This is a genomic window from Mycetocola sp. Y171 (assembly GCF_056713165.1).
Genome location: NZ_JBWYGX010000001.1, coordinates 1,414,035 through 1,864,496 on the forward strand (window position 1 = coordinate 1,414,035; position 450,462 = coordinate 1,864,496).

The following is a 450,462-nucleotide window of genomic DNA, read 5'->3' on the forward strand; positions in this document are numbered from 1 at the left end:
GTCGACGACTGGGGATTCAGCTATCTCAAGCTCGACTTCGTGAATGCCGGGGCAGTCGCCGGTGTGAGGAGCCAACACATCGATCGTGAGGCGGCGTATCGAACCGCGATGGAGACGATTCGCTCAGCAGTGGGGCCCGATGTCTACCTTCTTGGGTCAGGCGCGCCGATCTTCCCCTCCCTCGGACTCCTGAACGCGGTGCGCACCGGACCGGATGTCGCTCCGATGTGGGACAACTACGCCAGTGACGACCCGTCGGATGCGATGGCCCGCAACGCCGTCTTCAACGGCGTCAACCGCCTCTGGATGCGTGGGTTGATCGGGCTCGACCCCGACGCGGTCTACTTCCGGCGGCGACAGAATCTTCTGAGCGACGAGCAGATGCAATGGTTGCAGGACTGCGCGACCCTGTCGGACTTCAAGGCGGTGTCTGACCCGCCCGAGTGGCTGGACGAAGCGGACCTTCCGTCACTGCGCCAGTTCCTCGCCCAAAAACCCGCTACCGAATATGTCGACCGGTACCGCTATCGCATCGGATCTCGACTTGTGGACTTCCAGCCGGCGATCGACGGCGGGCCATCGCTCTACGCGATCTGACCCCTCTTCTCGGGCAAGCACCCGGTCGCAAGCGTCGCGGCCGGGTGCTTTACTCGTACCTGATCAGGCTGCTGTTGTCGGGCGGAGAGGAGGCAGAAGTTTGTCTCCGTAGAGACTGCTCTCGACGGCAGCCATGGCGAGACGGATGGCACCCCGCGCTACGTGGTCGCCGCCCATCGTCGATACCCGTATCTCCGGCATCCGCACGACACTCTTGTTCAGCATGGCGCTGAACTCGGCGATCCAGAGGCCAGCCCACTGAGTGCTTCCACCACCGAGGACGACGATTTCAGGGTCGAGGGTGAGCACGACGGCCGCTGCGCCCGTGGCGACATCACGCGCGTATTTCCAGACCAGTTTCTTGGCTTCAGGGTTCGAGCGCTGAGCTTGTTCGAACGTCCATGCGGCGCGTTCGTTCTCCTTGAGGGACTCCGGTGAGCCGGCGAGCGGATGAAGTCGCTCGATCGCAGTGTGCCACCGGACCGCGGGGAGGGCACCGATCTCTCCTGCGGCGCCGCCGTGACCCCTCACGACCTGGCCGTTCACCATGGACGCGGCGCCGGTGCGCTGGCCGGCGAGGATGAAGACGACGTCGCGAGCGCCGCGGGCCACGCCCCACTCGTGTTCAGCGAGGAGGGCGAGCTTGACGTCGTTCTCGACGCGGATCGGGCAGGTGAATCGGCGGCCGAGGTGCGCGACCAGGTCGACCTCCGCCCAGTCCGGCAGTGGGCTCACCATCGATGTGCGGCCCTCGTCATCGACGGGTCCTGTCACAGCCGCGCCGACCGACCAGATGGCATCCGTCGGAACGCCCGCCTCGGCCAGTGTGGTCTCTAGTGCCGCATCGACCGCTGACAGCCGCTCGGTCGGTGCCGCGGTCGGTTCGACGTCGAATTTCCTGCTGAACAGTACTTCGCCGGCAAGATCGGCCAGGATGACGCTGATCCGGTGCACCCCGATATCCAGGCCGACAAGTGTTCCGACTTCTGCCCGGAACCGGAATCGCTGCGGCGGGCGGCCGCCCTGTCCGTCTGACGTCGGGTCGACGACTTCGATCCAGCCCAGGTCGATGAGTTCGGTCACCAGCGACGTGACGCTCGGCCGGGACAGGCCCGTTGCCCGGATCAGCTCAGTGATGGTCTCGTTGCGGCTAACCCTGATTTCTCGGAGGGCGCGTAAAAGATTGAGTTCACGAACTCCCGGTTTCTCGCGCGCGGTCACCCTCCTATCCTCTCGCGTTCCACGCCGAATGACGGCACGACAGAGCGGTCAGCGCGCGACGCAGGCGCCTGACTCCACGGCATCCGTCAGTTCCGGAGCCTGCGCGATGACCGGCAGCACCTCTTCCATGGCGAGGGCGTAGCCCACGTTCTCGGTGCCGTCCGACTTGGCGAAGATGACCCCCGCGACAGCGCCGTCGACCGTGAGCAGCGGTCCGCCCGAGTTGCCCTGCTGCACGTCGGCGGCGAGAGTCGTGATCTCCCGCGGAACGGGGTTCGCACCGTAGATGTCGCCCACAAGCGTCGGGCCGCTCGACAGGACCTGAGCGGCCTGCGCCGAGAACGGACCGCCGAACGGGTAGCCCATGAATGCGGCATCCGTCCCGCTCGAGAGCGTGGGGGAGACACCGAGCGGCGCAGCGTCGAGCCCGTCGACCGCGATCACCGCGAGGTCGTCGACGGGGTCGAAGTACACGATCCGCCCCGACTTCGGCAGGTCACCAGGCACCTCGACGACGAGCTCGGTCACACCGGCAAGTACGTGCGCGTTCGTGAGAATGCGGTCGTCCGCCGCCACGAATCCGCTTCCGACGCTTCCGGTTCCGCACGAGGGCGCGTTGCCGGTGATTCGCACGACGGAGCCGGCCGCAGCCGTCAGCGCGGGGGAGTCCAGCGCGACGTCGGGGATCGACGGCGCGGTCGACGGCACCCCGACTGCGTCGATGAGGCGCGGCAGCCCGTCGGTGAGGATCGTCGACCGCAACTGCGCCAGGAAGGATGCCACGGGGCGCGGCGTGAGGTCATCGAGAGTCCGCAGAACATTCGACGACGCCATCGCCTGGGTGAGCACGGGGGCGCCGAGCGACTGCGCGCTGAAGGCGAGCAGGGAGAGAACGACGAGGGTCACGGCGACGTTGGCAACGGCCCCGAGCACCCGGTCCACCACCCGCAGCGGGGTGCGGTGCAACGGTTTGCTGAAAACGTTGCCGAGCGCGACCCCTGCGGTGTACCCGATCGAGACGAGCAGCACGGCCGCGAGCAGAGCGAGCGGCACCCGCCAGGCCGACAGCGCGGCGAAGGTGGAGATCAGCGGAAGCACGAAGAACGCCGCGATCGCACCGACGATCATGCCGACGACGCCACCGACGACCCGGAACAGCCCGCGCGTGTACCCGTACACGACCGCGAGGACGAGTGCGACGATGAGCACGACGTCGAGAACCAGCGCTGCTGTCACTGCTACCGTCCGCCTCCTCGATCGACGGCAGGGCTCTGCCGGACAGCCAGTCTAGATCGGGATCTGGGGAAATCCCCCGAGCGGCGGATGCCCGCATCACGGCATCCGCTTAGCGTGAGCACATGGGGACGAACGAAGACGATCGCACACCGGGCGGGGACGCCGGCGCGGAGGGCGCTGCTGAGCCGGGCGAGCAGACATACGAGAAGCAGAGTCAGTTCATCGGTGTCGGAATCGCCCTGGGAGTGAGTATCGGCACCGCGCTCAGCGTCGCCCTCGACAGCTGGGCCTTTCTCGGCCTGGGCATGGCGATCGGCGTCGTCTTCGGTGTGGCGATGGGGCAGTGGAAGCCGGAGCCGGGTTCGGACGCGAGCGAGAACTCATCTGAGCAGGAGCCCGACGACCCGCGCCCCTGATCAGCGCGAACCGTTGACGTTCGCGCTGCGCGAAGCGCAACGGCGACTTGCCCCGAAAGGTCGTTCGCGGATGCTGATGGCAACCATTCGGGGCAACTCGACGTCGGTACGCGCGTCGTCAGCGTTCGGAGCCGGTGGCATCCGTTTCGGGAGACGAACTCGACGCGATGGCGTCGCTGTCGAGAGCATCCGTGAGCTGGGAGACCGTTGTGTCCTGGTTGTCCGTTCCAGGCTCGACCTCGCCGTGGGTGTTGCTGAACATGTGCTGGTCGTTCTCGGAGTCGTCCGACGACGTCTCGACATCAGCCTCGTCGACATCGAGGAACGCGGCATCCTGTTCGACCGGTTCGCCGGCGACCGCGTCGTTGGTCACGGTCTCCTGGGCAAGGGCGGCCTCGTCCTTCGGGTCGCCGACACCCCAGACGCCACCCTCGGACGTCAGGCCGTCGGTGGCGGGGCTTTCGTCGTTGACGTTCTTGTCGCTCATTGTTCTCCAATCGTCGGAGCTTCACGGTAGGCAGTACCGGAAACAAGCGGCAAGGGGCTTGCGCGCCCTCAGGGTTTCGGTGTGGGAGTGACGGCGACGAGGTCGACCTCGCGAAGCACTCCGGCGTCTGCGGTCGCCGTCATCATCGTGCAGACGGGCTGGCGGCGGCGATCGGTCGGTGAGCCGGGGTTCAGGAGGCGGAGCCCGCGCGGCGTCGTCGTGTCCCAGGGGATGTGGCTGTGCCCGAAGACCAGCACGTCGGCATCCGGGAACTGTGCCTCACTCCGCGCCTCCCGCCCGCTCGCCGAGCCCGTCTCGTGAATCATCGCGAACCGGATGCCGTCGATCGTCACTTGGGCGATCTCAGGCAGGCGTGCCCGTAGCCCGCCGCCGTCGTTGTTGCCATAGACGCCGATCAGCCGGGCGGCCCGCGACTCGAGCTCGTCGAGGAGGGACTCGGTCACCCAGTCTCCGGCGTGGAAGACCACGTCGGCCTCGTCCACGGCCTGCCAGACCTGGTCGGGCAGCGCCCGCGCCCGTTTCGGGACGTGGGTGTCTGCGAGAAGCAGCAGGCGTGTCGGCATGCTCGCATCCTTTCACGGGTGCTGGGTGCTGGGTGCCGGGTGCAACGGAAAGCCCGGCGCCCCGGGTGTCGGGGTGCCGGGCCTTGAGTCCTGCTGGATCAGTCGCTGGAAGCCGGGGCGACCTGATCGAAGTCGTCACCTCCGGTGTACAGCTCGCCCGTCGTCGCGTGGCGCTCGTCCAGGTGTTGCTCCTCAACTGCTTCGGCTTCAAGCGCGGAGCGGATGTCTCCGTCGGTGTCCGGTTTCTGGACCGGTGCATCGGCGACCGCGTCGTTGCTCGCGGTCAGGTGGGCGGTGGCGTCGACCGTGTCGGGGTCGCCCCCGGTCATCGCAGAATCGCTCAATTTTCTTCCTTCCTTCGGTCAGGGCCGTCCGGTCTGCATCGTGTGCAGGTCGGGAGCCGGCTCATATGTTCCTGGGGGGATCTGTGCGGTCGATCGTCGGCTCGCCCGCTGGGGGCGTTCCTTCGGTCGCCGGGTCGTAGCGGCGAAGGCGGGCGTGCTTGCCCGAGTGTTCGCCTGTGTGTGCTCCGTCGTCTGCAGGGGGCGCGTCGCCGAGCGGTTGCTCGCTCAGTCGGAAGTCGCGGGGCTCGTGGGCGTCGTGACGCGTGGCGTCCGTCTCGCGCGTGCCGTCGGCATCCGTCGCCGTGCCCGCGGTAGGAACCGGAGTCACCGTCTCGCCGTTCGGGCCGACCTGGTACTCGCGTTCCGGGTACTCGTCCGGCCGTGCCGTTCCACCGTCGGTGTCGACGTCTGACAGGCCGTAGTAGCGGTAGAGCGCCTCCTCGTTGTGCGGGGAGAGCGCCTCATCTGCATCGATCCGCGGCGCCTCTTTGAGCGTCTCCCGGTCGATGTCGACGTTGACCTTCTCGCCGTCCCACGTGGCGTTCGCCAGCGGGACGAAGGTCTCCTTGTGGCCGAACAGGCCGGTCTTCACCGTCACCCAGTTCGGCGCACCGGTCGACGAATCGAGGAACACCTGCCCGACGGTGCCGAGTTTCTCGTTGTCCCTGCCGACCACCGGGGCGCCCTGAAGACCGCCGATATCGCGTGAATCAAGCATTCTTTCTCCTCATTCTGAAACGGATGCCGTGGGCTCAGCGGCCGAGACCGGCGCGGTCGACTCGACGGTGGAACCGCATGCCGGCGATGCCGCCGAGGATCGCTCCGCCGAGGCTGACGAGTGCGGCCAGGATCGCGGTGATGATCCCCTCGACGGAGAGGTCGTCGGTGCTTGTCGGGATGCGCGGGAACGTGTTGAGGTCGGCGAGGATGTTGTTGCCGATGATCAGGCCGAGGATCGCGGCGACGACGGCGATGACGACGGCCCAGATCCAGACGGCGAGCCCCTGCTTGGCGCCGCTGAAGCGGGCCATCCTGCCGGCGACGTATCCGCCGGCGTAGTAGGCGACGAAGAGGATCACGAGGACGATTATCGCGTAGACGAGGACTCCGCCGAACGGAGTGCTCACCGTCTGGTCGACCGCTTCCTCGACGCCTCCGGTCACCGCGGTCGCGATGCCCGCGGCGAGGGCGCTCAGCAGGACGACGAGGCCGGTGGCAGCGAGCCAGCCGAAGAAGGCCGAACCGAACTTGATGCCGCCGAACTGCTCCTTCTGCCGCTCGGTGACCTCTTCACGATAGGAGGCCTGTGGTTCTGCGGGGACCGCTCCGTGGGCCTCTGGCCCTGAGGAGTGTGCCTGGGTGCGTGCATCCGGGTCGCTGTGGTCTGAAGTGCTCAAGGTGTTGTCCTTTCACGGGGAGATACCAGTCAAGGCGCGCGGTGTCGCCCGGTGCAAGGGGGTTGCGCTCGGCTGCGGAGACGAGGGACCCTGCGCCGTCAGGCGCGCGGGGGAGCGGTCGAGTCGCCGGGCTCGAACGCGCACATCACCAGGGCCTGGCGGTCGTGGTCGTTCTTTCCCTCGAGCTGGTCGATGAGCAGTTCCACTCCTCGGCGCCCGAGTTCGATGCTCGGCGCACTCATCACCGTGAGCTCCGGGTCGCTCATCGCCGCCATCTCCTTCGACGACGCGATCAGCACGATCGACAGGTCGTCGGGCACCGAGACGCCGAGCCGGTTGAGGCCGTTGACGAGGCCGGGAGCCGCGTGCTCGTTCATCACGACGAGCGCCGTCATGTCTGGTGCCGCCTTCACGAGACCTGCGGCAGCATCCCGCCCCGCCCCTGGATTCTCGTCGCACGAGGTGAGGAACGCGGTCAGCCCGCGCTGCGCCATGATCGTTTCAAACGCCGCACGGGTGCGCACGACGGGACCGTACCCGCGGAGGGCGCCGCTGCCGACGCCGCCGTCGAGCAGCCCGATCGAGGTGTGCCCGAGGTCGACGAAGTGCTGGATGGCTGCGGCGACCGTGTTCTCAAAGTCGATGTCGACGAAGTCCAGTGCTGACGGATCCGCGGTGCGACCGATGAGAGCGAAGGGTGTGCCCGACTTCTGCAACTGTTCGACCCGGGGGTCTTCGACCTGCACCTCCATCAGGAGCACGCCGTCGACGAGCCCGGTCGAGGTGAGTTCGTCGAGTTCGGCGTCGTTGCCCGCCGGCCAGAGCACGAGGTTGTAGCCCAGTTCGCTGGCCGTGCTCGCCGCGCTCGTGAAGAAGTCGACGACGGTTCCGCGGAACCGGTGCTGGAGAGCGGGGTAGAGCAGAGCAAGGATGTGCGTGCGTTTGCTGGCCAGCGCGCGGCCGACCGCATTGCGACGGAAGCCCAGCTCGAGCATGGCCGCTTCGACCTTGGCCCGGGTGCCGGGGGAGACGGGCTTGGTGTTGTTCACGGTGAAGGAGACGGTCGCGAGCGACACGTTCGCCAATCTGGCGACATCCTGCATGGTGGCCACGGCGCCCCTTTCGATCCATTCTGCGCTCGCCGCCGCGCGGTGAGGTGAGTGTGCGTCGAAGTCTCTCACAGAAGACATACACTTCCGCACCATTCCGGGCGAGAACAGTAAAGCGCTTAACTTTTTTCTTGACAAGCCCGCGGATGGGGCACAGACTCGGTGGAACAGCCTGACGGTTAAGCGCTTTACCGGCACACAGACGTACCGACCTGGCAAGGGAGCCACACATGAAGAAACGCACACTGACCACCCTGCTGGCCATCGCGGCCATCACTCCGCTCGCGCTCACGGCGTGCGCCGGAGGTGGCGGAAGCACGTCGAGCGGAGATCCTGACACCCTCACGATCCTCGACTACTACAACAACGAGCCGGACAAGACTCTGGTCCAGGCGGCGCTCGACAAGTGCGCTGAAGAACTCGACGTGAAGATCAAGCGCGAGACCGTCCCGGGCAAGGACCTCATCCAGAAGGTTCTGCAGCGCTCCTCGTCGAAGACGCTGCCCGACGTGCTCATGCTCGACAACCCCGACCTGCAGGAGATCGCCGCGACCGGCGGACTCGCCCCGCTCAGCGACTACGACGTCGACACCTCCGGTTTCGCCGACGGCATCCTCGAAGCGGCCACATACGAGGACGAGGTCTACGGACTCGCCCCGACCGTGAACACGCTCGGCCTCTTCTACAACGAAACCCTCCTCGCCGAAGCGGGCATCGAGCCGCCCACGACCTGGGACGAGCTGAAGACCGCCGCGGCCGCACTCACCACCGGCGACCAGTACGGCCTCGCCTTCTCCGGCATCGCCACCTACGAGGGCAGCTGGCAGTTCCTGCCGTTCATGTGGACCAACGGCGGCGATGAGACCGACCTCACCACCCCGGAGGTCGCAGAAGCACTGCAGCTCTGGGTCGACCTCGTCGACAGCGGCTCCGCGTCGAAGAGCGTCATCAACTGGTCGCAGGCAGACGTCAAAGACCAGTTCGTCGCAGGCAAGGCAGCCATGATGATCAACGGACCGTGGCAGATCCCCGGCCTGGCCGAGACGCCCGACGTGAAATGGGGCACCGTCCAGGTCCCCGTCAACGACGAGAGCCAGACCCCGATCGCCCCGCTGGGTGGCGAAGTCTGGACCGTCCCGGTGACCGGTGACGACGAGAAGCAGGCGAAAGCGGCATCCTTCGTCGAGTGCATCTCGAGCGACGACAACCAGCTCGAACTCGCCACCGAGCGGTTCACGGTCCCGACGAAGACGGAACTGGCCGGCGAGTACGTGGCCGCAGTCCCCACGATGGAAGCCTTCACCGAGCAGGTCGCCAACGCCCGCTCGCGCACAGGAAAGCTCGGCGAGGAATGGCCTGAGGCCGCGACCGTGATCTACACGGCGATCCAGCTCGCGCTGACTGGCCAGGCGTCTGCAGAGGATGCCTTCAAGCAGGCCTCAGCAGGATAATCCACCTCTCCAGAGCAGGGTGTTCCGACGTGAACGCCGAAAGGTTCCACACATGACAACGACACGTCTCACCAGCGAGCCGGCTCCGGCCGCCTCCGAGGGCGCGCCTCGTCGGGGCACCCTGCCACGCCGCTCACTGAAACGGCAGTTCTCGAAAGAAAACATCACGAAGATCCTCTTCGTGGTTCCCGCCGGGCTCTACATCCTGCTGTTCTTCGGCTACCCGGTCGTCAAGAACGTCGTGATGAGCCTGCAGGACTACACGACGAAGACCTTCTTCACCGGGGAGGCGCCCTGGGTCGGACTGCAGAATTACGTGACAGTGGTCACGAGCAACCTGTTCGGCCCCGCGCTCCTCAACACGGCGCTGTTCACGATCGGGTCGATTCTCGGCCAGTTCGTGATCGGCCTGGCGCTCGCGGCCTTCTTCAAGCGCCGCTTCCCGCTGAACAACTTCCTCCGCGCCATGCTGCTGTTGCCCTGGCTTCTCCCGCTCATCGTGGCGAGCGCCACCTGGCGATCCATCCTCGACCAGGACAGCGGCATCCTGAATCGCTTCCTCGGCACCTTCGGGATCGAAGCCATCCCGTGGCTGACCAGCCCGGCCGTCGCCCTGACCGCCGTCATCATCGTCAACATCTGGGTCGGCATCCCGTTCAACGTGACCATCCTCTACGGCGGTCTGCAGGACATCCCCGACGAGCTCTACGAGGCCGGAGCGCTCGACGGTGCGACGGGCTGGAAGGCCTTCTGGCACATCACCTGGCCGAACCTGCGCCCGGTCGTGAGCGTCGTGCTTCTGCTCGGCGTGGTTTACACGCTCAAGGTGCTCGACATCATCCTCGGCCTGACGAACGGCGGGCCGGCGAATGCGACGCAGACCCTCGCCATCCGTTCGTACCAGGAATCATTCGTGAACTTCGAGTTCGGAGTCGGTGCTGCGTTCAGCAACATCCTCATCCTCATCTCACTGCTGTTCGCCATCATCTACCTCCGCGCCAACCGGCGCCAGGTCGACGAGTAAGGGGCCCGACATGACCATCGCACCCGTCGTTCTTCCCGTCCACACCAGTACCCAACGTCGGCGGAAAGAGAACACCCGCTCAGCCGGATACACCGCCCTCGGCATCGTGTTCCTCGCGATCATGCTGTTCCCGGTCTACTGGATGATCAACGCATCCCTCCAACCATCGGGCAACACGCTCACCGCGGACATCTTCCCGTTCAACCCGAGCTTCGCCGGGTACGAGAAGGCCATCGCCGACCAGGGTCAGAACCTGGTCACGAGCCTCGTCATCTCGCTCGGCACCGTCGTGCTCAGCCTGGCGATCGCCGCTCCGGCCGCCTATGCGCTCGCCCAGTTCAAGTTCCGCTGGATCAACATCGCCCTGCTGGCGATCATCATCTCGCAGATGATCCCCGGCATCGTCATCGCCAACGCCCTGTACGCCGCATACAACGACATCGGCCTGCTCAACTCAATCCCCGGCCTGATTCTCGCGGATGCCTCGCACGCGATCCCGTTCGCGATCCTGATCCTGCGGGCATTCATGATCGGCATCCCGCCGTCGATCGTCGAGGCCGCCAGGGTCGACGGCGCCGGCCTCGTGCGGGCGTTCGTGTCGATCGTCGTGCCGATCAGCCGCAACTCGCTCATCACCGCAGGGCTGTTCGCGTTCCTCTTCTCGTGGAGCGACTTCCTCTTCGCGCTCACCCTCACCACCACCGAGGAGGTGCGCCCGGTGACGCTCGGCATCTACCAGTACCTCGGGACCCAGGTCGCGAACTGGAGCGCGGTGATGGCCACGGCCGTGCTGTCGTCGATCCCGGCCATCGTGCTGCTCGTCCTGGCCCAGAAGTACATCGCCGCCGGCGCCACCGGTGGTGCCGTGAAGTAGGCCCGCTTGTTTTCGCCGCCATGCGGCATCCGTCTGTCAGATCTCCATCGTTAGGAACACCATGTCGAACACCACTGCACACTCCAACGGCAGCCGCCCGCTGCGCGTCGTCGTCTGGGGCGAGAACCGCCACGAACAGCAGGAACCCGAAGTCGCGGCAATCTACCCCGACGGGATGCACAACACCATCCGCGAGGGGATCGAGGAGAACCTCGGTTCGCGCGCATCGGTGACCACGGTCACCCTCGACGACCCGGAGCACGGACTCACCGAGGACGTGCTCGTCAACACGGACGTCCTCGTCTGGTGGGGGCACGCAGCGCACTCCGAGGTCTCGGACGAGGTCGTCGAGCGGGTGCACCGCCACGTACTCGCCGGAATGGGCCTGCTCGTGCTGCACTCCGGGCACTGGTCGAAGATCTTCGGCAAGCTCATGGGCACCTCGTGCACCCTGCGCTGGCGCTCGGACCAGGACCGTGAACTCGTCTGGACCGTCGACCCGACGCACCCGATCGCGCAGGGCGTGCCGCATCCGTTCATCATTCCTCAGCAGGAGATGTACGGGGAGTTCTTCGACGTACCCGCCCCAGACGAGCTCGTCTTCCTGTCGACGTTCTCCGGTGGAGAGGTGTTCCGCAGCGGAATGACCTACAAGCGTGGCTTCGGAAAGATCTTCTTCTTCAGCCCCGGCGACCAGGACTACCCGGTCTACCACCAGAAAGAAGTGCGTCGCGTGATCGCGAACGGCGTCGAGTGGGCACTCACCGTGCGCCCCGAGCGCACCGACCCCGTCCTGCTCCGTTACGAGACCGAGGACTTCTACAACGGCATCGACTACCGGACGGCGACAGCGAAGTGAGTCTTTCCTTTCCTGTTCTCGACGGCACCGAGCCGATCCGTGTCGTCCAGGTCGGGGCAGGCGGCATGGGTCGCAACTGGATCCGGCTGCTCGCCTCCTCTCCCTCGGTTGAGCTCGTCGGGCTGGTCGACCTCAACGTCGACGCCGCGCACGGTGCACTCGCCGAGTTCGGGCTCACAGGTGTGGTCGTCGGGACGAGCGTCGCCCAGGTGGCCGCGGCATCCGGTGCCCAGGCCGTCATCAACGTGACGATCCCGGCCGCGCACCACCCGGTCAACGTCGAGGCGTTGTTCGCCGGGCTGCCGGTGCTGTGCGAGAAGCCCGTTGCGCCGACAGTGGCGCAGGGGCTGTCGCTCGCTGCCGCCGCCGAGGTGAGCGGACAGCTGCTGATGATCAGCCAGTCCCGCCGGTACTACCGCACGCTCGCCGCGTTCAAGGCGGAGGTCGCGTCGCTCGGCGATGTCGGTGTCGTCACGACCGAGTTCTTCAAAGCACCGCACTTCGGTGGGTTCCGCGAGGAGATGGACCACGTTCTCCTTGTCGACATGGCCATCCACCAGTTCGACGCTGTTCGTTACCTCCTCGACCGTGACCCGGTGTCCGTGTACTGCGAGGAGTTCAACCCGAGTTGGAGCTGGTACTCCGGGGATGCCGCGGCCACTGCCGTGTTCGAATTCGACGGAGGTGCCCGCTTCGTCTACACCGGCAGCTGGTGCGCCGACGGGCTCGAGACGTCGTGGAACGGGTCCTGGCGGGTCAACGCTGCCGGCGGTTCGTCCCGGTGGGATGGCGAGGGCGATCCCGTGACCGAGCGGGTGGCGTCTGCTGCTCCTTCCGGGACGGATGCTATCCCGCCCGCCGGCTCGGAGGCATCCGCTGAGGAGATCGGCGGCGCGCTCGCCGAATTCGTCTCCGCGCTGCGGACAGGCACCGTACCGTCGGGCGAGGTGCACTCGAACGTCTACAGCCTGGCCATGGTGGAGGCGGCCGTGCAATCGTCGTCCACCGGTGCGAAGGTGCAGATCGCAGACGTGCTCGATGCGGCGTACGCCGAGGCGCTCGCCGCCGAGCGTCGCCCGGATGTCCGCGCTGCGCTCGAGGCGTGGGGCGCCCCGCTGGGGGCCGACCCGCTGCTGGTCGAGTAGCCCGCCGCCCCGCTTGCCGGACCGAGGCGAAGCCGGGGGCAGCGTACGCAACGTCGGAGATTCTCGCTGAGGCATCCGCATTCAGATCGAATCGGTCGCTGTTCCGGAGTATCTCCGACGTTGCGAACGCCCGCGCCGCGTTATCGAAGGTTCACCGACAGACGACGCCCGCACGCCCCGCGGCCATCTAAGTTAGGGATGTGAGGAAACGACCCAGCGTCCTGCTGCCACTGGCGGTGGGTATCGTCGCGCTGCTGGGCTTCGGCTGGCTCTGGATCGTGCTCGAACCGGGCATGGCATCGCCGACCTCGACGATCATCTGGCTGATCTCCGAACTCGTCTTCGCCCTGGCCCTCGCCGTCCCGGCCGTCTGCCTCTTCTTCGTCATCCGGGCGATGCACATCCGCAGGGCCCAGGCACGCGAAGCGGTTGGGCCAGACGGCATCGGTGTCGCCAAGGCCCGCGACCTCCTCTGGTCGCTGTCGCACGGCCTGCTTCCGCAGACGGCCTCGCCAGGGGACATCCCCACGGATGCCACCGAGCTCGTGTTCGTCTCCGACCCGCTGCAGGTCGCTCTCCACTCGATTCCGGCGCCGAGCATGCGACGGCTTGTGCATGCGGCACGCGCCCTGGATGCCGCAGCGCCCACCCGCAGCGGCTGGGCCGCGGCGACATGGGCCGATGTCGCCGCCACCGATCGGCGTATCCTCATCCGTCTGCCTGACGGGCTGCTCGACATCCCGTACTCCGACATCACCGAGGTGCACCTCGCTCGCGGACAGGTCGTGCTCCGCGTCCGCGACCGCGCCCCGGTGTTGTTCGCCGGTGATGCTGCCGAGTCCGTCGCCGTCCTGGCCGTGTGGGGGAGTGTCGGTGAGTCAGCGCTGCGTCGTCACCCCGCGCTCGCCGAGTTGCGCACCTGAGTCTCCCGACAGGAGAAATGCGCCGCGGCGCACAATCGACAGGAGGGATCGCGCTCTCCTGAGGTCGGCCTCCTGTCGACCGTTCACCGAGCCCGCCGGACGGCACGTGCGTGGTTGGATGGAATCATGGATTCCACGCCTGACCCGGTCGCCTACATCGACGACTTCGCCCGCTTCATCTCGGCCAGCCCGTCCTCCTACCACGCCGCAGCTGAGGTCGCCAGGCGCCTCGACGCCACCGGATACAGCCCGCTCACCGAGTCGAAGGACTGGCCATCCGGCCCTGGCAAGCGCTATGTGGTGCGCGACGGCGCGATCATCGCGTGGAACCAGCCCGCGGCATCCGGACCGACGACACCGTTCCGCATCCTCGGTGCCCACACCGACTCGCCCGGTTTCAAGCTCAAGCCGAAGCCGACGATCGGGTCGCACGGCTGGCTGCAGGCCGGCGTCGAGATCTACGGCGGCCCTCTGCTGAACTCGTGGCTCGACCGCGAGCTCGAACTCGCCGGCCGCCTCGTCACGCGCGACGGCCGTGAGTACCTCGTTCGCACGGGGCCGTTCATGCGGATCCCGCAGCTCGCCATCCACCTGGATCGCGACGCGAACAACGGCCTCACCCTCGACCGGCAGCGCCACACCGCCCCGGTCTTCGGCGTCGGCGATGCGAGCCAGGCCGACCTCGTCGGCCATCTCGCCTCTCTGGCCGGTATCGACGCCTGGGACGTCGCCGGGTACGACATCCTCACCGCCGACACCCAACCGCCCACGCGATTCGGCCTCGACAACGACCTGTTCGCCGCCGGTCGCATGGACAACCTCACCTCCGTCTACGCCGGCCTCGCCGCGCTGCTCGACGCCCCCGACTCCCGTCACATCAGCGTTCTGGCCGCGTTCGATCATGAGGAGCTCGGGTCGGAGTCCCGGTCGGGCGCGTCGGGTCCTTTCCTCGACGATGTGCTCACGCGGATCGGTGCCGGCCTCGGAGCATCCGTCATCGAGAGGCTGCGCGCCTACGCCGAATCGTGGTGCCTCTCCGCGGACGCGGGCCATTCGGTGCACCCGAACTACGCCGAGAAGCACGACCCGGCGAACCAGCCGGTCGCGGGATCCGGGCCGCTCGTGAAGATCAACGGCAATCAGCGCTACGCGACGGATGCCGTCGGCGTGGCCCTCTGGGAACGCGCGTGCGCTTCGGCCGACGTCCCGTACCAGGAGTTCGTGTCGAACAACACGGTGCCGTGCGGGTCGACGATCGGACCGCTGACGGCGACCCGCATCGGCATCCGCGTCGTGGACGTGGGCGTGCCCCTGCTGTCGATGCACTCCGCGCGTGAACTCGCGCACGTGGACGACCTCGTCGGACTCTCGGCGGCGGTCGGGGCGTTCTTCGCCGGGGTCTAAGCACCGTTCAACAGGAGACGGCGGGTGAAACCGGCGTTTTCCTCCTGTTCGGCGTGCGCGGAGGCCGTTCGCTCCTGCTGAGCGAACGGGGCGGGCATCGTCAGCCGGCGCGAGCGAGGAGCTTCGCCTCGAGCTCGGCCCGATCGGCCAGGAACCAGACGTGCCCGGCACGGTTCGACTCCCACACGAAGTCGCGGAGCGCACCGCTCGCCTCGACGTATGCGGAGATGTCACCGAGCACGACGAGCCTGAGTCGGTAGTTCACGATCTTCTGGGTGATCTCACCGGCGAGACCTGAGCTGAGGCGGAAGAACTCCGGATCCAGGCGAGAAACCGGCACAGCGATGACGGTCGCTTCGCTGCCCCAGGCGTCGCCGATGAGGTCGTTGGCCTGATCGGGGCGGGCGATGAGCGGCCCGTCCTCATCGAGGTACTGGACTCGGGTATCCGCGATGTCGAGAATCTCCATGGGCACAGGGTATCGAGTGGGAGTCCCCGGGTCGAGGCAGCGCTGACGCCCAGCCGCTGTGCCTAGGCTGGCGTCATGACCACCGAGCAGAGCACAGCAGGCAGCTACGTCGAACCGGGCGAGGAGTACACCCGTGACACGAACTACATCGAGGACCGCATCACCCGCGACGGTCGTGACGGCTGGCCCGTCGAACCCGGCCGGTACCGGCTCGTCGCCGCACGGGCCTGCCCCTGGGCGAACCGAACGGTGATCGTCCGCCGCCTGCTCGGACTCGAAGGGGTGATCTCGCTCGGCATGCCCGGCCCGACGCACGACGCCCGCAGCTGGACCTTCGACCTCGACCCTTACGGACTCGATCCCGTCCTCGGGATCCACTGGCTGCAGGATGCCTACTTCCGCCGGTTCGCTGACTACCCGCGCGGCATCACCGTCCCTGCCGTCGTCGAGGTGGCATCCGGGAAGGTCGTCACCAACAATTACCCGCAGATCACCCTCGATTTCGAGACCGAGTGGACCGAGTTCCACCGCGACGGCGCCCCCGATCTGTACCCGGAGCACCTGCGCGCAGAGATCGACGAGGTGAACGACGTCGTGTTCCGCGACGTGAACAACGGGGTCTACCGTGCCGGGTTCGCCGGGTCGCAGGAGGCATACGAAAAGGCGTACACGCGCCTGTTCGACCGGCTCGACTGGCTCGAGGAGCGGCTCACCACCCAGCGCTACCTCGTCGGCGACACCATCACCGAGGCAGACATCCGCCTCTTCACGACCCTCGCCCGGTTCGACGCCGTTTACCACGGGCATTTCAAGTGCAACCGCAACAAGCTCGCCGAGATGCCCGTGCTCTGGGCGTACGCGCGCGACCTGTTCCAGACGCCCGGTTTCGGAGACACCATCGACTTCGAGCAGATCAAGCAGCACTACTACGTCGTCCACTCCGACATCAACCCGACTGGAATCGTCCCTTCGGGGCCGGATGCCTCCGGCTGGCTCACCGCACACGGTCGCGAGGCGCTCGGTGGGCGCGCCTTCGGCGACGGAACCCCGCCGGGCCCGCCCGTCGACGGGGAGCGGGTACCTGCAGGGCACGGCGCCTAGCGCAGCGCCTAAGCGTCGCCCCGCGCACGCACTCACGAGTTCCGGACGTACTCACCTGGCGCACCGGGTGAGTGCGTCCGGAACAGGTGAGTAGACGAGCGGAACAAGCAGAGGGTTGCTCATATAAGTGCGCGCTGATACATTGTGTGCATGGACACTCCACTCGACACTCTTCATCAGACCACTGATCGCCAGATCCCCGCGGTGGACCGAACCGTCGGATCCCGGGTCGTCGGCGGCGAGGATGCCCGCATCGTCACCCTGACCCAGACCTACCCCAGCCCTCGCGCCGAGGTCTGGAACGCCATCACGACGGGCGACCGCATCGCCCGCTGGCTCATGCCGATCTCGGGTGACCTGAAGGTCGGCGGCCGCTACCAGCTCGAGGGCAACGCCGGAGGTGAGGTGCTCAGCTGCGCCGAACCCGACGCCCTCGAGGTCACCTGGGAGTACGGCGGCGACGTCAGCTGGGTCACCGCGACCCTCATGGGCGACGACGAATCTACGACACTCCTGATCGAGCACGTCGCCCACGTCGGTGACGAGGACTGGAAGGAATACGGCCCAGGCGCTGTCGGCATCGGCTGGGACTCGATGCTCCTCGGCCTCGCCCTCCACCTCGAGTCGGGTGTGAGCCTCGACCCCATGGAGGCGGCAGCCTGGAGCGCGTCGGCAGACGGCATCCGTTTCATGACCAGGAGCGGCCTGGCCTGGCGCGACGCGAACATCGAGGCCGGAGAGAGCGAAGCGGATGCCTCGGCGGCCGCAGAACGGTGCATCGTCGCGTACACGGGGGCGGGCGCCGGCCCCGACGCGTAGTGCACGCCCTCGATATCCTCGGGGATCCGGTGAGGCGCCGGATCCTCGAACTCCTCGCCGCCGGTGAACTGTCGGCCGGAGCGATCGTCGAAGCGATCGCGAAGGAGTTCGGGATCAGCCAGCCCGCGGTCTCGCAGCACCTCAAAGTGCTCAGGGAGAGCGGGTTCGCGAGCGTGCGCGTCGACGGCCGGCGTCGGATCTACGCGGTCGAGCCGGAACCGCTCAGGGCAGCGGACGAATGGTTCGACACGTTCCGCGGGTTCTGGACCCAGCGGCTCGACGCTCTCGGTACCGAACTGGCCAGGGGACGCCATCGGCCCTGACGGATGCCGGGCAGGTCAGCTGAGTGGACGCAACCAGGTCAGGGTCGACCCGCCACCCTCGACGAGTGGGCCGAGCTTGCTGTTGAAGATCGCGGAGTGCTCCGAGGCGAGGTGCGCGTCGAACGCCTCGCGGTCTGTGTACACCTCGTACACGAAGAACACGTCGGGGTCGTCGGTCTTGCGGTGGGCGTCGAAGACGATGTTGCCCGGCTCTGTGCGGACGGCGTCGACCAGGTCGGCAAGCAGCGCAGCAACGGCTTCGGCCTGTGCGGGGAGCGCGGTGAACTCGGCGTACAGGGTCGGACGTTCGATGATGAGGGTCACAGCCCCGAGAATACCGGCACGCTCCGACGATGACGCCGGGACGCGCGCGGGATCAGGCCTGTGCGGGCTGAAGCGCGCCTTCGATGACCGCGACGATCTCGGGGGCATCCGGAACCGTCGTCGGGCGGAAGCGGTGCACCTCGTCGTCCGGCGTGATGACGAACTTCTCGAAGTTCCACTTGACCTTGCCTGCCTTGCCTGCGGCATCCGGAGTCTTCGTCAGCTCGACGTAGAGCGGGTGCGCGTTCCTGCCGTTCACCTTCGTCTTCTCGAACAGCGGGAACGTGACACCGTGGTTGATCCGGCAGGTCTCCTCGATCGCGTCACCCTCGCCCGGCTCCTGGAAGAACTGGTTGCTCGGGAAGCCGAGAACGATGAAACCGCGGTCGCGGTACTTCTGGTACATCGCCTCGAGCGTGTCGTACTGCGGCGCGAGCCCGCATTTGGAGGCAACGTTGACGACGATCACGACCTTGTCCTCGTGCTCGGCCAGCGTCGTGGTCGAACCGGAGATCGTGGTCAGGGGAATGTCGCGAATGCTCATAGCCAGACACTAATGACGGATGCTGCAAGTTGGCTGACTGCATTTATGCAGTCTCTGCATTATTGGACCTGATCGGCTGGGCGGGCGGCATCAGGCAGGAACCGGTAGCCCATCCCGGATTCGGTGAGCAGGTACCGGGGTCGGGTGGGGTCCGGTTCCAGCTTCTTGCGTAGCTGAGCGATGTAGAGGCGGAGGTACCCGGTGTCGCTGACGTGCGTGCTGCCCCAGATCTCGGCGAGGATCGTCTGCCGGGTGACGAGCTTGCCGGCGTTGCGCACGAGCATCTCGAGTACCGCCCACTCGGTGGGTGTCAGACGCACAAGGGTCGACCCGCCGTCGGTGGCCCGCGTCACACTCTTCGCGACGAGATCCACTGTGACGTCGGCGAAGGTGACGAGGGGTTCGTCGTCCGTCGAGGTGACCCGCCGGGTGAGCGCGCGGATCCGGGCGAGGAGCTCGTCGATCGAGAAGGGCTTGGTGACGTAGTCGTCTGCGCCGGCGTCGAGTGCCTCGACCTTGTCTGTGGCGGTGCTGCGACCGGAGACGACGAGGATCGGTGCCGTCGTCCAGCCGCGGAGTCCTTCGATCACCTGGATGCCGTCGAGTTCAGGCATCCCGAGATCGAGGAGATAGAGGTCCGGGTGGTGCGCGATCGCCGCGTTGATCGCTTCGGTGCCCGTCGTCGCCGTGATGATCTCGTAGCCGCGAGCGCCGAGCGTGACCCGGAGGGCGCGCAGGATCTGGGGGTCGTCGTCGGCGACGAGGATCTTCATGAGCTGCCGTTCGTTGTTCGAGTGTCGAAGAGGGGCAGTGAGACCACCATGGTGAGTCCGCCGCCCGGGGTGTCTTCCAGGTCGAGGATGCCGCCCATCCCCTCGGTGAATCCCTTGGAGAGCGCGAGACCCAGGCCGAGTCCTGTGGAGTTGTCGGTGTCGCCGAGACGCTGGAACGGCACGAAGACCTCGTCTCGCCGGTCGGCCGGGATCCCCGGACCGTGGTCGACGACGCGGATCTCGGCCGTGCGGCCGAAACTGCTTGTCGACACCCGCACCCGTGTGCCGTCCCGTGAGTAGCGATGGGCGTTGGCGAGCAAATTCACGATGACCCGCTGCAGCAGCCCGGAGTCGGCGAGGACGGGAGGAAGGTCCTGGCTGAGGTCCAGTTCGACCTCGTGCGGGCCGAAGCCGAGCTCGTCGAGTGCCGGGAGGATCACGTCATCGACGTCGACCTCGATGAGTGAGACGGCGAGGGCGCCGGCCTGCAACCTGCTGACGTCGAGCAGGCTCGTGACGAGGAACGACAGGGTGCCGAGGCTCTCTTCGGCCGTCGCGAGGAGCTCTTCGCGATCCGCCTCGGACCACGACACCTCGGCTGTGCGCAGCCCGCTGACCGCAGCCGTTGCCGCCGCGAGCGGACGGCGGAGGTCATGGCTCACTGCGGACAGCAGCGCACTGCGCACCCTGTCGGATTCGGCCAGAGGGCCGACCTCCCTGGCGGTTTCGCTGAGTGCGCTGTGCTCGAGGGCGGCGTCGATCTGCGTGGTGATCACTGCAAGCAGGCGCCCCTCGTCGGCGTTGATGTCCGGTCCGTAGAGTTCGAGAACGGCTCGATCGCCGACTGTGACGGTGGTGTGGGCGTCGTCAGGGGTCGGTTCGCCGTCGCTGGCGAGTACCCGTCCGTCGGAGACCAGTCGCACACCGGTGAGCCGGAAGGCTTCGCGCGTGCGGCTCACCAGCGCCTGGAGGGCATCCTCACCGCGCAGCACGCTCCCGGCGACGGTGGCCAGGAGCTCGGATTCGGCGGCAGCGCGCTTCGCCGTTCGTGACCGTCGGGCGGCCTGGTCGACCACATAGCTGACGAGCATGGCGTTGAGCACATAGAGGGTGAGCGCGAGCAGGTGGAGCGGTTCATCGACGGTGACGGTGAAGAGCGGGTCGACGAAGAAGAAGTCGAGGGTGAGGCCGGAGAGAACGGCGGCGAAGAGCGCAGGCCAGATCCCGCCGAGCAGCGCGACGACGATGACGAGCAGTTGGTAGCTGAGCACGTCGCTCGTGATGGACTCCTCGTTGCGCGTCGAAACGAGAAGCCAGGTGAGCAGCGGCCCGCCGACGAGGGCGAGGGCGAAACCGGCGATCCGGCGCCGGATCGAGAGCGCACCGGCGAACCGCGGCAGCGCGATCCGGTTGCCTGCTGCGGCGTGGTTGACGACGTGGACGTCGATGTCACCGGACTCGCGGATGATCGTCGCGCCGATGCCTGGGCCGGTCAGCGCGGCCATCGCCCTGCTGCGCCTCGAGACGCCGATCACCAGCTGGGAGGCGTTGTTCGCCCGCGCGAACTCGACGAGGGCATGGGGGATGTCGTCTCCGACGACCTGGTGGAACGTCCCGCCGAGTTGCTCGACGAGGGCGCGCTGGCGCACGAGGGCCTCGGGATGGGACGACCGCAGGCCGTCCTGGCTCGTGATGTGGACGGCGATGAGGTCGCCGCCCGCGCTTCTGGCCGCGATCCGTGCTCCGCGGCGGAGCAGCGTCTCACCCTCAGGGCCGCCCGTGAGTGTGACGACGACCCGTTCGCGGGCCTCCCACTTGCTGTCGATGCCCTTCTCGGCCCGGTAGTTCTTCAGCGCGCTGTCTACTTCGTCGGCGAGCCAGAGCAGGGCGAGCTCGCGGAGCGCGGTGAGGTTGCCGAGCCGGAAGTAGTTCGACAGTGCGGCGTCGATGCGTTCGGCCGGGTAGACATTGCCCTGGGCCAGTCGATCGCGGAGCGCTTGCGGTGCGAGGTCGACGACTTCGATCTGGTCCGCTGACCGCAGGATGCCGTCGGGGATCGTCTCACGCTGGGGGACCCCGGTGATCTGCTGCACGACGTCGTTGAGAGATTCGATGTGCTGGATGTTCACGGTCGACATGACGTCGATCCCCGCGTCGAGGAGTGTGCGGACGTCCTGCCACCGTTTTTCGTGCGACGAACCGGGCGCGTTGGAGTGGGCGAGCTCGTCGACGAGGGCGAGGTCCGGCTTGCGGGCCAGGATGGCATCCAGATCCATCTCGTCGAGGTCGACGCCTCGGTGCGACACGACGCGGCGCGGGACGATCTCGAGCCCGGCGGTCATCGCCTTCGTTGCCGCGCGCCCGTGGGTCTCGACGACCCCGACGACGACATCTTTGCCCTCGCCCGTGAGTCGCCTGCCCTCCTCGAGCATGGTGAAGGTCTTGCCGACGCCGGGCGCGGCCCCGAGAAGCACCCTCAGCGTTCCCCGCTTCATTGGTTAGCCTTTCAGCTGGTCAAGGGCCTCGTTGAGCTGGAGGACGTTCACCGTCGGCTCGCCCAGGTAACCGAGGTCTCGTCCCTGAATTCTAGACTCGACCAGGTCGTGCACCGTGGCCACGGGCAGCCCGCGCTCGGCCGCGATCCGGTCGACCTGCAGCTCGGCATATGCCGGGCTGATGTGCGGGTCGAGACCCGAAGCGGATGCCGTCAGCGCGTCAACGGGGACGTCCGCCGGGTCGACCCCTTCGAATGCCGCGATGGCCGAGCGCCGGTCGGTGACGGCGGAGATCAGGTCGGGGTTCTCCGGGCCCCAGTTCGATCCGCTCGACGCTCCCGCGTCGTATCCGGCGCCGGCTGCTGATGGCCGTGGCTGGAACCATTGAGGAAGGGGAGCGCCGTCGGCGTCGCTGAACGACTGCCCGACCAGGGCCGAGCCCACGACCCTGCCGTCATTGGCCACAGCGGAGCCGTTGGCCTGCCAGGGCAGAGCGAATTGGCCTGCGGCAGTGACACCGATCGGGTAGAGGATGCCGAGGGCTGCAGTGAGGACGAGCATGGCGCGGAGGGCCACCCAGTGATGGCGGAGGCCTGTGCGTGTGGAGGTCATTGCCGGTTCTTCTTTCTTCGTCGCTGTCGGCTCAGAAGCCGGGGATCACGCTGACGAGCAGGTCGATGAGTTTGATGCCGATGAAGGGGGTGAGGACGCCGCCGAGCCCGTAGACGAGGAGGTTCCTCGACAGGATCCGCGAGGCGTTCATCGCCCGGTAGCGCACGCCGCGGAGTGCAAGAGGGATGAGGATGACGATGACGACCGCGTTGAAGATGATCGCCGACAGGATCGCCGACGCCGGCGAGTGCAGCTGCATGACGTTGAGCACGGCGAGTCCTGGGAACGCTCCGGCAAACATCGCGGGGATGATCGCGAAGTACTTCGCGATGTCGTTAGCGATCGAGAACGTCGTCAGGGCGCCGCGGGTGATCAGCAGTTGCTTTCCGATGCGCACGATGTCGATGAGCTTCGTCGGATCGGAGTCGAGGTCGACCATGTTGCCGGCCTCCTTCGCGGCCGACGTTCCTGTGTTCATCGCGACACCGACATCCGCCTGGGCGAGCGCAGGGGCGTCGTTCGTGCCGTCTCCGGTCATCGCGACGAGGTTTCCGCCCGCCTGCTCCCGTCGGATCAGCGCGAGCTTGTCTTCGGGCGTCGCCTCGGCCAGGTAGTCGTCGACGCCGGCCTCTGCCGCGATGGCCTTCGCCGTCAGGGGGTTGTCACCGGTGATCATGATCGTTCGGATGCCCATTGCCCGCAGCTCCGCGAACCGATCGGCCAGCCCGTGTTTGACGACGTCCTTGAGGTGGATGACGCCGAGGATGCGACCGGCGCCCTCCGGCGACTTCATCGCCACGACGAGGGGTGTGCCGCCCGACTGCGAGATCCGGTCGGCCTGATCGGTGAGGTCGGCGAACTGGAGGGAGGGGATCTCACCGTCTTCCCTGATCCAGGCGAGCACGGCGGAGGCTGCGCCCTTGCGGATCTGTGAGCCGTCAGGGGCGTCGAGTCCGCTCATGCGGGTCTGTGCGGTGAACGGGACGACGTCCCCGGGCACGGAATCGGCGACATCCGCCCCGTTCAGTCTCGCGAGGGCGACGATCGACTTCCCCTCCGGGGTGGGGTCGGCGAGCGACGACAGTGCTGCCGTGCGGATGAGTTCCGGTTCGTTCACACCGCCCAGCCGGACGAACTCGGCCGCCTGTCGGTTGCCGTAGGTGATGGTGCCGGTCTTATCGAGCAGCAGGGTGGTCACGTCGCCGGCCGCCTCGACCGCACGACCGGACATGGCCAGAACGTTGCGCTGCACGAGCCTGTCCATGCCGGCGATGCCGATCGCAGACAGAAGCGCGCCGATGGTCGTGGGGATGAGGCAGACCAGAAGGGCGACGAGGACGGGGATGCTGACGGATGCCTGCGAGTACGCCGCGATCGGATTCACCGTGAGGACGACGACCACGAAGATGATCGAGAGGCTCGCGAGGAGGATGTTGAGGGCGATCTCGTTCGGTGTGCGCTGCCGGGATGCTCCCTCCACGAGCGCGATCATGCGGTCGACGAACGTCTCACCCGGCTTCGAGGTGATGCGTACGACGATGCGGTCGGACAGGACGCGGGTGCCGCCGGTGACGGCGCTGCGGTCTCCGCCGGACTCGCGGACGACGGGGGCGGATTCGCCGGTGATCGCGGATTCGTCGACCGAGGCGATGCCGTGGACGATGTCGCCGTCGCCGGGGATGAGTTCACCGGCCGTGACGACGACGACGTCACCGAGCAGCAGTTCGGCCGAGGAGACGGCGTCGACCGTTCCGCGTTCGGCGGCAGGGTCGATGGCGGCGTCGTAGCCGGTGACGCGGTGGGCGATGGTGCTCGTGCGGGTCTTGCGCAGGCTGTCGGCCTGTGCTTTTCCGCGCCCCTCGGCGATGGATTCGGCGAGGTTCGCGAAGAGCACTGTGAGCCAGAGCCAGACGGTGATCCCCCAGGTGAAGCTCGCCGGGATGGCGGTTCCGCCCGAGGTGCCCGGGCCGCCGAGGAACGGTTCAGCGACGGCCAGTACCGTGGTGAGCACCGCGCCGATCTCGACGATGAACATGACCGGGTTGTGCCACATCTCGCGTGGATCGAGTTTGCGGACCGCCCCGGGCAGGGCCGCGGTGAAGAGGCTGAACGCTCCGTCCGGCTGCGTGCGCGGATGCTCGGTGTCGGGGGAATCGATGGATTTCGGGGTCGTGAGTGTCGACATGGTTACTGCAGCCCTTCCGCCAGGGGACCCAGCGCGAGTACGGGGAAAAAGGTGAGGGCGGTCACGAGGACCGTGACGCCGGTGAGGAGCCCGACGAACTGTGGTCTGTGGGTCGGGAGGGTTCCCGCCGTGGCCGGTACGGCATCCTGCGCCGCGAGGGAACCGGCGAGGGCGAGCACAAGAACGATCGGGATGAAGCGCCCGAGCAGCATGGCGACGCCGAGGGCGACGTTGAACCAGGGGGTGTTCGCGGTGAGCCCGGCGAACGCCGACCCGTTGTTGTTCGCCGCCGACGTGAACGCGTACAGGACCTCGGACATGCCGTGCAGGCCGGGGTTCCAGATCGAGGTGGATTCGACATCCGCCCGCACGGCGGGGATCGCGAAGCTCAGCGCCGTCCCCGCCAGGACGAGCGTCGGGGTGATGAGGATGTAGAGGCTGGCGAGTTTGATCTCGCGGGCACCGATCTTCTTGCCGAGGTACTCCGGTGTGCGGCCGACGAGGAGCCCGCCGATGAACACCGCGAGAATCGCGAGCACGAGCATCCCGTACAGCCCCGATCCGACTCCGCCTGGGGCGACTTCTCCGAGCATCATGTTGATCATCGGGATCATGCCGCCGAGAGACGTGAACGAGTCGTGCATCGAGTTGACGGCTCCGGTCGAGGTCAGAGTGCTCGTCGAACCGAAGAGCGCAGAGGCGAGGATTCCGAACCGTTGCTCCTTGCCCTCGAGCGCGCCACCGGCGAGTTCGGGGGCCGTGCCGGCGCCGTTGAGTTCGAGCGTGGTGAGGATGGTGAGCGACGCGAGGTAGATCGTGGCCATGACGGCGAGGATGGCGTAGCCCTGTCTCCGGTCTCCGACCATCCGGCCGAGTGTGCGCGGGAGGCTGAACGGGATTACCAGCATGAGCACGTTCTGCAGCAGGCTCGTCCACGCGGTCGGGTTCTCGAATGGATGCGCCGAGTTCACATTGAAGAACCCGCCGCCGTTCGTCCCGAGGAGTTTGATGGCCTCCTGTGATGCGACCGGCCCGCCGGGGATGTTCTGCGTACCTCCGCTGAGCGTGGTCACCTCGGTGAACCCGTTGACGTTCTGGATGACGCCGCCGGCGATGAGGATGACGGCCGCGACGACCGAGAGGGGAAGCAGGAGACGGAGGATGCCGCGGGTCAGGTCGACCCAGAAGTTGCCGATCGTGCCCGAGCGGCGCAGGGCGAAGCCGCGGATCAGGGCGATGGCGACGGCGATCCCGACGGCGGCCGAGACGAAGTTCTGTACCGCGAGCCCGGCGAGCTGGACCGTGTACCCCATCGTGAGTTCGGGCGAGTAGGACTGCCAGTTCGTGTTGGCCACGAACGAGGCCGCCGTGTTGAACGACAGCCCCTCGGGTACAGCCGGGAGCCCGAGTGACCAGGGGAGCACCGCCTGGGCGCGCTGGAGGAGGTAGACCAGCAGCATCCCCACGACGGAGAAGGCGAGCACGCCGCGGAGGTACGACGGCCAGGCCTGCTCCGACCGGGAGTCGACCCCGATCAGACGGTAGAAGCCGCGCTCGGCAGCGAGGTCGGTGCGTGACGTGTAGATCCGCGCCATGTAGTCGCCCAGCGGGCGGTGCACGACGACGAGGATCAGGACGAGGGTGGCGACCGGAAGGATCGCGAGGAGAACATCCATCAGAATCGCTCCGGCTTCATGAGAGCGAAGACGAGAAAGACGATGGCGCTGACGGCCAGGGCCACAGCGAGGAGGTCGAAGAAGATCACAGCTTCTCGACCCCCCTGGCGACGAGGCCGACCAGCGCGAACACGGCGATCATGCCGAGGACGAAGACGATGTCTAGCAAGAGAGACTCCAGGGGAGACGGATGCCACGTCCCCGGTCAGGGAGGTGACTGCCACGGGGGCACAGCACCCAATCAAACTCTCGCCGCGGAGCCTGTTCGCCGGTCCTAACGACTTCCATACGGCGCATCGGCTGACCCTCACGGTTCCCATACGGACGGGCGATCTGCGCGGTCGTCCTGGGGCTTCCGCCGGCGTCTTGATGGCGTGCGAGAGCGGTCGTCGTACCTAGGATGAAGGCATGCCAGCCACCGTCATCCTCGTGCACGGACTGCGAACATCCGCCACCCTGTGGCGTCACCAGGTGGAGCACCTCGGGCGACTCGGCATCCCCACCGATGCGATCGACCTGCCGGGGCACGGACGCCGGCTCGGCGAACGCTTCACGCTGGATGCCGCCCTGAACGGGATCGGAGACGCGGTGGCGGCGGCCGAGGCATCCGGCACCAAACCGTATCTGGTGGGATTCTCGCTGGGCGGCTACCTGGCGATCGAGTGGGTGGCCCGCAACCCCGGTCGGGTCGCCGGTCTGCTCGCCGCCGCGTGCGCAACCGTGCCCCACCCCGTCGTGATGCACGGCTGGCGCGGCATTTCGAAGGTGATCCACACGTTCCCCGACCGCGGCCGCGCGCTCAACGACTTCACGGTGCGGCTGTTCGTTCCGCAACCTGGCGCGACGGATGTGATCGCCGGGGGCGTCGCCCTCGAGGTCATGGACGACGTGCTCCGGTCACTCCTGAAGCTGCGCCCGCTCGAACGCCTGCCTGAGATCGACGTGCCCGTGCTCTTCGTCAACGGACGGTTCGATCACGTTCGCGCCCACGCGGGCCGCTATCTCGCCGCGACCCGCAACGGCCGGCTGGTCACGGTGCCCGGCGCCAGCCACATGGTCAGTGTCGTGCGACCGCACGAGTTCACGGACGCCCTGCTCGACGGTTACCGAGAGGCGACCTCCCGCTGACGCCGCGCTGGGCCAGGGCATCACTTCCGGACGAGAGCACCCGGCGTGCCTGATGCTTTCGTCCGGAAGTGATTCTCTCGTGCCGGATGCGATGTGGTCGGGGCTGGGACCCTTACGCGAGTCATGGCGCACTCATAGCCTTTTCATGGGGTGGATGCCGATGCTGGATCTGTCCACGAGCCAGCCGAGAAGAGATCCCCATGAGCCGCATCCCCGAACCCGAGTCCACCCCGGAGGGCCCCGCCTACGAAGGTCGGCTCCTCGACCGCGCCGACGAGGAGGTCGTCGACCAGGGAGTCGCGTTCGACATCCGCACCCTGCTGAATCGGCGGGCGATGCTGGGCCTCCTGGGGTTCGGCGTCGGAGCCATCGCCCTGGCGGCGTGCACGACCGACACCGGGGGCAGCACCGGTTCCGGGTCGACAGCGACCACGTCGACGGGGGAGATCCCCGACGAGACAGCAGGGCCGTACCCGGGAGACGGGTCCAACGGGGCCGACATCCTGGAGCAGTCCGGCGTGGTGCGCAGCGACATCCGTTCCAGTCTCGACGGAGGAACGACCGCTGCGGGAGTTCCGATGGCCCTCACCCTCACCATCCTGGACATGGCCAACGACGACGCGCCGTTCGCGGATGCCGCGGTGTACGTCTGGCACTGTGACAGCGCCGGCGGCTACTCGATGTACTCGTACGGCATCGAGAACGAGACCTACCTGCGCGGTGTGCAGGTGGCGGACAGCGACGGGGTCGTGAGCTTCACGTCGATCTTCCCCGCCTGTTACTCAGGCCGCTGGCCGCACATCCACTTCGAGGTGTATCCGTCGGTGGACGACATCACGGATTCGACGACGGCGATCGCGACGTCACAGGTGGCTCTTCCTCAAAAGGAGTGCGACACGGTGTACGCGCTCGCCGGGTACGAGGGGTCGAGTTCGAACCTCGCGCAGGTCAGCCTCGACGCCGACAACGTGTTCGGCGATGACGGAGGAGCGTTGCAACTGGCGACGGTGTCCGGAGGCGCGGGCTCGGGTTACCAGGTCGCGCTCACCGTGCGCGTCGACACCGGAACGACCCCGACGGCTGGTGCGGCGCCCGGCGGCGGTCCGGGCGCTTGATCGCGACTAACGCGCGGACCAGCCGCCGTCCATCGTGTAGCTGGCGCCGGTCACCATGGCGGCGTCCGGGGAGGCCAGCCAGGCGATGAGTGACCCGACCTCGTGCGGTTCGACGAGGCGCTTCACTGCACTCTCGGTGAGCATGATCCTGCTGAGCACTTCGTCCTCGGGGATGCCATGGACGGCGGCCTGGTCGGCGATCTGCTTCTCGACGAGCGGTGTCCGCACGTAACCGGGGCTCACGCAGTTGCTGGTGACGCCGTGCTCTCCGCCCTCGAGGGCGGTGACCTTCGACAGCCCTTCGAGGCCGTGCTTGGCCGCAACGTAGGCGCTCTTGAACGGGGAGGCGCGGATGCCGTGGACGCTCGACACGTTGATGATCCGCCCGAACCCTGTGGCGTACATGCCCGGTAGCGCCGACCTGATCAGCAGGAACGGCACCTCGAGCATCAGGGTGAGGATGCGGCGGAAGTCTGCGGGCTCGAAGTCCTCGATGGGGCTGACCCGCTGGATGCCGGCGTTGTTGACGAGGATGTCGACGCCGTCCATCGCGTCCGCCAGCCTGGCATCCGTCACTGCGTCCGAATCGAGGAGGTTCGCGCCCCAGCTCGAACCGTTCACCTCGTCGGCGAGGGCAGTCGCGCCCTCTTCGTCCATGTCTGCGACGACGACGTGCGCGCCATGTGCAGCGAGTGCGCGTGCGGCGGCGGCGCCGATTCCGCTCGCTCCACCTGTGACCAGTGCTCGCTTGCCGGCGAGCGGCAGACGCACCGGGGCGGTGTCGGTGGCGGGCTGGAAGATGTCGGTCATCAGAGTTCCTTTGGAGCGGGGCGGATGCCGTTGAGTGCGGATTCCGGGCGACGCGAGAGTGCGCGTTGCCCGGCGGAGACCGAAGAGGCCGGCGGAGCTCGCGCCCCGCCGGCCTCAAGCTCAGCGTTCGACCGGGACGTTCACCGGTTCGAGGCCGTGCTTGCGGGCGTCGACAGCGTCGACCTCGAACAGCGAGGCGCCGCGGGTCTCCTTGAGGGTGATCACGGCGACAGCGGTGATCGCGCAGGCGATCAGCAGGTAGATCGCGACGGGCACCCACGACTCGAACCGCTGGAGCAGCGCCGAGGCGATGATCGGTGCGAGTGAACCGGCGATGATCGACGTGACCTGGTAGCCCAGCGAGACGCCCGAGTACCGCATCCGGGTCGGGAACATCTCGGCCATGATGGCCGGCTGTCCTGCATACATCAGCGCGTGGAAGCAGAGGCCGATGGTGATGGCCGCGACGATGAGCACCGGGTTGAGGGTGTCGAACAGCGGGAAGGCGAAGAACGCCCAGGTCGCCCCGAGGACGGCGCCGGCCAAGTAGACCGGCTTGCGGCCGAAGGCATCCGAGAGTCGCCCGACCTGCGGAATGACAAGGAAGTGCACGACGTGCGCGATGAGCAGGGCCAGAAGCAACTGGCTCGTGTCGTACTGGTGCACGGTGACGAGATAGACGATCGAGAAGCTCACGATGATGTAGTACAGGATGTTCTCGGCGAACCGGAGACCCATGGCGCTGAGGATGCCGCGCGGGTACTTGCGGACGACTTCACCGACGCCGTAGCTGATGGCCTTCTCGGCCTCGACCTGGGCGCGAGCCTCGAGGAAGATCGGCGCCTCGTTGACATGGGTACGGATGTAGTAGCCGATGAGGACGATGACGGCAGAGAGCCAGAACGCGATGCGCCAGCCCCAGCTGAGGAACTGCTCGTCGGTGAGGAGCCAGGACGTCGTCAGGAGCACGAGGGTGGCGAGCAGGTTGCCGACGGGCACAGCCGCCTGCGGCCAGCTGGCCCAGAAGCCGCGTGACTTGTTCGGGCTGTGCTCGGCCACGAGGAGGACGGCACCGCCCCATTCGCCACCGACGGCGAAGCCCTGGACGAAGCGCAGGACGACGAGGAGGGCTGGCGCCCAGTAGCCGATGGAGTCGAAGCCGGGGAGGCAGCCCATGAGGAACGTGGCGACACCGACGAGGATGATGGTCAGCTGCAGTGTGTGCTTGCGGCCGAGCTTGTCACCGATCTGGCCGAACACGATCCCGCCGAGGGGGCGGGCGATGAAGCCGACCGCGTAGGTCAGGAATGCGGCGATGATGCCGTCGAGCTGGCTGCCGGCGTTCGGGAAGAAGACCGCCCCGAAGACGAGGCTGGCTGCCGTCGCGTAGAGGAAGAACTCGTACCATTCGACGACGGTGCCGACCATCGACGCGGCGACGATCTTCTTCAGCCCGGACTTTTCGCTCGTCGTGCCTGGATCGGCCCGATCTGCGCGTTTGTTGACACTCATTGTCTGTCTCCTCTGTGTCCTCACTGACACACTGGTGGGTCTGCGCACGCTCCCGGATGGGGAGACGGCCTAACTGAGTATTCGTGCAGACGCAGGGCGCGACAATGCCCAGCTTTCCACATGCCCTGTGCATACTTGCAGAATGAGCTTCCTGACGACGACGTCCCGCCCGCCGAATCCCGACGACCTGCTTGTGTTGCTCGCCGTCGCCCGCAGCGGCAGATACACCACGGCGGCGGACTCGCTCGGCGTGAATCACACCACCATCTCGCGTCGGATCTCCGCCCTTGAGCGGGACCTCGGCGGGCGGGTGCTCTCCCGCACCGTCGGGGGCTGGGAGCTCACCGACCTCGGCCGACGCGCTTTCGAGGCGGCGGAGAGCGTCGAAGCGGCCGTGTCCGTGCTGGCCGGGTCGCCGGACGAAGTGCATCGTCTGTCGGGTGTGGTCCGGTTGTCGGCGACGGATGGCTTCAGCGCCTACGTGGCAGCGCCGGCCGTCGCCGACCTGCAGCGGGAGCATCCGAAGCTCACCGTCGAGATCATCACGGTGACCCGGCCTGCTCTGCAGCAACGGTCGGGGCTCGACATCGAGGTCGTCGTCGGCGAGCCGCACGCGCACCGGGCGGAAGCGATCGAACTCGGTTCGTACATCCTCGGCATGTACGCGTCGAAGGCCTACCTCGATGAGCACGGGACGCCGACCCGCGCGAGCGAGCTGGCGGAGCATCCGCTGGTCTACTTCGTCGATTCGATGCTGCAGGTCGACGCTCTCGACGCGCCGCGCCGGCTGGTGCCGACGATGCGGGATGCCTTCACGTCGACGAACGTGTTCGTCCACGTAGAGGCGACGCGGGCCGGCGCCGGAATCGGGTTTCTGCCGTGTTTCATGGCCGACCGGCATCCGGATCTGGTGCGTCTGCTGCCTGCCGACTTCCAGGAGCGCCTGCCCTACTGGATGGTGCTGCGCCCCGATTCGCTGCGTCAGCCGGCTGTCGCGGCTGTCGCGTCCGCCCTGCGTGCACGGACGAAGCTGTTCGAGCCGCAGCTGATGGGTCGTGCCTGAGCGCGATTGAACGCAGAAACGCCCCCGTCCGTGTGGATCGGGGGCGCTCCTCGTACGGCGTGGTTATGCGGTGGCTGGCCTGAGCGACGATACGGGGGCCGTTCCCGCATCGGTGCGCTGGTTCATGCCCGCCTGGACGAAGGCCCCACCGATGTTCCCCAGGAGGAAGATCAGAGCGAACTTTCCGCCGACTCCGCCTCCCGTGACCTGAGCGATTCCTTCGGAGAGTTTCCACATCCACCAGATCGAGACGAACGGGACGATGACGAGCCAGGTCGTCGGGACGGCTGCGCCCTGAGCCTTCACTTCGCCGCGGGTCTTGGCGAGCCAGACGATCCAGTAGATGCCGAAGGTGATGAGGGGCAGGAAGAACACTGCTGCAGCGCTGCGGCGTTTCAAGAAGACTCCGATCGTAGGTGTTCTCGAACCGTACTGTGCTCTCGCGGAATCCTGGCCGTGGAGAGCGCCCCCAGTCAGGGGCGGGCGTAAGCCCCGGTCAGCCGAACAGGTCGGAGAGTGCTTCGGCGCCCGCGCCGATCACCTCGACCACCGCCCCGCCGGCATCCACCGCGTCGCCCACCGCGCTGGCCAGTTCGACGAGATCGCCGACCGAGGCCGTCAGGAGCAGGATGTCACCGGCGACGTCCATGACGGCGCCGATGCCCTCGATATTCATCGCGGCGAGGTTCTGGTAACTGACGTTGAGCTCAGCGATCCACTCCTTGCTGTGCCCGAAGAGGATGGCGTATGGCAGCAGTCGTTCGTTGAGAATCAGCCGGTCGAGTTCGAATGCCACAGCGGGGTCGGCCTCGGCGGGGAGGCCGAGAGCGAGACCGGCAGCGGTGACACCTGAGGCCGCACGCAACGCGCCGGATGGACTCTGGAGAAACCGGAGCCGGTCAGCCTCCGCGAGCGTGATGTAGCCGTTGAGCCCGGCGAGCTGCTCCCGGATGAGCACGGATTCGGGCGTGTACCGCCGCCATGACGTCGGCGTGACGACGAAGGTGACGATGATCACACCAACGGATGCCACGGTGAGCCAGAACGAGGGCCAGTCCCCGTTCACGCCGGTGCCGATGAGGATGACCGCGGCGACGATCAGGGTGATGGTGTTGAGCACCCGGATGATCACCAACGGCCAGGCGAGGCGCGGGCCGAGAAGGTCGTGCGACCGCAGGTATCGCTCGACGATCGAGATCAGCCGAGCGACCCGGCGGGACTGTTGCCGTCTGTCCTTGCTGAAGCGGCGGACACGGTCGGAGGAGTGCCCAGGGCCGAACAGCGCCTCGAGGACGGCGACGTCTTCCGCCGTGAACTTCGCATCCGGCTGCAGTTCGACGGCAACCGGCGCCTTCGTGTCCGGCTGGGCGAGGATACGGATCTTGCGGTCGACAGCCATCCCGACGAGCGCGGCCGGGACCGCTCGTTTGTCGAGGCCCGCGAGCAGAGCAGCATCGAGGATCGGAACGCCCTTCGGAGGCAGGTATTCCACCACGCGCGGCTTCGGCAGGGCCCGACCGGTCGCCCGCAGGACGATCCCGATCGTCAGCAGCGCCAGCGCGGGGATCGTCACCGCGAGGACCACAAGCAGGATCTCAGCCATCGCCCCAGTCTCCCAGAGAGCGGCTGCCCCGAACTGCGAGTTGCCCGGATCCGCGGGTGCGCGCACCTGCACGACCCTCAAATCCGGGCAACTCGCGAGTGAGTGGCGCTATCTCTTCCCGGAGGCCGCACCGCCGGTCGCAAACCGCTGTTGCAGCAGCACGGCCACGACGATGATGACGCCCTTGGTGATCGCCTGAACCGACGTGTCGATGTTGTTCTGGGTGAATACGTTCGTCAGCGTCTGGAAGATCAGCACACCGAGCACTGTGCCGACGATCGTTCCTCGGCCACCGACGAGAAGGGTACCGCCGACGACCACAGCGGCGATGGCATCCAACTCGTAGAGGGTTCCGTGGGTCGAGGTGCCTGCCGTCGTGCGGCCGAGCATCATGATGGCGGCGATGCCCGCGGTGAAACCCGAGAGCACGTAGACCATCAGGACGTGACGCCTGACCTTGATACCGGCGAGGCGGGATGCTTCGGCGTTGCCGCCGATCGCGACCGTGCGGCGCCCGAAGGTGGTGCGGTTGAGCAGGATCCAGCCCAGGATCGCGACGATCGCGAAGATCCAGACCAGCACGGGGACGCCGAGCAGGTTCGCCCGGGTGAACTCGAGGAACCCGGTGTTGACGACGATGTTGGTGCGTCGGCCGGAGATGAGTTCCGCGAATCCTCGTGCGCCGACGAGCATGGCGAGGGTTGCCATGAAGGCGACCACATTGCCGTATGCGATGACGATGCCGTTCACGAGGCCGGCCGCCAGACCGACAGCGAGCGGCACGATGATCATCAGAAGCCAGGAACTCTGCGTCGCTACGGCCTGCAGCGCCGGGAGACTCGCGACGACGGTGGCAAGGCCCATCACCGAACCCACGGAGAGGTCGATGCCTCCGGCGATGATGACGAACGTCATGCCGATCGAAATCACCCCGATGACCGAGGCCGCCCGGAGGATGGTGAGCATGTTGTTGACGTCGGCGAACCGGTCACCGGCGGTGACGGTTCCGACGATGATGAGAACGACGAGGGCGATGACGAGGCCGAGGTTGCGGCCTACAGAGCCGCCCATGACCCGCCTGAAAGTGCTGGGCCGTTCAGCCTGCTGGGACGCGCCGGGGAGCGGGGTGCCCTCCGAGAGGACGGGGGATTTCTGCTCGCTCACGCGGCACTTCCTTTCATTACGAGGTCGAGTACACCGGATTCGTCGATGTCGGCGGCATTCCGCTCAGCCAGCACGTCGCCGTCGCCGATGACGAGCACGCGGTCGGAGAGGCCGATGACCTCTTCGATCTCGCTCGAGACAACGACGATGGCGGTGCCTTCGGCCGCGAGACGGCGGATGAGGGCGTAGATCTCTGCGCGTGCCCCGACGTCGACGCCACGCGTCGGCTCGTCGAGGAGCAACACCCGGGTACCGTGCACGAGCCAGCGGGCCAGGAGGATCTTCTGCTGGTTTCCGCCGGAGAGGGTGCGGGCCGGTCGTTCGGGGTCGGCCGGCCGCAGTTCGAGGGCCGTGATCTGTTCACGTGCCGCGTTCTTCTCGGCGCCCTCGTTGAGGAGGCCCCCGCGCGCGAACCGGGCGAATGTCGACAGGGTCACGTTCTTGAAAATCGGTTCGTCGAGGATGAGACCCTGGCTCTTGCGCTCCTCAGGTGAGAAGCCCATGCCGGCATCGACGGCCGCGCTGACGGATCCTGCGTGCAGGATCTTGCCCTGCACGGAGACGGTCCCGGATGTCGCCTTCCGTGCCCCGTAGATCGTCTCCAGGATTTCGGAACGGCCTGACCCGACCAGCCCGGCGAGACCGACGATCTCCCCAGCTCGCACCGTGAAATCGACGTCGGCGAAGTGCCCGCGCAGGTTGAGGTGATTCACCTCGAGAAGGACGGGGGCGTTCGTGGGCACCGGAACGGCCTCCGGGAACACGTTGGCGATCTCACGACCGGTCATGAGCTTGATCAGCTCCGGAGTCGGAGTCTCAGACACTGCGAGGCCGCTCGCGGTGCTCTTCCCGTCCTTGATCACCGAGATGCGATCTCCGATCTGCCGGATCTCTTCGAGCCGGTGCGAGATGTAGACGACGGCGATGCCCTGATTGGTCAGCTCGCGGATGACCCTGAACAGGTTGGCCACCTCGCCGGAGTCGAGCACGGCGCTCGGCTCGTCCATGATGATGAGTTTCGTGTCACGGGACAGGGCGCGGGCCATGCTGACGATCTGCTTGTTCGCAGCGGACAGCTGACCGACTTCTGTCGAGGCGGGAATGTCTCCGTGGCCGAGCCGGGTGAGCAGTTCCTTCGTGAGCCGGTTCGCCTGCGCCACCTTCAGCAGCCCGCCGGTGGAGTGTTCGTGGCCGAGGAAGATGTTCTCGGTGATGGTGAGGCCGTCGACGACGTCCAGTTCCTGGTACATCGTCGCGATGCCGAGGTCGAGGGCCGCGACCGGGTGGGGGATCGTCACCACGTCGCCCTGCCAGATGATCTCACCCGAGTCCGGCTGATGGACTCCGGCGAGCGTCTTGATGAGGGTGGACTTGCCTGCACCGTTCTGGCCGAGAACGCAGTGGACTTCGCCCGCTCGAACAGCCAGGTTCACGCCCTTGAGCCCCTGCACACCGGCGAAGGCCTTGGTGATACCGCGAACCTCGAGCAGGGGTGACGCCTGGTCTTCATCGATCATGGTTGCAATCTAACACACATATGACGATGAACAATAATAAGTCGCCGATTTCGACATCACTTCTGCTATGGTGGCAAACGTCAACGTCGACACAAGCAGCCGGTTCGACAGCAACGTGGGCCGCAGCTCTCCTCCTCGTTGGCACCTTGCGAATGACCTAAATGGAGGAAACACATGCTTTCACTACGCAAGCGGCAGAGGATGCTCGTCGCCGCCGGCGCCACGCTCGCCGCCGCTCTTGTGCTCACGGGCTGTACCCCTGGCGACACCAGCAACGAGACCGAGCCCACCGGCGCCTCTGCCGAAGAGAACGAGGCGGAGGGTGACACCGTCGTCATCGGCTTCTCAGGACCGGCAGCCGACCACGGCTGGCTCGGCGCCATCAACTCCGCTGCGATCGCCGAAGCGGAGAAGTACCCGGACATCGACCTCAAGGTGGCAGAGGGCACGAACGACGCCAACCTCCAGATCAGCCAGGTCGAAGGCTTCATCAACGACGGCGTCGACGCCATCGTCCTCCTGCCCACCGATGGTGCTGCCCTCACCGAGGTCGCCATCCAGGCCATGGAAGCCGGCATCCCGGTCATCAACGTCGACCGTGAGTTCTCGAGCACCTTCGCCTCCCGTGTCACCATCCTCGGTGACAACTACGGCATGGGTGTCTCGGCCGGAACCTACATCTGCGAGAAGGTCGGCGACAACCCGGACGCTGTCGTCGCTGAGATCGCCGGAATCGACTCGCTTCCGCTGACCCAGGACCGCAGCCAGGGCTTCGCGGACGCTCTCGAAGACTGTGGCCTCGAGGTCTCCAACCGCGTTGCAGCGGACTTCACCGTGCAGGGCGGCGAAGCTGCGGCCTCGCAGCTGCTGTCGGCAGCTCCGAAGATCGACGCACTGTGGAACCACGATGACGACCAGGGTGTCGGCGTCCTCGCGGCGATCGACGCTGCAGGTCGCGACGAGTTCATCATGGTCGGCGGTGCAGGCTCCAAGAACGCCATGGACCTGATCAAGTCCGGCGACAGCGTGCTCGAGGCGACGGTCATCTACCCGTCGACGCAGGCAGCTGACGGCATCCGTCTCGCCCGCCTCATCGCTCAGGAGAAGGCAATGAGCGACCTGGTCGAGATCGAGGTCCCGAACCGCATCGTTCTGAACGCGCCCGTCGTGACGAGCGAGAACGTCGACAAGTACCTGCCGACGGCCTTCGCGTCCTAGGCGAACCGGGCGGGGGCGCCCTTGGGCGCCCCCGCCCTTTTTTCACTGTCACACACCCGCGGTCGCCGGCTGCCGGCCGCCAGAAAGAGGAATCGTGCCCAACACACCACTTCGCATCGCCATGATCGGCTACGGCTTCATGGGAGCCGCGCACTCGCAGGGCTGGAGGGTCGCACCGCGATTCTTCGACCTTCCCGCGAACCCGGAGATGACGCTGCTCGTCGGCCGGAACGCCGAGGGCGTCGCCGCTGCCGCTGAGAAGCTCGGCTGGGCCGAGACCGCGACGGACTGGCGGGATGCCATCGCCCGCGACGACATCGACGTGATCGACATCGTCACCCCTGGCGACTCACACGTGGAGATCGCCATTGCGGCGCTCGAGGCCGGCAAGCACGTTCTGTGCGAGAAGCCGCTCGCGAACACGGTCGATGAGGCTCGCGCGATGGCGGATGCTGCTGAGAAAGCCGCTGCTCGTGGTGTCTACGCGATGGTCGGGTTCACTTACCGCCGCGTCCCAGCGGCCACCTTCGCCCGCGACCTCGTGGCATCCGGAGCGATCGGCGAGGTCCGCCAGGTTCGTGCCAACTACCTGCAGGACTGGCTCGTCGACCCGGAGGTCCCGCTGGCCTGGCGGCTGCAGAAGCACCTCGCCGGCTCAGGGGCACTCGGCGACATCGGCGCACATGCCATCGACCTCGCCCAGTTCATCACCGGCCAGCGCCTCACGAGCGTGAGCGGCATGATGGAGACCTTCGTCAAGCAGCGCCCGAAGATCGCGGAAGTCTCCGGGCTCTCCGGAACAGCATCCGACGAGATGGGCGACGTCACCGTGGACGACCTTGCGCTCTTCACCGGGCGGTTCGACGGTGGCGCCGTTGGTTCGTTCGAGGCCACGCGCATGTCGACCGGTCGGAAGAACGCCTTCCGGATCGAGGTCTCCGGTTCGAAAGGCGCGATCTCGTTCGACCTCGAGAGCCTCAACGAGCTCGGCTTCTACGATGCGACAGCACCTGCGGACCGGCAGGGCTTCACGAGGATCCTCGTCACCGAACCCGAACACCCGTACATGTCAGCGTGGTGGCCGACCGGACACATGATCGGCTACGAGCACGGGTTCAGCCACCAGGCGAAGGACTTCGTCGAGGCCGTCGTCGGCAAGACTCAGCCCACCCCGTCGTTCGATGATGGCCTGCAGGTCCAGCGGGTCCTCGACGCGGTCGAGCGCAGCGCGGAGAATGGCAGCGCGTGGGTCGCGACCTCCGAGGCTCACTGAGCCCCTGGCATCCGTTTTTCTCGATCGACATCGATCAACTCGACAAAGGAGTACATTCATGAGCCGTCCTGTCACCCTGTTCACCGGCCAGTGGGCCGACCTGCCGTTCGAAGAAGTCGTCCGTCTTGCCTCCGGGTGGGGATATGACGGCCTGGAGATCGCCTGCTGGGGGGACCACCTCGACCCGTGGCGCTGGGACGACGAGGAATACGTCGCCGGCAAGCTCGCCCTGCTGGAGAAGTACAACCTCAAGGTCTGGACGATCTCGAACCACCTCAAGGGGCAGGCCGTCTGCGACGACCCGATCGACCAGCGGCACCGTGACATCCTGCCCGATGTGGTGTGGGGCGACGGCGACCCGGAGGGCGTTCGCCAGCGTGCAGCCGAAGAGCTGAAGAACACCGCGCGTCTCGCGGCGAAACTCGGAGTGAAGACGGTGACCGGGTTCACCGGGTCGTCGATCTGGAAGTACGTGGCGATGTTCCCGCCTGCCTCCGAGGCGATGGTGGATGCCGGCTACCAGGACTTCGCCGACCGCTGGAACCCGATCCTCGATGTGTTCGACGAGGTCGGTGTGCGGTTCGCGCACGAGGTGCACCCGTCCGAGATCGCGTACGACTACTGGACGACGGTGCGCACCCTCGAGGCGATCGGACACCGCGAGGCATTCGGCCTCAACTGGGACCCGTCGCACATGGTGTGGCAGGACATCGACCCCGTCGGCTTCCTCTGGGACTTCAAGGACCGGATCTACCACGTGCACTGCAAGGACACGAAGAAGCGCCTCGGCAACGGCCGCAACGGCCGGCTCTCGTCGCACCTGCCGTGGGCCGACCCGCGTCGTGGCTGGGACTTCATCTCCACGGGTCACGGTGACGTGCCCTGGGAGGATGCGTTCCGCATGATGAACGCGATCGGTTACGCCGGGCCGCTGTCTGTCGAGTGGGAAGACGCCGGCATGGACCGGCTCGTCGGCGCCCCTGAAGCGCTCGAGTTCGTCCGGAAGTTCGCGTTCCCCGCTCCGGCTGCGGCCTTCGACGCCGCGTTCAGCACAAAGAACTAGGCGCCTCACCGACCCCTCCGGAGTCGTGCGGGGTCCCCACCGGTAATCGAGCTTGTCGAGATCCCGGTCCGCCGGGATGAGGGGTCGCGCGGGTCAATCGGCTCTGCGCGGGTGTTTAATCACCCGCGCAGAGCCGAAACGCCCGCGCAAGCGTTCGCGACGGCGCCAGCGGCGTGCGTGAGAGAGGGATGCCCCGCGTCAGCGCGCGGCGGCATCCGCCAGGTCCACGACCATGGCTTCGACGCTCTCGGGGGAGAGCACGTGATGGATGGCGAGGATGCTTGCGCCCAGCACGGCCGCGTTCGCTCCGACGCTGGACTGTGTGATCTGCAGGTGCTGGGTGGCGAGCGGCATCGACCGCGCGTAGACGACCTCACGCACTCCGGCAATGAGGTGCTCGCCCGCCTGCGCCATGGCGCCTCCGACGACGATCACCGACGGGTTGATCAGACTGATCGCCGCGTTGAGGATCTCGCCGAGGTCACGCCCGGCCTGCCGAACGGCCTGGATGGCCTTCTGGTTTCCGCCGCGGACGAGCTCGACGACATCCTGGCTGGTCGCCGCGGGGATGTCCTGTTCGGTGAGCAGCTCGGCGAGGGCAGGGCCGGAGGCGACCGCTTCGAGACAGCCGAGGTTGCCGCAGTGGCAGATCGTGTCGCTGCTCCGCGAGACCCGGACGTGGCCGATGTCGCCGGCGACGCCCTGGGCGCCGCGTTGCAGCATCCCGCGGGAGATGACGCCGGCACCGATACCGGTGGCGACCTTCACGAAGATCAGGTGGTCGACCTGGGGCCACGCGACTTCGCGTTCGCCGAGCGCCATGATGTTGACGTCGTTGTCGACGAGGACGGGAACGCTGAAGTGTTCCTGCAGCCAGGCGGGTACGTCGAAGTTGTCCCAGCCGGGCATGATCGGCGGGTTGATCGGGCGGCCGCTGGAGTGTTCGACCGGGCCGGGCAGGCCGACGCCGATGGCGAGGAGGTCGTCGACCGAGCGACCGGCCTTCTGGACCAGGGTGTCGCCGGCGCTGATCACCCAGTTCAGCACCACTTCGGGGCCTTCAGTGACATCGATGTTGGTGGCATCCTCGCTGAGGGGGCGACCGACGAGGTCGCTGACGGCGATGCGCACGTGGGTCGCGCCGATGTCGACGGCGAGGACCACTTTGTTGCCGCCCGTCAGCGCGAACTGCGAGGAGGGCCGCCCGCCGGTGGATGGCGCGGTCTGGGCAGGGCCGATGAGGCCGAGCTGCATGAGCGAGTCGATGCGCAGGCCGACAGTGGAGCGGGCGAGGCCGGTGAGTGTGGCGAGTTCGGTGCGTGTGCGCGGCCGACCGTCACGCAGGATCTGGAATATGTCGCTCGTCGCTGAAGATCCGAGAGCGGTAGGACTTATGTCGACCATCATGCAATTCAATCACATCTGACGGCTGAAAGTTGTCGTTCTTCGTCATATGTTGGCTGTCCAGCGATATCCCCGACGGCGCATTCGCCGGCCCGCGGGGTCGCCTAGGGACAGCCTGTTCTCAACGTCGGAGATTCTCTGCCGATCGCGGGTTCGGAGGGCATTCTCTACGAATTCGGCGGAAATCTCCGAAGTTGGAGACAGCGCTCTGGCTGACTACCCCTCGGCACTCCCAGCCAGCACGAGCTACCGTGGGAGCATGCCCACCCTGACTGCTCTGACCACGGCGATGCCGCGCGTCGAGTGGGAGGCGCGCGAGGCCGCGCACCAGGGGCGCGCCGACGCCCTCACCGCTGACTGGCGGGTGCGCGTGCAGCGGGGCGAGAAGCATCCGATCGAGGACTTCCTCTTCACCTACTACCCGTTCAAGCCGAGGCACATTCGTCGCTGGCACCCCGGCGCCGGTCTCGAGCTGACGGATGCCGCCGGCCTCGACCGCGCGGACTGGCGCTGGTACCGAGCAGACGGCGACGGCATCACCGTCGACGCCGCCGGGTATCTTCAGGCGAACCGCGCGTCTGTCGACTTCATCGAGAAGCTGCTCAGCCGCACCGCGGCGCGGGTGAGCCAGTTCGGCTGCTTCGGCCTGCACGAGTGGGCGATGGTCTACAAGCAGGGCGAGCACCGGCATCCTGTGCCGCTCCGCCTGGGGCAGGCGGGCACGGACGAGGTCGTCGAGTCGCACCACATCGGCTGTTCGCACTTCGACGCCTTCCGCTTCTTCACACCGGCGGCCGTACCACTCAACCGGCTGCAGCCGACCCGCGAGTCGTCGCCGGAGCTCGAGCAGCCCGGCTGCCTGCACGCCGGAATGGACGTCTACAAGTGGGCGATCAAACTCGGGCCACTCGTGCCAGGGGAGATCCTGCTCGACGCGTTCGTGCTGGCCCGCGACATCCGCTGGCTCGACATGCGGGCGTCGCCGTACGACATGGAACCGTGGGGCGCTGAACCGGTCGCGATCGAGACGCCGGAGGGCAAGGCCGAGTACGTGCGGAAGCAGCGCGCGTTCGCCGAGCGGTCGAATGCGCTGCGTGCCCGGCTGGTCGAGGCGATCCAGGTCGCCCGCACGGTAGCTGCCTGAGTTTCAGGAGGAAAACCGTGGGGTCCGTCCGCGTATGGGCGATACCCCCCCGTGCTCGCTCGAAGGAGCGAAGCGACTGAAGCGTCCTCCCGAAACCACGACTCCGGGTGCGAGCGTGCGAAGATCGTCGGGGTCGCCTGTCGGCGGCGCGAACACGACGAGGTGAGAACGCATGAGAATTTCCGGTGCCGTGCTTGAGGAGATCGGGCGCCCGCGTCCGTACGCCGACTCCCGCCCACTTTCTATCTCCGAACTCGAGCTCGACCCGCCCGGCGCGGGCGAGGTGCTCGTGCGGATCGAACGGGCTGGGCTGTGCCACTCCGACCTCTCGGTGATCGACGGCAACCGACCGAGGCCGGTCCCGATGCTGCTCGGCCACGAGGCATCCGGCATCGTCGAACAACTCGGCGACGGGGTCGACGGCCTCGCGCTCGGCGACCGGGTCGTCATGACCTTCCTTCCCCGCTGCGGCGACTGTGACGGATGCCGCTCCGACGGCCTGCTCCCCTGCGGCCCCGGCTCGGCGGCGAACAACGCAGGCACGCTGCTCTCGGGTGAGGAACGCCTCAGCCGAGACGGCGCGGCCGTGCACCACCACCTCGGCGTCTCCGGATTTGCGACCCATGCGGTCGTCGACGCCCGGTCGATCGTGCGGGTGGACGCGGACATCCCCGCCGACGTGGCCGCACTGCTCGGCTGCGCGGTGCTCACCGGCGGCGGTGCCGTGATCAACCTCGCCAAACCGAACACAGGCGACACACTCATCGTGGTCGGGCTAGGTGGCGTCGGAATGGCCGCGCTCCTCACCGGGCTCGCGCTCGGCGCGACGGTGATCGGCGTCGACGCCAACCCCGACAAGCTCGGGCAGGCACTCGAACTCGGGGCGTCCGCTGCGTACAGCCCGGCGGATGCCACGGAGCAGGGCGTGAAATCAGCCACCGTGATCGAGGCGGCCGGCAATGTACGTGCGTTCGAGACCGCTGTGGCGCTGACCGCGCCAGGGGGGACGACGATCACGGTCGGGCTCCCGGCCCCGACGGCGTTCGCGCAGGTCTCCCCGCTCGGACTCGTCGCCGAGGCGCGGACCATCGTCGGCAGCTACCTCGGCTCAGCGGTGCCCTCACGGGACATCCCGATCTTCGCGGACCTCTGGCGCGCAGGCCGCCTGCCGGTGGAGAAGCTGGTCTCGGCGGAGATCGGCCTCGACGAGGTGAACGCGGCGATGGACGCTCTCGCCGACGGTCGCGCGCTCCGCCAGATCATCGTCTTCTGAGGGCGCGACCGGGCCGGGAACCCTACCGACGACATCCGTATCGGGACTACACTTCAGCCACATCTGTCACACGGAAGGACACAGCATGGTCCCCGAGATCAACTATTGGGCAGTTCTCCTCGCCACCCTTTCGAGCATGGTCGTCGGCTCGATCTGGTACACGCCGAAGGTCTTCGGCAACTACTGGATGAAGGCTGCGAACGTCACACCGTCCGGCAACTCGAAGGATGCCATCCGGCCGATCCTGCTCACCCTGGTCGTCAGCTTCATCACGGCGTGGGTGCTGGCCGGCGCCGCGTTCATCTCGTGGGACTTCTACGGCGGAAGCTTCTTCGTCAACGCCCTGCTGACGAGCATCATCCTCTGGGCCGGCTTCACCGCCGCACGCTTCATCACACACGACGCCTTCGACGGCCGCCCGGCCGGCCTGACCGTGCTCAACGTGGCCCACGAGTTCGTGACCATCGTCATCATGGCCATCATCATCGGAGTCTGGCCCGCCTGATCCGACACGTTGCGCTGTGGCCTACCCGAGCGACGGAGCGCCTCAGCGCGTGGGCAGCGGCCGTGGCGCCCGGATGCGCGCCGCGACGGTCACGAGCAAAATGGCCGCGACCACGATGATCGCGGCAATCGCCGTCGGGACCGACTCGAGGTCGCCGGCCAGACGGCCAACGGCGACCCACGCGATTCCCCAGCAGAGCGAGGCGGACGGCGCGAGGCGCCCCCGGCCGTAGAGAGCGAGCCCGATGCCGATCACTCCGGCGACGACAATGACGAGGACGCCCCACACGTCGGCAGAGATCCCGAATCCGGTGAATCCCGCCGCAGCAAGGACAGCGGCGACGTTCGCGGCCGTGGCGATCGTGACCCAGCCCAGATAGAGCCCGACGGTGCCGTCGGTGACGATCGCTTCGAGGAGGTTCTTCGGGCGCGACGCGAGCGTGAGGCGGAACGCCTGGATCAGCACGAGCAGAAGCAGAACGATGATCGGCACGCTCGCCCAGAGCAGGTCGAACTGCACACTGAGGATCCACGCCGCGTTGAGGATCAGCGACAGCGCGATCGGGTAGCCGAGCCGACGGTGCCGCTCATCCGTCTTCTGCGCGGGCAACAACTGCCAGACCGCATAGGCCAGCAGTCCCGCGTAGATGACCGACCAGATCGCGAAAGCGGGGCCGTCGGGGGCGACAGGCGTGGCATCCGCTGCGAGGGCACCGCCGGATGCCTCGGCGATCGGCGTGCCACCGGCTGCTCCCGAGCCGATGAACGAGCCGACGATGGCGATGAGTGCGCTGATCACGACAATGATCTGGCGCAGACGGTCGTTGTGTTTCACGATGCTCCCCCTCGATGGCCACGGGATCGCACGACCCCGAGCGTTCCTCGACCCTAGCAAGCCCGATCGCGAGGCTGCCGTCAGCTGGCGTTCCCGCGTCAGTCCTGCTCGGTCAGCTGGCGCGCGTAGTTCGTGAGCGAACGCTGGTACCGCGGCAAATGGGGGGCGAGTGCTCCGAGCGCGATCGACAGGGCTTCCCGCTCCCTGCCGACATCGGCGAGGGCCAGCGCCAGGAATCCGACAACGGCATCGTCGAGCTCGTCGGAACCCGCCTCCGCCTCACCGGTCAGCAGCGCGACGCTCTCGTCGGCGTGGCCGAGGTTGCGCAGCGAGCTCGCCAGCTGGATCACCGCCTGCCGACGCCGGTCGTCATCGAGCCCGCCAGCGAGGGCCTCGCGGTAGAGCGGCACGGCCAGGTCGGTCCTGCCGGTCGAGTCGTACGACCCGGCCAGCTCGAACAGGCCAACGGGGTCCCCTGGTGGTCGTTCGGCGACGAGTGCCTCCATCGTCGTGACGAAGTCGCCCTCGTCGTACTCATCGATGTCGGCCCACAGGCCGGCCAGGCGGTCTTCCCAGTCGTTCGCGTCCATGGGGCAACGATAGCGATGACGGATGCCGTTGGGCGGCATCCGTCATCGGGGTCAAGCGTCTGGAACGTTTCCGCGCTACGCGGCCCGCGTCATGTCGCTCTTCAGCGGTACCGTGGTGCGCCTGCGGCCGGGGACGACCGACCCTTCCGGGAGGGTGGTGTCACGGGTGATGTGCGCCCCCGCGCCGATCTTCGTGTTGGCGCCGATGCGGGAGTGGCTGCCGATCTCGGCACCGACCCCGACCGTGCTGCCTTCGCCGATGTGGACGTTGGCGCCCACGAAGACCCCGGCCGCGACGGTGACGTCTCGGTCGATCCAGCTTCCGGCACCGACCCAGCCCCGGCCGGCGACGTGCGCGCCGGGCTCGACATAGGCGGTGGGATCGAGAAAGGTCGTCGGGTCGACCGTGGCGGTCGAGGCGACGAGTCCGCGACCGTTGCTGTGGCGACGGTACTTTGCGATCTCGCCCGCCTGGGACTCGATCTCTTCAAATACTTTGCTCATGATCTCCTTCGGCGCACGACCGCAACAGGGAGCGGATTTGTGCGCTATCACCCTCAACAGCGGCGAGTTATGTGCGATTCCTCCTACTCAGCGTGCTCTCAGGAATCCCGCAGGGCACGCGAAGGATGCCGTTGGGCGCCCTCGACGGCATCCGTTCGTCGGCGGAAATCCGGGTCAGTCGGCATCGATGCGGTCGAGGAGCGTCTTCAGAGCATCCCGGACGTCGTCGTAGTCGTTCTGCCCGGCCCGACTCTCGGCCGAGATTACGCCGCAGCGGTGGACCTTGCGGAAGTCGCCGATCGGGAACTTGTAGTGCCCCTTGGTGTCTTTCGGCGCGTCGTCGTCGACGCCGAGGTACCAGTGCGAGTAGTCGGACCAGGTGTGCGTGTCGAGGAAGTCGTTCTCCTGGTCCGCTGTCGGGGCGTGCTCGCTCCAGTCGTCGCGTTCGTCGCGGACGACCTTGCCCTCAGCGATGAGCTTCTTCGCCTGGCGAAATGCGGGCTGGTTGAGTGAGACGGTCATGGCTGGCTCCCTTCGTCGTGAGCCAGCCAACCCGCCCCGCTTTCGCGATTCAACCCCTTGCTTCAGCGCCTCCTGGAGGTCTCGATCGTGATGCCGCCGTTCGTGGTCTGTGCCGTGAGAGTACGATCGGCGCGGCGGTCGCCGGGCACGTCCTGGGTGTCGATCCGCCCGTTCGTCGTGTCGGCTTCGACGAAGTACTCGGTGCCGTCGTCGGGCACCTGGATGCGGATCTCGCCGTTCGTGCTGTTCGCAGAGACCTCATCGGGGGCGTCCGAGAACGACAGACGGACGGCGCCGTTCGTCGTCTCGGCTTGCACCTCGGCGGAGGTCGAGTTCTCGAGTTCGATCCGCCCGTTCGTCGTGTGCAGGGCGAGCACACCGCTCGACCCGTCCACCTCGATCGCGCCGTTCGTCGTCGACAGGTCGAGAGCGCCGGTGAGGTCTTCGGCCGTGACGCTGCCGTTCCGCCCGGTCGCGGTGACTTCGAGGTCCGGCGGGAGGGACACGTCGATCCTCACCCGGCAGTTGTTGAGCGGCAGGAACAGGACCCAGCCGTCGGGGCATCCGCCGCGGATCTCGGTCTCGTCACCTGAGGCGCTCACGTCGAGCGGTGGCCTTGTGCCCGAGAAGGTGCCACGCATCGTGACGTGGATCTGGTCGTCCTCGCTCGCCGTCAGCCGAATGGCCGCGTTGGGCACGTCGATGAAAACGCTTGTGCCTGCCTCGGCGTCGACGTTCTCGGTGATCGGCGTTCCGCGGAAGGCGTTCACCGCGGCGATCGACCCGGCGACGATGAGAGCGATGAGAAGCAACGGAATGCCGACAAAGAGCAGGATCGCGAGCCCGGGCGAGAGGCCCTTCCGCGGTGCCGGGGCGGGTGGCTGGGCGGGGACCGGCGGGTAGTCCGGCGTCGGTGGTTGAGCGGCCGGTGATTCCCCAGGGGCCGTTGGCGGGATGGTCATGGTGGAGCCCTCTTTCCTGATCGTGCGTGAGTTCGGGTCTCTCTGGCACAAGGGTAGCCACAGCGGCGGGCTGCGGCGAGGGGTCTGGTCGTGCCTACGATGAACGCATGGACCTGCAGAACTCGGCGCTGTTCCGGCAGCGAGCGCAGAGCATCCTGAGTGCCCAGCGGGTGGCCCTGGCGGAGGCCGGGGTCCCCGGGGTCCTCGAGCTGGTCGGAGGGAGCAGCGTCGACGGTGCGCTGACGAAGGGGGATGTCGACCTGCACCTGCGGGTTGAACCGGTCGCGTTCGAGGGGGCAGTGGCCAGGCTGCGCGAGCTGTTCACGGTGGTGCATCCGGAGATCTGGTGCTCGACGCTCGTGACCTTCGACGTGCCTGCTGTGCTCCCGACGGGGCTCGCCGTCACGCCGCTCAACTCCGAGCACGACCTGCGCTTCTCCCGCGTGTGGCGATTGATCGCTGCCGACCCTGGGCTGGTTGCCGAGTACAACTCGGTGAAGCGGGATGCCAGTGCCTCGGACTACGAGCAGCGGAAGTCGGAGTTCTTCGACCGCGTCCTCGGGCGGTGGACGGAGCGTCCGGCAGACGGGTCCCCTCAGTAGTCGGTGCGGTCGGGCTTCGCCTCCCAAGCGGTGAACGGCGCGAGCTTGTCCGTGGCCTCGCCTGCGGTAATCGGGATTGCCGGGGCAATGCCGTCGAAGTGGTCGAAGAACCGGGCGTCGTCGAACCCGGCGCGGTCGGCGTCGTGGCGGTCGGCGGCGTAGACGACGGCATCGATCCGGGCCCAGAGCGCTGCCGCGACGCACATCGGGCACGGCTCGCAGCTCGAGTAGAGCGTGCAGCCGGAGAGCTCGAACGTCCCTAGCGCGACACACGCCCGCCGGATCGCGACCACCTCGGCGTGCGCCGTCGGGTCGTTGTGAGCCGTCACCTGATTGGTGCCGGTGAACGTGCGGCCGCTCGCGGTGACGATCACGGCGCCGAACGGTCCGCCGCCGGTGTGGACGCTCTCCACGGCCAGCGCCACCGCAGCGTCGAGGTGCTCAGCCGAATCCTCTGCACGTGACATGCCTCCTGCCTATCACGCGGTCGCTGCCTTGCCCAGTACCCCAAAAAATATCGTGATGAGGTCTTGACGGGGCGGAGCATCCGTTCTACGTTAACAATCAGATGGTTGATCAAGGAGTTAGTTGATTACAATGACCGACACGGATGCCGACAGCCGGCTCGATCGCGCGTTCCTCGCCCTGGCGGACCCGGTGCGTCGCGCGATCGTCGCGCGGCTGAGTCGCGGCCCCGCGACGGTCAACGAACTCGCTGAACCCTTCGCAATCTCGAAGCAGGCGGTCTCGAAGCACATCCAGGTGCTCGAGCAGGCGGGGCTCATCGGCCGCACGCGCGACGCGCAGCGGCGGCCGGCGTACCTCATCCCCGAGGCGCTCGAGAACCTCACCGCGTGGATCGACACGTACCGGCTCACCACCGAATCAAGCTTCCGCCGGCTGGACTCCGTCCTGGCCGGAATGGACACAGACGTCACCACCCCACCACAAAGAAAGGAAAAGAAATGACGAACCCCACCACCATCACCGTTCCTGAGGGACAACCGTTCATCGAGATCGTGCGCGAGTTCGATGCGCCGATCGAGGCCGTCTACCGCGCCCACACCGATCCGAAGCTCGTGGTCGAATGGCTCGGACCGCGCGGCTACAAGATGGACATCGAGCGCTGGGACCTGGTCACCGGCGGCGGCTACCGCTACGTGCACCGCGACGGCGACGAGGAGTACTGGTTCAACGGGATCGTGCACTCCGCGTCGCTCGAGAAGGGCATCGTGCAGACCTTCGAGTTCGAGGGTTTCCCCGGCGCTGTCAGCCTGGAGTTCCTCACACTCGAGGACCTCGGCAACGGTCGTACCCGTGTCACCGGCCACAGCGTCTACCCCACGGTCGAGAACCGCGACGGTATGGCGGAGTCCGGAATGGAGAAGGGCGTCAACGAGGGCTACGAGCAGCTCGACGAGTTGCTTGCGAAGACGCCGGTGTCCTGACGCCCGCCCGTTGGTCGAGCAGGCCGCCCCCACCCGTTGGTCGAGTAGCTCGCGAAGCGAGCGTATCGAGACCCCTATGCGGATCTCGGTACGCTCGCTTCGCTCTGTCGCTATTCGATCAACGGGGTTCGGGCGCCCGCCGTCGGGAGCGCGGCTCCGGCGGCGGCGGAACTTCCTTGGCCGCGAGGACCCTGGCGAACGCGACGGTCTCGAGCCCGCGTTTCGTCGCGATCGCGCAGTGCGTGCTGTCCGCGCGGAGAAACCAGCCGAGGGCATCCGTCGCCTGGCCGTCGTCCAGCTGGTGTCGCACCACGACGCGCGTGCCCTCGGCGGTTGCGCGGAGGAAGGCGACCGCTTCCTCGCCTAACATTCGGGTGCCGAGGTCTGGGGGAGGAGCATCCCTCCACCCTCTCACGCTCAATGCGTGTACTTCGGGAGGAAAAACCGGGGGGCCATCGCCGATACGTCGATCGAGCCCCTGAATTTCCTCCCGAAACCCACCCTCTGACGCGGAATCAGGTCGGGCAGCGTTCCGAATGTCGGAGATTCTCCGCCGAGAGGGCCGAATCCGCACCGCAAAGCCTCATTCCGGCCGATTTCTCCGAAGTTGGAGACGGACCCCGCCTCGCCGCCGCCCAGCCGGCACCCCTAGCCGGGCCTCCGGAGCGCGAGGTAACCTGTGCCGCAACGACGAAGGGAAACCCATGCCTGACATCACGGTCACCGTGCCCGGCGCACCCTGCTGGCTCGAACTCTCCACCTCAGACCCCGCCCGCTCGCAGCAGTTCTACTCCGATCTCTTCGGCTGGGATGCCGAAACCGGCGACGACGTGCTCTACGGCGGCTACGTCAGCTTCAGTTCCACCGGGCGCCGCATCGCCGGCGCGATGAAGAAGGACGAGAACGCCCCGTACCCGGACAGCTGGTCGGTGTACCTCCTGACAACGGATGCCACGGCCACGGCCGCCGCGATCGCCGAGGCGGGCGGCACGAACATGTTCGAGCCGATGAGCGTGCCCGAGATGGGCGTGATGGGATTCGCGGCCGACACGACGGGGGCATCCGTCGGCTACTGGCAGCCCGGGCATCACACCGGGTTCCAGGTCGAACGAGAACACGGCGCACCCGTCTGGTGCGAGCTGCTCGCGTCGGACTTCGAGAAAGCTGTGACGTTCTACGAGAAGGCCTTCGACTGGACCCTCAAGGACGAGGGCACCTCAGACGACTTCCGGTACAAGACCTTCGAGCGTGACGGGCAGCCGTTCGCCGGGATCTACGACGCCTCGAAGACGCTCGCTGAGGGCGAGTCGGCCTCGTGGGCCGTCTACTTCGGAGCGGACGACGTCGACGCCACCGTCGCCAAGGCGATCGAGCTCGGCGCCACGGTGAAGGACGAAGCCGTAGACACCGAGTACGGCCGCATCGCGACGGTCACTGATCCGACCGGGGCCCACCTCCGCCTGATGTCGTTCTGACCGCCGGCGAGATTGCAGTTGCGCACCCAAAACCCGGGTCTCGGGCGAATTTGGGTGCGTAACTGCGATCTCGCGCGCAGCGGAAGCGCCGTCAGCCTGCCCACTCCAGCAGGCGCTCCACTGGCCAGGTCGTGACGATCCGCTCGGGCGGCACCCCGTTCGCCTCCGCGCGGGCGGCACCGAGGTCGAGCAAGCCGAGCTGACCGGGGGCATGCGCGTCGCTGTCGATGCTGAACAGGCATCCGGCGTCCAGTGCGACCGCGATGAGGTCGTCCGGCGGATCCTGCCGCTCGGGCCGCGAGTTGATCTCGACCGCCACATCGTTCTCAGCACACGCCGCGAACACCGCGGCCGCATCGAAGCTCGACTCCGGACGGGTGCCCCTGCTGCCCTGCACCAGCCGCCCGGTGCAGTGTCCGAGCACGTTGGTCTGCGGATGACGGATACCCACCAGCATCCGCTCGGTCATCTCCCGTGAATCGAGACGCAGCTTCGAGTGCACGCTGGCCACGACGATGTCGAGCCGGCCGAGCATGTCGTCGGACTGGTCGAGCGCGCCGTCGAGGTTGATGTCGACCTCGATGCCGGAGAGCATCCGGAAACCGTCGAACTCCGCATTGAGCTCGTCGAGTTCGGTGAGCTGGGCCTCGAGTCGCTCGGAGCTGAGCCCGTTCGCCACGCGAAGCGACGGAGAGTGATCCGACGCGACGAGGTAGTCGTGCCCGAGCCGCTGTGCGGTGCGCGCCATGGTCGCCAGGTCGGTCGTGCCGTCCGACCACGAGGTGTGGCTGTGCAGGTCGCCCGTGAGCTGTTCGCGGAGTTTCTGCCCGGCATCCGTGATCGGCCCGCCGATGCGCTCGCGGAGGTCGGCGAGGTAGTCGGGGACGTCGCCATCCACCGCCTGCTCGATCACCGTGTACGTGGTCGAGCCGATGCCCTTCGTGCGCTTGAGACGGCCGTCGGCGACCCGCGCCGCGATCTCGTCATCGCTGAGAGAGCCGATCGCCGCGAGGGCTCCGCGGAACGCCTTCGTCTTGTACGGAGAGGCCAGGTCGCGCTCCAGCAGGAAGGCGATCTCGTCCAGTGCGTCCGTCGGTCTCATCGCAACTCCTTCGTCAGCGTCCGATCAGGGGGAAGACGTCGTCCGCAAACCGCTGGTAGCTCGCGATCGGATCGTCGGCGCCGGCGACCAGGACGATCGTGTCTGCTCCGGCGTCCGTCCACGCGGCGATCGCCCGGACGCCGTCCGCCGGTGTTCCACCGACAGCGAGCGATTGCAGGATGTCGTCGGTCAGCTCGCCGCTTCCGTCCGCGCCCAGCCCGGCGATCTCGGTGAGCCGGTCGAACACGCGGAAGTCGATCAGCCGCTGCACGCGGGAGCGGACCTCGGCGAGCGCCTGGTCCCGATCGTCGCCGATGCTCGTCATCGCGAGAAGCACGGTGCTGCCGGCGTCTCCGGCGGCGGCCATCTCCTCGCGGGCCCAGCGCACGGCATCCGGCGACGCGATCTCGGGCAGCAGAACGCCGTCTGAGCTGCGCCCAGTGATGCGGAGCCCGGTCGGCCCGGTGGTGCCGAGGTAGATCGGCGGTGCCTGCTCGGGTGGGAAGCCGATCCGCACGGCATCGAGGTGCACGTGGTGCCCGTCGACCGTGACCTCGTCGCCCGCGAGCAGCCGACGCAGGGCGACGGCGGTCTCCTCGAGCGCGGCGAAACGGCGGGGCACGTCTGCGCCGATCTGTTCCATCCAGCTCGGGATGCCGTGGCCGAGACCGATCGACAACCGGCCGGGGGCGATGCGGGCGAGCGCGGCGATCTCCATCGCGGCCGTGGCGACGTTGCGGGTGACCGCGGGCAGCAGGCCGATCCCGACGTGGATGCGCGTGGTGACGGCGAGCGCGGTCGCGGCCATGGTGATGCCGCCTGCCCAGGGCAGGTCCTCGCTGAACCAGAGCTCGTCGAAGCCCGCCTCCTCGGCCCACCGGGCGAAGTCGGGGAGGCGCTCGGGCGCCCAGTCGGGTTCGAACCGCACTCCGATGCGGGCCTGGCGAGGGGATGTCGGCGTCATGCTACGAGCGTATGGCACGGCAATTCGTGGCCGCCGGGCTTCGGGAGGAAAATCCGGGGGTCTGTCCACGTATGGGCGATTGATCCCACGAATTTCCTCCCGAAACTCCAGCGCTACTGGTAGGTGACCAGGTCAGGTGCCGGCGACACCCCGCCCATCGTCTGCTCGGGCGTCAGCATCGGGACGTCTTCGTCGTAGAAGTTCTTCCAGCCCCAGTGGACGCCGGCCGGGGCATCCCGGTGCAGGTTCGCCCAGGTCGCCTGCTTGGCTCCCTGGCTGCCCTGACCGTCGGCGTGGACGAGCACGGCGATCTCCGGGCGGCTGAGGTCGAGCGCCGCCCGGTCGCTGATCATCGCCGGCCGGAATTGGTGCAGCACGAGCATCTTCTGCGGCAGCGCCTTCGCGTTCGTGAGGTCGGCGAGCCAGGTCGTGACGCTGTTCACCTCGGCGGCGCTGACCGACCCGATCTGCTTCAGCGGCACCTGGTCGGGCCCGAGCCGCCACTCCGGGTCGAGGGCGAGTCCGACGTTCGGCAGTTCGAGCAGCGACTGGTACTGCTTCGCCTGGGTGAGGAAGTCCGTACGCCCCGGCTGCAGGTCGATCACGACGTACAGTCCGGCTGCCGCCGCGGCATCCACCCACGGGCGTAACCCGTCGACGGAGAGCTCGTTGGAGTAGTTGCCGTCAGACCCCGGGCCGCCGGCGGCGACCGTGGCGATGATCTCGAACATGGGCACGACCGTCTTGTCGGTCAGGGCCGAGTACGGCGCAGCGACGTCACGGGCGCGCTGCACAGCACCGGCGGCATCCTGTTCGCCGAGCACACCGAGAACGCTCGTGCTCGGTGTGCCGTAGAGGGCGACGAATTGGTGCTGTGCGAACAGCAGTTGCCCGCCACCCGGCAGCTGGATGCCGCTGCGCGCCGACCTCACCTTCCACTCCAGGGCGGTCTCGGCCGTGAACGCCTGGCCGATCGCCATCGTCTTCGTCGTGGCCGACGCGCGCAGTGCGTCGATGACGGATGCTGTCGCCTGCGGGTTCGCGGACGCCTCCGGCACCAGGTGCACCGGGACACCCGCAGCCCGAGCTGAGGCGATGGCCGCGACCTGGTCCACGCCGTCGACCGCGAGGGCGAGCGTGTCGGTGAGCGGTTTGGCGGGTTTCGGTTGGGAGACGGCGCCAGCCGGAGGGGTGTGCGCACCGTCGGGTTTGCGGGGTTCGAGGGCCGCGATCCCCGCGGCGAATCCGGCGGGGTCGGATGCCGTCGGCTCCCCGATGCGTGCGCCGGTCGCCTCACGGACGGCATCTGCTGTCGCGTCGACCCGTTCGACGGTGACGGACGAGTCGGCGTCTTCCTCAGCGAGCGGCGCAACGTCACCGACGACGAGTGCGGTCGAGACGTCGAGCCGGTGGAGTTCGGCCGTCAGCGCCCGGCCGCCGGTGCTCTCGGCGCGGGCCGATGACGAACTCGATGGCGGGGGCGTTGTCGACTCGGACGGCTCCGCCTCGTCGGCAGCATCGGCGATGAGCAGAGGCACGCCGAGCGCGACGGCAGTCCTGGCGCCGAGTTCCTGGGCGTCCGCGTCCGCGGACGGAGCGATGATGACCAGCGGCGAGGCGTCGAACAGTTCCCGGCTGGTGGCGACGGATGCTTCGCTGTCGGTCGCTTCGGCGATCACAGTGAGGGCGGCATCCGGGTCCGTCGTCTTCACCGTCGTCTGTGCGGGCCGTTCGGCTTCGGCCGCGGTGCAGGCCGTGAGGGCGAGCACCGCTGTCACGGCCAGAGCGGTCGTGCGTGATCGACGGGTGAAGAGGGGCATGCCTCCACGCTATGTCACCCGGACGTGGGGTGCACATCAGCGCTCTCACCCTCGGCGCAACAAGCGGACACGGTGGCGGCGGCTCCCAGCGAGGACCGGCACGATGGATGTATGGCAATACCCGGAGGCACCGTGTCCGTTCTTCTCACCCCCAGCCAGCTTCTCGCCGAACGCGCGGCGGGCGCCACGATCCGCGTGCTCGACGTGCGCTGGCGGCTCGACCGTCCCGACGGACGCCCGGAATATCTCGAGGGGCACATCCCCGGAGCGGTCTACGTCGACCTCGACACGCAGCTCGCGCGGAAAGGGGCCGCGACCGACGGACGGCATCCGCTGCCGACGGTTGAGGTGCTGCAGGCGGCCGTGCGCTCCTGGGGGATTCACGACGGCGACCGCGTCGTCGTCTACGACGACTGGCAGAGCGCGGCGGCATCCCGAGCCTGGTGGCTGCTTCGCTATGCGGGGCTCGACGACGTCCGGGCGCTCGACGGCGGCCTCGGCGAGTGGACGGCCCAGGGCAACAAACTCGAGTCTGGCGACGTCACCGTCGAACCTGGTACGGCCACCCTCTCATACGGTCACCTTCCCGTCCTCGACATCGCCGACGCAGCCGGCTTCCCTGCGACGGGAGTGCTGCTCGACGCGCGCGCCCCGGAGCGCTACCGCGGAGAGACCGAGCCGCTCGATCCGCGCACCGGCCACATCCCCGGGGCTGTCAACGCTCCGTCCTCCGGCAACGTCGACGACCGGGGCCGGTTCCTCTCGGCGGACCGGCTGCGCGAGGGATTCTCCGCACTCGGCGTGACCGACGGCATCCCGGTCGGCGCGTACTGCGGTTCGGGCATCACCGCGGCGCACCATGCGCTCGCCCTCACCCTCGCGGGATTCGAGCCTGCCGTGTATCCGGGTTCGTGGAGCCAGTGGTCGAACCATCCCGACCGTCCGGTCGCCACCGGTGCCGAGGCAGGCGTCCCGGCGGGTGCGCCGCTGGGCCGACCTGCACACCGCCGGTCGAGTGGCGGCGCGAAAAGATACGCGCAATAATCCGTCTTCGCAAGGGCGTTGCCGATCTTTTTTTGCGTGGCAGAGTGAACTGACTGACTCTGAGGGGGGTGAGGTCATGAACGATTCGCGTTCCGTGATCCTCTCTCCTGTGCGGCTGGTCCTCGCTTCGATCGGTCTGGCCCTGGTCTGGCTCTTCCTCAGCTTCATGTTCGGCTCCGACTCCGCTCGCGCTGACGACCGCGAGCGCTCTCTGGTCGATGGCATCGTCTCCGATGTCGTGACCGTTGTCGAAGCACCGCTCGTCGAGCTCGGCTCGGCCACCGGTTCCGTCGTCTCCGCGATCGCCACTCCGGATGCCGATCGGGCGCCCGCGGCTCCGGTCGCCACCGTCGTTCCCGCCGTCCGATCGGCGGTCGCCGTTGTGGTCGACGCGAAGCCGGACTCCCGCGTCGTCACCCCGGTCGCAGCGACAGTCGACGAGGTCGTCGCAGCACTCCCTGTCGTCGGCAGCCTCCCGGTCGTTTCGGATGTTCTCGAGAACCACCCGGTCACGGATGTCACCTCACCGGTCACCGACGTCGTCGACGAGGTCCTGGCCGGCGTGATCGGCACCGGAACCGACGTCACACTTCCCGGTCTGCCGTCCGTTCCGTCGATCCCCGTGCTCCCGGTGCTCCCGGATGCCGACGGCGTGACGGCATCCGTCACCGATCTGAACTCGTCCACCGCAAGCACTCCGGCGACGTCGTCGTGGGCAGCGACTCTGAACTACCGGGCGGGCGCAGGCCCCGCAGCGTCCGCCCGGCAACATCCGGACCCAGTGCCCCAGGGCCCGGCTGACAACGGGACGTCGGCGCCGCCGACCCCGTCCGGCGCGAACTCGGGAGCGGGATCCGGCGGTCCAGCCGGACCCGTCAGTGCTGCCGACAACGCCTCCGGCTCTTTCGCTGCGCTGCTTCACAACGCCGCGCTGTCCCCGGCCGAGAATGACGCAGTGCCTTCATCCCTCGCCCGGGACCTCTCGTCGACTCCTGACTGACGACGGTTCGGCCTGCATTCTGCGCAGGCATCCGAACCACTTCCTCCCGCCTGTGAGGGACATCCGTCATCAGATTTCAAGGAGTACGACCATGAATCGAACAGTTGCGAGGTGCCTGTACGGCATTCTCTTCGCCGGGGGAATCACCCTTCTCGGCGCCACGGCGGCGAACGCCGCTGACACATCCGGTGACGACGGCGTGCTCTCGGGCACTCTCGTCGACAGTGTGGTGTCCATCCCGGTGACTGTCGGCGGCAATGCCGTCAGCGTTCTCGGGGACTCCGGTTCGGATTCCGCGGCTACGAACATTGCCCCAGCCGCGGCCTCCGCACCGTCGGCCGCCGCCTCCTCGACCTCAGGGGACGACGGGATCGCGAGCGGAAGCCAGGTCACTGGCGCTGTTTCTGTGCCGGTGACAATCGGCGGCAACGCGGTCTCCGTGCTCGGCGACTCTTCGTCGACGGATGCGTCGACCCCCGTCGCCTCTGGTCCCGTAGCGTCGCAGGGCAGAACGTCGGGCGACGACAGCATCGCTGGCGGCAGCCAGGTGTCGCCGGTCGTGACCGTGCCGGTGGCCATCGGCGGCAACAGCATCAGTGTGCTGGGCGATTCGTCTTCGGATGGGTCAACCGGCTCGACCTTTCCTGCCGGATCGGCCGCCGGCACAGGATCGACGACGTCCGGTGACGACGGAATCGCGAGTGGCAGCCAGGTGCTGCCAGCCGTCACCGCCCCGGTGACCGCCGGCGGTAACGCGATCTCGGTGATCGGCGACTCGTCGTCTTCTGGATCGACGACCGGTTCGACGACGGATGCCGCGACGCCGGCTGGCTCATCCAGCACGTCGGGTGACGATGGCATCGCCGGTGGCACTCAGGTCGCTCCGGTGGTGACGGCGCCGATTAGCGCTGGTGGCAACGCGGTCAGTGTGATCGGGGACTCATCGTCGGCGGGTTCGACGACTGGTGCTTCGAACGCCCCGTCGGGGTCGACGGGTTCGACCACCTCGGGTGACGACGGCGTCGCCGATGGCATTCAGGTCGCGCCGGCTATCACCGCTCCAGTCGGTGTGGGTGGCAACGCTGTCAGTGTGATCGGTGATTCATCGTCGTCGGGTTACACGACCGGTGGTTCGACTGCCCCGTCGGGTTCGACGGGTTCGACCACCTCGGGTGATGACGGCGTTGCCGGTGGCACTCAGGTCGCCCCGGTGATCAGCGTTCCGCTCGACCTCGGTGGCAACAGCGTCAGCGTGATCGGCGACAGCTCGACGGGCGCCGACGCGGATAGCGCGCCAGTCGCCCCGACCGTCCCTGGAATCCCGACGACGCCGACCGCACCGGTCGACCCGTCGGAGCCCGGCGCTCCGTCGACCCCGGGTGACGCATCCAGTGAGGGTGTCAGCGACTCCGGAATCGAGGCGGGGGTCGAGACGGGAATGACCGCGCAGGTGACGGCATCCGCTGACCCGCAGCTCGCCGAAACGGGCACGGACGGAGCGGCTCTGCTGCTTCGGCTCGCAGCCCTGATGCTGCTCGGCGGTGCGGCGATCGTGCTGTTCGGGCGTAAGCGCCAGGCGCAGCGGATCTAGCGTTGCGCGACGGAGCGGCTCGGGCGGCTTCGGCCGCTCGGGCCATCCGTCGTGCCTGCGACGAGTTGCCCCGAGTGCTGCACATGCAGTCGAGTGCTGCACTTTTGTGTCGAGGGCGCTAGTTGCAACTGCAGCGCTCGACAGAAGGTGCAGCGCTCGCCGGTGCTACGGGCGCGGTTTGTTCGATGGGAGGCCATTGCCAACGAGAATGTCGTACAGCTGACGAGGCGGATACAAATGTCTGGGTTCCCACCGAGAGACGCGCGAAACGACGCGACGCAGTTCGTTCTCCCGATTCTTCTCGTCGATAACCGCTTGTTCCGCCGTACGTCCGCGGAGAAATGTGGGGTTCGGGTACTTCGATCGGCCGTCGCACTCACCCGCGTGACTGTATTCGCGCCAGAAGAAATCCGGGAGTGCCGTACGTCCACTCGGTAGCCGGAGCCGCACCTGCAACTCGGGAGGCGGGAACCCGAGGAGGTGAATCTGGACGCGGCTGTGCGATTCCTCGGTTGAGTCCGACAGTGACGACGCGAATGCCGCAGCGGCGAGCGCCCGACGGTACCCGCGCGCACCCGCACTCCGATCAACCATGCCGTTGAGTTCTTCTCGTGAACAGAGGGCTCCGCCGCTCCGCCGTTCGTGCAAGGCAGAATCCATCACAGCCACGGCATCTGCGAATCGCATCGTCCGGGCCAGGTCGGTGACGGTCTGCGCCGGCGAGGTCAGCACGAACGCACCCATCTCGAGGACCTCGAGGTCCGCCATTGATCGGGAATGTCGCGTGAAGGATCCACTCGACCGTCCGCCAGCCGAGCGGTCGATCGACACATCGACCTGGGACGGCCACCTGCCAAGGATGCGAATTCCCCACAGCGCCGCCGCCGCAAAGTGCGACAGCACAAGAGGAGATCGCGACCGTTCCACAGCTTCCGAGACCCGCAGCGCGTGCAAGGCAATCGGTTCGAGCTCGGTCCAGGCCTGCTTCGGGACATACGAGCCGCGAGCGATGCGCACGATGTCACCTGAGTTTGTGAATCGCCGCAGCATCGCGTCGCTCGTCCCGAGCAGAGCCTGTTCCCGTCGCCGGATCACCTGGACCATTCGATGAGGATGTCGCCGGTGGCCCGAACACGCCACACCCGCGGTGTGGGTGTGGAGAACGCGGTTGTTATCGGTGGTTGGGGAGGCCCGCGCAGCCCGTCCTTGACCTGCTCGCCCAGGTTCTGGTTGTGCGAGCAGGCGCCGAGCGCAACACATTCAGTCGAGCGCTGCAGTTACCGTCGAGTGCGCCAGTTGCAACTGCAGCACCGGGCGGCAACTGCGGCACTCGGCGAGTGGGTGGAACCGGAGTCGCCCATCCTCGTGCCGACGCACGATCTCATCCTCTGGTTGGGCCTCTCTCATCCCTGGAGCCGATTCGCGTCCCGCGCCAAAACGGTGGACTGGGAGCATGGCCCCGCTCCGCAGAATCACGACCGCTCTCATCCTCGCCGGCACGCTCAGTGTCGCGATGAGCGGATGCTCCGTCGAAACGCTCCTCAGCAACTCACACGAGGAGCACTTCGCCGACTACGACGCCGCTGCCGAGGGCTGGGTCGGCGGGAAGATGCCCGGTTGGATCCCGACGGATTCCACCGGCATCCGTCGACTCGCGACCAAGGATGAGCGGATCTCGGTGATCCGCATCGAATCGGGCAGCACGCCGCGTGGGGACTGTGCCGAGCAGTCGCGGCAGGGTGTTCCGGTGCTCACGGCATCGTGGACGGCAGCCGATCGCCCCGACGTCGTGACGGTCTGTGGTGCGTACGAGATCATGCCGACCGAAAACGGCTGGCTCGGCTGGCTGTACAACCCGAAGGAACCCGGGCGACTGTCGTAAATCAGGAGATCGTCGGCTTCACAGGACCGAATCGGCAAATTTCTCCTGAGAATCGTGTGATCTCCTGTCAATCGACCCACCGCGCAGCACTGCACAAGGAAAAAGCCGCGAGATCAGGATGCTGTCGGCGACGCATCCTTGTCTCGGCCGTTTTTCCTTGCCTCGGGTCGAACCCGATCAGCGCGCAGCCCGCTGCGGCTTCGCGCGCACGTGCATCCGCTCGCCTTGCTTGCCGAACAGGCTGAGGAACTCGACCGCACCGTTCCCGACCCGCCCGAACCAGTGCGGAGTCTGCGTGCTGAACTCGGCCGCCTCGCCGGCGGTCAACACGAGGTCATGCTCGCCGAGCACGAGCCGCAGTTCGCCCTTGAGCACGTAGATCCACTCGTAGCCCTCGTGCACCTTGGGGTCAGGCTCGGTCCGCGGCGATGTCGCCGGAATCACGGTCTTGAACGCCTGCATCCCACCGGAGTCACGGCTGAGCGGCAGGATCGTCATGCCGTGGTGGCTGATCGGCCGGATGTGGATGCGTGGATCCCCGGTCGCCGGAGCGCCTACGAGTTCATCCAGCGGAACGCCGTGCTCCCGGGCGAGGGGGAGCAGCAGTTCGAGGTTCGGCCGGCGCTGCCCCGACTCGAGCCGCGACAGCGTGCTCACCGAGATGCCGGTCGCCGCAGACAGGTCCGCCAGGGTCACGTGCCGTCGCAGGCGCAGCGCACGCAACCGGGGGCCGACCGCGTTGAGGATGTCGTCCGTCGAATCTTCCATGCCTCCAGTTTGCCATTGCAGCAACAAAGCTTGTCAATTCGGATGCCGCTGCGTGACCCTTGAATCATGACAAACAACACTTCTCCTTCTCTCTTCGATGCGGTCATCGTCGGCGGTGGCGCCGCCGGTCTGAGTGCCGCCGTCGCCCTCGGCCGGGCCCGCCGCTCCGTCGTCGTGGTCGATGCGGGCGAACCACGTAACGCCCCGGCATCCGGGGTCCACAACTTCCTCACCCGCGACGGCACCCCGCCGGCCGAGCTGATGCAGCTCGGCCGCGCCGAGGTCGAGTCGTACGGCGGATCCGTTGTGCCCGGCACCGCTGTCTCCGTCACGCGCACCGACGCCGGCTTCGCCGTCACGACCGCCGACGGTACCGTGCTCACCGGCCGCCGCCTGGTCGTGGCGACGGGCCTCGTCGACGAGCTGCCGAACATCCCGGGTCTGCGCGAACGCTGGGGCCGCAACGTGCTGCACTGCCCGTACTGCCACGGCTGGGAAGTGCGCGACCGCTCAATCGGGATCCTCGCGACCGGGCCGAGCGCGATGCACCAGGCGATGCTGTTCCGGCAGCTGACCGACCGGGTGACCGTGTTCCAGCACCAGGCGCCCGACCTCACCGAGGAGGAGCTCGAGCAGCTCGCCGCCCGTGACATCCCTATCGTTCGCGGCCGGGTGGCCTCCGTCGAGGCATCCGGCGATCACCTCACCGGCGTCACGCTCGACGACGGCACCGTTCACCCGATCGAGGAGCTCGTCGTCGCACCGATCTTCACCGCACGCGGTGGCCTGCTGGAGTCGCTCGGCGCCGAAATCCTGCCGCACCCGATGGGCGTCGGCACCTTCATCGAGACGGATGCCATGGGCGCCACCTCAATCCCCGGCGTGTGGGCGGCCGGAAACGTCACCGACCTCGTCGGGCAGGTCGTCACGTCGGCGGCGCAGGGGCTCCGTGCCGGCGCCGCGCTCAACGCGGATCTCGTTGCCGAAGAGACGCGGGATGCCGTGGCGGCGTATCGGGCGACGCGCACGCCGTCGCTGGTCGAGTAGGCCGCCCGCACCGGCGGGTCGCCCAGATCGACAGCGTTGGGTCCCGGCCCGTTCAGGGCGGCAAAAGCTCCACTGTCTGGGGGTGTCAGTACCCTTGAATTGGACGTGTTCAACGCGTTCAATTGACTGTGAGGGGATGCCGCAGGGCACGGCGTCGGTGGAGGGGACCATGAACGACGTGATGGTGTCGGGAGACCCGTCGGCTGCGGCTGAATTCGGGGGCCCTGAGCATCCGCATCTGGCGGAATCGTTCGACGCCGAGAGCGTGCTCGCGCTGCTTGCCTATGAGGAATCGCACGGGCGGCGCCCCGCCGTCGTCGAGGCGCTGAAGGAGCGGCTCGCGGCGGTGCGAAGCGGGGTCGAGCCGAGCGGGCCGCTGGGGGAGCACCTGCCGCGACCGACGCCGTTGGTCGAGTAAGCCGCGCATGGACTTCACGTTCACTGCGCCGCTCTGGGCCTGGAGCGGCAACGCTGCCTGGCTCTTCGTCTCGTTGCCCGAGGAGGAGAGCGAAGACATCCGCGATCGGCCACGGATGCCTCGCGGCTTCGGCGCGGTCAAAGTGCGTGTTCGAGTCGGCGGCTCGACCTGGGACACCTCGGTGTTCCCGGACAGCACCGAGGGCGTCTACATCCTCCCGATCAAGAAGGCTGTGCGTGCCGCGGAGGGCATAGAGGAGGGGAAGCCCGTCGAGGTGCACCTGGAGCTGCTCGAGTTGTAGCAGCGCTGCGGTGGTCGAGTAGCGAAGCGTATCGAAACCGCACCCCCACAAAGCACTCGGGGCCTCCGCGCGATGCGCAGAGACCCCGAGGCGTTCAGCAGGGAGCGTTAGCGTCCCTTGTCGTAACCCTTGTATCCGAACTTCTCAGAACCGTGGCCCTTGCCGTAGCCCTTTCCGTCCTTGTAGTGGTTCTTTCCGTTGCCCTTGCCGTGACCCTTGAGGGCCTTGGCGCCGGCGTAGACGACCGTCGAGTGGGCGATGGCGTCAGCCATCTGTCCGAGCACTTTCTGGTCGATGTTGTTGATGTCGTCGCACGCCGCGTGGTAGCAGGGGTCGAACGGGGCACCAGCGGTGCCACCGAAGATGGCCGCCTGGGCCGCGGACTTGATGCCCTCAGCTCCGGTGAACAATCCACCAGCAGGGATGCCGTTCTCAATGAACGCGAAGTAGTCGCTGCGTCCACTGAACTCGGTTGGTGCTGTCTCGAGTCCCTGCGAGGCGAAGTAGTCCTCGAAAGTGGTCTCGATGGCATCCGACCCGGCAGGACCTGCGGTACCGAAGGCATCCCCGTCTCCGTCATAGACGAAGCGCACCGCGTTGGGCGAGCCGACCATGTCGAAGTTGAGGTTGGCAGCGTGCTGCGCGATCTGCGCCGGGGTCAGCTGTGCGACGTAGAAGTTCGAGCCGAGTAGGCCGTCTTCTTCACCGCTCCAGAATGCGAAACGCAGCTTGTTCGTCGGAACGATCTTCTTCTTCGACATCTGCAGGGCCGTCTCGAGCATCGAGGCCGTTCCTGAACCGTTGTCGTTGATGCCGGGGCCCTCAGCGACACCGTCGAGGTGTCCGCCGACGACGATCGTCTTGTTGACGTCACCGAAGCGGCTGTCCGCGAAGAGGTTGAACGTGTCGACGGCTTCGATGTGGGCATCGAACGCGAGGTGCACTTCGGCGCCGGCCGTGTTGGCGAGCGTCTCTCCGAGTGCGAACGGCGTGGTGACGACGGGGAGTGCGAAGACCGTTTCGCCGAGCGTTCCACCGAAGAGGCCCAGGCGGTCCTGGCCCTCGACGACGTTGCCCTGGTTGAAGATGATCACGCCGATGGCGCCGTTGGCGAGAGCGTTGTCAGCCTTCACGCGGAAGTCGCACGTACCGCGCTGCACGAGCGCGATGTTGCCGGCGGTGAAGCTGTCGAAGTCGGCGTCTTCACAACCGCTCGTCGATGCGCGGTCGCCGACGAGGTTGATGTCGACGGCCTGCACGGCGCCGCTGACGTCACCCTCGGATGAGTTGGTCGCTTCGACGAAGTCGACCCCGTATTCGTAGCTGGCCGTCGTGGGAGCTGTCAGATCGAGGACTGCGGTGTCGACGACCGACTTCTCATAGCTGAACGGCTGACGCCACGTGGTGTAGCCCGCCTTCTTCAGCAGCTTTTCGTAGTAGACAGCGGATGCCACGTGGCCCGCCGTTCCCGCTGCCCGGTTGCCGCCGTTGGCATCCGAGATCCCCTGTAGTGCCTTGAGGTGCTGGTTGACGCCTTTGGCCGTAACGGCCTTGCGCAGTTGTTCAGACACCGATTTGTTGCCGTTTCCGTTACCGTGGCCTTTGCCGCCACCGGCGTATGCGGGTCCGGCGAACCCGACTGCGATCAGGGCACCGGTTGCGAGGGTTGCCCCCAACGCGATGCCTAATTTGCGTCGCTGAATCATGTATTGCTCCTTCGTTGGAGTGTGACAATCAGCACCGAAGCGTCCTTGCCCCGGCACAGTGCTCCCGACACTACCCCCGAACGCGGGTCATGTGTGTCCGCTCTTTGGGGGACCCTCCGTCGGGCTTCCAGGTGTCCGGGGGCACACCGTTTGCCGCGTGAATCCGCCGATTCCGGTGGTCGACTAGCTCGCGCGGCGAGCGGATCGAGACCGTCGCCGGCGGTCGCCGAGATGCCATGAAGGGCTCCACGGCATCCGTTTTCGGGTACGCGCTACTCGGCCACCGACGGTACGGGCCCCATCCAGCCGAAGCTTTCGGCCGTCGGGCCCTGCGGCCGGTACTCGCAGCCGATGACGCCGTCGTAACCCCCAGCGTCCACTGCGGAGAAGAAGCCCGCGAAGTCGATGGCTCCGGTGCCGGGCTGCCCGCGACCCGGACTGTCAGCGATCTGGATGTGTCCGATGTGCGGGGCGAGCTCGGTCACGCTTGAGGCGACATCCACTCCGTTGTTTGTCAGGTGGTACGCGTCAAACAGCAGGCGCACGGCCGGTGAACCGGCTCGATCGATCACCCGGAGGGCATCGTCGGGGGTGAGCAGGGGATAGTCGCCATTCTCGCCGGCGGTCAGCGGCTCGAGGAGGACCACGCCGCCGATGTCTGCCAGCAGGTCGGTGGCTCGCGTCAGGTTTCTGATGGCGGTCCGATCCTGTAACTCGGTATCCACACCCGGCAGCCGCTGCCCGTAGAGGGCGTTGAAGTGGCGGCATCCTGTCTGATCGGCGATTCGGCGGATCAGCTCGAGGTTGGCGTCGAAAAGGCCGGTGGCCCCCGGGTGGGAGAGGATGCCGCGCTCGCCGCCGGGCATGTCACCCGCGAAGAAGTTCAGTCCAGTGAGCCGGACTCCGGCCTGGTCGAGGGTGTTGACGAAGCCCGCAACTTCCGCTGTATCCGGGTCCGGTTCGCTGAATGGCCACCAGCATTCGACCGCCCCGAAACCAGCTTCACGTGCCGCAGCGGCGCGCTCCGCGAAGGGCAACTCGGGAAACAGAATGGACAGGTTTGCGGAGAACTCCATGGTGATCGCCTTCCTCGTCGATGAAGAAATTAGTTCTTGACTTCTGAATTGGTATATCGAAATACTAAGGGAAATCGATATACCAACGCGAGACCTTCTCGGAAAGTCGATTCGCCCATCAAAGGAGATTGCACGGATGTCTGTCATCGGATTCATCGGCCTCGGTGTCATGGGACGCCCGATGGCTGCCAACCTGGTGAAAGCCGGTCACGACGTGCGCGGCTTCGTGCGAAATGAATCGGGTCGCGACGCAGCTTCTGCACTGGCAATCACCACCGTGGATTCACTTGCCGCAGCGGTCACCGGTGCAGATCTCGTGATCACGATGCTGCCTGACTCGCCCGACGTCGAAGCCGTCGCACTCGGTGAGGCTGGGATCCTCGAGCACATCGAGCCCGGCGCCGGATACATCGACATGAGCACCATCACACCCGAGACGGCCCGCCTGGTCGCGGAGCGATTCCGCAGCGAGGGACACGGAGTGCTTGACGCACCGGTCTCCGGCGGTGAGGCCGGAGCGAAAGAAGGCGTGCTGTCGATCATGGTCGGTGGCGACGCCGAGGACCTCGACCGCTGGCGCGGCGTGCTCGCGGCGATGGGAAGCACGATCGTGCACGTCGGTGACTCCGGAGCCGGCCAGGTGGTCAAGGCCGCCAATCAGCTCATGGTCGCTGGGCACTTGCAGATGCTGGCGGAAGCGATCGTCTTCCTCGAAGCGCAGGGGGCGGATGTCGGCACGGCGCTGTCCGTGATCGCCAAGGGCCTCGGAGGAAGTACGGTGATCGACCGTAAGGCCACCGGCATTCTCGCCGAGAACTTCCAGCCGGGCTTCCGGATCGAACTCCACCACAAAGACCTCGGCATCGTGCGTGATGCAGCCCGCATGACCGGGACGTCGCTCCCTGTCACTGCGCTGATCTCGCAATTCGTCCAGTCCATCGTGACCCGGGGAGACGGCGGGCTCGATCATTCGGCGCTCGTTCGGTTCGCTCGGGAAGCCAACGTCGGAGCAGGCGCATGACCACGATGATCGCTCCGGAACAGACCGTCACGGGGCCCCAGGCCCGGACCGGCTGGTGGAGCCACCCCTTCCAGATGTTCCAGACCAACCTGCGGGAGGTCGACGCCGGCCTCGACGTCGACGACGCCCTCACCGCGGTCGAAGATCACGGTGCTGGGGTGTGGCTGCTGAACGTCGGCGGGATCCTGTCGCACTACCCGACCAAGCTGGCCTTCCAGACCCGCAACCCCGCGCTGGCCCAGCGGACCAGCGGTGACCTCGTGGGCGACGCCGTCACCGCCGCCCACCGACGCGGAATCAAACTGCTCGCCCGGATGGACTTCTCGAAGATCGCCCCGCGCATCGCCGACGAGCACCCCGAATGGTGCTTCCGGTCAGCCTCCGGCGCCCGACAGGTATACGAGGGGCTCGTCAGCGTCTGCCCGAGCGGCAAGTACTACCAGGACCGCACCCTCGACATCCTCGACGAGATCCTCGATCGCTACCACGTCGACGGCTTCTTCTTCAACTGGTTCGGATTCAACGAGGTCGACTACGGCGGCACCGTCCACGGTGTCTGCCACTGCGAGGCCTGCCGCGCGAGCTTCACCGCCTTCACGGGAATCGCCGAGCTCCCGGCGACGGCGTCTGACGAGAGCTACCTCGAGTGGAAACGCTTCGCAGGCCACACGATCGACGCCCTGACCGATCGTATCCGTCGTCACATCCACGCCCGCAACCCGGAGGCCGGACTCATCCTCGGGCGTTCAGCCGACATTCTCTTCCACGAAGCGAACAATGCGCTGGGGCGCACGCTGTGGCCGCACGCGACCTCCGAATCCGTCAGCGCGTTTCGTGTGGCGCAGCCGGAAAAAGCCGTGCTCGTCAACGCGGTGACGTTCTACGACATGCCCTACCGGATGGCGAGTGAACAGCCCGAGATGTTCGCCGAATACCTGGTGCAGGCCATCGCGCGCGGTGCGAACCCGTCGACCTACATCATGGGCCCGCCCAACGGAATCACGTACGACTGCCTGTCGGCGGCGGCCGCGGTCACCCGGTTCCACCGCGACCACGCGGCGGTCTACGACGGGATGGCGCCGGCCGCCAACGTCGGCCTGCTGCGGCCTGACCCGCTGAGCGCTCAGCCGCCCCGTCACGCCGAATCCGTCATCGAATTCCGCGGATGGTTCGTCGGTCTGATGGAACGGCATATTCCCTTCGACGTGGTTCCGCTCGAGTCGCTCGGGAAGACGTCGCTGTCGCGGTTCCGCGCTCTCATCGCACCGGATCTCAGCTCCCTGACTCCGGCTCAGGATGCCGCCATCGCCGCGTTCATCGAAGACGGCGGAGTGGTTTTCGCCACCGGAGCAACCGGCATCCGCGGCGACGGCAGCTGTGCCGAATGGCTTCCCGCATCACTCCAGACCAGCACGGTCGACGACGCCGATGCGCTCAAGTCTTCGTACCTTCAGCTTCGCCCGGCAGACGCGGTCGAGGGCTCGGCGCTCATCGCCCGCTTCGGACGCCAGCACGCGCTGCAGTGGAAGCCAGATACTCAGCTGAGCCAGCGGATCATTCCCTCGGCCCCGTACGGACCGCCCGAAAAGGCATACGGGCACCAAGCCGGGGACGCATTCGCGTGCGGCATCCGCGAATCCGGAGCAGGCCGCGTGGTCCAGCTCGGCTGGCTGCCTGGCGTCGCCTATGCAGGACTGCTGCTGACCTCGGTGCGGGATGCCGCCATCGATCTCGTGATCGATTCGGTCGTCGACACCGCCCCGGTGATCGTCGAGGCTCCTGAGCAGGTCGAAGTGATCCTCGGTCGCTCGTCCGCTGGACTCGTCGTGCACCTGCTGAACCACTCAGGTCAGCGCCGCAATGGCTTCGGCCCCGTCGTGCCGATCCACGGCATCCGGATCCGGGTTCCACGCGCAGGAGCCGGTCGCGCACGCGCCCTCGGCTCAGCAACCGGAATGCGATCGAGCGCAGCCGGCGACGATCTCGTGCTCGACCTCGATGTTCTGCACACTTTCGCTGTCGTCGTGATCGAGGCTGCCGACCATGTCGCCTGACAGGGACGTCGTGCTCGTGCGCGGCGGCGAGTCGGACCGGCTGATCGCCAGGCTCCACTCCGCGTACCCCGGCCTCGGCGTCGTGGTCAATGGCGACGTCGAAGCCAGACCCGACGAGATCACCATCGTCGCCGGGAAGGTTCATGATGAGGAACTGGACGGGATGCCGGCACTCGACTGGGTGCACTCCTGGGCCGCAGGGGTCGAGGGCGATGTGGGCCCCGCCCTCCGTCGGAGCGGGATCACCGTCACTTCATCCGCAGGCAACGGGGCGATCCCGCTCGCCGAACACGCCATGATGCTCGCACTCATGCTCAACCGCGACGCGCCACGCTGGCTCGCCGCGCAAGCCGATCACCGCTGGGAACGGTTCAGCCATGCGGAACTTCACGGGAAGACGATGGGAATCTACGGATTCGGAAACGTCGGCCGTGAACTCGCAGCCCGGGCGAAGGCGTTCGGGATGCGGGTCGTCGCCCTCAGGAGGGACCCGAGCCGTGACACCGAGCTCGTCGACGAGATGTTCGGGCCAGACGGAATCCTCGACTTTGCCGCCCGCTGCGACGTGCTCGTCGTCACCGCAGCCCGCACGCCGGAGACCGAGGGCGCCATCGACGCTGCGGTGCTCGCAGCGCTCAAGCCGGACGCGCACCTCATCGTGGTTTCGCGGGGCGGAATCGTCGCGGATGCCGACCTGCTGGCAGCATTGAGGTCAGGGTCGCTCGCCGCAGCGGGACTCGACGCGCATGCGGTCGAACCGCTGCCGGCCGATTCCCCGTACTGGACTCTCCCCAACGTCATCGTCACACCGCACAACGGTGCGACGACGTCGTCCACGGCCAGCAGGGGGACCGAGATCTTTCTCGCGAACCTGCACCGACGCCTCTCCTCCCACCCGCTGCTCAACCGTGTCGACGTCTCAGCACTCGCCTGACGTCGCATCCCACACCGCACCACCACATCGTTCATACAAAGCCGTATCGAAAGAAGGACAACATGCAGGACGTCAACCGCAGGAACTTTCTGACATTCGCCGGGCTCGGAGCGCTCTCCATCGGCGCGATGGCCCTCACCGGATGCGCACCGGGCACCTCAGGTGGCGCCGGCGCAGGTGGAGGCGGAACCACCGCAGCGGGCACGATCCGTTTCGCCTGGTGGGGCGGGGTGGACAGGCAGAAGGCCTACATCGCGTCGCTGGAGAGCTTCAGCAAGTCATTCCCGAAGATCACCGTCGAGCCTGAGTTCGGCGACTACGACGCGTACCAGGAGCGGATGACCACCCAGATGGCGGCACGCGATGTGCCCGAGGTGTTCTGGATCCCGTCTCCGCAGGTGCTCACCTATCGCGACGCCGGCATCTACCGCACGCTCGACGATGTCGATGCGCTGGACCTCAGCGCGTTCACCGACGCCGAGCTCAAGCTCTTCAAGCTCGACGGGGAACTCAACACGCTGCCGAAGTCGATGTTCAGCCCGATTCTGCGCTACAACAAGACCTTCCTCGAGGAGGACGGCGTCACCATCCCCGAGAAGCTGACCTGGGAAGGCCTCTCCGAACTGCTCATCGACTACTCCAAGGACAACTCGGGCGGTCGCAAGGGCACCACCTACGGCGCGTACCATGACATGCCGTTCGAGTCTTACCTGCGCCAGCGGGGTGAAGACCTCTGGACCAAGGACGGCAAACTCGGAGCCAGTACCGAGAGCGTCGCCGAGTGGATCAACTGGTGGGAGAACCTCCGCAAGGCGGGCGCCACCACGAGCATCAGCGAGCAAGACGGCATCCAGCCCGCCTGGTCTGACACCGGTAGCAAGATTCTCGTCAGCTTCGCCAACTCGAACCACATCGTCGACGAAGCTCCGGCGTTCCCGGACTACGAGTTCGACCAGCGCGACCTTCCGGCGTTCGCGGATGCCGAGGCCGGATACCACTTCACCTACTACAGCCGGTTCGCCATGTACTCGGGAATCGAAGACGACCACGTGGCGGCAGCGGCCGAGTTGATGAACTTCAACCTCAACTCGCTCGACCTTCTCAAGCTCGTCGGCCTGTCTGCGGGAGCCCCACCCAGCCAGAAGCTCCTGGACTCGTACGAGAAGTCGGCATCCGCAGACGAGCAGAAGGTCATCGCCGTCACCCGCGACATCGCGAAGCGTGAGCAGCGGGCCCGCTCCGAGGCGCCGGCAGGGTCAGGCACCTGGCGCGACATCCTCGTGCGTGAGCTCGAAGGTGTGACGCTGGGCGAACGTTCGGTGAAGGATGCCTCGAAGAACTTCGTGAAGGCCGTCAACTCGGAGATCGAGAAGGCCTGATGACCGCCCTCACCGAACGCAACACCGACGTGGCTCCGGAGGCGGGACCTCCTCCGTCTCCGGAGCCCAGACGCCGCCGCCGCGCGTCGCACGAACGCCAGGGCTGGGTCGCCCACATCTTCCTCCTGCCGTGGATGCTCGGCATGATCCTGGTGACAGCGGGCCCGCTGATCGCATCCGCCGTTCTCGCGTTCACCAACTACGACCTGCTCACCGCGCCGGAGTTCATCGGTTTCGACAACTTCACGCGGATGATGGAGGACGAACGGTTCTGGGCCGCTGTGCGGGTCACGCTGCTGTACGTCGTGGTGTCCGTGCCGCTGCAGCTCGGCTTCGCGCTCTTCCTGGCAATCCTGCTCGACAAGGGACTGCGCGGACTCTCGCTCTACCGGAGCGCTTTCTACCTCCCGTCGCTGCTCGGCGGAAGCGTCGCGATCGCGATCCTCTGGCGCCAGATCTTCGGTGATGCCGGACTGATCAACACCCTGCTCGCGTTTTTCGGGATCGAGGCGGACAGCTGGCTTCAGAACCCGGACACCGCTCCGTGGACGCTGATCATCCTCAATGTGTGGACGTTCGGCTCACCCATGGTCATCTTCCTCGCTGGTCTCCGCCAGATTCCCGAGGAGCTGCTGGAAGCCGCTGAAGTGGACGGCGCAGGCCGGGTTCGCCGATTCACGTCGATCACGATCCCGCTGCTCACTCCGATCATCTTCCTGAACCTGATCCTGCAGATGATCAGCGCCTTTCAGGCGTTCACCCAGGCCCACGTGGTGAGCGGAGGGACCGGTGGTCCGCTGGACTCCACGCTCTTCTACACCCTGTACATCTACCAGGAAGGCTTCCGCAGTTTCGACATGGGGTACGCGGCTGCCATGGCCTGGGTGCTTCTGATCGTCATCGCCCTCGCGACCGGCGCCAATTTCCTCGCCTCGCGGCGCTGGGTCTACTACGGAGACGAATAATGGCCATCACAAACGGGACCCTCGATTCGCTCAACATCGAGCTCGATGACGAGAGCAGAGCACCACGTCGCGCGAGTGGCAGGGGGAAGCGCGCCATCCGGCACGTCTTCCTTCTCGTCTTCGGGTTGCTCATGCTCTATCCGCTGCTCTGGATGGTGATCAGCTCGTTCAAGCCGAGCAACCTCATCCTCTCCCAGACCGGGCTGTTTCCCACTGAGCTGACGACTGACAACTACACCGACGGCTGGGATGCGCTCGGAACGCCGTTCACGATGTTCCTGATCAACTCGGGTGTCGTCGCCGTCGGGTCGATCCTGGGGAACCTCTTCTCCTGCGCCCTGACGGCGTACGCGCTGGCGCGGCTGAACTTCCGCGGAAACAAGCTGTACTTCGGCCTCGCTCTGCTGACGATGATGCTGCCGTTCCACGTGCTGATCATTCCGCAGTACATCCTCTTCGCCGAGATCGGCTGGATCAACACCTACGCGCCGCTGCTCGTACCGAAGTTCCTGGCGACGGATGCTGTCTTCATCTTCCTGATGGTGCAGTTCATCCGGTCGATTCCGCGGGAGCTCGACCACGCAGCGATGCTCGACGGCGCGGGGCCGTTCCGGATCTTCTGGTCGGTCATCCTGCCGCTGATGCAGCCGGCGCTGATCACGACCACGATCTTCACCTTCATCTGGACCTGGAACGACTACTTCGGGCCCCTGCTGTACCTGACGAAGACGAAGCTCTATACGGTCCCTGTGGCGCTCAAATCGCTGGTCGACACCGAAACCCAGAGTGGAATCGGGATCATGTTCGCCATGTCGCTCGTCTCCTTGGTTCCGATCCTGCTGTTCTTCCTCTTCGCGCAGAAACACATCATCAAGGGCATCGCCACGACGGGAATCAAATGACCATCACATCCACGGCGAGAAGCCGAACGACGCCCGCACACTGGTACGACGGTGAGCAGAGATGGACGCAGCTCACCTTCGTCGAAGACGACCCGCTGACCTTTGACCTCGCCGAGTGGGCGGATGTGATGGACAGGACCTCGTCCACGGCGATCTGCATCAGCGCCGGTGGGTACATCGCCTTCTATCCGACGAAGATCCCGTTGCACTACCGGAGCAAGCACCTCGGCGACCGTGACCTCCTCGGTGAGGTCGTCGACCTGGCCCGTTCGCGCGGGATGTCGGTGATGGCGCGGATCGACCCGCACGCCGTGCACCAGGATGTCGTCGACGCGCACCCCGAGTGGATCGCGCGAACCGAAGACGGGGAGCACTTCGAGCACTGGGCCTACCCGGGCACCTACGTCACAGACGCATACGGCGACTACAACTGGGAGTTCACGACGGAGGTCGCCCGTGAGGTGGCAGCCGAGTACGACGTCGACGCGATCTTCGCCAACCGCTGGCAGGGTCACGGTCCGTCATACACAGACACCGCCAGGCGCCTGTTCCGGGAGGCCAGCGGGCTCGAACTGCCCACATCGGCGGATGCCGCCGGCTCGGACGCATGGGCCACCTACCATCGATGGCGTCGCCACCGGCTCAGCGAACTCGTCGCGCACTGGGACGAGCAGGTCCGCGCCGTGAAACCATCCGTTCGCTTCATCCCGAACCTCGGGTCGTTCGCCGCAGGGGAGCTCGACGACTCGGTTGCGCGCGACCACGTTCCGTTCTTCCTCGTCGACCACCAGGCGAGGAACGAAGGCGAGACGCAGTGGGCTGCCGGCCGGGATGCGAAGCGCACCCGTTCGATCTACCCGGACAAGCCCGTCGGACTGATCACATCGGTCGGCCCGGAGTCGCACGGCTACCGCTGGAAGGACTCGGTCAATGCGTCCGCAGAAACCGTCAGCTGGATCGTCGACGGATTCGTCCACGGCGCCTTCCCCTGGTTCACGAAGTTCGCTGCACGAATCCACGACCCCCGCTGGGTTCCGGCTGTCGAGCGGGCTTTCGGGCTGCACCGCGATGTGGCGCGCCTCTGGCAGGATTCCAGGCCGGCCGCCGAGGTGTGCGTCTGGGATGTCGACGGGCCGCTCGTCGCCGAGCGGGTGCGGGCTGCCGGCGCCGGGATCTACCAGGCCCTCGTCGAGCTGCGCGTCCCGTTCGAGTACGTGAACGACCGCAGCCAGCACCGTCTCTCGTCTCCGGAGACCCGACTGGTGATCCTGCCGGAGGTCTACGAGATCTCAGCGGAGTCGGCATCCGCTCTTCGGAGCTTCGTCGAAGACGGAGGGTCGCTGCTGGTGATCGGCTCCGGCCCGCAGACACCGGACGGGACGCTGCTCCTGACCGACCTGCTCGGAGTCGAGCTCGTCGAGCGACGCGACGACATCGTCAAGAACAACTACATCGTCCCCACCCCTGGCGGTGGGCTCGACGGGGGCCTCGAGGGAACGACGAGGATCATCGGCGGCACCCGGCTGGCCACGTTCGAAACCTCGCCAGGAATCACCGTCGACTGGCGCTTCGTGCCGGATCACCCAGACCTGCCGATGGAAGAGGTGTACCCGCGATCGGAAGCGATCACGCCTGCTGTCTTCAGGGGCGCCGTCGGCCGGGGGCAGGTCAGGGTGCTCGGCTTCAACGCGGCGGAGCTGTATGGCGAGGTGCTTCTCGAAGACCATCTCACTCTGCTGGGCAATGCCGTGCGTGAGGGCCTGGGTGATGAACCGGCTGTCGAGGTCACCGGCCCTGGGCTGATCGACTGCGCGACCTGGGTGAGTGACGACGGCTACTCGGTCGTCTTCGCGAACCTCACCGGACCGATGGCGATGCGTGGTCAGCAACGGGAGGTCTGGCCGCTCGACGGGCTCCACGCCGGCATCGACCTGGCGCGTGTCTCGGAAGCGGTCGGGCGAAGCATCCGCCTGGATGACGTGTCGGTCACCGTGCTCGATGACGGCGCGGTGCGTTCAGCCGAGTGGAGTGTGGGCGAAGACGGCCGGATCATGGTCGACCTGCCCACCGTGCTCGAGCTGGGTCTGGTCCGGCTCACGTGGTGAGTCTGTTCATCTACTGAGGCGTGAATCCGTCGGGACAAGGTCCCGGCGGATTCACCGTTTCGGAGCCCGACCGGTGGATGCCCGCACGACGAGAACTGGTTTCTCGAGCGGCACGTCTTCGGTCACGGTTTCGCCGAGCAGTCGGATGAGTTTCGCTGCTGCCGCTCGGCCACGTTGTACGGCGAAGCGCTGCACAGTGGTGAGCTGCGGGTCGACCCATTCGCCGACCTGCATTCCCTCGTAACCGACGACGGAGAGGTCCTCGGGTACCCGGAGCCCGCGGCTTTGGCCGGTGCGCATCCCGGCGATCGCCATGCTGTCGGTGCCGTACATGATCGCGGTCGGAGGGTGGGCCAGATCGAGGAGCTGAGCTGTTTCCTCTGCGGCGGCAGCCGGCGAGTATTCGGTGCTGATGACCGAGTGCGGTGCGAGGCCGAGAGCCGTGAGGGTGTCCTCGAAGGCGCTTCGACGGATGTTCGGCAGTACGAATTCGGACGGTCCGCCAATGTACGCGATGTTACGGTGACCGAGCTCGACCAGATGCTGGACGGACTCGGGGATGCCGGCGTTGGGCGGGTCGGAGTCGATGAACTCGACGACGTCGGGCTTCCACGGTGTGCCGACGAGGACGGCGGGGAGGCCGACCTCACGCATGAGATCGAAGCGCGCGTCGTCGATCCGAGAGTTCGTGAGGATGACGCCGTCCATGCGCTGGCGCTCGGCCAGGTTGCGGTAGAACGTCGTCTCGTCATGGGATCCCACCATGAAGACGTTGAGCAGCAGGCCGTACTCGCGGGGTGCGAGGATCGATTCGATCCCGGAGATGAGGCCGACACTGGCGGCGCCGACATCCGGAAACTCGGATGAGCTGTTGAGGACGAGGCCGATCGCCTGTGCGCGGGAGGTTCGCAGTGCGATCGCTGCGGGATTCGGGGTCCAATTGAGCTCGCGGGCGGCATCCCGAATCCGCTGACTCGTCGCTTCCGAGATCCTGCCGTTGCCGTTGAAGACCTTTGACACGGCTCCAGGAGACACGCCAGCGAGCGCGGCGACATCGGAGATGGTCGCGCGGCCGTTCCTGCGAGGTGGAAGCTGTGTGGTCAATGGATTTCCCTCCTGACCACCATGTTATTGGCTTGATCCTCATCTGCTGGTCGAGCAGCTCGCGTCGCGAGCGTATTGAGACCCCGCTTCCCCTCGCGTCCCGCACCCGGCACGCCGTTCATAGTGCGCAAATCGACCCGAACGGTGCGCTTCGCGTCGTTTTGCGCACCACGAAGCCGAAGTGCGCGCAAAACTCAGTGCTGGTCGAGCAGCTCCCGCAGGGCGCGCACCGACATCACCGGCACATCCGACGGGGCGACGATCCGCAGCCCGACATCGGTGCCGATCGGCTCACGCTGTCCACCTGAGTGCACCACATGGTCGCCGACAACCGTCAGCTGGCTCGCGTGGCAGCGCAACGCCGCCGTCACCACCGCGCGGTGCGTCGTGAGCGACAACCACTCCGCGTCATCCGTCGGCGTTTCGAGCAGCTCCGCATAGGGAATCCCCGCCGCGACGGATGCCGCCACAGCCGCTTCCCGAATCCGCACGTGGTCGGGGTGGCCATACCCGCCGTCGGAGTCGTAGCTGATCACGAGGGACGGTCGTTCGACGGCGAGCAGCGCGGCGACGTCGTCGACGACCTCGTCCAGGGGCGCGACCGAGAGGGCGTCGGCATCCGCATCGCCAGCGGGGCCGGCCAGCCCGGGCCGGATCCATTCCATGCCCGAGTCCCGGTAGCGCCGAGGCAGCCGACCGGCCGCCCGCGCCGGCTCGTCACCGAGCCAGTACTGCGCGGAGATGCCGAGAGCAGCCACAGCACCGGCGAGTTCGTCCTCGCGGGCGCGCGTCAGGGCATCCGCATCGGTGTCAGCGGGCAACGCATCGGCCACGATCTCGCCGCGTTCGCCACGGGAAGCCGTCAGCAGCGTCACCCGCACCCCGCGCGCGACGAGTTCGGCGATGAGCCCACCGGACGCGAGCGTCTCGTCGTCGGGGTGCGCATGGGCGAACAGCACTGAGCTGACGCCGTCGAGAATGCCGGGCGTCGGGAAGAGGTCGGTCACGAAGCGATGTCCGTTCGGTGGGTGAGCAGTCGGGTGTAGACATCGGCGGTGGCCGCGGCGGTGCGGTCCCAAGTGAAGTGTTCGGCGCGAGTGCGCCCGGCGGTGCCGAGACGGGCGGACAGCGTGTCGTCCTCGAGCAGGCGGCGGACGGCATCCGTCCACGCAGCGGGATCACGGGAGTCGACGAGCAGTCCGGTGACACCGTTCTCGACGGCCTCGATCAGGCCACCGGATGCGGTCGCCACGACCGGGATGCCGCTGGCAGCGGCCTCGAGCGCGACAAGCCCGTAGGTTTCGGAGTGCGACGGGACGACGAGCATCCGGGCGCCACGGAGCAACTCGGCGAGGTCCTCACGCGACTGCGGACCGAGAAAACGGATGCCGTCGGCCAGCCCGTGCGCGCGGGCGTGCTCACAGAGGTCGGCGGGGTATTCGTCGTGACCGGTGGTGGGTCCGCCGGCGATGACGAGCTCAGGGCGGAAGCCGTCGGGCAGCGCCGCGATCGCTTCAATGGCGAGGTCGAGGCCCTTGAGCGGTTCGAGGCGGGCGGCCGCGACGATGTAACCGGGGTGGGCGGCCGGCGCGACGGCGGGGGCGAAGAGGTCCGCGTCGACACCCGGGGTGACGACGACAACGTGCGCGGGGGAGGCACCGAGCCGGGTGATCACGGTGTCGCGCTCGGCGGCGCTCACGGCGATGACCGCGTCTGAGGCCTGTGCCAGGTGCGCTTCGCCGAGCATCCGTCCGGGGGATTCGGGGCGTTCGCCGTCGGACAGCGGCGTGGACGGGTCGGCCGCGATGCTGTGGAAGCTCTGGACATGCGGGATGGCGCGGCGGCGCGCGAAGTCCAGCGCGGCTTCTCCGGAGAACCAGTGATGGGAGTGCACGACGTCGTACGGCCCCAAGGCCTGAAGCGACTGGGCGAACTCAGCGATGTACGCTTCGTGGTCGCCCTTGATGCGGCGTTCGGCCGGCCCGGCGTCGAGGTGCCGGAGGGTGACGCCCGGTGCAAGGTCGTGCGCGGCGGGTCCGTCGGGGTCGGTGCGGCGGGTGAGGATCTCGACGATGTGGCCCTGCGCGGCGAGCGCGAGGGCCGTTGAGCGGACCGCGACGTTCATTCCGCCGACGTCGCCGGTGCCTGGATCGTCGTCTGGCGACGTGTGCAGGCTGATCATGGCGATGTGGAGGGTCACTCCCTGAGTTTACGGGGGGTTGGCTGAGTGTTGCTTCGGTGCCCGTCCGCGGCCGCGCGCACCCGCCCCGATCCGCGAGTGGGTTTCGGGAGGAATGTTCGGGGGTCCATCTCCTCTACGTGGATCGACTCCCGGAATTTCCTCCCGAAGTCACGGTGGGCCGACCCGACACCCCGCACCCACCACCCAGACACCCCGCGTTCACCTCCCGGTACTCCCGGGTCCATAGGTTCGAAACGCTTCCCCCATCGAACCGAAGGTACCTCTGTGTCTACGCCACGTCTTCGGCGGTTCAGCGGAGCTCTTGCCACAGCCACTGTGTGGGTGCTCGGCATGGGCCTGCTTGCTGCCACGCCCGCATCCGCCGCCCCAGCTCCCGGCATCCCGCCGCTCGTGATTACCGAGATCGTGGCCAACAATCCGGGCAACGACAACTTCGAGTACTTCGAGGTGCACAACACGACGGCGGATGCCATCGACCTCGCGGCGGCAGGCATCACCTTCGCCTACTCCTACGTCGACTCCGACGACCGGGCTCGAGACGTCCCGCTCGCCGTCGACGGCGAGATGACCATCGCGCCCGACGAGACCGTCGTGTTCTGGCTGAGCTACACGACCGGCGCCGTCGACTCCACGGCGTTCACAATCGAGGGCTTCAAGGAGGCGGTCGGGGCGGATGCCGCCACGCGCGTCGTCCGCGTCACCGGGCAGAACGGCATGGCAAACGGAGGCGACCGCGGTGTGCGCATCCTCGGCGCCGACGGCCTCGTCTCGTGGTCGCACTACCCGACCGGGTCGATGGGTGAGGACCAGGCCGTGCACTTCCGCCTGCCGGAGGACCCCGCCGACCTCGGCCTCGACGTGCTCGCACCCAACGCCGTCAAGAGCCCGGGCGTCGTCGATCCCGCCGCGCTCGTGCGCCCGGTGCCCGAACCCGACCCCGTGCCGGAGCCAGGCCCCGCCGCGAACTGGCCGCTCATCGTCACCGAGATCGCGCCCGACCACGTCTCGTTCGACAACTTCGAGTTCTTCGAAGTGCACAACACCACGAACCTCGACATCGACCTCGCCGCGGCCGGCTACAGCTTCGCGTATGGTCCGGTCAACTCAGATGACATGACCTCCGACGTGCCGCTCACTGCTGAGGAGAACCTCGTGCTCGGCGCCGGCGAAACCGCGATCTACTGGGTCAGCTACACCAGTGGCAACGTCGACTCCTACGCCTTCACTGAGGCGGACTTCCGCGCCGAGTGGAGCGTGCCGGCAGACACGCAGGTCGTTCGCATCACGGGACAGAACGGGATGGCGAACGGCGGAGCCCGCGGCATCCGTGTGGTCCAGACGACGGATGCCGGTGCCGATTCGGTCAGCTGGTCGCACTACCCGGCCGGCTCGGTCTCGACGACGACCACCGCGCACTTCCGCATCCCAGGAGACATCGCCGAGAACGGCCTGACCCTCCTCGAATCGGCGGCGGCCACACCCGGCGTCGTGAAGGACGAGGCGCTCACCGCTCCGGAACCCGAGCCGACTCCCGGTTGGAACCCCAAGCCCGACCCGGCACTCACCACGGCCCGGCTGCAGATCACCGAACTGCTCCCGGACTCGACCAACGTCGGAGCCGCGGACGGTTTCGAATTCATCGAGCTCTACAACGCGACGAGCAAGCCGATCGACTTCGCCGACTACACGGTCAACTACCTCTACCCGATCGACATGACGAGCAACAGCAACGAAGTGCTCTGGCCGTCACAGCCCACAGACGCCGTGGTCGAACCGGGCAAGACCCTCGTGTTCTGGATCAAGAACGGACCGAACGACGCCCTGGGTGCCGACGCATTCAACGCGCAGTTCGGCACGAACCTCGAGCTGGGGAAGAACCTCGTCGAGATCTACTCCGCAGGAATGGCAAACGCCGCACCGCGTGGCATCGAGATCCTCACCAACACCGGCTTCAGCGTCAACCGCGCCTACTTCAACATGGGCGCGACGGATGATTCCGTCGCCGACCAGGGCATCCGGTATGCCGTCACCCCTGAGGACCTCGGACTGCAGCGGATGCTCGGCATCACTTCCTCCACGCCCGGAACGATTCAGGAGGACCAGGTTCCTGCCGGCCTGATGATCGACCCGGTCGACACCACCGGCCCGGTCGTCGAAGACCTCACCGCCGCGACCATCGACCCGGCCGCAGACTTCACCATCGAACTGCGCGCGACCGACGACGTCCAGGTGCGCACGCTGGAACTGGACCTCGCGAACAACGTCGACGACGGCATCCGTTCGGTGAATCTCGTCGCCGGGACCGACGGCCTGTACCGACACGTCGTGAACGCCGCCGACCTCATCGGCAAGAAATGGTACGAGTACACCGTCACCGCACGCGACGGATCGAACACGACCACCACCGAGACCCGGCGCGTGCCGGTGAACGGTGCGAACACGGACCCGATCCGCCTCAACGTGACAGAGGGCCAGTACCTCGGCGGCGAGTCCACTGTCCTCGCGGCCGGTGACGACTACCCGAGCGAGCTCGAGTTGAGCATCGACGGTGACCCGGTCGATTCGGCTCCGAGCCTCGAGAGCGCGCCGACCTTCGTTTTCGAGGCCGGCGGCGTCAACACGTTCTTCCAGAACGGCGTGCGTATCGGAGAAGACGTTTTGCGCATCTTCGACGACGGACTGCCCACCGGCTTCGAGACGATCGTCACTCCCGTGCCGCTCGACTACGTCGTCGAGGGCGACGAACTCGTCGTGAGCATCTGGGCCGGCACGAAGGCCGCACCCGAGATCGACCCCAATGAGAACAACGACGACTTCCAGGTCAAGGGCATGCGACTCGTCCTCCCGGACGGCCGCACTCTCACGCCGGTCGGGTACGACGACCCGGCGCTCACCCTCAACATGGGCGACAGCGCAGGCAAGCTCGACTTCTACGACGCCCGGTTCGCCCTGCCCGCGGATGCCTTCAACGGTGAGGCGACGGTCTGGGACACGACCGCCACCACCGACGGCACCCACGTCGTCTCGGCGACCGACGGCATCGACAGCCTCAGCCGTACGGTGATCGTCGACAACACCGCCCCCGAGGTCACCTCCTCGATCGTGGACGGCACGCCATACCAGGGCGAGATCCGCATCGAGGCCGAGATCACCGACGCCGGTTCAGGGGTTGGCTCGTACACGGCCACCCTCGACGGCATGCCGATCACCCTGCCGTACACGACCTCGTCTCTGACCCTCAACGCCGGCCAACACGCGGTGGTGATCGAATCGACAGACAAGGTCGGGAACATCACCCGGTTCGAGGCGACGTTCACCACGTTCGAGGAGCAGCCCACCGGTGGAGCGATCAGCCCCACCGAAGGCAGCGAGGTCGAAGCCGGCGACGTGAGCCTGTCTGCGCAGGTCGACGACCCGACCGGAGACATCCTCGACGTCTCGTTCCGCGAGGGCTACCGGCTCGACCTCGAAGACGGCGACGTCGAAACGCAGTCCGGAACGACACAGGATGCCGCGGCCACCGACCGCGAGCAGCCGATCGCCCTGAAATCCACCGATGTCGCAGCACTCGAGACCGTCGACGGTGTCGCCACTGAGATCAGCTCGGACGACGAGTTCCCGTACCAGCTGTTCGATGTGGACGTGCCTGCGGATGCCGGTGCTGACGCTCTCGTGCGGGTCTCGTGGGCGGGAACCGCGAACGCGAACGCGCAGGTGATCCTCTACGCGCTCACCGCAGACGGAGCATCCTGGACCGAGGTGACCCGCCACCTGACGACCACCGACGACGAGGCGTTCACGCTCTCCGGTGTCGTGGAGGCCGGAGCCCACGCAGCTGACGGAAAGGTCAGCATCCTGGTGCAGCACTCCGAAGGTTTCGCTGCGGCCGACCAGACCGAGCGCGACTCAGCGGTCACCCCGCACAACGCGGGGGACGTACCGCGGTCGAAGTACGACTTCACGCTCGCGTGGGAGTCGGACACGCAGTACTACAACGCGCAGTATTACGACCACCAGGTCGCGATCCACGACTACCTGCTCGAGCGCCGCGAGGAACTCAACCTGCAGTACGTCTTCCACACCGGGGACGTCGTCGACAACCACCTGCAGCCGTACCAGTGGGAGAACGCCGACCCGCAGTACCAGCGGTTCGACGACGCCGGGCTGCCGTATGGCGTGCTCGCCGGAAACCATGACGTCGGCCACAAGGAGGTCGACTACACCTACTTCGGTCAGTACTTCGGTGAGGAGAGGTTCGCCGCGAACCCCTGGTACGGCGGAAGTTACGAGAACAACCGCGGACACTACGACCTGATGACCGCCGGTGGAATCGACTTCATCATGGTCTACATGGGCTGGGGTCCAGGCGACGCTGAGATCGACTGGATGAACGAGGTGCTCGCGGCTCACCCCGAGCGCATCGCCATTATCAACCAGCACGAGTTCATGCTCACCACCGGTGGGCTCGGCGCCATGCCGCAGCGCATCATGGACGAGGTCGTCGCGACCAACCCGAACGTGAAGATGGTGTTCTCCGGGCACTACCACGACGCGTTCACCCGGGTCGATGAGTTCGACGACGATGGTGACGGCGTCAACGACCGCAAGGTGCAGTCGATGCTGTTCGACTACCAGGGACTACCGGAGGGCGGGCAGGGCTTCCTGCGACTGCTGCACTTCGACAACGAGACCGGGCAGATGCTCGTGCGCACGTACTCGCCGTCACTCGACAAGTACAACTCCGATGAGGCGAGTCTGCTCGGGCCGGTTGAAGACCCGTACCTGTACCAGGAGTTCGAGGTCTCGTATGCGGACCTCGGCATCGCCCCGGCGACGAAGACGCTGGCGACGGATGCCTTCAGCGCCGAGATCCTGACGGCGAACGAGATCGCCGGGTTCGCGGATGTGCCGAGCGGGTCCGTTCTGACCGCGACCTGGCCGCTCGAGGAGCTTGGAGAGCACGGCTGGTATGTGCGGACGGCTGACCCGCACGGTGCGGTCGACTACTCCGACGTGCGCCTGTTCACGGTGATCCCGGCCGCGGTGATCGAGGAGCCGGAGGAGCCCACGACGCCGCCTGGGGGCGGTGGTGGCAACGGCGAGGATCCGGCCGGGACTCCCGGTGGGTCATCGCCGATCGGTTCACCGGCCGGCTCGGGTGCTGATGATCTCGCTGACACGGGCACGTCTGCTGGACCGGTAGGTGCACTGGGGCTCGGAGCGCTGGCAGCACTCCTGGCGGGCTTGAGCCTGATGCTCTGGAGGCGGCGCCGCTCGCGGCAGGATCTGCGCCTCCGCCGCTGATCCATCCCACGCGCTGATCGAGCCTGTCGAGATCAAGGCGACCGCGCTGCCCGGCAGGTCGGTTTCGGGGAGGAAAATCCGGGGGTCCGTCCACGTATGGACGATAGACCCCCGGAATTTCCGCCCGAAGTCCGGCTTCGCTTCGCTTCAGCCAGCGGGACGGGTCTACTTCAGGCCCGCAACAAACTCGCGGATGTCCGCCGCCACAAGGTCCGGCACCTCCAGCGCCGCGAAATGCCCGCCGTGCTCCTGCTGCGTGAACCGCCTCACATCGAAGAATCGCTCCGCATACTCCTGCGGTGGGTTGGTGATGTCCTTCGGGAACACCGCGATCGCGGTCGGTACGTCGATCTTCATCGACCAGCCGCCGGCATCCGCCGTCCACTCGCCGCTGCCCGCGGCACCCTCGCCGGCAGCAGCCCCGGTGTCGCCGAACCAGTCCGCACCCGTGTCGCCCCACGAGGCCGACCCGTCGGCATCCGACCAGTCACCCATACCCTCGTTGTAATACCGCATCGACGAGCGGATGCTGTTGCGCAGCCAGTAGAGCATCACGTTGGTCAGCAGGTCGTCGTTGCCGATGCGCGTCTCGGAGTACAGCTCGAAGTGGTCGATCAGCCAGGCGGCGAGTCCGACGGGGGAGTCGCTCAGACCGTAGGCGAGAGTCAGCGGGCGGGTCGACTGGATGGTGACGTATCCAGCGGACGTCTCGCCCCATTTCTCGACGGATGCCACGAACTCCTTCTCGGCGTCCGTGGTCTCGTTCGCGTCGAGGAGGTACATGTTCGCGAACGGTACGTCGGTGAGGTGCAACCCGATCACGCGGTCGGGATGGGCGCGGGCGACTTCCTGGCCGATGGAGCTGCCCCAGTCGCCGCCGTGTACGACGTAGCGGTCGTAGCCGAGCCCCTCCATCAGTTCGGAGACGACCTCGGCGGCGAAGTCGGCATCCTGCTCGCCGGTGCCGGCCGCGCGCTGATCGGAGAACGCGAACCCGGGCAGCGACGGCACGACCACGTCGAACGCCGGACCCTCGCCGCCGGTCAGCCGCTCGATCAGGTGGATGAACCGGTAGAACGAGTCCGCCCAGCCGTGGATCAGCACGATCGGAACAGCATCCGGACGGCCCGATTTCTGGTGGATGAAGTGGATGCCGAGGCCCTGGATGTCCGCGATGAAATGGTCGAAACGGTTGAGGTTCGCCTGCGCGGCCGGCCAGTCGTATTCGGTGCGCCAGTACTCGGCAAGGCCCTGCAGGTAGCCGAGCTCGACACCGCGCAGCCAGCCGCTCGGGGTGGCGTCGTTCGGCCAGCGGGTGCGGCTGAGCCGGTCGGCGAGGTCGTCGAGATCCTGCTGCGGCACCTCGATCGTGAATGGGCGGATGTTCATCGCGGGCTCCTTCCGAAACGGTCTGTGGTCCCGAGCGTAGGCATGCATCCGGTCAGGTCTTGTCCTCATGAGGCCGCTGATCGAGCTTGTCGAGATCAAGGCGACCATCCTGCGCTATTCCGGCCGTCCCGTGATCTCGACAAGCTCGATCGACGAGGCGGCATCCGCCCATCTCGGCCAACCTCCGGCAGGTCTCCGCCACATCGCGGCCCGACCGGTCGGAGCGTCGGACGCCGCCCCTACTCTGGAGGCGTGTCAACTTCCACCGCAGCGCCCACCCGACCGACGACGTTGAGCCCGCTGGTCCTCGTCGCGATCGCGGTGACGCTGCTGGCCTGGGCGAGTGCGTTCATCGTCATCCGAGGTGTCGGCCCCGACTTCTCGCCGGGTGCCCTGTCGCTCCTCCGGCTTCTGGTCGGCACGGCGCTGCTCGGACTCCTGCTCATCGGACGCCGCTGGGTGAAACCCACCGGCCGCGAATGGCTGCTCATCCTCGGTTTCGGCGTCGCCTGGTTCGGCGCGTACAACATCGCCCTCAACACGGCGGAACAGACGCTGGATGCGGGCACCACCGCCATGATCGTCAACCTCGCGCCGATCCTCGTCGCGCTGGGTGCCGGGCTGTTCCTCGGCGAGGGCCTGCCGAAGTGGCTCGCCATCGGTGCAGGCGTCGCTTTCATCGGCGTGATCCTGATCGGAATCGGGGCGCGGGATGCCACGGGCGCACTCGATCCGATCGCGGTGCTGTGGGCACTGCTGGCGGCCCTCACCTACGCCGCAGGTGTGCTGTTCCAGAAACCCGCGCTCAAGCGGTTGCCCGCCGGGCAGGTGACCTGGCTCGGCTGCGCGATCGGCACGATCACCTGCCTGCCGTTCACCGGACAGCTCATCGCCGACGTGCAGACCGCACCGCTGCCGTCGATCCTCGGCGTCGTCTACCTCGGAGCCGTCCCGACCGCGATCGCGTTCAGCACCTGGGCTTATGCCCTGTCACGCGTGCCGGCGGGGCAGCTGACGATCTCGACCTACATCGTGCCGCCGCTCGCGATCCTCATGGGGATGCTGTTCCTCGGCGAACTCCCGGCGCTCATTGCGATCGTCGGCGGCATCCTCTGTCTCGTCGGGGTGGCGCTGACGAGGCGGCGGCCGCGGGTGCGGGCCACCACGCTCGTCGAGTAGGCCGCTCCCGACCGCACCGGGACCCCACCTCGCGGGGTCCCGATACGTTTTCATCGCTCGCGGCAGCGGCGTGTTCTACTCCACCTCGAAGTAGAACCGCTCCCCACCGCCGAACGAACTCCCGTACTTCAGTGCCCAGTACCCACCGGACGGGTCATCGGTCGGAATCGCGATCACGACGTTGCCCGTCCCGCTCTCGTCCGGATCGAGCTCGAACAGCACGTCGAGGGTCGGTTCCGGCGCCAGCGCGAACGCGTCGAACCGGGTGAAGGAGTCTCCGTCAGGCGTGACGTACTCGACCGTGACGTCGATGGCCGGCGCGACGGTGGTGTCGGCGAGGGAGGTGAGCTCGACGGTGACCATCGCCCACTGCATCCCGGCCGGGGCATCCGGATTCAATTCGATCGCCGAGACCTCGTCGGTGGCGTCCAGAACGGATGTCGAGATCGTCGCCGCGTAGACCGGGTCGCCGGACTCGTCGGTCAGATCGACGACCGTGCCGAGCGGGTGGACGTCGACGACGGTGTCGGTCGGTGACGGCGCCGGCTGCTCGGAGACGTCTGTCGGTTGCGGGGAGTTCCGCGTGGCTTCGTCGACGGCGCCGGAGACGGCGAAGATGAAGCCGAAGGTGTAGACGAAGACCATCACGAACGCGATCACGAGCGAGAGCGCGGAGAGGATGGTGCCCCACGCCGCCATCCGCCGTGGCCGGTCGACGAGCGCCAGGCCGACGATGCCGAGGATCACGCCGGCGACCCCGACGAGGAACGCGCCGAAGTTGACGAACGGGATGAACGCGATGACGATTCCGCAGATCCCGAGGATGAGGGCGGCGAGGCCCGCGCCGTTGGTCCGTTTCGGCGGGGTCTGACCGGCGAGGGTGTAGCCGTACGGCGGCTGCGGTTGCGGCGGGTAGAAGTCCGCCGCGTTGTACGTCGGTGGTTGCTGCGGGGGCGGAGGCTGCGGTGGATACTGCTGCGTCGGGTAGTTCGTCGGATACGACGGGGGAGGCGGCGGATACGGCGGCGGCAACTGCTCGGTCGGGTACTCCGGCGGCAGTTGCTCGGTCGGGTACTGCTCCGTCGGGTTCGGCGGCGGCGTCGCCTCAGGTGGCTGCGGCGTCGACTCCGGCGGCTGCTGGGGTGTGGCGTCCGCCGGTCCGTACGGGCTCTCCGGTGGGTTGGTCATGACTTGAGTGTCCTCCACAGTTCCGCGAACGTCGAGGGGGAGTCCACCGAAGTATCCGCCCTAGGACGGATCGAAGAAGTACTCCGCAGTGCCGGTTTGTTCGCTGCCGTACTGGATCGACCACAGCCCGCCCGTGGCATCCGTTGTCGGGATCGCGACGATCACGAATGCCGTCCCGCTCTCGCCGAGGGCGAGCGTGCGCTGCAATTGGGAGAGGTCGTGTTCCGGCGGCACTGCGTAGGCGTCGAGGTCGCTGTAGTACTCGCCGTCGGCGGCGATGTAGTCGACCGCGATCGGCTCCGACGGCTGGTTGGATGCCGCGAGAACCGTGAGGTCGACCGTGGCCATCGCCCACTTCATCCCGGCAGGAGCCTCGGCGCTGCCGCCGTCTGCAGTGATCACGTCGCTGGCATCGAGAACGGATGCCGACACCGTCGCCTCGAAAACACTCGCACCGTCGGCGTCGGTCAGGTCGACGACGGTGCCGAGCGCCAGCGGGACGATCGGCTCGGAGGTGTATCGGCTGGACTCGCCGCCCTGGGCGTCGAGGGTCGAGTAATCGATGGCGTTGCCGAAGAGGAACATCGCGCCGAAGGTGTAGACGAAGATCAGGATGAATGCGAGCACCATCGACGCGGCGGAGAGGATCAGGCCCCACGCGGCCATCCGGCGTGGGCGGTCGGCGAGGACCAGGCCGATGATTCCGAGGATGACACCGGCCGGGCCGAGCAGGAACGCGAAGAAGTTGACGAACGGGACCAACGCGATGACGACTGCGATGATGCTGATGATCAGGGCGGCGAGTCCTGGACCGTTGCTGCGCTTCGGTGGGGTCGGCCCGACGACCGTGTAGCCGTATGGCACCTGCGGTGGGTGGAACATGGCGTGCGGCTGAGGTGGGTACTGCCGGGTGGGGTCCGCTGGTCCGTATGGGCTCTGCGGTGGGTTCGTCATGCTTCCGAGTCTGCCGTATCGGCAGCGCCCGCCGTCGACCCGCATGACCGCCAGTTCGGGTGACCCGCCGCGCCCTCGCTAACCCCGTCGATCGAGCCCAACCCGGTCGATCGAGCCCAACCCCGTCGATCGAGCCCAACCCCGTCGATCGAGCTTGTCGAGATCACGCCACGCTCGACCTCACATCCGCAGCGCCCCGTCCTGCACCAATGCGAACACGACAACCGCAACCAGCCCGAACATCACCACGAAGATGAACGCGACGGCGATGGTGTACCGCGACACCCGGCGGGTCCGCTTCGGCGCGGGGTTCTCCGAATCGTCCGGATGCTGCGTTGCATTGGTCACACCACAAGAGTGCCGGTGGCGACGTGGCTGGTCGAGAACCGCCACGTGAACTTTTGGTGACTCGACCCGCCCACACCGTCGGATGTCATCGAGCGCGTCGACGGCGTCAGCTGCGGTCAGCGCGAAGTTTCGAGATGACGGGTTCCAGTAGCTCCCGAAGCGAGTCCGCTCCGCCCGGTGGAAGCAGGTCGAAGAGGCTCTCGCGAACAAGGGCCACATGCCCAGGGAATGCCGCACGGACCCGTTTCTTCCCGGCTTCGGTGAGGACGGCGAGCACTCCTCGCTCGTCGTCGGCGGATGCCACGCGCGACACAAGGCCGGCTTTTTCCAGCTGCGTGACCTGGTAGGTCAGGCCGCTACGTGAGTGAACGAGAGCGGAGGCCAGGTCCCGCATCCGGACGCCGTCCGGCGCTTCGAGGAGCTGCGCCAGGATCGAGAACTGCACCGGAGTCAGCTGATGCTCGGCGAGCTGGGAGGTGATGGCGCGTTGGACGAGGTCCCCGGCGACCACGAGCGCGAAGTACGCGTCGAGTTCCCCTTTGGCGAGTTCCTGTGGCATCTGATCAGCATAGATGGTTCCACTTCGAACCAATTTGGCGAAGCCCGGAATAATTCGAATTGGAACGAGTTATACCGATCATGAAGTCGTTCGAATCCGAACGACCCACTCCAAGAAGGGTTTCTCATGCACATCGCCATCCTCGGAACCGGCCACATGGCCACCACACTCGCGGAGGGGTTCCGCTCCGCCGGTCATTCGGTGACCTTCGGGTCACGCAGCCCCGAATCCCACCCGGAGCTCGCACCGTTCGTCAGTGACGTGCGATCGGCCGTCGAGGGCTCCGACCTCGTTGTCAGCGCGCTGCAGGCATCCGTTGCTGCAGAGGTGCTGTCCTCGCACGCCGAGCTGCTCGCCGGGCACGTTCTCCTCGACATCGGCAACGCGGTGACGGAGCGCTTCGAGCTGATGTATCCCAACGGAAGTCTCGGTGCCGTGCTCCAGGAGGCTCTGCCGCGCACGTCAGTCGTCAAGTCGCTCAACACGCTGGCAGGGACGCTTACCATTGCGCCCAACGCCGTGAGCGGGCCGACCTCCGTCTTCCTGTCGGGCGATGACGCGAATGCGAAGGCCCTCGTCTCGGGCCTGCTCGTAGACCTCGGCTGGCCCGCAGAGCAGCAGATCGACCTGGGAGGGATTGAGACCGCTCGGGGACCCGAGCATTACTTCCTCCTGTTCGCCGGCCTGATGCAGGCACTCCGGAGTCCGAACTTCAACATCGCCGTCATCCGCTGAGAACACGAGCGACCCCCGCTGGTCGAGTAGCGACGAAGGAGCGTATCGAGACCCGCCGCACATGGATCTCGATACGCGGCCTCCGCTGCGCTTCGGTCGCTACTCGATCAACGGTTCTGCTGCCGTCAGCCGCTCACGGCGCCCACGCCGGTAGGCGGTCGGGCTCATGCCGTACGCCCGCGAGAATGCCGTGCTGAACGTGAATGCGCTGCTGTAGCCGATCTCGGCGGCGACGGTCGCGGTCGTGGCATCGCTGCCGACCAGCCGATCGGCCGCCAGGGCGAGACGCCAGCTGGTCAGGTAGCCCATCGGCGGCTGCCCGACCAGCGAGCTGAAGCGGGCTGCGAGCTTCGCGCGTGACACGTGCACCCTGTTGGCCAGTTCGGCCACGGTCCACGGTGTCGCGGGCTCGTCATGCAGCAGCGACAGTGCCTGGGCGACGACCGGGTCGCCGAAGCCGGCCACCCAGCTGGCCACCGGCGAATCGGAGCGGCGGCCGAAAGCGCGCACGACCTGCATGAGGAGGAGGTCGAGCAGGCGGTCGAGTGCGCTTCCCTGCCCCAGGTCGGATGCGGAGAGTTCGCGTTCCAGGAGCGCGACGAGCGTGGCATCCGTTTCGTGTTCGTCGAAGATGGCGATCGGTGGCAAAGCGGATGTCACGAGCTGGCCCACGGCTGCTTCACTCGGGTAGGTGCCGATGAGCATAACGGTCTCGCCGGCTGGGTCGTTGCCCCAGGTGCGCACGCCCTGCCGCATCGTCGTCTCGAGGTTGTCGCCGTCCGGTGTGCGGCATACCTGGTTGGCGTCGATGATCACCGTGGGTTCACGGTCGGGCCGGTCGCTCAGGCGATAGGGTTCCGGCCCGCGGACGGTTGCGATCTGCCCCGGGCTGAGGCGCTGAGGTGTGCCGTAACTCGGAACGAGCCAGGAGTCGCCGTGCACGGGCACGACCAGCGTCAGGGCGGCCTCGTCGCGCACGTCGATGGCGAAGGGCGGGGCCATCACCACCCGCAGGGTGAAAGCGTCACGCGCGCGGGGTTCGGTGAAGAACTGAGTGAGCGGGTCCATGGCGCGAGTCTAGACGATGGCGTATGAAAGCGAGACGGAAAGTTATTCAACGTCCATTCCAAGGCGGGCAGGATCGGGCCATGACCACAACGAACCCACTTTCCCCTGTCCTCGTCACCGGCGGCACCGGTCGCACCGGCGCCCGCATCACCCGCCGTCTCGCCGAGCGGTCAGTGCCCTTTCGGGTCGGTTCCCGCCGCGCCGAGATCCCCTTCGACTGGAACGATTCCTCCACCTGGCCCGGCGCACTCGACGGGATGAAAGCGGCGTACCTCTGCTACAGCCCTGACCTGGCCTTCCCCGGCGTGCCCGAACTGATGAGAAGCTTCACCGCCGTTGCTGCTGACGCCGGCGTTGAGCGGCTCGTGTTGCTCTCTGGCCGAGGCGAAGACGGAGCGCGCGCGGCCGAAGACGTCGTGCGATCGGCCGGACTCGAGTGGACGATCCTGCGCTGCTCCTGGTTTGCGCAGAACTTCAGTGAACACTTCCTGCTCGCACCGGTGCGCCGGGGCAGGCTGATGCTGCCGGCCGACCCCGGCATCCCGGAGCCGTTCCTCGACCTCGATGACCTCGCTGTCGTTGCCGCCGACGCGTTCACCGGCGACGATCACGTGAATCGGATGCTTGAACTCACGGGGCCGAGACTGCTCACCCTCCCTGAGGTGGCGGCTGAGCTCGCGGCCACGACGGGCCGCAGGATCGAATTCGAGCAGTGCTCTCCTGAGGAGTTCGTCGCCGACCTGGGCAACGACGGCGTTCCCGCCGAGGATGCGTTTCCGCTCGCTGAACTCATCACCGAGATCTTTGACGGTCGCAACGCCTCGCTCACCCCTGATTTGCGGGCGGCACTGGGCCGGGAACCCACCGACTTCACCGACTATGCCGCTCGCGCCGCCGCGACAGGAATTTGGGATTCGGTCGTCGCTGTGGGCGCGCGATGACCCCGTGGATTCCGCTGGTCGCGGGCGTCGGCTCGGCGGTGACCGGTGGTTTTCTCCTCGCGTTCTCGGCGGTCGTGATGCCGGCGCTCCGGAGCCGACCGCCGGCCGAGGCAAGCGCCGCCATGGTCGTGATCAACGAGAAAGCGGAGCGCGTCCCGTTCACCGGAGTGTTCCTGGTGACTGCGGTCGCATCGGTCGTCACTATCGTCACCACGGTGGCGGACCCTGAGCCGGACTCAGCCCTGCGAATCGTCGGTGCCGCTCTGTATCTCGCCGCCGTGGTGTCGACGATCGTCGTGAACGTGCCGCTCAACCGGCGGCTGGCTGCGGCGGGCGCCGGCCGTGAAGCGTTCTGGCCGCGGTTCGAGCGTGTGTGGATTCCGTGGAACCACGTGCGAACGGTCCTGTCGGTCGTTGGTGCTGTCGCGCTTCTCGTCGCATTGCCGTAGCGCCCCTCCCGCTGATCGAGCTTGTCGAGATCAAGACCCGAGGGTGTGCGCCCATTCCACGGTGGAGGCGATGAACGCGATCAGCGAGCCCACGACCAGGAACCCCCACCCGAACGCCTGGCGGTCGAACGAATCTGAGGTCCACTTTTCGGCAGGCGTGAGCGGGTCGCCCGATTCCCGGATGTGTTGCTTCAGGAGCGTCCGTCGTTTGCGTAGTCGCCAGCGTGCCACTTCCCGATATTTGGGCCCGCGTCCGCGCACGACACGGTTGAGGTCCGATTGGGAATCCTCGAGAGACCGGATGCCGTTTTGGAGCGCGATCACCATCTGGAACACCGTGCCGATGAGCACCAGCAAGGAACCAAGCGCGATGGCGAAGAGAATCATGCATGAACGATTGCACAATGGTCGAGGATCCGCTCCGCCCAACCCCGCTGATCGAGCCTGTCGAGATCAAGGCTCGCCCAACCCCGCTGATCGAGCCTGTCGAGATCAAGGCCTGCCCCGCCCCGCTGATCGAGCCCGCCCCGCTGATCGAGCCCGCCCCGCTGATCGAGCTTGTCGAGATCAAGGCCTGCCCCGCCCCGCTGATCGAGCCCGCCCCGCTGATCGAGCCCGTCGAGATCAAGGCACCCCGAGGCCCTCTACTCCGCCCCCTCCACACGCAACCGCGTCCCCGCCCGCTCCTCCAGCAGCTTCGCCGCAAGCAACTCCCCGTCCACCGGGCCGAACCGCTCCAGCGCCTCCCGATGCATCCGCGCAACTAGATTCGACAACTGGAACGGCGTCTCCGTGCTACCGGCGAGGTCGGTGAGGGTGTCGAGTTCCTCGACCACCCGGTCGATTCCGAACGATTCGAGGTAGTCCCCGGCCAGGAGCGCGTCGAGGTGGTGGTCGATGAACGCGCTGCCGCCCGGACTGTTCCCGAGCACGGCACGCAGCGTGCCGACGTCGAGGTTGAGTGCCTTGCCGAGCAGAAGCGCCTCAGACACGGCGACGGCCTGCCCGAACCACAGCAGGTTGGCCAGCAGCTTCGCGGTGTAGCCGGCGTCGACGGTGGTCCCAACTCGTGAGAGCCGACTGGCATCCCCGAGCGTCGCGAGCAGCGGCTCGACCCGGGCGAATGCCTCGTCCGTCCCACCGAAGTAGAAGCCGAGCGTGCCGGCAGTGGCTTCGGCAATCCCGCCACCCATCGGCGCCCCGGCGCTCAGCACCCCGCGATCGGTGGCCTGCCGCGCCGCTTCGCCCGCCACCCGGGGATCGTTGCTCGTCAGATCCAGCCAGCACGATCCGGGTCGCATCGCCGCGATCGCGGCATCCGGTCCGAGCATCACCGTCTCGAACTCCCGCGGACCGGGCAACACGGTCACGAGAATGTCGACGACGGATGCCAGCTCGCGGGTCCCCGAGGACGCGATCGCCCCAGCCGACACGGCTCGGTTCATCCGTGCATCGACCAGGTCGAACACCCGAACGCTGTACCCGTCGGCCAAGAGTCGCTCGGCGATCGGAAGTCCCATCCGTCCCAGCCCGAGAACACCGATCGTTTCGCTCATTTGGAACCTCCCGCACTCGACGGAAACACCTTATCCAGCAGCGGTGTCGACCGGTATGGTCGGGGGATGCACCCCTTGGGCGAGTACGCCACCTCCGTCGTGCGGTTGGAGGCGGACTACGCCGACACGGTGCTGTGGTTCATCTATCCGGTCCCGTATGAGCGGACGCACCTGAGTGCGGAGCTCATTCGTGACCTCGAGGCGTGGGAGGAGTTCTTCAACGACGCCCTCACCGAGGACTTCGAATGGCGGGCGGATGATGGGCACCGCCACTTCATTGAGGAGGGCCGCCGCCTGGCCCAGCTCCTCGCCGGTGAACTCGGGGACGCTTTCTCGGTCGAATTCAAATCCTATGAAGAGGGATCGAGGAGGAACCGGTTCCACTCGTCGGGTCCCCCGGCCAACCCGGATGCCGCGGCCGCCTTCACCGCCCTGGCGGACGCGGAGCGCGAGCAATATGAGCACGCTCGGCGGATGCTCGGGTCGAAGGCATCTCGCAAACCCGGTCGCAAGGCGTATCGCAAGTCCGGTCGATGAGCGCCCCGCTGGTCGAGTAGCGACGAAGGAGCGTATCGAGACTGGGCTCTGCCAGATCTCAGGCCTTGAGCTTCAGCCGCAGCGGTGTCGGCTTGCTCTTGTCGATCTCTATGATCGACTGCCGCGACTTGAGGAAGTCGGAGAACTGACTGTAGTTGAGTGGCCGTTCCTGAAATGACGGGTCCATGCGCTTCATCTGGTTCTTGACCGTCGACGCATGCTGCCACTCGAGGTCATTCTTCGCCAGCAGCTCCATCGCCCGCTTGAGCAGCCGGGTGGCTTCCTTCTGCAGATTCCGGGCCGGGCCAAAGGATACCTCCGGTGTGACAGCTGGATCTGGCGACGAGTCCTGGGGAATGGGAGCGGGAGAATTCGTTGTCGTCTCGGGAACGGCATCGGTCGGGATGATCTCGATACCGGGCAACGTGTCGTAGTCGGCGTATTCGTCGCAGGAGGCGGCGAGCGAACTGCTGGTCGCACCGGAGACGCCGATGCCGATGACGTAGCGGTCGAGGCGTTTGCAGCGCTGGGCGAGCGGGATGTAGTCGGAGTCGCCGGCGACGATGACGACGTGGGTGAGGCCCTTGAGGCGGAAGCTGTCTTCGATCACGTCGACGGCGAGGCGGATGTCCGCGCCGTTCTTCAGCGAGGAGACGGTGGGGAACAGCTGGGTCAGGTCGACGGCGCGGCTGATCAGTTGGCGCTGGTAGCCGGCGTTGATGTTCGCAGACCAGTCGGCGTACGCGCGGCTGATCACGATCGTGCCGAACGAGGAGGCGTAGTCGAGGATGGCGCCGACGTCGACGGTTGCTTCGCGGATGCGGGCCACGATGGCCGGGTCGGCCTTGCTGTTGTTGGTGAAGAGGTTGCGGACGCGGTCCTTTGCGAATTGTCCGTTGCCGTGCAGCTGGTTGTAACGGGAGATGACGATGTTGTCGAAATCGATGTAGACGGCGACGCGGTCGCGGGATGCCTTGGCCATTCGGCTCAGGCGCCGACGACGGTGGTCGAGCTGGATGACCCAGCCATGGCGATGAACCACAGGGCGGTCGTGCCGACGGAGAGGGCGATTACGAGGTAGCCGAGGATGAGTCCGGTGAGTGCGCCGCCGCGTCCGACACCGTTGCGGCGGTAGTTGTTGAGACCGACGTGTCCGAACACGATGGCGAGCACGGCGGGCAGGAACGCGACGAACATCATGAACAGGCCGAAGATTGGGATCGGGATCCAGATTCCGAAGACGATCGCGACGATGCCGAGCACCAGCGCGGTGACCGCCATGCCGTTCGATGGTGGCCTCACGACCGACTGGTAGATGACTTGCTGCTGGGGGTAGGAGTACTGCCGGGGATCACTCACACGTTCCAGAGTGGCAGCGCTGGTGGGCGGGCGGCAGCACCAGTTTGGGGCGGCGGGTCGGGCCCTCGAGAGGTAAGACGTGCCGCGGTACATCGGCCAACAACGTTCGTAGTTCTTCGTCAGAGTCAGCCGGGTGCATCGTCTTTCCTCCCGCTACTCGATCCACAATCGTCGAATGTGGCCTTGATGTCGCTGAGCGCCCGACAACGTCACTTCGATCTTTGAAAACATGCGGATACCCGTCGAGAATGACGGTGGGGGGCTATATATTGACTTACATAGGTCAACGAGTGAATTCGATCGATAGTCTCTCTCTCTCGATGAGGCATCGTCCGAAATACAGGCTGTGGGGAGAAAAATTGAAGTCCACATACAACGCCGGATTCGATAGCCAGAGGACTCGGCTTGTGACGTTTGCCGATGCCATTGTGAAGATCGTCAACGATGCATCGGAACCGATTTCTATCGTCGACCTTCTCGAGGAGTCTGCGCGGACTTGCCGCGTCACTCCCGCGCAGATGAAGTATGCATTGAGTTTTGCGGACGCCGAAGAGCTAGTGGACATCGACTATCGTGACGCCAAGGTTATGAAGACAAACGCGGCTCTAGCGTCGGCTCGATAGTTGTCGGGGACAGCGCGTCTACTGTCGAATGGTCTTGAAGTCCTGCCGGATGGTTCGCTGGTAGATCCCAGTCGGAAAGTCGCACGCTATCTGCGCGGTTCGAAGCCGAAGGCAAGGACAAAAACGACGACTCTTGGCGACAGTCGAACCGAGACTGAGAAAGACCGTGCGCGCCTTGGCTATTCACCGTTCCTAAGAAGGCTTGCCGGCGTGACTCAAGTAGTGTCTCCGGACCTAACGTCGTCTCGTTTGCACACGAGGGCGTCGCATTCATACAAAGTCGCGATGGTTGCCCGCGAGCTTGCAGAGAACATTGTGCGAAAAGCCGCAACTGATGCCGCCACCGCCGATTTCATCAAAAAGGTGGGCGGGCTAGACGTTACTGCTTGCGAAACGGCGGGGTTGGCCCACGATCTTGGTCATCCACCATTCGGGCACGCTGGTGAACAGGAGCTTGACAGGCTCTTGCTCGACCGTCACGTCGCAGAAGGCTTTGAAGGAAATGCGCAATCGTTTCGCATCGTTACGAAGCTCGAATGGCACAAAGGTACGATCGCCGGCCTCGACCTAACGAACGTGACCTTGGCTGCGATCCTGAAGTATCCGTGGTTGAGGGACACTCGCGGCGAAAATGAACAGCAGAAGTTCAGCGCGTATTCGACCGAGAGAGAAGACATGCGCCGGGCTCTAAGAGCGGCGTCACAGAAGAAAAAGTGGACTGATTCTCGTGGCCGGTCGAGGCCCTTTCAAAGTCTCGAAGCTTCCGTCATGGACCTTGCAGATGACATTGCGTACTCCATCCACGATTTAGAGGACTTTTTTGAGCAGGGGATTATCGATGTCAATAAGGCGATGACTGCCGCAGCCCAAGCGGCCGGAGCCCTATTGGATGATCTCAATCCCGAGCCAAATAACGCCTTTATTCGCGCTGCGTCGAAGATCGGTCGAGATGAACTGTTCGAGGCCTCCGCCTTCGGGGAGGCGTTGGTGCGAATGACAAACATGTTCAGCCTGCTCTCTGACCCTCAAGCGGCCCCGACTGAGAGCATGTATCGACTTCAGCTCAAAGGGGCCTTGAGCAAGAAAGTGGCTGAGTACTTCAGCGCAGTCGAGATCGGAAACTCTGAGTCGGGGCATGTGGTTCGCCTCTCGAGTGACGCATGGCACGACATGCAGGTCTTAAAGACGGTGACGAAGGAGTATTTGGTTTCAACACCGAAGATGGGGAGCATGCAGAGGGCACAGGCTCAAGTCATAGAGAATCTCTTTTGCGGCCTCGAAAAATGGATGTTTTCAGTCGAAAGTTGGGCGCCACTGCCTGGGGCGCTGGTGGAAATCTTGGAAAGCCTCGGCGCCGAATCTCCGTCAAAGGACAAGAAGCTGAAAAAGCTGGACGCCAAGCACTACCGAGCGATCGTCGACTACATCTGCTGCATGTCGGATTCTGAGGCTCTTCAGCGATCACAGTGGCTCACGGGCACAGAGGTGCCTGGGATGTCTACACTGGGCATTCATCACTAGGCTGCTGGCCGTGAGGACTCCCACCCAACGCAGTTGTTTTGTCTGTCCGGTGGCGCCCCCAACGGCTACGCGAGCATCTCCCGCACCATCGGGATCACCTGCGTGCCATAAAGCTCGATGCTCGTCATCAGCTGATCATGCGGCATCGGGCCGTTCGAGTATTTGAGGTCGAACCGGTCCGGCCCCAGCGTCTGCACCGTCGCCGCGATCTTCCGCGCGACCGTCTCCGGCGAACCGGCATAGAGCGAGCCGTGCTCGATCTCGTTCACATACTCCGCCTCGGTCACCGGCGGCCAGCCCCGCTCGGCACCGATCCGGTTGCGGTTCTTCTTGAAGTGCGGCCACAGCTGCTCGCGAGCTTCCGCGTCGGTGGCGGCGATGTGTCCGGGGGAGTGCACGCCGAGCGGCATCCGCGGCAGTCCCAGCTGCTCCGATGCCCGCCCGTACAGTTCGACGTACGGCAGGAACCGTCCCGGATCCCCGCCGATGATCGCGAGCATCATCGGGATGCCCGTGCGCACCGACCGCACGACGGACTCCGGCGATCCGCCGACGCCGATCCACGAGGTGAGCCGGCCGGCCTCGGTCTTCGGGAAGACATCCTGGTTCGTCAGCGGGGCCCGGTAGCTACCGGACCAGGTGATCGGCTTCTCCTTGAGCAACTCCACGAAGAGGTCGAGTTTCTCGTTGAAGAGAGTCTCGTAGTCGGCGAGGTCGAAGCCGAACAGCGGGAACGACTCGGTGAACGAGCCGCGGCCGAGGATGACTTCGGCGCGGCCGTTGCTGGCAGCATCCAGGGTGGAGAAGCGCTGGAAAACGCGGATCGGGTCGTCGCTTGAAAGGACGGTGACGGCGGTGCCGAGGCGGATGCGTTCGGTTTGGCCGGCGATCGCGGCGAGCACCATGTCGGGAGAGGAGATGGCGTAGTCGTCGCGGTGGTGTTCGCCGAGTCCGATGAAGTCGATGCCGACCTGGTCTGCGAGTACACCCTGGGCAATCACGTTGCGGATGACCTGCGCGTCGCTCTGACGCTCGCCGCCGTTGTCGACGGTGACGTCGCCGAAGGTGTCAAGTCCGAGTTCGAGGTGTGACATTCCGGGTTCCGTTCAGATCGGGATCGATGCGAACGCATCATCCATGGCAAACGGGCGAAGATCGAATCCTATTCCGACGGCGCGTCGCTCCTTATATACGATGAACACAGGCCGTTGCGAATCAGCACCATGGATGAAGGATCCGCGGATAGACAGTTTTGTAGATGTTGCGTTCGTTCACTGTACGACAAGAGCGACGCTCAAATCATGGCCAAAGTTAGGGCCATAAATAGAACGAGAGGCAGGGGGAAGAGGGTTTGATTCATGTCAGAAAGCTGTTCAACTGCGCACCGCCGTCTAACGTCTGCTCCTCGGAATTCCAACAGACGAGCCTGCAGCCTGCTCCTGGTAGACCCAAAATTGCAACGCTGGGGCGGCCAGTGTGAGGTGATGGATCGCCGCGGATCGCATCCACCCAGGGGGCTCTTCCGCTACTCGTGAGTGCGTTGGAGCACCTAGACTCGCTGTGGAGTCAAGCTAGTCTTTTGGTCAGTCATGGAATGCGTTGCCTACGTCTCGCTCGGTCGAATCGCGGGCACTCAGATCATTCCGCGAGGGTTTGCCGTTCGGGTGGGCGCCGCCGGAGAGGTCCGCTCTCAGCGCGGTGACCTGAGGGCCGGACGATGACGGTGAGTAGTCGCTGGGACTCGCCTCGAAAACCGTCGGCCACTTGTAGCCGCGGCGGAACGACGGTAGACGTCGAAGTCGCCACCGCCACATCGCGCCGATCATCCAGAGTGCCACAACTGAAGCGAACGCGACCAGCATAGTGATCCAGGGACCCCAGAACCCCTGATTTGCGATCCAGCGGAGAGGGCTCAATAGCCATGGCTCGCCGAGCTGCGGGGTCGGAACCGACTCGAGCAGGGCCTGCAGTGAAGGTACCGCGACGATTAGCGCGATCACGGTGGCGGCCAAAGTAACCCACCACGCCCGTCGCGCCGCGCGCTCCGCGCTCAACGTCGCGTATGCCGACGCGGATAAATTCAGCGCGGTCTCGACTGTCTTCCGTATCGATGGAACTCCGAGCTCCCGGTGCAGATGCCGAACGATATCCCGTGCCTCGCCCGCGCGTAGATCGCGGTGTCCTAGTTCCGAGAACAACCGCACCGCAGCGCGGTAGCGATTGCGCAACCTCCGCTCGCCGAGACTTATCTTCGCTACCTGCTCCTCTAACGAGTGGATTCGCATGTATTGAAGTAGCGCGTACTCGAATACGAGGGCCGTATTCAACTCCGCCATGCCGCGCGGCACAGTGCCGCTCCACTGCAGGTAGACAGCTGAGCCCAGGCTGGCGAAGAGCGAGTGGTCACCGCCCATCGAAAGATCCTGCGGCACGGGGACATGATCGCCAACCTCGCGATTCACCGAACCACGGATAGCAAGGCGGATCAGATCATCTCGGTGATTGCGCCTCCACTCATTCGGCGCACAACAGCCCTGAGCGTCGAGCATAGATACGGGATAGATCAGCCAATGTCGGTAGGAGCGCTTTATGAGATGGAGGATTGCCTCGAGATGTATACGAAGCAGATCGCTCATTGAGACAGGAGTGGAGTGTTCGATTACTCCAAGAGGATGTCCGGCGTCCACGGTCCCGCTTGAATAATCGGCGGGCGCCTCCCACTCGGTTCCTTCGAGCAACGGCGTCGACATCTCCGATCTGACGAACACAGGCTGGGGTCCCCACATCATTCCTAGCGTTTGCCGTACGTCGAGGTCTGTTTCCGCGCTCAGCACTAGGTCGAGCTGCAGCACGCCAGATTCATGTAAGAGCAGTCGCGGTTCAAAGACAACATGGTGCCTTTCGTCGGACCCTGGAAGGACGAAGTCGTGGTAGCTCTCCCTCAACATGAGTCGAACAAATCCGTCGGCGTCCCGATCAAGACCTCCGAACATGGAAGCATCGCTTAGACGAATACCGGCAGAGACTACCTGCCGATCCAGATAATTGCGCTCCGCATCTGCAAGGATCTCAAACACGTCTGATCGCTCGTCGACGCTCGTCGGTGCCTCGAGCACTTGGTCATTGTCACCCTCCTCTACGGCGGGCGGCGCTACGGCGTTCTTTTTTCCGCTTATGCGCACGTGCGGTAGGACGTGCCGGATGGAAAATAGGGGAGCTAGGAAAACAAGAACGATGAGCCGGCGTTCCGACGGTGCCCGTGTGAACTCTCGTAGCCGTGGAGCAACCACCGTCGAGAACCATTTGGCTCGAAGGAGCGGAAGGCCGAATCGTGGGAACCGCAACGCAAAGACGGTGGCACGCTTCCAAGAACCGGTTTCATTCGCCTGCTGGTGCAGAGTCGCCATTGCCCGTAACTTACGCAGCCGTCGGGCTTCTTTGCGTAGCCGGTACGACACTCGAATGGCGGTCTCCGACGGCCAAGCGGCAGAAACGGCGAGGTCCGCATCCAGTAATCTTCGCACCCACCGCGCAAGGTCTGTGTTGCCCGTAAGCGAAACGGAAAGCAAGAAGTGCACGGAGGCAGATTTGAAGGACGGATCGTGCGTGCCCGTGGGCTGAGTACTGCGCTCGCGCGCCCACATCGGGCGCGCCTTTCGCCTCCTCGCTCTCATGGCACCGCTTCTCAATCCAAGTTTTCTCTATATCGAGTTTCGAACCGCACCTGCCGCCTCACCGGCTCGTTCCAACTTAGTCGCATACCACTTCGGCTGGGAATCGATTCACGAACCAGAGAAGGTTGGCGACCCGGGAACCTCAGAGCCATCCAACGTCGTGCCGCGCTGAATGGATCGCCGGCTGTGGCCCGCCTACGGCGACCTCCCGCTGCTTGATTGGATGATTACGGAGTCCGGCGCTGATGGGATAAACGACCTCACATATCGCAGACCATCTCAACGGCCACGTGAACCGTCCAGCATGAAGTTCTGCCTTTGGGCCGTTCGAAGATGTCTCGAGAAGCGAACTGTCTTGGCAGATCGGTGAGCTCTGACTATGTGCACGCAGGTCGGAGTTCACGAAACGATCCGATCGCTGTGCCGAGAATGCTCGATGGGACGGCATACTTGCTTCTTCCGCCACTCGCCGCTGATGGGATCACATGCCGACTACCCCCGAAACCGTTCTTGTCACACAGCAGTCGCGCTGGCAGAAGATCGCCGAGTGGCCGCTAGCTATCACCGCGTTGGCGTTCCTTGTCGCATATGCGTGGCAGGTCATCGGGAATCTTCAAGGTGAGTCCGCTCTGATCACTGAAGTGATCATTGCCGGCACCTGGGTGATCTTCCTCATCGACTACATCGTCAATCTGACTCTTGCTGAGCCGCGTTGGTACTGGTTCCGAACCCACGTGTTCGACCTCCTGGTCGTGGCCCTCCCGATTCTCAGGCCGCTTCGCCTCCTGCGTCTCGTCACTCTTCTCAGCGTGCTCCAGCGCACGGCAGGCGCCGCGTTCCGAGGCCGGGTCGTCATCTATGTCGCAGGAGCGTCGGCACTTCTTGTATTCGTCGCTGCGCTCGCGGTCCTTGACGCCGAGAGGCCCACTCCAGGGGCGAGCATCACGACCTTCCCGGAGGCGCTCTGGTGGGCGTTCGTCACTGTGACGACGGTCGGGTACGGCGATCTCTCACCCATCACGGATCAAGGCCGGATAATCGCGGTCTTCCTCATGCTTGGTGGAATCGCCCTGATCGGAACGATTACTGCGACGCTCGCGTCTTGGATTGTTGAACGGGTCAGCGAAAATGACGCCGAGAAGGAGGCCGCGACCCGCGGGGAAATCAGGCAACTCGGGCAGCAGATCGAGGCGCTCCAGGCGGCGCTCCGCTCGCAGGGGTAGTGGCAGGGCGTCAGTGATCTGTGACCTGTCGCGTGATTCAGCAGCGCGGCGACTATGCCGGTCGTGGATGTGCCTCGCATTGGGTGAGAAAAACTCTGCCGATGGATGGAACCATCGGGGAGGGGGGAAGGCGATGCCACGGAATGCCATTCAAAGGCGAACGTACGCGGTGTCGATACCTCCTAAACATCGAGCGGCAACGGCCGACTCGTGAGCACCAACCTGGAGTGACATGGATTTCGCAGAGCTGCTGACCGCATTGGCGACGAAGGTCCGCAACCAGCGGGACGCAATTCAGACCGAAGAGGCAACGAAGAACGCGTTCGTTATGCCGTTCATCTCGACGATTCTCGGCTATGACGTCTTCAACCCGCTTGAGGTCGTGCCGGAGTTCACGGCAGATGTCGGCATCAAACGTGGCGAGAAGATCGACTACGCGATCATGCGTGATGGCGAAGTCCAGATGCTCATTGAGTGCAAGAAGTCGACTGAGCCCCTGAAGATCGAGCACGCGTCTCAGCTGTTCCGCTACTTCGCGGTGACCAACGCTCGCATCGCGGTACTCACGAACGGCGAGACCTACCAGTTCTACACCGACCTCGACGCTCCGAACCGGATGGACGACAAGCCGTTCCTCGTTCTCGACCTCCTCGACATTGACGAGACCCTGCTCCCCGAGCTGGTCAAGCTCACGAGGGATGTCTTCGATCTCGACTCGATCATTTCCGCGGCTGGGGAGCTGAAGTACATAGGGCAGATCAAACGCACCATTGCCGCTCAGTTCAAAGAACCAGAGGACGATTGGATCCGTTTCTTCACGACCCGCGTGTATGACGGCGCATTTACTCAGCGAGTGCGGGAGCAATTCACTACCTTGGTGACGAAGGCAACCAAGCAGTTCCTCAACGACCAGGTTAATGATCGGCTGAAGACAGCCCTGGGGGCGTCAAGTTTCCCGCTGGCGGAAAGCCCAGCCGCAGCCGAAGCAGTCACTAGCCGACCGGTGGCAGAAGGCGACCTAGATCGCGACACCGAGCTTGAAACCACTCTCGAGGAACTTGAGGGCTACCAGATCGTCAAGGCGATCGCGTGCAGTGAGGTTCGTCCGCACCGGGTGGTTCACCGCGATGCGAAGTCGTACTTTGCGGTTCTTCTAGACGACAACAACCGCAAGCCGATCGCGCGCCTGCACTTCAATGGCAAGAAGCAGAAGTACTTGGGTCTCTTCGACGCCGACAAGAACGAAACCCGCCACCCGATCGAGTCCCTCGATGAGATCTACCACCACGCGGCCGCCATCCGGGAGATGGTAAAGGTCTACGAGAGCTGAACTTCGGAGGCAACGAGAGTCCGTGATTATTGGCCTGCTGGCACGGGTCGGGAACAGTTAAAGAAAGCAGAATCGTGTACCTGAAACGCGTCGAGATTGAGGGCTACCGCGCCTCATCGACCTCGCCCGTCACTTGTGAGCTCGGTGGGCGTTTCTCGCTCATCCTCGGGGCGAACGGATCAGGAAAGACCACTCTCAACGAGGGCATTGCACTTGCGCACCCGCGCCGATTCCCCCGACTGCCGGCGGTGGACGCGAGTGCATTGGGTGAGCCCCCTCGTGCGGTGCGCGTCGAGTACGAGTATGAGTCGGACGAGATGCAGGAGGGTGAGTTCGGCAAGTTTCGGAAGCTCCAAGGCCTCGGAGCACCACGGTGGGGAAGGCCACTGGAGCGCTCGTTCGGGCAAGTGCGTGCCGGGAAACCCACAGAGTCGTCGACTGAATACGACAACATCCGTCTCGTGCATTTACCCGCGCTCCGTAACCCGGTAGATGACCTGTCGCGCAGGGATGCGCGCATTCTGTTGGAGTTGCTTCGCGCGGACGCTCGTCGCCATCCCGAGACCGGCGGTCTCAGTTCCCTCCGTGCCAAGGCGGAAGCAATGCTGAGTGCGCTAACTTCGCATCAGCTTGTGAACAACGTTCAAGATCGTATCGCCGAGAATCTCAAGACGATCAGCGGAGGTGTGCACGAACACCACGCGTTCGTCGGCACTCAGACAGTCGACGACGCGTACCTTGCGCGCGTATTCGAGCTGCTCTTGGCAATCCTGCCTGATCGCGGAGTAGCCAGGCGGCTCGAAACGTCGAGCCTTGGTTATGTCAATTTGCTTCACATCGCCGTGACGCTCGCGGGTATACCGGACGCTGGCACGGCGCTTCCGTCTACTGAGGATGAGTCGCCAGCGGGCGGCGCGGCTGGTGCTCCTAGCGCGAGCGTGCCGGACGAGCCAGGGGATCCAGTAGATAAAGCGCGAGAACGCCTGGCAGCGACTGCCGAGGCGGCCGAAGCCGACGCGGACTCTTTCTATCCAGAGCTTTTTCACGCAACTGTGCTTATTGAGGAGCCTGAAGCGCACCTTCACCCACAGCTACAGTTCGGGCTTGTCAGGTACCTGCGGCGGCTGGTTCGAGAGCGGCCCGATATTCAGGTTATTGTGACGACGCACTCCGCCGACCTCGCCGCCGCATGTGATCCCGACGAGATCGTCGTTGTTCGTCGTGGGAGTGATGGAGCAACGGTCTGCCGACGCGTGGCGGATATCCCGCTTCCGCTCGCAGAGAAGAACCGGCTATTTCAACAGACTCGCCTGCATCTGGACGCAACGCGATCATCGGCTCTGTTCGCCGACCGAGTACTCCTCGTGGAGGGAGTAACGGAGGCTAGCTTGCTTCGCGTTCTCGGTCGCACTTGGGCGTCGGGCGATGAAATGCGGACTGGGTTCATCGATTCCCTTGCTATTCTCCCCCTCGGTCACAAAATCGGAGAGTGGCCGATCCGTCTTCTTGCTACAGCTGGTTTTGAGCTGGTTACGAGGGTCGCAGCCCTCTCCGATACCGATAGACGAGGGGACCCGCTTCCGGAACCAAGCCCGCCGCAGTGGCACGCCGAGCTCGATGTGGCATCGGCGCGATTCTTTTGGTCGAGACCGACACTAGAGCCTTCTCTAGTTGTTGGGAACGAGGCGCTCGTAGAACGAGCGTTCGATGCGCTCTCTCTAATCAAGCCCGAGCAGATCACACCGTCGACGGTGGACGCAGTGTTTGCCGCCAAGCCGGGGAGCAAGGGAGAGTTCGCCCTCGCCCTCACGCTGCTGATGGACGCAGATCCGCTTGCAGTTGCGGTTCCGCGCCACATCGCCGAGTTGTTCGATTGGTTGTTCATCGCGCCCGCAGGGAGTGCCATTCCAGCGGACGGCGAGGACTCCGGGCCCGGCTAATGGTAAAGCTCACAGACGAGCAAGTTCTAGCAGCCGCGGCAGATGAAAGGCTAGTGAATATCGTCTCGGCGCCGGGCAGCGGAAAGACCACCATTGCGGCCGAGCGATTCGGCTATCAGCGGTATATGCCCGGAGATCGCCGCGGGGTGCTCGGGCTCAGCTTCAATCGAGCTGCCGTTTCCGAGCTACGTAAGAGGATCGACTCCCGTTGGGGCGAGAGCTGCGTTAGCTTTCCTCATCGGGTGACGACTCTAGACCACTTACACGTCGAGATGCTCGAGCAGCTGCTCGAGGCAGGCCTCGTCAAGTGGCCGGGTGGTCACCTAACACTTGATGTGCGTGACGATTACCGGGGACTAAGTGGTTTCACGTACCTCGCGCCACCCAACAACTGGCGGCGAGTCGCCAGACTAAACAGTCGCCTCGAGGTGGTGTCTGAGGGCGAGAAAGTCATTGCTCCTACAAACGGTGTTGGAAAAAAGACGGCCCACACGGCGATCTTGAGTAACGGAGTGGCAAGTCATGAGGACGTACGGACGATTCTTGAATCGGCAATGAGAATCAGCGAGCTGGAAGACTACGCATCAACATGGCTCTCCTCCCTATATCGAGCGCTCATTGTCGATGAGGTCTATGACGCCGATCGACTCGATCTCCATATCACGTATATGGCGGCACAGGCGGGCCTCTCCGTTACGTTGATTGGTGATCCGTGGCAAGCCCTGTATAGATGGCGCGGTGCCACACCGGATGAGGTTGAGACACTCCTGGCTGCGACAACGGAGAAATTCATCGCGCATGAGCAGACCCACTCGTTCCGATTCGACGGCGATCAGATGCCTGCACTCGCAGAGGCGCTCCGAGGCGGTCTTCCGGTAACCATTCCGAGGGTAACGAGCGGAATGGTGGATGTGGCGCTCTCTCGAAATTGGCGGCCCCTTTGGTCAGCGGGAGAGAATATATTGCCCTTGTCGTTTCGGACGATTGAGAACGCCACGGACGCCGCACTGAACTTGCTGCTGGATGTCGTCACCCGAGCGCGTTTGGGTGTTTCATCGCACGGTCGGGAGAGCGCCATCGCGAAGCTAGGGCTCGACCGTGAGCCGTTTCTAGCGGCACAGGACAAGTCGCTGCGGCCTCTTGTATCTGAGCTGCTCTCGGGGGCTTCGGGCTCAAATGTACTGGACGCTCTCCGCAATGCGATAAAGGGATTCGGTGTCAGGAGGCCGGGCCGACTTCAACCCGCAAAGGAAGCCGAATGTATCGCCCAACTTGACCGGCTCGCGCTCAGGCTCTCCGCGACGAAGGTGATTCCAGGGCTCACCGTGTTTCAGGCCAAAGGACAAGAGTGGAATCGGGTTGGAGTAGTGCTGACGAGGACACAGAGAACGCTCCTGGAATCGGGAATGCAGGATTTGGAAGACGAGCATTGTGTTGTCTACGTTGCGCTGACACGTGCGAAGTTGCTCTGCGGTGAGCTCGACGGGGACCCCTCGTTGGACTTTGATGCTGCTGAGGCGCTCATCGCCAGCGACTAGGTAGGTCGACCTCGAGCTAAACAGCCGATACACGTTGCAGTGCTTAGCTGGACGACCTCCCAGGTCGCCCCGAGCGTGTGCAAATTGACGAGGTGAATGGGCGGCTGTTCGGACCTCTTCGTTCCGGGTGAAGTATCATGCGCACGGAGTCCTGAACGAGCACTCTTAGGCAAGGAGAGGCGCGAGCTGCCGGGCGGCTTCGTCGAGCTGCGGGAGAAGGTTGCCCGGTGCGTCAATCCGCGGAGCTGGCGCTGAAAGACAAAGGGCGCCCACGAGGCGGCCGTCCGCCGCGCGAATCGGTAGCGCGAGGCATCCCTGCCCGGGCGTCATCTCGCCGGTTTGCGACGCGTAGCCCGAGGGGGACGCGCCACCGGCGCGCTCGGCCAGCAGCAGGCGGCCCATCGCCGACGCGGACAGGTCGCGCGAAATCTTCGACTCGTCGCTCAGCGGGAAGTCGGGATCGGCATCGACGATGAGCACCCGCTCGCCTTCGTAGCGCACGAGGTGGATTCCGCCACGGATGCGCGAGCGCAGCCCGGCGATCACCTCCCGCACCGCCTGCGGCGGCGGGGACGGTGCGACCAGATGTGCGAGTTCGACGACCTTGCGGCCGAGCGCAAAACCGGTGAGGTCCGGCATCCGGACGAGGTATTCGTCCTGGACGAGGAGGTTGATCAGGCGGTAGGTGGTTGCGCGGGGGAGGCCGAGGCTTTGGGAGATTTCTTGGGCGGTGACCCCGGCGCCCAAGCGGGCTACCTCTTCCAGGACCGTTAGGGCGGAGTGGATTGCTTTGGGTTGGCGGGCTCTGAGGTCTGGGGTTTCGGCGGGGGATCTCGATACACGCGGCTCGCTTCGCTCGCTGCGCACTCGATCAACGTGGGGCGGCATCCGTCCCCCCGAGAACATCGGCGGCACTGGGCTCATCCCACGCGCCGATCGTCTCGCGCAGCCACGGCCGCCGGCGCAACCGCAGCCGGTACGCCGCCACCCCGACGAGCAACACGACCACGAACATCCACACCCCGACCGCCCGCGCCGACAGCGCCTCGCTGACGAGGTAGACCACGAGCACACCGGTCAGCAGCACCGCCGCCGCGACGGCTCGCACCCCCGCCCACACCGTGAACTCGCCGATCCGCTTCAGGAACACCGGCGCCGCTGCGCACACCAGGATGTACGCCGTGATGTAGCCGGCCGCCGCCACGACGATGAGCACCTCCATCGCCGGCCACAACCCGTCGCCGATGAATACAGCGACGATCGGCACCACGGCGATCACCGGGACCGACACCATCACCGCATGGAACGGCGTGCGGTAGGTGGCGTGCGCTCGCCCGAACGCCTCAGTCAGCAGACCCTCGCGGCCCATCGTGAACAGCACCCGCGCCAGCGCCGTCGTCGACGCGATCGCACAGGCCAGGAACGACGCGGCGATGCTCACATCGAGCAGCACGCCCATCCATTCCAGCCCGAACGCCGTGGCCAAATCGTTCACCGGTGACCCACTGTCACGGATGTCCCGCCCGAGCGACGCGAACCCGACGAGCTGGCTGAACGACGCCAGCAGGTACAGTCCGCCAGACACGATCACCGTCCAGACGATCGCCCGCGGAATCGCCGCATACGGTCGCCGCGCCTCCACCCCGAGAGTGGCCGAGCTTTCGAAGCCGACGAACGCCGTCAACGCCACTACCGCCCCCACCGACAGGGTGGCCGGCGTCGCGCCCCCCAACGACAACGCCGACCAGTCGATCGTCGGACCCACCTGCACGAGCAGCGTGCCGACGAGCACGAGGATGATCACCACAGACACCAGCTCCACCAGCAGGGTCACCCGGGTCGACAGACGGATGCCCCGCGCCAGCACCAGCATCACCACGGCCGAGAGAAGCCCAACGATGATCGCTGCAACCAGAGAACTCCCCGCGAGGAACGGCGACACCCGGCCGAGCAGGATCACGAGGTAGTAGCCGGCCCCCGCCAGCGCGAACATCGAGATGAAGCCGTAGCCGATGAGCATCCCGACCCCGGTGACGACGGCCGCGCCGGCACCGAAGGTCTTGGCCACAAACGTGTAGAGCGAGCCGGTCGCCGCGATCCGTTTCGCGAACGTGTTCACCGTCGTCGCGATCAGGAGAGCCAGACCCATGGCCAGGGCGAGTGACCAGACGGATGCCCCGCCGGCGACGACCGCGATGAGCAGCGGCATCGTCGTGGCCGCGGCCGAGGGCGCGACCGCTGAGACGGACTGGGCCAGCACATCGGCGAACCCGACACTGCGCCGGTCGAGCCCGTGCATGGGGGACCGGTTCGCCAGCCCGGGGACAGGTTCGGGGGAGGCGATCGCCCGCTCAAGCGCGGTCATGGGTGGAGCTCCGACATGACCTCACGCTAGATCGCCGTCGTTGCAGCGCTGCGACGGCCATGTTTCGGGTTCGTGACCGCCAAATGAGACAGCCCGGCGGCATCCGTCTCATTCAGGGTGTGCGGTGTTTTACGCCAGAGGAATCTGAGCGCAACAGCGGCACTGGATGCTGGCGGGTATCCGTTCCCTCCACCCGGCCCGTCACCCCCATCAGCTTGGAGAACTCTCATGACAGTCACCACCAAACCGGCGTCAGACGCCGGTGCCGCACCGAAGGGTCGGGCGCTCTCCGGCTCGCTCGGTGTCACGGCCATCGTCTTCATGGTTGTCGCCGCGGCGGCACCCCTCACCGTCATCGGCGGTGCGGCACCGCTCGGCATCCTCCTCGGCAACGGGGTCGGCTTCCCCAGCATGTACGCCATCTCCGCGGTCGTGCTCCTGCTCTTCTCCGTCGGCCTCGCCGCGATGACCAAGCACGTGCCCAAGCCGGGCGCGTTCTTCACCTTCGTCGGCTACGGCCTCGGCAAGAAGGCGGGACTGGCCAGCGCTTTCCTCGCCCTGCTCACCTACACGACCATCCAGGTCTCGGTGTACGGCTACATCGGTTACCTCCTCAACGTCACCGTCACCGGACTCGGCGGCCCAGACATCGCCTGGCCGCTCTGGTCGCTCGCGTCGATCGCACTCGTCGGAATCCTCGGCTACCGGCACATCGACCTGTCGTCGAAGGTGCTCGGCGTACTGCTCGTCGCCGAAGTCGGCATCGTGCTCGTCCTCGTCGCCGCGGTCATCTTCGCGGGCGGGGCCGACGGCCTCTCCCTCGCGCCGTTCGAACCGCAACACGTGATGAGCGGATCCCCGGGCATCGGCCTGATGTTCGCCATCGCCGCGTTCATCGGCTTCGAAGCCACCGCGATCTTCCGCGACGAGGCCAAGGACCCGAACCGCACCATCCCGCGCGCCACCTACGTCGCCGTCATCGGCATCGGCCTGTTCTACACGCTCGCCTCCTGGGGGCTCGTCATGGCCTGGGGCCCGGACAACGTCGTGGGCGTCGCCGCTGAAGACCCCGGCGCGATGATCCTCATCACCACCGCCATGTACCTCGGCACCGTCGGGGAGATCATCATCAACGTGCTGCTCGTCACGAGCATGTTCGCCTGCGTGCTCTCCTTCCACAACGTCATCACCCGCTACCAGCACTCGATGTCGAACGCCGGCGTCCTGCCGGGCCGCCTCGGCACGGTGCACGCCAAGCACGTCTCGCCGCACTTGTCGTCGCTCACCCAGTCGATCACCGCCGCCGCGTGCATCGTGATCTTCGCGGTGATGAATCTCGACCCGGTGCTGCAGGTGTTCACCTGGTTCGCCGGCGTCGCCACTCTCGCGATCGCCATTCTCATGGCGGTGACCAGTGCCGCAGTGATCGTCTACTTCGCTCGCACCAAGAAGGACGGCCGTCTCTGGAACACGGTCATCGCCCCTGGACTCGGCTTCCTCGGACTCGTCGGAGCAGCCGTCGTGATCATCGCGAACTTCCCGATGCTCGTCGGCGACGTCGACGCCACCGGAACCCCGGCCTTCGGCACCGTGAGCGCCGTACTCCTCGGCCTGATCGTGCTGTTCCCGCTCATCGGCTGGGTGCAGGCCGTCGTCATTAAGAAGACCCAGCCCGCCGTCTACGAGACGCTCACCGACGCCATCAGCGGCTAACCCCTTTTCAATCCCACCCCGCACCACCAGCAAGGAGAACACCCATGACCCTCGTCGACACCACCCCAGCCACCACGTCGCAGACCGGCGACGCGCAGCATCCGCTCGCCGACCTCACCGCCGCGGAATTCGTCGCCATCCGCGACATCGTCACCAGCCAGCCTGACTTCACCGAAGCCACCCGGTTCGCCTACGTCGGCCTCGACGAACCGCACAAGCGCGCGGTGCTCGCCTGGCAGGCGGGGGAGGGTTCGCTTCCGGAACGCCGCGCCCGGGTGATGCTTCTCGACATGGCGACCGGGCGCTCGACCGACAACATCGTGTCGCTCGACGCCTCGGCTGTTCTGTCGACCGCCGTGCTCGACGGCTCGGCCGGGCAGCTGCCGATCCTGATCGAGGAGTTCGACGCTGTCGCCGACATCGTCAACGCCGACCCGCGCTGGGTCGCCGCGCTCGAGCGTCGCGGCACGACCATCGACGACGTCAAGTGCGTGCCGCTCTCCGGTGGGCACTACAACTTCCCGGAAGAAGAAGGGCGACGGATGCTCCGCGTCCTCGCGTTCCGTCAGGACTACCCCGGCGACCACGTCTGGGCGCACCCGGTCGACGGTCTCAGCGCGTACGTCGACACGGCATCCCGCACCATCACGCGGCTGATCGACTCGGACGACCTGCCGATCCCGGCGGAGAGCGGCAACTTCGATGACCCGGCCGTGCAGGGCGCACCACTCACCACGCTCAAGCCGATCGTCATCACCCAGCCGGAGGGGCCGAGCTTCACGGTCGACGGCGATGTGGTCAGCTGGGCGAACTGGAAGTTCCAGGTTGGCTTCGACGTGCGCGAAGGCCTGGTGCTGCGGCAGCTCTCCTTCACGGATGCCGGCGAAGAACGCCCCGTGATCTACCGCGCCTCGATCGACGAGATGCTCGTGCCGTACGGTGACCCGTCGCCGGTGCGGTTCTGGCAGAACTACTTCGACACTGGCGAGTACCTGTTCGGTCGGTTCACCAACTCGCTCGCGCTCGGCTGCGATTGTGTCGGCGAGATCAAGTACTTCGACGCGACGATGGCCGACGAGACCGGCAACCCGTTCACTGTGGAGAACGGCATCTGCATGCACGAGGAGGACTTCGGCACCCTGTGGAAGCACTCCGACATCTACACCGGCTCGAACGAGGTTCGCCGCTCACGCCGGCTCGTCATCTCGTTCTTCACCACCGTCGGCAACTACGACTACGGCTTCTACTGGTACCTCTACCTCGACGGCACGATCGAGTGCGAGGCGAAGCTGACCGGCATCCTGTTCACGTCGGCGTACCCGGGGCTGTCTGCTGACGGCTCGGACTACCCGTATGCATCCGAGGTGGCGCCCGGGCTCGGCGGCCCGTACCACCAGCACCTGTTCTCGGCACGGCTCGACATGATGGTCGACGGGCTCTCGAATGCGGTGGACGAGGTCGAAGTCGGGCGGGTTCCGGTCGGACCCGGCAACGAGCACGGCAACGCGTTCACCAAGAAGACGACCCGGATCTCTTCCGAGGCCGTCTCGGGGCGGACAGCGGACGCATCCGTGGCCCGTTCCTGGAACGTGGTCAACACGGAGAAGACCAACCGGATGGGCCGGCCGACCGGGTACACGCTGTACCCGCAGGATGCCCCGACCCTGCTGGCGGATGCCTCGTCGTCGATCGCGGCGCGGGCCGAGTTCGCGACCAAGCACCTATTCGTCACGCAGTACGACCCGGCCGAGAAGTACGCGGCGGGCGACTTCGTGCACCAGAACCCGGGTGGCGACGGCATCACGAAGTACATCGCCGACGACGCATCGGTCGATGGTGAGGACATCGTGCTGTGGCACACGTTCGGTCCGACGCACTTCCCGCGTCCCGAGGACTGGCCGGTCATGCCCGTGGACTACGCCAAGTTCACGCTCAAGCCGTACGGATTCTTCGGGGCGAACCCGGCGTTGAACGTGCCGGCCGCGGTGTCGCACTGCTCGTCGGGGGTGGCGTCGCCGGATGCTGCTGCGTCATCTGAGCTCGGGGTTGCGTATCCGGATGGAGTGGCTTCCGCTGACCTCGGGCTGTCGGCCGCTGGTTCTTCTTCGTCCGCCGCGGGCGGTTGCGGCGCCAACTGCACCTGCGGACACTAGCCCCCTCACCATGACCGAGCTGCTCCATCTCTCGGCCCTGCTGCCGGCCGCCTTCGGTGTGTGTTGCACCGTCGGCGGTCGGCGGCGTGGCCGGGTTCTTCTTGGCTTCGAGGGTTTCGCGGCTCTCGTGATGCTCGTCGCGATGACGGATGTCGCGCTCGGCCTCGGCCTGCTCGCCCCGATCCTGTGGGTGGTCGCGTTGGTGGCCCTGGCGCTGGTCTCTACCCCGCTGGCTGGAGCGAAGCGAAGCCAAGGTCCTCGCGAACTCGGGTTGCGCGCTGCCTCCTCCGCTTCAGTCGCTCCGCTCCTTCAAGCGAGCGGAGGGGCGGCAGAGCTCCCTCAAGCGAGCGGAGTGCACCGCACCCTCCACACCTCCCTCGGCCTCATCGTCATGGCCGGACTCGTCGCGCTGATGTCGGCCGGCCACGCTGCATCCGTTTCGGGGCATCACGGTGGGGGCGGGCTGCTCCCACTGCTGGTGCTCGGCGGCTCGGCGATCTACGTCGGCTACTCCACCTGGCGTGCGGTCACCCTGTACCGGATGCCGCGTCGCGACCTGCTCGGATGTCTCGAGGCCGCGAGCATGGCGGCATCCGTCGCGCTGATGGCGGGGGCGCTCGCCGTCTGACCCGAAGCTCGCGTCGAGTGCTGCACTTACTGTCGAGTGCTGTAGTTGCAACTGCAGCACTCGGATGGAAGTGCAGCACTCGATGCCTGTCGGGAGCTACGAGCTCCTTATTGGCACGGACGACCCGCAACACCCGGCAGAATTGACGCATGACCACGCCTCTCTCCGGAACGCAGTTCGAACTCACCAGCGGTCCGTACACCGCCACCATCGCCAGCGTTGGTGCCTCGCTGCGCTCGCTGCAGCACAATGGCCGCGACCTCGTCGTTCCGTATGACGCCGATGAGGTGCGCCCGGCCTTCCGCGGTGCGACCCTCGCTCCGTGGCCGAACCGCGTGGTCGACGGGCTCTACAGCTTCGAGGGCACCGACTACGAGCTCGCGCTCACCGAGCCGAAGCGCGGCCACGCCCTGCACGGACTCGTCGCCTGGCACGATTTCATCGCCCTCGACGAGGCTGAAGACCGCGTGATGCTCGCCACCACGATCGAGGCCGAGACCGGGTACCCGTTCCGGATCCAGGTCCGGGTCGAGTTCGTCCTCGACGCCGACGGCCTCCACACCACCGTCGCCGCCCGCAACACCGGCAACGCCGCCGCGCCGTTCGGCACCGGACCGCACCCGTACCTCGTCGCCGGTGAGGGAACCGTCGACGACTGGACCCTCCTCCTCCCCGCCGAACAGGTGCTCACCGTGACCGAGGACCGGCTGATCCCGATCGGGCTGGCGGATGTCTCCACCGAGGCGGGCGGAACGTTCGACTTCCGCACACCCCGCGTCATCGGCGACACCTTCATCGACCACGCCTTCACCGGCCTCGTCCGCGACGAGAACCGGACGGCTGAGGTGCAGGTCACTGCGCCGTCGGGCACCGGCGTGCGGATGCGCTGGGATTCCTCGTGCAAGTGGGTGCAGGTGCACACCGCCGACCAGGAGGCCCCGAAGCCCAGCCGGATCGGCCTCGCCGTCGAACCGATGACCTGCCCGCCCGATGCGTTCAACTCCGGCGAGGACCTGCTCGTGCTCCAGCCGGGCGGCGTCACCTTCGCGTCGTGGAGTATCGCTGCGATTTAGGTCGGCTCCTCCGCTTCAGTCGCTTCGCTCCTTCTAGCGAGCGGAGGGCGCGTGAGCGGGGCACCAGCATTCGATACGTAAGGAAAGAACTATGGAAACTACTTTGAACCGCCGGCTGGGCGTTGCCGGGATCGTCTTCATGGTGATCGCCGCAGCCGCACCCATCACCGTGGTGGCGGCGAACTTCCCGCTCATCCTCACCGTGTCAGGATCGATCGGTGCACCCCTGATGGTGCTCGTCGCGACAATCATTCTGCTGTTGTTCTCGGTCGGTTACGCCTGGATGACCCCGCGCGTGCCGGACGCCGGCGCGTTCTACTCCTATGTGCACCGCGGCCTCGGCCGCCGGGCCGGACTCGGAACGGCGTCGATCGCCCTGCTCTGCTACGTGCTGCTGACCGTGTCGATGACCTGCTACCTCGGCGTGCAGGCCGGCAACCTCATCGAACTGTGGACCGGCCTCCAGCTGCCCTGGTGGCTGATCTCCGCGGTCATGCTTCTCATCGTCGGGCTCCTCGGCTACCGCAGCATCGACCTGTCGGCGAAGGTCCTGGGCATCGTGCTCGTGCTTGAAGTCGTCGCCGTGATCGCGATTGACCTCGGCGTTCTGTTCTCGGGACGCGAGCTCACGACCACCCCGTTCAGCCCCGCCGAAGCGCTGTCTGGCGCTCCCGGCCTCGGACTGCTCTTCGCGTTCCTCGGATTCTTCGGCTTCGAAGCCACGGCTGTGTTCCGCAACGAAGCCCGCGACCCGGAGAGGACCGTGCCGCGGGCCACCTACATCGCGGTCATCTCCGTCGGTCTGCTCTACTTCGTCTCGTCGTGGCTCGTCATCGCCGGACTCGGCGGAACGGACGCTGTCGCCGCCGCGTCCGCGAACCCGGACAGTGTCGTCGTGGGGCTGGCCGGCGAGGTGATCGCCCCGATCGCCGCCGACATCGTTCAGGTGCTCGTCGTGACGAGCATGTTCGCGTGCATGCTGGCCTTCCACAACATCGTCACCCGCTACCTGTTCACCCTCGGCCAGCGCGGCGTGCTTCCGCAAAAACTTGCGGATGTACACCCCAAACACCGCGCACCGTCGCGGGCGTCGCTGTGGGTCAGCGCGATCACATCCGTAGTGGTCATCGGATCTGCCCTCGCCCAGCTCGACCCGGTACTCCAGATCTACACCTGGTACTCGGGTGCCGGCGCTGTCGGCGTCATCTGGATGATGGCGCTGACCAGCTTCGCCGTCCTCGCCTTTGCCGCGAAGCACCGCGGGAAGGCGGGCGAAGCGCCGTCGCGCGGGGTTACCGTCGCGTCGCTCCTCGGCGGTATCGGTCTGCTCTGTGTGCTCGCCATCTCGGTGTGGAACTTCCCGTTCCTCGTCGGTGGTGGGGCCGCCGCGGTCATCTGGGGACTGATCCTCGTCGGCGTGTTCGTCGGAGGGCTGTTCCTGCCGCAGCGTGACGTCAGCCCGACTCCGGCGGAGCCAGTGCTCGAGGACGCCGCCAGTTGAGCTCGAGCTGAGTCGGCGATGCCAAGCGGAGGCCTCGCGTAGGTCGATCTCGTTGTTCTTCCGCCTGCGCTACGTTTGCGACATGGGGAATCGATCGCGGGCAAACCGCGAACTGCGTTGGGCGTCTGGACTACTGCTGGCGCAGGGTGTTCTCATGGAGGGCCTCGTCGTTGTCGGTGTGGTCATCCTGTTGATGTGCGGCATCCCACAAGGGGTCATCACCGAGCGGGCGGACATCTTCGCGCTCCCCTACCTGCAGGACAACCTGTACCTCATGATGGCAATGAGTGGGGTGTTCGCAGCGCTTCGCGTGATCGGTGCCGTGGCGCTCTGGAGGAACCGGTTATGGGGCCTCGTGCTGTCCCTCATCAACTGCGTCGTCACTCTCGTGCTCATGATCCTCCTGTTGCCAGCGGGCATCGCCGACGGTCTGCTCTCTGGGACTGCTCTCGTGCTCATCCTTCACGGGTGGCTCGGCCGGAACACGGACGGTACGCCTCGACTGCTGACCGCCGTTCAACGCACTGAAGCTGAATCCCCACTTGAGGGCAGTATTGCTCCATGACAACTTCGAATGTTCTGCATATGGTGCTCGTCCGCTGGAACTCGCCTCTGGCAAAGGACGACCTTGATCGGCTGACCAGTGCGGTTAACGCGCTGCCCGAACGGATTCCAGGGATCCTCAGCATCGGTTCCGGACCAAGCTCCAGCCCCGAGGGCATGGAACACGGTTTCGAGTGGTCATTGGCGATCACCTTTGCGAGCGAGACGGCGCGGGATGAGTACCTGCCTCACCCTGAGCACGAACCGGTGAAAGAAATGATCGGCAAGTGGGCGGCCGAGGTTCTGGTCTACGACCTGAATGTGTGACGCTCGGTAAACGCGCATCGCGTAGTCATTTCCCTGAATAGAGGTCAGGAACTACCTCAACGGGTGCCACAGTGGGCGTTATGGAAACGCAGATCCATTCGCCCGCCCGATGCGTTCAACTCGGGTGTGGACCTGCTCCTGCTCCAGCCGGACGGGGTCACCTTTGCTACTTGGAGTATTGCTGCGCTGTAGGTCGGTCTCGTCGCACCGATGGTGGGGCGATCGTCGTCGGAGGGCGAAGACATCAGTTCCGGACGAGAGGATCAGGTGCGCCGGGGACTCTCGTCCGGAAGTGATCCCCTCGAGACCGGCGCCATCGATACGCTGGCGGGATGCGCCTGATTCGAGCTGTCGTGCCCGCCCTCGTCGCCGCCGTGTTGTGGCTGGTCAGCGGAGGCCTCGAACTGCTCGGCCGGCAGACGCTGTCGGGTCCGGTGCGGCACGTCCTCTCGATCGTTGCCCCGGAGACGGTCCCGGTTCAGGAGCTGACCGCACCCCCACTCTGGGCGTTCACCATGATCGCGCTGTCGATGCTCGCGCTCGCCGCCATCTACGCCGCCCTCCTCGCCCTGGTACGCCGGCAGCCGCTGGTCGCGGGGGACGCGCCCGCCGGGGTCGCCCCCTACAGCGGACAGCCACAGGTCGCCGGGAACACCGCGACCGCGTTCGCCGCCTACTGGCTGTGCGCCGTGGCATCCGGATTCCTGGTGGTTGCGATTCCGGTGATCGTCGAACTCGGCGTTGCCGTCGTCACACGGCAAACTCCGTTTGGCCTTGCCTCCGAACGTCTGGCCGGGGCCGCCCAGTGGGGGCTCGTCTTCGGCTGGATCCCCGCGCTGGTCGCGATCGCCCTCGACGGAGTCGGTCGGTCCGATCAGCGCGCTTTCCGGCGCAGCGTGATCGCCGTCCCGGCGGCGCTCGTCTTCCTGCTCGCGGGTGTCGGGCTGAGCGTCGCGGCCCCGAAGGCCCATGCCGCCGTCCAGGCCCAGATCCCGGCGGAACCAGCTCCGGCGCCGATCCCGACCGGCACCCCTGTGCCGCTCGTGGCGCCCGGCGACTGGCAGGTCGACCCGCTGTGGTGCACGAGCGGACAGCTCGCGATGACAGCCGGCACCCCGGATGCTGCCGCCGGCAGTCGCGGAATGGTCATCCGTGCGCAGAACGTCAGCGATGCGGCGTGCGTGTTCGAGAGCTATCCGGATGTCGCGTTCAGCAACGCCGTGTCCAGCGCCATCGATGTGGACGTCGATCACGGCGGCGGGATGCTCGGCGACGACCCGGGGGTGACCCGGATCGAGTTGCAGCCCGGAGCGGAAGTCGTCGCGACCCTCACCTGGAGTGCGATGCCTCGAGGGGATGCCGCTGGGTGGCTCTACGTCGCCGGGTATCACGGGGCCGAGCGGCAGATGGTGCAGGTGGAGACCGACATCACCGGCGGGACGGTGTCGGTTACTGCGTGGGGTCTGCCCGCGGCTTGAGCGGGACCATACCTCGATACGCCCCTTCGTCGTTACTCGATCAGCGGGGCGGGGGAGGGCTGCCGGCGGGGAAGCGATTCACGCGAGCGCTACACATGCTGTCGAGCGCTACAGCTGCAACTGCAGCGCTCGAAAGGAACTGCAGCGCTCGCCGCAAATCGGAGTGATCCGAATTTAGCTATAGACAAAACAAATTCTGCCGCATACGCTGAGCCTGCATTTGTTTTACGAAAAGCTTTCAACGTGGTAAACCGCACCTAACCCGACAGCTTTCCGTAAGCCGAACGCGTTTTTCTCTCGCAGCAACAGTGGCATCCCCGTGCCGCCGACAACGGTGTCTTTGCACCGCGAAAGGACCAGCAATCACATGACCAACAAGAAAGCCCTGCTCGCAGCAGGCATGACCACGGCGCTCGCCGCAGCCCTCGTCGGGTGCACCGCCGGCAATGGTAGCGGAGGTGGTGGCGGCGGAAACGCCGGCGCCAGCAAGACCAACTGCGCCAACGAGGTCAAGGTGAAGGACGTTCCGGTCGTCACGTACTGGGGCTGGCTCCCCGACACGGAGCAGACCGTCGACAACTTCAACGAGACCAACGACGACGTGCAGATCTGCTGGTCGAACGCCGGCCAGGGTGGCGACCAGTACACCAAGCTCTCCACCTCGCTCCAGTCGAAGTCAGGCGCGCCCGACATCGTCCAGATCGAGTACGACTGGCTGAACAGCTTCCTCATCCAGGGCGGGCTCGTCGACATGACCGAGCACGGCATCGAGGAGTACAAGGACAACTTCACCGAAGGCGCCTGGCGCGACGTCTCGAGCGGCGACGGCGTCTACGCCGTACCGGTCGACCTCGGACCCGTCGGCATGTGGTACCGCGCTGACATCTTCGAAGAGAACGGCATCGCGATCCCCACCACCTGGGATGAGTACGCGGCAGCCGCCGAGCAGCTGAACACGGCTACTGGTGGAGACGTTCAGATCGGCAACTTCGCGCCGAACGGACAGGGACAGCACTACGCGTTCCTCGACCAGGCCGGAGCGGTTCCGTTCGAGTTCGACAACGGCAAGCAGTCCGAGATCACGATCAACCACAACGACGACGCGAGCAAGAAGGTCTTCGAGTACTGGATCGACCTGGTCGAGCGAGGCCTCGTCGGAACCGATCAGGCATGGACCCCCGAGTTCAGCACCGGACTCGGTGGCGGCAAGTACGCGACCGCGATCTACCCGGTCTGGTACAACGCTCACATCCCGGACTTCGAGGACCCCGAAGAAGGTGCCGTCTGGCGCGCAGCCCCGATCCCGCAGTGGGATGCGGCCAACCCTGTTCAGGTGAACTGGGGAGGCAGCACGCTCGCTGTGACGACACAGGCAAGCGACGCGGCGCTCGCGACGAAGGTTGCTGCAGAGCTCTACAACACCGAGGAGCGACAGAAGCTCGGAGTTGAAGAGGGTGGACTCTTCCTGGCCATGCCCGAGATGATCGAGTCGGACTACTTCAAGGACCTCGAGTACGAATTCTTCGGCAACCAGAAGTTCAACGGAGAGTTCTTCGTGCAGTCGGCTCTCGACTACGAGGGCGTGATGTTCTCACCGTTCACGCAGTTCTACTACGACGAGATGCAGCGTCTCCTCTCGGAGGCGATCGAAGGCAATTCGACCGCATCCGAGGCGATGGATGCGCTCCAGGAGTCGCTGGAGACCTACGCCACCGAACAGGGATTCACCCTGAACTAAGTTCGGCCTGTGCGGGCGGGGCAGCAGCTCCGCCCGCACAGTAGTTCCATCTGCGTCTCAAGGAAGTGACACATGTCGACCACCCCTCAGCTCACCGAGCCTGTCAGGCCCCCGGCCGCGCGCAAGCGCGGGACCAGTCTCGATCGGAAACACGCGCGATTCGGCTGGGTCTTCCTTGCTCCGTTCGCGGTCATCTTTCTCGTGTTCCTGGTGCTTCCGCTGGCATACGCCTTCTGGATGAGCCTGCACACGAACACCCTCGCCGGCGGCGAACAGTTCTCAGGGCTCGCCAACTATGTCCGGGCGTTCAACGATGAACGATTCCTCTCCGGGATGGTGCGGGTCGCCGGATTCGCGATCGTGTTCGTTCCGCTCCAGATCGGTCTCGCGCTGATCTTCGCGCTGATCCTCGACGACGTGCGCACGCGATTCTCCCGCTTCACGCGGCTGCTCATCTTCGTGCCGTACGCGATTCCCGGTGTCATCGGCGCCCTCATGTGGGGATTCCTCTACAGCCCGTCGTTCGGCCCACTCGTGACGCTGTTCGAGTTCCTCAACACTCAGGCACCGGACCTGCTCAGCCGGGATTCGATCTTCTGGTCGCTGACCAACATCGTCACCTGGCAGTGGACCGGTTACTACATGATCATCATCTACGCGTCACTCCAGTCCATCGACCCATCGATCTATGAAGCGGCCCGGATCGACGGAGCGACCAAACTGCAGACGGCCCTGCACATCAAGGTCCCGATCGTGGCCTCGTCGCTCGTTCTGACGATCGTGTTCTCCCTGATCGGCACGCTGCAGTTCTTCACCGAACCGCAAGTCCTCGCACCGCTTGCCGGCAACGCCATCGACGCCGCGTACACACCCAACCTGTACGCCTACAACCTGGCGTTCTCGTATCAGCAGTTCAACTATGCGTCGGCCATCTCCTTCGCGCTCGGACTGCTGGTCTTCCTCACCTCGATCATTTTCCTGATCGCCACCCGCAAAAAGAGTGGACTCCGCTGATGACTGTTTCGCCCGTCCCTCTCGTCGACAACGCCATCACCTCCTCCGGCCGGCGCAAAAAGCGCGCCACCCCGAAGCCAGGGGAGCGCAAATCGGTCGGGATGCACCTGATCCTCGCGATCGCCGCCGTCTACTTCCTGCTGCCGATCTGGTGGCTGATCGTGGCCGCTACCAAGACCACTCAGGGCCTGTTCACTGGCACAGGCGGACCGTTGTGGTTCGACCAGAACTTCGCCCTGTTCGACAACATCGCGCAGCTGGCCACATACAACAGCGGTATCTATCTGCAGTGGATGGCGAACTCGTTCCTCTATGCCTTCGCCGGAGGAGTCGGTGCAACGATCCTCGCCGTACTCGCCGGGTATGCGTTCGCGAAGTACCGCTTCCGTGGCCGCACAGTCACCTTCATGGTGCTGCTGGCGTCGGTCATGGTTCCCATGACGGCTCTCGTGATCCCGACATACGTGCTGTTCAACAACCTCGGGCTCACCAACACCGTCTGGGCGGTCATCCTGCCGTCGCTGCTCAGCCCGTTCGGGGTGTACCTCATGCGTGTCTATATTCAGGATGCGATCCCCGACGAGCTGCTGGACGCCGCACGCGTCGACGGTTCAGGAGAGTTCCGCACCTTCGCCACCATCGCCCTGCCGCTGATGCGGCCGGCGATCGTGACAGTGCTGCTTCTCTCCGTCGTCGGTGGCTGGAACAACTACTTCCTGCCGCTGGCCATGATCTCGGACCAGACCCTCCTGCCCGTCACCGTCGGTCTCAACAACTGGCAGGTGCAGTCGAACTCCGCCACCGCCGGCGGCCTCGTCTGGAACCTCGTGACAAGCGGCTCGCTCGTCTCGGTGATCCCGCTCATCATCGCGTTCCTTCTGCTGCAGAAGTACTGGCAGGGCGGCCTGTCGATGGGCAGCCTCAAGTAGTCGTCGTCCCGGCGTTTCAGCGCCGGCTCGTGCCGACCCTCGCCATGCATTAAGGAGAAGTATGTCCAACGCCCGCGTGACCGTCGATCCCGGTTTCGTCATCGGTCCGATCAACCGCCGCCTGTTCGGCACCTTCGTCGAACACATGGGCCGCGCTGTCTACACCGGGATCTACGAGCCCGGCCACCCCACGGCGGATGCCGACGGTTTTCGGCAGGACGTCATCGAGCTGGTGCGGGAGATGGGCGTCACGGGCATCCGCTACCCCGGCGGCAACTTCGTCTCAGGGTTCCAGTGGCGCGACAGCATCGGGCCGAAGGAAGATCGACCGCGCCGGCTGAGCCTGGCCTGGCGGTCGAGCGAGACGAACGAGGTGGGCTTGCACGAGTTCGCCTCGTGGGTCGAGAAGGTCGGCGGTGAGCTCATGTACGCGGTGAACCTGGGCACCGCAGACACGAGGGACGCTCTCGATGTGGTCGAGTACGCGAACATCGCGAAGAACACCACGCTGTCCGACGAGCGGATCGCGAACGGTCGGACCGAGCCGTTCGGGATCTCGATGTGGTACCTCGGCAACGAGATGGACGGGCCATGGCAGCTCGGGCACTCCTCAGCCGCGGACTATGGCAAGAAGACCTCACGCACCGCGAAGGCGCTGCGCCAGCTGGATCCGAGAGTGGAGCTCGTGGCATCCGGATCGTCGCATCCGACCATGCCGACGTTCCCCATGTGGGACCGTGAAGTGCTCGAGCACACCTACGACGATGTCGACTACATCTCGTGCCACGGGTACTACCAGGAGAAGAACGGCGACCTCGGTTCGTTCCTCGCTTCGCCGGTCAAGATGGACCGCTACCTCGACGTCGTGATCGCGACCGCCGACCACGTGAAGGCCGTAAAGCGCAGCGACAAGACCCTCAACATCTCGTTCGATGAGTGGAACGTCTGGTACCTCGGCGAGAACCTGCGGAGCTTTCCGCGGCAGGTCGACCGGTTCTACCGCACCGATGAGATCGAGGGCGACGACTGGCCGGAGGCGCCGCGGCTCGCCGAGGACGTGTATTCGGTTGCGGATGCCGTTGTCGTCGGCGGTCTCCTCATCTCGCTTCTCCGGCACGCCGACCGGGTGACTTCGGCGGCGATGGCGATCCTCGTGAATGTCATCGCTCCGATCACCACCGAACCGGGCGGGCCGGCCTGGCGACAGACCACCTACTTCCCGTTCGCCGTCACGTCGCGGCTGGCGGTCGGCGTCGCCCTCGACGTTCGCGTGCACTCCGAGCAGTACGAGTCCGCCGAGCTCGGCACGGTGCCGCTCGTGGACGCCGGCGCAACGCACGACGAAGAGACCGGACGCGCCGCCGTCTTCCTCGTCAACCGGTCACTCACCGACTCGATCACGGTCACGGTCAACCTGGCCGGGCTGGGGGAGAAGTCGATCCTCGAGACGCAGATGATGTCGGACGACGACGTGTACGCGACCAACACGAAGGAGGCGCCAGACCGGGTGCGATTGAAGCCGAATGACACCGCGTCGCTGGAGAACGGCATCCTCACGGTGACGTTGCCAGCCGTCTCGTGGACGGCGGTGGCGCTTGGATGAGACCTAAGAGGGTGCGGGCCCCGAGGACTCTCGTGTCACGATGCGGAATTCCGGTTTGCTGAGCCGGGGCGCGCGCGGGTCGCCCTTCTCGCGAACCCGTTCGACGAGCATCTGCACCGCCATCTCGGCGATGGAATCCCGCCCAGGGTCGACGCTCGACAGCGACGGCACCGAGAAGCGGGCTTCGTCGATGTTGTCGAAGCCGATGGCCGCAACCTGCTCCGGCACCCGGATGCCCGCCTCGCCCAACGCTCGGAGGGCACCGAGGGCGAGGCTGTCGTTGAGAGCGAACACGCCGTCGAACGAGACCCCGTCGTCGACGAGACGGCGGACGGCGACCGCGCCGGCCTCGCGACTCCAGTGACCGGTCACGCAGATGAGCTCGCGCGCTTCTGGGATTCCCGCGGCCTCGAGAGCTTTGCGGTATCCCTGAAGCCTGAGCGACGCTGAGCTCGGATCGGTATCGCCGGGGTCTGGCGCGCCGATGATCGCGATGCGGGTTCGACCGCGCTCGAGGAGGTGCTCGACCGCCGCCTGCGCGGACGTGACGTTGTGCATGGTGACGTGATCGGTCGGGCCACCGAAGATCCGCTCGCCGAGCAACACCAGTGGCAGCGGAACGTTCAGCGCGTCGACGTCTCGCTGCGCCAGGCCTTGCGGGCTGAGCAGCAACCCGTCAGTACCCTGCAGGCGGAGGCCCCTGATCGCGTCGAGTTCGTTGGCGCGATCGCCGTTCGTCTGGCCGATGAGAACGTTGAGCCCCCGCTTCTCAGCGGCGCGGATCACGGAGTCGGCCAGTTCGGCGAAGTAGTTCTCGCGCAGCGAAGGGACGGCGAGGCCGATCACGCCGGTCTTGCCGTAGCGCAGGCCGCGCGCGGACTGATTGGGCCGGTAGTCCAGCTCGACTATCGCTTTGCGGACGCGTTCCCGAATGTGTGACCGGACGTGCGGATGGTCGTTGATGACGTTGGAAACCGTTTTCGCTGAGACCCCGGCTACCTGCGCGACGTCGCGCATGGTCGATCTCATCGTGGCTCCATCCGTTGTCGCGCTCAGGGTCAATATATACGACACGGGGCACGCCGGCGCCAGCGGTGCAGGGCGGTCTGCGGAGTCCGCGTCACAAACCAGGCGCCGCTCAGGTTTTGCTTGACAAGCCTCCCGGATGCCGGAAGCATGAGTCCCGGATGGAATTTACGACGTGGTAAATTACCCGAGTTTTCGATTTCGTAGCCTTTCCAGCCTTCTGCCGCAGGGTCCTGTCCCGGGCGGAGACGACTGTGTGACGCCCCGCCAGAGGGTGGGGCGAAAGGAAAAGGAACAGAATTCATGGAGATCACTGCTCTTGAACATCGACCCCGCCGATCGTCGCGATGGCGTCGTTTCGCCGGCCTTGCCACCGGGATCGCTGTCGCGGCAAGCGTCCTGGTCGTGAGCCAGCCCGCGGTCGCGGCAGATCCGTGGGTCACCCAGCTCGACGACGGATACGTCCGGTTTGCGGTGCCGAACGCCGACGTCGAAGCGGCGGTCGGACCGGTGTCCAACCTGGTGATCGAGGGCAACTTCGGCGCCTCAGCCAACTGGGCCCAGTACGGCCTGTCCCGGAGTGGGTCCAACTGGGCCGGAACCCTCGGGCCACTCGAGCCCGGGCTGTACTACTACCAGGTGACAGGTGACGACTCGAAGACGTTCAAGGACCCGACAAATCCGACGTCGGTCGCGTCCGAACCGGAATGGAGCACGTTCTTCGTTCCCGGTGAGTCCGCGAATCTGCTGGCGGATGCGCCGCAAGCCGCGGGTTCTATCGACACGCTCACCTATGACAGTGCCGTCGCGGGAGAAGAGCGATCCGCGCTCGTCTGGACTCCGCCCGGCTATCGGGAGCGGGGCAAGCCGTACCCGGTGCTGTACCTGCAGCACGGCGGTGGTCAGAGCTACCGCGACTGGATCGAAGTCGGCCGAGCCGAGCAGATCCTCGACAACCTGTCGCTCTCCGGAGAACTCGCAGACATGGTCGTCGTGATGGGCAACGGCAATGTTCCAGACTTCTCGAGCGAGCTCGTCGATAACCTGATGCCGGCCGTCGACGATGCGTACAACGTGTCGAAGGCGAAGAAGGACCGAGCGCTCGCCGGACTGTCCATGGGTGGTGGCCAGACCTTCGAGGTGCTGACGAAGCATCCGGGAATGTTCGCGTACGTCGGCACCTTCGGAGCGGGACGTTTCGGCGACCTCGCCGACATCCCGGTCAAGAAGATCAACAAGCAGACCGAACTGTTCCGCCTGTACGTGGGGAATCAGACGGATATCGCTTACAACGACGTATTCGCATCGATGCAGAAGTTCGACACTCTCGGTCTCGAGTACCAGTTCGATGGCGCCAACCCGGATGCCGGTCACAACTGGAACGCCTGGCAGGAGAACCTGATCGACTTCGCGCCGCGGCTGTTCCATGGGAAGAAGACCGGTGACGCCGGCTTCAGTGAGGGCCACGTCGACATCGAGAAGCCGTTCGTGCTTCCCGCCGCAGGCACAACGCCGACCCCGTGGGTCACAGACGACGGATTCGTCACCTTCGAGACGGGCACCGAGTTCGCCGACGCCAAATACGTGTCGGTGTGGGCGAACTGGGGCCCTGGCGGCAGCTGGCTGCGCGTCGAAGCGAGCAAGGTGGGTGACCGCTGGCGAGCGACCGTCGGGCCGCTGGATCCGTGGTCGTACTACTACAAGTTCATCGTCGACGGCGTCTCGGTGAAGGACACCTCGAACCCGACGAAGGTGACGACCGAGCCGACCTGGAGCACCTTCTTCGTGTCTGGTGAGGAGTCGCGACTCCTCGCCGACGTCGCCGAGGGGCAGGGGGGAGAGCTCGACGTTCTCACCTACCAGAGCACCGTCGCGCAGCAGCAGCGCAGCGCCTATGTGTGGACACCGCCGGGATACGACGCGGACCGCGCGGAAGCGTATCCGCTCTTCGTTCTGAACCACGGAGGCGGACAGACGTGGACCGACTGGGTCGAGGTCGGTCGTGCGAAACAGATCCTCGACAACCTCACCCTCGATGGTTCCATCGATCCGATGGTCGTCGTGATGCCGAACGGCAACGTGAACAATTACCCGTCAGAGCTTCTCGGCAACGTTCTGCCGGCGGTGGAGGGGGCCTATCACGTCAGTGACGACCCCGACCAGCGCGCGATCGCGGGGCTCTCGCTCGGAGGACAGCGGACGATGAGCCTGCTGCTCAGCAACCCTGGCGAGTTCTCACAGGTGGGTGCATTCGCCGGGTTCCTGTTCGGCGTTCCGCCGAACATTGATGTGGCGAAAGTCAATGCGGAGACTGACCTCGTGCGTCTCTACACCGGTGACATCACGGACTTCACCTATCCCAACGTGTTGGCGATGATGAAGACTCTTGATGGGCTGGGTGTCGAGTACGAGTTCAACGGCGTCACCGTCGGCCCGCACGGATGGGATGTCTGGCAGAAGAACCTGATCGACTTCGCTCCGCGCCTGTTCGAGTAAGAACACCGGTCTGTGCCCCGGTGGTCGGTGACCACCGGGGCACAGTGCTGTGCGGACACTCGATCGGCGGAGAGGTGCAAGGGTCCTCTTCGAAGCGGGAGGGCGCTGTAGCGTTAACTGCAGCCGCGCAGACGCGGCCGCCCCACCCACTTCCGGAGGTAATCCTTGACCACCACCGTGCCCGCCCTCGTCACAGCATCCGCCGGAGCAGCCTTCGAGCGCTCCACCATCGAACGTCGCGACGTCGGCTCCAACGACGTGCAGATCGACATCGCCTACGCAGGCATCTGCCACTCCGACATCCACCAGGCGCGTGAAGAGTGGGGTGCAGCCATCTTCCCGATGGTGCCCGGCCACGAGATCGCCGGCATCGTCAGTGCCGTCGGCTCGGATGTCACCAAGCACAAGGTCGGCGACCGCGTCGGCATCGGATGCTTCGTCGACTCCTGTCGCGAGTGCGAGAACTGCCTCGCCGGCGAGGAGCAGTTCTGCCTCAAGGGCAACGTCGCCACTTACAACGGGCGTGAGTACTCCGGTGAGGAGACCTACGGGGGCTACAGCACCTCGATCGTCGCGAACGAGAACTACGTGCTGAGCATCCCCGAGGGCATCGGCCTCGACGTCGCCGCACCGCTGCTCTGCGCAGGTATCACCACCTACTCCCCGCTCAAGCACTGGGGTGCAGGCCCGGGCAAGAAGGTCGCGATCGTCGGCATGGGTGGCCTCGGCCACATGGGCGTCAAGATCGCCGCCGCGCTCGGCGCCGAGGTGACCGTGCTCAGCCAGACCCTGTCGAAGCAGCAAGACGGCATGCGCCTCGGTGCGACCGACTACTTCGCCACGTCGGACCCGGACACCTTCAAGAAGAACCGCAAGCGCTTCGACCTCATCATCAACACGGTCTCCGCCGACCTGCCGATCGACAAGTACCTGTCGATGCTCACCCTCAACGGGTCGATGGTCTTCGTCGGACTGCCCGAGAAGCCGCAGACGTTCGGCGTCTTCTCGCTCACCGGCGGACGCCGCAGCCTCGCCGGATCCAACATCGGCGGCATCCGCGAGACCCAGGAAATGCTCGACTTCTGCGCCGAGCACGGTCTCGGTGCCGACGTCGAGGTGATCAGTGCCGACCAGGTCGACGAGGCGTACGAGCGCGTCGTCAAGAGTGACGTGCGCTACCGCTTCGTCATCGACACGGCGACGATCCCGGCGCCTGCCGCGTAGGTCGCTCGCTGCTGTGCCATAAAGGGTCGCTGTTTCGCGAGAACAGCGACCCTTTTTGGCATCCGGGTGGCGCCGCGCCATCTACTCACCACTTCCGGACCTACTCACCAGGTACGCCGGGTGAGTACGTCCGGAACGGGTGAGTAGGTCCCTCCTCCGTGTCCGTGCTGGCCGGGATTTCGACGAGCTCGATCACCGACGGCGGGCACGGACTCGGCAGGCTATTGCTACCGTGATCCCATGACGGCTCCTGCGAACGACACGTCCTCCGACAACCACGGCCTGATCTCCGGCGAGCTCGAGAAGCTCTGGACCGGCGGCGAATGGCTCGAGGGTCCGGTGTGGCTGCCGGACTCGCGGTCGGTGCGCTTCAGCGACATCCCGAACAACTGCATCCTCGAGTTCGACCGGGCGAGCGGCGAGACGCGGGTGCACCGGGACGACGTCGAGTACACCAACGGACGCATTCTCGACCTCGAAGGACGCGTCGTGCAGTGCAGCCACGGTCGTCGGGCGGTCGAACGCGAAGTGGACGGCGAGGTCGAGGTGCTTGTGGACCGTTGGGAAGGCGGACGGTTCAACTCCCCGAACGACGTCGTCGTGGCATCCGACGGGGTGATCTGGTTCACCGACCCGCCCTATGGGATCCAGGAGAGCGGCCGCGAGGGCCACCCGGGTGTCGAAGAGTACGGCGGATGCTTCGTCTTCCGCCTCGATCCCAGCACAGGTGTCGCGACCCCGGTAGTCACCGACCTCGTGCACCCGAACGGTCTGGCGTTCTCGCCCGATGAGACGTTGCTCTACGTCACCGACACCGGACTTGAGGGTGACGCGGGGCACATCAGCGTGTACGGCGCCGACACGGGGGAGGGGCGCCTCTTCGTCGAGTCCGCCGGAACCGCCGATGGTCTGCGCGTCGACAAGGCCGGCCGGGTGTGGACGTCGTCGGGGGAGGCCGTGCAGGTGTTCGCGCCGGACGGCACGCTGTTGCTCACCCTGCCGGTGCCCGAGGTCGTGTCGAACGTGTGCTTCGGCGGACCGGACGGCACCGAGCTGTACCTCACGGCGTCGTCGAGTCTGTATCGGATCCGGACGACGGTGACGGATGCCGTGGGGCAATCTCGCTGAGGACGTACTCATTACTCGCTGAGGCGGTCGCCAGGTGCGCGGCGTGAGTGCATCCGCAACACGCGAGCAGGAGCCACCTCGACGTGCGCAGGCTCGGCCGCTACTCCGACGGCGCCCGCCCCCGCCGCCCCTTCCGCAGCATCAACCTGGCGCAACGGGACGGTGCACGCAAACGCCAGCACCCCGAGCAGAGACCAGAGGAGCAGCGCCGTCCAGGCGCCCCGCGGGGTCGTGACCGCGGGCGTCTCTCCGATCTGCGTCGAGAACGCCGCCCACAGCGGCAGGATCGACAAGGCGACGGCCCCACACGCGACCCGCGCCCACATCCGGCCCCCGGGTGAGAGTGCGTAGCCGCCGGCCATCCCGATCAACGCCACGGCAGGGCCGGCGGTGCCCTGCCCCGTCGTGACCACCGACGCGAGTTGCCCTGGAAACGCCAACGTGACAACCGACGGGAGGAGTGGCGCCAGAATCACTGCCCGAACCGGCCGACCAGCCCGACGCCGCACCTCGGCCCAACCGATCAGACCACCGGCGACCGTGCTCGGGATCAGAATGCCACCGAATGTTCGTAACCAACTGAACTGCGATTCGGCCCCGGCGACCTCGACCATGAAGCCGCGCAGGCCAGCAGACCACGCCAACCCGCCGACCGCCCCGAGCAGGATCGGATTCAGGGGCCGCGTGTTCATGATTCGACCGCCGTTCGAGACAGCGTGCCGCGCCAGAGGATCCAGCCCTGCAGCGCGAACAGCAGGCACCAGATCCCAATCGCGACGCGACCCAGCCAGTTCGGACCGAACAGCGCAGGGAGCAGCACGACGAACACATAGGCGCCGATGATCAGCGGAAGCACGCGGCCCCGATCACGCCAGACTCCGGCCCGCAGGATGCCGATGCCGCCGACCACGAGGCCGACCGCGGTGAGTATGGTCGGGATGCCATAGAGCGACGACATCGTGTCATAGAGCGGATCGCCTACGACGGCGTCTGCCCCCGCGATCACGATGACCTCGAGGATCGACATGAGGACGAGCCCGATTATGGCGGCGACCAGGCCGCCGACCGCCAGACGGGACCGGCCTGCCGTGGTGCGCAGCAGTCCGACGACCACCAGCACCATCGTCACGTGCTGGAGGGCGAAGAAAAGCTGTGCGATGGTGAACCCCACGCCCCGGAACGGATAGCTGAAGCGCTCCAGTGGCACCTCAGGCGGATAGAAGATCAGGAGGGCCGCCGATAATGCTCCGGCGATCCCGCCCCAGAACCCGATCGCGCCCCAGACCTGAATCTGCCGACTGCGGCGTCGGGTGAGTGTCTCCGATACGGCAACCATGATCTGCCTCCTTCTGTTGTGTGATCGCTTCAGGATGCTCGCGTGCCTGCCCGTCGGCATCCGTGCAAACACTCGACCCGACACCTAGTTCCGCGGTCGGTGCCACCCATACGATGAGGGCGTGACGGCATCGTCCGACAACACACCGGCCCCCTCGGAGGCGACGCTTCGTGCAGCACGCGAAGCGACCGCGCGGCGCGCCCACGCCGACGCCACCGGCCTGTGGGAACGCGCCGTCGCACTGCATAACGCGGCCGGCGGCAGCCCGAGCACGGAGCTGCTGCTCGAACTGGCCCGCAGCCAGGCCCGTGCAGGACGCACTGTCGACGCCTGGCGCAGCTGCACCGTGGTAGCCGATCTCGCCCGAGCGCATGCGGATGCTGCCGCGATGGCGGACGCCGCCGTCGTGCTGCGCGGGGTCGGCGACCTTGCCTTGCTGGCCGAGATCCATGACCTCTGTATCGAAACCCTCGCCCTGCTCGGCGACAGCGATCCGACGCGGACGGCTCGGGTACGTGCCCAGCTCGCCGTGACCGGAAGCCCGTGGGTGAGCACTCGATACTTCGCCATCGAGAACGCGCTGCCGGATGCCGCGACCGGCGACCCAGACGGCGCATTTCTCACCCTGAATGCACTGCAGGTCCAGCAGGTGTGGGTGGGGTACGTCGACGACCGGCTCGCCATCGCCGACCGGGCGATGGAACTCGGCCGGTCGCACGGCGTCGACGACTACCTCGCCTGGGGCCTGCTCTGGCGCATCGACGCCCTGCTCCAGCAGGGGAACCTCGTCGACCTGACCGCCGAACTGGGAGTGCTGACCGCGGTCGTCACGCGGATGCGCGAACCGCTGTGGATCTGGCGGCTGACGCTCGTACAAGCGGTGCTTCTGCACATGGAGGGACGTTTCGTCCAGGCTCGGGAGCGCGCCGACGATGCCCTCCGGATCACTGAGGTCGCGGGCGACGCCAGCGGGTACTGGATGCACCTCATCATGACGAGCGACATCGCCCTGCGCACCGGCAGAGGCCTCGACGAGGCCGAGTCCTCTGTGCGACTGGTGCTTGAAGACGCACCCTACTTCGCCCGCGGCTGGCTGGCGGGGATTCTGGCCGCCCAGGACCGGCACGTCGAGGTCGAGGCGCTGTGGAAGGAGATCCGCCCTCACTTGGCGGAGTTTCCCCGGCATAGCCTCGAATGGCTGATCGGCGCGGTCGGCCACAGCCGCGTCTGCGTCTACCTCGGGGACCGGGAGGCCGCCGCCGAACTGTACGACGACCTGCTCCCGTTCGAACGGATGCAGGCTGCCGCGAACGCGCAGACACCGTCAGCGGGTCCGGTTGCCCTCGCTCTCGGGCAGCTCGCGGTTCTTCGTTCCGAGACGGATGCCGCGCGCGGGCACTTCGCGACGGCCCTCGCGCTCGCTGAGGGGTTGGGTTCCGAGTACTACGCCACGGAGGCGCGCTCCGAGCTGGACCGGCTCGGTCTGGCGCCGTCCGGTCAGGGGGCGGCGCGGCATCCGCTCACCGCACGCGAGACGGAAGTGGCCGGCCTCGTCGCCGAAGGGCTCGGCAACCGGGCGATCGCCGAGCGGCTTTTCCTCTCAGAACGCACAGTCGAGAACCACGTGGCCAATTCGCTGCACAAGTTGGGGGTCGCGTCTCGCTCGGCGCTGACGGTGTGGTTCCTGTCCGGACGGTGATGGAGTGAGCCTAAATCCAGCCCTGCTGCCACGCGATCTCGGCCGCCTCATGCCGTGACCGGGCATCGAGCTTCGTCATCGCCGACGACAGGTAGTTGCGCACCGTTCCGGCCGCGAGGTGCAGCCGGTCGGCGATCTCCTGCACGCTCATCGTCGAGCGGCTGAACCGGAGAGCATCCAGCTCGCGGTCGGTGAGCGGACACCGTTCGGCGGTCAACGCCGTCGCAGCGATCTCCGGATCGATGTAGCGCTTGCCCGCGGCGACGTCCCGGATCACATCGGCCAGGTCCTCGGCGGGCGTCGACTTCGGCACGAACCCGGACACCCGCGCCGCGAGCGCTCGCCGCAACACACCGGGCCGCGCGTGTCGGGTGACGATCACGACCTTCGTCGCCACCGTCGACAGGATCTTCGCCGCAGCCTCGAGGCCGTCGGCCTGCGGCATCTCGAGGTCGAGCAGGCAGACATCCGGTTTCGTCTGCTGGGCGAGTTCGACCGCCGCGACCCCGTTGTCGACGCTCGCGACGACCTCGATGTCGGGCTCCAGATTGAGCAGGGCCCTCAGCGCCCCGCGGATGAGGTGCTCGTCATCCGCGATCAGCAGGCGGATGACCTTCGTCTGTGACTCGGTCATGCCTCAGCCCTGACCTTCGACGGCACGAAGACGCGCAGCGTGAACCGGTCGCCGTCTGCTTCGGTCGTCAGCTGTCCGTTCAACGCCGAAACCCGGTCGCGGAGTCCGGCGAGACCGCTGCTGTCGGCGTGCCCGGGGCCATCCGTCGTCGACACGGCTCCGTTGTTGTCGATCTCGAGGATGCAGCCGTCGGGGTTCGACGCCAGCCGGATCGATGCCCGGGTTGCGGCGCTGTGGCGCAGGATGTTCGTGGTCGCTTCCCGCACGACGAGGGCGAGGGTTCGCGCCACGTCCGCATTCGCCGGCAGCGCGCCGACCGTCAGGTCGCAGTCGGCACCTGCGGCGGCGAGCACTTCGCGTGCGTTCTCGAGTTCGGACGCCAGATCGACCTCGCGGTAGCCGGCCACCAGTGAGCGGGTCTCCTCGAGCGCCTGCTTCGCGATCAGCCGGGTCTCGTGAATGTGTTCGCGGGCAGACTCGGGGTCGATGGCGAGCATGCGTTCGGCCAGTTCCGACTTGAGGGCGATCACCTGCAGGTGGTGGCCCTGGATGTCGTGGAGATCTGAGGCGAATCGCAGCCGCTCCTGTGCGACGGCGAGGTCGGCGGCCATGGACCGATGCCTGTCGAGGGTGACGACGACCTTCCACCACCAGAGGCTGGTGAGCACCATCACGGGCAGCATCGCTCCGTAGGTGACGAGCAGCCAGGCCCGGGAAATCTCGCCGAGGTCGAACGTCTGCCCGAACAGCGTCGAGGCGAGAATCGGATGCGCCGCCGCCACGATCGCCCCGGAGAGGAGGAGAGTCCAGCGCTGCCCGGAGGGCAGAAGCGGTGCGATGACATTGAGCGCGATCCACAGGGGCAGGGCCGCGAACAGCCCGGCATCCGGGGTGAAAAGACCGAGCACCCACGCGGCCACGGCGGGGGTGAGGAGTGCGAGCGTCCAGCCGAGACGCGGCATCCCACCGCCGAGACCGACCCGGAGGAACCAGCAGTACCGGATGTGCAGCGCAGCCGACACCAGATACAGCACGATCAGCACGGCGTCGATCGGGGCCTGCGATGCGGAGTAGTTCGACACCGCGGTCAGGATCAGGATCGCGTCGAGCACGACGAAGATAAACAGGATCGAGCCAAGCGTGTAGGTCCAGGTTGCCTGCACGCCGCGGCCCTGGTCGCCGCGCCGGGGTGCGTCGATCGTGGTGGCCCCGGCCGGGCTCTGCCGGGTCACGATGGTCGCCTGTTCGCGGGGTTTCGGGTGGACATGTCGTCCAGCGTAGAGCAGTGACATTTGTCACCGTCAGAGGTGCGAAAGCACAGCGGATGCTGTGACGCGGCGACACTTCTGCGGCCTTCGTCTCCCGGAAAGGATGGATTCAGCACCCCGGGTCCGGCAACTCCTGACCCGACACGGTGGCATCGCATCGCATCGCTCCCGACCGAAAGGCATCCCATGATCGACCTGCTTCAGAACTTCACCGCCGGACTTCCCGACCTGCTGCAATGGGTCGGCGTCATCCTTGCTGCGGCGATCCCGTTCATCGAGTCACACTTCGGTGCGGTCATCGGGGTTCTGTCCGGCATCAACCCGGTGATCGCGATCGCGGCCGCCATCGTCGGCAACATCCTCTCGATGCTCATCTTCGTGTTCAGTGCGCACGGGGTGCGGTCGAAGGTGAGGAGCGGCAGGGCGCCAAAGCCCGAGACGCCCAGGCGTCAGCGGCTGCGCGAGAGCTTTGACAAGTACGGCGTTGCAGGCGTGAGCATGCTCGGCTGGCTGATCCTGCCGAACCAGTTCACCTCTGCCGCGATGGTGTCGTTCGGGGCCTCGCGGAACGCCGTGATCCTCTGGATGGTCATCTCGATCACTGTCTGGGGTGTCGCGTTCGGCGTGCTGGCGTCGCTCGGGATCTCGTTCCTGATCTGAGGCCGTCGGGCCGATCGGAGTGCCGAGGGCATCACGTCCGGACGAGAGTATCCCGCGCACCGGGATGCCTCGTCCGGAACTGATGCTTTCGCGCTTGTGTCTGCCGCTTCACCCTTCCCGCTGGCCGGGCAGCCATCTACTCACTCCTTCCGGACGAGATCACCCGGCGTACGTGGTGATCTCGTCCGGAACCGGTGAGTAGGTGCCGCATCAGACCAGCGGCAGACCGAACACAACGAAGAGCGCGGCCAGCACACCGAGGCATCCGGTGGCGAGTGCGACGAGCGCGAGCGGCCACGCGCTCACCAGGGCCAGCGTCTGGGTCGACCGCAGTGACTGGGTGACCCGCCGATAGCGGAGCCGGATCAGCACATAGGCAAGCACCACCGCAGCGAGGCCCGCGAGCGACACCACGACCCCGAGCACGCCCAGGTGCGGCGCCGTCAGCCGGGCCGAGACCGCACAGCCCAAACCGAGGGCGAGGAGCGTTCGCTGCCACGCCAGGTGTGTGCGCTCGGGCTGCAGACCCTCGTCGAAGAGTTCGCTCGAACTCACAGGAGCAGCCCGATGCCGATCAGCAGCCCGCCCACGATGACGCCCACCGCGAGGACGCCGGAGAAGCCCGGCCCCGGCAGCGGCTTGCTCTCACGCAGGGCCCGTTCGACGCGGATCCAGCTGAACCAGGCGTGAGCAGGAGCGACGACTCCGAGGACGAGGAAGAGGAACGCCGAGACCAGGCGCAGCGTCGGCTCGATCGGCAGCTGCAAAGCCTCGAGTGCGACGCCGGCGGCCATCAGTGCCAGCGAGGTGCGGATCCAGGCCAGGAAGGTTCGCTCGTTCGCGAGGCTGAAGCGCGCGTCGGGTTCCTGCCCGTGTCCGAACACGGCCGAGGGGAATCGTTTCGTCGCCATGGGGTCCTTCCGAGTCCGTCGCAATCGCGCCCAGACTATGCCCGGAATGGCCCGATCAGCGCCCACTCCGGGCAGTGTCAATCGGCAGAGCCACCCTTCGCATAACCCGCGAATCGCTGCTTGATGAGGCCGACAGCATCCGAGATCCGCGAATTTCCGGGCCAGAACGAATTCTGCAGGGATCCAGACATTTTTTGAACCGAATTATGTCGGACTGTTGACGGAATAATTCGACTTACTTATCGTTGCCATGTGTTCAAGCCCGCTGGAGTGCATACCCTCATCCGCCAAACTCACGAAGACCGCGTTCTGCGGGTGCTTCGGGAGGATGGAGCGCTGACCAGGGGCGAGATCGCCAACCGGGTCGGGCTCTCGCGCACCACCCTCTCCGAGATCACCAATGTCCTGCTCGAACGCGGGGCGATCACGATCGCGAACACGGATGCCGACGCCCGCGCCGGTCGCGGACGGCCCGCGGAGCGTCTCGCACTCGACCCGGGCGCCGGTCAGTTCATGGGCGTCGACTTCGGCCACCGCCGGGTGCGCGTCGCCGTCTCGGATGCTGCACACGAGATCATCGCCTCGGGAGCCGAATTCTACGAAGCCGACTCGGCATGGCCGGAGCGTATCGACAGCTGCTTCAAACTGATCGAACGCATCGGGGCTGAAGCCAGCGTTCACTACGGAGCCCTGCAGGGCGTCGGCGTCGGCTTCCCCGGCCCCTTCTCCCCACGGATGCCCAAGTCCACCCCGGCCCCGGGAAGTACCACCGTGCGCCCCGCCGGTGACCTCGTCTACAGCTCGTTCGTCGAGAAGTTCGGCGTGCCGGTCATCATCGACAACAACACCCGCTTCGCCGGACTCGCCGAGGCGATCTGGGGGAGCGGTGCCGGCGCGCAGAACCTCCTCTACGTCCGTCTCTCCGACGGCATCGGCGGCGGTCTCGTCGTCGGCGGCCACCTCGTCACCGGGGATTCCGGGTTCGCCGGCGAGCTGGGGCACATCTCGGTCAGCCCCAACGGCATCCAGTGCCGGTGTGGCAAGCGCGGTTGCCTCGAGACGATCGCCTCAGTTCCGGCGATCTTCGCGAACTGCACCGCCAAGGGCGTGCCGATCAACTCGTTCGACGACCTCAGGGCGGCCGTCGCCAAGGGCGACCCGATCGTCGCCAGTGTGCTCCGGGACGTCGGGGATGCCCTCGGCCGTGTTCTCGGCTCTGTCGCCGTCGCGCTCAACCCCGGTGAGATCGTCATCGGTGGCGAAGTGGTGCAGATCGCCGACGTGATCTTCGAACAGGCTATGGCGACAATCGCGTATGAGCTGCTCCCGGTCCCTGAAGCCGCACCCCACATCCGCCTCGCCCAGCTGGGCGACGACGACGGCGCCCTCGGCGCGATCGCCGCGATGTTCCACCAGTCGCCCCTTCTCGCCAGCTATCCCGAAACCACGCACCTCGACTCACCGCAGAGCCCCATGCAAAGGAGCATTTCATGACCATTCGCACCTCCCGGCGCGATTCCCACGGGGAGCAGCGCGCATGACCGCCACCCAAGCGATCGCCACAGGGGCCCAGCCCGGCGCACCGGTGAAGAAGAGCCCGAAGGTCGGGGTCAAGAATCGCAAACTTCTCCTCACCCTGAACCTCGTCAGTGTCGTCGGCGGCATCCTTCTCTGGTGGGCTCTGTCGCTCGCCGGATTCCGGTTGCCGACGCCGGTGGAGGTCGTCGAACGCGCCGGAGAACTGATCGCGAGCGGCGTGCTGATCGCCGACATCACCGCGAGCCTCACCCGGGTGCTCATCGGGTTCGCTCTCGGCACTCTCGTCGCCATCCCGGTCGGGTTCCTGATGGGCTGGTACACCGTGGCCCGCGGGCTCATCGAGCCGTGGGTGCAGTTCTTCCGCACCATCCCGCCGCTCGCGATCATCCCGCTCGCCATCGTGCTGATGGGAATCGGTGAAGAGCCGAAGATCTTCGTCATCTTCCTCGCCGCATTCTTCGGTTGTGTGATCTCCACGTTCCAGGGCGTCGTCAACGTCGACCGCACACTCATCAACGCCGCCCGGGTGCTCGGCAGCAAAGACGGCGGCATCTTCATCCGGGTGGTCGTGCCGGCGTCGACGCCGTTCATCCTCGTCGGCATGCGGGTCGGCCTCGGCGCATCCTGGTCCACCCTCGTCGCCGCAGAGCTCATCGCCGCCCAGCAGGGCCTCGGCTTCCGAATGCAACAGGCCCAGATCTACTACGACCTGCCCACCATTTTCGTCGGCCTCATCACGATCGGCATCCTCGGTCTGCTGATGGACCGCATTCTCCTTTTCGCTGAACGCAAACTGACCGGATGGCAGGAACGCCGATGATCGCTTCACCCACGGTGACCCCTCAGGGAACCACCCCCGCACGGATCTCGGTGCAGGGAGTCACGAAGACCTTCGACCTCAGCGGCGAAGAATTCATCGCCCTCGATAACGTGTCGCTCGACGTCGCCGACAACGAGTTCGTCACGGTCGTCGGCCCCTCGGGCTGCGGCAAGAGCACGCTCATGAACGTCCTCGCCGGGCTCGACACACCGACCAGCGGACGCGCCCTCGTCGACGGCAAAGCCGTCTCGGGGCCCGGCCCTGAGCGTGGAGTGATCTTCCAGCAGTACGCGCTCTTCCCCTGGCTGACCGTGCGCAAGAACGTCGAGTTCGGCCTGAAGACAGCTGGGCTCCCAGCGAAGGAACGACGCGAGAAGGCCGAGCACTTCATCGAGATGGTCGGGCTCAGCCAGTTCGCCGATGCCCTCCCGAAGATGCTCTCCGGCGGCATGAAGCAGCGCTGCGCCATCGCCCGCGCCTATGCGGTCGACCCGACGATTCTCCTCATGGACGAACCGTTCGGGGCGCTGGATGCTCTCACCCGCGTGAAACTGCAGGAGCAGCTTCTCGACACGTGGAGCCAGGAGAAGCGCACCGTCGTCTTCATCACCCACGACGTCGACGAAGCCGTCTATCTCGCTAACCGCGTCGTCGTGATGGCAGCCCGCCCCGGGCGCATCTTCGACATCATCGACGTCGACCTGCCCTACCCCCGCACCGAGGAGATGCGCCTGAGCCCCGAGTTCACCGCACTTCGCAACCGGGTGTGGCACTCCGTTTACCACCAGACCACCGGCACAGCAGCCGGCTCAACTCCGTCCACCCTGACGGACTGACACCAAGGAAACTCATGACACACGCACGCACAAAACGGGGCATCGTTGCCGCCGTCGCAGTACTTGCACTCGCCCTCACCGGCTGCGCCTCCACGTCATCAGGCGGAGGCGACAGCGCCGCGCCTGAGGAACTCACCCCGGTCAACTTCGGCTACATCGCCGACTTCAACGGAGCGAGCCTCCTCGCGGTCGCTGAGGACCAGGGCCTCTGGGAAAAGAACGGGATCGACGTCACGACCAGCGTCTTCACGAACGGACCGCTGCAGATCCAGGCGCTCGGAACCGGCGACCTCGACTTCGGCTACATCGGCCCAGGCGCCATGTGGCTCCCGGCATCCGGTCAGGCCAAGATCGTCTCCATCAATACGCTCGGCAGCGCCGACCGCGTGATCGCCCAGGCGGGAATCGACTCGCTCGAAGACCTCAAGGGCAAGAAGGTGGCCGTGCCGGAAGGAACGTCCGGCGACATGATCCTCAACCTCGCCCTCGAATCCGTCGGTCTGACCATCGACGATGTCGAGAAGGTGGCCATGGATCCGTCCACGGTCGTTGCCGCATTCGCGTCGAAGCAGGTGGATGCCGCCGGTATCTGGTACCCGCTGATCAGCACGATCGAGGAGCAGGTTCCTGACCTCAACATCCTCGCTGAGAATGACGACTTCGCCGAGACCGTGTCCTTCCCGACCGCCTTCGTCTCCGGACCGAAGTTCGTCGACGAGAACGAGGAAACCGTCTCCAAGGTCCTGGGCGCCCTGCGGGAAGCCATCGACTACCGCGCTGAGAACATGGATGAGACCATCGCCCTGACCGCGGCCATGCTCCAGCTGGATGAGAAGGACGTCGCGGCGGATGCCAAGAACGTCAAGATCATGACGACAGCCGAGCTCGACGAGCTCACCGAAGACGGTTCGGTCGTCGGCTGGCTCGAAGGAATGAACGACTACTTCGTCTCCGCGGGCAAGCTGCCCGCCCCCGTCGACCCGGCCACGTACTACACCGGCGACCTCTTCACAGGGGCAGGCGAGTAAGTGACGAAGGCCAGAAACATCCTCTTCCTGATGACCGATCAGCATCGGGTGGACACACTCGGTGCGTACGGGAACGCCCTGGCGGAAACTCCGGTTCTCGATGAGCTGGCTCGCACGGGGACGCGCTTTGACCGGTGGTACACACCCACCGCGATCTGCACGCCCGCACGGGCAAGCCTGCTCACCGGGCAGGCCCCGTTCCGTCACAAGCTGCTCGCCAACCACGAGCGCAATGTCGGTTATCTGGAAGACCTCCCCGACGGGCAGTTCACGTTCGCTGAAACGCTCCGCGACAACGGCTACAACACCGGCCTCATCGGCAAGTGGCACGCGGGAAACGACAAGAACGCGGCGTACTACGGGTTCGATGGGCCCGACCTGCCCGGCTGGCACAACCCGGTGGAGAACGAGGATTATCTGGCCTACCTGACCGCGAACGGCCTCCCGCCGTACGAAATCAGTGATCAAATCCGTGGGACGCTGCCGAACGGCGGGCCGGGCAACTTGCTCGCCGCTCGGCTGCACCAGCCCGTCGAGGCGACGTTCGAGTACTACCTGGCCACCCGCACCATCGAAATGCTCGAACGCTACGCCGCAGACCGCGAGAACGACGGCAAGCCGTTCTTCCTCGGCCTGCACTTCTTCGGACCCCACCTTCCTTACGTGGTGCCGAACGAGTACTTCGACAAGTTCGACCCGGCCGACATCGAACTGCCCAAGTCGATCGCCGAGACCTTCGTCGGCAAGCCGCCGGTACAGCAGAACTACAGCGATCACTGGGCCTTCGACACCATGCCGATTGAGACGAGCCGCAAGCTCATCGCGATCTACTGGGGCTACGTCACCCTGATCGACGAGCAGATCGGGCGGGTCATGGATGCCATGGAACGCCTCGGCCTGGTCGATGACACAGCCGTGTTCTTCAGTTGTGACCACGGCGAGTTCACCGGCTCACACCGGCTGCACGACAAGGGCCCGGCCATGTACGAAGACATCTACCGGACTCCGGGGATCGTCCGCATCCCGGGTGCCCCGGCCGGGCAGGTCCGCGACGAGTTCGTCAGCCTGCTCGACTGCACCGCGACCTTCCTCGAGCTCGCCGGACTGGACCCGGCACCCGCGGTCGATTCGCGCAGCCTCGTTCCGCTGGTCTCCGGCGAGAGTCCGCACTGGGCGGAGGACATCGTCTGCGAGTACCACGGACACCACTTCCCGATCGCCCAGCGGATGCTTCGTAACGACAGGTACAAGCTGGTCGTCAACCCGGAATCCGTCAACGAGCTCTACGACCTGCATCGCGACCCTGACGAACTGAACAACGTCTTCACGCTGCCCGACATGGCAGACATCCGCGAGTCGATGATGCAGAGGCTTTACGAAGTTCTGCGTGAGCGCGGCGACAAGTTCTACCACTGGATGACCACGATGTACGACGTCGGCGGGGTCGGGTACGACCCCTCGCTCAGCGGCTTCGACGACGCGTCCTACCAGAAGTAATCCCCGGTGCCCCTGCGGCATCCGGCTTGAACCACGAAGCGAGAACAATGACATCCCCACGCAGACGACCGAACATCGTGCTGATCCTCACCGACGATCATGCGTCGCACGCGATCAGCGCGTACGGCTCGGTCGTCAACACGACACCGCGCATCGACGAGATCGCCGCTGCCGGTGTGCGTGTGGACAACTGCTTCTGCACCAACGCTCTTTGCACCCCGAGCCGGGCGGCGATCCTGACCGGCACGCACAGCCACGTCAACAAGGTGACGACGCTCGACACCCCGATCGATGCGAGCCAGCCCACTTTCGTGTCGCTCCTCAAGCAAGCGGGGTATCGCACGGGCATCGTGGGCAAGTGGCACATGGGTGAGGGCAAAGGTCACGACCCGGAGAGCTTCGACTACTGGGCCGTCTTGCGAGAGCAGGGGGAGTACTTCGATCCGCAGATCCTGACGGAGGACGGCGTGCGGATCGAGCCCGGCTACGCGACCGACATCATCACGGACCTGTCACTCGACTGGGTCGACTCCCTCGAGGGCGACGAACCGTGGTGCCTGCTCATCCACCACAAGGCGCCGCACCGATCCTGGGAGCCGGACGACAAGCACAAGGGCATGTACGCCGACGAGAAGATCGCCGTGCCTTCAACGTTCGACGACGACTACGCCACCAGATCGATGGCTGCCAGACACGCGACCATGCGGGTCGCCGACTACCTCGACGTAAACGACCTGAAGGTGGCACCGCCTGACGGCCTCACCCCGGAGGAGCTCGCCCTCTGGAAGTACCAGCGCTACATGGAGGACTACCTCGCCTGTGTGGCGTCCGTCGACGACAACGTCGGCCGCGTCATCGACTGGCTGCGGGCGCGCGGCGACTTCGACGACACGCTTCTCGCGTACACCTCGGATCAGGGCTTCTTCCTCGGTGACCATGGCTGGTTCGACAAGCGATTCATGTACGAGGAGTCGATTCGGATGCCGCTGGTTCTGAGCTATCCGAACGCGATCGCCCCTGCGGGAACGATTTCGCAACTCGTCACCAACGTCGACTTCGCGCAGACCATTCTCGATGCGACCGGAGTGGAGCCGCACGAACGGATGCAGGGGGTCAGTTTCTGGCCGCAGCTCACCGGATCGGATGAACCCACCCAGGATTCCATCTACTACCGGTACTACGAAAACGACGACCAGCACCACCACGCCCTCGCGCACTACGGCATCCGAACCGACCGGTACAAGCTCATCTACTTCTACAACGACGGGATGGGCCTGCCGGGGTCGTCCGACCACGTGTACCCGCCCGAATGGGAGATGTACGACCTGCTCGAGGACCCGGAGGAACTCCGCAACGTCTATCACGCTGCCGAATACTCCGATATTCGCGAGGACCTCACAGTGCGGCTGTGGAAGCTGCAGGCGGACCTCGGCGACACTCCTCATCCCTCGCAGCCGGTTCCTTCCGGCGCTGTGCTGGCGAACTGACGGGCGCAGCAATGGTGACACCCCTCACCGAGCTCGACATGGTCGTGATTCTCGGAGGCTCATTCCTGATGGGCTCGGACCGGTTCTACCCGGAGGAGGCGCCGGCGCACCGAGCGACCGTCGCAGCCTTCGAGCTGGATCGGCATCCGGTCACCAACAGGCAGTTCGCCGAGTTCGTAAATGCGACGGGCTATCTGACGGTCGCGGAACGACGACTGGACGCGGCCGAGTATCCGCACCTCAGCGATGCCGAGAGGGCACCGGGCAGTCTGGCGTTCCGACCGACGGCCGGTCCGGTCGACCTTCGCGACTGGCGGGCATGGTGGGAGTGGACACCTGGCGCGAGCTGGCGGCATCCGTTCGGACCGAGCTCGGATCTTGCCGGGCGGGACGAGCACCCGGTGGTCCAGGTGTGTTTCACGGATGCGACTGCGTACGCGGTATGGGCCGGCAAGCGGCTCCCGACCGAGGTGGAGTGGGAGCGGGCCGCTCAGGCCAATGCGAAGGACACGGACTACGCGTGGGGTGATGAGCTGAGTCCGGCCGGCGACCTCTTCGCGAATACCTGGCAGGGTTCATTCCCGTACCGGAATACGGGTGCGGGCGGCTGGGTCGGGACATCGCCGGTGGGGTCGTTCCCCGCCAACGACCTCGGTCTGATCGACATGATCGGCAACGTCTGGGAGTGGACGAGCTCCGTCTTCACCCCTGACCACCGGGCACGGCGGGCAGCGGCCACCAACCTGCTCGGGTCGGCGACTCAGCCGGTCGGCGAGACGGGGACCGGCTCTGGGTGCGGCGACGGGTGCATGTGTGGCCCGTCGGATTCCGGCAAGGGATCCGTCGGCCCGAACGCGTCGGTGCAGCGGGTGACGAAGGGTGGGTCGCACCTCTGCGCGCCTGAATACTGCCGGCGCTATCGCCCTGCGGCCCGCTCGCCGCAGACCGAGGACTCGGCGACGACCCACATCGGGTTCCGTTGCGCGCGCAGCCTCTAGCTCAATGAAGTCATCACTTCCGGACGAGATCACCCCGCTTACCTGGTGACCTCGTCCGGACCCGGTGATCTCGCGAGTGCGTCGCGCGAGAGGACGGGGGCCCCGCGTCACCTTGAGGGGTCGAGGGGGTGGTCGTAGGCTGATCGACATGCCCACCCCAACTGAAAAGTCGGCCAGTGCCGTGCCCAAATCTCCCGGGGTCGCCCGCTGGGTGTTCTGGCCCGCAGCGATCGTGGTGCTGTTGTTCGTCGCCTTCGCGATCCTTCTCCCGGATGCCGCCGAGGCGCTGTTCGGAACCATCCAGGCCGGGATCGTCAGTAACTTCAACTGGTACTACGTGCTGATCGCCGCGTTCTTCGTGGTCTTCAGCCTCTGGGTCGGGTTCAGCCGGTTCGGCGACATCAAGCTGGGAAAGGACGACGACGAACCGGAGTTCTCGCTCGGCTCCTGGTTCTCGCTGCTGTTCGCCGCCGGGATGGGCATCGGCCTCGTGTTCTACGGCGTCGGCGAACCGCTCAGCCACTTCGCCGAACCGCGCCCGGGAGTCGAGGGCTCACCCAGCCAGCTCGCACAACTGGCTCTGGCGCAGACCTACCTGCACTGGGGCGTCCACGCGTGGTCGATCTACGTCGTCATCGGGCTCGCGCTCGCCTACGCCATCCACCGCCATCACCGGCCGGTATCGATCCGCTGGGCGCTCGAACCGCTGCTCGGCAAACGGGTGCGCGGTGGCTGGGGCAACCTCATCGACGTGGTCGCCCTGGTCGGCACGCTGTTCGGAGTCGCCACCTCACTGGGGCTCGGCGTCGTCCAGATCAGTGCCGGGCTGGAGAGCGCCGGCATCATCGCAGCATCCGAATTTCTCAACATCATCCTCATCCTGATCATCACCGGCGCCGTGCTGTTCTCGGTGCTCTCCGGGGTGGCCAAGGGCATGAAATGGCTGTCGAACATCAACCTCATGCTCGCAGGAATGATCGTCGTCTTCATCCTCATCGTCGGCCCGACCCAGTTTCTGCTGCGGGATTTCGTTCAGTCGATCGGCGCCTACCTGCAGGGATTCATCGGGCTCTCGTTCAACACCGCCGCGTTCAGCGGAGCTGAGGGCGAAGCGTGGCAGGCGACCTGGACCACGTTCTACTGGGGCTGGTGGATCTCGTGGGCACCCTTCGTCGGCATCTTCATCGCCCGGATCTCGCGCGGCCGCACGGTGCGGCAGTTCGTCACCGGTGTTCTGCTCGTACCGACGTTGATCACCTTCCTCTGGTTCAGCGTGCTCGGCGGGACAGCGCTGTACTCCGAACTGAACGGGCCGGGTGGTCTCGTCGGCGCGGACGGGACCGTCAACGTCGAGGGCGCGCTGTTCGCGATGCTCGATCAGCTGCCGGCCGGGTCGGTGCTCACCATCGGCGCGATCATCCTCATCGCGGTATTCTTCGTGACGTCGGCGGACTCGGGCGCGCTGGTGATGAGCATGATCGCCAGCGGAGGACAGGTGGAACCGAAACGGTGGATCCGCGCGTTCTTCGCGTGCGTCACATCCGCTCTCGCCGTCGCGCTGCTCCTGGCGGGAGGTCTGCAGGCCTTACAGACGGCCGCGATCATCATCGCGCTGCCGTTCAGCGTGATCATGCTCCTGATCTGCTGGGCGACCGCGATTGCGTTCAGCCGGGAGCATCGCGCCTACGAGCGGGCCCGTCGTGCGGCGTTCCTCGATCGGATCGGCGACCACTACGGCCTCGAGTCGGACGAGACGACGAACCCGGCGCTGACGGCAGGGCGACGGTCGATCTTCCGGCGCCGCAACCGGGGTGGCTCGTCCGGGGAGCCGCCGACGCAGGTGTTCTAGGACGCACTCGCTTCCGCCGGCCTACTCACGTGTTCCGGACCAGATCACGCTATACGCCGCGTGAGCCGGTCCGGAACACGTGAGTACGTGTGGTCCTACGTGCGCGAGCGGGGTAGCCCTACGCCGCCTTGCTCACGCCACGGCTCATGATCGCCGACATCAGCGCCTGCACCGGTTCCTTCGCCGCCGACGGATTCGCCATCAGAACGTAATCGACGTCACCAAGCTCCGGCAGCGAGAACCTGTTGCTCACCTTCACCAGATCGGAGGGGATCAGCGAGTGCGGGAACGGCGCCACACCGATGCCGGCCCGCACCGCCGCCAGCACGCCGTTCACGTCTCGGGTGTTGCACGTGATCCGCCAGGTCCGCCCGGCGCTCTCCAGCGCCTCGATCGCGAGCTGCCGGCTGAGGCTCGGTGCCTGGTAGGCGATGAGCGGCACGGGCGCGCCCTCGTCGAGCGCCATGCTGTCCTGCGCCATCCACACCATGGTGTCCTTCGCCACCCGGGTGCTGTCGCTCGACTCCCCGGCGCCCTGCTTCACGAAGATCAGGTCGAGGTGCCCGCCCTCGAGCCGCCGCCGCAACGGGCCGCTCTGGTTGACCGTCAGTTCGAGATTGATCTGCGGGTACAGCTGGCGGAAGTGACGCAGGATCCGCGGTAATTGCGTGATCGCGAGGTCATCCGCCGCGCCGAACCGCAGCCTGCCCTTCATGGCCGACCCACTGAAGTAGCTCTCCGCTGCGGCATGCGCGGCGAGGATCGTCCGGGCGAAGCCCGCCATCGCGTCGCCGTTGTCGGTGAGCCGCACTTCCCTCGTGTCGCGGACGATCAGCATCCGCCCCGCCGCCTTCTCGAGCTTGCTCATCTGCTGGCTCACCGTCGGCTGGCTGATGCCCAACCGCAGCGCCGCGTTCGTGAAACTGTGCGTCTCAGCCACCACGAGGAACGTCTTCAGCAGAACCGGGTCATACACGGGGAACTCCGTTTCGTCGCGAGGCTATTCGATACACCAATGGCACTAATTCTATGCATTGAGGGACCGAATACGGATGCCGTCGCTAGCGTGGAGAGCAGCTTCCGTTGCACCGATTCACCGATTCACCGATTCACCGATTCACGTTCCACGTTTCTAGGAGAACATCCGTGGCCTCCGCGACCCCGACCGCCTTCCCGCCCACCGAACCCCTCTCCGTCCAGTCCGGCACGCTGCCGTGGCGCAAGACCTTCGTCGCACTGAGTGTGCCGAACTTCCGCCTGTGGACGACCGGCAACATGGTGGCCATGACCGCCGGCTGGACCCAGCGCATCGCCCAGGACTGGCTCGTGCTCGAGCTCACCGGCAGTGCGACCGCCGTCGGCATCACCGTCGCCATGCAGTTCGCGCCGATGCTGTTCTTCGGCCTGCTCGGCGGCGTGATCGTCGACAGGCACAGCAAGCGGATGCTCATGATGATCACCCAGTCGATCTTCGCCGTGCTCAGCCTCGGGCTCGCCGTGCTGACGATCGCCGGCGTCGTCGAAGCCTGGCACGTCTTCGCGATCGCCTTCGCCACCGGTCTGGTCACCGTGATCGACAACCCTGCCCGCCAGGTCATCGTGACCGAACTCGTCGGCCAGCGGAACCTCCGCAACGCCATCAGCATCAACTCGTCGGTGTTCCAGCTCGCCGGGATGATCGGCCCCGCGATCGCCGGCTTCCTGCTCCTCACCGTCGGCGCGGGCCCAGCCTTCGTCGTCAACGGGATCGCCTGCCTCCTCGTCATCGTCATGCTCGGGATGCTCCGCACCGGCCAGATGACCCGGGTCGCCCCCTCCCCGCCGGCGAAGGGGCAACTGCGCGAGGGGCTGCAGTACGCGATCGCTAAGCCGACCATCGTCTACCCGGTCATCCTCGTCGCCGTGTTCGCCGTGTTCGGGCTGACCCTTCCGGTGCTCCTCGCGTCCTACGCCGATGACGTCTTCGCTGTCGGGCCTGGCGGCTACGGCCTGTTCAACTCGATGGTCGCGGTCGGCGCGCTCTCCGGGGCACTGCTGTCGACCCGACGGGCATCCGTCCGCCTGCGGACCATCGTCATCGGTGTCGGCGTGACCGGCCTGCTGCAGGCCGCGGCCGGATTGATGCCGTCGATCGCGCTGTTCGCAGCCGCCCTCGTCACGGTCGGCGTGGCATCCCTGCTGTTCCTCACGGCGGCGAACTCGCTCGTACAGCTGTCGAGCAACATCGGCGTCCGCGGCCGGGTGATGTCGCTCTACGTTCTCGTGCTGCTCGGCGGCCAGGCCATCGGCGGACCGCTCATGGGTCTCATCATCGAGAACTTCGGAGCGCACGCCGGGATGGTCGTGTCCGGTGCGGTTCCCGCGCTCGCCGCCGCGATCATCGCACTCGTGCTGGCGCGACGCGGGCAACTGAAGCTGCAGGTGCGGCTGAACCGCTTCGTGCCGTCGGTGCACATCGCGTCTCGGGTGTGAGGTCGCGGTCTACTCACCCGTGCCGGACGCACTCACCTGGTACGCGGGGTGAGTGCGTCCGGAAGTGGTGAGTAGGCGCCCCTCGCCCCTACCCGCGTTTCGCGACGATCGCCGCCGCGACCCGCTCGATCAGGTCGAACGGCACGGGCTCCTTCCAGGGGAACGTGACCGAATCCTTCTCGCTCCGGTGAGGGGAGACCTCCGCCTCGAGTTCACCGTCGAACACCGGCACCGGGTAGAGCCCGATGTGCTTCTTCCAGCCAGCGAAGTGCAGCGCGTACCGTCCGCCGAGCATGACCGCAGGCATCCCGTACCGGATCTTCTCGCTCTCCTCCGGGATGCTCGCAGCCGCGACCCCGCGATGGATCGCCTCGCGGATCAACTGCAGCGTCCGCGCCTGTTCGGGCTCGAACCCGGCGATGTACTCGTCGACGGTGGAGGGTGTGGGGGTCATGCGTCGATCCTTCCGTCAGGCGGCCTCGCGCACAAGATACGCCTCGATGCGGGCGAACGCACCGACCCAGACCTCGCTGGCGAAGAAGTCGCGGACCTCGACCACGGGGAAACCGCTCTGCACGACGGTGACGAGGCATCCGTCGTCCTGGGCCTCGAAGGTCACCTCGACCCGGGTCGTCATGGTCATGCCGTCGGGGCTGCTTCCACTCGACTCGGTGACGAGACGGTGCGGACGATCGATCTCGAGGAACGTCTGCGTCTCACGAAACAGGGTGTCGGCATCCGGACCCCAGACCGCTGTCTGCTGCCCGCCGACCCGCAGGTCGACCTCGATCTCGACGATGCCGGGCTTCTCATCGAGGATGCTGAACCAGATCTTCTGCTTCTCGGCGTCGGTGTATGCGTCGAATACCTGGTCGGGCGTCGCCGGGAGGAGCCGGGTCATCCGCAGCTCGATGGTGTCGGTGTTGCTGGTCTGCTCAGTCATTGCTCTGTTCCCTTCAGGAGTGTGAAGTAGGCGTCCAGGCCGTCGAGTCGACGCTCCCAGAGCCGCTGGTAGAAACTGATCCACGCCATGGCGTCGTCCAATCGCTCGGTTCCGATGCGGCACTGCCGCGCTCGACCGACCTTCTCGGTGACGACCAGGCCGGCATCCTCGAGCACGGCGATGTGCTTCTTCATGCCCGTCAGGGTCATCCCGGCGGGTTCGGCGAGTTCGCCGATCGTGGCCGGACCCTCCCCGAGCCGGGTCAGGATGCCGCGTCGCGTGGCATCCGACAGGGCGGAGAACGTGCGGTCGAGGGCCTGTTCGTGAACCATATGGTTCAGTGTAGAACACTGAACCAGAAAGTTCAATAAAGAATCCTCGGCGGGCGTCGTCGGCCGTCGCACTATAACTTTGCCGATGGCTTCCGTCGACCCTCTGGCCCAATTCGAAGCGCGTTGTGACGATGTTTACCCGAATCCAGGGACCGGATGTCGCAACGAGATGGGGCAGCGTGATGGCAACACACGAGAAGACCAACGATAAGGGCCGCGAAGACAGTGTGGCGAAGGCGCAGAACGCGCCTGACCCCGACGACTCGCGCAAGCCGGACGATCCGACCGACGTGAAGAAGCCGTCGTGGGGTTACGTGCTCAAGAGGACGCTGCGCGAGTTCGGACGAGACAAGTGCACGACGCTCGCGGCCGCACTCACCTATTACACGGTGCTCGCGATCTTCCCGGCGCTGCTGGCTCTGATGTCGCTCATCGGCTTGTTCGGGCAGGCCGAGCAGACCAGCCAGATGCTGCTCCAGATCATCGAGAGCTCAGCGGATGCCTCGACCGCCGAGACCCTGCGCCAACCGATCGAGCAGCTCGCCAGCGCACCAGCTGCCGGTCTCGCGTTCGTTCTCGGTCTTCTTGGGGCGATCTGGTCGGCATCCGGCTACGTGAGCGCCTTCAGTCAGGCCATGAACCAGATCTACGAGATCGACGAGGGTCGCCCGTTCTGGAAGCTGCGCCCCACCGTTCTCCTGATCACGATCGTGCTTCTTGTGATCGCGGTGCTGATCGTGCTGCTGCTGATCGTGTCCGGTCCGATCGCCGAAGCGATCGGCAATGCCATCGGCCTCGGCGAAGTAGCGCTGACCGTGTGGAGCATCGCCAAGTGGCCGGTGATCGCGCTCCTGGCTATCCTCATGGTCGCCGTGCTCTACTACGGAACGCCCAACGTGAAGCAACCGAAATTCAAGTGGATGACCCTCGGTGCCTTCATCGCCCTCGTCGTCATGGCCCTGGCGACCCTGGCCTTCTTCTTCTACGTGACGAATTTCTCGAACTACCAGAAGACATACGGGAGCGTCGCCGGTGTCATCGTGATGCTGCTCTGGTTCTGGATCGTGAACCTCTCCCTCCTCTTCGGCGCTGAGTTCGACGCCGAGATGGAGCGCGGGCGCCAGCTCCAGGGCGGTATCGAGGCCGAAGATTCGCTGCAACTCCCGCCGCGTGACACGAAGGCGAGCGACAAGAAGCAGGAGAAGGAGAAAGAAGACATCGAGACTGGGCGCAGGTTGCGTGAGACCGAAGGGGAGACGAGCAAGAAATAGCCGCCTTCGGTGTCACGGATGCCGCAGGGCCGGTTCGCGACGTGAATAATGGGGCGCATGCCCCTGCTCCCGGAATCGCCGGACCCACGCTTCGTTCTCTCGACCGACAACGTCCGCATCGCCACCTATGAATTCGGCGACCCGGGCGGGCGACCGGTCGTGCTGGTGCACGGATTCGCGTCTGGAGGACTGCTCAACTGGCACCACTCCGGCTGGACCCGCGTCCTCAGCCGGGCAGGGTTCCGCGTGATCGCGATCGACCAACGCGGGCACGGCGCGAGCAGCAAGCCGCACACCTCCGACGCGTACACGATGCCGCTTCTCGTCAACGACCTCCTCGACGTGCTCGACACCTTCATGCTCGACGAGACCCTCTTCGTCGGCTACTCACTCGGTGCCCGCGTCGGCTGGCAGGCCTGCCTCGACCTGCCCGACCGGATCACCCGCGCCGTTCTCGGCGGCATTCCCGACGGTGACCCACTCACCCGTTTCCGCACCGATGAGGCGCGGGAGTGCCTGGCGACCGGCACCGCACCGGCCGACAAGCTGACCGCGGCATACGTGAAGATGGCCAGCGGCATCCGGGGCAACGATCTCGCCGCACTGATCTCTCTCGTCGAAGGGATGCGTGGTGGCGCCCAGCCCGAGCCGGAGAACCCGCCGCAGCAGCCCGTGCTGTTCGCCACAGGCAGCGAGGACTCGATCCTCGAGAAGTCACGCACCCTGGCGAGCCACGCGCCGAGCGGCACGTTTTTCGAGATCCCGGGCCGCAACCACTTCAACGCCCCGACGTCGAAGGACTTCAGGGCCGCAGCACTGGAGTTCCTCGGCGCCGGCGCCTGACAAAAGCGACAAAACCGGCGAGCGCAAGGGGGTCCCGAAAGCAGGGCTCCAGGGCCCGACCGGTTCTAAGGTGATTCCATGTCTCACTCCTCTTCATCGTCGTCCGCGGCATCCGCCCGCAACGCCGCTTCGCGCCTGCAGGACAATCACGCGTTCCAGCTCGTCGCCCGGACCGGGTTCGCGGTCAACGGCCTGCTGCACATCCTCATCGGCGGCATCGCGCTCGGCGTCGCTTTTGGTTCCGGCGGCGAAGCCGACCAGGGCGGCGCGCTCGGCGGACTGGCGTCGAGCCCCGGCGGGTTGTTCGTGCTCTGGGTCGTGGCGATCGGCCTGATCGGTCTCGGCCTGTTCCAGGTGCTGGAGACGGCGCTCGTGCGCGGAACCGACAAGGATGCCTGGGCCGACCGTGGCAAGGAAGGCGGCAAGGCGATCGCCTACCTCGCCATCGGAATCTCGGCGGTCAGCGTCGCGATGGGCGGCGGAAGCGACAGCTCGACCCAGACCCAGAGCCTGACGGCCAAGCTGCTGGCGACACCGGGCGGGGTGTTCCTCGTGATCCTTCTCGGGCTGGGCGTCATCGGCATCGGCGTCTACTTCATCATCAAGGGAGTGAAGAAGAAGTTCCTCGAAGACGTCTCGCTGCCCGCAGGCAAGACCGGCCGCTCGGTCACCACCCTCGGCCGGGTCGGCTACATCGCCAAGGGAATCGCGATCGTCGTCGTGGGCATCCTCTTCTGCATCGCCGCCATCACCTCCGACCCCAGCGAAGCCACCGGCCTCGACGGCGCCCTCCACGCACTCGCGGCGCTGCCGCTCGGCATGGTCATCCTCACCGTCGTCGCGCTCGGACTCATCGCGTACGGCGTGTACTGCTTCGCCCGGGCGCGGTACGCGCGGCTGTAGCTACGCCGCCCTTCACCCGCCGGCATCCGAAATGTAGGGTGAGCGGATGCCGATCCTCCCGACAGAGCGCGACCCGCGTCTGATCACCATCCGTCGCGGCGGAACCCTGACTGACGAGCACCACCACCTGCTGGCCGAGTGGGCCGCGCAGTGCGCCGAGCACGTGCTGCACCTGTTTGAAGACCAGCAGCCGGGGGACAGTCGTCCGCGCGACGTTCTCGAGGTCGGGCGCGCCTGGACCCGCGGTGAGGTGCCCATGAAGGTCGCGCACCAGGCGGCGTTCCAGGCGAACGCGGCCGCTCGCGGACTGCCCGACCCGGCGAAGTTCGCCGCGCTGTCGGCCGGCCAGGCAGTCGCTGTCGCCCACGTAGCCGCGCACGACCTCGGCGCTGCCGCCTATGCGATCCGGGCCGTCGAGGCCTCCGTCCCTCCCGCCATGGCTGCGGAGGCCCAGGCCGCGGAACGGGAGTGGCAGCGGACGCAGCTTCCCGACGCCGTTCGCGAGCTGGTCCTCGACGACCAACGCCGCCGGAGCGCCATCTGCTGGAACGTGTTCGACGACTGACGACTGACGACTGACGACTGACGCCGGACTCCGAACACGTGACGTCGACGGCCCGTGACCGGACCCGTTCCGCGGAGTAGGCTGCCGCACAACGGGAGCAGCGGGGAGGCGCACGTGTTCGAGATGGAGGGCATCGACCCGACCGTGGCGCCCGTCGGCACGATCTGTCTCGACTGCGAGGCGATCGAGGGCTGGTGGGTGCACCTGCGCCGCTGTGCCCTCTGCGGACATATCGGATGCTGCGACAACTCCCCATCGAAACACGCGAGCGCCCACTTCGCCGCGACGGGGCATCCGGTCATGCAGAGTTTCGAGCCCAACGAGAGCTGGTTCTGGAACTACTCGACGAAGCTGCGTTTCCACGGCCCCAGGCTCGCCGAGCCGCGCAGCCGTCCCGACGACCAGCCGTCGCCCGGCCCCACCGAACGCGTGCCAGACAACTGGCGCGACCTGATCGGACCGTACTGATGGAGGCGTACACCGCCGCCCAGGTCCGAGCCGCCGAAGAACCCCTGCTCGCTGCCGGTGTTCCGCTGATGGCGCGCGCGGCCGCGGCGCTGGCCCGGGAGATCCGCCTGGTGCTGCCCGCCGACCGGCCCGGCCGGGTCCTGATGCTCATCGGCCCCGGCAACAACGGCGGTGACGCCCTCTTCGCCGGCGCCGAACTCGCCGCCGCGGGTACGGTTGTCACTCTCGTTCCGACGGCCGACCGCATGCACGAGTCCGGTCGCGCCGCCGCTCTGGACGCAGGCGCTCGGATACTCCCGCCCGATTCATTGACGGATGCCGTGGCATCCGTCGCGCACGACACCGACGTGATCGTCGACGGCATCCTCGGCACCGGAACCAGCGCCAGTCCGGCGCTGCGAGGTCGTGCGCGAGAGCTCGTGGCCGCGCTGCTTCCAGTGCTGGCGAGGGAGGACCCACCCGTCGTGGTGGCGGTCGACATCCCGAGCGGGATCCACCCGGACGACGGATCGGTGCCAGACCCGACCGTGCTGCGGGCGGATGTCACGGTCACGTTCGGCGCCTGCAAGACCGGCCTGCTGCTCCCGCCGGCCGTCGAGTATGTCGGGCGTCTCGTCGTGGTCGACATCGGCCTCGGGCCCGAACTGGAACGCGTCGCACGGACGTCCTGACGGTGCCGCGGTCGGCGGCGTCGCGCTGAACAGCGAATAATGGAGGGTGCCGCCGCGGGCATCCGGCTCGCTGGGCGGCGATCGTTCGGAGCTGCACCCCCATGACCTCACCCCGCACTTTCAGCCGCTACGTCGCGCTCGGCGACAGCTTCACCGAAGGCGTCGGCGACGAACTGCCCGACGGGCGCGTCCGCGGCTGGGCCGACTTTGTGGCGCTGGGCCTGCAGGCATCCGCCGACGAACCGATCGGGTACGCGAACCTCGCCATCCGCGGCCGCAAACTAGGTCCGATCATCGCCGAGCAGCTGGAACCGGCGCTCGCCCTCGAACCGGACCTGATGACATTCAACGGCGGAGGCAACGACATCCTGCGCCCCCGCGTCTCGATCGGCTGGGTCGTCGACGAGACCGTCAAGGTCGTCGACCGCGCGCTGCAACAGCCCGGCCTGCACCTCGTCGTGCTGGCCGGCGCCAACCCGTCACGGCACTTGCCGCTGGGTGGACTGATGCAGAAACGCGGCGACCAGCTGTCGGATGCCGTCCTCGGCGCCCTCAAGTCGACTCCCGTCACGCTCGTCAACAACTGGGGCGACGAGACGCTCACGCATGGCAGGTACTGGTCGGTAGACAAACTGCACCTCAACGCGCTCGGCCACGCGCGTGTCGCGTCGAACGTGCTGACCGCGATCGGTGTTCCTGTGCCCGAGGAGTGGGGCGTCGACGAGGTCGCGGAGGCCGGCTCGGGGTCGCGCTCACGCAACACCGCTGCGTACTACCGCGAGTTCGTGCTGCCGTGGATCGGCCGCCGGGTCACCGGACGCTCGTCGGGCGACGGGCGTGAGCCGAAGCGGTCGACGCTGCTGCCGGTGGAGTAGCTCGGCGCGACTCAGGGGCCTACTCACCTGTTCCGGACGCACTCACCAGGTGCGCCGGGTGAGTAGGTCCGGAAGTGGTGAGTAGACGCCCGTCCGGGGGTCGAGCGTGTCGAGACTACCGGTGATCTCGACAAGCTCGATCAGCGAAGCGAACCAGAGCACATTCGAGACTTGAGCCGGGCTGGCTCAAGTTTTTGAACCCTTCGGGAATAGTCGGTATTGTGCTGCCGTTGAGTTGAGTCACAGGCACTCAAGTTCCAGGAGGATCCATGCCCGCATTCTTCGGTCCCGCAGGTTCGGGAAACGAATCGTTCGACGAGTTCATCGCGCGTTACCTGCAGGGGCAGCGCGCCGCCCAGTCCGGGCGGACGATCGACATCACCCGTCTGCTGAGCCGACGCACCCAGGAGGTGCTCGCCGACGCCGCGCGGTTCGCGGTCGACCACGGCCACTCCGAGGTCGATGCGTTGCACATCCTGCGTGTCATGGTCGAGGCGGCCCCGGTGGCCGACGCCCTTCGCGCCCTCGGCACCGACCCGGCCGAGCTGGCCGAAGCAGCCGAGCAACGACTGCCCGAACGATCCGACCGCGACGTGCAGACGCCGCCGTCGATCACGTCGTCAGCCCAGCGCGCTCTGCTCGACGCCCACCAGGTCGCCCGCGCGTTCGGTTCCACCTACATCGACCCCGAGCACCTCTTCTTCGCCTTCGTCGTGAACCAGGAGATGCCCGTCGGTCAGGTCCTCGCCGGTTTCGGCGTGACCCCTCAGACCCTGCAGGCCGGATACGAATCCGCTCGCGAGGCACAGGCATCCGGCACAGCGACAGCGGGCACCGAGGCATCCACCACTCCGCTGCTCGACCAGTTCGGCACCGACCTCACCGCGCTCGCCCGTGACGGCAAGCTCGACCCGGTGATCGGCCGTGCAGACGAGATCGCGCAGACCATCGAGATCCTGTCGCGCCGCACGAAGAACAACCCCGTGCTGATCGGCGAGGCCGGCGTCGGCAAGACCGCCGTCGTCGAAGGACTCGCGCAGGCGATCGTCGACGAAGAAGTTCCGCGGCTGCTCCGCGGCAAGCGCGTCCTCGCGCTCGACCTCGCAGCCATGGTCGGCGGCACCCGCTACCGCGGCGACTTCGAGGAGCGGCTCACCAAGCTGCTCGACGAGATCTCCGCCAACCAGGGTGAGCTCATCGTGTTCCTCGACGAGATGCACACGGTCGTCGGCGCAGGCGGCGGTGGGGAGAGCGGCGGACTCGACGCCGGAAACATCCTCAAGCCACGCCTGGCCCGCGGCGAACTGCACGTCATCGGTGCGACGACACTCAACGAGTATCGTCGAGTCGAGAAGGACCCGGCGCTCGAACGTCGCTTCCAGTCCGTGCACGTGAACGAGCCCAGTGTCGGCGATGCCGAGAGCATCCTGCGCGGACTCCGTCCCCGCTACGAGGAGTTCCACGACGTCAGCTACACCGACGAGGCCCTCCGTGCCGCCGTGGATCTCTCCGCCCGCTACGTCACCGACCGGTTCCTGCCAGACAAGGCCATCGACCTCCTCGACCAGGCCGGCGCGCGACTGCGCCTCCGCCAGATCGTGAAGATCGACACAGCGCCGATGCGTGACGAGATCGCCATCCTGGAGAAGTCCAAGGATGCCGCGGTCGCCGCCGAACGCTACGAAGAGGCGTCGAACCTGCGCGACGAGATCGAGAACCTCACCGCCGAGATCGCGGCTGCTGAGGCGACGGATGCAACGGCATCCGCCTCGGCTCCCGCCATCGTCGGTGAGGCGGAGATCGCCGAGATCATCTCGCGTGCCACCGGCATCCCGGTGACCAGGCTCACCCAGGACGACCGCGCCCGCCTCGCGCACCTCGAGACCGAGTTGCACGAGCGCGTGATCGGACAGGATGACGCCGTCGAATCCATCGCCAAGGCCGTGCGGCGCAACCGCACGGGGATGGGCGACCCGAACCGTCCGGTCGGCAGTTTCCTGTTCCTCGGCCCCACCGGAGTCGGCAAGACCGAACTCGCGAAGGCCCTGGCCGGATCGCTGTTCGGAGACGAGAGCGCCATGCTGCGGTTCGACATGAGCGAGTTCGGTGAGCGCCACACGGTGTCACGGCTCGTCGGTGCCCCTCCCGGATACGTCGGGTACGACGAGGCGGGTCAGCTCACTGAGCGCGTGCGTCGCAACCCGTACTCCGTCGTGCTGCTCGATGAGATCGAGAAGGCCCACCCCGACGTCTTCAACCTGCTGCTGCAGGTGCTCGACGACGGACGCCTGACCGACGGTCAGGGTCGCACGGTCGACTTCCGCAACACGGTGATCATCATGACCTCGAACATCGGTTCGGAGTTCCTGGCGAGCAGGAGCGGTGCACTCGGATTCATCGCGGATGCCGGCGACGGCAGCGGGTTCGGCTCCGAGAAGGCGCTCCGCGACCGCGTCATGGGCAAGCTGCGTGAGGCGATGCGACCCGAGTTCCTCAACCGGATCGACGAGGTGGTGCTGTTCCGCAAGCTGGAACAGGAGCAGCTGCATGACATCGTGCGGATGCTCCTCGGCCGCACCGCCGCCAGGCTCACCGCTCAGGGGGTCGGCTTCGAGGCGACAGACGAGGCCGTCGACTGGATCGCGACCCGCGGCTATGAGCCCGAGTACGGTGCCCGTCCACTGCGTCGCGTGATCCAGCGCGAGGTCGAGGACCGCATCGCCGGACTCATGGTCGACGCCGAGCTGACTGCAGGGTCGTCGATCGCGGTGTCCGTCGCCGATGACGAGCTGCACGTCACGTCGGAGGTCGAGGCCCGGCTGGCCGCTTAGCCCGCACCACGAAGGCCGTCACCGCGCTGCGGTGGCGGCCTTTTGTGTGTGCGCGATCCCGGTCCCCGTTTCCAACTTCGGAGATTCGGGACGAATCTCGCGCAAAACCGGCCGCAAGGGCCGCGATCGCGCGAAATCTCCGATGTTGTGAACAGGGTCAGGGAGTACGAGCGCTCAGCACCCCGAGAACCGCGAGCGCATAGGCATCCGGAGCCGTCGTGGCGTCGAAGCGCAGCTTCTGCCCGGCACGATCGACCTCGACCACATACATCTCGTCGACGCGCAGCAGGAAGCTGAACGTCCCGCCGAGCAGGTCGCGCAGCTGGTCCTCACGCGGAAGCCACAGTGTCTTCTCGAGCGCCACCGAGTCGAGGGCCCACTCGGTGGTTCCGTTGAATCCGAGGATCGTCCCCGAGTCATAGTCGTGCGGCTCGATCGTCATGTCGCTGACGGTGAACACCTCGCCGTCGAACTCCGCCGTGTTCAGGCAGAACTGGTCGCCCGACTCGGGGATCCAGCCGAGCCCTGCATCGTGGAGTTGCTGCGCGAGCGCTACGGATGTCGTGGTGACCGTCATTCTCCGATCGTGGCACGCACGCATGAGAATCGCCCGCGAGTTGGCAGTTACACACCCAAAACGGCCGGGAACTCCCGCGTTGGGTGCGTAACTGCGATCTCGGTGTCGCGCGACCGCGCGACCGCGTCACATCCGGAAGTCGTACTTCAGCGGCAGCGGTTCACCCGATGCCCCGGCAGCGGCCTGGTACTCGTTCCACAGGTCCTCGAGCAGGCCGTCGCCCTCCCGCAGGTCGATGATCCGAAGGTCTCCGTCGAGGATGCCGCGGCACCGGACCACGTCCCCGGTCGCCAACGCCGCGCGCGCCTCTGCGACGAGTACTCGGCCATCCGATCGATCCGCCCCGCTGAGTGAATCGATCAGCTCGAGCACCTCGAGAGCCCGCCCGTCCCGCTGCAGAACCGCGAGCAGCTCACGGGTCAGCGGCAGCAGCCCTGGCGCGAGTTCATGCGCGGCCCGGTAGAACCGGACCGCTTCAGCCGTGTTACCCCGGTCGTCCGCGAGCGCGCCGAGGTTCCGCAGCGCCCACGCGTTCGGAACGTGGTCGACGGATGCCTGCCAGAGCGTCCCAGCCTCGACGAACGACCCCTGCGCGGCCGCGATCACCCCCAGGTGGAGCGACGCCAGCCAGTCGTCGCGCTGCCGGAGCAACGGCACCCAACGTGGGTCGATCTGGTACGAACGCGGCGCGACGGCCGGGTCCAGTCCGGCCTCCGCAGCGGGCTCGCCACGCAGCAGTCGCAACCAGAACTCCTCGTCGGAGCCAATGGCATCCGAAGAGAACGGCGTCACCTCCGCCGAGAACGGTTCGAGCCCCGAGTGCTTCCGCAGTTCGTTCTCGACGGCACCCCACCCCGAGCCGTCCGGAATGACCTCGACGATGAGCTCACCCGACTGGTCGCGATCCCGGAACCGAGACAGCCGATCGTCCAGGTCGCGCGCCGCGAGGTTCTCGGCCACGGCTTCGGTCGCGACCGCCCAGTCCGACGACCCCGCCGCGGACGCATGCACCTGCACGGCCCCGTAGGCCTCGACCCACGACCACTCCGTCTCGGCCGGCATCCGCAGGTACTCGAGCTGGGTGCGCGCGAGCCCGGCCTGGATCTCGCAATACGACCCGGCCCCTGACACCCATTCCTGCCAGTGCCTGCCGCCGGAGTTCTGTCCCCAGACGAAGAGCTTGCGGCCCTTGAGGTTGCCCGTCGACGCCTGCACGAGACCGAAACCATCGCGGTCCACCGCGGCGATCCATGGCATCCGGATGCCCGCCGTGTCGAAGAAGTAGTCGACCGTGTCCTCGGTGCGCGCCGGCCAGGTGATGTCGAAGCCGTCGACGACCGGCACGGGCACGGTGGTGAGCACGCGCTCCTGGCCGTATTTCCAGGCGGATGCCGCCGGCACGAGCACACGCGTCTCCTCCTGCTGCGGAACGGCCATGTTCGACCACCAGTACATCGGCGTCGCCTCCGGCTGCGCGTTGAGAATCGTGCCGCGGATGAACAGCTCGTGCGAATCGGCGGGCAGCCAGGCGTCCACGCGGAACGTGACGTTGCGGATGCGCTCGTACTCGAAGAACCGCAGCCCGACTTCGCCGTCCGGCCCGCTCAGCGCTGCGGTGTGCATCGGTGCACTCGTGAATGGGGAGTGCCCGATCATGCCGATGTTCCACTCGACGCCGCCGGCGAACCACGCGTTGCGGAGGGCGAGGTTACGGAACCGGATCACGTCGTTCTGGTGCAGCAGCTCCCGCCCGGTCATGCGGTCGATGAGCGACCACAGCCGGCCACCGAGCCCGGGCAGGAACGTCGCGGTGACGTGCTCGTTCTCCAGTACGACGGTCGCGTGATCGTGAGGCTGTTCGTCGGCGCTGTAGCCGTCCTGGTCGAGATACGGCATCGCCGTCTGACCGCGACTGGCCTGCTCCTCGACGCCGGGCTCGTCGACGCCTGGCTCCTCGGCTGCGTCCTCGAAGCCGGACTGGGCGTGGATGTCGCCGGTGCCGAAGATGTTCGGTAGTGGATTCGACGGCCCCCACGTCGACGTCGGAAGTGTGAGTGTGCCCATTCGAATCGAACTCAACGCTGATCCCTGTCGCTTTCTTCTCCGGTGAATGATGCCCCCGACGATGAGAGCCCGCATCGAGTCTGGAGTCTCCCGGTGGTCGGCGTCCAGTTTTCCGGCGAGTGTCGTTCCCCTGAGGTCAGGCGCGTTCCTCGAGCGGCACCGTCTCGCCGGTGAGAAGCGACTGACGGGCGGCGAGTGCCACCTCGAGGGCACGGACAGCGGATGCCGTCGGGCTGAACGCAGGATCGGTCCCTGCATGCACGCACTCGAGGAAGTACTCGACCTGCCGCGTGTAATGGTCGAGCGCTGTCAGCGTCTCACTCGTGCCGCCGCCGACGGTCGCCAGCCGGTAGGAGTTCACGCCACTGAAGCGGTCCGCCGCCGTCGGAGCATCCGCCGAGAAATCGTAATCGAGGATGCCGTCGGTGCCGACGAGGCTGAGCGAGCTCGTGAACGGCGCCCCGGCCGGGACGCCGGCGAAGGTGAGCACCTGGCCGATCGCCCCCGAACGGTACTCGATCGTCGTTTCGATCGGCCCGAGCGGATCATTCGACGTGCTCGTGACGGCGACGGGCACGCCGAGGAACAGGTTCATCTGGTCGAAGTCGTGAATGCCGACGTCGACGACGGCTCCGCCGGACTGCTCATCGTCGAACCACCAGGGTGTATCCGGCTTCGTGATCAGCCGCCGGGCTCGGGCTGACAGCACCGTGCCGATGCTTCCTGCTTCGACGTCCGACCTCGCCCGCCGGTAGCCCTCGAAGAACCGGACGACGTGCGCGACCATGAGCACCCGGTCGCTGGATGCCGCGGCCGCCGAGATGGCGAGGGCGTCCGCGATCGTCAGCGCGATCGGCTTCTCGAGCAGCACGTGCTTGCCGGCGTTCAGCGCGCGCACCGCGATCTCCCGGTGGGTGGCCGTCGGCGTGCAGACCGAGACGATGTCGACCGCGGGGTCGCCGAGCACGGCGGTGAGGTCCGTGACGATGCGTGCGCCGGGCGCCTCGTCGAACGTCGTTCCGGGGTGACGGCTGCACACGTACTTGATGCCCGAGGCGTACCCGAGAGCAGACCACGCTGCCGCGTGCGTCCTGGCCATGTAGCCGGACCCGATGATCGCGATGGTGGTCATGCGTTCTCCTCCTGCCGCGGAGCATCCGCCCGGGGCCGGGCCATGCGCGGTGTGCGCCGTCGCCCGTCACCATTCTGGCGGTCGCGACGGGTGCGTGGAAGGCCGCTGTCAGCGGTTGGGATTGCCGGGTGACGGATGCCGGGGTGCCTGCCGTTTCTGGTGGGCGAACTCACCGCCGGCACGGCCGCCGTAGGGGCGGCCGTGGTCGGCATACTCTTCACGAAAGAACGCCATCCGCCACGGTCCGAGCTCGATCCTTGCGCCGGTCCGGAGGATCTGCCCGTCTGTCTTCCTCCCGCTCGACGTCGTGGCACCTGCCCGGCCGGACGGGTAGTAGACGTACTCGTCGTTTGTGTCGTGAACGATTTCGGCATGAGTGTCCAGCAACCCGGCGAGCCTCAGGTCGGCCGACTCGCCCGATCCGATGCGGGTGACTGTCGGCAGCAGGTCGAACTCGCGCGGCCGCTGGCCGTTCCAGTTCTCCGAGCCGACGACGAAGATCAGCCTGGGCCGCCCGGAGCCGGGCGTGTAGTGCGTTGTCGTCACACGACGGCGAACGCGGCGATCGAACGTCGGCGCAAGCGGGAACAGGGTGCCAGGCGGCAGTTCAAGTGCCGCCTCCGCATCCGGGTCCCGTCGTTTCGGCGTCAGCAAGGGCGCGACGGCGCTCGGTGCACCGAGCTCGATGTGCGGGGACCTGGTCACCAGCCGTTGGGCAACGGTGGTGTGCACCGCCCCGAGCCGCGCGATCATGCCTGCCGGTCCGCTGATCGCGACGGTCAATCCGCGCCGAGCGAGTTCATCGGCCACGACGCGCAGACTCGAGAGCTTTGGCCGCCGGCCCGCGAGCATGAGCTCGGGGTCGCTGGTGTACAGCTCGACCTCGGTGCCGCTGGCGGTCATCCTGCCGCGCACCCTCGGAGCATCCTCGCCGGCTTCCGGCTCGACCAGCGAAAATGTCAGGTCGATGTCGAGAAACGTCGACGACATGGTCAGGAGCCGGATGCGTCGGAGCGGGAAGCCTGATCGTCACTCGTGGTGATGCGGACTGTGCCGTTGAACTTCCAGGTGGCGCGGGGAGCGTCCGGCCCGATGTCGCGGGGAACTTCGACGGTCATGTCGATGAAGTTGTAGTCGATGACGGCGCTCCGACCGGTCAGGTACGACCACATCTCCTGGCCCAGATCCGCCCAGTCGCGGATGCTGCGCTCGCTGGCCGCGCTGGCCGCGCTGGCGGCGCTGTCCGTGCCGACGGCGTCGTTTGTGTCACTCATGATGGAACCCACCTTCCGGCCGCTCCGTTGCGGCTCAAGTCTGATCACCCTAAGTCGGGATTCCGGGGTGAACGGCGATTCTCAAATAATGCTCAGGTTTCTGGACGGCGTCTCGATATTCGGCGGGGGCGGGGCTGCTCGACGAACGGGTCGTTCGACGTAACGCGACGTGAGGCCGCACCGGCCATGCGGAAGACTGGGAGCATGACCGCAGAACCGAAGAAGCTCATCCTCAACCTGTTCGAGATGGCGTGCGTGAGTCACATCACCCACGGTCTCTGGGTGCTCGACGGCAACCAGCGCGATCGCTACGCCGACATCGACTACTGGACCGAGCTCGCCCAGCTCACCGAGTCCGGCGGGTTCGATGGAATCTTCCTCGCCGACGTCGTCGGTGCCTACGACGTGTTCCGCGACGGTCCCGAAACGGCCATCCGTGAGGGGCTGCAGATCCCGAACCTCGACCCGCTGTCGATCGTGCCCGCCATGGCCGCGGTGACGAAGCACATCGGTTTCGGCGTCACCTTCTCGACCAGCTACGAGCCACCGTTCGCGTTCGCGCGCCGGATGAGCACGCTCGACCACCTCACCCGTGGCCGGATGGGGTGGAACATCGTCACCTCCTACCTGCCGAACGCCGCACGCAACTTCGGCCTCGCCGACGAGATCCCGCACGACAAGCGCTACGAGATCGCTGACGAGTACCTCGACGTGGTCTACAAACTGTGGGAGGGCTCGTGGGATGACGGCGCCGTCGTCAACGATCGCGCCGCCGGGATCTTCACCGACCCGGCCAAGGTGCGCTACATCGACCACGTGGGCGAGAACTTCCGCGTCGCCGGTCCGCACCTCGTCGCGCCGTCACCGCAGCGGACCCCCGTGCTGTACCAGGCCACCGGTTCGCCTGCCGGTATCGAGTTCGCCGGGCGCCACGCCGAGGTCGTGTTCACCGGTGGGCGGAGTGCCGCTGATTTCCGCCGAAACACCGACGGGATGCGGGATGCCGTCGAGCGTCACGGTCGCGATCGGAACGACATCCGGTTCATCGTGCAGGCCGGCGTCGTCACCGGCCGGACGGATACCGAGGTCGAGAAGAAACTGCAGGAGTACCGGGAACACACGAGCGTCGACGCGATCCTCGCGCACTACGGATTCGTCATCGACCCGACCGCATACCCCCGCGAGACCCTCGTCACCGAGATCCTCGAGCGGGAGGGGAAGACAGACACCGCGTTCGCCCGCACCGTCGCGCCGGGAAAGACGGCGGGCGAACTCGTCGATGAGGCACGCACCGGGCGCGAGGAGCGGTACTTCGTCGCAGGCACCCCCGGAGTCGTCGCGGACGAGATCGAGCGCTGGCTCGACGAGGACGGCGTCGACGGGATCAACCTGCGCCAGTACCACTCGTTCGGCACGACGAGGGACTTCGTCGAACTCATCGTGCCAGAGCTGCGCAAGCGCGGCCGGCTGCACGAGGGCTACACGCCGGGTGAGACGCTTCGGGAGCGGCTCTTCGGTGCCGGACCGCACCTTCCGGTCGGCCACACAGCGGCGCGGTATCGCGGGGGCGCGAACCTGGACAACCCGGTGGAGCCGCTGAAGCTCAGCAATCACTGATGGCGGCATCGAGAGCGCAGTAGTGGTTCGAAAACGGCGGTTTACCGAGCCACTACTGCACTCTCGGCCCCTTGCGGGCAAACGGGACGTCGCCGAACGGAACTGAAGTCGGGGGTCAGCCCGGGAAGTCGTCTGCGGCGAAGCTCGATTCCGAACCCGTTACCGAGCCGGTGTGGCCCAGGCTGAACTCGTCATAGTCGAGTCGCTCGATTCCGTCTGGTGCTGCCGGCGCGGCTTTGGCGGGGATGCCTTCGCCGGCATCGGTTCCGCCCAGGGGATCAGTGGCCATCGGGCAAGTGTAGGTCGTTCTGCGACCGATGTATGTCCCCCATCGAGCCGATCTTCCGTCAGTCTTCGAGCAGACCGCGCACGTCATCGGCGGTGAGCGCCGAACTGAACACGGCGTCATCATCCATGACCGCGTTGAACAGCTTCGCCTTCTGGGCCTTCAGCGCCATGACCTTCTCCTCGATCGTGCCGTTGGCCACCATCCGATAGACCATGACGTTCCTGGTCTGCCCGATCCGGTGGGTGCGGTCGACGGCCTGCGCCTCCGTGGCCGGGTTCCACCACGGGTCGAGCAGGAACACGTAGTCCGCCTCGGTGAGGTTGAGGCCGAAGCCACCTGCCTTGAGGCTGATGAGGAAGATGGGTGCGACGCCCTCTTTGAAGCTTGCGATGACATCCGCCCGCTTCGTCGTCGACCCGTCGAGGTAGGCATACGGGATGCCCTCGGCGTCGAGTCGGGCTGCCGCCTTGCCGAGGAACGAGGTGAACTGGCTGAAGATGAGCGCGCGGTGCCCCTCAGCGAGGACGTCCTCGAGCTGTTCGAACAGCGCATCGAGCTTCGACGACGGCACGTGTGCGTATGCGTCGTCGACGAGTGACGCGTCGAGGCTGAGCATCCGCAGCAGAGTGAGGGAGCGGAACACGATGAACCGGTTCTTGTCCATGTCGTCGAGCAGGCCGAGCAGTTTCTGCCGTTCGCGCTGCAGGAACGTGTCGTAGAGCTTCTGGTGCTTCGGGTTCAGGTCGATCGTGAGCACCTGCTCCTGCTTCGCGGGCAGGTCGCTTGCGACGAGTTCCTTGGTGCGCCGCATCATCAGGGGGCGGATGCGACGGCGCATCCGGGTGAGGAGCTCCGGGTTGCCTCCACCCTCGATCGGCTTCGCGTAGTCGTCGATGAACCGGCGCGCAGAGGGGAACAGGCCTGGCGCCACGATCGCGAACAGCGACCAGAGCTCGAGAAGGTTGTTCTCCATCGGCGTGCCCGTGATCGCCAGCTTGAACGGGGCGTCGAGATCGCGGGCGCTCTGGTGCACCTTCGCCGTGCGGTTCTTCACGAACTGGGCTTCGTCGAGGATCAGCCCGGCCCACTCGTGCTCCGAGTACGCCGCGAAGTCGAGCCGGAACAGCGTGTACGAGGTGATGACGACGTCGACGCCGTCTAGCGCGGGTTTGGCTCCGCGCTTCGCACGGGTCTCGGTGATGGCCCGCACGGTGAGCTCGGGGGCGAAGCGCTCGGCCTCGTGCTGCCAGTTGGAGACGACGGATGTCGGCGCGACGACGAGGAACGGACGGCGCTCGTCCGGCGCGGTCGCCTCCTTCGCGTGGGTGATCAGGGCGAGGGTCTGCAGCGTCTTGCCGAGTCCCATGTCGTCGGCGAGGATGCCACCGAGCTGGTGCTTCCAGAGGAACGCCAGCCAGGCGAAACCGTCGAGCTGGTACGGGCGGAGGGTGGCGTGAATGCTGGCGGGAAGCGGGGTGGGCTCGAGGGCGGTGAGTTCACGCAGACCCGTGACCGCGGCCTGCCAGGATGCCGCCTGCTCGGATTCGTCCGCGAGATCCTCGAGGTCCTCCCACAGGCTCGACTGGTAGCGGCTGATCCGCAGGCCGGTGTCCCACTCGGCGAGGGCACGGGCCTCCTCGATGAGCTCGTGCAACTGCTCGAAAGCGGGCTGCTTGAGCGACAGGTAACTGTTGTCGACGAGCAGCAGTTTGGTCTGGCCCTTCGAGAGGGCCTTGAACAACGGCCCGAACGGAATCTTCTGCCCGTCGATGGTGACGATCACGCCGAGGTCGAACCAGTCCCTCTGGTCGGTTTCGACCGTGGTGATCTTGAGTTTCGGCGGTTCGGTGAGTTCACGGTAGTCGGGGCGCTCGCCGGTGACGTCGACGCGGACGCCGTCGACCGCCTCGATGCCCGGCAGGACCTTGTCGGTGAACTCGGCGGCGTCGAGACCGACGAGGGTCTGCGGTTCGAGCGAGGTGATGTCGCGTGCCCGACCTGAGATGGCGTGCTCGACTGTCAGGTCGCGAAGACCGGAGTCGTGTGCGGTCGCATAGAGCGGCATCCGCGTGGTGCGATCGCCCTCGGTGTACTCCCAGTCCCAGGCAAGGGTGAGGGTGTGTTTCGCCGAGAACGCCGCAGTGAGCACGAGAACGGGTGGGAGAACCGGCGGGAACTCCACCGTCGCATCCGTGGAGGTGATGGGGATGGTGTGGCGCAGCCGCGGGTAGAACTCGGCGAAGAACTCGTCGATGTCTGCGGCGGGGACGAGGACGCTGCTCGGTCGCCCGACCAGCCGGCGCTGTTCGTCGGTGAGCCGCTCCGCGGTCGGGGCCAGGGTGAAGGCCGTCTTCGGCTCGAGTGTGTAGGTGTAGACGCCGTGGTCACCGAGCAGCCCGGCGTCGCCGGTCGGGTACCTGTCGCCGTCGATGGTGAGGACGGCGTCGAGGCGGAGATCGGTGTCTGCTGTCGCGTCGAGGCTGATCTCGGCGGCGCGGCCGACGGTGACGACGGCATCCTTGCGGCTGCCGACGAGTTCGATGCCGAGACCGGTCGCCTCGGCGAGCAGGTTCCACAGCAACGGGCTGTGGAAGTCGTCGAGATACAGCCAGTCGAGGTCCTGGCCGACCGCATAGGTGCTGCGTGCGGCGCGGTGCAGCGCGGCGAACTGGCTGAACCAGCGATGCTGTGCCGGATCGAGACCGAGCCGGTTGACCTGGTAGCTGAAGGTGTTCCAGCCGACGTTCGTGCGGACCCAGTTGCCTTTGCTGTTGCGGATCACCGGGCGCACACCGAGTCGGTACTCGCCGAGTTCCGAGGTGGACTTCGCGGTGCGGGCGGTCGGTCCGTTCCAGCGGTGCCTGGTATGCGGGGTCTGCTCGCGCAGTTCGAACTGCAGGCCCATCGGGGTGTTCGAGGTGCCGGATGCCGCGTGCTGGCCGGTGAGGGCACCGACCGCCGACTTCCACGCGGGTTGCGGCGGACCGGCAGGCTCCGCCGGCGGTTCGGCCGGGCGTTCGATCGTGCTGCCTCGCGTGTCCGACCAGGAGTCACTCGGCCAGGTCGTGTCGCCCTGCCACCATTCGTCTGCTTCGCGCATCTGACGGTCGATCCAGGCGCGGTCGTGTGCCGCGGCGTCCGTCAGCCCGGAGGACGGGAGCGCGATGGATTTCACCGCGGACGAGTTGCTGGCCAGGAGGGTGGCGGCGATGTGCTTGCAGTCCAGCTGCTGGGGGCAGGTGCAACTCGAGGCCGATGGGCGGCTGAAGTCCTTGCGGGAGGGCGCGAGCACGACGCGACAACGGTAGGGGCGGTCGGCTGTGCCCTGGACCTGTGCGGTCAGGGTTCTGCTGTCGTCATCCCAGTCGAGCGAGGTCACCGCCCCTGTGCGGGCATACGTTGTGCCGCGGTTGAACGCGGCGTTGCCGACGAGACGGATGATGTCGGTGACATCCACCAGGGGAGCGGCGGCGGGCGACATGCTCCCATGCTCTCACGCTCCGCTGACAGAGAGCGCTCGCCGGGATCGCCACCGAGAGTGCCGTGGTGGCGCGAAAACCGGAAGAATTGGCGCCGCTGCCCTCGAAGGACCGGTCCCTTCGGTCAGCGGCTGGCGCCGCTGCCTCCAGGGACCGCTGCGCTCTCGACAGTGGCAGGGGCTAGTCCGCGGGGCCGCCCGAGGCAGTGTCCTCGGCGGTGTCGTCGTTGGAGCCGGTGTTCGTGCCCGAGCCGTCCGGGATGCCATCGGCTGACTGCCCGGGGCGGTTTTCCGTCTCGTCGTGGTGCGAACGGTCGCGGGGCTTCGGGTGATCGGTCTGCTCGTTGTCGGTCATGGCCCCACGCTACGCGGCCCGGGGGCGTCGGCGATAGAGCGGTGTGACATCCGCTCTGGTGTGCTACAAGCCTTCAGAGGGCGGGGCCGCCTGACGCCGTGTCGTTGTCGGTGTCGGGGTGCCCGTCGGATCCGGACCCGTCAGGGATGCCGTCGGCCGGCTGGCCGCGCCGCATCGGGTGAGTCGTCTCCGTCGCTTCCACGACACCGTTATCGCGCGTGTTCATGGTTCAACGGTACGCCTGGCGGAGGACTCCGGGAAGGGGTCCGTGCTCTCGCCTCGACTGTCGGATGCTGCCGCTAGCCTCGGACTGTCACCATCGGAGGTCCCGTGTTCTTTCTCGACGACTCGCTCGAACGAGGTTCGCTCGTCACCAGTGCGAGCGACCTCACCACCGCGTCGAAGTGCGAGTTCGCCTTCCTCCGCAAACTCGACGCCAAGCTGGGGCGGGCGGAGCGCGTCGACGAGGTCGTCGACGACATGCTCGCCCGCACCGGTCGACTCGGAGACGAGCACGAGGCCCGCGTCCTCGGCGCCTACCGGCACGACTTCGGCGAGCAGGTCGCCCTGATCGAGCGCCCGGATGAGCTGACCCGCGAGACGCTCGCGGCCGCCGTCGCCGCCACCGAGCAGGCGTTCGCGAGCGAATCCGACGTGGTGTTCCAGGCGACGTTCTTCGACGGCAGCTTCGTCGGCTTCGCGGACTTCATCGTGCGCCAGCCAGACGGACGCTATCTGGTCCAGGACACCAAGCTCGCCCGATCCGCCAAGGTCACCGCCCTCCTCCAGCTCGCCGCGTACGTACAGCAGCTGCGCAAGATGGGGGTCGAGCCTGCCGACACCGTGCAGCTGCTCCTCGGCAACGGAATGACGAGCGAACACCGGGTCAGTGACATCCTCCCGGTCTATCTCAAGCGGGAGCAGCGGCTGCAGCGGATCGTCTCCGAGAGGTTCGCCGACACGGTCGCCGTCGCATGGCGTGACCCCCGGTATGCGATCTGCGGTCGCTGCGAAACCTGCGAAGCCGAGATCCAGGCTGCCCGCGACGTCCTCCTCGTCGGGGGCATGCGCGTGACGCAGCGGGCGAGGCTCGCCGCCGTGGGCATCACGACGATCGAAGAGCTCGCCGACTCGACGGCCGACGTCGACGGGATCGGTGGCACGACGCTCGCGGGGCTGCGGCTTCAGGCGAAACTCCAGCTCGAAGGGCCGACATCCCCCGACGACCACACGCCGCCCCCTGTGAATGTCTTCAACCCGCAGGCACTTGCCGCTTTACCCGAACCGGACGCAGGCGACATATTCTTCGACTTCGAGGGCGATCCGCTCTACACCGAAGGCGACGCACGGTCCTGGGGTCTCGACTACCTCTTCGGCCTCATCGACACCGCCGAGACGTTCACGGAGTTCTGGGCGCATTCATTCGCCGAGGAACGCGTGGCCCTGCGCCGGTTCCTCGACTTCGTGGCCGAGCGGCGCCGTACATTCCCGAACCTGCATATCTACCACTACGCGTCATACGAGCGGACCCACCTGTCATCGATCGCCGCCCGTCACGGCGAGGGAGAAGAAGAGGTCGACCAGTTGCTGCGCGACAACGTCTTCGTCGACCTCTACCCGATGGTCAAGAAGAGCGTGCGGGTCGGATCCCGCTCCTACTCGATCAAGAAGCTCGAGCCTCTGTACATGGGTGACAAGCTGCGCACCGGTGACGTCACGAACGCCGCCGCGTCGATCACCGAATACGCGGATGCCATGGAGCTCATCGCGAACGGAAACGTCGCCGAAGGGCAGCACAAGCTCGACGAGATCGCCGACTACAACACCTACGACTGCGTCTCGACGTTGCGCCTCCGGGACTGGCTGCTCGAACGTGGCCGCGAGCACGGCATCCGTCCCGGTACGTTGCACGAGGCGAAGGACTCCGTGCCCGAGACCGAGCCGTCGCCGCTCCGCTACGCCCTTCTCGCGCTTGCCGGAGACCGGCTGGCCGCCGGGCGCAGCGCCGACCAGACCGCTGCGGCGTTCGCGGCCGCAGCGATCGACTACCACCAGCGCGAACAGAAGAGCTTCTGGTGGGGGCACTTCGCCCGCCTGATCCAGGATGTCCAGACCTGGGAAGACACCCGCGACGTCCTCGTCGTCGACGACGGTGGCGCCTCGGTCGAGAAGCCCTGGTTCCGTGAGGGCAAGCAGCGCACAGACCGCCGGTGGGTCAGGCTCACCGGCAAGTGGGCGCCCGGCAGCAGCACCAAGCCGGGCGATTCAGCAGGCCCATATGTTCTGTACGAGCACCCAGGGCCTTTCGAGGCCAGCATCGGCGACCCCGGCTCGCGGCCGAGCCGTACCGTGCGCGTGCTCGAGGTCGATGACCGCGGGGCACTGATCGAGGAGGGACTGCAGGCGGGCGTCGAGCCGTTCGACACCCTCCCGATCGCGCTGACCCCGGCCGCCCCACCTCCTCCAGGGCAGCAGAAACCCGCCATCGAGGAGTGGGCGCAGGCGATCGTCGATGCGCAACCGGAATGGCCCAGCGACCCGGTCGTCGACATCCTCCGGCGCACGCCGCCGCGCACCCGATCCGGGGCGCTGACGCCGGTCACCGGTGAGCGGATCGACGCCGTGATCGCCAGCATCCTCGACCTCGATGCGTCCTACCTCGCCGTGCAGGGCCCCCCTGGCACCGGCAAGACCTACCTCGGCGCGCATGTCATCACCGCCCTCGTCCGCGACCACGGCTGGAAGATCGGCGTCGTCGCCCAGTCGCACGCGGTCGTCGAGAATCTGCTCGGCGCCGTGGTCAGGGCCGGTCTGCCGGCGGACCTCGTCGGCAAGGTGCAGAAGTCGGGGGCGGATGCCGACGACGTCCCGTTCACCGCTCTCCCGTCGAACGGACACCTCGACTTCGCCGCGCAGAACGACGACACCGGGTTCGTGCTCGGCGGAACGGCCTGGGATTTCAGCAACAAGGCGCGATTCCCACGCCGGTCCCTCGACCTGCTCGTCATCGACGAGGCCGGGCAATACTCGCTGGCCTTCACGATCGCGGCCAGCGTCGCCGCGAGGAACCTGCTGCTGCTCGGTGATCCACAACAATTGCCGCAGGTGAGCCAGGGCCTCCATCCCGAGCCGATCGACACCTCTGCGCTCGGCTGGGTCAGCGACGGTCACGACGTCCTCCCGGCCGAGCTCGGCTACTTCCTCGCCGAGAGCAGGCGGATGCACCCGGCGGTCACCGAACCGGTGTCGCGCCTGTCGTACGAGGGCGAGCTGCACGCGCACGACGTCACGTCCACCCGTCACCTCGATGGAATCGAACCGGGGCTGCACGTCGAGCCGGTGGAGCACACCGGCAACGCCATCTCCTCCCCCGAGGAGGCGGCCCGGGTCGTCGACCTGGTCCGGTCGGCGATCGGGCGGGCGTGGACGGATCCGACCGAGTCGCGCGACCGCGACCCGCTCGACCAGGACGACATCATCGTCGTCTCGCCGTACAATGCTCAGGTCGCGCTCGTGCGTGATGCCCTCGCCGCCGCAGGATTCGAGCGCATCCGGGTCGGCACCGTCGACAAGTTCCAGGGGCAGGAGGCGGCGATCGCGATCGTGACGCTCGCGGCATCCGCTGCGTCAGAGGTGCCGAGGGGGATGGCGTTCCTCATCCTGAAGAACCGGCTCAACGTCGCGATCTCGCGGGCGAAGTGGGCCGCGTACCTCGTCTACTCGCCGGCGCTGACCGACTACCTGCCGGTGACGGCGACCGGGATCACCGAGCTCAGTGCGTTCATCACGCTGGTGGAGCCGCACCAGCAGTAGCGCTCAGCGTCAGCCCGAGGGTCAGCGGCGGAGCAGGTCGGCGCGTTCGGGGTGGTCCTCGAACCAGTCGACGACGAACGAGCAGGTCGGCACGATCCGCAGGTCGGTGGTAGCGGCCACATCGTCGACCGCGAACTCGACGAGGGATGCCGCGTAACCGTTCCCGCGACGCGGCGGCGACGTGTAGGTGTGCGTGAAGTAGATCTGCCCCGGCCGGATCGAGTAGTCGGCGACACAGACGAGTTCGTCGCCGATGCGCAGCGTGTACCGGTTCGCGTCGGGTTCGTGGGCGAGTTCGGGAGACATCCCTTCAGCGTATGCCGATCGGGGCAGGTTGACCACGCGCACGCCCGGTGCTCTCATGGGGGAATGACCCACTCCATCTCCGGCGTCGCCGCCCTGTCCATCGACTGCGCCGATCCGATGGCGCTCGCCACGTTCTGGCGGAACCTTCTCGGTGGCGAGCTGGTCGTCGACGAAAGCGAGGACGGTGTCGAACTGCACCCGTCCGGCGGCTTCGCGCAGATGGATTTCTTCCGGGTGCCGGAGGCCAAAACGGGCAAGAACCGGCTGCACCTCGACCTGCGCAGCCGGAACTATGAGACCGCGATCGCTGATGCGCTGGGGTTCGGCGCTACCTTGGCCAACGACATCTACGACGGCAAAGAGTGGCAGGTGCTCCGTGATCCGGAAGGCAACGAGTTCTGCATCCTGCGCCCCCGCTCCACCGCCTGACACCCCTTCTTCGTGTCGGATGCCGGTGGTAGCGTGCCCGCATGACTGAGACATCCCCTGCAGCAGCGCTGAAAGCATCCGCATTCCTGGCGATGAGCCTCGACGGGTTCATCGCCAGGCCCGACGGCGGTCTGGACTGGCTGCTGGGGCGAGGTGAGTCCCTCGGTGACACCGGCTACGACGACTTCTTCGCATCCGTCGACTCAATGGTTCTCGGCCGCAACAGTTACGACATCGTTCACGGTTTCGACGAGTACCCCTACGCAGGCAAACGCGTGCTCGTGCTCAGTTCCACCCTCGACAGTGTCGACTGGCCGGATGCCACGGTGCACCGCTCATTGGACGACGCACTCGAGACCCTCGCCAGCGAGAACCGGAGGCACGTCTACGTCGACGGCGGAACCGTCGTGCAGCAGTTCATCCAGGCCGGGCTCCTCGACGAGCTCACCGTGAGTGTCGCCCCTGTGCTCATCGGCTCAGGGATCCCGCTGTTCGGGGGTCTGGACCACGACGTCCCCCTCGTGCTCACCGGCACAGAGGATCTCGGCTCCGGCTTCACCCAGTCCACCTACACCCTGCGCTGAAAGGAGAGTTGCCCGGTCCAATCGGTGCAGCGGAAGCCGCACCCGCGAATCCGTGCAACTCTGATCTGGCTCGAGGCTCTAGTGGCCGACGGGCATCCCTGCCGGCACGTCGGCAGGCTTACGGACGAACAACGCCAGGATCACTGCCACCGAAGCGATGCACGCACCGACGAGGAACGCGGCGTGCACACCCTGCGTCAGAGCGAGCGGTGCGTCAACGCCGTCACTGATCGCCGCAGCGGAGGTCACGGTCATCAACGTCACGAAAAGAGCGGTGCCTGCAGCGCCGGCGACCTGCTGCACGGTACCGACGATCGCGCTTCCGTGCGGGTACAGGCGTCGGGGGAGCGAGCCGAGCGCGGACGTCATGAGCGGGGTGAAGACCAACCCGAGTCCGAGGTTCAGTGCGAGGTGTACGGCGATGATCCACCCGACGGTGGTGTCCTGGTCGAAGGAGGCCATGCCCCACAGCGAACCGGCCGCGATGACCATGCCAGGGATGACGAGAGGCGTCGGTCCGAACCGGTCGAACAGGTTGCCGACGACCGGCGCCATGGCACCCATGAGCACGCCGCCGGGGAGCAGCATCAGTCCCGCGGCGAGCACGTCGAGTCCGAGCACCTGCTGCAGGTAGATCGGCAGGAGGATGAGCGAGCCGAAGAGCGACGCCATCACGATGGTGACGAGGCCGACGGCGAGGCTGAACGTCCTGCTCTGGAAGGTGCGGAGGTCAAGGAGCGCGCCGTCCACCTTCTGCAACTGGAGCTGACGCAGGACGAACGTCACGAGCGCTACGCCACCGATTGCAAGGGGCACCCAGACGGGGACGGGAGCGTGGCCGGCCGCAGCTTCACCGATGCTGCTCAATCCGTAGATGAGTCCACCGAAGCCGAACGCCGAGAGAATCACGGACAGGACGTCGAAGCGTGCGTCGGGACGAGTCTCGGTCACGTTCCGGACCCACACGGCACCGAGCGCGAGAGCGAGCAGTGAGATGGGAAGGATGATCCAAAAGATGGCGTGCCACGTGAGCGTGGAGAGGATTACTCCTGACACGGTCGGGCCGACGGCGGGCGCGACAGCGATGACGATGGTGATGACCCCCATCATCCGTCCGCGGTGCGACGCGGGGACGACGTTGAGCACGGTCGTGAACAGCAGCGGCAGCATGATCGCCGTGCCACTCGCCTGGATGACGCGGCCGGCCAGGAGTACCTCGAAGACCGGCGCGACAGCGCTGACGAGCGTGCCTAGCGAGAAGAGAGTCATCGCCGCGAAGAACACCGTCCGCAGTGTGAACTTCTCGAGCAGGAACCCGGTCAGCGGGATGACGATGGCCATGGTCAGGAGAAAGCCCGTCGTGAGCCACTGGCCGACTGATGCGGTGACTCCGAGGTCCTCCATGATGCGGGGAAGCGCAATGTTCATCGTCGTTTCATTGAGGATGACGACGAACGCCGAGACGACCAGCAGCGCGATGACTGGACCGGTCCTGGTGACCTTCTCCGCGGGGAGAGAGCCGGTGTTGGGTGAGGTGTCCTGCAGGGTCAAGAGAGGTCCTTCGGTGGGTGCGGCGCAGCGCAGCGCGTGGGATGTTCGGGGCCTCGGAGCGTGCGAGCAGCTCATGGCGATAGAAGCGGGCGTAGAGAAAAGAAACGAAGGGGCCGTTCAGGCTATTCCCGGTTTCGGGAGGAAACTTCGATTCCCCGTCGATGACGATAACGGATGCCGCCGACCCCCGCCTGCACACGATCGCTGTGGGGAGCGAAGCGGGTTCAGGTCCCGATTTCGACGAGTACCCGGGGCAGCTCATCGAGCAGTTCGCTGGCAAGGAATCCGAGCGGGCCAACGGGGACGGCCAGCCGGTCACCGGCTGCCGCGTGAGCGTGCGTCGCCCAGACTGCAGCCTGCTCAGGGGAGGCGCCTCTCGCGCACAGCCCGGTGATCGCGCCGGCGAGCACGTCGCCGCTTCCGGATGTGGCGAGACCGCCGCCTCCTGTCCCTGTTCGCCAGAGCCTGCCGTCCGGATGGGCTATCACGTCGTAACAGGTGACCACTGCGCGGTACCGCCTGGCGATCTCGGCCACGTCGTCGGCCAGGTCGCCGAGTTCACGTTCGAGCAGACGGGCGGCCTCCTCCTTGTTCGGGGTGAGCACGAGCCTGCCGCCGAACGCGTCGACGAGGGCAGGCACGCGCGGAGCGACCCCGAGGGCGAACGCGTCGAGGATCACGGTCGCATCCGCACCCGCCTGCGAGACAAGACCGGACAGCATCCGTTCGAGTTCGTCCGGATCGTCGAGTCCTGGCCCGACGAGGATCGCGTCCGCCTCCGACAGGTCACGCTCGGCGGCCGTGAGAGCTGAACCGCTCACGTGTCCGTCTGACGTCTCGTCGAGCGGGACGACTCCGCACTCAGGAACCGCCACGGCGACCGCTGTCGCCACCGACGACGCGACCGCGAGGGTCAGCCGACCGGCACCGACCCGTAACGCCGCGAGACCGGAGAGCATGGTTGCACCGGGGGAACGCCTGGCGCCCCCGACGACGACGACCTGGCCACGACCGTACTTCGAGTCGCCGGTCTCCGGCAGGGGCCAGTCGCGCAGCAGGTTCGGCGTGACGATCGTGGCTTCAGCGGGGCTGGACATCGGTGTCTCCTCCGTGGTGGGTCACCGGGGCGCCGACCGCCTCGAGGTGATCGTCGTGCGAGAACACCTCGAGGGTCCAGGCCTGGTCTCCCGGCCGCCGGCTCAACCGGGTGACCGAGGCATTGAGCACGGTGTTGGCAGCGGCGAAGTCCAGCAGCTCCTTCTCGGACCAGCCCAGGCAGATGTAGAGGAGGATCAGCACGACGGCGTCGTGGGCGGCGATGAGCACGGGGCCGGACGGCTCGGACGAATCGACGTCGCGAAGGAATGAGCGGAGACGGAGCGCCACATCGGTCCAGGCCTCGCCCCCGGGTGGGCGGTAATAGAACTTCCCCAGCCAGCTCCGCCTCGCCGCCTCCTCGGGCAGCCGCCGGTCGACACCGTAAGAAGTCAGTGTGTCGAGGATGCCGAGCTCGCGATCGCGGAGACGCTCGTCGACGCGGAACCGGTGGGCCAGCCCGGCCGTGTCGACTGCGACCGAGATGGTCTGCTGCGCGCGCAGGTACGGCGAACTCCAGATCGACGCCGGAGACGACTCGTCGGCGTTCGCCGCCAACCACACCCCCAGCGCCTCGGCCTGGCGGAGTCCTACCTCTGACAGCGGCACATCCGCATCCCGATGGGTGACGGCGATGACCTCTTGCGCGGTCTGCTGGGCCCGGGTGGCGAGGACATTCGCCGTCGACTCGCCGTGCCGTACCAGCCAGAGTTCCGTTGCGCTCATGGGCCAAGGCTAAACGAGAGCACCGGCCTCGTCCCGGATCGGGCAGGGGCTTGATTTCCGACAGGCGAAGCGACCTGCGGCACCCCGGCGTCGCGCGCGGGCAATGTCGGGGGGCCGGGTTACCGTGAAGACATGAGAATCCTGCACACCTCCGACTGGCACATCGGTCGCACGTTCCATGGTCACTCGACCATCGAGAACCTGCGTACGGTGCTCGCCGCGCTGGCGGTACAGGTGAAGGAACACGCGGTCGACGTCGTTGTCGTCTCCGGCGACATCTTCGACTCTGCCACTCCGGCCGCCGAGGCCTACACCGTGCTCGAGTCCGCGGTCGTGGCGCTGCGTGAGGCTGGAGCATCCGTCATCCTCACGAGCGGCAATCACGACTCAGCGACCCGTCTCGGGTTCATGTCCCGGTTCTCCGGCCTGGCCGGCGTCCACGTGGTCACCAGGCACGACCAGCACGACCAGCCGATCACTCTCGCCGACGAGCATGGGCCGGTGCATTTCTACGGTATCCCCTACCTCGAGCCTGCCCTCATCCGCCACCACTACCCGGATGTCAGACTGCGCACCCACGAGCAGGTCCTCAGGTTCGTGATGGACCGCATCCGCGCCGACAGTGCCGAGCGAGGCGGGCGCTCCGTGGCGATCTCCCACTGCTTCGCGGTGAACGTGGCGGCGGCTTCTGCCGGTGACGACGGCGCCGCGAGCGACGTCGAACGCGACATCACCGCGGGCGGGATCGACTACGTGCCGCTGTCCGTCTTCGATGGCCCTGACTACGTGGCCCTCGGCCACATCCACGGTCGGTCTACGCTCAGCGAGCGGGTCAGGTACTCCGGCGCACCGCTCCACTACTCCTTCTCCGAGGCAGCGAAGCCTCGCGGCAGCTGGCTCGTCGACCTCGATGCGTCCGGCCTCGTCTCGGTCGAGTGGGTCGACCTTCCCGTGCCCCGCGCGCTGCGGGTGGTCACCGGCCGGCTCGACGAGATCCTCGCGGATGCCGGTCTGGCCGAGGCAGAAGGCCAGTGGCTGTCGGCGATACTCACCGACACCGTGCGGCCGCTCGACGGGATGCGTCGCCTCCAGGCACGGTTCCCCTGGTGCGTCACCCTCGAGCACCGGCCTGCCGTCACTGCCGACGCTCCAGAGACCAGCTATGCCAGCCGGGTACGCGGGCAGTCCGACCTCGACATCGTCTCCGGTTTCCTCGCCCACGTCCGCAACGGCGTCGGCCCGACCGACGCCGAGAAGACCCTCCTGGCCGACGTCTTCGTCACCGTCGAGCGCTGCGACGAGCCGTTCGCCGAGAACGTGCCTGCGACCGTGAAAGAACTCGCAGAGGTCGACGCGTGAAGATCCAGCGACTGACAATCGCCGGCTTCGGCCCATACAAAGACGAGCAGCGGATCGACTTCGAGCGCTTCGACGATGACGGCATCTTCCTCATCACCGGCAAGACCGGAGCCGGAAAATCGAGCCTGCTCGACGCCATCTGCTTCGCGCTGTACGGCAGCGTGCCCCGTTACGACGGAACCCAGCCGAAACTGCGGAGCGACTACTGCGCCCTCGGCGACCCGACCTACGTCGAGCTGGAGTTCAGCATCAACGGCGTCGCCTACCGGGTCAGGCGCACCCCCGAATACGACCGGCCCAAGGCTCGCGGCACCGGAACGACCACCCAGAAGACGACAGCGGAACTGTTCGAACTCCGCGACGGCGGCTGGCACGGGCTGGCCGCCCGGCCTGTCGACGTGGGCAACGAGCTCGACACGGTCCTCGGCCTGTCGAAGGACCAGTTCCTGCAGGTCATCCTTCTCGCTCAGAACCGGTTCCAGGAGTTCCTCCTCGCCAGAAATGACGACCGGCAGGCTGTGCTCCGCACCCTGTTCGGCACCCGTCGTTTCGAACAGGTGGAACTGGAGCTGATCGAGCGGCGCAAGGCCCTCGCCGCCACTCTCGACTCGGCGGCAGGCACGCTCCGTGGCTCCGCCGACGTTGCCGCAGGGCTGGTGCAACAGCCGGTCCCCGCAGAACCCGACCTCGCCTGGTTCGATGCGATCCTCGCCGAACTCGAAGAGTCCCAGGCTGCCGCAACCCAGGCCGCGACAGTGGCAGACGCCGAATTCACCGCGGCGGATGCCGAGCACCGGGCCCTCCAGGACCAACGAAGGCTGCAGCTGCGTCGCGACAGCGCCCGCCTGCTCCTCGACACCTTCGAAACGCAGACCGCGGCCATCGACGCAGACCGCATCGTTCTCGCGAACGCCAGCAGGGCGGCATCGGTCTGGCCGCACGTAGCCGGTCTCCGCGGCGCCATCGCGGCTCGAGACAGGGCCGTGTCCGTGGCATCCGAACGCCGTACGGCGTTCCTCGCCCTGGCCGCCGACGCCGAGGCCATCGACGGGATCGACTCAGAGCCTCTCGACAGCGCAGCGCTTGAGCCTGTCGTCGACGACCTTGCCAGACGGCTCGGCGGCCTCGACCCGGTGCTCACTGACGAGAAATCTCTTCCGGGGCTGCGGTCGGCCGTCGTCCGGGAGGAGTCGAACCACGAGAAGCGTCGTGCCGCCCTCGCCGACGCAGAAGCGCTCATCGCCACCCTGCCCCAAGAACTCGACGACGTCGCCGAGGCACTCGCCATCGCGCGGGTGACGGCAGCAGGGGTGGGCAGGGCGAAGGAGCGCGTCGCAAGAATCGACGCTGCCCGCGCCGCAGCCAAACATGCGGTCATCCTCGACCGCCAGCTCATCGAGGCGCGGTTCGCCGAGAAGGATGCCAGCGCCGAACTGACCGCGGCGACCCTGCGCCAGGACGATCTCTTCGCCAGGCGCCTGGCCGGCTACGCGGCAGAGCTCGCGACCGAACTCATCGACAACGAACCGTGTGCCGTCTGCGGTTCGCCGGCGCATCCGCATCCGGCCGAGCCAGACGGAATCCCCGTCAGCGAAGCCGACATCGACGCCGCGCGTGCCACCGTGGCGGCCAGGCGGGCCGAGCTCGACACCGCAACGACGCACGCGCAGGACCTCGTCGCGAAACTCGCCCAGGCCCATGCCACAGCGGGCAACAAAGCGATCGACGAACTCGAAGCCGAACTCATCGAGGCGACAACGGCTCTCCTCGAGACCGAGGCAGCTGCATCCGTCGTCACCGAGTGCGGGGAGACCCAGGCCGAACTGAAGGCAGCCCTCGAGAATGCCTCGCCTCTGCTCGCCTCACTGCGCGCCGAGCTCACCGAATCTGCCGAGAACCTCACCACGGCACGCAGCAGGCTCGACGCCGCCCAGGCCCGCATCGACGAAGCCCGCACGACGTTCGACTCGGTGGCCGATCGGGCGCACCACCTCTCGGCTCTCCTCGATTCGGCAAAGGCGCTGGCCGCCGCGCTGACCCAGGCCGAAGTCCGCGAGGGCGCCGTCTCCGCATCCGGCGAGGTCCTCGCCGGCCAACTGTCCGAGAACGGGTTCGCCGATGAGGCCGCCGTCGGCACCGCCCGGCGTGACCCTGCCGAGATCGCAGCGCTCGACGCCCGGATTCGCGAATACGACCAGTCGCTCACCTCGGCGCGGACAACCCTCGCAGAACCCGACCTCGCCGCAGCCCCCACCGAACCCATCGACCTCGAACCGGCTGCCGCGCGAGTGGCCGCCACCAGCGCCCACCGTGACGAAGCCCTGCAGGCCGCCGGGCTGCTCGCCGACCGGGTCACGCAACTGCGCGCGATCGTGACTCGCGTGCATGGCGAGCAGGAAGCGTCCGCGCGGCTGCGCGACGAATACGACCGGGTGCGTGCCCTCGCCGCTGCCGTCGCAGGCAACGAGCCCAACACCCGGCGGATGCGGCTCGAGACCTACGTGCTCGCCGCCCAACTCGAGGAGATCGTCCAGGCCGCGAACGCCCGCCTTCGCACGATGACGAGTGGTCGATACACGCTGCAACACGACGATTCGGTGCAGTACCGCAACACCCGCTCCGGACTCGGCCTCGCCATCCTCGACGAACACACGGGCAGGGCCCGCGCAACGCATTCACTCTCTGGAGGGGAAACCTTCCTCGCCTCGCTCGCCCTCGCCCTCGGGCTGGCAGAGGTCGTCACCAACCAGGCCGGTGGCATCACGCTCGACACCCTCTTCATCGACGAAGGCTTCGGATCCCTCGACGGAGAGACTCTCGAGATCGCCATGTCGACGCTCGACAGCCTGCGCTCCGGCGGCCGGACGATCGGCCTGATCAGCCACGTCGACGCCATGAAGGAGCAGATCCCCGCCAAGCTGCGCATTACCGTCACCGACGGTGGTTCCAGCCGGGTCGACTCGACGCTCGAACTCGTCTGACTCTCTCGGCAACCGGCACGACCCTGAGCGGGAATCAGGTGGAACCCCGATTGTGGCCGCTCGGCGGTGGTGCCAGTCTGGTGCCATGAAACTCATCCGACCCCGGCGCGGCCGGGTTTTTGCCGGCGTCTGCCTCGCGGTCGCCAACCGTTTCGGCTGGTCGCCCACCCTGGTCCGTGTGCTCACCGTGCTCAGCATCATCCTGCCGGGACCGCAGGTCATCATCTATGTCGTTCTGTGGATCCTCATCCCCGGAGAGAAGGACTGACGCCTGGCATCACTTGCCGTCAAGCCGCGCCGCGACGTCTGGTGGGAAACCGCCCGTCGCGATCGGTCCCCAGCTGACCGGGGTGATCCGGATCAGCGACTTGTCCTGCACGGCCATCGCCTCGCGGTACTCGTCCCAGTCGGGGTGTTCCCCGGCGATGCAGCGGAAGTAGTCGACGAGGCCGTCAGCGGCCTCGGGCATGTGGAGCACCTCGGCGTCCCCGTCGAGCTGGACCCACGGGCCATCCCACTCATCCGAGAAAACCAGGACGGATGTTTTCGAGTTCCTGACGGCATTCCGGGTCTTGCTCCGCGACGGATACGTCGAGATCACGATCCGGCCGTGGTCATCGACGCCGCCGGTCACCGGTGACATCTGCGGCCGCCCATTCGAACGGGTGGTCGCCAGGATCATCCGGTGCCGCGGGCGGACGAAGTCGATGACTTCGTCCCGGCTGGCCGGGGTTGTGGTTGCAATGCTTCGAGCCATCCTCAGACCCTACCCGCGACATGACAAAACGCCCCGGGGTTGCAGGGCCAGGGGCGTTCGGTCGTTCTCAGCGTTTGGCGATCTTGATGAGCAGCCCGATGACGACCACCACGGCGATGGCGGCGACGGCGATGACGGTGCCCGGACGTTCTTCGTACTTGCGCTGGAGGTCGGTCACCGCAGCACTCGTCGCCTCCCGCGCGGCGTCGACGGCGTCGCGCGAAGCGGCTGACGCCTTCTCTGCGACATCCCTCGCAACGTCGGACGCGTCGCGGGTTGCGTCCTCGAGGGTCGCGGCCACCTCTGCGACGCGTGACGCGACCGTAGCGCCTGCCCCGGCGGCTGCCTTGCCCAGGTCCCCGGTCTTGTCGGCCAGCGGGCCGGCGGCCTCAGCGCCCTTCTCGACGGCGTCGTGGGCGGCATCCTTCAGCGCCTCGGGGGCATCGGGGGCCGCGTCGACTGCCTCATGGGCGTCGGATGCGGCGGCGTTGATGTTCTCGTCAGCACGTTCGTTGGAGTCGGTCATATGTTCCTCCTGGTTGTCTGTGTTCTGCCGTGATCAGACGGCAAGCATACGCCGCGGCGTCTGCAGTGTTACCTGCGGGCTTTCGATATGTCGCGGCCGGCCTTCTTGGTCTGCTTGACGACTCCGCGGCGGGTCTTCTTGACCGTCGGGTCTTCCCAGAATTTCGTCACGCTGCCCTTGATGGCGTCGTAGCGTTCGCGGCCTGCCCGGGCCCCGAGCAGATAGGCACCGAACGCGATCGCGGCGATGAACAGGAATCGTGGGCTCATGGTTGCTCCTCAGTCGTCTTTTCAGCGTGTGCCCCATCTTTTCGCACCCGGCAGGGGGAGCACAGGGGCTTGCGCTGCATCCGGATACGCGTAGAGGGCGGCGATAGCATGGTGCCGTGCCGTACCTCACCGCCTCCACTCGAGCCGCCATCGAACGGATCCTGGCCGGAGATGCCGCCGATCCGGCCCCGGGTGGGATCGACAGACTGCGCGCCATCCGTGGCCTCCTCACCGAGCTCGAGCAGGACCCTGCAACGCTGCAGGCCGTCCGCGATGCTGTCGCCGCCGGGTCGGAGTGGGACGAGGTCGCAGCGGCCGCCGGGTTGAAACCCGCGGCGGCGAAATGGCGCTGGCAGGGAACGGATGCCGAGATCGCCGAGCGCCACGAAGCAGGGCGCAAGCGATCAGCCCGGCCGAGCAGTGTGCCCACCGACCTCCCTGGCCTGTCGGTGGCCGAGGCGGCGAAACAGCTGGGAGTCAGCGCCCAGGCGGTGTACCTGCGGATCACGCGAGGGACCCTCAGGGCCGAGACGGTGCAACTGGTGGACGGGCGCGCATACAAACGTGTCTTCATCGACACGGATGCCGGTGGCAGTGCGTCCTGAATGTTGCCCCGTGTGACGGACGCGAGTGACAGTGCCCGGAACCCGACCTACCGTTGATGAACGCGCCGGAATTCGTCCGGCAGAGCATCGGGCAGGAGGTCAGGATGTCGAATCTCAAACCAGGAGTCGGGCAGGTCATGCAGTGCTCGAGCGCGGTGGGCGAGAGTTGCGACAAGGCCGGCCCCGGCCACGTGCTCCGGCCCTTGCAGGAACGAATCGCCGCGGCTACCCCGAGCAAATGGCGCGACGGCATCGTCACGTCGATCTCGGACGGCTGGCTCGCCGTGACCTTCGTCACCACGGGCGAAACCGCGTGGGCGTGGACCCATGCGATCCCTGCCGGTCTCACGATCGGACAGCCGGTCGCGCTGCACTCGCTGTATTCGACGCTGGCGTTCGGCCGGGAACGACTCAGCGTGCTGGTGGCTGCGGCCCTCTGACCGCCCGCAGCGGTCTAACCCTTCGGCATCGCGCTCATCGCGTCCATCATCTTCTGGCAGGCCATCGCGCACTGACGGCACGTTTCAGCGCACATCGCGCAGTCCGGGCTCATGTCTGCGTGGCTCATGCACTCGTCGGCGCACGCCATGCACATCGTCATGGTGGCCTGAAGCATCGCCATCATGCTCTCCATGTGCATGCCGGCTGGGCGCATCATCATCCGCATCATGGTGTTCGTCATGTCTGCGGTGTTCATGCACATGTTCATGCACATCGACATGCCGTCGCCCATCATGGTGCTCGCGCACATCGTGCACGCCTGCTCGCACGCCGAGCAGGCCTCGATACACTCCTGCATCATCATCATGTCCATGCCCTGCATGGGCATGTCCTTCTGGTGTGACTCCATCATCTGCATCGCCATGTTCATGGTGGTTCCCTTCGTCGAAATCGGGGTTTCCTCGCATGTTACGCCGCCGTCAACGACCTGTCAGCGGTGATTTTCACGACTTAACCTCGACGAAACCAGCCGGTCATCCCGCCGCGATCACCGGGGGCGATCCGGAAGCCCGGATCACCGCCCGGCGGTCGGTCGGTGACGTCGATTCCGTCCACGACGGCGCCGGGCGGGCCGTACCGAAGCGAGTCCAGCAACGCGTCCACAGCGGCCGGATCGCCTTCGAGCTCGGCTTCGACGCTGCCGTCCTCCCGGTTCCGCACCCAACCCCGAACGCCGAGTCGTTCGGCTTCGCCGCGCGTCCAGTAGCGGAAACCGACGCCCTGTACCCGCCCGGAGATGAGGGCGTTGCGGCGGATGTCCGCCATCGCTCAGTCCTGGACAGGCACCGTCTCGTCGACGGCATCCGTGCCAGCGTCGCTGTAGTTCCCGGTCTGACCGGACGCTTTCGTCCCCCCGGCGTCGTCTGCACCGTCGACCGACGTGTCGGATGAGCTGAGTGTCGAGCCGTCGTCTGGCGGGTCCTCCAGCGATGACGAGGTGGCCGCCTCGTTCTTGTCTTCCTCGTAGCTGCCGTCCCTCGGGCCCTGGTCGGCAAGCGGGGGAGTCGTCTCGTTACCGTTGTCCGTGTCGTATTCCTGATCCATGAGTGTTCCTTTCGTGGTCTGGTTGCCGACGATACGCACCCGTGCCTGTGTGCTGCGATGCCTTTCGGCCGGTCCGCGTTCGGAGTAGCGTCGGTTCGAGGTCTCCATCACGCCGGGCGAAAAATGTGTGTCGCCCCGTGCAAGACGCGAGGCGGACGCGACATAGTTCTGATGTGAGGATCGCCAGCACCGCGGCAGCCGCGGACGTGACCGAGGGAGTGGCGATGCCCGACAGCGCCGACCCGCCAGCCGCGTCCGCTGACCCGGACTGGTTCACGGCGATCGTCCGTGAGCATTCGACCGCGCTCGTGCGGTATTTCGCCCGTCGTGGTCCGCGCCAGGACGCCGAAGATCTCGCTGCCGAGGTCTTCGCCACCGCGTGGCGTCGCCGCGACGATGTTCCCCGCGACGCCGTTCTGCCGTGGCTCTATCGCACCGCAGGATTCACGCTCGCCAACCACCGCCGCAAGACCTTCGACCTTCCGGTCGACGAGGTGCCTGAGTCCGGTGCTGTGCGCGTCGACGCCGATCCGGAACTGAACGCGCTCTTCGACGCAGAACTCAGGGGCGCGCTCAGGAGTGTGGGCGAGCGGGACAGGCAGATCCTGTTCCTGCATGCCTGGGAGGGTCTCAGCGGAGCGGAACTCGCCGACGTCCTGGGGATTTCCCGATCAGGAGCGGATGCCGCGCTCTCACGGGCCCGTAAGCGGCTTCGGGATGCCTGGGGTGAGCGGATGTCGTTCTAGACCGCTGCAAGATTTCGGTCGCCGCACACATATCCACAGGTGAACCGCTTTCCGGAGGCTGATGGACATGAACCACGACGACGACACGGACCCGATCGCGCGACTGCGCGCCGCCGACCCGGCTGGAGACGTCGTACCCAGGGACGGGTTCGCCGACGAGATCGTCGCCAGGACGCTCAGCCCGGAGGCCTCGTCCGTGACGGGGCCGGCTCCCGTGTCCGACCTGGCCGCGGAGCGGGTCCGTCGCCGCCCACGCTGGATCGCGATCGCTGCCGTCGCCGCGTCCGTCGCGATCGTCGGTGCGGCCGGGTACGGCTTGGGAGCGACGACCGGTGGTGCCACCCTCGCCGACGGGGCTGCCCCGCCGATCTCGCTGCAGACCGGCGGAAGCCCTGAAGGGATTACGGAGGACGGACGCGAGCCTGCCACGGGCGGAGGCGCCGTGACCGAACAGTCGATGTCTTCGACCTATCCGTACGGATCCGGTCGGAACCACTTCAGCGCCCCCGATCTCAGCACGAGGAAGGGTGTTGCAGCGGCGTACGCCTTCGACCCCAGTGCCACAGTGGGCGCCGCCACGGTCACCGCACTCGCAACCGCGCTCGGCATCGACTCACCAGCCGAAAAGAAAGATGGAGTCTGGATCGTCGGCCCGCAGGACGGCAGCGGTCCGAGCCTGTGGGTGAACCCGGACGGACTGCTCTCTTTCTCGTACAACGACCCGCAGAACAACCCATGGATGTGCGAGAAGACCGGCGAGGCCTGCGAAGAAACGAGCGCAGCGCCCGACGAGGCCTCCGCGATTGGGGCACTTCGCGCGCTCGTCGTCGCTGTGGGCCGTGACCCGGAAGCTTTCGAATTCACCTCGCACGTGTGGGAGGAGTCACCCGTGCGGACGGCAGAGGCGAGGCTCGTGGTCGACGGCCAGGTCGTCGACCAGGCCTGGTCGATGGACTTCTCTGAGGCCGGCGTCGTCAGCGTGAACGGAGTCCTCGCCGACGTCGTCGGGCTCGGCGAGTATCCCGTGGTGAGCCAGCAGGAGGGTTTCGAACGGCTCGCGGATCCACGGTTCGGCGCCGCGATGGCGATCATGCCGTACGTCATTGAACCGCAGGTGTCAGCATCCGACCAGCCGGTACCGCCGAGCTCGCCCCCCGCGACGCCGTCAGCCGGAACATCGCTCTCCTGGCCCGTGAACGACGTCGAATTCGTCAGCGTCCGACTCGGTCTCGCGAGCCAGTGGCAGCCGGACGGAAGCGTGCTGGTCGTTCCGGCATACGAGTTCACCGACGCAGACGGAGGCACCTGGTCGGTCATCGCCGTCGCCGAATCGAAACTCGACTTCGACTCCGAATAGCGCGAATCCGCCGCCGCCCGCCCTTCCCGGGTGCCGGTCGCTCGTGCAAAGCTGGCGTCATGCCCGAGTCTCCAGAGGTGCAGGCGCTCGCCGAAGATCTCAGTGAACGGCTTACCGGTCACGGGATCACCGGCGTCGACGTCCTGGAATTCCGTGTCACGAAGACCCGGACGCGTCCGCCGTCGTCGCTCGTCGGGAAGCGGGTGCATGGGGTGTCACGCCACGGCAAGCATCTCGCCATTTCCGTCGACGACTCGCACCTCATCGTCTCCCTCGGACGGCACGGCTGGGCGCGCTACGCCGACGGAGGAAGTGATTCGCCGACGGATCCGGATGCCCCTCCCGCGTTGATCGCCTTTTCCTTCGACGACGGCGACGTCGTCGAGTTCACCGACGCAGGGGACTGGGTGTCGCTGGGCTGCTGGATCGTCGACGATCCGGCCGAGGTGCCGGCGATCGCGAAACTCGGCCCTGACCCAGCGGAACCCGGGTTCGCCCGGGCGGACTTCGACCGGGCGATGGTAGGTCGCCGCAAACAGGTCAAGGCTGTGCTGCAGGAGCAGGAGTCGATCGCCGGCATCGGCAACGCATACTCCGACGAGATCCTGCACGCTGCGAAGATCTCGCCGGTCGTTCACGCCGCGACGCTGACGCCGGAAGAACTCGACCGCCTCTTCGAGAGCACGGTCGAAACCATCACCGCGGCCGTCGACGCGCGCCGAGGCATCCCGATCTCCGAATTGAAGGCCGCGAAGGTCGCCGCCATGCGCGTGCACGGCAAAGCGGGCGAGGTGTGCCCGGTGTGTGGCGGCATGATCCGCGAGTTCTCGTTCGCGAGCACGACGGCAGAGTACTGCCCGGTCTGCCAGACCGGTGGTGACCTGCTTCCGCTGAAGTCCGCTTGAGACCGCGGGTGCCGGAGCGTCTCGCAGGGTGTCATCGACGCCTTCCGGAGGGGCGGCGTTCGGAGTAGCGTCGGGACCACAGGCGGACAACGCCGCCACGGACATCGGAGTTCGCTATGCCGGCCCTTTCCTCATACGGTCAGGCGATCGCCTCGACCACTCTCGCCCTGCAGGACCTGCTTGCCGCGTCACCTGCCAAGCTCCAGGTGACCGCCCGCACACCGGATGCCGCGCGTGACGGGGTGTCGGGGGCATCCGTGAACCTGTTCCTCTACCGCGATGAGCTGACCGGGTACCGGGACGGACGGGAGCCACCCGGATCGAGCCACAACATCGCGGAACTGTTCTACCTGGTCAGCGCCAACGCGGGTGACACGTCGGACGCCGACGCCGTCAGCCATCGGGCGTACGGGACAGCGCGTGCCGTGGTGCAACAGCATCCGGTTCTGCTGGTGCCGCTGGGTGAGCAAACCGTCGACGTGCAGTTGCGCGGTCACTCCCTGAGTTTCGATCAGCTCACAGCCCTGTGGCCCGCCCTCGGAGCACCGCTCCGGCTGTCGTTCGGTGTGACAGCCACGTTCACGGTGAGCGGGTAAGCAGCCGACCGCAGGGGGCTACTCCAGCCGACCGGTCAGCCGGCGATGGAATGTGGTCGAACGTTCGTCGAGTCCCACGAATTCGACAGTCGCGCCGTGCGCGGCGTACTTCGACTCGACTGAATCGAGCACGGCGACGGTCGACGCGTCCCAGATCTGCGATGCGCTGAAGTCGACGGTCACCCGGGAGGGGTCGACCCCGTACGAGAACTGCTCGACGAGGTCGTTGCTCGAGCCGAAGAACAGCGGACCGGTCACCGTGTACCTGACAGAAGCTCCGTCGGCCGACGCGTCGCGATCCACATGGACCACGTGCGCCACGCGGCGCGCGAACAGCACCATGGCGAGGAGCACGCCCGCTGCGACGCCGACGGCGAGGTTGTGACTGACCACGACCACGAGAACCGTGGTGAGCATGACGATCGTCTCGGGGACGGGCATCCGTCTCAGGGTCGACGGTGCGACGCTGTGCCAGTTGACAGTGGTGATGGCGACGATCATCATGACGGCGGCCAGGGCGATCATCGGGATCTGTTCCATCAGGTCGCTGAGGACGGTGACGAGGATGAGCAGGAAGACGCCGGCCACGAAGGTGGAGATCCTCGTCCGCGCACGCCCGAGCTTCACGTTCACAACGGTCTGGCCGATCATGGCGCAGCCGGCGATACCGCCGTAGAACCCGGCGAGGATGTTGGCGAAGCCGAGCGCCCACGATTCGCGGCCCTTCGCCGACCTGGTGTCGGTGATGTCGTCGACGAGCTTCGCCGTGAGGAGGGTCTCCATGAGCCCGACGAATGCGACGCTGAGCGCGGTCGGCCAGATGATCTCCAGTGTCTCCAGGTTGAGCGGGACCAGCAGCGGGGTGATCCCTGGCAGTCCGCCCGCGATCTCACCCTCGTCGCCGACCGTCGGAACGTTGAGATGGGCGATCATCGTGATCGCCGTGACCACGACGATCGCGACGAGCGGCGCGGGGATCGCTGTGGTCAGCCGGGGCAGGACGAGCACGATGAGGATTGTCAGGGCGAACAACGGGTAGACGAGCCAGGGCACACCGAGCAGGTGGGGCACCTGCGCCGTGAAGATGAGGATGCCGAGGGCGTTGACGAAGCCGATCATGACCGACCGGGGGATGAACCGCATCAGCCGGGCAAGGCCGGTGACGCCGAACAGGATCTGGATGATCCCGGCGAGGAGCACTGCAGGCAGCAGGTATTCGACGCCCTGCTCCTTCACCAGCGGGGCGACCACGAGGGCGACGGCGCCGGCGGCAGCGGTGATCATGGCCGGACGGCCGCCGAGGATCGACATCGAAATCGCGAGGACGACGGATGCCACGAGGCTGACCTTGGGATCCACGCCGGCGATGACCGAGAACGAAATGACCTCGGGGATGAGTGCGAGGGTGGTGACGACGCCCGCGAGTACTTCGACACTGAACGCCCGGGGATTGCGCAGGGTCTGCATGACCGTCGGCGCGACTGGTGTGTCCGCGCGAGCGGAATCTGCTGGAGGGAACGGCACCGTGCCACTGTATGCGTTCGCGGCTCGCGTCGGGCCCGTCCTACGATTGCCGGATGCCTTCCTTCCGCGTGACCCTGACGATCGGCGCCCTGCGTCCAGGCGTGCAGCCGGAGGCGGTGCTGCCGTTCGCTGCCGACGCGACCGCGACACGGGCGGTCGTCGAGGCATCCGATCTCGCCGTCGTCCGCGGGGCCGCGCGCATCATCGTCCGGTTCACCGCTGACGATGCGGGGGTCGCCTGGCGGATCGGCCGCGACGTCGTCCGTGACGTCCGCCGGGTCGCCGAGCCTCTGGCCTGGACCGTGACGATGCGTGACGGCGGCCGCTGGTACCCGGTGCATCCGCCGGATGTCGACGACCGGACGGCGTGAACCGGGTCCCGTAACACCGGCTCGGCCTTCCCGTAATAGGGATAGCGGGATGCTTGCGCCCCTGCTTACCCTGAAGGTCAGATGCCAGCAACCCGACTGCCCCCGGATTCTGCTGCCGTTGCCCCGGGCCTGATCGGACGGGACAGGCAGCTCGCCGGTGTTGCCCGCACGGTGGCCAGGGTACGCACCGGGCGCGCTCAGTTCGTGCTGATCGAGGGGGAGTCCGGATTCGGCAAGACCGCGCTGCTCCGGGCAGTGGTGGACACCGTCCGGCAATGGCCGTTGCGCTCAGCCGTCGCAGACGAGAACGAAACCGAACTGCCGTACGGGGTACTCAACCAGCTGCTCGCCGACGTCGACGCGCCGGAAGACCTCGACCCGCTCCTTGCCGGCGGTGTCGCCGCTGATGTTCCGCCGATGGCGGCGGGAGCGGCCCTGCTCCAGCTGATCGATACGAGCGAGGGAGCGACGTGCGTCACCATCGACGATGCACAATGGATGGACCAGCGGTCGGCTGAGGCGCTCTGGTTCGCCGGCAGGCGCTCCTTCCGGGACCGCCTGCTCATTCTCATCACCGCACGGCCCGATGAGACTGCGTTCCTGGAACGGGTCAGGCACCTGGTCGCCGATGAGGAACGCGGCGTGCGGCTCCAGGTTGGCGGGCTCACGGTCGACCACGTGTCAGCGTTGATCCGGCGGCGCACCGGGTTGCCGGCGTCACGCCGTCTGGCCACCAGACTCGTCGCTGCGACGGACGGCAATGCCCTCCATATCCAGACCATCCTCAACCAGGCGCTCGCTGGTTCCGACCCGCTCGGCTCGCTCGACCGGTTGCTCTCCGGGACGCCCCCTGCGGCGCCCGGCTTTCGCGCGATCACCAGGGAAACCCTCAACGGGCTCAGCCCTGAGGCGCGCGCGGTGCTGGAGATCGTTGCCGTTCTCAACGACACGTCGACCATCACAGACGTGGCCGCGGTGGCCGCGAACTACGGTGGGCACCGACTCGACACCGCGAACATCGACGAAGCTCTCGCCACCGGGCTGATCTGTCTGGCCGGCGACGACACGCGGGTGAGGATGCCTCACCAGCGCGTGCGGGCGGTCATCGTCGGTGACCTGCCCCTGCAGGCGAAGCGCGAACTCAACGCAGCGGCGGCGCAGGTGATCGGAGGTCACAGGGGACTCGTCCACCGTGTCCACGCCGCGGCCGGGCCCGATGATGTACTTGCCCAGGAACTCGACGCAGCAGCAGCCCTCGCCTCCGCCGGTCACGAGGTGGAGCGTTCCTTCCGCTACGCGCGGTGGGCGGCATCCCTCAGCTCCCGACCCGCTGACACGGAGCGTCGCACCGTCGACGCCGGGATCTACGCGCTTTCCGCGCGACGCATCGGGCTCCTCGTCCAGGCGGTGAGTGATTTCGAGAACCTCAGCGCCGGCCCTGAACGCGAAGTCCTCCTCGGTAACGCCGCCCTCGCCGGTGCCGACCTCGTCGCCGCGCGCAAGCACCTCCTGCCTGCCGTCTCGGCCGGGCCGCCCGCCACCGCTCGGGCGCACACGATGCGTGCGTCGGCGAATGAGACCCTCGCGCAGCTCGCTCTCAACGAAGACGATTTCGACGGGTGTCTGCACTTCGCCGCCGCCGCACTGGATGACATCCGTGAGTTGCGGGCCGACCCCGCTCAGCTCGGCGAAGGCGCGACGCTCGACATCGGTGAGATCGAGGGCAACGCGGTGTGCTGGCGTGCGCTGGCCACCTGGCAGCCCGGTCGCGGAGCTGGCGGCGTGAAGCGGATCAACGCACTCATCAGCAGGGCGAGCGAGACCGGTCTGCTGGCTGAGCACGGCATCCTCTTTCTCACCCGCGGCTTCATCCGACGTCAGCAGCTGCGACTCGCCGAAGCCATCGCCGACCTCGAGGCCGGCATCGCGCTCACCGACCTGGGTCGCCCCGAGCTGGCGCCGTACGGCCGGATCGAGCTCGCCCTCGCCCTGTTCAGGAACGGTGAATGGGATGCCGCTGCGACCGCAGCCGCTGCAGCGGCCTCGCTGGCGGAAGACGTCCAGAACCCGTGGCTGCACTCGACGGGGTTCGCCATCGCCGCCGTTGTGCCTGCCGCGCGCGGTGACCGCGCGACGGCGGAGGCCTGGCTTGCCGAAGCGGAGGCAGGACCGGAGCCGCTCCGTTCCGGGTCCCTGCGACGGCTCGCGATGTTCGCGCGCGTCCTCGAAGCACGGGCCGCAGGCGACAAAGCCACGGTCATCACCCTCACCCGCAGGGCGATCGCCGAAGACCCGGAGAACTCGCAGATCGAACGGTCCTGGTGGATCGAGCTCTTCGAGGAGGCCCGCCGCCCGTCCAGCCCGGTGCGCAACGCCGATCCTCTCGCCGTGCTGAGCAGCAGGGAACGTGAAGTCGCCCACCTTGCGGCTCAGGGCATGACGAACCGGGAGGTCGCCCAGAAGCTGTTCGTCTCGGTGAAGGGCGTCGAGTATCACATGGGGAATGTGCTGGCGAAGCTCGGAATCGCCTCCAGGCGAGGCATTCGCTCGATGATCGAGGGGAACTAGGGAGTTCCCCTAGGTCGCATCCGCGTCCGCTCCCTCACACTGGACGGAGTGGATCATACGGTGCACTGTTCTTGCGGGGCAGCTTGAACAGAACAGCGCATGAGCTGCAAACCAACCTGTTCCCTACAGGAGGATTTTCCGGCACGCCGTTCTTCGACCGGTCGACACGGCGTGCCGGATGATCCATCTCCGACCCGGCCACGGGACCCTTCGGCGCGTCCCGCTACGATTGACCCCATGGTGAGCATGGCGGAGTCGTTGGTGCGCCTGTCGGAACTCGCCGCCTCCCCGGTCGTCTCGAAGGTGGCATCCGCGTTCGCCGACGCCGGCTTCGAACTGTCACTGGTCGGCGGTCCTGTCCGTGACGCAATGCTCGGCCGTGTCGTGAGCGACCTCGACTTCACGACAGACGCGTCACCCGACGAGATCCTCAGGGTCATCACCCCGATCTCCGACGTCCAATGGGACATCGGGCGCGAGTTCGGCACCATCGGTGCCCGCGTCGACGCCGGTTCCGTCTCCGAAACCGTCGAGATCACCACGTACCGCGCTGACGCCTACGACGGTGTCACCCGCAAACCGGTCGTCGCATTCGGGGACAGCCTCGAAGGCGACCTCAAACGGCGCGACTTCACCGTCAACGCGATGGCGCTGCGCATCCCCGAGGTGCGCCTCATCGACCCGTGCGGTGGCGTCGAGGATCTCATCGCCCACACCCTGCGGACGCCGAGCACCCCCGAGGTGAGCTTCGGCGACGACCCGCTGCGGATGATGCGTGCCGCCCGATTCGCCAGCCAGCTCGGCTTCGTCGTCGACGCCGAGACGCAGGATGCGATGGCCGCCATGTCCGACAGCATCCGGATCGTCTCGGTCGAGCGGATGCAGGTCGAGCTGTCGAAGCTCCTCTGCACCGACGAGCCGCGCACGGGGATCGAACTCCTTGTCGAGTCCGGCCTCGCCGAGATTGTGATGCCCGAGATTCCTGCCCTGCGCCTGGAGATCGACGAGCACCACCACCACAAGGATGTCTACCAGCACTCCCTCACCGTGCTCGAACAGGCGATCGGCTACGAGAAATCGCGTCACCCGGGCGAAGACCCCGACCTCACCCTGCGCCTTGCAGCGCTCATGCACGACATCGGCAAGCCGGCTACCCGGCGCCTCGAACCCGGGGGAGCGGTCAGCTTCTACCACCACGACATGGTGGGGTCGAAGCTCGCGAAGAAGCGCCTCACGGCGCTCAGGTACGACAACGACACGATCAAGGATGTCTCCCGGCTGATCGAACTGCACCTGCGGTTCTTCGGCTACACGGACGGCGCGTGGAGCGATTCGGCGGTTCGGCGATACGTCCGCGACGCCGGTCACCTGCTCGAACGCCTCCACATGCTCACCCGCGCTGACGTCACCACCCGGAACCGCCGCAAGGCCGACCGGCTCGGGTTCGCCTACGACGACCTCGAGAACCGGATCGCCGAACTGCGCGAGCAGGAGGAGATGGATGCCGTGCGTCCTGACCTGGACGGCAACGCCATCCAGCGGATCCTTGGGATCCCGCCGAGCCGCGAGGTCGGCCTCGCCTACAACTGGCTGCTCGAACTGCGACTCGACGAAGGCCCGCTCGGCGAAGAAGAGGCCGAGCGCCGCCTGCGCGCCTGGTGGGCCGAACAGGGCACGTAAGTCCCGTCGTCACAGGGCCGATCGGGCCCCGCGGGGGCAATAGCCTGAGATCATGACGAACTCGAAGCGCCCGGACAAGCACGACCCGTCGACCCTGGGTTTCCCCAGCCAGGCGGTGCACGCCGGCAATGTGATCGACGCGGGTTCCGGGGCGATCCGTACGCCCATCGTCATGGCGAACTCGTACGAGCTGCCCGAGGATGCTTCCACCATCAGCTGGTCGGGAACCGACGTCCCGCTGTACACCCGTAACTCCGGCGCCAACCAGCTCGGGTTGCAGGCCAAGCTCGCGGCGCTCGACCACGGCGAGGACGCGGTCGCCCTCGCCAGCGGGGTCGCCGCGCTGCACGCCGTGTTCTTCACCTTCCTGAAGTCCGGTGACCACGTCGTCGTCGGGGATGTCACCTACGAGGCCATCTACCGTCTGTTCTCCGAACTCCTCCCCGAGAAGTACGGCGTCACCGCCACGTTCGTCGACGCGGCGGACCCGGATGCCGTGCGCGCGGCGATCCGGCCGGAGACCGCGCTCGTGCACGTCGAGGTCATCGGGAACCCGACGACCAAGATCACCGACATCGCCGCGGTCGCGGCCATCGCTCACGAGGCCGGCGCACTGCTCAGCGTCGACTCCACCTTCACGCCTCCGCCGCTGTTCCGACCGCTCGACCACGGCGCCGACCTCGTCGTCCACTCGCTGACGAAGTACATCAACGGTCATGGTGACGCGATGGGCGGGGCCGTCATCGGTCGACGCGAGCTCATCCAGCCGATCAAGTCGGATGCCATGGTCGACGTCGGAGGCGTCATCTCTCCGTTCAACGCGTGGCTGATCATGCGCGGGTCAGTGACCCTTCCGTTGCGGCTGGCCCAGCACCAGGCATCCGCCCAGAAAGTCGCGGAGTTCCTCGACGCCGACCCGCGGGTGGTATTCGTCGCCTACCCGGGGCTGCCCGGGCACCCGCAGCACGAATCGGCGTCCCGCCAGTTCGACGGCAGGGGATTCGGCGGCATGCTCGCCTTCGCCGTCGACGGCGACGCGGCCACCCAGGACAGGTTCGTCTCCGCTCTTCGTGTCATCACGTCAGCCGTGTCGCTCGGCCACGACGAATCTCTTATCGTGCATGTGGCAGGCGGGGCGGATGCCGGTCCGAGGGTCGCCTTCTACCCGGAGGAGTTCCGCACCTGGGGGCACCTGCGTTTCTCTGTCGGGCTCGAGGACACCGACGACATCCTGGCCGATCTCTCGGCGGCCCTCGACGCCACGTTCGGCTGAGTATCGGGCAGCCGTCCGACGAGTGGCGAGCAGGGATCGAGCTCATGACGAACGCGTTAAATTCTCACGTCTTCGAGTCAACCCCCTGACGCAAAAACGTTTTTGACCCTAGTTTGGGTGTCTGGGGAGCCACGTCGCCGTGGTGGAAGCACAGAGAAACAGGGGCACCACGACCATGAAGACATCCGATCGTCGTACGAAGCAGCTTGACGCCACCTGGAACGTGCACGTGCACTTCGAATCAGGCAAGGTCGACACGGATGTCGAGGTCTCCCTCGACCACCTCAAGAACGATGTGGAGCGCGTCGTGGTCAACGGTCGCCAGATCGGTTACGTGCACCACGTGACTCCGGTCTGGGTCGCCCTCAGCGGCCCCGACCTCGCGCGTGCCGTCGAAGTGTCACAGAAGCTGACCCTCGACCAGAGCATCCGTGACCTTCTCGACACGGTCCCGATCGAGGTCATCGACCCCAGCTTGGCGCAACGCGCCTGACAGGCAGTCATGGTCGGCGGATACCGGGGGCACGGCATCCGCCGATCAGGGCTCAGTTCGCCTACCCCCGAAACGCCGGGAATCGCAAGGGCCTTGAAGCCCGGATGCTGCGCGGCGTAACGTCGCCGACATGACGAACCACACGAACGACGGCGACACGGACTACACGACGACCGGCGACCCGATCGACTCGCCCCAGCACATCGCCGAAGAAGAGCGAATGCATGCGACGACCGGGGTGCCATTGACGGGCGAGGACGACGTCGAGGGCGCCGCCGACTTCACGACCCCAGGCAACCCGATCACCTCGGCCCAGCACGAGGCGGAGGAAGAGATCCCGCACGCGACACCGGGCAACAACTCCGCCATCTCCGAAGACTGAGCCGCGAGGCCGAGGCCCGCATGCTCCGGCATGCCCGCATCCCGCGCGGCCAGCTGCCACTGTCGGCCATTCTGCGCAGAGCTGAAACAGCTGCTCATCAGCGCAGCAACTGCTAGCCTCCAATCGCAGCGCAACGGCACCCGAACCCGTGGCGCAGCTGCAAACCCTACTGGCGCGTCCCGCTCCTTCTGGTGTTCCTCACGATCCAGAAGCCGTGACGTATGCGAATCCACGGATTCACGCAGAGAGAAAGTCCCGAATGGCTCAGCGACTCACCACGATCGCGACGATCGTCGCGGCATCCGCCCTGCTCCTGTCCGGCTGCTCAGCAGCGGGCGCCGACTCGGGGTCGACAACGACGACCGTCAGCTTCCGGCTGTGGGATGAAACGGTCGCGGCTGCCTACGAGGACTCCTTCGAGGAATTCGAGGACCAGAACCCCGACATCGAGGTCGAGGTCAACGTCGTCGACTGGGCCGATTACTGGACGAAGCTGCGCACCGACGTCGCCGGAAAGACCATGGACGACGTGTTCTGGGTCAACAACTCCTACTTCGGCGCCTATGCGGACTCGGGCAACCTGGTCGACATCGATGCGGTGTTCGGCGAGGAGGCCAGGTCAGGGTGGGAGGAGAGCGTCGTGAAGCAGTTCACTCGCGACGGGACCCTCTGGGGTGTTCCGCAGTTGTACGACGCCGGGATCGCCGTCTACTACAACGCCGACCTGCTCGAGGCCGCGGGCATCGATCCGGCCGAGCTCGACGATCTCGTCTGGTCACCGGACGAGACCGAGGACACCTACCTGCCCGTCGCCAGGCAGCTGACGCTCGATGCCGCCGGCGTCTCGGCCGCGGCATCCGGCTTCGACGGGAAGCCCGTGCAGTACGGGACGAACCTCGCTTACGACCTCCAGGCGATCCTGCTGCCCTTCATCGGGTCGAACGGCGGCGCGTATCAGGACGGCGAGGAGTTCGCGTTCTCCGACCCGAAGACCGTGGAGGCGGTCGAATACCTCGTCAACGGCATCAACACGGCGAAGGTCGCTCCCGCGGCAGCCGAGACCAGTGCCGACGGCGACCTCAGCCGTGATGCGTTCCTGAACGGGTCGATGGCCCTGTTCCAGTCCGGTCTGTACAACCTCAAGAACGTCGAGGACGGCGCCGATTTCGACTGGGGCGTCGCGTCCATGCCTGCCGGCCCCGAAGGCCGCGTCTCGGTGACCAATGGTGTCGTCGTGGCCGGCAACGCGGCATCCGACAAGCAGGATGCGATCAGCAAGGTGCTCACCTGGCTCGGCTCGGAAGAGGGCAACAGCTACCTCGGCGCGGAAGGTGCGGCAGTGCCTGCCCTCCAATCCGCGCAGAAGTCCTACTTCGACTACTGGAAGAAGAACGACGTCGACGTGAAGCCGTTCTTCGACGTGGTCGACGACAAGACGTCCATCCCTGCGCCGGCCGGCCCCAGCTTTGACAAGGGCTTTGCCGAGTTCGACCCCATCTTCCAGCAGATCTTCGCAGGCAAGGTTGACCCCGCGGAGGGGCTCCAGCAGGCCGAGGACGCGGCGAACCGGGCGATCGCCGGCTAGCTTGCCCGGCACCCGGGCACCTACTCACCCGTTCCGGACCTACTCACCGGGTACGCGGGGTGAGTGCGTCCGGCACGGGTGAGTACGTCAGCAGCGCGGCAGGCCGGCGTCGAGCAGGATCCTCGTGAGACGTGGTGCGCGAAGCGCGTCGTCCCAGAGCCACCGAACCATTCCGTTGCCGGTCGCCCGCATCAGGTCTTCGCGCTTCTTCTCTGCCCACACGAGTTCGTCGATCGAGCGACCGCGGGTGTATTCGCCCCGGGTGTACTTGGCGAAGCCGTCGAACTCCCCGAGCAATCGGAACCGGGGCCACGCGAAGTCGGCATGCCAGACCCTGCCGTTCCTGTCGATGACGGGGAACTGCAGGATCGGGCGCGGGAACCGGCAGAGGTGCATCTGAACCCGGCTGACGGACTCTCCGGGCGAATCCGCGAGCGGTGATGAGAATGCGACCGCCTGGCGTGCCCGGCTTGTGCCCGGTGCCCGGCCCAACTCGTCGAGGCGTTCCAGGAGGAGAGCGCGCAGAGTCTCGGCGGCATCCTCGTGGTTCTCCTCAGATACCGCGAGAGCGAGCCCGGCATCGAGAGTTGTCACGGCGGACGTGAACGTCGAGCTCCGCGCCAGATCCAGCATGGTGCGGACGCGACTTGTGACGAGGACCCCGTCGATCTCGACCACATCGCTTTCGGGCAGCGGAGCGGTATGCCAGATGATGCCGTTGGCTGAGTTGCGTCTTCGGCCGTCGGCGGCGAATACGTGTACGTCCTTCCGCGGGCCGATCGTCGGCAGATTCCAGAGGGCGGCCGCCGATTCGTGGCTGAATACGGCATCGTCTCTTCGGGTGTCCAGCACCGCCCGCATCCGCGTCAGGTATTGATCGCCGGATGGGAGGTCGGCCCATACCGATGTCGGCACGTACACGCCGCGGCGAATGATTGTCATCGTCCCCGCGGCATGCTCGCGCCTGAGCGACCGGCCGTCTGCCCCCACCAGCGATTGTGAACGGGAAAGGCGCACCGCTTCGTGGTCACGCAGGGGGTCGATGCTCATGCCGTCCAGCGTTGCCGAGAGGAGGCATCCGTGACCGATGGCGTGGGTGATCGGTGGAACGCGCAGGCAGTCCCCCTGCCTGTGGAGGGCTAGCGGTGGCGGGCCCCGCGGGCACCTACTCACCCGTTCCGGACCTGCTCACCAGGTACGCGGGGGAGTGCGTCCGGAACGTGTGAGCAGACGCCGCGGGGCGGATGCCGCCGGCCGCGGTAGCGAGGAGCGGCGCGCATCCGGTAAGCTACTCAGGTTGCCCGTATGCGAACACTCTGTTCCCGTCCGGTGCAACGATGCTAGAACCCTCCTGCTGCAGATCGTCTGCAGCCGTTCGAGTCCGAAGGAGGTGGGTTAGTGACGCATCAGTATGAACTCATGGTTATCCTCGACCCCGAGATTGACGAGCGCACCGTTGCTCCCAGTCTCGACAAGTTCCTCAATGTCATCCGCAACGATGGTGGAACCATCGACAAGGTTGACATCTGGGGCCGTCGTCGCCTGGCTTATGAAATCAACAAGAAGACCGAAGGCATCTACGCCGTCGTCGACTTCACCGCAACGAGCGCTGCCACGCAGGAGCTCGACCGTCAGCTGAAGCTGTCCGAAGCCGTCATGCGCACCAAGGTGCTGCGGGCCGAAGAAGCCATCGCTCTCGTCGAGTCCGAAGGCAAGCGCGCCGAGGAGAAGGCCGCCCGCAAGGCAGCTGCCACCAAGGCCAAGGTAGACGCCAAGCCCGCAGCGGCAGAAGCGAAGGCTGTTGCCGACGCCAAGCCCGCCGCCGAGCAGGACGCTTAGTCCCGATGGCCGGCGAGACCGTCATCACCGTGGTGGGCAACCTCACGTCAGACCCCGAACTGCGTTACACGCAGAACGGACTGGCGGTTGCCAACTTCACCATCGCATCCACCCCGCGTAACTACGACCGTGCGTCGAGCGAGTGGAAAGATGGCGAAGCACTGTTCCTGCGCGCGAGCGTTTGGCGTGAATTCGCCGAGCATGTCGCCGGATCGCTCACCAAGGGTAGCCGTGTCATCGCTACCGGGCGTCTGAAGCAGCGTTCGTACGAAACGAAGGAAGGCGAGAAGCGCACCTCGATCGAACTCGAAGTTGACGAGATCGGTCCCTCGCTTCGCTACGCCACCGCACAGGTCACCCGTGCGCAGTCCTCGGGTGGAGGCGGCGGCCGCGGCCCCGCAGCCGTCCAGGACGAGCCATGGGCTGCCAGCGCTCCGACGGCCCCTCCGGCCGGCGGCGCAATGGCGTCAGGTTCAGGATCCGGCGACAGCTGGAACACGCCTGGCTCCTACGGCGACGACACCCCCTTCTAAACACTTCTCCGCTGAGGCGGGGGCTTCGGCTCCCGCTCCGGCAATACACCTAAGGAAACCAATATGGCTGGAAAGTCTAGCGGCGCAAGCCGCAAGCCTGCCCGCGGTGGCAAGGGCGGCAAGCCGCTCGCTCCCGCGAAGGCAATCCGCGTTGGGGTCATCGATTACAAGGATGTCCCCACCCTCCGCAAGTTCATCTCCGAGCGTGGAAAGATCCGCGCGCGTCGCATCACCGGCGTCTCGGTCCAGGAGCAGCGCCTGATCGCCCGTGCCGTCAAGAACGCACGCGAGATGGCCCTTCTTCCCTACGCCGGCTCCGGCAGGTAAGGAATACCGACATGGCAAAACTCATCCTCACCCACGAGGTCACCGGCCTCGGTACTCCTGGTGACATCATCGAGGTCAAGAACGGTTACGCACGTAACTACCTGATCCCGCAGGGCTTCGGCATTGCGTGGAGCCGCGGCGCTGAGAAGCAGGTCGAGCAGATCAAGGCCGCGCGTGTTGCGCGCGAGCTTGCAACGCTCGAGGACGCTCAGGCACTCAAGGCAGCTCTCGAGAGCACCAAGGTCAAGCTCGCCGTCAAGGCAGGCGCTGAAGGCCGTCTCTTCGGTTCGGTCAAGACCGTGCACGTGGCGGATGCCGTCGCTGCAGCCGGTCTCGGACAGATCGACAAGCGCAAGATCGAGATCTCCGCACCGATCAAGTCGGTCGGCCAGCACGAGGCGACCGTTCGTCTCCGCGAGGACCTCAGCGCAGTCATCACCCTCCAGGTGGTCGCTGCCAAGTAGGCACGATTCTCATACTGTGGCGACGGGCTCCGGCTCGTCGCCACAGGTGTTTAAGCCGTCGGATTCCGGCCGCGAAAACGTGAGGAAAGATACACCCGTTTTCGCGATTCTTATACCCCCCGAAGCACTTGAGTCAAGCTTTTTGTACACAGGTATGACCCGGATGGCGAAACGTTCAACACAGAGTCTAGACAGTTTTGTACCCACAGGCCTCCGACCGGTAATTTCCTGATCAATGATGTTTTCTGCGACGAGAATTCTTTTTTCTCCACAGGTTTGCCCACAGGTTGTGCACACAGCACCCGGCGTTTCACGCAATCTACTCACAGAGTTATCCACAGGGGCATTTGTGCGGGGGATGCCGCGCTCGTAGTGTGAGGCAGCGCAGGTTTCCACCGGGGTGCGCAAGGCCTGATTCCCCCACCGTGTCGGTGGTTGGTGATGGTCTGGATTCTGAGCATGAGGGCCATGCGTCAGCCGGTCGAGCCGGCGAAAGTCGCTGAAGGAGAAATGCGTGTCGATCGCCCATCTCGGTCTGTCCGAACAGTCACCGTCCGGTGAAAACCGGGGCGAGTACCGGGCCGAGCGCACTCCGCCACACGACATGCTCGCCGAGCAGTCCGCCCTCGGGGGCATGCTCCTCTCCAAGGATGCCGTCGCCGACGTCGTCGAGTCGGTTCGCGGCGTCGACTTCTACATCCCCAAGCACGAGATCATCTTCGACGCAATCCTGTCGTTGTATTCCCACGGCGAGCCGACCGACGTCATCGCCGTCACCGACGAACTGATCAAGACCGGCGAGCTCTCCCGCGCCGGCGGTGCCGACTACCTGCACACGCTCACCAGCCTTGTTCCGACGGCGGCCAATGCCGGCTTCTACGCGTCGATCGTCGCCGAGCGCGCCCTGCTCCGCCGACTCGTCGAAGCAGGAACCCGGATCGTCCAGATGGGTTACGCCGGCGAAGGCGAGGTCCTCGACCTCGTGAACACGGCCCAGGCGGAGATCTACGGCGTTACCGGGTCGACGACGGCCGAAGACTACGTTCCACTCAACGAAGCCGTCGGTACGGCCTTCGAAGAGATCGAGGCGGCGAACGGCACCGACGGCAAGATGGTCGGTACGCCGACGGGATTCGCGGAACTGGACGACCTCACCAACGGTTTCCATGGCGGTCAGCTCATCATCGTCGCCGCCCGCCCCGCGCTCGGTAAGTCCACTCTCGCGCTCGACTTCGCCCGCGCGGCTTCCATCGGCAACAACGAGCCATCGATCTTCTTCTCCCTGGAAATGGGCCGAAGCGAGATCGCCATGCGCCTGCTCTCCGCCGAGGCATCCGTTCCGCTGCAGAGCATGCGCAAGGGAACCGTCGACCAGAGGGACTGGAACAAGCTCGCCGCTGTGCGCGGACGCATCAACGACGCCCCGCTCTACATCGACGACAGCCCCAACATGACCCTCGTCGAGATCCGCGCCAAGTGCCGTCGGCTCAAGCAACGGGTCGGCCTCAAGCTCGTCGTCATCGACTACCTCCAGCTGATGACCTCAGGCAAGCGCGTCGAGAGCCGCCAGCAGGAAGTCTCGGAGTTCTCCCGTGCTCTCAAGCTGCTCGCCAAAGAGCTCAAGGTTCCCGTCATCGCCCTGTCGCAGCTGAACCGTGGACCGGAGCAGCGCGCAGACAAGATGCCTGCGATCAGCGACCTCCGCGAATCCGGTTCGCTCGAGCAGGACGCCGACATGGTCATCCTGCTCCACCGCGAGAGCGCATACGAGAAAGACAACCCGCGTGCGGGTGAGGCCGACCTCATCGTGGCCAAGCACCGTAACGGTCCGACCCGCACGGTGACCGTCGCCTTCCACGGGCACTACTCGCGCTTTGCGGACCTGGCGCCTGCGTAGGGATCTCGACACGCTCGCGGAGCGAGCTGCCCGATCAGCCCGCGGATGTCGACGTTGCAGCACCGAGGCAATGGAGCGATGCTCAGGGGCGGAGTCGCCCGAGTTCTACGGGACGTAGACTAGACAGGTCCTGACGCACACAACGAAAGAGGCGCAACCCGTGGCCACCCCCGTCGCTGCCGCTCCCGGCGGCGCTGTGAATTCGCGCTCGCGGTACTGGCTCGTTCCCGTTGCCCGCGCCGCCGTTGCTGCCGTTGCCGCCGTCGTCATCACCTTCTCCGGCGACCACTCACCCTGGCTCGGGCTCTCCGTCTTCGGCGGGTTCGCCGTCCTGACCGCGCTGGTCGAGGTCGTCCTCGGGTACGGTCCGCTGGCATCCGACCGGGTCGCACGCCGGATCCTCGTCGCGCAGGCCGTCGTCACAGTTCTGGCCGGAGCCGTCGCGCTTGCGCTCGCAGCGACCTCAGGGCTGCCGGCGTTCTACGCCATCGTGATCGTCTGGGCGCTCCTCACAGGAGCGCTCGAGCTGTACAGCGGTTTCCGCCTGCGCGGCCGCTCGCCGCTCGCCAGGGACTGGATGACCATCGGCGGGCTCACCCTGCTCCTCGCCGTCGCCTTCCTGCTCGTCCCGCCCGGGCTCGACCAGCAGTTCACCGGGCCTGACGGTGTCGACCGCAGCCTCACAGCATCCGTCGTCACCGTCGGGATCTTCGGCGCCTACGCCGCCATCGTCGCCGTCCTGCTCGTCATCGGCGGGTTCTCGCTGAAGTGGGGCACCGATGAGCGCGGCCGCGTGACGGCTGAAACGGAGTCGCAGTCATGACCCAGCCCCGTCCTGAGCAGCCGAGCCGGCGCGACATCCTCAAGCCGATCGAACTGCTCCTCTTCGCAGCGGTCGCCGGAATCTTCACCGGCCTGATCGTGCTCATGTCGACCCGTGACATCGTGTTCGCGCTCATCGGCTTCGGCGTCGCGTTCATCGTCACCCTCGTCGGCATCGCGATGTTCGCTCTCTCGGTCAAGCCGGGCGACCTCGAGAAGAAAGACATCGACGAGCAGAACTCCGGGCACTGAGCCGCAGGAGTCACGGAGCCGAAGGAGCCAGGCGGGCGGCAGGAGTCGCCGTGCCGCGCTCAGCCCGCGGTGGCGTGCTCGATGACGCAGTCGGGACCCGGGTAGACCAGGCTCTCGTGGCCGTCGTCGAAGCGCACGTAGTAGGGCGGTTCGCCCTCGTTTCCACGCACCTCGAGGATCAGGCCGTGCCGGTCGGGTGCGCCGACGGTCTGGCCACGGATGATGATGCGTTCCCCAGCCGTTGTTCTCATGATGGCCTCCCGATCACAGGGTACGCCGCAGGTCGCGGGGCTGGAAGGCCCCGCGACACCGTCGATCAGGGCAGGTAGTTCACCAGGTCGTCGGACAGCCCGACGTACCCGGCAGGAGTGAGCGCGAGGAGTCGCTGCTTCGCCTCGTCGCCGATGTCGAGACCGGAGACGAACGCGACAAGGTCGTCGCGCCCGATCCGCTTGCCGCGCGTGAGTTCCTTGAGCATCGCGTACGGGTCGGAGATCTGAGAACGGCCGGCGACGACCTCGGCACGGATGACGGTCTGGATCGCCTCGCCGAGGATCTCCCAGTTGCTGTCGAGGTCGGATGCCAGTGCGTCGCGGTCCAGGTCGATCTCGCCCAGTCCGCGGGCCAGGTTGTCGAGGGCGAGCAGCGAGTGGCCGAACCCGACACCGATGTTGCGCTGGGTGGTGGAGTCGGTGAGGTCGCGCTGGAGGCGGGAGGTGACCAGGGTGGCCGCAAGGGAGTCGAGCACGGCGCTGGAGAGCTCGAGGTTCGCCTCGGCGTTCTCGAACCGGATCGGGTTGATCTTGTGCGGCATCGTCGACGATCCCGTCGCGCCCGCCTGCGGGATCTGACGGAAGTAGCCCATCGAGATGTAGGTCCAGACGTCCGTGGCGAGGTTGTGCAGCACCCGGTTGGCGTGGGACACCCGGTTGTACAGCTCCGCCTGCCAGTCGTGCGATTCGATCTGGGTGGTCAGCGGGTTCCAGGTCAGGCCGAGCGACTCGACGAACTCACGGGAGATCGCGGTCCAGTCGGCGGACGGGTCGGCGACGACGTGAGCGGCGAACGTGCCTGTCGCGCCGGAGAACTTGCCGAGGACCTCTGTGCCGTGCACCTGGTGGGCGATGCGTTCCAGCCGCCACGCGACGACCGCGAGCTCGCGCCCCATGGTGGTCGGGGTGGCCGGCTGTCCGTGGGTGCGCGCCAGCATGGCATCCGTCCGGTGCTCGATCGCGAGGCCGCGGAGGATGTCGATGACGCTGCGCAGCTTCGGCAGCCACACCTGCTGCACGGCGGCAGACACCGTCAGTGCGTACGACAGGTTGTTGATGTCTTCACTGGTGCAGGCGAAGTGGGTCAGCTCGGCGATCGAGTCGAGGCCGAGGGATGCCAGCCGGTCGCGTACGAGGTATTCGACGGCTTTCACATCGTGGCGGGTGACCGCCTCCTTCTCGGCGAGCCAGTCGATGTCGGCCTGGCCGAAGTCGAGGTAGAGCGCGCGAAGCGACTCGGTCTGCTCGGCGGTCAGCGGTGAGGATCCGAACATCCGGTGGGAGGTGAGGTAGAGAAGCCATTCCACCTCGACCTGCACACGTGCCCGGTTCAGTCCCGCCTCGCTGAGGTACTCGCCGAGAGAGCTGACGGCGGCCTGGTAACGGCCGTCTAGCGGGCTGAGTGGCTGGGCGGGTAGTGCTGTCATCGAATGGCTCCCTGTCGAATTGCCGGTTCGAGCTGCCGAAAGAGTTGGCGGCTCGCCCTCTCAATCATGCCCAATACTCGGTCAAACATCTCATCGCCCGCGTAGTAGGGGTCGGGAACATCGGTCATATGGCTCTGCTGCTGATCGAAACTGAGGAGAAGGGCCACCTTGCCCCTGTCCGTTTCGGTGGGCGCCCACGCCTTCAGGATGCGGTCGTGACCGCTGTCGAGAGCGACGATCAGGTCGAGTCTGTCGAACCATTCCGGGTTGAACTGTTTCGCCCGGTGATGGGCGCCGTCGTAGCCGCTGCGGGCCAGAGCGGTGAGCGTCCTGGAGTCCGCCTGCTCGCCGACATGCCAGTCACCCGTGCCTGCTGACAGGGTTTCGACATACTGCGTAAGGCCTGCCTGCCGCACCATGCTCTGGAACACAACCTCTGCCATCGGGGATCTGCAGATGTTGCCTGCGCACACGAAGCACACGCGGAAGGGCTGGACCTCGGTAGGGACCGGGTCGGAAATCATCCCCCCATTCTGTACTGCACACCGGCCCTCTGCTGCCCCCCATTAACGCCGTATTTCGGACCGGTGCGATCCGCGTCCCTCGGACTGGGGCGTGACATCCCTGGCCGCAGGGCTAGGCTCGCTGGCATCAGGGTGAGAGGGCGCCTGACCGGCGAACCTGGTGGCCGCGCAACTCTGCCCGAATGCGAGAATCGCATGTCTCATCACCCGCCCGCCGCGAGCCTGGACGTGTCGCCCTCGCGCCCTCCACACCGGTCTCCGGTGTCGCGCATGCCCACAGAATCGGGACAGCACGGTCGACGACGCGAGCGGGACGCAACCATGGAACCGCGCCGCAACCGCGACGGCATCCGACTCTCCGGGGAGAAGGAGCGATGAACGACCCAACGTCCACGGCCATGGCCGGCATCACCCTGAGCGACGTGTCACGAGCCAGGGCGCTCGACCTGCTCGATGAGCAGCGCCGCCGGATCCTCGAACTCTCAGACGCGGTCGTCGACGGCCAGAGACAGCTGCAGAGGTCCATCACGTCGCTCTCGTGGCGGTCGCCGTCGCGCTTCGAATTCGACGTCCGGGTGAGCGACCTCCTCGGCGGATTCGCCAGGAGCGCCGGTTCGTTGCGGGCGGCGCTCGCTGAGTGCGATCGCGCCCGCGACCTGCTGCGAGCCGACACCACGGTGGAACGGCGCGGTGGCGGGTGGGAGAAAGAATTCTCGGGCAGACCGGCGGACCGGCGATGACCGTCGGGCTCGACACGATCGACGTCATCGATGTGTCGTCCGGATCGATCACGAGCGTCGAAACGGACGAACTGTTCCTCGCTGCCGCGACTCTCTCCGCCCTCGCCGCCGGTGCCAGGGACTGGGCGCACCAGGCGGCCATGGCTCGGTGCATCACGCAGTGGTCAGGAGACGCTGCACCGTTCGGCTTCGCCGAGTCCGATCTGACCCGTTCGTCCGCGGTTCTGCAGGACACCGCGTCCGACGCGGAAGGCCTGGCGTGGCTCGTCGAATCTGCTGCCACCTCCTACGCCGCGGGGGAGGAGCGCAATGCGGATGTCTCCAGTCTGCTGTTCGCCCTCGGCGCGTTCCTCGCCGGCGGCGTTGCGCACAACCTCGTTCTCGGAGCCGCCCTTCCGCTCGCACCGTCGGCGCTGCTCACAGCGCTCGTGGCGCAGCACACAGACGGCCGCCGCGTCGCCGCTGTGCTCGGCGAGCCGCTGGCCGCTGCACTCGTCGACCATGGCGGGCTGGTCGCGGATCCCGCCTTCGTGAGCCTCGTTCGCACCATCGTGTCTTCGGCAGACGAGTTCGCGCTCGGTGCTGCAGGTGTCGCACCTCCGCTCGCACACCTACTCGGCGACAGGGGCGCGGGTGTCGTCGGGCTGGGAAGCATGGCCGGTGCCTTGCTGATCCTGTCCGGCCGCAACGCCTACATCGCGAAGCCCGTGACCGTCAGCCCATCTGCTCCGACCGCCGTTGCCCCTCCCGTCTCGCTCGCCGACGCCGCGGCGCGGATCCCGCCGAGCGGTCCAGGCAGGCCGCAGGTCAGGATCGAGCGCTTCGACGGCCAGGCCGGCCAGGCGTCGTACGCCGTGTACATCGCGGGCACGAGCGCCATCGCCGACGGCAGCCCTGAACCTTTCGACATGGCCAGCAACCTCGCCGGCATCGCGGGCGACGACGCGGCCGCCTATTCCGCGACCATCGACGCCATGGACGAAGCGGGCATCCGCCCCGGCGATCAGGTCTCTTTCGTCGGGCATTCGCAGGGCGGGCTGGTGGCTGCGCGGATCGCCGCATCCGGCGCCTACGACACCGACGCGCTCGTCACGTTCGGCGCACCGACCGGGCAGATCCCCGTGCCGGGCGGCGTGGAGCACCTCGCTGTCGAGCACGCCGAAGACATCACCCCTGCGCTGGGCGGCGAACCGCTGAGTGGCGCTGGTGGCAGGGACCGGGTGGTCGTCTCCCGTGCCCTCTTCGGCGGCGCGCCTTCGCCAGACGCTTCTCCGATCGCCGCACACCACATGTCGCGTTACGCAGAGACGGCTGCGCTCGTCGACGCATCCGACGATCCACGGCTCGAGCCGGTACGGGATGCCCTCGCCCGGCTGGGCGCCGGCGCGTCGGTCGGTTCCGCGACGCTCTACCGCGCGGAGCGGGACAGCAGCTGACTCAGCGCCGGTTCCTGCGGTCCTTCATCTGGGGCCGCAGCACAAGCGCGAGGATCCAGTTGATGATGCTGATCACCAGTGCGCCGAGCACGGCCCACCAGAAGCCGTCGGTCTGCAGCCCGAAGCCGAAGAAGGACATGATCCACTCGACCAGGAGCAGAAGCAGTCCGTTCACGATGAACGAGATCAGGCCGAGGGTGAGGATGTAGAGCGGGAACGCGACGATACGGATCAGGGTCCCGACCACACCGTTGACGATCGCGAAGACCAGGCCGATCAGCAGGTAGGTCAGAACGGAGGCGAGGACGTCGTCCGCTGTGTACGGAGTCACGTGCACCCCGGCGACGATGAAGGTGGTCAGCCAGATGGCGACGGCGTTGATGATCACACGGAGAAGAAACCTGAGCATCGCACAATGATGGCAGTCCTTTCGCCCTCCCGCGACCCGACGCCTGTGGTCGCAGGTTCCGAGCATTCCCATCCCGGAATAGCGCCTGTCTAGACTCAGACGGTGACATTCACCCCAGCCAACGCCGACGAGCCCGCGCCGCCCGCGGTCAAGCTCCGCCCGGAAATCCTCGCCAGCCCGCCGTACCGGCAGGGCAAGCCCGCAGGGGCTGACGCTTTCAAGCTCTCCAGCAACGAGAACCCGTACCCACCGCTGCCGGGTGTTCTCGAAGCGGTGATGGCCGCAGGCGCCTTTAACCGCTACCCGGATGCGTCCGCGCTGGCCCTGCGTGAGGTCCTCGCCGCCAGGCACGGCGTCACCAGTGACGAGATCCACGTCGGTTCGGGGTCGGTCGCCCTGCTCAGTCAGTTCATCGCCGCAGCCGCAGGGCCCGGCACGACGGTCGTCTACCCGTGGCGCTCCTTCGAGGCATACCCCGGCCTCGTCACCGTCGCCGGCGCGACCAGCGTGCAGGTGCCGAACCGCGCAGACGGATCTCACGACCTGCCCGCGCTCGCCGCAGCCGTGGACGACACCACCCGGGTCGTCATCGTGTGCTCACCGAACAATCCGACGTCCACGGTCGTCACGGCATCCGCGTTCGACGAGTTCATGGCCGTGGTGCCGTCCGACGTTCTCGTCCTCCTCGACGAGGCATACGCCGAGTTCGTCACCGACCCGGATGCCGTCCGCGGCCTCGATCTCGTCGGCCGGTACCCGAACCTCGTCGTCCTCCGCACCTTCTCGAAGGCCTACGGCCTCGCCGGACTCCGGGTCGGCTGGGCGATCGGCCCCGTTCCCCTCCTCGACGCGGCACGGGCAGCGGCCATCCCACTCTCCGTGACCCAGCCTGCGCAGGTCGCCGCAGTGGCGTCGCTGCAGCTCGAAGACCAGCTCCTCGAGCGGGTGGCCAGACTCAGCGCACTTCGTGACCGGTTGCGATCCTCACTCGAAAGCCAGGGCTGGGTGATCCCGGCCGCGCAGGGCAACTTCGTCTGGCTGGCCACAGGTGCTGAGACGGATGCCGCCAACGACACCCTCCTCGCGTCGGGTATCGTCGCCCGCGCGTTCCCCGGCTCAGGCATCCGGGTGAGCATCGGGGAGGACGAGTCTGTGGACAAACTCCTACCGATCGCGCAGGGAATTGTGGAGTCTCTACCAGCCGGGCATCCGGCGAGGCGGTTAGGTTAGAGCAATGGCGGAAACTGAGAGCACATCACCCGCGCCTGCAGTGCAGATCCTCACCACCGATGGAACGATCGCGCCGACCGCGTCGGCCGAGCCCTACCTCGGTTACCTGGACCGGCTCACCGAAGCCGACCACGAACAGTTCTACCGGGACATGGTCATCGCCAGGGCATTCGACACCGAAGCCGCGAACCTGCAGCGCCAGGGCCAGCTCGCGCTGTGGCCGCCGTGCCACGGCCAGGAAGGCGCACAGGTCGGTTCAGGTCGGGCCGCCCGTGCCCACGACCACATCTTCCCTTCGTACCGGGAGCACGCCGTCGGCCTGATCCGCGGCGTCGACCTGCTCGGCATCATCGAGGTCATGCGCGGAACCACGCACTCCGGCTGGGATATTTCCGACCCGGCCAACGGAAACTTCCGCCCGTACACGCTCGTGATCGCGGCGCAAGCGCTCCATGCCACCGGCTACGCGATGGGCGTGAAGTTCGACGGCGACACAGCAACGGGTAACCCTGATACCGACCAGGCCGTGATGGTCTACTTCGGCGACGGTGCCACCAGCCAGGGCGACCTCAATGAGTCCCTCGTCTTCGCGGCCAGCTACCAGACGCCGCAGGTGTTCTTCCTGCAGAACAACCACTGGGCGATCAGCGTGCCTGTGACCACGCAGTCGCGCACGCCGCTGGTCCAGCGCGGGTCCGGATTCGGCATCCCGAGCGTCCAGGTCGACGGCAACGACGTGCTCGCCAGTTACGCAGTCACCGCCAAGCACCTCGACGATGCCCGATCCGGCGGCGGACCTCAGCTCATCGAAGCGCTCACCTACCGGATCGGCGCCCACACGACGAGCGACGACCCGACGAAGTACCGCACGCAGGAGCTCACCGACTCCTGGGTCGCCAGAGACCCCATTGTCCGCTTCGAAGCGTTCCTGCGCGGCCAGGGCGCGTCCGACGCGTTCTTCGCCGGCGTCGCCACCGAAGCGCATGACTACGCCGCAGACATCCGCCGCCGCACCCACGCGATCGAAGACCCCGACATCGGGCTCATGTTCGACTCCGTCTACGCCGACGACCACCCGGTGATACTCGAGCAGAAGCAGTGGCTCGAACGGTACGAGACCACGATGGGCGGTGGAGCCGCGTGAGCGAAAGCATCGACAGCGCGCTGCAGACCATGCCGATGGCCAAGGCGCTCACCGCCGGCCTCCGGCAGGCCTTGGCGAACGACCCGAAGGTCCTGCTCATGGGGGAGGACATCGGTAAGCTCGGCGGCGTCTTCCGCATCACTGAGGGACTCCAGGCCGAGTTCGGTGAGAAACGCGTGCTCGACACCCCGCTGGCCGAATCCGGCATCATCGGAACCGCCATCGGTCTGGCGATGCGCGGCTACCGCCCGGTGTGCGAGATCCAGTTCGACGGGTTCATCTACCCGGGGTTCAACCAGATCACCTCGCAGCTGGCGAAGCTCGCGAACCGTAACGAGGGTTCACTGCAGATGCCCGTCGTCATCCGCGTGCCGTACGGCGGACACATCGGAGCCGTCGAGCACCACCAGGAGAGCCCTGAGGCGTACTTCGCCCACACGGCCGGCCTCCGTTCGGTCAGCCCGTCGACCCCGAACGACGCCTACTGGATGATCCAGGAAGCGATCGCGTCGAACGACCCGGTGATGTTCTTCGAGCCGAAGAGCCGGTACTGGCCGAAGGGCGACGTCGACCTCTCCGGTTCCGCCGCTCCGCTGCACGCCAGCCGAGTGGTCCGGCTGGGAACCGACGCCACCCTTGTCGCGCACGGGGCAATGGTCAGCGTGCTCCTCCAGGCCGCCGAGCTCGCCGCTGAAGACGGCATCAGCCTCGAAGTCGTCGATCTGCGTTCGATCTCACCGATCGACTACGGACCCCTGCTGGAGAGCGTGCGCAAGACCGGCCGTCTCGTCATCGCACAGGAGGCATCCGGAAACGTCTCCGTCGGTTCGGAGATCGCCGCCACCGTCGCAGAGCGCGCCTTCTACTCGCTCGAAGCCCCCGTCCTCCGAGTGTCGGGTTTCGACGTGCCGTTCCCTCCTGCGAAACTCGAAAAGCTCTTCCTCCCCGACGCGGACCGCGTCCTCGAGGCCGTCGACCGGGCACTTGCCTACTAGCGTCCTTCGACGCTGAAAGAGAGAAACCATGAGCGAGTTCCAGTTCCTGATGCCGGACGCCGGTGAGGGACTCACCGAGGCCGAAGTGGTGTCCTGGAAGGTGGCGCCGGGCGACACCGTCGAGCTCAACCAGGTGATCGTCGAGATCGAGACCGCCAAGTCACTCGTCGAACTGCCGTCGCCGTACGAGGGCACCGTGTCGGCCATCCTCGTCCAGGAGGGCACGACCGTCGACGTCGGAACGCCGATCATCTCGATCGACGCCGTGGCCGACGAAGCGGATGCCGGCGCACCGGCCGCCGCTGCTGTCGCCCCTTCGGCGGTCTCAAGCGAAACCGAGGAAGCCGTCGCGGACACCCGCAGCTCCATCGACGAGGAGAAGCCGGGAGCGGTCCTCGTCGGATACGGCAACGCCGGCCACGTGACGTCGCGTCGCCGCCGCGGACAGGCGGATGCCGTCGCACCCGCGGCCCGCCCGGCATCCACCACGTCCGCCCCTGTGGCCACCGGTCCGGTGATCGCGAAGCCGCCGATCCGCAAACTGGCCAAGGACCTCGGTGTCGACCTCAAGCTCGTCCTGGGGACCGGAATCGGCGGGGAAGTCACCCGCGACGACGTCGTCCGCGAAGCCGGCCAGGCCAGCGTCTTCCGCAACATCGAGACGCCCGAGTGGGGCGACAATCGCGAAGAGCGGATCCCGGTCAAGGGCATCCGCAAGCAGATCGCCAACGCCATGGTCGAGTCGGCGTTCAAAGCGCCGCACGTGTCGCTGTTCGTCGACGTCGACGCGACCCGCACGATGGAGTTCATCAAGCGCCTCAAGAACTCCACAGACTTCGCCGGAGTGAAGGTGTCGCCGCTGCTGATCATGGCCAAGGCGATGATCTGGGCCGTGCGCAGGAACCCCACGGTCAACGCCACCTGGACCGATGAGGAGATCATCGTTCGGCACTACGTCAACCTCGGTGTCGCCGCGGCCACCCCTCGGGGCCTGATCGTGCCCAATGTCAAAGAAGCGCAGGGGATGACCCTGCTGCAGCTGGCGCAGTCACTCGAGCAGCTCACCCTCACGGCGCGCGATGGCAAGACGCCGCCGTCCGACCAGCAGGGCGGGACGATCACCATCACCAACATCGGCGTCTTCGGGATGGACACCGGCACGCCGATCCTCAACCCGGGTGAGGTCGGCATCGTCGCCCTCGGCACGATCAAGCAGAAGCCGTGGGTCGTCGACGGTGAAGTGCGACCGCGATTCGTCACAACGCTCGGTGCGTCGTTCGACCACCGTGTCGTCGACGGTGACGTCGCATCCCGGTTCCTGGCCGACGTCGCGTCGATCATCGAAGAGCCAGCGCTCCTGCTCGACTGACCTGCATCACCGCTGACGCGCGGGTGAATCGGCTCCGCGCGGGTGTTTTTCCACCCGCGTCAGGCCGAAACGCCCGCGCGTGCGCTCAGGCTCGGCTAGAAGCCGCCGCCGAAGTCCCCTCCGCCGCCGAAGTCGCCGAAGCCTCCTCCGCCGAAGTCGCCGCCGCTGCCACCGAAGTCGCCGCCTGCGTTGTAGTCGCCGCCACTGTAGTCGCCGCCCGCGTCCGCGCTCGCGTCACCACCGGTGTCACCGCCAGAGTCTCCACCAGAGTCCCCGCCGGCGTCACCGCCCTCACCCCCGGCGTCGGGCATGAACGCCCCGACGACGGCCGATGCGACGAAGTAGCCGGCAACGGTGCCGAGCAGGGAAGCGCCGAGCATGCTGCCGAAGCTCGGGCCGGTCATGGTGCGTTCCATGGTCCCCGGCTGCCGCAGTTCGGTGCGGGTCGCCGACTGCGCCAGCGAATGCGCGTCGTCACCCCGCGGGGCATCTCCAGGCGCGGCGTCCGCACTGAGCTGCTGGAAGAGCAGGCGGCGCTGCTCTGGAGTGAGCTTTGCGAAGGCCTCTTCGTGGGCCTGCTCGATCGCCTCGGGCGGCGCGGTGCGCAGTAGATAGCGGTAACGCTCGACGGCGATCTCGTCATCGGTCCGTGCGGTTCGCGGCTGAGGAGCGTACTGCGGCCGTTGCTGCGGCTCTGGCTGCTGCGTGCCGAAAAGTCTGTCGAAAAAGCCCATGGTCTGCTCCCTAGGTTCGAAGTGAACACCTCCAGTCTAGGAACGGATGCCGTGAGCCCACTGCGAATAATTCGGCGGCATCAAGCGAAGGCCCGGGACCGCCGAGCGGCGCGAAATAGGGCTTCGGTGCCCAACCTGTTAGGGTCATTGACGGCCATGAAGGCCGAAACGCTAGTCCGCGGACGAATGTGACACAGCAATGTCGCGCATTCGGACGTATGGTCCTGCGACGTTGGCGGTGGCCCCATGGCCGCGCCGGCACAACCCCCGATTCGCTTCTGACGCACAGGTCGTCGCCGCTTGATGGGTGGGGTTCGTGCATCCGTCCCTGACCCGGTCGTAACTACGCGAGCAGCTGTTCGCATCGAGCCGGATTTCGACCGGAGGATGCCTCACGCCTGCGTGCGCCTGGAGAACACGTGACCGACACGATTGCCGTCAAGGCGAACAATGTCTACAAAGTATTCGGCAAGAAACCGCGCGAGGTCGTCAAGCGACTTTCAGCGGGAAAAACCCGCGACGAACTGAGCCCGCTCGGGACCGCCGCCGTCATCGACGCCTCTTTCGAGGTGAAGAAGGGCGAGATCTTCGTCGTCATGGGGCTCTCGGGCTCCGGCAAGTCGACGCTGATCCGCATGCTCAACGGGCTTCTCGAGCCGACCTCTGGGACCGTGACCGTCGACGGGTCCGCAGTCAGCGGGGTCCCGGCGAGCCAGCTCCGTGAGGTGCGCCGCACGAAGATCTCGATGGTGTTCCAGCACTTCGCCCTGCTGCCGCACCGCACCGTCCTCGACAACGCCGCCTACGGCCTCGAAGTTCAGGGCGTCCCCCTCGCTGAGCGTCGCGCCCGGGCACAGGATGTCGTCTCCCGCGTCGGACTCTCCGGCTGGGAAGACAAGCTTCCGTCCGAACTGTCCGGTGGAATGCAGCAGCGCGTCGGCCTCGCCCGCGCCCTGGCAGCCGACACCGACGTGCTCCTGATGGACGAGGCCTTCTCGGCCCTCGACCCGCTCATCCGTCGTGAAATGCAGGAGCAGCTCGTCGACCTGCAGCATGAGCTCGGCAAGACCATCATCTTCATCACCCACGACCTCAACGAGGCCATGTTCCTCGGCGACCGGATCGCGGTCATGCGTGACGGACGGATCGTCCAGGTCGGCACCCCGGACGAGATCCTCACCGACCCGGCCAACGACTACGTCGCGCAGTTCGTGCAGGACGTCGACCGTGCCAGGGTCCTCACCGCAGCCAGCGTGATGGAACCCGCCCGCGCCGTCGTGTCCGGCTCTGCCGGCCCCCGCGCCGCTTTGCGCACCATGCGCGACATGCAGACATCCTCCGCCTTCGTGGTCGGCAACGGCCGCAAGCTCCTCGGCGTCGTGCACGACCGCGATGTGCTCAGGCAGGTGAAGGCCGGCAACGCCGACCTCATGGAGATCGTCCGCAACGACCCCGCAACGGTCGGCCCCGACCAGTACCTCGTCGACCTCTTCGAGCCGGCAGCGGAAAGCCAGCTGCCCGTCGCGGTCGTCGACGACAAGGGCCGCCTGCTCGGTGCGATCCCGCGCGTCACCCTCCTCGCCGCCCTCGCCAACGTGTCAACGGCGACCGGTGAGAACCAGATCATCGAGTCGACGGCCACCGTCGCCGTCGACGTCATCACCCAGACCCTGCGGGAGACCGCCGGCCTCACCGACGAAGTCGATTCGAGCAGGGTCGCCTCCGCCGACAATGCCGATGCTTCGCGAGAAGGGAGCTTCGCCTGATGGACTTCCGTATTCCGATCGGCCAGTGGGTCGAAGACTTCGTCGATGTTCTCACCGACACCCTCCAGCCCGTGTTCGACGTGCTCCGTGCCGTCTTCCTGGGTCTCTACGACCTCGTCAACTGGGTGCTCCAGTCGCCGCCGTTCTGGGCGATCCTGCTCGCGGTCGCCGTGCTGGCCTTCCTCGCGAAGGGCTGGAAGCTCGCCGTCGGCGTGCTCGTCGGCTTTGGGCTGATCGTCGCGGTCGACCAGTGGGAGAACGCGATGGATTCCCTGTCGCTCGTCCTCGTGGCCAGCTTCATCGCCGTCCTCATCAGCGTGCCGCTCGGCATCCTCGCCGCCCGATCGGACAGCGCGTCTCGGATCATCAAGCCGATCCTCGACTTCCTGCAGACGATGCCCGCCTTCGTCTACCTCATCCCTGCGCTGATCCTGTTCCGCGTCGGTGTCGTCCCCGGCATCGTGGCGACGATCATCTTCGCCCTGGCCCCCGGCGTCCGGCTCACCGAGCTCGGCATCCGCGGCGTGGACAAAGAGGTTGTCGAAGCCGGACACGCCTTCGGTTCATCGCCGTTCCGCATCCTGCGCCAGATCCAGCTTCCGCTCGCCATGCCCAGCATCATGGCCGGCGTGAACCAGGTCATCATGCTGTCGCTCTCGATGGTCGTCATCGCCGGGATGGTCGGCGCAGGCGGACTCGGCGGCGACGTCGTCGCCAGCCTGAACCGCATCGACATCGGACTCGGCTTCGAAGCCGGACTGTCCGTCGTCATCCTGGCCATCGTGCTCGACCGGCTGACGGCATCCCTCGGCACCCGCAAGCCGCGGGTGAAGAAGGCGGATGCGCCTGCATCCGATCCAGGTGCAGACGAGCCCTCCGAGCAGGGGCAGCTCGTCGCGGCTGGTCCTCGTCGCTCGCCCGGAACCTCGGCCTGATCACCGCCCCCACAATCGTCGAACCCGCCCACGCGGATTCGATCTGTCCAATCGCACCAACGAGAGGAAAATCATGAAGAACAGCAGCAAGATCGCCATCGCAACACTCGCAACAGCAGGACTGATCGGCCTGGCCGGTTGCGCCAGCCCCGACGCGGGCGCGAGCGGTGGAGAAAAGACCGACATCACTCTCGCCGTGTTCAACGGCTGGGACGAAGGGGTTGCCACCAGCTGGCTCTGGAAGACCATCCTGGAAGAAGAGGGATACGACGTCGAGCTCGAATTCGCTGACCCGGCTCCCGTCTTCGAAGGACTCTCCTCCGGTGACTACGACTTCACCACCGATGTCTGGCTGCCCAACACCCACGAGGCCTATCTCGAGACCTATGGCGACGAGATCGTCGAACTCGGCGCGTGGAACGAGGACTCGAAGCTCACCCTCGCGGTGAACGAGGATGCTCCGATCGACACCATCGCTGAGCTCGCCGACAACGCGGACCTGTTCGACAACCGCATCGTCGGCATCGAGCCGGGCGCCGGCCTGACCGCAGCCATGGAGGACGAGGTCATCCCGACCTACGGCCTCGACGACATGGAGTTCCTCACCTCCTCGACCGCAGCGATGCTCTCCGAGCTGAAGTCGGCGACCGACAAGGGTGAGAACATCGTTGTCACGCTGTGGGAGCCGCACCGCGCGTACGCGCAGTTCCCGCTCAAGAACCTCGAGGACACCGAGGGTGCCTTCGGCGACACCGAGAGCCTGTACAGCTACGGCAGCACCGAGTTCACCGAGAACTCCCCGAAGGCCGCCGGCTGGCTCGAGGACTTCACGATGGACAGCGAGACCCTGATGTCTCTCGTCGAAGCGATGTTCATCGACTACGAGGGTGACGACTACGCCCCCGTCGTCGAGAAGTGGATCTCCGAGAACCAGGACTACGTCGACGGCCTGACCGCGAAGTAGAACCGTCACACGAATTGCCCGGATCTCGGGGTGTGCCTTCACCGGCACCCTGACATCCGGGCGATTCGTTTCTCCGGCGTCTCGTGTTGATAATCGTTATCAATACCGGTAACGTATTCCGAGTGAACCTGCCCCGCCGTCTCGCCCCACTCGTCCTTCTCCCCGCAGCAGCACTCGTTCTGAGCGGATGCGCCGCCGCCGAAGGCGACACCGCCGACGCAGGCGGGATCACCGTCGTCGCCTCCACCAACGTCTACGGTGACATCGCCGAGACCATCGGGGGAGACACAGTGACCGTCACGAGCGTCATCGACTCGGCGGCCCAGGACCCGCACAGCTATGAGGCAAGCGCCCAGGACCAGCTCGCGATCTCCAAGGCAGACGTGATCGTCGAGAACGGTGGCGGATACGACCCGTTCATCGACACCCTCATCGACGCGGCCGCCGCAGACGACGTCACCGTGCTCACCGCGGTCGACCTGTCCGGGCGTCTCCCCGACGCGGCTGAGGGCGAGCACGCCGAGGGTGACGAGCACGACCACGAGCACGACGCCGATGGCGACGACCACGGCCACGTCGAGGGGTTCAACGAGCACGTCTGGTACGACCTGTCCACCGCAGACGCCGTCGCCGAGGAGCTCGCACACCACTTCGCCGAAATCGACCCTGACAACGCCGATAGCTACGACGCCAACTACACCGGGTTCGCCGCCGACATTGCCGCGCTGACGGAAGCGGCATCCGTCATCGAGGCCTCCGCCGACGGAACCGGTGTCGCGATCACCGAGCCGGTCCCGCTGTACCTGCTCGAGGCATCCGGCCTGGTCAACCGCACACCTGAGGCGTTCAGCGAAGCGATCGAGGAAGGCACGGATGTCAGCCCGGCCAGTCTCAGCGAACTGCTCGACCTGATCGGCGCCGGCGACATCTCCCTGCTCGCCTACAATGAGCAGACGAGCAGCCCCGAGACGGAACGCGTCCGCGAGGCAGCCGAACAGGAATCCGTCCCTGTGGTCTCCTTCACCGAGACCCTGCCGGACGGCGAGGACTATGTGAGCTGGATGACCGACAACATCACCGCGATCTCGGACGCGCTGGATTCGTGACCGAACCGGCCCACCGGCATCCCAGCGATCCCATTCTGAGCCTGTCCGACGCTGCTCTCGGATTCGGCGATCGGGTGCTCTGGAAGGACCTCACCCTCGACGTCTGCGCCGGGGAGTTCCTCGCCGTGCTCGGGCCGAACGGGTCAGGGAAGACCAGTCTGCTCAAGACGGTCCTCGGCCAGCAGCCGCTCGACTCGGGGACGATCCGTTTCGACGGGCACCCGGTGCGTCGTGGTGACCGGAGGATCGGTTACATCCCGCAGCAGAAACTCATCCCAGGCGGCACGCCGATGCGCGGACGTGACCTCGTCGCCCTCGGCGTGAACGGCCACCGGTTCGGACTGCCCGTCAGTCGTGGCGCGGAGAAGAGGCAGGTCGATGAACTGCTGGATGCCGTCGGCGCTTCCGGCTACGCGGACGAACCGGTCGGCAACCTCTCCGGAGGCGAGCAGCAGCGACTCCGGGTCGGCCAGGCGCTCGCCGGCGACCCGCGGATGCTGCTCTGCGACGAACCCCTGCTCAGTCTGGACCTGCAGCACCAGCGCGGGGTCTCCGAACTCATCGACAGGCGCAGGCGCGAGCACGGAACCCCTGTCGTCTTCGTCACCCACGACGTCAACCCTGTCCTCGGGATGGTCGACCGGATCCTCTACCTCGCCGGCGGGCAGTTCCGTGAGGGGACGCCGGACGAAGTGCTGCGCAGCGAGGTCCTGACCGAGCTGTACGGAACCCCCGTCGAGGTGCTCCGCACCGGCGGCAGGGTCGTCGTCGTCGGCATCCCGGACAGTGAGACCCATCATCATCACCACCACCCCCACGGGGAGGTGGGCGCGTGATCGCCGGACTGATGCGCCTCGCCGAGGACGACCTGTGGTCGCGGATGTTCAACTTCGAGAACTACGGGGAACTCCTCGGCCTCGTGCACAACTCGATCGCCGCAGGTGCGATCCTCGGCATCGTCGGCGGGCTCATCGGAGTCTTCGTCATGCAGCGCGACATGGCATTCGCCGTCCACGGCATCAGCGAGTTGTCGTTCGCCGGCGCCGCCGCTGCCCTCCTGTTCGGGATGAACGTCGTGGCCGGGTCGCTGGCCGGTGCGCTCGTCGCCGCCATCGTGATCGGGATCCTCGGCTCGCGTGCCAGGGACAGGAACTCGATCATCGGCGTCCTCATGCCGTTCGGGCTGGGTCTCGGAATCCTGTTCCTGGCCCTGTACCCGGGGAGGAGCGCCAACAAGTTCGGCCTGCTCACCGGCCAGATCGTCTCCGTCGACGACCCGCAGCTGGGCTGGCTCAGCGCGATCAGCCTCGTCGTGCTCGTCTCCCTGCTGCTGATCTGGCGCCCGCTGAGCTTCGACAGCCTCGACGCCGACGTGGCCGCTGCACGGGGAGTGCCGACACGATTCGTCTCGCTAGCGTTCATGGTGCTGCTCGGGCTGATCGTCGCCGTCTCCGTGCAGATCATCGGCGCACTGCTCGTCCTGGCGCTGCTGGTCACGCCTGCGGCCGCCGCCCTGCGCCTCTCCGCCTCTCCGATCGTCGTGCCAGTGCTGTCGATGCTCTTCGGATTCGTCTCGGCAGTCGGCGGCATCCTGTTGGCGATCGGCGGCTCGCTGCCGATCAGCCCATACATCACGACGATCTCCTTCGTCATCTATCTCGTGGCGAGGCTGGTGGGCCTGAAAGCGAAGCCCCGGCCCGGGCTACGCTAGAACCATCGACAGAGGCGGTGAATCGTGGCAGTGAAAAGAAACACCTGGCAGCGCGAAGCTGTCCGTGAGGCGCTCGATTCGCGCGACGGGTTCGTCAGTGCGCAGGGCCTGCACCAGGGGCTCCGAGATTCGGGATCCCACATCGGACTCGCCACCGTCTACCGGGCCCTCGCCGACCTGGCCAACGTCGGCGAAGCCGACTCCCTCCAGTCGCCTGAGGGCGAGAGCCTCTACCGTGCGTGCGCATCCACGGGGCACCACCACCACCTGATCTGCCGCAACTGCGGCCTCACCGTGGAGATCGCGGCCACCGAGGTGGAACAGTGGGCGAGACAGACGGCATCCGACCATGGATTCACGGATGCCAGACACATCGTCGACATCTTCGGGCTCTGTGCCGCGTGTACGGCGGCAGCGGCGCACTAGCGACGCCCGTTCGCAGAACCGCGGAATCTCCTGTACGATAGACCCTTGGCTGAGTGGGCACCTCCCACTCGGATCGCATACACAATCCCCTCGTCGTGAAATTCGAGCGGTTTCGTGTGCCGACAAGAGATCTTGGGCAGGACGAAAGTCCTGCGGTACTGAAGGAGAGAACCATGGCAGCAACCTGCCAGGTGACCGGAGCCATTCCCGGCTTCGGACACAACATTTCGCACTCGCACCGACGCACCAAGCGTCGCTTCGACCCGAATGTGCAGAAGAAGACGTACTTCGTTCCGTCGCTTCGCCGTAACGTCACGCTCACGCTGAGCGCCAAGGGCATCAAGGTCATCGATGCTCGCGGAATTGAGTCGGTCGTCAAGGACCTCCTGGCTCGTGGGGAGAAGATCTAATGGCAAAGGCACAGGACGTACGTCCGATCATCAAGCTTCGTTCGACGGCAGGAACCGGTTACACCTACGTGACCAAGAAGAACCGCCGCAACGACCCCGACCGTCTCGTACTCAAGAAGTACGACCCCGTAGTGCGCAAGCACGTTGAATTCCGAGAGGAGCGCTAAGCCATGGCTAAGAAGAGCATGATCGCGAAGAACAACCAGCGCAAAGTTATCGTTGAGCGTTACGCAGCCAAGCGCCTCGAGCTGAAGAAGGCCCTCGTGGACCCGAACGGCACCGACGAGTCGCGTGAAGCGGCCCGCCTCGGCCTGCAGAAGCTTCCGCGCAACGCTTCACCGGTGCGCCTGCGCAACCGTGACGCCGTCGACGGACGCCCCCGCGGCCACCTCTCGAAGTTCGGCATCTCGCGTGTCCGCTTCCGTGACATGGCGCACAAGGGCGAACTGCCCGGCATCACCAAGTCGAGCTGGTAAGCACAACAGACTCACCTCAAAACGGGTGTTGGCCTTCGGGCCGGCACCCGTTTTGTCGTTCCACCCTCCCGCGCGTGTTCCAGAGGGCGCGGGGTGTCGTAGAGTGACTCCAGCATCTCCCCCCGCTTTCGTTGATCGGAACACACCCGTGAACGCATCCGCTCTTCGTGGTCTCGACGGCTTCCGCGCGATTCTCTTCGACCTCGACGGCGTTCTGACGCCGACGGCCGACCTGCATCGCTACGCCTGGAAGTCGATGTTCGACGAGGTCTTTGCCGAGAAAGATGTGGCGATCCCGTACAGCGACGACGACTATTTCGAGCACCTCGACGGGAAACGTCGCTACGACGGCGTCGCCGGCATCCTGAGGTCCCGCGGCATCCACCTGCCGCTCGGTTCGCCAGACAACCCACCCACGGCAGACACGATCTCGGGCATTGGGAATCGCAAGAACGAGTACTTCGCCCGCGCCCTCGACGTACAGGGGATTCGGCCGTACCCCGGTTCGCTCACCCTCGTGAACGAATTGTGGGAGAAAGGGGTGCCCATGGGCGTTGTTTCGAGCTCGAACAACGCGCGCTGGGTGCTCACCGCCTCTGACCTCATCGACAAATTCCCCGTCATCGTCGACGGGGTTGTCGCCGCTCAGGAATCGCTCGCCAGCAAGCCGGCGCCTGACATGTTCCTCTTCGCTGCGCAGCAGATGAACGTGCAGCCCGCCGACGTCGTCGTGTTCGAGGATGCGATCTCGGGGGTCGCCTCAGCGCGAGCCGCGAACGTCGGCCTCGTCATCGGCGTCGATCGAGGCGCCGGCCCCGACGCTCTTCTCGGCGCAGGAGCCGACGCCGTGATCGACGACCTCGTGGACTACACTTCCGCACACTCCGCACCTCACAGCTGACTGCAGGCCCGGCCCCCGCCTGCATCGCTACTTTCCCAAATTCGACCCGACCACTTAGAGAGCCCCTGGCGAATGAACCGTGACCGTTTCCCCATCGACCCGTGGCGGCTCATCGAGACCGAATACGATGCCTCAACACTCGGCCTGACCGAGTCCCTCTTCGCCGTCGGGAACGGCTACGTCGGAATGCGTGGGAACGCCGCCGAAGGCCGAACGGCGCATGAGCACGGCACATACGTGAACGGACTCCACGAGACGTGGAAGATCCGTCACGCCGAGGCGGCATACGGCTTCGCCGAGGTGGGTCAGATGATGGTCAACGCACCAGACAGCAAGGTGATGCGGCTCTACGTCGACGACGAGCCGCTGGCGCTCGACGTGGCCGACCTGCTCAGCTACGAGCGCACCCTCGACTTTCGAGACGGCGTCCTCCGACGTGACTTGCTGTGGCGGACGCCGTCGGGCAAACGCGTCCAGGTGCGGGCGACCCGAATGGTCTCGTTTCCTGAGCGTCACCTCGCGGTGATGACCCTCGAGGTCACGATGCTCGACGACGATGCACCGCTCACCATCTCGTGCCAGCTGCTCAATCGTCAGGATGGCGAAGACGAGTACGACGGCTCGAACGCCGGCGATGAGATGCACGATCCCCGCACGGCCGGCCGTGTGACCGACCGGGTCTTCCACCCGCAGGAGCACTGGCAGGACGGCGATCGCAGTGTTCTGAGCTATCGGGTCGCGAACTCGGGAATGACGCTGGCCCTCGCGGCTGACCACGTCATCACCACGCCGAACGACGTCACCGTCGAGCGATACATCGATGGGAACATCGCGAAGAACGTGTACGCCATCGATGCGCGGAAGGGCGACACGGTCACCGTCACCAAGATTGTGACGTACCACAGCTCCCGAAGCACCCCCACTCGCGAACTCGTCGACCGGTGCCGCCGCACCCTCGACCGGATCCGATCGGCAGGGGTGGCCGAGCAATACACCAGGCAGACGGACTGGCTGGCCGAGTTCTGGGAACGTTCGGATGTCGAGATCTCCGGACACGACGACGTACAGCAGGCGGTGCGATGGAACCTCTTCCACCTCGCCCAGGCGGCGGGGCGCGCCGACGGCCTGGGTATTCCGGCGAAGGGAGTGACCGGGAACGGCTACAGCGGCCACTACTTCTGGGACACCGAAATCTACATGGTGCCATTCATGTCGTACACGAGTCCGCACTGGGCGAGGAATGCCCTGCGCATCCGTGAACGGATGCTGCCGGCTGCCCGCGATCGCGCACGCAAGCTCAATGAAGCCGGTGCTCTTTTCCCATGGCGCACGATCAATGGCGAAGAGGCGTCTGCTTACTATGCGGCCGGAACCGCTCAGTATCACATCAACGCCGACGTGACCTATGCCCTCGCGAAGTACATCGATGCGACCGGCGATGTCGATTTCCTGAGTCACGGTGCCGTCGACATCGCGGTCGAGACGGCCCGGCTGTGGACGACCCTCGGATTCTGGCGATCGAACGGGGAGGATCGGTTCGAGATCCACGGGGTCACCGGTCCGGACGAGTACACCACTGTCGTCAACAACAACCTGTTCACCAACGTGATGGCCCGCTTCAACCTCCGCTACGCGATCCAGGCGCTCACAACGCTCGAGCAGGAGAGCCCTGACGCCTACCGTCGGGCCGTGAAACGGCTCGATCTCGACATGGCCGAGCTCGTCGAGTGGGAGCGCGTCGCTGCCGCCATGTTCATTCCCCACTCCGAATCACTGCAGATCCACCCTCAGGACTCCCAGTTCCTCCAGCGTGAAGTGTGGGACCTCGAGGCGACGCCCGACGACCGCAAACCGCTGATGCTTCATTTCCACCCGCTTGTGATCTACCGGTTCCAGGTGCTCAAGCAGGCTGATGTCGTTCTTGCCCTTTTCCTTCAGGGTGACCAGTTCACCTTCGAGGAGAAGCTCGCCGACTTCGACTATTACGACCCGCTGACGACGAGCGATTCGAGCCTGTCGAAGATCGTGCAGTCCATCATCGCCGCCGAGGTGGGCTATCAGGACCTCGCACTCGACTACTTCCTCGACACGGTGTTCGTCGACCTCGAAGACAGGCACGGCAACACTGGTGACGGTGTTCACGTCGCCGCCGCCGGAGGGGTGTGGAGTTCCCTCGTCTCCGGCTTCGGTGGGATGCGTGACTACGAGGGAATGCTGACGTTCGATCCGCGACTTCCGAAGGACTGGCCTGAGCTTCGATACCGGTTGGCGTGGCGCGGAACCCGCATGCTCGTCACCCTCACCGCCGAGTCGATGCGGGTCTCCGTGGTCGACGGTGAAGGACCTGTCACGTTCACCGTGCGCGGAGAGTCGTTCGAGGTCGCGGCCGGCCGTGATGTCGATGTAGCGCTCGACGGTCAGGGCCCGACCCGCGGTGATGCGCCCGTCCAAAAACGCCGCAACCGTCGGGACGATGGCAGCATGATGGTTCCGTCTGCAGCGCAGTTCACCGACGACTGAGCGGCGCCCTGCGTGGCAGAGGCCACCGTGCTTCACATTCGGCGGAATTCCGCGGATTTTCGCTCACAGCGTGATTCGGGCCCTCAAAAGTGGTGTCAAAGTGACGGATGCTGTGACACGCCGCATAAAAAGGGGCCACACGAGCGAGATTTCCGCGAAAACATGCGGATCTCTGATACGTTCGAGGCGGTCAATCAGACCGGCTCGAGTGCACTATCGACTCGGGTGAAGTTCTAAACAGGCTGTAGAAAGCAAAGTCCGAGGAGGACAACTCAATGGCTGATAAGTCGCTTAACAAGACCGAGCTCGTTGCAAAGATCGCTTCAGAGTCGAACCAGAGCCAGGCCACCGTCGGCGGCGTCCTCGACTCGCTGTTCGCCGTTCTCGCTGACTCGGTCAGCAACGACGTCAAGGTCACCATCCCGGGCTGGCTCGCAGTCGAGCGCACCTCGCGTGCAGCACGCACGGGCCGCAACCCGCAGACCGGTGCAGAGATCCAGATTCCGGCCGGCCACTCGGTCAAGGTTTCGGCTGGTTCGAAGCTCAAGGCTGCCGCTAAGTAGTCGTCTCTCTGAAGGGGGATGCCGCGCACCGCGTGGCATCCCCCTTCTGTCGTTAACGGGCGCCTCAGACCCGCGGGCACCGGCGCAGGAGCGTCAGGCTGCTCGGAGCTTCGGAGCCGGCCCACGACGTAGGCTTAGACGGTGCCTCGAGTAACCCGAATCGCCGGACCGGCTGTCCTCGTCGCCGCCGCTCTCCTCCTGCTCGTCGTGGGACTCGCGTACGGCGGTGGCGCCGACGAGCGACCGATCGGCGACCCAGGCGCCCTCGTGCGATTCGGGCTCCCAGTCGCGAAGCTTTTCGTCAACATCGGTGCGGCCGTCACCCTGGGCGCCATCACCCTCGCCCTGTTCGCCCTGTCACCGAAGAAGGACGAATACCACCGCGCCCTCGACGTCGCCGCGGCAGGCGCCGCGCTGTACACGGTCGCGGCAGGGGCGACCGGGTTCCTGACCTTCCTCAACGTCACCGGCACGAGCGTGACCTTCGACGACCAGTTCGGCGCCAAGCTCGGCCTGTTCGTGACCGATGTCGAGCTGGGGCAGGCGTGGCTCGCCACGACCCTGATCGCCGCAACCCTGACGGTTCTGTGCTTCGCCGTGCGGGGCCAGATCCTCATGGTCTTCGTCGGAGTGCTCGGGCTCGTCTCTCTCGTCCCGATGGCGCAGCAGGGGCACGCGGCGGGCACTGCTGGCCACGACGCGGCGATCACCGCCCTCGGACTGCACCTCGTCTTCGCAGCCGTCTGGCTGGGTGGGCTCGTCACCATCGTCCTCATCCGCGACACCCTCAAGTCCGGCAGGATCATCCCGGTGATCAAGCGGTACTCCAGCCTCGCGCTCGTGTCGTTCGTCGTCGTCGCCGTCTCCGGATACGCGAGCGCCGAGCTGCGGATCGGCTCTCTCGAACGACTGCTCACGCCCTACGGGGTCCTCGTCCTCGCGAAGGTCGCCGCACTCATCGCGATCGGCATCTTCGGAGCGATCCAGCGCAACTGGCTCATCGGCCGGATGGAGGGCGCCCAGAAGGCGATCGGGCGCTACTTCTGGTGGCTCGTCGTGGCCGAACTCGGTTTCATGGGCGTGGCGTCCGGTCTCGCGGCAGCCCTCGCGCGCACCGCGACCCCTGTGCCCGAGGTGGCGGCATCCGCCCCAACGGCTGCGGAATTGCTCACCGGTGAACCGCTCCCGCCCGAACTGACCCTGGCGCGGTACGTGAACACCTGGGACATCGACCTGATCTGGCTGCTCTTCGCGGCCTTCGCGGCCTTCTTCTACCTGGCCGGTGTCGTGCGGCTCCGCCGTCGCGGCGACAAGTGGCCGATCCACCGGACGGTGTTCTGGGTGGCCGGGATGCTTGTGCTCGTCTACCTGACGAACGGCGGGATCGCCGCGTACCAGGACTACCTGTTCAGCGTTCACATGCTCGGACACATGGGACTCACCATGCTCGTCCCCGTGCTGCTCGTCCCTGGTGCCCCCGTCACCCTCGCCATGCGAGCTGTGACGAAGCGGGACGACGGGTCCCGCGGGCCGCGCGAATGGATCCTGCTCGCCGTTCACTCGAAGTTCGCGGGTTTCATCGCCAACCCCGTCGTCGCTGCCGTGCTCTTCGCCGGCTCGCTCTGGGTCTTCTACTACTCTCCGCTGCTGCGCTGGGCGATGACCGACCACATCGGCCACGAATGGATGATCGCCCACTTCCTGCTCACCGGTTACCTGTTCGTGCAGTCGCTGATCGGCATCGACCCGGTGCCGTTCCGCCTGTCGTACCCGATGCGCCTGCTGCTCCTGCTCGCCACGATGGCCGCGCACGCCTTCTTCGGGCTGGCCATCATGTCGAACGTCGGGCTGTTCCTCGCCGACTGGTTCGGTGCGATGGGTCGTACGTGGGGCCCGCCGCCCCTCGAGGACCAGCAGATCGGTGGAGGGATCGCCTGGAGCCTCGGCGAACTGCCGACGATCGCCCTTGCGATCACCGTGGCCATCCAGTGGAGTCGCAGCGACACGAGGGAACAGAAGCGCGTCGACAGGAACGCCGACCGCACCGGCGATGCCGAACTCAACGAATACAACGAGCGCCTCGCCCGGATGGCCGGACGCGACTGACCCGGCTTACGCGTTCGGGTCTTCCTCGAGCGTCACCTGGACGTCGTCGTCGGACATGATGTACACGTTGCCGATCATCGAGAACGCCACGTCCTCGTCGTAGTTCGTGATCGAACCGTCGAAGAGTGACTGCACGTCGACGACGAGGTGCGCGTCACCCTCGGTGGGCGGGATCACCCACGACTCGGTTCCGGCCTCGATCGTGATCTCGGGGTACTCGTCGATCGACCACACCGGGTCGCCGGAGATCCGGTCGTCGATGACGATGCCGAAGGGGCATCCGGTGGGCTGCAGCACCTTCTGCTCGGCGCAGGCGTCGAGCTGGGCGTTCGTGGCCTCCTGGGCGGCGGCGACGAATTCCTCGGTGGGGGATGCCGTGACGACCGCTTCGTGCACGCGCGTGGGTTCGTCGACGAGGACGGATTCCTTCTCGGACTCGAGGAGTGTGCTGCTCGACTCGAACACGTAGGTGCCAGGGGCGAACACCTGCACGTTGACGATGTTGTCGAAGCCCTGGGCCTGTTCGGTTGAAATGGCGCGGGTATCGAGGTCGAAGCCGTTCGCGCTGAACGCGGTCGCGTGCTCGACGGCGAGGTTCACGACGGCGAGCGGGCTCTCGTCGAACGACCAGGTCGGGATGAGCGGGAAGCGGGCGCCCGTGCTCTTCACCAGGAACGTCGACTCACCATAGGTGCCGTCGCTCTCGTAAGAGTAGGTGACCGCACGGATGCCATCGCCTGCGTCGGCATCCTCGATCTGGGTGATCTCGGTGAGCTCGGCGAGGGCGGCACTGCGCAACAGGGCGTTGGAGCTGCCCTCGGGGAGGCCGGAGTCCTTGAGCGCCGATTTCTCGAGGGGCACCCCGGGAATGGCGAGCGCGCCTGCGGCATCCTTCACCTGCAGTTTGCCGAGATAGTTACCGACGAATGCTCCGGCGCCGTAGACGTCACGGTTGAGCGCGCCGATGGCGGCGAACGCAGCGGCGATGAGCATGGCGCCGACCACGGCCCAGATGATGGCGGCCTTCGACCGCTCTGACATCGACGCACGCTCCTCCGGTGCCGGTGGCTCAGTCCAGCCTGCCGGCGCGCCGGGCTGGGCGTGCATGTGGGTAGGGCTTTGGGGCTGGCTCACGGAGCTATCCTATGGGGATCGGCGAATACAGTTGATAGACCAGCGTCCTCCAGTGAAGGCATCCGTGACGAACTCCCAGCCGAAGATCGAGCTCTCCAGCGAGCAGCAGTCCGTCTTCGACCGCATCGAAGGAACACGGGAGCACGTCTTCGTGACCGGCCGTGCCGGGACGGGCAAGTCGACCCTGCTCAACCACCTGGCCTGGCAGACCGAGAAGCAGATCGTGATCTGCGCGCCGACCGGTGTCGCCGCCCTGAACGTCGGCGGGCAGACCATCCATTCGCTGTTCCGGTTGCCGATCGGGCTCATCGCCGACCACGACATCGACCAGAGCGACCAGGTCAAGAAGCTCCTCAACACCATCGACACCCTCGTCATCGACGAGGTCTCCATGGTCAACGCCGACCTGCTGGATGCCATCGACCGCAGCCTCAGGCAGGCCCGCCAGCGCAGGCACGAGCCGTTCGGCGGGGTGCAGGTCGTGCTCTTCGGTGACCCATACCAGCTCGCACCCGTGCCAGGGCAGGGGGAGGAGCGCAATTACATCGAGGACACCTATCGCTCGTTCTGGTTCTTCGACGCGAAGGTGTGGCAGGAGACCCCGCTCAACATCATCGAACTGACCGAGATCCACCGGCAGTCGGACGCGGACTTCAAGTACATGCTCAACGCGGTGCGGCACGGTCAGGTCACGGCCGAGATCGCCGGTGTCCTCAACTCGATGGGGGCGAGGACTCCACCGGACGACGGCACGATCACCCTCGCCACCCGCAACGACATCGTCAATCGCATCAACGCGGCGGCGCTGGCGAAGCTGCCCGGCCGTGTTCTCAAGGCCAACGCCGAGGTGAGCGGTGACTTCGGCAAGTCGTCGTACCCGGCCGACGAGACCCTCGAGCTCAAGGTCGGTGCGCAGGTGATGTTCCTGCGCAACGACACAGGGGGAGGAGGCGAAGGGCAGCGCTGGGTCAACGGAACGATCGGCCGCGTCACGAAGATCGACGCCAACGTATTCGTCGAGATCGACGGCGAGGTCGTCGAGGTGGAGCCGGTCGTCTGGGAGAAGTACCGGTACAGCTACATCGCCGCCACCAAACAGCTGAAGAAGGACATCGTCGCCGAGTTCACGCAGTTCCCGCTGCGGCTGGCCTGGGCTGTCACCATCCACAAGTCGCAGGGCAAGACGTACGACAGCGCCATCGTGGACCTCGGGTCGCGGGCATTCAGCCCCGGGCAGACCTACGTCGCGCTCAGCAGGCTGACGTCGCTCGAGGGGCTGTACCTCACTCGCCCGCTGCGGCCGGGTGACATCCTCGTCGACAAGGACGTGGAGCGGTTCATGCGGTTCGACCGCCCGTCTCCGCTCGGCTCCGCCTCCACCCTCTAGGCCACGCGGCGGCTGCCGAGACTGCGTCGGGTCGGTGAGTGCCGGCGCACGGATTACAGGAGATTGCAGGGATAGCAGGATCGAATGGGCCAAAGCATCCTGATGATCGTGTGATCTCCTGTGAACCCTGCGAGAGGGTTCCGGCTTCTTCCTTGTCGGGGGTCGGCTGTGCGACAGCCCTAGCGGTCGCGAAGCGCATCGACGAGCGCGACGGCGAGCTCCTTCGGCTTCGTGACCTGCGGCCAGTGCCCGGTGGGAAGGTCGACGATCTCGTAGTCGCGCACCTTCGCCAGTTCGGCAGTGAACACCGCCCCGGACTCGATCGCCTCACGCATCGCCGCGGAGGGGAACGTGCAGGTGATCACCGTGACAGGGACGTCATAGCGTCGCTCGTCGGAGAGTTCCTGACGGTCGAACGCGACGGCACGGGGTTCAGGTACGGCGATCTGCCTGAGCTGCCGCCGGAGGTCCTCGTCGAGGTCGGTCAGGTCGGCCTCCGAGAACTCGGCCCATTCGGGAAGCGGCAGATCGTCGCCGGACGTGGGCATCTCGTCGTTGATGAGGTAGCCGTCTGCGAGCGGTCCGCTGTCGACATAGACCGCCCGAGCCACGCGGTCGGGTCGTGCGTCGACGGCGGCGTGGATGATCGCCCCACCGCCGGAGTGGCCGACCAGGGCGACCGGGCCATCGATTGAGTCGATCGTCTCGACCACGGCGTCGACGTGATCTCGCAGCCCGATCCCGGTGCGACGCGCATCCAGCGATTCCAGCCCGGGGAGAGTGAGCGGATGCGCGCGGTGGCCGGCTTCGGTCAGCGCGGGGATAACGGGGTCCCAGCTAGACCCCTTCAGCCAGAAACCGGGAACGAGGATGACATCCATGCCACGACGATACGACGTGGCACCGACGTCGTCCACGCCTTCGACGATCGAGAGTGCAGTAGTGGCTCGAAAAGCAGGAGCTTTCACGCCACTACTGCACTCTCGGCACGACGGCCAACCGTCAGTCGGCGAGCATCCGCTCCCTGACGTCCTTGCGGAGAACCTTGCCGATGAGCGAGCGCGGCAGGTCGTCGACCTGCACGATGCGCTTCGGGATCTTGTAGGCGGTCAGGCCCCTGCGGCAGAAGTCACGAAGCGCGTCCTGGTCGAACACCGCCCCGTCGCGCAGCACGACTGCGGCGGCGACATCCTCGCCACCGCTCTCCCGCGGCAACCCGACGACCGCAGCCTCGCGCACGTCGGGGTGGCTCAGCAGCGCGAGCTCCACCTCGGACGGTGACACGTTGAACCCGCCGGTGACGATGAGTTCCTTCACCCGGTCCACGACCGTGACGAAGCCGTCAGCCGCGACCTCGACGATGTCCCCGGTGCGCAGCCAGCCCCCGGGCAGGAGCGTGGCCGCGGTGTCAAGCGGACGCTTCCAGTAGCCGGAGAAGACCTGTGGGCCACGGAGGAGCAACTCACCGGCCTCGCCTGGGCCCCTGTCGACCTCAGGGTCGGCGGGGTCGACGACCCTGATTTCGGTGCTGGGGAACGGCACGCCGACCGTCCCGGGGCGGCGCGATGGTCCGATCGGGTTTCCTAGCGCGACCGGCGACGTCTCGGTCATGCCGTAGCCCTCGACGAGCAGACCGCCTGTGGCGGACTCCCACCGCTCGACGATCGACACGGGCAGGCTCATCGCGCCGGAGATCGCGAACCGGATGCCGGACAGGTCCACTTTCCGGCGCTCGGCCGCACGCGCCAGCGCCTCGTAGATCGGCGGAACCGCGGGCAGGAACGTGGCCGGTGTCTTCGCGAACGCGCTGAGCACGAGGTCGACGTCGAACTTCGGGAACAGCACCACCGTAGCGCCGATGCTCATGGCGAAGGTGAGGCAGAGGGTCATGCCGTAGGCGTGGAACAGGGGCAGGACCGCGTAGAAGACTTCGTCGCCCTCCGCCAGCCCCGGCACCCACGCCCGGCCCTGTTCGGCGTTCGCCCGCAGATTGAAGTGGCTGAGCATCACGCCCTTGGGGCTTCCGGTCGTGCCGCTCGTGTACTGGATGAGCGCGAGGTCGTTCACGTCGGGGCGTTCGTGCTTGCGGCGCAGCCGTCCGTGCGAGAGCAAGGATGACCAGCTCGTCGTCCCCTTCACCGCAGCCCCGGTGGTCAGGGCCCGGCGGGAGGTGCGGGCCTTGGCAACGGGGAGCCGCAGCGCGACCCTCGTGCCGAACGGCATCCCAGTGGTCACGTCGACCGAGATGACGGCATCGAGCGGGATGTCGCTGGGGAAGTCTGTGATCATTCCGGCGACCTTGTCCCAGGCGACGACGACGCGGGCGCCGTGGTCCTCGAACTGGTGGCGCAACTCCCGTGCCGTGTAGAGCGGGTTGTGCTCCACCACGACGGCGCCGAGCCGGAGCACGGCATAGAACGCGACGACGTGCTGGGGGCAGTTCGGCAGGACGAGCGCGACCCGGTCGCCCTTCGTCACCCCGAGCCGGCGAAGACCCTCCGCCGCCCGATCGATCTGCTCGCCGAGCTCTGTATAGCTCGTCGTCCGGCCAAAGAACTCCAGCGCCTCCTTGCCGCGGAAGCGGGAGACGGCATCCTCGACCATGTCGACGAGGGACCCGGTGGGCAGTTCGATGTCATGGGGGACACCTGGCGCGTACGCGTCAAGCCAGGGTTTCGACGTGAATTCGCTCACACTGCTCCTCGGATGCCGCGGCGCCGCGTGGGCGTCGCGTTCTTGTTAGGCGACCGACTGTGCCTTCGCGGTGGCGAGGTCTGTGAACAGTTCGGTGTTGAAACGGTACGCCACAAGGACCTCGTCGATCACCCGGTTGCGTTCCGCGTCGTCCCAGGGAACGGCATCCAGCTGCTCACGGTAGGTGTCCTTGAACTCCTTCGGCTTCGCGATGTCGCCGAAGAGGTAGAAGCCGACCCCGTTGGTCTCGAAGCCGAACTGTCGCTGCATGATGGTGCGGATGATCTGGCCGCCGGACAGGTCGCCGAGGTAACGCGTGTAGTGGTGGGCTACGAAACCGCCTGCCCACGTCGCGCCGACCTCGCGGATGCGGGCCACGTACGCGGACGTTGTCGGCAGGGGACTGATGTCCTCACGCCAGGTGTCGCCGATGAGGAACCGGAGGTCCTCTTCGATCGCGGGGAGCCTGGTGAGCTTGTCGGAGATGAACGGCGCCGCGACCGGGTCGTTCTTCATCCGGTCGGCTGCCCACTCGATGGCCTCGTAGATGAAGTAGTGCTGGGCGACGAGGGCGATGTAGTCCTCGCGCGTGCCCTTGCCCGTCATCAGGTCACCCATGAAGTCGGCGCCTTCGCTTTCGGAGTGGCTGGTGCGCGTACGCTCCCGCAGTTCCTGCGAAAAGGGAATGAGGTTCGACATCGGGCTCCGTCTGGCGGGGTTAGGGTGCCCTTAGTATAGCCATCCTCGACGGTGGGGTGGGTGTCAGTGTCCTTGGTGTGACGGCGACTCGTCCGTGACGATCGTCGTGCCGTGCTCGCCGTGTGGAACGGCTCGGGATCCTGCATTCGTCCCGGCGAGGGCCGGGGTGACGAGTCCGGCGACGAGCGCGGCCCCGCAGGTCATGCCGAGCAGGTAACGCCCCGGGCGGGTGACGGTTGCCGTGGTGCGCCGAGCGCGGGGGGACTCCGCCCGTCTGCGGTTGACCGCGAGGCTCAGCCCGATGAAGAGGCTGAGAGCGGATGCCGCAAGCATCGGACCGAACGGCAGCGCCGCGGTCATGCTCGAGCTGCCGAGTGCGATCCCGGCGGTGACGTCGAGCCCCCAGAGGGCGACTGGTGCGAGGGAGAGCGGGAGTGCGACCCGCGGGAGGATGATCCGCCCACGGGCGAGTATCGCGATCCCCCAGCCGAGTTCGGCGATGCCGAACCCGACCAGGAGAATCGCGGGGAAGAGAGGGGAGCCCGCTCCGACGGCGAGATGGACAAGGCCCACCCCCAGGCTCGCCAGGGCCATCACGCTTCGACTGCTGTCGTTCACGATAACTCCCCTCTCCGTCTGAGTCAGTTACTCGGTCGGTTACGCGTGAGCGTTGACGGTCCGGACTGACTTGTCTGCGGCGAGACCGACTCCGAGCAGCACGATCGCGCTGGCGAGGTGCAGGAAGTGGTCGGCGGTGTTGAGGGCAAGGATGTTCAGAGCGGTGCCGACGAGGAAGAACCCGACGATACCGAGGAGCAGGTAGACGGCGCCGACGACCGTGTTGACGGTCTTGGCTGCCGCAACGTTCGAGAGCCCGGCGATCAGCAGCGCTGCACCGATGAGAAGGTGGGCGATGTTGTGCAGCGGGTTCACCGCGAAGAGGCCGAGCAGCAGGTTGCCCTCAGTGGCGATGAAGCTGACGCCGCCGGTGACGGCGAAGCCGAGAAGACCGACGAGAACGTAGACGCCACCGAAGATGGTGGCAAGGAGACGATTCGGTGAAGTGCGCATGATGGGGGTTCCTCCTGGATAGTCCGTGCGGCCAACTGCCGCACACCATCACATTCGGACCCCTCGCCCGATCGGTTTGGTCACCGGGGCGAATACAGGCAGGCGCCGGTCAGTGCGCCCGCGGCGGAAGCCCCAGCTTCTCGCACGCGGCGTCGTAGAGCACGACCACTTCGCGGCGGATGCCTGCGCGTTCGGTGACAGGGACGGACCACGCGATCCTGGCCTCGGACTCCTGGCCGGCGGATGTGACGGACCAGGTGCCTCCGTCGCCGTCGAGGCCCGTCATCACGGCGGAATCGGCGGCGGGATCGGCGAACGCCCGAACGATCACGAGGTTGTCTGCGAGGTGATCGGTGTTCATGTGCCTGAGCACGGCGTCGACGATGTCGGCGGTGAAGACGTGGGTGGTCATGCCCCCATTGGAGTGCAACGGACTCGACGGTGTCAATTCGCCGCTAGCACGGCACGCGTCCGAACCGCGAGGGGTAGCCGTCACGTCGGGCCGCTGCCTAGGCTCGGCACCGACCGGAAGGGTATGAATGACAGTCATCGGCTTCCACGCCTCCCACGAACAAGTCCACCCTCGCGCACTGCTCGACGCGGTCGTCCGCGCCGAAGCCGCCGGATTCCAGGCCGCCATGTGCTCGGATCACTTCGCCCCATGGAGCGAACGGCAGGGCCAGTCCGCATTTGCGTGGTCCTGGCTCGGCGCAGCGCTGCAGGCCACCTCGCTTCGCCTGGGTGTCGTCAACGCGCCTGGACAGCGGTACCACCCGGCGATCATCGCGCAGGCCGCTGCCACGCTGTCCGCGATGTACCCGGACCGGTTCTGGGCGGCTCTCGGCTCGGGGGAAGCGGCGAACGAGCACATCACCGGAGATGGCTGGCCGAGCAAGGACGTGAGAAACGCCCGGCTCCGGGAGAGCGTCGACGTGATGCGGCGGCTGTTCGCCGGCGAGGAAGTCAGCGTAGACGGCCATGTGACCGTCGATCGGGCGCGCCTGTGGACCCGGCCCGAGACACCGCCGCCGCTGCTGGCTGCGGCGGTGAGTCCGGCGACCGCGGCATGGGCCGCCGGGTGGGCGGATGGGCTGGCCACCGTCGCCCAGGCGCCCGCCGACCTCGAACGGATGGTGGATGCCTACCGAGGGGCGGGCGGCAGTGGTCCGCTCGTGCTGCAGGTCCACGTGAGCTACGCGCAGACCGATGAGGAAGCGCTCGCCATCGCCCACGACCAGTGGCGCACCAACGTGTTCTCCCCTCCGGTCTGCTGGGATCTCGACAGCCCAGAAGCGTTCGACGAGGCGGCGAAGCACGTCACACCCGACGACATGCACTCGACGGTGCTCATCTCCTCTGACCCGGGCTGGCATGCCGCCAGGCTCGCCGGCTTCTTCGACCTCGGCTTCGACGAGATCTACCTTCACCATGTGGGAGTGGAGCAGTCCGAGTTCATCGATGTCTTCGGTGACCGGGTGCTTCCGCAGTTCGTCGAGCGGGCGGGGGCGACAGCATGAAGATGACCGATACGGCCGACCTGTGGTGGAAGACCGCCGTCGTGTATTGCCTCGACGTCGAGACCTTCATGGACTGGAACGATGACGGCGTTGGCGACCTCGCCGGCCTGGCGCAGAGGATGGATTACCTTGCCGAGCTCGGAGTCACCTGCCTCTGGCTCATGCCGTTCTATCCGACTCCCGACCGCGACGACGGCTACGACATCACCGACTTCTACGGGGTCGACAAGCGGCTGGGTCACCATGGTGACCTCGTCGAGATGGTCCGCACCGCGCACGACCGCGGCATGCGGGTGATCGTCGACCTCGTGGTGAACCACACGTCCGACCAGCATCCGTGGTTCAAGGCCGCCAGGTCGAGTGTCGATTCGCCGTACCGGGACTTCTACGTGTGGAGGGATAAGCCGCCGAAGAAGCAGGCGGCGACGGTGTTCCCCGGCGAGGAGTCCAGCGTCTGGGAGCTCGACGAGAAGACTGGGCAGTACTACCTGCACCGGTTCTACAAACACCAGCCCGACCTCAACGTCGAAAGCCCGCGCGTGCGCGATGAGATCGCCAAGGTGATGGGTTTCTGGCTGGAGCTCGGGATCCACGGGTTCCGGGTCGACGCGGTCCCGTTCTTCCTCGAACCGTCGGCGGGCAAGGCGACCGGCGACACCTACGGGGACCCACACGACTACCTGAAGTCGCTGCGATCGTTCCTGGGCCGCAGGACCGGCGACGGCATCCTGCTCGGTGAAGTGAACCTGCCCAGGGAAGAGCAGGTGCAGTACTTCGGTGGTGAGGCAGCCGACGAACTCACGATGCAGTTCGACTTCGTCGCCATGCAGAAGTTCTACCTCTCCCTGGCCCGCGAGGATGCGCGGCCGCTGGCCGACGCCCTCGCCGCCCGGCCCGCGATCGGGTCGCAGTCGCAGTGGGCGAACTTCCTCCGCAACCACGACGAGCTCACCCTCGACAAGCTCACCGAGTCCGAACGCGCCGAGGTGTTCGACGCGTTCGCGCCCGAAGAGAAGATGCGGGTGTACGACCGCGGCATCGTGCGGCGGCTGCCGTCGATGCTCGACGGCGACCCGCGTCGCATCCGGATGGCGTACAGCCTGCTGTTCTCGATGCCTGGCACACCTGTCCTCTTCTACGGGGAGGAGATCGGGATGGGAGAGAACCTCGCCATTCCCGGGCGCGGCTCGGTGCGCTCTCCGATGCAGTGGACGAGCGGGACGAACGGCGGATTCTCCCGCGCCAGGAAGTCGCGGCTGACGGCGCCTGTGGTCGACGACGGCTTTTCGCCCGAGCACGTCAACGTCGCCGACCAGCGCCACGATCCTGACTCGCTGCTGCATTTCATGCGCCTGTTGATCAGGATCTACCGCAACTCCGCAGAGATCGGCTGGGGCGACTTCGCCGTGCTCCCGCAGCCGAACGATGCCGTACTCGTACACACCGTCACCGGCGCCGAAGGACAGATGGTGGCCGTGCACAACTTCAGTCCCGATCCGACGGTCGTGTCGATCACTGTTCCTGGAGCGGATGCGTCGACGCGGCTCATCGACCTCCTCGAAACGGGCGAGGTTGCATTGTCGGATGGCGGCGGCGCCGATCTGACGCTGCCCGCATACGGCTGCCGATGGCTGCGGGTTGCCGACGACACGACGAAGCGATTGTACTGATCGTGTAACGGTGCATAACATCCAGCGGTTCTCGTCATCGAGCGGTGACGGGCTCGGCTAGACTCCCCATTTGTAGGGCCATCAGGGGGATGGATGAGAATGAGTAAAGCTCGCGGCAGTCGCACTGCTTTGCTGACGGTCGCGATGGGGGTTGTTCTCGGCCTGTCCGCATGCGCCGGCACCTCCACCACTCCCGTCGAACTGCCCGAGCAGCCGGCCGAAGCGCTCCCGGCAGCCTCCGCAGATGCCCTCGACGCGGCGTTGACCGAAGCGATGGCGCTCGCCGCTGCATCCGGAGGAATCGCCGGTGTCTGGGCACCGTGGTCAGGAAGCTGGGTCAGCGCGGCAGGGACCACAGCACCCGGCGGCGGCGAGAAGATGACGACCGACATGCGTTTCCGGGTCGGAGACAACACCAAGCCGATGACGTGCGACGTCTTGTACGGCCTCGTCCAGGACGGCACCGTCGCACTCGACGACAAGGTCTCAGACCATCTCCCGTCGATCGTCGGGATCGATGGGATCACCCTCGGGCAGTTGTGCCACGGCACCTCAGGACTGGGGGACTACAGCGGGAGCCTCGGCGCGATGTTCGCCATCAATCCAACCCGGCAGTGGTCACCGGTCGAGCTCATCTCGGACGGGATCGCCAACCCGGGCACCGGTGCGCCTGGCGAGGCATACGCCCCGTCCGACACGAACTATGTCCTGCTCGGTCTCGCCCTGCAGGAAGCAACGGGCGATGACTGGCAGACGCTGTACAAGCGTTACGTCTTCGACAGGCTCGACATGGACGACTCCCTCTTCCCCGAGCCTACGACGCTGACCATCTCGGCTCCGTTCGCGCCAGGCTGGGAGTCTTTGAAGCTCGCCGACGGCACGCTCGCCTGCGACGCCCCCACGGACGAAACGGCGCTGTCCAACTCGCAGGTCTTCACAGCGGGCGGAGTCGTGTCTTCCGTCGACGACCTGCACAGGTACGCCCAGTCATTCGCGACAGGCGCGCTGCTCGGCGAGGAGCTGAAAAAGGACGCCTGGACGACGGTTCCGCTCGGCGAGGATGCCCCCGCGTGGCAGGCATTCGGCCCCGGCGGACTGCAGATGGGCCCGATGCGCGGACAGGCCGGCTCGATCCCCGGCCACATCACCGCGATGCTCTCCGACCCGACGACCGGCCTCACCGTGGTGGTCATGCTCAACAACTCCACTGCCGGGGCGGGTTTCACCCAGTTGCTTGCCATGAAACTGGCGGCCATCGCCGCGAAGGCCGCGCCCGTGAAGGGACAGAAGCTTCCCGTCGTCGGTCTGCCATGGTCAGAGGAACAGATGACCGAACAGCTCGCGGGCAAAGCCGTCTGCCAGCCCGCCGCCTGACGCGTCGTCGGCGATCCGTGCAGTCGGTCGCGTCTGTGGCGGTTGACCGGAAGTCGACGCCTGTCGGCAGTTTTCCATCGGCGGACACGGTCGGATCGGCCATAGGTTTGGGGCATGGTCATCACACCCGACACGAAGAACTGGACCTGGGTCCTGGAACGCGAATGCCCCGAGTGCGGGTTCGACTCGAGCGGAGTGACGCTCGGAGAGATTCCCGACCTGCTCCGTGCCAACGTGCGGGGGTGGCCGGAAGTGCTCAGGAGGCCAGACGTGAGGGCGAGGCCGGACGACGCAACCTGGTCGCCCCTCGAATACTCCGCCCATGTGCGGGATGTCTTCCGGATCTTCCACACCAGGCTCGATCTCATGCTCGCCGAGGACGACCCCGAGTTCGAGAACTGGGACCAGGATGCGACCGCTGTCGCAGAGCGCTACGAGGAGCAGGACCCGCAACAGGTCGAGTCAGACCTGGTCGCAGCGGGACTCGCCCTCGCCGACGCGTTCGAGCGGGTGCCGGACGATGCTGCAGAACGCACGGGGCGTCGCAGCGATGGGTCGCGGTTCACCGTGGTGACGCTGGGCAGGTACCTCCTGCATGATCCGGTGCACCACCTGTGGGACGTGACCCACTGAGCATCCGATTCGGCCGGATCAGCGACGTTCGACGGGTGAGCCGACCAGTTCGGCGCTGAGGTCCCAGAGTCGCGCGGCGAGCCCGGTGTCGTACGCCTGCGGGTTCGCCTTCGCGATCTGCCGCTTGTCGTAGTACGCGCCTGGCACCCAGTCGACGCCCGGCACCGTCGTGGCCAGCCAGACGAGCGTGTCTGCGCCTTCCTCCGGTGAGATCAGGAAGATCTTGAACACGCTGCGGTAGACGAGGCGCATGAGGCTGGTCGATCCGGTGGCGAAACTCGTGGCCACGATCCCGGGATGGAACGCCGCGGTGGAGATCCCGCGTTCGGCGTAGCGGTTGTGCAACTCGACGGTGAAGAGGATGTTTGCCAGCTTCGCGTTGCCGTACGCGCGGTTCTCGGAGTAGCCGTGTTCGGCGTTCACGTCGTCGATGTCGAACTTGCCGAACCGGGAGTTCGCCACGCTCGAGGTGTTGACGACCGTGGCCCGGCTCTCGGCCAGGCGGTCCATGAGCAGGTTCGTCAGCAGGAACGGAGCCAGGTGGTTCACCTGGAACGTCTTCTCGTTGCCGTCGACGGTGGTTTCCCTGTGGCCGAGGATGCCGCCGGCATTGTTGGCGAGGACGTCGATCCGCGGGTACCGCTCGAGGAGGGCGGCGGCGAGTTCGCGGACGTCGTCGAGGCGGGCGAAGTCCGCGACGAAGAAGTCGGCACCGATGGCGGTGGCGACCGCCTTCGTCTTCGCGGGCGACCGACCGACGACGACGACCCGGTCTCCGCGCTCGGACAAGGCCCTCGCAGCAACGGCACCGATGCCGTCGCTTGCTCCGGTGATGATCACGGTTCGTGCGGTCATGGTCCCTCGCTCCTGGTCGAAGGTCGAGCCTAGACCGCCCACCGGAGAATCGCCCGGTGAATCGGCTCACGGAAGTCAAAGTCAAGTCCCTGCCGCGCCAGGACGCGGCGAAATAGCTTGATTCCAGCGGGGCACGCGGCCGATGGCTCTCCGCGTCGGCTGGTCACACTCTGAACAAGGAGCACATCATGACATCTCGACCTGCAAATGCCCAAAACACGCGGACGGGGCGCGCGCCGGTACAGCTGGCGGCGCTTGTCTTCGGAATCGTCTTCATTCTCGTGGGTGTCCTCGGATTCATCCCTGGCATCACCACCAACTATGACGCGCTGCTCTTCGCCGGAAGCGATTCTGCGGCGCTTCTGCTCGGGGTGTTCCAGGTGTCGATACTGCACAACATCGTGCACCTGCTGTTCGGCGTTGCCGGTGTGGTGCTCGCGCGCAGCTTCAGCGGCGCCAGGAACTATCTCATCTGGGGAGGCGTGATTTACTTCGTCCTGTGGATCTACGGACTTTTCGTGTCCGGTGACACGCCGGCGAACTTCGTCCCGGTAAACAACGCGGACAACTGGTTGCACCTGGTCCTGGCGATCGCCATGGTCGCATTGGGCGTACTGCTTGGGCGCCGGAACACCACGACGAAAGCTCGCGGCTGAATGTCCGCGAAGCCCGACGCTGCGCAGAACCTCTGGTCGGGGGTTCTGCTCGGCATCGGCATTGCCGCATTCGTCGATGAGACCGTGTTCCACCAGTTGCTTCACTGGCACCATTTCTACGACCGTGGCACCCCCGCCGCCGGTCTGATCTCTGATGGCATCTTCCACGCATTCGGCTGGTTCGCCACCGTAGCTGCGCTGTTTCTCTTCGCAGACCTGCGCCGCAAGCACAGCCTCGACCGGCGCAGGTGGGGAGCAGGCATCCTTCTTGGCGCCGGCGTGTTCCAGCTGTACGACGGAACCGTCCAACACAAACTGCTCGGACTTCACCAGATCCGGTACGACGTCCATCTGTTGCCGTATGACATCGCATGGAACGTGGTCGCCGTTCTGCTCGCCGGTGCAGGAGCAGTCCTGCTCATCCGCAGACGGCGTGCACCGGGACGAGCCGGGTCGGACGATGCATGACCACGGCGGCGGCATCTCGCCCGTGGAGGTGGGCGGGTTGGTCCTGCTCGTGCCTCTTGCCGTCTATCTGATTGCCGCACTCCGCTCAGGGGGCCGCGCCCGGTGGCCAAAACGTCGGATTCTGGCCTGGATCCTCGGATGCCTCGTGGCGGCGGTCAGCATGCACGTCGCGACGACTCGACACGAAGATTTCACCGCACACGCTGCCGCCCATGTCGGTCTGGGGATGCTTGCGCCTCTTCTGCTCGTGCTCGCGGCCCCGGTGACGCTTGCACTGCGTTCCCTGAGCGCCGTTCCCGCCAGGAGGCTCGCAGGTGTCCTGAAGAGCTGGCCGGTTCGGATTCTCGCCCACCCGGTGACAGCGGGATGTCTGAGTCTTGGAGGAATGTGGCTGCTGTACGCGGGCGGACTCTACGGGAGTATCCACACCAACGGCATCCTGTTCGTTGCCGTCCACGTTCACGTCTTCGCTTCCGGGTGCCTCTTCACCGCTTCCATCGCCTGTGTCGACCCGAATCCGCACCGCTCGGGTTTCGCCGTTCGCGCGGTCGTGCTCTGCCTCGTGGCGGCCGGGCACAGCATCCTGGCCAAATATCTGTACGGTCATCCGCCCGCCGGAGTCTCGTCGGCGGATGCTGAGACAGGAAGCCTCCTTATGTACTACGGCGGAGACGTCGTCTCGGTTGCCCTCGCCGTTGTGCTTTGCGCAGCCTGGTACCGCGATGTCGGACGACGACGGGAACGCACCCGGGCACGACAGCGGCCGAGCGGGTTCCACACGGACAGCTTGTCAGCCGAGCCCGCCTGGGTGGAGGAAGGCCTGCGGACTCAGCGCTCGTCGTCGCCCTGATGCTCCAGTGACGGAAGGTCCACCTCGAGCAACAATCGCAGCCGGTCCTGACGGTCGAGAACGTAGTCGGGGTCGTCGGAGAACGATTGCATCCGTTGTTCGACTTTGGCCTTGACGTTCTCACCGATGTCCTGCCACGCCGCTGCGCGCGCCCGTTCGGCGAGTGTTGAAACGGCATCCGGGTCGTTCCGTGCCTCCTCCAGCGAGTCGGCAAGAGCGAGATAGAGCTGTTCCCGACGCCGAAGCGTGCCTGCGTCGATGAGGTGGTAATCGTGCGCATGGTCCGCCAGTCCACCGGAGAGGTCGGTCGCCGCCCTCGCCTCGGTCATCATTTGAGCGTTGTCACGCTGCTCCCTTGCGGCACGCGCCAGTTCGTCAGCCACGATGTGCGCGGTCGCCTCCTCGTCGAAGGGGAGGTTCTCCTGCAGGGCGCGGAGGATGAGGCGATTCTTCACGGCAAGGGTCACGCCGTGCCTGGCGATGAGGAGGCCCTCCTCGAGGGCCTGTTCGAAGGGTGCGAGTGGCTGCGGCTCCGGCCGGAACGGCGGTCGGCGAGGCGTCCGCCTCAACACCTTTGCCAGCCAGGACCTGCTGGAGCGCTTGTCACTCTCCACACCGCCAGCGTATGCCATCCTGCCTCCGTCGGTCGGGCCGCTGGTCACTTCCCGGCGGCCTGCTTCGCGGCATCGAGCTGAACCTGGTCGTTGTTGTGCACGATGAGCACCGGGCAGGTGGCATGGGCGACACAGGCGGAACTGACTGAGCCGAGGAGCAGGCCCGAGAATCCGCCGTGCCCGCGGGAGCCGAGAACGAGCATCTCCGCACCGGCGCTGTATCTGATGAGCGCCTTCGTCGGGATCCCCTGCTCGTATGACAGCGTGAATCGCGCCGGCCGGTCCGAACCGAAGGCGGCCTGCGCGGTGTCCTCGAGCAGCTTCTCGATGTCCTTCTCCGGGGTCCAGCCGGATTCGTACTGGTAGAAGTCGAACATGGAGTGACTGCGCTGCCAGACCGCGAACGCTTCGAGGGGGACGTCGAGGGCGTCAGCGAGCCTGCGCCCTTCGCGGAGCGCTTTCACGGAGGACTCTGACCCGTCGATTCCTACGATGATCGCGGGTGTCGCCTGGCTGCCGGAACCCGCGTCACCGGCACGTTCATTGTCCGTCATGGTGTCAGTATGCTCCGACGGGTGTCCGGGTGGAAGGGTGCAGGCGCCGACAGGGTGCTCTGGACTGTTCGGAGCGATCGGCGTACCATGATCATGATGTGAACGGATGTTCGCTAGGTGAACGGATGAAGACATGATTTCAAAGGTGATCGACGGTCTCGAGCAGGCAGTCTCCGATGTCGCCGACGGTGCCGTCGTGATGATCGGAGGATTCGGTCGAGCGGGGCAACCCGTGGAGCTGATCGACGCCCTCCTGGCACAGGGCGCTACCGACCTCACGGTGATCAACAACAACGCGGGCAACGGGGACACGGGTCTGGCAGCCCTGCTGGCCGCGCGCCGTGTCAGACGGATGATCTGCTCGTTCCCCCGCCAGAGTGACTCGCATGTCTTCGACGCGCTGTACCGCGCGGGTGACATCGAGCTCGAGCTGGTGCCTCAGGGGAATCTCGCCGAACGCATCCGTGCTGCCGGTGCGGGTATCGGCGCCTTCTACACACCGACGGGGTACGGCACGGCGCTCGCCGACGGCAAGGAGACGCGCGAGATCGACGGCCGGTCCTACGTCCTCGAATACGCCCTGCCTGCCGACGTCGCACTGGTGAGCGCCTGGCGCGCCGACCGCTGGGGAAACCTCGTGTACCGGAAGACCGCGAGGAACTTCGGCCCGATCATGGCCGCGGCCGCGACGACGACGATCGTGCAGGTCGACGACGTCGTCGAGCTCGGCGCACTCGACCCGGAGGCTGTCGTCACCCCTGGCCTCTACGTCGACCGGGTGGTCGCTGTGGGTGAACGCGCCTGGCTGCGAAACGGTGAGTTCATCGGCGACGGTTCGCTCGCCGACGCTGGAGCCGTCGCATGACCACCAGAATCAGCCGCGACGAACTGGCCGCCCGGATCGCCCGCGACATCCCCGAAGGTGCCGTGATGAATCTCGGCATCGGTGCACCGACGCGCGTGGCGAACTTCCTTCCGGCAGATCTGGAAGTGATTCTTCACACTGAGAACGGGATGCTCGGCATGGGCCCCGAGCCGGAAGCGGGCCAGGTCGACCCGGATCTCATCAATGCAGGCAAACTGCCGGTGACCGAACTCCCGGGGACCGCATACTTCCATCACGCCGACTCGTTCGCCATGATGCGTGGCGGGCACCTCGACGTCTGCATCCTCGGGGCGTTCCAGGTCTCCGAACGGGGCGACCTCGCCAACTGGTCGACAGGTGCGGCCGACTCGATCCCCGCCGTCGGCGGTGCCATGGACCTCGCCATCGGCGCGCGGGAGGTCTACGTGATGACCGATCTCTTCACCAAGTCGGGGAAGTCGAAGATCGTCCGTGAATGCAGCTATCCGCTGACCGGTGTCGGCTGTGTGACCCGGATCTATACGGACCACGCGATCTTCGATGTCACCCAGGACGGCCTCGCGGTCGTCGAAGCCTTCGGCGACAATACCGTCGAGGAGTTGCGGCTGGCCACAGGACTCGACCTGACCGACGCAACGGCCACCGACGACAGGACGCACGCATGACCGGCAGTTTCATCTACGACGCAGTGCGCACGCCGTTCGGTCGCTACGGTAAAGGCCTCGCCGGGGTCCGGCCGGACGACCTCGCCGGCCACACTCTCGCGGCACTGCTCGCGAGGCATCCGGGGTTCGACCCCGCCCGGATCGACGATGTCCTGCTCGGCGACGCGAACCAGGCCGGTGAGGACAACAGGAATGTCGCGCGCATGGCGGTGCTTCTCGCCGGGTTGCCGACCTCCGTGCCGGGTGCCACCGTGAACCGGCTCTGCGGCTCAAGCGTCGAGAGCGTGATCCAGGCCAGTCGTGCCGTCGAAACCGGAGACGCCGACATCGTCGTGGCCGGCGGCGTCGAGTCGATGAGCCGCGCCCCGTGGGTGATGCTCAAACCGTCGAAGCCGTACCCGGCCGGACCGGAGACGCTGCATTCCTCAACGCTCGGCTGGCGGATGGTGAATCCGCGGATGCCTGACCAGTGGACCGTCTCCCTCGGTGAGACCGCTGAACTGCTCGCCGAGCGGTTCTCGCTCAGCAGGGAAGACCAGGACGCGTTCGCGGCTCTCAGCCACAGGAATGCCGCAGCGGCGTGGGCCTCCGGTCACTACGACGCCGAGATCGTCCAGGTGCCCGGCGCGACCCTCAGCAGGGATGAAGGCATCCGTGACGACGCGTCCGTGGAATCGCTGGCGCCGCTCAAGCCGGCGTTCCGTGAGAACGGCTCGGTGACGGCGGGCAACTCGTCGCCGTTGAGCGACGGTGCCTCGATGCTCGTGATCGGCGGAGAAGATGCCCCTCTGGATGCCGAACCGCTCGCGCGGATCATCGGACGCGGGGTGAGCGGAAACGATCCCCACACCTTCGGCATCGCGCCGGTCGAAGCCGCCAACCGGGCGCTGGCCCGCGCTGGCAAGACCTGGGCAGACGTCGACCTCGTGGAACTCAACGAGGCATTCGCCGCCCAGAGCCTCGCCTGCCTGAAGCTGTGGCCGGAGCTCGACCCGGCCAGGGTGAATGTGCACGGCGGAGCGATCGCACTCGGTCATCCGCTCGGGGCGTCCGGCGGCCGGATCATCGGACACCTGGCGCAGGAACTGAAACGACGCGGCGGCGGTGTGGGTGTCGCCGCGATCTGCATCGGGGTGGGACAGGGCCTGGCCGTCGTGCTCGAACGATAGCGTGGGGAGCATGACCGACGATCCTGAACCGAGTGGACAGTACGTCCAGTCTCTGGCACGCGGCCTGAGCGTCATCAGGGCGTTCGGGCGGGACCGTCCGAGCATGACGCTGAGCGACATCGCCGAAGCAACGCAGCTGACGCGCGCGACGGCGAGGCGATTCCTGCTCACTCTCGTCGAACTCGGTTACGTGCGAGCGGACGGGCGCCTGTTCGTCCTCACGCCGCGGGTACTCGAACTCGGTTTCTCCTACCTTTCCGGACTGGCACTGCCGGAGATCGTCGGTCCGCACCTCGAGCAGCTCTCCCGGCGGCTCAACGAGTCAGCCTCCGCTTCGGTGCTTGACGACGGCGACATCGTCTACATCGCCCGGGTGCCCGCCCGGCGGATCATGACGGTGTCCATCACAGTCGGAACCCGGTTCCCCGCCCACGCCACGTCGATGGGGCGGGTGCTCCTCGCCGGGCTCGGAGATGACGACCTCGAGCGTTATCTCTCCTCGATCGCGCGGACCGCCCTGACCGAGAGCACGATCACGGATGCAGTTGCCCTCCGGGACACCCTGCACCAGGTGCGCGAACAGGGCTGGGCGCTCGTGGACCAGGAACTGGAACAGGGCCTGCGGTCGATCGCCGCTCCACTCCGCGGGGCGGACGGCGCGGTGGTCGCGGCGATCAACGTGTCGACGTCGACCTCGACGGCCAGCCTCGAACGGATCAGGGACGACTACCGTCCCGCCATCCTCGCCACTGCCTCGGACATCAGCGACACTCTCGCCCACCTCTGAACGATGGCCGTGTCCTTCGAGCTCCGCACCCGGCTTGCCATGCCGGTTCAGGCCGCGTTCGACCTGTCACGGAGCATCGACGAGCATGTCGATTCGATGGCGGGTAGCAATGAGCGCGCTGTCGGCGGGGTCACGTCCGGGCTGATCGGCGACGGGCAGGATGTCACGTGGCGCGCCGTGCATTTCGGCATCCCGTTCCGGATGACGAACCGGATCACCCGCATGTCTTCGCCGGATTCGTTCGTCGATGAGCAGGTCGACGGACCGTTCCGGTTCTTCCGGCACGAGCATGTGTTCGTTGCGGACGGGCCCACGACCACGATGATCGATCGCGTCTCTTTCGCGGCGCCGTGCGGCATCTTCGGAATCCTCGCCGAGAAGCTGGTCCTCGGGCGCTATCTGCGCCGGTTGATCGAGGAGCGCAACCGTTTCCTCGCCTCTCCGCAGGTCTGACGTCCAGCGTCGCGGCTTTCAGGCTGTGCCGGCCACCAGCTCGGTGTCCTGCTTCGGCCGCACGGACGTCCAGTTGCGCTCACGGAGGCGGTCGAAACCGTCGAGCAGCAGGTCGAGCGCGAACTCGAATTCGAATTGGTCGTCGCATCCGCTGCCGACGACCGACTCCTCCTCGTGTTGCACTGACGCGGCCATGGTGGCGATGTTGGGGTAGCGCTCCGCCAGTTGCTGCAACATGGCGGGCGGAACCGTTGCTGTCCCCTCCACTGCTGGAGTCGTCGAGTCATCGAAGAGCTCCTGTGTGAATCCCCACATCCGGCCGCCGATGGCGTGCATCACGTGGTGGGTCAGATCCACCGAGAAGCCTCCGGCGAGGAACATGCCGATGAATGAGTCCATATAGTCGAGGACGGGTGGGGTTTTGTTCACGCGCGACTCGATGGCCTGCCGTGCCCAGGGGTGTCGCTGGAGTGCCTGCCGCGCAGACAGCACCCTCATCCTCACTGCGCTCTTCCAGTCCGCGTCTGCGACCGGTGGGTCGATCTCGCCGATGATGACCTCGACCATGCCGTCGAGGAGAGCCTCCTTGTTTTCCACGTGCTTGTACAGCGCCATCGGAACGACGCCGAGTTCATGTGCCAGCCTGCGCATGCTCAGTGCTTCGATGCCGATCTCATCGGCAAGGGTCACGGCGGCCTGCAAGACCCGCTCGCGATTCAGGCGGACACGGCGCTCCGCGTCGATCTGCTCGGGCATTGGTTTCCTCCGTTGCGCGTCTCGCTACGTCACTCTTGACAGGAGTACACAGTACACATTAGCCTGCCCAACAGAGGTGTACGCCGTACACTCACGCTGAATTCACGAGAAGGAATCGGCCATGACCGCAGTCGCCACCCCGCCCAGACGCACGCGAAGCCAGTGGCTGGCCCCGGCCGGACTGATCCTGCTGAGCCTCATACCGATCCTCGCCGGAGCCGCGCGCCTGACAGAGTTGACGGGAGGGGCGGAGATCACGCCTCGGAATGAGCGATTTTTCGACTCACCGATCCCCGTCGTGACTCACATTGTCACGGTCACCGTGTTCAGCGTGCTCGGGGCATTCCAGTTCGCCCCGAGCCTCCGCCGGCGAAGCTGGCACCGGGTGGCCGGCCGCGTCCTGGTGCCTGCCGGCGTGCTCGCCGCGGTGTCCGGCCTGTGGATGACGGCCTTCTCTGACCTGCCCGCTGGAGACGGGGTGGTCCTCATGGTCCTCCGCCTGATCTTCGGATCGGCGATGGTTGTGAGTATCGGCCTCGGATTCGCCGCAGCCCTGCGTCGCGACTTCGTCGCGCACAGCGCCTGGATGACGCGCGGCTATGCGATCGGCGTCGCCGCAGGAACGCAGGCAATCTTTCTCATCCCGGCAGCGCTCATCTTCGGCCCCACTCACGAGCCGTCGCGCGCGGTCTTCATGGGCGCCGCGTGGGTGGCGAACCTCGCCGTCGCCGAATTCATCATCCGTCGCCGGTCGGCGCGTCCAGCCGGACCGACACATCGCAGGGCGGCGCATCGCGAAACTGCCAGGACCTCTTGACAGGCGTACGCCGTACACCTTAGTCTCCTCGTGAAGGGTGTATACCGTACACCTTCTGATCCAAGGGGCTCGTCATGAAAACCACTCCTTCTCCCACCGCATCCATGCTGCGCCAGACCGACAGCGAACGCGCGGAACCGTCGGGCACGATGGCGGCAGCCGTCTACCGCCGCTTCGGGTCGCCGGACGTCGTGCGGATCGAGACCGTCGCCAGGCCCACGCCAGGTGAGGACGAGATCCTCATCAGGGTCGAAGCGAGCACAGTGAGCATCGCCGATCATCGCGCCCGCAGCCGTTCCGTTCCGAAGGGCCTTGGGCTGCTTGCCGCGTTCGGACTCGGATTCTTCCGCCCCCGCCACCGCATCCTGGGGATGGACGCGGCCGGCGTGGTTGCAGCAGTCGGATCGAGAGTCACCCGATTCGCCCCCGGTGACGAGGTCATCACGATGCTCGGAGCCCACTGGGGTGGGCACGGAGAATACGTCTGCGTGAATCAGGATGCCGCCGTCACGGCGAAGCCACGCAACATGACGTTCGAGGAGGCGGTTGCGCTCGTCTTCGGCGGGATGACCGCCCGGATCTTCCTGAACCGGGCGGACATCAGGCCGGGCGACCGCGTCCTCGTGAACGGTGCGTCCGGGGCGGTGGGAACGGCAGCCGTGCAACTGGCGAAGCACCTGGGCGCCCACGTGACCGGAGTCTGCAGCGGCGGCAAGGCTGACCTCGTCGCCTCCCTCGGCGCCGATCGGGTGATCGACTACAACACGGAGGACTTCGCCGCAGACCCGGCAACCTACGACGTCATCGTCGACTGTGCGGGCACCGCCACGTTCACGCGGGTGGAAGCATCCCTCAGACCGGGTGGCGCGTTGCTGATGGTCGTCACGGATCTCGCGGGGATGATCCGGGCCGCGAGCCGCACCCGGAAGAGCGGAAAGCTGGTGGCATACAGCGGCGGTCCGAATCGGGCGGAAGACCTCGCCTACCTCGTCGACCTCGCGGAATCGGGCCGGTTCCGTCCGGTGATCGACCGCACGTTCGACCTCGAAGACATTGCCGAGGCCCACCGGTATGTGGATGCCGGTCACAAGACGGGGAACGTCGTGCTGCGAATATCGTCCAGCGCACGTCGCCATACCGCGGCGATGGAATGACTCCCATCCGCCCCACGACTACGGCCCGGCGATGCCTGCCTCAGGCCGACACCGTCATCCGCAACGGGTGAACTTGGGCCGCGGTGGGTGCAACCGGTGTCCACTCCGTTGACCGTGTGGCCGTGCCAGGAGAATAATCGGTGCCGTTACGAGCAGTTCGGCACGTCTGCGCCGACCACGAGGCCGGCTGCAGGGCATCAATGGAAAGTGGTCGGGATCATGAGTGCTTCCTCAGGAACACAAGAGTCAACGTCGGTCGGCTGGGCCGGTTGGGCCTATTTCGCGGCGGCAATCCTCTTCGTCAACGGCATGTTCAGCACCACCCAGGGCCTCGTGCTGCTGATCGGACCGGAGAACTACCACTCGGCAAATGTGAACGGCGAACTCGTGCTGTTCAACCTGGTCGGCTGGGGATGGTGGAACCTGATTCTCGGCGTGCTTCTGATGATCGCCGCCAGCGCGCTCTTCGCCGGGGCCACGTGGGCGCGCGTCGTCGCCGTCATCTTCGCCGTCGTCAGCGCAACCCTGCAGCTCCTGCTGATTCCGGTGCAGCCGTTCTGGTCACTGATCGTCATCGCGATCGACGTCATCGTCATCTTCGCGATCGTCGTTCATGGCGACGAACTCCGCAAGGCCTGAGCCGACCCGCTGAGCTCTCGGTCAGCGCGACCCTGCAGCGAGGTACTCGGCGATCGAGTCGACGACCAGTTGGTGGTCGTCGTCCGAGGCCAGCCCGGACACGGTGATGACCGCGACGACACCGGCGCCGGCGACCCGCACGGGAAAAGCGCCGCCTGAGGTCGAATACTGGGTGGGGTCAAGCCACCCGTCGACGGACGGGTCCACCCCATTGGCGGCGAACTGCTCGCCGAGAAGTGCCGTGCTCGACTCGAACCGGAAGGCGGATGCCGACTTCCGCTGGATCCAGGCTTCCTGATCGGCGGTCGACCCGGGCAGGGCTGCCCGGAAGAGAATGAGCCCGGGGCGGCGGATGTCGATGGCGATCCGGTGGCCGGCATCGAGTCCGCGCTGAGCGATCAGCGAACCCAGCCGCCAGGCATCTGTGTTGTCGAAGGACTCGAAGACGAGTTCTTCCTCGTGCCTTCGGAGTTCTGCGATTCTGGCGGTCCGGTCTTCGTTCGTCGTCATCCCGCCAGCATCCCACAGGAGCGTCGTTCGCGAGGGGGCGGCCGGTCCGGCCATCGAGCAGCGAAGAAATTCAAACATGAGGAAAGCTCAGACCCCGTGTCTTTTCGGCCCGAAGAGGAGTAGCTTGGCGCGATGAATCGCAAAAGCCGCCACTTCGCCGACGTCGGGGTCATTGCCCTCGCTGCGTCCATCCTGACCACAGGAATTCTCCTCCCGGCAAGTGCGCAGGCCTCGCCGTCCACGACCGCCACCGCCACGACGACAACGTCCGTCACCACCTACGTTGCACTCGGTGACTCGTACGCAGCCGGACAGGGTGGAGGGGCATACGAAAACGCCTGCCTGCAAACGCCCAGCAGCTATCCCGAGTTGCTCGACGACGCGGCCGGCATCGCGCTCAAAGCCGATGTCAGTTGCAGCGGAGCGACGACGACGACCGTGCTCACCCGCCAACTCCCCGCCGTCGTCAAGGCCGTGAAGAAGACCAGGGATATCGGACTGGTCACCCTGACCGTCGGAGCGAATGACCTGGGCGTCGGCACCATCACGGCATACTGCTCTGTTTCGTTCGTCTCGCCCGAATGTCAGGCGGCCCTCAACAAGGCGTATGCGCTCCTGACCCCGCAATCGCCACGCATCCCGAGCAAGCTGGGCTTGCGACTCGCCGCGACATTCGCTGGCGTCGCGCTCGTCGCTCCGAAGGCGAAGATCCTGGTGACGGGGTACCCCTACCTCTTCGAGACGCCTCCGCCGACGGATCCGAACTACGCCGCCATCGTCCAGCTCAATACTGCGACGGCCACGATGAACGCCACCATCCAGGGCGTCGTCGGCCAGCTCGCCCGAGCGCGCGTCAACATCCACTACGTCGACGTCACCACGGCATTCGCCGGGCATGGGATCGGCAGCCCGGTGTCGTGGATTCACGCAACGGGTCCTGACGCCTATCACCCGACAGCGGCCGGCCACCAGGCGTACGCCGCTGCGCTGACAGCGGCGCGCTGACACTCGGCGCTCGCGGCGGGGCTAGCGGGAGATTCCGCCGCCCGCCGCGAGTCGCATGAGGTCGGTATCGAAATCGACATCCGACGCGGCGCGCTCTGACCGCGTCGCGTTGCCCGAGAACTGGTGCTGGTACCCGGCCCAGGCGTCGTCGGCGATCGACCGGCCGACTCCGCTGCGCAGGAACAGGAGGAGTTCGGTGGCGGCCCTTTCGATGCGGTCCCCGAGCGCTGAAGAGCCCCAATCGTCCGGCGCGGCGAACAGCCCTGTCGGCACGGGCAGGGCACGGAGGAAGGCGAAGAGTGGTCGCAGGTGCTCGTCGACGACCATGGCGTGCCTGGAGGTCCCGGCCGTTGCGGCGAGGATGACCGGTTTGGCGATGAGCAGGTCGTTGTCTAACAGGTCGGCGAACGATTTGAACAGGCCACTGATGCCGGCTTTGTACACAGGGGTGCTGGCGATCACGGCGTCTGCGGAGGCAAGGCGTTCGATCGCCGCCTGCACCCGCTCGTTGGGGAAACCCGAGACGATGGCCTGGGCGATATCGACCGCGAGCGGACCGAGTTCGATGACGCCGACGGATGCCTGAATCCCACCTTCGCGCAGCAGGTCGAGTGTCTTCTGCGCGGTGCGATCGGCGAGCAGGCGAGTGGATGACGGGTCGCTGACCCCCGCGCTGACCACGACCAGACGCACCGGGGTGCCGTCTGTCGTCGTCTCGAGCGCGATGGACTGGCCGATGGTCATGAGAATGTCCTTTCAATGGCTGCACGCTGCACGTCGGCGGCGGTTCCACTCGCACCGGCGAGAAGGGTCAGGCTGAGGTCGCGGAGTGTGATCAGTTGGTCGGTGTCGAGGGCGCGGGTCATCGCCCCGGCGATCGTGCCGGTCAGCGCACGGCCGACGAGCCGCTGGCTGGCGACGCCGTCTGCGGTAAGGCGGATGCGACGCGCGCGCGCGTCTGCGACATCGCCACGTCGTTCGACGAGTCCGCGCTCTTCGAGGCGTGCGATGAGCCGGGACATCCCGGGCTGGGTGAGGAGCACGTCGTCACCCAGCTCGGTGATCCTGAGCCCGTCAGGTGCGGTGGAGAGCGCGTGGAGCACGGCATACTCCTTCGGCTGCAGGCCGTGCCAGATGTCGGACTCGCTGAACTCCTGCGCGAGGGTGGCCTGGGCGCGGAAGTACGCCTCCCAGGCTTCGTTGGCGAGGCGTTTGTCGCTGATCACCCTCACACCGCCAGCGGGAACGACGCCCGCACATCGGCCGGGCTGTCCTGATAGGGCGAGGCGCCGGAGAGGTTGTCGCCGCGGTTCGGGTTCGGGCGGGGCTGTCGGGGCTCTGCGTCACCGTACTTCTCGGTGATGAGGCTGGAATGGGTCGGGGCATCGGATGCTCCGGCTGCGCGCCTGGACGCCATCTCCTTGCGCAACACTGGCACGACTTCGGTGCCGAGCAGCTCGACCTGCTCCAGCGCCATCTCCAGGGGAAGCGCGAGTCCGTCGACGGCGAAGAGTTGGCGCTGGTAGTCGCCGAAGCCCTCCTGGAAGGTCAGCGTCTTGTCGATGACCTCCTGGGGGCTGCCGACCGTCAACGGTGTGCGGGACATGTAGTCGTCGAGTGAGCTGCCCCTGAACACCGGGTAGTTCTCGAAATACGGTCGGAATGTCCTCACGGCATCCTGCGAACGTCTGGCGATGAACGCCTGACCACCGAGGCCGACGATCGCCTGCTCCTTCGTCCCGTGGCCGTAGTGCTCAAAGCGTTCGCGGTAGAAGTCGACCAGCGGCTTGAAGTGCAGGTTCGGGGCGAGGATGTGATTGGCGAAGTATCCGTTGCCGTAGTACGCGGCCTGTTCGGCGATCTCCGGCGTGCGGATGGAGCCGTGCCAGACGAACGGCGGGACGTCGTCGAGTGGACGGGGAGTGGAGGTGAAGCCCTGCAGCGGGGTGCGGAACGTTCCTTCCCAGTCCACGACATCCTCCCGCCACAGGCGGTGGAGCAGGTTGTAGTTCTCCAACGCGAGGGCGACGCCCTGTCGGATGTCCTTGCCGAACCAGGGGTAGACCGGGACGGTGTTGCCGCGGCCGACCATGAGGTCGAGCCTGCCTTTGGCCACGTGCTGCAGCATGGCGTAGTCCTCGGCGATCTTGACCGGGTCGTTCGTCGTCATCAGGGTGACAGAGGTGCTCAACATGATCTGCTTGGTCAGCGCGGCGATGTGGCCGAGAAGCGTCGTGGGGGATGAAGGGACGAAGGGGGGATTGTGGTGCTCCCCGATGGCGAACACATCCAACCCGACCTCATCGGCGCGTTGCGCGACGCGAACGATGTTGCTGATGCGCTCAGCCTCGCTCTGCGTGTAACCGGTGGTCGGGTCAGGGGCGATGTCGCCGACGGTGAAGATTCCGAACTGCATTGTGTCCGCCTTTCTGCGGTGTCTCACCGAAGTCAAACAACATGACTGCGCATGTATTCCCATCGCTGTGCACGTGGCCACCGGCATCCGTCTTCGCGTGTCGTGCTGGGATACTGAGGGCTGGACCGACCTTCCTCCCCACCACCGAATCGAGCGAATGATGCGTGTACTCATGGCTGGAGCCGGCGCGACCGGCGGAGCGTTCGGAACCCGACTCCAGGAGGCCGGCCGCGAGGTCACCTACCTGGTCCGCCCGAATCGTGCCGCCGCTCTTCGCGACCACGGCCTGACGTTCGACGCGCCGGACGGCAAACGGATGAATCCCGTGCGGGTGATCACCGCCGCCGAGGTGTCGGAGCCGTTCGACATCGTCATCGTCGCGGTGAAGTCCAACGGATTCCCGGCTGTGATCGACGACATCGCACCGGTGGTCGGGGACGACACGTTCGTCATTCCGTTCCTCAACGGCATGGCCCATATCGACCAGCTGCAGGCGAGGTTCGGCGATCGCGTCCTCGGCGGGCTCGTCAAGATCGTGGCGACGGTGCGGGGCGATGAGATCGTGCAGATGACCCCGCTCGCGACCATGACGCTTGGCCCGCTCGGTGAGCGCCCCGAGAACTTCGATGCCGTCATGGACGTGATGCGTGTGCAGGGAATCGAGGTCACGGAGTCACACGATGTGGTCGGAGCGCTCTGGGCCAAATGGGCGTTCATCGCCGCGGCCGGAGTCGTGAGCTGCCTGTTCCGTGGCTCGGTGGGCGACGTCATCGAGGCCGGCGGACTGGGCTACATTCACGCTGCGATCGATGAGACGGAAGCGGTCGCGGCGGCAGCCGGGCATCCGGTGAGTTCGAGCGCGCACGAGCAGGCGGTCGGGCTGCTGACAGAGCCGGGCTCCTCGTTCACGTCGTCGCTGTACCGCGACGCGGCTGCCGGCAACCCGACGGAAACCGAGCACATTCTCGGCGACTACGCGTTCCGCGCGGCGGCACGGGGAATCGATACCCCGTTGCTTGACCTCACGCTGGTCCAACTCCGTGCAGGCGAGATCGCCCGCATTCGCGGCTCGATCTGAGTCGAAGCCGCTGATGCGTCACCGGTACGCTCCTTTCTCCGCGAATGCGGCGATAGCATGAGTCCTATGTCGCAGATAAGCGTGAAAAATGCAGCACTATATCTCGGTGTGAGCGATGACACCGTCCGTCGGTGGATCGACAACGAGCTGCTTTCGAGTGGCAAGGACGAGTCAGGTCGGACAGTCGTCGACGGCCTCGAGCTGGCGCACCTCGCGCGCAAGAATGCCGTCCTGCCCGCTGATCCTTCAGAAATCGGTCGGTCGGCACGCAACAGGTTCGTCGGGCTGGTCACCGACATCGTCGTCGACACAGTCATGGCGCAGGTCGAGCTGCAGTGCGGCCCGCACCGCGTCGTCTCCCTGATGAGCAGCGAGGCCGTGCGGGAACTCGGGCTGGAGCTCGGGTCGGTGGCCATCGCGGTGGTGAAGGCGACGACGGTCATGGTGGAGACCCCCGGGGGGAAGGTCTAGCGGATGCGCCGGAAGGTTCCCGGAGTCCTGCTCGCTGCGGCCGTCGCTGTCGGGCTCGGCGCCTGCTCGAGCGGTGAACCGTCACCACGACACCCTGACGATGCTCTTTCCGGCTCGATCACCGTGTTCGCGGCTGCATCGCTCACGTCGACATTCACCGAACTGGCTGCCGAATTCGAGAACGCACACCCCGGGGCATCCGTCGATCTCAACGTCGCCGGCTCGGCAGACCTGGCCACGCAGATCATCGAGGGTGCGCCCGCCGACGTGTTCGCCTCCGCCGACGGGAAGAACATGGCGAGGCTGACCGAGGAGAACCTCCTCGACGGCGAGCCCACCGACTTCGCGACCAACGTCCTCCAGATCGCGGTCCCTCCGGAGAACCCCGCAGGTATCGAGACGTTCGCCGACCTCGCCGACGCCGACGTGCGGCTGGTCGTCTGTGCTCCCGAGGTCCCGTGCGGTGCTGCGACCGTGACGGTCGAGGAAGCGACGGGTGTCGTGCTGAGGCCCGTCAGCGAGGAGTCGTCTGTGACTGATGTGCTCGGCAAGGTCACTTCGGGTGAGGCGGACGCCGGCCTCGTGTACGTCACGGATGTCATCGCAGCCGGTGATGCGGTGAAAGGCATCGAGTTCGACGGGGCGGGTGAGGCGGTGAACACCTACCCGATCGCCACGCTGACGGCATCCGGGGCTGCGGACGTGGCTGAGGCGTTCGTCGCATTCATCACAGGGGATGCCGGACGGTCCGTGTTCGAAGCAGCCGGATTCGGCAGGCCATGACATCGTGAAACCGGGCCAGACAGCATTCGCGGGTGTTCCGCGCTGGATTGCGGCGGTCGCCGCCGTCGGCGCTCTCTTCCTCGTGCTGCCGCTGATCGCGATGGTCACCCGGGTGAACTGGGCCGAGTTCGTCCCGCTGATCACGTCGGAGTCGTCGATCGCCGCACTCTGGCTGAGTCTTCGCACGTCGGTCGCTGCCACCCTGCTGTGCGTCGTCTTTGGAGTGCCGCTGGCGCTCGCGCTGGCACGGGCACGATTCCCCGGACAGAAGGTGCTGCGGTCACTGGTGCTCCTGCCGCTGGTGCTTCCGCCGGTGGTCGGCGGAATCGCCCTGCTGTACACCTTCGGCAGACGGGGACTCCTCGGGTCGAGCCTCGAGTTCCTCGGCATCGACATCGCGTTCTCGACTACGGCCGTGGTTCTCGCGCAGACCTTCGTGGCGCTGCCCTTCCTGGTGCTCAGCCTCGAAGGGGCGCTGAGAACGGTCGGGACGAGGTTCGAAGGGATCGCGGCGACCCTCGGCGCGAAACCCACCACCGTCCTGCGGCGGATCACCCTTCCGCTGGTCACCCCGGCGCTCGTCTCCGGCGCCGTCCTGTCGTTCGCCAGGGCGCTCGGCGAATTCGGCGCCACCCTCGCATTCGCGGGGAGCCTGCAGGGCACCACCCGGACGCTCCCGCTGGAGATCTACCTCCAGCGCGAGATCGACCCTGATGTCGCGGTGGCCCTCGCTCTCGTCCTCGTCGTCGTGGCCGTCCTCGTCGTGAGTTTCGCCCACCAAGCCAGCAGCCTTTCGCTGGTCGGACGGGGTGGACCCCGATGAGCTTCACCTTCTCAGCGGCCGTGCCCGAGCGGCGATTCCGGATGTCCCTCGGCGTGGAACCCGGGGAGACCGTCGCGATCCTCGGACCCAACGGTGCAGGCAAATCGACGCTGCTGAACGTCATCGCCGGGTTGCTCCGCCCCGAGAGGGGTCGCGCAGAACTCGACGGACGCGTCCTGTTCGATCTCGATGCCGGCAGCAGGAACGTGTGGACTCCTCCCCACGGCCGCGGTGTCTCGATGCTTGCCCAGGACGCCGACCTCTTCCCTCACCTGACCGTGCTCGAGAACGTCGCTTTCGGTGCTCGCAGCAAGGGGATGCACCGTGCCGCCGCGCAGGATCTCGCTCGACACTGGCTGACGGAAGTCGACGGCCTGGAGTTCGCGGACCGCAGACCGGGCGAACTCTCCGGAGGACAAGCCCAGCGCGTCGCCGTCGCCCGCGCTCTCGCCTCGGAGCCCGAGCTTCTGCTCCTGGACGAACCGATGGCCGCTCTCGACATTTCGGTCGCGCCCGCGCTCCGTCGAATGCTGGCGCGCGTGCTCCGCGACCGCACAGCCATCCTCGTCACCCACGACATCCTCGACGCACTCATGCTCGCCGACCGTGTCTACGTCCTCGCGGACGGTGCGGTCGTCGAACACGGACCGACCCGCGACACCCTCGATCGACCGCGTACCGCCTTCACGGCCCACCTTGCCGCCCTGAATCTGCTTCACGGGGTGCGCACAGCCACCGGGATGACCACCGACTCGGGCATCGACATCCTCACCACCGGGCCGAGCGTCGCAGCTCACGGGTCACGGGTCGCCGCGACTGTTCGTCCGTCGGCCGTGCGGGTATCCCTCGGTCGATCGGATCAAGCAGACAACCGGATCGGCGGGACTGTGATCGACATGGAACCTCGCGGCGACGTCATTCGTGTTCGGTCGGAGATCATCTCGGCAGACCTCACACCTGCGGCCGTCGCGGATGCGGGAATCGAGACAGGCACGACGGTCTACTTTTCATTCGACAGAGGCTCCGTGACCATCTACCCGGCCTAGCCCAGGACTGGCAGACTGCCCCCATGAGCATTGAACAGTGGTGGCAGGCACTACGCGCTTCGACCAGGGAGTGGCTGATCGCGAACAACGGTGAAGCCGTCACCCCCGAGATACGTGCCGAGATCGAAAGCGCTGGCGGCACGGTCGACGGCATCCACCTCTCCGACAAGGAGTCCGACTGGATCGAGGCCGTCGCCAACGACGAGTCGCCCTGACTCCGCACGGATCGCGGGCAACCGTTCAGGAAGTCCGCGTCGCCCGCACGATGACGTCATTCAGGGTCCGCCCCGTGTGCGTGCCAGTGCTCCGCGTGCGCTCTTCGGCCGTGTCGATGCGCCACGAACCGGAGTCGAGGCCGCGGATGATGTTCTCGAGCGTCGCTGTTGCTTTCTCAGGAGGATGATGATCGGCTTCCGTGGAGTCGGGGACGTGGAGGTGCCCGACGATCAACAGCGTTCCACCTAGGGCCACCCACTCCGCGATGCGCTCGTAGAACTTCAGTTGAGGGATCGTCGGATGCGCGTAGTTGGTCGTCACGAGATCGAACCGCTTGGCCGGCTCCCAGACGGTCAGATCCGCCTCGATCCAGGTCACGCGGTCGGTGACCGACGCCGCTTCGGCGCGCTCGGATGCCTGGGCGAGCGCGCTCGACGAGATGTCTGCTGCGCTCACCTGCCAGCCTCGCCCGGCCAGCCAGATGGCTTCCGCGCCGGCGCCGCATCCGGCATCCAGCGCCGTGCCCGGTTCGAGGCCGCGCGTCTCCTCAACGAGGTACGGGTTCGGTGCGCTTCCGCGCAGGTTGGAACCCGACGCGTCCTGGGACTCCTCCCAGTGCCGTTCCCAATAGTCCTTCTCGAAGCTGTGCGTCATCGGCTCACCTTCTCCGTCCGTCATCATGGCCCGGCTCTGAAGGATACGCGCTGGACCGCACCGGGCCCGAGCGCGAACGCGTCCACTCCGTCGATCGCCACCGTCAGTGCGACGTCGCCGAGGTTTCCGACGATGCCCGTCGAGTCGTCCTCGAGGTTGCCCGCCTTCGAGATGGCCAGCCCGACGATCGCCGGATGGGCGGACTCGAGCGGGGCGACCGCGCCGCCGGAGAGTTCCGCGATCCACCCGAGCACCTCCGCAGCCGGGGTCCTCCGGCCGTCCGCGTCGGAGAGTCCGCGACGTCCGGATGCTTCGAAGTACGACACGGATGCCACCCCATCGACGGCAAGCGCGGCGACACTTGCGAGAACCCACGCTCCGAGTGACCGTGCGGCCTGCCGGATGTCGGTGGCCCCATCGACCAGCTCGGGCCCGAATCCCTCGTCGAGGGTGTCGGACCGGGGCACAGGGGGAGCGGATGTTGCGACGGCGTTGAATCGCGCTCCGAGCGTGATCGGGCCGACGTGCACCGGACGGCCATCCGCAATCGCCAGCGCTTCGCCCACGACGAGTCGCTGCATCGCCAGGGACTCGACGAGCTGATGCCCTGCCCTGTCGTGCATGAACGGCGTGATGCTGAACGTCAGCGGGCCGTCCCACTCCGTCAGCCGCGAGTGGTTCCGGTTGAGTTCGGTGAAATGCGCGCGGGTGCCGCAGAGCAGCTCAGTTGGGATCCCACGATCGTCGAGTCGCTTCCGGACGTCTGCCAGGAGCCCTGCTTCTGAGAGATGGGTTCGCCGGTCGAAGACGCCGATCCTGGCGGTCGCCACGCCGGCGCCGAGGAGTCGGTCGAGCACGGGCTCGATCTCCCGGGGGTGCCCGACGATGAGCCGCAGGTCGAGCGGCCGCCCTCCGGATTCGATCGCCGCGCGGTCGAGGACTGCGCTCCAGTTGGCCGTGGCAGGATCCAGCTCGCAGAGCAGCGGCCCGAACGCCGCGGGGATCGGCGCGCCCGTGGCTGGTCCGCTCGATACGGATGTCGTGATCGCCGGTAGTCGCACCGTGGCATCCGGTGGTCCGAACGTCGCCCGAGCGTGTGCGGGGCTCTCCGTTACGCCGTCGTTGGTTGGGCTGTCGGCCGGATCGGCGCTCGTGCACTGCAGCTCGACCGCCTGCTCGACGACCGTTCCCGGTTCGAGATCGACCGGGAACGGGATCGACAGCGGTGTCGAGTAGGTCTTGTAGGAGGCGTCGGTCCAGTTGCGCTGGTCTTCCATCTCGAAGACGTCACCCGAGAAACGGAGAACGCTGTCGACGGCTGGCCCGTGGTCGCCAGCACCGGCCCGCCACGACAGCGCGGTGATGTCCTGCGCCGGCTGATGGGGGGAGATGTGCTCCGGGAACACCGTCGTGGTTGCCGAGCCGTCAAGGTGGTCGACGCCGAACGAGCGACCGGCCAGCTGTGGCGGGTGCAGCACGATGAGGCCGAGCCGGTTGCGCCGGAAACGGCTGGTCGCCTCCACCCGCGCAGCCACCTGAAGTGTGCCATCGTCGATCCGCACCGAAAGGGTCCAGGAGCAGACTCCGACTCCATCCCCGGCACGCCCACGCAGGGTGAGCACGGATCCGGTGCCGAGGCCGCGTGGGGGTTCTGCGCCGTCCAGCTGCAACGGCAGGGTGCCCCAGTCCTCGTCGCGCACGATGAGACGGATGCTTCGGAGGACGGGGACACCGTCGTAGGTGATGTCGTCGAGCTCGGCACCGCGAAGAGACAGCGACCACCGACCGTGAACGAGTGTGGTCTCCCCGGCCTCCCGGGCGAGGAGGAGGTCCGTCGGCGGCCGGACGCTTCCGGTCCAGGATGGTTTCGCTGACGATTTCATGGACATGGTGGGCCTACAGGGAAGTCATGCCGCCGTCGACGCGGAAGATCGCGCCGGTGGCGAACGTGGACTCATCGCTGGCGAGATAGACCATGATCCCTTCGACATCTTCTGCCCGGCCGGCGCGGCCGACCGGGATACGGGACACGATGGCAGCGCGTGCTTCGGCGTTCCCCGAGATCGCGGTGACCAGCGGGGTCTCGGTGTACCCGGGGACCACGGTGTTCACGCGGATGCCCTCGGCGGCATATGCGGCGGCGACGGTGCGGCCCATCCCGTGGATGCCCGCTTTGGAGGACGAGTACGCCGTGAAGTCCCTGCCCTCGCCGTTCAGACCGGTCGGGCTTCCGGTGAGGATGATCGAACCGCCGCGACCGAGCATGGCCCGCACCGCGTGCTTGACCGTGAGGAACGTGCCGGTGAGGTTCACATCGATCGTGCGTTTCCAGGCCTCGAGCGAGAGGTCGGCGATCGGGGCATCGTGGCCGAACAGCTGCACGCCGGCATTGGCCACGACCACGTCGGGGATGTTGCCCGTTCTCGCGAGCTCCGCGAAGCCTGCTTCGACACTCGACTCGTCGGAGATGTCGAGCTCAAGCGCGATCGACCCGGGGATCGCCGAGGCGACGGCCCTTGCGGCGTCACGGTCGCGATCAGAGATGACGGCAACCGCGCCCTCCCGGGCGAATCGCTCTGCGACCGATCGACCGATTCCCGACCCTGCCCCGGTCACGAGCGTCGTCTTGCCGTGTAGTCGTCCAGTCACTTGTCCATCTCCTTTGATCGAGACCCGTGTGGCCTGTGCCGGGTGCGCCGGCGGGCTCTGCACGCATCACAGACATATTACGAGGAAAAGAGACAAACCGGTTGACCAAAACCGGTGGAGTGGTACAGGATGGGCACGCCCGTCCATGAAATCGATATAACGCAGCACCTCAGAACCGCCGACGACACTGTCGCCGACGCCCTCGATGTGCCTGACCCGCAAAGGAGCGGTCGATGACCCTCTCAGCACCGCGACGCCGACTGTTCGTAAAGCTCACCGGGGCGGTGATCGCGCTGGTCGTCGTCGGAGCGGCGATCGCCAGCACCAGGGTGCTCTCGATCGAGGAGTCGGCTGAGGCGTCCCAGGCCGGCGCATTCGAACCGGCCGACTACGCCGCCGAGCATTTCGACGAGGACATCGCCCAGACGATCACCGACGAGGCTGTCGACCTGTCCACCCTTCTCGGCGATCTGGCCGGCGGCGCAGACGAAGCCGAATTCGGTCACTCCGCCGGGTCATCGAGCGCCTATTCCTTCCCGGTCACGTTCACGGGAGTCGCGGGGGCGCCCAACGGGTCGATCCTCCCGGTCACCGTCGAAGGGCTCCCCGAGGGCGTCATCGTCCAGGTGCAGATCGGCCCGGCCATCAACGGCACGGCGATCCGGGATGCCACGGGCACCGTCAACTTCAACGACTTCACCAACCAGCTCGAGTTCCAGGAGGTCGCGACCGAGCTCAACACTCTCGTCAAGGAGCAGGTGCTGGCCGATGTGGACCCGGCGACGCTCGAGGGCAAGACGGTCACGGTCACCGGCGCGTTCACCCGGGTCAATCCGGCTCTCGTCTCGGTCGTTCCCGTCGAGTTCGGGGTGGAACAGTGAGTGACACCGATGACGTCGTGATGCGCGCCATCGGCATCACGAAGAGCTATGGAGCGACCCGCGCGCTGAAGGGCGTCGACTTTTCGATCCGCAAGGGCACGGTCACCGTGCTGTTCGGCGAAAACGGTGCTGGGAAGTCCACGTTGATGAAGATTCTGAGCGGCGTTGAGTCGCCGACGTCCGGCACTCTCGAACTGGACGGCGAACCGCTGCAGCTCCGGGACACCGTCGACGCGGCATCCCGTGGCATCGCGATCATCCACCAGGAACTGAGCCTCGCACCGAATCTCAATGTGCGGGACAACATTTACATGGGTCGCGAAGAGGCGCGTGGGGGCATTCTCATCGACTACGCCGCGGAGAACGCCACCACCGTGCGGCTGATGGAGCGCCTCGAAGAGCGGCTCGATCCGAAAACACTCGTCGGTGACCTGCGCCTCGGACAGCAGCAGATCGTCGAGATCGCCCGCGCACTCGCCGGCAACGCCCGTGTGCTCATCATGGACGAACCGACATCGGCGTTGAGCGGCAGCGAAGTCGAGGTCCTGTTCAAGCTCATCCGCGAACTGACGGCCGAGAATGTGGCGATCGTCTACATCTCCCACCACCTCGAAGAGGCGCTGGAGATCGCCGACCACGCCGTGGTCTTCCGCGACGGCGACCTCGTCGCCATCGGAGACAGGAACGAAATCGACCTCAGCTGGGTCATCTCCAACATGGTCGGCCGCGATGTCGGCGACCTGTCGCCTGATCTCCTCGGAGAGTTCGGCGAGCCCGTGCTGTCGCTCGAGAACATCGTGATCGCGGATCCGTCCAACCCGGCTCGACTCGCCGTCGACGACCTCTCGCTCGAGGTCCGGGCCGGAGAAGTCGTCTGCCTCTACGGGCTCATGGGTGCCGGTCGGACGGAACTCCTGGAGGCCCTTGCCGGCCGCATCCCGATCCAGTCGGGAACGGTGAAGCTCAAGGGCGAGGTGCTGGACAGGGAATCGGTGGCCGAGCGGATCGGGCTCGGTCTCGCGCTCGTTCCCGAGGACCGACAGCGTGACGGTCTCGTGCAGACCATGTCGGTGGGGGAGAACGCGTCACTCGCGAACCTGCTCGCCTTCGCGAAAGGCATCGTGCTCAACCGGCGCAGTGAACGCGCCAGCATCGACAAGGCCGTCGCCGACGTCAAGGTCAAGACCTCAGGACCCGGCGCAGCCATCTCCTCGCTGTCCGGCGGCAATCAGCAGAAGGTCGTGATCTCGAAGATCCTGATGACCGAACCGGACGTCATCCTCCTCGACGAGCCCTCCCGCGGGATCGACGTCGGGGCGAAGGCCGAGATCTTCGGGCTCATGGCCCGCGAAGCGAAACGCGGACTCGGGGTCCTTTTCGCGACCTCAGAAGTCGGAGAGGCCCTCGGCGTCTCCAACCGGGTGATCGTGCTCTCCAAGGGGCGCATCGTCGGCGAGTTCGACCCGAAACACACCGACCGCGAGGGCCTCATGGTCGCCTCCGGCGAATCAACCGAAGCTGCGGAACCAGAGAATGGACTCGTGAAGTGACTGCAACGAACACGGGCGTGCGCCCGTCCACGAACGGCCGGGGCCCCGACAACGGCAAGGCGGGGTCGGAGAAGCGGCAGATCGACTACCTCGGGATCCTCCTGGAGGGGCGTGCGTTCATCGCCCTCATCGTGCTGATCATCATCTTCGCGCTGCTCTCCGACTCGTTCCTGACGTTCAACAACCTGCTCACGATGACGAAGCACGTGGCGTACAACGCGATCCTCGCGCTCGGCATGCTCTTCGTCATCCTGAAGGGCGGCATCGACCTCTCCGTCGGCTCGACCGTCGGTCTCTCCGGAGTGGTGGCCGGTGTCTTGCTCCAGGGCTGGCAGCTCGAGATCCTCGGTGTCGTCGTCTACCCGCCGGTCTGGGTCGTGGTTCTCTGCTCGCTCGCCGTCGGCACCCTGGTCGGCTACGTGAACGGCCTTCTGGTGACGAAGTTCAACGTCGCCCCGTTCATCGCCACACTGGGCATGTTGTACGTCGCCCGTGGGGCCGCGCTCCTCATCTCGAACGGTTCGACCTATCCGCGGCTGGGCGGTGAGGAATCGCTCGGGAACACCGGATTCGGGCTCATCGGCGGGGGGCGCCTCCTCGGCATCCCGACCGCGATCTGGATCATGGTGGTGTTCGCGCTTGTGGCCGCTTTCGTCCTCACGAGGACGCCGTTCGGCCGCTGGGTGTACGCCACCGGTGGGAACGAGCGCGCCGCAGAACTCTCCGGAGTCCCCGTCCGAAAGGTCAAACTGCGGGTCTACATGATCAGCGGCTTCTGCGCCGCGACGACCGGGCTCATCATCTCGTCCGAACTGACCAGCGCGGCGCCACAGCTCGGAGAATCCTTCGAGCTCAACGCCATCGCCGCGGTCGTCATCGGTGGCGCAGCGCTCACCGGAGGGCGGGGCAACGTTCGTGGCGTCCTCATCGGAGCGTTCGTCATCGGGTTCCTCAGCGACGGTCTCGTGATCGTCGGAGTCTCCACGTTCTGGCAGATCACGATCAAGGGCGCCGTCATCATCCTCGCGGTGATGCTCGACCAGGCACAGCAACGCATCAAGCGGTCGAAGAACGCTGCGCTCGCAGCCAGCTCCCACAGCGACCCGGCGCCGGCTACCACCGCCACCTGAATTTCCTCCATCCCACCGCGATGTCAGCACCGCGGCACACCAAGAAAACGAAAGGCATCCAAGCAATGAAGCGACAGATACTCGCTGCGACAGTCGCAGCGTTCACCATCGTCGGCCTGGTCGGCTGTGCGGGGGCCTCCGGCGGCTCAGGCTCAGGAGACTCAGACAGCGGCTCAGACGAGGCCGGCGGCCTCATCTCGATCATCACTCCTGCGCAGGAGAACCCCTTCTTCAAAGCCGAAGCGGATGCCGCCAAGGCGGAGGCGGAGAAGCTCGGTTACGAGACCTCCGTCGCCTCACACGATGACGACCCGAACAAGCAGAGTGAGCTCATCGACTCAGCGATCAGCAAGGGTGCGAAGGCGATCATCCTCGACAACGCGGGCGCCGACGCATCCATCGGCCCGATCAAGAAGGCCGAGGAGGCCGGCGTTCCCGTCTTCCTCATCGACCGTGAGATCAACGAGAACGGAATCGCGAAGGCGCAGATCGTCGCGAACAACGCGCAGGGCGCTGCAGCGGTCGCCGAGTCCTTCGTCGCCGCTCTTCCCGACGGCGGAAAGTACATCGAGCTCACCGGCAAGGAGTCCGACACCAACGCGGGAGTGCGCTCCGAAGCCTTCGCGAGCGTCATCTCCCAGTACCTCAACCTGGTCCCAGCGGCCAAGGAAACCGCGAACTGGAGCCAGGACGAGGCCTTCTCGAAGGTGGAGACGCTGCTCCAGCGCGACCCTGACATCCAGGGCATCATCGCCGGCAACGACACCATGGCGCTCGGCGCCGTCGCCGCCGTCGAGGCCGCAGGGCTGCTCGACAAGATCAAGATCGTCGGTTTCGACGGCAGCCCCGACGCCGTGCAGGCGATCAAGGACGGCAAGCTTGTCGCCACGGGACTGCAGCCGGCCGTGCTCATCTCCCAGCTGGCCGTCCAGCAGGCGGACGAGTTCATCCGCACAGGTGAGACAGGCGCCGAAGAGAAGCAGTCGATCGACTGCATCGTGATCGACTCCACGAACGCCGAGAAGTACACGAGCTTCGCGATCGAAGAGTAAGCGCACGAAGGCGATCGGCGGGTCCGCTTTCGCGGGCCCGCCGATTTCGTGTTCCCGTCGTGCCTACGGCGTCATCGACCGGGAGAGCCTGGCGCCTGCGGTGTTCATGTGAACGGCCATGGCAGATGCTGCGGCATCCGGATCCCGCGTCGCGATCGCCGCATACACGGCGGCATGCTCCTGGATGGCAGCGGCGGCCTCTTCCGGTTGTTGAACCGCACGGTCCACCCAGACGCGCAGGAGGGACCGGATGCTTTGCAGGAGTTCGAGCAGCACGGTGTTGTTGATGCTTCGCGCGAGCTCGGAGTGGAACTGGAGGTCGGCCTCGACGAAGGCGCCGAGGTCGTCGATGTTGGCCCGCATCCCGGCGAGGTGCGAGCCGAGTCTCTCGAGCGCCTGATCGGAGATCCGGGATGCCGCCAGCCGGGCTGCGTAGATCTCCAGCGCTCCCCGCACCTCGATCAGCTCGATGGTGCGCGGCTCGCCGAGCATCAGACCCCAGCTGAGGGTCTGGGGGAGGAGTTCGCTGGTGGCTCCCCTCAGGTACGTCCCCGAACCTGGCCGCACCTCGACGATGCCGAGGATCTCGAGTGCGGCGAGTGCCTCGCGCACTGCGGACCGTCCGACACCCAGCGTGGAGGCGAGCTGGCGCTCCGGAGGGAGGCGCGTTCCAGGCTCGATATCGCCCTTGGTGAAGATCTCCAGGAGTCGTTTCGCCACCGCGGAGACCGGGGTGCCGCCGGTCAGGCTGCCGATTGATGCAGCGATGTCTGACGAGGCGTCATTCGGGTATGCGGGCATGGCTCAAAGGTACAAGATCTGGCCCGAAAAACATGTCCACCGGTTGACTGATATTGGTCAACCGGTTGACAGGATGGCGAAGTTGGCGAATACTTGTTTCTGCGACCACCGTGGGTTTCGGCCGAGGGGGTTGCAATTCCCCCCTCACCAAAGGAGTTAATGTGGCCTCCTCCACACAGACGATTCCCGCGCAGTCCGCGGTCGAAAAATCCGCCATCAAGAAGGTCGCTGTCCGGCTCGTACCCTTCGTGGCGCTGATGTTCTTCATCAACTACCTCGACCGCACGGCCATCGCCTTCGCAGCCCCGAACGGGATGAACGACGACCTCGCCCTGTCAGCGGCGCAGTTCGGCTTCGCATCCGGAGTCTTCTTCATCGGCTACATCCTGCTCGAGGTTCCGTCGAACCTCGCCCTGCACCGCTTCGGCGCACGCAAGTGGCTCGCCCGCATCATGGTCAGCTGGGGTATCGTCGCGCTCCTCTTCACGTGGGTCCAGAACTTCGAGCAACTCGTTGCCCTGCGCTTCCTCCTCGGCGTCGCCGAAGCCGGCTTCTTCCCCGGCGCGATCCTCTTCCTCAGCCTCTGGGTCCCCGCGGCACATCGGTCCAAGATCCTCGCATTGTTCTACCTGGCACAGCCGCTCACCACCGTCATCGGAGCCCCCTTCGCCGCGATCCTCATCCAGCAGGGTGAACGGCTCGGCATCGAAGGATGGCGCTTCATGTTCCTCGGTGTCGCGATCCCTGCCATCATCATCGGCATCGTCGCCTGGTTCTACCTCAAGGACCGCCCGGCCGACGCCAAGTGGCTCACCCTCGAAGAGCAGACCTGGCTCACCGCCGCCCTCAAGTCGGAGCGCGCGAACACCGAGAAGGCCAACCACACCGTTCGCATCCGCGATGCGTTCAAGAGCGGCCGCGTCTGGGTGCTCTCCTTCATCTACTTCGGCTTCATCTACGGTCTCTACGCCCTCGCGTTCTTCCTGCCGACGATCATCGAAGGATTCCAGGCCGAGTTCGGTACCGAGTTCGACGTCTTCCAGAAGGGTCTGATCACAGCGATCCCGTACCTCTTCGCCGCCGTCGCGCTGTACTTCTGGGCACGGGACGCAACGAAGCGCGGGCTCAAGACCTGGCACATCGCAATCCCGGCGTTCGCCGGTGCCCTGAGCATCCCGCTCGCCCTCTTCGCCGGCTCGCCCGCAGCGACCATCGCTGTCATCTCGATCACCGCCATGGCCATCTTCTCGGCCCTGCCCAACTTCTGGACCCTGCCGACCCAGTTCCTCACGGGAGCCGCAGCAGCGGCCGGGATCGCGCTGATCAACACCGTCGGCAACCTGGCCGGGTTCTCCGCTCCGTATCTCACCGGCGCTGTGGCCGACTGGACGGGCAACTACGAAGTGCCGATGTTCATCGTCGGTGGCTTCATGGCCATCTCGGGTGTGCTCGTCCTGCTGCTTGCCAGGGCAAACAAGCGCCGCACCGCGGTTCCCAGCACGCTCGACGCGGAGCCGCACGAGCTATAGACACGAGTGGGGCGGCCGCTGCCGGCCGTCCCACCGACCCTCACAACCTTCGGAGCACAGAAAATGACTCGCCTGTTCAACGACCCCGTCGCCTTCGCCGACGAGATGATCGACGGATTCGTCGCCGCCAACGCGTCCCAGGTCCGCCGTGTTCCCGGCGGGGTCGTCAGGAGCACCGTCTCGGAACCCGGATCCGTCGCTGTCGTCATCGGCGGCGGATCGGGCCACTATCCGGCCTTCGGCGGCCTCGTCGGCCAGGGCCTCGCCCACGGCGCGGCAATGGGCAACCTCTTCGCATCGCCGTCTGCCCAGCAGGTGCATTCCGTCGGCGCGGCGGCGCACCTCGGTGGCGGTGTCCTGTTCAGCTACGGCAACTACGCCGGAGACGTCCTGCACTTCAACCAGGCGCAGGAGCGCCTCCTCGACGAAGGCATCGACTGCAGGACAGTCGTCGTCACCGACGACGTCGCGAGTGCATCGGTCGCCGAGCGGCACAAGCGCCGGGGGATCGCAGGCGACCTCACCGTGTTCAAGGCGGCCGCTGCGGCATCCGAGGCCGGTTACACACTCGACGAGGTCGTTCGCGTCGCCACGCTCGCCAACGAACGCACCCGCTCATTCGGCGTGGCCTTCACCGGATGCACCCTGCCGGGAGCCGACACCCCACTGTTCACGGTTCCTGAAGGCCGGATGGGTGTCGGCATCGGCATCCACGGCGAGCCGGGCATCGGTGAGACCGACGTTCCCACCGCCAACGGTCTCGCCGAACTCTTCGTCTCGACTCTGCTCGCAGAACTCCCTGAGGGCATCGCGGAGGCGAAAGGCCAGCGCGTCGGAGTCATTCTCAACGGCCTCGGATCCGTCAAGTACGAAGAGCTCTTCGTCGTCTACCGACGGGTCGCCGAACTGCTCGACGAAGCGGGCGTCACGGTCGTGGACCCTGAGGTCGGCGAACTCGTGACGAGCTTCGACATGGCCGGCGCCTCCCTGACCCTGTTCTGGCTCGACGACGAACTGGAGACCTTCTGGCGCGCCCCGGCCGACACCCCCGCGTACCGCAAGGGCGCCGTGGCCGCAGCCGAACAGGCCCCCGTCACCGACAGTGCCGACGAAACGGACGAGATCCCTGAAGCGAGCGACGACTCCCGCGCGGCCGCCCGTGCCGCGAGCCAGGTCATCGACGCCATCGCCGAGGTCATCGACGAGAACGTCGACGAACTCGGACGGATCGACGCCGTTGCAGGCGACGGCGACCACGGCATCGGGATGCAGAGGGGCGCGCAGGCTGCCCGCGCAGCCGCAGCCGACGCGCTCGAACGTGGCGCAGGCGCCAGGACGCTCCTCACCCGAGCCGCCGATGCGTGGTCCGATCGTGCAGGGGGAACATCCGGCGCACTATGGGGCGCCGCCCTCACCGCTGTGGCCGTTGAACTCGGCGACACCGACGCACCGACGGCCGCGACGGTAAACGCCGGCGTACAGGCGGCGACGGCGAGGATCCTCACCTTCGGCGCGGTGCTCGGCGACAAGACCATGGTCGACTCGCTCGTCCCGTTCGCCGACACCCTGTCGAGCGAGATCGCCGGAGGAGCGCGGCTGGCTGCCGCATGGGCGACAGCGGCGAATGCCTCAACCGCCGCCGCTGCCGCCACAGCGGACCTCTTGCCTCGGATGGGACGCGCCCGTCCCCACGCGGAGAAGTCGCTCGGCACACCGGACGCAGGTGCCCACTCGCTCGCGCTCATCGTGCAGCGCATCACGACAGTCCTCACCGACAACGAACAGGAAAAGTAATGGACAAGCTTCGAATCGTCATCGGATCGGATGACGCCGGTTTCGACTACAAGGAGATCCTCAAGAAGGATCTCCTCGCGAACGACCTCGTCGAAAGCGTCACCGACGTGGGTGTGGACGCTGACGGTCACACCCCATACCCCCGCGTCGGCGTCGCCGTCGGTGAGACGATCGCCGCAGGCGAAGCGGACCGCGGCCTCCTCATCTGCGGAACCGGGATGGGCGTGGCCATGGCGGCAGGAAAGGTCAAGGGCATTCGGGCATCCGTCGCCCACGACAGCTTCTCGGTCGAACGCCTCGTCCTGTCGAACAACGCACAGGTGCTCGCCCTCGGCCAGCGTGTGATCGGCGCAGAGCTCGCCCGCCGCCTGGTCCGCGAATGGCTCACCTACCGTTTCGACGAAACGTCGGCGAGTGCAGAGAAGGTCGCCGTCCTCGACACGTACGAATCCACCGGCAGCTGCTGATGTCTCCCGTCGTCGTCGGAGTGAGCCTGAAGATGTATTTCGGGCACGAGCGTGCCCGGGAGTGGTTCGGTTCCGTCGCCCGGCTTGCCGGGGAGAACGCGTCCGTGGCGAGCGGCGCGGTCGAGCTGTTCGTCATCCCCAGCTTCGTCTCCATCCCCGCGGCGATCAGCGCCCTCGCTGGCACACCGGTGACCGTCGGAGCCCAGGACCTGTTCTGGGAAGACAACGGCGCGTTCACCGGTGAGGTCTCGGGCGTCGAACTCGCCGAACTCGGTGTCGGTGTCGTCGAGGTCGGCCACGCCGAGCGTCGACGGATCTTCGGCGAGACCGAGGAGATCGTGGCGGCCAAGACCGCTGCGGCCCTGCGCAACGGCATCGCCCCTGTGCTCTGCATCGGGGAGACCGTCCGGAGTGAACCGGATGTCGCGGCCGCCGAGGTCGAGCAGCAGCTGATCTCCGCGCTCGACGGCGCACCCGCCGGCCGGGTTCTCGTCGCCTACGAGCCCGTGTGGGCCATCGGCGCAGCCGAACCCGCCGCACCCGGCCACATCCGCGCCGTGTGCGCCCGGCTGCGCGGCGTGATCGGGTCGCTCGACGGTCGCGAGGGAAGCTCTGTGATCTACGGAGGCTCTGCCGGCCCCGGGCTGCTGTCCACGCTGGGCGATTCGGTCGACGGGCTCTTCCTCGGTCGATTCGCGCACGACCCGGCCGCGCTGGCATCCGTTCTCGATGAGGCCGCGGTACTCGCCGAAACGACGGTGCGCGCATGATCGGCCTCGGAACATACGTGTTCTTCTGGCAGCACTCCGACCGCGTGCCTGAACCGCTCAGCCTCGTCGGTGCGTTCGAACGCACACGGGAACTCGGCGTCGACCTCTTCCAGATCTGCGACTACGCGCCACTCCTGACGATGTCGGCATCCGAAATCGATGCGGCGGCCGCCGAGGCCCGGGCCCTCGGGCTCGCGATCGAACTCGGCACCAAGGGAATCAACCCCGCCCACCTGACGGACTTCCTGCGCCTGGCCGACGTGTTCGACGCGACACTCATCCGGAGCATGGTCTACTCGCCCGACTTCAGGCCGAGCCTCGACGAAGCGGCACGGATCCTGGACGGCATCCTGCCCTCGTTCGAAGCCGCAGGCGTCACGCTCGCGCTCGAGACCTACGAGCAGGTGCCCACCGTCGATCTCGTCGGTCTCGTCGAAAGGGCAGACAGCGACCGGCTCGGCATCTGCCTCGACCCGGCGAACGTGGTCGCAGGACTTGAGCTTCCGAAGGATGCCGTGAACCGGTGCGCACCGCACACCCGCAACATCCATGTGAAGGATTTCGCCTTCACGCGGCAGGACGGCTGGGTCGGATTCACCTACAGCGGCGCCCCGATGGGCGAGGGTCTGCACGACTACCCCCACTTGCTCGACACCGTGCGGCCCGATGACCGCGGCATCAACGAGATCGTCGAACACTGGCTGCCCTGGCAGGGCGACCCCGAGACCACCGTCCAGGCAGAGATCGCCTGGACGGCCAACACCCTGGACTACCTAAGGAGAAACCGATGACCACCACACAGGACACCCCCACCATCGCCGTGATCGGCGCAGGAGGAAAAATGGGGACACGCGTCTCCGACAACCTCGCCAAGACCGACCACATCGTCTTCTACAGCGAGAACTCGCCCGTCGGCCAGGACCGCGTGCGCGCGGCCGGTCGGCAGCTCACGGAGACCGCAGACGCCATCGCCGACGCCGACATCATCGTGCTCGCCGTGCCCGACCTCGCACTCGGCCCGGTCACCGCCGAGATCGTTCCCCAGCTGAAGTCCGGCGCCATCGTCCTCACCCTCGACCCTGCCGCCGCGTACGCCGGGTTGCTCACCACCCGCGACGACGTCATCCAGGCCGTCGCGCACCCCTGCCACCCGTCGATCTTCCTCCAGCGCACGACGCCGGAAGAGTACGCGGACACCTTCGGTGGAATCGCGGCCCCGCAGGATGCCATCGCCGCCATCGAATCGGACGACCCCGCCAAGAAGGCCATCGTCGAGGCCACTGTGCGTGCCATCTACGCACCGGTCGTCGACGTGCACTGGGTCACGATCAAGCAGCTCGCGCAGCTCGAGCCCACCCTCGTCGAGACCATCGCATGCATGATCGGCGCCCTCCTCAAGGAGGCCCTCGATGAGGCCGTCAACACCATGGGTGTCCCGGAGCCGGCCGCGCGGTCGATCCTTCTCGGCCACACCCAGGTCGCCCTCGCCAACGGTCTCCGTGGGGACAACCCGTTCAGCGACGCGTGCCTGATCGCGATGGACTACGGCAAGGACTCGATCATCAAGGAGGACTGGAAGAAGGTCTTCCAGGACGACGAGCTCGACAAGAACCTGGCCAGGATGCTGCACCTCGACAAGATCGAGCGCTAGGTCGTCGCCCGGCGGGAATGCCTCGCCGGGCCTCGTCACTCACCCTGATTGTTCACTTGACAGGCTGCTCGGCGCTCCCGCTAGGGTGAGCGCATGACGGCCACCGAGGTTCCCGATCTCCGCGCGCAGACTCGTCGCGTTCCGTGGCTGTCCGTCATCGGATCGCTCGCCGCGGCTGTGTTGTTCCTCGTTGCGTCGGCGCTCCAACTGTCGGCCTCGTTCCAGCGATGGGTCGTGTTCCGAGGCTCGCGGACGGGCGACGACCGTTCAGCCGAAGACCACCTCTACGACTACTCCTATCCCTACGATCCATGGGAGCCCATCGGGACCGCCGCTCAGGTCTATGGCGTCGGCCTACTGCTCACAGCGGTGGGCGTGCTGATTCTTCCGCTCGGCGTCGCAGCGATGAGGCAGCCCCGAACGCGTTTCGGCGTGGTCCTTGCCATCGTCGAGATCGTGCTCGCTGTCCTCGTCGCCGGCGCGCTCGGAATCGACGGAGCGCATGCGCTCATTTCGGGCCTCACCGGTACTCCGTCGCCGCTGCAGCACACCGGCGCGGTGGGCTGGATCGCGCTCCTGGGGCTGATCGCCTTGGGTGTCACATGGCATAGCTCGCGGGCTGCAATAGCGACGTGCGCTTTCCTGATCGGGTCAACGTGGCTGGGCTATCTTCTGGCCGCGTTCTTCATCGCGCCGCTGTTCGCTGGTGGGTCGCACGATACGACTCCATGGACGGAGACCGTCATTGCCGCGACGACGGCCGCGGCGGGGATCGCCATGATCGTCGGCGCCTGGGGAGTGGTCCGCAGAAGCTCCGCTCAAACGCGACCGCCGAAGTAGACCTCGACTTCTCGGACCCGGCCGTCTTCCACGCGGAGTGCCTCGGCGTTCCGGTAGCGGACGCCCTCCACGGCGTACTCGTACCGGTGCAACACGATCCCGTCCACTTCCACGATCTCCAGCGTGGAACCGGGGCTGTCGAAGTGATCGGCCGAGGGGAAGCACCGTTCGAGCCAGGCGGCTTTGTCGATGTGGTCGTCCTGGGGACTCGTGAACACGAAGTCGTCGCTCATGAGCGCTGCTGCCGCCGAGCGATCCTGTTCGTGGAAGGCGCGCATGAAGTCGAGAACGATCCGTACCGAAGATGTACTGGTCATAGGTGTCAGTCCGCAATCTAGGTGAGACACGAAGTGTAGATAACCCTAGTTTTCGTACTCCGGATAAGACAGAGGGTCTTTCTCGCTACCGATGACATCCTCTCTCGTTACGACTGAAGCCACCGCACGCCCGCCCAGAATTTTCCCCGGCGGACTCCTTGCGGCACCGGAACGGACGGGCCATACTCGGCTGCAGCAGAGCTTGTTCGTCAAAAGCCTGCACCCGTTCCCGGCTCGAGCGCACCCTCTTCACGTGCAAGCCCTCCACAAAAAACCGTTGGAGGTTCACCATGTTTCTCAAGTCTTTGCGGGTTCTGATTCTCGCGACCGTCGCGACCGTCGGTGTCCTGACCCCCGTTACTTTCGACGCACCGGCCGAGGCAAAACCTCCGGCCGTGGCCGACGCGGCGGTCATCACTCAATGGGACGCGATCGCCGCCCGCACCATCTTCACGGAGAACGCGACTCCTGCCCCGTCGTCCAACCTGTATTTCGGTTATATCTCCATCGCCGTGTACGACGCTGTCGTGGCGATCAAAGGCGGATACGAGCCGTACAACCCACAGCGACGGGCTCATCGCCACGCCTCGGTCGAGGCCGCGGCCGCAACAGCGGCATACGGCGTGCTCCGCTATTACTTCCCCAGCTCGGCACGGGCACTCCGCGCCGACTATCTGAAGACACTGTCCGAAATGCCAAAAAACAAGGCGCTCGCTCGCGGGATCGTGGCTGGGGCGTCAGCCGCGGCATCCCTCATCCGTTCGCGGTACGGGGACGGGCTCAAGGCCCCGATCACGTTCGATGTCGAACCCGCCCCTGGAATCTGGCGTCCCACCCCGGATGGCTTCCTACCTTTCGCGGTTCCGTGGTTGGGCTTCGTACGCCCGCTGGCGCTCGAGTCGGCAACGCAATTCGACCTCCCCACGCCGTACCCGCTCGACAGCGAGGCGTACGCTGCGGATTTCGCCGAGGTGAAAGCATACGGTTCGCTGACCGGTTCAGCGCGGAACGACGTGCAGACAGAGATCGCCCGGTTCTTCAGCGCCAACCCGGTACCGCAGTATCACGCGGCCCTGCGCGACGCTGTGACACGACGGGGGCTGAACATCGTCGACAGCGCACGAGCGTTCGCGCTGCTGGGAACGTCGAACGCCGACGCATTGATCACGTGCTGGCGCGCGAAATTCGACGTTCCCACCTGGCGCCCGATCACTGCGATCCGCGAGGCGGACACAGACGGCAACGATGCAACCGTGGCTGACCCAACGTGGACGCCTATGGTTCAGACTCCGCCCTACTCCGACTATGCAAGTGGGCACGCCTGCGTGACCGGCTCGACCACCAACGTCTTCGGCTACCTGTTCGGCGAGAATACTCTCGACATCGACATACCCGCCCTGGTGGACGGGACGACGACGAGGCACTACGACAGCACCGATGCCTGGGACCAGGATGCGATGAACGCACGAGTCTGGCTCGGGCTCCACGTTCGTTTCTCGATGGGATTCGCGAACGAAGTCGCGCACAAGGCGTCGGACTGGGTCATTTCCACCCAGTTCCTTCCGGTGGACTGAGCGTTCCGCCACCGGATTCGTCCGGTGGCGGAATTGGGGCCGCCCACCCGGTAACTCTCACGTCGCGTGCGAAAGGTCTCATCTGACGTGGAAAACTAAAGTGGCTGCGCGCGCGACCCCAAAGGCCGAACCGAGGGCTGAAGAGAGCGGATGACGGGAATCGAACCCGCGCTATCAGCTTGGGAAGCTGAAGTTCTGCCATTGAACTACATCCGCGCGACACCCGGAGATCAAAGTCACCGAGCGACTTTCGCAATCTTAGCAAGGGCTTCCCCGATAAACTGACCCCGTGCTTCTCTCCGATCGCGATATCAAATCTGAGCTGGCATCCGGGCGCATCGGTCTCGAACCGTCGCACACCGAGATGGTCCAGCCCTCGAGTGTCGACGTGCGCCTCGACAGGTACTTCCGTCTGTTCGACAACCACAAGTACCCATACATCGACCCGGCCGAAGACCAGCCGGAGCTCACCCACCTGATCGAGACCCGGCCGGACGAGGCATTCATCCTGCACCCGGGCGAGTTCGTGCTCGGCTCGACCTACGAGCAGATCACCCTGCCAGACGACATCGCGGCTCGGCTCGAGGGCAAGAGCTCGCTCGGCCGGCTCGGTCTGCTCACGCACTCGACCGCCGGGTTCATCGACCCCGGTTTCAGCGGACACGTCACCCTGGAGCTCAGCAACGTCGCGACGCTCCCCATCAAGCTCTGGCCGGGCATGAAGATCGGCCAGCTCTGTTTCTTCCAGTTGAGCTCGGCGGCAGAGAAGCCGTACGGATCGGCCGAATACAGCTCCAGGTACCAGGGGCAACGCGGCCCGACGGCATCTCGGTCGTTCCAGAACTTCCACCGCACAGACGTCGGCGTCGTCGACGTCGGAAGTCCCGGCAGCTAGAAGAAAGGCCACCGCCATGAGTGACCCCGCCGACCTCCCTTTCGCCGATGCCCTCATCTCGGATGCCGCAACAACGCAGTACCCCACCCGCATGTCCCGGTTCGGCCGCATGGTCGGCAGCTGGGCGGTGCATTCCCGCCGTCTCGACGAGACGACCGGCCACTGGCACGAGTCCGACTTTCTCTGGATCATGTCGTTCATCCTCGACGGCAAAGCCGTTCAGGATGTCGCGCTGCATCCCCGTGAGGACGGCGGCTACGACGCGATCGGCACGGCCGTGCGCGTCTATGACCGCGACATGGGCGCATGGCGGGTCAGCTACTTCGAACCGCAGCGCGGGGAGTACGCCCACCTGGTGGCCACCGCTCACAAGCGTGACGGCATCCGCCAGGACGGAACCCGCAACGACGGGCTGCTGATCCGCTGGAACTTCTCGAAGATCACGGATGCCTCATACATCTGGGAGAGCTTCGTGTCTGAAGACGAGGGTGCGACCTGGGTGCTCAATGAGCACAACGAGGGCAAGCGGATCCGTTAGCCCAACCTCCGATCGGAGGCGATGAGCAAACGGCGCTGGCCAGGTGGAGCGCTCTCATCGCAGTGATTCCGTTACCAGACGCCTCTACCCAGAAAGGTGAGGATCTGTCATCATCGAGAAGCGGCCGCCAACGACGACGGGGCACCAGGAGGGGTTCACCTCACCTCACAGAAGGGTAGAGACGTGAAGAATTCTTCATTTGTCTCCGCTGCCGCACTCGCCGGGATCTCGGCGCTGCTGCTGGCAGGTTGTTCTTCCGGTGGCGGCGGCGGCAACGGGGGTGGAGACGGCGGGAGCGACGCGGAAGCGACGCGTGCCTGTGTGATCCTCCCCGATGCTTCGTCCTCTCCACGCTGGGAAAACAACGACAGACCATATCTCCAGGACGGACTCGAAGCCGCCGGATACGAGGTCGACATCCAGAACGCCCAGGGCGACACCAACAAGTACGCCACCATCGCCGATCAGCAACTCACCAAGGGCTGCGGAGTGATGCTGCTCGTCGACTACAACGGTGCGGGTGGCGCCGTCGCCGAGAAGGCCAAGGCAGAAGGCATCCCGGTCATCGCGTATGACCGCCCGATCGCTGGTGCCGACTACTACGTGTCATTCGACAACGTCGAAGTCGGGCGCCTCGAGGGCCAGTCGGTCCTTGACGGGCTTGAAGCCGCTGGCAAGGACCCGGCCAGCGCCGTGGTCGTCTACATGGGTGGCGATCCTTCAGACGGGAACGCCAAGATGTTCCACGACGGCGCCGCTGAGGTCATGGAAGCTGCGGGCATCACGCCGGCGGCTGAACCACCGGGCATCTGGGACGGTGACAAGTCGGCGACCAACTTCGAACAGGCTCTCACCTCGCTCGGAGGCAAGGTCGACGCCGTCTGGGCCGCCAACGACACCAACGCGGCTGGGGTCATCACCATCCTCGACAAGAACGGCCTCACGGTTCCGGTCTCCGGGCAGGATGCCTCGGTAGCCGGCCTGCAGAACGTCCTCCTCGGAAAGCAGACCGCCACGGTCTACAAGCCGATCAAACTCGAGGCCGACGCGGCGATCGACCTGGCGGGCAAGCTCCTCGAGGGCGAGACTCCGGAGGCCGACCAGGAACTCGAGGACGGAACGCCGTATATCGCGGTCACCCCGATCCTCGTCGGGCCTGAGGAAGTCGTCACTGTCGTCGACGCAGGCGACGCCGATGCCACCGAGCTCTGCGCGGGCGAAGTCGCAGCCGCGTGTGAGAAGTACGGCGTCAGCGGGTAACCATCCGGATGTGGGGTCCGGGCTGTGCCATCCGGCCGGCCCGGACCTCACCCCACCCCTCGCTCAGTGCTCGTGACCGCGTGCACACTGAGCGGGGACAAAATGTCGTGTGAAAGGGAGCCGGACATGGACGTGCCGCTTATCGAACTCTCCGGAGTGGTCAAAAGCTTCGGACCTGTCAGCGTCCTCAAGGGCGTCGGCTTGAAAGCGTACGCCGGCAAGGTGACCGCACTCGTCGGCGACAACGGTGCCGGAAAATCGACACTCATCAAAGGCCTCGCCGGCGTGCAACCGTACGATGAAGGAACGGTGACGTTCGACGGCGAAGAGGTCGCCCTTCACACGCCGCGGGATGCCGCGCGCCTGGGGATCGAGGTCGTCTATCAGGACCTCGCACTCTGCGACAACCTCGACATCGTGCAGAACATGTTCCTCGGTCGTGAGGAGACACAGTTCGGCACCTTCGACGAAGGCCGCATGGAGCGCGACGCGTCAGACACCCTCCGCTCGTTGTCGGTGCGCACCGTCACGTCGGTGCGGCAGAAGGTCTTGTCCCTCTCCGGAGGGCAACGACAAACGGTCGCCATCGCCCGCGCCGTACTGAAGAAGGCGCGTGTAGTCATCCTCGATGAACCGACAGCCGCCCTCGGCGTCGCGCAGACGGAGCAGGTCCTCAACCTCGTCAGGCGACTGGCTGAGCAGGGCGTCGCCGTCATCATCATCAGCCACAACCTCGTCGACGTGTTCGCCGTCGCGGACCATATCAACGTGCTGTACCTCGGTCAGATGGTCGCATCCATCGAGACGAAGGACACGACGAGCGACGAGGTCGTCGGCTACATCACCGGAACGAAGATCCCGGCAGGAGTGACGCCATGAGCGTGCAGCAGAAGATCCCAGACTCAGGGTCCATGCCGGTTCCGGACCAGAGCCACCAGATCGGGAGCGGTCAGGAGGGTGGCGTCGCCGACCAGGTGCGTGCCTGGGCCCAGCGTGTGCGCGGCGGCGAAATGGGTGCGCTCCCCGCGGTCGGCGGTTTCATCGTCCTGAGCATCCTGTTCTCGATACTCAGCCCGGTCTTTCTCACCGAGCGCAACTTCGCGAACCTCATGACCCAGGCCGCGACGCTCGTCATGCTCGGCATGGCGCTCGTCTTCGTCATCCTCCTCGGTGAGATCGATCTCTCGGCCGGTGTCACGGCCGGTGTCACGATGTGTCTCTTCATCGTGCTCGTGAACGTGCAGGGCGTGAACTGGGTCCTGGCGCTGGCGATCGCATTCGGGTTAGGCATCGCCATCGGCACGTTCATCGGTTTCTTCGTGGCCAGGGTCGGTATTCCATCATTCGTCGTGACCCTCGGCTTGTTCCTCGGTCTGCAGGGTGTTGAACTGATGATCATCGGGGCCGGCGGCCTGTATCGCGTGCAGATCCCCGAAATCCTCGCCATCCAGAACCGCAATATGCCGCCATGGGCGGGCTGGACCATGCTTGTCGTCATTCTCGCGGTGTCGGCGGCAACGTCGTTCTGGGACCGGGCCCGCCGGTCCCGCGCCGGTGTGCTGAACCGCACCATCGCGCTCGTCTGGATCAAGCTCGGCGTCATCGCCCTGCTCGGCGGCACCGTTGTGTTCATCCTGAACCAGGATCGCGGGCAGTCCATCCGTGCTGTCCAGGGCGTGCCCATCGTGGTGCCGATCGTGCTCGTGATCCTGTGGGCAGGAACGTTCGTGCTCGACCGCACCAAATTCGGGCGCAATATCTACGCGATCGGTGGCAACGCGGAGGCCGCACGGCGAGCCGGCATCAAGGTCGTCATGGTCCGCTGGACGGCGTTCATCGTGTGCTCGACGCTCGCGGTGGTCGCCGGCCTCTTCTCGATCAGCAAGGTGGGCTCGGTGGACGCCGCCGCCGGTCGCGACCTCGTCCTGAGCGGTGTCGCGGCGGCGGTCGTCGGTGGCGTCAGCCTCTTCGGAGGGCGCGGTCGTCTCCTCCATGCGGCGATCGGTGCCCTGGTGATCGCCGTGATCACGAACGGGCTCGGGCTGCTCAACCTGCCCGCAGGCGTGAACTACGCGGTCACCGGCGGCGTTCTCATCCTGGCGGCCACAGTCGACGCCGTCTCCCGCAAACGGGCGGGCGGGTCCGTCGTGCGTGTCTGAGAGGGCACTACTGCTGCCGCACGCTCGCGAGCGTCGGCCGGCTACAGGTCGAACGTGAAGCGCAGGTCCTCAGGAAACTCACCCAATGCAGTGAGCGTCGTCGCGGCGCGCTGCAGCGCGGCGAGGGCCAGGCCCATCGTCTGCGGGCCGAAACTGACGCGTGAGATCCCGAGGTCGGCGAGACGCTGCAACGGGATTCCGCCGAAACCGCCGATGGTCGAGATCCGGCCGTTCACCTCATCGAGGGCACGCTTCACGAGGTCCTCGTCCTTCAGGCCGAGGAAGAAGATGACGTCAGCACCGGCGTCGAGGTAGGCGTTGGCGCGCGTGACGGCGTCATCCCAGGTTCCACCGCTCACGAGCGTGTCCACGCGGGCGTTGATGACGAGCGGGATGCCTGTGGCGTCGCCGGCACCGCGAGCGGCAGCCACGCGGGCCACCGACGAGTCGATGTCGCGCTGTGGGCCGGTCGCCGACGCGAGCGAGTCCTCGATGTTGATGCCCACAGCACCGGATTCCTCGATCAGGCGACGGACGTTGGCGCCGACACCGGCGGCATCCGCGGCGTAGCCCTTCTCGAAGTCGATCGAAACAGGCAGGTCGACCGCGCCTGCGATGATCCGCGCGGCGCGAATCGCCTCGTCGACGGAGAGGCCTTCGTTGTCTGAGACGCCGTGGGCGAAGGAGACGGAGTGCGACGCACTCGCCAGGGCGGTGACGCCGGGCGCTTCGGAAACGATCTTCGCGCTGATGGCGTCCCAGACGTTCGTGACGATCAGGGGGTCGCCCGGTGCGTGGAGACGGTTGAGTAGTTCGGCTTTCTGCAGTTGTGAGGTCATCGTCCCAGTCTGCCGGGGACAGGGGCGCGATTGCCAGACCGTCCGCCCAGCGCGGAACGCGGGCGGACGGCGTGTCCGGTTACTCCGGGCGCAGGCGGAGTTCCTGCATGCCGCCGTCGACCGCGATGGAGGTGCCCGTGGTCGACCCGGAGCGCGGGCTGGCCAGGTACGCGACGGCGTCGGCGACCTCGGACGCCGCAACGAGGCGCCCGTGCGGCTGGCGCGCGTTGAGCGCGGCACGCTCCGCCTCCGGATCGGCGGCGCTCGACAACAGACGTCCGATCCACGGGGTGTCCGCGGTTCCCGGGTTGACCGCATTGACACGGATGCCTTCGCGCAGGTGATCGGCGGCCATCGCGCGGGTGAGTGCCAGCACGGCGCCCTTCGACGCGCTGTAGAGCGCGCGGGCGGGGAGGCCGGCCGTCGCAGCGATCGACGAGGTGTTGACGATCGCCGCTGACGGCGACTTCCGCAGCCATGGCAGCGCCGCGCTCGACACCCGGGCGATGCCGGTGACGTTGATGCTGAACACCCGCGCCCACTCGGCGTCGTCGTTGTCGGCGACCGTGCCCTGGGCTCCGATGCCTGCGTTGTTGACCACTATGTCGATTCGGCCGAACTTCTCAACGACTGCGGCGACGGCGGCGTCGACGGAGGCACGATCGGCGACGTTGGCTTCGATCGCGAAGTGCACCGGGTCGGCATCGGCCGGGTTGAGATCGAACACCGCGACCTGTGCTCCGGCCCCGGAGAGTCGGTCCGCAATTGCGGCGCCGATCCCTGAAGCGCCACCGGTGACGACGGCGACGAGGTTGTCGAACTCTGGCATGGGGTTGCTCCTAGCTAGTGGTCTGCGGATGCGCGGTCGGCTGGGTGCGCGACGAATTGCTGCCTCTGGCGGCCGAGACCTTCGATCTCGATCTCCACGACATCACCGTCTGCGAGGTACGGGAACCGGCCGGACAGTGCGACACCCTCAGGTGTGCCGGTGAGGACGAGGTCTCCTGGCTCCAGCGCCAGGTACTGACTCAGGTGCCAGATGACGTAGTTGACACCGAAGATGAGGTCGACGGTCGACGAGTCCTGCCTGGCGTCGCCGTTCACGAAGCTCGTCAGGCGCAGGTTGCCGTGGTCGATCTCGTCCGGCGTGACGAGCCATGGCCCTGTGGGGTTGAAGCCGGGCGCGCACTTGCCCTTCGACCACTGGCCGCCCGAGACCTCGAGCTGGAACGTGCGCTCCGAAACATCGTTGGCGGTGACGAAGCCCGCGATGTAGTCGCCCGCCTCGTCGGGGGAGTCCAGGTACGACGCCCGCTTGCCGATCACGACGCCGAGTTCGACCTCCCAGTCGGTCTTCGTACTTCCACGGGGGATCTCGACCGAATCGTTCGGGCCGACGACAGTGTTCGGGGTCTTCATGAACATGATCGGGATCTCGGGCGGCGCCGACCCCGACTCGGCGGCGTGGGCCGCGTAGTTCATGCCGATGCAGATGACGGCGCTCGGGCGCGCGATCGGCGCACCGATACGCAGATCAGCCGCTCCGTCGAGTTCGGGGAGTGACCCATCGGCGACCGCAGTACGCACGCGCTCGACCCCGTCCGATGAGAGGAAAACACCGTCCACGTCGCTGGTGATCGACGAGATGTCGAAATACGAGTCGTCGTGGAGAACGACGGGGGTCTCAGAGCCGATCGGGCCCAGTCGAGCGAATTTCATGCGGCAACTCTCTGTCTCGGTGTCCAGCGTTCGCGCCCGATCGAGAAGCCCCGGCGGTGGAACGTCTGAACTATTCTGCCGCGGATCCCGATGCCTGAGCCGAGATCAGCGACACGTGTTCGTGATTGACATTCTATACATCGGATGTTTAGGGTGAGGAAGCCGACCAAGGAGATCATTTCCGTGAGCACCATCACCGCGCTGGAAACCAGCGACATCCGCTTCCCGACGTCGACATCTCTCGACGGTTCCGACGCCATGAACCTCGACCCCGACTACTCCGCGGCGTACGTCCGGATCCTGACCGACGCCGACGACGGTCTCGAAGGGCACGGCTTCGTCTTCACCATCGGACGCGGAAACGACGTGCAGGTCGCCGCCATCCAGGCGCTCGCCGGCCACGTCGTCGGCCGCAGTGCCGAAGAGTTGCTCGCCGACATGGGCGCCACGTGGCGGGAGTTCGTCTGGGACTCACAGCTGCGCTGGCTCGGCCCGGAGAAGGGCGTCATGCACATGGCCATCGGCGCCGTTGCGAACGCACTCTGGGATCTCAAGGCCAAACGTGCCGGCCTGCCGCTGTGGCAATTGCTCGGACGGATGAGCCCGGAGGAGATCGTCGAACTCGTCGACTTCCGCTACCTCACCGACGCGCTCACGCCCGATGACGCGCTCGAGATCCTTCGCGCGTCGGTCCCAGGGCGAGCCGAACGCGAAGCCGAACTCCTGTCCACCGGATACCCGGCATACACGACCACCCCCGGCTGGCTCGGGTACAGCGACGAGAAACTCGTCCGCCTGGCGAAGGAAGCCGTGGCCGACGGATTCAGCATGATCAAGCTCAAGGTCGGCGGCGACGTCGACGACGACATCCGGCGGATGCGACTGGCCCGCGAAACCGTCGGACCCGGCATCCGCATCGGCACGGACGCGAACCAGCGCTGGGGCGTCGACGAAGCGATCGAATGGATGTCCCGGCTCGCGGAGTTCGACGTCGCGTGGATCGAAGAGCCCACCAGTCCTGATGACATCCTCGCCCACGCCGCCATCGCCCGCGGTGTCGCCCCGATCCCCGTCGCCACCGGTGAGCACATGGCGAACCGGATCATGTTCAAGCAGTTCCTCCAGGCCGACGCCCTCCAGGTGCTCCAGATCGACGCCTCCCGCGTCGCCGGCGTCAACGAGAACATCGCCATCCTGCTGCTCGCAGCGAAGTTCGGTGTTCCGGTCTGCCCGCACGCCGGCGGGGTCGGGCTGTGTGAGGCTGTGCAACACCTGTCGATGTTCGACTTCGTCGCCGTCTCCGGTTCCCACGACGGCCGTGTCATCGAATTCGTCGACCACCTGCACGAGCACTTCGTCACCCCGGTCGACATGAAGGACGGGGCGTACCAGGCGCCGATCGCGCCAGGGAACGGTATGGAGATGCACGCGGCCAGCCGGGCCGAGTACGCTTTCGGCAAATGAGCGAACTGCACCTGCCCAGGCTCGGCTACGGCGCCGCCAACGTCGGCAACCTGTTCCGCGCGCTCAGCGACGACGACGCGTGGGAGATCCTGCAGTCGGCGTGGGATGTCGGCATCCGCTACTTCGACACCGCCCCGCACTACGGACTCGGGCTGTCCGAGCGGCGCCTCGGCGCGTTCCTCGCCACCAAGCCGCGTGATCAGTTCGTCGTCTCGACCAAGGTCGGCCGGCTGCTCGAAGACCACCCGGAGGGCGCGGCGGAGCTCGATATGGAGAATGACTTCGCCGTCCCTGCCGACAAGCGGCGGGTCTGGGATTTCTCGGCCGACGGCATCCGGTCCAGCGTCGAGGATTCGCTCGAACGCACCGGTCTCGACCGGTTCGACATCCTCTATCTTCACGACCCCGAACGGAACAGTCTGCGTGACGGGCTCGACGAAGCCGTCCCTGCGCTCGCCCACTTCCGCGACCAGGGCATGACGCGTGCCATCGGCGTCGGATCGATGGACACCGACGCCCTGCTCGCCTCGGCCAACACCGGGGCACTCGACCTGCTCATGGTCGCCGGCCGGTACACCCTCGCAGAACAGCCGGCACTCGCCGACGTGATCCCGGCCTGCCGGGTGAACGGAGTCGGGATCGTCAACGCGTCCGTCTTCAACTCCGGGCTGCTCGCCACGGACAACCCTGGCGCCGACGCCAGGTACGAATACGGCGGTGTACCCGCACCCGTTCTCGCACGGGTGCAGTCGATCGCCGAGGTCTGCCGTGAGTTCGGCGTCTCGCTCCCGGCCGCTGCCCTGCAGTACACGCTCCGCGACGACACGGTCCGCTCGATCGTCGTCGGCGGAAGCAAACCCGAACAGCTTCGCCAGAACGCCGCGCGCATGATGGAGACGATCCCTGACGACCTGTGGTCGACGCTCACCGAGAGAGGGCTCATCCCGGCATGAACGCTCCGCTGCGCATCGACGCGCACCTGCACCTCTGGGACCTGACCGTTTCGGAGTACGGCTGGCTCGGACCGCAATTCGGCCCGCTGTACGCCAGCTGGTCCGCGGAGCAGGCCGAGCCTGAGCTCCGCCGTGCGGGTATGGACGGTGCGATCCTCGTCCAGGCCGAGGACTCCCGCATCGACACGCAGTTCATGCTCGACACGGCCGACGCCCACGAGTGGGTGCTCGGCGTCGTCGGCTGGGTGCAGCTCGATTCGACGGATGCTGCGCGCCGCGACCTCGACGTGTGGACCCGGCATCCGAAATTCCGTGGCATCCGGCATCTGCTCAACGACGACCCGCGTGACGGATTCCTCGACCTGCCCGACGTGCGCGCTTCGCTGGCCGAGGTCGCCAGGCGAGGGCTGGCCTTCGACGTGCACGACGCGTGGCCGCGTCACCTCGATGCGGCTGCACGGCTGGCCGGCGACCTGCCCGAACTGACCCTCGTGCTCGACCACCTGGCGAAGCCGCCGCGTGGGCACGACGATTTCGCCGACTGGCAGGCGAGCATGACCCGGTTCGCGGCGCACCCGAACACGGTCGGCAAGCTGTCGTCGCTGCGTCGCCCCGACCAGCCGTTCACCGTCGACGCGCTTCGCAAGGTGTTCGAGCTGGCGCTCGAATCGTTCGGACCAGACCGGCTGATGCACGGCGGCGACTGGCCGATGACGATCCCGGCCGGCGGCTACCAGCCGACCTGGGAGGTCATGAGCGCGCTCATCGCCGAACTCAGCACAACCGAGCAGGATGCCATCCTCGGCGGGACCGCCGCCCGGGTGTACGGCATCCGATGATCACGATCACCAATCGAGAGGAACGAGCCACATGCTGCAGGGCATCAACCCCCTATTGACCGGCGAACTGCTGTTGCACCTGGACGAGATGGGGCACTCCGACACCGTCATCATCGTCGACGCGCACTTCCCGGCATCCCGGCTCGCCGAACGACTGGTCACGCTGCCGGGGACCACGTCGCCTGAGGTGCTCGAAGCGGTGCGCAGCGTGCTGCCGCTCGACGACAGCCCCGCCGTCGACCTGATGACCTCCGCCGACGGCACAGTGCTCGACGTGCAGAAGGAACTGCTCACGGCCGCGGGTGTCACGGAATCCGATGTGCGTTTCGTCGACCGTTTCGACTTCTACGACGACGCCGAAGACGCCTATGTGATCATCCGCACGGGGGAGACCCGCAAGTACGGTTGCGTGATCGTGCGTAAGGGACTCGTCGGACACGAATCCGCCTGATTGCAAGGGGATTGCGCCCCCGAACGCGGCACACGCGATACTGGTACTCGTGAAATGGTCGCGGAAACGCCGGGAGGGCGCCAACCGGCCACGGAGAGAAACGGTGACCAGACGTGTCAGACATGTCGAATGAGCCACACATCACTGCCCTTGTCCGTGCTGACGGCACGGGCGAAGTGTCCGTCGACGGCGACACGTCGCAGGTCCATGCCGACGACATCGAGGGCGTGCGGGCGGCGATCATCGCCCGCGTGACCGAGGTGGCCGTCGAGCGCGACCGCCCGGTGCGGGTCGCAACGACGGACCTTGACGGCATCTACCCGCTGATCGTCCACCCCAACGGTTCGGTCGACTCCGACGGGCCCGTCATCCTGGCGGATGCCGCAGTGGGCGACGGCGACGTTCATGGGTCGCATGTGTCACATGCCGATGACGGCTCCGACGATGACGATTCGGATGATGACGATTCGGATGTCGCGGGCGAGGTCGACGAAGACGCCGGCTTCGGCGTGGACCCGGCTTCCGCTGGGAACCCCGGATTTGATGTCGGCACCGATGACGACTCCGACGACGGCTCCGACCAGAACCACGGAGGCGACGACGGTTCCGATCGCGCCGACCAGGCATCGGATAATGACGCCCACGGCCCTGGGGCGAACCAGGGAGACAGCGGCGGTCATCCTTTCGTGGGTGACAGCAGCGACGACGCTCCGGTCGACAACGCTCCGGTCGACGACGCTGACGGCGATGACACCGAGAGCGGCGTCTGGCGGCTCGGTGACGACACCCCCGTGCCCGTCGATTCTTCGGAGCCTGAATCGGACGACGAGTCCCGGCCCGACAATCAGGCCCAGTCGGTGGAACCTGCCCTGATCCCGCCACCTCCATTCGGGTTCGACGACCTCCTCACCCCGTCGGATCCCGCAGACGGATTCGTCTCGGCGCCGACGAGACGATCGACGTTCCAGTCGTTCGAAGCGGCGCTCGGATTCGCCGACAACCAGCCACATCAGGGCCGCGACCGGGACGAACCACTCAACGACCCGGCTCCCCATGGCGCCGGTGGCTTCCCGGTCTCTGACTCAGCGGGCACCGCCGGAACCGATCCGACACTCGGCGCGGAACGGTCCACCGAATTCGCACCGACCGCAGCTCCAGAGAACGCGGCCCCGGTTCCCGACCTTCCCGTAGCCGGCCTTCAGACGTTCTCGCCCCCCGCCGTCGCGGCCGGTGATGCCGACGACTCGGCGCCGACCCTCGACGATTTCCTGCAGTCGCGGCCATCGGCATCCGTCGGCCCGGCGAAGAAGGGCTGGCAAGGGCTCATCACGCGCATCACCGGCGGGCTCATCTCGCCGAAACCCGGCAAGGCCGAGCGCGCGCACCGTGATGCGATCGAACGGGTGCAGCGGAGCCTCAAGGGCCCGCGCACCATCGTCGTGCTCAATCCCAAGGGTGGGGCGCACAAGACCACGGCGACGCTGCTGCTCGCCGCGACCTTCGGCACGCATCGAGGAGGGTCCACCCTGGCGTGGGACAACAACGAGACCCGCGGCACGCTCGGCTGGCGGGCGCAGCCGTCGCGCCATTCGAACACAGCGGTCGACCTGCTCCGCGACCTCGACCGGTTCGCCGACGTGAAGTCGGCGAGGGTCGGCTACCTCGACAGTTACGTGCGCGCGCAGGGTGATGCGCAGTTCGATGTGCTGGCTTCGGACGAGGATGCCGCCGCGTCGTCGACGATCGACGCCGCCGCGTTCAGGAGCCTCCATTCGACGCTGAGCCGCTTCTACCGGGTGCTCGTCATCGACACCGGAAACAACATGAGGGCGTCGAACTGGGAGGCTGCCGTCGAGGCCGCGGATCAGCTCGTGGTCGTCACGACCGTCAACGAGGAAACAGCAGCCAGTGCCGCCTGGCTGCTCGACGGACTGCGCCAGAAGGGTCATCAGGACAAGGTCGGCAAGGCCGTCACGATCCTGTCGTCACCCGGAGACACCGTGCAGCCGGAACTCTCCCAGCGCCTGCACGCCCACTTCGCCGCGCTCACCCGGGTCGTGCTCGAGGTGCCGTACGACCCGGGATTCCAGAGCGGTGGCCCGCTCAACGTCGACCTGCTCGACCCGAAGACACGTGAGGCGTGGCTGCAGGTGACGGCCGCGGTGGCCGACGGGCTGTAGCCAGGACCCGAACCCGACCGCGGTCGGTGAGCCCGGGACAAGGACAGCAGGCATCCTTGTGCGGGGGCTCTGCCCCTGTGCGATGGTGATGCACTCGCACGGATATCAGGAGATCACACGGTTCGCAGGACAGTTCGGGGGGAAAAGTCCTGACAACCGTGCGATCTCCTGTTTTGATGCCGATCTCGATGCGCGGCCTCGCTTCGCTCGCTTGCTACTCGATCAGCGGGGAGGCCTAGTGCAGACTGATCGACTCCACCGCACGCAAATGGTCACGGATGAAGCGGTTCGCGTGCGCGGCGAGGTCGTCGGAGTCGTCCCACAGGTTGCGCCAGATTCCGAGCATCCTGCTGAGGTCCTGATTGACGACCGCCGACGAGAACGACTCGAATACGACGGGTCCGTCGTACGAGACGCGGGCGAGGCCACGGAAGAATGACCCGAAGTCCACGGTGCCCGAGCCGAGGTAGCCGCGGTGGCTCTCGCCGATGTGCACGTACCCCAGGCGCGAGTCGACATCGAGCACCGGGGTGTAGAGGTCCGACTCCTCGATGTTCATGTGATACGTGTCGAGGTGCACCGAGACGTTGGAGTGGCCGATCTCGTCGAGGAACCCGAGCGCCTGCCTGCCCGTGTTGATCACGTTGGTCTCGTAGCGGTTCACGACTTCGAGGGACAGGTGCACACCGACGCCCTCGGCCCTGGAGGCCAGACGTTTGAGCGCAGCGGCACTCGATGCCCGGCCGGAGGGAGTGACCGGTTCCATGTATTTCTTCATGGCGCTGTAGATCACGCCGCAGAGTCTCGTGCCTCCCATGGCGTGCACGATGTCGATGCATTCCTCGAGCATCCGTTCGCCTGCGGCCACGACGGCGGGGTCGTCGCTGGTGAGGTCGGTGGCCTCGCTGAGGCCGAGCGATGCGCTCACGGCGAGGTCGTTCTCCTTGAGCAGGCGAGCCGCAAGCATCCGATCAAAGCCGAACGGGTCCATGAGGGGAATTTCGATCAAGTCGAAGCCGGCCTGCTTAGTCTTTTCGATAGCCAAGGTCAACCCCGCCTGCTCGAATGAGCCGGTGAAGACGAGAGCGTGTGCGCCAATGAGCACGATCGTGTCCTTTCACTTCACAAGCGCCCCAGATCGGGACGCCGGTTTTGGATCCACCCTATTCGGATGCTGCGGAATTAGATACATTAGGGTACAACTAGTAGTCCGGCCGAGGAGAAATCTTAAATTGGTCGGATCTTTGAGCAATTCCGTGGCATGATCATCATGACCGGAACCTCAGGTTCCATCCTCCGATGAAGTAGGTGAATGAGTGACTACCCAATTGCTGAAGGTCAGCGGGATCAGCAAGAGCTTCCCCGGCGTGCAGGCACTCCAGGACGTCCAGTTCGAGCTGAACCGCGGTGAGGTCCTCACCCTCGTCGGCGAGAACGGCGCAGGCAAGTCCAGCCTGATGAAGATCCTCTCGGGCATCTACGCGAAGGATGCCGGCACGATCGTCCTCGAGGGCGAAGAGGTCGACATCGACAGCCCGCGCACAGCGCAGCACCTCGGTATCAGCATCATCCACCAGGAGATGAACCTGATGCCGCACCTCACGGTCGCCCAGAACATCTACATCGGACGTGAACCGCGCACGATGGGCTTCGTCAACGAACGCAAGCTCAACAAACAGACCGACGAACTCCTCAAGCGGTTGGGCATCCACCTGAAAGCGCGTCAGAGCGTCGGCGAACTGACCGTCGCCCACCAGCAGATGGTGGAGATCGCCAAGGCGCTCTCGTTCGACGCCAAGGTCCTGATCATGGACGAGCCCACGTCGGCGCTGACCGACTCAGAGACCGAGACGCTGTTCTCCCTCATCGCCGGCCTCAAGGAGCACGGTACGGGGATCATCTACATCTCCCACCGGATGGAGGAGCTGCGCCGCATCGCCGACAGGGTGACCGTACTGCGCGACGGGCGCTACATCGGCAGCCTCGACAAGAACGAGATCGACATCCCGACGGTCATCGAGATGATGGTCGGCCGTCACATCGAAGAAGGCGCCCGCCCCGAAGCCCGCGAACACGCCCACGACGACATCGTGCTCAAGGTCGAGACCCTCGGCACACGGCACCTGCTCAAGGACATCAACTTCGAACTCCGCCGCGGCGAGATCCTCGGGTTCGCCGGCCTGATGGGTGCAGGACGCACCGAGGTTGCCCGCGCGATCATCGGAGCAGACCCCTCGGAGGGGTCGGTGATCACCGTGCAGGGCAAGCAGGTGAAGATCTCGCAGCCGGCGGATGCCGTCGCGCACGGAATCGGCTACCTCTCCGAAGACCGCAAGGCGCTCGGCCTCCTGCTCGAGCGCGACGTGAACACGAACATTCTGCTCGCGTCGCTGAAGGACTACACCGGGCCGCTCGGCTTCATGCGCCCCGGCAAGGGGAAGCAGAAGTCCCGCGGCTACGTCGAATCACTCCGGATCAAGACGCCGTCGATCAACCAGATCACCAAGAACCTGTCCGGTGGCAACCAGCAGAAAGTCGTCATCGCCAAGTGGCTGGCCAGGGACTGCGACATCCTCATCTTCGACGAACCGACGCGCGGCATCGACGTCGGTGCCAAGGAGGAGATCTACAAGCTGCTCAACGACCTCGTCGCGCAGGGGAAATCGATCATCATGATCTCCTCCGAGCTTCCTGAGGTGCTGCGGCTGTCACACCGCATCGTGGTGATGGCCGGGGGACGCATCACCGGCATCCTCAACAACGAAGACGCCAGCCAGGCGAAAATCATGGACTATGCGACCAACATGGGCGACGAGAAAGAGTAAGAGCAATGAACGCATCTCCTGTCATCGAACAGACGCCGAAGGCACCGGACGCCGCTCCGGCGAAGTCGGGTGGGGCCATGTCCTTCCTCCGCGCCAAGCTCCAGCAATCGCTGGCGTTCGGCACGCTCATCGTGCTGGTGATCTTCTTCTCGATCGCGAGTAGCAACTTCTTCAGCTGGTCGAACATCTCGAGCATCCTGCTGGCCACGGCCGTGATCGGCATCCTCGCGCTCGGCACGACGTTCGTGATCATCACCGGCGGCATCGACCTGTCCATCGGAACGGGCATGACACTCGCCGCGGTGATGACCGGTATCTTCCTCGTGAACATGCAGTTGCCGCTCATCGTCGGGGTGATCGGCGGAATCCTCACCGGTGCGTTGATGGGTGTCATCAACGGTGTGAACATCGCGATTCTGAAGCTGCCGCCGTTCATCGCGACGCTCGCGATGATGCTCATCGCCCAGGGCCTCGCCCTGGTCATCTCCGGCGTCCGCCCGATCTACTTCTCCAGTGTCGAGGGCTTCAAGAACATCGCACTCGGTACCCTCATCCCCGGGCTGCCCAACGCGGTGCTCATCCTCTTCCTCCTCGCCATCGTCGCGTACCTTCTGTTGAGCAAGACCATCTTCGGCCGGTACACCTTCGCCATCGGCAGCAACGAAGAGGCCACCCGCCTCTCGGGTGTCAACACCCGCAAGTGGCTCATCGTGGTCTATACGGTCGCCGGCGTCTTCACCGGTTTCGCCGGCGTCGTCATCGCCGCCCGCCTCGACTCGGCCCAGCCGCAGATCGGCGTCGGCTACGAACTCCAGGCGATCGCGGCCGTCATCATCGGCGGTACCTCACTCCTCGGCGGACGCGGCTCGATCATGGGCACCGTGATCGGTGCACTCATCATGAGCGTGCTCATCAATGGCCTGCGCATCATGTCGATCCAGACCGAGTGGCAGAACGTCGTGGTCGGGATCGTCATCCTCATCGCCGTCTTCACCGACACCCTCCGGCAGCGGAGGTCGGTCTCCTAGGCCGTCACAGACCGGGAAGGGCTGGCAGTACCCGAGAGGCCGGGCTGCTCTTCCCCAGCCGATCGCGAAATCGATTGCATCGGCGGGATTACAGGGATATAACGATCTTGTATCTACATGTACTCTCGCCACCACACGGTCACTCGAACGAAATAGCATGGCCGAGTCAGCCCCCCGGCTGGCCCCGAACGAACAATGGAGTTATTCGATGAAAACAGGTATGAAAGTCGCAGTCCTCGCGACCGCGGCCGCGGTGGCACTCAGCCTCGCCGGCTGTTCGAACGGTGGCGGCGGCGGAACGACCGACGACGCCGAAGGCGGCGACGGCGACATCACGATCGCACTCGTGTCCAAGGGCTTCCAGCACCAGTTCTGGCAGGCAGTCAAGACCGGTGCCGAACAGCGCGCTGAAGAGCTCGGTGTGACAGTGACCTTCGACGGCCCTGCCGCCGAAACCGAGATCGATGGCCAGCTGCAGATGCTGCAGGCGGCCATCGACAAGAAGCCGGATGCCATCGGCTTCGCGGCCCTCGACCCCGAGGCCTGCATCCCGTTGTACGAATCCGCTGAGTCGGCAGGCATCCCGATCGTCGAGTTCGACGCCGGCTGCTCCAGCGAATACGGCCAGAGCATCGCTAAGACCGACAGCCTGGGCGCCGGCGCACTCGCCGCCGACCACATGGCTGAACTGATCGGCGGAGAGGGCGAGGTCGCGATCGTCGGCCACAGCCAGATCAACTCCACCGGTGTCGAGCGTCGTGACGGATTCGTCGAGCAGATGGAAGCCGAATACCCCGACATCGAGATCGTCGACATCCAGTACGGTGACGGCGACCACCTCAAGTCGGCTGACATCGCCAAGGCCATGATCTCGGCCCACCCGGACCTCAAGGGCATCTACGGCACCAACGAGGGTTCGGCCATCGGCGTCGTCAACGCCGTCGGTGAGCTCGGCCTCGACGAGGGCGAACTGACCGTCGTCGGCTTCGACTCCGGCCAGGCCCAGATCGATGCCATCACCAACGGCATCATGGCCGGCGCCATCACCCAGAACCCGATCGGTATCGGCGAGGAGGTCGTTCAGGCGGCCTACGACATCATCCAGGGCGACACCCCTGAGGAAGTCATCGACACCGGCTACTTCTGGTACGACGCCACCAACATGGAAGACGAAGAGATCGCTTCCGTCCTCTACAAGTAACACCGCTCCATTGCAGTGCCCGGCCCCTTCCCCGTTCGAGCGGGGGAGGGGCTGTGCTGTACCCGGAAGGATCCGCCCCAGTGACGACCCCTGCGAGCCCCATGGATTTCGGCCGCCTCTCATTCGGCGGAGCATCACTCGGCAACCTGTTCCGGGCCGTCGACGACGCGCAGGCCGCCGCGACACTCGAAACGGTCTGGGACCTCGGCATCCGTTACCTGGACACGTCGCCGCACTATGGGCTCGGGCTGTCCGAGCGGCGGATCGGCGAGTTCCTCACCGGCAAACCACGTGACGAGTACCTCATCAGCACCAAGGTGGGACGGCTCCTGGAGCCCACCCCTGAGCGTGCCGGAGAGCCTGACGACACCTGGTTCCTCGTGCCCGCGACAGCGCGGAGGGTCTGGGACTACTCGGCCGACGGCATCCGTCGCAGCCTCGACGACTCTCTCGAGCGGCTCGGGCTCGACCGTATCGACATCCTCTACCTGCACGACCCCGAGCAGTACGGGGTGCAGGATGCCATCCCCGGCGCGCTCGAAGCGCTCGCCTCCCTGCGGAACGAGGGACTCGTGCGTGCGGTCGGCGTCGGCACGAGCGACGTGGGCATTCTTCAGGCCGCCGTCGACGGCAGTGACATCGACCTCGTGATGGTCTCGAACCGGTACACCCTGCTGGATCAGCCGGCCCGGTCAGCCCTCTCGGAGCTCTGCCTCGCGAGGGGTGTCGGCATCGTCAACGTGGGCGTCTTCAACTCCGGACTGCTCGCGACCCCCGAACCCCGTGCAGACGCACACTTCGAATACGGGCCCGTGCCGCCTGCGATGCTCGAGAAGGCCGGGCGGATCGCTGCGGTCTGCGCAGCGCACGGAGTGGAGCTCCCGGCCGCGGCGCTGCAGTACAGCCTCCTGGACCCTGCCGTCCGCACGGTTGTCGTCGGATCGGCGGACCCGGCCGAGATGCGTCAGAACGCAGAACGGATGGCTGCGGTCATCCCCGATGCGTTGTGGAGCGACCTGGCCGCTGAAGGCCTCGTGGCCTGATCAGTGACCGTCCCACGCCAGCCAGCGTTGCGGGCTGTCGGAGAGGATGCCGCGAACGGCCTCACCGCCGATCCGATCGGCCAGGCGGGGAAGATAGCGCTGCCCGAGGTACGCGAGTCCTGGCATCCCGCCGTACGCAACGTACCGCGTGCTGCGGGCGACGTCGCCGCCGAGAAGCACCGAGGCGCCCCCCGCGACGACCTCCGCGGTGAGGTCGAGTAGCTCGGCATCCGTGCGCGTGCGGGGCCGAGCCATCCCGTCGTAGCCGAGAAACGCGCCGCGGGCGGCCAGTTCGAGATGCAGCCCGGCGTCCGGGTTCCTGTCGGCGTGGGCGAGAGCGACACGGTTCGACGGCACACCACCCTGCTCGAGAAGGTCGAGCACGTCGTGCGCGGCCGTGCAGAATTCGAGGTGCACCATCACCGGCGCGCCCGTTTCGGTGTGCGCGCCCGCGATCGCGTCGATGACGGTCCGCTCGAACGCCGAGATGTTCCAGTAGCCGATACCCGCCTTGAGCACTCCGGCGCGCACCGGCGTCCCATCGGGGCCGGATGCCCGTTCCCCTGAGCCGTCTGAGTGCGGCATCCCCGCCGTCAGGTCCGTGAGGAACAGTGCCGTCAGCGCCGTGACATCCAGGTCCCTCAGCCAGTGATCCGCCGGGTAGTGGGCATCCCGGTGGGCGCCGGTCGTCGCCACGACCGTGAGGCCGGTGGCCCGGCTGATCCTCGCCACCGCTGCCGGGTTCCGCCCGAGGCCGACCGGGGTGGCGTCGACCATCGCGTCGAAGCCGCTCGACCGCAATGACGCGGCCTCCGCCTGCGACGCTGCCTCGTCGGTCAGTTCGTCCCCCGGCAGGAGCGGTGAGACCTGGAAGAGGTGTTCGTGGTAGTCCACCCGGCCGAGGTCCGGAGCGGGTACGTCGCCGAGCACCGTGCGGACGAGACCGGGCGCGCTGGTCATCGCGCGTCCGCCGCCGATTCGGCGAGACGCTCGACGAGCGCGTCGGTGAGGTCGATGGCGAAGACCTCGGCGATCACCTGCGTCCAGCCGTGGATGAAGTACCTCCAGCCGTCGATGACCACGAGGTCGGATACCGACTCCTGCTCCCTGGCCTGGGCGAGGAACTCGAGGGTTCCGCGGTAGTTGAACTCCCAGACGAACGCCCCGTGGGGGAATGCGGCGTCGTCGGGGACGGGGGAGCCGGGCCGGTCCTTACCGAGCCCTGACGCGTTCACCACGAGGCTGGACGCCGGCAGCGCTGCGAGCAGGTCCCTGGTCACCTGGGCGTCGGATGCCAGGACGTAACGGATGAGCTCCGCCGGTGTGCCGCGGCGAGAGTGGACATCGCGGAGGTGGTCGAGCCTCGCTGTGCTCGTGTCGGTCACGACGATCGCGCGTGGACGGTCGTCGCGCTCGCTGAGGTACCAGCTGAGCGCCGTCCCTGCGCCGCCCGCTCCGAGGATCAGGACCTCGGCGCCGGTCGATGCGAAATGGTCCGAGGGGAGGAACTCGCTCGCCGCGAGTCCCGCGGTGATCGGGTCCTTGGCGTGACCGAGCAGGGCGCCGTCACGCTTCGAGATGCTCGACACCTCGCCGCAGAGGGTGCTGAACGAGTCGAGGTCGTCGAAGAGGTCGCTCGCGGCCTCGAACAGCCCCATCTTGTGCGTGGTGACGAGGGCGCCGAGGTGGTCGGGGTCGTCGCGGATCTGCTCGACGAGCGTGCGGTAGTCCGTGGCCGAGGCGTCGAGCGGGAGGTCGTGCCCGACGAGGGTCCTGGTCGGCAGGTCGAGGATCTCGGCCCAGCGGGGGAAGATCTTCATGATCGAGGAGCCGGAGGTACTGACCCCGACGAATCCCATGTGTCCGCTCATACGGATGCCCCGGTGCGCGAGAACAGCTCGGCGCGGCGGGTGATCTCCGCCCAGTCCTGCCCGGACAGCGCTGCGACCGGGCAGAGGTCTCCACCCGCGCCGACGGCGATCGCGCCTGCGTCGAACCATTCGTCGATGTTCTCGGGGGTGACTCCTCCTGTGGGCATGAGCGGCACGCCGGGGAATGGGCCCCGAAGGGCTCTGAGGTACGCCGGCCCGCCGAGCGACGCCGGGAAGATCTTGACCACGTCGCTCCCGTACTCCACCGCGGCCATGACTTCGGTGGGGCTGAGCGCGCCCGTCATGACCACGAGACCCGTGGCCTTCATCGCGGCGGTGAGCGACTCGCGTGTGCCGGGGCTGACGAGGAATCGTGCACCGGCATCCGCTGCCCGTTCCGCCTCCCGCGCCGTGGTCACCGTTCCGGCTCCGAGATAGATCCTGTCGCCGTACTTCTCGTCGAGCGCTCGGATCACGGCTGGCGCGTCCGGGGTCGAATAGGTGATCTCGAGGCCTGTGACGCCACCGTCGACCAGGGCGTCGGCGGCGCGGATGGCGCTCTCGGCGGACGGCGCACGCAGCACGGCGAGCACACGGGTGGACTTCAGGGTTTCGAGCGACATGCTCAGCCTTTCGACGGGACGGGATGAGGAGGAGCGGCGCCGCCCAGCACGGCGAGCACGTTGTCGACGGCGAGCGAACCCATGCCGTCGACTGCTTCGACCGTCTGAGCGCCGAAATGCGGGGTCACGATGACCCGGTCGGCGATGTCCTCCGCCAGCAGCGCGGAGGGGAGGCCGCTCGTGTCCCCTGTGAGAGTGTCCGCGGCGAATCCGGCGATGACGCCGTTCCGGAGGGCGGTGGCGACCGCCTCCTCATCGACGAGGTCGGGGCGGGCCGTGTTCACGAGTACGAGACCAGGGCGGGCGGATGCCAGCCAGCCGGCATCCACGATCGCGGTTCCGCCCGGTGCGTGGAGGCTGACGAGGTCGCACCGTGCCGCCATCGACGCGACGTCGAGGGGTTCTGCGCCTGCTGCGCGGATGGCGTCGCCTGCCAGCCACGGGTCGTGGGCGACGACTCTGGAGCCGAAACCGGACAGTCGTCGGGCGACCCCCTGGCCGATCCGTCCGAATCCGACGATGCCGACGGTGAGCGACCCGAGTTCACGGCCGCGGAGCACCGACCAGTCGCCTGCGCGCACCCGGCGATCGCCCTCGGTCGTTCCGCGGAGTACGGCGAGCATCAACCCGATTGTGTGGTCTGCGACGGCGCTGCTGTTGGCGCCAGGGGTGTTGGTCACGACGACGCCGCGCTCGCGCGCTGCTTCGAGGTCGACGGCCTCGAAGCCGACGCCGTACCTGGCGACGACCTTCAGCTGCGGGGCGGCAGCCAGGTGTTCAGCGGTGACCGGGCCGGTCCCCGCGATCCACGCGACGGCGTCGGCGAGGGCGGGGCGGAGCTCGTCGAGGTCGTGGCCGGATCCGGCGACGATGACGGTGTGGCCCGCGGAGGCGAGCTCACCAATCAGGTCGCGGGAGCCGGAGGAGAACGACCTGCTCGTGGCGAGGATCACGGCCATCAGCGCGTGGTCCTTCCGCTGTTCCACGCTTCGAGCCCGGCGTAACCGTCGAGGAAGACCCGGTGCCTGCCGAGGTAGTCGGAGTGCCTGGAGGCGTCGGGGGAGAACTCGGCGGTGACCTCGGAGAGGCCGCGCGCTGCGCCGAAGTCGTCGACGAGGCCGAGCCCGACCGCCGCAGTGACCGCAGCGCCGAGGCTGTTCGCCTCCTCTACGATGCTCCGGCGGCGCACAGGAACGCCCCAGACGTCGGCGAGGATCTGCAGCCACACGTCGCTCGCCGCGCCTCCGCCGATCGCGTCGATCCTGTCGACTGTCGCGCCGGATTCGCGGAAGGCCTGGATGCAGGTGAGCAGGTTGAAGGCGACGCCCTCGAGCACGGCACGCGTCATGGCGGCCCGCCCGTGGTGCCTGCCGATTCCGAGAAAGGCGCCTGCGGCATCCGGGTTCCAGTACGGGGAACGCTCGCCGAGGAGATAGGGGAGGAAGTAGAGCCCGCTCGTCGAGGCACCCGCCGTGGAGGCATCGGCGACGAGCGCTGAAAGTGAGGCGCCGGACGGCTCAGGGCTGAGCAGCTCGTTGACCCACGCGAGCGCAGCGCCTCCCGCCTGCATGGTGGCCGTGGGCACGTAGCTCCCCGGCACGACGTTGTCGAACGTCATGGTCCGCATCAGAGGGTCGTAGACCGGGGTGTTGCTGGCGAAGGAGATCCACGAGGAGGTACCGAGGCAGACGTATGCACCGTCTTCGGGAGCGACGATCCCGGCGCCGACCGCGGCGATGGGGCCGTCGCCTCCGCCCATCACGACACGGGTGCCGCGGTTCAGCCCCGTGGCGCTCGCCGCATCCGCGGTGAGTTCGCCCACGATCTCCGTCGACTCGAGGACGTCGGGGAACAGGGCGGGGTCGAGCCCGGCCGCGGCGAGCATGTCGGGCGACCAGGTGCCACGCCCCTGGTCGTATGCGTTCGTGGCGGATGCATCCGACCGGTCTGTGGCAAGACGTCCGGTGAGTCGGTGGATGACGAAGTCCTTGGCGACGCAGAAATGCGCGACCCGCGCGAAGACGTCGGGTTCGTTGTCGCGCACCCACATGATCTTCTCGAGCGAGTAGGTGGGGTTGAGCCGGTGCCCGAGCAGTGAGTACGCGCGGCCCTGGCCGATGACGGACTCCAGTGCCGAGGTCTGCGCGCTCGAGCGCGTGTCTGCCCAGATGATCGCCGGTCGCACCGGGCGGTAGGCGGAGTCAAGGAGGACGGCGCCCATCATCTGGCCGCTGATGGCCATCCCTGTGACCTGCCCAGGGTCGACGTCGGAGCGCGCGATCAGGTCGCGCGTCGCCTGGACGACCGCGTTCCACCAGTCCTCAGGGTCCTGCTCGGCGACGCCGCCGTCGGCGAAGTGAGCGGGGTAGCCGACCGTGACGGCGCTGACCAGGCGGCCGTCGTCGGTGTGCAGCGACGCCTTGTTTCCCGTGGTCCCGAGGTCGTGCGCGATGATCATGTCGATCAGCTCGCGTCGTAGTCGACGAACTCGACGCCGGAATCCCCGGCGAGAACACGGCGGCCCATCCCGTGCTCGAGGACCCAGCCGTAGTCGTGGCCGGCGCCGCCGGGGTACACGGCGAGGAACGAGTAAGGCTCGTCTCCGACGTTGATGCTGCGGTGTGCCCAGCCAGGCGGCATGTAGCCGATCGTTCCCGGCGTCATGTCGACCCACTCGGTCTCTGTGCCGTTGAACATCAGCAACCCGCCGTGACCGGAGATGCCCAGGTAGATCTCGCCCTGGTGGTTGGGGTGCTGGTGCCCCTTGGTCATCCAGAGCTCGCCTGCGGTCGCCCCCGGCTGGATCGTCGTGATCGACTGGGGGAGTTCGCGTTCGACCTCAGGCACACGCGACGAGACGACGGAGTAGACGACGGGGTCGCCGTCCGCGACGGCCTTCTCCCAGGCCGCGTGGTCGCGGAACAGTCCTTCGAGATCTGACATGCGACGGGTGAGGGTCGGTCCCTCCGGCTGGAGCGTTCCTCCGGCCGGGTCGAAACGGATGCTCATCGGCGGAACGGGAAGGGCGGAATAGGTCGGCACGGTGTCTCCTCGGTCGGCGCAGCGGCGATGCTGCAGTTACAGAGTACCTGTAATTACAGGTGACATGTAATTACAGGTTGCATCCGGTCTCGGGTTGATCAACGCAGCCCGGTGTGGCGCAGCGACGCAGTGCTGGGGTCGTTGGGAGACGCGTTGAGCTGGAACTCGAAGCGGCTGCGATCACCACGGTGGTACGCGATGAAGAACTCCATCGGCCGGTCGTTCTCGTCGTAACCGACGCTTCGAAGCACGAGGAGGGCCTGGCCGGTTCCGACTCCGAGCAGGTCGCCCTGCTCCTCTGTCGCAGACGCGGCCTCCGCTGAACGCACGCCGCGGACCGCGCGGATGCCGTGGGTCCCGAGCAACGCGTAGAGCGACTGGTCCCGCAGGTCGTCCTCCAGGACGAGAAGGCCGATGTCGTGAGGCAGGTACGTCGTCGACCAGGACCACGGCTCGTCGTCGACGTGCCTGAGCCGATCGATGACGACGACGGGGGCGCCTGGGGCGACTCCGAGGGCATCCGCCACCTCGTCGTCGGCCGGGGCGACCTCCTGCCTGCGGACGTCGCTGTGCACGTGGCCGCCGCGGGCGGCGACCTCTTCGTACAGCCCGGTGAGCGTGTGGACGAGGCTTTCCGGGGTCTTCTGGTGTGCCACGAAGGTGCCCTTGCCCTTGACGCGCTCGATCACGCCCTGGTGCTCGAGTTGCGACAGCGCCTGCCGGACCACCGTGCGCGACACTCCGAACTGCTCGCAGAGCCGGTGCTCCCCGGGCAGAAGGTCTCCCGGGCGCAGGCCAAGCCTGGCGATGTCGTCGATGATCCGGTGTTTGAGCTGGTGGTACATCGGCACTGGAGCCTGCCGGTCGATGTCCGCGGCGGTGCCGCGGTCGAGTTCTGGGTCGGTCGCGAGGGTCACTGGGGTCGATTCTGCCTGGGCGTTAGTAGGCCACGCCGGCCTGGAGGATGACGTTGGCGTACGGGGTGAACTCGCCCGAGCGGACGAATGCCCTGGCGTCATGGGTGCGGAGCTTGAATTCCACGTGGGGGATGAGTTCGATGGTGACGCCGAGGGGGTCGAGCCGGTCGCGGAGGCCCTGAAGGACCTGCGGGCTGCGCTCTTCGACTTCGGCGGAGACGATGGCGCCCTCGATGACGAGTTCGGCGAGGACGGTGTCGAGCACGTCGAAGAACGCCGGGTCGCCCGGGCGGTAGGCCAGGTCGACGCGTTCGGATCCGACGGGGATGGGCAGGCCGGCGTCGGTGACGACGAGAAGATCGGTGTGCCCGGTCTCCGAGATGATCCGGGAGAGCTGCGGGTTGATCGTGGTGTTCGAGCTCCTCATCGGCTGACGGCTTTCTGTGAGGCGGCGAGAGCGTCGACCTCGTCGCGGTGGGGGAGGCTCGGGGAGGCGCCTCGGCGGGTCACGGTGAGCGCACCGGCGGCGATCGCCCGGCGGATGGCATCCGTGATCCCGTAGCCGTCGGCGAGGGAGGCGCCGAGGTAGCCGGCGAAGGCGTCACCTGCCGCAGTCGTGTCGACGGCGTCGACCTGGATCGAGTCGAACGTCTCGACGTCCTCCGCGGTGACGAGGACAGCTCCGGCCGCCGCCATGGTGATCAGCGCGCTCGTGGCTCCCCTCGCGGTGAACCAGCGGCCGGCTTCGATGGCGGATGCCTGATCGGTGACGGCGATTCCCGTGAGGATCGATGCCTCGGTCTCGTTCGGTGTGACGATGTCGACCAGCGGCCAGATGCTCTCGTCGAGGGCGGCGGCAGGGGCGGGGTCGAGGACGACCGTCAGCCCGGCGTCATGCGCCTTGCGGACGGCGTACTGGGTGAGCGCCCAGGGGATCTCCAGCTGGGTCAGGAGCACCCGGCAGCGGGCGCCGAGCTCGTCGAACGCGGTGTCGATCTGCGACTCGCTCAGCGATGAGTTCGCCAGCGGCACCATGACGATGTCGTTCTCGCCTGAATCGTCGACGCGGATGTGGGCGATCCCGGTCGGACCTGGCACGGTACGGACGTGGTCGATGTGCACGCCGGCATCCCGCAGTCCGCCGGTGACGAGATCGGAGAAGAGGTCGGTGCCGACGCAGCCGACCATGTGGGCATTGCCCCCTGCCAGCCCGGCGGCGACAGCCTGGTTCGCGCCTTTCCCGCCGAGCACGAGGGTGAAGTTCTCGCCGAGGATGGTCTCGCCTCGTGCAGGAAGTCGGGAAGAGAACGTGGTGAGGTCGGCGGTGATGCTGCCGACGATCAGCACGCCGCCCGGCGCGGATGCCGACGACTGTGTCTGGCTCATTGTTGCCTTTCGCAGGGCGTTGCGCCCGTCACGGGAACCCCTCGTCGGGTCCCCTGTTGCTTGTCATTACATTAGCGGACAGGTGGGCCAGCCGCGTGGTTTTCCGGGGTGGGAACTTGGTACGCTTCCCGGACGAGATCCCCCGTGAACCGAAGGTGCTCCCATGCCAGCCGAACCCCGTTTCTACGCCGACAGCGCCGATGTCGATGCGGTCGCCGAGTTGCTCACCTCCGGATTCGTGCACGGTGTCACGACGAACCCGACCATTCTCGAACGCGGCGGGAAGAGCGTGAACGACATCCCCTCCCTCTACGCGCGGTGGGAGTCAGAGGGTGCGAAAGAGATCTTCTTCCAGACCTGGGGCGGGACGACCGCAGACATGCTCGCGAACGCCGACGACATCCTGGCCCTCGGTGACCTCGCCGTCGTGAAGGTGCCGGCGACACGGACCGGATTCGCCGCGGCATCCGAGCTGGTCAGAAACGGTGCTTCGGTGCTGATCACCGCCGTGTACTCACCGGCGCAGGCGCTCGCGTCAGCAACGATCGGCGCGCGCTACATCGCACCGTACCTCGGCCGGTTGAACGACTCTGGCAGGGACGGGCTCGCCGAGATCGCCGCGATGCAGGCTCTCGTCTCCGGCAGTGGCACAGACGTGCTCGCAGCGAGCCTGCGCAGCCCGTCGGACATCGTCGATCTGGCACTGCGCGACGTGCCCTGCTTCACCGCGGCGCCGCCAGTGCTGCTTGCCGCGTTCCAGCACGATGTCAGCGACTCCTCGGCCGTCGAGTTCGAGGCGGCGGTGGCGCGCGGGCTCTAGACCCGCTCACCCGGATCAGCCGACGGCATCCCTGAGCCACTGCTCCACACCGGAGATGTGCACGACGGTGAGCGCCTGCGCGAGTTCCGCGTCTCCGCGCTCGAGCGCGTCGACGATGGCCCTGTGCTCGGCAAGCGTTCGGTCCACCGAGTTCTTCTGGGTGAGTCCCCGCCAGATCCGTGCGCGCACCGTGTGACTCGACAGGGATTCGATCAGGCTGCCGAGATAGGCGTTCCCGGCCGTGGCGACGATTGCGCCGTGGAACTCGAGGTCGTGGGCGACGAGCCCCTCGACGTCAGTGGCGTTGTCGACGGAGTCGATCCTGGCGCGGAGCTCGGTGATGACGGCATCCGTCATGTGCCCGGTGGCGAGGGCGACAGCCGCCGGTTCGAGGATGCGGCGCACCGCGAACAGTTCGAGGATCGATGAGTCGTCGTGCAGGTCGACGACGAAGGACATCGCCTCGAGGAGGAGCCGGGGTTCCAGGCTCGTGACGTAGGTTCCGTCGCCACGACGGACATCGAGGACCCGGATCACCTCGAGCGCCTTGACCGCTTCGCGCATCGAACTGCGGGAGAGACCGAGGCGTTCGGAGAGCTCCTTCTCGGGCGGCAGCCTGTCGCCAGGACCGAGCTCGCCTGAGATGATCATCTCTTTGATCTTGAGAATTGCTTCGTCGGTGACCGCCATGCAGAGATCCTATCTTTCGGCAGGGCGTGAGGCCGCTATTTCAGGGATTGCTGCTTCGCCTGGACCGGGAGGAGCAGCAGAAGTCCGACGAAAATGACGAGGACGATACCGAGGATGCCCCAGTACTGTTCTCCGCCGACGGTCACGAAGAGGGCGAACGCGGTGGGGGCCAGGAACGAGACGGCTCGGCCCGTTGTGGCGTACAGACCGAACACCTCGCCCTCGCGACCGGCGGGTATGAGCCGTGCCAGGAACGACCGGGACGCCGACTGCGCAGGGCCGACGAAGAGGCAGAGGGCGAGACCGAAGGTCCAGAAAACGATCTGGCCGCCGTCGTGGAAGAAGAAGACGGCGAGACCGGCGATGACGAGGCCGATGAGGGATGCCATGATCACCGGCTTGGCGCCGAGCCTGTCGTCGAGAAGGCCGACGGTCATGGTCGAGATTCCCGCGACGACATTCGCGGCAATGGCGAAGACGATGACCTCGCCGGCCGAGAAGCCGAACGACCCGGCCGCGAGAACGCCGCCGAAGGTGAAGACGCCGGCGAGTCCGTCGCGGAACACCGCGCTGGCGAGCAGGAAGTAGACGGTCTGGCGGCTCTCGTCCCAGAGCTTCCTGATGTCGTTGAACAGTCGGCGGTATGAGGCGAAGAAGCCGATCTTCGCCCTGCGCGCGCCGACGCCCTCGTACTCGGGAACGGACAGGAGCACGGGGAGGGCGAAGACCCCGAACCAGATCGCCGAGATGAGCACGGTGACCCTGATGTCCATCCCGTTCTCGCCGGTGATCCCGAACAGTCCGACGTCGGGCTGGATGAAGCCGAAGTACACGATGAGCAGCAGGACGATGCCGCCGAGGTAGCCGAGTCCCCAGCCGATGCCTGATACGCGGCCGACCGTCTTCGGGGTGGAGACCTGGGCGAGCATGGCGTTGTAGTTGACACCGGCGAACTCGAAGAACACGTTGCCGGCGGCGACGAGGAACAGACCGAGCCAGAGGTATTCCTGCTCGGGTGCGACGAAGAACATGCATGCCGTGAGGGCGACGACGATGTAGGTGTTGACGGCGAGCCAGAACTTGCGTCGGCCGGAACTGTCCGACCGCTGCCCGGTGACCGGGGCGAGGACGGCGATGAGGAGGCCGGCGCCTGCGAGTGCCCAGCCGAGCTGAGCTGACACGACCGCCTCCCCACCGAACGCATCAGAGGTGAGGTAGACGGTGAAGACGAACGTGGTGACCACGGCGTTGAACGCAGCGGATCCCCAGTCCCAGAGCCCCCAGGCCAGGACCCGTTTCGGGCTGATCGCCTTCGGGGTCTCGGAGAGGGCAGGGGCGACGGTTGGCGGGTTGCCGTCGCTGGCATTCGTGCTCATGAGGTCAGGCTAGTGGCATCCGGGAAACCGGAGGTGAAGTTTCTGCCCGCAACACCTGCGCCGTGTCGACGCTTCAGAGCAGTTTTCGCTCGAGAGCCCATGCGGTCAGTTCGTGCCGCGACGACAGCTGGAGCTTGCGCAGCACGCTCGACACGTGGGTCTCTACGGTCTTCACGGAGATGAACAGGGCGCTGGCGACCTCCTTGTATGCGTAACCGCGGGCGATGAGGCGCATCACCTCCTGCTCGCGTGCGGACAACCGGTCGAGTTCGTCAGAAGCTTCAGCGGTCTCACCGGACACGGCGCCGAAGGCGTCGAGCACGAAACCGGCGAGCCGCGGCGAGAAGACGGCGTCACCGTCTGCGATCCGGTGGGCTGCATCGGACACGTCGGCACCCGATGCGCTCTTGGTGATGTAGCCACGGGCTCCGCTCCGGATGACGGTGACGACGTCGTCCGCGGCATCCGAGACGCTCAACGCGAGGAATTTGGTCTGCGGGGCCGCGGCTGCCGACCGTCGGATGACCTCGGCTCCGCCCCCACCTGCCCCTCCCGGCAGGTGGACATCGAGCAGGACGACCTGCGGCTGGGTAGCGGAGACGAGGGCGACGGCCTCGTCCACTGTCGCCGCTTCGCCGATGACACGGATGCTGTCGGCCAGGTCGGAACGCAGCCCTGAGCGGAAGATGGAGTGGTCGTCGACGATGACGACCGTGAGATCCGGCCTGGTCGGTTCAGCTGTCGACATGGTGCACTCCATCGGTCAGGGGGAGAAGAAGACGGACTTCGGTGCCTGTGCCGCCTGGGCCGGGGCGGAGCTCGGCGGTGCCGTCGATCCGTCGCATCCGTCCGAGGATCGACTCCCGCACGCCCATCCTGTCGTTCGGGATGTCGTCGAGGTTCAGGCCGGGGCCGCGGTCGGTGACGGTGAGTTCGACGCTCGTCGGCGAGGACTCGAGGTAGACCGAGACGGTTCCACCTGCGTGCCTGGCCGCGTTGAGCATGGCCTCCCTCGCCGCGCCGAGGAGCGCGTCTGGCACCGTGTCCGGGCTCTGCCCTGCGGACACGACGTCGATGTGCGCCGCGTACTCCTGCTCGATCACCGCGGCGATCCTGCGGAGTTCGTCGGCCAGGTTCACTGAGGCCCCTGGGGATCCGGCGAACAGCCAGTCGCGCAGTTCGCGTTCCTGGGCCCTGGCCAGCCGTGAGGCTTCACTGGCCGGGTCGGCCTTCTGTTGGATCAGGGCAAGGGTCTGGAGCACGGAGTCGTGCAAGTGTGCGGCGATCTCGGCGCGGTCGGCTTCGCGGACGCGGGCGGCACGCTCGTCGGCGAGGTCCCTGGTCAGCCGGACGAGCCACGGCGCGACGACGATGGCGACCCCGACGAGGACGGCGATGGCGGCGACGAACACGGTCCAGAGGTTCGGTTCCTCCCCGGTCACGAAGAACAGCAGGATCCCGAGGGCGACGAGCACGAGCGCACCGAGGGCGCGGACGAGCAGCGCGGAGGAGGAGGACGATCGCTGCCGGCGGAGGTCGTCGAACTGTCGCCAGGCCAGGCCGGCCCCTGCGAGCACGACGATGGTGGGGATGATGAATGCGAGCGGGACATCGACGCCCATTCGCGACGCCACGAGCGCGCCGCCGGCCGCCAGCAGGGCGAGCCCAAGCAGGATCTCCGTCACGGGGGCGGAGCGCCTGTCTTGCGGCGCGTCGATTGCGTCCGGTTGTTCCGCGGGGCGGGTGAGTGTCCTCTTCACCGGCTCGACGGCATCCGTCCTGGTCGGGGTCGTCGCCCACAGCCAGCCGTAGAGGAGGAATCCGGCGCCGCCGCACACCGCGAGGACGACCGTGGCGGTGCGGACGAGCGCGAGGGGAAGACCGGTGTGATCGGCGAACCCCGCGCAGACGCCACCGATGAGCCGCACCTGCGGGCGGGTCATCACGGGGGTATCCATATGAGCCATCCAAGCACCCTGACTGCGCGAATACAGCCGCCCCCGGCGCATCTCAGGGTGCGATCAGGGTGATACCCCATGGCAGCGGCCGCCCGGCCGCTCCACACTCGAAGCATGACGAACGCACCATCAAGCCCGGCAGGACCGTCGGCGACACCGCCAGGAGCGCAGTACTCCGGCTCATTCTTCGACTGGATCCGGGGACTCGGCCTCAGCCGCTCAGACGACCACTGGCTCGCCGGTGTGGCCGGCGGGATCGCGGCCCACACTCGGCTCGACCCGCTGATCATCCGCGGCGCCATCCTCGTCGTCGCGATCCTCGGTGGCCCCGTGCTCTTCCTCTACGCCGTCGCCTGGGCGCTCTTGCCCGACTCCAGAGGCCGGATCCACGTCGAGCAGGCGATCAAGGGCGTCTTCGAACCCGCCATGGTCGCCATCGGCGTGCTGATCGTGCTCACCTTCCTTCCCTTCATGCAGGGCGTCTGGTGGCGCGGGGTCCCCGACTGGTGGAACATGCCCGGCTGGCTCGAGGCCACCCTGCGCACCGGCTGGATCCTTGCTCTGGTCGCCGGCCTGATCTGGCTCACCGTCTACATCGCCCGCCGGGTGCCCCGGGCGCCGGTTCCTGCCGGCACCTCCCACGCGGAGTTCTGGACGCCGCAGCCGACAGATGCTCCGACTGCGGGCATGGCGGATGCCACTGCAGCCGCCGGCGCCGCCGGTGCTGCATCCACGGCAACCGGGTTCCCGGAGTCCCCATCGACGCCTGCGGATGCATCGCAACCCCTCACCGGCTCGTCCACCGCGGGCTCGTCGAGCTGGTACGCCACCCCGGCGGCGGCACACCACGGGTTCCCGAACCCCAGCGTGGCCGAAAGAGAAGCGCAGCGGCGTCAGCGCGACGCCGCCCGGGCCGAACAGCGCCGCGAACACGAGGAGCGCTATCGTCGACGCCAGCCAGGCGCCGCATACGTCTCGATCTCCCTCGGGCTCGCCGTCGTCGCCGGAGCGCTCGCGCCCCTGCTCTTCGGTTACCGGGAGTGGTCGAACGCGGCTCTCGTCCTCGGCCTGGGAACCGCCCTCGGCGTCCTCGCGGTCGCAACGATCATCGCCGGCATCCGGGGCAAGGAGAGCGGGGCGCTCGGCTTCTTCTCGGTCCTCGCCATCATCGCGATCCTGTTCGCCGGAGTCTTCCCCCGCGGCACGTCCGTGTCGGTGGTCGGAAACACCACCTGGATGGTCTCTGACGCACCTCAGGACGAATCGACAGGGTACGCCATGGTTGCCGGCGCACCCACGCTCGACCTCACCGGACTGGACGACCAGTCGGCGGACGTCGGGGGAACGGTGGATCTCTGGCTCGCCGCGGGCTCCCTCGACATCGTGCTCCCGGAGGACGTGCCCGTCATCATCGAGGTCAACGGCCTCGTCGCCGGGCTCAACTACGTCGATGAGGATGGCGACGACCACAGCCGCGGAGGCGTCTTCTACCGGGACGAGGTCCGCTACGGCCTCACCGCCTCGGACGACACGACGACCGTGAGGGTCTGGGTCGCCGCGGCCGGAGTGAACATCGATGACAGCGTGAGGAGCGGACGATGACCGACAACGACAACGACAACCGACCGACCGTGCCGATCGACCCGGCCGGAACGACGCGGCCGACGGAGCCGATCAGCCCGGACAGCCCGACCAGGCCGACGGAGCCGGTCAGCCCGACCGAGGACGCCACGGACCCGGCGTCCTGGTTCCGGACCGACTACACGGCTCCGGCGGCGACGCCCCCCGCGCCGGCCGCGGACCGCAAGCGGCTGCCCGCACGATTCGGGACGATCTTCTGGGGTGTGCTGCTGCTCGTGTTCGCGGGATTCATGGTCGCAAACGCGGTCGTGCCGTTCGTGCAGGACCCGGTGACCTGGCTGATCGCCGGCCTGATCGCCGCCGGCGCTGTTCTGGTGATCGCGGGGATCGCTGCCGCCGTTCGCCGAACCGAGTGACGGCATCCGCCGACTGACCTGAAACGAGCGGTCCCTGCGGGGGCCGCTCGTTTCGTCGCATCCGGATGTCCGGCAAAGTTGAGTCGGGCTGGCTCAAGATTCGCTGTGAGAAGTTGACAGGCTTCCACGCGCCGGTAAACTTGAGTCATCGCCGCTCAACTATGAGGGGCTTTCACGAACTTCGACTCCGGCCGCTTTTCAGGCCCCATTCGAATCAGACCGTACCCGGTCTCAAAGGAGATAGAAACACATGGCACGTGCAGTAGGAATCGACCTCGGAACCACCAACTCGGTCGTTGCCGTCCTCGAGGGTGGTGAGCCCACCGTCATTGCGAACGCCGAGGGCCTCCGCACCACCCCGTCGGTCGTCGCGTACACCAAGGACGGCGAGGTGCTCGTCGGTGAGACCGCCAAGCGCCAGGCCGTCACCAACGTCGACAGGACGATCGCATCAGTCAAGCGCCACATGGGCACCGACTGGACCTTCGCCGTCGATGACAAGAAGTACACCCCGCAGGAGATCTCGGCACGGATCCTCGCCAAGCTCAAGCGCGACGCCGAGCAGTACCTCGGCGACACGGTGACGGATGCCGTCGTGACGGTCCCCGCGTACTTCAACGACGCCGAGCGCCAGGCCACGAAGGAAGCCGGCGAGATCGCCGGACTCAACGTGCTCCGCATCATCAACGAGCCGACCGCTGCCGCACTCGCCTACGGCCTCGACAAGGGCAAGGAAGACGAGCTCATCCTGGTCTTCGACCTCGGTGGCGGAACCTTCGACGTCTCGCTGCTCGAAGTGGGCAAGGACGACGACTTCTCGACCATCCAGGTCCGCGCGACCGCCGGTGACAACCGCCTCGGTGGAGACGACTGGGACCAGCGCGTCGTCGAGCACCTGATCAAGCGCTTCAAGGAGACCACAGGCGTCGACGTCTCGAACGACAAGATCGCCAAGCAGCGTCTCAAGGAAGCCGCTGAGCAGGCCAAGAAGGAACTGTCTTCTGGCATGTCCACGTCGATCCAGCTCCCGTACCTCTCGCTCACCGAGAATGGTCCGGCCAACCTCGACGAGACGCTCACCCGCGCCCAGTTCGAGCAGATGACCAGCGACCTCCTCGACCGCACGAAGAAGCCGTTCCAGGACGTCATCCGTGAGGCCGGCATCAAGGTCGGCGACATCGCGCACGTCGTGCTCGTCGGCGGTTCCACCAGGATGCCCGCCGTCTCAGCGCTCGTGAAGGAAGAGACCGGTGGACAGGAGCCCAACAAGGGTGTCAACCCTGACGAGGTCGTCGCCGTCGGCGCCGCACTCCAGGCCGGTGTGCTGAAGGGCGAGCGCAAGGACGTCCTCCTCATCGACGTCACCCCGCTCTCCCTCGGCATCGAGACCAAGGGCGGCATCATGACCAAGCTCATCGAGCGCAACACGGCCATCCCCACCAAGCGCAGCGAGACCTTCACGACGGCGGACGACAACCAGCCGTCCGTCGCGATCCAGGTCTTCCAGGGTGAGCGTGAGTTCACCCGCGACAACAAGAACCTCGGAACGTTCGAGCTCACGGGCATCGCACCTGCGCCTCGCGGCATCCCGCAGGTCGAGGTCACCTTCGACATCGACGCCAACGGCATCGTGCACGTGTCCGCCAAGGACAAGGGCACGGGCAAGGAGCAGTCGATGACGATCACCGGCGGTTCCTCGCTGGCGAAGGAAGACATCGAGCGCATGGTGCGCGAGGCTGAAGAGCACGCTGCAGACGACAAGGCTCGCCGTGAGGCAGCCGAGACGCGCAACACGGCCGAGCAGCTCGCCTACTCGATCGACAAGCTCATCAAGGAGAACGACGACAAGCTGCCTGAGGACGTCAAGAGCGAGGTCCAGGGCGACGTCGACGCACTGAAGTCCGCCCTCGCCGGCGACGACGAGGCCGCGGTGAAGACCGCGTACGACAAGCTCAACGAGAGCCAGGTCAAGCTCGGCGAAGCGATCTACTCGCAGGCCCAGCAGGCGGAGTCGGCTCCGGCCGAAGGCGCTGAGCAGCCCACCGAGACGGCGTCCGATGAGGATGTCGTCGACGCCGAAGTCGTCGATGACGAGACCGAGACCGAGAGCGACAAGAAGTAAACATGACTGACAAGAACCCGACTCCAGACAACGGTGACGAGGTTCAGCCAGTGGACGAGGGGTCGGAAGCGCGAGCTTCCGACCCTGAGTCGCAGGTGGACTCCGAACTGCCCGAGACGACCGAAGACGAACTGACGGTCCAGGACATCCTCGACGCCGCGCAGGCCGACGGCCTCGACGAGGACCTCGGCGAGCGCGTCGCTGACGCAGATCCTGAGCACGAGCACCTCGTCGACCTCAAGCGTGTCACCGCCGAATACGCCAACTACCGCAGGCGCACCGAGGCGAACCGTGAGGTGGAGCGCGAGCGCGTCACCGGTGATGTCATCAAGCTGCTGCTGCCTGTGCTCGACGACCTCGACCGCGCTGAGAAGCACGGAGACCTCGAGGGCGACGCGCCGTTCGCGACCATCGCGGCGAAGCTGCGTGGGAGCGTCGAGAAGATCGGCCTCGTGCCGTTCGGCGCGAAGGGCGATGCGTTCGATCACAACGTCCACGAGGCTGTCTTCCAGCAGCCGTCGCCGGACGTCGAGGCTGCCACTGTGATCGATGTCGTCGAAACCGGCTACCTCGTCGGCTCGACTCTGCTTCGCGCGGCCAAGGTCGTCGTCGCGGTTCCCGCCGAGTAGACGCGATGGCAAGTCAGGACTGGTTCGACAAGGACTTCTACAAGATCCTCGGCGTCAAGAAGGATGTGACGCCGGAGGAGCTGAAGAAGACCTACCGCAAGCTCGCGCGCAAGTACCACCCCGACTCGAACGCGGGCGACGCCAAGGCTGAATCCCGGTTCAAGGAGGTCAGCGAGGCATACTCAGTGCTCAACGACCCCGAGCAGCGCAAGGAATACGACGCCGTGCGCGCGATGGGATCAGGAGCCCGCTTCACCGCCCCAGGCGGCGGCGGGGCATCCGGTGGCTTCGACGACGTCTTCGGCGGGATGTTCGGTGGCGGCGCACGCGGCACCAGCACCAGCTACCAGCAGGCCGACTTTGAAGACATCCTTGGCGGGATGTTCGGGCGCAGTGGGGGCTTCGGCCAGCCCACGGGCGGATACCGCGGGTTCGGCGGGCCGACGCCCGGCCGCGACGTCACAGCATCCACGACGATCGACTTCCTCACGGCGACCAAGGGTGAGCAGATCACCCTGCAGACCGCCGAAGGCCGCACGATCAAGGTCAACATCCCGGCCGGCGTCGCCGACGGGCAGAAGATCAAGTTGCGCGGCAAGGGGCACCCGTCTCCGGACGGCGGCCCTGCCGGCGACCTCGTTCTCACGGTCACCGTGCGCAAGCATCCTGTGTTCGAACGAGACGGGCTCAACCTGCGCGTGAACGTGCCTGTCACGTTCGTGGAGGCCACCCTCGGCGCCACGATCGAGGTGCCGACACTCGGCGGCGACCCCGTGAAACTGCGGGTCGCTCCTGGGACCCCCTCTGGCCGGATCCTTCGGGTCAAGGGCAGGGGCGTATCGACAGCGAAGGGCACCGGCGACCTGCTCGCGGTCGTCCAGGTCGCGGTCCCGTCGCACCTCAGCGCGGAAGCCAAGGCCGCTCTCGAGCACTTCCACGAGCTGGAACCGCACGAGAACCCACGCGAGGACCTCATCCACCGGGCGCGAGGATAACGAGGATGGACGAGAATTCGCCGATCTTCGCGATCGCGATGGCGGCCGAGCTGGCCGGAATGCATCCGCAGACCCTGCGGCAGTACGACCGGCTCGGCCTCGTCTCCCCGACGAGAACCGCGGGCAAGTCCCGCAGGTACTCGATGCGTGACGTCGCACAGTTGCGCGAAGTCGCCCGGCTGAGCGCGGAGGGCGTGAGCCTCGAGGGCATCAGTCGCATCCTCACCCTCGAAAACGAGGTGGCGGCGCTGGCCTCGCGCGTCCGCGAACTCGAGCATGCCCTCGCGAGCGAGCTGGTGAAGTCGCCCGGGCGCCGCGTGTTCGCGGCCGGATCGCAGGGTGACGTCGTTCCGCTGAAGAGCGGCACGCGCGCCCAGCGACGCACCGAGCTCGTGATCTGGCGGCCGTTCCAGCGCTAGCCGCGGCCGGCATCCCGGACCCGCTAAGCGTCGAGTGGGCCCGAAAGGTCGTTCGGACGCCGCGCGGGCAGCCGTTCAGGACCACTCGATTCTGCTGGCCGCCCTTTGGGGCCGACCGGCCGGGGTTTTCGGGCTGATCGGAGGCAAAATCCGACTGGGCCGACCGATTTGGCCGCGTGGGTTACGCGGATGCGAACGGGTCGTTAAGCTGGCGGCATGAGCGAGCACGAACAGCACGTTCCCGACAATCCTTCGACCCCAGGAAAGCAGCCGGGGCCTGACCCGACGGCACCGCAGCCGCCGGTGGAACCCCAGCCGCCCGCAGCGCCGGACGGCCCGCCGCCCGGATCACCGCTGGCCCCGCCTCCCGGCGCGCCGGCGCCTCCTGCCCCTGACTCGCCCGAGGCTCCGGCACCCGGGCCCATGCAGGCTCCCGCGTACCCGACCGCCGGATATCCGCAGCAACCCGGGTATCCGCAGCAACCCGGGTATCCGCAGCAACCCGGGTATCCGCAGCAACCGGGCCATGCACAGCAGCCGACTGCGTATCCGCACCAGCAGCAGGGCTATCTCCAGCAGGCGCCTGGGTACACCCAGCAGCAACCGGGATACGCACAACCGGGGTATCCGCAGCAGGCACCCATCGCGTACGCGCCAGGGCCGACGGTGCCCCGCCGTCCGCCGCTCGGCCCGCGTCAGAAGCGCGGTGCCATGATCGCCGGCGCCGTCTCCTTCACCCTGATGAGTCTCGGGTTCGCCCTGGTGATGATTCCACTGGCCATCGCGGCGTTCGGCGCATTCTTCGGAGCCTTGTTCGGCTGGATCGCCAGCCGTAACCCTGAGGACTTCTCCCAGGACGGCCTCGCCGGCCCTGACGTCGTCGAGCAGTTCGTCCGGGATGCCTGGTCGACGGCGGCTCCCTGGTTCATCGGGATGGTGATTCTCGGGGTGATCATCTGGGTCCTCGGCTACCTGTCCAGTATCTGGATTCTTCGCGGCCACACGGTGAACCGCCCGGTGGCCGTCACCTGGAGCGGACTCGGCATTGCGATCGTCGCCAACGGCTTCATCAGCGGCATCACTTCGCCTCTCCTCAACCTGGGGAATATGTTCACCCCGACCACGAATGTGCCTGAGGGCCTCGGCGACCCCGGCGGGCTGGATTCACTCTCCGACTTCGACTTCACCCCGCTGGTCACCGTTGCCGCTGTCGGCGGCATCGTCAGCCTCATCGTGAGCGCCCTGATCGGGCTGCTCAGCTGGTGGTGGATGGCGCACGCCTTCCGCGAGCGGCCCACGGGAGACACGTCAATGCAGGCGCCACCGATACCCTGATTCAGTGACAGACTTCCCGTTCGACCGGCTCCGCCGGTGGCCAGACGTGGAAGCACCGAACCTCCTCGCGTCAGACGCCACCGACCGGCTCCTCCTCGGCACCGCAGCAGAAGCGCTCGCTGCGTCCGCACCAGGCGACGTCGTCGTGATCGGCGACCGTTACGGGGCGCTGACGCTCGCTGCGGCGACGGCAGGAGCCACAGGCATCCGCGTGCACCAGGACGAGCTGTCCGGTGAGCGGGCACTCGCCGCGAATGCGGACAGCTTCGGGCTGACGGATGCATTCACGAGCGTGCCGCTCGAGGCATCCGCCCTCCGCGGGGCCAGGACCGTCCTGCTCCAGCTGCCCCGCTCACTGGACGCACTCGCCGAGATCAGCGAAGTGCTCGCGCTCACCGCGAGCCCGGACGTCGTGATCTTCGCCGGCGGCCGGGTCAAACACATGACCCACGCCATGAACGACGTGTTCGGACGATCCTTCGAGACAGTGGCAGCATCGCTGGCGCAGCAGAAATCACGGGTGCTCGTCGCGAGCGGACCTCGGCATGCGACGGGCGATCCGGCGTGGCCGGCCCGCGAGTTCCACGACGACCTCGGGCTGTGGGTGTGCGCGCATGGAGCCGCATTCGCCGGCACCAAGATCGACATCGGCACGCGGTTCCTTCTCGGCTTCCTCGACTCTCTGCCCGCCGCCAGGGAGGCCATCGACCTCGGCTGCGGCACCGGGGTCCTCGCCACCGCCGTCGCCCGCGCCCACCCGGACATTCTCGTCACCGCCACCGATCAGTCGGCGGCCGCCGTGGCATCCGCACGCCAGACCGCCCTCGCGAACGGCGTGGCCGACCGGGTGAGTGTCGTGCGGGATGACGCTCTGTCCGCGTGGGCGGACGCCTCCGCCGAGCTCATCCTGCTGAATCCTCCGTTCCACGTCGGAGCGACCGTGCACGCCGGCATCGCGGAGAAGCTGTTCCAGGATGCGGCTCGCGTGCTGAAACCGGGAGGCGAACTGTGGACAGTGTGGAACTCCCACCTCGGCTACCGCCAGACGCTCGAACGGCTTCTCGGGCCCACCCGCCAGCTCGGGCGGAACTCCAAGTTCACCGTGACCGTCTCCGTGAGGCGCCGGGCGGAGGACGCCCGCGGGTAGGTTGGACCAATGGCTCGCAGGTTCACGTCGGTCGAACAGCTGATCGACGATGCCGCGCATCGCCTGCTCGATACGGCGCCGACGGACGGCATCCGCTCCAAACTCGTCGAATTCCTGGTCTTCGGAGCGAAACAGGCGTGGGCGTGCGCGTTCGGTGCAGCGCTCCTGGTCGTCATCGTCGCGGCACGGCTGTGGTACCCGGATGACGCGGCGCTCGCCCGCAACGACGCCCTGACCCTCGCCGCCATCGCGATCCAGATCGTCATGGTCGCCGCGAAACTCGAGACCCTGCGGGAACTGCGGGTGATCACCCTCTTCCACGTCGTCGGCACGGTGATGGAACTGTTCAAGACCGACGTCGGATCATGGATGTACGAGGCGGAGGGCATCCTGCGCATCGGCGGAGTGCCCCTGTTCAGCGGGTTCATGTACGCGGCGGTCGGGTCGTACATGGTCCGCGTCTACCGGCTGTTCGACCTGCGCTTCGACCGCTACCCGCGGCGCTGGATCACCGCCATCGTCGCCTCGGCGATCTACCTCAACTTCTTCACGCAGCACTACATCGTCGACCTCCGCTGGCTGCTGCTCGCCGCGGTGATCGTCGTGTACCTGCGGACCGTGATGCACTTCCGCATCTTCCGGCGCACGTTCCGGATGCCGTTGCTCATCGCTTTCGCGCTCGTCGCGATCTTCATCTGGCTGGCCGAGAACATCGGGACGTGGGCGGGCGCCTGGCTCTACCCGGACCAGCTCGATGGCTGGAGCCTCGTCAGTGCCGCGAAACTCGTCTCGTGGTTCCTGCTGATGATCATCTCGGTCGTGCTGGTGGCGTGGGTCTACAAACCACGCCCGCCGGACTCAGTGCCCGCCGGGCCGCTGGGCCTGGGCGATGTCGATCTCGAGCTCCTCGCGGTCGCGCCGCGGCCCGTAGGCGGCCGTTCCGACCTGGATGCGCCAGCTCTCCGCGAGTCCGCCGATGTCGAGCACGTCGAATCCGATCGCGTCGATGAAGGCGCCCACGGTGACCTTGGCAGCCGCGTCCTCCCCGGCGACGATGAGGGCCCGCCGTTCAGCGGTCCCCGCTGACTGGGCGTCGTCGGTGATGGCCGACGCGTAGATGTGATTGAACGCCTTCACGATCCTGGCGTCGGTGAAATGCGCCTGCACCAGTTCGGAGACCGTCGTCTGCTCCTCGTCGAGCGCCGCGATGCGTCCGTCCCGCTGAGGGTAGTAGTTGCTCGTGTCGATGACGACCTTGCCGGCGAGGAGGTCGGCAGGCAGGTTCTCGATCTCCCTGAGCGGGATCGCGACGGCGACGAGGTCGGCCGCCGCGGCATCCGCTGTCGTCCCTGCTGTCGCCCGTTCACCGAGTTCGAGGATGAGCTCGGTGAGGGACTCTGGTCCGCGGGAATTCGAGACGATCACGTCGTAGCCGTGCGAGACGGCGGCGCGTGCGAGCTGGGAGCCGATGTGGCCTGACCCGATGAGTCCAAGAGTTGTCATGCTGAGTGGAAGCCCTTCTGCGTCGGGTTTGTTCCCTCAGCGGCGGAGTCTATGGCGTCGAGATACGCGAGCTGTGCTTCGACCGAGTACTCGGCGGCGAAGCGGAGTGGAGGGTCGATGTCGGCGTAGACGATGTCAGTCACCGCAGCGACCGTGGCATCTGCGCCGAGCCGCACACGCGCCGACCGCACGTCGTCGAGACGTGAGCGCCGGTGGGCGAGGTACTCGTCGCAGGCTGCCTCGAGATCGGGGAGCATCGGCCCGTGAGCGGGGAGCACTGTCAGGGGTCCGAGTGAACGGAGCCTCTCGAGCGACGACAGGTACGCCGCGAGGTCGCCGTCGCCGCGCGCGATCACCGTCGAGCCGTGCCCCAGGATCGTGTCACCGGTGAGAATCGACCCGTGAGGTCCATCCCCGCCGATGACGAAGCAGACCGAATCGGCCGAGTGACCGGGAGTCGTAACGACGCGGATGCTCGTGCCCGCTGCCGCGATGACCTCCCCGTCGAGAAGCGGCGCACCAGCGATGCAGAACGCCGGATCGAACGCACGGACAGGAGCCCCTGTGAGTCGGTGGAGCTCAGCGCTGCCACCCGTGTGATCGGGATGGTGATGCGTGATCAGGATCAGGTCGATCCTGCCCGCGGCCGCCAACCGACCGACATGCCCGGCATTGCCCGGTCCGGGATCGACGATCACGATGCCGCCCGATTCCCGGGCGCCGACCAGATAGCTGTTCGTGCCGTCCAGGGTCATCGGCCCCGGATTCGGTGCCCGTATGGCCCTGGTCAGCGGAGTGTTCTCCCCGAGCATTCCCTAGCCGAGCTCGCGGAGCCGCGGGGCGAGGTCACGCTCGAAGAGGTCGAGGAACCGCTTCTGGTCGCCGCCGGGGCCGTGGAAGACGAGGTGGTTCAGGCCGGCGTCGATGTACGGCTTGATCAGCGAGACGGCTTCGTCGGGGTCGGAGGAGACGATCCAGCGCTTGGCGACCTGTTCGATCGGGAGGGCGTCAGCCGCCGCCTCCATCTCGATCGGATCCTCGATGGAGTGCTTCTGCTCAGGCGTGAGCGAGAGCGGGGCCCAGAAGCGGGTGTTCTCGAGCGCGACATCGCGGTCCGTGTCGTAGGAGATCTTGATCTCGATCATCTTGTCGATCTCGTCGGCATCGCGGCCGGCTTTCGCTGCGCCCTCGGCGACAGCGGGGAGGAGTTTGTCGGTGTACAGCTCCATGCCCTTGCCGGACGTGCAGATGAAGCCGTCACCGGCGCGACCGGCGTACCTGGCGACGACGGGGCCGCCCGCCGCCACGTAGACGGGCACGCCGCCGTCCGGCACGTCGTAGATCGACGCACCGCGGGTCGTGTAGTACTCGCCGTCGAAGTCGACACGGTCGCCGACCCAGAGCTGGCGCATGAGGTCGACGGCTTCACGCAGGCGGGCGAAACGTTCCTTGAACTCGGGCCACTCGCCCTGGTAGCCGGTCGCGATCTCGTTCAGGGCCTCGCCGGTGCCGACGCCGAGGAAGACGCGGTCAGGGTAGAGGCAGCCCATGGTGGCGAAGGCCTGCGCGACGACGGCCGGGTTGTACCGGAAGGTCGGCGTCATCACCGATGTCCCGATGCTGATGCGCTCGGTACGCTCACCGACCGCGGTCATCCACGCGAGGGAGAAGGGCGCGTGGCCGCCGTTGTGTCGCCACGGCTGGAAGTGGTCGCTCACGGTGACGCTGTCGAATCCGTGCTCCTCGGCCATGACGCCGATCTCGACGAGGTCGCGCGGGCCGAACTGCTCCGCCGACGCCTTTACTCCAAGTTTCAACACGTTCACTCCCGTCGTCGATGGGCGCGATGCCCTTCTGACGACAATACGCAACGACCGGGGAACGCCGCTGACGATTGTGATCCTCCGGCCCCGGCGACGGGGCCTCGGAGGGGCGCGCCCCATCCGCGGGCTGTGCTTTGGACGCGTCGAGTGCAAAGCTGGGAGCGTGCCGCAACTAGACCACCGCCAGGACCTCGCCGAGTCGCTCACGCTCGGAACGCCGTGGAACGCTGTGGTGTGGGATGACCCGGTGAACCTGATGACCTACGTTTCCTGGGTGTTCCGCAGCTATTTCGGGTTCAACCAGGCGCGTGCCGACGAACTCATGCTCCAGGTTCACAACTCGGGCAGGGCCGTCGTGGCGACGGGGAGTCGCGAGGAGATGGAACGCCACGTGGTTGCGATGCACGGCTACGGATTGCTGTCGACGCTGGTCAAGGTGCCCGAATGAGAGCGTTCGACGCACTCTCCGGTGGAGACCTCCTTGCCGAGTTCGAAGTGCAGGAGGTCGTCGTCTTCACCGACCTCGTGCAGCAGATCATCGGACTGCTCGAGCGGGTGAAGGAAGGCGAGGCGAACGTCGACCCCGGCGTGCTGGCCCGTCTGTTCCCGGATGCATACGCAGACGATCCGGAGGCGGCAGACGAGTTCCGCCGGTTCACCCTCGACGACCTCATCGACCGCAAGATCGAGAACGCCAGGGGCGTCCTCGTCTCGTTCGACAACGCCGAGACCCTCCGGACGGGCGACGGAGAGGTGCGCACCGTGCAGCTCGACCGCGAGTACGCGATGTACTGGCTCGGAACGCTCACGGACCTGAGGCTCGTCCTGGCCACGAGTCTCGGTATCGCCACGGGAACCGAGCCGGACGTCGACTCGGACAACGACTACGTCGAGAGCCTGTACGACTGGTTCGGTTTCGCGCAGGGGTCGCTGCTCGAGGCGCTGGAAGAGGTCGAGGGCATCAGCGGCTGACCGCAGGGTTGCCCGGCTACGCTTGTTGGACCATGCACATTCTGATGTTCAGCGACCAGCACGCGGATTCCCTCGGCGGAGTGCAGGTCTCACTCAGACTGCAGAAGCGTTTCCTCGAGAAGGCCGGGCACACGGTGACGGTCTGTGCCCCGAAGATGCACCGCGAGCATCCCGGTGACCCGGACTATGTCGACACGCCGTCCGCGCCGATCACCCTCGACCGCGAATACTCGATGACTCTCGTCTCCCGCCGCACCGACCGCTTTCTCGACGCGGCACTTGCCACGCGACCGCCGGTCGACATCGTCCATGTGCAGGCCGACTACTGGGGCGCGATGCTCGGATACCGCTATGCCGCGAGGCACGGCATCCGCACCGTGCACACGTTTCACAACCACATGGAGTTCGGGATCGAGCAGGTCGTCCCGTTCCCCCGGCTGGCGGTGCGCGGGCTGCTCTGGTGGCAGCACCGGGTGCTCAAGCCGACGCGGTCCCGCCTCGCCCCCAGCGCGTGGTCATTCCTCAACGAACTCGCCGTTCGCGCGGATGCCTCGACGGCGCCGAGCGGGCACTTCGCGTCGCTGCTGGAACGGAAGGGCGTCGCCGCGGACGTCGACGTGATCTGGACAGGGGCGGACGACGCCGTGGTCGAAGAGGTGCTCGCCGATGCCGTGCCGAGGCAGCGATCCCGGCCGCTGTTCGTCTGGATGGGGAGAATGAGCGCGGAGAAGCGAATCCTCGAATATCTCGAGGCGATTCGGGTGGCCGACGTGGACGCCGAGTTCCGGCTGTACGGTGCAGGCCTGCTGCTGTCGAAGGCCCAGGCGTTCGTGCGCGACCACGGCCTCGTCGGCCGGGTCCGGTTCGCGGGCAAGGTGCCGTACCGGGATGCCCTCACGGCGATCGCCTCAGCCGACGCCCTCGTGCAGACGTCGATCGGCTTCGAAACCCAGGGCATGACCGTGTTCGAAGCTGCCGCGCTCGGAACACCGTCGATCGTGAGCGACCCGAACATCGCCGGGGAACTCCCGAAGGGCACTTACTGGCAGCCGGACGACGGGTCGGTGGCGGCGCTCGCCGAGGCAATCCGTCGCGTGGCCGCCGACGTGGCATCCGGAACGAAACTGGTGGTGGAGCCGCAGACCAGCCAGGAGTTCAGGCAGAGCTATCAGACGGCCCGCATGATCGACGTGTACGAGCGGGTGCTCGCCGGTCCGCCCGCACGCTCACCAGGAACCGCCCGCTGAAATCGGGCGCTTGCTCCTGTCGAGCGTCGCGCGCGAGCAGTTCGTTCTGTCGAGCGCGCCCCGGGCGTTCTGTGACGCCGTGTGTCGGCCCGGCCAGCGCGAAAGCCGGATTCCCCGCACGATGGGACGATGGCCCGTCACATTCGCTTCAATGCCTTCGACATGAACTGCGTCGCCCACCAGTCCCCAGGGCTCTGGCGCCACCCGGACGACCAGTCGCACCGGTACACCGACCTCAGCTACTGGACCGAACTGGCCCAGCTGCTCGAGCGCGGTAAGTTCGACGGGCTGTTCATCGCCGACGTGCTCGGTACCTACGACGTCTATGGCGGCAGCAACGAAGCCGCGCTGCGCAACGGCGCGCAGGTCCCGGTGAGCGACCCCCTGCTGCTCGTCTCGGCCATGGCGGCCGTGACGAAGAACCTCGGCTTCGGGATCACCGCAGGAACGGCCTACGAGCACCCGTACCCGTTCGCACGGCGACTCTCCACACTCGACCACCTCACCAAGGGTCGTATCGGCTGGAACGTGGTCACCGGTTACCTGCCCAGTGCCGCCCGCAACATGGGTCACGACGACCAGGTCGAACACGACGAGCGATACAACATCGCCGACGAATACCTCGAGGTGCTCTACAAGCTCTGGGAGGGTTCGTGGGAGGACGACGCCGTCGTCCGTGACCGCGAGACGGGGATCTTCACCGACCCGGCCAAGGTGCACGAGATCGGGCACGCTGGGAAGAACTTCACCGTGCCGGGCATCCACCTGTCCGAACCGTCCCCGCAGCGCACCCCGGTGATCTTCCAGGCCGGCGCCTCAGGGCGTGGCATCCAGTTCGCCGCAGAGAACGCCGAGGCCATCTTCGTCGGATCGCCGACGAAGGCCGTTCTGAAGTCGACGGTGTCGAAGATCCGGGATGCCCTCGAAGCGGCTGGCCGCGACCGGTACTCCGCGAAGATCTACCAGCTCGTCACGATCATCACCGATGAGACGCCCGAGAAGGCCCAGGCCAAGCACGAGGACTACCAGCAGTACGCCAGCGCTGAAGGCGCCCTCGTCTTCATGTCCGGGTGGATGGGAGTCGACCTGTCCCAGTACGACCTCGACGACCCGATCGGCGACGTGAAGAGCAACGCCATCCAGTCGGCGGTCGCAAACTTCCAGGCGGCATCCGAAGACGGCAGCGAGTGGACGGTCCGTGACATCGCGAACTGGGCCGGAATCGGCGGCCTCGGGACCCGGATCGTCGGTTCGGGGGCCGAAGTGGCCGACCAGCTGCAGTCGTGGGTGGACGAGACCGACGTCGACGGATTCAATCTCGCCTATGCGATCACGCCGGGCACGTTCGAGGACATCGTCGAGTTCGTCGTTCCCGAGCTCCAGAAGCGCGACGCCTACCCGAGCGACTACGAGCCGGGAAGCCTTCGCAACAAGCTCCACGGGCGCGGCGACCATCTCCCGGCCGAGCATCGCGGCGCCGGCTTCAAGGTCAGTCCGACCCTCGCCTGATCGTCTGTCAAGGGTCTTGCCGTCGATATCCCCGCGCGTAGCGTCGGGGTATGAACGAAGAACGAGACATCGAAGACCAGGTGAAGATCACCGACGCTGACGGAGAAGTCAGCACGGCCGATCGCACGGGGCCTGTCACCACCGGCTCCGAATCCGTCGACGCCACGAGCGAGAACGTGGGCGTGCTGGGCGACGTCGCCCACCCGTTCGACCAGACCAACGGCATCCTCGACGATTTCGACGAGACGCACCCCGGGAATGTCACAGGCGAGTCGCCCAGCGAGTTCGCCGCAGCGGCGACGCCGGAAGGGGCCGAGGCACCGAGCGCGGACCGTTCCGACGACACGTATATCGACAACGACACGCCCGTCATTCCACCGCCAGGGCCACCCGCGGGCGATAATTGAAAGGTTGCGGCTCAGACCGCATTTGCGCAAAACGACCCGCTTTCCCAGTGCCCCCTGGGAAAGCGGGTCGTTGTTTTGCGTTCGGACGGGTCCGATTTTGCAGTCAGTGTAGTCCTGCGTGCCGCCGATCTCACCCTCCGACATAGAGCTCGTGGATCGACTCAGAATTGCAGTGCTGGCCGGTCGAGCGAGAACAGGTCGATCGGCAGGTCCGTGCGTCCCCTCGTCGACAGGTCGGCGGCGATCTCCCCGACGACCGGCACGAACTTGAAGCCGTGGCCGCCGAAGCCGGTGGCGACCGTCACCTGCGAGAACTCGGGGTGCAGGCCGATCATGAAGTGGTCGTCAGGAGAACTCGGGTACAGGCAGGTCTGCGCATCGAGCAGGCGGCCGGTGAGGTGCGGGAAGAGTTCGAGCGCTCGCGCCTGCATGCGGGCGACTTCGAACGGGAGAACCTCGCGATCGACGGCATCCGGGTCCGTCGGCCGCTCGTCGCGGAAGAACCCGATCTTGATGCCCCCGGCCGGGCCGTCGGCGATCGGGAACCCGTAGACCTGGTCGTTACCGTCGGTGCGTTCGATGAACACCGGCTGTCGACCTGCGGCGTAATCCTCGTACGCAGGGCGACCCGGCGCATAGCCGGGAGCGAACCAGTAGACGACCTGGCGCTCGGGGGTCACAGGCGCCCCGACCTCGCCGAGCAACTGGGCCGACCAGGCGCCAGGCGCGACAACGAGACGGTCGGCCCCGTACTTTCCCTGACTGGTCACCACTTCGACACCGCCACCGCGGGTCGCCGACCACGACAGCGCGGTCTCGCCGAAATGCAGTCGTGCGCCGTGCTGCGTCGCGACCTGGATGTTCGCCGCGGTCGTCAGCTCCGGGTTCACGAACCCGGCGTTCGCCTCGTAGAGGCCTACCGCGTGGTCGGCGGGGCGCATCGCCGGGAAGCGAGCGGTGATCTCCGCGCTCGTCAGCACCTCATGTGGCAGGTTCCATTCCTGTGCCGACCGCAGCGCGCCCGTGAAAGTCTCCTCCCCGGGGTCGCCGATGTAGATTCCCCCTGTGAGAGAGACGAGAGCGCGCCCTGACTGTTCCTCGAGCCGGCGCCAACCCTCGTATGTACGACGGAGGAGCGGGACGTACTCGACGCCTTCGTAGTACGACTGGCGGATGATCCGGGTGCCGCCGTGCGCTGAACCGCGGTCGTGGGACGGCCAGAACCGCTCGAGGCCGAGCACTTTCAGTCCGCGTTGGGCCAGGGTGTTGGCTGCGGCTCCTCCCATGGAGCCGAGGCCGATCACGATCACGTCGACATCGGGCATGGCGCGGCCTCTCACTGGGAATTCGATGGTTCACCCAGCCTACGATCCCGCGGCGCTGGCATCACCCGTCGAGTCGCGCTAAACTTGAGTCAGTTCGACTCAACTTTCACGTAGGAGATATCACACATGCAGCCTGGCCAGCAGTCGCAGGAGGAGCAGAAGAGCGCCCTGGAACTGTACGGGGTGAACCTCACCCAGATCGCGGCATCCGGCAAACTCGATCCGGTCATCGGTCGCGATGCAGAGATCCGCCGGGTCAGTCAGGTCCTGACGCGCCGCACCAAGAACAACCCTGTCCTCATCGGAGAACCCGGTGTCGGCAAGACCGCCGTCGTCGAGGGCCTTGCCCAGCGGATCGTCGCCGGTGACGTCGCCGACTCGCTCAAGAACAAGCAGATCGTCTCCCTCGATCTCGCCGCGCTCGTGGCGGGCGCCAAGTATCGCGGGGAATTCGAGGAGCGCCTCAAGGCCGTGCTTCAGGAGATCAACGACGCCGAAGGCTCGATCATCACCTTCATCGACGAACTCCACACCCTGATGGGAGCCGGCGCAGGTGAGGGCTCCGTCGCCGCAGCCAACATGCTCAAGCCGATGCTGGCCAGGGGTGAACTCCGCATGATCGGCGCGACGACGCTCAATGAGTACCGCGAATACATCGAGAAGGATGCCGCCATGGAGCGGCGGTTCCAGCAGGTGTACGTGGGGGAGCCGAGCGTGGAAGACACCGTCGCGATCCTCCGCGGGCTCAAGGAGCGGTACGAGGCGCACCACAAGGTGACGATCGCCGACTCGGCGCTCGTGGCCGCGGCATCCCTCTCGAATCGGTACATCCCGGCCAGGCAGCTGCCGGACAAGGCCATCGACCTCATCGACGAGGCCGCCTCGCGGCTGCGGATGGAGATCGACTCCGCCCCGGTGGAGATCGACGAACTGCGTCGCAGCGTGGACAGGCTCAAGCTCGAGGAGCTGGCGCTCAAGAAGGAGAAGGACGACGCGTCGAAGGAACGCCTCGCCAAGCTCCGGGAAGACCTCACGGAGCGCCAGCAGACGCTCGGCGAACTGCAGGCCCGCTGGGACAAGGAGCGTGCCAACCTCAACCGGGTCGGTGAGCTCAAGGAACGTCTCGACACCGCGAGGATCGCCTCCGAACGCGCACAGCGTGAGGGCAACCTGGAGAAGGCCTCCCGTCTGCTCTACGGCGACATCCCCGTGATCGAGCGCGAGCTTCAGGAAGCAGAGCAGGCCGAGACCGACGGACCCCTCATGGTCAACGACCAGGTCACGTCGGACGACATCGCCGCGGTGATCGCCGCGTGGACGGGTATCCCCGTCGGTCGGCTGCTGCAGGGGGAGACCGAGAAGCTGCTGCATCTCGAGACCGAACTCGGCAAGCGGCTGGTCGGTCAGAAGCAGGCGGTCAAGGCGGTGGCGGATGCCGTTCGGCGCACGCGGGCGGGCATCTCGGATCCCGACCGGCCGACCGGCTCGTTCCTCTTCCTCGGCCCCACCGGTGTCGGCAAGACCGAGCTCGCGAAAGCACTCGCCGAGTTCCTCTTCGACGACGAGAAGGCCATGGTCCGCATCGACATGTCCGAGTACGGCGAGAAGTTCTCGGTCTCACGACTCGTCGGAGCCCCTCCCGGCTACGTCGGCTACGAGCAGGGCGGGCAGCTGACCGAGGCGGTCCGTCGCCGCCCGTACTCCGTCGTGCTGCTCGACGAGGTGGAGAAGGCCCACCCCGAGGTCTTCGACGTGCTGCTCCAGGTTCTCGACGACGGCAGGCTCACCGACGGCCAGGGCAGGACTGTCGACTTCAGGAACACGATCCTCGTCCTGACCTCGAACCTCGGTTCGCACTACCTCGTCGACCCCGACCTGTCGTGGTCCGAGAAGGAGGACGCTGTGCAGCAGCTCGTCCGGCAGGCGTTCAAGCCCGAATTCGTGAACCGGCTCGACGACATCGTCGTGTTCTCGTCGCTCACCGAGTCCGACCTCAGCCAGATCGTCGAGTTGTACATCGATCGCCTGCAGCGCCGGCTGCACGAACGTCGACTCGAACTCGCTGTGACTCCCGATGCGCGGAGCTGGCTGGCCGAGCGCGGGTACGACCCGATCTACGGGGCGAGGCCGCTACGCCGGCTCATGCAGAACGAGATCGACGACCGGTTGGCAACGGCCATCCTCGAAGGATCGATCCGCGATGGCAACACGGTTCGCGTCGACCTCGACGCCGCCAGGGACGAACTCACCGTGGCCGCGGTGGCAGGGGATTAGACCGCGAAACGGCGAATCGAAAACGGGCGGATGCTTCGGCATCCGCCCGTTTGGCGTGTGGTGAGAGCCGCGACGGTACGCTGACGCCCGCGGTTCGGTGAGAGTGGCCTACACGTTGACGAGAACGAGCTCGTCGAGAGGGCGCCTGCTGCGCGGCGCGACTTCACGCTCGCGAAGCACGTCGCTGGACAGGGCATCCGGTTCGCCCAGAACGCCGAGTGCAGTGACGGAGATCGGCTCCAGGTCGGTGCTGATGCCGAACGCGTTGCGCAGGCCGGCGACGTCGATTCCGCCCATCTGGTGAACGTGCAGGCCGTCGTGGTGGGCCTGGATGGTCAGGTTGGCCACGGCCTGGCCGAGGTCATACTGGGCCCAGCGCAGTGGGGTTCCTTCTGCTGTCGTCACCGAGGCGAGGTTGACGATGAGGACCTGTGCCGATGCAGCCCAGGTCTGGTTGAAGCCGACGAGGTTCTCGACGATGGTGTCGTGCTCGGCCGATCCCCTGCGGGCGACGATGAAGCGCCACGGCTGGGTGTTCGACGCTGAGGCCGACCAGCGGGCCGCCTCGAGGGCCGCGGTGATCTTCTCGTCGGCAACCTCGACGCTCGAATCGAACGAGCGCGGGCTCCAGCGTTCGGCCAGCACTCCGTGGATCGGTGTGCTGGTGACGGCGGTGCGGTTGAGGGTTGAGGTGGTCATTCCGGCTTCCTTCGCTGGGTCGAGTGCAATGTCGGGTCGCCGTTGATCCATTCATATGCAAGCAAAAGGCGCCGCGGAGTATTCCGCGGCGCCCTCGCCACTCTCTTCACTGTACGTCGGCGACCGTTCGTCGCGCCGAGCGCGACGAAACGTTACGCCCCGGTCAGCTCAGCGCTGGGATGACCTCACGCTCGAACAGCTCGATCCCGGACCGGTCGTACGCCGCCTCGGGGAAATAGGTGATGGCATACGCGAGGCCGAGGTCGCCCATCGCGCGGAGGCGTTCGACGATCTGTTCAGGGGTTCCGACGCCAAGCGCCTTCCCGCTGCGGTACTCGGCCAGGAAGTCAGCGGCCTTCGCCGCACCGAGGTAAGGGGTGACGCGTGCCTCGATGGCGTCGAGGCGGTCGGCGACCTCGGCCTCTGTCGAGGCGATGACGACGTTGTAGTTGGAGCTGCGCACGATCTCGTCGAAGTCCCTGCCGATCTTGTCGCAGTGCCCGCGCAGGATCTCACTCTTGTGAGCGAATCCTTCAGGGGAGCCGTCGAAGTTGGTGTACTGCGCGTACTTCGCCGCGATCCGCAGCGTCACTTTTTCCCCGCCGCCGGCGATCCAGAAGGGGATGCCATCGGCCTGCAGCGGTTGCGGCCGGACGATGGCGCCGTCCACCTGGTAGTGCTTGCCGTCGAGGGTGGCCGTGCCGGTCTCCCAGGCCTGTTTCATGATCTGGACGCCCTCGTCGAGCCTGCCGAGGCGGTCGCCTGCGCCGGGGAAACCGTACCCGTATGCCCGCCATTCGTGCTCGTACCAGCCGCCGCCGATCCCCATCTCGACCCGTCCGCCTGAGATGATGTCGATCGTGGCCGCGACCTTCGCCAGGTAGGCCGGGTTCCTGTAGCTCATGCACGTGCACATCTGTCCGAGCCGCACCCGCTTCGTCGTCGCGGCGAAGGCGGACATCAGCGTCCATGCCTCGTGCGTGGCCTCCTCCGAGGGCACGGGCGTTGTGTGGAAGTGGTCGTACACCCAGATCGATTCCCAGGGTCCGGCGTCCGCATGGGCCGCAAGGCTGTGCATCGTCGCCCACTGCTCTGCGGGGTCGATTCCAACAAGGTCGTATCGCCATCCCTGAGGGATGAAGGTTCCAAATCGCATGGGGATCAGCCTAGGGGCGGCGTCCGTTTGCGAGATGGCAGTTGCGCACTCACGAACTCCGTTGTAGAGGGTTGTGGGTGCGCAACTGCGATCTCGATGAAATCGCGGCGCCGGTCAGCCGCAGTTATAGGTCCGTGTCGTTGTCATCGGGTAGAGCGTGATGTTCACGACTCCGGTCCCGATCGCCGTCTCGCTTCCGTCCGACAGGATTCTGGTGACGAGGACGGTGGAACGGCCGAGCGGAATGGTCGACGGCACGTTGTACTGGGTCAGTTGGACGTAGGAGTTCCAGCCGTCTGCGGAGTGCGTGATCTTGACCCCGTTGACGTACAGGTTGTAGCGCAGTGAGGCCTGCGGAACGCCTGCGGGTGGCGTCCACGAGTACGTGGCCATCCAGGTGGACGAGGAACAGCTCAGGCTCGGGATCACTGCGAGACTCACCGAGTTCGATGCCGGCGAGACGTTTCCGGCGGCATCCTTCGCCCGCACCGTGTATGCGTAGGTCGACCCGGACGTGAGTCCGGTATTCGAGAACGTCCTGACCGCTGCCGTCGTCTCGCCGACCTGGACGCCGTTGCGATACACGACGTACCCCGTGACGCCCGTGGCGTCGGTCGAAGCCGACCATGACAGCGACGCCGTCGTGCCGTTCAGGGAACCGCTCAACGTGGGCGTGGTGGGGGCGGTGGTGTCGACCTCACGGAAGCTGAAGGTCTGGGCGGGGTCTGCAGCGTTGCAGGTGACCTGCTCGTAGCCGACATCGACGGCGAGTGAACCGCCGATGACGGCCATGCACTTGCTGCTGTTCCGGGCCATGAACTGGTAGGTGTCCGGTGCCACCAGGCGAACGGTCCACTGCTGGTTCACTCCGCCGTGCGGCCCGTACAGGATGACGCGGGCGGCATTGTCGCCGGATGCCGCTTCGATATCCCAGACGACCGTGCTGGTGTGCCGCGGCACGACGGTGTAGTACCCGTCGGCGTTCGGTCCGGAGAACGACCAGGTCTGGTTCATCGGCGCCGGGTTGCTGCAGGTGTTCTGGACGAGCGGGGAGAAGTTGACGGTTCCTGCGCCCTTGGCGTCGATGCACAGGCCGCTCTTGGTGTTGACGAGCCGGTGCCAGCCACTCGGCGGGGCGGCCGTCAGAGTGGTGACACTCGCCGATGCGGGTGCTGAGGTGTGGGCGGCACCGTCCTTCGCCCTGACCGAGAACGTGGTCGTCGTCGAGGACGAGAGCCCGGTGACCGGGAACGTGGTTGCCCCCGTCGTGCTGCCGATCAGCGTTGCTCCGTTGTAGATGTCGTAGCCGGTGACGGCAACGTCGTCAGTGGACGCGGTCCAGGTGAGGGTCGTCGTCGTCTGGGTGGTTCCGCTGAAGCCGAGGCCGGTCGGAGTGGACGGTGGGGCGTCCACGAACGTCTGCACCACTGCCGCTGCCGAGGAGCTCGTCCAGGTGTTGCGCTTCATGGCGGTGGTGAACGTGCCGGTGACCGACGTGTTGGACGCCAGGCCGACCGGTGTGGTGAGGTTCGTCTTCACGCAGTAGAACTGTGAGGCGCCCGCACCGAGAGTGCCGGTCAGGACGGGGAACGAGGACCACGTGCCGGTGACCGGGGACACTGGCGTCGTGCATCCCGCAGCGGCAGTCGATTTCCAGACGACGACCTGGACTCCGCCGGCAAGGGCGGACGAACCGGTGGCGGTCGTTGTCGTGGTGTACGTCGCATCCACGGTGCCTGCGTTCGTGATCGTCAAACCACCGACCTTCTCGGTCGTCCCGGCCGAGAACGTCACAGCCGGCGATGGCGCGACCGCAGTGGCGGCGTTGATCGAACCCGCAGTGAAGAGCGACGCCGGCTGCGAGCCGGTTTCTGACCACTGCGCCATCGTTCCGCCGGGCGTGCCCGAGAGGGCGAGGGCGACGACCGAAGCGATCGCGGCAGCCGCGACCCACAACGGTTTCAGCGAGCGCTTCCTCGCAGCGGCAGGGGTCGCCGGGCGTTCGGAGGCAGGAGCGGACATGTCTTCACCATGGTCGGGAGGCGGTGGACTCTCATCCTAAACGACGACCCTGTCGCCGAGCCGGGAACGTCCGACCCAGTTCGGGGCGCAGGGCCACCGTGATCGAGGTGATCGAGCAGGTCGCATGAGGCCCCATCGAGATCGTGCGGCCTGATCTCGATACTCCTTCGTCACCGGGACACTGAGCCTGTCGACAGGCGATCACCGATTGCCCGACGCGAGGTGGATCTCCTCGATCCTCGCCGGCACCGTGTCGTCCTGCAGGCTCGTCACGTCGCCGAGCGGGCGGCCGTCTGAGATGTCGCCGAGCAGCCGACGCATGATCTTGCCCGAGCGTGTCTTCGGCAGGTCGGGCACGATGATGACGTCCCGCGGTTTCGCGATCGGTCCGATCTGCCTGGAGACGTGTGACCGCAGGAGTTCGGTGAGTTCGTCACTCAAACCAAGCCAGTAGTCGGGATGCTCCGCCTCGGGCCCCGAGGACCGGGTCGCCGGGATGACGTACGCCGCGATGGCCTGCCCGGTGATGGCATCCGTCACGCCGACCACTCCCGCCTCGCCCACAGCGGGGTGGGCGACGAGCGACGATTCGATCTCGATGGTGGAGAGCCGGTGCCCGGAGACGTTGATGACGTCGTCGACCCGGCCGAGCACCCAGATGTCTCCGTCGGCGTCCCATTTGGCACCGTCGCCGGAGAAGAAGTAGCCCTGCTTCCAGAACCGGGACCAATACGAGTCGCGGTAGCGCTCGGGGTTGCCCCAGACGGTGCGGGCGAGGGCGGGGCCAGGGCGGTCGACAACGAGGTATCCGCCTTCACCGAACGGAACAGGGTCGCCGGCGTCGTCGACGATGAGCGTCGACAGGCCGGGCAGGGCGCGGTTCGCCGACCCCGGCTTGAGCGTTGAGACTCCCGGGATCGGCGCCATTGCGGCAGCTCCTGTCTCCGACTGCCACCAGGTGTCGACGATGGGTGCCTGTCCGCGGCCGAGATGGGTGTGGAACCAGACCCAGGCTTCAGGGTTGATCGCTTCGCCGACGGTGCCGAGCAGACGGATCGACGACAGGTCGTAGCCGGCGGGCGGGCCGTCGGGGAACCACGTCATCAGCGTCCTGATCAGGGTCGGCGCCGTGTAATAGGTCGTCACCCCGTACCGCTCGATGATCTCGAAATGTCGCGCCGTGTGCGGCGAGCTCGGGGTGCCCTCATAGATCACCTGCGTGAGGCCGTTGGAGAGAGGCCCGTAGATCTCGTAGGTGTGCGCGGTGACCCAGGCGAGGTCGGCGGTGCACCAGTGCACGTCGTCGGCTTTCGCATCGAAGATCGCCCAGTGGCTCCACGACGCCTGGGTGAGGTAGCCACCGGAGGTGTGAACGAGGCCCTTCGGCTTCCCGGTCGTGCCGGACGTGTAGATGATGAACAGCGGGGTCTCGGCGTCGAACGCCTGCGCCTGATGGGTGTCAGGCGCGGAGTCGACGACGTCGTGCCACCAGACATCCCGGCCCTGGGTCCAGGCGATCGGGGGGATCTCGTCGCCCGCTCGGCGGACGACGAGGACGTGTTCGATGCTCTCGACGCCGTCCACAGCGGCGTCCGCGTTGTCCTTCACAGCGACAGCGGCCCCGCGCCGGTACTGCCCGTCCGTCGTGATGAGCAGCTTCGCGCGGGTGTCCTCGACGCGGAACCGCAGCGCTTCGGCGCTGAAACCGCCGAAGACGAGGGAATGGATGGCGCCGATCCGCGCGACCGCGAGGGTTGCGATGACGGTCTCCGGGATCACCGGCAGGTAGATGACGACACGGTCGCCCTTCCCGACGCCGAGCGCTTCGAGCGCGTTCGCGGCCTTCGACACCTCACGCTGCAGTTCGGCGTAGCTGATCGCGCGGCGGTCGCCCTGTTCGCCCTCGAAGTACAGGGCGATCCTGTCGCCGTTTCCGGAGGCCACGTGGCGGTCTACGCAGTTCACCGCAACATTGAGCGTCCCCCCGGCGAACCACTCGGCCTTCGGCACGGTGAGTTCGCCGTCGGCACCCTCCGTGACCGGTTCCCAGGTGTGGGTCGTGTGCCACGGCTCGACCCAGTCGAGCCGTTTCGCGGCATCCGCCCAGAACGCGTCAGGATCGGCGTCGGCCCTCGCCCAGTCCTCGGCCGTCACGTTGGCCTGCGCCGCGAACGCCGCGTCGGCGGGGTAACGCCTGGTCTCGGTCAGCAGGTTGGCGATCGTGGGGGCGGATACGTCGAGGGCAGGCATCCTTCGACGTTACGGCGGGTGGGCGCGACGGCCGAATCGCCGAGCAACGGAAGGTAACGTTCGCGAGTTGCCAGGTTTGAGGGGGTCTTCGGGCGGTCCAACCCCTGCAAACCCAGCAAGTCGCGAGAGGATGGGCACATGAGTGCAAAAAGTGTGTTGTTCATCGGTGGCACAGGTGTCATCAGCTCCGCCTCCGTGGCCCTCGCCGCCGAGCGCGGCTGGGACGTCACGGTCCTCAACCGCGGACGGTCCGGCGACCGTCCGCTGCCGGACGGTGTCGAGTCGCTCAGCGCCGATGTCCGTGACGCGGATGCCGTCGGTCGCGCGATCGGCGGTCGCTCGTTCGACGTGGTCGCCGACTTCCTCAGCTTCACCCCCGACCAGCTGCACCTCGACCAGCTGCGCGGGAACACGGGGCAGTACGTGTTCATCAGCTCGGCCTCGGCGTACCAGACCCCGCCGACGCGGCTCCCGGTGACCGAATCGACACCGCTCAGGAACCCGTTCTGGGAGTACTCGCGCAACAAGATCGCCTGCGAGGACACCCTGATCGGCGAATACCGCGACAACGGATACCCGGTGACCATCGTGCGTCCGTCGCACACCTACGACCGCACCCTGCTGCCCACCCTCGCCGGCTGGACCGACATCGACCGGATGCGCCGCGGCGTTCCCGTCGTCGTCCACGGCGACGGCAGCTCGCTCTGGACCATCACCCACACCACGGACTTCGCCGTCGGCTTCGTCGGACTCCTCGGCAACCGGGCGGCGATCGGTGAGGCGTTCCACATCACCGGCGACGAGGCTCCGACCTGGGATGCGATCTACCGGATGCTCGGAGCCGCTGCCGGCGTCGAGCCGATCCTGGCCCACGTCACCAGTGACGCGATCGCCGCAGCAGCACCCGACCTCGGCGACGGCCTGCTCGGTGACAAGGCCCACTCGATGGTGTTCGACAACAGCAAGCTCAAGAAGCTCGTGCCCGACTTCGCGCAGCGGACGCTCTTCGCCGACGGCGCCAGTGAACTGATCGACTGGTACGACGCAGATGCCTCCCGTCGCGTCGTCGACGGCGAGAAGGACGCGTTGTTCGACCGTCTGGTGGGGCAGGCCTAGAGCCCGCCCCACCTTTCGCTACTCGGCCTGCGGGCTCGGAGCGGGCGGCTCCACCCGCTCCGAGTGGCGCGGGCTCTTCGGGTTCATCAGCGAGTGCCTGCGGCCGTAGAAGAAGTAGATGACGAGACCGATCAGCAGCCATACACCGAACCGCATCCAGGTCTCCCAGTGCAACTGCAGCATGAGGAACCCGGACGCCACCACACCGAAGGCCGGGACGATCGGCATCCACGGCAGCCGGAACGTCCGCGGAGCGTTCGGCTTCTTGTAGCGGAACACGATCACCGAGGTGCAGACGACGACGAATGCGGCGAGGATGCCGATGTTCGTCAGGTCGGCGACCTCTTTGATCGGGAACACCCCGGCGAGGAACGCCGCGGCGATGCCCGCGATCCAGGTCACCCGCTGCGGTGTGCCGTGGGTGTCGGTCTTCGCGAACCAGCCGGGCAGCAGGCCGTCCCTGCTCATCGAGAACCACACCCGGGTGACGCCGAGGAGGAAGGTGAGCATGACCGTCATGATCGAGATCACGGCGAAAACGGCGATGATCGTCGCGATGACCGGCAGGCCGACGCTCGTGAACGCCGAGGCGAACCCGGCCGTCGGGTCGATCTCCGTATAGTTCTGCATCCCGGTGAGCACGAGGGTCGCGGCGACGTACAGGATCATGGCGATGATGAGCGACAGGATGATCGCCTTCGGCATGTGCTTCTTGCCGTCGGTGGCTTCCTCCGCTGCCGTGCTCATCGCGTCGTAGCCGAACACGGCGAAGAACACGGTGGCCGCACCGGCGACGACGGGGCCGAACCCGCTCGGCATGAACGGGTCGTAGTTCGCTGTGTCGATGAAGAAGACGCCCAGTCCGATGATGAACAGGATCAGGAGAACCTTGATGGCGACGGCGACGAGCTCGAACCGGCCGAACGTCCTGGTGCCCCTGCTGAGGATCCACGTGACGAGGAGACAGACGACGATCGCGGGAAGGTTGACGATCCCGCCCCTGCCTTCATCGGCCGTCGACGTCATCCAGGCGGGCATGTCGATGCCGATTCCCGACAGGAAGGCATCGAAATACCCGGAGATGCCGATGGCGACGACCGCGACGATGGCGATGTACTCGAGAAGGAGATCCCAGCCGATGAACCAGCCGATGATCTCGCCGAGGGCAACGTACCCGTAGGTGTACGCAGACCCGGCGCGGGGGATCATCCCGGCGAACTCTGCGTAGGAGAGGGCGGCGGCCGCAGACGCCAGTCCAGCGATGAGGAAGGAGATGAGAACGGCTGGGCCGACCCCCGGGGTGTCCTCGCTCCCGGCCGCAACGAGGCCGGCGAGCGAGAAGATGCCGACACCGATGATCCCACCGACGCCGATGGCTGTCAGCTGCCAGAGTCCCAGACTTCTGAACAGGCCGCTGTGCTTGTTCTCTTCTTCGATCTCTTCGATCGGTTTGCGTCGCAGAATCGATTGCGCTGGATCTCGTGCGGTCATGGCGACCCCCTTACTGGGGTCAAGCTTGGCGTGCACGCTCACCTTTTGGCAAGGATTTTCGAGCGCCGGCGCACCGGGTGCCTGAGGACCGGTCAGGCGGCGAGCTCGGCCCTGATGCCCTCGACGAAGGCGTCGATGTCTGCCTCGGTCGTGTCGAACGACGCCATCCACCGCACCTCGTTCTGTGCGGCATCCCAGTCGTAGAAACGGAAGGTCTCACGCAGCCGGTCGGCCGAGCCGGCCGGGAGGGTCGCGAAAACCGCGTTCGACTGGGTGGGCTGGCTGAACTGCAGGCCGGCGATCGTCCCTGTGGACTGGAGGTCCTCGAGCGACGCACGCAACCTGGCCGCCATGGCGTTCGCGTGTGATGCCGAGCGCAGCCACAGGTCGCCCTCGAGCAGGGCGATGAGCTGGGCCGAGACGAAGCGCAGCTTCGACGCCAGTTGCATGTTGAGCTTGCGCAGGAAGATCAGGCCGTCGGATGCCTCCGCGTTGAGCACGACGACCGCCTCACCGAACAGCAGGCCGTTCTTCGTGCCTCCGAACGACAGTACGTCGACGCCGGCGTCGGTCGTGAAGTCCCTGAACGGCACGCCGAGCGACGCGGCCGCGTTCGAGAGTCGTGCGCCGTCCATGTGCAGTTTCATGCCGTGGCTGTGCGCGTGGTCTGCGATGGCACGCACCTCGTCGACGGTGTAGAGCGTGCCGAGTTCGGTCGATTGTGTGATCGAGACCACGAGCGGCTGGGCACGGTGCTCGTCGCCCCAGCCCCACGCCTCCTGGTCGATGAGCTCGGGGGTGAGTTTGCCGTCAGGGGCGTCGACCGTGAGGAGTTTCATTCCGCCGACCCGCTCAGGGGCGCCGTTCTCGTCGACGTTGATGTGGGCAGTGGATGCCGCGATCACCGCTCCCCAGCGGGGGAGCATCGACTGCAGGCCGATGACGTTCGCGCCTGTGCCGTTGAAGACGGGGAACACCTGCACGCCGCCACCGAAGTGCGACGCGAAGACCTCCTGCAGCTTGTCGGTGTAGACATCCGCCCCGTATGCCGTCTGGTGGCCGCCGTTGGCGGCGGCGATCGCCTCGAGCACTTCGGGGTGCACCCCGGCGTAGTTGTCGCTGGCGAAGCCTCGGGATTCAGGATCATGCAGGGTTTCAGTCACACCCCTAGTTTTGCGCATGCCGGCGGGCGGCGACGAACCAGAAACGTGCACGCACAGGGGAGGACTGCACGAACGATGCGTCCAGGCCCGGTTTCAGTCCCCGAACAGTTCGCTGTACTTCTCGTGGAGGTCGTCCCAGCCGTGCAGCTTCGCCGAGTCACCGACCATCCGCGGAACATCCTTGCCGCCGGCGACGCCGTCGAGCGCTGTGAGGCAGAGGTGCCAGCCGGCCGCGTAACTCGCGGCGTTTGAGCGGTCGTCGAAGGTGTGGCTCAGCCGCACGACGGTGTCGGATGCCGTCGGTGCCAGCTCGATGTCGAGAGGATCCCCGCCCCAGATCAGCGACAGCATCCGCTGGGGTGCGACGGTGACGATCGTTCCGATCGAGTCTTCGGTGTCGTCGTCCCTGCGCTCGATTCCCGCCTCGGGCAGGGCGACGAACCCCGTCTCGGTGAGGTCGCGGTCCGGGTCGAACGGTGCCCACCGGCTGACCAGGTCGCGTTCGGTGATCGCGGCCCAGATCGCCTGGGGCGGATGGGGGAGGGTGCGTTCGACGGCGAGGAGCCAGCGCTGGCCGAGATTGGTGAGCGTCGCCTCGATCGGATGCTCCTGAACCTGCGTCTGCGACATGGAACCCTCCTTCTCAGTGGGTACCAGTCTCGTCGGCGACGCCGCGTCCGTCCAGCGGGGGACCGGACGGACACGACGTCGCGGTCAGCCCCCCAGGACCGCCAGCAGCGGAGGAGTCAGGGCAGCCCAAGCAGCGCCGAACACGGCCGCTGCGACGATGCCGGTCACCGACAGCGCCTTGCGTGTCGGCTCGAGGCCGACGCCGAGGACGCCGAAGACGATCCCGGCGACCGGGATGATCACGGTGAAGCCGAGGAAGAGTGAAGACAACCCAAGCACCAGGGCGGTGACGCTCAGGCGCTTGGGCTGTACTTCGATGTGCACAGGTTCGGGGATGTGCACGGGGTTCACCATCGGGTGATAGCGGAGCGGGTTGAGTGCTGCTTGTCGTTCACGGCGGGTGAGAACGGGTTCAGGCACGATCGAGTGAGTCATTACGGTCCCTTCGGGTAGACACCGAGTAATGACCGCAGACTATTCCTGAGAAATCCTCATGTCACTAGGGTTCCCCCAAATGACCCCTGAAGACGGGTCAGGACTCAGCCCTTCAACGCCTCGCCCCACTTCACCCGTGCGCCCATCTTGAGCAGCGAGTTCTGGTAGATCCGCGATCCGAGCCAGATCACAACGAGGGTCGTCGCCGCGAGGATGCCGAGGGAGAGGAGGGGCTCCCACCAGGCCGCCGAGCCGAGGAACAACCGGACGGGCATGGCGACGGGCGCCGAGAACGGCACGTACGACATGATCGCGAGAACCGTGGGGTTGTCGTTGAAGAAGATCACCAGGAAGTACGGGAGCATGACGAGCATCGTCACCGGAGTCGTGGTCGCCCCGATGTCCTCCTGCCGGGAGACCATCGACGCCGTTGCCGCGAACATCGCTGCCAGCAGCACGAACCCGACAGCGAAGAACAGGGCGAACCAGACGATCGGCATGCCGAGACCGGCCAGCAGGTCGGTCTGTCCGGTGATGGTCAGACCGATGATCGACAGCGCCGAGATCACCGCGATCTGACCGAAGGCGAGGATCGAGTTGCCGAGCACCTTGCCCGCCAGCAGCGCGTGGACCGGGATCGCCGACATGAGGATCTCGACCACGCGGGTCTGCTTCTCCTCGACGACGTTCTGGGCGATGGTCGAGCCGAACGTCATGGCAGACATGAAGAACACGAGACCGAAGCCGAGCGCGACCAGATAGGCGATGAGCGGGTTGGTGGCGTTTTCGTCGAGCAGCACCACCGGTGGCGCCAGGCTGAGCTGGCTGACCAGCGACGTCGGGACCTCGGTGTCGGCGATGACGGCGATACCGAGAGGCGTGGAGTCATCGGGCACGACGGCCGCATCGACGGTGCCGTCCTCGACCAGAGCGGTCGCCTCGTCGACACTGCCTGCCTCGGTCACGTCGAGGCCTTCGGCGTCGCCGAGAGCCTGCGAGGCCGTGCCGACGACGGCGACGGGGGTGTCTTCGGTGTTCTGCGCCGCGAAGCCCCCGATGACGATCGACGCCAGGACGAGCAGCAGCAGGATGCCGGTGGAGATGAGGAAGGTCTTGCTGCGCAGGCGCATGGTCACTTCGCGTTCCGCGACGAGCCACGTGCTCTGGGCGAGGCTGGGGGAAGCCGGGCGTGCGGTCCGTGTCGAGATGCTCATCGGACGACCTCCTTGAAGATCTGGGCGAGTGATGGATGCTGTGGAGCGAACGTTGCGACGTCGCCGCGGCCGATGGCGTCGCGGAGAACGGCCTGCGCCGTGCTCTCGGAGTCGACGTCGAAGAGGGCGTAGCCCCCGTCGAAGTTCACGACGCTGACGCCGGGGACCGATCGCAGCCAGCCGGCATCCCCGCTGGAAATGAGCTCGTAGCGGAGGGTCGAGTGCTGGGCGCGGAGCGACTCCCGTGACCCGTTCGCGCGGATCTCTCCGTTGGCGATGATGACGAGGTCGTCGCAGAGTCGCTCGACGATGTCGAGCTGGTGGGAGGAGAACAGCACGGGGGCGCCAGCTGACGCCCGGTCCTTGAGAACGCCGACGACGACGTCGACGGCCATCGGGTCGAGACCGGAGAACGGCTCATCGAGGACGAGCACTTCGGGGTCGTGAACGAGCGCAGCGGCGATCTGGGCCCGTTGCTGGTTGCCGAGGGAGAGGCTCTCCAGGGTCGACGTGGATCGCTCGGCGAGGCCGAGTTGCTCGAGCAGCGCTGAGGCGTTGCGCTTGGCGGCGGTTGTGGTGAAGCCGTGCAGCCTGGCCAGGTAGACGAGCTGCTCCTCGACCTTCATCTTCGGGTACAGCCCGCGCTCCTCCGGCATGTAGCCGAACAGGCGCCGGTCGTCCGGGGTCAGCTTCGCGCCGTCGAGGGTGACGGTGCCGCCATCAGACGAGAGCACACCGAGGATGATGCGCATCGTCGTCGTCTTGCCTGCGCCGTTGCCACCGACGAATCCGGTCATTCTCCCCTCGCGGACGTCGAAGCTGACGTCCGTGAGCACGTGCTTCGTGCCGAAATGCTTGTTGACGTCTCGAATCTCGAGCATGTGGGTCTCCTCTGTGACTGTGGTTCCACGGTACGTCCGGGAGCGTCCCAGTGGCATCCGCCTGTCGACGGGTCTTTCGGCTCCGCCTGAAGGGGGAGTCGCGTCTGGCCAAGATGGCTTCCCGGCGGGCATACGCTTGGCTGGTGTTCCGAGTCCCGATGATCCGCCGTCCGGCGGCCGATCGACCGCGACTGTCTCGCGACGTCAAAGTGCTCGGTGTCGTCGCCTTCTTCGTCATGGTCGGGTTCGGGGTCGTCGTTCCTGTCCTGCCCGTCTATGTGCGCAGTTTCGACGTCGGCTACCTCGAGGGTCGGGGCAGTGGTCTCGGCCTTCGCGCTGATGCGCTTCGTCGCCAGTCCATTCTGCGGGCGGCTGATCGACCTGCTCGGGGAACGGGTGCTCCTCGCCATCGGCATCGGGATCGTCGCGGTCTCGAGCGGGCTCGTCGGGCTCGCCCACAGCTACGTCGAAGTTCTCCTTCTGCGTGGGGCAGGCGGAATCGGCTCGGCGATGTTCACGGTGTCTGCGATGACGCTGCTCCTGCGGTCGACGTCGCCGGACATGCGCGGGAGGTCCGTCGGCTTCTACCAGGGCGGGTTCCTCATCGGCGGCATGGCCGGTCCGGCGATCGGCGGTGTGCTCGCCACCATTTCGCTGACGGCCCCGTTCTTCTTCTACGCGGGCACGCTCGCTGTGGCCGGCCTCGTCGGCATCCTGATGCTTCGCCCGAAGGACGCCGGGACGGAGCTGGCGAGCGGGCCGGGCGTCCCGCTGCGAACCGTGTTGCGCGACCCGAGGTTCAGGGCCGCGTGCCTCGCCAACTTCGCCAACGGATGGACGTCACTCGGGGTCCGGAGCGCCCTCGTCCCCGTCCTCGTCGTCGACGTGCTCGCAGGGACCGCGGCGTGGACCGGCGTCGCTTTCGCCATCGCCGCCGTCGTGCAGACGATCGCCCTCGGGCCTGCCGGGCGGTTCGTCGACACCGTCGGGCGCAGACCGGCCATCCTCGGCGCATACGCCGTCGCGGCGGTCACCGTGCTCGGCATCTCTGTGGCGCCGAACTTCGCGGTGCTCACCGTTCTGCTCTGCGTCTACGGTGTCGCTGCCGCGTTCATGGGCACGGCTCCTGGCGCCGCTGTGGGCGACGCGACCGGTGGGTCACGCGGTGGACGACCCGTCGCGTTGTTCTCGATGGCCAGCGACCTCGGCGCGATCGTCGGGCCGCTCGTGGCCGGCTGGCTCGTCGACGTGGCGTCGTTCCCGGCCGCATTCGCGGTCGCTGCCGCGTTCCTCCTGATCGCGTCGGCGTCGGCACTGCGGATGCCACGTGACCGGGCCTGATTCTTCGGGAGGAAAATCGGGGGGTCTGTCGTCCATACGTCGAAGGACTGCCTGATTCTCCTCCCGAAACGCAGGCGCGGGGTGTGCGGCAGGCGTCAGGCGCCGGGGACCGCCACGCGGTTCTCGTACGCCCACACCACGGCCTGGATGCGGTCGCGAAGCCCGAGCTTCTGCAGCACCTTCGACACGTGTGACTTGACTGTCGCCTCTCCGACGAACAGGCTGCGGGCGATCTCAGCGTTCGACAGGCCCTGGGCCACGAGCTGGAGCACCTCCGCCTCGCGGTCGGTGAGCGTGTCGAGTTCGGAGGGCGCATCGGGGTGCTTCGCGGCATCCGTCTGCGTCCCGAAGCGTTCGATCACCCGGCGGGTGACCCTTGGCGAGAGCAGGGCGTCACCGGCAGCGACCACCCGTACAGCGTCGATGAGTTGCTCGGGCGTCGAGTTCTTCAGCAGGAACCCGCTCGCCCCCGCCTGCAGCGCCTCGAACAGGTAGTCGTCCCGGTCGAACGTGGTGAGGATGAGAACGGCGGATGCCACGGTGTCGTCCGCGACGATCCGCCTGGTCGCTTCGAGCCCGTCCATGTCCGGCATCTGGACGTCCATGCAGATGACGTCGGGGGAGAGCTCAGCCGCGCGGGCGAGGGCTTCAGCGCCGGTCGCTGCTTCACCGACGATCTCGATGTCCGGTTGCGAGCCGAGGATGATCCGAAACCCGGCGCGAACCATCTCGTGGTCGTCGGCGAGGAGGACGCGGGTCGCGGTCATCGGGTGCTCCTCGGCTGTGCGGGTTGGGTCGTGTCGGTGTTCTCGGCCGGCTCGCCGGTCCGGTCGTCTGCCGCCGGACCCGGGGCGTCGCCCTCCCCAGGTGTGCCACCGAGCGGGACCCGCGCACGGACGAGGTAACCGCCCCGCTGACGCGGCCCGAGCTCGAGGCTCCCGGCCAGCGCGTCGATCCGTTCGCGCATTCCGACGTGCCCGAGCCCGCCCCGACGGGGCGTGAGCGGAACACTTCCGGTGTTCGAGACCTCGAGCTCGATGGCGTCGTCGAGGTACCGCACCCGCACATCGGCGGTCGCCCCTGCGCCCGCGTACTTGCGGGCGTTCGTGAGGGCTTCCTGCGCGATCCGGTAGAGCGAGAGCCGCACCAGCCCGGAGACCTCGGCGGGCTCCCCGATGACCTCGAGGGTGGTCGGCAGTCCGGATGCCGTCGAGTCGGCGACGAGCGCGGACAGGGACTCGAGCCCGAGCGTCGACGCGCTCGCAGACGCCGGATCCGCGTTGTCGTTCTCCCGGAGCGTGTGGAGCAGCTTCTGCAGCTCGTCGATCGCCGTTCGGGCCCCCAGTTCCACGTTCGCGAGGGCGTCGCGCGCCGCAGGCGGGTTCGAGTCGAGCACGGTGCGGGCTGCACCGGCCTGCACTCCCATCACCGACACGTGGTGGGCGACGACGTCGTGCAGCTCGCGGGCGATCCTCACCCGCTCGAGCGCGACCGCCTGCCCGGCCGTCCGCTCCCGTTCGCGTTCCAGCTCGTCCGTCCTGTACTCGAGCAGCGCCTGCTGGCGCGCGGACGCGTACGACCGGTCACCGAAGAAGTACGCGCCTCCGAAGTAGAGCAGGTTGGTGAGGATCTGGATCATCAGGAACGCGACGAGTGGCGAGAAGGTCCCCACCCGGGAGAACCCCTCGAGTGCCTCCGGATCTGTGGTCTGCCTGAACATCGACAGCACGAGCCAGATCAGCATGGCCACGATGATCCCTGCACGAACGAGGAGCCCCGTGCGGCGGTTGTCCACCCAGGCGCCGACGGCGTAGAGGGCCATGAACAGGGTGATGTTACAGATCAGCAGTTCGGGAACGTGCAGTTCGCCGCCTGCGATGAACGCTGCGGCCACGACGATGGCCGCAGCGTTGGGCCAGCGCCGGCGCACCGCGAGCGGCAGGGTGATCAGCACCGCCCAGATCAGGCTCAGCCACATCGGCGCCGGGTCGTCGTAGACGCCGGCGACCTGGTAGAGCATCAGGCTGAGGAGAGCACCGACGAAGAGCACGACGGCGAGGATCGCGTCCGTACGAAGTTCCCGGCGGGTCACCGGCGGGCGTCGCCACCGGGGATCGGTCGGGTCGGCGGGAAGAACAGGGCTGGTCACAGTCCTACGCTAGCGAGGGGCCGGACCGCCGGCATCCGTCTGAGGGCGGAAATCAGCCGTCGCTCAACACGACACGGTGAAGCGGGGCGGATGCTCCCGCGTCGTCCCAGAGACCGGCAACGGCGCTCGCCAGTTGCTGTTCCAGTCCGTCGAGTGCCCGGACGGAGAAGATCGTTGCGGATGCCGTCGGTGCCGACTTCTCGAACCCGTTCGCGATCGCCGTGACCCACGTCTCGGCCGCGGCCTTGGCTGCCGCGTAGTTGGCTCCGCCAGGCATCGGCTTGTCGAGGGAGGTGCTGGAGACGATGGCCAGCCGGCCGGCATCCGATTCGCGCAGGTCGTCGACGAACGCGCGAGTGGTGTTGCGGAGAGTCGCCACGACCCGGCGGTGCAGGAACTCCCAGTCCTCATCGCTCTGACCGGCCAGCCCGCCCCCGCCGCGCCAGCCGCCGACGAGGTGGATGAGGCCGTCGACCCGGCCGTGTTCGGCACGGATCCGCTCGGCCAGGGCGGTGACGTCGGCGAGGTCGGCGAGGTCGGCGACGAGACCGACGGCGCCGGGGACCTGTCGGGTCACAGCGCCGACCCGCTCGGCGTTCGAACCGACGGCGAGCACGCGAGCTCCTGCCGAGGCCAGTCCTGCGCAGACGGCGATGCCCGCCGCGCTGGTCGCACCGGCAACGAGCACGGTGCGACCAGCGACGGACTCAGTCACGACCGGTGATCCCGGCCGTCGACTCGATCACGTCGCGCATCTTCTTCGAGAGGGCCTCGTAGAACATCGACAGCGGGAACTCGTCGTCCATCACGAGGTCCGTGTAACCCTTCGGGGCCCCGGTGAGGACGTCGTCAGGCAGTCCGCGCGCCCACGCCGATGCGGGGTGCGGCTCGACCGTGCCAGACACGAGTTCGTACGCGGCCAGCCAGTGTGACACCTTCGGCCGGTCGATCGAACGCCAGTAGAGCTCGTCGATGGTCGCACCGAGCGAGACGACGACATCCGGCACCTCGGCCCAGTCGATGGTCAGCGCCGTGTCTGTCCAGTGCAGCACGTGGTGCTGGTGCAGCCAGGCGAACAGCAGCTGGCCGCCGAGCCCGTCGTAGTTGCGCACCCGGCTGCCGGTCAGGGCGAACCGGAAGATGCGGTCGAAGATCACCGCGTACTGCACGAGCTTCGCGTGGGCGAGTATCTGCGTCTCGGCCTCGGTCAGTTCGGCAGGACTCTGAGCGGACAGCGTGCGTTCGAGCTTCACCGATTCGCGGAACGCGGTGAGGTCGCAGCGCAGCTCCTCGAGCGAGTAGAGGAAGAACGGCATCCGCTGTTTGATCATGAACGGATCGAACGGCAGGTCGCCGCGCATGTGGGTGCGGTCGTGGATCAGGTCCCACATGACGAAGGTTTCCTCGGTGAGCTTCTGGTCGTCGAGGAGCGCCTGCGCGTCTGCAGGCAGCTCGAGCTTCGTGATCTCGGCAGCGGCCTTCACCACCCGGCGGAACCGTGCGGCCTCGCGGTCGGCGAAGATCGCACCCCAGGTGAACGTCGGGATGGCACGCATCGCGACGGTCTCGGGGAACAGCACGGCCGAGTTGGTGTCATAACCCGGCGTGAAGTCGATGAACCGGATCGGCACGAACAGCTTGTTCGAGTACTCACCGGCCTCGAGCTCGGCGATGAAGTCCGGCCAGACCACCTCGATGAGCACGGCCTCGACGAGCCGGTCGGTCGACCCGTTCTGCGTGTACATCGGGAACAGCACCAGATGGGTGAGCCCGTCGGTGCGGTGCTGTTGCGGCTGGAACGCCATCAGTGCGTCGTAGAAGTCCGGAACGCCGAACCCTTCTGCCGCCCAGCGCTCGAAGTCGACGACGACGGCGTCGAGGTATTCCGCGTCCCACGGGAACAGCGGCGCCAGTTCGCGGACCGCTGCCGTGATCGTGGCGACGTGCCCGAGGGCGGATGCGTGAGCATCCGGATCCGGGACCGACCCGTCCTTGACCTGCAGCGGGCGGATGCCTGCGGCGGCGGTCTTGAGACGCAGCCAGGCCGGGTGGACGGCGAGGGTGTGTGCGTCCTCCAGCACCTCGGGCTCGCCAACGATCACATGCGTGTGAATTTCAGACATAACAACCCTCCCGGTGCCGGAATCGAATAGTGGATATGACGAGCGTATCCGGGGGTCGTCAGGCGTTTCTTTGACTCCGGCGGAGTTTGGCTGCGCAGACGGCCGTGGGCGCGCAGCTTAACTGCGTGGCGTGCCATTCCGGCTCCGGTCTAGAGTTCGAGGCATGACGGATGCCACAGCCGCAGACGTGCGTGACGCCCTCGACGCCGTCTCTTCGCCCGAGCGCGCGCTCGGTTCTGCCCGGTTCTTCAAGACCGGCCCTGGCGAGTACGGGGAGGGTGACGTCTTCCTGGGTGTGACGGTGCCGGCCACCCGGGTCGTCGTCAAACGGTTCGCCTGGCTCCGTCTCGCGGAGGTCGATGTGCTGCTCGACAGCCCGGTCCACGAGCACCGGCTCGCCGGGCTCCTGATTCTCGTCGCGCGCTTCGAGCGGGCGAGTGCCGCCAGGACGCGCGACGATGCGCTGCGCCACGAGCTGGCCGCGTTCTACCTCGCGGCCGTTCGCCGCGGCCGGGTCAACAACTGGGATCTCGTCGACTCGTCGGCACCGCCGCTGCTCGGGGGCTACCTGCTCGACCGGCCACGTGACATCCTGTTCGACCTCGCGGCCAGCGACATCCTCTGGCATCGTCGGGTGGCGATGATCGCGACCGCCGGGTTCATCAACGCGGGCGACGCCTCGACGACACTCCAGCTCGCGGAGCGGCTGCTCGACGATCGCGCCGACCTCATGCAGAAGGCGGTCGGCTGGATGCTGCGCGAAGTCGGCAAGCGGGTCGACCGCGACGTGCTCACCGGCTTTCTCGACGAGCACGCCGCGGCACTCGGCCGGACGGCGCTGAGCTACGCCACCGAGCACCTCACCGCAGAGGAACGGGCGCGATACCGCGCCATGCGCTGATTCGCGGCCCCGCCGCGTCGCTCGAGTCGCCACGTTCGGTGGTTGCGGGTGCTCGAGTCGCCACGTTGTGTCGCTCCTGAGAGCCGTGGGCAACGTATCGTGGCGACTCGACCCCATCGAGCCCGAACAGTCACCGCCGCCGTTAGGCCGGCTGCAGGAACTGCCCTGTCGCGGGAGCAGACGGCGCCTCGACCGGAGCCGACGGCATCGCTTCGGGTGCGGGCGGCAGTGTCGCGCCCTCGAGGCGGTCGGTCGCGAGCTTCTCGGCGGCCGCCAGGGTGGTGATGCCCTGCTCACTCGCCGAGCGGTAGACCGCGCGCATCGTGTCGCCGATGCCGTCGACCCGCTGAAGGATGGACCCGAGGTCCGCCCCCGGCTTAGACGCCATGTCGAGGTAGATCACTCCACCGGCGTTCGCCACGAAGTCCGGCGCCCAGAGGATGCCGCGCTCGGCGAGCTGTTCGGCGCCGTCCTGGTCGGCGAACTGGTTGTTCGCAGCACCGACGACCGCTGAGCACCGCAGCTGGGAGATCACGTCGCGGCTGAGCGCGCCACCCACGCCGCACGGCACGAACAGGTCGGTCTCGAACAGGTGCTCGTCGCCCGGGTCGATCCAGCTGGCGCCGATCGACTCGGCGAACGCGCGCCTGGCCGGGTTCACGTCGGTGACGATGAGGGATGCTCCAGCGTCGGCGAGCCGGCGGGCGAGACGTCCGCCGACCTGTCCGAGCCCCGAGATCGTGGCGCGCCGGCCTCGCACGAGGGGGCTGCCGAAGGTGGTGTCGAGGGTGGCGAGGATCGCCGAGTAGACGCCTGCTGCCGTTGCGTCGCTCGGTTCGCCGACGCCGCCGCGGTCGGCGGGGAGCCCGCTGACGTGGTTGGTGCGCTCGGAGACGACGGCCATGTCTTCTGCGCTCGTTCCGACGTCTTCTGCGGTCTGGTACATGCCGCCGAGGCTCTCGACGGCATCGCCGAGGTCGAGCATGGCCGCACGCTTGGCGGTGGCGTCGAGGGTGGTGCCGCTCGGGACGAAGACCACTGACTTGCCGCCGCCGCGGGAGAGGCCGGCCGCCGCGTTCTTGAGGGTCATGCCCGCTGAGAGCCGGAGGGAATCCTCGACGGCCTCGAGCCACGAACCGTAATGCCAGACCCGTGCGCCGCCGAGCGCTGGTCCGAGGCGAGTGGAGTGGACCGCGACGCTGATCGTGAGCCCGGAACGGATACCGCGGGTGATCAGGACTTTCTCGTGGTCCAGTGAGGGGGAGTGCAGGGCGTCCAGGGACGCGCCTGCATTGAATGCTGACGTCATTGTCGTATCTCCTTGTGGGTGATGTCATGCCCTTGGTGTGGGCTCGTCGGCGATCGCGCGGGTGGCGCGGGTACCGACAGATCCATCACACCAACAACGGGCGATTTTGACAAGGGCGACGTGCCCCGGGCGCCTCTAGCCGGCGGCGGCGCGGCGGTCGATGTGCGGGACCAGGTGGGTCATCGCGCGGGTGGCGAGGTCGATCCTCACGGCGGTGTCGGACGGCATCGGCGTCCAGCCGGCGGCATCCAGACCGCTGGAGATGATGTGGACGGCGTCGTCCGTCACCCGGTAGTCCATGGCGTAGTACTCGGTGGCGTGCCTGGCCGGCATCGAGTCGTCGCTTTCGAACAGCCGCCGGAGTGCTCGCGGCGGCGACTCCGCCCGGCTGTTGATGTGCACGGCGAACAGGGCGCTCGGCGTCAGCAGCAGGGCGTTGAGGCTGCAGTCGGGGAACTCCCGCTGGAGGATGCCGAGACCGAGGACGACCCCTTCGGTCTCGTCACCGGTCTGCTCGATGCACTGCAGTAGCAGGTGGAAATAGCGCTCGGTGTCCGTGTCGCCCTGCAGCCTCGCCCTGGATGAGGGCGTGAGCAGCCCTTCGAGCCGCGGTATCGGCGAGATGTTGCCGTTGTGGGCGAAAGCGTACTCGCCGTCGGTGAATGGATGCGTGTTTTCGGCGGACACCGGGAGCCCGGCAGTGGCCCAGCGCAGGTGCAGCAGGCCGCTCGAAGCGAGCGGCTCGTTTGCCAGCTCGGAGTAGGTCTCGTCGAGGACGGCCGTCGCGGTCGATTTCATCGATCGGATCCGCCCATCGGTATCGTGCCAGGCGGCGCCCCAGCCGTCGCCGTGTACGGCGGTGAGGGAGGTGAATGCCTCGAAATCATCCTCGCCGAGAACGTCGACGACGGAGGTCGGGCGAGCGGCGACATACCCGAGCAAACGGCACACGGCAACCACCCTCCCGAAATCGTTTCTTCGAGCTTTGCGGATTACTTACCAAGAGGCAACTCAACTGGCAGAGTGGCCTCATGCGAACCGTCGGGGTCGAGGAAGAGCTGCTGTTGGTCAGTGCGGACACTGGGCGCCCGGTGTCCGTCGCAGGGGAGGTGCTGAGACGCGTTCAGGATGCCGGCGAAGGTGGTCATATCGGCGGCGCTCTCGACCACGAATTCAAGCAGCAGCAGGTGGAGACGGCCTCGGCGCCTCACCGTTCGATGATGGACCTGCGTGACGACGTCAGGTCCTGGCGGACCACAGCGATCGCTTCCGCACGAGCGGCCAATGCGCTGGTCATCGCGTCGGGGACGTCGCCGCTGCCTGCCGAGTCCGAGCTCATGCCCGATGCGCGGTACGCGCAGATCGCCGACCTCCTCGCGCAGACGGCCAGGGACCAGCTGGCCTGCGCGTGCCACGTCCACGTCGCCGTCGAATCGGACGAGGAGGGCGTCGGCGTCCTCGACCGGATCCGGGAGTGGCTGCACGTTCTCGTCGCGCTCAGCGCGAACTCGCCGTTCTGGCAGGGGCTCGACACCGGGTACGCGAGCTACCGCTCCGAGGTGATCCGGCGCTGGCCGACGGCCGGTGTCCAGGAAGTCTTCGGCACACCGGAGAACTACCACACCCTGGTTGCAGCCATGAAGGCGTCCGGGGTGATGCTGGACGAGGGGATGGTGTACTTCGAGGCCCGGCTGTCTCACCACTACCCGACCGTCGAGATCCGCGTGGCCGACGTCTGTGCCGATCCCGATGACACCATTCTCATCGCCGCGCTGTGCCGTGGCCTCGTGGACACCGCTGCAGCCGAATGGCGGGCGGGAACAGCCGTCCGACCGGTCCCTGCTGCGGTGATCCGCCTGGCCGCGTGGCACGCCGGACGGTTCGGGATCAGCGGTGATTTGCTCGATTCGGCGACCATGACGCCGATGCCGGCCAGGACCGTGGTCGCCGCGCTGGTCGACCACGTGCGGAACGCCCTCAGGGAGAACGGCGACGAAGAGTTCGTGGACGAGCAGATCCGGCGCATCCTCGACCGGGGCAACGGTGCCGACCGTCAACGTGCGGTGCTCCTGCGCACCGGAACGCTGGCAGAGGTGGTCGCGGACCTGGCCAGGGCGACCGCGGGGCTGCCCGGGTAGCTCCCCGGGCGCGCCCAGGTGCTACGCCCAGCGCCGGTTGACCCAGCGCTCGAACACGCCCACCAGTGAATCGGTGAGCTTGCCGAGGATGGCGAGCAGGAGGATGGCCAGGAAGATCCTGTCGATGCGGCCGTTGTTCTGCGAATCCGTGAGCAGGAACCCCAGCCCCATCGATGAGGCGATCAGTTCGGCGGCGACCAGGAACAGCCAGGCCTGGGCGAGGGCGAGGCGCAAGCCGGAGACGACGGAGGGGAGCACGGCAGGAAGCTGGACGGTCGTGAACAGGCGGGTGCCGTTCAGTCCGAAGGCGCGTCCGGCCTCGACGAGCTGCCTGTCGACGTGCCTCAGCGCTGCAGAGACCGTCGTGTAGACGGGGAAGAACGCGCCGATCACGATGAGGATGATTTTCGACTCTTCGCCGATCTTGAACCACAGGATCAGGAGCGGGATCCAGGCGAGCGACGGCACGGCGCGGATCGCGCCGAGGACGGGGGAGAACAGGATGTCGCCGAGGCGCGACAGCCCGACGATGGCTCCGAACACGAGGCCGAGTGCCGCACCGATGAGGAATCCGATGAGAACACGCTGGGTCGAGATCGCGATGTACTGCCCGAGGAGGCCGCGTTGCACGAGGTCGACGGCGGACTGCCACACCATCTCAGGGGACGGCAGTTGCGAGACGGAGACGAGTCCGAGGGAGGTGACGGTCTGCCACACGACGAGGATGAGAATCGGGATGATCGCGCCGCCGACGATCCTGAACCAGGTCCTCCTGGTCAGGGGGACGCGGCCCGCGGCGCGATCGGATGCCTGATCGGCGGCTTCGGTGGAAGCGACGACCCCGGGCCTTGCACGCACCGCCACCGGCTGCTGGCTCTCCAGGCCGGTCGACGAGACGAGGCCTGTTCGGGCCCGGTCGCTCGTCGTGAGGTTGTCGTTTCGGCTCATTCTCAGTCCTGGGAAGTGGGAGGGACGGGGGAGGCGGGGCCGGAGTATCCGGCCCCGCCCGTGCGGCTAGCCGATGGCGTCGGCGTCTGCCTGCTTCGCGAACTCGTCGTTGATGATCGAGTCGAGCGCTTCGTCGACCTGTGCCTGAGTCGCGACGTCACCGGATTCGACGAAGATCGGGCCGATGATCTCGAGCACGTCGCGCTGGGCGCTGCCGGGGATCGGGTCGACATCGAGGTTGGAGCGTTCGTCGATGACGCGCGTGGCGACCTCGATGTCGAGACCGGCGACATCCGCGAGGATCTCTGCGGTCTCCTCGGGGTTCTCCGCAGCCCAGACCCGAGCGTGTTCGTAGGCGTTCACGACGGCCTGTGCCAGGTCTGGCTTCTCGGTGAGGAACGCCTCGGTGGCGTTGAGGAAGCCGTAGCTGTTGAAGTCGACATTGCGGTAGATGAGCTTGGCGCCCGCCTGCTCCGCGCCGGCCATGATCGGGTCGAGACCCGACCAGGCGTCGACCGAACCGTTCTGCAATGCAGCCCAGCCGTCGGCGTGCTGGAGGTTCTCGATCGTGACGTCGGTCTGGCTCAGTCCGGCTTCCTCGAGCGCCTGCAGCAGGAAGAAGTACGGATCGGTGCCCTTGGTCGCTGCGATCGTCTTGCCCTTGAGCTCGGCGACATCCGTGATCGTGGACTCGGGACCGACGACGAGGGCCGACCATTCCGGCTGCGAGTAGAGGCTGATGACCTGGATCGGCGAGTCGTTGGACCTGGCGAGCAGCGCCGCGGAGCCCGCGGTCGAGCCGACGTCGATGGCGTTCGCGCGGAGCGCCTCGTTGGCCTTGTTGGAGCCGGCCGACTGGACCCAGTTGACGGTCACGTCCTGGTCTGCGAGGGCGTCTTCGAGCCAGCCCTTCTCCTTGATGATGAGGGAGAGCGGGTTGTAGGTGGCGAAGTCGATGTTGAGCGCGCCGCCCTCGGTGACGGTGTCGTTTCCGGAGCCGGAGGACTCAGCCTCCGGTGCGGCGTTCTCGCCGGCGACGCAACCGGTGAGAAGAAGAGCGGCGACGCCTGCGACGAGTGCCGCGGCGGAGAGTCGCTTACGAATCATGGTGAGGTCCTTTGCTGGGTGCTGGATGCTGGGTGCTGGGTGCTGTGATCAGTACGGGAAGTGCGGGACGTTCTTCGTCGACTCCACGCCGCGGACATCGCCGTGGCGGTCGATGCCGAGGCCGGCGAGCAGTCGGCCGCGAAGCTCTGCCAGTTCGGCCGAACCCCTGTCGCGGGGTCGACGACCGGGAACGACGATCTCCTGGACGATCGATGACCCGTCGACTCCGTCTTCCCGGCCGAGCAGGATGATCCGGTCGGCGAGCTGGAGGGCTTCGTCGACGTCGTGGGTCACGAGGAGGACGGTCGTCGGTGCAGCGGAGTGGACGTCGAGGAGCAGGTCCTGCATCTTCAGGCGGGTCAGCGCGTCGAGGGCGCCGAACGGTTCATCGAGCAGCAGGACGCCAGGGTTCCTGGCCAGTGCCCTCGCGAGGGATGTGCGCTGCGCCATTCCCCCGGAGATCTCGCGAGGGCGGTGGCCGGCGAAGTCGGTCAGCCCGACGAGTTCGATCAGCTCGCGGACCCGGTCTGCTCCGTCGGCCTTCGGAGTGCCGCGGGGCAGTCCGAGGGCGACGTTGTCTGTGACGCTCCGCCACGGCAGGAGCCGCGGCTCCTGGAAGCCGACCGCCGTGCGGTCGTCGAAGTCGGCGACCGGCTGGCCGTCGATCAGGACCTGGCCGGTCGATGCGGAATCGAGCCCGCCTGCGATCCGCAGCAGGGTGGACTTTCCGCAACCGCTCGTACCGAGGATCGCGAGGACCTCGCCGGGCTCCACAGCGATCGAGACGTCGCGGAGCACCTGGCGCGCCGTGCCGCCCTCGCCGGGGAAGGAGCGGCCGACGGCCGCGAACTCGACCGTGTATGCGGCATCCGTCGTCCCAGACACAGCGCGCGCGGTGCCGGAGAGAGCCGGTGCGGTGCTGGAAGATGGCATACGGGACTCCCGGAGGAATGTCGAGGGCAGGTCTCCCCACGTTAGTGACGGGTCAGCCCCGGTGTCGTCCCGGCTGCAACACTGTGTAACACTGGCGCGGCAGGACGAATGAGCAGCAGGGAGCGTGAACATGGTCGTCGTAGACAATGCGGTGTACGTCCGGGGCGAACGCGTGGCGACCCCGCCGAGCCTCGACGACACCTACGAGGTGCTGCACGAGAAGAAGGGCATGGCCTGGATCGGCCTGTACCGACCGGATAAAGCCGAACTCCACTCGGTCGCCGCCGAATTCGGCCTGCACGACCTCATGGTCGAAGACGCGCTGTCCGGCCACCAGCGGCCCAAGATCGAGCGCTACGCCGACACGCTCTTCGCCGTGTTCAAGGCGGCCCGCTACCTCGACGCCGAGGAGCGCCTGGAGTTCGGCGAGGTCCACGTCATCATCGGACCCGACTTCGCCATCACCGTCCGGCATTCGGAAACACCGGACATCGGTGCGATCCGCAAACGACTCGAGGGCGACGCCCGGCTGCTTTCGCTCGGTCCCGAATCGGTCCTCTACGCTGTGCTCGACGAGATCGTCGACGGTTACGTCCCGGTCATCGCCGGCCTGCAGAACGACATCGACGAGATCGACGACGCCCTGTTCGCCGAGGGCAGGGAGTCATCGAAACGCATCTACGCGCTCAGCCGGGAAGTGATCGAATTCCAGCGGGCGACGAAACCGCTGGTCGGGATCTTCGAGGCACTCGCCTCGGGCTTCGAGAAGTATGACGTGGACCTCGAACTCCGCCGGTACCTCCGCGACGTGCACGACCACGTCCTCCGGGTCGTCGAGCGGGCGGATTCCTTCCGCGCGGTTCTGCAGAACGCCCTCACCGTGAACAGTGCCCTCGTCGGCCAGCGCCAGAACGAGGAGACGAGGCGGTTGTCCGAAGCCAGCTATGCGCAGAGCGAGCAGGTCAAGAAGATCTCGAGCTGGGCGGCCATCCTGTTCGCCCCGACCCTGATCGGCACCGTGTACGGGATGAACTTCACCTACATGCCCGAACTGAACTGGCTGTGGGGGTATCCGTTCGCGCTCAGCCTGATGGCCGGGATGGGCATCACCCTCTACATCGTCTTCAAGAAGAACAAATGGCTGTGACACCCTCCGTCGTCTGGTTCCGCGACGACCTCAGGCTCGACGACAATCCCGCGCTCACCGCCGCCGTCGAACGCGGCGGACCCGTTGTCGCCGTCTTCGTGCTCGACGAGGAATCCGACGGCATCCGCCCCCACGGCGGAGCCGCACGGTGGTGGCTGCACCAGAGCCTCACCTCCCTGACCGCCGACCTCGCGGCTGCCGGAGTGCGCCTGATCCTGCGTCGCGGACCCGCGGAGGCGGTCCTCGTCGGCCTTGTCGAGGAGACGGATGCTGGAGCCGTGTTCTGGAATCGCAGGTACGGCCAGGCGGAACGCACGGTCGACGCCGGCATCAAGACGCGGCTCCGCGACGCCGGACTCGAGGTGTCGAGTTTCGCCGGGTCGCTGTTGTACGAACCGTGGACCATCGCGACCGGACAGGGCACGCCGTACTCGGTGTTCACGCCGTTCTGGCGGGCCTGCCAGGCCGCGCCACCACCGCGAGCCCCCGTCGACGCGCCCGAAGCCATCCACGGCTGGACAGGTGATGCCGTCGCCGACGACATCGACGACTGGGGTCTCGAACCGAGCCGCCCGGACTGGGCAGGCGGCCTAAGGGAGGCCTGGCAGCCGGGCGAAGCATCCGCCCACCGGTTGCTGGAGACGTTCCTGGCCGACAACCTCGACGGCTACGCCGAGGAACGCGACCTTCCCGCCCAGCAGGCGACGTCCCGTCTGTCACCTCACCTGCGCTGGGGCGAGATCAGCCCGCACAGGGTCCTGCACGAAGCCGACGCCGCCCGCAGGGGAGCAACCGGCCGTCGCGCCGAAGGTGCCACCCGGTTCCTCACGGAACTCGGCTGGCGTGAATTCTGCTCGCACGTGCTGTTCGCCGCCCCCGACCTCGCAACGGTCAACTGGAGGCGCGAGTTCGACGCGTTCCCGTGGCCACCGCTTGACCGTGCCGCGCTGGAGGCCTGGCAACGAGGCGAGACCGGCATCCCGATCGTCGATGCGGGCATGCGTGAACTCTGGCGCACCGGCAGCATGCACAACCGGGTGCGGATGGTCGTCGCGTCGTTCCTCACCAAGAACCTGCTCATCGACTGGCGCCTCGGCGAGCAGTGGTTCTGGGACACGCTCGTCGATGCCGACGCGGCCAGCAACGCGTTCAACTGGCAGTGGGTCGCCGGTTCAGGGGCGGACGCCGCCCCGTACTTCCGAATCTTCAACCCGGAACTGCAGGCGAAGAAGTTCGACCCGCAGGGCGAGTACATCAGGCAGAATGTGCCCGAGTGGGGAACGGATTCCTACCCGCAGCCGATTGTCGATCTCGCCGAGACGCGCCGCGCCGCGCTCGCCGCGTACGAGGTGGTCACGCAGTCGAAACGTTGACGGGTCCCTGTCACAGACTGTTCTGGGCCAGCCAGGGCGACACGACGGCCAGGAATTCGTCCGGATGTTCCACGCTGGGCAGGTGGGCGGCATCCGTGAAGAGGTGCCTTGTCGCGCCGGGGATCGTCGCAGCCAGGTATTCGAACTGCACGAGTGCCGGGGTGATGTCGAACTCGCCGACGGTGACGAGGGCCGGGATGTCGAGGTCGACGACGCGGTCGTACGCCGGGGGCTCGAGCTCATCCGCCGCGTGCTCTTCGGGCGACTGATGGTGCAGGTTGGCGCGCCCAAGGGCATACGCCGTCCTGACGAAGTCCTGCTCGAGGTCCTCCTCGTCGCGCAGCGGCCCGATGGCCCACAGTTTTGTCTCGAGGTCGATCATCTTGTGGTAGTCCCGCGCCTCCCAGGCGGCGTCGAGGTCGGTGCAGAGCGACTCCTCCTGGTCGGTGAGCTCAACTTCGGGGAATCCGCCTGGGCCCGAGCCGATCGTGACGATCCCGGTGACGCGCTCCGGTGTCTCCACGGCAACGTCCAGGGCGATCCGGCCGCCGCGTGAGGCGCCGATGAGCGTGGCGCCGGCGACACCGAGGTGATCGAGGATGGCCCTCGCGTCGTCGCGGTTGGAGAAACCGGATGCCTCGCAGCTTGTCTGCCCGAACCCGCGGGTGTCGTACCTGATGACGTAGTGGTCGGCGGCCAGGGCCTCGATGAGTGGGTCCCACATCCTCAGCGTCGCGATTCCCGCGTGGATCAGAAGGAGTGGCTCTCCTGAAGCGTGACCTTCGGTTTCGTAGTACAGCCGGGCTCCCGGCACGTCGACGTGGGGCATGGTTCGAGACTAGCGAGGCGTGGGCGGCACAGCTATAGAGCGGAGGTACTTCTGGCGGAATGCGCACCAACGACCTGTCAGACTGGGCAGATGTCTGGCGTCCTCACGGGTTTCGGCGTCATCGGCGTCATCATCGCCGTCGGCTACATCGTCGGCCGGGTGAACCTCCTCGGGCCGACGGCCCAGCCGGTGCTCGCGCGCATGGTCTTCTTCGTGCTCTCGCCGTTCCTCCTGTTCACGGTGCTTGCCGACGCCGAGGTCGAACGGCTGTTCTCCCCGCTGCTCGTGGTGTCCCTCCTTGCTGCGGTCGTCGCCTTCGTCGTGTTTCTCGCTATCGCCGGCCTGATCTGGCGCCGTTCGCTTCCCGACGCCACGATCGGAGCACTGGCGTCCGGTTACGTGAATGCGAACAACATCGGTATCCCGGTAGCCGTGTACGTGCTCGGGGATGCCGCGTATTCGGCCCCGGTCGTCCTGCTCCAGCTGCTTGTCTTCACCCCGATCGCCCTGACACTTCTCGACCTGGGCACGGGAGGGAAGGCATCCGTCGGCCGGGTCCTCAGCCAGCCGTTCAGGAATCCGATCATCATCGGTTCGCTGCTCGGGCTGCTCGTGTCGGTCACGGGGCTGGAGATCCCCGCACCGGTGATGGAGCCGTTCCATCTCATCGGCGCAGCGGCCGTGCCGATGATCCTGATCAGCTACGGCATGTCACTGCATGGGACGAAGGTTCTCGAGCCGGGAGCAGGCAGACGTGACGTGGTGCTCGCGACGACGATCAAACTCGCGATCATGCCGGTCGCGGCGTGGTTGATCGGCCAGTACATCTTCGGCATCACCGGGGAGGAGCTGTTCGCGATCGTCGTGCTTGCGGGGCTCCCCACTGCGCAGAACGTCTTCAACTACGCCCAGAGGTACAACCGTGGTGAACTCGTTGCGAGGGATACGATCCTGCTGACCACCATCGGCTCCGTCGGAGTGCTGCTCGTTGCCTCGTTGCTCCTGCACTGACCTGGCTTCGGGCGGGTATCGGTTTCGGTCGTGCGGGGGTGCAGGGGCTGGGGTGTCTGGCTGGGGTGTCGGGCTGGGGTGTCGGGCTGGATGAGAATTTTCTCCTCAGCTCAAACAATGAGGCGTGAGGCCAGGGGCGCCGAGCCGCGCGGATCATGACGCCCGGGTGACGCCCCTGGCCTCACGCCTCATAACTCGACACCCCGAAAACACTCATCCATCCCTCTTGTCGACCGCGAGCTCCGGATGTGCAACCGTGCGTCAGAACGGTGGCTGATCGTCTGGGTTCGGCGGGGGCAGCGCGTTCCGCGGCTGCTGGTCGGTTGGACTGACTCGCCGCGCCTTCGGCGGCCGGCTCGGCAGCGCCTTCGGCGGCTGCACGTCGGTTGGGCTACTTCGCAGCGCCTTCGGCGGCTGCGATGTGTACGGTTCAGCAAACTGCGGCGGCGGGTCTGGGGTGGTGAGCAGGACCTCGGGTTGGGTGACGTAGCTGTGGCCTCCTGGGGAGGTCCACTCCTGGACGCCGTTGCCGAGCTGCCTGGTGTGCCAGGTGGTCTGGTGTTTCAGCCGGTGGTGTTTCGGGCAGAGGTGGGACAGGTTCTCGCACTCGGTCGGGCCACCGAACGCGAACGCGGTGGTGTGGTCGATGTCGCAGTGCCGGGCCGCCCGGTTGCAGCCCGGGAACCGACAGGTTCCATCCCGGTAGGCGAGGAACCGTTTCATAGATTTCGACGGCCGGTACGTTGTCGAATCCAGGGCGAGTGGTGCTCCGGATTTCGGGTCGGTGAGCATCCGGAACCAGGTGTTCGACTGGCCCGCGAGCAAGCGTGCGGTGTCCGGGTCGATCGGCCCATAACCCTCGAGTGTGCCCGGTTCGTTGGTGAGGCCGAGGAGGGTGAGGGCCGGGACGGTGACCGTGACGGTGGGACGGATCCGACGGAACGCACTGGCGGGGTCGGCCCCGAACCCGGACCCGACGGCCGCGTCCGGAGTCGAGGTCGAGGTCGATGTCGGAGTCGAGGTCGACCTCGAAGCCGGCGATCCGACACCGGCATTTCCGGGCACTCCGGCCGAGCTGGGCGTGAGTTCTCCGGACAACGCTGCGGAGAGGGCGTCGGTGCAGACGTCGGCGGTGAGCTGGGTCAGGGTTCGCGGTTCGGCCGGGTTCTTCAACGCCACGGCCCGGTCACGGACGGTGGCGTAGATCGATGTTGCTTGGGGTGCGGTCGTGTAGAGGTTCAGCCACGCCATCCCGTCCGGGGCGGGCTGGAACTCCAACCGGCGATCGGTCGTGGATTTCGCCACTCGGGCGGTGATCGACTCCGGATCCAGCTGCTCCCGCACCTGGCGGGCTTTCGCCGTGAACTTCGACACGGTCAGGGTGCGGGCGAACGGCAACGCCTGCTCCTCCACCGCCAAGGCAGCCTGAGGGCTGAGCGTGGTGGTCTGGTCGACGAGCACCTGAGCGTGCCGGTAGGAGATCTCCCCAGCCCGCAACGCATCCATCGTGCCAGGCAACCGGTGGATCAACGCTTCACTGTCGGTGACCATCCGGATCACCGTGACCTCTGGCATCCGTAACGCACACGCCAACTCGGCCACCAGCGACCGGCGCGCCATCTCCTGCCGCTGCGTCGCGGAGAGTGTTGTGTCGACGGTGAGGACCCCGCGTTCGGTCGCTTCGGAGAGGAGGCGGGCGTCGTCAATCAGCTCCATCTGCCATGCCTTCAGCAAGGCTTCGCTGGACTGCAGCTTCGCGACCTGGTCGACGATCGAACTGCACAGCTCCGCCCGCAGGCCGCTGAGCGGCGACTCGACGAAACCATCGTCGTCGTACGCCTCAGCCGGCGGGTCGTGGAGCTCTTCCATGCGTCCATTCTCCCGGCCACCACCGACATTGGCGCGACATTTCCGGGGTGAAAGGGCTGGTTGTAGATAGTTTCCGAAACCCGGTCCGTTGTGGAGGAGTGAGGAATCAGACAATTTCCTTGACCCCGCGACTAAACCGGTATAGTTTTGACCTAAACCGGTTAAGACCGCTTCGGTCCACCTTTACCTCAGTGCGGAGGCGACATGGCTGCTCGCAAGCCGACCATCACGGATGTCGCGCGCACAGCCGGAGTGAGCAAGGGCCTCGTCTCCTTCGCCCTCAACGACAAGCCGGGTGTCTCGCCTGAAACACGGAAACGCATCCTTCAGGTGGCAGGCGACCTCGGCTGGCGTCCGAGCCTGAGTGCCCGGTCACTGTCCACGAGCACCTCCTTCGCACTCGGCCTCGTCATCCGCCGCAAAGCCGAAGTGATCAGCGCCGACCCCTTCTTCCCGGCCTTCATCGCCGGAGTCGAATCCGTCCTGGCCGATGAGGGACGAGCACTCGTCCTCAGCGTCGTCCCTGACGCGGACGCAGAACTGCGGAGTTATCGCACCCTCGCCGGCGACAACCGTGTCGACGGCGTCTTCCTCACCGACCTCCGCAAGAACGACGAGCGGTTCGCTCTGCTGACAGAACTCGGACTCCCCGCCGTCGCCCTCGGTCGGCCGGGACCCGGTGTCTCGATCCCCTCGGTGGAGGTGGACGACACCCACGGGATCGCCGCCGCTGTCGAGCACCTCGTCTCGCTCGGACACACCCGTATCGGCCACGTGGCAGGCGACCCCCACATGATGCACGGAGGACGTCGCAGAAGCTCGTTCGACGAGGCCATGCGCGAGGCAGGACTCGACTCCTCGCTCGTCATCGAGACGGACTTCTCCGCCTCGGAAGGGGCGGATGCCACGAGGCGGCTCCTCGACGAGGCGAACCCTCCGACCGGGATCGTCTTCGCCAACGACCCGATGGCCATCGCGGGACTCGGTGTCGCCCAGCAGCGTGGCCTCCGCGTCCCAGACGACCTGTCCATCACCGGGTTCGACGGCACGGACATCTCGGGTTACGTCTTCCCGGCCCTCACCACGATCACGAGCGACCCTGTCGAGTGGGGCAGGGTCGCAGCCCGTACTCTCCTCGAACTCATCGCCTCGGGCGAAGCCGAGAGTGTCGAGCTCCCACCGGCGGCACTCCTCGTGCGCGCTTCCACCAGCCCCCCACCATCAGAACGCGGCACCGTTGCCGCACACAGTTAAGGAGAAAACCGTGCATCGACGCACTCTCGTCACCGCGACCGCGGCCGCGGCCGTCGCACTACTGGCGCTCACCGCGTGCTCAGGAGGAGGCGCGGCCAAGACCGACGCCCTGACCTCCCGCGGTGACATCACCGTCTGGTACTCGAACAACGAGTTCGAGGTCAAATGGGCCAAAGCCATGATCGAAGCCTGGAATGCGGAAAACCCGGACGAGCAGATCAAGGGCCAGGAAATCCCCGCCGGAAAGTCGAGCGAGGAAGTCATCGGAGCGTCCATCACCGCAGGCACAGCACCCTGCCTCATCTACAACACCGCACCGGCTGCAGTCGGCCAGTTCCAGAAGCAGGGCGGTCTCGTCGACCTCGAGTCGTTCGAAGACGGCGCCGACTACATCGAAGAGCGCAGCGGTGACTCCGCCGAGCAGTACAAGTCGCCTGACGGCGGCTACTTCCAGATGCCGTGGAAGTCGAACCCCGTCATGATCTTCTACAACAAGGACCTGTTCGCGGCAGCCGGGCTCGACCCGGAGAACCCGAAGCTCGCCACCTACGACGAGTTCCTGGCCACATCGAAGACACTCGTCGACGCCGGTGTGTCTCCGTTCGCCATCAACCCGGCTCCGACAAGCGAGTTCTTCCAGACGCTGTTCGACTTCGTGCCGACCTACGCAGCTGAAAGCGGCGGAACCGGCATCGTCGAGGACGGCAAGGCGACATTCGCCGGCGAAGAGGGCCTCGAAGCCGCCACCTTCTGGAAGTCGCTCTACGACGGCGGGCTTGCAGGCAAGGAGCAGCACCAGGGTGACGCGTTCGCCGACGGATACGCCTCCATGGCCATCGTCGGCCCGTGGGCCGTCTCGGTGTACAAGGATCTGAACTGGGGTTCAGTGCCTGTTCCGACCAAGGACGGCATCGCGCCGGAGGAGACCTACACGTTCAGCGACGCCAAGAACGTCGGTCTGTACTCGGCCTGCAAGAACCAGGCAACCGCCTGGGACGTGCTGAAGTTCTCCACGAGCGAGGAGCAGGACGGACAGCTCCTCGAGCTGACCGGCCAGATGCCACTGCGCCAGGACCTGCCTGAGGTCTACGCCGACTACTTCGAGGCGAACCCGGCCTACACGACGTTCGGCGACCAGGCCTCCCGCACGATCGAGGTGCCGGGCGGCAGCAACACCGTTGAGATGCTGCAGGTCATCCGCGACGCATACACCAAGGCCGTCATCGCCGGCGAAGGCGACCTCGAGGAAGCGCTGAAGGGCGCGGCTGACAAGGTCACCGAACTGGCGTCACAGGGATAGACGATGTCATCCGAAACGCTGGACCGTTCCGCGGGGGCTACCACCCCCCGCGGAACGGCGGGCGCGGGGCGGCGCCGGCGGCCCGTCACGCAACGCGTGCTCGGCAAGCACCCGCTCGGGTGGCTGCTGAGCGCGCCGTACCTGGTCTTCATCGTGCTGATCTTCGCGTGGCCGCTGATCTTCGCGATCTACATGTCGCTGCACGACTACTTCTTCTCAGCCCCCGGCGCCGTCGTCGACCGGCCGTTCGTCGGCCTGGACAACTACGTCGCCGCGCTGACAGATCCGTCCGTGCTTCAGTCCTTCAAAAACGTCGGGGTCTTCCTGATCATCAACGTGCCACTGACGGTGGTTCTGTCGTTGGTGCTCGCCACTGCCCTCAACAAGGTCGTGCATCTCCGCACCTTCTACCGGGTGAGCTACTACGTTCCCTACGTCACTGCCAGTGTCGCTGTCGTGGCCGTGTGGATGTTCCTCTTCAGCGGCGGCGGACTCGTGAACACCCTCCTCGGGCCGCTGGCACCAGATCCCTCCTGGCTGATCAACCCGGACCTCGCGATGCCGACCATCGCTCTCTTCGTGACATGGAAGCAACTCGGACTCTTTATCCTGCTGTACCTCGCCGCGCTGCAGAACGTGCCGAACGAGCTCTACGAATCGGCGTCAACTGATGGCGCCGGCGCGATTCGATCGTTCTTCTCCGTCACCGTGCCCGGGGTGCGACCGGCCACCGTGCTGGTTCTCCTGCTCGCAACGGTCACCGGTGCCAACCTCTTCACCGAGCCGTACCTCCTGACCGGCGGCGGCGGCCCGAACGGAGCGTCCACATCTCCGGTCCTCATCATCTATCAGCAAGGTCTCCAGCAGGGGAAGCCCGGCTTCGCCGCAGCAATCGGCGTCATCCTCGTCATCGTCGTGCTCGTCCTCGCCCTACTGCAGAACCGGTTCGCCGGCGGAAAGGACCAGTGATGGCCAGACAACACCGGGTCCCCGGCCAGCTCACCAGGGGTCAGTCGGCGCTCCGTAGCGTCGTTCTTGCCCTCGGAGCGTTGGTGTTCCTCTTCCCGTTCTACTACATGCTGATCGGGTCGCTGCAGACAAACCCTGACACGTCACTCGCGGGGGTCTTCCCGAACCCCGCAAACATCACCGGGGAGAATTACGTCGCGATCAACGAGCGGATCAACCTGTTCTCGGGTCTGCTCAACTCGGGAATTTTCGCCGGCGCCGTCGTGCTGGGCACGGTCGTGTTCGGGATGCTGGCGGGCTACTCCCTCGCCGTGCTGCAGTGGAAAGGCCGGGGAACGACGTTCGCCCTGGCGCTCCTCGTGCAGGTCGTCCCGTTCCAGCTGCTCATGGTCCCGCTCTACGTGCTGATCGCGCGGGACTACGGACTGGGAGACACCCATCTCGGAATGATTCTGCCGTTCCTCATCAACTCCACGGCGGTCATCATCTTCAGGCAGTACTTCCTGCAGGTGCCGAAGGAACTGTTCGATGCTGCCCGGATCGACGGGGCCGGCGAGGTTCGGCTCCTTTTGCAGGTGGCGATTCCCCTCGTGAAGCCTGCTCTGGTCACCGTCGTGCTCCTCACCTTCATCGGCCCGTGGAACGAGTTCCTCTGGCCGTTCCTCATCACCAAGGAGGCGAGCCTCCAGCCCCTGGCGGTTTCCCTCGCCAACTACATCTCGACGATCGCGTCGTCGACGGCCAACCCGTTCGGCGCGATGCTGGCCGGCGCTGTCGTGCTCGCCGCTCCGGTCGTCGTGCTGTTCATCCTCGGCCAGCGGTTCTTCATCTCCACGGACATCGGGTCCGGCGTGAAAGGTTAACAATGTCAGTCTCCACCTCCCCCTTCCCCTACAAGCTCACCCGGGTCGGCGTCGTCATGACGCCGGAGCCCGGCAACGAGCTCGAGGCCGAAGGTGTGCTCAACCCCGGCTCGGGCCGCGGGCCGGACGGCGAGCTCTACCTGCTGCCCCGGATGGTCGAGACGGGGAACATCTCCCGCGTCGGCCTGGCGAAGGTCGTCGTCGAAGACGGCATCCCGGTTTCGGTCGAACGGGAGGGCGTCGTGCTCGCCCCGGACCGCGGCTGGGAGCGAGGCGTCGGAAACGCCGGAGTGGAGGATCCGCGCATAACCTGGATCGCCGACCTCGGCCTGCACGTCATGACCTACGTGGCGTACGGCCCACTCGGCCCGCGCAGCGCGCTCGCCACCTCACCGGATCTCAGGGAGTGGACCAGGCTCGGGCCGGTCCTGTTCGAATACGAGGACGCCCTGGACATGGACCTGAACCTGTTCCACAACAAGGACACGGTCTTCTTCCCCGAAGCCGTCACCGGACCCGACGGGGTGAAGAGCTACGCCGTTTTGCACCGCCCGATGTGGGACCTGGACGAGGTCAAGCCCGGTCAGGGCATCCGCGTCCCCGCCGGGATCGAAGACACGAGGCAGAGCATGTGGATCAGCTTCGTCCACGTCGATGACGTCGCTCGCGACATCCGTTCGCTCACCTTCTGGCGCGGCCACCGCTTCCTTGCCGGGCCGGAGTTTGCTTTCGAAGAGGTCAAGGTCGGCGGAGGCCCTGCACCGCTCCGCGTGCCGGAAGGCTGGCTGCTCCTGCACCACGGAGTGACCGGTGTGCTCGCCCGCGCGTTCGACCAGCAGCAGAACGTCAACTACGCGGCCGGCGGCATGATCCTCGACGCCGACGAACCGTGGAAGGTGCTCGCCCGCACCCAGGAGCCGCTGCTGGCTGCCGAGACCGAGGAGGAGAAGAGCGGCATCGTTCCGAACGTCGTCTTTCCCACGGCGATCGAAGAGATCGACGGCAAGTACTTCGTGTTCTACGGGATGGCTGACTCGAAAATCGGCGCCGCCCAGCTTGAAAGCGTAAGCTGACCTGCACTCGCAGGGACGCGAGTGAGAGGAATGGCCTGATGCTCACAGGAACACGCCACCGGATCGTCGGGGGGCTGACCGCTGCCGTCCTCGCGCTCGGAACCCTCGGACTTGCTGCCCCGGCAGTCGCCGCCCCTGCGCCACTGACCAACCTCGCCCACCTCGACTTCCTCCTCGACGAGGTCGCCCCGGCGTCCACGGCAGAACACACGACGTACCGCCTGGCTGAAGAGCCGGACCTGGTGATGCCGTGGACCTATGCCGACGCCAGGGAAGGCGGAACGTTCCAGCGGGTCGGTGGAGGGGCGCTCGATCCCGCGACCGGCCACTGGGGACAGGGCGCGTACAACGCCGACGACGTCACCAGGACGGCGGTCGTGTACCTCAGGCACTGGAAGCAGTTCGGAGACGGAACGTCGAAAGAGAAGGCGTACGAACTCCTCCGCTCCGTCGCCTACCTCCAGACGGCGACCGGTCCGAACGCCGGCAACGTCGTGCTCTGGATGCAGGATGACGGAACCCTGAACCCGAGTGCTGAGCCGGTCGAACTCCCTGACCCGTCCGACTCCGCGGAGAGCTATTGGGTCGCGAGGACCCTGTGGGCGCTCGGCGAAGGCTATGCCGCATTCCGTGACGTCGACGCCGACTTCGCCTCGTTCCTGCAGGAGCGGATGAAGCTCAGCGTCGCAGCCGTCCAGCGCCAGGTGCTCGACACCTACGGCACCTACCACGTCGTCGACGGTGTCAAGCTCCCCTCGTGGCTGATCACCAACGGTGCGGATGCCAGTGCTGAAGCGGTCCTCGGCCTCGCCGCGTACTCGACGGCGGCCCCTGAGGATGCCGCGGCACGCGACACCCTCGCGAAGCTCGCCGAAGGCATCTCGAAGATGGGGGCTGGGAACGCGAAGACCTGGCCGTACGGTGCGATCCTGCCCTGGGCTGAATCGCGAACGAACTGGCACGCGTGGGGCACGCAGATGCCTGCTGCGCTCGCCGCCGCATCCACCACCCTCCGCCAGCCCAAGCTGCTGACCCCGGCCATCGCCGATTCGGCCGTCTTCGATCCCATCCTGCTGACGGCAGGCGGGCCGGACAACGCGTGGCTCCCGACGCCCATCAACGAGAGCCAGATCGCCTACGGCGTGGACTCGCGGCTCCAGTCACTGCTCGGTGTGGCCGCGGCGGCGACACTCCCCGGCCTGAAGGAACTGGCAGCCCTGGTCGGGAGCTGGTACTTCGGAACCAACGCCTCCGGTGAAGCCATCTACAACCCGGACACCGGAGTGACCTACGACGGTGTCGAGGCGAACGGTGACATCAACCGCAACAGCGGAGCTGAGAGCACCATCCATGGCCTGCTCTCCATGCTCGCCCTCGACGCGAATCCGGATGTCGCCAAGCGCGCCACTGGAGTGAACACCGTCGGTTCCCGCTCCGGCCTCACCGTTGTCGAAGCCGAGACGACGGCGGTCACGACCGGATCGGTCGTCGTCCCTGAGTCGAAGTGGACAGGCGAGTCCGAGTACTCCGGCACCGGATACCTCGAACTGACGCGCGGCGAGACCGCCACGTTCCGCCTGCCTTCTGCAACGGGTGCCCGGCTGATCGAGCCTGTCGTGTTCTCCGCGCAGGACGGAAAGGCCAGATCGCTGTGGCGAAGCGGTGTGTTGCCGCTCGGTGTGCTCAAGCACAGCGTCGGTGCGCAGGGCGTCACCGCCGTGCCTGGGGCGCTGCTGCCCCAGCCGCTCCCGATCCCGGTTCCGGCGAAGCTGTCCACCGTGTCCGTCACATCGCTGACAGGCGCGGTCGCGCTCGATGCGCTCATCGTGCGTCCCGTCGTCGGGCGGCTCGTCTTCACCGGTGAGGCCGGTCGCACCGAGCTGGCGCACTCCTCCGCCGTCCTGCCCCAGCGCGTCACGATGAACGCCGGCGGAAAAGCGGGCACACTGCGGAACTACGACTCCGGCGGCAAGCTCATCGCGAAGTACACGATCTCCGGTACGGCCACCGTCACAGTCAAGTCTGGCGGGTTCGCCGTGGTGACGAGTCCCTAGAAGATCATCGGGCGGTCGTCGTCGTCCTCGGTCGCGAGATCGAGGTCGACGAGGACGGGCACGTGGTCGCTCGGCGCCTCGCCCTTGCGTTCGTTGCGGTGGATGGAGGCATCCGTCACCAGGCTCGCGAAGTCGGGAGAGCCGAGGATGAAGTCGATGCGCATGCCCTCGTTGCGGGGGAAACGGAGCTGCTTGTAGTCCCAGTAGGTGAAGCCGTCAGGCACGATCGGCCGCACGACATCGGTGAGCCCGATGTCGCCGAATGCGGCCAGGGCGTCGCGCTCCGGCTGCGAGACGTGGGTCGACAGGCCGGGAACGACGCTCGGGTCGCCCATGTCCGCATCGAAAGGAGCGACGTTGAAATCGCCCATGAGCGCGAACGGGACGCCGGGGTTCGCGGCCAGCCAGGCTGCGGCATCCGCCTTCAGCCGGGTCAGCCAGTCGAGCTTGTAGACGTAGTGAGGGTCGTCGAGGGAGCGGCCGTTGGGCACGTACAGGCTCCACAGCCTGACGCCGTTGACCGTGGCGCCGAGAGCGCGGGCCTCGAGCGGGAGCCCAGGCCCTTCCTGGCCCTTGAGGAATCCGGGCATGTCGGTGAACTGGGTGACGACATCCGTCATCGGCAGGCGGCTCGCGATGGCGACGCCGTTCCACTGGTTGAGCCCGTGGACGGCCACCTCGTAGCCGGCCTCCTCGAACGCCTCGAGCGGGAACTGCTCCGGCTTGCACTTGATCTCCTGCATGGCGAGCACGTCGACGTCCTCGCGGACCATCCAATCGACGGTACGGGTCACACGGGCTCGGATCGAGTTGACGTTCCAGGTGGCGATACGCATGGACTCCACGCTATCCGACACCGGCGACGCCAGAAGGACGGTCAGGTGACGCCGAGGTGCGCCAAGATGGGGGAATGGGTTCACTTTCGATCGGCTACGCAGCCATGCTCGAGCAGTTCGCGCCGCAGGAGGCCGTCGCCCTCAGCGCTTTCGCCGAGCAGCACGGCTTCAGCGGGGTGATGGCGGCAGACCACTTCCAGCCGTGGGTGCCGCAGCAGGGCCAGTCGTCGTTCGTCTGGAGTGTGCTCGCCGCCCTCGGCGAACGGACCACAGGCGACTTCGGGCCCGGCGTCACCGCGCCGACCTTTCGCTGGCATCCTGCGATGGTCGCCCAGGCATCCGCGACGCTCGCCGCGATGTACCCGGGCAGGCACTGGCTCGGGCTCGGTTCGGGTGAGGCGCTCAACGAACACATCGTCGGGCAGTACTGGCCCGAGGCGCCCGAACGGATCAACCGCATGTTCGAGGCCGTCGACATCATCAAGAAACTCTTCGCCGCATCTCTCGCCGGCCGCGACGTGAAGCACAGCGGCCAGTTCTTCAAACTGGAATCCACGAGGTTGTGGACCATGCCCGAGGTCGCGCCCGAGATCCTCGTGGCCACTGCTGGGCCGGTCACCGCAAGACGTGCGGGCAAGCACGTCGACGGACTGATCACCGTCGGCGCCCCGCTCGAGAAGATCTCGATGCTCTTCGGACGGTTCGGCGAAGGGGCGCGTGAGGCGGGCCGCGACCCGTCGACGATGCCGAAGGTGCTGCAGTTGCACCTGTCCTGGGCACCGACGGACGAGGAAGCCATGCGCAACGCCCTCGTCGAGTGGCCGAACGGAGGCATGAAGTTCCCCAAGGGTGACATCCGTTCACCGTTCGAGTTCGAGCAGATGGCGAAGATGGTCCGGCCGGAGGACTTCGACGGCAGGATGGTCGTCTCCTCAGATCCCGACGTACACAGGGCTCACATCCAGCGGTTCGCCGACCTCGGCTTCGACCGCATCTACCTCCACAACGTCGGACGCAACCAGCGTGAGTGGATCGAGACTTTCGGCCGGGACGTGCTGCCCGCCCTGGTGCGCTGAGCCGTGCTGAGCATCTGGGCTCCTGAGGGCATCGGCGAGATCGACGCGGGTGACGATCTCACGGCGATCGTGGCGGATGCCGTCGGCGGCGACCTGCAGGACGGCGACATCCTCCTCGTCACCTCCAAGATCGTGTCGAAGGCGGAGGGCAGGCGCATCGACGCGTCAGACCGGGAACAGGCGATCACCGACGAGACCGTGCGCGTGGTGGCGAGCCGCGAGCATCCGAACGGGGTGACGCGGATCGTCGAGAATCGGCTCGGCCTCGTGATGGCGGCCGCTGGGGTCGACTCGAGCAACACTCCCGACGGCACCGTGCTGCTGCTCCCCGTCGACCCGGATGCCTCCGCGCGCGCACTGCGGGCCGGCCTGCGGTCTCGACTCGGAGTCTCGGTCGGCGTCGTCATCAGCGACACCGTCGGCCGCCCGTGGCGCGACGGCCAGACCGACATCGCGATCGGAGCGGCGGGCATCCGTGTCGTTGACGACCTCCGTGGGCAGACGGATGCGTCAGGGCGGCCTCTGACCGTCACGCTTCCGGCGGTCGCCGACGAGCTCGCCGGTGCGGCAGACCTCGTGAAGGGCAAAGCGTCAGGGCGCCCGGTCGCCGTGGTTCGCGGGCTGCCTCACCTGCTCACAGAGGACGACGGCCCGGGAGCCCGCGCGCTCGTCCGCAGCGCCGAGAAGGACATGTTCCGGCTGGGAACCGATGAAGCGTATGCAGCCGGGTTCGAGGCGGGGCGCGAGGTTTCGGGAGGAAAGAACGAGGGTCCGTCGACAACAGGTCGATCAACCCCCTGATTCTCCTCCCGAAACCCGCTCAGGTCGTGTCGAAGGCGATCAGCGGCCGCCCGGTTCGCGGGTGGGCGAGGACGTCGGCCCGCACCCCGTAGACCTCGCTGATCAGGTCGCCGGTGAGAACGGATGCCGCGGGTCCGGCCGCGACGACACGGCCGGCGCTGAGCACGATCACCGTGTCGGCGTACGCGGCGGCGATATTGAGGTCGTGCAGGGCGGCAACGGCCGTGATCCCCGCAGCGGTCTGCGCGCGAACCAGAGAGAGCAGGCTCAGCTGGGCCCGCACGTCGAGGTGGTTGGTCGGTTCGTCGAGGAGGAGCAGGCGCGGTTCCTGAGCCAGGGCGCGAGCGAGGTGCACCCGCTGCCGCTCGCCGCCGGACAGCGTGTCAAATGGGCGGTCGGAGAAAGCGGTCATTCCGACGGCCGCGAGGGCGTCGGAAACGATCCGGCGGTCGTCAGGTCCCTCAGCCGACCAGCGGCCGATGTGCGGGGTGCGGCCGAGGAGGACGACATCCGTGACGCGCAGGCCGGTGTCACCGTCGCCGTGCTGTTCGCTCAGGGCCACGATCCGCGCCCGATCGCGGCGGCGAAGCGCCAGCAGGTCGTCGCCGTCGAAGAGCACGGCACCTGACGCGAGGGGCAGGGTGCCGACGAGGAGCTGGAGCAGGGTCGACTTGCCGGCCCCGTTCGGACCGATGACGGCGCCGAACGAGCCGACGGGCAGCTGAACGTCGACGCCGTCGATGACGAGGACGCCGTCACGCGAGAACGACAGCCGACGGGCGTCGAGCGCGGGGGACGTCTCCGTCGGGGCCGGGCTCACCGCGTCGCCGAGGCTGCGGTCTGTCGTCGTCACGAGATCCTCTTCGATCGGAGCAGGAGCAGGGCGAACACCGGTGCGCCGACGACGGCGGTGAGGATGCCGACCGGCAGTTCGCGCGGGTCGAACAGCGTCCTGGCGCCTGTGTCGATCCAGATCAGGAAGATCGCCCCGGCGAGAACCGACAACGGCAGCACGACGCGATTGCGTTGCCCGACGACGAGCCGCACCGCATGCGGCAGGATGAGCCCGACGAATCCGATCGAGCCGGACACGGCGACCATGGCGCCGGTGAGCAGCGCGGTCGCGGTGAGCAGCAGCCAGCGGGTCGAATTCACGCTGACTCCGAGGGCGGATGCCGCGTTGTCGCCGAAGGCGAACGCGTCGAGGGTGCGCCCGGTCAGCAGAAGCGGAATCCCGACGATGAGCAAGGCGCCGAGCGCGATCGCCACAGCAGGCCAGCGGGCTCCGCTGAGCGAACCGAGCAGCCAGCTGAGGATCTCACGGTAGGTGTCACCCGTCGCCGACCAGAAGATCACGAGGCTGGTGAGCGCGCCGAAGAACGACGAGACGGCGAGTCCGGCGAGGACCGTGCGCGTGGGAGTGAGTGTTCCTGACGCCCCGGCGAGGAGAAGCGTGCCGAGCAGGGCGACGATCGCTCCGCCGAACGCGGCGACGGGAAGCAGCACGCCGAGACCGAGGAGGATGACGGCGACGGCGCCGAGGGATGCCCCGGACGACAAGCCGAGGAGGTACGGGTCGGCGAGCGGGTTGCGGGTGATCGCCTGCATCACCGTTCCGGCGAGGGCGAGCCCGGCACCGACGGCCGCAGCGGTGAGGACACGGGGCATCCTGAGCTCCCACACGATCCCGTCGCGGAGCGGCGAGAGGACCTCGCCGCCGAGGAGGGTCGGGTCGAGACCGAGGTGGCCGAGGATCGACCCCCAGACCTCCGCCGGACGGATGTCTGCGGGGCCGAACGTCACGGCGAACACGATGGACAGCAGCACGAGCACAGACAGCACGACCACGAGCAGGCTGGTCGGCACGCGTCGCAGTCCGCGGCGCCCCGGCGATGCCGGGGTCGCCGGGGTCTCAGCCGCTGTCGCCGTGGTCACAGTCCGAGCGCCTCCAACTGGTCGGCGATGGTCTGTGCCGCCTCGACGTTCCGCACGCCGGCCTCCGTCGCAGCGAAGGGCACGGTGATGAACCGCTTGTGAACGACGGCGTCGAGCTTCGCCGTGGCCGGGTTGGAGGTGAGCACGTCGATCTTCTTCTCGGCGCTGCCCCAGTCCGAGACGACGAGGACGATCACGTCCGGGTCGGCATCGACGACGGCTTCCCAGTTGAACGGTGTCCACGAGTCGTCAACCCCCGCCGCGATGTTGGTGATGCCGACGGCATCCAGAATCATCTGGGGAGCACCGCTGCCTGCACCGACGTACGGAGTGTCCGAACCGCTCGAGTACCAGAGCGCACTCACGTCGTCTGCCTGCTGAAGCTCGTCGAGCGCGGCGCGCTGGTCGGCGACGAGCTCGCCGGCGGCATCCGAGACGCCGAAGACGGCACCCATCTCGGTGATCTGGTCGAAGACGTCGTCGAAGGCGAGTGTGTCCGGCCGACCCGCTTCCTTGCATGCGGCAGGGGACACGTAGGTGTTGACGCCCAGGTCGCCGAGGGTGGCCCTGTCGCCGGCGCCGTCAGCGGAGAAGTTCGACTCCCATCCCGCGTAGACGAGGTCGGGTTCGAGGTCGAGGACGGCCTCCTGGCCGGGGACCTTGTCGCTGATCACGGGGATGTCCTCGCCGCCGAGGTCAGCGGGAATCGGGCCGTCAGGGAACGCCCGGCCGAGGATGTGGTCCTCGAGCCCGAGCGCCAGGAGCATCTCGGTGGTGGTCGACTTGATGGTCAGGACCTTCTCCGGGGCCTTCTCGAATGTGACCTCTGTGCCACAGTTGTCGATTGTGAGCGGGTAGGCGGATGCCTCGGGCGCAGCGGACGACGGGGGTGCAGCGGGTGTCGCGGCACACCCGGTGACGGCGATCAGGGCGGCGGCGGTGCCGGCGAAGACGGCTGAGCGAAGGAACGGGGAACGGAAGACGGATGTCATGAGACCTCGGGTGTCGGGGAAACGGCGGAGTGCAGCACGAAGTGCCAAACGACCCGCCACCCAAGTCCGGGCAAGCTCAACCGGTCAAAGCCAACCGGTGGTCTACGTCAACGATACGCCCGTCACGTTTCCGAAAGGTACATCGCTCACGACAGGATGTCCTTCGACGCGAACCGACCGTAGGCGAGCGAGAAGAACACGAGGATGTACGCGCCCTGCAGGAGAGCGTTGTCGCCGAACGACGTCCAGTCGATCGGCTGGCTCAGCAGGCCGGCGAAGCCGAGCCAGTGGTGGCTGAACAGCCACGGATGCAACCACGACAGCTGGGGGATCACATCGAGGATCTGCGCGACGACGGCGACGACGACCGTGGCGGCCATCGCCCCGACGGGCACGGAGGTGAGGGTCGAGATGAACAGGCCGATTGCGCACAACCCGAGGAGCGAGACGGTGACGTACGACGCCACGAGCACCGACCTGAGGAACGACTCGGGCACGTCGATGACGTCTCCGGAGAGGAGTGTGACCGGCCCGACCGGGAAGAGGACCGTACCGATGACGGTGCCGGCCAGGACGAGGGTGAGGGTCGCGGCTGCGCAGAACGCGGCGGCTCCCGCGAACTTGACGAGCAGGAGCCGGAGCCGACCGGCCGGGGCGACGAGCAGGTACCGCAGCGTTCCATGCCCGGCCTCCCCGGCGATCGTGTCGCCGGCCACGACCCCGATCGTCAGCGGAAGGAACAGGGGAATGGCCACGACCATCGCCGTGAAGCTCACGAACAGGCCGTTCTGAGTCACGCGATCCAGAAAAGGAGGGCCGTCACCGGGGTCGAGTTCCTCGGAGGAGAGCCGCACCGCGACGGCGAGCAGGATCGGGATGAGCGCGACGGCCGCGAGCATCGCCCATGTGCGACGTCTGCGGAAGAGCACGGAGAGTTCGGTGCCGAGCAGGCCGAGACCTGCCGTCGGGCGGGTCGCGGTGACCGTGTCAGCGGAGGACATCGAATCCCTCCCCGGTGAGGGCGACGAACCGGTCCTCGAGGCTCGGTTCGTCGACGGTGAAGCCGCGAACGCGCACGCCGGCCGACACGAGGGCAGGCACGATCAGGTCGGCGTCGATGGAGTCGTGCGCGAGGATCGCGGTGACCTCGGGGTGCGGCCCGGCGTGCGCCGTGGCATCCGTCTCCAGGCCGAACCGGGCGAGGACGGAGATCGCGGCTTCGGCATCCGGTGTCAGCACCCGGATCTGCCGGTCGCCTGTGCCCCTGAGATCGTCGAGCGACCCCTGGGCGACGAGCGCACCAGCGCTCATGATCGCCGCGTGGGTGCAGACCTGTTCGACCTCCGCCAGCAGGTGGCTGGAGACGAACACGGTGGTGCCTTCGGCGGCGAACGACCGCACGAGCGCCCGCACCTCCCTCGTGCCCTGCGGGTCGAGCCCGTTGGTGGGTTCGTCGAGCACGAGCAACTCCCGCGGCTGAAGAAGCGCGTTCGCGATCCCGAGCCGCTGCTTCATGCCGAGCGAGTACGCTCCGGCCTTCTTCGTGGCCGCAGCCGTCAGGCCGACGCGGTCGAGCGCCGACGCCACGCGGGCTCGCCTGGTCCGCGGTGACGCGCCACGATCGGCACTGTCCAGGCGGCGGAGGTTGTCCTCGCCTGACAGGAACGGGTAGAACGCCGGGCCCTCGACGAGCGCGCCGACCTGCGGAAGGACGCTGCGCAGCCGGTCGGGCATCGTCTCGCCGAGAACGCTGATCTCCCCACTCGTCGCCCGGACGAGGCCGAGGAGGAGACGGATGCTCGTGGTCTTGCCCGACCCGTTCGGGCCGAGGAAGCCGAAAACCGCACCGCGCGGTACCGCGAGATCGATGGCATCCACCGCGACCTGACGACCGAAGTTCTTCGTCAGTGCCCGGGTCTCGATGGCGAGGTCGGCAGGCGGATTACCGTCGCTCACAGGATGACGTTCACGATCGCCGGATGTCGTCAGCTCGCCGCAGCCAACAACCGGTCGACCGGGACCGACCCGGCCAGAATTCGGCCATCGTCGGTGAAGAGCACGGTGACGAGCGCCGTCGAGAATGCGCGGCCACCATCCACGTCCGTCGTGAGTTGAGCGAACAGGGGGTCGGCCGCGAGGTCGGCAGGGACGGATGCCGCAGGAACCTCCACGATCGCATCCCAGCCGGTGCCGGTGACGACCGGTTCCCCGACCGGAGTGCGGGTGTCGTGCGTGCCGGCGTCAGGCTCGGAGGGGAACGGCTTCTCCTCGACAGTGACGTCGCCAGGGGTGAACTCGAACAGGCTCGCAGCGGGCTCGGCGAGGTCGATCGCGGTGAATCCGACCTCGAACGCCGGGTCGTCCTGGCCGGCGGCGGCGACAGTCACCTGGAGGGGGAGCCCGGTCTCCGAGTCGACCGAGATCGACACGGATTCGGCGAGGGTGCCCGATGCCTTCGGGGTCAGGATCAGTTCGTACACCGTCCGCCCGGCGACGGTGGAGTCGGTTCCGACAGCGAAGTCCGTGCTCGGGCCGAGCTTGTCGATGATGCGGTCGGCGACCTCTGCAGGAGTGGCCGGGGCGGAGGTGGCGTCGACGTGCTCGCGGAACGTCTCCGCGGCATCCGCAGGGATGGCCACATGGGTGGCGACGTTCGTCTCGGAGTCGTAGTACCAGGCGTCCGTGCCGTTCGTGATGGCGCTGCGTTCAGCGAGCGAGTCGTTGGTCTGCACGCGCAGGTTCGCCGGTCCGTCGACGAAGACCCGTGCCTCCTGCGTGCCGCTCAGCAACTCGAACAGGTCGGAGACCGCACCGGCGTCTCCGCCTCCGGGCGCGACGGCATCCATGCCTTCGGGGATCGACGGGAGCCCGAGGTCTGCGGTCTTTTTGACAGTTCCGGAGAATGAGTCCTCAGTGCTCTCGGCGATCAGGACCAGTACCTCGTCCGCCGATTTGTCCGGCAGATCGACCGATGCTCCGGCCTGCATCGGTACGGCGATGACGGCGACCGCTATCACGGCGGGCGCGACGAGCGCCGGAAGCCAGTTGAGCGATTTTCGCGACACGATCCACATCCTTTGTCAGACCACGACTGTGACCCGAATGGTACGCCGTCGAACTGGGAGTTGCCAGCTCTTCCAGCGTTCCCGTGGTGTGATCTCAGCGCCCGGTGAAGTCAGGTTTCCGTTTGGACTGGAAAGCGGCGAAGCCCTCCCGGTAGTCCTCGGTGTCGCGGAGCGCGGTTTGCGCGGCATTCTCGTGGGCCATGGACTCCCACAGCCCGAGTCGTTCGTCGCGCAGCTCGGCGACGAGTTTCTTGCCAGCCAGGAACGCCTGTGTCGCGCCGGTGGATGCCGCGACGGTAGCGGTTTCCGTCGCCTCGCGCACCTCGTCGGCAGCAAACACGCGGCTGAACAGACCGGATGCGACGGCTTCCGTCCCCGACATCAGCCGGCCGGTGTAGATCAGGTCGAGGGTCTTGTGGGCGCCGAGCCGGTCGGTGAAGAGCGCGTGTCCGCCCGAGTCGAGGGTGGCGCCCAACGCGGCGAACGGAGACCCGATCTTCGCCGTGTCTGCCACGTAGACGACATCCGTGGCGATGAGGAGGCCGAGACCGACGCCAAGACAGGCGCCGTGAGCCGCCGCGAAGGTGGGGGCGGGAAACGCGCTCATCCGTTTGAGCAGCGGTGTCACGAGGCCGTCGAGGTATCCGGAGACGTCGTCCGTCGCGGGGTCGACGCCGGAGATGTCGCGACCGGCGCAGAACGCCCGCCCTTCGCCGCGCAGCATGAGCGCGCGCACGGCCGCCTTCTCCGCGTCTGCGTACGCGGCGTCGAGGGCGACGAGAGCGTCGGCATCCAGCGCGTTCAGACGATCGGGCGCAGACAGCGTGACGTAGGCGACGTCGTCGGTGACGCTGAGGTCGATCATGGGGTGTCCTTTCGGATGCCGGGTGTCTTGCCAGGTCAGACGTCGTAGTCGACGACGACCGTCGGGGTTCTCGGATGCGACTGGCAGGTGAGGATGTAGCCCCGCTCGAGTTCGTCCGGTTCGAGCGCGTAGTTCTCGGTCATGGTCACGTCGCCGGAGACCAGGCGGGCGCGGCAGGTGCCGCAGACGCCGCCTGCGCACGCGAATGGGACGTCCGGCCGCACCCGCAGGGCGGCGTTGAGGATGCTCTCGTTCGCTCCGACGGGGGTCGTGACGGTCGCCGTCTGCCCGTCGAGCGTGAATTCGATGCCGATCGTCTCGTCGCCAGGCCTCGTGATCACCGGGCGTCCGGAATCGCCGTGGGCTCGAGTGGGATCGCCGGTGGTGAACAGCTCAAAATGCACGCGAGCAGCTTCGACGCCTGCGCGCTCGAGGGCGTTCCGGCAGAGTTCGACGAGATCGAACGGTCCGCAGAGGAACCATTCGTCGACGGTATCCGGTAGCAGGATCGAGCCGAGCATCAGGTCGAACTTGTCCGAGTCGATCCGTCCGGAGAGCAGGGGGCTCGAGCGTTGCTCCCGCGACAGGACGTGGTGCAGCGCCAGACGGGCCGGGTGACGATCCTTGAGGTCGGCGAGTTCTTCGAGGAACATCACATCGAGCGCCGTCCGGTTCGTGTAGACGAGCGTGAACCGGGACGAACCCGATGCGGCCAGAACCGACGACGCCAGTGACATCAAGGGAGTGATGCCGCTCCCGGCGGCGATTCCGACGAGATGCTCGCCGGCGAGGTCGTCAATGGGGACGGTGAAGGTGCCCTGCGGGCTCATCACGTCGATGCGGTCGCCTGGCTTGAGGGTGTCGTTCGCCCAACCGGAGAACGCACCGCCGAGGTCGCGTTTGATCGCGACGCTGATCGACCCCGTGGTCGGCGGTCGGCAGATCGAGTAGCTGCGTCGCAGTTCGTGCCCGTCGATCGTCGCCCGGAGCGCGACGTGCTGACCGGGCACATAGTCGTACGACCCGTGCAGTTCGGGCGGGACCGCGAAGGTCACCTCGACGCTGTCTGCGGTGAGTGGGCGGATGCCAGACACCTCCAGTGTGTGGAACCTCGCCCGGTGCTTCGTGGCACCGAGGTTTCTCGCGGCCACGGTTAGAGGACCTTGAAGTAGTCGAACGGTTCGAGGCAGTCGGCGCACTCGTAGAGGGCCTTGCACGAGGTCGAGCCGAAACGGGCGAGTTCCCGTGTCTTCAGCGACCCGCAGCGTGGGCATTTCACCGACAAGGTCAGCCGCACAGGTCCGGAGTCCCGCGCCGGAGCGTGGCCGTTCGGGGCCGCGATGCCGTAGCGGCGGAGCTTCTCCTTGCCTGCGTCCGTCATCCAGTCGGTGGTCCACGCGGGGGACAACGCCAGCCTGACCGTCACCCTGTCCCATCCGGCTTCGGTCAGCGCTAGTACGACGTCGTCGCGCATCGCGTCGATCGCCGGACACCCTGAGTAGGTCGGGGTGAGGACGACCTCGACGCTCCCGCCGTCGACCCGCACGTCGCGGAGCACGCCGAGGTCTTCGATGCTCAGCACGGGGATCTCCGGATCGACGACCGTTGCGGCCGTCGCCCACGCCTCCGCGCGGCTGCGCTGCCTGGTCGCGGTCACCATGATGCCCCAGGGTGCCTGCGAGCCAGCACCTGCATCTCGGTGAGCAGGTATCCGAGGTGCTCGGAGTGTCGCCCGTGCCTCCCGCCGCCCGCGGCTGGAGGAGGGGTCGGGACCTCGAGCTCGGCTTCGGCGAACAGGCCGGCGAGAACGCGGTCGAACGCCGGGCGGAGGAGTGTGGGTCGGACGGCGATGCCGTCGAGTTCGTCGTGCAGCGGCTCGTCGCGGAACAGCTCGTCAGCGTACGGCCACAGGTCGGAGAGCGCCAGGAGAAGCCGGCGCCTGGACTCGTCTGTGCCGAGGGCGAGGCGCAGGATCCACTGTGACGCGTGGTCGCGGTGGTAGTCGACCTCTTTCACGGCCTTGCCGGCGACGGCGGCCAGCGTCTGGTCGGTGGACCCGGCGAGGCGGTCGTACAGTTCGAACAGGTAGACGCTCATGATCGCCTGGCGGACGATCGTGTGGGCGAAGTCGCCGTTCGGCTGCTCGACGAGGTGCACGGACCGGAATTCGGTCTCGTCGCGGAAGTAGGCGAGATCGTCCTCGGTCCTGCCGGATGCCGTGCCGGCGTAGTGGAGGAACGATCGCGCCTGGCCGAGCAGGTCCAGCGCGATGTTGCCGAGCGCGACGTCCTCCTCGAGTTCGGGGGCCCGGGAGATCCACCAGCCGAGCTGCTGGGCAAGGATGAGGGAGTCGTCACCGAGCCAGGTCGCATATTCGGCGACGGCCGGCGACGCGACAGAGGCCCGCTCGACGAGTTCCTCGCCCAGTGTCACCTCGGTCACATCGACGTGTCCGTGCGGGTGTTCTGTCACAGGTGTTTCACGCCCTCTGACTTCGTGTAATACGACGCGTGCCGGTAATTCTTGCCCGCGGGGGACTCGAAGAACGCGCCCTTGGCATCCGGATCGCTCGTGGTGATGTCTGCTGCCCTGACCACCCAGATCGACACGCCTTCACCTCGCCTCGTGTACAGGTCGCGGGCGTTGCGCACGGCGAGAGTCTCATCGGGAGCGTGCAGCGAGCCGACGTGGACGTGCGAGAGACCGCGGCTCGGGCGCACGAAGACCTCCCAGAGCGGCCAGGTGTCTGTGGTGTCGCGCTCGCCTGGTGTGGTCATGACGCCTCTTTCAGGGATGCCGCCGCCTGCTTCTCGGCGTAGGCGGCCGCGGCCTCACGGACCCAGCGTCCGTCCTCGTGGGCCTGACGTCTGCGCTGCATCCGCTGGGTGTTGCACGGCCCGCGACCGGCGAGGACCTCGTGGAACTCCTCCCAGTCGATCTCACCGATGTCGTAGTGCCCGCGCTCGTCGTTCCAGGCCAGCGCCGGGTCGGGGAGATCGAGGCCGAGCACCTCCGCCTGGGGCACGATCATGTCGACGAACCGCTGCCGCAGGTCGTCGTTGGAGAACCGTTTGATCTTCCACGCCATCGACTGTGCCGAGTTGGGGGACTCGTCGTCCGGAGGACCGAACATCATCAGGCTGGGCCAGTACCAGCGGTTCACAGCATCCTGCGCCATCTCGTGTTGTGCAGGTGTGCCCTTCGCCAGTTCGAGCAGGATCTCGAAGCCCTGCCGCTGGTGGAAGGATTCCTCCTTGCAGATGCGCACCATGGCACGGCCGTACGGTCCGTACGATGCGCGGCAGAGCGGTACCTGGTTGCAGATCGCCGCACCGTCGACGAGCCACCCGATGGCACCCATGTCCGCCCAGCTCAGGGCCGGGTAGTTGAAGATGGACGAATAGCGGGCCTTGCCTGCGATGAGCTGCTCGGCCATCTCGTCGCGGCCGATGCCGAGGGTCTGTGCTGCCGAGTAGAGATAGAGGCCGTGGCCGGCTTCGTCCTGCACCTTGGCCATGAGGATTGCCTTGCGCTTGAGGCTGGGCGCGCGCGTGATCCAGTTCGCCTCCGGCTGCATGCCGATGATCTCGGAGTGGGCGTGCTGGGAGATCTGTCGGATGAGGGTGCGACGGTACGCAGCGGGCATCCAGTCGCGGGGTTCGATCCGGGAATCGTTGTCGATGAGGTCGGTGAAGTAGCGCTCGGCGTCCACATCCGCCTCGGAAGCCGCCTGCTGTTCCTGGCTCATCGTCGAACCCCTCGCTTTACTGAACGATCGTTTGGTAAGTATATACTGGACGCCGCCGCACGGGCAACGCGGGCGGCGGATCCCGGCCCCAGGGCCCGTGCCAGACTGGACGAACATGTCACAACCAACAGTTCCTGCCGTGCCGCACGGTGAGCCGAAGCGCGGTCGCCCCGGCTACGACCAGCGGCAGGTGCTCGACATCGCCGTTGCTGCGTTCATCGAGCACGGCTACGACGCCACATCCATGGGCGTGCTCGCCGAGCGGCTGGGGCTGAGCAAGTCCGCGATCTACCACCACTTCCCGTCGAAGGGCGACCTGCTCCGCCTCGCCCTTGACGAGGCGCTGTCAGCGCTCGAGGGAGTCCTGGCGCTGCCGGGCGCGGTGAGCGGACCTGCGGCAGACCGGCTCGCCGTCGTCCTGCGCGGCGCGGTTGTCGTGCTCGTGGACAAGCTGCCTTTCGTGACACTGCTGCTGCGGGTCCACGGCAACACCGAGGTGGAACGCCATGCCCTCGCGCGGCGTCGGGCGTTCGACCGCGCCGTGACCGCGCTCGTGGTCGAGGCCTGCGACGAGGGCTCGCTGCGCGGCGACATCGACCCTCGGATCGTCACCCGTCTGCTGTTCGGAATGATCAACTCGATCGTCGAGTGGTACCGGCCCGGCGGACCCGAGTCGACCGAGAAACTCGCCGACGACGTGCTCGCCGTCGCGCTCGACGGCCTCCGGGTGCCTGCCGCGCGAGTCTGACCCGCCCCGTCCGGATGCCGCCGCGCTGACGGCATCCGCGGCCTGCCGTCGCTGCGAACGGTGTCAGCCCTGCGTCTGCGCGATCCACTGCGTGAGGACGGACCTGAGCGCGTCGGCGCGCTCGTGGACCTCGTCGGCGGAAGCGAACGTGAGCACCGCGCGGTCGGTGCCCTTCCAGTCGAGCGGCAGACCGGCAGCCTCGATGTCGACCACGAGCGGCGTCGCCCGCTTCACAGCGCCGGTGTGGAGCACGAGCCGCAGCGCGCCGGCCGGTGAGAACCCCGTGGTCGCGAAATGGTCGGCGATCGCGAAACTCGGGGCGTTCCACTTGATGCTCTCCTCGACCCGTGGATCGACCGTGCGGATGAGTGCGCAGAGGTCAGCGAGTGCATCCGTCAGGGGCTGTTCGCTCGCCTCGAGGTACGCGTCGGTCTCCTGGCGGCTCATGTCTGCTCTCCCTGGCTTCGGTGCCCCGCTACTCCTTGGCGACGAGGGTCAGCACATCGTAGCTGGCGACGAGTTCGTCCTTCTGGTTCGAGATCACCGCGTCCCAGCGCACCTCGCCGTACTCGTCGGTCTCCCGCGGCGTGATCTGCTTGGCGGTGAGTGCGACCCGGATGCTGTCACCAGGCGACACCGGCGTGACGAATCGCAGGTTCTCCAGCCCGTAGTTCGCGAGGACGGGCCCAGGGTCAGGGTCGACGAACAGCCCGGCCGCCCATGACACGAGCAGGTAGCCGTGGGCGACGCGGCCGGCGAAGAACGGGTTCGCCGCTGCGGCTTCCTCGTCGGTGTGGGCGTAGAAGGTGTCGCCGGTGAACTCGGCGAAGTGGCCGATGTCGTCGAGGGTGATCTCCCGCTGCGCCGACAGCACCTGGTCGCCGATCCGCAGCTCGGCCAGGCTCTTCCGGAACGGATGCCCTCCCGTGGCGTTCGCCGAAGCGCCTTGGTGCCAGATCCCGGTGATCGCGGTGAGCATGTCTGGAGAGCCCTGGATGGCTGTGCGCTGCATGTGGTGCAGGACGGCGCGGATGCCGCCGAGTTCCTCCCCTCCACCCGCGCGGCCGGGCCCGCCGTGCACGAGGTGAGGGACGGGGGAGCCGTGCCCGGTCGAGGTGCTGGCGTCGTCGCGGTCGAGCAGCAGCACGCGCCCGTTGAGGGGAGCGATGCCTGTCATCACCTCGATCGCGACGGCCGGGTCGTGGGTGGCCAGGCTCGTGACGAGCGAGCCGCCTCCGCGTGCCACGAGGCTGATCGCGTCGGGCAGAGTGTCGTAGCCGATCACACTCGACACCGGGCCGAACGCCTCGACCGTGTGCACGGCATCGGCTGTCCCGTCGGCGAAGTGGAGGAGCAACGGCTCGACGAAGGCGCCGTCTGCGGACGGGCCCGACGTGCCGTCGGCGTGCCGGACCGCAGGGGCATCCGTCGATCCGATGACGATGCGTCCGCCGGCGTCGACGAGCCTGCCGACCTGGCGGAGCACTTCGTCGCGCTGCGCCGTGGAGGCGAGCGGCCCCATGGTCACGCCATCGGCCCGCGGGTCGCCGAGCACGACGCGGTCGGTGATCCGCGCCTGAACCGCGGCGACGAGCGGGTCGACGAGGGCATGGGGAACCAGAGCGCGGCGGATGCCTGTGCACTTCTGGCCACTCTTACTCGTCAGCTCGGCGACGAGCTGCTTCACGAAGGCGTCGAACTCGGGGGTCTGGGTTCCGGCATCCGGGCCGAGGATCGATGCGTTGATCGAGTCGGTCTCCGAGCTGAACCGCACCCCGCCGGTCTGCACGCACGGGTGTGATCGCAGCTGCTCAGCCGTCGAGGCCGAACCGGTGAACGCGACGATGTCGCCGAGCCGGAGGGCGTCGAAGAGCCCGGGGACGCCGCCGGAGACGAGGGAGAGCGATCCGTCTGGAAGCAGCCCGGACTCGACGAGGATGCGCACGAACGCCTCGGTGAGGTAACCGGTCGGGGTGGCCGGCTTCACAACGGTCGGGACGCCGGCCAGGAACGCCGGGGCGAACTTCTCGAGCGATCCCCAGACCGGGAAGTTGAACGCGTTAATCTGGACGGCGACGCCTGGGAGCCTCGTGTAGATGTGCCGACCGAGGAATGACCCGTCTTTCGACAGCGACTCGACAGGGCCATCGGGGTAGACGACGGTGTTCGGCAGTTCCCTGCGTCCCTTCGACGAATAGGTGAAGAGCACGCCGATCCCGCCGTCGATGTCGACCCACGAGTCGGCCTTCGTCGCGCCGGTGCGCGAGGAGATCTCGTACAGTTCGGCCTTGCGCTCGGTGAGCAGCTGCGCCATCTGCTTGAGCAGCACCGCGCGCTGATGGAAGGTCAGGGCGCCGAGGGATGCCTGCCCGGCGGTCCTCGCGTAGTCGAGGGCCGCCGCGAGGTCGAGACCCTCCGTGCTGACCCTGGCGACCTCTTCCCCAGTGGACGCGTCCCGAATGACGGTGCCGTCGACTCCGGATGCCGGGGTCCACCAGTCTCCGTTGACGTAGCTGGGCAGGATGGTGCTCATGGTGCCTCCGGTGATGGGGATGTCGCGAGTTGCTGGGTTTGCAGGGGTCGAGGGCCGCATGCACCCCGGATAGTCAGCAACTCGCGGTGGTCTGGGTACAGTGGGTGCATGGCGTGGGAGATCGTGCTCGGGGAGCTGGACGTCAAGATGGGCGTGACGATCGTCGAGCAATCTGCGGAGCGGGTCGTCGCCACCATGCCTGTCGAGGGCAACCGCCAGTCGTTCGGATTGCTCCACGGCGGAGCATCCGTCGCCTTCGCCGAAGCGCTCGGGTCGTGGGCGGCCGTCATCCACGCCGGCCCCGGCCGCACCGCCGTCGGCGTCGACATCAACGCGACACACCACCGTGCGGCGACGAGCGGCATCGTCACCGGGGTGGCGACCGCCGTGCAGCTCGGCCGGACCCTGGCCTGCCACGAGATCGTGATCACAGACGACGAGGGCCGCAGGCTCTGCACGGCGCGCATCACCAACCTGCTCCGAGACATCCCCTAGGCACCGTCCCAGTCGAAGAAGCCCCTGCCGGACTTGCGCCCCAGATCGCCGGCGGCGACCTTGTCGCGCAGCAGCTGAGGGGGAGCGAAGCGCTCGCCGAGTTCGGCGTGCAGATACTCGGCGATGCCGAGCCGCACGTCGAGGCCGACCTGGTCGGTGAGCCGGAGCGGCCCGACGGGGAACCGGTAGCCGAGCACCATGGCCGCGTCGATGTCTGCGGCGGACGCGACCCCGTCTTCGAGCATCCTGATGGCCTCGAGCGCGATCGCGACGCCGAGCCGTGACGAGGCGAATCCCGGCGCGTCCCGGACCGTGATCGGCGTCTTGCCGAGCGCCGTCACCCAGCCGACGGCCTGTTCGGCGAGACCGGATGCCGTCGAGCGCCCGAGAACGACCTCGACGAGCGCGGATGCCGGAACCGGGTTGAAGAAGTGGAGGCCGAGGAACGACTCAGGCCGACGGAGTGAACCGGCGAGGGCGTCGATCGAGATGGAGGAGGTGTTGCTGGCGAGGGCTGCGCCGTCGCGGATGACGTCCTCGACGGCGCGCAGGGCATCCGTCTTGAGCGCGCGATCCTCGGGAACCGCCTCGATCACGAGCTCGCAGTCCCCGAACTCGGCGACGGCCACTGCGGTGCGGAGCCGGCCGAGCACGGCATCCGCCTGCTCGGTCGTCGAGCCGCGTTTCACGCTCGCGGCGACGGCGGCACCGATGCGGTCCGCCGCGGCATCCGCCTCGGCCTCGTCGCGCTCGACCACCACCACGTGCGCGCCGCCGAGCAGGAAGGCGTGCGCGATTCCCGCTCCCATCCTCCCGCCGCCGAGCACACCGACCGCGTCGGGAAGGTCCCCGCTCACGATCGCTTCCTCTCCAGGAACGCCGTCATCCGTGCGGTCTTCTCCCGCGACTCGAAAAGGACGGCCTGCTCGTCGAGGTCGACCCGCGGATGCTCGCTGCGCGCGGCAGCGAAGACCCGTTTCGTCGCACGGATGGCGGCCGGGTCGCCGCGGAGGATCCGGCCGGCGAGGGCCCTCGCCGCGTCCAGCAGTCGATCAGCCGGGTGGAGTTCGGTCACGAGGTGCGCGGCGAGAGCCTCGTCGGCGGTGAGGATGCGGCCGGCGAGGAGGATCTCCTTCGCGAGGGGTTCGCCGACGAGGTCACGCAGGCGCCAGCTCGCTCCTGCGGCAGCGATGATGCCGAGGGAGGGCTCCGGGTTGCCGATGCGGAGGGAGGGGGAGGCGATCCGGAAGTCGGCGGCGTAGGCGAGTTCGGCGCCGCCTCCGAGCGCGTAGCCGTCGATGGCGGCGATCACCGGCATCGGCAGGTCGGCGATCCGCTGGAACAGACCGGTGTTGATGCCGGCGAGGGCGTCGGCGGCGCGCCTCACGAGCAGCTCGGCGATGTCGGCGCCGGAGGCGAAGACCCCGCCGGCTCCACTGAGGATGAGGACGTGCGGCTCCCGTTCGAGCTCATCGCAGACGGTGTGAAGCTCGTCGATCATCGCCTGGTTGATGGCGTTCCTGGCTGATGGACGGGTGAGCAGAACCTCGACGGCGGTCTCGGTGCGGGTGATCCGCAGCGTGGGCTCTGTCATTACTCCCCAGACTTCTTCGTCGGTGCCGTCGACCGGAATAACCGACCGTTCGGACAGTAAGTCTGTCATACGCGCACTCACACAAACAAGGTGATCGTGAGCCCGACTGCTGGCCCGCCCGTTGGCGCCCGGCATACACTGGCCGCATGATCGCTTCGGTTCATCGCCGGGCCGCGCAGGCACTGGCCGCTGCAGCCCTGTTCGCCGCTGTCCTCTCAGGGTGCGCAGCCTCACCGACCGCCCCCGTCGAAGACTTCACGGGAATGCCAGACGTCGCGGACGGCGAGGTCGAACTCGACGACAACGGAGCCGGTGGGGCGTGGCTCGACGACGGGTCGACGTTCGCTGTGACGCTCTCCGGCTCATCCACCTGCCCGCCGCGGGCGACCGGGTACTCCGTCACCGGTGAGAACACGGTCACCGTCACCGTCGAGAAGATCCCTGACGACAAGGCGTGCACCGCCGATTTCAGCCCGCACACCACGGTCTTCAAGACGGAGGACGAACTCGACCCGACCGAGGACCTCACGGTCAACGTCGACTCCAAGACGGTCACCATCCCCGCGATGTCCTGACCCGGCCGCCATCGAACTGGCACATGGCCGCCACTCAGGGGATGATGGGCGGATGCGGACGGTTGAAGAGCATCAGGAAGCCGTTCGCGCGCTCCTCGCGCCGCTCGGTTCCCGCCCGGCCGAGACGTTGAGCTTCCCGTCGCCTGCAGACGTGGTGCGCGCAGGTCCCGATCGCGTCCTCGCGGTCGAGGTCCGCTCACAGGTCGACCTTCCGCCGTTCGACAACTCGCAGATGGACGGCTACGCCGTCAGGGCAGACGAGGTGCTGGCAGGGGAACCGCTCCGTGTCGCCGCCCGCATCGTCGCGGGGCACGCTCCCGCCGCGCTCGAACCGGGATGGGCGGCGCCGATCATGACGGGTGCCCCGATGCCGGCCGGGGCGGATGCCGTCGTCCCGATCGAAGAGGCGATCCCCGACGCCTTCCAGGACGAAACGGGTGGTCACGTCGTCGGCTTCAGCCGCGAGGTCGTCGCCGGGGCCTTCGTCCGCCCGCGCGGAAGCGACCGCAGAGCCGGCGAGGTGCTCGTTCAGGCCGGAGCCCGTCTAGGCCCGGCCCAGTGGGGTGTGATCTTCGCGTCAGGCCTGTCGGAGATCCGGGTGTTCTCGCGGGTACGGGTGCTCGTGGTGTCGACGGGGGATGAGCTTCGCCCGCCAGGCGTGCCGCTCGCACCAGGCCAGATCCACGACACGAACGGGGCCTCGATGACCGCGGCGCTGAACGGTGCGGGGGCAGAGTGCGTTGCCGCGTTCACCGCCCCTGACGACGCCGGGTCGCTCCGCGCGCTCCTCGCCGAGCACATCGGCCAGGCCGACCTCATCCTCACCACCGGCGGGGTGAGTATGGGCACCAGGGAGGTCGTTCGTGACGTCTTCGATGGGGGAGGAATCGACTTCGTCAGCGTGGCGATGCAGCCGGGCGGCCCGCAGGGGCTCGGCGTCGTCACGATGTCCGATGCTCACGGTGTCCGCGTGACGAGACCCGTCGTGGCGTTCCCCGGGAACCCGGTGAGCGCGCTCGTGTCGTTCGAGACGTTCCTGCGCCCTGTGCTCCGTAGCCTCCACTCCCTGCCGCAGGACCGGGAGCGATTCACAGCCCCGCTCGCCTCGGCGGTCGACTCGCCGGGAGACAAACATCAGCTGCGCCGTGGCGTTTTCGACGCGGACGGGCGGGTCGCCCTGGTCGGAGGGGCGAGCTCCCACCTGCTGCACGGCTACGCGTCGAGCACACTGCTTGTCCATCTGCCGGTCGGGGTCACGCACCTCGAGGCCGGCGACCCCGTCGACGTCTGGAGAATCAGTGACTGACCCCGAACTCACCCACCTGCGGCAGGACGGATCGGCGCACATGGTCGACGTCGGCGACAAGCCCGTGACGAAGCGGCGCGCCGTCGCCCAGGCGATCGTGATCACCAGGGAGGAGGTCGTCGCCGCCGTGCTGACCGGCGACCTGCCGAAGGGTGAAGCGGTCGGCACCGCACGCATCGCCGGGATTCTGGCAGCGAAGCAGACCTCGACGCTCATCCCGCTGTGCCACCCGCTCCCGCTGACCTCGATCACCGTCGACATCACCGGAACGGCCGACCGGCTGACGGTGGTCGCCGAGGTCGCGACCACGGCACCGACCGGCGTCGAGATGGAGGCGCTCACCGCGGCATCCGTCGCTGCCCTCACCCTCTACGACATGATCAAAGCCGTCGACAAGACGGCGGTGATCACCGACATCCGCGTGCTCGAAAAACAGGGCGGGGCATCGGGCGACTGGACCCGTCCGTGACCCGTCGCGCCGTGGTCATCGTCGCGTCGACCAGGGCGGCCGCTGGCGAGTACGAGGACAGGACCGGCCCTGTCATCGTCGACTGGCTGATCGCCCACGACTTCGACACGGCTGCCGCTGTCGTCGTGGCCGATGGCCCGGATGTCGCCACAGCGCTCACTGAGGCGGTCGCGTCCGGCGCCGACCTGATCGTCACGACCGGCGGCACCGGCGTGGGAGAAGGCGACGGCACCGCGGATGCGACGGCGCGGCTCCTCACGGCCAGCCTGCCCGGGTTCCAGGAGGAACTCCGTCGGCGGGGTTCCCTGAGCACCCCATTCGCCCTGATGAGTCGCGGCCTGGCCGGGATCGCGGGGAGATCGTTCGTGGTGAACCTTCCCGGCTCGACCGGCGGCGTGGCTGACGGACTTCAGCTTCTCGGCGAGGTCGTCGAGCACGTGCTCGATCAGCTCGCCGGCGGCAACCACGACGGCTGAGCCAGGCGGCTCCCGGCAGGCGCGACCGCAGCGAGGGCCTCGGCGACCTCGGTGAAGTCGTCGCGCAGCATCCCGACCGTCACCCGGACGAACTGCCGGCCGTCCTGCGCGGACAGATACGGTGTCCCGCCGGTGACGCGGATGCCTGACGCAGCCAGGTGCACGAGGGCCTGGCGCTCGTCGTCGACCTCGATCCAGGTGTTGAGGCCGTCGGTCTGGGGGGAGTCGAAGCCGGTGACGAGCCTCGCGTCCGCGAAGAGCTTCTGCCGGGAATGGTAGACGCTGCGCGCTGCAGCGACGGTGCTGACGGCCGCTGAGCTGGTGAGGAGTTCGAACAGGATCGTCTGCACCATGCGGCTGGTCCAGCCCGGGCCGAGCATCCGCCTGGCGACGACCTGGTTGATGAGGGCTTCAGGGCCGCCGAGCGCGGCGATCCGCAGGTCGGGGCCGTGGGACTTCGAGTAGCTGCGGATGTGCAGCACCCGCTCAGGCAGCCAACGGCCGAGACTGACCTCAGGGGACGCGCTGATTCCAGCGGAGTGGTCGTCCTCGATCACGATCATGGCGGATGCCTGCCTGCTTGCCGCGATGATTCCGGCGAGTTCCTCAGCGCGTTCGGCGGTCATCGAGACGCCTGTCGGGTTCTGCGCACGCGGCTGGAGGAGCAACGCAGCCGGACCGAGCGCGAGAGCCCGCCGCAGTGCGGCAGGGTCGAGGCCGTCGGTGTCGACGGCGACGGGGACCCGTACGGCGCCGAGCTGGTCGAGCAGGTCGAAGAACGGCGGGAAGGACGGGTCCTCGACGATCACGCGGTCGCCGAACCTGATCACCTGCTCGAGGGAGCGGGAGAGGCCGTCGAGCGCGCCGTCGACGACGGTGATGGCATCGGCGGGGTATGGCCAGCTGGAGCGGAGGTGATCGAGGAGTTCGGGGATCACCGGCACCTCCTGGTAGCTGAAGGTCTCGGCGTGCTCGGAGACCCTGGTGAGCGCGAGGGCGAGGTCGGGGAGCAGCAGAGGATCAGGGGTTCCTCGCGAGAGGTCCAGCCGTGCCTCTCCGAGGTGGCCGGCCATGCGCTGGACCCGGGGGGTCAGCCAGGGCACGGGCGCCGACCGGACGAAGCTGCCGCTGCGCCCGCGCGAGACGATGAGGCCGACGCTGCCCATCGCCTGCCAGGCCTGGCTCACCGTCGCAGGGCTGACACCGAGTTCGGCACCGAGCTCACGAACGGTCGGCAGCCGGTCGCCTGGTGCGAGCACGCCGGCGGTGATGAGCCTGGCGATGGCCGCAGCGATCCCGCGGGGCGACTTGTCGTCGATGAGTTCGCTGTATGCCGGATTCATGCTCTTCTTTCCCGCCACCTGCGAATTGGGTATTTACGAATGCGTCACAGAGGGAAACAATGGAGAAATGTTCAACTCGAATAATAACAAATGAGCGGAACAGCAACAGAGTTCCCCGGCTGAGGTTTTCGGACCCCGGCCATGGGACAGAACAAGGCGTACAGCGCCCACCGCTCAATGACGATACGGAGGCTAGATATGACGGTAGTTCGCGCCGCAATCACCCAGACCACCTGGACCGGCGACAAAGAATCCATGATCGCGAAACACGAGCAGTTCGCTCGTGACGCCGCGGCAGACGGCGCCCAGGTCATCTGCTTCCAGGAACTGTTCTACGGCCCGTACTTCGGCATCACCGAAGACAAGAAGTACTACGCGTACGCCGAACCGGCCGACGGCCCGATCGTTCAGCGTTTCGCGAAGCTGGCAGCGGAACTGAACATGGTGATGGTCCTCCCCATCTACGAAGAGGACATGCCTGGCGTGTACTACAACACTGCCGTCGTCGTCGATGCCGACGGGTCGATCCTCGGGAAGTACCGCAAGCACCACATCCCCCACCTCGACCGGTTCTGGGAGAAGTTCTACTTCCGGCCGGGAAATCTCGGCTACCCGGTGTTCCAGACCGCTGTCGGACCGATCGGCGTCTACATCTGCTACGACCGTCACTTCCCTGAGGGTTGGCGCGAGCTCGGGCTCAACGGGGCCCAGATCGTCTTCAACCCGAACGCCACGAAGCCGGGTCTGTCGAACCGGCTGTGGGAGATCGAACAGCCGGCGGCAGCGGGCGCGAACGGGTACTTCGTCGCCGCGGCCAACCGCGTCGGCCGTGAGGACAACGAATACGGCGAACTCGCCGTCACCTTCTACGGCAACAGCCAGTTCGTCGACCCGCAGGGCAATGTCATCGGCGGGTACGGGAGCGGGGACTCGGAAGAGGTCGTCATCCGCGACCTCGACATGGACATGATCCGCCAGGTGCGAGACGACTGGCAGTTCTACCGCGACCGTCGCCCGGACTCCTACACCTCGATCCCGAAACCCTGACCGACCAGCTGAGACAGGAGGAGGAAAAATGAAGACCCTCATCAAGAACGGCACCGTCGTGAACTCGACGGGATCGGCGCCTGCGGACGTCCTCATCGACGGCGAGAGGATCGCCGCCGTGCTCGCCCCCGGCTCACACCTGCTCGGGTTCGACATCGAGAACAACGTCGACACCGTGATCGACGCCGCAGGCAAGTACGTCATCCCAGGAGGCATCGACGCTCACACCCACATGGAGATGCCGTTCGGCGGCACGAAGGCGAGCGACACCTTCGAAACCGGCACGCGTGCCGCCGCTCACGGCGGCACGACGAGCATCGTCGACTTCGTCGTCCAGTACGCGGGTGAGAACGTGCTCGACCAGTACCACCTGTGGCACGAGAAGGCACGGGACAACTGCGCGATCGACTACGGGTTCCACCAGATCCTCAGCGACGTGCAGGACTCCTCGCTGACGGCGATGGACGAGCTCGTGCGGGAGGGCGTCTCCAGCTTCAAGCTCTTCATGGCGTACAAGGGCGTCTTCCTCTCGGACGACGGCCAGATCGTGAAGGCCATGCAACGGGCATCCGACAACGGCTCGATGATCATGATGCACGCTGAGAACGGCAGCGTGATCGACCTGCTCGTGCAGCAGTCCCTCGCCGCGGGGAACAGCTCGCCGTACTACCACGGGATCACCCGCCCGTGGCAGGCGGAGGAAGAGGCCACCCATCGCGCGATCATGCTGGCGAACCTCACCGGCGCTCCGCTCTACGTCGTCCACGTCAGCGCCAAGCAGGCCGTCGAACAGATCGCCGCAGCGCGTGACAACGGACAGAACGTCTTCGGTGAGACCTGTCCGCAGTACCTCTACCTCTCCCTCGAGGACAACCTCGGCGCATCGAGTGACGAGTGGGGCGAATTCGAAGGCGCCAAGTGGGTGTGCTCGACGCCGCTGCGGTCGAAGGCGGAAGGTCACCAGCACCACATGTGGCAGAGCCTGCGCACCAACGACATCCAGATGGTCTCCACCGACCACTGCCCGTTCTGCATGAAAGGGCAGAAGGACATGGGCCTCGGCGACTTCTCGAAGATTCCCAACGGGATCGGCGGCGTCGAACATCGGATGGACCTGCTCTACCAGGGCGTCGTCGACAAGAAGATCTCGCTCGAGCGCTGGGTCGAGGTCACGTCGACCACTCCTGCCCGCATGTTCGGCATGTACGGCAAGAAGGGAGTGCTCCAGCCCGGAGCCGACGGCGACGTCGTCATCTACGACCCCAACGGCCACACCTCCATCGGCGTCGGCAAGACCCACCACATGAACATGGACTATTCGGCGTACGAGGGTTTCGAGATCGACGGGCACGTCGACACGGTGCTCTCCCGCGGCAAGGTCATCATCGACGACAACCAGTACCTGGGAACCGCGGGCGACGGCAAGTACGTCAAACGCGGCCTCAGCCAGTACCTGATCTAAGGGCATCCATGGACTTCGGAGCAGTACTTCAGACCAACCCGCCCGCCTCACGAACCGTCCACCTCGCGAAGCTCGCCGAACAGTACGGGTTCAGCCATGTCTGGACCTTCGATTCGCACCTGCTCTGGCAGGAGCCGTACGTCATCTACAGCCAGATCCTCGCCGAGACGAAGCGGATCACCGTCGGCCCGATGGTCACCAACCCGGCCACCCGTGACTGGACGGTGACGGCATCCACTTACGCGACGCTCAACGAGATGTACGGCAACAGGACGATCTGCGGGATCGGCCGAGGAGACTCGGCCGTGCGCGCCACGAACGGCGCGCCGACAACCCTCAAGACGCTTCGGGAGTCGATCCACGTCATCCGTGAACTGGCCAACTCCCGCCCCGTCGAATACCACGGCGCCACCGTGCAGTTCCCGTGGAGCGTCGGATCGACGCTCGACGTCTGGGTGGCCGCATACGGCCCGCTCGCGCTCAAGCTCACCGGCGAGGTCGGCGACGGTTTCATCCTGCAGCTGGCAGACCTCGACATCGCCGAGTGGATGATCAAGACCGTCAGGGATGCCGCCGAGAAGGCCGGTCGCGACCCGATGTCGATCAAGTTCTGCGTCGCAGCACCCATGTACATCGGTGACGACTGGGAGCACATGCGCGACCAGTGCCGCTGGTTCGGCGGGATGGTCGGCAACCACGTCGCCGACATCGTCGCCAAATACGGAACAGGCGGCGCCGTGCCGCAAGCGCTCACCGACTACATCAAGGGGCGCGAGTCGTACGACTACAACGAGCACGGCAGGGCGGGGAACACCCACACCACGTTCGTCCCCGACGACATCGTCGACCGGTTCTGCCTCCTCGGCACCGCCGAACAGCACATCGAGAAACTCGAGGCGCTCAAGGCGCTCGGGGTGGACCAGTTCGCCGGTTACCTCCAGCACGACAACAAGGAAGAGACGCTGCGGGTCTACGGCGAGACCGTCATCCCGGCGCTGAAGGAAAAGATCGTGGCAACGGCATGACGACAGGCACGAGCTGGTGGCGGCGCTTCGGCTTCGGGCTGCTCGGCGTCGCGCTCCTCGCCGGGGTCTGGGAACTGTACAAGTTCATCGGACCAGCGGAGGGCGTCGTCATCAACGGCGTCACCGTGCTCCCTCGCACGAGCGACCTGGCCATGCCGCATGTCTGGGTCATGTTCGAGCGCCTGTTCGAACCGGTCACGAGCGCTGAGGGGTCTCCGCCGATGTGGCTGGCCGTACTCCAGGCCTCTGCGTTCACCCTCGGCGTCGCAGGGGTCGGCTGGCTGGTGGCCGTCGTGGTCGGGATGCTCCTTGCCCTGCTGATGCAGCGCCTGCGCACGGCCGAGCAGGCCATCCTGCCCTGGATCATCCTCAGCCAGACCGTTCCCCTCATCGCGATCGCCCCGCTGGTCCGCAGGTGGGGGTCCGCGATCGAGATCGGCGAGTTCTCCTGGGAGAACTGGATGTCCGTCGCCCTGATCGCCTCCTATCTCGCCTTCTTCCCGATCTCCATCGGGGCGCTCCGCGGGCTGGAGTCCCCGGACACCAACCACGTCGAACTGCTGCACAGCTACGCGGCCGGCTGGTGGAAGACGCTCATCCGGCTGCGTCTCCCTGCCAGCGTCCCCTACCTGCTCCCCGCCCTCCGGCTCGCGGCGGCCAGCGCCGTCATCGGCACTGTCGTCGCCGAGGTCTCGATCGGGCTCCGCGGGGGCATCGGCCGGATGATCGTCGAGTTCGCCGCGGCAGCTGGCGGAGACCCGGGCAAACCCTGGGCCCCGATCTTCGGTGCCGTCTTCGTCGGCCTCCTGGCCGCAGGCCTGATCTCCCTGATCGGCCTCACCCTCCGTCGCTTCCGGCGCGCCGAGGTTCCCGCATGACCCGGAAGGACTCCCTCCCCGTGACCGAAGCCCACGCAGTGAACGTGACCGGAGTCAGCCGGGTCTTCTCGATGAAGAAGAAGCCGGCGGTGACCGCGCTCGAGTCTGTGGATCTCACGGTCGCGCCGGGGGAGTTCGTCTCGCTGATCGGCCCGTCCGGGTGCGGCAAGTCGACCCTGCTGCGCCTCATCGCCGACCTCGACCAGCCGACAGCGGGCACGATCGAGGTCTTCGGTAAGACGGCACGGCAGGCGCGGATCGACCAGGAGTACGGCATCGCTTTTCAGCAGGCCGGGCTCCTGCCCTGGCGAACAGTGCGGGCGAACATCGAGTTGCCGCTCGAACTCCACAAGGTGGGTGCAGCGGCTCGGGCCGCACGATCGACTGAACTGCTCGAACTCGTCGGCCTCGGCGACTTCGGCGACAGCTACCCCGACCAGCTCTCCGGCGGCATGCAGCAGCGCGTGGCCATCGCCCGCGCGCTCGCCGAAAGCCCCAACCTGCTTCTCATGGACGAACCGTTCGGTGCCCTCGACGAGATGACCAGGGAGCGGATGCAGAACGAACTCATCCGGATCTGCGCCGAGACCCGCGCCGCCGTCGTCTTCGTCACCCACTCGATCCCCGAGGCCGTGTTCCTCTCCGACCGGGTGGTCGTGATGTCGCCCCGGCCGGGGCGCATCCGCTCGGTGCTGCCGATCCGCCTCGGCGGGCCTGACGACCGCAGCGAGCACATCCGCGAGGATGCCGCCTTCTTCGATGGTGTCAGCGCAGTGCGCGAGAGCCTCCACGGGACTCCGGATGCCGGGAAGGCTCGGGGGGTGGACAGCCGATGAAGCTCCAGTTCACCTCCGCGAGGACGGTTGTCGCACCGCTCCTGCTCGGACTCGCCGTCGTCTTGCTGTGGCAGCTCGCCGTCGTCGCCCTCGAGATCAAGCCGTTCGTGCTGCCAGGCCCCGTCGCGATCGCCGACCAGTTCTTCGGCAACATCGACAACGTCTGGACAGCGAGTGCCGTGACCGGCTGGAACGCCCTCGTCGGTCTCGTGCTCGGGTCGCTCGCCGCCGTGATCTTCGCAACCCTGACGGCACTGTGGCCGGTGCTCGACGAACTCAGCGCCCCGATCGTCGCAGCGCTCGCCGTCATCCCGATCGTCGCCCTCGCCCCTGTGCTGTACACGATGTACGGGGCAGGAGCAGAGACCGCCCGCCAGATCGTCGCCGCCATCGCCGTGTTCATCCCGGTGTACATCAACTCGCTGCGCGGCTTCCGCCAGGTCCGGCCGGTGCACAGGGAGCTCATGCACGTCTACGCGGCATCCGGAATGCAGACCGCGAAGAACGTGACCATTCCGAGCGCCCTGCCGTTCATCTTCACCGGGCTGCGGATCGCTTCGAGCCTCGCCGTGATCTCCGCCCTCATCGCCGAGTACTTCGGCGGGCCGGTCGGCGGGCTCGGCAAATCGATCACATCTGCGGCGTCGTCGAGCAACTACTCGCTCGCCTGGGCCTACGTGCTCGGGTCGATCCTCGTCGGTCTCGTCTTCTACTCGATCACCCTCGGCCTCGAGAAATTCGTCTCCCGGCACCGGGCGACCCCCTGAACGTCCGCACAGCGGTCGAAGCACCACCACAGCACCAGAGAAGCTAGAAGGAGGAAGAATGAAACACAGCAAACGGCTTGCCATCGGGATCGGCGCGATCGCCGCGGCAAGCGCACTCGTTCTGACCGGTTGTTCGGGCGGGGGAGCGACCACCGGCGACGGTGACGCGGACTCGGGCGAACTCACCCCGGTCAAACTTCAACTCCAGTGGTTCGCACAGGCCCAGTTCGCCGGGTACTACGCGGCGGTCGACCAGGGCTTCTACGAGGACGAAGGCCTCGACGTCGAAATCCTCGAGGGTGGCGCGGACATCGTGCCGCAGGATGTCCTCGCGGCAGGAGACGCCGACTACGCCATCTCCTGGGTGCCCAAGGTGCTCGGCTCGATCGAACAGGGGGCGAACATCACCAATGTCGCCCAGATCTTCGAGCGCTCGGCCACGACGCAGATCTCGTTCAAGGACAAGGGGATCACCTCGCCTGCCGACCTCGCAGGCAAGAACGTCGGCAGCTGGGGCTACGGCAACGAGTGGGAGCTCTTCGCCGGGATGCAGGAGGAGGGTGTCGGCCTCGACGACATCAGCCTCGTCCAGCAGGCATTCGACATGAACGGATTCCTCGCCGGCGACATCGACGCGGCCCAGGCGATGACGTACAACGAGTACGCGCAGGTCCTGGAGACCGTCAACCCTGACACCGGAGAGCTGTACCAGCCCGACGACCTCAACGTCATCAACTGGAACGATGTCGGAACGGCGATGCTCCAGGACGCCATCTGGGCCGATACCGAACGGCTCGACGATGAGGACTACGCCGACACGACGGTGAAGTTCATCAAGGCATCGATCAAGGGCTGGGCCTACGCGAAGGACAACCCTGAGGAAGCCGCCGGAATCGTCACCGCTTCCGGCTCCACCCTCGGCGAGAGCCACCAGCTCTGGATGACCAACGAGGTCAACAAGCTGATCTGGCCCTCGACGAACGGGGTCGGCCTGATCGACGAGGCAGCGTGGGACCAGACCGTCGAGATCGCCCTCGGAACCGAGAACGAGACCGGCGCGACCATCATCACCACCGATCCGCCGGAGACGGCGTACTCCAACGAGTACGTCCAGCAGGCGCTCGATGAGCTGGAAGAAGAGGGCGTCGACACCTCAGGAGACGACTTCGAGCCGATCGAGGTCACCCTCAACGAGGGCGGCAACTAGCACCACCGCCGGGGTCGGTCGGGAAACCGGCCGCCCCCGGCATCCACACGCAACGACGCAACAAAGGAGATGCCGTGGCTCTCACGCTCACGTCAGACAACAACCAGGCAGCGCTCGACCTCGATCGCGCGCACGTCTTCCACTCGTGGTCGGCACAGGGGGCGCTGAAACCCCTCGTGATCGCCGGCGGGCTCGGGACGAAGGTCTGGGACTTCGAAGGGAAGGAGTATCTCGACTTCTCCAGCCAGCTGGTCAACGTGAACATCGGCCACCAGCATCCTGCGGTGATCGCCGCCATCAAGGCGCAGGCAGACCAGCTCGCCACCATCGCGCCATCCACGGCAAACCTCACCCGCGGGGAAGCGGCGAAACGTGTCACCGGGCTTGCCCCTGGCGGGTTCAACAAGGTCTTCTTCACCAACGGCGGAGCGGATGCCAACGAGAACGCGATCCGGATGGCCCGCCTGCACACCGGGCGCGACAAGGTCCTGTCGACCTACCGGTCGTACCACGGCAACACCGGGTCGGCCATCGTCGCCACCGGTGACTGGCGCCGTGTGCCCAACGAATTCGCCCGTGGACACGTGCACTTCTTCGGACCGTACCTCTACCGCTCCGAGTTCTGGGCGACCTCGCCCGCCGAGGAGACCGAACGCGCGCTTCGCCACCTCGAGCGTGTGATCCAGGGCGAAGGCCCCGCATCCATCGCGGCGATCCTGCTCGAATCCGTTCCGGGGACGGCAGGCATCCTCGTGCCGCCACCCGGCTACCTCGCTGGCGTGCGTGCCCTCTGCGACCGCTACGGCATCATCCTCATCCTCGACGAGGTGATGGCCGGGTTCGGCCGGACAGGGCGCTGGTTCGCCTTCGAGGGATACGACGTCGTTCCCGACCTGATCACCTTCGCGAAGGGAGTCAACTCGGGCTACGTCCCCGCCGGCGGCGTGATCATCTCCGACGCCATCGCGGCCGACTTCGATGAGACGGTCTTCCCCGGTGGACTGACGTACTCGGGGCATCCGCTCGCCATGGCGTCGATCGTCGGCGCGCTCGACGCGATGGCCGACGAGGGCATCGTCGAGAACGCCGAGCGGGTGGGACGTGAGGCCATCGGCCCTGCACTCGCCGAACTCGCCGCGAAGCACGAGCTGATCGGTGAGGTGCGGGGCGAGGGCGTCTTCTGGGCCATGGAACTCGTCGCAGACCGCGAGAGTCGGGAGCCGCTGCCCGCAGCAGCCATGGGGCAGCTCAAGACAGCGCTCGTCGGGGAGGGTCTCCTGCCGTTCGTCCAGGACAACCGCATCCACGTCGTCCCGCCGTGCACGGTCAGCGTCGACGAAGTCGCCGAGGCCGTCGCCACATACGACACCGTTTTCTCGAACTTCCAGGGAGGAAGAGCATGACCACATACGTCAATCACTACATCGGTGGGGCGAGCGCCGACGGCGACTCCACCCGCACGGCACCGGTCTTCAACCCGGCAACGGGGATCGTCGAGAAGGAAGTCAGACTCGGCAGCGTCGCCGACGTCGACACCGCAGTGCAGGCCGCTGCCGCCGCGTTCCCGGGCTGGGCCGACACCTCGCTGTCGAAGCGGCAGTCGATCATCTTCACCTTCCGTGAGCTGCTCAACGCCCGCAAGGGCGAGCTGGCCGAGATCCTCACCTCCGAGCACGGCAAGGTGCTGTCGGACGCAGGCGGGGAGATCGCGCGCGGCCTCGAAGTCGTCGACTTCGCCACAGGCATCCCTCACCTGCTCAAGGGCGAGTACTCGGAGAACGTCTCGAGCGGCGTCGACGTGTACTCGGTGAAGCAGCCGCTCGGCGTGGTCGGGATCATCAGCCCGTTCAACTTCCCTGCGATGGTCCCGCTCTGGTTCTTCCCGATCGCGATCGCCGCCGGCAACACGGTCGTGCTGAAGCCCAGTGAGAAGGACCCGTCGGCAGCGGTGTGGCTCGCCGAGCTCTTCACGGAGGCCGGCCTCCCCGACGGCGTGTTCAATGTCGTGCACGGAGACAAGGAGGCCGTCGACGCCATCCTCGAGCACCCGGTCATCCAGTCCGTTTCGTTCGTAGGTTCTACGCCGATCGCGAAGTACATCTACGAGACCTCCGCAAAGAACGGGAAGCGCGTCCAGGCGCTCGGCGGAGCCAAAAACCACATGCTCGTGCTGCCGGACGCCGACCTCGATCTCGCCGCGGACGCGGCCGTGAACGCGGGCTTCGGCTCAGCAGGCGAGCGGTGCATGGCGATCAGCGTGCTCCTCGTCGTCGACACGATCGCCGACGACCTGGTCGCACGCATCGCCGAACGGATGTCGTCACTCACGACGGGCGACGGAAGGCGCGGCTGCGACATGGGTCCGCTGATCACCGAGGTGCACAGGGACAAGGTGGCGTCGTACGTCGACGTCGCGCTCGAGGACGGAGCGACGGTCATCGTCGACGGCCGCAACCCGACGGTCGACGGGGACGACGGCGGGTTCTGGTTCGGACCGACCCTCATCGACAACGTCGCCACATCGTCGACGGTGTACTCGCACGAGATCTTCGGGCCGATCCTGTCCGTCGTCCGGGTCTCCAGCTATGCGGAGGGCCTCGGCATCATCAACGACAGCCCGTACGGCAACGGAACGGCCATCTTCACGAACGACGGCGGGGCCGCCAGGCGCTTCCAGCGCGAGGTGACCGTCGGCATGGTCGGCATCAACGTGCCGATCCCTGTGCCGGTCGCGTACCACTCGTTCGGCGGGTGGAAGGAGTCCATGTTCGGCGACTCGAAAGCCTACGGACCCCACGGCGTCGAGTTCTTCACCAGGGAGAAGGCGATCACGAGCCGCTGGCTCGACCCGAGCCACGGCGGCATCAACCTCGGGTTCCCCGAGCACGACTGACCCCGTCGCGAGTTGCCCGGTTCGGCGGGTGTCCGGTGCGCCGGACCCGCCGAACCGGGCAACTCGCGTTCATCCGGGCTACACCCAGCGCGGCGACGTGAACGGCACCGGGTCCTCGACCGGGTTATGCGAGCGCTGGACGGCAGCGGCTTCGAGCTGCAGGGCGTCCGCTACCGTGCGCACCGCGAGCCGCTCGGCCTTGTCCGGGCGCATGAGCGCGACGATGTGGCGGGACATGTCCACTCCGCTCAGCGCACGGGTGACCAGACCGCGTTCGTGACCGGATGCCGTGAAACGCGGAATCATGCTGATGCCGATCCCTGCGGCGACGAGCGCTTCGGTGATCCTGTTGTCTGTGACGCGCTGGACGACATGGAGCGCGGCGCCGGTGACCGCCTCGATCTCGTGCAGGAGCCGGTCGAACGGGTACCCCTCCGGAACACCGATCCACGGCTCGTCGACGAGGTGCTCGGGAGTGAGGACGCTCAGCCCCGCCAGCCGGTGGCCGACCGGGAGGGCGATGTCGAGGGGTTCGCTCAGCAGGTAGACGTTGCGCAGGCCGCGACCGCTCCATGACCGGCTGCCGGGAACGGAATGTGCGAGGACGATGTCGAAGTCGGCTGTCAGGGCGGGGAAGTCCTCGGTCTCCGGGTCCCGGTCGATCATCGTGACCTCGAGCCCAGGAACCGACTGCAGTGAGGCGAGCACGTTGGGCATGAGCATCTGCCCAGCTGTCGGGAAGGTCGCGACGCTCACCTGGCCGGTGGGGTCGTTGCGGTACTCATCCCACACCGCCCCCGCACGTTCGAGGGCGACGGCGATGTCCGTCGCGCTGCGGGCGAGGGCGCGACCGGCATCCGTCAGGACGATGCCGCGTCCGCTGCGTTCGGTCAGCGGAAGTCCTGCCTCCCGTTCGAGCACCTTGAGCTGCTGGGACACCGCAGACGGGGTGCGGTGTGTGGCCACGGCGACGGCGTGGATGCTGCCGCGTTCGGCGAGTTCGCGGAGCAGGTCGAGCCGGCGTACGTCCATGTAGCAATGCTACCGAATCAGTCAAGTAACGTTCGCTTGTGCTGAACAATAGGACGCGATTGGATGTATACGTATCCAAACGGCCCGTGTCCGTTTCACCTCGAGAAAGGACTGGAATCCTATGTTCGTATTCTTTGCTGGAATTGCAGCCCTGAGCGTCGCCGCCATCGCCGGCAGCTTCGTCGTCGTGAAGCGTGACGGCTACCGCCAGGTGCCCACGCGCACCTACGCTCTGCTGCCGTAAGGCGGCACGTCGCGAATTCCGCGCCCTCCCCAGTGATCCCGCAGCGCCAGATGCGGTTGATTCTCGGGGGCGGCGCGGTTCTCGCGTTAACGCCTGTCTGCTGAGTCATCGCTAAACTTGCCTGCGTGACCGACGCGCGCCAGCAACTCATTGACTACATCTCGGCAGATGCCGTGTTCCACGGGGACTTCACCCTGACCAGCGGAAAGAAGGCGACCTACTACGTCGACCTCCGCCGCGTCAGCCTGGACCACCGTGTCGCACCGCTGATCGGCCAGGTCATGCTCGACCTGATCAAGGACGTCCCTGACGTCGTTGCGGTCGGGGGCATGACCATGGGTGCAGACCCCGTAGCCGCCGCCGTGCTGCACCAGGGTGCGGCACGTGGTCTCGCCTACGACGCGTTCGTCGTCCGCAAGGAGCCCAAGGACCACGGCCGCGGCAAGCAGGTCGAGGGTCCTGAGCTCGAGGGCAAGCGGGTCATCGTGCTCGAGGACACGTCGACGACCGGCGGTTCACCCCTCGCCGCGATCGAAGCGCTCAAGAAGGTCGGTGCCGAGATCGCCGGTGTCGCCGTCGTTGTCGACAGGAACACCGGCGCGCGGGAGATCATCGAGGCAGCCGGTTACCCCTACTTCGCGGCCATCGGGCTGTCAGACCTGGGGCTCGCATAGTGTCAGACGACACCCGCCGTCCGGGGGAGGACGACGAGAAGCCCACCGATCCGCCAACGGGCGAGGGCGAAGTCGTCGGTGCCGACTGGCTGCTGTCCCAGCTCGGAAGCGACCAGACCGGTGAGATCGAGCTGCCGGCCAAGGGGACGGATGCCGCGGCGAGCGATGCTCATGACGGGAACGCCGTTCCGGGCAAGGCCGGCGACGGACCGGTGAAGGCGTGGTGGCGCGAGAAGCTCGTGGCTGCTGACGCCCTGGTGAACCCTGAGCCGCGCACCGACGTGCCGGACGACGACGAACCGGTCCTGCCCGAACCGGGCTGGACCGCCAGGCCGGGCACCGAGCGGACCGAACCCGCGCTCTTCGGATCGGCCCGCCGCAAGAGCCCTGAGCCCGAGTCGGCCCCTGAGCCCGAGCCGACCCCTGAACCCGAGCCGACCCCTGAAGCCGTCGCGCCTGTCGCGTCGGACGCCGAAGACGACCGGGGCTGGAGCCTCAGCGCCGAGCACGGGCCGACCGAGCCGCCCGCTGACGAGCCCGAGACCGGTCTGATCCCGTCGGCCGTCCCGCCGCTCTTCAAGCCCCGCTCCGCGCGCGATCACATCGTCGAGGACGTCGCTCCGCCGGTTCCGGCCGGTGCGACCCCGCCGGAGGCCGCGGACGAAGCTGCCGTACCCGCCGCGGTGGTTTCTGAGCCGATTCCGCAACCGGATCCAGCCATCCAGTACTCGGCATCCGACGATGACGACGACGCCGTTGACGACGCTGTCGACGACGAGAGCGACGACGCCGAGCCGTTCACCTGGGCGCTGACACCCAACGACCAGCTCGATCCCCTCGTCCACCGGACCTCCAGTGGCGACGCACCCGCCGCCGAACCGGGCGACGGGTCTCCCGCAGCGGCGCCGGAGCCCGAGCAGACCGCGGTGCTCCCGACCGTGGCAGCGGCGGCCTCCGCAGCGACAGCAGGAGCGGCACGCGCTGAACCCGAGCAGGCAGACGACGCCGCGCTTCCTCCCCGCCGTCGTCGCCGTTCCACCCCGCCGACCCAGGGCGAACCCATCGTCATCGACACCGTCGCCGAGGAACCGGCGAAGCCGGTCAAGGCCCCTCGAGCGCGAACCGGTTCGGGAGGCGGTCGTCCGCCCCGGGCACTGGTGCTGGGTGCCATTGCCCTCGTGGCGATCCTCGTCCTCGTCGGGCTGTTCTTCCTCGGGTCGCGGCTCCCTGCGCTTCTCGCCGGGCCTGCGCCGACCCCGTCGGCGACGAAGACCCCTACCCCTTCGGCGACACCGACACCGACGCCGACCGTTGTGGCGCCCGTCGGCCCCGCAGCAGCGGGCGAACAGAAGTGGACAGCGCTCACCGGTGGGGAATGCCTCGACCCGTACTCGACCCCGTGGGCCGAGACCTTCACCGTCGTCGACTGCGCTGCGCCCCATGCGGCACAGATGGTCTTCTCCGCCCCCGTCAACACGGATCCGGCGGCCGGCTACCCGGGTGAGGACGCCATCCTCAGGCAGATCTACCTGTGGTGCAGCGCACCGGGAGTGCTCGACGCCGCTGCAGCAGCCGGCTACTCGGATCTCCAGGTCCAGGGAACGTACCCGGTCTCCGAGGAGCAGTGGGCAGACGGGGAACGCAACTACTTCTGCTTCGTGAACCGGTCGAGCGGTGAGCCGCTGACCGGATCGGTGGCCGTACCGCGCGGCTGAGCCCTGCCGCGCGGCCAGGCCGCGCCTTCCGGCTGGGTCAGACGACCTCTGACTCGATCGGGTGCGGCTCGAGCAGATCGACGACCCCGCCGAGGATCTCGGACGGACGGAACGGGTACTTGTTGATCTCGGCCTCATCGCTGATCCCGGTCAGAACGAGGATGGTGTGCAGGCCGGCTTCGATCCCGGCAACGACGTCTGTGTCCATCCGGTCGCCGATCATGCCGGTGTTCTCCGAGTGCGCGCCGATCTTGTTGAGTGCCGAGCGGAACATCATCGGGTTGGGTTTGCCGACGATGTACGGCTCCTTCCCCGTCGCCTTCGTGATCAGGGCGGCGATGGCGCCGGTGGCCGGCATCGGGCCGTCTGCGCTCGGACCGGTGGCGTCCGGGTTCGTCGCGATGAACCGTGCCCCGTTGTTGATGAGCCGGATCGCCTTCGTGATCGCCTCGAACGAATAGTTCCTGGTCTCGCCGACCACAACGTAATCAGGGGCCGTCTCGGTCATGATGAAACCGGCCTCGTGCAGTGCGGTGGTGATCCCCGCTTCGCCGATGACGAAGGCGGAGCCGCCGGGCATCTGATCCTTGAGGAAGGCGGCCGTGGCGAGTGCCGACGTCCAGATGAACTCCTCGGGCACGTCGAGGCCCGAGGCGCGCAACCGCGCACTGAGGTCGCGCGGTGTGAAGATCGAGTTGTTGGTGAGCACGAGGTAGGGCTTGCCCTGGTCGCGCCACTGCTGAAGGAGGTCGGCGGCACCGGGGAGCGGGCGGTTCTCGTGCACCAGCACGCCGTCCATGTCGGTCAGCCAGCACTCAACTTCGTCGCGTCTTGTCATGCAGCAACTCCTTCGCTCATGGCCAGTTTAGGGTCAGCGGTCGGGCGTCAGGCGCTGAGCCAGATCGCCGTGCGTGCAGGGGCGGGCAGTGCGATCCGTGTCGACCCGACGGTGAGGGACCCAGGAGCGACCGATACCGTCGTTCCCACTCCGATGCCGGACGCCTCGAGCTCACGCAACAGAGAAGGGTCCCTGTCGCTGATCCGCAGGATCGCCCCGGTGTGCCCCTCTGTGGCCTCCTCGAGCAGGACGGCTTTCTCACGCCGCACCGACCCATCGGCCGCTGGGATGGGGTCGCCGTGCGGATCCCGGTCCGGGTGGCCCAGCCGGGCGTCGATGCCAGCGAGCAGGCGGTCGCTGATCGCGTGCTCGAGCACCTCTGCCTCGTCGTGGACCTCGTCCCAGCCGAATCCCATCTCCCGCACCAGCCAGGTCTCGACCAGCCGGTGGCGCCGGACGACGGCGACCGCCGCCGCCGTCCCTGCGCCTGTGAGGGTGATGGCGCCGTAGCGGACGTGGGTGACGAGCCCTGACGCCGCGAGCTTCTTCACCATCTCGGTGACTGTCGATGGCGCCAGCCCGAGGCGCGTCGCGAGCGCGGAGGGGGTGATGGCATCCGCCTGCCACTCCGTGTGCGCGTAGATGGTCTTGAGGTAGTCCTCGATCACCGGTTTCGACTGCTTCATGGGCTCTCCAGCCTACCGGCGGGGGACTACGCGCCGCTGAACACGAGGATGAGGAGCACGGCGTTCAGCGTCACAAGAAGGACCGAGGCGATGACGCCGGCGGCGGTGGTCTGCCACCGGTTCGCGAACGTTCCGAGGATGCTCGATTTGGCGGTGAGAACGACGAGCGGAATGAGTGCGAACGGGATCCCGAACGAGAGAACCACCTGGCTGAGCACGAGAGACATGGTCGGGTCGAATCCGAGCCCGAGGATGGCGAGTGCGGGGATGAGGGAGATGACCCTTCGGGTCAGGAGCGGGATACGCACGTGGAGCAGGCCCTGCATGATCTCGGCGCCTGCGTATGCGCCGACGGACGTGGACGCGAGCCCTGATGCCAGAAGGCCGACGGCGAAGAGCGTGGCGACGACGGCGCCGAGGGAGGACTCCAGCGCGGCGTGTGCGCCCTCGAGGCTGTCTGTACCCGGTACCCCGGCGAGATTGGCCGCAGCGAGGAGCAGGATGGCGAGGTTGACGCTCCCGGCGATCACCATGGCGATGGAGACATCCCACCGGGTCACGGTCAGGAGCCGTTTCGTCGTCAGCCCCGGCGCGCGAACCGCGAAGCGGTCCCGGCTCAGGGCCGAATGCGCGTAGATGGCGTGAGGCATGATCGTCGCTCCGAGGATCGAGGCGGCGAGCAGAACCGAATTGGCATCCTCGAAGCGCGGAACAAGGCCTGACACGACCCCGGCGGCGTCGGGCGGAGCGAGGAAGACCCCGGCGCTGAAGCCGACGGCGATGATGATGAGAAGGCTCATGATGACGAACTCGAAGGCCCGAGGACCACGCCGGGACTGCACGGCGAGCATCACCATCGAGACAGTGCCCGTGATCAGGCCGCCGACGATGAGCGGCAGGTCGAACAGGAGGTTGAGGGCGACGGCCCCGCCGATGACCTCAGCCAGGTCGGTGGCCATGGCGACGAGCTCTGCCTGCAACCAGTACGCGAGGCGCCCTGGGCGGGATCGGATGCGTTCACCGAGGATCTGAGGAAGGCTCTTGCCCGTGACGATGCCGAGCTTGGCCGACAGGTACTGGATCAGCCAGGCCATGGTGTTGCCTGCGACGACGACCCAGACGAGCAGGTAGCCGTACTGGGCGCCTGCGGTCATGTTGCTTGCGACGTTGCCGGGGTCGAGGTAGGCCACCCCGGCGACGAGTGCCGGTCCGAGCAGCCAGAGCAGTCGTGGCGGCTGGGGGAGCGGGCGGGCTGGCGGGTCGACGGTGACCGCAGAAGATTTCGGCATACCGAAACCATAGCCGGATTTCGGCCGACCGAAAAGGGTGGGCCGCGGTGTCCTGCCTGCTGACCCGCCGCCGGGCGCGGTTAGGGTGGGAGGGTGCCAGACGCTGCAGAGAACCCGAGTCACGAACTGTCGACGAACGGTGTCGGACCGTGGCAGGGGGAGTGGCCAGAGGAGACCTGGTTCGACCAGGATCTGCTCATCCACGGTGACACCCGCAACGTCATCGACCGGTACCGGTACTGGAAACTCGACGCGATCGTCGCGGACCTCGACGAGCACAGGCATCCGTTCCACGTCGCCATCGAGAACTGGCAGCACGACATGAACATCGGTTCCATCGTGCGCACCGCGAACGCGTTCGGGGCGGACACGGTCCACATCGTCGGCCGGCGTCGCTGGAACAAGCGCGGCGCGATGGTCACCGACCGCTACCAGCACGTCCTCCACCATGCTGACGTCGCCGGGCTGGTGGACTGGGCGAGGGCGGAAGACCTGCCGATCCTCGGGATCGACAACGTCCCAGGCTCGGTGCTGATCGAGACCTTCGCCCTGCCTGAGCGGTGCCTCATGCTGTTCGGCCAGGAGGGGCCGGGCCTTTCGCCAGAGGCCATCGCAGCATCGGATGCCGTCCTCGAGATCAGCCAGTTCGGGTCGACCCGCTCCATCAACGCCTCAGCCGCCGCGGCCGTCGCCATGCACGCGTGGGTGATGCAGCACGTCAGCTTTCCCCGGATCGGGGTCTGATCCGGGCAGAGGGGGTAGCGTGAAGCCATGACTGAGATCACCGACGATCTGCCCGCCATCCTTCTTCGTGAGGAACACGCCGGCTGGAAGGCCATTCTCGCGGGGCACGGCGGTGAACACTATGCGCGGTCGATGACGAAGGATGCCCTGATGATCGTCGAGGGCGCTGCGATCGGCCGTGACGAGGTCACCGCCTCGTTCGCGGGAGTGGTGCCGTGGGACTCGTATGAGATCCACGAGCCGGCCATCGTCCGCCTCGGGGAACGGGCGGGTGTCGTCGCGTACCGCGCGGTGGCCAGGCGAGGCGATGACACCGTCGAATTGCGGATGTCGACGACCTATCTTTACGGCGGCGGGAGCTGGCACGTCGCTCTACACCAGCAGACGCCAGCCTGACAATACGGAGTAATGATCTGGCGCGGTGTCGGCGGGGTTGTCTACGCTAAAGCGAAGCGGGGCCACCCGATCGGCCTCAACCCAGGGGGACGTCCGCCATGATCAGGTTCGACTCGGTATCCAAGAGGTTTCCTGACGGCACGCTCGCCGTCGACGATTTCAGCCTGACGATCCCTTCGCGCACGACCACTGTGCTGGTCGGATCGAGCGGGTCGGGCAAGACGACCCTCCTGCGGATGATCAACCGCATGGTCGACCCGTCGAGCGGCTCCATCCACATCGACGACGACGACATCTCCAACCTCGAGCCGGTCAGACTCCGTCGGAGCATCGGCTACGTGATGCAGAACTCAGGGCTGCTTCCGCACCGGACCGTCGCAGACAACATCGCCACCGTCCCGCTGCTGAACGGCACGAAGCGCGCGGCCGCGCGCGACGGTGCCCTCACCCTGATGGACACCGTCGGCCTCGACCGCTCGCTTGCGGAACGCTACCCCTCACAATTGTCCGGCGGCCAGCAGCAGCGCGTCGGTGTGGCGCGTGGCCTGGCCACGGACCCCAACATCCTGCTTATGGACGAGCCGTTCGGAGCCGTCGACCCGCTCGTCCGCAGCGAACTCCAGCAGGAACTGCTGCGGATCCAGAAAGACCTCGCAAAGACCATCGTCTTCGTGACCCACGACATCGACGAGGCCTTCCTCCTCGGCGACCAGGTCGTCATCCTCAAGACCGGCGGCCAGATCGCCCAGGTCGGGACCCCAGCAGACATCCTTGCGAACCCGGCCGACGAATTCGTCGACACCTTCATCGGCGCCGACCGCGGCCGGCGCGCCTTACGGATCGAGGAGGTCTCCGGCCGCCAGGTCGTGATCGACGGCACCGGGCGCCTCGCCGGCATCCTCACCGAGAGCACACCGACGTGACCTGGGTGCTGGCGAACATCGAGCAGATCTGGGAACTCACCCTCGCCCACGTCCTGCTGAGCATCCTGCCGATTCTCGGGGGATTCCTCATCGCCGTGCCGATCGGCTGGCTCGCACACCGCTACCGCGTGTCGCGAGGAATCCTGCTCACCGTGTGCGGACTGCTCTACACGATCCCCTCTCTCGCCCTCATCGTCGCCATGCCGACCGTGCTCGGCACCCGCATCCTCGACCCGGCCAACCTCATCGTCACCCTGACCATCTACGCCGTCGCCCTCATGGTCCGGACCGCGACGGATGCCTTCGATGCCGTCTCGGCGGATGTCGCGCAGTCGGCCACCGCCGTCGGCTTCGGGGCGTGGCGCCGGTTCTGGCAGGTTGAGCTCCCCCTCGCAGGTCCCGTTCTGCTCGCCGGTCTTCGGGTGGTCTCCACGAGCACGGTGAGCCTGGTCACGCTCGGTGCCCTCGTCGGGATGTCCGGCCTCGGCTACCTCTTCACCGACGGCTACCAGCGCAACTTCCCGACCGAGATCCTCACCGGCATCGTCGGAACCGTCCTCATCGCCGTCGTCTTCGACGTGCTGCTGGTTCTGGGCGGGCGGATGCTGCTGCCGTGGGCGCGGGTCGACGCGGCGGCGAGACGCAGCGCGACAGCGGCCAGGACGAAAGCGGTCGCGGCATGAACGCCTTCATCGACGCGTTCGCGTGGATCTCGGATCCCGCCCACTGGGTGGGGCCGGACGGCATCCCCACCCGGATCGCCGAGCACCTGGCCTACACCGGGCTGACCGTGTTGATCGCGATCCTCATCGCTGTCACTCTCGGGCTGTACATCGGCCACACCGGCCGCTGGCGCGGGATCTCGATCGCGGCGACCGGCGCATTGCGTGCACTCCCGACACTGGGGTTGCTCACCTACCTGGCCATCGCGTTCGGCTTCGGCATCCGTCTCGCACTCATCCCCACGGTCATCGTCCTGGTCGTCCTTGCCATCCCGCCGTTGCTCGCCGGTGCCTACTCCGGGATCGAGTCCGTCGACCCCAGGACCGTCGATGCGGCACGCTCCATGGGCATGACGGAGTGGCAGATCTTGTGGAAGGTCGAGATACCGCTCGCGCTTCCGCTGATCATCGGGGGAATACGGTCGGCAGTGCTTCAGGTTGTGGCTACTGCGACGGTTGCCGCATACATCTCGCTTGGAGGTCTTGGCCGCTACATCATCGACGGTCTCCCGGTGCGCGATTACACCAAGGTCCTCGTCGGAGCACTGCTCGTCACACTCCTCGCCCTCGTGCTCGAGGGCATCCTCATCCTCATCCAACGACTCACCATTCCGGCGGGCGTCCGGGCAATCCAGACGACGCCATCACTCCGAACACCTCGGAAGTCCGTTCCGAGCGCGGTAGCACCCTCCCGCGCCGGATAGACAGCTCCGCACCACCCCACACAGTTAGGAAGTTCGATGTTCACTTCACGACGCGGCCGATTCGCCGCAGGAATTCTCGCAGCGGGAGCGGTTCTCGCTCTCGCGGCATGCGCTTCAGGCGATCCCCTCGAGCCGGCAGACGAGCCGGCCGGTGATTCCGAGACGATCACGGTCGGGGCGGCCGGATTCGCCGAGTCCGAGATCATCGCCCAGATCTTCGCCCAGGGCCTCGAAGCCAACGGCGTGACCGTGGAGTTCGCCGGCCAGATCGGCCAGCGCGACGTCTACGTCAAGGCTCTCGAAGACGGCTCGATCGACCTCATCCCCGACTACAGCGGCAACCTGCTGCAGTTCTTCGACGCCGAGTCGGAGGCGAAGTCGAGCGAAGAGGTCTTCGCCGCCCTTCCCGACGCGCTCCCCGATGGGTTCGAGGTCCTCGACCAGGCCGAGGCCGAAGACAAGGACAGCTACAACGTCACCAAGGAGTTCAGCGAAGACAACGGGGTCACGAGCCTCGCCGACCTCGCCGACCTCGACGTTCCGCTGATCGTCGGAGGCAACCCCGAATTGAACGAGCGCCCGTACGGCCCCCAGGGACTCACCGAGATCTACGGCGTCGACGCGGCGAACATCACGTTCGTCCCCGTCAGCGACTCGGGCGGACCTCTCACCACCGGCGCCCTGCTGGACGGAACGGTCAACATCGCCGACATCTTCTCGACCACCCCGTCGATCAAGGAGAACGGTTTCGTGACCCTCGAGGACCCGGAGAACATGATCCTCCCGCAGAACGTCCTGCCGCTCATCAACTCCGACAAGGCATCCGACACGGTGAAGGAAGTCCTGAACGCGATCTCGGCCGAGCTGACGACCGAGGACCTCATCGAACTGAACGCACGCAACCAGGGCGACGAGAAGGCCTCGCCTGAGGCTCTCGCCAAGGACTGGCTTGCTGAGAAGGACCTCTTCTAGGTCTCTCTCGCCAAGGCGGGTGCCGAATGGCACCCGCTTTGGGTCAATGCGACTCGCCCTGACCCTCCAGACAGAACGCGCTTTTTCTGCCACGATGAAAAGATGCGTTTGCGTTTTCGTTCTCTTATCGCGGCCGTGACACTGGGCGTCGTGCTCGCTGCCGGCGCGATCGCCGTGCCTGCCAGTGCAGCTCCCAGCTATCCCAGCTGGGACGACGTCAAGAACGCCCGCGCGAACGAATCCGCGAAGAAGACGCAGATCGACCAGGTCAAGAAACTGATCGAAGACCTGCGCAATGCATCAGCGGCAGCAGAGGAAGCCGCAGCGGTCGCCGCATCCGAATACCAGGACGCCCTCATCGTGGCCCAGGACGCCGAACAGAAGTCGGCAGACCTGAAGACGCGTCTCGAAGAGGCACAGGCCGCCGCGGACTTTTCCGCGAAACAGGCCGGATCACTCTTCGCCCGGATGGGGCGGACGAACTCATTCGATGTCACCGCCAGCCTGCTGGTGGACTCGAAGAACGCCGACGACACGCTCTACAAGCTGGGCGCCATAGACAAGCTCACCAGCCTCTCCACCCAGCTCCTCGACGAAGCCGAGCAGGACGCGAACCAGGTCACCTCGCTGAGCGAGCAGGCGGTCGTCGCGGCCACAGTGCTCGAGGAGGCCCGGGCTGAAGCCGAAGTGAAACTCCAGGAGGCTGAGGCCGCTGCAACAGCCGCGGCTGCGGCCGTTGCTGAGCAGGAGAAGCACGAGGAAACGCTGCTCGGCCAGCTCTCTTACCTCGAAGGCAAGACCGCGACCGTCGAAGCCGGCTACGCAGCTGGCGTCGCCGCAGCCAAGAAAGCCGCGGCAGAGAAGGCCGAACGTGAGCGCAAGGCTGCGCTCGCTGCGGCTGCTGCAGCGGCCGCGAACGGTGGCGGTGGCGGTGGCGGCGGCGGCGGCGGCGGTGGCGGCGGCGGCTCGAACGCCGGAGCGACCGGAACGTACTTCCACCCGTCGGCACAGGGCTGGTGGCGACCGCTCCCCGGCTACATCAGCTCCTGGTACGGACCGCGACCGATCATCTGCGGTGGGACCGGATGTTCGGTCTCCTTCCACAGCGGCATCGACTTCGCCAACCCCTGCGGCAAGGGCATCAGGGCCATCGCGGGCGGAACGGTCACGTTCGCCGGTTACGAAGGTGGCTTCGGTAACCGGGTGATCATCAACCACGGCGGCGGGGTCAAGTCGATCTACGGACACCTCCGTTCCGGTTCGTTCCGGGTCAGCGCCGGAAGCTGGGTGAGCGCCGGATCGCTCATCGCGAGCGTCGGAGACACCGGTGTCGCGACCGGGTGCCATCTCGACCTGAAGATCTATATCAACGGCAACCACGTCAACCCGGCGCCGTTCCTCCGGGCTCGCGGCGTCTCGGTCTAGGACATCCACCGAGCGGTGCGCCCTGCCCTCCTGCTGCTGAGGCGACGCGGTAGGCTAGACGCGTGACTGGAGACAATCTGCTTGGAGTGCCGGAGACACGCCTTCCGGCGGAGCCCGAGGTCGTCGACGCGCTCGACCGCTCGACCACCGTCGACGACATCGCCGCAGTGGCCGGGTCCCACCCGACCTCGTCACTGGCCTGGGCGCGTCTCGCAGAAGCATCGTTCGACTCGGCCCACCCGGTCACGGCCTACGCATACGCCCGTGTCGGTTATCACCGCGGGCTCGACGCGCTCCGCAAGGCCGGGTGGCGAGGACAGGGACCGATCCCGTGGTCGCACGAGCCGAACCAGGGATTCCTCCGCTCGCTCTATGCGCTCCGCAACGCAGCGGATGCCATCGGCGAGGTCGACGAAGTGACCCGCCTGACCGAGTTCCTCCGTGACGCCGATGAGACCGCGCCTGCGCGGATCGAGACCGAGGGTCTTCCGCTCGAACCGCCCCCATCGACTGAAGTCTTCTTCATCCGGGGACAGGACTAGGCCGACCAGGCCACCGACGGCCGTCGCAAGATTTTTCCGTAGGCAAAGAAGGAGCATCCGCCATGCCAGCAATCGTGATCGTCGGCGCCCAGTGGGGCGATGAGGGCAAGGGGAAAGCGACCGACCTCCTCGGCAGCCGAATCGACTACGTCGTGAAGTTCAACGGCGGCAACAACGCCGGCCACACCGTCGTCGTCGGCGACGAGAAGTACGCGCTGCACCTGCTGCCATCCGGCATCCTCACCCCAGGGGTGACCCCGGTGATCTCGAACGGTGTCGTCATCGACCTCGAGGTGCTGTTCCACGAGCTGGAGGCGCTGAGTGCCAGAGGCGTGGACGTGTCCCGCCTGAAGGTGTCGGCGAATGCCCACGTCATCACGCAGTACCACCGCACTCTCGACAAGGTGACCGAGCGGTTCCTCGGCAAGCGCCAGATCGGCACAACCGGGCGGGGGATCGGACCTGCGTACGCGGACAAGATCAACCGCGTCGGCATCCGGATCCAGGACCTGTTCGACGAGAACATCCTCCGGCAGAAGGTCGAAGGCGCTCTCGACGTCAAGAACCACATGCTGCTGAAGATCTACAACCGCCGCGCCATCTCCGCTGACGAGATCGTCGAAGACCTGCTCTCGTACACCGATCGTCTGCGCCCGATGGTGGCAGACACCGCACTCGAGCTGCACGAGGCACTCGAACGCGACGAGATCGTGCTGTTCGAGGGCGGGCAGGCCACGATGCTCGACGTCGACCACGGCACATACCCGTTCGTCACGTCGTCGAGCGCGACCTCAGGGGGAGCGGCGACCGGTTCCGGTATCGCTCCGAACCGGATCGACCGGGTCATCGCCATCGTGAAGGCCTACACGACCCGCGTCGGTGCCGGCCCGTTCCCGACCGAGCTCTTCGACGCATCCGGAGACCACCTCAGGTCCCGTGGGTTCGAGTTCGGCACCACCACAGGGCGTCCGCGCCGGGTCGGCTGGTACGACGCGCCGATCGCGCGCTACGCTGCCCGCATCAACGGCGTGACCGACTTCGTGCTGACCAAGCTCGACATCCTCGACGAACTCGACACGATCCCGGTCTGTGTCGCGTACGAGGTCGACGGAGTCCGCTACGACGAGATTCCGGTGTCCCAGTCGGACTTCCACCACGCGACGCCGATCTACGAGGAGTTCCCGGGCTGGAAACAGGACATCTCGGGTTGCCGCACGTTTGAGGAGCTACCGAAGAACGCGCAGGATTACGTGCTCGCGCTCGAGGGCATGAGCGGATCGCGCATCTCTGCCATCGGTGTCGGACCGGGGCGCGACGCCATCGTCGTACGCCACGACCTGATCGACTAAGCCATGACCGAGCCGGTGGCGGATGCCGCGGAGGCGCGCCTGGACGACGGCGACCGTCGCGCGCCCGACGCTGGTCGGGACGTCGACCAGGCGGATGCAGTGACGGCCAGGCATCGGCACGTGCGGCCGGCGAACCCGTGGACCGTCGTGAACCGGGTCGGCGGCACACTGCTCAAGGTCGTGAGCTGGGTCGTCCTCGTCGTCTGTGGGTTGCTGATCGTGGCATTCGTCCTCGTTCCCCGGATCGCCGGCGCGACGCCGTACACCGTGCTGACCGGGTCGATGCGGCCGACGATGCCGCCAGGGACCACGGTCGTGGTGAAGCCGATCCCCTTCGCCGACATCCAGGTCGGCGACGTCATCACCTACCAGATCAGTTCGGGGGAGCCAGCCGTCGTCACGCACCGCGTGATCGGGGTCAACGTCACCGCCGAAGGAATCCGGCTCGAGACACAGGGAGACGCGAATCCGTCACCGGACGCGGAACTCGTGCGCGAGGAGCAGGTGCGCGGAAAGGCCTGGTACTGGCTTCCGGTGATCGGCTACGTGACGAACGGTGTGTCAGGAGACACCAGGACCTGGCTCGCGCAGGGACTGGGGATAGCGCTCATCGGATACGCGGTGGTCACCCTCGTCGTCGTGGCCGCCCGCGGTGGCAGGAAGAAGGGCGCGAAGGACTCCGGTGATGAGCCGGTGTCGAGCGAGAACCCCGACACGGGGAACGACACCGAGGTCAACGCGAGCCCGCAAGATGCGGTCTATCCTGCGGACGAGAGCGCGGAAGACGTGATCTACCCCGCGCCCTCGTCAGACTCTGAAACCTCACCAGCGATGCGCGACGTCGATGACGAGCCTGCTGCCCGTCCCCGGTCCGTCCAGGATGAACGTCCTGAACGGTAGCCGCGCCCGTACGCCAAGGCCGAGGTTGGTCTGGCCCTCGAAGCTGCCTGCGTACGCCACCTGCCTGAACGTCGTGAATCCGCTGACGTAGACGAGCTCACGCAGGTTGCCCGGCGTCCACACCTGCTGCCCCGCCGAGTTGTAGTTCGGTAGGAAGGCGACGATCTGCAGGTCTGCAGCACCGCGAAGCGGAACGGCGATTCCGGATCCGTCCTGTCTCACCACACTGACGTAGCGCACGTCGTAGCCCCGGATGTCTCCCCTCACGTCGAGGACGAACCGGTCGTAGCAGGTATGCCGCCCGGCTCGAACGCCGGTGGGCGATGCGTTCGGAGCGCCGACGCGTTGCACGTCAGGGAGCGACCCCCAGGTGATGCCGCAGTACGGCGCGGCGGTCGCAGCAGGTCCGGTCGACACGAGAAAAACCGCGCCGAGCAGGATGCTGATCAACAATGCAAAGGAACGCTTCATCGCGGTCTCCTCCTCTGAGTTCAGGCCCCTCACCGCACATCGTACGCCCGCGGATTCGCTTGCGGGAGAGCCTGAATGTCACGGATCCGGCGTCATTTCGCCGGCCGAACCCAGCGTTCTCAGCGCGGATCGCAACTCTTGCGGAAATCTTGAGCCAACCCTGCGGCCTGAAGCCAGAATTCTTCGAACCTTGCGGCTGTACTGGTCGCTTCTTGACACTCGTTCGGAAATATCAATCTTGTTCGAAGCGCAAGGCGAGAACATCCCAGACTCTGAGTAGCTCCTCCGCTGCCAGGCCGAATGAAGGACACACCATGAAGAAGTTCAGCATGAAGAAGACCACAGCAGCAGCCGTCGCAGCAGCCGTCGGAGCAGCGCTGCTCCTCGGTGGAGCGGGCACCCTCGCTTACTGGTCCGACACCGAGACCAGCGCGACCCAGACGATCTCCTCGGGAAGCCTCGACCTCGGCACCCTGTCCGACGGCACATGGACCGTCACCAACGGATCCGTCGTGAACGCCGCATACACCGGCGCCATCGTCCCCGGAGACAAGCTGACCAAGACCGTCAACATCCCGGTCACCCTCTCCGGCCAGAACATCAACGCAACTCTGGCGGTGACGACTCCTGCCGTCAACACGGCCCCCAACCTGAGCAATGCAGACCTCGCCAGCGCGCTCACCGTTTCCGTCGCCTCGGTCGGCGGCGACGCCGGCGCAAGCAAGACCTTCACGGGAGCAAAGACTGCCACTCCGACGGTGCCGGTCGTCATCACGGTCGAGTTCCCCTTCGGAACCACCGCGGACGCCTCCGACCTCACCGAGCTGAAGTCGATCTCCTTCACCTCGAAGTACACGCTCACGCAGATCGCGCGGTAACAAGCTCCACCTTGCAGCGGAGGCGGGATCAGCCCCCGAGCTGATCTCAACGGGCCCTGTCGTGTACCCGACACGGCAGGGCCCTTATTCCTGCAAGCAGCGCCACAGCACGAACCGCACAACGACCACCAGCACCACGACCACACCGCACGGAAGGAGCCATCATGAAGAAGTCGACCCGCACTCTTCTCGGCACCTCCGCAGCAGCAGTACTCGGCGCCGTGCTCCTTCTGAGCAGCGCCGGCACTCTCGCCTTCTGGTCTGACACCACGACCAGCGCGACCCAGTCGATCTCCTCAGGAACCCTGGACCTCGGCACCATCGGGCTCGGCAACATCCCGACCGCGACGATCAAGCAGTGCCCCACGCCAGCCACCTGCACCACCCCCGTCGCCTACGGCGGCGGAGCGATCGTCCCCGGTGATGTCATCGCCGCCACGATCAACGTTCCGGTCACCCTGGCCGGCCAGAACCTCAAGGCCCGGTTCACCGTCACCCCGTCGAAGGCCGCAGCCACCACCGCAGCCGCTGACGTCGCCCTCCGCGACGCGGTGTCCATCACCGTGAAGTCGGTCAACGGGACCGCGGCGACCGGGACCCCGTCCAACACCACGCTCACGCCGTCCCAGGTCACAGGCGGAACCGTCCCCGTGGTCATCGAAGTGAGCTTCCCCTGGGGCACGACCGGCCAGTACAACACCGCGATGGGCGGCAACGTCTCCCTCGGCGCCGTGTACACCCTGACGCAGATCGCAGGGTAGCGATCTTCATGTCCATCGACTCGAACCGCAGCCGCACCGTTCCCGCGAAGCCCGTGATCCTCGCGGGGGTCGCTCTCCTGACGGCATTCGCCCTTCTGGGCGGGCCGGTCACCTTCGCCTTCTGGAACGACCAGGAAACGCAGAGCCCCCAGGTCATCGACTCGGCCAGTGGTTTGTCCCTCGACGCCACCGTCACGTCAGCCTCATACGCCCTCGGGACCCTCAGCTCAACGGTCGCGTCGTCCACGACCGGACTCATCCCCGGCACTCGCGGCCAGCGACTCACCTACTCGATGACGAGCGGGAACACTGATGGAGTCCAGGGCTACATCTCCGGAACGATCGCCGCAGCAGCCAAGACCGCCTGGGCATCCGTCTATTCCGCCGGCTACCTGACGGCCTCAATCGCGTCGAGCGGAACCTGCACCGTCGACTCCACCCCGACCATCGTCGGCGGCGCCCTTTCCTGGTCGTTCTCCACCGCTGCCGGGCAGACCGTGAAGCCCGGGCAGACCTGCACCATCGTGCTCGACCTGTCCATCCCTGCGGTCAGGAACGGCGTCGATGTGTCGCGCGCGCTCCTGGCGTCCCGCGGAACCAACACGGTGATGAACCCGCTCGCCGACTTCACTGCGACCGCCGTTCTCACCCAGGTTCCCCGTGCGGAGGAAAACTGATGTCGGCGCTCAGACGATTCCGGATGCCGCACGTCGTCGCGATCGCCACGCTGGCAGCAGCGGCGATGATCGTCGTCGGTCTGCCCGCGGCCACGACCGGCGCCCACCTCACGGCCAGCGACGCCGCGACCGGCGGGGCAGGGGTCGGGAACTGGTGCTCAGTGCCCAACCCCACCGTCTCGACCAACGTCTACAGGCTCAGTGACTTCACCGAGATCCAGGCGCCAGAGAGCACGACGAACGCGTCGGCGCCGAAGACCACCGTCAGGATGCTTGTCCTTCCCGTCGTGAACGACGGAAGCTTCGACCCGATCGAACCACTCCCGGCGCAGGTCGGCGGCGTGGACAATCAACTCGGCGCGCGCCTGTGGAGCTGTACCCCCGGCATGAGCTCGACCCAGTCGATCAAGCTCACTGCCTGGCGTGGCAACTATGCGTCGACCTCGGCCGCCGCGTGGGTCTGGGATGTCGCCCCGACCACTGCTGTCCCGTTCGCACAGGCGCGCCTGAACACGAGCGCGACACTTGCGATCAACGGTGCGACGACGAACGCGACACGTCCGGGCGTTGAGATCCGCGACGCGCACCGGGGGATCAACAGCCTCGGCGGCCAGTCGGGTGCGAACGCCGACCCGGTGACCATGCGTTACAGCTGGATGCTCACGAACGGCCGTACCAAGAACGCCGACTCCGTCAACGACCCGACGTGTGCGAGCAAGACCTGCCACGTCGACGGCGGGGCAGGGGTGACGAATTTCAACAACGTCTTCTCCGGCGTCGACACGGCGCCGGCGTCCAACGCCGTGTTCAAGAACTCCACGACGTACCTCGCCGAGAAGTACTACTCGGGGGCAGGCGTCTGGCCGTCGACGACAACGACGACGACCCAGATCCAGTGCCGGTCCAGGTACGTGTGGGAGAACTGGAGCGAGAACTGGAGCAACAGCGCGACCGCCTGCCCTGAGAACAACTTCCTGAGGCAGTACCAGCAGCGGGAGATCCAGGTGCCGGTCACGGTCGATTCCACGCCGACCGTCACCCCCACCGTCATCGCGCCGCGGGGGACGAGCTCCATCGACTCCGTGCTCCGCGACACGACAGGGACGAAGATCCAGTACGTCGTCCTCGAGTGGTGGGGCACAGGCACCCCGCCAGCCGACCTCGAAGTCGAGGTGTTCGTCGCATGAAAACACACGTCATGAGCCGTCTGGCCCGGGCAGCAGCCGGAGCGATCGGCGTCGCCCTCGTCGCAGCTCTCGCGTTTTCCGGGGCCGCAAGCGCAGCCGCAGACACCGAGGAGCGCGCGCTCGCGGTGACCCGCGAAGACGGCAGCCCCATCGGCACGTTGTTCAGCGACTGGACCATGGTCCCTGGCGACATCGTCACCACGAGGGTGGTGGCCCACCGCACCGGAGGCGGGGTGTCCAGCCTTCTGATCACCCTCGGCGACGACTCGACCGACCAGAGAGCGACGCCGACGCCTGTCCAGAAGGATGTCGTCATCACCGTCGCAGGCAACGGGACCACGTTCCGGTCGACCGCAGCCGAGCTGCTGAGGGGAGACGTCATCTTCGACCTCGGCCGCAGTTCGATCGCGAGCGTCCCGATCGACGTCACGTTCGAACTGCCGTTCAGCTCAGGAAACGCCACCCAGTTGCAATCGCTCGACCTGTCGCTCGTGGTCGTCGCCGCAGACACAGAGGTCGACCCAGGCGACACCGGCGGTGGGTCGACGACACCTCCCAGCAACGCCGGGTCACTGCCGAACCTGCCCTCCACCGGGGCATCCGTTCGCGACGCGCTGATCGCCGCCGCCGTTGCCACCTGTCTGGGCCTGCTCCTCATTGGGGGTCGCCGCCGTCGTGACGAAGCGGTCGACCCCGACTAGAGTTGGTGGTGTTCGAAACTGATCGAACACCACGGCGCTCACTGGAGTGCGCGGCACTTCCGGGGGGAAAAGCACCACATGGCAGAGGACAGAGGCCGTACCGCTGTGGTCATCGAGGATGACGCCGACATTCGCGGACTCGTCGAAACCGTTCTGCGCCAGGCCGGGTTCGAGGTCAGCTCGACGGCCAGCGGGACAGAGGGTGTCGAACTCGTCCGCGAGAAGAGCCCGAGCATCGTCACGCTCGACATCGGGCTGATCGACATCGACGGCCTCGAAGTGGCACGTCGCCTCCGTCTCTTCACCGACTGTTACATCGTGATGCTCACCGCGCAGTCCGACGAGGCCGACCTGCTGTTCGGCCTCGAATCCGGGGCTGACGACTACGTCATCAAGCCGTTCCGTCCGCGAGAACTCCGCGCCCGCATCGAGGCAATGCTTCGCCGCCCCCGGGTCAGCCAGCTGGACCTCGCCGACCCGCCCAGCCCTGCCACCGGTGTGAGCGATGTCGTCGCGCCCCCCGCAGCGGAGCCGGCGCCCCAGCCGGCCGCACCGGCAGACGACGTCGAGCTCGTCTACGTCCACAACGGCCTCACGCTCAACGCCGACACGAGGACGGTCGAACTCGACGATGTCGAACTCGACCTGACCCGCACCGAGTTCGATCTGCTCCGCTCCCTGCTGCACAGCAAGCGGCGAGTCCGTTCGAAGGCGGACCTCGTCCGTGAACTCCGCGACGAGGTGTACGTCGCCAACGATTTCGTCAGCGAGTCGGAGGAGCGCTCGATCGAGGTGCACTTCGCGAACCTGCGACGGAAGCTCTCGGACGACCCGAAGCATCCGCGCTGGATCGAGACGGTCCGGGGCGTCGGCTACCGACTGTCACCCAACCAGAACTGAGTCAAAGACGGACGGGCCGCTCAGGCGGCGTGTTCGCGGCTCTGACGGCTGCGTGCTGCGGCCAGAGCATGAACGGTCTCGTCGCCGATCGATTGCAGGGACTCGAGGATCGGCAATGCGTCATCGAGACGGCCGGAGCGAACGACGCGTTCGAGTTCGCAGCCGTATGCTCCGAGCTGGGCGGCGCCGACCATCTGGCTCGACACCTTGATGCTCAGCGCGCAGTCATAGATCGCCGCATAATCCCTGGTCGCCACGGCCTCGGCGGCGCGGCGCAGTCGCTCGGGCCAGTGATTGATGAACGTGGCGACGAAGCCGTCGAGAGCTTCTTCATCCTGGTCGAGCGAGGCGAGCAGCGCGGCGAGGGCGGTGTGGTCGAGAAGGGGCAGATGCCCGGTGTCATCAGGGGGTAGTGCGGCGTTAGGGGGGAGTATCACCGCACACACCAATCCTGGTCATCCACCGGGTATCTGCCCGTGAGCGGTATTCGGGTTGCCGCCTGCTTCGATCATGGTCGCCGATGATCAGGATCAGGCAACGGCGAAGCTCAAGTTTTCGCTAATTTTCGACACCACTTCGGGGGGTGCGCCTTGAGGATCGCCGCGGGAGGATCACCGCGACGTCACCTGCGAATACCGGCGGATGCTGAGCGGAACGAAGATGACGAGGAGGATCACGATCCAGAGCAGCGTGGCGGCGACGGCGTTCTGCTGCATCCATGTGTCGCCGACGGGCGTGCCTGGCGGCACGTTGCCGAAGAGTTCCCTCGCCGCCTGCACGAGTGCGGTCACCGGGTTGTATTCCGCGATCGTCTGCAGCACGGGCGGCAGCGTCTCACTCGGCACGAACGCGTTCGAGATGAAGGTCAGGGGGAAGAGCACGAGGAACGAGACATTGTTGATGACCTCGGGGCTGCGCACCGTCATGCCGAGGAAGGCCATCATCCAGGACAGCGCGTATGCGAACCCGAGCAGGAGCACGACGCCCAGGGTGGCCTCGAGGAAGCTGGACCGGATGCGCCAGCCGACGACGAGACCGGTCGTCATCATCACGGCCATCGAGATGGCGTTGATGAGCAGGTCGCCGTTGGTCCTCCCGATGAGCACGGCAGACGGGCTCATCGGGAGCGAGCGGAACCGGTCGATGATGCCGTCCTTGAGGTCCTGGGCCATGGCCGAGCCGGAGTACGTCGACCCGAACACCACCGTCTGTGCGAAGATCCCGGCCATGATGAACTCGGTGTACGTGCTGCCGGGGATGTCGATGACGCCGGCGTACACGTAGGTGAACAACAGCACGAACATGATCGGCTGCAAGGTCGTGAAGACGAGGATGTCCGGAACCCGTTTGATCTTGATGAGATTCCTGCGGGTCGTGATCCAGCCGTCATTGAGCCAGCGCGCGACCGGCCCTGGGCCCGCTGGGATCTCCACACGATCGGTGGTCGACGTGGTCACGGGGCCTTCTCCTTCGTCGTCTCGGGTTCCGCGTCGACCGTCGCGGCATGCCCCGTCAGCCTGAGGAAGACGTCGTCGAGCGTCGGCCGCCGCATGCCGGCGTCGAAGAGCGCCACATCGTGCCGCTCCAGGTCTCCGAGGATCAGCTGGAGGGCCTCAGGCCCGCTCGCGACGCTCACGGTCACGGTCCTGCCATCGTTGGAAACCTGGGGTTCCGCGGTTCCGTACCTGCGGAGGACGTCGACGGTGGCAGGTGCGTCCCCGGCTGTGACGAGGTTGAGCTCGACGCGCTGTCCGCCGACGGATGCCTTCAGCTCGTCCGCGGATCCCCTCGCGATGACCTTCCCGCCGTCGATGACGCTGATGTCGTCTGCGAGCTGGTCAGCCTCCTCCAGGTACTGCGTGGTGAGCAACACCGTGGTTCCCTCGCGCACGAGGGAACGGATGATGTCCCACATGCCCAGCCGGCTCCTGGGGTCGAGTCCCGTCGTCGGCTCGTCGAGGAACAGGACCTGGGGTCTGGTCACGAGCGATCCGGCAAGGTCGATCCTGCGCCGCATGCCTCCGGAGAACCCCTTCACCGGTCGGTTCTGCGCCTCCGTGAGGTCGAAGAGGTCGATGAGTTCCCGAGCCCGCGCGCGCGACGACTTCGCGCCGAGGTGGTAGAGCCGGCCGACCATGTCGAGGTTCTCGAATCCGGTCAGGTTCTCGTCGACCGCTGCGTACTGGCCGGAGACGCCGATCATCGGCCGGATCGCCTCCGGTTGGCGCAACACGTCGATGCCGCCGATGGTCGCTGTCCCGCTGTCTGGCACGATCAGCGTGGTCAGGACCTTCACCGCGGTTGTCTTGCCTGCGCCGTTCGGCCCGAGCACGGCGGAGATCGTTCCCCTGGGCACGTCGAGGTCGAGGCCGTCGAGCGCGTGGACCGGCTCGGCTCCCTTGGGTGTGTATGTTTTTCTGAGGCCGACGGCCTCGACGAAATTCATCCTCCGACGGTACTACCCACCCGCCCGTCGCTGTCAACAGGTCAGGCAGGCGAAATCAGACCACGCTGAATCCCTCTGGCAGCGTCTCTCGCCCGGTCAGCGCCATCAGCACCTGCTCCCCGTCTCCCTTGCGGGCGGCGATCCCGGCCGCGAGGGCTGCTGCCTCCTCGATCAGATCCGGGTCGAACACTGCCTCCTGGTCTGTTGCCCTCGCGATGTCGATCGAGTGGACGACGAGCTCGAACACCCGGGTCCTCAGGTACTCGTCGAGCGGGATACCCATGCCGCCGAGCGACACAAGTCGTGACGGTTCCTGTGCGAGGATCAGCGCGAGCGCCCGCTTTTTGAGAGCCTCGATGCGTTCGACCTGTTCGTCCCCGAGCGCGATCCCGGCAGCGACGCCGCGCTGGGCGATGGCCTCCGGGTTCGTGTAGACGAGGTAGATCTGCCCGTAATAGTCGCCGGCCGTCTCCATGTCGACCTGGCTGGCAGGGTCGAGCTCGAGGTAGTCGCAGACGGTGATCAGCGCTCTCGCGGTGTGGCCGACGAGCGAGCGGACGCTCCACACGCCGAGGCCGAGCGTCTCCCACTGGTCGGAACGGATGCCGCGGACCAGGCCGACGAAGACGTCGGCTGCGCGGGAGAAACTGGCGGCTGTGCCCATGGTTCATGCTTGCACGATCTGCTGCCAGACTGAAGAGCATGGCACAGCTCGACGTTTCCAACCCGCTCTTCTGGCTCGGTTCGTACACCGAGAATGCGGGCGGCGCCGGTGCCGGACTCAGCGCCCTGAGGCAGGAGGATCGCGGCACGCTGCATCCGCTCTCGTCGTCTGCCCTCGACTCACCCTCCTTCGTCGCCACCCACCCGACCCTGCCCGTCGTGTACGCCGCGCTCGAACACTCGGGAACCGTCGAGGCGCTCGCCCGCCGTGGTGAATTCGGCCTCGTCCCGCTCGGCCGGCCGATCGAAGCGGGCGAAGCGGTCTGCCAGCTCACCGTCACGCCGGACGGGGCGGCCCTGATCGCCAGTTGCTACGGAGACGGGCGGATCGTCGTGTTCGCGCTCGCCGCCAACGGCTCGTTCGCGGCGGACGGCGTCGTCGGTGCCGCATCGAACGATCCGTACGGCAACCCGCTCGCCGCCCAGGCCGCCGCAGACGAGCCCGTCGACTTCGGCGACGACCCCTTCGCCGAGCTTGCCCTGCGCAAAGCCGTCACGGATGCCGCGATCGACAGGCCGTCCAGGGCGCACGCCTCCCTCGTCCTGCCTGAAGGCCGGATCGCAACGACCGACCTGGGGCACGACACCGTCCGGATCTGGGCCAGGAGCGGTACCCGGCTCTCGCCCAGCCAGGAGATCGTCCTGCCGTTCGGCGTCGGACCCCGCCACCTCATCGCCCACCCGTCTGGCCACGTCCACGTCGTGACGGAGTACTCGAACGAGATCTTCACGCTCGCCAGGGGAGACGACGGGAAGTGGCGCGTCGTGGCATCCGTCCCCGCGACGGCGGACACGATCGAGGAGGGCGACAACGCTTCGGAGATCAGCCTCGCGGCGTCACGCGAGCAGGTGCACGTCTCCATCCGCGGCACGAACCGGGTGAGCACGGTGGCCATCTCGGGCGATGGCTCCGCGCTTCGGCCGATCGCCGACGTCGACAGCGGCGGCAACTGGCCCAGGCATCACGCCGAGTCAGACGGACTCCTTCACGTCGCCAACGAGAGGTCGGGCGATGTGGCGAGTTTCCGTCTCGACGCACGGGGAGTGCCGTCGAAGAAGCTCGGCTCGATCGAGACGGGTTCCCCCACCTGCCTCGTTCGCGCCAGGGCGTGACCGACCGGCTCGTCTCCCTAACGTGACCGGCCGGCTCGTCTCCCTAAACTGGACCTGTGACTGCAGCGATACCCGTCAAGGCCCCGCTACCCGGCCGGTTCATCCGCCTCGACCCGATGACACCGGACGACTACCCCGGCCTGTTCGAGGCGATCGCCGTGCCAGAGGTCTTCGCCGGGGGCTACGGAGGAGGAGCAGCAGGGCTGCCCCGCGATGTCGATGAGTTCACCGTCTTCGCGTCGGGCTACTTCAGTCGCGGGTCGAATCAGTCGTTCACGATCAGGCTCGTCGGCGGCGATCACGACGGGTTGATCGTCGGCACTTCGACACTCGGCGATTTCGACACCGCCAGGGAGCACGCACACATCGGCTGGACGGCGTACACGCCGCGGGTCTGGGGCACAGCGGTCAATGCGGAAGCGAAACTGCTGTTGCTCGGGCTTGCTTTCGACTCCGGGTTCGGCCGGGTGAAGATCCAGGCTGATGAGCGCAACGACCGGTCCCGTGCGGCGATCGAGAGACTCGGCGCGACCTTCGAGGGGCTGATCCGCCGCGACCAGAAAAGGGCGGACGGGACCTGGCGGACGACAGCCCTCTTCTCGGTGATCATCGACGACTGGGCGGATGTCCGTGCGGGCCTCGAGGCGAGACTCTCCCGCTTCGACGGCGCCGTCGCGATGCGGCCGGTCTGAACGGCAGGATCTCTCTGTTCCGTGGCCGATATCCGCCAGTGGACGTCGGCGGGCGACGGTAGATTTGGCGGGTGACCAACCCCCGCTCCACGCGCACCGAATCGACGACGATCCCCGGCCAGACGGCATCCGCCGGGGCGCCTGCCGCTGCCAACCCGCGGATCGTCCTGCAGTTCGTCGGAATGGGGCTGATCTGGGGTGCCAGCTTCCTCTTCATGAAGGTAGCGCTCACCGGGGTCTCGTTCGGGCAAGTCGCCTGGAGCCGGATCATGCTCGGTGCGCTCACCCTCGGTGTCGTCGCCCTGATCACCCGAGCCCGGTTCCCCCGGCAACCTGTCGTGTGGCTGCACTACACCGTGATCGCGATCACCTTCTGTGTTGTGCCCTACCTGCTCTTCGCCTGGGCCGAGCAGTACATCTCGTCGAGCCTCGCCTCGATCTTCAACGCCGTCACGCCGATCACCACGGCGATCATGGCCACCCTCGTCTTCCGGGTCGAGAAGCTCAACTGGGGGCAGATCCTCGGAGTCCTCGTCGGCATGGTCGGCGTCGTGGTGATCGTCGCACCGTGGCAGGTCGGCGCCCTGCTCGGTGACTGGCGGGGCCAGCTCGCCTGCCTCGGCGCCGTCACCTGCTACGGCTTCGCGCTCGGCTACCTCCGTCGGTTCCTCGCACCGTACAAGGTGCCGTCGATCACGGCCGCGTTCATGTACATCGGCATCGCGGCGGTTCTCATGCTTCTCCTCACACCGATCGTGGCGTGGCAGCCGGTGAGCCTCGACATCTGGGTCGTGCTCAGCCTGATCGGACTGGGCGCCCTCGGCACGGGGATCGTATACATCTGGAACATGAACGTCCTCGCGGCATGGGGGCCGACCGCGACGAGCGGCGTCACCTACGTGACACCCATCGTCGGCGTGATCCTCGGAGTGCTCCTGCTCCAGGAGTCCCTCGGCTGGCACGAGCCCCTCGGAGCTGCCCTCGTCTTCGTCGGCATCCTGCTCACCCAGCAGCGCATCCGGCTGCACCGCCGCACCGTCGCGTAGCTTCACAACGTCACTCCCGAGGATGACACCGGGTCACCCTCGGGCACGATGTGCGGATGCCGGCGGGCGGCGAGGCTGTAGGCATGAATAATTCTTCCCCCATCCTGTCCGGGTCCGCCCTCGTCAAGACCTACGGCCCGAGCACCGCGCTTGCCGGGGTGGACATCTCGATCCGGGCCGGTGAATCCGTGGCGATCATGGGTGCGTCCGGTTCCGGAAAGACCACGTTGCTTCACACCCTCGCCGGTATCACCGCACCGGACTCGGGCAGGGTCGAGTTCTCGTCGGCAGCCGGCCCCGTCGACGTCACCGCAATGAACGAGCGTGAGCGCTCACGGTTGCGTCGGGAGGCTTTCGGCTTCGTCTTCCAGCAGGGGCTTTTGATCCCCGAGCTCACCGCCATTGAAAACACGGCACTTCCGCTCATGCTTGCCGGGTATCCCCGTCGCGAAGCCGAGGGGCGTGCCCAGCACTGGCTTGCCGCACTCGGCCTCGGCGGGATGGAAACGCGCCGCATCGGCGAGCTGTCGGGTGGCCAGGCGCAGCGTGTCGCCATCGCCAGAGCCCAGGTCACCGGAGCAACGGTCGTCTTCGCAGACGAGCCCACAGGAGCACTGGACTCAGCGACGAGCGAAGACGTACTGAGCGCGCTGCTCGGCTCCACCGTCGGCCAGGGCCACGCTCTCGTCGTGGTCACCCACGACGAGAGCGTGGCTGCCCGCTGCTCCCGTGTCATCCGCCTTCGTGACGGCCGTATCCTTTCTGACGGTGCTGCCGTCGGCGCCGCAGCAGGATCGACCGGAAACGTGGTCCCCGCGTGACCGCGACAATGACGGTCACGCCACCCCTCGCATCCGTTTCTCGTCCCTCTGGTCGCGCGCCCATCGTGAAACTGACCTGGCTGCTGGCCAGACCGAGCGCCCAGAGCGCAGCGGTGCTCGTGTTGCCTGCGATCGCCTTCGCGGTGACGACCGCGCTCATGCTCATCGTGCTCGGCGGCGGACTCATGTTCTGGCGCTGGACAATCGACGACAACCCTGACGCAACGGTGTACCAGACGCTGAGCGTGCTCGCCCTCGTGCTGCTGCTCGTGCCGCTGGCCTCGCTCGGCGGCGCTGCAGCGCGGTTGTCGGCTCGTCGGCGCGACGATCGGCTCGCCACGCTGCGGCTGCTCGGAGCAACGCCGGGCGTCGTGACGCGCATGACCGTGCTCGAGTCGACGGCGATCGCGGTACTGGGTTCCCTTGCCGGCATCGTGCTCTACCTGATGTCGATGCCCCTGGTGGGTCTCATCTGGTTCGGAGGTGGCCCGATCGGTGCCGGGGAGCTGTGGGTGGGACCCGGAGTTCTCGCACTCGTCGTGGTGGCGGTGGCCGCACTCGCCGCGATCAGCGCAGCCATCGGCCTGCGTCAGGTGACCATTTCACCGCTCGGCGTTCGCACCAGACAGACCGCACCCCGAATGCACTGGCTGCGCATCGTGATCGGGGTCGTCGCCATCCTCGCCGCCTATGCCCTTCTCGGGACGATGACGGGCATCGCCGACGTGGCGCTCACCATCGCGGTGCTCGGCACCGGGATCGGGATCGGAATCGGGGTGCTCAACCTGATCGGGCCGTGGGCCATCGGCATCGCCGCGAAGATCTCGCTGCGCCGCGCGAAGACCGCAGCAAAGCTCATCGCGGCTCGCGGCATTCTCGAATCGCCCAAGGCCGCGTGGAGGCAGGTGTCCGGTGTCGCCATGACGAGCTTCATCGCGGTCGTGGCGGGAACCGGAATCGCTTTCGTGAACACCCTCACCGGTGATTACGAGCAAGACACCCTGACGCTGCTCGCCGACGTCCGCGCGGGCATCATCATCACCGTTGTGATGAGTTTCCTCATGGTGGCCTGCTCGGTGGGAGTGAACCAGGCTGCGAGCATCCTCGACCGTCGCGACCTCTATGTCAGCCTCGACCGGCTGGGGATGCCGCGCGAGATCATCGAGAGCTCGCGGTCCCGCACCATCATGAGTCCATTGCGTTTCGTCGCCTTCGGTTCAGCGCTCATCGGAGCCGTCCTCGTCCTTCCGCTCGTCGGGATCACGTTCATTGTGGCTCCGGCGTCGCTGCTCGTCATCGCCGGGTGCCTCCTCGGTGGGGTGCTCCTGGTGTGGCTCTCGCTCAAGGCCACGGGCCCGGTTCTGACCCGGGTTCTCAGCCAGCCCGAGCGCCTCTGAAAAGCTGGTGATGCCCTGCGCCGGTCGGGTTCGGCGCTGGGCATCACCGTGGGTCGGCACGGTAGATTGAGTGCATGGCCGACGATGACGTATCAGCAGAGCTCACCAGTCTCAGAAGCAGCATCGACAACATCGATGCGGCGCTCATCCACATGCTCGCCGAACGCTTCAAGGCCACGCAGCAGGTCGGAAAGCTGAAGGCCGAGCACGGGCTCCCTCCCGCAGACCCTGAGCGGGAGAAGCGCCAGATCGCACGCCTGCGCGGACTCGCCGAGCAGGCGCACCTCGACCCGGCCTTCGCCGAGAAGTGGTTCAACTTCGTGGTCGCGGAGGTCATCCACCACCACGAGCAGATCGCCAGCGGCCACAGGTGACCCTGGAGCCCTGGCCGCTTCCTCCCCAGCACGGCAGGGTAGTTGCGGTGACCGGTGCGAACGCGGGGATCGGGTTCTGGACCGCGTACCGGCTCGCTGACGCCGGGGCATCCGTTCTCCTGGCCTGCAGGAACCCTGAACGGGCGGATGCCGCCATCCGCGCGATCCGGTCCCGCGTGCCAGGCGCCGAGCTGACGGCACTCTCTCTCGACACGGCCGACCTTGCCTCCGTCCGGGCCGCCGGGGCCGTGCTCGCCGCCCTGCCGCGGCTCGATGCGCTCGTGAACAACGCCGGCATCGTCCACCCGCCGAAGCGGCGGGAGGAGACCGTCGACGGACTGGAGAAGGTCGCCGCGACCAACGTGTTCGGCGCGTTCGCCCTCACGGCGGCCGCCCTTCCCGCGCTGGAACGGACACCGGGGTCACGAGTCGTCTCGCTCGGCAGCATCGCCACCATGCTCGTCTCACTTCACGTCGACGACCTCCAGCTTGAGAAGCGCTACACCGGCTGGCAGGCGTACGCCCAGTCCAAGATCATGCTCTCGTCGTTCGGTTTCGAACTCGATCGACGGCTGCGCGCGCGGGGGAGCGTCACCCGCTCGCTCGTGGCGCATCCGGGGTACTCGATCTCAGGACGGACGCCGCGGGTGCCAGGCGTCAACGAGCCGACGAGGATCACGCGCTTCGTCGACACCCTCCAGGCGCCGTTCACGCAGGGCAAGCATCGGGGAGCCGAACCGGTCGTGCGTGCGGTGGCCTCGCCTGACGCCGAGGGTGGAACCCTGTTCGGGCCGCGCTTCCTCGTGAAGGGTGAGCCTCGGCCGGCCAGGCCCGTACCTGTCACCACAGACGAGCGCATCGCCCGCGCGATCTGGGCAGAGGCCGAAGTGGCGACGCACACGCCGTTCCTCTAGCAGGGGACGGCAGGCTCACGCGGGTCTTCCGGCCCCGCGCGGGTGAAAAATCACCCGCACGAGGCCGATTCACCCGCGCGACGGCGTCGCGACGTCGTTACGCGGCGTGCGGGACGAGCTGGCGCACGGTGACCGTGCGTGACCGCGCAATCGCCAGTGTCGTCGCCACCAGGGAGCCGGCGGTCCACAGCACGAGGCCGACGATCGCGGCACCGAGACCTGCTCCGGAGCCGACGACGGCGTGCACGGCGTTCACGGCCGGCTGCACCGGGAGCACGGCGAGGATTTCGTCGAGCAGCGGTGGAGCGGTGGCGATGATACTCGTGCCGATGAGGACGAGGGCGACGATCATGGAGACGAACCGTCCCGCACCGCCGAACACGGCGTTGAGCGCCTGGTTGGCCGCGGCGAACGCGACCCCGATGAGGGCTGCGACGGCCGCGAAGCCGATCCAGCCCCCGGCGTCGAGCTCAACCATCGGCTGCAGGATCGCGGCGAGAAGGACACCCTGGAGGGCTCCGACCGCTGCGGCTGGCGCCCAGGCGCGGAGGGCGAGGACGACGGACGACCTGGTCGACCCCAGCACCCGGGCGGGTGTCGCCCGAAGCACGATGAGGCTGGCGAGGGCCCCCAGCCACAGAGCGAGCGCGGCGTAGAACGGCACCCCGGCCGAACCGAACGACAGGGCGTCCCCGCCGTCAGCGACGACGGGCTCAGCGACGACCTCGGCGAGGTTCGTCCGCTCCGTCTTGGAATAGCTCGGCAGTTCGTCGACGGCGGTCGACAGGCCGGTGGCGAGCGAGTCGACACCGTCCGAGACGCCCGTCGCGCCATCGGCGATGCCCGTCGCTCCCGTGCTCAGTTCGGCGACCCCTCCGGCCAGCTGGCTGGCCCCCGAACTCACGGAACTGCCTCCTTCGGCGAGTGCCGCGGCTCCGGATGCCGACTGGCTGATCCCTGCGGTCAGTGCGGGGAGCCCGCCGGCCAGGCTGGTCATACCGCCGGCAACCGAGTCGGCACCAGACGCGAGCTTGCCGGGGGCGGCGATGGCCGCGATGGTCCCTGCGGAGATCGCGGCATCCGTCGCTGCCTGCGTGAGGGCTTCACAGTTGTCGGTGACGACGGGAGAGCAGGCGTCCTGCGCCAGCGTCGCCAGGGTGGCTGCCTGCGTGTTGAGGGATGTGGCCTGTGCCCCGAGGGCGGCCTGCAGCTGGTCGATGCCGTCGGCGACGCCGGTGGCCCCGGTGGCAAGGGCCTCGGCCTGCGTGGGCAGGGCAGTGGTCTTGTCACGCAGGGTGCCGAGGCCGGTGGCCAGTGAGGAGACACCTGTCGTGTATTCGGAGATCCCCGATGCGAGACCGCTCGCGCCTGTTGACAGCTCCGCTGTGCCCGTTGCGAGGCTCGACGCCCCGCTCGCCAGCGCTGTCGCGCCGTCGCCGAGTGCCGCAGCACCGTCAGCCGCCTTGCCGAGCTCGTCGCCGAGGGTGTTGAAGCCGAGGTAGATGTTCTCGAGATAGGACGTGGTGAGTTCGTTCCCGACGAGCCCTGCTGCCGTCGTGGTGATGACCTGGCTGACCGCGTCGTCGACGATGCGGCTCTTGTCGCTCGTCGTCACGTCGATGGTGGCCTTCTGGGCTTCGGCGGCGTCTCCGGAGAACGACGTGGCCGCTGCCGAGAAGTTCTCGGGGATGGTGACGACGGCCGCGAAGTCGCCTGAGGCGAGACCGTCTGTGGCGTCGTCCTCATCGGTGATCACCCAGGTGTAGTTCGTGTCGTCGGATGCTTCTCCTCCGACCAGACCGGCGGAGAGCTGGCGGCCGAGCGGAACGGTCTGACCGTCGATCTCGACGGGGGCGTCGTTGTTGACGATGGCGGCGGTGACCTGTCCGAGCCGGTCCTGCGGGTTCCAGAACGCCCACACCAGCACGCCTGCGACGACGAGCGGGACGAGGATGATGCCGATGACCGAGAGACAGGTGACGCGCCCGGCAGAGCGGGCGGATTCGAATCGTGCCAGTGGCGTTGTCATGCGGATACCTCTGCTTCGTGCGACAGGTCTGAGGGGAGAAGGGAGATGCCGGCGGCGTCCGTGACGCCGGGGACGGCATCCGAGATCGCGTCGGGGAAGACGGTGCCGACGATCAGGGCGAGTGGACGGTCGTTCTTCAGTGCGGCGTCCTGTGCGGACAGCAGCGCGTCGTGGATGTTGCGGCGCGTGACGGCATCCGTCACCTGGTCGAGCCCGTCGAGGGTCAGGATGCGAGGCGTCTCACGGAGGGCGTCTGTGACGGCACGGACCGGGTCGATGGCCTCACTGAGCGAGACGAACCCGACGCGGGAGCGCACGGCGGCTGCGCGCACCGGAAGCACGAGCCCGGCGACCTTGAGGTTGCCCGAGTCGGCGTGCATCCGGCCCGAGAGGGTCAGCAGCAGTGCGGTCACACCCGTTTCCCGTTCGCCGGAGATGACGAGCGTGCCGCCCTCGGGGAGGGAGACGGACACGTCGGCGTAGAGCGGGACGACGCCTCCGTCGAGGGTCAGGCCCTCAGCGGTCACGATGTCGGTCGACCCGGCTGTCGGCCACTCGCGCAGCTCGATCTCGCGGGCGAGTCCTTCGCCCTCGACGTCGAAGGACGGCAGGATGCGGTCGAGCCACTTCGGGATCCACCAGGCCTTCTCGCCGAGAAGCATGAGGACGGCGGGGACGAGGGTCATCCGGACGATGAACGCGTCGACGAAGACGCCGACGGCCAGGCCGAGAGCGATCGGTTTGATGTTGACGTCTCCTTCGGGGACGAAGGCGACGAACACGGCGAACATGATGATCGCTGCCGCGGTGACCACCTTGGCCGAGCCGAGGAATCCGGTCTCGATCGAGGCGCGCGCCTTGCCGGAGTGGACGTAGTCCTCGCGCATCCTGGCCACGAGGAACAGTTCGTAATCCATGGCGAGCCCGAACAGCACACCCATGACGATGATCGGCATGAAGCTGATCACCGGGCCCTGCTGGGGCACATGGAGGGCGTCGGCGAACCAGCCGTTCTCGAAGACGAGGGCGACGATGCCGAACGAGGCAGCCACGCTCAGCAGGTAGCCGACCGTGGCCTTGATCGGCACCCAGATCGACCGGAACACCATGGTCAGGAGGATGAGCGACAGCCCGACGACGATGAGGCCGAAGGGGAGAAGGGCCGCTCCGAGTTTGTCTGAGACGTCGATTCCGACCGCGGTGAATCCGGTGACGGCGAGGTCGACGTCGTACTCGTCGAGGAAGTAGTCGTGGAGCGACCGCAGTTCGGCGACGAGGGCCTTGGTCTCCTCCGAGTCCGGGGCACCCTCGGGGATCACCTGGACGATGCCGGTGTCTGCCGTCTCGTTCGGCGTGGCGAGCGGAACGGCGGCGACGCCGTCGAGGCCCTCGATCTCACTCTTCAGGTCGGCCATCAGCCCGAGCGGGTCCGTCGAGGTGACGATGCTCCCCGTGACGATGAGTGGTCCGTTGAAGCCCTCGCCGAAGTGGTCGGAGACGAGATCGTATGTGACGCGAGCCGAGTCGTCCTCTGGCAGGCCGCCGGCATCCGGGAGCGCGAGGCGGAGGCCGAGTGCGGGAACGGCCGCGAGCCCGAGCACGGTGACGACCGCGAGGATCGTCGCGATCGGGAACCGTGTCGCTGCACGGACCCAGCCGGTGAAGAAGCGGTTGGGGCGGTGCGCAGGTGCCGGTGCGTCTCCAGCGGCGTCGGATGCTGCGTGTGCGCGGCGGGCTCGGCGGGATGCCTTCTTCGGCTTCGGTCGCAGACGGTCGCCGGCGAAACCGAGCAGCGCGGGGATGAGCGTGATCGAGATGATCACTGCCACACCGACGCCGACGGCTGCGGCCGCGCCCATCACGGTGAGGAACGGGATGCCGGCGACGCCGAGGCCCAGCAGGGCGATGATGACGGTGAGGCCGGCGAAGATCACAGCGGAGCCGGCCGTTGCCGTCGCCCGCGCAGCGGATTCCTCTGCGGTGAGATCTCCCCTCAGCTGTTCCTGATGCCTGGAGATGATGAAGAGCGCATAGTCGATGCCGACGGCGAGTCCGAGCATGAGGGAGAGCATCGGTGTCGTCGAGGTGATCGAACCGAACGCCGTGGCGACGAAGATCAGGGCGATCGAGATGGCGACACCGAGCAGAGCGGTGAGCAGCGGCATCCCCGCGGCGAGGAACGATCCGAAGGTGAGGATCAGGACGACGAGCGCCACCCCGACTCCGATGAGCTCGGTGACGGTGAGGGTCGGCATATTCTGGCTGAACAGCTGGCCGCCGAGCGACGCGACCGAGCCTTCGGGCAGCGCATCGTTGAGGGCGGCGACCTCGTCTTCGAGCGCCGTCTTGGTGCCGTCGGTGATGTCGGAGCTGACGCCGTCGAACTGGACGCTGATCAGGGCGGCGGATGCATCATCGCTCACGGCGCCTGTGATGTTCTCGTCAAACGGGGAGACGGCCTGTGAGACCTGGTCGAACTCGTCGATGGTGTCGACGGTGGATGTGATCGCGTCCGTGATCGCGGCATCCGTGACCTCGTCTCCATCCGGGGCGACGATGACGACCTGCGCCGTCGCGCCGCTCACCTGGGGGAACGTGGTCGAGAGCGAGTCGAGGGCTTCCTGCGACTCGGTGCCGGGGATCGAGATGTTGTTGTCGAGACCCTGGTTGAACAGGAGCGCGCTGCCACCGGCCAGGGCGAGGATGAGGATCCACGCGCCGACGACGATCCCGCGAGCGCGGAAGGCCCAGCGGCCGAGCGAATACAGCAGTGACGACACGGGACTCCTAGGAGAGGTGGGTGGTGTGTGGGGCGATGAGCGACCAGCGCTCTGAATACACCAGTGTATCCGCTACATGAACGTATCGGATACACTGATGTATCGCAAACACTCACAGTAAGGTGTCAGGATGCCCACGGGAGTCGAATTCGCCGAGACCGCGCAGGTCGAGAGCGCCCGCCGTCGCAAGACCCGCGACCGGCTCATCGACGCCGCATACGAGGTGTTCGCCGAGACCGGCGTGCACGCGGCATCCGTCGAGATGATCACGGAGCGGGCCGGTTTCACGCGGGGAGCGTTCTACTCCAACTTCGACACGAAGGAAGAGCTCTTCTTCGCCCTGGCCGAACGGGAGAACCGGATCCGGTTCGAGCGGCTGCAGGAGGGCGTCGACGCGATCCTGCCCGAGGTCGATCCGGCCGCGCTCACCGAGGCGACGCTCGGCGACCTGGTCACCCAGTTCCTCGTGCTCCAGGGCGACGATCGTCGCTGGTGCCTCGTCCAGTCCGAGTTCAAGCTCCTGGCCATGCGCGACCCTGCCGTCGCCGCGAGCTACCTCAACTACCAGCGCCACTTCCTGCAGGAACTCGCCGAGCGCATCGAGGCCGCCATCGGCTCGGTCGGCCTGCGCTTCACCGTCGATCCGCTCGACGCCGTCCGCATCATCGTGAACGTGTACGAGTCGGCGATGCAGGAGGCGATGCTCGAGGGTGCTGACGCGGCTGCTGACGACGGTGTGGTCACTGCGCCGCCGCTGGCCCGGTCGACGCTGCCCGCTCTCGTCCAGGCGCTCACCGAGCCCATGGCCTGAGCACGGGCTGCGATCAGATCAGGCTGCGGAGGAGTTCCTCTGGGCTGATCCCCGCCTGACGGGCGCGTTCGAAGAGTCGCACGTGCTCGTCATCCGTGAGCCACAGTGTGACCTCGTGCAGGTCGGGGTCCTCCAGCGCGAACAGGGTCGGCGCTTCAGCATCGATATCGTCGGCCCGGGCGTCTGGTTCCACGGCCGGCGTCTCTCTGACCTGGGCCGCGACCGTGGCGGGCACAGTGGCATCCGTATCGTCGTCGCTGGGCCAGCCCGGTCCCTCAGGGATCGGCCGCCCGGACTGAAATGCTTCGGAAACCGTCCGCGCGCGGATGTCAGCGGCCTCGTTCAGAGGGTGGCCCGCGTGGCCGCGGACCCACTCGAACCGGTAGCGCCTGCCGGCCATCGCCTCATCGAGTTCCTTGATGATCTCGAGGTTCATCACCGGCTTGCCGTCGCCCTTGCGCCAGCCCTTGGCCTTCCAGCCGCGCATCCACTTGGTCACGGTATTGATCACGTACTGGCTGTCGCAGAGCACGAGCAGGTCGTCGTCGAGGTGTGCCGTCGCGCGGAAGAGTTCGAGCACGGCTTTCAGCTCACCCTGGTTGTTTGTGGCGTGCTTCCAGCCGCCCGCCGCCCAGTGCTCGTCGTCGACGTACCAGGCCCAGCCTGCGGGGCCCGGGTTGCCGAGGGCGGAGCCGTCTGCGGCTGCGGTGATCGTCATCAGACCATCGTATCGACGGTCTATGTCGCGAAATGACGGTTGCGCACCCACAACGGCCGAACTCTCGCGTTATGGATGCGCAACTGTCATTTCGGGCGCCAGCCGGCACGGAGAAGGGCCTCGCGGATTGCGCGGACGCGGCCCTCAGCGCCGGTCGCCATGTGCTCGCGGTGCACCCGGATGACGCGCCACCCGTCCGCCATGAGCAGGTCGAGCCGGTCGACGTCGTGATGACCTTGTCGTTCAGACGCGAAGTGGTGGCTGCCGTCGTATTCGACGAGCACCTTCCACGTCGGGTAGACGAGATCGCCGAGGGCGAGAAATCGGCCGAGTACGTCACGGATCTCAGAGTTCACCAGGGGTTCAGGAGGTCCAGCGTCCACGATCAGCAGCCTTAGGCGGGTCTCCTGCCGCGAGTCGGTGCCGGGCCTCACGTGTGCAAACGCCTCTCGGAGCGCCCGCGAGCCGCGACGTCCGGCCGAGCGTGCGACGGCATCCGCGAGCTCGTTCATCGTCGCGAGAGGCCGGACCCGTCGGACGAGGCCGTCGCCCATCTCGACGAGTTCGGCAACGGTGAGAACGGATGCGAGTTCGCACCACGTGTCGACGGGGGATGCCAGGGGGATGCCGGCAATCGACACAACGCGAACGGAACCGGGTTCGGTGTGGTGGCCAACGACCCCGTGCGCGCGTGGCGCTGCGGCGGGGCGGAAGGCGGTGATGTGCAGGAGCGCGACGCTGTCGAGGCGTCGGGGGAGGTAGAGGTCGTGCAGCCGGGCGGCGGTGAGGTGGGAGAAGAACTGGCCGGGCCGGAGACGCCGGGCGGCTGCCGAGGCGACGCTGAAACTGGCGCCGGCGGATCTGTAGACGCCCCGAAAGACGCGCGTGACATCGACACTGCGCAGACGACCGCGGCTCAGCCCCTCAGCCGCTGCATCGCGAGCCGTGAACGGGGCGGCAACGAGCTTCGGAGGAAGCGGAATGCGGCGGGGCATCCCGAGAGTGTGCCCTGTTCCGTGCGTTCTCTGTGCTGCTTCTCCACAGCCCTCGTCTCCCGAGACGCGAAATGGCAGTTACGCACCCATACGGATGGAAAACCTCCGTTTTAGGTGCGTAACTGCCATCTCGGTGCAGAAGCGCGAGGGGTTACGCGAACGCCGCCGGCAGGGTCGCGCGGTGCGTGGAGCGCAGCTCGTCGATCGTCGCGGTGAACAGGTCCTGGATCTCAAGCGATCCGGATGCCTTGTCGGTCACACCGATGCGGAGCACGGGGTAGTTGCGGCCCTCGCACAGGCCACGGAACTTCACGTCGTCCTCGCGCGGCACAGACACGATCACCCGGCCGGTGGACTCTGAGAACAGCGCGGTCGCGACGTCGATGCCGTCACGCTCGAGCACGTCACCGAGCCAGACCCGGGCGCCGACGCCGAAGCGCAGGACGCTCTCGGCGAGGGCCTGGGCCAGGCCGCCGTCTGACAGGTCGTGCGCCGAACCGATGATCGACGACTGCGATCCGGCGTGCAGCAGCTCTGCCAGGTCCTTCTCGCGGTCGAAGTCGACTGCGGGCGGGAGTCCGCCGAGGTGGTCGTGGATGGTCCCTGCCCACGCCGAACCCGACAGCTCTTCGCTGGTGGTCCCGAGGAGGTAGATGTTGTCGCCCTCGTCCTGCCAGCCGCTCGGGATGCGACGTGCAACGTCGTCGATCACGCCGAGCACACCGACGACGGGCGTCGGGAAGATCGGGGTGTCTCCGGTCTGGTTGTAGAACGAGACGTTTCCGCCGGTGACGGGGACCTCGAGCGCGAGGCAGCCGTCAGACAGGCCCTCGACGGCCTGCGAGAACTGCCACATCACCTCGGGGTTCTCCGGGGAGCCGAAGTTGAGGCAGTCGGTCACGGCGGCGGGGACAGCGCCGGTGCAGGCGACGTTCCTGTACGCCTCGGCGAGAGCGAGCTTCGCACCGAGCGACGGGTCGAGCTGGCAGTAGCGGCCGTTCGCGTCCGTGGCGATGGCGAAACCGAGTCCCGACTCCTCGTCGACGCGGATCATGCCCCCGTCGTCGGGGAAGGCGAGCGCCGTGTTCCCCATGACGTAGTAGTCGTACTGGTCGGTGATCCAGCTCTTGTCCGCGAGGTTCGCCGAACCGAGCAGGGTGAGGAACTGTGAGCGGAGCGTCGCGGCATCCGTCGGCCGTTCGAGAGCGGATGCCGTGTCGGCCTGAAGCGCGTCGAGCCAGGCCGGGTACGCGACGGGGCGTTCGTAGACCGGGCCGTCGACGGCGACCGTCGACGGGTCGACGTTGACGATCTCCTCGCCGTGCCAGTTGATGACGAGGCGACCGGTGTCTGTGACCTCGCCCATGACGGACGTCTCGACGTCCCACTTCGCGGTGACCGCGAGGAAACCCTCGAGCTTGCCGGGTTCGACGACCGCCATCATGCGTTCCTGCGACTCGGACATGAGGATTTCCTCAGGCGTGAGCGACGGGTCGCGGAGCAGCGTGTTCGAGAGTTCGATGAACATGCCACCGTCGCCGTTCGCGGCGAGCTCGCTCGTCGCACACGAGATGCCGGCTGCTCCGAGGTCCTGGATGCCCTCGACGAGCTTGTTCTTGTACAGCTCGAGGCAGCACTCGATGAGCACCTTCTCGGCGAACGGGTCACCGACCTGCACGGCGGGGCGCTTGGTGGGGCCCGCAGCGTCGAACGAGTCCGAGGCGAGGATGGATGCTCCACCGATGCCGTCGCCACCGGTGCGGGCGCCGAACAGCACGATCTTGTTGCCGATGCCTGAGGCGTTGGCGAGGTGAAGGTCTTCATGGCGCAGCACGCCGACCGAGAGCGCGTTGACGAGCGGGTTGCCCTGGTACACCTTGTCGAAGTAGGTCTCGCCGCCGATGTTGGGCAGGCCGAGGCAGTTGCCGTAGAACGAGATCCCGCTCGTGACACCGTGCACGACGCGTGCCGTGTCCGGGTCGTCGATCGCGCCGAAGCGCAGCTGGTCCATCACCGCGACGGGGCGGGCGCCCATCGAGATGATGTCGCGGACGATGCCCCCGACGCCGGTCGCGGCGCCCTGGAACGGCTCGATGTAGCTGGGGTGGTTGTGGCTCTCCACCTTGAAGGTGACGGCCCAGCCCTCGCCGACGTCGACGACGCCCGCGTTCTCGCCCATGCCGACCATGAGGTTCTTCTTCATGGCAGGGCTGACCTTCTGGCCGAACTGGCGCAGGTAGATCTTGCTCGACTTGTAGGAGCAGTGCTCGCTCCACATCACCGAGTACATGGCGAGCTCTCCCGAGGTGGGGCGGCGGCCGAGGATCTCGCGGATCTTCGCGTACTCATCGGGCTTGAGCCCGAGCGCAGCGTACGGCTGCTCTTTCTCGGGGGTGGCGATGGCGTTCGAGACAGTGTCAGCCACTGACGTTGCGGGGGTGCTCACGGGGCGAAGGCTCCTAGATAGAGGGCGTGCCGGATGGCTCAATTCTATCCGGTGAGCGGGAGCTGATCGGCGCGGCCGATTTCGCTACCTCTCGCCGCCTGGAGGGCCGATCACGAGCAGCGTCGCGAAGATGGCAACGAGGGCGACGACGAACAGCACGGTCAGGATCACCGGGTGGTTGAGGAACCAGCGCAGGGTGACATCGACCCAGCCACGGTCGCGCGGGTCGTCAGTGGCCGTCCGGCGCCAGGGGCCGTTCAACCGGCCGGTGCGGTCGGCCCAGAGATCGAACGGGATCGTCGCGTACGGCACGATCGCCGTGACGACGCCGAGGCCGATCAACGGGATGCTCCACCGCTGGTTCACCCCGACGAGGACGGCGGTCATGGCATACGCGAGGAACACGAACCCGTGGATCGTCCCGCCGACCCGCACCCCGAGGTCACCCAGGTCCCAGACGTACTTCATCAGCAGTCCGGTGATCAGGAGCGTCCAGGTCACCGCCTCGGCGATCGCGAGCGTGCGGTAGAACAGGCGGGGAGACACGGAAGACACTCCAGTGGAAGGGATGCAGCGGCCGTCGGAGGCGCGCAACGGGAATCGGGATGCCTCCATCCTCGCAGGGCGGTGCACCGCTCCGCGTCGTCCGAAAGTCGGAGCTTCGGCATCCGTCGTCATCTCCGCCGCGCGGGGGATGCCGGGGCGAAGCGAGTCCTGCCAGAGTAGAGGGGCACCCCCGCCCATCTACTTCAGGAGCAGCATGCCAACGGGAGTCCCCATCGAATTCGCCGGCCTCACCAAGCGGTTCGGCCCCGTCCCTGCAGTAACGGACCTCAGCTTCACCGTGGAACCCGGTCGCGTCACCGGCTTCCTCGGCCCGAACGGCGCAGGCAAGACCACGTCGCTGCGGATGCTGCTCGGTCTCGTCACTCCGACATCCGGTTCTGCCACGATCGGCGGCCTCCGCTACCGTGACCTGCCGTCCCCGCTCGGCACGGTCGGTTCCGCCCTCGAAGCGGCGAGCTTCCACCCGGGCAGGACGGCGAAAGACCACCTCTCGGTCTACGCGAAGGCCGCGAGGATCGACCAGAAGCGGGTAGGCGTCGTGCTCGACACCGTCGGCCTCGGCGAACACGGGAGCCGCCGCGTCGGCGGCTACTCCCTCGGCATGCGCCAGCGCCTCGGCCTTGCCTTCGCCCTGCTCGGCGACCCCGGCGTCCTCGTCCTCGACGAGCCGATCAACGGCCTCGACCCTGAGGGCATCAAGTGGATCCGCGGATTCCTGCGCTCGCTCGCCGCCGAGGGCCGCACGGTCCTCGTCTCGTCGCACCTGCTCAGCGAAGTGCAGCAGAGCGTCGACGAGGTCGTCATCATCGCGCGCGGCACCCTCATCCACCGCGGCCAGCTGTCCAGCCTCGAGATCGAGGGAGCCGCGACCAAGGTGATCGTCGATTCGCCGAACCGGGCGGCGCTCGCCGCTGCGCTCACCGCGGCATCCGTCTCATTCGAGGAAGCGCGTGCCGGGATTCTCGTCTCGGGGCTCGAACCCGGCCAGGTGGGGCATATCGCCTTCGCGGCCGGAGTGGAGGTGAGTTCCCTGCATCGGCAGAAGTCGGGGCTTGAAGACTCATTCCTCGCGCTCGTCGGAGAGGGGGGTTCGCTGTGAACACGTTCTTCTCCGCGCTCAACGCCGAAATCGGCAAACTCCTCACCACACGCATCTGGTGGATCCTCGCGATCATCCTGGTGGTCTACATCGCTTTCATCGCCGGAGGCATCGGCTCGCTCTTCGGGTTCTTCTCGACGTCGGACAGCCAGGCCGTGCAGCAGGAGGCTCCGCCGACCGAGTTCCTGGCGCCGATCCTCTACGGCTCTGTGAGCACATTCGGCTACGTCTTCCCTGTGCTTCTCGGTGCTCTCGCCGTCACGAGCGAGTACCGGCACCAGATGCTCACGCCGACATTCCTTGCGACACCGAAGCGTGGGATCGTGCTCGCTGCGAAGTCCGTCGCCCTCCTGCTGTTCGGCGCCGTCTACGGCATCATCGGCGTGATCGGTTCGTTCGGTGCAGGCGCTGGCGCGCTTGCGTTGTTCGGCCTCGACACGCAGCTCGGTGAGAGCGACACCTGGGCGATGATGGGGCGCGCCATCCTCGCCCTCGCCCTCTGGGCGGTCATCGGTGTCGGGCTCGGCACGCTCATCCCGAACCAGGTGGCCGCCATCGTCGTGATCCTCGCGTTCACGCAATTCGTGGAGCCGACCCTTCGTGCCGTGACGATGTTCGCGGACTGGGCAGCAACCGTCGGCAAATTCCTGCCCGGTGCCGCGAGCGACGCACTCGTCGGGGCGACGAGCTTCTTCAGTATCAGCGCGACCGGCAGCAGCGTCGAACCGCTCGAATGGTGGCAGGGCGGGCTCCTCCTCGCCGCCATTGCCCTCGTGCTCACCGTCGTCGGCTACTTCGTGTCGTGGAAGCGGGATGTGACCTAAACCGCCTGACCCGCGACACACCGAAAGGGCTCCCTGCGACGGCCGCATCGCCGCCAGTGGGAGCCCTTTTCGGTACCTCGACGCCTGCGGGCCGCAGGGCTCACCCACTCCGGACGAAGCACGGGCCGATCCGGTCTGCGACGATGCGAGCACCCATTCAGAGGGGGAGGCCGATCATGGATGCCACCGACGGATCGCGGAGCGCGGTCGCATCCGAATCGCTCGCTCTCGGAGCGGGAGCGGCCGCACTCGTCCTGCTCGGCAGCGTCAGCGTCCTGCTCACCCGCGGTGATGCGGTGCCTCTGTCCGGGCGCGGATCCGCCGGCGACATGGCCGCTATCGGTTCCGCCGTGCTCGCCGCCGCCGCTGTCGTCGGCGGGCTCGTCCGGCGCCGCAGGGCGAAGCCGTCCGCGCGGCGCGCAGGTGGGGTCTGGCGCGACGTCCTCGACATCGCCGCACTCGCAGTCGCCCATGGCTGCGTCATCCTGATCGGCACGCTCGCCCTGTTCTCGCTGTTCCAGCGGTCGTTCATCGGTGCGGTGGTGTTCCCATTCGCGTGCGCGGTCCTCGTCGGAACCGCCGGCGCCGTCAGCGTCTATTTCGCGTACCTCTCCGCCGTGAGCATGAACATCTACCGGCTGGCCGCGCTCCTGGCGGTGTTCCTCTCGATGGGGACGATCACGAGCATGCTCACCGCTGAGAACCCGCAGTGGTGGGAGATGAACCTCAGCGCCCTCGGAACGGGGGACGACATCTCCGGGTTCGCCTTCAACTTCACGCTGATCCTCGCCGGCTTCCTCGTCACCGTCGTGGCCAGCTATTCGACGAAGCAGCTCGAGATCGCGGCATTGTCGAAGTCGCCGAAATCGCGGAGGCGGGTGCGCCTGCTCCAGGGCGGACTCGTCGTCATGGGCGTCATGCTGGCGTGCGTCGGCCTGTTCCCCGTCGACGAGAACCTCGCGGTCCACAACTTCGTGGCCTCGGGGATGGTGACCGTGTACGCGGCCCTCATCATCAGCATCGGACGCCTCGTGCCGCCGATCTCGCCTGCCTTCGTCGCGCTCGGCTTCGTGTTCCTCGCTGTGATCGTCTTCGCCGGGGTGCTGTTCGCGCTCGGGTACTACAACCTCACGGCCGTGGAGCTCATCGCGGCATGCCTCATCTTCGCCTGGCTCATCATCCTGATCCGTAACCTGGGCGCTGTCGACGCTGACCACCTCGACGACATCCGCCGCCGTCACCCCCGTTACCGTCGCACGGACACCGGGAGCTTCGCGGCACTGGAGAGGTGACCCGCCCATAAACCGAACAGGGCTCCCCGCGGCGACGGATGTCGTCGGCTGGGAGCCCAGTTCGGTATCTCGGTGCGGCGGGTCAGACCGCCTGGAGCGCGCGCACGGCGCTCGTGAAGAAGGTGAGTCCGTCGATGCCCGACCGCATGGCATCCGCGGTGTCAGGACCGAATCCGGGTTCGACCGCGTGCTCGGGGTGCGGCATCAGGCCGACGACGTTGCCGCGTTCGTTGGTGATGCCGGCGATGTCACGGAGCGAGCCGTTCGGGTTCTTGCCGACGTATCGGAAGGCGACGCGGCCCTCACCCTCGAGGCGGTCGAGTTCGTCCTCGGAGGCGATGAATCCGCCCTCGCCGTTCTTCAACGGGATGGTGATCTCCTGGCCGGCGCTGAAGCCGTTGGTCCACGCCGTCGACGTGTTCTCGACGCTCAGCACCTGGTCACGGCGCACGAAGGTGCCGTGCTCGTTGCGGATCAGGCCGCCTGGCAGCAGGTGCGCCTCCGTCAGCATCTGGAAGCCGTTGCAGATTCCCAGCACGGGCATCCCCTTGTTCGCGGCGTCGATGACCTCGGCCATGATCGGGGAGACGGATGCGATCGCGCCAGCACGCAGGTAGTCGCCGTAGCTGAACCCGCCGGGCAGGACGAGAGCGTCGACCCCGTGAAGATCGTGTTCGCCGTGCCAGAGGGCGACAGCTTCGGCGCCAGCGAACCGGATGGCGCGCTGTGCGTCACGCTCGTCGAGCGACCCGGGGAAGGTGATGACGCCGATTCTCACGGCTACTCCGCCTCGGGGTAGTGGATGCCGACGACGTCTTCGATCACCGAGTTCGACAGGATGTCTTCGGCGATCCGCGCGACGGCGGCGCGCGTCTCCTCAGTGATGGGGCCGTCGACCGTGAGTTCGAAACGCTTGCCGATGCGGACACCGGTGAACTCGTTCCGGCCCAGGCGGGTGAGTGCGCCCTGGACGGCCTTTCCCTGCGGATCAAGCAGTTCAGCCTTGGGCATTACTTCTACGACGATTGTGGGCACCGATGTCTCCCGGGTGTCAGGGGTGGAATGCTCCCATCCTACCGGCACCTCGTCCTTTCGATTGATGCCGGGGTCCCGGCGGCGACGTAAGCTTCTGGCGAGAGAGAAGACGATGAATCATTCCGCCCTGACCCCGGTTTTCGCCGGGTTGCGCTGGTCGCTGCACCTGCTGCTGATCGGGCTCATCGTGCTCGTCATGGTCCGCTCGGTCCTCGCAGACGCACCGAACGTGACCGCCGTGCACACGGCATCTGTCGTGATGCTGGTCGTCTACCTCGGCGGCGCGTACATCGCCCACCGGCTGCCTGCGCTGGCCTCTCGACCCTGGACCGGCCGAGTCTGGGTCCTGGCGCTGAGCCTGGTCTGGCTCGTCCTGGTCTGGCTCACACCGGATGCCGCGTTCATCGTCTTCCCGTTGTTCTTCCTCTACCTCCAGCTGCTGGGCCCGGGAGGCGGTGTGGCCGCGGTTCTCGTGTCGACCGGCGTCGCGATCGTCGCCGTCGGCGTCCACTCGGAGTTCTCGATCGGTGGCGTGCTCGGGCCGATGATCGGCGCGGGTGTCGCGGTCGCGATCGGCCTGGGGTATCGCGCGCTCTACCGGGAGGCCGAGGAGAGGCAGCGTCTCATCTCAGAACTCGTGGAGACGCGCGACGAACTCGCCCTCGCGGAGCGGGCCGCAGGGGTGCTGGCCGAACGGGAACGGCTGGCGAGGGAGATCCACGACACGGTCGCGCAGGGCTTGTCGAGCATCCAGTTGCTCCTGCACGCGGCCGAACGCCTCGACGCCGAACGTCCAGGGCTCGAGCAGCTGCAGCTCGCGCGCCAGACCGCACAGGAGTCCCTCGTCGATACGCGCAGGATCATCGCCGAGCTGACGCCTCCCGCCCTCGACGACCGCACCCTTCCCGGTGCGC

General features: G+C 66.7%; 445 protein-coding genes, 1 tRNA gene and 1 pseudogene (2 of these 447 running past the window's edge). 258 read left to right on the forward strand and 189 right to left on the reverse strand.

The features are described 5' to 3' along the window. Positions 1–597, forward strand: the 3' end of a protein-coding gene (locus AC1M2K_RS06760) for a glycoside hydrolase family 36 protein (protein WP_480240355.1). It extends 912 nt beyond the left edge of the window; the window shows 597 of its 1,509 coding nt (coding positions 913–1,509); its start codon lies off the left edge, out of view; it ends in the stop codon at positions 595–597. Positions 598–660: 63 nt separating this feature from the next. Here the strand turns inward: AC1M2K_RS06760 and AC1M2K_RS06765 are convergent, their stop codons facing one another. Together AC1M2K_RS06765 and AC1M2K_RS06770 are read right to left on the reverse strand one after the other, a co-directional pair. Beyond that, positions 661–1,818, reverse strand: coding sequence for an ROK family transcriptional regulator (locus tag AC1M2K_RS06765; protein ID WP_480240356.1), 1,158 nt, complete (start codon positions 1,816–1,818; stop codon positions 661–663). A gap of 48 nt (positions 1,819–1,866) precedes the next feature. After that, positions 1,867–3,054 carry a MarP family serine protease gene (locus AC1M2K_RS06770; RefSeq protein ID WP_480240357.1) on the reverse strand — a complete coding sequence of 396 codons (1,188 nt, stop codon included), beginning with the start codon at positions 3,052–3,054 and terminating at the stop codon, positions 1,867–1,869. Positions 3,055–3,176: 122 nt separating this feature from the next. Here AC1M2K_RS06770 and AC1M2K_RS06775 point away from each other — a divergent pair, with 122 nt between their 5' ends. After that, positions 3,177–3,470, forward strand: a complete 294-nt coding sequence (locus AC1M2K_RS06775) for a glycine zipper domain-containing protein (RefSeq protein ID WP_480240358.1) — start codon at positions 3,177–3,179, stop codon at positions 3,468–3,470. 118 nt (positions 3,471–3,588) lie between these two features. On the opposite strand, the gene AC1M2K_RS06780 is transcribed toward AC1M2K_RS06775, so the two are convergent. From AC1M2K_RS06780 to AC1M2K_RS06805, 6 genes are all read right to left on the reverse strand, one after another. After that, positions 3,589–3,957, reverse strand: coding sequence for a hypothetical protein (locus AC1M2K_RS06780; RefSeq protein WP_480240359.1), 369 nt, complete (start codon positions 3,955–3,957; stop codon positions 3,589–3,591). 68 nt (positions 3,958–4,025) lie between these two features. Then, on the reverse strand, positions 4,026–4,541 hold the full coding sequence (locus AC1M2K_RS06785) for a metallophosphoesterase family protein (RefSeq protein ID WP_480240360.1): 516 nt from the start codon (positions 4,539–4,541) through the stop codon (positions 4,026–4,028). A gap of 98 nt (positions 4,542–4,639) precedes the next feature. Next, positions 4,640–4,885: a hypothetical protein gene (locus tag AC1M2K_RS06790; RefSeq protein WP_480240361.1), complete on the reverse strand. Its 246-nt coding sequence runs from the start codon at positions 4,883–4,885 to the stop codon at positions 4,640–4,642. Between the two features lie 61 nt (positions 4,886–4,946). Beyond that, positions 4,947–5,603, reverse strand: a complete 657-nt coding sequence (locus AC1M2K_RS06795) for a PRC-barrel domain-containing protein (RefSeq protein ID WP_480240362.1) — start codon at positions 5,601–5,603, stop codon at positions 4,947–4,949. Positions 5,604–5,637: 34 nt separating this feature from the next. Continuing rightward, the gene (locus AC1M2K_RS06800) at positions 5,638–6,282 is read right to left on the reverse strand and encodes a hypothetical protein (protein ID WP_480240363.1); all 645 of its coding nucleotides are present in this window, start codon (positions 6,280–6,282) and stop codon (positions 5,638–5,640) included. Positions 6,283–6,380: 98 nt separating this feature from the next. Further along, entirely contained in the window at positions 6,381–7,385 is a 1,005-nt protein-coding gene (locus tag AC1M2K_RS06805) for a LacI family DNA-binding transcriptional regulator (protein WP_480240814.1), read from the reverse strand. 236 nt (positions 7,386–7,621) lie between these two features. Here AC1M2K_RS06805 and AC1M2K_RS06810 point away from each other — a divergent pair, with 236 nt between their 5' ends. The 7 genes from AC1M2K_RS06810 (at position 7,622) to AC1M2K_RS06840 (ending at position 15,071) form a co-directional block, all read left to right on the forward strand. Continuing rightward, positions 7,622–8,842: a sugar ABC transporter substrate-binding protein gene (locus tag AC1M2K_RS06810; protein ID WP_480240364.1), complete on the forward strand. Its 1,221-nt coding sequence runs from the start codon at positions 7,622–7,624 to the stop codon at positions 8,840–8,842. Positions 8,843–8,894: 52 nt separating this feature from the next. Then, the gene (locus tag AC1M2K_RS06815) at positions 8,895–9,866 is read left to right on the forward strand and encodes a carbohydrate ABC transporter permease (protein WP_480238781.1); all 972 of its coding nucleotides are present in this window, start codon (positions 8,895–8,897) and stop codon (positions 9,864–9,866) included. 121 nt (positions 9,867–9,987) lie between these two features. Beyond that, positions 9,988–10,740, forward strand: coding sequence for a carbohydrate ABC transporter permease (locus AC1M2K_RS06820; RefSeq protein ID WP_480240815.1), 753 nt, complete (start codon positions 9,988–9,990; stop codon positions 10,738–10,740). 61 nt (positions 10,741–10,801) lie between these two features. Further along, a complete protein-coding gene (locus AC1M2K_RS06825) occupies positions 10,802–11,599 on the forward strand; it encodes a ThuA domain-containing protein (protein ID WP_480240365.1) in 798 nt (265 codons plus the stop codon). Beyond that, on the forward strand, positions 11,596–12,744 hold the full coding sequence (locus AC1M2K_RS06830) for a Gfo/Idh/MocA family protein (RefSeq protein WP_480240366.1): 1,149 nt from the start codon (positions 11,596–11,598) through the stop codon (positions 12,742–12,744). The genes AC1M2K_RS06825 and AC1M2K_RS06830 overlap by 4 nt, the downstream gene beginning before the upstream one ends. A gap of 200 nt (positions 12,745–12,944) precedes the next feature. Beyond that, the gene (locus tag AC1M2K_RS06835; protein ID WP_480240367.1) at positions 12,945–13,667 is read left to right on the forward strand and encodes a hypothetical protein; all 723 of its coding nucleotides are present in this window, start codon (positions 12,945–12,947) and stop codon (positions 13,665–13,667) included. A gap of 126 nt (positions 13,668–13,793) precedes the next feature. After that, on the forward strand, positions 13,794–15,071 hold the full coding sequence (locus AC1M2K_RS06840; protein ID WP_480240368.1) for a M18 family aminopeptidase: 1,278 nt from the start codon (positions 13,794–13,796) through the stop codon (positions 15,069–15,071). Between the two features lie 100 nt (positions 15,072–15,171). On the opposite strand, the gene AC1M2K_RS06845 is transcribed toward AC1M2K_RS06840, so the two are convergent. After that, entirely contained in the window at positions 15,172–15,540 is a 369-nt protein-coding gene (locus AC1M2K_RS06845) for a DUF4180 domain-containing protein (RefSeq protein WP_480240369.1), read from the reverse strand. Positions 15,541–15,615: 75 nt separating this feature from the next. On the opposite strand from AC1M2K_RS06845, the gene AC1M2K_RS06850 reads away from it, so the two are divergent. The 3 genes from AC1M2K_RS06850 to AC1M2K_RS06860 all read left to right on the forward strand — a co-directional run bounded on the left by AC1M2K_RS06850 (position 15,616) and on the right by AC1M2K_RS06860 (position 17,783). Beyond that, positions 15,616–16,641, forward strand: coding sequence for a glutathione S-transferase family protein (locus AC1M2K_RS06850; RefSeq protein WP_480240370.1), 1,026 nt, complete (start codon positions 15,616–15,618; stop codon positions 16,639–16,641). Positions 16,642–16,791: 150 nt separating this feature from the next. Continuing rightward, positions 16,792–17,460 (forward strand): SRPBCC family protein, encoded by a 669-nt coding sequence (locus tag AC1M2K_RS06855; RefSeq protein ID WP_480240371.1) that lies wholly within the window; start codon positions 16,792–16,794, stop codon positions 17,458–17,460. Beyond that, positions 17,460–17,783 (forward strand): ArsR/SmtB family transcription factor, encoded by a 324-nt coding sequence (locus tag AC1M2K_RS06860; RefSeq protein ID WP_480238773.1) that lies wholly within the window; start codon positions 17,460–17,462, stop codon positions 17,781–17,783. Before AC1M2K_RS06855 ends, AC1M2K_RS06860 begins: the two co-directional genes overlap by 1 nt. A 15-nt stretch (positions 17,784–17,798) precedes the next feature. On the opposite strand, the gene AC1M2K_RS06865 is transcribed toward AC1M2K_RS06860, so the two are convergent. From AC1M2K_RS06865 to AC1M2K_RS06900, 8 genes are read right to left on the reverse strand one after another with little or no spacing between them, the layout of a single operon-like run. Continuing rightward, positions 17,799–18,107 (reverse strand): putative quinol monooxygenase, encoded by a 309-nt coding sequence (locus tag AC1M2K_RS06865; protein WP_480238772.1) that lies wholly within the window; start codon positions 18,105–18,107, stop codon positions 17,799–17,801. A gap of 52 nt (positions 18,108–18,159) precedes the next feature. Further along, entirely contained in the window at positions 18,160–18,651 is a 492-nt protein-coding gene (locus AC1M2K_RS06870) for a glutathione peroxidase (protein WP_480240372.1), read from the reverse strand. Positions 18,652–18,710: 59 nt separating this feature from the next. After that, entirely contained in the window at positions 18,711–19,424 is a 714-nt protein-coding gene (locus AC1M2K_RS06875; RefSeq protein ID WP_480238770.1) for a response regulator, read from the reverse strand. Next, positions 19,421–21,919, reverse strand: a complete 2,499-nt coding sequence (locus AC1M2K_RS06880; RefSeq protein ID WP_480240373.1) for a DUF4118 domain-containing protein — start codon at positions 21,917–21,919, stop codon at positions 19,421–19,423. The genes AC1M2K_RS06875 and AC1M2K_RS06880 overlap by 4 nt, the downstream gene beginning before the upstream one ends. Before the next feature lie 3 nt (positions 21,920–21,922). Beyond that, the gene (gene kdpC / locus AC1M2K_RS06885) at positions 21,923–22,531 is read right to left on the reverse strand and encodes a potassium-transporting ATPase subunit KdpC (RefSeq protein ID WP_480240374.1); all 609 of its coding nucleotides are present in this window, start codon (positions 22,529–22,531) and stop codon (positions 21,923–21,925) included. Between the two features lie 31 nt (positions 22,532–22,562). Next, positions 22,563–24,716 (reverse strand): potassium-transporting ATPase subunit KdpB, encoded by a 2,154-nt coding sequence (gene kdpB, locus AC1M2K_RS06890; RefSeq protein WP_480240375.1) that lies wholly within the window; start codon positions 24,714–24,716, stop codon positions 22,563–22,565. 2 nt (positions 24,717–24,718) lie between these two features. After that, positions 24,719–26,392, reverse strand: a complete 1,674-nt coding sequence (kdpA, locus tag AC1M2K_RS06895; protein ID WP_480240376.1) for a potassium-transporting ATPase subunit KdpA — start codon at positions 26,390–26,392, stop codon at positions 24,719–24,721. Further along, on the reverse strand, positions 26,392–26,481 hold the full coding sequence (locus AC1M2K_RS06900; RefSeq protein WP_480240377.1) for a potassium-transporting ATPase subunit F: 90 nt from the start codon (positions 26,479–26,481) through the stop codon (positions 26,392–26,394). The genes kdpA and AC1M2K_RS06900 overlap by 1 nt, the downstream gene beginning before the upstream one ends. Positions 26,482–26,800: 319 nt before the next feature. Here AC1M2K_RS06900 and AC1M2K_RS06905 point away from each other — a divergent pair, with 319 nt between their 5' ends. Continuing rightward, positions 26,801–27,520 (forward strand): alpha/beta fold hydrolase, encoded by a 720-nt coding sequence (locus AC1M2K_RS06905; RefSeq protein WP_480238764.1) that lies wholly within the window; start codon positions 26,801–26,803, stop codon positions 27,518–27,520. 200 nt (positions 27,521–27,720) lie between these two features. After that, positions 27,721–28,635, forward strand: a complete 915-nt coding sequence (locus AC1M2K_RS06910) for an intradiol ring-cleavage dioxygenase (RefSeq protein WP_480240378.1) — start codon at positions 27,721–27,723, stop codon at positions 28,633–28,635. Positions 28,636–28,641: 6 nt separating this feature from the next. On the opposite strand, the gene AC1M2K_RS06915 is transcribed toward AC1M2K_RS06910, so the two are convergent. Both AC1M2K_RS06915 and AC1M2K_RS06920 read right to left on the reverse strand, forming a co-directional pair. Continuing rightward, the gene (locus AC1M2K_RS06915; RefSeq protein WP_480240379.1) at positions 28,642–29,445 is read right to left on the reverse strand and encodes a 3-hydroxybutyrate dehydrogenase; all 804 of its coding nucleotides are present in this window, start codon (positions 29,443–29,445) and stop codon (positions 28,642–28,644) included. A 120-nt stretch (positions 29,446–29,565) separates the two neighbouring features. Then, positions 29,566–30,957 (reverse strand): MFS transporter, encoded by a 1,392-nt coding sequence (locus tag AC1M2K_RS06920; RefSeq protein WP_480238761.1) that lies wholly within the window; start codon positions 30,955–30,957, stop codon positions 29,566–29,568. Positions 30,958–31,099: 142 nt separating this feature from the next. Between AC1M2K_RS06920 and AC1M2K_RS06925 the strand changes: the two genes are divergently transcribed. Next, the gene (locus AC1M2K_RS06925) at positions 31,100–32,020 is read left to right on the forward strand and encodes a LysR family transcriptional regulator (protein ID WP_480240380.1); all 921 of its coding nucleotides are present in this window, start codon (positions 31,100–31,102) and stop codon (positions 32,018–32,020) included. 63 nt (positions 32,021–32,083) lie between these two features. On the opposite strand, the gene AC1M2K_RS06930 is transcribed toward AC1M2K_RS06925, so the two are convergent. The 4 genes from AC1M2K_RS06930 to AC1M2K_RS06945 all read right to left on the reverse strand — a co-directional run bounded on the left by AC1M2K_RS06930 (position 32,084) and on the right by AC1M2K_RS06945 (position 36,304). Beyond that, positions 32,084–32,419: a DUF4234 domain-containing protein gene (locus AC1M2K_RS06930; protein WP_480240381.1), complete on the reverse strand. Its 336-nt coding sequence runs from the start codon at positions 32,417–32,419 to the stop codon at positions 32,084–32,086. A 97-nt stretch (positions 32,420–32,516) separates the two neighbouring features. After that, the gene (locus tag AC1M2K_RS06935; RefSeq protein ID WP_480240382.1) at positions 32,517–33,623 is read right to left on the reverse strand and encodes a DUF2207 family protein; all 1,107 of its coding nucleotides are present in this window, start codon (positions 33,621–33,623) and stop codon (positions 32,517–32,519) included. Positions 33,624–33,731: 108 nt separating this feature from the next. Next, positions 33,732–34,787, reverse strand: coding sequence for an ABC transporter permease (locus AC1M2K_RS06940; protein WP_480238757.1), 1,056 nt, complete (start codon positions 34,785–34,787; stop codon positions 33,732–33,734). Further along, complete coding sequence (locus AC1M2K_RS06945) at positions 34,784–36,304, reverse strand: sugar ABC transporter ATP-binding protein (protein WP_480240383.1); 1,521 nt, start codon at positions 36,302–36,304, stop codon at positions 34,784–34,786. The genes AC1M2K_RS06940 and AC1M2K_RS06945 overlap by 4 nt, the downstream gene beginning before the upstream one ends. Before the next feature lie 174 nt (positions 36,305–36,478). Here AC1M2K_RS06945 and AC1M2K_RS06950 point away from each other — a divergent pair, with 174 nt between their 5' ends. From AC1M2K_RS06950 to AC1M2K_RS06960, 3 genes are all read left to right on the forward strand, one after another. Then, positions 36,479–37,522 carry a substrate-binding domain-containing protein gene (locus AC1M2K_RS06950; protein ID WP_480240384.1) on the forward strand — a complete coding sequence of 348 codons (1,044 nt, stop codon included), beginning with the start codon at positions 36,479–36,481 and terminating at the stop codon, positions 37,520–37,522. A gap of 121 nt (positions 37,523–37,643) precedes the next feature. Next, positions 37,644–38,795, forward strand: coding sequence for a Gfo/Idh/MocA family protein (locus AC1M2K_RS06955; protein WP_480240816.1), 1,152 nt, complete (start codon positions 37,644–37,646; stop codon positions 38,793–38,795). Positions 38,796–38,853: 58 nt separating this feature from the next. Then, on the forward strand, positions 38,854–39,858 hold the full coding sequence (locus AC1M2K_RS06960) for a sugar phosphate isomerase/epimerase family protein (protein WP_480238754.1): 1,005 nt from the start codon (positions 38,854–38,856) through the stop codon (positions 39,856–39,858). Between the two features lie 198 nt (positions 39,859–40,056). On the opposite strand, the gene AC1M2K_RS06965 is transcribed toward AC1M2K_RS06960, so the two are convergent. Then, positions 40,057–41,262 carry an ROK family protein gene (locus tag AC1M2K_RS06965; protein ID WP_480238753.1) on the reverse strand — a complete coding sequence of 402 codons (1,206 nt, stop codon included), beginning with the start codon at positions 41,260–41,262 and terminating at the stop codon, positions 40,057–40,059. A gap of 259 nt (positions 41,263–41,521) precedes the next feature. Here AC1M2K_RS06965 and AC1M2K_RS06970 point away from each other — a divergent pair, with 259 nt between their 5' ends. The 3 genes from AC1M2K_RS06970 to AC1M2K_RS06980 all read left to right on the forward strand — a co-directional run bounded on the left by AC1M2K_RS06970 (position 41,522) and on the right by AC1M2K_RS06980 (position 44,184). Next, the gene (locus tag AC1M2K_RS06970; RefSeq protein ID WP_480240385.1) at positions 41,522–42,406 is read left to right on the forward strand and encodes a 3-methyladenine DNA glycosylase; all 885 of its coding nucleotides are present in this window, start codon (positions 41,522–41,524) and stop codon (positions 42,404–42,406) included. Between the two features lie 172 nt (positions 42,407–42,578). Next, positions 42,579–43,679 (forward strand): alcohol dehydrogenase catalytic domain-containing protein, encoded by a 1,101-nt coding sequence (locus tag AC1M2K_RS06975; RefSeq protein WP_480240386.1) that lies wholly within the window; start codon positions 42,579–42,581, stop codon positions 43,677–43,679. Between the two features lie 85 nt (positions 43,680–43,764). After that, positions 43,765–44,184, forward strand: a complete 420-nt coding sequence (locus AC1M2K_RS06980; RefSeq protein ID WP_480240387.1) for a DUF1761 domain-containing protein — start codon at positions 43,765–43,767, stop codon at positions 44,182–44,184. Positions 44,185–44,226: 42 nt separating this feature from the next. Here AC1M2K_RS06980 and AC1M2K_RS06985 read toward each other — a convergent pair whose 3' ends face one another. The 5 genes from AC1M2K_RS06985 to AC1M2K_RS07005 form a co-directional block, all read right to left on the reverse strand. Next, positions 44,227–45,018, reverse strand: coding sequence for a tryptophan-rich sensory protein (locus AC1M2K_RS06985; RefSeq protein WP_480240388.1), 792 nt, complete (start codon positions 45,016–45,018; stop codon positions 44,227–44,229). Positions 45,019–45,116: 98 nt separating this feature from the next. Then, on the reverse strand, positions 45,117–45,608 hold the full coding sequence (locus tag AC1M2K_RS06990; protein WP_480238748.1) for a tetratricopeptide repeat protein: 492 nt from the start codon (positions 45,606–45,608) through the stop codon (positions 45,117–45,119). Positions 45,609–45,683: 75 nt separating this feature from the next. Beyond that, positions 45,684–46,112, reverse strand: a complete 429-nt coding sequence (locus tag AC1M2K_RS06995; RefSeq protein WP_480240389.1) for a hypothetical protein — start codon at positions 46,110–46,112, stop codon at positions 45,684–45,686. Between the two features lie 174 nt (positions 46,113–46,286). Next, complete coding sequence (locus AC1M2K_RS07000) at positions 46,287–46,634, reverse strand: hypothetical protein (protein WP_480240390.1); 348 nt, start codon at positions 46,632–46,634, stop codon at positions 46,287–46,289. Between the two features lie 62 nt (positions 46,635–46,696). Further along, entirely contained in the window at positions 46,697–47,596 is a 900-nt protein-coding gene (locus tag AC1M2K_RS07005) for a DUF4097 family beta strand repeat-containing protein (protein WP_480240391.1), read from the reverse strand. A 107-nt stretch (positions 47,597–47,703) separates the two neighbouring features. Between AC1M2K_RS07005 and AC1M2K_RS07010 the strand changes: the two genes are divergently transcribed. Next, a complete protein-coding gene (locus AC1M2K_RS07010) occupies positions 47,704–48,198 on the forward strand; it encodes a GrpB family protein (RefSeq protein ID WP_480240392.1) in 495 nt (164 codons plus the stop codon). Here AC1M2K_RS07010 and AC1M2K_RS07015 read toward each other — a convergent pair. Beyond that, entirely contained in the window at positions 48,192–48,665 is a 474-nt protein-coding gene (locus tag AC1M2K_RS07015; RefSeq protein WP_480238744.1) for a nucleoside deaminase, read from the reverse strand. The two genes, AC1M2K_RS07010 and AC1M2K_RS07015, sit on opposite strands and share 7 nt — an antisense overlap. 130 nt (positions 48,666–48,795) lie before the next feature. On the opposite strand from AC1M2K_RS07015, the gene AC1M2K_RS07020 reads away from it, so the two are divergent. Then, complete coding sequence (locus AC1M2K_RS07020; RefSeq protein WP_480240817.1) at positions 48,796–49,167, forward strand: ArsR/SmtB family transcription factor; 372 nt, start codon at positions 48,796–48,798, stop codon at positions 49,165–49,167. Beyond that, positions 49,164–49,646, forward strand: coding sequence for an SRPBCC family protein (locus tag AC1M2K_RS07025; RefSeq protein WP_480240393.1), 483 nt, complete (start codon positions 49,164–49,166; stop codon positions 49,644–49,646). The genes AC1M2K_RS07020 and AC1M2K_RS07025 overlap by 4 nt, the downstream gene beginning before the upstream one ends. Before the next feature lie 118 nt (positions 49,647–49,764). Here AC1M2K_RS07025 and AC1M2K_RS07030 read toward each other — a convergent pair whose 3' ends face one another. Continuing rightward, entirely contained in the window at positions 49,765–50,016 is a 252-nt protein-coding gene (locus tag AC1M2K_RS07030) for a hypothetical protein (RefSeq protein WP_480240394.1), read from the reverse strand. A gap of 334 nt (positions 50,017–50,350) precedes the next feature. On the opposite strand from AC1M2K_RS07030, the gene AC1M2K_RS07035 reads away from it, so the two are divergent. Then, complete coding sequence (locus AC1M2K_RS07035) at positions 50,351–51,121, forward strand: VOC family protein (protein WP_480240395.1); 771 nt, start codon at positions 50,351–50,353, stop codon at positions 51,119–51,121. A gap of 91 nt (positions 51,122–51,212) precedes the next feature. Here AC1M2K_RS07035 and AC1M2K_RS07040 read toward each other — a convergent pair whose 3' ends face one another. From AC1M2K_RS07040 to AC1M2K_RS07050, 3 genes are all read right to left on the reverse strand, one after another. Then, entirely contained in the window at positions 51,213–52,223 is a 1,011-nt protein-coding gene (locus AC1M2K_RS07040; RefSeq protein WP_480240396.1) for a PHP domain-containing protein, read from the reverse strand. 13 nt (positions 52,224–52,236) lie between these two features. Further along, entirely contained in the window at positions 52,237–53,187 is a 951-nt protein-coding gene (locus tag AC1M2K_RS07045) for an LLM class flavin-dependent oxidoreductase (protein ID WP_480240397.1), read from the reverse strand. A 113-nt stretch (positions 53,188–53,300) separates the two neighbouring features. After that, complete coding sequence (locus tag AC1M2K_RS07050) at positions 53,301–55,007, reverse strand: hypothetical protein (RefSeq protein ID WP_480240398.1); 1,707 nt, start codon at positions 55,005–55,007, stop codon at positions 53,301–53,303. Between the two features lie 111 nt (positions 55,008–55,118). Here AC1M2K_RS07050 and AC1M2K_RS07055 point away from each other — a divergent pair, with 111 nt between their 5' ends. From AC1M2K_RS07055 to AC1M2K_RS07070, 4 genes are all read left to right on the forward strand, one after another. Then, on the forward strand, positions 55,119–56,051 hold the full coding sequence (locus AC1M2K_RS07055; protein WP_480240399.1) for a sulfurtransferase: 933 nt from the start codon (positions 55,119–55,121) through the stop codon (positions 56,049–56,051). A 76-nt stretch (positions 56,052–56,127) separates the two neighbouring features. Then, positions 56,128–57,051 carry a hypothetical protein gene (locus tag AC1M2K_RS07060; protein ID WP_480240400.1) on the forward strand — a complete coding sequence of 308 codons (924 nt, stop codon included), beginning with the start codon at positions 56,128–56,130 and terminating at the stop codon, positions 57,049–57,051. 91 nt (positions 57,052–57,142) lie between these two features. Further along, a complete protein-coding gene (locus AC1M2K_RS07065) occupies positions 57,143–58,642 on the forward strand; it encodes a chaplin family protein (protein WP_480240401.1) in 1,500 nt (499 codons plus the stop codon). Positions 58,643–60,095: 1,453 nt separating this feature from the next. Next, positions 60,096–60,524, forward strand: coding sequence for a hypothetical protein (locus tag AC1M2K_RS07070; RefSeq protein WP_480240402.1), 429 nt, complete (start codon positions 60,096–60,098; stop codon positions 60,522–60,524). A gap of 177 nt (positions 60,525–60,701) precedes the next feature. On the opposite strand, the gene AC1M2K_RS07075 is transcribed toward AC1M2K_RS07070, so the two are convergent. Then, positions 60,702–61,292: a helix-turn-helix domain-containing protein gene (locus tag AC1M2K_RS07075; RefSeq protein WP_480238731.1), complete on the reverse strand. Its 591-nt coding sequence runs from the start codon at positions 61,290–61,292 to the stop codon at positions 60,702–60,704. A 66-nt stretch (positions 61,293–61,358) separates the two neighbouring features. Here AC1M2K_RS07075 and AC1M2K_RS07080 point away from each other — a divergent pair, with 66 nt between their 5' ends. The 3 genes from AC1M2K_RS07080 to AC1M2K_RS07090 all read left to right on the forward strand — a co-directional run bounded on the left by AC1M2K_RS07080 (position 61,359) and on the right by AC1M2K_RS07090 (position 63,058). Beyond that, positions 61,359–62,339 carry an NAD(P)/FAD-dependent oxidoreductase gene (locus AC1M2K_RS07080; RefSeq protein ID WP_480240403.1) on the forward strand — a complete coding sequence of 327 codons (981 nt, stop codon included), beginning with the start codon at positions 61,359–61,361 and terminating at the stop codon, positions 62,337–62,339. Positions 62,340–62,508: 169 nt separating this feature from the next. Continuing rightward, complete coding sequence (locus tag AC1M2K_RS07085; RefSeq protein ID WP_480238729.1) at positions 62,509–62,757, forward strand: DUF8129 domain-containing protein; 249 nt, start codon at positions 62,509–62,511, stop codon at positions 62,755–62,757. Between the two features lie 7 nt (positions 62,758–62,764). Beyond that, complete coding sequence (locus AC1M2K_RS07090) at positions 62,765–63,058, forward strand: DUF1905 domain-containing protein (RefSeq protein ID WP_480240404.1); 294 nt, start codon at positions 62,765–62,767, stop codon at positions 63,056–63,058. 107 nt (positions 63,059–63,165) lie between these two features. Here the strand turns inward: AC1M2K_RS07090 and AC1M2K_RS07095 are convergent, their stop codons facing one another. Both AC1M2K_RS07095 and AC1M2K_RS07100 read right to left on the reverse strand, forming a co-directional pair. Then, the gene (locus AC1M2K_RS07095; RefSeq protein ID WP_480240405.1) at positions 63,166–64,764 is read right to left on the reverse strand and encodes a M20/M25/M40 family metallo-hydrolase; all 1,599 of its coding nucleotides are present in this window, start codon (positions 64,762–64,764) and stop codon (positions 63,166–63,168) included. 272 nt (positions 64,765–65,036) lie between these two features. Continuing rightward, a complete protein-coding gene (locus tag AC1M2K_RS07100) occupies positions 65,037–65,987 on the reverse strand; it encodes a hydroxypyruvate isomerase family protein (RefSeq protein WP_480240406.1) in 951 nt (316 codons plus the stop codon). Between AC1M2K_RS07100 and AC1M2K_RS07105 the strand changes: the two genes are divergently transcribed. From AC1M2K_RS07105 to AC1M2K_RS07135, 7 genes are all read left to right on the forward strand, one after another. Continuing rightward, a complete protein-coding gene (locus AC1M2K_RS07105; RefSeq protein WP_480240407.1) occupies positions 65,977–66,861 on the forward strand; it encodes an NAD(P)-dependent oxidoreductase in 885 nt (294 codons plus the stop codon). The genes AC1M2K_RS07100 and AC1M2K_RS07105 overlap by 11 nt on opposite strands. Beyond that, positions 66,858–68,915, forward strand: a complete 2,058-nt coding sequence (locus AC1M2K_RS07110) for a beta-galactosidase trimerization domain-containing protein (protein WP_480240408.1) — start codon at positions 66,858–66,860, stop codon at positions 68,913–68,915. Before AC1M2K_RS07105 ends, AC1M2K_RS07110 begins: the two co-directional genes overlap by 4 nt. After that, on the forward strand, positions 68,905–69,849 hold the full coding sequence (locus AC1M2K_RS07115; protein WP_480240409.1) for a D-2-hydroxyacid dehydrogenase: 945 nt from the start codon (positions 68,905–68,907) through the stop codon (positions 69,847–69,849). Before AC1M2K_RS07110 ends, AC1M2K_RS07115 begins: the two co-directional genes overlap by 11 nt. A gap of 62 nt (positions 69,850–69,911) precedes the next feature. Next, a complete protein-coding gene (locus AC1M2K_RS07120) occupies positions 69,912–71,228 on the forward strand; it encodes an ABC transporter substrate-binding protein (protein WP_480240410.1) in 1,317 nt (438 codons plus the stop codon). Further along, complete coding sequence (locus tag AC1M2K_RS07125; RefSeq protein WP_480240411.1) at positions 71,228–72,193, forward strand: carbohydrate ABC transporter permease; 966 nt, start codon at positions 71,228–71,230, stop codon at positions 72,191–72,193. The genes AC1M2K_RS07120 and AC1M2K_RS07125 overlap by 1 nt, the downstream gene beginning before the upstream one ends. After that, on the forward strand, positions 72,193–73,095 hold the full coding sequence (locus AC1M2K_RS07130) for a carbohydrate ABC transporter permease (RefSeq protein ID WP_480240412.1): 903 nt from the start codon (positions 72,193–72,195) through the stop codon (positions 73,093–73,095). Before AC1M2K_RS07125 ends, AC1M2K_RS07130 begins: the two co-directional genes overlap by 1 nt. Then, positions 73,092–75,200, forward strand: a complete 2,109-nt coding sequence (locus AC1M2K_RS07135) for an alpha-amylase family protein (protein WP_480240413.1) — start codon at positions 73,092–73,094, stop codon at positions 75,198–75,200. The genes AC1M2K_RS07130 and AC1M2K_RS07135 overlap by 4 nt, the downstream gene beginning before the upstream one ends. Before the next feature lie 51 nt (positions 75,201–75,251). Here the strand turns inward: AC1M2K_RS07135 and AC1M2K_RS07140 are convergent, their stop codons facing one another. The 3 genes from AC1M2K_RS07140 to AC1M2K_RS07150 all read right to left on the reverse strand — a co-directional run bounded on the left by AC1M2K_RS07140 (position 75,252) and on the right by AC1M2K_RS07150 (position 78,504). Then, complete coding sequence (locus AC1M2K_RS07140; protein ID WP_480240414.1) at positions 75,252–76,304, reverse strand: LacI family DNA-binding transcriptional regulator; 1,053 nt, start codon at positions 76,302–76,304, stop codon at positions 75,252–75,254. A 194-nt stretch (positions 76,305–76,498) separates the two neighbouring features. After that, positions 76,499–77,311, reverse strand: a complete 813-nt coding sequence (locus AC1M2K_RS07145; protein ID WP_480240415.1) for a PIG-L family deacetylase — start codon at positions 77,309–77,311, stop codon at positions 76,499–76,501. Continuing rightward, a complete protein-coding gene (locus AC1M2K_RS07150; protein WP_480240416.1) occupies positions 77,308–78,504 on the reverse strand; it encodes a glycosyltransferase in 1,197 nt (398 codons plus the stop codon). Before AC1M2K_RS07150 ends, AC1M2K_RS07145 begins: the two co-directional genes overlap by 4 nt. 267 nt (positions 78,505–78,771) lie before the next feature. On the opposite strand from AC1M2K_RS07150, the gene AC1M2K_RS07155 reads away from it, so the two are divergent. Then, positions 78,772–83,811, forward strand: a complete 5,040-nt coding sequence (locus tag AC1M2K_RS07155) for a lamin tail domain-containing protein (RefSeq protein WP_480240417.1) — start codon at positions 78,772–78,774, stop codon at positions 83,809–83,811. A 165-nt stretch (positions 83,812–83,976) separates the two neighbouring features. Here the strand turns inward: AC1M2K_RS07155 and AC1M2K_RS07160 are convergent, their stop codons facing one another. Next, a complete protein-coding gene (locus AC1M2K_RS07160; RefSeq protein ID WP_480240418.1) occupies positions 83,977–85,200 on the reverse strand; it encodes an epoxide hydrolase family protein in 1,224 nt (407 codons plus the stop codon). Between the two features lie 252 nt (positions 85,201–85,452). Between AC1M2K_RS07160 and AC1M2K_RS07165 the strand changes: the two genes are divergently transcribed. Then, positions 85,453–86,379: a DMT family transporter gene (locus AC1M2K_RS07165; protein ID WP_480238721.1), complete on the forward strand. Its 927-nt coding sequence runs from the start codon at positions 85,453–85,455 to the stop codon at positions 86,377–86,379. 75 nt (positions 86,380–86,454) lie between these two features. Here AC1M2K_RS07165 and AC1M2K_RS07170 read toward each other — a convergent pair whose 3' ends face one another. From AC1M2K_RS07170 to AC1M2K_RS07185, 4 genes are all read right to left on the reverse strand, one after another. Then, on the reverse strand, positions 86,455–87,567 hold the full coding sequence (locus AC1M2K_RS07170) for a hypothetical protein (RefSeq protein WP_480240419.1): 1,113 nt from the start codon (positions 87,565–87,567) through the stop codon (positions 86,455–86,457). Between the two features lie 60 nt (positions 87,568–87,627). Beyond that, positions 87,628–88,521 (reverse strand): hypothetical protein, encoded by an 894-nt coding sequence (locus AC1M2K_RS07175; protein WP_480240420.1) that lies wholly within the window; start codon positions 88,519–88,521, stop codon positions 87,628–87,630. Positions 88,522–88,701: 180 nt separating this feature from the next. Then, complete coding sequence (locus tag AC1M2K_RS07180; protein ID WP_480240421.1) at positions 88,702–88,869, reverse strand: hypothetical protein; 168 nt, start codon at positions 88,867–88,869, stop codon at positions 88,702–88,704. A 106-nt stretch (positions 88,870–88,975) separates the two neighbouring features. Next, positions 88,976–89,428 (reverse strand): MarR family winged helix-turn-helix transcriptional regulator, encoded by a 453-nt coding sequence (locus tag AC1M2K_RS07185; protein WP_480240422.1) that lies wholly within the window; start codon positions 89,426–89,428, stop codon positions 88,976–88,978. Between the two features lie 126 nt (positions 89,429–89,554). On the opposite strand from AC1M2K_RS07185, the gene AC1M2K_RS07190 reads away from it, so the two are divergent. Beyond that, the gene (locus AC1M2K_RS07190; RefSeq protein ID WP_480240423.1) at positions 89,555–90,163 is read left to right on the forward strand and encodes an NADPH-dependent F420 reductase; all 609 of its coding nucleotides are present in this window, start codon (positions 89,555–89,557) and stop codon (positions 90,161–90,163) included. 99 nt (positions 90,164–90,262) lie between these two features. On the opposite strand, the gene AC1M2K_RS07195 is transcribed toward AC1M2K_RS07190, so the two are convergent. After that, positions 90,263–91,231: an AraC family transcriptional regulator gene (locus AC1M2K_RS07195; protein ID WP_480240424.1), complete on the reverse strand. Its 969-nt coding sequence runs from the start codon at positions 91,229–91,231 to the stop codon at positions 90,263–90,265. An 80-nt stretch (positions 91,232–91,311) separates the two neighbouring features. On the opposite strand from AC1M2K_RS07195, the gene AC1M2K_RS07200 reads away from it, so the two are divergent. Together AC1M2K_RS07200 and AC1M2K_RS07205 are read left to right on the forward strand one after the other, a co-directional pair. Further along, complete coding sequence (locus AC1M2K_RS07200) at positions 91,312–92,172, forward strand: Rossmann-fold NAD(P)-binding domain-containing protein (protein ID WP_480240425.1); 861 nt, start codon at positions 91,312–91,314, stop codon at positions 92,170–92,172. Next, positions 92,169–92,621 (forward strand): anthrone oxygenase family protein, encoded by a 453-nt coding sequence (locus tag AC1M2K_RS07205; RefSeq protein ID WP_480240426.1) that lies wholly within the window; start codon positions 92,169–92,171, stop codon positions 92,619–92,621. The genes AC1M2K_RS07200 and AC1M2K_RS07205 overlap by 4 nt, the downstream gene beginning before the upstream one ends. Positions 92,622–92,651: 30 nt before the next feature. On the opposite strand, the gene AC1M2K_RS07210 is transcribed toward AC1M2K_RS07205, so the two are convergent. Then, complete coding sequence (locus AC1M2K_RS07210) at positions 92,652–93,008, reverse strand: hypothetical protein (protein ID WP_480240427.1); 357 nt, start codon at positions 93,006–93,008, stop codon at positions 92,652–92,654. 257 nt (positions 93,009–93,265) lie between these two features. Then, a complete protein-coding gene (locus AC1M2K_RS07215; protein ID WP_480240428.1) occupies positions 93,266–94,177 on the reverse strand; it encodes an NAD(P)-dependent oxidoreductase in 912 nt (303 codons plus the stop codon). 66 nt (positions 94,178–94,243) lie between these two features. On the opposite strand from AC1M2K_RS07215, the gene AC1M2K_RS07220 reads away from it, so the two are divergent. Then, positions 94,244–94,714: a hypothetical protein gene (locus AC1M2K_RS07220; protein WP_480240429.1), complete on the forward strand. Its 471-nt coding sequence runs from the start codon at positions 94,244–94,246 to the stop codon at positions 94,712–94,714. Between the two features lie 58 nt (positions 94,715–94,772). Here the strand turns inward: AC1M2K_RS07220 and AC1M2K_RS07225 are convergent, their stop codons facing one another. Continuing rightward, positions 94,773–95,696 carry an NYN domain-containing protein gene (locus AC1M2K_RS07225; protein WP_480240430.1) on the reverse strand — a complete coding sequence of 308 codons (924 nt, stop codon included), beginning with the start codon at positions 95,694–95,696 and terminating at the stop codon, positions 94,773–94,775. 5 nt (positions 95,697–95,701) lie between these two features. Next, positions 95,702–96,073, reverse strand: a complete 372-nt coding sequence (locus AC1M2K_RS07230; RefSeq protein WP_480240431.1) for a DUF4190 domain-containing protein — start codon at positions 96,071–96,073, stop codon at positions 95,702–95,704. A gap of 290 nt (positions 96,074–96,363) precedes the next feature. On the opposite strand from AC1M2K_RS07230, the gene AC1M2K_RS07235 reads away from it, so the two are divergent. Beyond that, complete coding sequence (locus tag AC1M2K_RS07235; protein WP_480240432.1) at positions 96,364–96,696, forward strand: hypothetical protein; 333 nt, start codon at positions 96,364–96,366, stop codon at positions 96,694–96,696. Beyond that, positions 96,697–98,217, forward strand: a complete 1,521-nt coding sequence (locus AC1M2K_RS07240) for a deoxyguanosinetriphosphate triphosphohydrolase family protein (protein WP_480240433.1) — start codon at positions 96,697–96,699, stop codon at positions 98,215–98,217. A 65-nt stretch (positions 98,218–98,282) separates the two neighbouring features. Here the strand turns inward: AC1M2K_RS07240 and AC1M2K_RS07245 are convergent, their stop codons facing one another. Together AC1M2K_RS07245 and AC1M2K_RS07250 are read right to left on the reverse strand one after the other, a co-directional pair. Further along, the gene (locus AC1M2K_RS07245) at positions 98,283–99,311 is read right to left on the reverse strand and encodes an LLM class flavin-dependent oxidoreductase (RefSeq protein WP_480240434.1); all 1,029 of its coding nucleotides are present in this window, start codon (positions 99,309–99,311) and stop codon (positions 98,283–98,285) included. A gap of 489 nt (positions 99,312–99,800) precedes the next feature. Further along, on the reverse strand, positions 99,801–101,624 hold the full coding sequence (locus AC1M2K_RS07250; protein WP_480240435.1) for a hypothetical protein: 1,824 nt from the start codon (positions 101,622–101,624) through the stop codon (positions 99,801–99,803). A gap of 752 nt (positions 101,625–102,376) precedes the next feature. Between AC1M2K_RS07250 and AC1M2K_RS07255 the strand changes: the two genes are divergently transcribed. The 4 genes from AC1M2K_RS07255 (at position 102,377) to AC1M2K_RS07270 (ending at position 107,922) form a co-directional block, all read left to right on the forward strand. Further along, positions 102,377–103,114, forward strand: coding sequence for a potassium channel family protein (locus AC1M2K_RS07255; RefSeq protein WP_480240436.1), 738 nt, complete (start codon positions 102,377–102,379; stop codon positions 103,112–103,114). A gap of 232 nt (positions 103,115–103,346) precedes the next feature. Next, positions 103,347–104,444: a type I restriction endonuclease gene (locus AC1M2K_RS07260; RefSeq protein ID WP_480240437.1), complete on the forward strand. Its 1,098-nt coding sequence runs from the start codon at positions 103,347–103,349 to the stop codon at positions 104,442–104,444. Between the two features lie 74 nt (positions 104,445–104,518). Beyond that, a complete protein-coding gene (locus AC1M2K_RS07265) occupies positions 104,519–106,384 on the forward strand; it encodes an ATP-dependent nuclease (RefSeq protein ID WP_480240438.1) in 1,866 nt (621 codons plus the stop codon). Next, the gene (locus AC1M2K_RS07270; protein ID WP_480240439.1) at positions 106,384–107,922 is read left to right on the forward strand and encodes a UvrD-helicase domain-containing protein; all 1,539 of its coding nucleotides are present in this window, start codon (positions 106,384–106,386) and stop codon (positions 107,920–107,922) included. Before AC1M2K_RS07265 ends, AC1M2K_RS07270 begins: the two co-directional genes overlap by 1 nt. A gap of 165 nt (positions 107,923–108,087) precedes the next feature. On the opposite strand, the gene AC1M2K_RS07275 is transcribed toward AC1M2K_RS07270, so the two are convergent. Then, positions 108,088–108,828 (reverse strand): IclR family transcriptional regulator, encoded by a 741-nt coding sequence (locus AC1M2K_RS07275; protein WP_480240818.1) that lies wholly within the window; start codon positions 108,826–108,828, stop codon positions 108,088–108,090. Next, positions 108,794–110,287 carry an APC family permease gene (locus AC1M2K_RS07280; protein WP_480240440.1) on the reverse strand — a complete coding sequence of 498 codons (1,494 nt, stop codon included), beginning with the start codon at positions 110,285–110,287 and terminating at the stop codon, positions 108,794–108,796. Before AC1M2K_RS07280 ends, AC1M2K_RS07275 begins: the two co-directional genes overlap by 35 nt. Before the next feature lie 228 nt (positions 110,288–110,515). Here AC1M2K_RS07280 and AC1M2K_RS07285 point away from each other — a divergent pair, with 228 nt between their 5' ends. The 12 genes from AC1M2K_RS07285 to arfA all read left to right on the forward strand — a co-directional run bounded on the left by AC1M2K_RS07285 (position 110,516) and on the right by arfA (position 124,987). Next, entirely contained in the window at positions 110,516–112,000 is a 1,485-nt protein-coding gene (locus AC1M2K_RS07285; RefSeq protein ID WP_480240441.1) for an APC family permease, read from the forward strand. A 44-nt stretch (positions 112,001–112,044) separates the two neighbouring features. Next, positions 112,045–114,153, forward strand: coding sequence for a primary-amine oxidase (locus tag AC1M2K_RS07290; protein WP_480240442.1), 2,109 nt, complete (start codon positions 112,045–112,047; stop codon positions 114,151–114,153). Positions 114,154–114,163: 10 nt separating this feature from the next. Further along, positions 114,164–114,781: a hypothetical protein gene (locus AC1M2K_RS07295; RefSeq protein ID WP_480240443.1), complete on the forward strand. Its 618-nt coding sequence runs from the start codon at positions 114,164–114,166 to the stop codon at positions 114,779–114,781. Between the two features lie 149 nt (positions 114,782–114,930). Next, positions 114,931–115,854 (forward strand): aldose 1-epimerase family protein, encoded by a 924-nt coding sequence (locus AC1M2K_RS07300; RefSeq protein WP_480240444.1) that lies wholly within the window; start codon positions 114,931–114,933, stop codon positions 115,852–115,854. 91 nt (positions 115,855–115,945) lie between these two features. Further along, positions 115,946–117,355 carry an APC family permease gene (locus AC1M2K_RS07305; RefSeq protein ID WP_480240445.1) on the forward strand — a complete coding sequence of 470 codons (1,410 nt, stop codon included), beginning with the start codon at positions 115,946–115,948 and terminating at the stop codon, positions 117,353–117,355. A gap of 82 nt (positions 117,356–117,437) precedes the next feature. Then, positions 117,438–117,920 (forward strand): hypothetical protein, encoded by a 483-nt coding sequence (locus AC1M2K_RS07310; RefSeq protein ID WP_480240446.1) that lies wholly within the window; start codon positions 117,438–117,440, stop codon positions 117,918–117,920. A 20-nt stretch (positions 117,921–117,940) separates the two neighbouring features. Continuing rightward, positions 117,941–118,225, forward strand: a complete 285-nt coding sequence (locus tag AC1M2K_RS07315) for a Dabb family protein (RefSeq protein WP_480240447.1) — start codon at positions 117,941–117,943, stop codon at positions 118,223–118,225. A gap of 332 nt (positions 118,226–118,557) precedes the next feature. Further along, positions 118,558–119,703 (forward strand): DUF4232 domain-containing protein, encoded by a 1,146-nt coding sequence (locus tag AC1M2K_RS07320; RefSeq protein WP_480240448.1) that lies wholly within the window; start codon positions 118,558–118,560, stop codon positions 119,701–119,703. Positions 119,704–120,070: 367 nt separating this feature from the next. Further along, positions 120,071–121,441, forward strand: a complete 1,371-nt coding sequence (locus tag AC1M2K_RS07325; protein WP_480240449.1) for an ABC transporter substrate-binding protein — start codon at positions 120,071–120,073, stop codon at positions 121,439–121,441. A 72-nt stretch (positions 121,442–121,513) separates the two neighbouring features. Next, entirely contained in the window at positions 121,514–122,455 is a 942-nt protein-coding gene (locus AC1M2K_RS07330; RefSeq protein ID WP_480238692.1) for a carbohydrate ABC transporter permease, read from the forward strand. Then, positions 122,455–123,384, forward strand: a complete 930-nt coding sequence (locus AC1M2K_RS07335; RefSeq protein WP_480240450.1) for a carbohydrate ABC transporter permease — start codon at positions 122,455–122,457, stop codon at positions 123,382–123,384. The genes AC1M2K_RS07330 and AC1M2K_RS07335 overlap by 1 nt, the downstream gene beginning before the upstream one ends. 61 nt (positions 123,385–123,445) lie before the next feature. Next, a complete protein-coding gene (gene arfA / locus AC1M2K_RS07340) occupies positions 123,446–124,987 on the forward strand; it encodes an arabinosylfuranosidase ArfA (protein ID WP_480240451.1) in 1,542 nt (513 codons plus the stop codon). A gap of 3 nt (positions 124,988–124,990) precedes the next feature. Here the strand turns inward: arfA and AC1M2K_RS07345 are convergent, their stop codons facing one another. Continuing rightward, on the reverse strand, positions 124,991–126,016 hold the full coding sequence (locus AC1M2K_RS07345; RefSeq protein ID WP_480240452.1) for a LacI family DNA-binding transcriptional regulator: 1,026 nt from the start codon (positions 126,014–126,016) through the stop codon (positions 124,991–124,993). Positions 126,017–126,316: 300 nt separating this feature from the next. Between AC1M2K_RS07345 and AC1M2K_RS07350 the strand changes: the two genes are divergently transcribed. The 3 genes from AC1M2K_RS07350 (at position 126,317) to AC1M2K_RS07360 (ending at position 130,861) form a co-directional block, all read left to right on the forward strand. Then, positions 126,317–128,509, forward strand: coding sequence for an alpha/beta hydrolase (locus AC1M2K_RS07350; protein ID WP_480240453.1), 2,193 nt, complete (start codon positions 126,317–126,319; stop codon positions 128,507–128,509). Between the two features lie 165 nt (positions 128,510–128,674). Further along, a complete protein-coding gene (locus tag AC1M2K_RS07355) occupies positions 128,675–129,733 on the forward strand; it encodes an NAD(P)-dependent alcohol dehydrogenase (RefSeq protein ID WP_480240454.1) in 1,059 nt (352 codons plus the stop codon). A gap of 240 nt (positions 129,734–129,973) precedes the next feature. Continuing rightward, positions 129,974–130,861, forward strand: coding sequence for an SMP-30/gluconolactonase/LRE family protein (locus tag AC1M2K_RS07360; protein WP_480240455.1), 888 nt, complete (start codon positions 129,974–129,976; stop codon positions 130,859–130,861). Between the two features lie 11 nt (positions 130,862–130,872). Here AC1M2K_RS07360 and AC1M2K_RS07365 read toward each other — a convergent pair whose 3' ends face one another. Both AC1M2K_RS07365 and AC1M2K_RS07370 read right to left on the reverse strand, forming a co-directional pair. Then, entirely contained in the window at positions 130,873–131,553 is a 681-nt protein-coding gene (locus AC1M2K_RS07365; RefSeq protein ID WP_480240456.1) for a hypothetical protein, read from the reverse strand. Beyond that, positions 131,550–132,197, reverse strand: coding sequence for a hypothetical protein (locus AC1M2K_RS07370; protein ID WP_480240457.1), 648 nt, complete (start codon positions 132,195–132,197; stop codon positions 131,550–131,552). Before AC1M2K_RS07370 ends, AC1M2K_RS07365 begins: the two co-directional genes overlap by 4 nt. Before the next feature lie 121 nt (positions 132,198–132,318). On the opposite strand from AC1M2K_RS07370, the gene AC1M2K_RS07375 reads away from it, so the two are divergent. Beyond that, positions 132,319–133,896, forward strand: coding sequence for a LuxR C-terminal-related transcriptional regulator (locus AC1M2K_RS07375; protein ID WP_480240458.1), 1,578 nt, complete (start codon positions 132,319–132,321; stop codon positions 133,894–133,896). Between the two features lie 10 nt (positions 133,897–133,906). Here AC1M2K_RS07375 and AC1M2K_RS07380 read toward each other — a convergent pair whose 3' ends face one another. Beyond that, positions 133,907–134,530, reverse strand: coding sequence for a response regulator transcription factor (locus AC1M2K_RS07380; RefSeq protein ID WP_480240459.1), 624 nt, complete (start codon positions 134,528–134,530; stop codon positions 133,907–133,909). Further along, positions 134,527–135,762 carry a sensor histidine kinase gene (locus AC1M2K_RS07385; protein WP_480240460.1) on the reverse strand — a complete coding sequence of 412 codons (1,236 nt, stop codon included), beginning with the start codon at positions 135,760–135,762 and terminating at the stop codon, positions 134,527–134,529. Before AC1M2K_RS07385 ends, AC1M2K_RS07380 begins: the two co-directional genes overlap by 4 nt. A gap of 222 nt (positions 135,763–135,984) precedes the next feature. On the opposite strand from AC1M2K_RS07385, the gene AC1M2K_RS07390 reads away from it, so the two are divergent. After that, on the forward strand, positions 135,985–136,458 hold the full coding sequence (locus AC1M2K_RS07390; RefSeq protein WP_480238682.1) for a hypothetical protein: 474 nt from the start codon (positions 135,985–135,987) through the stop codon (positions 136,456–136,458). Positions 136,459–136,668: 210 nt separating this feature from the next. Here the strand turns inward: AC1M2K_RS07390 and AC1M2K_RS07395 are convergent, their stop codons facing one another. Next, positions 136,669–137,013, reverse strand: coding sequence for a DUF202 domain-containing protein (locus AC1M2K_RS07395; protein ID WP_480240461.1), 345 nt, complete (start codon positions 137,011–137,013; stop codon positions 136,669–136,671). Beyond that, a complete protein-coding gene (locus tag AC1M2K_RS07400; protein ID WP_480240462.1) occupies positions 137,010–137,369 on the reverse strand; it encodes a YidH family protein in 360 nt (119 codons plus the stop codon). The genes AC1M2K_RS07395 and AC1M2K_RS07400 overlap by 4 nt, the downstream gene beginning before the upstream one ends. A gap of 252 nt (positions 137,370–137,621) precedes the next feature. Between AC1M2K_RS07400 and AC1M2K_RS07405 the strand changes: the two genes are divergently transcribed. The 8 genes from AC1M2K_RS07405 to AC1M2K_RS07440 all read left to right on the forward strand — a co-directional run bounded on the left by AC1M2K_RS07405 (position 137,622) and on the right by AC1M2K_RS07440 (position 147,423). Next, a complete protein-coding gene (locus tag AC1M2K_RS07405; protein ID WP_480240463.1) occupies positions 137,622–138,863 on the forward strand; it encodes an ROK family transcriptional regulator in 1,242 nt (413 codons plus the stop codon). 43 nt (positions 138,864–138,906) lie between these two features. Next, positions 138,907–139,728 (forward strand): ABC transporter permease, encoded by an 822-nt coding sequence (locus AC1M2K_RS07410; protein WP_480240464.1) that lies wholly within the window; start codon positions 138,907–138,909, stop codon positions 139,726–139,728. Beyond that, a complete protein-coding gene (locus AC1M2K_RS07415; protein WP_480240465.1) occupies positions 139,725–140,564 on the forward strand; it encodes an ABC transporter ATP-binding protein in 840 nt (279 codons plus the stop codon). The genes AC1M2K_RS07410 and AC1M2K_RS07415 overlap by 4 nt, the downstream gene beginning before the upstream one ends. 14 nt (positions 140,565–140,578) lie before the next feature. Further along, a complete protein-coding gene (locus tag AC1M2K_RS07420; protein ID WP_480238676.1) occupies positions 140,579–141,592 on the forward strand; it encodes an aliphatic sulfonate ABC transporter substrate-binding protein in 1,014 nt (337 codons plus the stop codon). Beyond that, positions 141,593–143,089, forward strand: a complete 1,497-nt coding sequence (locus AC1M2K_RS07425) for a sulfatase family protein (protein WP_480240466.1) — start codon at positions 141,593–141,595, stop codon at positions 143,087–143,089. It abuts the gene before it with no gap. A gap of 47 nt (positions 143,090–143,136) precedes the next feature. Next, the gene (locus AC1M2K_RS07430) at positions 143,137–144,576 is read left to right on the forward strand and encodes a sulfatase family protein (protein ID WP_480240467.1); all 1,440 of its coding nucleotides are present in this window, start codon (positions 143,137–143,139) and stop codon (positions 144,574–144,576) included. Between the two features lie 11 nt (positions 144,577–144,587). Continuing rightward, positions 144,588–145,574 (forward strand): formylglycine-generating enzyme family protein, encoded by a 987-nt coding sequence (locus tag AC1M2K_RS07435; protein WP_480240468.1) that lies wholly within the window; start codon positions 144,588–144,590, stop codon positions 145,572–145,574. Between the two features lie 148 nt (positions 145,575–145,722). Further along, a complete protein-coding gene (locus AC1M2K_RS07440; RefSeq protein WP_480240469.1) occupies positions 145,723–147,423 on the forward strand; it encodes a BCCT family transporter in 1,701 nt (566 codons plus the stop codon). Positions 147,424–147,541: 118 nt separating this feature from the next. Here the strand turns inward: AC1M2K_RS07440 and AC1M2K_RS07445 are convergent, their stop codons facing one another. Beyond that, a complete protein-coding gene (locus AC1M2K_RS07445) occupies positions 147,542–148,399 on the reverse strand; it encodes a LysR substrate-binding domain-containing protein (RefSeq protein ID WP_480240470.1) in 858 nt (285 codons plus the stop codon). A gap of 170 nt (positions 148,400–148,569) precedes the next feature. Here AC1M2K_RS07445 and AC1M2K_RS07450 point away from each other — a divergent pair, with 170 nt between their 5' ends. Next, positions 148,570–149,895 (forward strand): MFS transporter, encoded by a 1,326-nt coding sequence (locus tag AC1M2K_RS07450; protein ID WP_480240471.1) that lies wholly within the window; start codon positions 148,570–148,572, stop codon positions 149,893–149,895. 88 nt (positions 149,896–149,983) lie between these two features. Here AC1M2K_RS07450 and AC1M2K_RS07455 read toward each other — a convergent pair whose 3' ends face one another. The 3 genes from AC1M2K_RS07455 to AC1M2K_RS07465 are packed head-to-tail and all read right to left on the reverse strand — an operon-like array spanning position 149,984 to position 151,170. Then, positions 149,984–150,349 carry an iron chaperone gene (locus AC1M2K_RS07455; protein WP_480240472.1) on the reverse strand — a complete coding sequence of 122 codons (366 nt, stop codon included), beginning with the start codon at positions 150,347–150,349 and terminating at the stop codon, positions 149,984–149,986. A gap of 15 nt (positions 150,350–150,364) precedes the next feature. Then, positions 150,365–150,838, reverse strand: a complete 474-nt coding sequence (locus tag AC1M2K_RS07460) for an SRPBCC family protein (protein WP_480240473.1) — start codon at positions 150,836–150,838, stop codon at positions 150,365–150,367. After that, positions 150,835–151,170 (reverse strand): ArsR/SmtB family transcription factor, encoded by a 336-nt coding sequence (locus tag AC1M2K_RS07465; protein WP_480240474.1) that lies wholly within the window; start codon positions 151,168–151,170, stop codon positions 150,835–150,837. The genes AC1M2K_RS07460 and AC1M2K_RS07465 overlap by 4 nt, the downstream gene beginning before the upstream one ends. 182 nt (positions 151,171–151,352) lie before the next feature. Between AC1M2K_RS07465 and AC1M2K_RS07470 the strand changes: the two genes are divergently transcribed. From AC1M2K_RS07470 to AC1M2K_RS07505, 8 genes are all read left to right on the forward strand, one after another. Beyond that, positions 151,353–152,441 carry a YihY/virulence factor BrkB family protein gene (locus AC1M2K_RS07470; protein ID WP_480240475.1) on the forward strand — a complete coding sequence of 363 codons (1,089 nt, stop codon included), beginning with the start codon at positions 151,353–151,355 and terminating at the stop codon, positions 152,439–152,441. A 57-nt stretch (positions 152,442–152,498) separates the two neighbouring features. Next, positions 152,499–153,284 carry an alpha/beta fold hydrolase gene (locus tag AC1M2K_RS07475; RefSeq protein WP_480240476.1) on the forward strand — a complete coding sequence of 262 codons (786 nt, stop codon included), beginning with the start codon at positions 152,499–152,501 and terminating at the stop codon, positions 153,282–153,284. A gap of 78 nt (positions 153,285–153,362) precedes the next feature. Next, positions 153,363–154,187 (forward strand): DUF1206 domain-containing protein, encoded by an 825-nt coding sequence (locus AC1M2K_RS07480; protein ID WP_480240477.1) that lies wholly within the window; start codon positions 153,363–153,365, stop codon positions 154,185–154,187. 46 nt (positions 154,188–154,233) lie between these two features. After that, positions 154,234–154,752, forward strand: coding sequence for a putative immunity protein (locus tag AC1M2K_RS07485; protein WP_480240478.1), 519 nt, complete (start codon positions 154,234–154,236; stop codon positions 154,750–154,752). Between the two features lie 123 nt (positions 154,753–154,875). Beyond that, positions 154,876–155,220, forward strand: a complete 345-nt coding sequence (locus tag AC1M2K_RS07490) for a UBP-type zinc finger domain-containing protein (protein WP_480238953.1) — start codon at positions 154,876–154,878, stop codon at positions 155,218–155,220. Next, positions 155,220–155,891 carry an NAD(P)H-hydrate epimerase gene (locus tag AC1M2K_RS07495; protein WP_480240479.1) on the forward strand — a complete coding sequence of 224 codons (672 nt, stop codon included), beginning with the start codon at positions 155,220–155,222 and terminating at the stop codon, positions 155,889–155,891. The genes AC1M2K_RS07490 and AC1M2K_RS07495 overlap by 1 nt, the downstream gene beginning before the upstream one ends. Before the next feature lie 101 nt (positions 155,892–155,992). Then, complete coding sequence (locus tag AC1M2K_RS07500; protein ID WP_480240480.1) at positions 155,993–156,766, forward strand: SGNH/GDSL hydrolase family protein; 774 nt, start codon at positions 155,993–155,995, stop codon at positions 156,764–156,766. A gap of 269 nt (positions 156,767–157,035) precedes the next feature. Beyond that, a complete protein-coding gene (locus AC1M2K_RS07505; RefSeq protein ID WP_480240481.1) occupies positions 157,036–159,597 on the forward strand; it encodes an ATP-dependent Clp protease ATP-binding subunit in 2,562 nt (853 codons plus the stop codon). 157 nt (positions 159,598–159,754) lie between these two features. Here the strand turns inward: AC1M2K_RS07505 and AC1M2K_RS07510 are convergent, their stop codons facing one another. From AC1M2K_RS07510 to AC1M2K_RS07530, 5 genes are all read right to left on the reverse strand, one after another. Next, positions 159,755–160,174, reverse strand: coding sequence for a hypothetical protein (locus AC1M2K_RS07510; protein ID WP_480238651.1), 420 nt, complete (start codon positions 160,172–160,174; stop codon positions 159,755–159,757). 126 nt (positions 160,175–160,300) lie between these two features. Continuing rightward, complete coding sequence (locus AC1M2K_RS07515; protein ID WP_480240482.1) at positions 160,301–162,238, reverse strand: DUF5107 domain-containing protein; 1,938 nt, start codon at positions 162,236–162,238, stop codon at positions 160,301–160,303. Between the two features lie 136 nt (positions 162,239–162,374). Next, entirely contained in the window at positions 162,375–163,370 is a 996-nt protein-coding gene (locus AC1M2K_RS07520) for a Gfo/Idh/MocA family protein (RefSeq protein ID WP_480240483.1), read from the reverse strand. A gap of 108 nt (positions 163,371–163,478) precedes the next feature. Beyond that, positions 163,479–164,360: an FHA domain-containing protein gene (locus tag AC1M2K_RS07525; protein ID WP_480240484.1), complete on the reverse strand. Its 882-nt coding sequence runs from the start codon at positions 164,358–164,360 to the stop codon at positions 163,479–163,481. A 2-nt stretch (positions 164,361–164,362) separates the two neighbouring features. Next, the gene (locus AC1M2K_RS07530; protein WP_480240485.1) at positions 164,363–164,644 is read right to left on the reverse strand and encodes a hypothetical protein; all 282 of its coding nucleotides are present in this window, start codon (positions 164,642–164,644) and stop codon (positions 164,363–164,365) included. A 204-nt stretch (positions 164,645–164,848) separates the two neighbouring features. Here AC1M2K_RS07530 and AC1M2K_RS07535 point away from each other — a divergent pair, with 204 nt between their 5' ends. Then, positions 164,849–166,261, forward strand: coding sequence for an LLM class flavin-dependent oxidoreductase (locus AC1M2K_RS07535; RefSeq protein WP_480240486.1), 1,413 nt, complete (start codon positions 164,849–164,851; stop codon positions 166,259–166,261). 115 nt (positions 166,262–166,376) lie between these two features. Here the strand turns inward: AC1M2K_RS07535 and AC1M2K_RS07540 are convergent, their stop codons facing one another. The 4 genes from AC1M2K_RS07540 to AC1M2K_RS07555 form a co-directional block, all read right to left on the reverse strand. Then, entirely contained in the window at positions 166,377–166,550 is a 174-nt protein-coding gene (locus tag AC1M2K_RS07540; RefSeq protein ID WP_480240487.1) for a hypothetical protein, read from the reverse strand. A gap of 58 nt (positions 166,551–166,608) precedes the next feature. Continuing rightward, positions 166,609–170,031 carry a DEAD/DEAH box helicase gene (locus tag AC1M2K_RS07545; protein ID WP_480240488.1) on the reverse strand — a complete coding sequence of 1,141 codons (3,423 nt, stop codon included), beginning with the start codon at positions 170,029–170,031 and terminating at the stop codon, positions 166,609–166,611. Between the two features lie 178 nt (positions 170,032–170,209). Further along, positions 170,210–170,383, reverse strand: coding sequence for a hypothetical protein (locus AC1M2K_RS07550; protein WP_480238643.1), 174 nt, complete (start codon positions 170,381–170,383; stop codon positions 170,210–170,212). A 73-nt stretch (positions 170,384–170,456) separates the two neighbouring features. After that, a complete protein-coding gene (locus AC1M2K_RS07555) occupies positions 170,457–170,609 on the reverse strand; it encodes a hypothetical protein (RefSeq protein ID WP_480238642.1) in 153 nt (50 codons plus the stop codon). Positions 170,610–170,713: 104 nt separating this feature from the next. Here AC1M2K_RS07555 and AC1M2K_RS07560 point away from each other — a divergent pair, with 104 nt between their 5' ends. Continuing rightward, positions 170,714–174,196 carry a TM0106 family RecB-like putative nuclease gene (locus AC1M2K_RS07560; protein ID WP_480240489.1) on the forward strand — a complete coding sequence of 1,161 codons (3,483 nt, stop codon included), beginning with the start codon at positions 170,714–170,716 and terminating at the stop codon, positions 174,194–174,196. A 21-nt stretch (positions 174,197–174,217) separates the two neighbouring features. Here the strand turns inward: AC1M2K_RS07560 and AC1M2K_RS07565 are convergent, their stop codons facing one another. Beyond that, positions 174,218–174,502 carry a GNAT family N-acetyltransferase gene (locus AC1M2K_RS07565; protein ID WP_480238640.1) on the reverse strand — a complete coding sequence of 95 codons (285 nt, stop codon included), beginning with the start codon at positions 174,500–174,502 and terminating at the stop codon, positions 174,218–174,220. A 63-nt stretch (positions 174,503–174,565) separates the two neighbouring features. Here AC1M2K_RS07565 and AC1M2K_RS07570 point away from each other — a divergent pair, with 63 nt between their 5' ends. Both AC1M2K_RS07570 and AC1M2K_RS07575 read left to right on the forward strand, forming a co-directional pair. After that, positions 174,566–174,931 (forward strand): VOC family protein, encoded by a 366-nt coding sequence (locus AC1M2K_RS07570; RefSeq protein ID WP_480238639.1) that lies wholly within the window; start codon positions 174,566–174,568, stop codon positions 174,929–174,931. 41 nt (positions 174,932–174,972) lie between these two features. Further along, positions 174,973–175,515: a dihydrofolate reductase family protein gene (locus AC1M2K_RS07575; RefSeq protein ID WP_480240490.1), complete on the forward strand. Its 543-nt coding sequence runs from the start codon at positions 174,973–174,975 to the stop codon at positions 175,513–175,515. Positions 175,516–175,593: 78 nt separating this feature from the next. Here AC1M2K_RS07575 and AC1M2K_RS07580 read toward each other — a convergent pair whose 3' ends face one another. The 3 genes from AC1M2K_RS07580 to AC1M2K_RS07590 all read right to left on the reverse strand — a co-directional run bounded on the left by AC1M2K_RS07580 (position 175,594) and on the right by AC1M2K_RS07590 (position 178,887). Next, positions 175,594–177,066, reverse strand: a complete 1,473-nt coding sequence (locus AC1M2K_RS07580) for an MDR family MFS transporter (protein ID WP_480240491.1) — start codon at positions 177,064–177,066, stop codon at positions 175,594–175,596. 224 nt (positions 177,067–177,290) lie between these two features. Further along, positions 177,291–178,163 carry an NAD(P)H-hydrate dehydratase gene (locus AC1M2K_RS07585; RefSeq protein WP_480240492.1) on the reverse strand — a complete coding sequence of 291 codons (873 nt, stop codon included), beginning with the start codon at positions 178,161–178,163 and terminating at the stop codon, positions 177,291–177,293. Continuing rightward, on the reverse strand, positions 178,147–178,887 hold the full coding sequence (locus AC1M2K_RS07590; RefSeq protein ID WP_480240493.1) for a histidine phosphatase family protein: 741 nt from the start codon (positions 178,885–178,887) through the stop codon (positions 178,147–178,149). The genes AC1M2K_RS07585 and AC1M2K_RS07590 overlap by 17 nt, the downstream gene beginning before the upstream one ends. A 132-nt stretch (positions 178,888–179,019) precedes the next feature. Here AC1M2K_RS07590 and AC1M2K_RS07595 point away from each other — a divergent pair, with 132 nt between their 5' ends. The 3 genes from AC1M2K_RS07595 (at position 179,020) to AC1M2K_RS07605 (ending at position 183,495) form a co-directional block, all read left to right on the forward strand. Further along, the gene (locus AC1M2K_RS07595) at positions 179,020–180,246 is read left to right on the forward strand and encodes an exonuclease SbcCD subunit D (protein ID WP_480240494.1); all 1,227 of its coding nucleotides are present in this window, start codon (positions 179,020–179,022) and stop codon (positions 180,244–180,246) included. Further along, positions 180,243–183,227: an AAA family ATPase gene (locus AC1M2K_RS07600; RefSeq protein WP_480240495.1), complete on the forward strand. Its 2,985-nt coding sequence runs from the start codon at positions 180,243–180,245 to the stop codon at positions 183,225–183,227. Before AC1M2K_RS07595 ends, AC1M2K_RS07600 begins: the two co-directional genes overlap by 4 nt. Before the next feature lie 85 nt (positions 183,228–183,312). Beyond that, positions 183,313–183,495, forward strand: coding sequence for a PspC domain-containing protein (locus AC1M2K_RS07605; RefSeq protein WP_480240496.1), 183 nt, complete (start codon positions 183,313–183,315; stop codon positions 183,493–183,495). Positions 183,496–183,504: 9 nt separating this feature from the next. Here AC1M2K_RS07605 and AC1M2K_RS07610 read toward each other — a convergent pair whose 3' ends face one another. From AC1M2K_RS07610 to AC1M2K_RS07620, 3 genes are all read right to left on the reverse strand, one after another. Beyond that, positions 183,505–183,984, reverse strand: coding sequence for a PPOX class F420-dependent oxidoreductase (locus AC1M2K_RS07610; RefSeq protein ID WP_480240497.1), 480 nt, complete (start codon positions 183,982–183,984; stop codon positions 183,505–183,507). Positions 183,985–184,051: 67 nt separating this feature from the next. Beyond that, entirely contained in the window at positions 184,052–184,510 is a 459-nt protein-coding gene (locus tag AC1M2K_RS07615) for a hypothetical protein (RefSeq protein ID WP_480240498.1), read from the reverse strand. A 68-nt stretch (positions 184,511–184,578) separates the two neighbouring features. Further along, a complete protein-coding gene (locus tag AC1M2K_RS07620; protein WP_480240499.1) occupies positions 184,579–184,779 on the reverse strand; it encodes a hypothetical protein in 201 nt (66 codons plus the stop codon). Positions 184,780–184,895: 116 nt separating this feature from the next. On the opposite strand from AC1M2K_RS07620, the gene AC1M2K_RS07625 reads away from it, so the two are divergent. Further along, positions 184,896–185,384 (forward strand): hypothetical protein, encoded by a 489-nt coding sequence (locus AC1M2K_RS07625; RefSeq protein ID WP_480240500.1) that lies wholly within the window; start codon positions 184,896–184,898, stop codon positions 185,382–185,384. A 104-nt stretch (positions 185,385–185,488) separates the two neighbouring features. Next, positions 185,489–185,824 (forward strand): hypothetical protein, encoded by a 336-nt coding sequence (locus AC1M2K_RS07630; protein ID WP_480238627.1) that lies wholly within the window; start codon positions 185,489–185,491, stop codon positions 185,822–185,824. Between the two features lie 14 nt (positions 185,825–185,838). On the opposite strand, the gene AC1M2K_RS07635 is transcribed toward AC1M2K_RS07630, so the two are convergent. The 3 genes from AC1M2K_RS07635 to AC1M2K_RS07645 all read right to left on the reverse strand — a co-directional run bounded on the left by AC1M2K_RS07635 (position 185,839) and on the right by AC1M2K_RS07645 (position 186,929). Further along, entirely contained in the window at positions 185,839–186,255 is a 417-nt protein-coding gene (locus AC1M2K_RS07635) for a four-helix bundle copper-binding protein (RefSeq protein WP_480240501.1), read from the reverse strand. Between the two features lie 80 nt (positions 186,256–186,335). After that, a complete protein-coding gene (locus tag AC1M2K_RS07640; protein ID WP_480240502.1) occupies positions 186,336–186,650 on the reverse strand; it encodes an acylphosphatase in 315 nt (104 codons plus the stop codon). Positions 186,651–186,653: 3 nt separating this feature from the next. Next, positions 186,654–186,929, reverse strand: coding sequence for a hypothetical protein (locus AC1M2K_RS07645; protein ID WP_480240503.1), 276 nt, complete (start codon positions 186,927–186,929; stop codon positions 186,654–186,656). 173 nt (positions 186,930–187,102) lie between these two features. Between AC1M2K_RS07645 and AC1M2K_RS07650 the strand changes: the two genes are divergently transcribed. From AC1M2K_RS07650 to AC1M2K_RS07665, 4 genes are all read left to right on the forward strand, one after another. Next, a complete protein-coding gene (locus AC1M2K_RS07650; RefSeq protein ID WP_480240504.1) occupies positions 187,103–187,675 on the forward strand; it encodes an RNA polymerase sigma factor in 573 nt (190 codons plus the stop codon). A gap of 67 nt (positions 187,676–187,742) precedes the next feature. Continuing rightward, positions 187,743–189,032 carry a hypothetical protein gene (locus AC1M2K_RS07655; protein ID WP_480240505.1) on the forward strand — a complete coding sequence of 430 codons (1,290 nt, stop codon included), beginning with the start codon at positions 187,743–187,745 and terminating at the stop codon, positions 189,030–189,032. Positions 189,033–189,091: 59 nt separating this feature from the next. Continuing rightward, positions 189,092–189,937 carry an Fpg/Nei family DNA glycosylase gene (locus AC1M2K_RS07660; RefSeq protein ID WP_480240506.1) on the forward strand — a complete coding sequence of 282 codons (846 nt, stop codon included), beginning with the start codon at positions 189,092–189,094 and terminating at the stop codon, positions 189,935–189,937. 116 nt (positions 189,938–190,053) lie between these two features. Beyond that, positions 190,054–190,533, forward strand: coding sequence for a Pvc16 family protein (locus AC1M2K_RS07665; RefSeq protein WP_480240507.1), 480 nt, complete (start codon positions 190,054–190,056; stop codon positions 190,531–190,533). Positions 190,534–190,551: 18 nt separating this feature from the next. On the opposite strand, the gene AC1M2K_RS07670 is transcribed toward AC1M2K_RS07665, so the two are convergent. Next, positions 190,552–192,000 carry a SulP family inorganic anion transporter gene (locus tag AC1M2K_RS07670; RefSeq protein ID WP_480240819.1) on the reverse strand — a complete coding sequence of 483 codons (1,449 nt, stop codon included), beginning with the start codon at positions 191,998–192,000 and terminating at the stop codon, positions 190,552–190,554. Between the two features lie 110 nt (positions 192,001–192,110). Here AC1M2K_RS07670 and AC1M2K_RS07675 point away from each other — a divergent pair, with 110 nt between their 5' ends. The 7 genes from AC1M2K_RS07675 to AC1M2K_RS07705 all read left to right on the forward strand — a co-directional run bounded on the left by AC1M2K_RS07675 (position 192,111) and on the right by AC1M2K_RS07705 (position 200,409). Then, positions 192,111–192,428 carry a hypothetical protein gene (locus AC1M2K_RS07675; protein WP_480240508.1) on the forward strand — a complete coding sequence of 106 codons (318 nt, stop codon included), beginning with the start codon at positions 192,111–192,113 and terminating at the stop codon, positions 192,426–192,428. Between the two features lie 81 nt (positions 192,429–192,509). Beyond that, on the forward strand, positions 192,510–194,996 hold the full coding sequence (locus tag AC1M2K_RS07680) for a helix-turn-helix transcriptional regulator (protein WP_480240509.1): 2,487 nt from the start codon (positions 192,510–192,512) through the stop codon (positions 194,994–194,996). Between the two features lie 237 nt (positions 194,997–195,233). Next, positions 195,234–196,676 (forward strand): CCA tRNA nucleotidyltransferase, encoded by a 1,443-nt coding sequence (locus AC1M2K_RS07685; RefSeq protein ID WP_480240510.1) that lies wholly within the window; start codon positions 195,234–195,236, stop codon positions 196,674–196,676. Positions 196,677–196,728: 52 nt separating this feature from the next. Continuing rightward, entirely contained in the window at positions 196,729–197,949 is a 1,221-nt protein-coding gene (locus AC1M2K_RS07690) for a trans-sulfuration enzyme family protein (protein ID WP_480240511.1), read from the forward strand. A 175-nt stretch (positions 197,950–198,124) separates the two neighbouring features. Continuing rightward, the gene (locus AC1M2K_RS07695) at positions 198,125–198,442 is read left to right on the forward strand and encodes a hypothetical protein (protein ID WP_480238615.1); all 318 of its coding nucleotides are present in this window, start codon (positions 198,125–198,127) and stop codon (positions 198,440–198,442) included. A 130-nt stretch (positions 198,443–198,572) separates the two neighbouring features. Beyond that, positions 198,573–198,824 carry a hypothetical protein gene (locus AC1M2K_RS07700; RefSeq protein WP_480238614.1) on the forward strand — a complete coding sequence of 84 codons (252 nt, stop codon included), beginning with the start codon at positions 198,573–198,575 and terminating at the stop codon, positions 198,822–198,824. Between the two features lie 259 nt (positions 198,825–199,083). Further along, positions 199,084–200,409, forward strand: a complete 1,326-nt coding sequence (locus AC1M2K_RS07705; RefSeq protein ID WP_480240512.1) for an ABC transporter substrate-binding protein — start codon at positions 199,084–199,086, stop codon at positions 200,407–200,409. Between the two features lie 87 nt (positions 200,410–200,496). On the opposite strand, the gene AC1M2K_RS07710 is transcribed toward AC1M2K_RS07705, so the two are convergent. Then, positions 200,497–201,459 carry a hypothetical protein gene (locus AC1M2K_RS07710; RefSeq protein ID WP_480240513.1) on the reverse strand — a complete coding sequence of 321 codons (963 nt, stop codon included), beginning with the start codon at positions 201,457–201,459 and terminating at the stop codon, positions 200,497–200,499. A gap of 369 nt (positions 201,460–201,828) precedes the next feature. Between AC1M2K_RS07710 and rpsF the strand changes: the two genes are divergently transcribed. The 7 genes from rpsF (at position 201,829) to AC1M2K_RS07745 (ending at position 206,543) form a co-directional block, all read left to right on the forward strand. Beyond that, the gene (rpsF, locus tag AC1M2K_RS07715; protein WP_480238611.1) at positions 201,829–202,248 is read left to right on the forward strand and encodes a 30S ribosomal protein S6; all 420 of its coding nucleotides are present in this window, start codon (positions 201,829–201,831) and stop codon (positions 202,246–202,248) included. 5 nt (positions 202,249–202,253) lie between these two features. Then, positions 202,254–202,781, forward strand: a complete 528-nt coding sequence (locus tag AC1M2K_RS07720; protein ID WP_480238610.1) for a single-stranded DNA-binding protein — start codon at positions 202,254–202,256, stop codon at positions 202,779–202,781. A 63-nt stretch (positions 202,782–202,844) separates the two neighbouring features. Beyond that, a complete protein-coding gene (rpsR, locus tag AC1M2K_RS07725) occupies positions 202,845–203,108 on the forward strand; it encodes a 30S ribosomal protein S18 (protein WP_108392326.1) in 264 nt (87 codons plus the stop codon). 11 nt (positions 203,109–203,119) lie between these two features. Further along, positions 203,120–203,572, forward strand: coding sequence for a 50S ribosomal protein L9 (gene rplI / locus AC1M2K_RS07730; RefSeq protein ID WP_480240514.1), 453 nt, complete (start codon positions 203,120–203,122; stop codon positions 203,570–203,572). A 514-nt stretch (positions 203,573–204,086) separates the two neighbouring features. Next, positions 204,087–205,469 (forward strand): replicative DNA helicase, encoded by a 1,383-nt coding sequence (dnaB, locus tag AC1M2K_RS07735; RefSeq protein WP_480238608.1) that lies wholly within the window; start codon positions 204,087–204,089, stop codon positions 205,467–205,469. Between the two features lie 160 nt (positions 205,470–205,629). Beyond that, positions 205,630–206,292 (forward strand): hypothetical protein, encoded by a 663-nt coding sequence (locus AC1M2K_RS07740; RefSeq protein WP_480240515.1) that lies wholly within the window; start codon positions 205,630–205,632, stop codon positions 206,290–206,292. Further along, complete coding sequence (locus tag AC1M2K_RS07745; RefSeq protein ID WP_480238606.1) at positions 206,289–206,543, forward strand: hypothetical protein; 255 nt, start codon at positions 206,289–206,291, stop codon at positions 206,541–206,543. Before AC1M2K_RS07740 ends, AC1M2K_RS07745 begins: the two co-directional genes overlap by 4 nt. 59 nt (positions 206,544–206,602) lie before the next feature. Here the strand turns inward: AC1M2K_RS07745 and AC1M2K_RS07750 are convergent, their stop codons facing one another. From AC1M2K_RS07750 to AC1M2K_RS07760, 3 genes are all read right to left on the reverse strand, one after another. Next, positions 206,603–206,794: a DUF1918 domain-containing protein gene (locus AC1M2K_RS07750; protein WP_480238605.1), complete on the reverse strand. Its 192-nt coding sequence runs from the start codon at positions 206,792–206,794 to the stop codon at positions 206,603–206,605. A gap of 65 nt (positions 206,795–206,859) precedes the next feature. Further along, positions 206,860–208,242 (reverse strand): adenylosuccinate lyase, encoded by a 1,383-nt coding sequence (purB, locus tag AC1M2K_RS07755; protein ID WP_480240516.1) that lies wholly within the window; start codon positions 208,240–208,242, stop codon positions 206,860–206,862. After that, positions 208,239–208,766 carry a low molecular weight protein-tyrosine-phosphatase gene (locus tag AC1M2K_RS07760; RefSeq protein WP_480238603.1) on the reverse strand — a complete coding sequence of 176 codons (528 nt, stop codon included), beginning with the start codon at positions 208,764–208,766 and terminating at the stop codon, positions 208,239–208,241. Before AC1M2K_RS07760 ends, purB begins: the two co-directional genes overlap by 4 nt. Positions 208,767–209,140: 374 nt before the next feature. Between AC1M2K_RS07760 and AC1M2K_RS07765 the strand changes: the two genes are divergently transcribed. Both AC1M2K_RS07765 and AC1M2K_RS07770 read left to right on the forward strand, forming a co-directional pair. Next, complete coding sequence (locus tag AC1M2K_RS07765) at positions 209,141–209,506, forward strand: hypothetical protein (RefSeq protein ID WP_480240517.1); 366 nt, start codon at positions 209,141–209,143, stop codon at positions 209,504–209,506. Then, a complete protein-coding gene (locus tag AC1M2K_RS07770) occupies positions 209,464–210,942 on the forward strand; it encodes an alpha/beta fold hydrolase (RefSeq protein ID WP_480240518.1) in 1,479 nt (492 codons plus the stop codon). The genes AC1M2K_RS07765 and AC1M2K_RS07770 overlap by 43 nt, the downstream gene beginning before the upstream one ends. 1 nt (position 210,943) lies before the next feature. On the opposite strand, the gene AC1M2K_RS07775 is transcribed toward AC1M2K_RS07770, so the two are convergent. Beyond that, the gene (locus AC1M2K_RS07775; RefSeq protein WP_480240519.1) at positions 210,944–211,351 is read right to left on the reverse strand and encodes a phage holin family protein; all 408 of its coding nucleotides are present in this window, start codon (positions 211,349–211,351) and stop codon (positions 210,944–210,946) included. Between the two features lie 102 nt (positions 211,352–211,453). Here AC1M2K_RS07775 and AC1M2K_RS07780 point away from each other — a divergent pair, with 102 nt between their 5' ends. From AC1M2K_RS07780 to AC1M2K_RS07795, 4 genes are read left to right on the forward strand one after another with little or no spacing between them, the layout of a single operon-like run. Further along, positions 211,454–212,581 (forward strand): histidinol-phosphate transaminase, encoded by a 1,128-nt coding sequence (locus AC1M2K_RS07780; protein WP_480240520.1) that lies wholly within the window; start codon positions 211,454–211,456, stop codon positions 212,579–212,581. A 4-nt stretch (positions 212,582–212,585) separates the two neighbouring features. Next, positions 212,586–213,725 carry a thiamine pyrophosphate-dependent dehydrogenase E1 component subunit alpha gene (locus AC1M2K_RS07785; protein WP_480240521.1) on the forward strand — a complete coding sequence of 380 codons (1,140 nt, stop codon included), beginning with the start codon at positions 212,586–212,588 and terminating at the stop codon, positions 213,723–213,725. A gap of 29 nt (positions 213,726–213,754) precedes the next feature. Next, on the forward strand, positions 213,755–214,720 hold the full coding sequence (locus AC1M2K_RS07790; RefSeq protein WP_480240820.1) for an alpha-ketoacid dehydrogenase subunit beta: 966 nt from the start codon (positions 213,755–213,757) through the stop codon (positions 214,718–214,720). A 28-nt stretch (positions 214,721–214,748) separates the two neighbouring features. Beyond that, positions 214,749–216,089: a dihydrolipoamide acetyltransferase family protein gene (locus tag AC1M2K_RS07795; protein ID WP_480238597.1), complete on the forward strand. Its 1,341-nt coding sequence runs from the start codon at positions 214,749–214,751 to the stop codon at positions 216,087–216,089. A gap of 95 nt (positions 216,090–216,184) precedes the next feature. On the opposite strand, the gene AC1M2K_RS07800 is transcribed toward AC1M2K_RS07795, so the two are convergent. Then, complete coding sequence (locus tag AC1M2K_RS07800; RefSeq protein ID WP_480240522.1) at positions 216,185–216,823, reverse strand: hypothetical protein; 639 nt, start codon at positions 216,821–216,823, stop codon at positions 216,185–216,187. 419 nt (positions 216,824–217,242) lie between these two features. Here AC1M2K_RS07800 and AC1M2K_RS07805 point away from each other — a divergent pair, with 419 nt between their 5' ends. The 14 genes from AC1M2K_RS07805 to AC1M2K_RS07870 all read left to right on the forward strand — a co-directional run bounded on the left by AC1M2K_RS07805 (position 217,243) and on the right by AC1M2K_RS07870 (position 230,707). Further along, a complete protein-coding gene (locus AC1M2K_RS07805) occupies positions 217,243–218,589 on the forward strand; it encodes a quaternary amine ABC transporter ATP-binding protein (RefSeq protein WP_480240523.1) in 1,347 nt (448 codons plus the stop codon). Beyond that, entirely contained in the window at positions 218,586–219,524 is a 939-nt protein-coding gene (locus tag AC1M2K_RS07810; RefSeq protein WP_480240821.1) for an ABC transporter permease, read from the forward strand. The genes AC1M2K_RS07805 and AC1M2K_RS07810 overlap by 4 nt, the downstream gene beginning before the upstream one ends. A gap of 73 nt (positions 219,525–219,597) precedes the next feature. After that, positions 219,598–220,488 carry a glycine betaine ABC transporter substrate-binding protein gene (locus AC1M2K_RS07815; protein WP_480238594.1) on the forward strand — a complete coding sequence of 297 codons (891 nt, stop codon included), beginning with the start codon at positions 219,598–219,600 and terminating at the stop codon, positions 220,486–220,488. 122 nt (positions 220,489–220,610) lie between these two features. Continuing rightward, the gene (locus AC1M2K_RS07820; protein WP_480240524.1) at positions 220,611–221,594 is read left to right on the forward strand and encodes a metal ABC transporter solute-binding protein, Zn/Mn family; all 984 of its coding nucleotides are present in this window, start codon (positions 220,611–220,613) and stop codon (positions 221,592–221,594) included. Next, on the forward strand, positions 221,591–222,430 hold the full coding sequence (locus tag AC1M2K_RS07825; protein WP_480240525.1) for a metal ABC transporter ATP-binding protein: 840 nt from the start codon (positions 221,591–221,593) through the stop codon (positions 222,428–222,430). The genes AC1M2K_RS07820 and AC1M2K_RS07825 overlap by 4 nt, the downstream gene beginning before the upstream one ends. An 11-nt stretch (positions 222,431–222,441) precedes the next feature. Next, the gene (locus AC1M2K_RS07830) at positions 222,442–223,305 is read left to right on the forward strand and encodes a metal ABC transporter permease (protein WP_480238949.1); all 864 of its coding nucleotides are present in this window, start codon (positions 222,442–222,444) and stop codon (positions 223,303–223,305) included. Between the two features lie 30 nt (positions 223,306–223,335). After that, positions 223,336–223,731: a Fur family transcriptional regulator gene (locus tag AC1M2K_RS07835; RefSeq protein WP_480238948.1), complete on the forward strand. Its 396-nt coding sequence runs from the start codon at positions 223,336–223,338 to the stop codon at positions 223,729–223,731. A 173-nt stretch (positions 223,732–223,904) separates the two neighbouring features. Further along, on the forward strand, positions 223,905–224,141 hold the full coding sequence (gene rpmB, locus AC1M2K_RS07840; RefSeq protein ID WP_108392276.1) for a 50S ribosomal protein L28: 237 nt from the start codon (positions 223,905–223,907) through the stop codon (positions 224,139–224,141). Then, entirely contained in the window at positions 224,141–224,308 is a 168-nt protein-coding gene (rpmG, locus tag AC1M2K_RS07845; RefSeq protein ID WP_184239703.1) for a 50S ribosomal protein L33, read from the forward strand. Before rpmB ends, rpmG begins: the two co-directional genes overlap by 1 nt. A gap of 3 nt (positions 224,309–224,311) precedes the next feature. Further along, a complete protein-coding gene (gene rpsN, locus AC1M2K_RS07850; protein ID WP_090711643.1) occupies positions 224,312–224,617 on the forward strand; it encodes a 30S ribosomal protein S14 in 306 nt (101 codons plus the stop codon). A gap of 148 nt (positions 224,618–224,765) precedes the next feature. After that, on the forward strand, positions 224,766–225,518 hold the full coding sequence (locus AC1M2K_RS07855; protein ID WP_480240526.1) for an HAD family hydrolase: 753 nt from the start codon (positions 224,766–224,768) through the stop codon (positions 225,516–225,518). A 72-nt stretch (positions 225,519–225,590) separates the two neighbouring features. After that, positions 225,591–228,038 carry a glycoside hydrolase family 65 protein gene (locus tag AC1M2K_RS07860; protein ID WP_480240527.1) on the forward strand — a complete coding sequence of 816 codons (2,448 nt, stop codon included), beginning with the start codon at positions 225,591–225,593 and terminating at the stop codon, positions 228,036–228,038. Positions 228,039–228,313: 275 nt separating this feature from the next. After that, positions 228,314–228,601, forward strand: coding sequence for an HU family DNA-binding protein (locus AC1M2K_RS07865; protein ID WP_196832965.1), 288 nt, complete (start codon positions 228,314–228,316; stop codon positions 228,599–228,601). A 141-nt stretch (positions 228,602–228,742) separates the two neighbouring features. Next, complete coding sequence (locus AC1M2K_RS07870) at positions 228,743–230,707, forward strand: bifunctional copper resistance protein CopD/cytochrome c oxidase assembly protein (RefSeq protein ID WP_480240528.1); 1,965 nt, start codon at positions 228,743–228,745, stop codon at positions 230,705–230,707. Between the two features lie 6 nt (positions 230,708–230,713). Here the strand turns inward: AC1M2K_RS07870 and AC1M2K_RS07875 are convergent, their stop codons facing one another. Next, complete coding sequence (locus AC1M2K_RS07875; protein ID WP_480240529.1) at positions 230,714–231,841, reverse strand: hypothetical protein; 1,128 nt, start codon at positions 231,839–231,841, stop codon at positions 230,714–230,716. Between the two features lie 64 nt (positions 231,842–231,905). On the opposite strand from AC1M2K_RS07875, the gene AC1M2K_RS07880 reads away from it, so the two are divergent. After that, positions 231,906–233,228 (forward strand): ATP-dependent DNA helicase, encoded by a 1,323-nt coding sequence (locus tag AC1M2K_RS07880; RefSeq protein ID WP_480240530.1) that lies wholly within the window; start codon positions 231,906–231,908, stop codon positions 233,226–233,228. 179 nt (positions 233,229–233,407) lie between these two features. Here AC1M2K_RS07880 and AC1M2K_RS07885 read toward each other — a convergent pair whose 3' ends face one another. The 6 genes from AC1M2K_RS07885 to AC1M2K_RS07910 all read right to left on the reverse strand — a co-directional run bounded on the left by AC1M2K_RS07885 (position 233,408) and on the right by AC1M2K_RS07910 (position 238,104). Then, positions 233,408–234,109 carry an alpha/beta fold hydrolase gene (locus AC1M2K_RS07885; RefSeq protein WP_480240531.1) on the reverse strand — a complete coding sequence of 234 codons (702 nt, stop codon included), beginning with the start codon at positions 234,107–234,109 and terminating at the stop codon, positions 233,408–233,410. 121 nt (positions 234,110–234,230) lie between these two features. Next, positions 234,231–235,922, reverse strand: a complete 1,692-nt coding sequence (locus AC1M2K_RS07890; RefSeq protein WP_480240532.1) for a long-chain-fatty-acid--CoA ligase — start codon at positions 235,920–235,922, stop codon at positions 234,231–234,233. Positions 235,923–235,967: 45 nt separating this feature from the next. After that, entirely contained in the window at positions 235,968–236,621 is a 654-nt protein-coding gene (locus AC1M2K_RS07895; protein WP_480240533.1) for a biliverdin-producing heme oxygenase, read from the reverse strand. Positions 236,622–236,684: 63 nt separating this feature from the next. Further along, positions 236,685–237,239: a hypothetical protein gene (locus AC1M2K_RS07900; protein WP_480240534.1), complete on the reverse strand. Its 555-nt coding sequence runs from the start codon at positions 237,237–237,239 to the stop codon at positions 236,685–236,687. Positions 237,240–237,278: 39 nt separating this feature from the next. Then, positions 237,279–237,692 carry a DUF4383 domain-containing protein gene (locus tag AC1M2K_RS07905; RefSeq protein WP_480238583.1) on the reverse strand — a complete coding sequence of 138 codons (414 nt, stop codon included), beginning with the start codon at positions 237,690–237,692 and terminating at the stop codon, positions 237,279–237,281. Between the two features lie 109 nt (positions 237,693–237,801). Beyond that, positions 237,802–238,104 (reverse strand): DUF2470 domain-containing protein, encoded by a 303-nt coding sequence (locus AC1M2K_RS07910; protein WP_480240535.1) that lies wholly within the window; start codon positions 238,102–238,104, stop codon positions 237,802–237,804. A 127-nt stretch (positions 238,105–238,231) separates the two neighbouring features. Between AC1M2K_RS07910 and AC1M2K_RS07915 the strand changes: the two genes are divergently transcribed. The 4 genes from AC1M2K_RS07915 to AC1M2K_RS07930 all read left to right on the forward strand — a co-directional run bounded on the left by AC1M2K_RS07915 (position 238,232) and on the right by AC1M2K_RS07930 (position 242,886). Further along, a complete protein-coding gene (locus AC1M2K_RS07915; RefSeq protein WP_480240536.1) occupies positions 238,232–239,209 on the forward strand; it encodes a TIGR03885 family FMN-dependent LLM class oxidoreductase in 978 nt (325 codons plus the stop codon). Further along, a complete protein-coding gene (locus tag AC1M2K_RS07920; protein WP_480240537.1) occupies positions 239,206–240,879 on the forward strand; it encodes an alpha-amylase family protein in 1,674 nt (557 codons plus the stop codon). The genes AC1M2K_RS07915 and AC1M2K_RS07920 overlap by 4 nt, the downstream gene beginning before the upstream one ends. A 99-nt stretch (positions 240,880–240,978) precedes the next feature. Then, positions 240,979–242,253, forward strand: coding sequence for a serine hydrolase domain-containing protein (locus AC1M2K_RS07925; RefSeq protein WP_480240538.1), 1,275 nt, complete (start codon positions 240,979–240,981; stop codon positions 242,251–242,253). Between the two features lie 114 nt (positions 242,254–242,367). Then, positions 242,368–242,886 (forward strand): DinB family protein, encoded by a 519-nt coding sequence (locus AC1M2K_RS07930; RefSeq protein ID WP_480240539.1) that lies wholly within the window; start codon positions 242,368–242,370, stop codon positions 242,884–242,886. 18 nt (positions 242,887–242,904) lie between these two features. On the opposite strand, the gene AC1M2K_RS07935 is transcribed toward AC1M2K_RS07930, so the two are convergent. Next, positions 242,905–243,741, reverse strand: a complete 837-nt coding sequence (locus AC1M2K_RS07935) for an SDR family NAD(P)-dependent oxidoreductase (protein ID WP_480240540.1) — start codon at positions 243,739–243,741, stop codon at positions 242,905–242,907. Between the two features lie 188 nt (positions 243,742–243,929). On the opposite strand from AC1M2K_RS07935, the gene AC1M2K_RS07940 reads away from it, so the two are divergent. The 3 genes from AC1M2K_RS07940 to AC1M2K_RS07950 are packed head-to-tail and all read left to right on the forward strand — an operon-like array spanning position 243,930 to position 245,715. After that, complete coding sequence (locus AC1M2K_RS07940) at positions 243,930–244,397, forward strand: DUF4383 domain-containing protein (RefSeq protein WP_480240541.1); 468 nt, start codon at positions 243,930–243,932, stop codon at positions 244,395–244,397. Next, a complete protein-coding gene (locus tag AC1M2K_RS07945; RefSeq protein WP_480240542.1) occupies positions 244,398–244,865 on the forward strand; it encodes a DUF2243 domain-containing protein in 468 nt (155 codons plus the stop codon). Continuing rightward, the gene (locus AC1M2K_RS07950) at positions 244,858–245,715 is read left to right on the forward strand and encodes a cytochrome c oxidase assembly protein (protein ID WP_480240543.1); all 858 of its coding nucleotides are present in this window, start codon (positions 244,858–244,860) and stop codon (positions 245,713–245,715) included. Before AC1M2K_RS07945 ends, AC1M2K_RS07950 begins: the two co-directional genes overlap by 8 nt. Here AC1M2K_RS07950 and AC1M2K_RS07955 read toward each other — a convergent pair. Together AC1M2K_RS07955 and AC1M2K_RS07960 are read right to left on the reverse strand one after the other, a co-directional pair. Then, positions 245,694–246,347, reverse strand: a complete 654-nt coding sequence (locus tag AC1M2K_RS07955; protein ID WP_480240544.1) for a hypothetical protein — start codon at positions 246,345–246,347, stop codon at positions 245,694–245,696. The two genes, AC1M2K_RS07950 and AC1M2K_RS07955, sit on opposite strands and share 22 nt — an antisense overlap. 26 nt (positions 246,348–246,373) lie before the next feature. Then, the gene (locus AC1M2K_RS07960; protein WP_480240545.1) at positions 246,374–246,883 is read right to left on the reverse strand and encodes a universal stress protein; all 510 of its coding nucleotides are present in this window, start codon (positions 246,881–246,883) and stop codon (positions 246,374–246,376) included. 133 nt (positions 246,884–247,016) lie between these two features. On the opposite strand from AC1M2K_RS07960, the gene AC1M2K_RS07965 reads away from it, so the two are divergent. Genes AC1M2K_RS07965 through AC1M2K_RS07985 form a run of 5 tightly spaced genes read left to right on the forward strand, consistent with a single transcriptional unit; the run spans position 247,017 to position 250,822 of the window. Continuing rightward, positions 247,017–247,748, forward strand: coding sequence for a 3-oxoacid CoA-transferase subunit A (locus AC1M2K_RS07965; protein ID WP_480238574.1), 732 nt, complete (start codon positions 247,017–247,019; stop codon positions 247,746–247,748). Beyond that, the gene (locus AC1M2K_RS07970) at positions 247,745–248,413 is read left to right on the forward strand and encodes a 3-oxoacid CoA-transferase subunit B (protein ID WP_480240546.1); all 669 of its coding nucleotides are present in this window, start codon (positions 247,745–247,747) and stop codon (positions 248,411–248,413) included. Before AC1M2K_RS07965 ends, AC1M2K_RS07970 begins: the two co-directional genes overlap by 4 nt. Continuing rightward, a complete protein-coding gene (locus tag AC1M2K_RS07975; RefSeq protein ID WP_480240547.1) occupies positions 248,410–249,582 on the forward strand; it encodes a thiolase family protein in 1,173 nt (390 codons plus the stop codon). Before AC1M2K_RS07970 ends, AC1M2K_RS07975 begins: the two co-directional genes overlap by 4 nt. A gap of 10 nt (positions 249,583–249,592) precedes the next feature. Further along, positions 249,593–250,369 carry an IclR family transcriptional regulator domain-containing protein gene (locus tag AC1M2K_RS07980; RefSeq protein ID WP_480240548.1) on the forward strand — a complete coding sequence of 259 codons (777 nt, stop codon included), beginning with the start codon at positions 249,593–249,595 and terminating at the stop codon, positions 250,367–250,369. 3 nt (positions 250,370–250,372) lie between these two features. Further along, positions 250,373–250,822: an SRPBCC family protein gene (locus AC1M2K_RS07985; RefSeq protein WP_480240549.1), complete on the forward strand. Its 450-nt coding sequence runs from the start codon at positions 250,373–250,375 to the stop codon at positions 250,820–250,822. Between the two features lie 18 nt (positions 250,823–250,840). Here the strand turns inward: AC1M2K_RS07985 and AC1M2K_RS07990 are convergent, their stop codons facing one another. Then, on the reverse strand, positions 250,841–251,578 hold the full coding sequence (locus AC1M2K_RS07990) for a TetR/AcrR family transcriptional regulator C-terminal domain-containing protein (protein ID WP_480240550.1): 738 nt from the start codon (positions 251,576–251,578) through the stop codon (positions 250,841–250,843). A 121-nt stretch (positions 251,579–251,699) separates the two neighbouring features. Here AC1M2K_RS07990 and AC1M2K_RS07995 point away from each other — a divergent pair, with 121 nt between their 5' ends. The 3 genes from AC1M2K_RS07995 to AC1M2K_RS08005 all read left to right on the forward strand — a co-directional run bounded on the left by AC1M2K_RS07995 (position 251,700) and on the right by AC1M2K_RS08005 (position 254,188). Next, positions 251,700–252,395 carry a DUF2306 domain-containing protein gene (locus AC1M2K_RS07995; RefSeq protein ID WP_480240551.1) on the forward strand — a complete coding sequence of 232 codons (696 nt, stop codon included), beginning with the start codon at positions 251,700–251,702 and terminating at the stop codon, positions 252,393–252,395. Positions 252,396–252,469: 74 nt separating this feature from the next. Continuing rightward, positions 252,470–253,549 (forward strand): NAD(P)-dependent alcohol dehydrogenase, encoded by a 1,080-nt coding sequence (locus AC1M2K_RS08000; RefSeq protein WP_480240552.1) that lies wholly within the window; start codon positions 252,470–252,472, stop codon positions 253,547–253,549. A gap of 219 nt (positions 253,550–253,768) precedes the next feature. Continuing rightward, positions 253,769–254,188 carry a DUF7144 family membrane protein gene (locus tag AC1M2K_RS08005; RefSeq protein ID WP_480240553.1) on the forward strand — a complete coding sequence of 140 codons (420 nt, stop codon included), beginning with the start codon at positions 253,769–253,771 and terminating at the stop codon, positions 254,186–254,188. Between the two features lie 21 nt (positions 254,189–254,209). Here the strand turns inward: AC1M2K_RS08005 and AC1M2K_RS08010 are convergent, their stop codons facing one another. Then, the gene (locus tag AC1M2K_RS08010; RefSeq protein ID WP_480240554.1) at positions 254,210–254,698 is read right to left on the reverse strand and encodes a heme-degrading domain-containing protein; all 489 of its coding nucleotides are present in this window, start codon (positions 254,696–254,698) and stop codon (positions 254,210–254,212) included. 132 nt (positions 254,699–254,830) lie between these two features. On the opposite strand from AC1M2K_RS08010, the gene AC1M2K_RS08015 reads away from it, so the two are divergent. Beyond that, the gene (locus AC1M2K_RS08015) at positions 254,831–255,703 is read left to right on the forward strand and encodes an SGNH/GDSL hydrolase family protein (RefSeq protein WP_480240555.1); all 873 of its coding nucleotides are present in this window, start codon (positions 254,831–254,833) and stop codon (positions 255,701–255,703) included. A 21-nt stretch (positions 255,704–255,724) separates the two neighbouring features. Here the strand turns inward: AC1M2K_RS08015 and AC1M2K_RS08020 are convergent, their stop codons facing one another. Genes AC1M2K_RS08020 through AC1M2K_RS08030 form a run of 3 tightly spaced genes read right to left on the reverse strand, consistent with a single transcriptional unit; the run spans position 255,725 to position 258,119 of the window. Then, entirely contained in the window at positions 255,725–256,447 is a 723-nt protein-coding gene (locus AC1M2K_RS08020; RefSeq protein WP_480240556.1) for a CE1759 family FMN reductase, read from the reverse strand. After that, positions 256,444–256,935: a MarR family winged helix-turn-helix transcriptional regulator gene (locus tag AC1M2K_RS08025; protein ID WP_480240557.1), complete on the reverse strand. Its 492-nt coding sequence runs from the start codon at positions 256,933–256,935 to the stop codon at positions 256,444–256,446. The genes AC1M2K_RS08020 and AC1M2K_RS08025 overlap by 4 nt, the downstream gene beginning before the upstream one ends. Next, positions 256,932–258,119: a CE1758 family FMN-dependent luciferase-like monooxygenase gene (locus AC1M2K_RS08030; RefSeq protein ID WP_480238561.1), complete on the reverse strand. Its 1,188-nt coding sequence runs from the start codon at positions 258,117–258,119 to the stop codon at positions 256,932–256,934. The genes AC1M2K_RS08025 and AC1M2K_RS08030 overlap by 4 nt, the downstream gene beginning before the upstream one ends. Positions 258,120–258,276: 157 nt before the next feature. Between AC1M2K_RS08030 and AC1M2K_RS08035 the strand changes: the two genes are divergently transcribed. The 6 genes from AC1M2K_RS08035 to AC1M2K_RS08060 all read left to right on the forward strand — a co-directional run bounded on the left by AC1M2K_RS08035 (position 258,277) and on the right by AC1M2K_RS08060 (position 262,535). Next, positions 258,277–259,197 carry a ketopantoate reductase family protein gene (locus AC1M2K_RS08035; RefSeq protein WP_480240558.1) on the forward strand — a complete coding sequence of 307 codons (921 nt, stop codon included), beginning with the start codon at positions 258,277–258,279 and terminating at the stop codon, positions 259,195–259,197. Positions 259,198–259,263: 66 nt separating this feature from the next. Further along, positions 259,264–259,668 carry a TOBE domain-containing protein gene (locus tag AC1M2K_RS08040; RefSeq protein WP_480240559.1) on the forward strand — a complete coding sequence of 135 codons (405 nt, stop codon included), beginning with the start codon at positions 259,264–259,266 and terminating at the stop codon, positions 259,666–259,668. A 3-nt stretch (positions 259,669–259,671) separates the two neighbouring features. After that, positions 259,672–260,451, forward strand: a complete 780-nt coding sequence (gene modA / locus AC1M2K_RS08045; RefSeq protein WP_480240560.1) for a molybdate ABC transporter substrate-binding protein — start codon at positions 259,672–259,674, stop codon at positions 260,449–260,451. 4 nt (positions 260,452–260,455) lie between these two features. Continuing rightward, positions 260,456–261,274, forward strand: coding sequence for an ABC transporter permease (locus AC1M2K_RS08050; protein ID WP_480240561.1), 819 nt, complete (start codon positions 260,456–260,458; stop codon positions 261,272–261,274). After that, positions 261,271–262,320: a sulfate/molybdate ABC transporter ATP-binding protein gene (locus tag AC1M2K_RS08055; protein ID WP_480240562.1), complete on the forward strand. Its 1,050-nt coding sequence runs from the start codon at positions 261,271–261,273 to the stop codon at positions 262,318–262,320. Before AC1M2K_RS08050 ends, AC1M2K_RS08055 begins: the two co-directional genes overlap by 4 nt. 23 nt (positions 262,321–262,343) lie before the next feature. Then, the gene (locus tag AC1M2K_RS08060; RefSeq protein WP_480238555.1) at positions 262,344–262,535 is read left to right on the forward strand and encodes a hypothetical protein; all 192 of its coding nucleotides are present in this window, start codon (positions 262,344–262,346) and stop codon (positions 262,533–262,535) included. Positions 262,536–262,560: 25 nt separating this feature from the next. On the opposite strand, the gene AC1M2K_RS08065 is transcribed toward AC1M2K_RS08060, so the two are convergent. Genes AC1M2K_RS08065 through AC1M2K_RS08075 form a run of 3 tightly spaced genes read right to left on the reverse strand, consistent with a single transcriptional unit; the run spans position 262,561 to position 265,839 of the window. Next, positions 262,561–263,190: a class I SAM-dependent methyltransferase gene (locus AC1M2K_RS08065; protein WP_480240563.1), complete on the reverse strand. Its 630-nt coding sequence runs from the start codon at positions 263,188–263,190 to the stop codon at positions 262,561–262,563. Positions 263,191–263,213: 23 nt separating this feature from the next. Next, positions 263,214–265,079 carry a D-apionate lactonase family protein gene (locus tag AC1M2K_RS08070; protein WP_480240564.1) on the reverse strand — a complete coding sequence of 622 codons (1,866 nt, stop codon included), beginning with the start codon at positions 265,077–265,079 and terminating at the stop codon, positions 263,214–263,216. 7 nt (positions 265,080–265,086) lie between these two features. After that, positions 265,087–265,839, reverse strand: coding sequence for an SDR family NAD(P)-dependent oxidoreductase (locus tag AC1M2K_RS08075; RefSeq protein WP_480240565.1), 753 nt, complete (start codon positions 265,837–265,839; stop codon positions 265,087–265,089). 233 nt (positions 265,840–266,072) lie between these two features. On the opposite strand from AC1M2K_RS08075, the gene AC1M2K_RS08080 reads away from it, so the two are divergent. The 4 genes from AC1M2K_RS08080 to AC1M2K_RS08095 all read left to right on the forward strand — a co-directional run bounded on the left by AC1M2K_RS08080 (position 266,073) and on the right by AC1M2K_RS08095 (position 270,452). Further along, positions 266,073–266,720, forward strand: a complete 648-nt coding sequence (locus AC1M2K_RS08080) for a DUF2291 family protein (RefSeq protein WP_480240566.1) — start codon at positions 266,073–266,075, stop codon at positions 266,718–266,720. Next, a complete protein-coding gene (locus AC1M2K_RS08085; RefSeq protein ID WP_480240567.1) occupies positions 266,717–268,270 on the forward strand; it encodes a sugar ABC transporter ATP-binding protein in 1,554 nt (517 codons plus the stop codon). The genes AC1M2K_RS08080 and AC1M2K_RS08085 overlap by 4 nt, the downstream gene beginning before the upstream one ends. Continuing rightward, the gene (locus tag AC1M2K_RS08090) at positions 268,267–269,400 is read left to right on the forward strand and encodes an ABC transporter permease (protein WP_480238549.1); all 1,134 of its coding nucleotides are present in this window, start codon (positions 268,267–268,269) and stop codon (positions 269,398–269,400) included. Before AC1M2K_RS08085 ends, AC1M2K_RS08090 begins: the two co-directional genes overlap by 4 nt. A 65-nt stretch (positions 269,401–269,465) precedes the next feature. Beyond that, positions 269,466–270,452 (forward strand): substrate-binding domain-containing protein, encoded by a 987-nt coding sequence (locus AC1M2K_RS08095; protein ID WP_480240568.1) that lies wholly within the window; start codon positions 269,466–269,468, stop codon positions 270,450–270,452. Positions 270,453–270,515: 63 nt separating this feature from the next. On the opposite strand, the gene AC1M2K_RS08100 is transcribed toward AC1M2K_RS08095, so the two are convergent. Beyond that, the gene (locus AC1M2K_RS08100) at positions 270,516–271,253 is read right to left on the reverse strand and encodes a FadR/GntR family transcriptional regulator (protein ID WP_480238547.1); all 738 of its coding nucleotides are present in this window, start codon (positions 271,251–271,253) and stop codon (positions 270,516–270,518) included. Positions 271,254–271,510: 257 nt separating this feature from the next. On the opposite strand from AC1M2K_RS08100, the gene AC1M2K_RS08105 reads away from it, so the two are divergent. The 7 genes from AC1M2K_RS08105 to AC1M2K_RS08135 all read left to right on the forward strand — a co-directional run bounded on the left by AC1M2K_RS08105 (position 271,511) and on the right by AC1M2K_RS08135 (position 278,304). Next, a complete protein-coding gene (locus AC1M2K_RS08105) occupies positions 271,511–272,782 on the forward strand; it encodes an MFS transporter (protein WP_480238946.1) in 1,272 nt (423 codons plus the stop codon). 63 nt (positions 272,783–272,845) lie between these two features. Then, positions 272,846–274,576 (forward strand): dihydroxyacetone kinase family protein, encoded by a 1,731-nt coding sequence (locus AC1M2K_RS08110; RefSeq protein WP_480240569.1) that lies wholly within the window; start codon positions 272,846–272,848, stop codon positions 274,574–274,576. Then, on the forward strand, positions 274,576–275,043 hold the full coding sequence (locus AC1M2K_RS08115) for a ribose-5-phosphate isomerase (protein ID WP_480238545.1): 468 nt from the start codon (positions 274,576–274,578) through the stop codon (positions 275,041–275,043). Before AC1M2K_RS08110 ends, AC1M2K_RS08115 begins: the two co-directional genes overlap by 1 nt. After that, complete coding sequence (locus AC1M2K_RS08120) at positions 275,043–275,813, forward strand: triose-phosphate isomerase family protein (protein WP_480240570.1); 771 nt, start codon at positions 275,043–275,045, stop codon at positions 275,811–275,813. The genes AC1M2K_RS08115 and AC1M2K_RS08120 overlap by 1 nt, the downstream gene beginning before the upstream one ends. Beyond that, positions 275,810–276,604 (forward strand): sugar phosphate isomerase/epimerase family protein, encoded by a 795-nt coding sequence (locus AC1M2K_RS08125; protein WP_480240571.1) that lies wholly within the window; start codon positions 275,810–275,812, stop codon positions 276,602–276,604. Before AC1M2K_RS08120 ends, AC1M2K_RS08125 begins: the two co-directional genes overlap by 4 nt. Beyond that, positions 276,601–277,464, forward strand: a complete 864-nt coding sequence (locus tag AC1M2K_RS08130) for a phosphogluconate dehydrogenase C-terminal domain-containing protein (RefSeq protein WP_480240572.1) — start codon at positions 276,601–276,603, stop codon at positions 277,462–277,464. The genes AC1M2K_RS08125 and AC1M2K_RS08130 overlap by 4 nt, the downstream gene beginning before the upstream one ends. Positions 277,465–277,557: 93 nt before the next feature. Beyond that, positions 277,558–278,304: a hypothetical protein gene (locus tag AC1M2K_RS08135; RefSeq protein ID WP_480240573.1), complete on the forward strand. Its 747-nt coding sequence runs from the start codon at positions 277,558–277,560 to the stop codon at positions 278,302–278,304. Here AC1M2K_RS08135 and AC1M2K_RS08140 read toward each other — a convergent pair. Further along, positions 278,283–278,621: a nuclear transport factor 2 family protein gene (locus tag AC1M2K_RS08140; protein WP_480240574.1), complete on the reverse strand. Its 339-nt coding sequence runs from the start codon at positions 278,619–278,621 to the stop codon at positions 278,283–278,285. The genes AC1M2K_RS08135 and AC1M2K_RS08140 overlap by 22 nt on opposite strands. 290 nt (positions 278,622–278,911) lie before the next feature. Between AC1M2K_RS08140 and AC1M2K_RS08145 the strand changes: the two genes are divergently transcribed. Continuing rightward, positions 278,912–280,195 (forward strand): vanadium-dependent haloperoxidase, encoded by a 1,284-nt coding sequence (locus AC1M2K_RS08145; protein ID WP_480240575.1) that lies wholly within the window; start codon positions 278,912–278,914, stop codon positions 280,193–280,195. Between the two features lie 145 nt (positions 280,196–280,340). Here AC1M2K_RS08145 and AC1M2K_RS08150 read toward each other — a convergent pair. Continuing rightward, positions 280,341–280,411 (reverse strand) — tRNA-Gly (locus AC1M2K_RS08150). A gap of 73 nt (positions 280,412–280,484) precedes the next feature. Here AC1M2K_RS08150 and dcd point away from each other — a divergent pair. The 5 genes from dcd (at position 280,485) to AC1M2K_RS08175 (ending at position 285,047) form a co-directional block, all read left to right on the forward strand. Continuing rightward, positions 280,485–281,090 (forward strand): dCTP deaminase, encoded by a 606-nt coding sequence (dcd, locus tag AC1M2K_RS08155; protein ID WP_480238538.1) that lies wholly within the window; start codon positions 280,485–280,487, stop codon positions 281,088–281,090. Between the two features lie 16 nt (positions 281,091–281,106). Continuing rightward, positions 281,107–281,628 carry a hypothetical protein gene (locus tag AC1M2K_RS08160; RefSeq protein WP_480238537.1) on the forward strand — a complete coding sequence of 174 codons (522 nt, stop codon included), beginning with the start codon at positions 281,107–281,109 and terminating at the stop codon, positions 281,626–281,628. A 183-nt stretch (positions 281,629–281,811) separates the two neighbouring features. Further along, entirely contained in the window at positions 281,812–282,888 is a 1,077-nt protein-coding gene (locus AC1M2K_RS08165; protein WP_480240576.1) for a sugar ABC transporter substrate-binding protein, read from the forward strand. Between the two features lie 126 nt (positions 282,889–283,014). Beyond that, positions 283,015–283,767 carry an ATP-binding cassette domain-containing protein gene (locus AC1M2K_RS08170; RefSeq protein WP_480240577.1) on the forward strand — a complete coding sequence of 251 codons (753 nt, stop codon included), beginning with the start codon at positions 283,015–283,017 and terminating at the stop codon, positions 283,765–283,767. Further along, entirely contained in the window at positions 283,764–285,047 is a 1,284-nt protein-coding gene (locus AC1M2K_RS08175; RefSeq protein WP_480240578.1) for a sugar ABC transporter permease, read from the forward strand. The genes AC1M2K_RS08170 and AC1M2K_RS08175 overlap by 4 nt, the downstream gene beginning before the upstream one ends. A 41-nt stretch (positions 285,048–285,088) precedes the next feature. Here the strand turns inward: AC1M2K_RS08175 and AC1M2K_RS08180 are convergent, their stop codons facing one another. The 3 genes from AC1M2K_RS08180 to AC1M2K_RS08190 all read right to left on the reverse strand — a co-directional run bounded on the left by AC1M2K_RS08180 (position 285,089) and on the right by AC1M2K_RS08190 (position 287,605). After that, positions 285,089–285,886, reverse strand: coding sequence for an isocitrate lyase/PEP mutase family protein (locus tag AC1M2K_RS08180; protein ID WP_480240579.1), 798 nt, complete (start codon positions 285,884–285,886; stop codon positions 285,089–285,091). A gap of 79 nt (positions 285,887–285,965) precedes the next feature. Beyond that, a complete protein-coding gene (locus AC1M2K_RS08185) occupies positions 285,966–286,715 on the reverse strand; it encodes an SDR family NAD(P)-dependent oxidoreductase (RefSeq protein WP_480240580.1) in 750 nt (249 codons plus the stop codon). A 14-nt stretch (positions 286,716–286,729) separates the two neighbouring features. Next, positions 286,730–287,605, reverse strand: a complete 876-nt coding sequence (locus tag AC1M2K_RS08190) for a fumarylacetoacetate hydrolase family protein (protein WP_480240581.1) — start codon at positions 287,603–287,605, stop codon at positions 286,730–286,732. 183 nt (positions 287,606–287,788) lie between these two features. Between AC1M2K_RS08190 and AC1M2K_RS08195 the strand changes: the two genes are divergently transcribed. The 5 genes from AC1M2K_RS08195 to AC1M2K_RS08215 all read left to right on the forward strand — a co-directional run bounded on the left by AC1M2K_RS08195 (position 287,789) and on the right by AC1M2K_RS08215 (position 293,492). Then, positions 287,789–289,069, forward strand: coding sequence for an L-fuconate dehydratase (locus AC1M2K_RS08195; RefSeq protein WP_480240582.1), 1,281 nt, complete (start codon positions 287,789–287,791; stop codon positions 289,067–289,069). Beyond that, the gene (locus AC1M2K_RS08200) at positions 289,066–290,022 is read left to right on the forward strand and encodes an aldo/keto reductase (RefSeq protein WP_480240583.1); all 957 of its coding nucleotides are present in this window, start codon (positions 289,066–289,068) and stop codon (positions 290,020–290,022) included. The genes AC1M2K_RS08195 and AC1M2K_RS08200 overlap by 4 nt, the downstream gene beginning before the upstream one ends. After that, a complete protein-coding gene (locus AC1M2K_RS08205; RefSeq protein WP_480240584.1) occupies positions 290,019–290,861 on the forward strand; it encodes an amidohydrolase family protein in 843 nt (280 codons plus the stop codon). The genes AC1M2K_RS08200 and AC1M2K_RS08205 overlap by 4 nt, the downstream gene beginning before the upstream one ends. A gap of 31 nt (positions 290,862–290,892) precedes the next feature. After that, positions 290,893–291,312: an RbsD/FucU family protein gene (locus tag AC1M2K_RS08210; RefSeq protein ID WP_480240585.1), complete on the forward strand. Its 420-nt coding sequence runs from the start codon at positions 290,893–290,895 to the stop codon at positions 291,310–291,312. Between the two features lie 122 nt (positions 291,313–291,434). Further along, positions 291,435–293,492 (forward strand): MinD/ParA family ATP-binding protein, encoded by a 2,058-nt coding sequence (locus AC1M2K_RS08215; RefSeq protein ID WP_480240586.1) that lies wholly within the window; start codon positions 291,435–291,437, stop codon positions 293,490–293,492. Positions 293,493–293,727: 235 nt separating this feature from the next. On the opposite strand, the gene AC1M2K_RS08220 is transcribed toward AC1M2K_RS08215, so the two are convergent. Then, the gene (locus AC1M2K_RS08220; protein ID WP_480240587.1) at positions 293,728–294,597 is read right to left on the reverse strand and encodes a sugar phosphate isomerase/epimerase family protein; all 870 of its coding nucleotides are present in this window, start codon (positions 294,595–294,597) and stop codon (positions 293,728–293,730) included. A gap of 211 nt (positions 294,598–294,808) precedes the next feature. Here AC1M2K_RS08220 and AC1M2K_RS08225 point away from each other — a divergent pair, with 211 nt between their 5' ends. From AC1M2K_RS08225 to AC1M2K_RS08240, 4 genes are all read left to right on the forward strand, one after another. After that, complete coding sequence (locus AC1M2K_RS08225; protein ID WP_480238524.1) at positions 294,809–296,317, forward strand: sugar ABC transporter ATP-binding protein; 1,509 nt, start codon at positions 294,809–294,811, stop codon at positions 296,315–296,317. Between the two features lie 5 nt (positions 296,318–296,322). After that, positions 296,323–297,345: an ABC transporter permease gene (locus tag AC1M2K_RS08230; protein ID WP_480238523.1), complete on the forward strand. Its 1,023-nt coding sequence runs from the start codon at positions 296,323–296,325 to the stop codon at positions 297,343–297,345. A 220-nt stretch (positions 297,346–297,565) separates the two neighbouring features. Beyond that, positions 297,566–298,546, forward strand: coding sequence for a substrate-binding domain-containing protein (locus AC1M2K_RS08235; protein WP_480238522.1), 981 nt, complete (start codon positions 297,566–297,568; stop codon positions 298,544–298,546). Between the two features lie 80 nt (positions 298,547–298,626). Continuing rightward, a complete protein-coding gene (locus AC1M2K_RS08240; protein WP_480240588.1) occupies positions 298,627–299,589 on the forward strand; it encodes an aldo/keto reductase in 963 nt (320 codons plus the stop codon). Here the strand turns inward: AC1M2K_RS08240 and AC1M2K_RS08245 are convergent, their stop codons facing one another. The 9 genes from AC1M2K_RS08245 to AC1M2K_RS08285 all read right to left on the reverse strand — a co-directional run bounded on the left by AC1M2K_RS08245 (position 299,590) and on the right by AC1M2K_RS08285 (position 307,428). After that, positions 299,590–300,549 (reverse strand): phosphotriesterase family protein, encoded by a 960-nt coding sequence (locus tag AC1M2K_RS08245; protein ID WP_480240589.1) that lies wholly within the window; start codon positions 300,547–300,549, stop codon positions 299,590–299,592. Continuing rightward, positions 300,546–301,460 (reverse strand): shikimate dehydrogenase family protein, encoded by a 915-nt coding sequence (locus AC1M2K_RS08250; protein ID WP_480240590.1) that lies wholly within the window; start codon positions 301,458–301,460, stop codon positions 300,546–300,548. Before AC1M2K_RS08250 ends, AC1M2K_RS08245 begins: the two co-directional genes overlap by 4 nt. Then, the gene (locus AC1M2K_RS08255; protein WP_480240591.1) at positions 301,457–302,083 is read right to left on the reverse strand and encodes a bifunctional 4-hydroxy-2-oxoglutarate aldolase/2-dehydro-3-deoxy-phosphogluconate aldolase; all 627 of its coding nucleotides are present in this window, start codon (positions 302,081–302,083) and stop codon (positions 301,457–301,459) included. The genes AC1M2K_RS08250 and AC1M2K_RS08255 overlap by 4 nt, the downstream gene beginning before the upstream one ends. A 2-nt stretch (positions 302,084–302,085) precedes the next feature. Next, the gene (locus AC1M2K_RS08260) at positions 302,086–303,069 is read right to left on the reverse strand and encodes an NAD(P)-dependent oxidoreductase (protein WP_480240592.1); all 984 of its coding nucleotides are present in this window, start codon (positions 303,067–303,069) and stop codon (positions 302,086–302,088) included. Then, on the reverse strand, positions 303,042–304,541 hold the full coding sequence (gene xylB / locus AC1M2K_RS08265; protein ID WP_480240593.1) for a xylulokinase: 1,500 nt from the start codon (positions 304,539–304,541) through the stop codon (positions 303,042–303,044). The genes AC1M2K_RS08260 and xylB overlap by 28 nt, the downstream gene beginning before the upstream one ends. 5 nt (positions 304,542–304,546) lie before the next feature. Beyond that, positions 304,547–305,125, reverse strand: coding sequence for a glucose-6-phosphate isomerase family protein (locus AC1M2K_RS08270; RefSeq protein WP_480238515.1), 579 nt, complete (start codon positions 305,123–305,125; stop codon positions 304,547–304,549). Between the two features lie 98 nt (positions 305,126–305,223). Then, positions 305,224–306,042 (reverse strand): GntR family transcriptional regulator, encoded by an 819-nt coding sequence (locus AC1M2K_RS08275; protein ID WP_480240594.1) that lies wholly within the window; start codon positions 306,040–306,042, stop codon positions 305,224–305,226. 22 nt (positions 306,043–306,064) lie between these two features. Continuing rightward, positions 306,065–306,469, reverse strand: coding sequence for a D-ribose pyranase (rbsD, locus tag AC1M2K_RS08280; protein WP_480240595.1), 405 nt, complete (start codon positions 306,467–306,469; stop codon positions 306,065–306,067). Beyond that, entirely contained in the window at positions 306,466–307,428 is a 963-nt protein-coding gene (locus AC1M2K_RS08285) for a ribokinase (protein WP_480238512.1), read from the reverse strand. The genes rbsD and AC1M2K_RS08285 overlap by 4 nt, the downstream gene beginning before the upstream one ends. A gap of 163 nt (positions 307,429–307,591) precedes the next feature. Here AC1M2K_RS08285 and AC1M2K_RS08290 point away from each other — a divergent pair, with 163 nt between their 5' ends. Then, positions 307,592–308,248, forward strand: coding sequence for a transaldolase family protein (locus AC1M2K_RS08290; RefSeq protein WP_480240596.1), 657 nt, complete (start codon positions 307,592–307,594; stop codon positions 308,246–308,248). 15 nt (positions 308,249–308,263) lie between these two features. Here the strand turns inward: AC1M2K_RS08290 and AC1M2K_RS08295 are convergent, their stop codons facing one another. The 4 genes from AC1M2K_RS08295 to AC1M2K_RS08310 all read right to left on the reverse strand — a co-directional run bounded on the left by AC1M2K_RS08295 (position 308,264) and on the right by AC1M2K_RS08310 (position 312,272). After that, positions 308,264–308,938, reverse strand: coding sequence for a FadR/GntR family transcriptional regulator (locus tag AC1M2K_RS08295; RefSeq protein ID WP_480238510.1), 675 nt, complete (start codon positions 308,936–308,938; stop codon positions 308,264–308,266). 35 nt (positions 308,939–308,973) lie between these two features. Continuing rightward, on the reverse strand, positions 308,974–310,314 hold the full coding sequence (locus tag AC1M2K_RS08300) for an MFS transporter (protein ID WP_480238509.1): 1,341 nt from the start codon (positions 310,312–310,314) through the stop codon (positions 308,974–308,976). Between the two features lie 73 nt (positions 310,315–310,387). Then, positions 310,388–311,062 carry a LuxR C-terminal-related transcriptional regulator gene (locus AC1M2K_RS08305; RefSeq protein ID WP_480240597.1) on the reverse strand — a complete coding sequence of 225 codons (675 nt, stop codon included), beginning with the start codon at positions 311,060–311,062 and terminating at the stop codon, positions 310,388–310,390. Then, entirely contained in the window at positions 311,049–312,272 is a 1,224-nt protein-coding gene (locus tag AC1M2K_RS08310) for an ATP-binding protein (protein ID WP_480240598.1), read from the reverse strand. Before AC1M2K_RS08310 ends, AC1M2K_RS08305 begins: the two co-directional genes overlap by 14 nt. Before the next feature lie 114 nt (positions 312,273–312,386). On the opposite strand from AC1M2K_RS08310, the gene AC1M2K_RS08315 reads away from it, so the two are divergent. The 9 genes and pseudogenes from AC1M2K_RS08315 to AC1M2K_RS08355 all read left to right on the forward strand — a co-directional run. Then, the gene (locus tag AC1M2K_RS08315) at positions 312,387–313,874 is read left to right on the forward strand and encodes a PspC domain-containing protein (protein ID WP_480240599.1); all 1,488 of its coding nucleotides are present in this window, start codon (positions 312,387–312,389) and stop codon (positions 313,872–313,874) included. After that, positions 313,871–314,269 carry a hypothetical protein gene (locus AC1M2K_RS08320; protein ID WP_480240600.1) on the forward strand — a complete coding sequence of 133 codons (399 nt, stop codon included), beginning with the start codon at positions 313,871–313,873 and terminating at the stop codon, positions 314,267–314,269. The genes AC1M2K_RS08315 and AC1M2K_RS08320 overlap by 4 nt, the downstream gene beginning before the upstream one ends. 250 nt (positions 314,270–314,519) lie before the next feature. Then, positions 314,520–316,391 carry a molecular chaperone DnaK gene (dnaK, locus tag AC1M2K_RS08325; protein WP_480238504.1) on the forward strand — a complete coding sequence of 624 codons (1,872 nt, stop codon included), beginning with the start codon at positions 314,520–314,522 and terminating at the stop codon, positions 316,389–316,391. Between the two features lie 2 nt (positions 316,392–316,393). Next, positions 316,394–317,020, forward strand: a complete 627-nt coding sequence (locus AC1M2K_RS08330; protein ID WP_480238503.1) for a nucleotide exchange factor GrpE — start codon at positions 316,394–316,396, stop codon at positions 317,018–317,020. Positions 317,021–317,025: 5 nt separating this feature from the next. Continuing rightward, positions 317,026–318,015, forward strand: coding sequence for a DnaJ C-terminal domain-containing protein (locus AC1M2K_RS08335; RefSeq protein WP_480238502.1), 990 nt, complete (start codon positions 317,026–317,028; stop codon positions 318,013–318,015). 5 nt (positions 318,016–318,020) lie between these two features. Beyond that, a complete protein-coding gene (locus tag AC1M2K_RS08340) occupies positions 318,021–318,434 on the forward strand; it encodes a heat shock protein transcriptional repressor HspR (protein WP_480238501.1) in 414 nt (137 codons plus the stop codon). A gap of 216 nt (positions 318,435–318,650) precedes the next feature. Then, the gene (locus tag AC1M2K_RS08345; RefSeq protein WP_480240601.1) at positions 318,651–319,769 is read left to right on the forward strand and encodes a DUF2062 domain-containing protein; all 1,119 of its coding nucleotides are present in this window, start codon (positions 318,651–318,653) and stop codon (positions 319,767–319,769) included. A gap of 4 nt (positions 319,770–319,773) precedes the next feature. Continuing rightward, the gene (locus tag AC1M2K_RS08350) at positions 319,774–320,916 is read left to right on the forward strand and encodes a class I SAM-dependent methyltransferase (RefSeq protein ID WP_480240602.1); all 1,143 of its coding nucleotides are present in this window, start codon (positions 319,774–319,776) and stop codon (positions 320,914–320,916) included. A gap of 9 nt (positions 320,917–320,925) precedes the next feature. Further along, positions 320,926–321,774, forward strand: a pseudogene (locus tag AC1M2K_RS08355) (DUF817 domain-containing protein); the annotation flags it as partial. Here the strand turns inward: AC1M2K_RS08355 and AC1M2K_RS08360 are convergent. From AC1M2K_RS08360 to fgd, 3 genes are read right to left on the reverse strand one after another with little or no spacing between them, the layout of a single operon-like run. After that, complete coding sequence (locus AC1M2K_RS08360; protein ID WP_480240603.1) at positions 321,775–322,419, reverse strand: NADPH-dependent F420 reductase; 645 nt, start codon at positions 322,417–322,419, stop codon at positions 321,775–321,777. It abuts the pseudogene before it with no gap. Beyond that, complete coding sequence (locus tag AC1M2K_RS08365; RefSeq protein ID WP_480240604.1) at positions 322,416–323,174, reverse strand: MBL fold metallo-hydrolase; 759 nt, start codon at positions 323,172–323,174, stop codon at positions 322,416–322,418. The genes AC1M2K_RS08360 and AC1M2K_RS08365 overlap by 4 nt, the downstream gene beginning before the upstream one ends. A gap of 60 nt (positions 323,175–323,234) precedes the next feature. Continuing rightward, on the reverse strand, positions 323,235–324,239 hold the full coding sequence (gene fgd / locus AC1M2K_RS08370) for a glucose-6-phosphate dehydrogenase (coenzyme-F420) (protein ID WP_480238496.1): 1,005 nt from the start codon (positions 324,237–324,239) through the stop codon (positions 323,235–323,237). A gap of 166 nt (positions 324,240–324,405) precedes the next feature. Here fgd and clpS point away from each other — a divergent pair, with 166 nt between their 5' ends. The 5 genes from clpS to AC1M2K_RS08395 all read left to right on the forward strand — a co-directional run bounded on the left by clpS (position 324,406) and on the right by AC1M2K_RS08395 (position 328,377). Beyond that, complete coding sequence (gene clpS, locus AC1M2K_RS08375) at positions 324,406–324,690, forward strand: ATP-dependent Clp protease adapter ClpS (protein WP_480240605.1); 285 nt, start codon at positions 324,406–324,408, stop codon at positions 324,688–324,690. Continuing rightward, the gene (locus AC1M2K_RS08380) at positions 324,687–325,214 is read left to right on the forward strand and encodes a DUF2017 family protein (RefSeq protein WP_480238494.1); all 528 of its coding nucleotides are present in this window, start codon (positions 324,687–324,689) and stop codon (positions 325,212–325,214) included. Before clpS ends, AC1M2K_RS08380 begins: the two co-directional genes overlap by 4 nt. Before the next feature lie 32 nt (positions 325,215–325,246). Beyond that, positions 325,247–326,461 (forward strand): glycosyltransferase, encoded by a 1,215-nt coding sequence (locus AC1M2K_RS08385; protein WP_480240606.1) that lies wholly within the window; start codon positions 325,247–325,249, stop codon positions 326,459–326,461. A gap of 129 nt (positions 326,462–326,590) precedes the next feature. Continuing rightward, complete coding sequence (locus AC1M2K_RS08390; protein WP_480238492.1) at positions 326,591–327,970, forward strand: LLM class flavin-dependent oxidoreductase; 1,380 nt, start codon at positions 326,591–326,593, stop codon at positions 327,968–327,970. A 50-nt stretch (positions 327,971–328,020) separates the two neighbouring features. Then, the gene (locus AC1M2K_RS08395) at positions 328,021–328,377 is read left to right on the forward strand and encodes a hypothetical protein (protein WP_480240607.1); all 357 of its coding nucleotides are present in this window, start codon (positions 328,021–328,023) and stop codon (positions 328,375–328,377) included. Between the two features lie 161 nt (positions 328,378–328,538). Here the strand turns inward: AC1M2K_RS08395 and solA are convergent, their stop codons facing one another. Beyond that, positions 328,539–329,702 carry an N-methyl-L-tryptophan oxidase gene (gene solA, locus AC1M2K_RS08400; RefSeq protein ID WP_480240608.1) on the reverse strand — a complete coding sequence of 388 codons (1,164 nt, stop codon included), beginning with the start codon at positions 329,700–329,702 and terminating at the stop codon, positions 328,539–328,541. Between the two features lie 126 nt (positions 329,703–329,828). Between solA and AC1M2K_RS08405 the strand changes: the two genes are divergently transcribed. Beyond that, complete coding sequence (locus AC1M2K_RS08405; RefSeq protein ID WP_480240609.1) at positions 329,829–331,976, forward strand: ATP-dependent Clp protease ATP-binding subunit; 2,148 nt, start codon at positions 329,829–329,831, stop codon at positions 331,974–331,976. Positions 331,977–332,084: 108 nt separating this feature from the next. Here AC1M2K_RS08405 and AC1M2K_RS08410 read toward each other — a convergent pair whose 3' ends face one another. The 4 genes from AC1M2K_RS08410 to acs form a co-directional block, all read right to left on the reverse strand. Next, entirely contained in the window at positions 332,085–332,675 is a 591-nt protein-coding gene (locus AC1M2K_RS08410; protein ID WP_480240610.1) for a nitroreductase family protein, read from the reverse strand. Positions 332,676–332,838: 163 nt separating this feature from the next. After that, a complete protein-coding gene (locus AC1M2K_RS08415; protein ID WP_480240611.1) occupies positions 332,839–333,831 on the reverse strand; it encodes an LLM class F420-dependent oxidoreductase in 993 nt (330 codons plus the stop codon). A gap of 114 nt (positions 333,832–333,945) precedes the next feature. After that, entirely contained in the window at positions 333,946–335,853 is a 1,908-nt protein-coding gene (locus tag AC1M2K_RS08420) for an RICIN domain-containing protein (RefSeq protein ID WP_480240612.1), read from the reverse strand. Positions 335,854–336,054: 201 nt separating this feature from the next. Continuing rightward, entirely contained in the window at positions 336,055–338,103 is a 2,049-nt protein-coding gene (gene acs / locus AC1M2K_RS08425; protein ID WP_480240613.1) for an acetate--CoA ligase, read from the reverse strand. A gap of 138 nt (positions 338,104–338,241) precedes the next feature. Here acs and AC1M2K_RS08430 point away from each other — a divergent pair, with 138 nt between their 5' ends. Then, positions 338,242–339,219 (forward strand): SDR family oxidoreductase, encoded by a 978-nt coding sequence (locus AC1M2K_RS08430; protein ID WP_480240614.1) that lies wholly within the window; start codon positions 338,242–338,244, stop codon positions 339,217–339,219. Between the two features lie 18 nt (positions 339,220–339,237). On the opposite strand, the gene AC1M2K_RS08435 is transcribed toward AC1M2K_RS08430, so the two are convergent. The 6 genes from AC1M2K_RS08435 to AC1M2K_RS08460 form a co-directional block, all read right to left on the reverse strand. Next, on the reverse strand, positions 339,238–340,710 hold the full coding sequence (locus tag AC1M2K_RS08435; protein ID WP_480240615.1) for an amino acid permease: 1,473 nt from the start codon (positions 340,708–340,710) through the stop codon (positions 339,238–339,240). Between the two features lie 92 nt (positions 340,711–340,802). Then, complete coding sequence (locus AC1M2K_RS08440) at positions 340,803–341,891, reverse strand: threonine aldolase family protein (protein WP_480240616.1); 1,089 nt, start codon at positions 341,889–341,891, stop codon at positions 340,803–340,805. 75 nt (positions 341,892–341,966) lie between these two features. Next, positions 341,967–342,503 carry an SRPBCC domain-containing protein gene (locus tag AC1M2K_RS08445; protein ID WP_480240617.1) on the reverse strand — a complete coding sequence of 179 codons (537 nt, stop codon included), beginning with the start codon at positions 342,501–342,503 and terminating at the stop codon, positions 341,967–341,969. A gap of 84 nt (positions 342,504–342,587) precedes the next feature. Continuing rightward, a complete protein-coding gene (locus AC1M2K_RS08450; RefSeq protein ID WP_480240618.1) occupies positions 342,588–342,938 on the reverse strand; it encodes a hypothetical protein in 351 nt (116 codons plus the stop codon). A 104-nt stretch (positions 342,939–343,042) separates the two neighbouring features. Then, positions 343,043–344,152 (reverse strand): ABC transporter permease, encoded by a 1,110-nt coding sequence (locus AC1M2K_RS08455; RefSeq protein ID WP_480240619.1) that lies wholly within the window; start codon positions 344,150–344,152, stop codon positions 343,043–343,045. After that, positions 344,149–345,033, reverse strand: a complete 885-nt coding sequence (locus AC1M2K_RS08460) for an ABC transporter ATP-binding protein (protein WP_480240620.1) — start codon at positions 345,031–345,033, stop codon at positions 344,149–344,151. The genes AC1M2K_RS08455 and AC1M2K_RS08460 overlap by 4 nt, the downstream gene beginning before the upstream one ends. A gap of 318 nt (positions 345,034–345,351) precedes the next feature. On the opposite strand from AC1M2K_RS08460, the gene AC1M2K_RS08465 reads away from it, so the two are divergent. Further along, complete coding sequence (locus tag AC1M2K_RS08465; RefSeq protein WP_480240621.1) at positions 345,352–346,374, forward strand: MFS transporter; 1,023 nt, start codon at positions 345,352–345,354, stop codon at positions 346,372–346,374. Positions 346,375–346,469: 95 nt separating this feature from the next. Here AC1M2K_RS08465 and AC1M2K_RS08470 read toward each other — a convergent pair whose 3' ends face one another. Genes AC1M2K_RS08470 through AC1M2K_RS08485 form a run of 4 tightly spaced genes read right to left on the reverse strand, consistent with a single transcriptional unit; the run spans position 346,470 to position 350,646 of the window. Beyond that, positions 346,470–347,141 (reverse strand): response regulator, encoded by a 672-nt coding sequence (locus tag AC1M2K_RS08470; protein ID WP_480240622.1) that lies wholly within the window; start codon positions 347,139–347,141, stop codon positions 346,470–346,472. Further along, on the reverse strand, positions 347,138–348,523 hold the full coding sequence (locus tag AC1M2K_RS08475) for a sensor histidine kinase (protein ID WP_480240623.1): 1,386 nt from the start codon (positions 348,521–348,523) through the stop codon (positions 347,138–347,140). The genes AC1M2K_RS08470 and AC1M2K_RS08475 overlap by 4 nt, the downstream gene beginning before the upstream one ends. Positions 348,524–348,575: 52 nt before the next feature. Beyond that, entirely contained in the window at positions 348,576–349,238 is a 663-nt protein-coding gene (locus AC1M2K_RS08480; RefSeq protein WP_480240624.1) for an SDR family oxidoreductase, read from the reverse strand. Continuing rightward, positions 349,231–350,646, reverse strand: a complete 1,416-nt coding sequence (locus AC1M2K_RS08485) for a DUF6421 family protein (protein WP_480240625.1) — start codon at positions 350,644–350,646, stop codon at positions 349,231–349,233. Before AC1M2K_RS08485 ends, AC1M2K_RS08480 begins: the two co-directional genes overlap by 8 nt. 163 nt (positions 350,647–350,809) lie before the next feature. Here AC1M2K_RS08485 and AC1M2K_RS08490 point away from each other — a divergent pair, with 163 nt between their 5' ends. Next, a complete protein-coding gene (locus AC1M2K_RS08490) occupies positions 350,810–351,547 on the forward strand; it encodes a DNA alkylation repair protein (protein ID WP_480240626.1) in 738 nt (245 codons plus the stop codon). A gap of 142 nt (positions 351,548–351,689) precedes the next feature. Here AC1M2K_RS08490 and AC1M2K_RS08495 read toward each other — a convergent pair whose 3' ends face one another. Further along, positions 351,690–352,856, reverse strand: coding sequence for a Glu/Leu/Phe/Val dehydrogenase family protein (locus tag AC1M2K_RS08495; RefSeq protein ID WP_480240627.1), 1,167 nt, complete (start codon positions 352,854–352,856; stop codon positions 351,690–351,692). Between the two features lie 135 nt (positions 352,857–352,991). Next, complete coding sequence (locus AC1M2K_RS08500) at positions 352,992–353,807, reverse strand: class II glutamine amidotransferase (protein WP_480240628.1); 816 nt, start codon at positions 353,805–353,807, stop codon at positions 352,992–352,994. Positions 353,808–353,887: 80 nt separating this feature from the next. On the opposite strand from AC1M2K_RS08500, the gene AC1M2K_RS08505 reads away from it, so the two are divergent. After that, positions 353,888–354,994 (forward strand): carboxylate-amine ligase, encoded by a 1,107-nt coding sequence (locus AC1M2K_RS08505; RefSeq protein WP_480240629.1) that lies wholly within the window; start codon positions 353,888–353,890, stop codon positions 354,992–354,994. 21 nt (positions 354,995–355,015) lie between these two features. On the opposite strand, the gene AC1M2K_RS08510 is transcribed toward AC1M2K_RS08505, so the two are convergent. The 3 genes from AC1M2K_RS08510 to AC1M2K_RS08520 form a co-directional block, all read right to left on the reverse strand. Then, entirely contained in the window at positions 355,016–355,942 is a 927-nt protein-coding gene (locus AC1M2K_RS08510; RefSeq protein ID WP_480240630.1) for an ABC transporter permease, read from the reverse strand. Positions 355,943–356,008: 66 nt separating this feature from the next. Then, on the reverse strand, positions 356,009–357,049 hold the full coding sequence (locus AC1M2K_RS08515; protein ID WP_480240631.1) for an aliphatic sulfonate ABC transporter substrate-binding protein: 1,041 nt from the start codon (positions 357,047–357,049) through the stop codon (positions 356,009–356,011). 48 nt (positions 357,050–357,097) lie between these two features. Further along, a complete protein-coding gene (locus AC1M2K_RS08520) occupies positions 357,098–357,982 on the reverse strand; it encodes an ABC transporter ATP-binding protein (RefSeq protein ID WP_480240632.1) in 885 nt (294 codons plus the stop codon). Between the two features lie 130 nt (positions 357,983–358,112). Between AC1M2K_RS08520 and AC1M2K_RS08525 the strand changes: the two genes are divergently transcribed. Together AC1M2K_RS08525 and AC1M2K_RS08530 are read left to right on the forward strand one after the other, a co-directional pair. Further along, positions 358,113–359,129, forward strand: a complete 1,017-nt coding sequence (locus AC1M2K_RS08525) for a magnesium and cobalt transport protein CorA (RefSeq protein WP_480240633.1) — start codon at positions 358,113–358,115, stop codon at positions 359,127–359,129. Then, the gene (locus tag AC1M2K_RS08530) at positions 359,120–360,502 is read left to right on the forward strand and encodes a cryptochrome/photolyase family protein (protein ID WP_480240634.1); all 1,383 of its coding nucleotides are present in this window, start codon (positions 359,120–359,122) and stop codon (positions 360,500–360,502) included. The genes AC1M2K_RS08525 and AC1M2K_RS08530 overlap by 10 nt, the downstream gene beginning before the upstream one ends. Positions 360,503–360,512: 10 nt before the next feature. Here AC1M2K_RS08530 and AC1M2K_RS08535 read toward each other — a convergent pair whose 3' ends face one another. Then, positions 360,513–361,331: an alpha/beta fold hydrolase gene (locus AC1M2K_RS08535; protein WP_480240635.1), complete on the reverse strand. Its 819-nt coding sequence runs from the start codon at positions 361,329–361,331 to the stop codon at positions 360,513–360,515. A 90-nt stretch (positions 361,332–361,421) separates the two neighbouring features. Between AC1M2K_RS08535 and AC1M2K_RS08540 the strand changes: the two genes are divergently transcribed. After that, positions 361,422–362,342, forward strand: a complete 921-nt coding sequence (locus AC1M2K_RS08540) for an AEC family transporter (protein WP_480240636.1) — start codon at positions 361,422–361,424, stop codon at positions 362,340–362,342. Between the two features lie 261 nt (positions 362,343–362,603). On the opposite strand, the gene AC1M2K_RS08545 is transcribed toward AC1M2K_RS08540, so the two are convergent. Next, on the reverse strand, positions 362,604–364,211 hold the full coding sequence (locus AC1M2K_RS08545) for an HNH endonuclease signature motif containing protein (RefSeq protein ID WP_480240637.1): 1,608 nt from the start codon (positions 364,209–364,211) through the stop codon (positions 362,604–362,606). A 204-nt stretch (positions 364,212–364,415) separates the two neighbouring features. Between AC1M2K_RS08545 and AC1M2K_RS08550 the strand changes: the two genes are divergently transcribed. The 6 genes from AC1M2K_RS08550 to AC1M2K_RS08575 are packed head-to-tail and all read left to right on the forward strand — an operon-like array spanning position 364,416 to position 371,724. Next, a complete protein-coding gene (locus AC1M2K_RS08550) occupies positions 364,416–365,465 on the forward strand; it encodes a LacI family DNA-binding transcriptional regulator (protein ID WP_480239158.1) in 1,050 nt (349 codons plus the stop codon). A 10-nt stretch (positions 365,466–365,475) separates the two neighbouring features. Further along, the gene (locus AC1M2K_RS08555) at positions 365,476–366,765 is read left to right on the forward strand and encodes an extracellular solute-binding protein (protein ID WP_480240638.1); all 1,290 of its coding nucleotides are present in this window, start codon (positions 365,476–365,478) and stop codon (positions 366,763–366,765) included. Positions 366,766–366,768: 3 nt separating this feature from the next. Continuing rightward, positions 366,769–367,734: a carbohydrate ABC transporter permease gene (locus AC1M2K_RS08560; protein ID WP_480240639.1), complete on the forward strand. Its 966-nt coding sequence runs from the start codon at positions 366,769–366,771 to the stop codon at positions 367,732–367,734. Beyond that, positions 367,734–368,597 carry a carbohydrate ABC transporter permease gene (locus tag AC1M2K_RS08565; RefSeq protein ID WP_480240640.1) on the forward strand — a complete coding sequence of 288 codons (864 nt, stop codon included), beginning with the start codon at positions 367,734–367,736 and terminating at the stop codon, positions 368,595–368,597. The genes AC1M2K_RS08560 and AC1M2K_RS08565 overlap by 1 nt, the downstream gene beginning before the upstream one ends. 2 nt (positions 368,598–368,599) lie before the next feature. Then, entirely contained in the window at positions 368,600–369,670 is a 1,071-nt protein-coding gene (locus tag AC1M2K_RS08570) for a glycoside hydrolase family 130 protein (protein WP_480240641.1), read from the forward strand. Positions 369,671–369,708: 38 nt separating this feature from the next. Then, positions 369,709–371,724: a hypothetical protein gene (locus tag AC1M2K_RS08575; RefSeq protein ID WP_480240642.1), complete on the forward strand. Its 2,016-nt coding sequence runs from the start codon at positions 369,709–369,711 to the stop codon at positions 371,722–371,724. Here AC1M2K_RS08575 and AC1M2K_RS08580 read toward each other — a convergent pair. Next, entirely contained in the window at positions 371,721–372,560 is an 840-nt protein-coding gene (locus tag AC1M2K_RS08580) for an exodeoxyribonuclease III (protein ID WP_480239152.1), read from the reverse strand. The genes AC1M2K_RS08575 and AC1M2K_RS08580 overlap by 4 nt on opposite strands. 74 nt (positions 372,561–372,634) lie before the next feature. Between AC1M2K_RS08580 and AC1M2K_RS08585 the strand changes: the two genes are divergently transcribed. Both AC1M2K_RS08585 and AC1M2K_RS08590 read left to right on the forward strand, forming a co-directional pair. Continuing rightward, the gene (locus AC1M2K_RS08585) at positions 372,635–373,636 is read left to right on the forward strand and encodes a TIGR03557 family F420-dependent LLM class oxidoreductase (RefSeq protein ID WP_480239151.1); all 1,002 of its coding nucleotides are present in this window, start codon (positions 372,635–372,637) and stop codon (positions 373,634–373,636) included. 3 nt (positions 373,637–373,639) lie between these two features. Beyond that, positions 373,640–374,437 (forward strand): coenzyme F420-0:L-glutamate ligase, encoded by a 798-nt coding sequence (locus AC1M2K_RS08590; RefSeq protein ID WP_480240643.1) that lies wholly within the window; start codon positions 373,640–373,642, stop codon positions 374,435–374,437. A 19-nt stretch (positions 374,438–374,456) separates the two neighbouring features. Here the strand turns inward: AC1M2K_RS08590 and AC1M2K_RS08595 are convergent, their stop codons facing one another. The 12 genes from AC1M2K_RS08595 to paaA all read right to left on the reverse strand — a co-directional run bounded on the left by AC1M2K_RS08595 (position 374,457) and on the right by paaA (position 385,042). After that, positions 374,457–375,290, reverse strand: coding sequence for an ABC transporter ATP-binding protein (locus AC1M2K_RS08595; RefSeq protein WP_480240644.1), 834 nt, complete (start codon positions 375,288–375,290; stop codon positions 374,457–374,459). Then, a complete protein-coding gene (locus AC1M2K_RS08600) occupies positions 375,287–376,372 on the reverse strand; it encodes a putative F420-0 ABC transporter permease subunit (RefSeq protein ID WP_480240645.1) in 1,086 nt (361 codons plus the stop codon). The genes AC1M2K_RS08595 and AC1M2K_RS08600 overlap by 4 nt, the downstream gene beginning before the upstream one ends. After that, on the reverse strand, positions 376,369–377,364 hold the full coding sequence (locus tag AC1M2K_RS08605; RefSeq protein ID WP_480240646.1) for a putative F420-0 ABC transporter substrate-binding protein: 996 nt from the start codon (positions 377,362–377,364) through the stop codon (positions 376,369–376,371). Before AC1M2K_RS08605 ends, AC1M2K_RS08600 begins: the two co-directional genes overlap by 4 nt. A gap of 146 nt (positions 377,365–377,510) precedes the next feature. Further along, positions 377,511–378,365, reverse strand: a complete 855-nt coding sequence (locus AC1M2K_RS08610; RefSeq protein WP_480240647.1) for an ABC transporter permease — start codon at positions 378,363–378,365, stop codon at positions 377,511–377,513. Continuing rightward, a complete protein-coding gene (locus AC1M2K_RS08615; RefSeq protein WP_480240648.1) occupies positions 378,352–379,320 on the reverse strand; it encodes an ABC transporter ATP-binding protein in 969 nt (322 codons plus the stop codon). Before AC1M2K_RS08615 ends, AC1M2K_RS08610 begins: the two co-directional genes overlap by 14 nt. A gap of 29 nt (positions 379,321–379,349) precedes the next feature. Beyond that, positions 379,350–380,429: a LolA family protein gene (locus AC1M2K_RS08620; protein ID WP_480240649.1), complete on the reverse strand. Its 1,080-nt coding sequence runs from the start codon at positions 380,427–380,429 to the stop codon at positions 379,350–379,352. A gap of 94 nt (positions 380,430–380,523) precedes the next feature. After that, complete coding sequence (locus tag AC1M2K_RS08625; protein WP_480240650.1) at positions 380,524–381,294, reverse strand: enoyl-CoA hydratase/isomerase family protein; 771 nt, start codon at positions 381,292–381,294, stop codon at positions 380,524–380,526. 35 nt (positions 381,295–381,329) lie between these two features. After that, on the reverse strand, positions 381,330–382,445 hold the full coding sequence (paaE, locus tag AC1M2K_RS08630) for a 1,2-phenylacetyl-CoA epoxidase subunit PaaE (protein WP_480240651.1): 1,116 nt from the start codon (positions 382,443–382,445) through the stop codon (positions 381,330–381,332). Positions 382,446–382,447: 2 nt separating this feature from the next. Continuing rightward, the gene (gene paaD, locus AC1M2K_RS08635) at positions 382,448–382,954 is read right to left on the reverse strand and encodes a 1,2-phenylacetyl-CoA epoxidase subunit PaaD (protein WP_480240652.1); all 507 of its coding nucleotides are present in this window, start codon (positions 382,952–382,954) and stop codon (positions 382,448–382,450) included. Next, positions 382,948–383,766: a 1,2-phenylacetyl-CoA epoxidase subunit PaaC gene (gene paaC, locus AC1M2K_RS08640; protein ID WP_480240653.1), complete on the reverse strand. Its 819-nt coding sequence runs from the start codon at positions 383,764–383,766 to the stop codon at positions 382,948–382,950. The genes paaD and paaC overlap by 7 nt, the downstream gene beginning before the upstream one ends. Further along, complete coding sequence (gene paaB / locus AC1M2K_RS08645) at positions 383,763–384,071, reverse strand: 1,2-phenylacetyl-CoA epoxidase subunit PaaB (RefSeq protein WP_480239139.1); 309 nt, start codon at positions 384,069–384,071, stop codon at positions 383,763–383,765. The genes paaC and paaB overlap by 4 nt, the downstream gene beginning before the upstream one ends. Next, positions 384,068–385,042 (reverse strand): 1,2-phenylacetyl-CoA epoxidase subunit PaaA, encoded by a 975-nt coding sequence (gene paaA / locus AC1M2K_RS08650; RefSeq protein ID WP_480240654.1) that lies wholly within the window; start codon positions 385,040–385,042, stop codon positions 384,068–384,070. Before paaA ends, paaB begins: the two co-directional genes overlap by 4 nt. Before the next feature lie 115 nt (positions 385,043–385,157). Here paaA and AC1M2K_RS08655 point away from each other — a divergent pair, with 115 nt between their 5' ends. Continuing rightward, positions 385,158–385,790, forward strand: coding sequence for a TetR/AcrR family transcriptional regulator (locus AC1M2K_RS08655; protein ID WP_480240655.1), 633 nt, complete (start codon positions 385,158–385,160; stop codon positions 385,788–385,790). Between the two features lie 63 nt (positions 385,791–385,853). On the opposite strand, the gene AC1M2K_RS08660 is transcribed toward AC1M2K_RS08655, so the two are convergent. After that, positions 385,854–386,237, reverse strand: coding sequence for a DUF1801 domain-containing protein (locus tag AC1M2K_RS08660; protein ID WP_480240656.1), 384 nt, complete (start codon positions 386,235–386,237; stop codon positions 385,854–385,856). A gap of 28 nt (positions 386,238–386,265) precedes the next feature. Continuing rightward, positions 386,266–388,323 carry a phenylacetic acid degradation bifunctional protein PaaZ gene (gene paaZ, locus AC1M2K_RS08665; RefSeq protein ID WP_480240657.1) on the reverse strand — a complete coding sequence of 686 codons (2,058 nt, stop codon included), beginning with the start codon at positions 388,321–388,323 and terminating at the stop codon, positions 386,266–386,268. Positions 388,324–388,431: 108 nt separating this feature from the next. Between paaZ and AC1M2K_RS08670 the strand changes: the two genes are divergently transcribed. Then, on the forward strand, positions 388,432–388,818 hold the full coding sequence (locus AC1M2K_RS08670) for a hotdog fold thioesterase (protein ID WP_480239134.1): 387 nt from the start codon (positions 388,432–388,434) through the stop codon (positions 388,816–388,818). Here the strand turns inward: AC1M2K_RS08670 and AC1M2K_RS08675 are convergent. Next, on the reverse strand, positions 388,815–389,627 hold the full coding sequence (locus AC1M2K_RS08675) for a 3-hydroxyacyl-CoA dehydrogenase family protein (RefSeq protein WP_480240822.1): 813 nt from the start codon (positions 389,625–389,627) through the stop codon (positions 388,815–388,817). The two genes, AC1M2K_RS08670 and AC1M2K_RS08675, sit on opposite strands and share 4 nt — an antisense overlap. 44 nt (positions 389,628–389,671) lie before the next feature. After that, the gene (locus AC1M2K_RS08680) at positions 389,672–390,412 is read right to left on the reverse strand and encodes an enoyl-CoA hydratase/isomerase family protein (RefSeq protein WP_480240658.1); all 741 of its coding nucleotides are present in this window, start codon (positions 390,410–390,412) and stop codon (positions 389,672–389,674) included. Between the two features lie 146 nt (positions 390,413–390,558). Between AC1M2K_RS08680 and AC1M2K_RS08685 the strand changes: the two genes are divergently transcribed. The 4 genes from AC1M2K_RS08685 to AC1M2K_RS08700 are packed head-to-tail and all read left to right on the forward strand — an operon-like array spanning position 390,559 to position 393,238. Continuing rightward, positions 390,559–390,987 (forward strand): hypothetical protein, encoded by a 429-nt coding sequence (locus AC1M2K_RS08685; protein ID WP_480239133.1) that lies wholly within the window; start codon positions 390,559–390,561, stop codon positions 390,985–390,987. Between the two features lie 52 nt (positions 390,988–391,039). Beyond that, entirely contained in the window at positions 391,040–392,293 is a 1,254-nt protein-coding gene (locus tag AC1M2K_RS08690) for a molybdopterin molybdotransferase MoeA (protein ID WP_480240659.1), read from the forward strand. A gap of 40 nt (positions 392,294–392,333) precedes the next feature. Further along, the gene (gene moaC / locus AC1M2K_RS08695) at positions 392,334–392,762 is read left to right on the forward strand and encodes a cyclic pyranopterin monophosphate synthase MoaC (RefSeq protein WP_480240823.1); all 429 of its coding nucleotides are present in this window, start codon (positions 392,334–392,336) and stop codon (positions 392,760–392,762) included. Next, the gene (locus AC1M2K_RS08700; protein WP_480240660.1) at positions 392,759–393,238 is read left to right on the forward strand and encodes a molybdenum cofactor synthesis domain-containing protein; all 480 of its coding nucleotides are present in this window, start codon (positions 392,759–392,761) and stop codon (positions 393,236–393,238) included. The genes moaC and AC1M2K_RS08700 overlap by 4 nt, the downstream gene beginning before the upstream one ends. On the opposite strand, the gene AC1M2K_RS08705 is transcribed toward AC1M2K_RS08700, so the two are convergent. After that, positions 393,208–394,581, reverse strand: coding sequence for an aminotransferase-like domain-containing protein (locus tag AC1M2K_RS08705; RefSeq protein ID WP_480240661.1), 1,374 nt, complete (start codon positions 394,579–394,581; stop codon positions 393,208–393,210). The genes AC1M2K_RS08700 and AC1M2K_RS08705 overlap by 31 nt on opposite strands. A 198-nt stretch (positions 394,582–394,779) precedes the next feature. On the opposite strand from AC1M2K_RS08705, the gene AC1M2K_RS08710 reads away from it, so the two are divergent. The 9 genes from AC1M2K_RS08710 (at position 394,780) to AC1M2K_RS08750 (ending at position 404,696) form a co-directional block, all read left to right on the forward strand. After that, positions 394,780–395,628, forward strand: coding sequence for a nitrilase-related carbon-nitrogen hydrolase (locus tag AC1M2K_RS08710; RefSeq protein ID WP_480240662.1), 849 nt, complete (start codon positions 394,780–394,782; stop codon positions 395,626–395,628). A gap of 28 nt (positions 395,629–395,656) precedes the next feature. Further along, positions 395,657–397,090: a dihydropyrimidinase gene (hydA, locus tag AC1M2K_RS08715; protein ID WP_480240663.1), complete on the forward strand. Its 1,434-nt coding sequence runs from the start codon at positions 395,657–395,659 to the stop codon at positions 397,088–397,090. An 8-nt stretch (positions 397,091–397,098) separates the two neighbouring features. Beyond that, entirely contained in the window at positions 397,099–398,115 is a 1,017-nt protein-coding gene (locus AC1M2K_RS08720; protein WP_480239127.1) for a TIGR03842 family LLM class F420-dependent oxidoreductase, read from the forward strand. Continuing rightward, positions 398,112–398,993, forward strand: coding sequence for an ABC transporter permease (locus AC1M2K_RS08725; protein ID WP_480239126.1), 882 nt, complete (start codon positions 398,112–398,114; stop codon positions 398,991–398,993). The genes AC1M2K_RS08720 and AC1M2K_RS08725 overlap by 4 nt, the downstream gene beginning before the upstream one ends. Continuing rightward, on the forward strand, positions 398,990–399,829 hold the full coding sequence (locus tag AC1M2K_RS08730) for an ABC transporter ATP-binding protein (RefSeq protein WP_480240664.1): 840 nt from the start codon (positions 398,990–398,992) through the stop codon (positions 399,827–399,829). The genes AC1M2K_RS08725 and AC1M2K_RS08730 overlap by 4 nt, the downstream gene beginning before the upstream one ends. Continuing rightward, positions 399,826–400,596 (forward strand): ABC transporter permease, encoded by a 771-nt coding sequence (locus tag AC1M2K_RS08735; RefSeq protein WP_480240665.1) that lies wholly within the window; start codon positions 399,826–399,828, stop codon positions 400,594–400,596. The genes AC1M2K_RS08730 and AC1M2K_RS08735 overlap by 4 nt, the downstream gene beginning before the upstream one ends. A gap of 58 nt (positions 400,597–400,654) precedes the next feature. Next, positions 400,655–401,803 carry an ABC transporter substrate-binding protein gene (locus AC1M2K_RS08740; protein WP_480239123.1) on the forward strand — a complete coding sequence of 383 codons (1,149 nt, stop codon included), beginning with the start codon at positions 400,655–400,657 and terminating at the stop codon, positions 401,801–401,803. A gap of 74 nt (positions 401,804–401,877) precedes the next feature. Beyond that, complete coding sequence (locus tag AC1M2K_RS08745) at positions 401,878–403,206, forward strand: aminotransferase class III-fold pyridoxal phosphate-dependent enzyme (protein ID WP_480240666.1); 1,329 nt, start codon at positions 401,878–401,880, stop codon at positions 403,204–403,206. Beyond that, positions 403,203–404,696 (forward strand): CoA-acylating methylmalonate-semialdehyde dehydrogenase, encoded by a 1,494-nt coding sequence (locus tag AC1M2K_RS08750; RefSeq protein WP_480240667.1) that lies wholly within the window; start codon positions 403,203–403,205, stop codon positions 404,694–404,696. The genes AC1M2K_RS08745 and AC1M2K_RS08750 overlap by 4 nt, the downstream gene beginning before the upstream one ends. 78 nt (positions 404,697–404,774) lie before the next feature. On the opposite strand, the gene AC1M2K_RS08755 is transcribed toward AC1M2K_RS08750, so the two are convergent. Beyond that, positions 404,775–405,728, reverse strand: a complete 954-nt coding sequence (locus AC1M2K_RS08755; RefSeq protein WP_480239120.1) for a LysR family transcriptional regulator — start codon at positions 405,726–405,728, stop codon at positions 404,775–404,777. A gap of 121 nt (positions 405,729–405,849) precedes the next feature. Here AC1M2K_RS08755 and AC1M2K_RS08760 point away from each other — a divergent pair, with 121 nt between their 5' ends. From AC1M2K_RS08760 to AC1M2K_RS08770, 3 genes are all read left to right on the forward strand, one after another. Next, a complete protein-coding gene (locus AC1M2K_RS08760; RefSeq protein WP_480239119.1) occupies positions 405,850–405,972 on the forward strand; it encodes a hypothetical protein in 123 nt (40 codons plus the stop codon). 125 nt (positions 405,973–406,097) lie between these two features. After that, a complete protein-coding gene (pyrE, locus tag AC1M2K_RS08765) occupies positions 406,098–406,646 on the forward strand; it encodes an orotate phosphoribosyltransferase (protein ID WP_480239118.1) in 549 nt (182 codons plus the stop codon). Then, positions 406,646–408,361 (forward strand): hypothetical protein, encoded by a 1,716-nt coding sequence (locus AC1M2K_RS08770; RefSeq protein WP_480240668.1) that lies wholly within the window; start codon positions 406,646–406,648, stop codon positions 408,359–408,361. Before pyrE ends, AC1M2K_RS08770 begins: the two co-directional genes overlap by 1 nt. 37 nt (positions 408,362–408,398) lie before the next feature. On the opposite strand, the gene AC1M2K_RS08775 is transcribed toward AC1M2K_RS08770, so the two are convergent. Genes AC1M2K_RS08775 through AC1M2K_RS08785 form a run of 3 tightly spaced genes read right to left on the reverse strand, consistent with a single transcriptional unit; the run spans position 408,399 to position 411,174 of the window. Continuing rightward, the gene (locus tag AC1M2K_RS08775) at positions 408,399–409,199 is read right to left on the reverse strand and encodes an HAD-IIA family hydrolase (protein ID WP_480239116.1); all 801 of its coding nucleotides are present in this window, start codon (positions 409,197–409,199) and stop codon (positions 408,399–408,401) included. Positions 409,200–409,246: 47 nt separating this feature from the next. Next, positions 409,247–409,885 (reverse strand): metal-dependent transcriptional regulator, encoded by a 639-nt coding sequence (locus AC1M2K_RS08780; protein ID WP_480239115.1) that lies wholly within the window; start codon positions 409,883–409,885, stop codon positions 409,247–409,249. 26 nt (positions 409,886–409,911) lie between these two features. Continuing rightward, a complete protein-coding gene (locus AC1M2K_RS08785) occupies positions 409,912–411,174 on the reverse strand; it encodes an Nramp family divalent metal transporter (protein ID WP_480240669.1) in 1,263 nt (420 codons plus the stop codon). Between the two features lie 93 nt (positions 411,175–411,267). Here AC1M2K_RS08785 and AC1M2K_RS08790 point away from each other — a divergent pair, with 93 nt between their 5' ends. The 10 genes from AC1M2K_RS08790 to AC1M2K_RS08835 all read left to right on the forward strand — a co-directional run bounded on the left by AC1M2K_RS08790 (position 411,268) and on the right by AC1M2K_RS08835 (position 419,851). Continuing rightward, positions 411,268–411,918 (forward strand): TrmH family RNA methyltransferase, encoded by a 651-nt coding sequence (locus tag AC1M2K_RS08790; protein ID WP_480239113.1) that lies wholly within the window; start codon positions 411,268–411,270, stop codon positions 411,916–411,918. Positions 411,919–411,945: 27 nt separating this feature from the next. Beyond that, positions 411,946–412,314, forward strand: a complete 369-nt coding sequence (locus AC1M2K_RS08795) for a DUF4440 domain-containing protein (RefSeq protein ID WP_480239112.1) — start codon at positions 411,946–411,948, stop codon at positions 412,312–412,314. Between the two features lie 98 nt (positions 412,315–412,412). Continuing rightward, on the forward strand, positions 412,413–413,237 hold the full coding sequence (locus AC1M2K_RS08800; RefSeq protein ID WP_480240670.1) for an ABC transporter ATP-binding protein: 825 nt from the start codon (positions 412,413–412,415) through the stop codon (positions 413,235–413,237). Next, entirely contained in the window at positions 413,234–413,920 is a 687-nt protein-coding gene (locus tag AC1M2K_RS08805; RefSeq protein ID WP_480240671.1) for an ABC transporter permease, read from the forward strand. The genes AC1M2K_RS08800 and AC1M2K_RS08805 overlap by 4 nt, the downstream gene beginning before the upstream one ends. Next, complete coding sequence (locus tag AC1M2K_RS08810) at positions 413,851–414,663, forward strand: ABC transporter permease (protein WP_480239109.1); 813 nt, start codon at positions 413,851–413,853, stop codon at positions 414,661–414,663. The genes AC1M2K_RS08805 and AC1M2K_RS08810 overlap by 70 nt, the downstream gene beginning before the upstream one ends. A gap of 36 nt (positions 414,664–414,699) precedes the next feature. Further along, positions 414,700–415,635, forward strand: coding sequence for an ABC transporter substrate-binding protein (locus AC1M2K_RS08815; protein ID WP_480240672.1), 936 nt, complete (start codon positions 414,700–414,702; stop codon positions 415,633–415,635). A 135-nt stretch (positions 415,636–415,770) separates the two neighbouring features. Further along, complete coding sequence (locus AC1M2K_RS08820; protein WP_480240673.1) at positions 415,771–417,060, forward strand: peptidoglycan DD-metalloendopeptidase family protein; 1,290 nt, start codon at positions 415,771–415,773, stop codon at positions 417,058–417,060. A gap of 62 nt (positions 417,061–417,122) precedes the next feature. Next, the gene (locus tag AC1M2K_RS08825) at positions 417,123–417,602 is read left to right on the forward strand and encodes a DUF3151 domain-containing protein (RefSeq protein WP_480240674.1); all 480 of its coding nucleotides are present in this window, start codon (positions 417,123–417,125) and stop codon (positions 417,600–417,602) included. 62 nt (positions 417,603–417,664) lie between these two features. After that, positions 417,665–418,951: an adenylosuccinate synthase gene (locus AC1M2K_RS08830; RefSeq protein WP_480240675.1), complete on the forward strand. Its 1,287-nt coding sequence runs from the start codon at positions 417,665–417,667 to the stop codon at positions 418,949–418,951. Between the two features lie 3 nt (positions 418,952–418,954). Beyond that, the gene (locus tag AC1M2K_RS08835) at positions 418,955–419,851 is read left to right on the forward strand and encodes a signal peptidase I (protein WP_480240676.1); all 897 of its coding nucleotides are present in this window, start codon (positions 418,955–418,957) and stop codon (positions 419,849–419,851) included. Here the strand turns inward: AC1M2K_RS08835 and AC1M2K_RS08840 are convergent. After that, complete coding sequence (locus AC1M2K_RS08840) at positions 419,774–420,322, reverse strand: AMIN-like domain-containing (lipo)protein (RefSeq protein ID WP_480240677.1); 549 nt, start codon at positions 420,320–420,322, stop codon at positions 419,774–419,776. The two genes, AC1M2K_RS08835 and AC1M2K_RS08840, sit on opposite strands and share 78 nt — an antisense overlap. Positions 420,323–420,636: 314 nt before the next feature. Between AC1M2K_RS08840 and AC1M2K_RS08845 the strand changes: the two genes are divergently transcribed. The 6 genes from AC1M2K_RS08845 to AC1M2K_RS08870 all read left to right on the forward strand — a co-directional run bounded on the left by AC1M2K_RS08845 (position 420,637) and on the right by AC1M2K_RS08870 (position 425,426). After that, positions 420,637–421,200 (forward strand): alternate-type signal peptide domain-containing protein, encoded by a 564-nt coding sequence (locus AC1M2K_RS08845; RefSeq protein ID WP_480239102.1) that lies wholly within the window; start codon positions 420,637–420,639, stop codon positions 421,198–421,200. Positions 421,201–421,364: 164 nt separating this feature from the next. After that, entirely contained in the window at positions 421,365–421,961 is a 597-nt protein-coding gene (locus AC1M2K_RS08850) for an alternate-type signal peptide domain-containing protein (RefSeq protein ID WP_480240678.1), read from the forward strand. 8 nt (positions 421,962–421,969) lie between these two features. Continuing rightward, positions 421,970–422,638, forward strand: coding sequence for a hypothetical protein (locus AC1M2K_RS08855; protein WP_480240679.1), 669 nt, complete (start codon positions 421,970–421,972; stop codon positions 422,636–422,638). Then, entirely contained in the window at positions 422,638–423,825 is a 1,188-nt protein-coding gene (locus AC1M2K_RS08860) for a hypothetical protein (protein ID WP_480240680.1), read from the forward strand. The genes AC1M2K_RS08855 and AC1M2K_RS08860 overlap by 1 nt, the downstream gene beginning before the upstream one ends. Next, entirely contained in the window at positions 423,822–424,526 is a 705-nt protein-coding gene (locus AC1M2K_RS08865) for a hypothetical protein (protein ID WP_480240681.1), read from the forward strand. The genes AC1M2K_RS08860 and AC1M2K_RS08865 overlap by 4 nt, the downstream gene beginning before the upstream one ends. A gap of 78 nt (positions 424,527–424,604) precedes the next feature. After that, positions 424,605–425,426: a response regulator transcription factor gene (locus tag AC1M2K_RS08870; protein WP_480240682.1), complete on the forward strand. Its 822-nt coding sequence runs from the start codon at positions 424,605–424,607 to the stop codon at positions 425,424–425,426. A 20-nt stretch (positions 425,427–425,446) separates the two neighbouring features. Here the strand turns inward: AC1M2K_RS08870 and AC1M2K_RS08875 are convergent, their stop codons facing one another. From AC1M2K_RS08875 to AC1M2K_RS08890, 4 genes are all read right to left on the reverse strand, one after another. Further along, entirely contained in the window at positions 425,447–425,863 is a 417-nt protein-coding gene (locus AC1M2K_RS08875) for an Hpt domain-containing protein (protein ID WP_480240683.1), read from the reverse strand. Positions 425,864–426,037: 174 nt separating this feature from the next. Continuing rightward, on the reverse strand, positions 426,038–426,883 hold the full coding sequence (locus AC1M2K_RS08880; RefSeq protein WP_480239095.1) for an ABC transporter permease: 846 nt from the start codon (positions 426,881–426,883) through the stop codon (positions 426,038–426,040). Beyond that, the gene (locus AC1M2K_RS08885; RefSeq protein WP_480240684.1) at positions 426,880–427,872 is read right to left on the reverse strand and encodes an ATP-binding cassette domain-containing protein; all 993 of its coding nucleotides are present in this window, start codon (positions 427,870–427,872) and stop codon (positions 426,880–426,882) included. Before AC1M2K_RS08885 ends, AC1M2K_RS08880 begins: the two co-directional genes overlap by 4 nt. Positions 427,873–427,927: 55 nt before the next feature. Continuing rightward, positions 427,928–428,536 (reverse strand): maleylpyruvate isomerase N-terminal domain-containing protein, encoded by a 609-nt coding sequence (locus AC1M2K_RS08890; RefSeq protein WP_480240685.1) that lies wholly within the window; start codon positions 428,534–428,536, stop codon positions 427,928–427,930. Positions 428,537–428,574: 38 nt separating this feature from the next. Here AC1M2K_RS08890 and AC1M2K_RS08895 point away from each other — a divergent pair, with 38 nt between their 5' ends. From AC1M2K_RS08895 to AC1M2K_RS08925, 7 genes are all read left to right on the forward strand, one after another. After that, positions 428,575–429,708 (forward strand): lactonase family protein, encoded by a 1,134-nt coding sequence (locus AC1M2K_RS08895; RefSeq protein WP_480240686.1) that lies wholly within the window; start codon positions 428,575–428,577, stop codon positions 429,706–429,708. A gap of 56 nt (positions 429,709–429,764) precedes the next feature. Beyond that, positions 429,765–430,400 carry a GNAT family N-acetyltransferase gene (locus tag AC1M2K_RS08900; RefSeq protein ID WP_480240687.1) on the forward strand — a complete coding sequence of 212 codons (636 nt, stop codon included), beginning with the start codon at positions 429,765–429,767 and terminating at the stop codon, positions 430,398–430,400. A gap of 71 nt (positions 430,401–430,471) precedes the next feature. Next, a complete protein-coding gene (locus AC1M2K_RS08905; RefSeq protein ID WP_480239090.1) occupies positions 430,472–431,446 on the forward strand; it encodes a DMT family transporter in 975 nt (324 codons plus the stop codon). A gap of 83 nt (positions 431,447–431,529) precedes the next feature. Beyond that, positions 431,530–432,267: an ABC transporter ATP-binding protein gene (locus AC1M2K_RS08910; protein WP_480240688.1), complete on the forward strand. Its 738-nt coding sequence runs from the start codon at positions 431,530–431,532 to the stop codon at positions 432,265–432,267. Further along, the gene (locus tag AC1M2K_RS08915; protein ID WP_480240689.1) at positions 432,264–433,664 is read left to right on the forward strand and encodes an FtsX-like permease family protein; all 1,401 of its coding nucleotides are present in this window, start codon (positions 432,264–432,266) and stop codon (positions 433,662–433,664) included. Before AC1M2K_RS08910 ends, AC1M2K_RS08915 begins: the two co-directional genes overlap by 4 nt. 74 nt (positions 433,665–433,738) lie before the next feature. Beyond that, positions 433,739–434,038, forward strand: coding sequence for a chorismate mutase (locus AC1M2K_RS08920; protein WP_480239087.1), 300 nt, complete (start codon positions 433,739–433,741; stop codon positions 434,036–434,038). A 47-nt stretch (positions 434,039–434,085) separates the two neighbouring features. After that, positions 434,086–434,952 carry an SDR family NAD(P)-dependent oxidoreductase gene (locus tag AC1M2K_RS08925; RefSeq protein ID WP_480240690.1) on the forward strand — a complete coding sequence of 289 codons (867 nt, stop codon included), beginning with the start codon at positions 434,086–434,088 and terminating at the stop codon, positions 434,950–434,952. A gap of 97 nt (positions 434,953–435,049) precedes the next feature. On the opposite strand, the gene AC1M2K_RS08930 is transcribed toward AC1M2K_RS08925, so the two are convergent. Further along, entirely contained in the window at positions 435,050–436,981 is a 1,932-nt protein-coding gene (locus AC1M2K_RS08930; protein ID WP_480240691.1) for a YhgE/Pip domain-containing protein, read from the reverse strand. Next, entirely contained in the window at positions 436,978–439,761 is a 2,784-nt protein-coding gene (locus tag AC1M2K_RS08935) for an MMPL family transporter (RefSeq protein WP_480240692.1), read from the reverse strand. The genes AC1M2K_RS08930 and AC1M2K_RS08935 overlap by 4 nt, the downstream gene beginning before the upstream one ends. A 130-nt stretch (positions 439,762–439,891) precedes the next feature. Between AC1M2K_RS08935 and AC1M2K_RS08940 the strand changes: the two genes are divergently transcribed. Then, positions 439,892–440,572 carry a TetR/AcrR family transcriptional regulator gene (locus tag AC1M2K_RS08940; protein ID WP_480240693.1) on the forward strand — a complete coding sequence of 227 codons (681 nt, stop codon included), beginning with the start codon at positions 439,892–439,894 and terminating at the stop codon, positions 440,570–440,572. A 13-nt stretch (positions 440,573–440,585) separates the two neighbouring features. Here AC1M2K_RS08940 and AC1M2K_RS08945 read toward each other — a convergent pair whose 3' ends face one another. The 4 genes from AC1M2K_RS08945 to AC1M2K_RS08960 form a co-directional block, all read right to left on the reverse strand. Then, positions 440,586–441,290, reverse strand: coding sequence for an RNase H family protein (locus AC1M2K_RS08945; protein WP_480240694.1), 705 nt, complete (start codon positions 441,288–441,290; stop codon positions 440,586–440,588). An 86-nt stretch (positions 441,291–441,376) separates the two neighbouring features. Further along, positions 441,377–442,285 carry a DUF559 domain-containing protein gene (locus AC1M2K_RS08950; RefSeq protein ID WP_480240695.1) on the reverse strand — a complete coding sequence of 303 codons (909 nt, stop codon included), beginning with the start codon at positions 442,283–442,285 and terminating at the stop codon, positions 441,377–441,379. A gap of 151 nt (positions 442,286–442,436) precedes the next feature. Next, entirely contained in the window at positions 442,437–444,731 is a 2,295-nt protein-coding gene (purL, locus tag AC1M2K_RS08955) for a phosphoribosylformylglycinamidine synthase subunit PurL (protein ID WP_480240696.1), read from the reverse strand. An 84-nt stretch (positions 444,732–444,815) separates the two neighbouring features. Then, a complete protein-coding gene (locus tag AC1M2K_RS08960; protein ID WP_480239079.1) occupies positions 444,816–445,277 on the reverse strand; it encodes a DUF3817 domain-containing protein in 462 nt (153 codons plus the stop codon). Between the two features lie 214 nt (positions 445,278–445,491). Between AC1M2K_RS08960 and AC1M2K_RS08965 the strand changes: the two genes are divergently transcribed. The 3 genes from AC1M2K_RS08965 to AC1M2K_RS08975 all read left to right on the forward strand — a co-directional run bounded on the left by AC1M2K_RS08965 (position 445,492) and on the right by AC1M2K_RS08975 (position 448,513). Beyond that, positions 445,492–446,397 carry an ATP-binding cassette domain-containing protein gene (locus AC1M2K_RS08965; RefSeq protein ID WP_480239078.1) on the forward strand — a complete coding sequence of 302 codons (906 nt, stop codon included), beginning with the start codon at positions 445,492–445,494 and terminating at the stop codon, positions 446,395–446,397. Next, positions 446,394–447,221 (forward strand): ABC transporter permease, encoded by an 828-nt coding sequence (locus tag AC1M2K_RS08970; RefSeq protein WP_480240697.1) that lies wholly within the window; start codon positions 446,394–446,396, stop codon positions 447,219–447,221. Before AC1M2K_RS08965 ends, AC1M2K_RS08970 begins: the two co-directional genes overlap by 4 nt. Positions 447,222–447,397: 176 nt before the next feature. Then, positions 447,398–448,513 carry a DUF998 domain-containing protein gene (locus tag AC1M2K_RS08975; RefSeq protein ID WP_480240698.1) on the forward strand — a complete coding sequence of 372 codons (1,116 nt, stop codon included), beginning with the start codon at positions 447,398–447,400 and terminating at the stop codon, positions 448,511–448,513. Positions 448,514–448,595: 82 nt separating this feature from the next. Here the strand turns inward: AC1M2K_RS08975 and purQ are convergent, their stop codons facing one another. Continuing rightward, on the reverse strand, positions 448,596–449,291 hold the full coding sequence (gene purQ, locus AC1M2K_RS08980; RefSeq protein ID WP_480240699.1) for a phosphoribosylformylglycinamidine synthase subunit PurQ: 696 nt from the start codon (positions 449,289–449,291) through the stop codon (positions 448,596–448,598). 2 nt (positions 449,292–449,293) lie between these two features. Continuing rightward, positions 449,294–449,548 carry a phosphoribosylformylglycinamidine synthase subunit PurS gene (gene purS, locus AC1M2K_RS08985; protein ID WP_480240700.1) on the reverse strand — a complete coding sequence of 85 codons (255 nt, stop codon included), beginning with the start codon at positions 449,546–449,548 and terminating at the stop codon, positions 449,294–449,296. A gap of 112 nt (positions 449,549–449,660) precedes the next feature. Between purS and AC1M2K_RS08990 the strand changes: the two genes are divergently transcribed. Next, positions 449,661–450,462: the 5' portion of a sensor histidine kinase gene (locus AC1M2K_RS08990; RefSeq protein WP_480240701.1), read on the forward strand. 437 nt of this gene lie beyond the right edge of the window; only the first 802 of its 1,239 coding nucleotides appear in the window; the start codon lies at positions 449,661–449,663; the stop codon falls past the right edge of the window.

Excerpts from the sequence above, each read along its gene's own strand:
- AC1M2K_RS06775 (WP_480240358.1), top strand. The coding sequence starts at position 3,177 with ATGGGGACGAACGAAGACGATCGCACACCGGGCGGGGACGCCGGCGCG.
- AC1M2K_RS06780 (WP_480240359.1), bottom strand. The coding sequence starts at position 3,957 with ATGAGCGACAAGAACGTCAACGACGAAAGCCCCGCCACCGACGGCCTG.
- AC1M2K_RS06785 (WP_480240360.1), bottom strand. The coding sequence starts at position 4,541 with ATGCCGACACGCCTGCTGCTTCTCGCAGACACCCACGTCCCGAAACGG.
- AC1M2K_RS06795 (WP_480240362.1), bottom strand. The coding sequence starts at position 5,603 with ATGCTTGATTCACGCGATATCGGCGGTCTTCAGGGCGCCCCGGTGGTC.
- AC1M2K_RS06805 (WP_480240814.1), bottom strand. The coding sequence starts at position 7,385 with ATGCAGGATGTCGCCAGATTGGCGAACGTGTCGCTCGCGACCGTCTCC.
- AC1M2K_RS06810 (WP_480240364.1), top strand. The coding sequence starts at position 7,622 with ATGAAGAAACGCACACTGACCACCCTGCTGGCCATCGCGGCCATCACT.
- AC1M2K_RS06815 (WP_480238781.1), top strand. The coding sequence starts at position 8,895 with ATGACAACGACACGTCTCACCAGCGAGCCGGCTCCGGCCGCCTCCGAG.
- AC1M2K_RS06820 (WP_480240815.1), top strand. The coding sequence starts at position 9,988 with ATGCTGTTCCCGGTCTACTGGATGATCAACGCATCCCTCCAACCATCG.
- AC1M2K_RS06825 (WP_480240365.1), top strand. The coding sequence starts at position 10,802 with ATGTCGAACACCACTGCACACTCCAACGGCAGCCGCCCGCTGCGCGTC.
- AC1M2K_RS06840 (WP_480240368.1), top strand. The coding sequence starts at position 13,794 with ATGGATTCCACGCCTGACCCGGTCGCCTACATCGACGACTTCGCCCGC.
- AC1M2K_RS06845 (WP_480240369.1), bottom strand. The coding sequence starts at position 15,540 with ATGGAGATTCTCGACATCGCGGATACCCGAGTCCAGTACCTCGATGAG.
- AC1M2K_RS06850 (WP_480240370.1), top strand. The coding sequence starts at position 15,616 with ATGACCACCGAGCAGAGCACAGCAGGCAGCTACGTCGAACCGGGCGAG.
- AC1M2K_RS06855 (WP_480240371.1), top strand. The coding sequence starts at position 16,792 with ATGGACACTCCACTCGACACTCTTCATCAGACCACTGATCGCCAGATC.
- AC1M2K_RS06870 (WP_480240372.1), bottom strand. The coding sequence starts at position 18,651 with ATGAGCATTCGCGACATTCCCCTGACCACGATCTCCGGTTCGACCACG.
- AC1M2K_RS06875 (WP_480238770.1), bottom strand. The coding sequence starts at position 19,424 with ATGAAGATCCTCGTCGCCGACGACGACCCCCAGATCCTGCGCGCCCTC.
- AC1M2K_RS06880 (WP_480240373.1), bottom strand. The coding sequence starts at position 21,919 with ATGAAGCGGGGAACGCTGAGGGTGCTTCTCGGGGCCGCGCCCGGCGTC.
- kdpC (WP_480240374.1), bottom strand. The coding sequence starts at position 22,531 with ATGACCTCCACACGCACAGGCCTCCGCCATCACTGGGTGGCCCTCCGC.
- kdpB (WP_480240375.1), bottom strand. The coding sequence starts at position 24,716 with ATGTCGACACTCACGACCCCGAAATCCATCGATTCCCCCGACACCGAG.
- kdpA (WP_480240376.1), bottom strand. The coding sequence starts at position 26,392 with ATGGATGTTCTCCTCGCGATCCTTCCGGTCGCCACCCTCGTCCTGATC.
- AC1M2K_RS06905 (WP_480238764.1), top strand. The coding sequence starts at position 26,801 with ATGCCAGCCACCGTCATCCTCGTGCACGGACTGCGAACATCCGCCACC.
- AC1M2K_RS06910 (WP_480240378.1), top strand. The coding sequence starts at position 27,721 with ATGAGCCGCATCCCCGAACCCGAGTCCACCCCGGAGGGCCCCGCCTAC.
- AC1M2K_RS06915 (WP_480240379.1), bottom strand. The coding sequence starts at position 29,445 with ATGACCGACATCTTCCAGCCCGCCACCGACACCGCCCCGGTGCGTCTG.
- AC1M2K_RS06920 (WP_480238761.1), bottom strand. The coding sequence starts at position 30,957 with ATGAGTGTCAACAAACGCGCAGATCGGGCCGATCCAGGCACGACGAGC.
- AC1M2K_RS06925 (WP_480240380.1), top strand. The coding sequence starts at position 31,100 with ATGAGCTTCCTGACGACGACGTCCCGCCCGCCGAATCCCGACGACCTG.
- AC1M2K_RS06935 (WP_480240382.1), bottom strand. The coding sequence starts at position 33,623 with ATGGCTGAGATCCTGCTTGTGGTCCTCGCGGTGACGATCCCCGCGCTG.
- AC1M2K_RS06945 (WP_480240383.1), bottom strand. The coding sequence starts at position 36,304 with ATGATCGATGAAGACCAGGCGTCACCCCTGCTCGAGGTTCGCGGTATC.
- AC1M2K_RS06950 (WP_480240384.1), top strand. The coding sequence starts at position 36,479 with ATGCTTTCACTACGCAAGCGGCAGAGGATGCTCGTCGCCGCCGGCGCC.
- AC1M2K_RS06955 (WP_480240816.1), top strand. The coding sequence starts at position 37,644 with ATGATCGGCTACGGCTTCATGGGAGCCGCGCACTCGCAGGGCTGGAGG.
- AC1M2K_RS06960 (WP_480238754.1), top strand. The coding sequence starts at position 38,854 with ATGAGCCGTCCTGTCACCCTGTTCACCGGCCAGTGGGCCGACCTGCCG.
- AC1M2K_RS06965 (WP_480238753.1), bottom strand. The coding sequence starts at position 41,262 with ATGGTCGACATAAGTCCTACCGCTCTCGGATCTTCAGCGACGAGCGAC.
- AC1M2K_RS06970 (WP_480240385.1), top strand. The coding sequence starts at position 41,522 with ATGCCCACCCTGACTGCTCTGACCACGGCGATGCCGCGCGTCGAGTGG.
- AC1M2K_RS06975 (WP_480240386.1), top strand. The coding sequence starts at position 42,579 with ATGAGAATTTCCGGTGCCGTGCTTGAGGAGATCGGGCGCCCGCGTCCG.
- AC1M2K_RS06980 (WP_480240387.1), top strand. The coding sequence starts at position 43,765 with ATGGTCCCCGAGATCAACTATTGGGCAGTTCTCCTCGCCACCCTTTCG.
- AC1M2K_RS06990 (WP_480238748.1), bottom strand. The coding sequence starts at position 45,608 with ATGGACGCGAACGACTGGGAAGACCGCCTGGCCGGCCTGTGGGCCGAC.
- AC1M2K_RS06995 (WP_480240389.1), bottom strand. The coding sequence starts at position 46,112 with ATGAGCAAAGTATTTGAAGAGATCGAGTCCCAGGCGGGCGAGATCGCA.
- AC1M2K_RS07000 (WP_480240390.1), bottom strand. The coding sequence starts at position 46,634 with ATGACCGTCTCACTCAACCAGCCCGCATTTCGCCAGGCGAAGAAGCTC.
- AC1M2K_RS07005 (WP_480240391.1), bottom strand. The coding sequence starts at position 47,596 with ATGACCATCCCGCCAACGGCCCCTGGGGAATCACCGGCCGCTCAACCA.
- AC1M2K_RS07010 (WP_480240392.1), top strand. The coding sequence starts at position 47,704 with ATGGACCTGCAGAACTCGGCGCTGTTCCGGCAGCGAGCGCAGAGCATC.
- AC1M2K_RS07015 (WP_480238744.1), bottom strand. The coding sequence starts at position 48,665 with ATGTCACGTGCAGAGGATTCGGCTGAGCACCTCGACGCTGCGGTGGCG.
- AC1M2K_RS07020 (WP_480240817.1), top strand. The coding sequence starts at position 48,796 with ATGACCGACACGGATGCCGACAGCCGGCTCGATCGCGCGTTCCTCGCC.
- AC1M2K_RS07025 (WP_480240393.1), top strand. The coding sequence starts at position 49,164 with ATGACGAACCCCACCACCATCACCGTTCCTGAGGGACAACCGTTCATC.
- AC1M2K_RS07030 (WP_480240394.1), bottom strand. The coding sequence starts at position 50,016 with ATGTTAGGCGAGGAAGCGGTCGCCTTCCTCCGCGCAACCGCCGAGGGC.
- AC1M2K_RS07035 (WP_480240395.1), top strand. The coding sequence starts at position 50,351 with ATGCCTGACATCACGGTCACCGTGCCCGGCGCACCCTGCTGGCTCGAA.
- AC1M2K_RS07040 (WP_480240396.1), bottom strand. The coding sequence starts at position 52,223 with ATGAGACCGACGGACGCACTGGACGAGATCGCCTTCCTGCTGGAGCGC.
- AC1M2K_RS07045 (WP_480240397.1), bottom strand. The coding sequence starts at position 53,187 with ATGACGCCGACATCCCCTCGCCAGGCCCGCATCGGAGTGCGGTTCGAA.
- AC1M2K_RS07050 (WP_480240398.1), bottom strand. The coding sequence starts at position 55,007 with ATGCCCCTCTTCACCCGTCGATCACGCACGACCGCTCTGGCCGTGACA.
- AC1M2K_RS07055 (WP_480240399.1), top strand. The coding sequence starts at position 55,119 with ATGGCAATACCCGGAGGCACCGTGTCCGTTCTTCTCACCCCCAGCCAG.
- AC1M2K_RS07060 (WP_480240400.1), top strand. The coding sequence starts at position 56,128 with ATGAACGATTCGCGTTCCGTGATCCTCTCTCCTGTGCGGCTGGTCCTC.
- AC1M2K_RS07065 (WP_480240401.1), top strand. The coding sequence starts at position 57,143 with ATGAATCGAACAGTTGCGAGGTGCCTGTACGGCATTCTCTTCGCCGGG.
- AC1M2K_RS07070 (WP_480240402.1), top strand. The coding sequence starts at position 60,096 with ATGGCCCCGCTCCGCAGAATCACGACCGCTCTCATCCTCGCCGGCACG.
- AC1M2K_RS07075 (WP_480238731.1), bottom strand. The coding sequence starts at position 61,292 with ATGGAAGATTCGACGGACGACATCCTCAACGCGGTCGGCCCCCGGTTG.
- AC1M2K_RS07080 (WP_480240403.1), top strand. The coding sequence starts at position 61,359 with ATGACAAACAACACTTCTCCTTCTCTCTTCGATGCGGTCATCGTCGGC.
- AC1M2K_RS07085 (WP_480238729.1), top strand. The coding sequence starts at position 62,509 with ATGAACGACGTGATGGTGTCGGGAGACCCGTCGGCTGCGGCTGAATTC.
- AC1M2K_RS07090 (WP_480240404.1), top strand. The coding sequence starts at position 62,765 with ATGGACTTCACGTTCACTGCGCCGCTCTGGGCCTGGAGCGGCAACGCT.
- AC1M2K_RS07095 (WP_480240405.1), bottom strand. The coding sequence starts at position 64,764 with ATGATTCAGCGACGCAAATTAGGCATCGCGTTGGGGGCAACCCTCGCA.
- AC1M2K_RS07105 (WP_480240407.1), top strand. The coding sequence starts at position 65,977 with ATGTCTGTCATCGGATTCATCGGCCTCGGTGTCATGGGACGCCCGATG.
- AC1M2K_RS07100 (WP_480240406.1), bottom strand. The coding sequence starts at position 65,987 with ATGACAGACATCCGTGCAATCTCCTTTGATGGGCGAATCGACTTTCCG.
- AC1M2K_RS07110 (WP_480240408.1), top strand. The coding sequence starts at position 66,858 with ATGACCACGATGATCGCTCCGGAACAGACCGTCACGGGGCCCCAGGCC.
- AC1M2K_RS07115 (WP_480240409.1), top strand. The coding sequence starts at position 68,905 with ATGTCGCCTGACAGGGACGTCGTGCTCGTGCGCGGCGGCGAGTCGGAC.
- AC1M2K_RS07120 (WP_480240410.1), top strand. The coding sequence starts at position 69,912 with ATGCAGGACGTCAACCGCAGGAACTTTCTGACATTCGCCGGGCTCGGA.
- AC1M2K_RS07125 (WP_480240411.1), top strand. The coding sequence starts at position 71,228 with ATGACCGCCCTCACCGAACGCAACACCGACGTGGCTCCGGAGGCGGGA.
- AC1M2K_RS07130 (WP_480240412.1), top strand. The coding sequence starts at position 72,193 with ATGGCCATCACAAACGGGACCCTCGATTCGCTCAACATCGAGCTCGAT.
- AC1M2K_RS07135 (WP_480240413.1), top strand. The coding sequence starts at position 73,092 with ATGACCATCACATCCACGGCGAGAAGCCGAACGACGCCCGCACACTGG.
- AC1M2K_RS07160 (WP_480240418.1), bottom strand. The coding sequence starts at position 85,200 with ATGAACATCCGCCCATTCACGATCGAGGTGCCGCAGCAGGATCTCGAC.
- AC1M2K_RS07170 (WP_480240419.1), bottom strand. The coding sequence starts at position 87,567 with ATGACCAACCCACCGGAGAGCCCGTACGGACCGGCGGACGCCACACCC.
- AC1M2K_RS07175 (WP_480240420.1), bottom strand. The coding sequence starts at position 88,521 with ATGACGAACCCACCGCAGAGCCCATACGGACCAGCGGACCCCACCCGG.
- AC1M2K_RS07185 (WP_480240422.1), bottom strand. The coding sequence starts at position 89,428 with ATGCCACAGGAACTCGCCAAAGGGGAACTCGACGCGTACTTCGCGCTC.
- AC1M2K_RS07190 (WP_480240423.1), top strand. The coding sequence starts at position 89,555 with ATGCACATCGCCATCCTCGGAACCGGCCACATGGCCACCACACTCGCG.
- AC1M2K_RS07195 (WP_480240424.1), bottom strand. The coding sequence starts at position 91,231 with ATGGACCCGCTCACTCAGTTCTTCACCGAACCCCGCGCGCGTGACGCT.
- AC1M2K_RS07200 (WP_480240425.1), top strand. The coding sequence starts at position 91,312 with ATGACCACAACGAACCCACTTTCCCCTGTCCTCGTCACCGGCGGCACC.
- AC1M2K_RS07205 (WP_480240426.1), top strand. The coding sequence starts at position 92,169 with ATGACCCCGTGGATTCCGCTGGTCGCGGGCGTCGGCTCGGCGGTGACC.
- AC1M2K_RS07210 (WP_480240427.1), bottom strand. The coding sequence starts at position 93,008 with ATGATTCTCTTCGCCATCGCGCTTGGTTCCTTGCTGGTGCTCATCGGC.
- AC1M2K_RS07215 (WP_480240428.1), bottom strand. The coding sequence starts at position 94,177 with ATGAGCGAAACGATCGGTGTTCTCGGGCTGGGACGGATGGGACTTCCG.
- AC1M2K_RS07220 (WP_480240429.1), top strand. The coding sequence starts at position 94,244 with ATGCACCCCTTGGGCGAGTACGCCACCTCCGTCGTGCGGTTGGAGGCG.
- AC1M2K_RS07225 (WP_480240430.1), bottom strand. The coding sequence starts at position 95,696 with ATGGCCAAGGCATCCCGCGACCGCGTCGCCGTCTACATCGATTTCGAC.
- AC1M2K_RS07245 (WP_480240434.1), bottom strand. The coding sequence starts at position 99,311 with ATGTCACACCTCGAACTCGGACTTGACACCTTCGGCGACGTCACCGTC.
- AC1M2K_RS07250 (WP_480240435.1), bottom strand. The coding sequence starts at position 101,624 with ATGGCGACTCTGCACCAGCAGGCGAATGAAACCGGTTCTTGGAAGCGT.
- AC1M2K_RS07255 (WP_480240436.1), top strand. The coding sequence starts at position 102,377 with ATGCCGACTACCCCCGAAACCGTTCTTGTCACACAGCAGTCGCGCTGG.
- AC1M2K_RS07260 (WP_480240437.1), top strand. The coding sequence starts at position 103,347 with ATGGATTTCGCAGAGCTGCTGACCGCATTGGCGACGAAGGTCCGCAAC.
- AC1M2K_RS07270 (WP_480240439.1), top strand. The coding sequence starts at position 106,384 with ATGGTAAAGCTCACAGACGAGCAAGTTCTAGCAGCCGCGGCAGATGAA.
- AC1M2K_RS07275 (WP_480240818.1), bottom strand. The coding sequence starts at position 108,828 with ATGTTCTCGGGGGGACGGATGCCGCCCCACGTTGATCGAGTGCGCAGC.
- AC1M2K_RS07280 (WP_480240440.1), bottom strand. The coding sequence starts at position 110,287 with ATGACCGCGCTTGAGCGGGCGATCGCCTCCCCCGAACCTGTCCCCGGG.
- AC1M2K_RS07285 (WP_480240441.1), top strand. The coding sequence starts at position 110,516 with ATGACAGTCACCACCAAACCGGCGTCAGACGCCGGTGCCGCACCGAAG.
- AC1M2K_RS07290 (WP_480240442.1), top strand. The coding sequence starts at position 112,045 with ATGACCCTCGTCGACACCACCCCAGCCACCACGTCGCAGACCGGCGAC.
- AC1M2K_RS07295 (WP_480240443.1), top strand. The coding sequence starts at position 114,164 with ATGACCGAGCTGCTCCATCTCTCGGCCCTGCTGCCGGCCGCCTTCGGT.
- AC1M2K_RS07300 (WP_480240444.1), top strand. The coding sequence starts at position 114,931 with ATGACCACGCCTCTCTCCGGAACGCAGTTCGAACTCACCAGCGGTCCG.
- AC1M2K_RS07305 (WP_480240445.1), top strand. The coding sequence starts at position 115,946 with ATGGAAACTACTTTGAACCGCCGGCTGGGCGTTGCCGGGATCGTCTTC.
- AC1M2K_RS07310 (WP_480240446.1), top strand. The coding sequence starts at position 117,438 with ATGGGGAATCGATCGCGGGCAAACCGCGAACTGCGTTGGGCGTCTGGA.
- AC1M2K_RS07315 (WP_480240447.1), top strand. The coding sequence starts at position 117,941 with ATGGTGCTCGTCCGCTGGAACTCGCCTCTGGCAAAGGACGACCTTGAT.
- AC1M2K_RS07320 (WP_480240448.1), top strand. The coding sequence starts at position 118,558 with ATGCGCCTGATTCGAGCTGTCGTGCCCGCCCTCGTCGCCGCCGTGTTG.
- AC1M2K_RS07325 (WP_480240449.1), top strand. The coding sequence starts at position 120,071 with ATGACCAACAAGAAAGCCCTGCTCGCAGCAGGCATGACCACGGCGCTC.
- AC1M2K_RS07330 (WP_480238692.1), top strand. The coding sequence starts at position 121,514 with ATGTCGACCACCCCTCAGCTCACCGAGCCTGTCAGGCCCCCGGCCGCG.
- AC1M2K_RS07335 (WP_480240450.1), top strand. The coding sequence starts at position 122,455 with ATGACTGTTTCGCCCGTCCCTCTCGTCGACAACGCCATCACCTCCTCC.
- arfA (WP_480240451.1), top strand. The coding sequence starts at position 123,446 with ATGTCCAACGCCCGCGTGACCGTCGATCCCGGTTTCGTCATCGGTCCG.
- AC1M2K_RS07345 (WP_480240452.1), bottom strand. The coding sequence starts at position 126,016 with ATGAGATCGACCATGCGCGACGTCGCGCAGGTAGCCGGGGTCTCAGCG.
- AC1M2K_RS07350 (WP_480240453.1), top strand. The coding sequence starts at position 126,317 with ATGGAGATCACTGCTCTTGAACATCGACCCCGCCGATCGTCGCGATGG.
- AC1M2K_RS07360 (WP_480240455.1), top strand. The coding sequence starts at position 129,974 with ATGACGGCTCCTGCGAACGACACGTCCTCCGACAACCACGGCCTGATC.
- AC1M2K_RS07365 (WP_480240456.1), bottom strand. The coding sequence starts at position 131,553 with ATGAACACGCGGCCCCTGAATCCGATCCTGCTCGGGGCGGTCGGCGGG.
- AC1M2K_RS07370 (WP_480240457.1), bottom strand. The coding sequence starts at position 132,197 with ATGGTTGCCGTATCGGAGACACTCACCCGACGCCGCAGTCGGCAGATT.
- AC1M2K_RS07380 (WP_480240459.1), bottom strand. The coding sequence starts at position 134,530 with ATGACCGAGTCACAGACGAAGGTCATCCGCCTGCTGATCGCGGATGAC.
- AC1M2K_RS07390 (WP_480238682.1), top strand. The coding sequence starts at position 135,985 with ATGATCGACCTGCTTCAGAACTTCACCGCCGGACTTCCCGACCTGCTG.
- AC1M2K_RS07400 (WP_480240462.1), bottom strand. The coding sequence starts at position 137,369 with ATGGCGACGAAACGATTCCCCTCGGCCGTGTTCGGACACGGGCAGGAA.
- AC1M2K_RS07410 (WP_480240464.1), top strand. The coding sequence starts at position 138,907 with ATGACCGCCACCCAAGCGATCGCCACAGGGGCCCAGCCCGGCGCACCG.
- AC1M2K_RS07415 (WP_480240465.1), top strand. The coding sequence starts at position 139,725 with ATGATCGCTTCACCCACGGTGACCCCTCAGGGAACCACCCCCGCACGG.
- AC1M2K_RS07420 (WP_480238676.1), top strand. The coding sequence starts at position 140,579 with ATGACACACGCACGCACAAAACGGGGCATCGTTGCCGCCGTCGCAGTA.
- AC1M2K_RS07430 (WP_480240467.1), top strand. The coding sequence starts at position 143,137 with ATGACATCCCCACGCAGACGACCGAACATCGTGCTGATCCTCACCGAC.
- AC1M2K_RS07435 (WP_480240468.1), top strand. The coding sequence starts at position 144,588 with ATGGTGACACCCCTCACCGAGCTCGACATGGTCGTGATTCTCGGAGGC.
- AC1M2K_RS07440 (WP_480240469.1), top strand. The coding sequence starts at position 145,723 with ATGCCCACCCCAACTGAAAAGTCGGCCAGTGCCGTGCCCAAATCTCCC.
- AC1M2K_RS07455 (WP_480240472.1), bottom strand. The coding sequence starts at position 150,349 with ATGACCCCCACACCCTCCACCGTCGACGAGTACATCGCCGGGTTCGAG.
- AC1M2K_RS07460 (WP_480240473.1), bottom strand. The coding sequence starts at position 150,838 with ATGACTGAGCAGACCAGCAACACCGACACCATCGAGCTGCGGATGACC.
- AC1M2K_RS07465 (WP_480240474.1), bottom strand. The coding sequence starts at position 151,170 with ATGGTTCACGAACAGGCCCTCGACCGCACGTTCTCCGCCCTGTCGGAT.
- AC1M2K_RS07470 (WP_480240475.1), top strand. The coding sequence starts at position 151,353 with ATGGCAACACACGAGAAGACCAACGATAAGGGCCGCGAAGACAGTGTG.
- AC1M2K_RS07475 (WP_480240476.1), top strand. The coding sequence starts at position 152,499 with ATGCCCCTGCTCCCGGAATCGCCGGACCCACGCTTCGTTCTCTCGACC.
- AC1M2K_RS07480 (WP_480240477.1), top strand. The coding sequence starts at position 153,363 with ATGTCTCACTCCTCTTCATCGTCGTCCGCGGCATCCGCCCGCAACGCC.
- AC1M2K_RS07485 (WP_480240478.1), top strand. The coding sequence starts at position 154,234 with ATGCCGATCCTCCCGACAGAGCGCGACCCGCGTCTGATCACCATCCGT.
- AC1M2K_RS07490 (WP_480238953.1), top strand. The coding sequence starts at position 154,876 with ATGGAGGGCATCGACCCGACCGTGGCGCCCGTCGGCACGATCTGTCTC.
- AC1M2K_RS07495 (WP_480240479.1), top strand. The coding sequence starts at position 155,220 with ATGGAGGCGTACACCGCCGCCCAGGTCCGAGCCGCCGAAGAACCCCTG.
- AC1M2K_RS07500 (WP_480240480.1), top strand. The coding sequence starts at position 155,993 with ATGACCTCACCCCGCACTTTCAGCCGCTACGTCGCGCTCGGCGACAGC.
- AC1M2K_RS07505 (WP_480240481.1), top strand. The coding sequence starts at position 157,036 with ATGCCCGCATTCTTCGGTCCCGCAGGTTCGGGAAACGAATCGTTCGAC.
- AC1M2K_RS07510 (WP_480238651.1), bottom strand. The coding sequence starts at position 160,174 with ATGACGGTCACCACGACATCCGTAGCGCTCGCGCAGCAACTCCACGAT.
- AC1M2K_RS07515 (WP_480240482.1), bottom strand. The coding sequence starts at position 162,238 with ATGGGCACACTCACACTTCCGACGTCGACGTGGGGGCCGTCGAATCCA.
- AC1M2K_RS07520 (WP_480240483.1), bottom strand. The coding sequence starts at position 163,370 with ATGACCACCATCGCGATCATCGGGTCCGGCTACATGGCCAGGACGCAC.
- AC1M2K_RS07525 (WP_480240484.1), bottom strand. The coding sequence starts at position 164,360 with ATGTCGTCGACGTTTCTCGACATCGACCTGACATTTTCGCTGGTCGAG.
- AC1M2K_RS07530 (WP_480240485.1), bottom strand. The coding sequence starts at position 164,644 with ATGAGTGACACAAACGACGCCGTCGGCACGGACAGCGCCGCCAGCGCG.
- AC1M2K_RS07535 (WP_480240486.1), top strand. The coding sequence starts at position 164,849 with ATGACCGCAGAACCGAAGAAGCTCATCCTCAACCTGTTCGAGATGGCG.
- AC1M2K_RS07540 (WP_480240487.1), bottom strand. The coding sequence starts at position 166,550 with ATGGCCACTGATCCCCTGGGCGGAACCGATGCCGGCGAAGGCATCCCC.
- AC1M2K_RS07545 (WP_480240488.1), bottom strand. The coding sequence starts at position 170,031 with ATGTCGCCCGCCGCCGCTCCCCTGGTGGATGTCACCGACATCATCCGT.
- AC1M2K_RS07550 (WP_480238643.1), bottom strand. The coding sequence starts at position 170,383 with ATGACCGACAACGAGCAGACCGATCACCCGAAGCCCCGCGACCGTTCG.
- AC1M2K_RS07555 (WP_480238642.1), bottom strand. The coding sequence starts at position 170,609 with ATGAACACGCGCGATAACGGTGTCGTGGAAGCGACGGAGACGACTCAC.
- AC1M2K_RS07565 (WP_480238640.1), bottom strand. The coding sequence starts at position 174,502 with ATGTCTCCCGAACTCGCCCACGAACCCGACGCGAACCGGTACACGCTG.
- AC1M2K_RS07570 (WP_480238639.1), top strand. The coding sequence starts at position 174,566 with ATGACCCACTCCATCTCCGGCGTCGCCGCCCTGTCCATCGACTGCGCC.
- AC1M2K_RS07575 (WP_480240490.1), top strand. The coding sequence starts at position 174,973 with ATGACTGAGACATCCCCTGCAGCAGCGCTGAAAGCATCCGCATTCCTG.
- AC1M2K_RS07585 (WP_480240492.1), bottom strand. The coding sequence starts at position 178,163 with ATGTCCAGCCCCGCTGAAGCCACGATCGTCACGCCGAACCTGCTGCGC.
- AC1M2K_RS07590 (WP_480240493.1), bottom strand. The coding sequence starts at position 178,887 with ATGAGCGCAACGGAACTCTGGCTGGTACGGCACGGCGAGTCGACGGCG.
- AC1M2K_RS07595 (WP_480240494.1), top strand. The coding sequence starts at position 179,020 with ATGAGAATCCTGCACACCTCCGACTGGCACATCGGTCGCACGTTCCAT.
- AC1M2K_RS07605 (WP_480240496.1), top strand. The coding sequence starts at position 183,313 with ATGAAACTCATCCGACCCCGGCGCGGCCGGGTTTTTGCCGGCGTCTGC.
- AC1M2K_RS07610 (WP_480240497.1), bottom strand. The coding sequence starts at position 183,984 with ATGGCTCGAAGCATTGCAACCACAACCCCGGCCAGCCGGGACGAAGTC.
- AC1M2K_RS07615 (WP_480240498.1), bottom strand. The coding sequence starts at position 184,510 with ATGACCGACTCCAACGAACGTGCTGACGAGAACATCAACGCCGCCGCA.
- AC1M2K_RS07620 (WP_480240499.1), bottom strand. The coding sequence starts at position 184,779 with ATGAGCCCACGATTCCTGTTCATCGCCGCGATCGCGTTCGGTGCCTAT.
- AC1M2K_RS07630 (WP_480238627.1), top strand. The coding sequence starts at position 185,489 with ATGTCGAATCTCAAACCAGGAGTCGGGCAGGTCATGCAGTGCTCGAGC.
- AC1M2K_RS07635 (WP_480240501.1), bottom strand. The coding sequence starts at position 186,255 with ATGAACATGGCGATGCAGATGATGGAGTCACACCAGAAGGACATGCCC.
- AC1M2K_RS07640 (WP_480240502.1), bottom strand. The coding sequence starts at position 186,650 with ATGGCGGACATCCGCCGCAACGCCCTCATCTCCGGGCGGGTACAGGGC.
- AC1M2K_RS07645 (WP_480240503.1), bottom strand. The coding sequence starts at position 186,929 with ATGGATCAGGAATACGACACGGACAACGGTAACGAGACGACTCCCCCG.
- AC1M2K_RS07655 (WP_480240505.1), top strand. The coding sequence starts at position 187,743 with ATGAACCACGACGACGACACGGACCCGATCGCGCGACTGCGCGCCGCC.
- AC1M2K_RS07660 (WP_480240506.1), top strand. The coding sequence starts at position 189,092 with ATGCCCGAGTCTCCAGAGGTGCAGGCGCTCGCCGAAGATCTCAGTGAA.
- AC1M2K_RS07665 (WP_480240507.1), top strand. The coding sequence starts at position 190,054 with ATGCCGGCCCTTTCCTCATACGGTCAGGCGATCGCCTCGACCACTCTC.
- AC1M2K_RS07670 (WP_480240819.1), bottom strand. The coding sequence starts at position 192,000 with ATGCAGACCCTGCGCAATCCCCGGGCGTTCAGTGTCGAAGTACTCGCG.
- AC1M2K_RS07675 (WP_480240508.1), top strand. The coding sequence starts at position 192,111 with ATGCCTTCCTTCCGCGTGACCCTGACGATCGGCGCCCTGCGTCCAGGC.
- AC1M2K_RS07680 (WP_480240509.1), top strand. The coding sequence starts at position 192,510 with ATGCCAGCAACCCGACTGCCCCCGGATTCTGCTGCCGTTGCCCCGGGC.
- AC1M2K_RS07685 (WP_480240510.1), top strand. The coding sequence starts at position 195,234 with ATGGTGAGCATGGCGGAGTCGTTGGTGCGCCTGTCGGAACTCGCCGCC.
- AC1M2K_RS07690 (WP_480240511.1), top strand. The coding sequence starts at position 196,729 with ATGACGAACTCGAAGCGCCCGGACAAGCACGACCCGTCGACCCTGGGT.
- AC1M2K_RS07695 (WP_480238615.1), top strand. The coding sequence starts at position 198,125 with ATGAAGACATCCGATCGTCGTACGAAGCAGCTTGACGCCACCTGGAAC.
- AC1M2K_RS07700 (WP_480238614.1), top strand. The coding sequence starts at position 198,573 with ATGACGAACCACACGAACGACGGCGACACGGACTACACGACGACCGGC.
- AC1M2K_RS07705 (WP_480240512.1), top strand. The coding sequence starts at position 199,084 with ATGGCTCAGCGACTCACCACGATCGCGACGATCGTCGCGGCATCCGCC.
- AC1M2K_RS07710 (WP_480240513.1), bottom strand. The coding sequence starts at position 201,459 with ATGAGCATCGACCCCCTGCGTGACCACGAAGCGGTGCGCCTTTCCCGT.
- rpsF (WP_480238611.1), top strand. The coding sequence starts at position 201,829 with ATGGTTATCCTCGACCCCGAGATTGACGAGCGCACCGTTGCTCCCAGT.
- AC1M2K_RS07720 (WP_480238610.1), top strand. The coding sequence starts at position 202,254 with ATGGCCGGCGAGACCGTCATCACCGTGGTGGGCAACCTCACGTCAGAC.
- rpsR (WP_108392326.1), top strand. The coding sequence starts at position 202,845 with ATGGCTGGAAAGTCTAGCGGCGCAAGCCGCAAGCCTGCCCGCGGTGGC.
- rplI (WP_480240514.1), top strand. The coding sequence starts at position 203,120 with ATGGCAAAACTCATCCTCACCCACGAGGTCACCGGCCTCGGTACTCCT.
- AC1M2K_RS07745 (WP_480238606.1), top strand. The coding sequence starts at position 206,289 with ATGACCCAGCCCCGTCCTGAGCAGCCGAGCCGGCGCGACATCCTCAAG.
- AC1M2K_RS07750 (WP_480238605.1), bottom strand. The coding sequence starts at position 206,794 with ATGAGAACAACGGCTGGGGAACGCATCATCATCCGTGGCCAGACCGTC.
- purB (WP_480240516.1), bottom strand. The coding sequence starts at position 208,242 with ATGACAGCACTACCCGCCCAGCCACTCAGCCCGCTAGACGGCCGTTAC.
- AC1M2K_RS07760 (WP_480238603.1), bottom strand. The coding sequence starts at position 208,766 with ATGATTTCCGACCCGGTCCCTACCGAGGTCCAGCCCTTCCGCGTGTGC.
- AC1M2K_RS07765 (WP_480240517.1), top strand. The coding sequence starts at position 209,141 with ATGAACGACCCAACGTCCACGGCCATGGCCGGCATCACCCTGAGCGAC.
- AC1M2K_RS07775 (WP_480240519.1), bottom strand. The coding sequence starts at position 211,351 with ATGCTCAGGTTTCTTCTCCGTGTGATCATCAACGCCGTCGCCATCTGG.
- AC1M2K_RS07785 (WP_480240521.1), top strand. The coding sequence starts at position 212,586 with ATGGCGGAAACTGAGAGCACATCACCCGCGCCTGCAGTGCAGATCCTC.
- AC1M2K_RS07790 (WP_480240820.1), top strand. The coding sequence starts at position 213,755 with ATGCCGATGGCCAAGGCGCTCACCGCCGGCCTCCGGCAGGCCTTGGCG.
- AC1M2K_RS07795 (WP_480238597.1), top strand. The coding sequence starts at position 214,749 with ATGAGCGAGTTCCAGTTCCTGATGCCGGACGCCGGTGAGGGACTCACC.
- AC1M2K_RS07800 (WP_480240522.1), bottom strand. The coding sequence starts at position 216,823 with ATGGGCTTTTTCGACAGACTTTTCGGCACGCAGCAGCCAGAGCCGCAG.
- AC1M2K_RS07815 (WP_480238594.1), top strand. The coding sequence starts at position 219,598 with ATGAAGAACAGCAGCAAGATCGCCATCGCAACACTCGCAACAGCAGGA.
- AC1M2K_RS07830 (WP_480238949.1), top strand. The coding sequence starts at position 222,442 with ATGCGCCTCGCCGAGGACGACCTGTGGTCGCGGATGTTCAACTTCGAG.
- rpmB (WP_108392276.1), top strand. The coding sequence starts at position 223,905 with ATGGCAGCAACCTGCCAGGTGACCGGAGCCATTCCCGGCTTCGGACAC.
- rpmG (WP_184239703.1), top strand. The coding sequence starts at position 224,141 with ATGGCAAAGGCACAGGACGTACGTCCGATCATCAAGCTTCGTTCGACG.
- rpsN (WP_090711643.1), top strand. The coding sequence starts at position 224,312 with ATGGCTAAGAAGAGCATGATCGCGAAGAACAACCAGCGCAAAGTTATC.
- AC1M2K_RS07860 (WP_480240527.1), top strand. The coding sequence starts at position 225,591 with ATGAACCGTGACCGTTTCCCCATCGACCCGTGGCGGCTCATCGAGACC.
- AC1M2K_RS07865 (WP_196832965.1), top strand. The coding sequence starts at position 228,314 with ATGGCTGATAAGTCGCTTAACAAGACCGAGCTCGTTGCAAAGATCGCT.
- AC1M2K_RS07885 (WP_480240531.1), bottom strand. The coding sequence starts at position 234,109 with ATGGATGTCATCCTCGTTCCCGGTTTCTGGCTGAAGGGGTCTAGCTGG.
- AC1M2K_RS07895 (WP_480240533.1), bottom strand. The coding sequence starts at position 236,621 with ATGTCGAACCTCATTCCCTTTTCGCAGGAACTGCGGGAGCGTACGCGC.
- AC1M2K_RS07905 (WP_480238583.1), bottom strand. The coding sequence starts at position 237,692 with ATGCGCACTTCACCGAATCGTCTCCTTGCCACCATCTTCGGTGGCGTC.
- AC1M2K_RS07910 (WP_480240535.1), bottom strand. The coding sequence starts at position 238,104 with ATGACCACCCACGTCTTCACCGCCGACATCGTCGACGCCGTGCTCAGG.
- AC1M2K_RS07915 (WP_480240536.1), top strand. The coding sequence starts at position 238,232 with ATGACAGTCATCGGCTTCCACGCCTCCCACGAACAAGTCCACCCTCGC.
- AC1M2K_RS07920 (WP_480240537.1), top strand. The coding sequence starts at position 239,206 with ATGAAGATGACCGATACGGCCGACCTGTGGTGGAAGACCGCCGTCGTG.
- AC1M2K_RS07925 (WP_480240538.1), top strand. The coding sequence starts at position 240,979 with ATGAGTAAAGCTCGCGGCAGTCGCACTGCTTTGCTGACGGTCGCGATG.
- AC1M2K_RS07930 (WP_480240539.1), top strand. The coding sequence starts at position 242,368 with ATGGTCATCACACCCGACACGAAGAACTGGACCTGGGTCCTGGAACGC.
- AC1M2K_RS07935 (WP_480240540.1), bottom strand. The coding sequence starts at position 243,741 with ATGACCGCACGAACCGTGATCATCACCGGAGCAAGCGACGGCATCGGT.
- AC1M2K_RS07940 (WP_480240541.1), top strand. The coding sequence starts at position 243,930 with ATGACATCTCGACCTGCAAATGCCCAAAACACGCGGACGGGGCGCGCG.
- AC1M2K_RS07945 (WP_480240542.1), top strand. The coding sequence starts at position 244,398 with ATGTCCGCGAAGCCCGACGCTGCGCAGAACCTCTGGTCGGGGGTTCTG.
- AC1M2K_RS07950 (WP_480240543.1), top strand. The coding sequence starts at position 244,858 with ATGCATGACCACGGCGGCGGCATCTCGCCCGTGGAGGTGGGCGGGTTG.
- AC1M2K_RS07955 (WP_480240544.1), bottom strand. The coding sequence starts at position 246,347 with ATGGCATACGCTGGCGGTGTGGAGAGTGACAAGCGCTCCAGCAGGTCC.
- AC1M2K_RS07960 (WP_480240545.1), bottom strand. The coding sequence starts at position 246,883 with ATGACGGACAATGAACGTGCCGGTGACGCGGGTTCCGGCAGCCAGGCG.
- AC1M2K_RS07965 (WP_480238574.1), top strand. The coding sequence starts at position 247,017 with ATGATTTCAAAGGTGATCGACGGTCTCGAGCAGGCAGTCTCCGATGTC.
- AC1M2K_RS07970 (WP_480240546.1), top strand. The coding sequence starts at position 247,745 with ATGACCACCAGAATCAGCCGCGACGAACTGGCCGCCCGGATCGCCCGC.
- AC1M2K_RS07975 (WP_480240547.1), top strand. The coding sequence starts at position 248,410 with ATGACCGGCAGTTTCATCTACGACGCAGTGCGCACGCCGTTCGGTCGC.
- AC1M2K_RS07980 (WP_480240548.1), top strand. The coding sequence starts at position 249,593 with ATGACCGACGATCCTGAACCGAGTGGACAGTACGTCCAGTCTCTGGCA.
- AC1M2K_RS07985 (WP_480240549.1), top strand. The coding sequence starts at position 250,373 with ATGGCCGTGTCCTTCGAGCTCCGCACCCGGCTTGCCATGCCGGTTCAG.
- AC1M2K_RS07990 (WP_480240550.1), bottom strand. The coding sequence starts at position 251,578 with ATGCCCGAGCAGATCGACGCGGAGCGCCGTGTCCGCCTGAATCGCGAG.
- AC1M2K_RS07995 (WP_480240551.1), top strand. The coding sequence starts at position 251,700 with ATGACCGCAGTCGCCACCCCGCCCAGACGCACGCGAAGCCAGTGGCTG.
- AC1M2K_RS08000 (WP_480240552.1), top strand. The coding sequence starts at position 252,470 with ATGAAAACCACTCCTTCTCCCACCGCATCCATGCTGCGCCAGACCGAC.
- AC1M2K_RS08005 (WP_480240553.1), top strand. The coding sequence starts at position 253,769 with ATGAGTGCTTCCTCAGGAACACAAGAGTCAACGTCGGTCGGCTGGGCC.
- AC1M2K_RS08010 (WP_480240554.1), bottom strand. The coding sequence starts at position 254,698 with ATGACGACGAACGAAGACCGGACCGCCAGAATCGCAGAACTCCGAAGG.
- AC1M2K_RS08015 (WP_480240555.1), top strand. The coding sequence starts at position 254,831 with ATGAATCGCAAAAGCCGCCACTTCGCCGACGTCGGGGTCATTGCCCTC.
- AC1M2K_RS08020 (WP_480240556.1), bottom strand. The coding sequence starts at position 256,447 with ATGACCATCGGCCAGTCCATCGCGCTCGAGACGACGACAGACGGCACC.
- AC1M2K_RS08030 (WP_480238561.1), bottom strand. The coding sequence starts at position 258,119 with ATGCAGTTCGGAATCTTCACCGTCGGCGACATCGCCCCTGACCCGACC.
- AC1M2K_RS08035 (WP_480240558.1), top strand. The coding sequence starts at position 258,277 with ATGATGCGTGTACTCATGGCTGGAGCCGGCGCGACCGGCGGAGCGTTC.
- AC1M2K_RS08040 (WP_480240559.1), top strand. The coding sequence starts at position 259,264 with ATGTCGCAGATAAGCGTGAAAAATGCAGCACTATATCTCGGTGTGAGC.
- modA (WP_480240560.1), top strand. The coding sequence starts at position 259,672 with ATGCGCCGGAAGGTTCCCGGAGTCCTGCTCGCTGCGGCCGTCGCTGTC.
- AC1M2K_RS08055 (WP_480240562.1), top strand. The coding sequence starts at position 261,271 with ATGAGCTTCACCTTCTCAGCGGCCGTGCCCGAGCGGCGATTCCGGATG.
- AC1M2K_RS08060 (WP_480238555.1), top strand. The coding sequence starts at position 262,344 with ATGAGCATTGAACAGTGGTGGCAGGCACTACGCGCTTCGACCAGGGAG.
- AC1M2K_RS08065 (WP_480240563.1), bottom strand. The coding sequence starts at position 263,190 with ATGACGCACAGCTTCGAGAAGGACTATTGGGAACGGCACTGGGAGGAG.
- AC1M2K_RS08070 (WP_480240564.1), bottom strand. The coding sequence starts at position 265,079 with ATGTCCATGAAATCGTCAGCGAAACCATCCTGGACCGGAAGCGTCCGG.
- AC1M2K_RS08080 (WP_480240566.1), top strand. The coding sequence starts at position 266,073 with ATGACCCTCTCAGCACCGCGACGCCGACTGTTCGTAAAGCTCACCGGG.
- AC1M2K_RS08095 (WP_480240568.1), top strand. The coding sequence starts at position 269,466 with ATGAAGCGACAGATACTCGCTGCGACAGTCGCAGCGTTCACCATCGTC.
- AC1M2K_RS08100 (WP_480238547.1), bottom strand. The coding sequence starts at position 271,253 with ATGCCCGCATACCCGAATGACGCCTCGTCAGACATCGCTGCATCAATC.
- AC1M2K_RS08105 (WP_480238946.1), top strand. The coding sequence starts at position 271,511 with ATGTTCTTCATCAACTACCTCGACCGCACGGCCATCGCCTTCGCAGCC.
- AC1M2K_RS08110 (WP_480240569.1), top strand. The coding sequence starts at position 272,846 with ATGACTCGCCTGTTCAACGACCCCGTCGCCTTCGCCGACGAGATGATC.
- AC1M2K_RS08115 (WP_480238545.1), top strand. The coding sequence starts at position 274,576 with ATGGACAAGCTTCGAATCGTCATCGGATCGGATGACGCCGGTTTCGAC.
- AC1M2K_RS08120 (WP_480240570.1), top strand. The coding sequence starts at position 275,043 with ATGTCTCCCGTCGTCGTCGGAGTGAGCCTGAAGATGTATTTCGGGCAC.
- AC1M2K_RS08125 (WP_480240571.1), top strand. The coding sequence starts at position 275,810 with ATGATCGGCCTCGGAACATACGTGTTCTTCTGGCAGCACTCCGACCGC.
- AC1M2K_RS08130 (WP_480240572.1), top strand. The coding sequence starts at position 276,601 with ATGACCACCACACAGGACACCCCCACCATCGCCGTGATCGGCGCAGGA.
- AC1M2K_RS08135 (WP_480240573.1), top strand. The coding sequence starts at position 277,558 with ATGACGGCCACCGAGGTTCCCGATCTCCGCGCGCAGACTCGTCGCGTT.
- AC1M2K_RS08140 (WP_480240574.1), bottom strand. The coding sequence starts at position 278,621 with ATGACCAGTACATCTTCGGTACGGATCGTTCTCGACTTCATGCGCGCC.
- AC1M2K_RS08145 (WP_480240575.1), top strand. The coding sequence starts at position 278,912 with ATGTTTCTCAAGTCTTTGCGGGTTCTGATTCTCGCGACCGTCGCGACC.
- AC1M2K_RS08160 (WP_480238537.1), top strand. The coding sequence starts at position 281,107 with ATGAGTGACCCCGCCGACCTCCCTTTCGCCGATGCCCTCATCTCGGAT.
- AC1M2K_RS08170 (WP_480240577.1), top strand. The coding sequence starts at position 283,015 with ATGGACGTGCCGCTTATCGAACTCTCCGGAGTGGTCAAAAGCTTCGGA.
- AC1M2K_RS08175 (WP_480240578.1), top strand. The coding sequence starts at position 283,764 with ATGAGCGTGCAGCAGAAGATCCCAGACTCAGGGTCCATGCCGGTTCCG.
- AC1M2K_RS08180 (WP_480240579.1), bottom strand. The coding sequence starts at position 285,886 with ATGACCTCACAACTGCAGAAAGCCGAACTACTCAACCGTCTCCACGCA.
- AC1M2K_RS08185 (WP_480240580.1), bottom strand. The coding sequence starts at position 286,715 with ATGCCAGAGTTCGACAACCTCGTCGCCGTCGTCACCGGTGGCGCTTCA.
- AC1M2K_RS08190 (WP_480240581.1), bottom strand. The coding sequence starts at position 287,605 with ATGAAATTCGCTCGACTGGGCCCGATCGGCTCTGAGACCCCCGTCGTT.
- AC1M2K_RS08200 (WP_480240583.1), top strand. The coding sequence starts at position 289,066 with ATGAGCGAACTGCACCTGCCCAGGCTCGGCTACGGCGCCGCCAACGTC.
- AC1M2K_RS08205 (WP_480240584.1), top strand. The coding sequence starts at position 290,019 with ATGAACGCTCCGCTGCGCATCGACGCGCACCTGCACCTCTGGGACCTG.
- AC1M2K_RS08210 (WP_480240585.1), top strand. The coding sequence starts at position 290,893 with ATGCTGCAGGGCATCAACCCCCTATTGACCGGCGAACTGCTGTTGCAC.
- AC1M2K_RS08215 (WP_480240586.1), top strand. The coding sequence starts at position 291,435 with ATGTCGAATGAGCCACACATCACTGCCCTTGTCCGTGCTGACGGCACG.
- AC1M2K_RS08230 (WP_480238523.1), top strand. The coding sequence starts at position 296,323 with ATGAACGCATCTCCTGTCATCGAACAGACGCCGAAGGCACCGGACGCC.
- AC1M2K_RS08235 (WP_480238522.1), top strand. The coding sequence starts at position 297,566 with ATGAAAGTCGCAGTCCTCGCGACCGCGGCCGCGGTGGCACTCAGCCTC.
- AC1M2K_RS08245 (WP_480240589.1), bottom strand. The coding sequence starts at position 300,549 with ATGACCAGCGCGCCCGGTCTCGTCCGCACGGTGCTCGGCGACGTACCC.
- AC1M2K_RS08250 (WP_480240590.1), bottom strand. The coding sequence starts at position 301,460 with ATGAGCGGACACATGGGATTCGTCGGGGTCAGTACCTCCGGCTCCTCG.
- AC1M2K_RS08255 (WP_480240591.1), bottom strand. The coding sequence starts at position 302,083 with ATGTCGCTCGAAACCCTGAAGTCCACCCGTGTGCTCGCCGTGCTGCGT.
- xylB (WP_480240593.1), bottom strand. The coding sequence starts at position 304,541 with ATGATCATCGCGCACGACCTCGGGACCACGGGAAACAAGGCGTCGCTG.
- rbsD (WP_480240595.1), bottom strand. The coding sequence starts at position 306,469 with ATGAGGAGCTCGAACACCACGATCAACCCGCAGCTCTCCCGGATCATC.
- AC1M2K_RS08285 (WP_480238512.1), bottom strand. The coding sequence starts at position 307,428 with ATGAGCCAGACACAGTCGTCGGCATCCGCGCCGGGCGGCGTGCTGATC.
- AC1M2K_RS08290 (WP_480240596.1), top strand. The coding sequence starts at position 307,592 with ATGCCAGCCGAACCCCGTTTCTACGCCGACAGCGCCGATGTCGATGCG.
- AC1M2K_RS08295 (WP_480238510.1), bottom strand. The coding sequence starts at position 308,938 with ATGGCGGTCACCGACGAAGCAATTCTCAAGATCAAAGAGATGATCATC.
- AC1M2K_RS08300 (WP_480238509.1), bottom strand. The coding sequence starts at position 310,314 with ATGAGCACGAATGCCAGCGACGGCAACCCGCCAACCGTCGCCCCTGCC.
- AC1M2K_RS08305 (WP_480240597.1), bottom strand. The coding sequence starts at position 311,062 with ATGTCGACAGCTGAACCGACCAGGCCGGATCTCACGGTCGTCATCGTC.
- AC1M2K_RS08310 (WP_480240598.1), bottom strand. The coding sequence starts at position 312,272 with ATGGATACCCCCGTGATGACCCGCCCGCAGGTGCGGCTCATCGGTGGC.
- AC1M2K_RS08315 (WP_480240599.1), top strand. The coding sequence starts at position 312,387 with ATGACGAACGCACCATCAAGCCCGGCAGGACCGTCGGCGACACCGCCA.
- AC1M2K_RS08320 (WP_480240600.1), top strand. The coding sequence starts at position 313,871 with ATGACCGACAACGACAACGACAACCGACCGACCGTGCCGATCGACCCG.
- dnaK (WP_480238504.1), top strand. The coding sequence starts at position 314,520 with ATGGCACGTGCAGTAGGAATCGACCTCGGAACCACCAACTCGGTCGTT.
- AC1M2K_RS08330 (WP_480238503.1), top strand. The coding sequence starts at position 316,394 with ATGACTGACAAGAACCCGACTCCAGACAACGGTGACGAGGTTCAGCCA.
- AC1M2K_RS08335 (WP_480238502.1), top strand. The coding sequence starts at position 317,026 with ATGGCAAGTCAGGACTGGTTCGACAAGGACTTCTACAAGATCCTCGGC.
- AC1M2K_RS08340 (WP_480238501.1), top strand. The coding sequence starts at position 318,021 with ATGGACGAGAATTCGCCGATCTTCGCGATCGCGATGGCGGCCGAGCTG.
- AC1M2K_RS08345 (WP_480240601.1), top strand. The coding sequence starts at position 318,651 with ATGAGCGAGCACGAACAGCACGTTCCCGACAATCCTTCGACCCCAGGA.
- AC1M2K_RS08360 (WP_480240603.1), bottom strand. The coding sequence starts at position 322,419 with ATGACAACTCTTGGACTCATCGGGTCAGGCCACATCGGCTCCCAGCTC.
- AC1M2K_RS08365 (WP_480240604.1), bottom strand. The coding sequence starts at position 323,174 with ATGACCCTGGACGGCACGAACAGCTATCTGGTCGGCGCCCGGGAATCG.
- AC1M2K_RS08380 (WP_480238494.1), top strand. The coding sequence starts at position 324,687 with ATGAGAGCGTTCGACGCACTCTCCGGTGGAGACCTCCTTGCCGAGTTC.
- AC1M2K_RS08385 (WP_480240606.1), top strand. The coding sequence starts at position 325,247 with ATGCACATTCTGATGTTCAGCGACCAGCACGCGGATTCCCTCGGCGGA.
- AC1M2K_RS08390 (WP_480238492.1), top strand. The coding sequence starts at position 326,591 with ATGGCCCGTCACATTCGCTTCAATGCCTTCGACATGAACTGCGTCGCC.
- AC1M2K_RS08395 (WP_480240607.1), top strand. The coding sequence starts at position 328,021 with ATGAACGAAGAACGAGACATCGAAGACCAGGTGAAGATCACCGACGCT.
- solA (WP_480240608.1), bottom strand. The coding sequence starts at position 329,702 with ATGCCCGATGTCGACGTGATCGTGATCGGCCTCGGCTCCATGGGAGGA.
- AC1M2K_RS08405 (WP_480240609.1), top strand. The coding sequence starts at position 329,829 with ATGCAGCCTGGCCAGCAGTCGCAGGAGGAGCAGAAGAGCGCCCTGGAA.
- AC1M2K_RS08410 (WP_480240610.1), bottom strand. The coding sequence starts at position 332,675 with ATGACCACCTCAACCCTCAACCGCACCGCCGTCACCAGCACACCGATC.
- AC1M2K_RS08415 (WP_480240611.1), bottom strand. The coding sequence starts at position 333,831 with ATGCGATTTGGAACCTTCATCCCTCAGGGATGGCGATACGACCTTGTT.
- AC1M2K_RS08420 (WP_480240612.1), bottom strand. The coding sequence starts at position 335,853 with ATGTCCGCTCCTGCCTCCGAACGCCCGGCGACCCCTGCCGCTGCGAGG.
- acs (WP_480240613.1), bottom strand. The coding sequence starts at position 338,103 with ATGCCTGCCCTCGACGTATCCGCCCCCACGATCGCCAACCTGCTGACC.
- AC1M2K_RS08430 (WP_480240614.1), top strand. The coding sequence starts at position 338,242 with ATGAGTGCAAAAAGTGTGTTGTTCATCGGTGGCACAGGTGTCATCAGC.
- AC1M2K_RS08435 (WP_480240615.1), bottom strand. The coding sequence starts at position 340,710 with ATGACCGCACGAGATCCAGCGCAATCGATTCTGCGACGCAAACCGATC.
- AC1M2K_RS08440 (WP_480240616.1), bottom strand. The coding sequence starts at position 341,891 with ATGCGCAAAACTAGGGGTGTGACTGAAACCCTGCATGATCCTGAATCC.
- AC1M2K_RS08445 (WP_480240617.1), bottom strand. The coding sequence starts at position 342,503 with ATGTCGCAGACGCAGGTTCAGGAGCATCCGATCGAGGCGACGCTCACC.
- AC1M2K_RS08450 (WP_480240618.1), bottom strand. The coding sequence starts at position 342,938 with ATGACTCACTCGATCGTGCCTGAACCCGTTCTCACCCGCCGTGAACGA.
- AC1M2K_RS08455 (WP_480240619.1), bottom strand. The coding sequence starts at position 344,152 with ATGAGCATCTCGACACGGACCGCACGCCCGGCTTCCCCCAGCCTCGCC.
- AC1M2K_RS08460 (WP_480240620.1), bottom strand. The coding sequence starts at position 345,033 with ATGCTCGAGATTCGAGACGTCAACAAGCATTTCGGCACGAAGCACGTG.
- AC1M2K_RS08470 (WP_480240622.1), bottom strand. The coding sequence starts at position 347,141 with ATGACCGCGACCCGCGTCCTCCTCGCCGACGACCACGAGATGGTTCGC.
- AC1M2K_RS08485 (WP_480240625.1), bottom strand. The coding sequence starts at position 350,646 with ATGTCTGAAATTCACACGCATGTGATCGTTGGCGAGCCCGAGGTGCTG.
- AC1M2K_RS08490 (WP_480240626.1), top strand. The coding sequence starts at position 350,810 with ATGACGGATGCCACAGCCGCAGACGTGCGTGACGCCCTCGACGCCGTC.
- AC1M2K_RS08495 (WP_480240627.1), bottom strand. The coding sequence starts at position 352,856 with ATGACGTCAGCATTCAATGCAGGCGCGTCCCTGGACGCCCTGCACTCC.
- AC1M2K_RS08505 (WP_480240629.1), top strand. The coding sequence starts at position 353,888 with ATGCGAACCGTCGGGGTCGAGGAAGAGCTGCTGTTGGTCAGTGCGGAC.
- AC1M2K_RS08510 (WP_480240630.1), bottom strand. The coding sequence starts at position 355,942 with ATGAGCCGAAACGACAACCTCACGACGAGCGACCGGGCCCGAACAGGC.
- AC1M2K_RS08515 (WP_480240631.1), bottom strand. The coding sequence starts at position 357,049 with ATGATTCGTAAGCGACTCTCCGCCGCGGCACTCGTCGCAGGCGTCGCC.
- AC1M2K_RS08520 (WP_480240632.1), bottom strand. The coding sequence starts at position 357,982 with ATGCCATCTTCCAGCACCGCACCGGCTCTCTCCGGCACCGCGCGCGCT.
- AC1M2K_RS08525 (WP_480240633.1), top strand. The coding sequence starts at position 358,113 with ATGGTCGTCGTAGACAATGCGGTGTACGTCCGGGGCGAACGCGTGGCG.
- AC1M2K_RS08530 (WP_480240634.1), top strand. The coding sequence starts at position 359,120 with ATGGCTGTGACACCCTCCGTCGTCTGGTTCCGCGACGACCTCAGGCTC.
- AC1M2K_RS08535 (WP_480240635.1), bottom strand. The coding sequence starts at position 361,331 with ATGCCCCACGTCGACGTGCCGGGAGCCCGGCTGTACTACGAAACCGAA.
- AC1M2K_RS08540 (WP_480240636.1), top strand. The coding sequence starts at position 361,422 with ATGTCTGGCGTCCTCACGGGTTTCGGCGTCATCGGCGTCATCATCGCC.
- AC1M2K_RS08545 (WP_480240637.1), bottom strand. The coding sequence starts at position 364,211 with ATGGAAGAGCTCCACGACCCGCCGGCTGAGGCGTACGACGACGATGGT.
- AC1M2K_RS08550 (WP_480239158.1), top strand. The coding sequence starts at position 364,416 with ATGGCTGCTCGCAAGCCGACCATCACGGATGTCGCGCGCACAGCCGGA.
- AC1M2K_RS08560 (WP_480240639.1), top strand. The coding sequence starts at position 366,769 with ATGTCATCCGAAACGCTGGACCGTTCCGCGGGGGCTACCACCCCCCGC.
- AC1M2K_RS08565 (WP_480240640.1), top strand. The coding sequence starts at position 367,734 with ATGGCCAGACAACACCGGGTCCCCGGCCAGCTCACCAGGGGTCAGTCG.
- AC1M2K_RS08570 (WP_480240641.1), top strand. The coding sequence starts at position 368,600 with ATGTCAGTCTCCACCTCCCCCTTCCCCTACAAGCTCACCCGGGTCGGC.
- AC1M2K_RS08575 (WP_480240642.1), top strand. The coding sequence starts at position 369,709 with ATGCTCACAGGAACACGCCACCGGATCGTCGGGGGGCTGACCGCTGCC.
- AC1M2K_RS08580 (WP_480239152.1), bottom strand. The coding sequence starts at position 372,560 with ATGCGTATCGCCACCTGGAACGTCAACTCGATCCGAGCCCGTGTGACC.
- AC1M2K_RS08585 (WP_480239151.1), top strand. The coding sequence starts at position 372,635 with ATGGGTTCACTTTCGATCGGCTACGCAGCCATGCTCGAGCAGTTCGCG.
- AC1M2K_RS08605 (WP_480240646.1), bottom strand. The coding sequence starts at position 377,364 with ATGACATCCGTCTTCCGTTCCCCGTTCCTTCGCTCAGCCGTCTTCGCC.
- AC1M2K_RS08610 (WP_480240647.1), bottom strand. The coding sequence starts at position 378,365 with ATGTCCTCCGCTGACACGGTCACCGCGACCCGCCCGACGGCAGGTCTC.
- AC1M2K_RS08625 (WP_480240650.1), bottom strand. The coding sequence starts at position 381,294 with ATGATCGACCTCAGCGTCACCGACGACGTCGCCTACGTCACGCTGTCT.
- paaD (WP_480240652.1), bottom strand. The coding sequence starts at position 382,954 with ATGGTGACCGCGACCAGGCAGCGCAGCCGCGCGGAGGCGTGGGCGACG.
- paaB (WP_480239139.1), bottom strand. The coding sequence starts at position 384,071 with ATGACCACACCAGGCGAGCGCGACACCACAGACACCTGGCCGCTCTGG.
- paaA (WP_480240654.1), bottom strand. The coding sequence starts at position 385,042 with ATGAGCCAGGAACAGCAGGCGGCTTCCGAGGCGGATGTGGACGCCGAG.
- AC1M2K_RS08655 (WP_480240655.1), top strand. The coding sequence starts at position 385,158 with ATGTCACAACCAACAGTTCCTGCCGTGCCGCACGGTGAGCCGAAGCGC.
- AC1M2K_RS08660 (WP_480240656.1), bottom strand. The coding sequence starts at position 386,237 with ATGAGCCGCCAGGAGACCGACGCGTACCTCGAGGCGAGCGAACAGCCC.
- paaZ (WP_480240657.1), bottom strand. The coding sequence starts at position 388,323 with ATGAGCACCATCCTGCCCAGCTACGTCAACGGAGACTGGTGGACCCCG.
- AC1M2K_RS08670 (WP_480239134.1), top strand. The coding sequence starts at position 388,432 with ATGGCGTGGGAGATCGTGCTCGGGGAGCTGGACGTCAAGATGGGCGTG.
- AC1M2K_RS08675 (WP_480240822.1), bottom strand. The coding sequence starts at position 389,627 with ATGGGAGCGGGAATCGCGCACGCCTTCCTGCTCGGCGGCGCGCACGTG.
- AC1M2K_RS08680 (WP_480240658.1), bottom strand. The coding sequence starts at position 390,412 with ATGACAGAGCCCACGCTGCGGATCACCCGCACCGAGACCGCCGTCGAG.
- AC1M2K_RS08685 (WP_480239133.1), top strand. The coding sequence starts at position 390,559 with ATGATCGCTTCGGTTCATCGCCGGGCCGCGCAGGCACTGGCCGCTGCA.
- AC1M2K_RS08690 (WP_480240659.1), top strand. The coding sequence starts at position 391,040 with ATGCGGACGGTTGAAGAGCATCAGGAAGCCGTTCGCGCGCTCCTCGCG.
- moaC (WP_480240823.1), top strand. The coding sequence starts at position 392,334 with ATGGTCGACGTCGGCGACAAGCCCGTGACGAAGCGGCGCGCCGTCGCC.
- AC1M2K_RS08705 (WP_480240661.1), bottom strand. The coding sequence starts at position 394,581 with ATGAATCCGGCATACAGCGAACTCATCGACGACAAGTCGCCCCGCGGG.
- AC1M2K_RS08710 (WP_480240662.1), top strand. The coding sequence starts at position 394,780 with ATGACGGTAGTTCGCGCCGCAATCACCCAGACCACCTGGACCGGCGAC.
- hydA (WP_480240663.1), top strand. The coding sequence starts at position 395,657 with ATGAAGACCCTCATCAAGAACGGCACCGTCGTGAACTCGACGGGATCG.
- AC1M2K_RS08720 (WP_480239127.1), top strand. The coding sequence starts at position 397,099 with ATGGACTTCGGAGCAGTACTTCAGACCAACCCGCCCGCCTCACGAACC.
- AC1M2K_RS08725 (WP_480239126.1), top strand. The coding sequence starts at position 398,112 with ATGACGACAGGCACGAGCTGGTGGCGGCGCTTCGGCTTCGGGCTGCTC.
- AC1M2K_RS08730 (WP_480240664.1), top strand. The coding sequence starts at position 398,990 with ATGACCCGGAAGGACTCCCTCCCCGTGACCGAAGCCCACGCAGTGAAC.
- AC1M2K_RS08735 (WP_480240665.1), top strand. The coding sequence starts at position 399,826 with ATGAAGCTCCAGTTCACCTCCGCGAGGACGGTTGTCGCACCGCTCCTG.
- AC1M2K_RS08740 (WP_480239123.1), top strand. The coding sequence starts at position 400,655 with ATGAAACACAGCAAACGGCTTGCCATCGGGATCGGCGCGATCGCCGCG.
- AC1M2K_RS08750 (WP_480240667.1), top strand. The coding sequence starts at position 403,203 with ATGACCACATACGTCAATCACTACATCGGTGGGGCGAGCGCCGACGGC.
- AC1M2K_RS08755 (WP_480239120.1), bottom strand. The coding sequence starts at position 405,728 with ATGGACGTACGCCGGCTCGACCTGCTCCGCGAACTCGCCGAACGCGGC.
- AC1M2K_RS08760 (WP_480239119.1), top strand. The coding sequence starts at position 405,850 with ATGTTCGTATTCTTTGCTGGAATTGCAGCCCTGAGCGTCGCCGCCATC.
- AC1M2K_RS08775 (WP_480239116.1), bottom strand. The coding sequence starts at position 409,199 with ATGACAAGACGCGACGAAGTTGAGTGCTGGCTGACCGACATGGACGGC.
- AC1M2K_RS08780 (WP_480239115.1), bottom strand. The coding sequence starts at position 409,885 with ATGAAGCAGTCGAAACCGGTGATCGAGGACTACCTCAAGACCATCTAC.
- AC1M2K_RS08785 (WP_480240669.1), bottom strand. The coding sequence starts at position 411,174 with ATGCCGAAATCTTCTGCGGTCACCGTCGACCCGCCAGCCCGCCCGCTC.
- AC1M2K_RS08795 (WP_480239112.1), top strand. The coding sequence starts at position 411,946 with ATGACTGAGATCACCGACGATCTGCCCGCCATCCTTCTTCGTGAGGAA.
- AC1M2K_RS08800 (WP_480240670.1), top strand. The coding sequence starts at position 412,413 with ATGATCAGGTTCGACTCGGTATCCAAGAGGTTTCCTGACGGCACGCTC.
- AC1M2K_RS08815 (WP_480240672.1), top strand. The coding sequence starts at position 414,700 with ATGTTCACTTCACGACGCGGCCGATTCGCCGCAGGAATTCTCGCAGCG.
- AC1M2K_RS08830 (WP_480240675.1), top strand. The coding sequence starts at position 417,665 with ATGCCAGCAATCGTGATCGTCGGCGCCCAGTGGGGCGATGAGGGCAAG.
- AC1M2K_RS08835 (WP_480240676.1), top strand. The coding sequence starts at position 418,955 with ATGACCGAGCCGGTGGCGGATGCCGCGGAGGCGCGCCTGGACGACGGC.
- AC1M2K_RS08840 (WP_480240677.1), bottom strand. The coding sequence starts at position 420,322 with ATGAAGCGTTCCTTTGCATTGTTGATCAGCATCCTGCTCGGCGCGGTT.
- AC1M2K_RS08845 (WP_480239102.1), top strand. The coding sequence starts at position 420,637 with ATGAAGAAGTTCAGCATGAAGAAGACCACAGCAGCAGCCGTCGCAGCA.
- AC1M2K_RS08850 (WP_480240678.1), top strand. The coding sequence starts at position 421,365 with ATGAAGAAGTCGACCCGCACTCTTCTCGGCACCTCCGCAGCAGCAGTA.
- AC1M2K_RS08855 (WP_480240679.1), top strand. The coding sequence starts at position 421,970 with ATGTCCATCGACTCGAACCGCAGCCGCACCGTTCCCGCGAAGCCCGTG.
- AC1M2K_RS08860 (WP_480240680.1), top strand. The coding sequence starts at position 422,638 with ATGTCGGCGCTCAGACGATTCCGGATGCCGCACGTCGTCGCGATCGCC.
- AC1M2K_RS08865 (WP_480240681.1), top strand. The coding sequence starts at position 423,822 with ATGAAAACACACGTCATGAGCCGTCTGGCCCGGGCAGCAGCCGGAGCG.
- AC1M2K_RS08870 (WP_480240682.1), top strand. The coding sequence starts at position 424,605 with ATGGCAGAGGACAGAGGCCGTACCGCTGTGGTCATCGAGGATGACGCC.
- AC1M2K_RS08885 (WP_480240684.1), bottom strand. The coding sequence starts at position 427,872 with ATGAATTTCGTCGAGGCCGTCGGCCTCAGAAAAACATACACACCCAAG.
- AC1M2K_RS08890 (WP_480240685.1), bottom strand. The coding sequence starts at position 428,536 with ATGGGCACAGCCGCCAGTTTCTCCCGCGCAGCCGACGTCTTCGTCGGC.
- AC1M2K_RS08895 (WP_480240686.1), top strand. The coding sequence starts at position 428,575 with ATGGCACAGCTCGACGTTTCCAACCCGCTCTTCTGGCTCGGTTCGTAC.
- AC1M2K_RS08910 (WP_480240688.1), top strand. The coding sequence starts at position 431,530 with ATGAATAATTCTTCCCCCATCCTGTCCGGGTCCGCCCTCGTCAAGACC.
- AC1M2K_RS08920 (WP_480239087.1), top strand. The coding sequence starts at position 433,739 with ATGGCCGACGATGACGTATCAGCAGAGCTCACCAGTCTCAGAAGCAGC.
- AC1M2K_RS08930 (WP_480240691.1), bottom strand. The coding sequence starts at position 436,981 with ATGACAACGCCACTGGCACGATTCGAATCCGCCCGCTCTGCCGGGCGC.
- AC1M2K_RS08940 (WP_480240693.1), top strand. The coding sequence starts at position 439,892 with ATGCCCACGGGAGTCGAATTCGCCGAGACCGCGCAGGTCGAGAGCGCC.
- AC1M2K_RS08945 (WP_480240694.1), bottom strand. The coding sequence starts at position 441,290 with ATGACGATCACCGCAGCCGCAGACGGCTCCGCCCTCGGCAACCCGGGC.
- AC1M2K_RS08950 (WP_480240695.1), bottom strand. The coding sequence starts at position 442,285 with ATGCCCCGCCGCATTCCGCTTCCTCCGAAGCTCGTTGCCGCCCCGTTC.
- AC1M2K_RS08965 (WP_480239078.1), top strand. The coding sequence starts at position 445,492 with ATGCCAACGGGAGTCCCCATCGAATTCGCCGGCCTCACCAAGCGGTTC.
- AC1M2K_RS08975 (WP_480240698.1), top strand. The coding sequence starts at position 447,398 with ATGGATGCCACCGACGGATCGCGGAGCGCGGTCGCATCCGAATCGCTC.